The sequence below is a fragment of the Vibrio sp. 16 genome (genome assembly GCF_963681195.1).
GTDB classification, from domain to species: domain Bacteria; phylum Pseudomonadota; class Gammaproteobacteria; order Enterobacterales; family Vibrionaceae; genus Vibrio; species Vibrio sinaloensis_D.
The window spans coordinates 1,900,966-2,362,338 of record NZ_OY808997.1 but is presented as its reverse complement, the minus strand read 5'-3'; the positions used below and the strand labels follow the sequence as shown (position 1 = coordinate 2,362,338).

Below are 461,373 nucleotides of genomic sequence, written 5' to 3'. Positions count from 1 at the left end.
TTAATATTCCCGTACTTCTTACAATTGCGATGGGGGGACGGAGAAGGCTAGGTGGGCCTGGCGACGGTTGTCCAGGTTCAAGTGCGTAGGCTTGAGAGTTAGGTAAATCCGGCTCTCTTTAAGGCTGAGACACGACGTCGAGCACCTACGGGTGTGAAGTCATTGATGCCATGCTTCCAGGAAAAGCCTCTAAGCTTCAGATTGTAAGGAATCGTACCCCAAACCGACACAGGTGGTCGGGTAGAGAATACCAAGGCGCTTGAGAGAACTCGGGTGAAGGAACTAGGCAAAATGGTACCGTAACTTCGGGAGAAGGTACGCTCTTGACGGTGAAGTCCCTTGCGGATGGAGCTATTGAGAGTCGCAGATACCAGGTGGCTGCAACTGTTTATTAAAAACACAGCACTGTGCAAAATCGTAAGATGACGTATACGGTGTGACGCCTGCCCGGTGCCGGAAGGTTAATTGATGGGGTTAGTGCTTGCACGAAGCTCTTGATCGAAGCCCCGGTAAACGGCGGCCGTAACTATAACGGTCCTAAGGTAGCGAAATTCCTTGTCGGGTAAGTTCCGACCTGCACGAATGGCGTAATGATGGCCACGCTGTCTCCACCCGAGACTCAGTGAAATTGAAATCGCTGTGAAGATGCAGTGTACCCGCGGCTAGACGGAAAGACCCCGTGAACCTTTACTACAGCTTGGCACTGAACATTGACCCTACATGTGTAGGATAGGTGGGAGGCTTTGAAGACGGTACGCCAGTATCGTTGGAGCCGTCCTTGAAATACCACCCTTGTAGTGTTGATGTTCTAACTTGGTCCCCTAATCGGGGATGAGGACAGTGCCTGGTGGGTAGTTTGACTGGGGCGGTCTCCTCCCAAAGAGTAACGGAGGAGCACGAAGGTGGGCTAATCACGGTTGGACATCGTGAGGTTAGTGCAATGGCATAAGCCCGCTTGACTGCGAGAATGACAATTCGAGCAGGTGCGAAAGCAGGTCATAGTGATCCGGTGGTTCTGAATGGAAGGGCCATCGCTCAACGGATAAAAGGTACTCCGGGGATAACAGGCTGATACCGCCCAAGAGTTCATATCGACGGCGGTGTTTGGCACCTCGATGTCGGCTCATCACATCCTGGGGCTGAAGTCGGTCCCAAGGGTATGGCTGTTCGCCATTTAAAGTGGTACGCGAGCTGGGTTTAGAACGTCGTGAGACAGTTCGGTCCCTATCTGCCGTGGGCGTTGGAAGATTGAAGGGGGCTGCTCCTAGTACGAGAGGACCGGAGTGGACGAACCTCTGGTGTTCGGGTTGTGTCGCCAGACGCATTGCCCGGTAGCTAAGTTCGGAATCGATAACCGCTGAAAGCATCTAAGCGGGAAGCGAGCCCTGAGATGAGTCTTCCCTGACTCCTTGAGAGTCCTAAAGGGTTGTTCGAGACTAGAACGTTGATAGGCAGGGTGTGTAAGTGCTGTGAGGCATTGAGCTAACCTGTACTAATTGCCCGTGAGGCTTAACCATACAACACCCAAAGGGTTTTGATGGACTCAAACTAGAACATTGAATGTGTAAGAACGCAAACAGCTTTCCAGATTAAAGAATTTGCTTGGCGACCATAGCGATTTGGACCCACCTGATTCCATGCCGAACTCAGAAGTGAAACGAATTAGCGCCGATGGTAGTGTGGGGCTTCCCCATGTGAGAGTAGGACATCGCCAGGCTTTAATTTCGACTTTGCTTATTTACTAAGCAAGTCACCATAAAGTTCTAAAAAAGTTTAGAGTTTTATGTTGACTTCAACAGTCAATCGCGTAATATACGCGTCCTGCTTAAGTGCTAAGGTGCTGAAAGCAAAGCTCTTTAACAATATAAACCTATCAATCTGTGTGGGCACTCGTTGATGATAATCCAATTAGAAGCTTCGGTTTCAAATTAGGTTTCAATGAAACGAAGTGACCATTGAATCGAAAGATTCAGCACAGTCAATTCAAACATTACTTATGTAATGTTCAGTATTCATTGAGCCGAACAAAATCTTAAATTGAAGAGTTTGATCATGGCTCAGATTGAACGCTGGCGGCAGGCCTAACACATGCAAGTCGAGCGGAAACGAGTTGTCTGAACCTTCGGGGAACGATAACGGCGTCGAGCGGCGGACGGGTGAGTAATGCCTGGGAAATTGCCCTGATGTGGGGGATAACCATTGGAAACGATGGCTAATACCGCATAATAGCTTCGGCTCAAAGAGGGGGACCTTCGGGCCTCTCGCGTCAGGATATGCCCAGGTGGGATTAGCTAGTTGGTGAGGTAAGGGCTCACCAAGGCGACGATCCCTAGCTGGTCTGAGAGGATGATCAGCCACACTGGAACTGAGACACGGTCCAGACTCCTACGGGAGGCAGCAGTGGGGAATATTGCACAATGGGCGCAAGCCTGATGCAGCCATGCCGCGTGTATGAAGAAGGCCTTCGGGTTGTAAAGTACTTTCAGCAGTGAGGAAGGTGTTGTCGTTAATAGCGGCACCATTTGACGTTAGCTGCAGAAGAAGCACCGGCTAACTCCGTGCCAGCAGCCGCGGTAATACGGAGGGTGCGAGCGTTAATCGGAATTACTGGGCGTAAAGCGCATGCAGGTGGTTTGTTAAGTCAGATGTGAAAGCCCGGGGCTCAACCTCGGAATTGCATTTGAAACTGGCAGACTAGAGTACTGTAGAGGGGGGTAGAATTTCAGGTGTAGCGGTGAAATGCGTAGAGATCTGAAGGAATACCGGTGGCGAAGGCGGCCCCCTGGACAGATACTGACACTCAGATGCGAAAGCGTGGGGAGCAAACAGGATTAGATACCCTGGTAGTCCACGCCGTAAACGATGTCTACTTGGAGGTTGTGGCCTTGAGCCGTGGCTTTCGGAGCTAACGCGTTAAGTAGACCGCCTGGGGAGTACGGTCGCAAGATTAAAACTCAAATGAATTGACGGGGGCCCGCACAAGCGGTGGAGCATGTGGTTTAATTCGATGCAACGCGAAGAACCTTACCTACTCTTGACATCCTCAGAAGCTTGTAGAGATACGAGTGTGCCTTCGGGAACTGAGAGACAGGTGCTGCATGGCTGTCGTCAGCTCGTGTTGTGAAATGTTGGGTTAAGTCCCGCAACGAGCGCAACCCTTATCCTTGTTTGCCAGCACTTCGGGTGGGAACTCCAGGGAGACTGCCGGTGATAAACCGGAGGAAGGTGGGGACGACGTCAAGTCATCATGGCCCTTACGAGTAGGGCTACACACGTGCTACAATGGCGCATACAGAGGGCGGCCAACTTGCGAGAGTGAGCGAATCCCAAAAAGTGCGTCGTAGTCCGGATTGGAGTCTGCAACTCGACTCCATGAAGTCGGAATCGCTAGTAATCGTGGATCAGAATGCCACGGTGAATACGTTCCCGGGCCTTGTACACACCGCCCGTCACACCATGGGAGTGGGCTGCAAAAGAAGTGGGTAGTTTAACCTTCGGGGGGACGCTCACCACTTTGTGGTTCATGACTGGGGTGAAGTCGTAACAAGGTAGCGCTAGGGGAACCTGGCGCTGGATCACCTCCTTATACGATGATTATTGCGATGAGTGTTCACACAGATTGATGGTTTATAAAGTTTAAGAGATAGAAGATATCCCAATATCTTCAACTTAGTGTCCCGTTCGTCTAGAGGCCTAGGACACCGCCCTTTCACGGCGGTAACAGGGGTTCGACTCCCCTACGGGATACCATTGGGTCGTTAGCTCAGTTGGTAGAGCAGTTGACTTTTAATCAATTGGTCGCAGGTTCGAATCCTGCACGACCCACCATTCTTCTCCACGAAGAATCAAAACTTATGTGGGCGATTAGCTCAGTTGGGAGAGCACCTGCCTTACAAGCAGGGGGTCACTGGTTCGAGCCCGGTATCGCCCACCATTCTCTAAATGTTTTTGGATTAGGATTTCCAAACCACTTCAGTAAAACGTGTGTGGTTGGAGTTTTCGACCGTCTAAGAATATTTAGAAAATGTATTTCTTCGGAAAGCATAGCTCTTTAACAATTTGGAAAGCTGACAAATCAACAAATTATTGTTGATTGTAAAGTTCTCAATGTTTGTCTTTATGACAAACACCAAACAACACATTCAAGTGTTCTTGGAATTTGAGTCCGGCAAAATCGTGTCTGCACATGTATAAAAATGCAGACAACTTTGGTTACGTAACAAAGACCCTTTGGGGTTGTATGGTTAAGTGACTAAGCGTACACGGTGGATGCCTTGGCAGTCAGAGGCGATGAAGGACGTATTAACTTGCGATAAGCCCAGATTAGGTAGTAAAAACCATTTGAGTCTGGGATTTCCGAATGGGGAAACCCACTTACATAAGTAAGTATCGTTATGTGAATACATAGCATAACGAGGCGAACCGGGGGAACTGAAACATCTAAGTACCCCGAGGAAAAGAAATCAACCGAGATTCCGAAAGTAGCGGCGAGCGAAATTGGACTAGCCCTTAAGCTTTACACACGTTAGACGAACGGTCTGGAAAGTCCGACGATACAGGGTGATAGTCCCGTAGTTGACGATGTGTGTTCAGTGAAATCGAGTAGGGCGGGACACGTGATATCCTGTCTGAATATGGGGGGACCATCCTCCAAGGCTAAATACTACTGACTGACCGATAGTGAACCAGTACCGTGAGGGAAAGGCGAAAAGAACCCCTGTGAGGGGAGTGAAATAGAACCTGAAACCGTGTACGTACAAGCAGTAGGAGCACCTTCGTGGTGTGACTGCGTACCTTTTGTATAATGGGTCAGCGACTTATATTCAGTAGCAAGGTTAACCATCTAGGGGAGCCGTAGAGAAATCGAGTCTTAACTGGGCGTCGAGTTGCTGGATATAGACCCGAAACCAGGTGATCTAGCCATGGGCAGGTTGAAGGTTGAGTAACATCAACTGGAGGACCGAACCGACTAATGTTGAAAAATTAGCGGATGACTTGTGGCTAGGGGTGAAAGGCCAATCAAACCTGGAGATAGCTGGTTCTCCCCGAAATCTATTTAGGTAGAGCCTCGGATGAATACTACTGGGGGTAGAGCACTGTTAAGGCTAGGGGGTCATCCCGACTTACCAACCCTTTGCAAACTCCGAATACCAGTAAGTACTATCCGGGAGACACACGGCGGGTGCTAACGTCCGTCGTGGAGAGGGAAACAACCCAGACCGCCAGCTAAGGTCCCAAATTATAGCTAAGTGGGAAACGATGTGGGAAGGCTTAGACAGCTAGGATGTTGGCTTAGAAGCAGCCATCATTTAAAGAAAGCGTAATAGCTCACTAGTCGAGTCGGCCTGCGCGGAAGATGTAACGGGGCTAAGCTATAAACCGAAGCTGCGGCAATGACTTTTAGTCATTGGGTAGGGGAGCGTTCTGTAAGCCGTTGAAGGTGTGTTGTAAAGCATGCTGGAGGTATCAGAAGTGCGAATGCTGACATGAGTAACGATAAAGGGGGTGAAAAACCTCCTCGCCGGAAGACCAAGGGTTCCTGTCCAACGTTAATCGGGGCAGGGTAAGTCGACCCCTAAGGCGAGGCCGAAAGGCGTAGTCGATGGGAAACGGGTTAATATTCCCGTACTTCTTACAATTGCGATGGGGGGACGGAGAAGGCTAGGTGGGCCTGGCGACGGTTGTCCAGGTTCAAGTGCGTAGGCTTGAGAGTTAGGTAAATCCGGCTCTCTTTAAGGCTGAGACACGACGTCGAGCACCTACGGGTGTGAAGTCATTGATGCCATGCTTCCAGGAAAAGCCTCTAAGCTTCAGATTGTAAGGAATCGTACCCCAAACCGACACAGGTGGTCGGGTAGAGAATACCAAGGCGCTTGAGAGAACTCGGGTGAAGGAACTAGGCAAAATGGTACCGTAACTTCGGGAGAAGGTACGCTCTTGACGGTGAAGTCCCTTGCGGATGGAGCTATTGAGAGTCGCAGATACCAGGTGGCTGCAACTGTTTATTAAAAACACAGCACTGTGCAAAATCGTAAGATGACGTATACGGTGTGACGCCTGCCCGGTGCCGGAAGGTTAATTGATGGGGTTAGTACTTGTACGAAGCTCTTGATCGAAGCCCCGGTAAACGGCGGCCGTAACTATAACGGTCCTAAGGTAGCGAAATTCCTTGTCGGGTAAGTTCCGACCTGCACGAATGGCGTAATGATGGCCACGCTGTCTCCACCCGAGACTCAGTGAAATTGAAATCGCTGTGAAGATGCAGTGTACCCGCGGCTAGACGGAAAGACCCCGTGAACCTTTACTACAGCTTGGCACTGAACATTGACCCTACATGTGTAGGATAGGTGGGAGGCTTTGAAACCGGTACGCCAGTATCGGTGGAGCCGTCCTTGAAATACCACCCTTGTAGTGTTGATGTTCTAACGTTGACCCCTTATCGGGGTTGCGGACAGTGCCTGGTGGGTAGTTTGACTGGGGCGGTCTCCTCCCAAAGAGTAACGGAGGAGCACGAAGGTGGGCTAATCACGGTTGGACATCGTGAGGTTAGTGCAATGGCATAAGCCCGCTTGACTGCGAGAATGACAATTCGAGCAGGTGCGAAAGCAGGTCATAGTGATCCGGTGGTTCTGAATGGAAGGGCCATCGCTCAACGGATAAAAGGTACTCCGGGGATAACAGGCTGATACCGCCCAAGAGTTCATATCGACGGCGGTGTTTGGCACCTCGATGTCGGCTCATCACATCCTGGGGCTGAAGTCGGTCCCAAGGGTATGGCTGTTCGCCATTTAAAGTGGTACGCGAGCTGGGTTTAGAACGTCGTGAGACAGTTCGGTCCCTATCTGCCGTGGGCGTTGGAAGATTGAAGGGGGCTGCTCCTAGTACGAGAGGACCGGAGTGGACGAACCTCTGGTGTTCGGGTTGTGTCGCCAGACGCATTGCCCGGTAGCTAAGTTCGGAATCGATAACCGCTGAAAGCATCTAAGCGGGAAGCGAGCCCTGAGATGAGTCTTCCCTGACCCCTTGAGGGTCCTAAAGGGTTGTTCGAGACTAGAACGTTGATAGGCAGGGTGTGTAAGTGCTGTGAGGCATTGAGCTAACCTGTACTAATTGCCCGTGAGGCTTAACCATACAACACCCAAAGGGTTTTGATGGACTCGATACAAGAATTACTTGATTGTGTTTTGAGAGCACAAACAGCTTTCCAGATTAAAGAATTTGCTTGGCGACCATAGCGATTTGGACCCACCTGATTCCATGCCGAACTCAGAAGTGAAACGAATTAGCGCCGATGGTAGTGTGGGGCTTCCCCATGTGAGAGTAGGACATCGCCAGGCTTTAAATTATGGACACTTGCTTGTAGCGAGTACGCCACTGCGGAGTGGTAGTTCAGTTGGTTAGAATACCGGCCTGTCACGCCGGGGGTCGCGGGTTCGAGTCCCGTCCACTCCGCCACTTATCTAAGCCCTAGTCGAAAGACTAGGGCTTTTTTACGTTTTAGATTTCCGAAAATACTGCACACTTTTTCGGGGCTGGAGTATTGGACCATCGAGCCTACCATTTATGGATAAGTGTCACTTGAAACTACGGGGCTTATTTCTTTCTTTAGCCTCGTGGCTTGCTGTTAAGTTGGGAAGTCCTGCTGTAAGAAAGATCTTCACTGTTCGAGGGCTTTATCCATCTTCTTCCCAACATATACAGAGTCTTTGTTTGGTATTGGAAGTATGGAAAACCACTCACGATAAGCATCCGATTACAGCACAATATTTTTACTGCGCAATCTCTGGAACAACCATCCAAGCCCAACCAAGCTTGCTCCTAGCCCCAACATACTAATGGCTCGCCACAACCCTTCCAAGTTGGATGTATCAATCAAGAACACTTTGCACACCGCTACTCCTAGTACGAGCAGCCCTACTTTTTGTAGCCTTGTATCTGAACGTTGGGCGCCATTATAAGTGACTGTTGCACCGACAAAAATAAAGAGTGCGGTGTAGCTAAATAGCTCTGCCATGCTGGTTGGTGCATTAATGCTCATACTTCCCTTTTGCCAGAACTGGCGTATGGAATAAATGGCCCAAAGCCCAATTTGAATAGAGGACGCCCAGTAGAAATAAGCGGGCTTCAAAGGAGTCCTTAGTCTTTTACCTATAGTAATCGAGAGTAGTCCGGGCAGGAGCCAACCTACCGATAGCCAGTTAACAATAGGTTTTGCCTCCCCAGATATGTTCAAACCTAGAAAAGGCTGATAGACGGTGTTGAGTGCCACGCTTAAAGTGATGGCTATCGCCAGCATTATGTATGATACATAAAGATACAAGTTTGCAGTAAAGCGCGTACTTCGAGCTTTTAGGCTATAGATGGCAAACACAGCCAAACTTTGGAGAGTGAATAAACTAACGGAACGGAAGTCAAAATCGGCTATGAAATTATAACTACCTAGTAGCAAGAAGTTCGATTGGCTAAAAATCAGTAAAGCGCTCAAATTGAGACAGGTGACTTCTAGCCACTGCTTTAAGTTAGGGACAAGTGGTTCGAGTATCCTACCTGACCATTGGAGTAAGATGAGTGCCGGCAAAAAGCTTGTTATTAGTGTGATTGATTCAGGAAGACTTGTCACCTGCCATGCTGAGACAAAGGGTAACAATGTAAGGCGTATAGTGAGCAGTCCAACAAGCCCTTTTATCAGCCATAGATTAGGTTTGAGGTGATCGAAGCGGTACTGAGACGATGCAAGAAGCACCTGAATGGACACTGCTAGCGTAAACCAATCTGCAGGAAGCAAACAGTAGCATGTTGACGCTATGATGAGATGTAATACGGTAGAAGATTCTTGTTGCAACTGCTTGAAGCTATGGGAGCTAGCCACAAACCCTAGCCCCAGAATTAAGCTAAATGAACTCCATGTTCCCAACAAGTTCGAATAATGAAGGTTAATGTAAAGCTGAGAGCCAATCAGCATGCACGGAAGCGATAAGAGGGCTAAGCAATAGCTCATCGGTTTCCGATCTCCCAGAAAGTACTGCCCTATGGTTCGAGCGCCAACTAAGACAATGACCCCTCCCGTAGCTATCCAGACAAGCCTTCCGCCCGGTTCATCGATTTGATTGGTGAGTGTCACACTAATGTGTTCTGTGATAGCCATCGCAACTAAGGTGACTAGACTAAGCACTCGCGGAGCGGCCCGGCTTTTCATCATCGGAAAAATGAGCAATGCGACAGGGAAAAGGAAAAGAAGAACGGCTTGAGGCTGGTTTATATCAATCCGAGCTAGTGTTATTGAGGTTACGAGTGCCAGCAAAGTAGCAGCGATGAGTGGGTGGTTGTAGACTTCTTTGACTCGGATTGGCTTTTCTAACCTCCAGCCTAGATGGGGAATAAAAATAAGCAGATAGACGGATACAGGGATAAATAAGATAAACCAGATTAACGATTGCTCTTGCGTGATATCGATACTGATGAGAAGCAGCCATAGGACTTGGCCTGTGGTGACAGAACAGATTAACCAATGTGGTCGTATAAAGCGTCGTATCATTAAGCCTGCAGCGGTAATCGTTGTAATGTAAGCACTTAGTAATAGGTAGCTGGGATCCTCTCCTCCAATCCAAAGTGGCGCACTGTAGCCCCCAAATAACCCTAGGGCTATCATTAGTGGCCCCATACGCAGACTGAGTGCAATCGCAGCTATTGCTAGAATGCCTATTGCGGTGAGCGCGATAGGCGGGGGTATCAGTTGATAGACAATTGCACTGAAGCAGATGGTCGCGTAGAGACCGCTCATGCCCGTCGCATACAAAACTGCTGGAATGTAGGCATCTACTTTTGCATGGAATAGATGGCGCTCAGTCCTACCGATCTTATGATGCAGCCATTCTGCTGCGGCAAAAAAGATCAGAGAGATAGTTACTGCGAGTGCTGTGCGTGCAATCGGCGTAAGAATGAAGTTGCTGCCAATGGCTTGTACTAAGTAGCCAGCACCTATCACCATGGCGATCCCGCCAATCCAAATAAGCCAGTTCTTTTTTATGTGACTCAGGGTGTTATCAAACCATTCGGTTTTCGTGGTATCCACTTTTGCTACAGGCTTTGCTGCTCTTATGGCAGGCTCCACTTTTGCTCTAGGGAGAGGTACTTTTGGAGATTGATAAGATGGGGTGTCTTGTTGAGTGCTTTGCGCTTGTTTTTGAGGTTGACGAACACTGGCTAATTGTTCGAGCTCGTGAACTCGGCTTTCTAGTTTTATGATTTTTCTACAAGCCCATAGACTCATTAGTGGTGAAACCAAAATGACGATAATGAGAAGAAGACCTAGTAGCAATCCCACAAGTTCCATTGATGAGTCCTTTCAATAAGCAATGCCTATCTATAGTACTGAATCGCAGGTCTTTATTTTGCAACCCAAGACAGAAAACTTGCTTTGTTTACTGAGCATTAGCATATCGACTAGCCAAGCTAGCAGGTACAAAAAAACCGGCTCAGCGGCCGGTTTTGTTTGTCTGGTTACTCTACGCTTGGACGAGTGTCAGCGCTTTTCGAGAGACTTCGTGTGCGGCTTTTGTGAGATTTTGTTTCTCTAACGCATCTGCAAGGTAGGCATAGTCAGAGACATTGGGACGCAGTGATAATGCCTTCTCTAAGTGCTGCTGAGCTTCGCTCCACTTTTCATTTCGAAGGTGGAATTGAGCCAGTGCGCTGTGTGCTTCTGCGTTGTTACCATCTTTGTTTAGGACCGTCTCTAAGAAGACAATAGCTGGATGGCTATCTGCTAGATTCATTTCTGGCAGCAGTGCGTAAAGCGAGGAATTTGGATGTTTCTTGATGTTCTCTTTGATTAGAGTAAAGGCCTCGTTATCCGCTTTTCTTGAGATCAACTGCTTTGCAAAACATTCGACCAGATGGCTATCACTTTTCAGTTTACGCGGTAAGTTGTTCCAATGGCTGACAAGGCCCTCGCTGCCTTTTTGTTCCGCAACTTCTGCCAACAAACCACATTGAGCACGCTGTGTTAGCTGAGCCTGCTCATCTTTACTGATGATCTTCGCTTTGACTAAGTTTGGTAGTGCATCCAGTAACGGTTGCCACAGTTTAAGTTCGATGTAGACCGACTTAAGCAAGTTGAGCACGATGGTGTTGGTAGGGTAGCTTGCTTTCAGTGTGGTTAAGGTTTCGAGAGCCGCAGTGAAATCTGATTCGCGAACTTGTTGCTTGGCTCGTGTGAGTTCGACCGCTAAGAGCGAGTTTTCTTGCTGGGAGGCGAGTTCTAGGTAGCGATCGCGCTTGTCACTCTCTCCCATACCTTGCGCAGCTTCAGACGCGACGAGATAACAGAGCAAAGGCATATCGTGGTGGTTTGCCCAACGGGTGACTTTCTTCTCCGCCAACTTAAAGTCGCCTTCGAGTAGCTTGATGATACCCTCGTTAGTGTAGCGACGAGAACGACGCATCTTACGAACGCTGAACCAGTTCCAGGTCGCGGAGCTTGCAGAAAGGGCTTTTTTGATAAAGAACTCTAAGGCAAACAGAGTGGCAAGGGCGGCAATGATAAAGATAACAAGTGTGGTGACACTCATTTCAATGGTTTTGTTTGCGATTGAGATCAGCACGTAGCCCTGCTGACCCGCATATTGTGTGCCGGCAAACAAGCCCGCTCCCAATATGACAAAGAGGAAAATGATACGAAACATTATTTCTCCTCCGTGATCAGGGTAGTGACTTCACGACGCAAGCGATCGCGAATGACATCAGACAACTGTTGCTGTGTCTCTAGCTTGACTGGGTAATCGACATGGATATTTTGCTTGCTCAAGCTTTCGAGCGTCTTATTAAACTCAATGACGCTGTTTGCATCTTGATTAAAGAATGTGCTCGACCATTTGTCTGCGGTAGTCAGTGCCGTTGAGTAAATTTCTTGCTGTTCAACGTAGACTGCCTTAATTGCGGTTTCGAGCTTCGCCTTGATGTTCTCTTTCAAGTAGAAGTGCTGTTGAGGTGAAAGTAGTGGGATTACGTTACCATCTCGAGTTCGGAAAGTGATGAAGTTCTCGGAAAAATCTTTTAGCGAGGTCATCAAGTTATCCTGCCAATCGTAGATATCTTCAGATACTTTACGTTGCTCGACTTGCTGAGCTTCGGGTAGCAGGGCGTTCGCTAACGGCAGTTGATCGACTTGTTGTTGAAGGGAGGTTAAACGTAGGACCAAACCTTCGCGGTCGATCAACGGAATCGACTTGAGTTTCGTGATGTCATTGGCCATCGCTTTGCGCAGTGGCACTAAACTTGGGTCGTTCAGTGCCGCGATACGTTGATCCGCGCTTTCCATCAGTTTGGTAGCGCTAACGGCATCATGCTCGAGGAACAATTTGCGTCCTGCCAGTTTTACGAGGTAGTCGGCTTCAGCCAATAGCCAATCATTTGGACGGCGTCCTTTCACATCAGCGATGGCTAGTTGTAAGCTCTCGATACTCTTCTGCTGTTGCTCAAGCACTGTTTCTGCGCGGTGAGTAATCTCAATTGCTTGAGCAATTGCAGCTTGCTTGGTGGCGCTGAGGTCTTGCTCAATAGAGGTTTGAGTTTGGCTGAGCTGCTTTTGCAAAGCATCAATTTGCGCTTGATACTGTGCATTTTTCTGCTGCATATAAAAGGTTAAACCGCCACCGAAAATAAGTGACAAAATGATCGCAACCGTACCGAGTTTTACTCCGCGTTTGCCTTGCTTTTCTTCAAAAACAGGCGCTTCTTCTTGCTTTGGCTCGGCTGGCGCTGCGCTGCTTTCATTTGGCGTCTGTGTAGATTCCGTCGCTTCAATGTTTTCCTTTTGAGCGGCTTCGTCTTTCACAGAGTTGTTTTCTTTCTCAGGTTCAATGTGATCGTTTTTATTTTTACTTGTCATTGTTTATTGTCCTGTTGTCGTTGACCTTAGAGCAGCCAACAAATCTTTATTTGAAGCACTATGGGTATTGATAACCTTTTCGAACCCTAACTTCAGTGCCTCTTGTACAATGCGTTCACTGGGTACAAAGAGTTGCAACCCACAGAGCCATACCCGTTGTGAGGCGGATAGCTGATCAACAAAATGGCATAGCTGACCTGAACTGGTGATGACTAACTGTGTAATTTGCTTATCTTGCCAGATTGGAACCAGTAAATCTGAGCGGAAAGTAATGTTTTCTCGCTTATAGGTTTCGACATAGTCTACCGTGGCACCGCGCTCTATGAGTGTGTCATAAATGAGTTCTCGCCCACCATTGCCTCGTAGAATAACAACCTTTTTACCTTTCACTCGGGAAAGCATATCCAGCAGCAATAGATGCTCACTGTCTCCAATCTGCGGATAGTGTACTTTTTGTTGCGTAACTTTGCTTAAAACATGTGCAGTTTTTTGACCAACGGCAAGGTAAGTGACGCGATCTGGCCATACTTGGTTCTGATACTGAAGAGCTTGATGGCTAAAGGTCACCGCATGTTGACTGACCGCAATCACGATTTCACACTCTGCCAAGTGGTCAGGGAGAGTCGGAAGTTCACTTCCGGGCTGGATAGAGATAATTGGATGATGCAGGGCTGTTATCCCTGCATCATGGAGCTGTTGGCATAAGGCGTGGCCCTGCTCACCAGGTCGGGTGACCAAAACTGCCATATCGATTACTCGTGATCAGCGTAGAGCTTGGTCAGAATTTCGCGGGCACCCTTGTCAAGCAACTGATTTGCCAAGGTGACGCCTAAGTTTTCTGCGTCAGCTCGCGCGCCTTTGATTTCACCGCGGACAATCTCTGAACCATCAGGCTCGCCAACCAGAGCTCTCAACCAAATCTCATCACCGTCTAGTAGTGCGTAGCTGCCGATCGGAACTTGACATCCGCCTTCCAGTGTTAGGTTCATTGCGCGTTCGCATAACACGCGATCGGCGGTGTCTTGGTGATTTAATGGCTCTAGGAGCTTGATTAAGCGCTCGTCGTCGAGGCGACACTCGATGCCAACCGCACCTTGTCCTACCGCGGGTAGGGATTGCTCTGGTTCAATAAAGCTACGAATGCGCTCTTCAAGTTCTAGGCGTTTCAATCCCGCTGCGGCGAGAATGATTGCGTCGTACTCTCCGGCATCAAGTTTTCCTAAGCGAGTGCCTACATTGCCTCTTAGCTCTTTGATGACCAAGTCTGGTCGATACTCTTTAATCTGACATTGACGACGTAAGCTACAGGTGCCGACAACCGCTCCGTGTGGCAGTTCGTCAATGTTGTTGTAGGTGTTGGAGACAAAAGCGTCGCGTGGGTCTTCTCGTTCACAAATCGTGACTAGCCCAAGACCTTCTGGGAAGTCTACTGGAACATCTTTCATCGAATGGACTGCTAAATCAGCACGGCCTTCTAGCATGGCGACTTCAAGCTCTTTGACAAATAGGCCTTTGCCCCCCACTTTCGCTAACGGTGTATCAAGAATGATGTCACCTTTCGTTACCATCGTTACTAACTCTACTTCAAGGCCTGGATGAGCGGCTTGTAGAGCGTCTTTTACAAAGTATGCTTGCCATAGTGCGAGAGGACTTTTTCGTGTAGCGATACGAATTGGAGAAGATTGAGTCATGATGTTCTGCTAGTGGTTTTAAATAATGCTTAATCCTACCACTGTACGTTGAAAAGTATTACTGCAATCTCGCGAGGAGGGAGGATGGTAAGCGAGCTAGCATAAAATCATCAAAAGAGTGTGATTAATGTCTCGTTTGTATGATTCGCTATTATAATTAACTTAGGTTCCGTACCACACTAATGCCACAGTGGTTAATGACGGATTATAATGTCGATTCGATCGTACAATTCTTTACCAATACAAATAAAAGTGTTAGATTGATCACATTTCAGCGGTGCTTTAGAACGCTTTTTGTTCAGGGTACACGATAGGTAAATAACCAAGGACTCTCCCTTGCAGGCTTACACGAAAACGTTAATTCAAAGACTTGATAACCTAAACCAGCAACGTACTGAACGTGCGCTGGCTCTTATGGATTTGCAAAGTCAGCGTGTATTCCACCTTATTCCTACCTTACTGCATTTCAATCATCCGGTTATTCCCGGTTACTACGATGATCACGTTCCTTACGGTATTCGCCAATTTGAGTTTAATGATGTTCAGCGTCAGTTTGTTGATGACACCGAACTGACGATAGGTCAATCATTAGCTACTAGCGAAACGCCGGCCATACTTGGTCTATACACCATGGGCAGCACATCCTCGATTGGCCAAAGCACTTCAAGTGATTTGGATATTTGGGTTTGTGTGTCGCCGGACATGGATAAAGATGCACGAGAGTCTCTGACTAACAAATGCCTATTGATTACTGATTGGGCACAAACTCAGGGTGTCGAAGCGAACTTCTTTTTAATGGATGAGGAGCGTTTTCGTTCCAATCATTCGGAAGAGATGACGGGCGACAACTGTGGTTCATCTCAACACCTGTTGTTACTTGATGAGTTTTATCGTAGTGCGGTGCGCCTTGCTGGTATGCGCCTACTATGGCAAATCGTTCCTCCAGAAATGGAAGAGTGTTATGACGATTACGTTCACGATCTTTGCAACAAAGGCTACATTGACTGCTCACAGTGGATCGATTTTGGTAAATTGAATCGTATTCCAGCGGAAGAATATTTCGGCTCTAACTTGTGGCAGTTGTACAAAAGTATCGACTCGCCTTATAAGTCGGTGCTGAAAGCCATTTTGCTTGAAGCATACTCTTGGGAATACCCGAACACTCAGCTATTAAGCCTTGATACTAAACGTCGTTTTTTTGCTCATGAGCCCGATCTTTATGGCATGGACGCGTATTACTTAATGCTTGAGAAGGTGACCCGATACCTAGAACGTATTGGTGATGATACTCGTCTTGATTTGGTTCGCCGCTGTTTCTATCTGAAAACGCATGAGAAATTGTCTCGCGAACCAAGCGTTGGCTCGGTGGCTTGGCGTCGTGAAGCGCTGCGTGACATGGTCAACAACTGGGGATGGGATGACAGCGTCATTCGTGAGTTAGACGATCGCCGTAATTGGAAAGTTGAGCAAGTCAAAGTGGTGCATCACGCATTACTTGATGCGTTGATGCAAAGCTACCGTAATCTGATTCAATTTGCTCGACGCAATGACATCACGTCCGCGATTAGTCCTCAAGACATCAGTATTCTGGCGCGTAAGCTGTATGCGGCATTTGAAGTTCTACCGGGTAAAATTACCTTGTTGAATCCGCAAATCTCTCCAGATTTGCACGAGCCCGATCTGACCTTTATTGAAGTTCGTCCTGGACGCACCAATAAACAGGGCTGGTACCTGTACAAGCAGCCGCTTACCCCGCACCGCATTATTGGTCAATCTCCGCTAGAGCATAACGAATACCTCAGTAAGTTAGTCGCTTGGTCGTTCTTTAATGGCATGATTACGGAGTCGACACGTTTGCATTCTGTCGTCCGTGATGCGCATTTAGACATCGACAAGTTCTATCAGATGGTGAGTGATTTACGTAACACGTTTTCGCTGCGTAAACGTCGCCCAACGATGCAAGCCCTAGCCAGCCCTTGTGAAATTAGTCAGCTCGCGATGTTCATCAACTTTGAAGAGGATCCAACGGCTCAGCTCGGTGGCAAATCTCTAAAGCTTGATCCAAAGAGCATGGATATTTTCAGCTTCGGACCTGAGCAAAAGTGTCTGGTAGGCAGTGTCGATTTAGTGTATCGAAACTCATGGCAAGAAGTGCGCACGCTTCACTTTAAGGGTGAAACAGCGATGCTAGACGCGCTGAAAACCGTATTAGGCAAAATGCACCAAGATGCGTTACCGCCTGAATCGGTGGATGTGTTCTGCTACAGCAAGAACTTGCGCGGCGTGATGCGAAACATGGTTTACCAACTGCTTGCCGAGTGTATCGATTTACGTTTGAAACCGGTGGAGCAAGAGAAGCGTCGCCGTTTCAAAGCGTTGCGTATTGGGCAGCAAACCTACGGCTTGTTCTTTGAACGTCGTGGCGTGTCAGTACAAATGCTTGAAAATTCAGTCGACTTCTACCGCAGTATCTCAACGAATAAACTGAAGGGCTCGCCGCTGCTGATGCTCGATAAAGAGCAAGATCATCCGTTGCCAGAAATCGTTGATGGATTCGCCAGTGAAGGTCTCGTTCAGTTCTTCTTTGAAGACAACGAGCAAGGTTTCAATATCTATGTGTTAGATGAGTCGAATCGGGTCGAAGTTTATCACCAGTTTAGCGGCGAAAAAGATGAGATGATTGCGAGTGTAAACGGCTTTTACACGTCGTCTCAGGATGATAGCCAGGTTGCATCTAAGTTTATTAATTTTAACTTGCCGCAGTATTATCAAATCGTTCGCCCAGAAGAGGGTGAAGCCTATATCGTGCCATATCGCAGCGATAGTGCAGGTTGTCCCAAGCCAAATAGAATTGTAAATGCGTAAAAAAGGCCATCATCATGATGGCCTTTTTTGATGTACCGTTGGGTTTATTCCCACTCGATCTCTTCTGCGCAGTGCTTTTCACATTCTTGCTTTACCATCGCAATCAGCTCTAAGCCTGTTTTAGAACAGATCCATTGATCATTTTGCAGAGAAAAGTGGAAGCCGCCAGACTTAGACGCCAACCAAACCTCTTTCATTGGCTCTTGGCGGTTAATGATAATCTGACTGCGGTCTTCAAACTCGAGCGTCATCACGTTGCCAGACGTTTCATAGTCGATGTCCGCACCTGAATCATCAATCATTTCTTCGATGATTTGCATTTTTACATCCACCAACTGATGAAATTCAGTCTCGTTCATCCTATCTATCCTATTGCTTTTCCTGAGTGTGGTGCGATTATAGGGGGCATTGATGAAATAATCACGATAGAACCGATGAAAAAATCAATCTTAGCGCTGTTTGTCGTCTCCGTACTGGGTTTGGCTGGTTGTGGCCAAACAGGTTCGTTGTACATGCCAGATGAAGCGCCTCAAAATGAACAATCTTCATAATAATGACTAAGTAATATCAGAATATAAGGGAAAGCACTTTGGATTACTTCAACTATCAGGATGATGGCCAACTCTGGGCCGAGAACGTCGCATTGTCTGATTTGGCTCAGCAGTACGGAACCCCACTATACGTATACTCTCGAGCAACGCTGGAGCGCCATTGGAACGCTTTCGATAAATCGGTTGGTGACCATCCTCACCTTGTCTGTTACGCGGTGAAGGCGAACTCAAACCTAGGTGTTTTGAATGCGTTGGCGCGCATTGGGTCGGGCTTCGATATCGTCTCTGGTGGTGAGCTAGAGCGTGTGATTGCCGCAGGCGGTGATGCAAGCAAGGTGGTCTTCTCTGGGGTGGGTAAAACCGAGCAAGAGATGCAGCGCGCGCTTGAGCTGGGGATTAAGTGCTTTAACGTTGAATCTGAACCTGAACTTGAACGCTTGAATAAAGTCGCGGGACAGCTCGGTGTCAAAGCGCCTATCTCCTTGCGCATCAACCCTGATGTTGATGCCAATACGCACCCTTATATTTCTACTGGTTTACGTGACAACAAGTTTGGTATCGCGTTTGACCGCGCTCCCGCTGTATACCAATTTGCTGCGAGCTTAGAGAACCTCGATGTGAAAGGCATTGATTGCCATATCGGTTCTCAGTTGACGGACATCGAACCTTTTATCGATGCAACAGATCGCCTGCTTGCCCTTATCGATGACTTGAAAGAGCAAGGCATTGACATTAAACACCTTGATGTTGGTGGTGGCCTTGGTGTGGTATATCGCGATGAAATGCCGCCGGAGCCATCCGACTACGCGAAAGCATTATTAAGCCGTCTTGATAACCACAAGCACCTTGAGCTTATCTTTGAACCGGGTCGAGCGATTGCCGCGAATGCCGGTATCTTGTTGACCAAAGTTGAATTCTTAAAGCACACAGAACACAAAAACTTTGCCATCATTGATGCTGCAATGAACGACTTGATGCGCCCTGCGTTATACCAAGCGTGGCAAGATATCGTCCCTGTCGCTCCTCGTGAAGGGGAAGCAACAGAGTATGACTTGGTCGGGCCAATTTGTGAAACGGGTGACTTCTTAGGTAAAGACCGTCGCTTAGTTTTAGAGGAAAATGACTTACTGGCCGTACGCTCTGCTGGCGCTTATGGCTTCGTGATGTCTTCAAACTACAACACTCGCGTGCGTGCTGCTGAAGTGATGGTTGATGGCGATCAGTCTCATCTTGTGCGTCAACGTGAAGAGCTGTCCAGTTTATGGGCACTAGAAAACATTCTTCCGGAGTAATTGGACCTGTATGCATTTCCATTTTTCTAAAATGCATGGTTTGGGTAACGACTTTATGGTCGTGGATTGCATTACCCAAAACATTTTTTTCTCGCCCGATTTGATCCGCCGTTTGGCGGATCGTCATACAGGGGTTGGCTTTGACCAACTGCTGGTGGTTGAAGCGCCTTATGATCCTGAAACCGACTTCCACTACCGGATTTTTAATGCCGATGGCAGTGAAGTAGAACAGTGTGGTAACGGCGCCCGCTGCTTTGCCCGTTTTGTCCGAATGAAAGGATTGACGAACAAATACAGCATTAGCGTGAGCACAAAGAAAGGCAAAATGGTGCTCAATATTGAAGAGGATGACCAAGTCACCGTCAATATGGGTGTGCCTGAGTTTGAACCAAACAAGATCCCATTCAAAGCCAAACAAACGGAAAAAACCTACATTTTACGTGCCGAAGACAAAACGCTTTTCTGTGGCGCAGTGAGTATGGGTAATCCGCATGTGGTGACCGTGGTGGATGATGTTGCCACCGCCGATGTGGAAACCTTAGGACCACTGCTTGAGTCTCACGAGCGTTTTCCTGAGCGGGTCAATGCTGGCTTTATGCAGGTGATTAGCCGCAACGAAGTGAACCTGCGTGTTTACGAACGCGGTGCGGGTGAAACACAAGCGTGCGGCAGTGGTGCGTGTGGCGCCGTCGCAGTCGGTGTTGTTCAAGGTTTGCTGGATGAACATGTCACCGTGCATTTACCAGGTGGCGACTTAAAGATCAGTTGGAAAGGGCCGGGTAAACCTCTGTTTATGACAGGACCTGCGACTCATGTTTTTGATGGGCAGTTGAGCTGCTAAATCACACAATCAAGGAATCAACGTGTCTCAAATTGAAGCGGATGCTCTGACGGAAGAAGTCATTGCAGAATACTTACGTGACAACCCCGATTTTTTTCTGAGTCGTCGTGAATTAGTGGACCGCCTTGCGCTACCCCATCAAGAGCAAGGAACGGTGTCGCTTGTGCATGTACAATTGAACCGTCAGCGTCAACGTATTGAAGAGCTCGAAGAAGATATCACTTCGTTGATGTCGCTTGCTAAAAGTAACGATCAAACCTTCCACGAGTTTATGGCTCTGCAGGAGCAAATCCTAAAATGCGATTCGTTGTTGTCAGTCGTTAAAGCAATTGAAGAGATGGCAAAGTCTTTAGGTTTGGTCGCGTATGTGCGTCTACTGGAGTCTGAATCAAGCTATTACTCATTGGCGAAAGAGTCCTACCTGCGTTTTGCTACCAACCATTTGAATGGCAAAGAGGCTTACTTGGGGCGCATGCGCAAAGCGGATCGAGAGCTCCTATTTGGTGACAACCATCGCGCACCAGAGATGGGCTCTTATGTCGTGCTACCATTAAAGAGAAAGTCGTTACAGGGCGTATTGGCGTTTTCCAGTACCGATGGTGGGCACTTCCAACCGCATATGGATACTCTTTTCTTACGCCATTTAGCGTTGGTGCTTTCTCATTTAATTGAGTCTCTTCCATGGCAATGTGAACAAGATGAGCGAATCAGCAACACCTCTTCCTAATGGTCTACAAAAGCCCCTTGAACGCTTCTACGAATATCTACGAAGTGAGAAGGGGTTAAGTCTCCACACTCAACGCAACTACAAGCAGCAACTTGAAACCATGGCGCAGCACCTCGTACAACTTGGTCTGAAAGATTGGTCTCAAGTTGACTCTGCGTGGGTAAGACAGTTGGCGAGTAAAGGCATGCGTGATGGCATGAAGGCGAGCAGCTTAGCGACTCGACTCTCTTCTTTACGCAGTTTTTTCGATTTTCTTATTTTGCGTGGAGAGATGAGCGCGAATCCCGCCAAAGGCGTGTCTGCTCCGCGCAAGAAGCGCCCATTGCCAAAAAACCTCGATGTTGATGAGGTAGGGCAACTACTCGAAGTAAACGAAGATGATCCGTTGTCGATTCGCGATCGCGCCATGATGGAAATGATGTATGGAGCAGGCCTTCGTCTGGCGGAGCTCGTGAGCATCAATGTGAAAGACGTCAGTTTTTTCTCCGGTGAAATTCGTGTCGTTGGTAAGGGCGACAAAGAACGTAAAGTGCCTTTTTCTGGCATGGCGTCTGAGTGGGTCGGCAAGTGGATGAAAGTGCGTGGAACCTTGGCAAAATCCGATGAGCCCGCGCTGTTTGTGTCTAAACTCGGTGTGCGTATTTCTCATCGTAATGTTCAAAAGCGGATGGCAGAGTGGGGACAAAAGCAGGCAGTCGCCAGTCACATCAGTCCACATAAACTGCGCCACTCTTTCGCAACCCATGTTTTGGAGTCGAGCAACAACCTGAGGGCCGTCCAAGAGCTTTTAGGACATGAGAATATCTCGACGACGCAAATCTACACCCACCTAGATTTTCAACATCTAGCAGAAGTGTACGATCAAGCCCATCCACGAGCGAAAAAACGGAGCAACAAGGAATGATTTTTTATCGCCAACTTGGCCCGATTCAGGCAATGACATTTGATTTGGATGATACCTTGTACGACAACCGTCCGGTCATTCGTCAGGTGGAAGCAAAAGCGATGGCGTGGCTGCATCAGCATCATCCTGTCTCTGCGACACGTTCTTCTGATTGGTGGCGAGCGATAAAGCGTCAGGTGCTCAGCGACGATGCTTGGCTCAAAAATGATGTAACGGCTTGGCGATATCAACAGATCCTGACCGGACTGATGGAACTGGGTTACAGCCAAGCGCAAGCGGATTTAGCTGCCAGTGAACTGATTGAGCGAGTGCTGGAATTTCGCAGTGATTTTACCGTTCCAGATGAATCGCATCAGGTGCTGGCTCAGCTCGCGTCAGTGATGCCGCTGGTGGCAATCACGAATGGCAATGTGGATGTCGATAAGATTGGCTTAGCGGGGTATTTTTCGTTAATTCTTAAGGCGGGGCCAGATGGTTATGCGAAACCGCACCCGCAACTTTTTGACAAAGCGGTGCAATTTTTAGATTTGCCTCGCGTTTCGATATTGCATGTTGGCGACCATGTTGTTACGGATGTTTTGGGCGCTAAAAACAGTGGATTGTCCGCTTGTTGGTTCAATGACCAGTTTCAATCCATCTACGACCAGCCTAGAGCAACAACTTTGCCCGATGTCGAGGTGAAACGATTGCAAGACTTACTACTTTTGAGTGAGATTTAGGCACATTCTTACAAAATAATCGCTTTTCATCTGCCGAGACATAGATTAGGTTATATTCAGAAGAGATCTCATTATATCAACGTCTTAGGCTTATAGAATGCGCACTTACTCCGCGCTGGTTTTTGACAACCAGCAATTGATGACGTTTATCAATCAACTGCCCAAAGGATTAGGTAGTTCGAATTTAGTACAAATATTGTCGACTCAACCAGCGACGATCGCGTCTCGATATGCGGCTTATATCAAGCAAGTTCTCCCTGACAGCGAAGTGATTGGGCATAGCACTCGGCATGTGGTGTATGAGAGTCAAATTCATCATGGTGGGACGTTGATTTGTGTCGCTCAATTTGAACACACGCAATTCTCTTCTTTTTCTCTAGATCTGAATGATGACCCAGAGCAAGATGCCTGCACGGTCATTGAGCAGTTGGCGATTAATCAGAAGTCCAAAGCGATCATTAGCTTCTCTCACGTCACCAACAGTTGGGACTACAACCTGTACCAAGCGTTAGGTAAGCGATGCGATGTACCAATCTGTGGTGGATTGGCTGCGTCGGTGAATGGACGTAAGGAGTGGTTGCTGCATGGTGTGAAAACGTATCACAAAGGGGCGGTATTTGTAGCCTTACACAGTGAGGTGCTGCAAATTTGGCGTAATGCGTTTTCGGAGTGGAATACCATTGGTAGCCCTTTATGCGCGACCAGTGTTTCAAGCTCAATCTTACACACGATCAATCACAAACCAGCGCATGAGGTTTATCGTGATCGCTTAGCGGACGGTCGAGAGTTGAGTTTGGAGCAGATGCTGAGCTTTCCTCTGCAACTGACGAATCAACAAATCTGTATTCCTACGGCCATTTACCCAGACGGCAGCATTGAGTTCGATAAGCCGATTGAACTCGGCGATGAGCTGCAATTGTGTTACAACCACCCCTCACTGACATTGGAGCAAGTTGGGCATGATGTTCGCAACTTAGCTCAGTTTAATCCGCAAGCCATTTTTATCTATAACTGCGAATCTCGGCTCGAATTCATCGAAGGGATGAGTGAAATCAAACCCTTCGATAAGTTTGAATCTTGTAACGGCTCTTATTGTATGGGCGAGCTTTTCAGAGAGAAGCATCAAGACGTGTTGCACCATAGCATGACTTATCTTGCCCTCAGTGAAGACTCTCGCCGACCGCCTATCGACCTTTCAGAACAAACCGAATCGTACCCTATCTCTCCGCTTTTTCACTTAATTCGTTATTCCATTGAGGAGTTGGATGAGGTGCGCCTTGAGATGGAACGCAAGCTCGCTGCGCAAACCGAAAAACTCATCAACAGTTACCGATTGGACAAACGAACCGGATTGAAAAACCGTGTGGCCTTGCAAGAAGCGCTGAAAGTGGTGGCGCCTGATGAACATGTGATCACGCTTAAGCTGTCAAATTTTCACCAAGTGAACGAGAAGTATGGCTATCAAGTTGCCGATGAACTCATCAGTGATTTGAGTGACCACTTTGTTGACCGTTTGTCGAGCCGTCACGGCTCTGAGATGGTGAAGAGTCTTTACTACATTGGCACTGCGGAATGGGCGATCGTCTTTCACTCTCAGCAACCAAGCGATTTGATCAAACAGGAGTTCTCTCAGTTTGCTGATCAGATAGAGCACATCAACTTTGAGCCGTATGGGCTACCTGATGTCGACTACTTATCTGTTTCGATTATCGGTGGGATTGCGAGTGTGGCGGATTTTCCTGATGTGACGGGGGATGAGCTTCTACTCAAAGCGATTGATGCTAGGCGCCGTGGCAAAGAGCGCAACACCCACTTTATGAACGCGCGCGATTGCGGCACGACGATGGAAGAGCACCAAGACCGATTAGGCTTAATGGGCAGTGTCAGTCGAGCGATTCTCAATCAACGTATTATTACTTATAGCCAACCAATCTTTGCTGCATACAGCCGCGAGCAAATTTCCCAAGAGTGTTTGGTGCGCATTGAAGACGATGGAGAGATCATTTCCCCAGGACGTTTTTTACCGATCATCGAAGGGACGCATCTTTACACGCGCTTGAGCCGATACATGATGACTTCAACGTTAGATTTTATGGCGGATAAACAGGAGTCATTTTCCATCAACTTATCGCCACAAGATATGTTGAGCGATCGAACGCTCTCGATATTGGAGCAGGCGGTGAGAAAGCTTAATGATCCAAGCCGACTAGGGATAGAAGTGCTTGAGTCAGAGCAAATCAAAGACTTTGCGCGGATGGCCGAAGTGTGTGGTCACTTTAAGAAGATGGGCGTGCGTATCTTGGTCGATGATTTTGGCTCGGGCTACTCCAATATCGATGAAATCATTCGTCTAGAGCCCGATGTGATTAAGCTCGATGGCAGCTTGATTAAGACCATTGATGTCGACAACAAACAGCGCCAAATCACGGGGCAGTTGGTGCAGTTATGCCAAGTACTGAATGCCAAAACAGTGGCGGAATTTGTTCATAACCCGAAAGTGTGCCAAATCGCCGAAGACTTAGGTGTCGACTACCTCCAAGGCTTCCACTTGGCTGAGCCGACACGCTTATTCTAATTGGAGCGGTAGGGATGACCGCTCTTATCCGCTTTGAACACCCGCATATAATGGGCGAGGAAGTGGATGAGGCTATCAGCTTGGTTCTTCCCGCCTAACTCTCTTATCACCTCCGCCGCGACTTCCAAAGTGCATAGATTGCCTTGCGATTGATTTCGTCTTAGTTGATAGACAGAAGCGTGAGAAGGCATGATGTGGACTAAGGGGATATCCGCAAGCCACGCGCTTTTTCTCAGCATCTTCTTTGCTTCCTGCCACGTTCCATCAAGGATAATAAACAGCGGTATTTTCCCTTCTAGCGTGGCTTGATCTTGCGCGCTACTGACTGGATGGCTTACGTCATTGGGAAACAGCAGTACAGGTAAATAGCGTTCATCTTTGAGTAACGCGAGCAAGTTCGGGCACGGTGAGGTGCGTTGCCAAACATGTTGGCTACTGCTAGGCAAAGATTTGAGCAACCACTGGCCGGTATTGGTATCACGCGTGAGTTCATTTTCATGCATCAATAGCGCGATATGGGCATCGACCGACACTTGAGGCAATTGAGCGCAGACGCAGTTATGCAGCAGTCCGCACTCGGGGCAAGGGGTTGAGGCTACCATGTTATAGCGTCACTCCTCCTTGGAATGGGGTTAATCCATCAGAAAACAGCTGAACTTGGCTAATTTCGTCATAGTTTGCAGTAGGAGCCGTGCTTGGGTTGAGTGGGTAGCTAATGCCATCGTACTGCATCACATGCTGGTTAGGCACCGCGCCGCCGCCACTCACAAACAGCACTAAGTCTTGCCATTGGTGATGCGTTTTCTTGCCTAAGTTAATCGGTGTTTGCACTAGCGTAATGCGGCTATTGAAGCGCCATTTTTGTTGATGGCTCTCAAACACTAGTAGGGTGCAACCGCCAGAACCGCACCAATCGAGTTGCGCTAATAGCTCTTGGTTGCCATCTCCATTGAGATCGTAGGTGAGCCAACGGTAGCGAGTCCCCGTAGGGTCAGTTTTATGCTGTTTGAAATATTCGCGCAGCGCCTTGTCTACGGCAGGATTGTACTGGTCGCTGGAGGGGACTTTATCCGCAGAAAGCGAACGCTGGTTGGCAATCGTCTCAGTGCTGGAGGTGGCTTTGGTTTTAAATAAGGTTAAGCCGCCATTGGCAATGTCATAGACCACGTCACCGACCTTTTCTTGTTGGGTTGATAGCTGGTAGCCATCGCGCAGATACAAGCGCTCTGACAGCAAAGGTTGTCCCTGTAAGTGAGTGCCTACAACCTGTACTTGCTGGGGAGAAAGCTGCTGCCAGTAACCTTTTTCGACAGTATCGGCATCACCGCTTGGGTAACGATAGACGGTGGCGGCAGTGTGGTCGGGGTTCAAAGTTAAGGTGACGCTGAATGGGTTACTTTTTACCGCTTGGGCTTGGTAGGTGGCCACCCAGTCCTGCGTAGCATCTTGGTTCGCGAGGGTTGCGCAGCCATGATAGGTTGTGTTGTCGAGCGTGAAGGTCGATGTCCAACCGTAAAGGCTGTCACTCATGCCATCGACACAGCTCTGTTGCCGCAACTCCAAGCTACCCCGGCTAAAGGTATAGCGGCGGTTTTCTATCTCGATACGACTGGAAGTGATGGCCAACGATTGATCGGGCTTGCCGATCTGGCTGAACGTCAGTTCGCCTTGGTTAAACTTAACTGACCATGATGGCTCAGTGCCAAATGCGTGTGTGGACTTCAATGGTCGATCGCAGCGGTTTGGGTTTTCCGCACTCAGCAGGTTGACTTGGTCCACGACAAAGCGCGCGGGGTAATCGGAGGCGAAGCCATCTTTGCCTGCTGGGGCAAGGTGGCCGATCACTTCACCATAAAGGGGTTCGTAGGGAGCACGGACCAGAGTGAGTCCTTGATTAAAGCGGTCACGAGGAAGGTCGAGCCAATATTGCTGCTGACTGCCACAGGGCGTGATTGAGCTGACTTCATGCCCCAGTACCACTTGGCCGCGCATCACGAAGGTTTGCGGCTTGATTGACGTTGGGTTGCTCAGCGTTGCCGTCGGCTGCGGTGGCGTCTCTGGCGTCGTTGCATTCATCGAGCAGGCTTGGAGCGTCAGTAAAGTCGCCAGTGCGACTGGGTTTTGCAACGCCTTCATGCTATATCTTCCTCATACGAAATTCATCGGAAGCTATTATGGCATATTGGTTATTTAAAACTGAACCGGACACCTTCTCTATTGACACTCTTCGCACACAAGAGACCTCTTGTTGGGAAGGGGTACGCAACTATCAAGCAAGAAATATGATGCGTGATGATGTCAAAGAGGGAGACTTAGTGCTGATTTATCACTCCTCGTGTAAAAAGGTGGGAGTTGCGGGTATCGCGAAAGTGATTCGAGAAGCATATCCAGATCATTTTGCCTTTGACGCTGATAGTGATTACTACGATCCGAAGTCGACGCCAGAAAACCCTCGTTGGGTGATGGTTGATATTGAATTTGTCCGTAAAACCGAACGCGTCATTCCGTTGAGTGTGTTGAAAGCGATGCCAGAGCTCGAGAATATGCCTTTGGTTAAGCGAGGTAATCGCTTATCGATCATGCCGGTAACAGATCAAGAGTGGCAGGCCATTTTGGGAAAGGAGAAACTGCCAAGCCAAAGGGATGCAGGGTAAACAAAGCGGCGAAAGTGAAAAAGGCTGCCAGTGGCAACCTTTGACTTTGTTATTAGATAAGATGCGCTTTCAGGTAGTGAGCGACAGCGTCATCGGCGTTGCTACCGATAACTTCATTGTTTGGTAGCGCATCCATCACTTTGTGGTGAGAAGTCCCCATCACAAGCCCTTTCCCTGCCATTGAAAGCATTTCGACATCATTCATGCCATCACCAAAAGCAATGCAGTTATCGAGGGTAAGCCCGCGAGACTCGGCGACTGCCTTTAAAGCTTCACCTTTGGAGACATCCGCAGCCATAACTTCTAAACACCAAGGGGTAGAGAAAGCGATGTTGAGTTGATCACCGAAGGTTTCGCGAAGTTTATTTTCAAAGACGACTAAATGGTCGTGATCCTGCTCTGGATGGGTAAAGAAGATCTTAGCGATGCCATCGGTTGGGGCACGTTCCGCGTTAAAGCGTTTGTAGGAAAAACCAGATTCGCTGTGGAATTTTGCTAACATTTCGTCGTCACGATCCAACAACCAATCTTCATTTTGGTACATGTGGATAAAGATGTCTTGATCCTGTCTGATCACATCGATCACATCTTGTACTAAGCCTTCTGGTACGTTTTTGCTGTACATCAGCTGATCATTTTGGTCGTGGACGCGGGCACCGTTGGAGGTGATCATATAAGCCGGAATCCCCGCAATTTCGCGAATCCCAGCAACGTCGACGTGATGACGACCAGTAGCAAAGATGAACGTCAAGCCCTTCTGATGAAGCTCCTTCAGCGTTTGTTTCGAGAAGTCACTCAGCTGGTGGTTTGGAGCTAGAAGAGTCCCATCTAAATCTGATGCGACGATGTGAAAAGGCGTTTCTTTGCGTGTGTCGGTCATATCACCCTCATTAACAACTATTGGCGACCCGAAATGGGTTAAGCAACCAGTTTACTTGAAGCGAAAGGGGAAAAAGAGGGTAAAGATCACTTCTTGGCTTTTCCTATTTTTGCCGCTGATGCTGCTCGAAGAACATCATCACGGTGTCTAATGCATCATTGCGATAGTCATCTTGCTCAAACAGCACCTCATGTCGAGATCCATATAAAATCTTCATCGCACATTGAGTGTTGGTCTTGGCGAGCTTCTTCATAAAGCGGATTTGATCTTGATTGCAGACGATTTGGTCTTCACTCGCTTGCAGCAAGAGCAGGGGTACATTGATGTGACGGGTCATCAAGAGACATTGTTTAGAAGCCATTAAGCCTTGCCATACCCAGCGAGTACTGGCGCCACCAATTTGAATCTCTGGCTTTTGATCGTAAAGGGCACGAAACCAGTGATAACGCACATGGCTTTGGCTAAGTAGGTTACCCTCAAACGGTTTCGGGAAGTAGGCCACTTGACCCGGGGCAAAGGTCGGCTTGGGGTAAATAGCGGTGAGTATTTGACCCAATAGGGTGGCGATTGGTTTGATATGACTAGGGAGATTTACACCAAACATTGGTGCACTCAACGCCACGGCGTCAAAAGGGTGCTGAGGGTACGTTTGCACGTAGCGGGTGACGATATTGCCTCCCATGGAATGACCCAGCAGATAGCATGACTGATAATCGGCTAAGTCAAAGTGAGTGACCATGCGATTGAGGTCTTTTACGTAGTCGTCGAACTCATGCACGTAACCCATTTGCTTATCGTCAATCAGTCGGTCAGAGTAGCCTTGACCACGATGATCATACGAATAGATGTCGTACCCTTGCTGGAACAGGTCGTAAAACAGCTCTTGATACTTCCAAGTACACTCGATTCGACCATTAACGACAACAATTGCTTTGCGATGCTCAGGCTTGGTCAACTTCACCCAGAAAAGTTGGGTTTTATCAAAAGATCTCACCATGCCTTCTTCTCTAGAGTGCCATAGCTCAGCAATTCGACCATTGATTGCTTGCTCAAAATTCGACTCTTGAGTATAAGAAGCAGTAATGCTAGAGCTCGAGTTATTCATGGATTTTGTTAGCCTGAAGGGGTTTTGGTAAAACACAGCTAGATTATGTGTGGCTAGGTGCGTTTAGTCGAGAGGAAAACACAATGGATATACATGTTTGGTTAGCTTATGTGGTCACAGCGATCGTTTTTAGCTTGGCACCGGGTTCAGGAACCGTTAACTCTATCAGTAACGGCTTGAGTTACGGTACACGTAAGTCTGTAGCGGCTATCGCAGGGTTACAGATTGGCTTAGCTATCCACATTATGCTCGTTGGCGCCGGAATCGGTGCCTTGGTGGCGCAGTCCGCTTTTGCGTTCTCGGTGATCAAGTGGGTAGGCGTGGTGTATCTTGTTTGGCTCGGCATTCAAAAGTGGCGAGATTCAACGGGGCTCAATACGTCATCGGTTGCGCAAGAATTATCGGCTTTTACCTTGATGAAAAAGGCGGTATTCATTAACCTTACCAACCCTAAATCCATCGTCTTTCTGGTTGCCCTTTTTCCGCAGTTTATCGATCCGGCTCAAGACCAGGTCTCGCAACTATTGGTATTGGGTATTACTACGGTATTGATTGACTCTATCGTTATGCTAGGTTACACCACATTGGCTTCTCAGATGGGGCGCTTTATTCGCTCGGATCGTATGATGGCGAGAATCAATAAGCTCTTTGGCTCCATGTTTGTGGGCTGTGGAGCGCTTTTGGCGACTGCTAAAGCATAGACGACAGCAAGGACTTGAATGCAACGTATAACGCGCGATACCTATGTGGCTCGTCAGCCGATTTTTAACGCGAAGCGACAAACTTTAGGGTATGAGTTGCTGTTTCGTGACGGCGAAAACAATGCTTACCCCAGCCACATCGAATCGAATCGTGCGACCTACAGGTTGATTGTCGAAAATTTTTTATCGCTGGGCACCAACCCAGCGATTGACACTTCTCGTTGCTTTATTAACTTCCCTCAAGAGAGTTTGATACGTGGCTTACCTATGGTATTGCCCAAGGACAAGGTTGTTATCGAAGTACTGGAAACTTGCACGCCTAATGATGATCTCTACCTTGCGGTCAAAAAGCTCAGCCAAGCCGGTTACTTAATTGCACTTGATGATTTTGTTTACAGCGCTGAGTGGGAGCGCTTTTTACCCTTTGTGCAAATCGTCAAACTCGACATCATGGCGATGGGGCTGGAGTCAGCCTGTGACTTTGTAAAAGAGCGCATCGGCAAAGGGGTAAAACGCCGTTTTCTTGCCGAGCGTGTTGAGACCGAGGCGGAGTTTCTGACCACGCGTTCAGCAGGTTTTAGTTTTTTTCAGGGCTACTTTTTTGGTAAACCTGAAATCACTCGCAAAGGCTATTTAAGCCCAGAACAGCTGATTGCTATGGAGCTGTTTAAAGAGGTCTGCCAACCGGAAGTGGACTTCGTCAAGATAGAGAAAATTGTCGCTAAAGATGTGTCGCTGTCTTATCAATTGCTCCGTTTTGTTAATACCATGTCTGATCGTTTGGAAGTGTCCATCTCTTCCTTTCGCCAAGCGCTGATTTACCTTGGCCAAGATAAACTCAAAATTTTTGTCTCTTTAGCGGTGGCCTCGTTTGTTTCGACAAGGAAACCCAAAGAACTCTATAACCTGTCACTGCAGCGCGCTCAGTTTTGTCAGTTGATGGCGAACGACAACCCATTCAATGAATATCGTGATCAGGCGTTTCTTATTGGTCTGTTCTCGATGCTTGATGCGCTCATCGATGTCTCGTTGGATGAGCTGGTGGAACAACTCCCTTTGTGTTCATCTATCAAGCTTGCTCTCCTTGAGCGACAAGGGCCTTATGGTTTACTGCTCAAGGTTGAGGAGTGCTATGAACGCGCCGATTGGTATGGCATTAAAGAAGCGTGTCATCAGCTTAACCTCTCCGTTGACGATATTATGCCGAAAATTTCTGCCGCACAGCGCTGGAGTCAAGACATCAATCGCGTGGTGTAATCTACACCGCTTCGCCTTTCCCATTTCAGTCAGTATGAAGCTTTTATGACACTGCCTCGCGTGTGTTGATCTCTACGCGTAAATAAATAAAGATATACGCATATCCATATATGAGTATGTTTTATATGTTACCGCATCAGTTTTTCAAACTATTGTCCGATGAAACACGTGTTCGCAGCTTAATGTTGATTGTACGTGAAGAGTGCTTATGTGTCGGAGAACTCACCGAAGCGCTGCAAGAAAGCCAACCTAAAATTTCTCGCCACCTTGCGCAGCTGCGTTCAAACGGGATTTTAGTCGATGTGAGACAAGGACAGTGGGTGTTCTATCGCTTGGCCTCGGGTCTGCCGGGGTGGATGAATAAACTGATTGATGATCTTGTTGCTTCAAACTGCTTGAAGGCGGAGTACCAACAAGACCTAGAACGATTACACGCGATTCAGGCTCGTCCTGTTTGCTGCCAATAATAGACAATGGAAGAGATAGCATTATGACGATTAAAGTAGGCATTAACGGTTTCGGTCGTATTGGGCGTTTGGCATTGCGCGCCGCGTTTGACTGGCCAGAGCTAGAATTTGTTCAAATCAACGACGTTGCAGGAGACACCGCAACATTAGCACACCTGCTAGAGTTCGATTCTGTACAGGGGCGTTGGCACCACGCTGTGACCGCAGAAGGCGATGAGATGATCATCGATGGAAAGCGCATTCAAACGTCGCAGCAGCGCGATATAGATGCGATCGATTGGTCTGGTTGCGACGTAGTGATTGAAGCAACGGGAGTTCATCGCGAAGGTGTTTTCCTCAATAAGTACTTAGAGCAAGGTGTGAAGCGTGTAGTCGTTTCTGCGCCGGTTAAAGAAGAAGGTGTGGCTAACATCGTGGTGGGTGTTAATGATGAAATCTTTGACCCAGCCGTACACAAAATTGTCACCGCGGCATCTTGTACTACCAACTGTATCGCGCCAGTTGTGAAAGTGATCAATGAGAAGCTTGGTATTGAAAACGCCTCTTTTACTACCATTCACGATCTGACTAACACCCAAACCATTCTGGATGCGCCGCACAAAGATCTGCGCCGTGCTCGTGCTTGTGGTATGAGCCTGATTCCAACAACGACGGGATCTGCAAAAGCGATTGTCGAGATTTTCCCTGAGCTCGAAAACCGCATCAACGGTCATGCAGTCCGTGTACCGTTAGCGAATGCTTCCCTGACTGACATCATCTTTGAAGTCAAACGAGATACGACGGCTGAAGAAGTTAACGCGCTGCTTAAACAGGCGTCAGAAAATGAACTGGCTGGCATTCTTGGCTATGAAGAGCGTCCACTTGTCTCGATTGACTACAAAGGCGATCAGCGCTCAACCATCGTGGATGCGTTATCAACTATGCTCGTTGGCAAACGCATGGTGAAGATTTACGCATGGTATGACAACGAAATGGGTTACGCGACACGTACGGCTGAGTTGGTCCGTAACGTGGGCATGGCGTAAGGGGGATAACATGACAGATTCTGTTCAGATTCACCCGACATGGCAACTGGATGTTGATACTGGTGCGTTAGTACTGACTCCTTGTCCTGGCACGAAAGGCGTTGAGCTCGAGGCGTCGCTGCAGCAGCTTAAAGAGCAAGGCGTTGCCGCGATTGTGACGGCGCTAGATGACGCCGAGCTTGCTAGCAAAGAGGTCTCTGAGCTTGGGACTTTGACCAAGCAGTTGGGAATGCAGTGGTTTCAAATAGAAATCGAAGATGATTGTGCCCCTGATGAAGACTTCGCTGAGAAGTGGCAAGCTGCAAGCCCTGAGCTTCATAAAATCGTCGATAGTGGCGGTAAGGTTGCGATGCACTGTATGGGTGGCTCGGGTCGTACTGGGTTGTTTGTCGCTCATCTATTGCTAGAAAAGGGCTGGTCGCTAGAAAGCATCATCACTCAAGTTCAAGCCCTTCGCCCAGGCGCGTTCACTAAGCCTGTTCAGGTTGAATACATTACCGCGGTTTCTACGTTGTAAGGCATTGGATCAGAGCTTTTGGAACATGGGTGTCCAAAAGCTCTGTGAACAGCACATTTGAGGATTTCACCTTATGTTCTCTACTCTCAGCAAGAGCGTGCGTCAATATATGTTGGTGACGTTCAACTACTGGAATTTCACCATTACTGATGGCGCACTGCGTATGCTAGTGGTGCTCTATTTCTACGATTTGGGTTACAGCTCGCTAGAAATCGCCTCGTTGTTTTTGTTCTACGAATTTTTTGGTGTGGTGACAAACCTCGTTGGTGGCTGGTTGGGGGCTAGACTGGGCTTAAACAAGACCATGAACCTCGGGCTAGGGATGCAAATTGTCGCGCTGGCCATGTTAGCGGTGCCTAGTGGTTGGCTGACGATTCCTTGGGTAATGGCCGCTCAGGCACTGTCTGGGATCGCCAAAGACCTCAATAAAATGAGCGCCAAAAGTTCGATTAAAACTCTGGTGCCAGACGAACAGCAAGGCGCGCTGTATAAGTGGATTGCAATCCTCACGGGCTCGAAGAATGCACTGAAAGGCGCAGGGTTCTTTGTTGGCGGCTTGCTTCTCTCTACCATTGGTTTTACCTATGCGGTGTTGACCATGGCGGCGGTGCTGACTCTGGTGTTTATTGGTAGTGTTCTCAGCTTAGAAGCGAATCTGGGCAAAGCGAAGACCAAGCCGAAGTTTAAGCAAATTTTCTCTAAGTCTGAGTCGATCAATATTCTTTCGGCGGCACGTATGTTCCTATTTGGTGCTCGTGATGTGTGGTTTGTCGTGGCACTGCCCATTTATCTCGGCAGCGTTTTTGGTTGGGATCATTCGTGGGTTGGAGGATTTCTTGCAGCTTGGACAATTGCTTATGGTGTTGTTCAGGGAGTTGCGCCCAAGATTACCGGCAAAGCACAAGGCAAAGTGCCCGATGGTCACGCCGCAATGCTTTGGGCTGGTGGATTAGCGATAGTCACCGCATCGATTGCTTACGCTGTTCAGATTGGCTGGCAACCTGAGTTCGTGATTGTCGGGGGATTGATGATTTTCGGGGCGATCTTCGCGGTCAATTCGTCACTTCACTCTTATCTGATCGTCAGCTATGCGAAAGGTGATGGTGTCTCTTTGGATGTCGGTTTTTACTACATGGCCAATGCTATGGGGCGTCTGATCGGTACGATTTTGTCTGGTTGGGTGTTCCAAATGGCTGGACTCGCAGCGTGTTTGTGGGTCTCGTTTGCCTTTTTAGCACTGACCACGCTTATTTCACTTAAGCTACCGAAAGTGAATCAAGTCGCGACGGCGTAAACGCAACCTCCGACCTTCTCATGACTAAAAGCTGACCAAGCTTATACCTTGGTCAGCTTTTTTGTTGCTATATTCAGAGGGTTATAACACTGAGGTTGAATAATGAGAGAACGTGTCCAGTTTTTTGACTTGCTGCGCTGCGTGGCGGCTGTGGCTGTGATTGCCATCCATGTGCTAGCGCCGTATCGCCATGAACTGGGAGTCATTCCTTTTGACGAGTGGTTTACGGCTGTTGCAACAAACGGAGTGACACGTTGGGCTGTTCCTGTGTTCATTTTGATCTCCGGCGCTTTGATGTTGAGTGATAAGCGACCTTTTGATCCTCACTACTATGTTAAGCGGCGTTTAGGGAAGGTTTTGGTGCCATTTCTTATTTGGTCGCTATTTTATGGTTATCTCTCAGGTTGGACAGCCAACGGTTTTGACGTCAAAGTTTCCCAAGAGGTTCTGCTCAATAGCCCTCAGCATGCGACCTACTATCACCTTGGTTTCTTTTACTACTTTATCCCGCTCTACTTTGTGATTCCCATCTTCCAATGGGTAGTGAAGCGCGAAGATGATACGCCACTATATTTGTTCACCGTCCTTTGGTTAGTTACAACGCTGCTTTACTTGATGGGGATTGATGGGTTTTGGAGTCATGAACTCTGGCTCTATAGTGGGTACTTACCACTTGGCTATATTCTATGGCAGAGAATACCGCTAACCAAACGCAGCGTAGCGCTAGTGAGCTTGCTTGGCTGCGCGGCGTTAGCCATTACGGTTTATATGGTGGTGACCAATAGCCTGGCAGCAGATAAATACACGGTTGGTCGCTGGTTGTCCTATAAAACGCTCAATGTGGTTGCGGCAGCTAGCATGGTCTTTATGCTTTGTCGATACTTTGGTGAAGGGTTATCTGAGCGAGCTCAGCACGTGATTAGTTTTATTAGCCAGCACAGTCTTGGGATTTATATTCTTCATCCTATCTTTTTATGGCCAATGAAAGAGTATGCTTGGTATCAGGGGCACCCAGGTTGGGTGATTCCGGTGTGGATTGTGTTGAGTGGCGGAGGAGCACTGTTTACCAGTTGGTTGTTGTCTCGCTCCGCTAAAACAAGATGGTTGCTTCCTTAGTTAACGCTTTAGCGCAAAGTGCAGGAATTTGTCACCTTGGTAGGTGAGTGTGCCTTTGTCTCCGGGGTTAAGTGCGTGGTAATAATGGATGCCAATTTGGAATTCACGCTTTGGCCCCAAACGCCCTTTCTGAACGTATATCCAATATTCTTGATCATCTTGCCCTGGTGCTGGGTCCTCAATTTCAATCGCTTGCTTATCCAAAACGGTCACTTCAGCCGTTTGCTCTGGAGCTCCTTGCCCTTGAATATGCTTACTAAAAAAACGCTGGAATGCCCAAGCACTCACTAAAATGAACACAAGAATCGCAACAATCAGTGTGATTGGCATGATGAGATCTCCCTTCTAATGTTGGCTATTCTAGCGGTTATTTGTATTAGAGATGAGGCTTGGCGCAATTGAGTGATAAGTTGGTGCGTATCTTGAATGATTTATTAGACGCACATCACAAGGGATTGGGAAAATTGTCAGTATCCTGATATAGCTAGTAATTGATTCCTTTACATTAATTTACTAGGGGAACAATTTTGTCCAGCAATGAAAAGGGAGATAATAATTCGCAGTGACTGTAAGAACAAAGGCTAACCAAGAGTGGAGACTCGAAGTTGTAAAAGGCTTTGTTTTGCCCCTAAACTTTACTAGCGATGGAGGGAAGCCATGTCTGATATAGAGAAAGTTGTTATCCGCACACGTAAGTTGGAAAAGCTGCTTCGTACCCAGTATCACGCGGAAGGCAAAGGACTTCATCAACTTATCACCAGTTGTGAAGAGCGATTGCCTCACGATGTCATAAGTAAGCTGCGCTATATTGCGACCATTCGCAATAAAGTTGTGCACGAAGAAGACTACAAACTCGATAGCCAGAGAGATTTTTTGACCACGTGCGATGAGTGTGAAAAAGAGCTGACTCCGCGTAGCAGTCGTTTTGTATGGCGGGCGGCCATCACCTTGATGACACTCATCACTGTCGCGGCATTATTTTTCTATTATGCACATTGGGATGTTTTATCGAAGCATTTACAATAAACGCCAGAAAAGTGGGACATTTTAGGGTTGGAGAGTAATTAGACGTGTGTCTAGTTATTGAACTGAATCTGATCGTTTTATCTGCTTTGTAACAAAAAGGGACGCGAAAGCGTCCCTTTTTGTTTTCTGTAATCTGACTAGTACATCATCGGCAGCGTCATTAGGCCAACAACAACCGCGATCATTACAAGTCCTTGTTTTTGTGAAGAAGTAATCATAACACTGCTCCTTAATAGTGATGTTTAACTCTATGCTTTTTAGAATAGCAATGTTTTTATGGTTTGATCAAGTTTTTCTTTGCTTACTGCTTAAAAAATCAAATTTAAACTTGTACTTATGGGTTTATTTAGGCATTTTTTCAATTTTAAATCGTTACTTTTGAGCTGGTTTTTATTTGTTCTTATGTCGTTGTTTTGCATTTAACCTGTTGTTTTAATTCAAATATAATCTATATTTATTTGTGTTAATAAAAGGTTTGTTGTTCTTTTGGGGCTTAGTTGTCTCTTGATGTTGATATTTTAGAGTTTGTTGTAGGTTTTGCTGGTATTTTCTTGGTGGATGAGAATTGATGTCATTATTTGGTTTGTTCCATTAGAGTATGAGTGATAAAACTGGAAGTAAAACGAGAGGAAAGGGTGCTTCTAGTTTTTGTGTTTTTTTATTTAAGTTGTTGTTTTATAGTTGTTTATTCTTGTTTTTCTTGTTTGTTTTTTCGTTGAGCAAGGAGGGTTTTGTTACTATCCTATATTTTCATCCTTGTCGGTGTATAAAATGGTCTTTTTGGGGCTTTTAATCGGCTGGCGCTGGCCCTGACCTGATATTGCAGATAGAAATGCAAACGTGTAGAAGCATAATCGAGATCCAAGTTTTACTTTCCCACTCTGGACATATGAAGCGCCCTCCCTACACTAGCGACTCAGTTTAAAAGAGGTGGTCGCATGTGGAGTTGGCTTTCAGTCGCACTATCAGGTTTTATTAGTATTTCAGCCAGTGAAAGCAATCAGAAGATGCAAGCAGCGGTGTTTAAAACGCTGACAATGTTCATGCTGGTGGTCATGCTATGGAGCCAAGAAAGCCTGGTTGGGCTTGCTGCATGGTGGGTGACGCTCGGGCTTATCATTTCTGCGCTCGCGGACAGTCTCTATCTCTTTAATAAGCACAAGCGACTCTGCTTTTCGGCGTATATCGGCGCTCAGCTGTGTTACAGCACTTCTTTTTGGCAGCAGTTGTCAGGGGAAATTGTGTGGTGGTTACCAGCCATGCTTCTTGCCATTGGTATTGTGGTGTTTTTCCTAATGCTACCTAAAATCGATAAACTGATTTTCCCCGTTGTGATCATGGGGATGATGCTGCTGCAGTTGAATTGGGCTGCGGGAGAGGTTTGGTTGTTTTCAGGCACCGTGTCTGGCTCACTTGGTTTTCTTGGTACCATTATCCTGACACTTTCTGCAGGCTTGCTTGCGGTTCATGATTATCGACATCCGATAGCCTTTGGCCGTTATCTCATCTCTGGTAGCTACCTACTGGCGCACGCTTTGATTACCGCTTCTTTGATTATCTAAAATCAAAGTTCTTTTCTCTGGTTACGATTATGCTTTGCCGCAATGCCATTGTCGGAGAAAGCAGTCATGACGGAAATACATGCACATAACGTTCTAAACTTACTTAGAGAAAAGCCAATGAGTGAGGCGGAGCTGCGTCAAGCAGTGAATCAAGAGTTCGGTGAACACGCGATGTTTCGAACCTGTAAATTGAATGGCTTTGACCTAGACGCGTTGCTGACGTTCTTTATTCAAAAACAGAAAATTGTCCAGCATGATAGTAAATGGTCTGTCAATATGGGTCGTGTGTGTGGTCATTGATCGCTGTAAGTACGCTTATTTAATCTCTATTCACTGAATCAATCTGTTTTGCCTCCAAATTAACGTGCGACGTTGCTATACTTCGCCGTCTTTTTGTTCATCTATTCAAACCGTGCTGCTTTGGGGGCTAATCCATGGATATAATTTCTGCCGCGACTATGTTGTTTCTCATCATGGACCCGCTAGGCAACTTGCCGATTGTGCTGTCTATACTGAAGCACTTAGATCCGAAACGTCGCCGCAAAGTGTTAATCCGAGAGCTTCTATTTGCGCTGGGTATTTTGATGCTGTTCCTCTTTGCAGGAAAGAGCATCCTCAACTTCCTTCACGTTGCACCAGAAACGCTGAGTATCTCGGGCGGGATTATTCTCTTTATCATCGCAATCAAGATGATTTTCCCAACGGGCGGCAGTATTGTTGGCTTAGCGGCAGGTGAAGAGCCTTTCTTTGTTCCGATGGCGATTCCAATGATTGCAGGGCCATCGGTAATCGCTGCGCTACTGCTGCTTTCTAGTCAGCACCCCGACAAGCTTTTAGAGTTATCAGCTGCCGTACTGTTAGCTTGGGGAGTGACGTTTGTGGTATTGATGTTCTATGGTTTCTTCCATAGGATTTTGGGCGAGCGCGGACTCAAAGCTATTGAGCGTTTGATGGGACTTTTGTTGATTATGATTTCAACCCAAATGTTCCTCGATGGTGTAAAAAGCTATTTAGGTTAAGAGATAAAAAATGCCGCGACTTCGCGGCATTTTTGTTCTTAGGACATGTATTTACGTCGGATATCGAGCAAGGCAAAGATACCAAAAATAAGAATCGACCATTTTTCCCATTTGCTCATGGCGATCTTATCTCCAAACGCTCCGATGAATATCAGCATTTGCAGACCGTGCATGAACAACAGGAACGCCGCCATAATATAAAGCGCGATAGCGGCATTGCCTGGAAAGGGCATAAAAATGTTGAGAACCAAAATAAACCAAACAAAGCCAATAGCCGCTTTGGCGAGTAGTAGTAATGCTTTCATGACGACGTCCTTACGAGTCTTGTTGTCGCTCAAATAGTCGGTAGCACACTTGGCCAGCCGTCTTTTCTCGATACAGTTGCCAGTGTGCCGGAATCGACTCTAATGCCAACTCTTTTTCTGTTTCAATATAAATCATCGCGCCTTCCGCCAGCCAATTATTCTGCTCCAGCAAGGCCACGGTTTCGTCGAGTAATCCTTTACGAAACGGAGGATCAATGAAAACCACGTGATGCGGCGTTCCTGGCTGTTTTAGAAAGCTCAACGCATCGGTGTTGTGTGCGCTAATATTGGTGGCCTTTAATGCGGTGATGTTTTGTTTGAGCTGTTTAAATGCCGCGGTATTGAGCTCTACCATGGTCACATGCTCTGCTTGACGAGACGCTGATTCAAAACTCAGACCACCGGAACCTGCAAACAAATCCAAACATTTGGCTTTGGGTACATCTTGCGCGATCCAGTTAAAGAGGGTTTCTTTAACGCGATCAGTCGTTGGGCGTAATCCTTCTGCATCATGGACAGGCAGCTTTCGGCCTCTCCATAAGCCACTAATGATACGAACGAAGCCTGTGGATGGCTTTTTTTGTGATGTGTTTTGCTGGCGACGTCTTACCATAGATTTTTTGACCGCTAATAAAGTGATACTATACCCAGTCGCTCAGCAATTAAGCCCTGAGTACAGCCCAAAATTCATTGATGACAGAGTGTACCCCATCGCCAATACGCTGGAAACTTTTCACTCTGTTGTCATTTTTCTTTTCTTGTTTGGGATAATCCCAAGAGAAAAGAGTCACAGAGTAAATATAAGACAATCTAGGATAGCCCCAGATGACGGAAAAAAAGAAGCGCGGATTACTTTCTTGGCTTGGCTTTGGTGATGATGACCAGGCAAAACAACCGGTTGATGAGAAACAACAAGTAGAAAGTGATGTTGTTGCCGAAGAGACGCAACCTATTGAAGACGCGCCTCAGGAAGAGAACACTAAACTAGCAGAAGCAGAAGCAGAAGCAGAAGCAGAAGCAGAAGCAGAAGCAGAAGCAGAAGCAGAAGCAGAAGCAGAAGCAGAAGAAAAAGTTGAAGAGGCTCCAGTTGATGAGCAGCCGGAACCGCAAGAGCCTCGCGTAGTAGAGCAAGAAAAGCCGACGGAAAGCTTTTTCGCACGACTAAAGCGCAGCCTTGCACGCACGAAAGCCAATATTGGCGCCGGTTTCTTTGGCTTGTTCAAAGGAAAACAGATCGATGATGACCTGTTTGAAGAGTTAGAAGAGCAGCTCTTGATTGCTGATGTTGGTATGGATACCACGACCAAGATCATCGATAGCCTAACGGAAAAAGCGTCGCGCCAAGAATTGAAAGATGGTGAAGCCCTATATGGTCTACTGAAAGAAGAGATGGCGGAAATCTTATCGACAGTAGAAAAGCCGCTCGAAGTGGATACGTCAAAAACGCCATACGTGATCTTGATGGTCGGTGTGAACGGTGTTGGTAAGACCACGACAATTGGTAAGCTAGCAAAACAGTTCCAAGCTGAAGGTAAGAAAGTGATGCTTGCCGCAGGTGATACTTTCCGCGCCGCGGCCGTTGAACAGCTGCAAGTTTGGGGTGAACGTAATAATGTCCCAGTCGTTGCTCAGCATACGGGAGCAGACAGCGCTTCTGTCATTTATGATGCTATTGAGTCAGCCAAAGCAAAAGGCGTGGATGTGGTGATTGCGGATACCGCGGGTCGCCTACAAAACAAATCGAACTTGATGGAAGAGCTGCGTAAGATTGTTCGAGTGATGCAGAAAGTGGACGGCTCAGCGCCACATGAAATCATGTTGACCTTGGATGCGGGGACTGGGCAAAACGCGATTAGCCAAGCGAAGCTGTTTAGCGACGTTGCGCCGCTTACCGGTATCACTCTGACTAAGCTAGACGGTACGGCGAAAGGTGGCGTTATTTTCGCGTTGGCAGACCAATTCCAGATCCCAATCCGCTACATTGGAGTCGGTGAAGGCATCGACGATTTACGCCCATTTGAAACCCAAGAGTTTATCGACGCTTTGTTTAGTCGCGAAGACTAACTGTCTGCTCCATAAAAGTGACCAATGAACGGTCACTTTTATGGATTGGGAATCACGAAAGTAGAAAAGTTCGTAAGAGGAATTACGGGTGATAAAGTTTCAGCAAGTCAGTAAAGCGTATCGTGGTGGTCGTCAAGCGCTGCAAAAAGTCGACTTTCATCTGCGTCGTGGAGAAATGGCCTTTTTAGGTGGTCATTCTGGTGCGGGCAAAAGCACCTTGCTTAAATTGATCTGTGCGATTGAGCGCCCAACGGATGGGAAGATTTACTTCAACGATCACGACATTACACGTATTCCCAATAAAGATATCCCGTTTTTACGTCGTAACATCGGTATTGTTTTCCAAGACCACCGCTTGCTGATGGATCGCCCTGTATATGACAACGTCGCGCTGCCAATGCGCATTGAGTCGATCTCCGAGCACGAAATAAAGCGCAGAGTGAATGCCGCTCTGGATAAGACGGGCCTGCTGGACAAAGCTAAGTGTCTTCCTAGCCAGTTATCTGGTGGTGAGCAGCAGCGTGTGGGTATTGCTCGCGCGGTGGTCAATCGCCCTACCTTGTTATTGGCTGATGAGCCTACGGGTAATTTAGACCCAGAGCTGTCGAGTCGCGTATTGAAATTACTTGAAGAGTTTAACCGCGCCGGCGTGACGATTCTTCTAGCCACGCATGATATTGGGTTAGTGAATACTCGCCCACAATATCGTCACCTTGAACTGAACCAAGGCTTTTTGAGCGAGGTTGAAGATTATGGCCAGTAACACCCGTAACCGCAAAGCAACCAAAGCGCGAACGGTGAATCGAGTCAAGCGCGATGGTTTTCTGACCATTCATTTCAAGCAAGCAAAAGCCTCTTTATTGGAGTTCACCGAGCGACCATTGGGCAATCTTCTTACGCTTGCTGTGATCTCTATGGCTTTGGCGTTGCCATCGGCGCTCTATTTGCTTGGTAAAAACCTGTCAGTGGCTTCGTCACATGTCACCAGCCCTTCTCAAATCAGTGGCTATATTGCGGAAAGCACACCAGAAGCTCGCATCATGATTTTGAAAGATAATCTTGAGAGCATGAAAGAAGTCGCGGCCGTGCAATATATTTCGCCGCAGCAAGGTCTTAATGATTTGAGTGAGTATTCAGGCTTTGAGCAAGCAATCTCGTTGTTGGATGATTACGCCTTGCCAGGGGTGTTAGTAATCACTCCGAGCATGGAAGAGAAAGCCAAGGTGAAAGAGCTCGCTAGCCTAATCCGCGCGGAAGAAGATATTACTGATGTTCGGATGGATGAAGATTGGCTAACGCGCCTTGACGCAATCAAAAACTTAGTCAGCGGCATTGTGATTACGCTGTCGTTATTGATGTTGGGTTCGGTATTTCTCATTGTGGGCAATACGCTAAGGTTCAACGTATTAGCCAATAAAGAAGAGATTCAAACCATGAAACTGATTGGCGCAACCAATGGCTTTATTTTGCGCCCTTACTTGTATTCAGGTATGTGGTTTGGCTTGTTAGGTGCGCTGTCTGCGTGGATTTTAACGGCGATTATCACAGTTTTACTGAACAGCAGTGTCGAGCAATTGGCTTTACTTTATGATAGCCGCTTCAGACTCATTGGGCTGAGCTGGGATGAAAGCTTACTGCTTTTAATGCTGGGAACTTTCATTGGATGCCTAGCTGCGAAAGTGTCTGCGCAACGTCATCTAAAAGAAATTGAACCAGTTTAATTTCAGCGTGTCCTACTATTTGAAAAAGTAGACGCTACCGTGTACTTTTACTTGTGTAAACAATTTGTTTATGCATAATTACTTTCCCTTGCTTGAAACCTGTTCATTTTAGGTTCAAGATTATCGGGTTAAAAATGACTCCAGATCAGAGATTGATGAGGAATTGAATGACTAACCAAGCGTACCCAATGGCTGTAGTTACACAAGATAGCTTGGACAGCTACATCCGCAAAGTAAACAGCTACCCAATGCTGACTGCTGACGAGGAACGTGAACTCGCAGAGAAACTGCATTACGACGGTGAAATCGAGGCGGCTAAAGGACTTATCCTTTCGCACTTGCGTTTCGTTGTGCACGTTGCTCGTGGTTATTCTGGTTACGGTTTGCCAATGGCAGACTTAGTACAAGAGGGTAACATCGGCCTGATGAAAGCCGTAAAACGCTTTAATCCAGAGGTAGGTGTTCGTCTTGTGTCATTTGCTGTTCATTGGATCAAAGCCGAAATTCATGAGTACGTTTTGCGTAACTGGCGTATCGTGAAAATTGCCACGACCAAAGCTCAGCGTAAATTGTTCTTCAACCTGCGTAAGTCGAAAAAGCGTCTAGGTTGGTTTAACAACGGTGAAGTTGAAACTGTTGCAAAAGAGCTTGGCGTTGAGCCTTCAGAGGTTCGCGAAATGGAGTCTCGCTTAGCAGCGCAAGACTCGACATTTGAAATGCAAGCGGACGATGACGATACTGGTACGTCGTACACAGCCCCAGTACTTTATTTGGAAGATAAAGCGTCAGATGTGGCTGACAACGTTGAAGCGGCAAACTGGGAAGCGCACACTAACAATCGTTTGAGCTTAGCTTTGGCGAGTTTGGATGAGCGTAGCCAACACATTGTCCGTTCTCGTTGGTTGGACGACAACAAAGCGACGCTGCAAGAATTAGCTGAGACCTACAGCGTATCTGCAGAGCGCATTCGTCAGTTAGAAAAGAATGCGATGAAGAAGCTGAAAGTGGCGGTCGGTGATTTTTAACCCCACATAGCGCAAGATTCAGAAAAGCCGAGATCAAATGATCTCGGCTTTTTTATTGCCGATCGAAAATTGCACCGATTGAGGGAAGATTTGGATCGAAAATAGCCAGACCTTCCTGTGGGTAACTCTGTGGTAAATTTCTTTGCTAGATGTCAGAAAGCAGGGTGAATAAAGGCACAGAGAGCAATCGACTGGTGGGGATACTTTTACTTTTACACACATTTAAATAAGGATCATCACTACATGTAGTGGATCCATTTCTAGAATCATACTTTATCAACGTAATCCACAAAATTATCCACAGATGGTTAATAAACAAACGCCAGTGGATAACCTTATTAACCTCGTGTACTTGTTGAGCACTGGATAGGTTACAATGGCAGCAAATAATAATTCCCTAAAGAGAAAGTCAATGGACCAGTTTAAACATATCGATGTGGCGGGCGCGCAAGCCCTACTAGAGCAAGGAGAAGCGCGCTTGGTGGATATTCGAGATCCGCAATCCTTTGCTGTCGCGCATCCACAGTCTGCTTATCACCTTACCAACGACAGCATTGTCCAGTTTATGAATGATGTGGAGTTCGAACAGCCTGTATTGGTGATGTGCTATCACGGTATCAGTAGCCAAGGCGCAGCACAGTATTTGGTTAACCAAGGCTTTGAGCAGGTGTATAGTGTGGATGGCGGCTTTGAAGCTTGGCAGCGTGCCAACTTGCCGATTGAATCCAACATGAACTAGGAAGATGTTATGGTCAGACTGATCTCATTAACAAACCCAAGAATGGCACAAGCCTTTATCGATTATATGGCTTCTCGCCAGATCGATATTAAGATGATGCCCGAGGGAGGAGGTCAGTTTGCTTTGTGGTTGAGTAATCCTGAACACCAAGTTGAAGCCGAATCCGAGCTCAATCACTTCTTGGCTAATCCTAATGATGCCAAATATCAAGCGGCATCATGGGATATGGCCGAATCACGAACCAACCAGTTTACCTATCGCTCGCCGAGCATGCTGGCGATGATCAAAGCCAAAGCGGGGCCAATGACTTTAGCCATCATGCTGATTTGTGTGGTTATCTTTACCATGCAGCAGTTGGGGGCCGGGGATTCGGTCTTTGCTGCGCTCCATTTTCCTGCGTTTGCGGGACAAGAGTGGCAACTGTGGCGCTGGATGAGTCACGCAGTACTCCATTTTTCGGTAATACACATCGCCTTCAACTTACTATGGTGGTGGCAGTTGGGGGGCGATATTGAGCAGCGCTTAGGTTCTGGCAAGCTTCTTCAATTGTTTGTGGTGTCAGCAGCATTATCTGGCGCGGGTCAATACTGGGTAGAAGGCGCTAACTTTGGTGGCTTGTCAGGTGTGGTTTATGCCTTGGTTGGTTATCTTTGGATGATCGGCTACAAAGCCCCGCAATTGGGTTTAAGCATGCCAAAGCCTGTGATTGGGTTTATGTTGGTCTGGCTCGTACTCGGTTTTGTTCAGCCATTTATGGCCATCGCCAATACCGCACACCTGGCAGGATTACTGGCGGGGGTAGCAATCGGATTACTGGATGCAGAGCGTTACAACAAACATCAAAAAAGCGGCAGTTAGCCGCTTTTTTATCGTCTTTTGACTCGCTCGCTACTGATAGAGATACTTGGTAAAGAGAAGGTCTGCGATGACCGTTTTCCCCGTTTCAGGCAGTAGGATGGAGTTTAGCTGCTCGACTAACGATTTACGTAAATCTTCACGACCGGCGAGCGAAGTGATGGTGTCTTCTGACTGTTGACCCAATAGCTCAATGACGGCATCTCGAATCAGAGGTTGGTGCAACTCAATAATGGCCAAGTCGGTTTCCGCTGCAACCATAATATCGATGCGCACCTGAATGTAGCCGAGCTTTTTGCCCTTGGTGTAAAAGTTGGTCGTTAGATCCGGTTCAAGTGTAAAGTACGCGAGCTTTGGAACCCCTTCTTCCTCAGCGAGTGTAGGAAGACTTATCAACAGTGTCCATGCGACAAATATTTGGGCTAGGTAACGTTTAATCATATTTATAACTTTTCTTTCTTCCAATCACGATACTCGAATCGCCAGAGTCTTGTTACAATGGAGCATCTGTTTGTAATAAAAATGCGTTAAGTACTCGATGTGGTGGTTAACACTTCAGATCGAAGCTTTATTGTACGCCGATAAGGCTACTTATTGAATACTAGTATGAATCAATTGATTGCGCTCTATTTATCTGCATTGCGCCAAGTAAGCTGGCAAGAACCGGCTGAGTTTAACTTTCCCGACGCGATTTCCAAGCAGTGGCTGCTGGAACAGGGCTCATTGTCACGTTTGCTCAGCTCCTATTGCGATGGTCTAACGGTTGACCTTGTCCACAACAAAATTGTGAAAGCGGAGAAGCTGAATCATCAAGAAGTTGACTTGTTGAACCAAGAGCCCTGTTTGCTACGTAAGGTAGTATTAAATGGTGACGGAGAGGCTTGGGTGCTGGGTCGGACCTTAATTCCGCTTTCCTCAATGGAGGATCAACAACATGACCTCGCACAGCAAGGGGAGATCCCTTTGGGTTTGACGGTGTTCAGCGCAGATAACGTTAAGCGAGATGCGTTACAAGTCGGGTGGGCAAACACACCACAAGGTGACATGCTCGCGCGTCGCTCAAGATTATGGATGAATCATAAACCTATGTTGGTTGCGGAACTCTTTTTACCCACAGCGCCAATGTACACCAAGGAGAAATGGCATGACGGCGAGTAAGGCTCAGGCGTATTGGCAATTGATGCGGATGGATAAGCCAATTGGCACCTTGCTTCTGCTTTGGCCGACCTTGTGGGCATTGATCATCGCCGCGCAAGGGGTGCCCGATCCTAAAGTGCTAGTGGTGTTTATTTTAGGTGTTGTGTTTATGCGTGCTGCTGGGTGCGTCATTAATGACTTTGCTGACAGAAAAGTAGATGGTCATGTTAAGCGTACTAGCCAAAGGCCATTACCTTCAGGGCGGGTTACTTCCAAAGAAGCGATCACGCTGTTTATCATCTTGGGCGTTGCCTCTTTCTTGTTAGTGCTAACCATGAACCCGCTCACCATTGCGCTCTCTTTTGCGGGGATAGTGCTGGCATTTATCTATCCGTTTATGAAGCGCTTCACTCATCTGCCTCAGCTATTTTTGGGTTTGGCTTTCAGTTGGTCGATTCCGATGGCTTGGGCGGCGCAAGCAAATGAGCTGCCAATGGTGGTTTGGTTTGTCTTTGCCATTAATGCGCTATGGACCATCGCTTATGACACGCAGTATGCCATGGTGGATCGCGACGACGACTTGAAAATTGGGATTAAATCCACAGCGATTCTATTTGGTCGTTTCGACAAGATGGTGATCGGTGTTTTGCAATTGATCACCTTGGCCATGCTGATTTACCTCGGCGTTTGGTATCAATTGGGGGCTAGTTTCTATTGGAGCTTGTTGATTGCAGGTGCCTTGTTTGTTTTCCAACAGCACCTGATTCGTCATCGCGAAAGAGAGCTGTGTTTTCGGGCTTTCCTCAACAATAATTATGTCGGTATGGTTATCGCGATTGGATTGCTAATCGCGTTTATTTAAAAGAAAGGGCATCATCGAGATGCCCTTTTTGTTTATTTCTGTTCTGTCGTCTGACAGATACTCTCTTTGATGGTCAACTTCACTTCTGGGTAAAGCATAGAGTAAAGCAGCTTGGCCAATGTCTGGCATCGCTGTTTGTCACAGTTGCCATCGATATCGAGGTAAGCTTGCTGCTTCAAGGTGCTGAACATTGATGAGAACACCCCTTTATCAAAGAACTCAGGTGCGTTGATACCGTGTAAGCGACCCAAGCGCTGAGCGATATCTTGGCTCTTTTGCTCTAGATCCGATTTACCCAATTCTGGGTTGGCAACCAACAAGTTCAGAGCAATAGAGTAGCGCTGAAGAGTTTCAGTAATGGTACGACCGAGCAGAACCAGCACTTGAGTGTTGGCTTGGCGAATCGCGACATTTTGCTCTGCGTCTACCGTCACTACGCCTTGACGAGCCAATTCTTCGATGTAGGCTTCTGTCATCTCGCCCAGTTTTTCTTCCTCAATACTTAGGAAAAGCTCCTGTTTGAGGAATGGGTAAACCAATGCCACGTTAGTTTTGATCTGCTCAAGAGACAGTTGTTGCTGGCGCACGAGCATTTGAGCAATCAGCGATGGTAACGCTAACAAGTGGATGATGTTGTTGCGGTAGTAAGTCATCAAGATCGATTGGTTACGATCGAGAGAAATAATATCGCCCATCGAGTCTGACTCAATCAGGAATTTATCCAGTGACTCTGCGTGTTTCACCAGCGCTTCTGCATCTTCACTCGGTACCGTGTAAGTCGACGAGTAAGGCACATTTTTCAGCAGCGATAAGTAACAATCAATTTGATTGACCAAGCTGTCGCGGGACAATGCGCGTTGACGAGAGGCAAGCAAGGCTGTTGCACATAAGGTCAGCGCGTTGGCTGCCGCCGCATCGTTAATATGAGTCATCATCTTGGTCGCTAAGTCATTCACCACAGGGTTAAGCCACTGAGGCTTAGTGCTACCCATAGGATCGATGTCTTTGCTCCACTCTGGCGCTTTCTCATTGAGGTATTGGTTTAGCGGAATTGGCTCACCAAAGTTCACGTAACCTTGGCCAAAATTGCGCAGTTTGCGAATTGTGCGCAGGACTAACCCCGCGTTCTCTTTCTCTTTGCGTTTGCCGCGAAGCTCTTTGGCGTAAGTGCCCACTTCCATCACGTGCTCGTAGCCAATATAGACCGGAACCAGGGTGACAGGACGGTTTAAACCGCGCAGCATGGCTTGAATGGTCATCGCGAGCATGCCCGTTTTGGCCTGCAGTAGGCGACCTGTTCGTGAACGGCCTCCTTCACTGAAGTACTCAACCGAGTAGCCTTTGGCAAACAGCTCTGCTAAGTATTCGCGGAAAATCGTTGAGTAGAGTTTATTGCCTTTGAAGCTACGGCGAATAAAGAACGCACCGCCACGACGGAAAATCGGTCCCGCTGGGAAGAAGTTCAAGTTGATGCCCGCAGCAATATGCGGAGGAACCATCCCTTCACGGTAGAGCACGTAGGACAGTAGAAGGTAGTCCATATGGCTACGATGACACGGAACATAAACAATCTCGTGGCCATCTTGGGCGAGCTTACGCACCGTAGAGGCATTGGTGATGTTCAAGCCTTGGTAGATACGATTCCATAACCAACCTAAGATGCGCTCACCGTTTTTAATCAGCGAGTAAGAAAAGTCGGCGGCGATCTCATCCATGATGGCATGGGCTTCTTTACGCGCTTTCTCGATCGGGATGTCTTTCGAGTTAGCTTCGTCGAGAATGGCTTGTTCGATCGCTTCTGATTTCATCAGGCGTTTAAACAGAGCCTGACGACTCGGCAGGTTTGGCCCTGATGCCGCCAGCTTTTGACGGGAAAAGTGTATGCGTGCAACGCGCGCGAGTTTGTGTGCGATAGACGTATCGGTGCCGTGAGAGTCCGCCATATATCGAAGTGATACAACAGGGCTGATACGCACTAGGCAGTCGCGACCTGACAAAATAACGGCTTTGGCTTTTTGAGGGCCGTTGAGTGATTGCAAGTAAGGTTTCTGCTGCGACTCTTTACCTGGTTTACGACCCCACAAAACGGTTGTCGGAATCACTTGCACATCAAGCTCTGAATCGAGTTTGTGCTGTTCGAGTAAGTCCGAAAACTGTGCGATCGACTCGTTAGGTACGTCTAGGTCACTGTTCATCACGGTTTCACGAGATGAAGTAAACACAAAGCGCTTGAATGATTTACCGTTGATTTCCACGGATTCAAACGGGTCAGGGAGTCCTAACTCCACCACCTTTTTTTGCAGTGTGATTAAGTCAACGTTTGAACGGTACGGCAGTGCATAGATGATCGGTTTATTGATGTCGATATTGAGATCATCAATCGGGTTGGCAGGAATAGCTGTCCCCTTTACCAAAACTGACAGTGGCAGTTTCAGTAAAGAACGAGAAAATGATTGTCCGGAAGACATAAAGCTTCTGAGCCTCAAAATAGATAAATAGCATAAGCGCATTTCCAATTCTCAAGTATAGAAGTGGGGATGCGCCCAAGCGGATATTTTTAGCCAGCAAGGATATCAGAAACTGGTCGAACCTTTTACTTAAAATTGACCAGTAAAACGTCAATTTTCGCCAAATCCATTCATCCGACGAATTTGTTCACTTTGATGTCGGTAAAGTAAAAAGTGAAACAGCCTGCTTGGCTAAGCCTCCTATCCGGTATGAGTTGAGTCAATGAGTTTAAACGTGCGACAGGCTCGGTCATGTTGCGTTGGCGTGCGGGAAGGCGAGTCTCGGTCTGTGGAAAAATTGTCGTGATGGGTAAGCTATTCAAAAAACAATCAATTTGCTTTTCATTTCAAAGATTACTGGATATACTCACAGTTAACTGTATAAAAAGACAGGTGACTTATGAAGCCGTTAACGCCACGCCAGCAACAAGTATTTGATCTAATCAAAAGTAAAATTGATGACACCGGTATGCCACCGACACGCGCTGAGATTGCACGTGAGCTTGGCTTCCGCTCAGCAAATGCCGCTGAGGAACATTTAAAAGCGCTTGCTCGTAAAGAAGCGATAGAAATAATTCCTGGCGCTTCGCGCGGGATCCGTATCCTACTTGAAGATGCCGCCAATGATGAGCAAGGCTTGCCGCTAATCGGTCAAGTCGCTGCAGGTGAACCCATCTTGGCTCAAGAACATGTTGAAACGCACTATCAAGTCGATCCTAGCATGTTTAAACCTCAAGCTGACTTTCTGCTGCGTGTAAATGGCGAGAGTATGAAAGATATCGGCATTATGGACGGTGACTTATTAGCTGTGCACAAAACGCAAGATGTGCGTGATGGTCAAGTGGTTGTAGCTCGCGTTGATGAAGATGTGACGGTTAAGCGCCTTGAACGCAAAGGTTCTACAGTCTTGCTCCATGCTGAGAACGAAGAGTTTGAACCGATCAAGGTGGATTTAACTTCTCAGCACCTATCGATTGAAGGTTTAGCTGTAGGCATCATCCGAAATACCGATTGGATGTAACTCAAAAGATGAGATTCATTCTCACTTGTTGATTTTGTAATTGATATTCATTATCATCTTCTCTCTTGCTATGGAAGGAAGATGATAATGGCGGCGAATCAAAATTTAGCTCAGCATCGCTATCAAATCCCGGCAAATTTATTGCAGCCTTTGTGGCTTCGCAGCCGTGAAAGTTTGGTCGATAATGGATTGGTTTACGATCCTATTGCAGCACGCGCTTGCCAACGTTGTCATCTTGCTCCCGAATGCTTTTCTGGTGATATTGACCAAAAGCAACTCCTCCACGTTACCCTAACGCAACTGTGTGACCAACAAGTCTCAGCCTTCATTAAGCGCAACCCAGATGGCTGGATTATTAACGTCGGTGCGGGTTTAGATACGCGTTTTTACCGCGTTGATAACGGTCGCTGCCATTGGTTAGAGCTCGATGTGACAGAAAACTTGCTCTGGCGGCAAAAGCTGTTTCATAAAAGTGAGCGCTACCATCATGTCTGTGGCAGTGTCAGCGATCTCACTTGGCTTGAATTCTTACCTATCCCGGATAAAACCCCGGTTATGATCGTTTGTGAACACGCGTTACTTGATTGCACTGAGCGAGAAGTGGCTAAGTTCGTCCAAGCGCTTGGCTGTCACTTTGATAGTGCTAGAGCTTGCGTGGTGCTGGCAGGGGACTTAAGCGCGTCTAAATTAGGTCAAAAAATGGGGGCAGGTCACTATGCGCATGGCTACAGTAACCCTAACCAAGCCATGCTTAACTACTTACCTTGGTCTCGCTGGGTGAAAACCTATTCTCCTCTAGAGCGAGATTGTGGTCGTTGGAAGCTATGGCAACGATGGCTCACAAAATTGCATCCACTTAAGCAGCGACTTACACCAGTATTAGTTCAGCTTCGCTGGTGATCCCGTTACACTTGCCATTCAATCCTTATTAGAGTGGCAACGTGCAAATACTTCAGACTCTCTCAAATCGCGATGTGCACAAACAAGTGCTACTGCTCGCGATCCCCATGGTTCTCTCTAACATTACCGTTCCGTTGTTGGGCTTGGTCGATGCTGCGGTGATCGGTCACCTTGACCACGCTTGGTATCTCGGTGGTGTGGCGCTAGGAAGCACCATGATCAGTGTGACCTTTTGGTTACTCGGCTTTTTACGTATGTCGACTACGGGTTTAGCGGCGCAATCATATGGAGCGGGTAGTAAACATCAGCTTGGTTTAGTGTTTAGCCAAGGCATGCTGATGGCGCTCGGCTTTGCGACTGTTTTCCTCTTGTTTCATCAATTGATTGCTGATTGGGTGTTTTCTTTTAGCAGTGCCAGTGACCAAGTCAAGCACTATGGTCAGCAATACTTTTCTATTCGTGCTTGGAGTGCTCCTGCGGTATTGGCTAACTTTGTTCTGCTTGGTTGGCTGCTTGGAACACAAAATGCCAAAGCGCCAATGTGGATGGTGATCATCGCCAATGTCACGAATATTGCGTTGGATGTTCTCTTTGTCATTGGTTTTGGTTGGAAAGTCGAGGGCGCAGCTCTGGCGTCTGTGATCGCAGATTATACTGGGATGACATTTGGACTCTACTGCGTTTGGCGCAAGTGGCAGCGCGAGCAATTACCTAACTTGTTGCTGTTGGTGAAAGACAGTGCCAACGGCTTAACCCGTTTTGTTAAACTCAATCGCGATATCTTTTTGCGCTCTTTATGCTTACAAGCCACGTTCACCTTTATGACCTTTCAAGGTGCAAGTTTTGGTGATGAGATTGTTGCTGCCAATGCGGTGTTGATGAGCTTTCTGATGATGATTTCTTATGGCATGGATGGTTTTGCCTATGCGATGGAGGCAATGGTTGGTAAAGCCATTGGTGCTAAAGACAGGCAACAACTGAGTGACTCATTGATCGGGACCTTCTTTTGGAGTTTGGTGATTTGCACGTTACTCACTCTGGTGTTTGCCATGTTTGGATCGCGCTTGATCAGTGTGATCACGGACATTCAACAAGTGCATGCGATGGCGCTGGAGTATCTACCGTGGCTGGTGGCGATGCCGCTTGTTTCGATGTGGTGCTTTCTGTTGGATGGCATTTTTATTGGTGCCACTAAAGGGAAAGAGATGCGCAACAGTATGTTTGTATCGACCTGCAGTTTCTTCGCTATCTTTTATTTTGCGAGCGACTTAGGTAATCACGCTTTATGGATGGCGATGCTGAGTTTTATGGCGATGAGAGGCATCACTTTAGGGGCGGTATTATTTAGCCAGTGGCGAAAAGAGCAGTTCCTCGTATAGCATTATTGCGTCGCAATGGCCGAGTCTTAGGACTCGGTTTTTTTGTCCATCGCAACGATTATTACAAATAGGTAATAATGATTTGCAGGTTGCACGGATTATCATTGTTGAATAAGTGCCTAAAATAATTGCCATACAACGACGCAGAAGTAAGACGAAAGCTCGACTACGCTTATTACGTCATCCTAACTCCCTATTTGAAGGAAACTCCAATGGCACTTGAACTTAAACCGGGTCAAACTCATATCAAATCCAAAGCAATGGTTGCATGGGCTGCTGGCGAGCCGCTAAAAATGGAAGAGGTCGATGTACAACTTCCGAAAGCTGGCGAAGTGCTTGTTCGTATTGTTGCGACAGGCGTTTGTCATACTGACGCATTTACCTTATCGGGTGAGGATCCTGAAGGAATCTTCCCATCGATTCTTGGTCACGAAGGTGGCGGTATCGTCGAAATGGTGGGTGAGGGTGTGACAAGCGTTGAAGTCGGTGATCATGTTATTCCTCTTTACACCGCAGAGTGTGGCGAGTGTAAATTCTGTAAGTCGGGTAAGACGAATCTTTGTCAGGCCGTGCGCGAAACTCAAGGTAAAGGTCTGATGCCAGATGGCACAAGCCGTTTCTCTATCAACGGTGAGACCATATTCCACTACATGGGGTGTTCTACTTTCTCTGAGTACACGGTACTACCAGAAATCTCACTAGCGAAAGTAAACAAAGAAGCGCCACTGGAAGAAGTTTGTCTTCTCGGTTGTGGTGTGACGACGGGTATGGGGGCGGTGCTTAACACGGCAAAAGTTGAGCAAGGTGATACCGTAGCCATTTTCGGCTTAGGCGGTATTGGCTTGTCGGCGATCATCGGTGCACGTATGGCTGGAGCGAGTCGCATCATCGGTATCGATATCAACGAGAGCAAGTTCGATCTTGCGAAGCAACTTGGCGCAACTGATGTGATTAATCCACAGCAATTTGATAAGCCAATTCAAGAAGTCATCGTTGAGATGACTGACGGCGGCGTTGATTACTCGTTTGAGTGTATCGGTAACGTCAACGTCATGCGTCAAGCCTTGGAGTGCTGCCATAAAGGTTGGGGGGAGTCAGTCATCATTGGTGTTGCCGGGGCTGGTCAAGAGATCTCAACTCGTCCATTCCAGCTCGTGACAGGACGCGTATGGCGTGGCTCTGCTTTCGGTGGCGTTAAAGGCCGTTCAGAGCTCCCTGAAATTGTAAACCGTTACATGGCGGGTGAGTTTGGTCTGCAAGAATTCATCACGCATACCATGGGTCTACAAGACGTAAATGAAGCATTCGAATTGATGCACAAAGGTGAATCTATCCGTACTGTTCTTCACATGGATAAGTAATCACTTTTTAAAGGTAACGCCCTTAAATACGGGCGTTTCTTTTTATTGTCGAATGAACCCTTGAGGTGGACATGACCATAGAAAACATTAGCCAAGCCAAAGTATTCGGTGGTTGGCATAAACAATACACACATACATCAATTCGTCTCAATTGCGATATGCGCTTTGCGATTTTTCTACCGCCTAATGCATCTAAGGCGCAGCCTGTTCCAGTTCTATACTGGTTATCGGGATTGACCTGCACGGATGAAAACTTCATGCAGAAAGCAGGCGCATTTCGTAAGGCGGCAGAGTTGGGGATTGCGATTGTTGCTCCAGATACTAGCCCGCGTGGTGGTGATGTCGCGGATGATAACGGCTACGATTTGGGGCAAGGTGCAGGCTTTTATTTGAATGCCACACAGGAGCCTTGGTCTCGTCACTATCATATGTACGACTATGTCACCGAAGAGCTCCCAGCGTTGATTGAAGCAAATTTCCCCGTATCGACAGTCAAATCTATCTCGGGTCACAGCATGGGTGGGCATGGTGCGCTTACCATTGGTCTTAAAAATCCTAATGCTTACCGTTCTATCTCTGCGTTCAGTCCGATCAGTAATCCAATGCAATGTCCTTGGGGGCAAAAAGCATTCAATGCGTACCTAGGAAGTGATTTTGAGGCGTGGAAGGAGTACGACGCAAGTGAGCTTTTGAAACAGGCTCAAGCGAGGCTACCGATTTTAGTCGATCAAGGTGAGGCAGACGGCTTTCTGGTTGAGCAATTAAAGCCAGAAGCATTGATTGCGGCTGCGAAGGCGCACGATTCTGAGATGCAAGTGCGGATGCAGCCCGGTTACGACCACAGTTATTACTTTATCTCTAGCTTCATTGATGATCATTTGGAGTTTCATGCGGCTTACTTAAATCAGTAAGCGTCATAGGTCGCAGATATAGAAAAGCCGCACTTCAATGGAAGTGCGGCTTTGTTTAGGTTTGAGCCTTTAAAACCTTAAAACAGGCGGTTTAATCCATTTAATGCTGCAACACGGTAAGCTTCCGCCATGGTTGGGTAGTTGAATGTCGTGTTGACGAAGTATTCGATGGTATTCGCTTCGCCCTTTTGCTCCATAATAGCCTGACCGATGTGAATGATTTCCGCAGCGCGTTCGCCAAAGCAGTGAATGCCCAAAATTTCCTTGGTTTCGCGGTGGAAAAGAATCTTCAAACTGCCAATGTCTTTGCCTGCGATCTGGGCGCGCGCAAGGTGTTTGAACGATGAGCGGCCCACTTCGTAAGGCACTTTAGCGGCAGTGAGCTCTTGCTCGGTTTTACCCACTGAACTGATCTCTGGAATCGTGTAAATCCCTGTAGGGATATCATCAATTAAATTCCCATCAGCCTTACCTTTGGTAATGGCTTGTGCCACGAAGCGACCTTGATCATACGCCGCACTTGCCAAGCTAGGGTAGCCAATCACATCGCCCACGGCATAGACGTGCTCGACTTCAGTTTGGTAGTTGCCATCGACTTTTAGCTGGCCACGAGAGTCCGCTTCTAAGCCTACCGCTGATAAATTGAGTTTGTCGGTGTTACCGGTTCGGCCGTTGGCGTACAAGATGCAATCGGCACGCATTTTTTTACCCGATTCAAGATGGACAATTACGCCATCTTCGGTGCCTTCGATTTTCTCGTAAGTTTCATCATTGCGAATGACCACGCCACTGTTCCAGAAGTGGTAAGAAAGGGCATCTGAGACTTCGTTATCTAGGAAAGCCAGGAGACGATCGCGGGTGTTGATTAAATCCGTTTTCACCCCCAATCCGCGGAAAATAGACGCATACTCACAACCGATAACGCCTGCGCCATAAATGATGATATGTCGCGGGTCGTGCTTGAGGCTCAAGATGGAGTCACTGTCATAAATGCGCTCGTGCATGAAGTCCACATCGGCGGGCTGGTAAGGGCGAGAGCCTGTGGCAATTACGAATCGATCGGCACTGTAAGTCTCTTCAGTACCGTCACTTTGCATGACCGCTATGGTGTACTTATCAATAAAGCGCGCAGTACCAAAAATCAAAGAGCATTGGTTTCGGTCGTAAAATCCTTGGCGCAGTCGAGTCTGTTTATCGATGACTGATTTAGCGTGACCAAGAATGTTTGAAAAGGTCGAATGTAGGCTGGTGTTGTTATGACAAAATAACGGATTATTGTTGAACTCGATAATACGGCTCACGGCATGGCGTAATGCTTTTGATGGAATGGTGCCCCAGTGGGTACAGCCGCCCCCCACACTGCTTTCTTTCTCGACAATGGCAACATTCAATCCCGCTTTGGTTAACCCCATCGCTGCCCCTTCACCGCCGGGACCACTACCAATTACGATTACATCAAAGTGGTTGCTCTCCGCCATAGTTTTTTCCTTGTTATATAGTCTTAACATTGCTGTAGCGAGATTTTAACTGATTCCGTTAATGCGTACACTACCAGCCGACTAGAGAGTCGGTGAGATCACGTAGATTCGTTCAAATCTGAGAAAGGAATGCGGTATATCTCTAATTGAACTCGAAAAGATTGAAAATTGAGTGGAACTGGGTTTAATTGCCCTCGGTAGTCACAGAGCGAGATTTTTGGGTTATCTCCCTAAGTCAATCGTTGTATATTAAAGGCTACCAAAATAAGAAAAAGATCCGTAGTTATGAAATCCATGGGAATCCGCGCACAGCAGAAAGAGAAAACGCGTCGTTCATTGATTGATGCCGCCTTTAGTCAGCTCTGTGCAGATCGAAGTTTCTCTAACCTCAGTTTACGAGAAGTCGCACGAGAAGCGGGAATCGCTCCCACCTCATTCTATCGCCATTTCAAAGATATGGATGAGCTCGGGTTAACTATGGTGGACGAAGGCGGTTTATTGCTTCGTCAATTAATGCGTCAGGCTCGCCAGCGCATTGTTAAAGAGGGCAGTGTGATTCGCACATCGGTAGAAACCTTTATGGAATTTATCGAGAGTAGCCCCAACGTCTTTCGTTTATTGCTGCGTGAGCGCTCTGGCACCTCTGCGGAGTTTCGTGCAGCAGTCGCGAGAGAAATTCAACATTTTTCAGCTGAGTTAACGGAGTACCTTATCGGTACAGGGATGACCCGTGAAGAAGCTTTCACTCAAGCCGAAGCATCGGTTACCTTGGTCTTTAACTCTGGCGCAGAAGCTTTAGATTTAGAAGGACGTGAACGCGACGAGCTTGCCGAGCGTCTAATTATGCAGTTGCGAATGATGGCCAAAGGGGCTTATTGGTATCGCAAAGAACGTGAACGTAACCGATTAAAAGGTGGGATAGATTAATGTCGAACGAAACAAACCAAGTTAATCGTGGTTCTGAGAAGAAAACCCTAGTGCTGGCACTTGTTGCGGGTATGTGTGGGGACGCAATGCTGTCTTGGCTAACAATGAGCCAAGTTTCTTTCTCAATTTTTCCACTCATTGCTCTAGTACTAGCTGTTCAGACGCTGTACCAAGAGTATCTAAGTAAACCTGTATCAGAAGATATCCCGCTAGTGGGCCTAGCGTGTTTCTTTGTTGGAGCATTCGGTCACTCGGCCTTTATCAAGGCTCAGTACCCAGATGCGGGTTCAAACATGCTAGCGATCTTCATCACGCTGGGTTTGTTGCTGTGGGTTGCAAAGAAACTGGGTTTTCTAACTCCGACAACAGCAAAAGCTGAGTCATAGAAAGTCGATTCTAGATATTAAAAAACGAGCCTAAATGGCTCGTTTTTTGTTTCAGCAAAGCGCCTATTTACGCTCTAGCATCACACCCGCTTCCATGTGGTGGGTAAATGGGAACTGGTCGAACAGAGCAAAGCGAGTCACGTTGTGGGTTTCACTCAATACGTCTAAGTTTTCTTTTAAGGTTTCTGGGTTACATGAGATGTATAAGATACGCTCATAGCCTTGCACCATCTTACACGTGTCAATGTCCATACCTGCACGTGGTGGATCGACAAAAATCGTGTTGCAGTTGTAGCTCTTAAGATCCACGCCCGCATCTTTTAGACGACGGAATTCGCGTTTGCCTTCAATCGCTTCGGTAAATTCTTCAGCAGAAAGGCGCAGAATTTGCACGTTGTCGATCTTGTTGGCTGCAATATTGTATTGCGCCGAGATAACCGAAGGCTTAGCTAGCTCGGTGGCTAACACGCGCTCAAAGTTTTGCGCCAGCGCAAGAGAGAAGTTGCCGTTGCCACAGTATAGCTCCAGCAGATCACCTTGGCTGTCTTGAGTACAGTCGACGGCCCACTCAAGCATCTTCTCTGCGACTTTACCGTTTGGTTGAGTGAAGCTGTTTTCAACTTGCTGGTAGATGTAAGGCTTGCCATTTACATCCAGTTTTTCGATCACGTAATCACGGTCGAGAACAATCTTCATCTTACGCGCACGACCGATAATATTGAGGTTGAAGCCTTCGTCATTTAAACGTTGCTTAAGCGCCTTAGCATTCTTAGTCCACTCATCATCGAGCTGGCGGTGGTAAAGAAGAGAAACCAAGATTTCACCGCTCAGTGTAGAGAGGAAGTCAACTTGGAACAGTTTACGACGCAGTGAATCGTTGTCTTTCATTGCATCAACGAGCAAAGGCATGAGATCGTTGATTAAACGGCTCGCCGCAGGGAATTGATCGACGCGGTACTTTTCTCGAGTCTCTTGATTGAACATGATGTAGTAAAGGTCTTCACCTTCATGCCAAACACGGAACTCTGCTCGCATACGGTAGTGCTGCTCTGGAGATTCAAACACTTCCAATTCTGGCGCGTTGTAAGGAGCGAACATTTCGGTAAGGCGCTCAACTTTTTCTGCCAGTTGTTCTTGGTAGCGTTGTGGGTTTACATCAAGAGTAGCCATGATTATTACCTTTGGGTTATTGCCTGTGCTTAGTGCGTTTTATTTGAGAGCGCAGATTTTATTCAATCCCCGCTTGATGTCCAGTGTTGGTTCGTAATCACGACACTAACCTGCTGTAAAAACTATAGCTTATACCAATCTTAACTAGACAAAATATCAATAGCTGAATAACATCGGCTCCAAGCTGGTGCTATCTGGAGGTATAGATGGCTGAAACAAGGGAATCTGGTGTAACTCCAGAACTGACGCGCAGCGGTAAAAGAGAACGACCCCTCAATAGACACTGCATGGAGGAATATGCGGGAAGTCGAGGCACTAGGCTAACAGCTCTTAAGTCCGAATACCTGCCAGCAGCTGAGCTCAATCACTGGAAGCAAACGCTTCAAGCTCGGTAGGATTTACGCGATTTAGGACAGAATAATGAACCGATCTATTTTAGCGATGGCTATGGCATCGCTGCTTCCCTCTACCTATTCCATTGCCCAAGATGTTTCTGTTGATGAGACAATGGTGATCACAGCGAATCGTTTTGAGCAGCCTCTTAGTGAAGTCATCACTTCAACGACGATTGTTTCAAAGCAAGAAATTGAAGCGATTCAAGCTAAGTCTCTGGTTGACGTATTAAAGCGAGTACCAGGCGTTGAAGTTTCTCAAAGTGGCGGCCGTGGTCATTCTGCCTCTGTATTTGTTCGTGGCTTTAATAGCAATCAAGTTTTGTTCTTGGTTGACGGCGTACGCATCAATTCTGCGGCTGGTGGGATTAGTTTTAACCATATCCCTGTTGGCATTATCGAGCGTGTAGAAGTCATCAAAGGCCCTGGTGGAGCCCTTTATGGGTCTGATGCAATCGCTGGTGTGATTAACGTCATTACCTCTTCAAGTGAATCAAATGAAGGCACAGTTGTCTCTTTGGGCGCAGGAAGCGATGCTCAAAAAGAAGCGAATTTCTCGACGACGCGCGCATTTGCTAACGGCGGCATTTTAAAACTCGCTGGTGGTTTTGAGGAGACCGATGGCTTTGATATTAAAGATCCAGCAACGGGCTTAGATTATGGGTATGAAAGCCAAAACTTGTTTGCTTCCTATTCTCAGGCATTCAACGAGCAGTTCTCAGGCTCTGCATCGGTTCGTTGGTATGACAGTTTAACTGAATATGATTCAGGCGGTAAAAACTACGGTTATTCAGAAAACTTGAGTATTACTGCGGATGTTCAATATCACGGTGACAAACTCAGCTCGACGTTTCGAGCCAACCAACAAGCTATTGAAAACCTAAACTACTCTCAGACTCAAGGTAAAGATAATGCCGGTACTGAGAAGAAGATTTCTCTGACGAACCTGCAATTTCTTAATCAATATACGGTTTCTGAAAACTTTACGGTTGGCGCCGGTGCCGATTGGCGCAGAGAAAAGTTGGATGATGATGCGCTAAGTTATGGAAACCCAGATAAATTAGCGGGAGAGTCTCGTAATACAACGGGCGTGTATCTTTCTACTGATGTTCAGTTTGGAGACTTACAACTTACGGGTAGTGTTCGAAATGATAAGCACGATACTTACGATAACCATGTTACTTGGTCGCTAGGAACACGCTATCACCTGACGCAAGCTCATTCTTTAAGAGCCGCACTAGGCACTTCCTTTAAAGCGCCGAGCTACTCCGACTTAACCAACAACTCAGATCTGAAACCAGAAGAAGCGCTCAGTCGTGAAATCGGATACACGGGCGAGTTTGAGTTGTTCACTTTGGATGTTACCGCTTACGACAATGATGTCGATAACCTTATCATATGGTACGAAGGTTCTCCTTGGTGGTACCCAGAGAATGTGGACGCAGAATTACGTGGCCTTGAAATTAGCGGAACATTCAATACGGGCTTTATTCACCATACGCTTGTTGCCGAGTTCAAAGACCACCAAGATTCAGGTGGTAATAAGCTCGCTAAGCGTGCGGATGAAAACTACAAATGGTTACTGGATGCATCTTACGAAGACTTCGATTTTAATCTGACTTATACCTATACAGGAGAGCGGTTGGGCAATCCTAAAGAAGTGAGCGACCCGAAAAATGAGCTGCCATCTGTGAGTTTGTGGGATGCCTCTGTTGGGTATTGGGTATCTCAAGATCTCGTTGTTCGAGCACGTGTCGACAACTTAACCAATGAGAAGTATCAAACAACGTTAAGTTACAACGCACCAGAGCGTCGCTACTTTGCTAACCTAACTTACCAATTCTAAGTACTTAAAACCGCCTTCGGGCGGTTTTTTCTTACCGATAGATAAACAGTATGAAAAACAACGTCATCATCAGTTGGTCGAGCGGAAAAGATTCGACCTTAGTACTGGAGAGGCTTCGAGATAACCCAGAGTTTAATGTGGTCGCCCTCTATACTACCTATGTGAAAGATGAAGTGCCTTTCCAAGCAACGCCTCTTCATGTGTTGGATATGCAGGCCCAATTACTGCAATTACCTTTGATTAAAGTTGAACTACCAGAAACCTTTCCTCCCAATGAAGTATACCAAGCACGAATTGTTGAAAGCTTGAAGGCGAGTGGGATCGAAATAGATGCTGTTGCGTTTGGTGACATGTTCTGCAATGGCATTGCTGATTATCGCCGTAGCTATATCGAACCTGCTGGCTGGCAGTGTTTATTCCCCTTAATGGGGGAGGAGAGTGAAAAACTGGCGCAAGAAATTCTTCAGCGAGGAATACAGACCCTTGTTGTTACCACTGATGGTAACGCTCTGAGTCAGCAGTTTTGCGGTCAGTGGTATAGCCAAGAGTTTCTAACAGCACTTCCTGATAACGTCGATCCTTGTGGTGAAAATGGAGAATTACATACCTTAGTGACGCAGACTCGAAGTTATCAAGGTTGTATCGAGGTAACACCTACGCATATAGATAGTGATGGACGCTTCTCATATCAACGTTATACGGCCAAGAGATTGCCAAAAACGCCGAACTGAGTATGATTGCCACATCTCTTATCGTGGGTAACTCAAGTGTCGAATCATTCAAATATCCTTATCTTTGACTCTGGTGTAGGCGGACTGTCGGTTTTCCAAGAAATTGCCAATAAGCTTCCGCATCTTAACTATACCTATATCTTCGATAATGAAGCGTACCCTTATGGTGAGTTAGCCCATGATACTTTGATTGCGAGAGTCGAAAAGCTTATTGGCCGTCTCGTTGAAGAAAAAGACATTGATCTGGTGGTTATCGCTTGTAATACCGCAAGTACGATCGTCCTTCCTACGCTTCGCTCTCAATTAACTATTCCTGTCGTTGGCGTGGTACCGGCCATAAAGCCAGCTTCCAATATGGCGAATAAGGCCGTCGGCTTAATCGCAACCCCTGCGACAGTGACAAGAGAATATACTCACGATCTTATCCGTAGTTTCTCTCAAAGTAAGCCAGTAGAAATGCTTGGCTCGACACGGCTGGTTGATATGGCAGAAGAGAAACTACGTGGCAAAGCTATCTGCTTGGATGAACTCACTAATATATTAGAACCGCTTCGTCATCATATTGATGTAGCAGTATTAGGGTGTACTCATTTCCCTCTTATTAAAGAGGAGATTCAGAGTGTGCTTGGGCAGTCAGTGTTGCTGGTGGACTCAGGTGAAGCTATTGCCAGAAGAGTAGAAGCGCTTCTTGGTGTGAATAAACAAGAGAAGTGTGGAGAAAGGAGTATTTTTTCAACCGCTCCCCCTTGGGAAGAGGGAGCATTGAATCGAGCACTAAACCAATTACAGTTTAGCTCTGTTCAGCATTATCCGCTGAAGATTTAGGGTCGTTAGCAATGCGCACTTTCAGTGTGCGTTGCATGTATTCATTTTCATTTAACGCTTCAATCGCTTTCGGTGCATCGGCTGCAGCCATCACGACGAAACCAAAACCTCGTCTTTTACCTGTTCGTTTATCTTTCATTAATCGGACCGCGAACACCTCACCATGTTTAGAAAATAATTCCTTAACGTTAGACTCGTTTGCTTTATATGGCAGGTTGCCCACGTAGAGCGTGTTAGTGGATGGGTCGTTATGTGGCTCGTCGATTGGAGTGGTGTTCGAAAATTTGATAACAAAAGCGCAAGCAAAAACACCAATCACAAAACTAATAGCAGGTGATAACGCGACCTGCGAAAAGAGGATTGCACCTATGATTGCGACGGCGACAATCATTAAGGTCGATTTGTTTGAATTCATATTGGAATACAACTGTTGGTTTACTAAAAAAACGGTATCTACTGTTAACAAAATAGACACAGAGATATTACGTATATGGTTGTCGTTTTTCCAACGCATTGATGTGACATGACTCAAATGTTGAAATTTTATTCTATTTCAACCGTTTTGATTTCTTTTTGAGCAAATAAAAATTAATTTCAAAAAAACACTTGTCATCCGTTCAGACCTCCCTATAATGCCGCCTCACCGACATGGAGTGAGACGAAAGTCACAAACCGCTCGGTAAGAGAGAAAAGAAAGTTTGAAATAACGCTTGACTCTCAAATCGGGAAGCGTAAGATACGCACCCCTAGCAACACGGTGTTAAGCCAAGAGGTTGTTAGAAAAAGCTCTTTAAAAATATAAACCTATCAATCTGTGTGGGCACTCGTTGATGATAATCCAAATAGTTTCTTCGGAAACAATTTAGGTTTCAATGAAACGAAGTGACCATTGAATCTTCGGATTCAGCACAGTCAATTCAAACATTACTTTATGTAATGTTCAGTATTCATTGAGCCGAACAAAATCTTAAATTGAAGAGTTTGATCATGGCTCAGATTGAACGCTGGCGGCAGGCCTAACACATGCAAGTCGAGCGGAAACGAGTTATCTGAACCTTCGGGGAACGATAACGGCGTCGAGCGGCGGACGGGTGAGTAATGCCTGGGAAATTGCCCTGATGTGGGGGATAACCATTGGAAACGATGGCTAATACCGCATAATAGCTTCGGCTCAAAGAGGGGGACCTTCGGGCCTCTCGCGTCAGGATATGCCCAGGTGGGATTAGCTAGTTGGTGAGGTAAGGGCTCACCAAGGCGACGATCCCTAGCTGGTCTGAGAGGATGATCAGCCACACTGGAACTGAGACACGGTCCAGACTCCTACGGGAGGCAGCAGTGGGGAATATTGCACAATGGGCGCAAGCCTGATGCAGCCATGCCGCGTGTATGAAGAAGGCCTTCGGGTTGTAAAGTACTTTCAGTAGTGAGGAAGGTGTTGTCGTTAATAGCGGCATCATTTGACGTTAGCTGCAGAAGAAGCACCGGCTAACTCCGTGCCAGCAGCCGCGGTAATACGGAGGGTGCGAGCGTTAATCGGAATTACTGGGCGTAAAGCGCATGCAGGTGGTTTGTTAAGTCAGATGTGAAAGCCCGGGGCTCAACCTCGGAATTGCATTTGAAACTGGCAGACTAGAGTACTGTAGAGGGGGGTAGAATTTCAGGTGTAGCGGTGAAATGCGTAGAGATCTGAAGGAATACCGGTGGCGAAGGCGGCCCCCTGGACAGATACTGACACTCAGATGCGAAAGCGTGGGGAGCAAACAGGATTAGATACCCTGGTAGTCCACGCCGTAAACGATGTCTACTTGGAGGTTGTGGCCTTGAGCCGTGGCTTTCGGAGCTAACGCGTTAAGTAGACCGCCTGGGGAGTACGGTCGCAAGATTAAAACTCAAATGAATTGACGGGGGCCCGCACAAGCGGTGGAGCATGTGGTTTAATTCGATGCAACGCGAAGAACCTTACCTACTCTTGACATCCTCAGAAGCTTGTAGAGATACGAGTGTGCCTTCGGGAACTGAGAGACAGGTGCTGCATGGCTGTCGTCAGCTCGTGTTGTGAAATGTTGGGTTAAGTCCCGCAACGAGCGCAACCCTTATCCTTGTTTGCCAGCACTTCGGGTGGGAACTCCAGGGAGACTGCCGGTGATAAACCGGAGGAAGGTGGGGACGACGTCAAGTCATCATGGCCCTTACGAGTAGGGCTACACACGTGCTACAATGGCGCATACAGAGGGCAGCCAACTTGCGAGAGTGAGCGAATCCCAAAAAGTGCGTCGTAGTCCGGATTGGAGTCTGCAACTCGACTCCATGAAGTCGGAATCGCTAGTAATCGTGGATCAGAATGCCACGGTGAATACGTTCCCGGGCCTTGTACACACCGCCCGTCACACCATGGGAGTGGGCTGCAAAAGAAGTGGGTAGTTTAACCTTCGGGGGGACGCTCACCACTTTGTGGTTCATGACTGGGGTGAAGTCGTAACAAGGTAGCGCTAGGGGAACCTGGCGCTGGATCACCTCCTTATACGATGATTATTGCGATGAGTGTTCACACAGATTGATGGTTTTGAAGCGTAAGCTTCGAGCTATTATTGCTCTTTAACAATTTGGAAAGCTGACAAAACAATCCTTGTCTTTAAATAGATAGGAAATTGTTTGTAAAGTTCTCAATGTTTGTCTTTATAGACAAACACCAATACAACACATTCAAGTGTTCTTGGAATTTGAGTCCGGCAAAATCGTGTCTGCACATGTATAAAAATGCAGACAACTTTGGTTAGTTGACTAGAAGACCCTTTGGGGTTGTATGGTTAAGTGACTAAGCGTACACGGTGGATGCCTTGGCAGTCAGAGGCGATGAAGGACGTATTAACTTGCGATAAGCCCAGATTAGGTAGTAAAAACCATTTGAGTCTGGGATTTCCGAATGGGGAAACCCACTTACATAAGTAAGTATCGTTATGTGAATACATAGCATAACGAGGCGAACCGGGGGAACTGAAACATCTAAGTACCCCGAGGAAAAGAAATCAACCGAGATTCCGAAAGTAGCGGCGAGCGAAATTGGACTAGCCCTTAAGCTTTACACACGTTAGACGAACGGTCTGGAAAGTCCGACGATACAGGGTGATAGTCCCGTAGTTGACGATGTGTGTTCAGTGAAATCGAGTAGGGCGGGACACGTGATATCCTGTCTGAATATGGGGGGACCATCCTCCAAGGCTAAATACTACTGACTGACCGATAGTGAACCAGTACCGTGAGGGAAAGGCGAAAAGAACCCCTGTGAGGGGAGTGAAATAGAACCTGAAACCGTGTACGTACAAGCAGTAGGAGCACCTTCGTGGTGTGACTGCGTACCTTTTGTATAATGGGTCAGCGACTTATATTCAGTAGCAAGGTTAACCATCTAGGGGAGCCGTAGAGAAATCGAGTCTTAACTGGGCGTCGAGTTGCTGGATATAGACCCGAAACCAGGTGATCTAGCCATGGGCAGGTTGAAGGTTGAGTAACATCAACTGGAGGACCGAACCGACTAATGTTGAAAAATTAGCGGATGACTTGTGGCTAGGGGTGAAAGGCCAATCAAACCTGGAGATAGCTGGTTCTCCCCGAAATCTATTTAGGTAGAGCCTCGGATGAATACTACTGGGGGTAGAGCACTGTTAAGGCTAGGGGGTCATCCCGACTTACCAACCCTTTGCAAACTCCGAATACCAGTAAGTACTATCCGGGAGACACACGGCGGGTGCTAACGTCCGTCGTGGAGAGGGAAACAACCCAGACCGCCAGCTAAGGTCCCAAATTATAGCTAAGTGGGAAACGATGTGGGAAGGCTTAGACAGCTAGGATGTTGGCTTAGAAGCAGCCATCATTTAAAGAAAGCGTAATAGCTCACTAGTCGAGTCGGCCTGCGCGGAAGATGTAACGGGGCTAAGCTATAAACCGAAGCTGCGGCAATGACTTTTAGTCATTGGGTAGGGGAGCGTTCTGTAAGCCGTTGAAGGTGTGTTGTAAAGCATGCTGGAGGTATCAGAAGTGCGAATGCTGACATGAGTAACGATAAAGGGGGTGAAAAACCTCCTCGCCGGAAGACCAAGGGTTCCTGTCCAACGTTAATCGGGGCAGGGTAAGTCGACCCCTAAGGCGAGGCCGAAAGGCGTAGTCGATGGGAAACGGGTTAATATTCCCGTACTTCTTACAATTGCGATGGGGGGACGGAGAAGGCTAGGTGGGCCTGGCGACGGTTGTCCAGGTTCAAGTGCGTAGGCTTGAGAGTTAGGTAAATCCGGCTCTCTTTAAGGCTGAGACACGACGTCGAGCACCTACGGGTGTGAAGTCATTGATGCCATGCTTCCAGGAAAAGCCTCTAAGCTTCAGATTGTAAGGAATCGTACCCCAAACCGACACAGGTGGTCGGGTAGAGAATACCAAGGCGCTTGAGAGAACTCGGGTGAAGGAACTAGGCAAAATGGTACCGTAACTTCGGGAGAAGGTACGCTCTTGACGGTGAAGTCCCTTGCGGATGGAGCTATTGAGAGTCGCAGATACCAGGTGGCTGCAACTGTTTATTAAAAACACAGCACTGTGCAAAATCGTAAGATGACGTATACGGTGTGACGCCTGCCCGGTGCCGGAAGGTTAATTGATGGGGTTAGTGCTTGCACGAAGCTCTTGATCGAAGCCCCGGTAAACGGCGGCCGTAACTATAACGGTCCTAAGGTAGCGAAATTCCTTGTCGGGTAAGTTCCGACCTGCACGAATGGCGTAATGATGGCCACGCTGTCTCCACCCGAGACTCAGTGAAATTGAAATCGCTGTGAAGATGCAGTGTACCCGCGGCTAGACGGAAAGACCCCGTGAACCTTTACTACAGCTTGGCACTGAACATTGACCCTACATGTGTAGGATAGGTGGGAGGCTTTGAACCCGGTACGCCAGTATCGGTGGAGCCGTCCTTGAAATACCACCCTTGTAGTGTTGATGTTCTAACGTTGACCCCTCATCGGGGTTGCGGACAGTGCCTGGTGGGTAGTTTGACTGGGGCGGTCTCCTCCCAAAGAGTAACGGAGGAGCACGAAGGTGGGCTAATCACGGTTGGACATCGTGAGGTTAGTGCAATGGCATAAGCCCGCTTGACTGCGAGAATGACAATTCGAGCAGGTGCGAAAGCAGGTCATAGTGATCCGGTGGTTCTGAATGGAAGGGCCATCGCTCAACGGATAAAAGGTACTCCGGGGATAACAGGCTGATACCGCCCAAGAGTTCATATCGACGGCGGTGTTTGGCACCTCGATGTCGGCTCATCACATCCTGGGGCTGAAGTCGGTCCCAAGGGTATGGCTGTTCGCCATTTAAAGTGGTACGCGAGCTGGGTTTAGAACGTCGTGAGACAGTTCGGTCCCTATCTGCCGTGGGCGTTGGAAGATTGAAGGGGGCTGCTCCTAGTACGAGAGGACCGGAGTGGACGAACCTCTGGTGTTCGGGTTGTGTCGCCAGACGCATTGCCCGGTAGCTAAGTTCGGAATCGATAACCGCTGAAAGCATCTAAGCGGGAAGCGAGCCCTGAGATGAGTCTTCCCTGACTCCTTGAGAGTCCTAAAGGGTTGTTCGAGACTAGAACGTTGATAGGCAGGGTGTGTAAGCGTTGTGAGGCGTTGAGCTAACCTGTACTAATTGCCCGTGAGGCTTAACCATACAACACCCAAAGGGTTTTGATGGACTCGATACAAGAATTACTTGATTGTGTTTTGAGAGCACAAACAGCTTTCCAGATTAAAGAATTTGCTTGGCGACCATAGCGATTTGGACCCACCTGATTCCATGCCGAACTCAGAAGTGAAACGAATTAGCGCCGATGGTAGTGTGGGGCTTCCCCATGTGAGAGTAGGACATCGCCAGGCTTTAATTTCGACTTTGCTTATTTACTAAGCAAGTCACCATAAAGTTCTAAAAAAGTTTAGAGTTTTATGTTGACTTCAACAGTCAATCGCGTATTATACGCGTCCTGCTTAAGTGCTAAGGCACTGAAAGCAAAGCTCTTTAACAATATAAACCTATCAATCTGTGTGGGCACTCGTTGATGATAATCCAAATAGTTTCTTCGGAAACAATTTAGGTTTCAATGAAACGAAGTGACCAACGAGTCGCAAGACTCAGCACAGTCAATTCAAACATTACTTTATGTAATGTTCAGTATTCATTGAGCCGAACAAAATCTTAAATTGAAGAGTTTGATCATGGCTCAGATTGAACGCTGGCGGCAGGCCTAACACATGCAAGTCGAGCGGAAACGAGTTATCTGAACCTTCGGGGAACGATAACGGCGTCGAGCGGCGGACGGGTGAGTAATGCCTGGGAAATTGCCCTGATGTGGGGGATAACCATTGGAAACGATGGCTAATACCGCATAATAGCTTCGGCTCAAAGAGGGGGACCTTCGGGCCTCTCGCGTCAGGATATGCCCAGGTGGGATTAGCTAGTTGGTGAGGTAAGGGCTCACCAAGGCGACGATCCCTAGCTGGTCTGAGAGGATGATCAGCCACACTGGAACTGAGACACGGTCCAGACTCCTACGGGAGGCAGCAGTGGGGAATATTGCACAATGGGCGCAAGCCTGATGCAGCCATGCCGCGTGTATGAAGAAGGCCTTCGGGTTGTAAAGTACTTTCAGCAGTGAGGAAGGTGTTGTCGTTAATAGCGGCATCATTTGACGTTAGCTGCAGAAGAAGCACCGGCTAACTCCGTGCCAGCAGCCGCGGTAATACGGAGGGTGCGAGCGTTAATCGGAATTACTGGGCGTAAAGCGCATGCAGGTGGTTTGTTAAGTCAGATGTGAAAGCCCGGGGCTCAACCTCGGAATTGCATTTGAAACTGGCAGACTAGAGTACTGTAGAGGGGGGTAGAATTTCAGGTGTAGCGGTGAAATGCGTAGAGATCTGAAGGAATACCGGTGGCGAAGGCGGCCCCCTGGACAGATACTGACACTCAGATGCGAAAGCGTGGGGAGCAAACAGGATTAGATACCCTGGTAGTCCACGCCGTAAACGATGTCTACTTGGAGGTTGTGGCCTTGAGCCGTGGCTTTCGGAGCTAACGCGTTAAGTAGACCGCCTGGGGAGTACGGTCGCAAGATTAAAACTCAAATGAATTGACGGGGGCCCGCACAAGCGGTGGAGCATGTGGTTTAATTCGATGCAACGCGAAGAACCTTACCTACTCTTGACATCCTCAGAAGCTTGTAGAGATACGAGTGTGCCTTCGGGAACTGAGAGACAGGTGCTGCATGGCTGTCGTCAGCTCGTGTTGTGAAATGTTGGGTTAAGTCCCGCAACGAGCGCAACCCTTATCCTTGTTTGCCAGCACTTCGGGTGGGAACTCCAGGGAGACTGCCGGTGATAAACCGGAGGAAGGTGGGGACGACGTCAAGTCATCATGGCCCTTACGAGTAGGGCTACACACGTGCTACAATGGCGCATACAGAGGGCGGCCAACTTGCGAGAGTGAGCGAATCCCAAAAAGTGCGTCGTAGTCCGGATTGGAGTCTGCAACTCGACTCCATGAAGTCGGAATCGCTAGTAATCGTGGATCAGAATGCCACGGTGAATACGTTCCCGGGCCTTGTACACACCGCCCGTCACACCATGGGAGTGGGCTGCAAAAGAAGTGGGTAGTTTAACCTTCGGGGGGACGCTCACCACTTTGTGGTTCATGACTGGGGTGAAGTCGTAACAAGGTAGCGCTAGGGGAACCTGGCGCTGGATCACCTCCTTATACGATGATTATTGCGATGAGTGTTCACACAGATTGACATGGTTTAGTTCAGAGCAAAGGATTGGTTCTGCATAGAATGCTGAAGCAATTTATGTGGGGCTATAGCTCAGCTGGGAGAGCGCTTCGCTGGCAGCGAAGAGGTCATCGGTTCGATCCCGATTAGCTCCACCACTAGTTTTACATCCTACTGTGTCCCGTTCGTCTAGAGGCCTAGGACACCGCCCTTTCACGGCGGTAACAGGGGTTCGACTCCCCTACGGGATACCATCTTTAAGTGCATTTCTAATAGTGCTTTTAAAAATGGTTGCTTCTTAGGAAGTGATTAGCTCTTTAACAATTTGGAAAGCTGACAAATCAACAAATTATTGTTGATTGTAAAGTTCTCAATGTTTGTCTTTATGACAAACACCAATACAACACATTCAAGTGTTCTTGGCTTTTGTCTTACTTTTCTAAAGTAAGGTAGAAGAAAAATTGAGTCCGGCAAAATCGTGTCTGCACATGTATAAAAATGCAGACAACTTTGGTTAGTTGACTAGAAGACCCTTTGGGGTTGTATGGTTAAGTGACTAAGCGTACACGGTGGATGCCTTGGCAGTCAGAGGCGATGAAGGACGTATTAACTTGCGATAAGCCCAGATTAGGTAGTAAAAACCATTTGAGTCTGGGATTTCCGAATGGGGAAACCCACTTACATAAGTAAGTATCGTTATGTGAATACATAGCATAACGAGGCGAACCGGGGGAACTGAAACATCTAAGTACCCCGAGGAAAAGAAATCAACCGAGATTCCGAAAGTAGCGGCGAGCGAAATTGGACTAGCCCTTAAGCTTTACACACGTTAGACGAACGGTCTGGAAAGTCCGACGATACAGGGTGATAGTCCCGTAGTTGACGATGTGTGTTCAGTGAAATCGAGTAGGGCGGGACACGTGATATCCTGTCTGAATATGGGGGGACCATCCTCCAAGGCTAAATACTACTGACTGACCGATAGTGAACCAGTACCGTGAGGGAAAGGCGAAAAGAACCCCTGTGAGGGGAGTGAAATAGAACCTGAAACCGTGTACGTACAAGCAGTAGGAGCACCTTCGTGGTGTGACTGCGTACCTTTTGTATAATGGGTCAGCGACTTATATTCAGTAGCAAGGTTAACCATCTAGGGGAGCCGTAGAGAAATCGAGTCTTAACTGGGCGTCGAGTTGCTGGATATAGACCCGAAACCAGGTGATCTAGCCATGGGCAGGTTGAAGGTTGAGTAACATCAACTGGAGGACCGAACCGACTAATGTTGAAAAATTAGCGGATGACTTGTGGCTAGGGGTGAAAGGCCAATCAAACCTGGAGATAGCTGGTTCTCCCCGAAATCTATTTAGGTAGAGCCTCGGATGAATACTACTGGGGGTAGAGCACTGTTAAGGCTAGGGGGTCATCCCGACTTACCAACCCTTTGCAAACTCCGAATACCAGTAAGTACTATCCGGGAGACACACGGCGGGTGCTAACGTCCGTCGTGGAGAGGGAAACAACCCAGACCGCCAGCTAAGGTCCCAAATTATAGCTAAGTGGGAAACGATGTGGGAAGGCTTAGACAGCTAGGATGTTGGCTTAGAAGCAGCCATCATTTAAAGAAAGCGTAATAGCTCACTAGTCGAGTCGGCCTGCGCGGAAGATGTAACGGGGCTAAGCTATAAACCGAAGCTGCGGCAATGACTTTTAGTCATTGGGTAGGGGAGCGTTCTGTAAGCCGTTGAAGGTGTGTTGTAAAGCATGCTGGAGGTATCAGAAGTGCGAATGCTGACATGAGTAACGATAAAGGGGGTGAAAAACCTCCTCGCCGGAAGACCAAGGGTTCCTGTCCAACGTTAATCGGGGCAGGGTAAGTCGACCCCTAAGGCGAGGCCGAAAGGCGTAGTCGATGGGAAACGGGTTAATATTCCCGTACTTCTTACAATTGCGATGGGGGGACGGAGAAGGCTAGGTGGGCCTGGCGACGGTTGTCCAGGTTCAAGTGCGTAGGCTTGAGAGTTAGGTAAATCCGGCTCTCTTTAAGGCTGAGACACGACGTCGAGCACCTACGGGTGTGAAGTCATTGATGCCATGCTTCCAGGAAAAGCCTCTAAGCTTCAGATTGTAAGGAATCGTACCCCAAACCGACACAGGTGGTCGGGTAGAGAATACCAAGGCGCTTGAGAGAACTCGGGTGAAGGAACTAGGCAAAATGGTACCGTAACTTCGGGAGAAGGTACGCTCTTGACGGTGAAGTCCCTTGCGGATGGAGCTATTGAGAGTCGCAGATACCAGGTGGCTGCAACTGTTTATTAAAAACACAGCACTGTGCAAAATCGTAAGATGACGTATACGGTGTGACGCCTGCCCGGTGCCGGAAGGTTAATTGATGGGGTTAGTGCTTGCACGAAGCTCTTGATCGAAGCCCCGGTAAACGGCGGCCGTAACTATAACGGTCCTAAGGTAGCGAAATTCCTTGTCGGGTAAGTTCCGACCTGCACGAATGGCGTAATGATGGCCACGCTGTCTCCACCCGAGACTCAGTGAAATTGAAATCGCTGTGAAGATGCAGTGTACCCGCGGCTAGACGGAAAGACCCCGTGAACCTTTACTACAGCTTGGCACTGAACATTGACCCTACATGTGTAGGATAGGTGGGAGGCTTTGAACCCGGTACGCCAGTATCGGTGGAGCCGTCCTTGAAATACCACCCTTGTAGTGTTGATGTTCTAACGTTGACCCCTCATCGGGGTTGCGGACAGTGCCTGGTGGGTAGTTTGACTGGGGCGGTCTCCTCCCAAAGAGTAACGGAGGAGCACGAAGGTGGGCTAATCACGGTTGGACATCGTGAGGTTAGTGCAATGGCATAAGCCCGCTTGACTGCGAGAATGACAATTCGAGCAGGTGCGAAAGCAGGTCATAGTGATCCGGTGGTTCTGAATGGAAGGGCCATCGCTCAACGGATAAAAGGTACTCCGGGGATAACAGGCTGATACCGCCCAAGAGTTCATATCGACGGCGGTGTTTGGCACCTCGATGTCGGCTCATCACATCCTGGGGCTGAAGTCGGTCCCAAGGGTATGGCTGTTCGCCATTTAAAGTGGTACGCGAGCTGGGTTTAGAACGTCGTGAGACAGTTCGGTCCCTATCTGCCGTGGGCGTTGGAAGATTGAAGGGGGCTGCTCCTAGTACGAGAGGACCGGAGTGGACGAACCTCTGGTGTTCGGGTTGTGTCGCCAGACGCATTGCCCGGTAGCTAAGTTCGGAATCGATAACCGCTGAAAGCATCTAAGCGGGAAGCGAGCCCTGAGATGAGTCTTCCCTGACTCCTTGAGAGTCCTAAAGGGTTGTTCGAGACTAGAACGTTGATAGGCAGGGTGTGTAAGCGTTGTGAGGCGTTGAGCTAACCTGTACTAATTGCCCGTGAGGCTTAACCATACAACACCCAAAGGGTTTTGATGGACTCGATACAAGAATTACTTGATTGTGTTTTGAGAGCACAAACAGCTTTCCAGATTAAAGAATTTGCTTGGCGACCATAGCGATTTGGACCCACCTGATTCCATGCCGAACTCAGAAGTGAAACGAATTAGCGCCGATGGTAGTGTGGGGCTTCCCCATGTGAGAGTAGGACATCGCCAGGCTTTAATTTCGACTTTGCTTATTTACTAAGCAAGTCACCATAAAGTTCTAAAAAAGTTTAGAGTTTTATGTTGACTTCAACAGTCAATCGCGTATTATACGCGTCCTGCTTAAGTGCTAAGGCACTGAAAGCAAAGCTCTTTAACAATATAAACCTATCAATCTGTGTGGGCACTCGTTGATGATAATCCAAATAGTTTCTTCGGAAACAATTTAGGTTTCAATGAAACGAAGTGACCAACGAGTCGCAAGACTCAGCACAGTCAATTCAAACATTACTTTATGTAATGTTCAGTATTCATTGAGCCGAACAAAATCTTAAATTGAAGAGTTTGATCATGGCTCAGATTGAACGCTGGCGGCAGGCCTAACACATGCAAGTCGAGCGGAAACGAGTTATCTGAACCTTCGGGGAACGATAACGGCGTCGAGCGGCGGACGGGTGAGTAATGCCTGGGAAATTGCCCTGATGTGGGGGATAACCATTGGAAACGATGGCTAATACCGCATAATAGCTTCGGCTCAAAGAGGGGGACCTTCGGGCCTCTCGCGTCAGGATATGCCCAGGTGGGATTAGCTAGTTGGTGAGGTAAGGGCTCACCAAGGCGACGATCCCTAGCTGGTCTGAGAGGATGATCAGCCACACTGGAACTGAGACACGGTCCAGACTCCTACGGGAGGCAGCAGTGGGGAATATTGCACAATGGGCGCAAGCCTGATGCAGCCATGCCGCGTGTATGAAGAAGGCCTTCGGGTTGTAAAGTACTTTCAGCAGTGAGGAAGGTGTTGTCGTTAATAGCGGCATCATTTGACGTTAGCTGCAGAAGAAGCACCGGCTAACTCCGTGCCAGCAGCCGCGGTAATACGGAGGGTGCGAGCGTTAATCGGAATTACTGGGCGTAAAGCGCATGCAGGTGGTTTGTTAAGTCAGATGTGAAAGCCCGGGGCTCAACCTCGGAATTGCATTTGAAACTGGCAGACTAGAGTACTGTAGAGGGGGGTAGAATTTCAGGTGTAGCGGTGAAATGCGTAGAGATCTGAAGGAATACCGGTGGCGAAGGCGGCCCCCTGGACAGATACTGACACTCAGATGCGAAAGCGTGGGGAGCAAACAGGATTAGATACCCTGGTAGTCCACGCCGTAAACGATGTCTACTTGGAGGTTGTGGCCTTGAGCCGTGGCTTTCGGAGCTAACGCGTTAAGTAGACCGCCTGGGGAGTACGGTCGCAAGATTAAAACTCAAATGAATTGACGGGGGCCCGCACAAGCGGTGGAGCATGTGGTTTAATTCGATGCAACGCGAAGAACCTTACCTACTCTTGACATCCTCAGAAGCTTGTAGAGATACGAGTGTGCCTTCGGGAACTGAGAGACAGGTGCTGCATGGCTGTCGTCAGCTCGTGTTGTGAAATGTTGGGTTAAGTCCCGCAACGAGCGCAACCCTTATCCTTGTTTGCCAGCACTTCGGGTGGGAACTCCAGGGAGACTGCCGGTGATAAACCGGAGGAAGGTGGGGACGACGTCAAGTCATCATGGCCCTTACGAGTAGGGCTACACACGTGCTACAATGGCGCATACAGAGGGCGGCCAACTTGCGAGAGTGAGCGAATCCCAAAAAGTGCGTCGTAGTCCGGATTGGAGTCTGCAACTCGACTCCATGAAGTCGGAATCGCTAGTAATCGTGGATCAGAATGCCACGGTGAATACGTTCCCGGGCCTTGTACACACCGCCCGTCACACCATGGGAGTGGGCTGCAAAAGAAGTGGGTAGTTTAACCTTCGGGGGGACGCTCACCACTTTGTGGTTCATGACTGGGGTGAAGTCGTAACAAGGTAGCGCTAGGGGAACCTGGCGCTGGATCACCTCCTTATACGATGATTATTGCGATGAGTGTTCACACAGATTGATGGTTTATACGTTTTAGAGACGATACTGGGTCTGTAGCTCAGGTGGTTAGAGCGTTCGCCTGATAAGCGAGAGGTCGGTGGTTCAAGTCCACTCAGACCCACCAATTTCCTTGAAGTTGGCATACAGTATCGACACCTTGACGGGGCTATAGCTCAGCTGGGAGAGCGCCTGCCTTGCACGCAGGAGGTCTGCGGTTCGATCCCGCATAGCTCCACCATCTTTAAGTGTTCTTCTTTCTTTAAATAGAAGGCAGAGTCTTTAAAAATGGTTTCATTAGAAATCTAGCTCTTTAACAATTTGGAAAGCTGACAAATCAAACTTTTAAGTTTGATTGTAAAGTTCTCAATGTTTGTCTTTAAGACAAACACCAATACAACACATTCAAGTGTTCTTGGCTTTTGTCTTACTTTTCTAAAGTAAGGTAGAAGAAAAATTGAGTCCGGCAAAATCGTGTCTGCACATGTATAAAAATGCAGACAACTTTGGTTACGTAACAAAGACCCTTTGGGGTTGTATGGTTAAGTGACTAAGCGTACACGGTGGATGCCTTGGCAGTCAGAGGCGATGAAGGACGTATTAACTTGCGATAAGCCCAGATTAGGTAGTAAAAACCATTTGAGTCTGGGATTTCCGAATGGGGAAACCCACGTGCATAAGCACGTATCATTAACTGAATACATAGGTTAATGAGGCGAACCGGGGGAACTGAAACATCTAAGTACCCCGAGGAAAAGAAATCAACCGAGATTCCGAAAGTAGCGGCGAGCGAAATTGGACTAGCCCTTAAGCTTTACACACGTTAGACGAACGGTCTGGAAAGTCCGACGATACAGGGTGATAGTCCCGTAGTTGACGATGTGTGTTCAGTGAAATCGAGTAGGGCGGGACACGTGATATCCTGTCTGAATATGGGGGGACCATCCTCCAAGGCTAAATACTACTGACTGACCGATAGTGAACCAGTACCGTGAGGGAAAGGCGAAAAGAACCCCTGTGAGGGGAGTGAAATAGAACCTGAAACCGTGTACGTACAAGCAGTAGGAGCACCTTCGTGGTGTGACTGCGTACCTTTTGTATAATGGGTCAGCGACTTATATTCAGTAGCAAGGTTAACCATCTAGGGGAGCCGTAGAGAAATCGAGTCTTAACTGGGCGTCGAGTTGCTGGATATAGACCCGAAACCAGGTGATCTAGCCATGGGCAGGTTGAAGGTTGAGTAACATCAACTGGAGGACCGAACCGACTAATGTTGAAAAATTAGCGGATGACTTGTGGCTAGGGGTGAAAGGCCAATCAAACCTGGAGATAGCTGGTTCTCCCCGAAATCTATTTAGGTAGAGCCTCGGATGAATACTACTGGGGGTAGAGCACTGTTAAGGCTAGGGGGTCATCCCGACTTACCAACCCTTTGCAAACTCCGAATACCAGTAAGTACTATCCGGGAGACACACGGCGGGTGCTAACGTCCGTCGTGGAGAGGGAAACAACCCAGACCGCCAGCTAAGGTCCCAAATTATAGCTAAGTGGGAAACGATGTGGGAAGGCTTAGACAGCTAGGATGTTGGCTTAGAAGCAGCCATCATTTAAAGAAAGCGTAATAGCTCACTAGTCGAGTCGGCCTGCGCGGAAGATGTAACGGGGCTAAGCTATAAACCGAAGCTGCGGCAATGACTTTTAGTCATTGGGTAGGGGAGCGTTCTGTAAGCCGTTGAAGGTGTGTTGTAAAGCATGCTGGAGGTATCAGAAGTGCGAATGCTGACATGAGTAACGATAAAGGGGGTGAAAAACCTCCTCGCCGGAAGACCAAGGGTTCCTGTCCAACGTTAATCGGGGCAGGGTAAGTCGACCCCTAAGGCGAGGCCGAAAGGCGTAGTCGATGGGAAACGGGTTAATATTCCCGTACTTCTTACAATTGCGATGGGGGGACGGAGAAGGCTAGGTGGGCCTGGCGACGGTTGTCCAGGTTCAAGTGCGTAGGCTTGAGAGTTAGGTAAATCCGGCTCTCTTTAAGGCTGAGACACGACGTCGAGCACCTACGGGTGTGAAGTCATTGATGCCATGCTTCCAGGAAAAGCCTCTAAGCTTCAGATTGTAAGGAATCGTACCCCAAACCGACACAGGTGGTCGGGTAGAGAATACCAAGGCGCTTGAGAGAACTCGGGTGAAGGAACTAGGCAAAATGGTACCGTAACTTCGGGAGAAGGTACGCTCTTGACGGTGAAGTCCCTTGCGGATGGAGCTATTGAGAGTCGCAGATACCAGGTGGCTGCAACTGTTTATTAAAAACACAGCACTGTGCAAAATCGTAAGATGACGTATACGGTGTGACGCCTGCCCGGTGCCGGAAGGTTAATTGATGGGGTTAGTACTTGTACGAAGCTCTTGATCGAAGCCCCGGTAAACGGCGGCCGTAACTATAACGGTCCTAAGGTAGCGAAATTCCTTGTCGGGTAAGTTCCGACCTGCACGAATGGCGTAATGATGGCCACGCTGTCTCCACCCGAGACTCAGTGAAATTGAAATCGCTGTGAAGATGCAGTGTACCCGCGGCTAGACGGAAAGACCCCGTGAACCTTTACTACAGCTTGGCACTGAACATTGACCCTACATGTGTAGGATAGGTGGGAGGCTTTGAAACCGGTACGCCAGTATCGGTGGAGCCGTCCTTGAAATACCACCCTTGTAGTGTTGATGTTCTAACGTTGACCCCTTATCGGGGTTGCGGACAGTGCCTGGTGGGTAGTTTGACTGGGGCGGTCTCCTCCCAAAGAGTAACGGAGGAGCACGAAGGTGGGCTAATCACGGTTGGACATCGTGAGGTTAGTGCAATGGCATAAGCCCGCTTGACTGCGAGAATGACAATTCGAGCAGGTGCGAAAGCAGGTCATAGTGATCCGGTGGTTCTGAATGGAAGGGCCATCGCTCAACGGATAAAAGGTACTCCGGGGATAACAGGCTGATACCGCCCAAGAGTTCATATCGACGGCGGTGTTTGGCACCTCGATGTCGGCTCATCACATCCTGGGGCTGAAGTCGGTCCCAAGGGTATGGCTGTTCGCCATTTAAAGTGGTACGCGAGCTGGGTTTAGAACGTCGTGAGACAGTTCGGTCCCTATCTGCCGTGGGCGTTGGAAGATTGAAGGGGGCTGCTCCTAGTACGAGAGGACCGGAGTGGACGAACCTCTGGTGTTCGGGTTGTGTCGCCAGACGCATTGCCCGGTAGCTAAGTTCGGAATCGATAACCGCTGAAAGCATCTAAGCGGGAAGCGAGCCCTGAGATGAGTCTTCCCTGACTCCTTGAGAGTCCTAAAGGGTTGTTCGAGACTAGAACGTTGATAGGCAGGGTGTGTAAGCGTTGTGAGGCGTTGAGCTAACCTGTACTAATTGCCCGTGAGGCTTAACCATACAACACCCAAAGGGTTTTGATGGACTCGATACAAGAATTACTTGATTGTGTTTTGAGAGCACAAACAGCTTTCCAGATTAAAGAATTTGCTTGGCGACCATAGCGATTTGGACCCACCTGATTCCATGCCGAACTCAGAAGTGAAACGAATTAGCGCCGATGGTAGTGTGGGGCTTCCCCATGTGAGAGTAGGACATCGCCAGGCTTTAAATTATGGACACTTGCTTGTAGCGAGTACGCCACTGCGGAGTGGTAGTTCAGTTGGTTAGAATACCGGCCTGTCACGCCGGGGGTCGCGGGTTCGAGTCCCGTCCACTCCGCCACTTATACTAAGCCCTAGTCGAAAGACTAGGGCTTTTTTACGTTTCAAATTTCCGAAAATGCTGCGCACTTTTTCACGGACCGAAATATCGAACCATCAAGCCCGTGCGTTCACCCAGGCAATAGAGTACCAATTCAATCACTGTGCTACTTATTTGAAAGCCTAGTCTTGCGACTAGGCTTTCGTCGTTTCTTGGTCAAGAAAACTTCTGTGCTGACCAATGAGTCTCAGCCGTATTATCCAAATAGCCTGCGATTGTTTATGAACAAGCTCCGTAAGAACGAGGAATAGCAAACTTTGTTAAACGTTACTTGCCTTCGCGTGTAAGAGAGCTCTAATTGGATGTAAGTCTACCCACTCAGGACCGCCAGTCTAAAGACATATTTGGCCTGTAACTTTCCTACAGCTGAACTTATACCAATAAGCTTTGTTTCATGCTCATATGCTAATCATTAGAAAAGTTTAGGCGGAGGTTTTCATTACTATGTTGAGGGCTCTGGAAGGGATACAACGAGGTTAAATCTTTATACCTATTGTAGGCGCATTCTTTCAATTCTCTAATTGTTCCGGATACAAAAAAGGCCAGCAGAAGCTGACCTCAACTCATAATGTTCTATGAGAGTTAGAGAATAATATCTCTGACTTCTGGGTCTTTGCGTTCAAGGTAGTGAATTGATTTGATACGGCGAATCGTGCGGCAGCGACCGCGAATCAACAGAGTTTCTGTCGTTGCGATATTGCCTTGGCGTGTAATACCTTCTAATAGGTCCCCTTTAGTGATGCCCGTAGCTGAAAACACAACATTATCACTGCGTGCCATGTCTTCCATCTTTAAGACTACATTCGCTTCAACACCCATCTCTTCACAACGTTCTAGCTCTGCAGCACCGTAGATGCGGTTTTCTTCGCTATTCCCTTTTACTTCATGTCGTGGGAGTAGTCGTCCATTCATATCACCGTCCAGTGCACGAATGACAGCGGCGGAGACTACGCCTTCTGGAGCGCCACCTACACAGTACATCGCATCCACTTCACTGTCTGGCATACAAGTCAGGATCGATGCTGCTACGTCACCATCAGGCACGGCGAAGACTCTGACACCCATTGATTGCATTTCAGCAATGACATCATCATGACGTGGCTTCGCGAGTGTTATGACGACTAAGGTGTCGAGTGTTTTGTTCAGTGCCTGAGCGATATTCTCTAGGTTCTCTTTTAATGGCTTATGGAGATCGATACAGCCTTTTGCGCCAGGACCAACAACGAGTTTCTCCATGTACATATCTGGGGCTTTCAGGAAGCTTCCTTTTTCTCCCGCAGCAAGAACGGCTAACGCGTTAGACTGCCCCATTGCGGTCATACGCGTCCCTTCTATAGGGTCGACTGCAATATCAACCTCATCGCCCCCGATACCGACATTTTCTCCGATATACAGCATTGGCGCGTCATCGATCTCACCCTCACCGATCACAATTTCACCACTGATCTCTGTTTTGTTGAGCAGTGAGCGCATCACCTCAACAGCGGCCCCATCGGCGGCGTTTTTGTCGCCTCGGCCAAGCCATTTATAGCCTGCTAATGCAGCGCCTTCTGTTACTCGAGAAAATGCCATTGCTAAATCGCGTTTCATGATAGCTCCAAAGTAAGGGGGAATGAGAAAATCGGCAGGATTCTAACACAATGACAGGAAAACGTTTGCTATTTCGTGTAATTTGAATTGAACTCGATCAAAGCAGCGTCGAAATTCCTCGGGTTCGCACTTTGAATCTCTTTCAGTCAGGGGATTGTCAAGCTGTGCTGTTTTTTTGACCGAATGGCACAAAATATCGAATATAGGGCGTGTTTATCATTCTCGGGCTGAGTAGAATGAAGGTATTGAGTGGAGAGCCCTTCACATAAACGAATAACTAAAGGTAGGCTAAGATGTCTTTTGAAGTACTAGAACAACTAGAAGCGAAAATCCAAACAGCAGTCGATACTATTTCTTTGCTACAGATGGAAGTTGAAGAGCTGAAAGAAGAGAAAGAAAAGCTTGCTCTTGAGGCGAATGAGCTACGTTCTAGCCGCGAAGAATTGGAGCAAAAGGCTCAACAGATGCAACAAGAACATGCTGCATGGCAAGATCGCATCCGTAACCTTCTAGGTAAAATGGATGAAGTCGAGTAAGTTGAACACTTATCTGTGACTGAATTGAAAAAAGGTTGGCGAATGCCAACCTTTTTACGTTTTATCGATTATGAAGCGGAAGGTCGAACACCTAGCGTATGACACAGAGCGTATGTCATTTCCGCACGATTAAGCGTATAGAAATGGAAGTCTTTCACACCTTCGCGACTGAGCACTCGGATCATATCTATCGCTTGGCTAGCACCAACTAGCTGGCGAGTTGTCGGATCATCATCCAGACCTTCAAACTGTTTTGCCATCCAACTCGGTACTTTTACGTTATTCTGTGCAGCAAAGCGTGAGGCTTGCTTAAAGTTTGAGACTGGCAGGATGCCCGGTACTATTTCTACGTCGATTCCGGCAGCGACACAGCGGTCTCGGAAGCGGAGGTAGCTTTCGACATCAAAAAAGAATTGTGTGATGGCACGGTTTGCACCGGCGTCGACTTTGCGTTTTAGGTTCAGGAGATCAGCTTGCGCACTTTTCGCCTCAGGGTGGACTTCAGGGAAAGCGGCAACCGAGATATCAAAGTCATGACGCTCTTTTAATAATGTAACAAGATCGGATGCGTACATCTCAGGCTTACCACCACCCGGTGGGATATCGCCACGCAGTGCAACAATACTCTGAATGCCGTTATTCCAGTAGTCATCAGCGATTTGAATGAGTTCTTCACGGTTCGCATCAATACAGGTCAAGTGTGGTGCTGCGACCAAGCCAGTTTCAGCTTTGATTTCTTTGATGATTGAATGGGTACGGTCACGTTCGCCTGAGTTAGCTCCATAGGTCACAGAAACAAACTTCGGCTTTAGTGTTTTTAGGCGGTGCACAGAGTTCCAAAGCGTCTCTTCCATTTTCTCGCTACTTGGCGGAAAAAATTCAAATGACACATTGATGTTGTCAGAAAGTTCAGCGATATTCTGGTTTAAGGCGTCAATATGACCTGCGTGTGTGTATCCCATCTTACTCTCCCTGTGGCAACTCTGCCCGCTCAAATCCAAATCCTCAAATTGACGTTTAGACGTCTATATGTCCACAGAATGTCTTGAATACCATTTAATGTCAATAATCTAATTATGAATTTTATTCAAGTTGAACATGAGCGATATTGAAGTTCACTTTACTGGAGTTCTCTGTCTATGATTCTAGACAGAGTTTGCGAGTCAGGATGAAAAAGGGCTGTATGAGACAGCCCTAGATAGGTTTAAAGGAGGCTAGAAAGTAGATTGAGATCCGATTGAATCGCGCCAGAGGTTACTTCTCTTCCTGCGCCTGGTCCACGGATAACGAGTGGGTTGTCTTTGTACCATTTGCTCTCAATCGCGAAAATGTTGTCACATGGCAGTAGATTAGCCAGTGCATGTTCTTTGCTTAATGCTTCGACGCCGACGCTCGCTTGGCCATTTTTCTCGAGACGGGCAACGTAACGAAGCACTTTATCTTCACGCTGTGCTTTCTTGAGTCGTTCCGCAAGTAGTTCACTGAGCAATTGACTCTTGTCTAGAAAGTCATCGAGCGAGAGCGCTGCCAACTCTTCAGGGACTAGACTTTCGACCTTGACGGCTTCTGGCTCTATGGCTAACCCTGCTTCACGGGCAAGGATAACCAGTTTACGCATAACATCCGAACCATCAAGGTCGTTGCGTGGATCGGGCTCGGTAAGGCCTTGTTGCCAGGCTAAATCAACTAACTCGGCAAAAGGTACCGAACCATCATACTGCTGGAAAAGCCATGAGAGCGTTCCAGAGAAGATTCCTGACAGTGCTTGGATATCATCCCCACTTTCTCGCAAATCACGCACTGTGTGGTTGATAGGAAGTCCTGCACCGACAGTTGCGTTGTATAGCCAATGGCGATTTATCTTTGCGAAGGCATCTTGGACTTGATGATAATATTTGCTTGAAGCCGAACCCGCGACTTTGTTCGCTGATATTAGATGCATACCTTGCTCTGCAATTTTCAAATATTGGCTTGCCAGCTCTTTGCTTGCGGTGACATCCAAAACGACGACATCATCGTAACCTTGAATCGCGCCAAGCTTGGTAATCCACTCTCCAGGTTGGTACTCGGTGGCTTCATCGTCAAAGCGGGCACTCACTGAAGCGGCATCAATGCCTTGCGGGTCAAACCAATATGTTTGGCTGTCGATGACAGCAACTAACTCAAAGTTCATACCGCGGCGCTTTTCTAGTTCGGTTTTTTGTTCAGCAAATAGGGTTAGCCAGCTTGAACCTATGTTCCCTTTGCCACACAGGGCGATGCCAACGCGTTTTTGAGCTTGGAACAACTGGCTGTGAATAGCTTTTACCAGCGGAGTAGTGTCGGCTTTGCGTAAAACGGCGACTAAGCTCAAGCCAGATTGAGATTCAGAAACAAATTCAACAGGCGAGGATTTCAGTTTTTGATAGAAACCATAGCAGTGGTTGGCGTTTTTGGTCACTCCCGCACCTACTGCTGCGACCAATGAGAAGCCTTCCTTTAGTTTAATTTCCGCTTCGATTGCGGCATCTTGCAGGTGTTCTAGCGCACCGCCGGCAATTTCTGCGGTGTAAGCAAGACGCAGGGCATGCTGATCGTGTTGAACTTCATAGGTCAATGGCTCAAGCTGAGCGCGTTTCAGGCCTGAAAGGACTTCTTTTTCGAGTCGAGAAAAATCATGACCCGCAGAAAAATTGAGTTGGATAAGCAGTACTTCACTGAGTGAGGAAATGATTTTTGCTCCTCGACCAGAGGCCAATACACGCTCTATGCGAGTCGAGCCAGACTCTGGCTCGTAGCTACAGCGAAGATGTAGATCCATGGCGCTTTGGGCGACGGGTTGTAGCGTTCTGCTATGCAACACAGGGGCAGCGAGACGAGCGAGTTCACTGGCTTCATCCAGTCTGAGTAGTGGCAGTAAACATGCATCACTCACGATACGTGGATCCGCGCTGTATACCCCTGCAACATCACTCCAGATTGTCACTCGGCTGACTTCAGCCAGTGCCCCGATGACGGTGGCGGAGTAATCGGAGCCGTTTCTACCAAGCAGCACGGTTTGGCCGTGGTTATCTTGCGCCATAAAGCCGGTAATCACCACTCGGTGATGAGCATGCTGTGCCAACACTTCCTTTAATAGCGGGTATGACGTACCTCGGTCGACTTCTGGCTGAGTCCCGATCTCTGCTCGTAAGAAGGCGCGAGCATCTTGTGCAACGGCGTTTAGGTCGCTTTGGTTAAGGAGTGCCGCTAGGAGGCGTGATGACCATACTTCACCGTGGCCAAGCACCGCCGCTTTCTCCGCGTCAGTGAGTGGCGCGGTCAGTTCGCCTAATGTTGAAAACTCATCATGAAGTATTGCCAACAAGGCGTCTTGTTCGTCCGGTGCGATCAGCTCTTCAATCAAGGAAGTTTGGAATTGGCGGAGGCTTTGCAGCACTTCATGCGCTAGTCGGCCATCTTTGTTGAGGGATTCAATAAACTCGATCAGTCGGTTGGTGGTTTTTCCTGCTGCAGAGACGACAATCAGGTCTTCGCTGTTAGAGTACTCTTTTAAGATGGTGACTACGCGGCGGTAACATTCGGGATCGGCGAGGCTACTGCCGCCAAATTTGTGCAGCTGACGAGAAGCAGTCATTAGCATGCCTCCTTGGTTTGATTAAAGGCGCGGTCTAAGTCTGCAATTAGGTCACCGGCATCTTCCAAACCGACTGACAAGCGGAGCAACTGATGAGTGACTCCCGCTTCTGCAAGCGCCTCTTCACCCATCGCTCTGTGCGTCATCGAAGCTGGGTGGCAGATCAAACTCTCTACGCCACCCAAAGACTCGGCTAGTGAGAAGAGTTCGAGCTGGCCAACGAAGTGTTTGAGCTGCTCAAAGCTTCCTGCAAACTCAAAGCTGAGCATAGAGCCAAAGCCAGACTGCTGTCGTTTCGCTATTTCGTGTCCTGGATGATCCGGAAGACTCGGATGATAAATGGTTCCAACGAGGTCTTGGTTTTTGAGGTACTCAAGGATTTGCGCCGAGCTTTCTTCATGCACCTTCATGCGTGCCCCTAAGGTGCGTATGCCACGTAGGGTCATATAGCTGTCAAATGGAGTACCTGTCGCGCCGATACAGTTGCCCCACCAAGCAAGCTCCTCTGCATGCTGTTCGGTTTTAGTGACGACCACGCCACCAATGACATCTGAGTGGCCATTAATGTACTTGGTGGTTGAGTGAATAACGAAGTCTGCGCCTAATTCGAGAGGCTTTTGGAACACTGGTGTTAAAAAGGTATTGTCGACACCGACGAGCGCACCAACCTGTTTTGCTTTGGCGCATACTTTTGCGATATCGACCACGCGCACTAAAGGGTTGGAAGGGGTTTCAATCAAGATGAGTTTCGGATTTAACGCAATGGCGGCATTGAGCGCTTGCTCGTCCGATTGATCAACAAACTGCACTTTGAAGTCACCTTTTTGTGAGCGCGTGTTGAATAAACGGTATGTGCCACCGTAGCAGTCATGAGGCGCGATGATGAGGTCATCTGGGCCCAAAAATGCAGACACCCATAAGTTGAGCGCAGAGGTGCCGCAGTTTGTTACTACCGCGCCTTTACCTGACTCTAACTCAAACAATGCGGTTTCAAGTAAGCCGCGGTTTGGGTTGCCTGAGCGGGTATAGTCATACTGAGGAACTTCACCAAATGCTGGAAAGCCATAGTTTGTCGAGAGGTAAATAGGGGGAACAACAGCGTGGTGTTGAGTGTCTGATTCAATACCAGTACGTACGGCAATGGTGGCTGGCTTATGGGCGCTCATAAGTGTTTCCTTTCGAACAGTGGTGACAACTTGTAGGGAATACGATATACCTGATGGATGTTAGATATATGTTATTCCATCTCCATATCTCACCACTTTACTTCTCATTTTTAGAGACGTCAACACTTCTAGACGTCTATATGTCTTTGCTTGTGGCTATAAATACCGCTAAAATTGCGCTTTACTCAACTAAACATAAAAATGAATTAAGGTGCGCAATGGCAGACTGGAATGGCGAATACATAAGCCCATACGCTGAGCATGGAAAGAAAAGCGAACAAGTAAAGAAGATCACGGTTTCTATTCCATTGAAAGTATTGAAGGTATTAACGGATGAGCGTACTCGTCGTCAGATTAATAACCTACGCCATGCAACAAACAGTGAGTTATTGTGTGAAGCATTTTTGCATGCCTATACCGGTCAGCCACTACCAACGGATGAAGATTTAAGAAAAGATCGCCCAGATGATATCCCTGCAGAAGTGAAAAAACTGATGGAAGAAATGGGGATCGAATACGAAGCGTTTGACGAAGAATAAAAACACGCCTTGGTTAGTCCATAATTGGTAACAAACGCACCTCTTAATTTGCTGTCGTCGATTTGTTTCAGATACTAAAAAGCCGCTGACTTTAGGTTAGCGGCTTTTGGTTTTCAGAGGCGTGACGATTACGCTCCCATGTAGCCTTCAGGCATATCGATACGTGCAACGCCAGAGTCAACGGCCGCTTGTGCCACAGCTTTAGCAACGCGAGGTAGTAGGCGAGCATCCATTGGTTTTGGAATGATGTAGCTTGGTCCAAACTCTAAGTGGTCTACGCCCGCAGCTTTAAGGACTTCTGCCGGCACTTCTTCTTTTGCCAGTTGACGAATCGCATCAACGGCTGCAAGTTTCATTTCATCATTGATTTCACTTGCGCGAACATCCAATGCACCACGGAAGATGAATGGGAAGCAAAGAACGTTGTTCACTTGGTTTGGATAGTCAGAGCGGCCTGTACCCATGATGAGGTCATCACGCACTTCATGCGCCAGTTCCGGTTTGATCTCTGGATCAGGGTTAGAACAAGCAAACACAACAGGTTTATCGGCCATCAACTTTAGAGCCTCAGCCGGAAGTAGGTTAGGACCAGATACACCTAAGAACAGGTCCGCGCCTTCGATCACATCTTCAAGCGTGCGTTTATCGGTATTGTTGGCGAATAGCTGCTTGTACTCATTTAGGTCGTCACGACGAGTATGAATGACCCCCTTACGGTCAAGCATATAAATCTTTTCACGCATCGCGCCACATTTGATCAGTAGCTCCATACAAGCCACAGCGGCAGCACCTGCGCCCAAACAAACGATCGTTGCCTCTTCTAGCTTTTTACCTTGTAGCTCGATCGCGTTAAGCATGCCCGCCGCAGTAACAATTGCAGTACCGTGTTGGTCGTCGTGGAAAACAGGAACATCACAACGTTCAATCAGTTGCTTTTCAATTTCGAAGCAATCCGGTGCTTTGATGTCTTCTAGGTTAATACCACCAAAGGTGTCAGCAATGTTAGCGACAGTGTCAACGAACTCTTCGATAGTGCGGTGTTTGACTTCAATATCAATCGAGTCCAAACCAGCGAAGCGTTTAAATAGCAGTGATTTACCTTCCATGACTGGTTTTGAGGCCAGCGGACCTAAGTTACCTAGACCAAGAATCGCAGTACCGTTGGAAATAACCGCAACCATGTTGCCTTTAGACGTATATTTGTAAACATTGTCTGGGTTTTGTGCGATCTCACGAACGGGCTCCGCTACACCTGGGCTGTATGCTAACGCGAGGTCAGTTGCGGTCTCCGCAGGTTTGGTTAGTTCAACAGAGATCTTACCGGCTGTTGGGTAAGCATGGTAATCCAACGCCTGTTGACGGAATTGTTCTTCAGGGGATAGTTCTTGGTGATTGTCAGATGACATAGGTGTAGGTACTCGTTATTAATGTTTGGAAAGGGGGAATCCATTCTAGAGTAACTAAGTCAAGCTGCAAAGGTCAGAATGCGACCTGTAACGCCAAAAGGTGTCAATTCACTGGAGATTAGACCAGATGAATAGAGATGTCGCTAGGAATTCTCAATATTGATGAAGCAATACACTGCGTTAATAGAGACTTTTCTGAACGTGAAAAACAAAAAAGGACGCCAGAGCGTCCTTTTTAGATTCGGTTAAGAAGTGATTACTTCTTGCTTGATAGAGCACCGAAACGCTTGTTGAAGCGATCAACACGGCCGCCTGTATCAACGATACGTTGCTTACCAGTGTAGAATGGGTGACATTTGTCACATACGTCTAGGTGGATTGACTCTTTAGCTAGAGTTGAGTTGAACTCAAAAGAGTTGCCACAAGAACATGTTGCTTTAACAGCTTTGTACTCTGGGTGGATACCAGCTTTCATGGGAGAACCTCTAATATAGGCCGTGTCGCTATCCGAATCTTAGCCGGACACCACACGTAGTTAAAAAATAGCTTGGATACCGCTGCCATTGGCGAGCCATATCTCTAAGGCGCGCTATAGTAATGAATCCATCTCTCTGAATCAACCCGTTTACAGAGAAAAGTGCTACTTTTTTAGCCGAATATGGCAAAGGTGCTTGTTGGTATTCTCTCAAGCTAAGTTTTGGTCAGCAAATCCCGTCTCTTTCTACTTTTGACCTTTTCCCTTACACTGGTTTGGTCTCACTTTACACTTCTTTAATGGCTATTATGCGACCAACGATTGCGCGAGTGGCGTTACCTGTTCCACTGGACAAACAGTTTGATTATCAGATCCCTTCACATGCGTTTCCGATTATCGGCGGACGAGTGTCGGTGCCGTTTGGTCGACAAACTCTGGTTGGTGTGGTTACCGCGTTGGTGAATGAGTCGGAATTTGGGGTTGATAAGCTCAAACCGATCAAACAAGTACTTGATAGCCAACCTGTCTGGCCAGATACGCTTTACTCTTTGTTGTATTGGTGTAGCCAGTTCTATCAGTACCCGCTGGGCGATACCTTACTTAATGCTATGCCGAGTGCCTTAAGAAAGGGCAAGCCTGCCGATTTTGCCGCGCTGGTGGAGTGGCAACTGACGTCGCTGGGGCGTGACCAATTCATGCAGGGTTTTGGTCGAGCAGTACAACAGGCGAAAGTGATGCACATGCTCGAGCTTGGACCTGTTCCTCACCAGGTGTTTATTGATCAAGACATCAGTTCTAGCGTTCTAAAAACGTTAAGTGAGAAAGGGTGGATAGAATCGATTGAGCGCAAACCCGTTATTCGAGATTGGAGCCAAGACGTTGAAGCGTCTGTTGAGAAGCCGAAGCTCAACACTGAACAAGCGGTGGCGATTGCGACCGTCAATAGTATCGATGGTTTTGGGTGCTTTTTGCTGGAAGGGGTAACGGGATCAGGTAAAACCGAAGTGTATCTCAACTTGATAAAACCTGTACTTGAGAAAGGAAAGCAGGCGTTAGTCCTGGTTCCGGAAATTGGCCTTACTCCTCAAACCATCAATCGATTCAAAAAGCGTTTCACGGTTCCTGTTGAAGTGATTCACTCAGGACTGAATGATAGCGAAAGATTGAACGCGTGGCTTTCGGCTCGAGATAACGCGGCGGGGATTGTTATTGGTACTCGGTCAGCATTGCTTACGCCGTTTCACAACTTGGGCATTATCATCGTTGATGAAGAGCATGACGCTTCGTATAAACAGCAAGACAGTCTCCGTTACCATGCTCGGGATGTTGCGGTTATGAGAGCGAACAAAGAGCAGATTCCTATTGTGCTTGGATCTGCGACCCCTGCGCTGGAAACGCTCCATAATGCACTGCAAGGCAAGTATCACCACTTGATCCTCTCTAAGCGAGCGGGTAATGCGACGCCAACCACCAACAAAGTACTAGATATCAAAGGATTGTACTTAGAGAGTGGTCTCTCTGCGCCTTTGATTGCCGAAATGCGTAAGCACTTACAGGCTGGCAATCAAGTGATGCTGTTTCTTAACCGACGTGGCTTCTCTCCGGCTCTTATGTGCCACGAATGTGGTTGGATTGCAGAATGTAAACGCTGTGATGCCTACTATACCTACCACCAGTACAGTAACGAGATTCGTTGCCATCACTGTGGATCTCAGCAACCCATTATTCACCAGTGTCAAGGATGTGGCTCGACGCACTTGGTGACGGTCGGTGTCGGAACTGAGCAATTAGAAGCACAACTCGCGCAGCTATTTCCAGATTACAAAGCGATACGAATTGACAGAGACAGCACTCGCAGAAAAGGAAGCCTTGAGTCCGCGCTCTCTGCGATCCGAAATGGTGAGTATCAGATCCTGATTGGAACCCAGATGCTTGCCAAAGGGCATCACTTCCCCGATGTCACGTTAGTCGGGCTGTTGGATGTTGACGGCTCCCTTTACAGCAGTGATTTTCGCGCTTCTGAACGTTTAGCTCAGCTGTTCATTCAAGTTGCTGGTCGGGCAGGACGCGCGAGTAAACCTGGGGAAGTTGTGCTGCAAACCCACCACCCTGAACATAGTTTATTGCAGGCGCTACTAACCAAGAGCTATCGTCATTTTGCAGAGACCGCGCTTCAAGAGCGCAAACTGGCGATGCTACCGCCGTATACATTCCTTACCTTGTTTCGAGCTGAGGCCAATCAAAGCCCATTGGTTGAAGAGTTTTTGCGTCAAGTCCGTCACACCCTAGAGGCTCATCCGCTGTTTGATGATGGTTGCCAAGTGTTAGGACCGACGCCCGCCCCCTTGGCCAAACGTGCAGGTAAATACCGTTGGCACTTACTACTGCAAACCCAGCAACGCTCTACGATGCAAAAATTACTGTCGAGCGCCAAGCCTGTCATTCAAATGCTGCCTAGCGCGAAAAAAGTGCGTTGGACTATGGATATTGAACCGCAAGATCTCAGCTAGTCCTTTTGGGGGATTCATTCGCTTGCGTTATCAATGTTGGATGAATTAGTTGCTGCAAGATTAATGATTTGCATGTTTTTCATTTATTTGTGATTGAGATCTTGTTTGAGCTGCTCGTTTTGTTAAATCTCCCGTAACTTTGAATGACGAAATGAATAAACTAGACCAAGTATTACTTGACTATGCCCACGATATCGCGGCAAGTTAATCGTTTGCTTCGTGCAAATGAACCATAAGAATGAGCTTTAGCTCATCATCGTCACTCCCGACAATCAGAACGAGAGGATGTGACTCAACAAGGTTTAGGTGGCACCGCGCTACCAATGTTGGAAATTGAAGAGGGTAAAATTTTTATGGCGACAATGAAGGATGTTGCCCAGCTAGCAGGCGTTTCGACAGCGACGGTTTCTCGTGCGTTGATGAATCCCGAAAAAGTGTCTTCTGCTACCAGGAAACGAGTAGAAGATGCAGTGCTAGAAGCTGGATACTCACCGAACTCTTTAGCGCGTAATTTGCGTCGCAATGAGTCCAAAACCATCATTGCTATCATTCCAGACATCTGTGACCCCTATTACACAGAAATCATCCGTGGAATCGAAGACGCAGCAATGGAACATGGCTACATCGTTTTACTCGGCGACAGCGGCCAACAGAAAAAACGTGAAAGCTCATTTGTGAATCTCGTCTTTACCAAGCAGGCAGATGGCATGTTGCTACTTGGTACCGACCTTCCTTTTGATGTCAGTAAGCCAGAGCAAAAAAACCTGCCTCCGATGGTGATGGCATGTGAATTTGCACCTGAGCTAGAGCTTCCTACAGTTCATATCGACAACTTAACATCGGCGTTTGAGGCAGTGAACTATTTGACGCAAATGGGGCACAAACGTGTCGCACAAATTTCGGGTCCAGAATCCGCGGTTTTGTGTCAGTTCCGCCATCAAGGTTATCAACAAGCGCTGCGCCGTGCGGGCATCACCATGAACGCCAACTACTGCACTAATGGAGACTTTACCTTTGAAGCGGGTGCGAAGGCGGTTCGCCAACTACTTGCGCTCAAAGAGCCGCCTACCGCGGTATTCTGTCACAATGATGCGATGGCCATTGGCGCGATCCAAGAAGCGAAGAAGTTAGGGCTACGGGTCCCACAAGATTTGTCTGTCGTTGGCTTCGATGACATTCAGTTCGCCCAGTATTGCGATCCGCCGCTAACCACGATTTCTCAGCCAAGGTATGAGATTGGGCGCCAAGCCATGTTGATGATGCTTGAGCTGCTTCGAGGGCATGATGTACGTGCTGGTTCAAGGCTGCTCGAGACGAATCTTGTTGTGAGAGAGAGCGCGGCGCCACCAAGAGTACTGTAACGACAACCAAAAGCGGCGTATTTTGCTGCGCCGCTTCCATTTCCCCTCTGTCATCGTTTGGCAATCTGCATTACCATATCGGCAGTGGCTCACCTATGATTGATGTACAACAGTGGCAAACAAAGATTATGTAAAACGTGGCCGAGGCAGCAGTGGGCGTAAACCTACACGCAAACAAGCGGCTCCTCGTCGAAAACCCTGGCGTAGTGGACTTATCGCCATTCTATTGGTGTCTGTCTTTGGTTATGGCTTGTATACCCTAAGCACAGACCCTGAACCGCCAGCACCTGTTGTCGAAACAAAACCTAAGCCAAAGCCGAAACCAAAAGCGACGTTACCTCCTCCTCCTGAGGAGAAATGGGATTACGTTGAAAGCTTGCCAAACCGCGAAGTGGAAGTGCAAGCGAAGGAGCAAGTGGTTTCCGAAATCCCTTACATCATGCAGTGTGGTGCGTACAAAAACGCTCAGCAAGCGGAAGCACGCAAACTGGATATCGCATTTCAGGGTATCAATAGCAAAATCCGCAAAAAAGAGGGCAGCAGTTGGTATCGCGTGGTACTAGGGCCTTACAAATTTAAGCGTGATGCAGAGCGAGATAAGCACAAACTTCAACGCGCTAAGATCGAGCCTTGCGCGATTTGGAAAGAAGCACAGTAAAACACAAAAAACGAACCTCTCGGGGTTCGTTTTTCATTTCTATCTCAAGGTTGTTCCCTTGAATTCCTCTTTGGGTAGCCTCATATAATCTTTAACACTGAGATTAAAACAACTATGAGGCCCTACTCGTGACTACCATTGTATCTGTACGTCGTAATAACAAAGTCGTCATCGCTGGTGATGGACAAGTATCTCTAGGTAACACAGTAATGAAGGGCAATGCGCGCAAAGTGCGTCGCCTCTATAACAACAAAGTTCTAGCGGGCTTTGCTGGTGGTACGGCTGATGCCTTCACGCTGTTTGAAAAGTTTGAAAGTAAGCTGCAGATGCATCAAGGTCATTTGACCAAAGCAGCAGTGGAGCTGGCAAAAGATTGGCGTAGCGATCGCGCACTTCGTAAGTTAGAAGCTTTGCTAGCGGTGGCTGACGAAACAGCGTCACTTATCATTACGGGTAACGGTGATGTCGTTCAGCCTGAAAACGACCTGATTGCGATTGGTTCAGGGGGCAACTTTGCTCAAGCCGCGGCAACGGCTCTGCTTGAAAATACTGAATTAGATGCGCGTGAAATCGCAGAGAAATCACTGAAAATTGCCGGTGATATCTGTGTATTCACTAACCATCACCACACTATTGAAGAACTAGAAATTCCAGCTGAGAAAATCGCTGAATAACCAAAGATAGTGGCAAACAAATTTAAGGAAACTGATTATGTCTGAAATGACTCCTCGCGAAATTGTTCATGAACTCAACCGCCATATCATTGGTCAAGAAAACGCGAAACGCTCAGTTGCGATTGCGCTGCGTAACCGCTGGCGCCGTATGCAATTGGAAGAAAGCTTGCGTGTTGAAGTGACACCGAAGAACATCCTAATGATTGGTCCAACCGGTGTCGGTAAAACAGAAATCGCTCGTCGTCTGGCGAAACTGGCCAATGCGCCTTTCATCAAGGTTGAAGCGACGAAATTTACTGAAGTTGGCTACGTAGGTAAGGAAGTGGAAACCATCATCCGCGATCTGACAGACGTAGCAATCAAAATGACGCACCAGCAAGCGATGGAAAAAGTAAAATTCCGTGCTGAAGAACAAGCCGAAGAGCGTATTCTTGACGCGCTACTGCCGCCAGCGCGTGATGCTTGGGGTCAGAATGAGCAGCAAGATGAAAGCTCATCAAACACTCGTCAAATCTTCCGTAAGAAGCTGCGTGAAGGCAAGCTAGACGACAAAGAGATTGAAATCGATGTGGCTGCGCCGCAAATGGGCGTGGAAATCATGGCGCCTCCGGGCATGGAAGAGATGACGAATCAGCTTCAAGGCATGTTCCAAAACCTCGCGGGTGACACTAAGAAGAAGCGCAAGCTTAAAATCAAAGATGCATTCAAAGCATTGACCGAAGAAGAAGCGGCGAAGTTGGTTAATCAAGAAGAGCTAAAAGAGCAGGCAATCTTTAACGTTGAGAACAACGGCATCGTCTTCATTGATGAAATCGACAAGATCTGTAAGCGTGGTGAAAGCTCAGGTCCTGACGTATCTCGAGAAGGTGTACAGCGTGACTTACTGCCTCTAATCGAAGGTAGCACAGTGTCAACCAAGCACGGCATGGTCAAAACAGACCACATTCTGTTTGTGGCTTCAGGTGCATTCCAAGTCGCGAAACCATCAGATTTGATTCCAGAGCTGCAAGGTCGTCTGCCTATTCGTGTTGAACTTGAAGCGCTTTCAAGCAATGACTTCAAACGTATTTTGACGGAGCCAAAAGCGTCTCTAACAGAGCAATACGTTGCGCTAATGAAGACCGAAGATGTTGATATCGAGTTTACTGAAGACGGCATCACGCAAATCGCTGAAGCGGCGTGGACGGTTAACGAGACCACGGAAAACATTGGCGCTCGTCGCTTGCACACTGTGATGGAACGCTTAATGGATGAGATCTCGTTTGAAGCGACAGATAAATCAGGCTCTAAGCTAACAATCGACGCTGACTACGTGAAAGCAAAATTGGGCGATACCATTGAAGATGAAGATCTAAGCCGCTTTATTCTTTAATCACTGAAGTATTGAAAGCGCCGACCTTTGGGTCGGCGTTTTTGTATCTGCGGCTCATAAATAAGATTTGTGTATATTTCGGAAAAAACATGTAATTAATGTGAATCTTTCGATTATTCCTAAGTTAAATGTTTTGTTACATTTAACGCCGTTGAAGCGAGTCTCTATAACATTCTGTTTTTGTTTGGTTTTAAGAGAACTCATTCAACGTATAGGAGAATTAGAATGTACGATATTGGCTTAGGACAGACAACGAAAGTCGAACAGCGTCGCCAGATGCTACACCGAGGTATAAAAGCCGCGGTATTTGGTGTGCCGCTGCTCGCATTGGGTTTAACGATTAATAGCTCTGTTTTGATGACTGACGCGGGTTACAGTTACGTGCATCAAAACAACATCACCGGTGAACTGGATGTATTCACCGAGCCTGGAATTCACTTCAGAATGCCGTTTCTTTCCAAAATCACTCAGTATGATCAGGTGATTACGGTTTCATTCGGCAACAGCAAAGGGGAAGACTTTTATCAACGTCTTGATCCCGTGCAAGTGCGTTTTGCCGATACTTATATTGGTCAAATCCCGGTGACATTTCGCTTCAAACTGAGTAATGATCCAGAAGCAGTGAAGAAAATGCACCGAGAGTTTCGCAACAACAGCAACTTAATTGATGCCTTGCTGGTGAAAAATGCGCGTAACGTGACGGTGATTACCGCTACTCAATACACAGGCGAAGAGTTCTTCCAAGGAGGCCTGAACCAGTTTAAATCTAAGCTTGGCGATCAACTGCGTGATGGTATCTACACCACAGAGCGTCGTCAGGTTGAAGTCGAACAGCTAGATCTTGCACCTGTAGGGGTTGATCAATCGAATGCTAATCAGTTGCAACGCACCAACCAACTGGTCTGGAAAACCGTGCCTGTTGTGGACTCAAGTGGTCAACCGATTCGTCAAGATAACCCTCTGCAGCAGTATGGCATCCAAGTGACTCAGGTAACCATTGGTGATCCTCAGCCAGAGAAGCAGCTTGATCAGCTATTAGCGGACAAAAAGCGTTTGGTTGCCGACCGTATCCGTGCAATTCAGGAGCAAGAGACGTCGAAAGCTCAAGCGGAAACTGAGCAGTTGCGAAAAGAGATCCAGCGAACTCGTGAAGTACAAGACGCTCAGCGTCAGAAGGAACTGGCGATCATTTCTCAGCAGAAAGAAGTTGAAGTAGCGAGGCAAATTGCAGAGCGTGAGATCGTTGAAGTTGAAAAAACCAAACGTCTTGCTGAAGTCGAAAAAGAGAAAGAGCTCGCGATAGCAGAAGCCAACCTAGCCATCCAAAAAGCGAACGCGCTATCGGCAGAATTTGAAGCCAAAGCGATACTTGAAAAAGGTCGAGCGGAAGCAGAAGTTCTAAAAGCGAAGTACGCTGCACTGGGCGCTAACCGTGAAGTATACCTAGCGGAGCTAAATCGCGATGTGGCGAACTCGTTGTACAGTAATTTGCAGAACTTCCAAGTTCAGATGCCGCAAAACTACATCGGTGGTAGTGATGAAACAGGCTTAAAAACCAACTTGGACGTAATCACTGGCTTTGGCGCCTTGGGGCTTATGGACCAAACGAAGAAGGTGACCCAGCAATAGGTACATGGGTAACCTAAAGCTCGAGAAGGTATGAAAAAAGAGGCTGATAGTATCTATCAGCCTCTTTTTGATTTTATCTTGTCTCTTAAATCATAAAGATAAAGATAACCGCTAGTGCAGAAATCAAACCTGCGAATGCGTAACACGCCACTTTGCCAACGACACCCGTGTGGAACTTAAGGTCGTGCATACCGTGGTGTACACGGTGCATGGCATGCCACATTGGCAGTGCGAGTGTACCGATAATGAACAGGGCACCAATGATGCTGGTGGCAAACTCAGACACACGCTCATAACTCAGTGCATCAGCATTGATGACGCCTAAAGGTACCAAAATACCCAGCACTAAAATCGTAACAGGGGTGATCATTGCAAACCAAGTACCACCTGCGCCAAATAGCCCCCACCAGATTGGCTCATCAGAACGCTTCGGTGCTCTATCTACTGAAAAATTCGGTTTCATTGTTAAAGCTCCTTACACGATGACCAAAACGACAAGTGAGATGAAAGCAACAGCAGCCCATTGAGTCAGAACAATGATCTTCTTATCGACTGGCTTACCTTTCAAACGAATCGGCATTACCTGAGGCATCATGCTGAAGAAGGTTTGTGCGTGCAGGAGGCTACCTAACAGAGCCACGATGTTAATCGCAACTACCACAGGGTTAGCCATAAAGCCGAGCCAGGTTTGCCATGCTTCTGGGCCTTTTACGAGTGCGCCCAGACCAAATGTCAGGAACAAAGTAAATAGCACCAAAGGCAGTACGGTTGCTTCACGCAGCATGTAGAAGCGGTAAAACGGATGATCTTTCCACCATGTACGTTTTACTTCACGAACGTAAGGTTTACGGTTACTCATCTTACGCCTCCTCTGCTGTTTTTGTTGGAGTGCCATCAGGTTTGAACATGGAGATAACGAAGTCCATTGAAGACTCCACTTTACCTTGGTTTACCGCTGCTGCTGGGTCTACGTTTTTCGGACACACTTCAGAACAGTAACCGACGAAGGTACAGCCCCAGGCACCATTCTCACCATTGATTAACGCCATGCGCTCATCTTTACCGTTGTCACGGCTGTCTAGGTTGTAACGGTGTGCCAGAGTGAGGGCAGCAGGGCCGATGAACTCAGGGTTCAAACCGAACTGAGGACAGGCTGCGTAGCACAGACCACAGTTGATACAGCCAGCAAACTGCTTGTACTTTGCCATTTGTTCAGGTGTTTGTAGGTTCGTGCCGTCTTCTGGTTTACGGTCGTTACCAATGATGTAAGGTTTGATGGCTTCTAGGCGCTCGATAAACGGCGTCATATCCACGATCAAATCTTTCTCGATTGGGAAGTTTGCTAGTGGTTCAATTTTCACGCCATTTGGGTAATCGCGTAGGAAGCTCTTACACGCAAGTTTAGGCACGCCGTTGACCATAATGCCGCAGGAACCACAGATCGCCATACGACAAGACCAGCGGTAAGACAGGTCTTTGTCTAGGTTGTCTTTGATGTAGCCAAGCGCATCAAGCGTTGACATGGTTTCATCAAATGGCACTTCAAAGGTTTGAAAATGCGGTTCTGCGTCTTTCTCTGGGTCATAACGCAGAACTTCTACTTTTTGGATGCGATTTGCTGACATTATGCTTGCTCCTCTGCCTGCTTCTCTGCCGCTTGCGCTGCTTCTTCTGCAGCGGCTTTCTCTGCTGCTTCACCGTATAGACGTGCTTTTGGTTGTGACTTAGTAATCGTCACATTGCTGTAGTCGATACTTGGTGCAGAGTCTTCTTTGAAGAATGCGAGAGAGTGTTTCAGGAAGTTCACGTCGTCACGCTCTGTACAACCATCGTCTAGACGCTGGTGCGCACCACGTGACTCTTTACGCAAGATTGCAGAGTGAACCATCGCTTCTGCCACCTCTAGGCCGTAACCGACTTCGATAGCGTAAAGAAGGTCTGTGTTGAACACCTTGCCTTTGTCTTTGATGCTAATGCGCTTGTAACGCTCTTTCAGCTCAGTGATTTTTTCAATCGTTGCTTGCATTAGATCTTCTTGGCGGTAGATACCACAACCCGCTTCCATGGTGTGACCCATTTCAGTACGGATGGTTGCCCAGTTTTCATCACCTTCTTGGTTCATCAGTGCGGCAATGCGTTCTTCAACTGCTTTCACTTGAGCTGCAATTGACTCTTCGTTCCAGCCTTTAAACTCTGCTGCACGTTTCACTGCTTGCTCACCCGCAACGCGACCGAATACCACGAACTCAGCCAGTGAGTTAGAACCAAGACGGTTTGCACCGTGAAGACCCACAGAGGCACATTCACCGACTGCGAATAGACCTTTGATGCGAGTTTCACATTCGCCGTTGGTTTCAATACCACCCATGGTGTAGTGAACCGTTGGACGAATTGGAATTGGCTCTTTTGCAGGGTCAACGTTCACGTAAGCTTTCGCTAGTTCACAGATGAACGGGAGACGCTCTTGTAGGTACTCTTCACCTAGGTGGCGAAGGTCTAGATGCACCACATCACCAAGAGGGTGTTTGATGGTGTTGCCTTTCTGTTGTTCGTGCCAGAAAGCTTGCGAAACTTTGTCACGTGGACCAAGTTCCATGTATTTGTTCTTAGGTTGACCCACTGGAGTTTCTGGGCCCATGCCGTAGTCTTGTAGGTAACGATAGCCATCTTTGTTAACGATGATACCGCCTTCACCACGACAACCTTCAGTCATTAGGATACCCGTGCCAGGAAGACCTGTTGGGTGGTACTGAACGAATTCCATATCACGTAGAGGAACGCCGTGACGGTAAGCCATCGCCATGCCGTCGCCCGTTACGATACCGCCGTTGGTGTTACAGTGGTAAACTCGACCTGCGCCACCTGTTGCCAATACAACGGATTTTGCTTTGATGGTCACTAATTCACCCTCTGACATGTGAATCGCGATCAGGCCTTGAACCTCACCTTCATCAACAAGCAGATCCACAACAAAATACTCATCAAAACGTTTGATGTTGTCGTATTTCATCGACGTCTGGAATAGGGTATGAAGCATGTGGAAGCCAGTTTTGTCGGCAGCGAACCAAGTACGTTCGACTTTCATGCCACCGAAACGGCGTACGTTCACTTCACCGTTTTCTTTACGGCTCCATGGACAGCCCCACTGTTCCATTTGAATCATTTCACGAGTTGCATTCTTTACGAAGTACTCAACGACATCCTGTTCACAAAGCCAGTCACCACCGCCAACGGTATCGTTGAAATGGTTGTCTAAGCTGTCTTCATCCTTGATAACTGCGGCTGAGCCACCTTCTGCAGCGACCGTGTGAGAACGCATCGGGTACACTTTAGAAATCAGAGCAACTTCTAAGTCAGGGTTTGCTTCAGCTGCTGCAATAGCAGTGCGAAGACCAGCGCCGCCTGCGCCGATCACTGCGATATCTGTGGTGATAGTTTGCACAGTTATCCTCCAGTGTGAAATTGCGGAAATATCCGCTTGTTATAATAAAATGGGGTTACTCCCCAAAAGTGGTAGGGTTAGTGTAGAAGAGCTTTTTTTCAGAAAAATTGATGTAATTAGGTTTTTGCTCCACTAATGCATGTAAGAGCATAAATTTTGCAGGTTATGTGACTGCAATCACGGCAAAGGATTTTATGACTTTTTGGCTTGCGAGGAACTTTGTTAAACGGCTGTTGCGTGACATTACAGGCATGGATAGTTCGTGTTGCGACGGATGTTTTTTGAGCTGTAATACGCGAAATGCTTGCTTCATATTCGCCCATTTTAAAAGCTGCTTTGAGGGGGCTAAGTCGGTAAAATGGCGCTCACTAGGCAAAGAAGAACAAAATTGATACTTTGCCGCCATCAAACATCTAAAGAGAGTTCCTATGAACCAAGATTGGCAGCCCACCGCTTCGGTAGAGCAATTGCGTCAACGTGCGCATTTGTTGAACCAGATCCGTCAGTTTTTCCTAGAGCGTGATGTATTGGAAGTTGATACACCCGCAATGAGCCATGCGACGGTGACCGATGTTCACTTACACACGTTCCAAACGGAGTTTGTTGGTCCAGGTTACGCCGACGGCAGTAAGCTCTATTTTATGACGAGCCCAGAGTTCCATATGAAGCGCCTCTTGGCGGCGGGTAGTGGTTGTATTTATCAGATCAATAAAGCATTTCGTAATGAAGAGAATGGCCGTTACCACAACCCTGAATTCACTATGCTCGAGTGGTACCGAGTTGGCTTTGACCATCACCAGTTAATGGATGAGATGGACGACCTACTGCAACTAGTATTGAAGTGTGGCGCTGCTGAGCGTATGACTTACCAGCAAGCTTTCATGGACGTACTTGGTGTGTGCCCGTTAGAAGGTTCGATGCAGGAACTCAAAGTGGTGGCGGCCAAGCTGGGGCTGAGTGATATTGCAGAGCCTGAAGACGATCGCGATACCCTACTGCAATTGCTATTTAGCATCGGCGTCGAAGCTAAGATAGGCCAAAAGACTCCGGCATTTGTTTATGATTTCCCAGCCTCCCAAGCCGCTTTGGCGAAAATAAATCGACAGGATCCAAGAGTCGCCGATCGTTTTGAGCTCTACTTTAAAGGGATTGAACTGGCAAACGGCTTCCATGAGCTGGATAACCCCAAAGAGCAGTTGAAACGTTTTGAGCAAGACAACGCTAAGCGCGTTGAGATGGGGTTGGAGCCTCAACCGATTGATCATAACCTGATCGCTGCTTTGGAGTCAGGGCTTCCAGAGTGCGCGGGCGTCGCACTGGGCGTTGATCGCTTGATTATGCTGGCGATCGGCTGTGATCACATTGATCAGGTGACTGCTTTCCCATTCCCAAGAGCGTGACTAAATACGCAACAGATGGTGATTGTGCGTGCATTTGGCTCGCTTAGGCACCTTAACCTCGCTATACTCCCAATCTGAATTTTAGTCTAGAGCTGCTATCGCCTTCATATTTGAAGTGGCAGCTCTATCATCGAAGAGCACAGGACATGCAAGATTACATCGCATTTTTTCAAGAGAACATGATTCTATCTCTGGTATGGGTAGGTCTTTTGGTCGCCCTTATCATGAACATCGTTAAGTCTGCGACAGCAGCCTACAAAGAAATCACTGCCAACGAAGTGACCACCCTGATGAACCGTGAGAATGGTGTTGTGGTTGATATTCGTGCGAAAGATGAGTTCCGCAAAGGTCATATTACCGATGCAGTTCACATTTTGCCGTCTGATATTAAAGCAGGTAACTTTGGTAGCCTTGAAAACCGCAAAGGTGACCCAATCATCGTAGTATGCAAGACAGGTCAAACGGCGCAAGAGAGCGCTAACCTTCTAGCGAAAGCAGGCTTTGAAAAAGTGAACTTGCTTAAGAATGGTCTTATTGCTTGGAATGAAGCAAACCTACCTTTGGTTAAAGGTAAGAAGTAATTTACACAACGAATGCTTGGAGCGTTGATTGAAAAGTCAGCGTTTATCGCTGAGAGATGTGAAGACTCCCACGAAATAGCGTGGAAACCTAGTCAGCGTAAGCACTCTCAGTTAGTCTCGAAACAGACTCGTAATTCAAGATTAAAGGATTTTTATAATGGCTGAAGCAGCACCGCAACAAGAAGCTCAAAACTTCGCAATTCAACGTATCTTCCTAAAAGACGTTTCTTTCGAAGCGCCAAATTCACCAGACATGTTCCAAAAAGAGTGGAACCCAGATGTGAAACTGGATCTAGACACGCAAAGCCGTGAACTGGGTGAGGGTGTTTACGAAGTTGTGCTTCGTTTGACTGTTACTGTGAAAAATGCAGAAGAGACAGCGTTCCTATGTGAAGTACAGCAAGGCGGTATTTTCACAGCAGAGAAAATGGAAGCAGGTCAACTCGCTCACTGTCTAGGTGCGTTCTGTCCAAACATTCTATTCCCATACGCTCGTGAAACGATTTCTAGCCTAGTTGTTAAAGGTACGTTCCCACAACTAAACCTTGCACCAGTTAACTTTGATGCACTGTTTATGAACTACCTACAGCAACAAGCTCAGGCGGAAGGCCAAGCGGAAGCTTAATTGACTGACTCTGTTTTACAGAGCGGGAATCAAATGCACAGAGTATCTTCATGTTGATGCGCTGTGCATTTTTTCTTTAAGTAGAGTGGAGTTTTCAGCGTCTTACTCATCAAGGCGATGACAACTGGATTCTAGTCACTTACACGACAATCAGGCGGAACAATGACAGATAAAAATACCAACAATGCCTACGGTAAAGAGATTTCAATGGTGGTTCTTGGAGCGGGGTCATACGGCACCTCGCTCGCGATCTCGTTGGCTCGCAACGGTGCGAACATCGTAATCTGGGGGCACGAGCCAGAACACATGGCGCGTTTGGAAGCCGATCGCGCTAACCATGAGTTTCTACCTGGTATTGATTTTCCAGAGAGTTTAATCGTTGAGTCTGATCTAGAAAAAGCGGTTCAGTCTAGCCGTGACCTTTTGGTTGTCGTACCGAGCCATGTGTTTGGTATTGTATTGAACAGCGTGAAGCCTTTCCTGCGCGACGATACGCGCATCTGCTGGGCAACGAAAGGGTTGGAGCCAGAAACGGGTCGTTTGTTAAAAGATGTGGCTTACGACGCGCTAGGGGAAGGCTACTCACTGGCAGTGTTATCTGGCCCGACGTTTGCGAAAGAGTTAGCGATGGGTATGCCGACGGCTATCTCGGTAGCTTCACCAGATGCCGAGTTTGTTGCCGATCTCCAAGAAAAAATTCATTGCAGTAAAACATTCCGAGTGTACGCAAACAGTGACTTTACTGGCATGCAGTTGGGCGGCGCGGTGAAGAACGTGATTGCGATTGGCGCGGGTATGTCAGATGGCATTGGTTTTGGCGCGAACGCTCGTACCGCATTAATTACCCGTGGTCTCGCGGAAATGAGCCGCTTGGGAGCTGCTCTAGGTGCACAAGCGGAAACGTTTATGGGCATGGCGGGTCTTGGCGATCTGGTACTGACTTGTACAGATAACCAATCACGTAACCGCCGCTTTGGTTTGGCTTTAGGTCAAGGCAAGGATGTGGATACGGCACAGAATGAAATTGGTCAGGTGGTTGAAGGCTATCGCAATACCAAAGAAGTGTTTTTGTTGGCTGAACGCATGGGCGTTGAGATGCCAATTGTTGATCAAATCTATCAAGTATTGTATCAAGGAAAGGATGCGCGACTCGCTGCGAAGGATCTTCTTGCTCGCGATAAGAAGGCAGAGGCATAAGGCTACCCAGCTACTAGAAGAAAGATCGTATCTAGCAACAAGGATTGGATACTAGGAAAGCACATGAAACATTGCGAAAAAAAGAACGTTTGGCAAGCGATTGTTCGTGAAGCAAGAGAGCTCTCGGAGCAAGAGCCTATGCTTGCGAGCTTTTATCATGCCACGATCATTAAACACGACAGCTTAGCGTCGGCGTTGAGCTACATTCTTGCCAACAAGCTCAATACTGCTTCAATGCCGGCTATGGCGGTACGTGAAGTCGTTGAAGAGGCGTTTAATGCCGATCCAAAGATTACCGAAGCCGCAGCGTGTGACATTTGCGCGACGGTAAATCGAGATCCAGCGGTCGCAATGTACTCAATGCCATTACTCTATTTGAAAGGGTATCACGCGCTGCAAGGGTATCGCGTTGCTAACTGGCTTTGGAAGCAAGGTCGAGTCGCTCTTGCGACGTATCTTCAAAACCAAATCTCTGTGGCTTGTCAGGTGGATATTCACCCAGCTGCCCGCATTGGCCGTGGCATCATGTTAGACCATGCAACGGGTATTGTGATTGGTGAAACCGCGGTGGTGGAGAATGATGTCTCCATCCTTCAAGATGTGACACTTGGCGGTACAGGTAAAGAGTGCGGGGATCGTCACCCGAAAATTCGCGAAGGCGTGATGATTGGTGCTGGGGCAAAAATTCTCGGCAACATCGAGGTCGGCGAAGGCGCTAAGATTGGTTCTTGCTCCGTAGTGCTGCAACCCGTGCCTGCTCATACGACCGTGGCGGGGGTGCCTGCCAAGATTGTCGGTAGACCGAAAACCGATAAGCCGTCATTGGATATGGACCAACAATTCAATGGTAAATCCCAAAGCTTTATTGGTGGCGACGGGATATAGCCCTTCGAAAATGCTCATCTAAGAAGCCAGCTAGTTATCTAGCTGGCTTTTTTGTTTCATAGGTCCATTAAAGACAGCTGGTCATCGATTGGTTTAGCACTTTGGTACATTGGGTTCGAGTTATCGAAACCGAGCTTGGTTTCTCTCAGTGTGACTTCTTCTTTTGCCGCGAGAAAAGCCTGGAAAAATGAGTGTGTTCTTGTCAGATTATTTTTGAAGAAGGCTTCACCAAAGAAGGTGAATTCTGCGGTATTGGTGCATCCAAACGAGGGGTGGTTAGGATCGGAGGCGCTAATGACTAGGGTGTTTAAATCGGCAAGCTGACTCACGAAGTTGCCAGAGAAGCAGGCTGAAACTACAACCACTCGCCATTTGATCCCTGAGTTGTCTAACATCGCCTTGAGCTCTTTAGGCGAAATGGTTTCGTTGTGATTTGGCCCAAAACTCACATTCAAGCCAAAGCGAAATTCACCATGCCCAGAGAGGTAAAGAAACAGAATATCGTTGTCGACATCCATTTGCTGGCCAATAGCGGTGAGGGTTGCGGATAAGTTGTCTGATGTCGCCATTGGGTAATCATTTTGGGTCTGGCGATTGTTGATCAGTAGTAGCGAGCGCCCTTCGGTTTCAAACCGTTGATCAAATAGCTGCTGGACATAACTGACTTCTTTCATGAATACGTTCTGGGAAGAGTCCGCAGCAAAGCCCACAAAATACATCTCAACCTTATCAGGGGACTGCGGGGTGAGATTCGTGCTTTGCGCTGTGACCAATGCTGGCTGCGCATCCAGCAGCGCTTGGTTAACGCATCCACTGAGTATCAGACAAAGAAATAGGTTCGCAATGAGCTTGGAGATTGGTCTCGTCATCAGGGGAAATGTCCTTTAGTCACATAGAAGGACATATAGTGACGTGGTTTTGCACACAATTCCTTTTGCTTTTATAAAGTTACGACGGAACTCAAAATGGCAGGCACTAAAAAGCCGAATCCGTGGATTCGGCTTGTATGGAATAGCGCGGTAATTAGCCTAGCTCTGCAAGCTCGCTGAGTACTTCGTCTGCCCACTCAATCCAAGCTTGGCGAACCAGAAGATTGCGGCGCAATGTTAAGCGCTCTAGACGTTGCTGCTTGTCCAAAGTAGATGGTGTTGAGTAGTACGCACTTTCAATTTCTTGGTAATGCGCAACGAGTTTGCGAGACTCCTCAACCAGCTCTGCTAGCTGAACTCGGTATGGCGCCGATGGTTGAACGGCACACGCCATGAGTTTTGCTGAGAATTCATCACGCACTGTTGGGTGCGCAGTTGGTTGGTCGAACCATTCACCAAGCGCTGTGCGACCCGCGTCTGTGATGGAGTAAACCTTACGATCAGGTTTGCCTTCTTGAGGTTCTAATACGCAAGTTACAAGCTCGTTTTGAGCCATTTTGTTAAGCTCACGATAGACTTGCTGGTGGCTAGCTTTCCAGAAGTAGCCGATGGTTGCTGAAAATTCTTTGGTGATATCGTAGCCAGTAGCATCGCGTGTGCTCAGTACTGTCAGAATAACGTGTGGTAATGACATGTCTTCAATCCAAATGGTCAATAAACTCAAATACGACTGCTTAGCTACTGTTGTGCTTCTATGGCACTTAATAATCAGTGGAATACCGTATAAGGTAGTCTTTAAGCAGCGCCAACATATGTTGGCCATGTCACCTTAAAAAAGCCGTTTATCACCTAGATCGAATCACGAAGGAGTCGAAGAAACTGTATGTTAAGAATTGTTATATACATACAGAGGACGAGTAGTATATCTAAATAATAAGCATAAAGTAGAATAGAAGGACAAAATATACCAAAAAACTGATATTTTTCTCAATAATTGAAAAATTCGGTTTATAATTCTTTTTATTGGTTATAAAAGTCTTCTTTTGTTAGTGTTTTTGCTGTTTATCTATTAACCAATAGCGAAGAATAAAAAAGGGCTAGCCTTTCAGCTAACCCTTTGCATAGAGTGGAAATGGACACTAACCAGTGTTACGCATGCCTGCAGCAATACCCGCAATGGTGACCATTAGCGCTTCTTCAAGCTCTTCTGTCGATGCTTCTTCACTCTGACGAGTGCGGTACAGAAGCTCTGCTTGAAGCATGTTCAAAGGCTCAACGTAGATATTACGTAGGCGAATCGACTCTTGCCCCCACGGATCGCTTTGCATCAAGTTTTCGTTGTTCTCTACATTGAGCACAGCTTTGATGTCTTTCTTAAGCTGGTCACGTAGACGATCACCCAGAGGCTGAAGTTTAGGATCGACGAGACGCTCATCATAGTAGCGAGAGATCTCGATGTTACACTTGGTGTAGACCATCTCTAACATGCCTAGACGAGTTGAGAAGAACGGCCACTCGCGACACATCTCCTCAAGCAGCGCTTGGTGACCTTTGTCGACCGAGTACTGAATAGCTTCACCCGCGCCCAACCATGCAGGCAGCACCAGACGGTTTTGACTCCACGAGAAAATCCACGGAATCGCTCGCAGGCTTTCTACGCCGCCTTTAGGGTTACGTTTTGCCGGGCGAGAGCCAAGCGGTAGTTTGCCTAACTCGAGCTCTGGGGTTGCTTGACGGAAGTATGGAACGAAGTCTGGCTCGCCACGTACAACGCTGCGGTATGCTTCACAGCTGACTTCAGACAGTACATCCATCAGATCACGCCATTCTTGTTTTGGCTCTGGTGGCGGTAGCAGGTTCGCCTCCAAGATAGCGCTGGCGTACAGGTTGAAACTGTTTACCGCAACATCGGGTAGGCCTAGCTTAAAGCGGATCATTTCACCTTGCTCAGTAACGCGAAGACCGCCTTTTAGACTCTTCGGTGGCTGAGATAGCAACGCAGCATGAGCAGGCGCACCACCGCGGCCAATTGTACCGCCACGACCGTGGAAGAGGGTAAGCTCCACGCCTTCTTCTTCAGCCACTTTCACTAGTGAATCCATCGCGTGGTACTGAGCCCAGCCTGCCGACATTACACCCGCGTCTTTTGCTGAATCCGAGTAGCCAATCATTACCATCTGGTGGTTTTGGATAAATCCGCGGTAGAGGTCAATCCCCATGAGCTGTTTGATTACAGATTCCGCATTGTTCAAATCGTCTAGAGTTTCAAACAATGGACAAACGTCCATACGGTATGGGCAACCTGATTCTTGAAGCAGCAGGTGAACGGCCAGTACGTCAGAGGCTGTGCGTGCCATTGAGATGACGTAAGCACCGAAAGCTTCACGCGGCTGAGCGGCGACAATCTTACAGGTATCCAGAACTTCTTTGACCGCCTCTGATGGCTCCCAATCACGGGGAAGAAGCGGGCGTTTCGAGGCCAATTCGTTGGTCAAGAAGGCAATCTTATCTTGTTCGCTCCACTGATCGTAATCCCCAATGCCCAAGTAGCGAGTTAGCTCAGACAGCACATCTGAGTGGCGAGTGCTTTCTTGGCGAATATCTAGGCGAACGAGGTGAACTCCGAATGCTTTAATGCGACGAAGAGTATCTAGCAGCGAGCCATCAGCGATGATGCCCATGCCACATTCATGCAGCGATTGGTAACACGCGTATAGTGGCTCCCAAAGTTGTTCGATACGCTGCAGAGGAGCCTTAACCGCCAGTTTTTGGCCGTGGACTTTCGCATCGAGAATTTCTTTGGTTTCGTTGAGCAGGTTACGTAACTCTTTTAGAACCGCACGATAAGGTTCGTGCTCGTCTTCTCCGGCAAGTGCGCGAATGGTGTCGTTACATTGGGTCATCGACAGCTCGCTAACAAGCTCATTGACATCGTTGAGGTAAAGATCGGCCGCTTTCCAGCGAGAGAGAAGCATCACTTCACGAGTCACGGTATGAGTGACGAATGGGTTACCGTCGCGGTCACCGCCCATCCAAGAGGAGAAGTGTACAGGGCGAGCATCAATAGGCAGCCCTTCACCAAGATAATCTTTTAGACGACCATCCATCTCACGCAAGAAATCTGGTACTGCTTCCCACAGAGAGTTTTCGACAACGGCAAAGCCCCATTTTGCTTCATCAAGAGGCGTTGGGCGCTGCTTACGAATGGTATCGGAATGCCAGCTCTGGGCGATTAATTGCTCAAGGCGACGTTCTGTTTTTGCTCGTTCTTTGACTGACAGGTCACCGAGCTCAAGCTTGGATAGACACTCATTGATCTTAACAAGCTTGTTGATCATGGTGCGACGCGTGATCTCTGTTGGGTGAGCGGTCAGGACAAGTTCAATATTCAGTTCGCGAACCGCTTGAGCCGTGTCTAACTTGCTGATGTCGTTTTGGCTCAACTTAGAGAAAAGCGTATTGAGAGCGTCTGGTTCACAAACGTGTGCATCACAATGACGAGAGATAGTGTGGTACTGCTCTGCCATGTTGGTCAGATTGAGGAACTGGTTGAATGCATGGGCAACAGGGGTTAGCTGCTCATTTGGAAGGTTTTTGATTTCCTCGATCAAGCTGTCTCTATCAGCCTGATTACCAGCTAGGGCGGACTTGGAAAGTTTACGAATCGTTTCTACTTTCTCTAGAAGTTCCTCACCATGTGCATCCTTGATGGTGTTACCGAGCAAGTGTCCTAGCATGCTCACATTGCTTCGCAGAGCAGAGTATTTCTCGTTCATTGTCATCCTGCCTTGTAAAAAAATTACATCCAATGTTCTTTTGTTAAGCAAACAATCTAGCGAAAAATGTCGTGCGGAGTCAATTATCGCATGCAAAGTTTGCAAATATTATGAAAAGGAATGTAACCCAAGTAAGCAACAGATTGATGTGAAGTATGCTGAAATTTTATTACAAAAAGGGCTAGCTACACTCAAGCTAGCCCAGTTGTCATTTGGATTTAGTCAAAGCAATAACGGTACATGGCTTTGGATAGGACATCGATGGTCGGGTCAATAAATTCGAATGCCAAGAACTCATCTGGCTGATGCGCTTGATCAATGGACCCCGGTCCGAGTACGAGTGTCGGGCAAAGCTGCTGCAAGAAAGGCGCCTCGGTGCAGTAGTTGACGGTTTCTGAGCTCATGCCACAGATCTCTTCGACACCACCAATAAAGGGATGGTCGTGCTGACATTCGTAACCAGGGATAGGCTCATGCAGTGGGGTGATGCCAATTCGCCCTGGCCATTTGGCTTCGACCTCTTTGAGCGCGCCGCGCAGCATATTGTCTAAGCCATCCAAACTGATTCCAGGTAGGGGGCGGACATCATAATGCAGCTCGCAGCAGCCACAGATGCGGTTGGCGCTGTCCCCACCGTGAATATGGCCTAAGTTGAGTGTTGGGCTTGGAATGGCAAAGCCTGGGTGATGATATTCCTTGATCAGCTTGTCTCGCAGCTGCATTAATGCAAACAAGACTTCATGCATGATCTCAATGGCGTTCACTCCCAAAGCGGGATCAGATGAATGACCGGATTTGCCAGTGACGCGCACGGCATTAGCAACATGGCCTTTATGGCCGCGAATCGGTACTAAGCTGGTGGGCTCACCAATAATGCAGTAATCCGGTTTAAACGGAGCATTGTCAGTAAAGTGGCGTGCACCGAGCATCGTCGTCTCTTCATCGCAGGTGGCTAAGATGTACAGCGGCTTCGTCTGTTTGCTCCAATCGACTTTCTTGACCGCCTCAATAATAAAAGCGAAGTAGCCTTTCATATCGGCGGTGCCTAGCCCGTAAAAGCGATTGTTTGCTTCGGTCAACGCGTGCGGGTCAAAGTTCCATCGTCCCTCGTCAAAGGGGACGGTATCACTGTGACCGGCGAGTAGCAGCCCTCCCTCACCTGCGCCTTTTTTAGCGATGAGGTTGTACTTCCCTGATTCCACTTCCGTCAGTTCGACTTGGAATCCAACGTCTTTCAACCATCCTGCAAGTTTCTCAATGACTTGCGCATTACCTTCATCCCAACTCGGGTCGGTCGAGCTAATAGAAGAGGTAGAAATTAGGCCCTGATAGACCTCTTTGAAACTCGGCAATTGCATATTTAGTTTGCTTTCCCTGTTGACATAAATCAATTTAGAAGGTAAAACACATAATAAATCACTTTTAATGAATAAAAAACCAATAAAAGCGATGTTTTTGTAAATTTGTAGTCACTCTTTCGAGTGGTGTTTTTTTGAAAAAATGGATGTCGAAATGCTGAAAACCACAATCATTGGCGCAAGCGGTTACACCGGTGCAGAGTTGGCGCTCATGGTGCACAAACACCCTCGACTTACGCTATCAGGTTTATATGTGTCCGCCAATAGTGTGGACGCTGGTAAGAGCATTTCACAGTTGCATCCAAAATTGGCTGGCGTAATCAGTGAACCTGTGCAGCCGCTTAAAGATGTGACAGCTGCAGCGAAGGCTTGTGATGTGGTGTTTTTAGCGACCGCACATGAAGTGAGCCACGATTTGGCGTTCCAGTTTTTAGAGCAAGGTTGTCAGGTATTTGACCTCTCGGGTGCGTTTCGCGTGAAAAGAGAGGGCTTCTACAGCGAGTTTTATGGCTTTGAGCATCAGTATGAGCACTTACTTGATAAGGCATCGTACGGATTGGCAGAGTGGAACGCGCAAGAGATTAAACAAGCACAGCTCGTTGCCGTTCCTGGTTGTTACCCGACGGCATCTCAACTGGCTATCAAACCACTTATCGAAGCACAACTGCTTGATACGGTGCAATGGCCAATTATTAACGCCACGAGTGGTGTTTCAGGTGCAGGGAGAAAGGCGACATTAACCAACAGCTTCTGCGAAGTGAGTTTACAGCCCTACGGCGTGTTCAATCATCGCCATCAGCCAGAAATCGCAAGCCACTTGGGTCGCGACGTAATTTTTACGCCACATTTGGGCAATTTTAAACGCGGCATTTTGGCCACGGTAACAATGAAGTTGGCCAGTGGTGCAACGGAACAACAGGTTGCGACTGCATTTGCAAAAGCATACGAGGGTAAACCTGCAGTACGTCTTCTCGAATCGACACTGCCCTCAATCCAAAATGTAGAGAATTCACCTTTCTGCGATATCGGCTGGAAGGTTCAGGGTGAGCACGTCATCGTTGTTTCAGCGATAGACAACTTACTCAAAGGCGCATCGAGTCAAGCGATGCAATGTTTAAACATCCACTACGGATTTCCAGAGTTAACTGCCCTTATTTAGGCATAAAGCTTAAGCAAGTAGGTAAAGGGACGAGTAATGACAGATAACAAACAAACTCCATTAGTGATCAAATTAGGCGGTGCTGCACTGTCTTGTACTGAGACTCTTAGCCAGGTATTTGGTGCGATAGCCAATTATCAAAAGCAGGCTCAGCGACGAATTGTGATCGTCCACGGAGGAGGTTATCTGGTGGACGATCTAATGGCTCAACTGCAACTAAAAACCGTGAAGAAAGAGGGGCTGCGCGTTACACCGTACGAGCAGATCCCAGTTATCGCAGGCGCTTTGGCCGGTACCGCAAATAAGATGCTACAGGGTCAAGCGATCAAAGATGGGTTGAACGCAGTAGGCTTAAGCCTCGCAGATGGCGGCTTGTGCAAAGTAGAAGAGTTGGACCCTGAGTTGGGTGCGGTGGGCAAAGCGACACCGGGTGACTCATCAGTACTGCAAGCCGTTTTAGAAACAGGGGCATTGCCGATCATTAGCTCAATTGGCCTGACGGCGCAGGGGCAAATGATGAATGTGAATGCTGACCAAGCGGCTGTCGCGGTGGCTGGTGCGTTGGATGCAGAGTTGGTGCTGCTATCGGATGTGAGCGGTGTGCTCGACGGTAAAGGCCACTTGATTAAGAGTTTAAACGCGCAAGAAGCTCAAAGCTTGATTCAGGGGCACGTCATTACTGACGGGATGATCGTTAAGGTAAACGCTGCGCTAGAAGCCGCCAATGACTTAGGTCGTCCAATTGAAGTTGCCACTTGGCGCTACCCTGAAAAATTGGTCGAGTTGTTTGCAGGCCAAAGTATTGGAACTCAGTTTCTGCCAAAGCAGTAACGAGAATGAATTAGCCTTAACGCAAATGCGGTAAGGCAAACAGAATAACTAGGAAGTAACCCGTAGCACTGACCGCCAAGCGCAGCGCCGGGATTTGGAGAAAAGAAAATGAGCAAAGTTCAAGTTAATAAAGTTGTTGTCGCATACTCTGGCGGTCTGGATACATCAGTGATCATCCCTTGGCTGAAAGAGAACTACGATTGTGAAGTAGTAGCCTTTGTTGCCGATGTTGGTCAGGGCGAAGAAGAGCTTGCTGGCATTGAAGAAAAAGCGAAAGCGTCTGGCGCCTCTGAATGTTATATCGCGGACCTAAAAGAAGAGATGGTCGCGGATTACATTTACCCAACACTGAAAACGGGCGCCTACTACGAAGGGAAATACCTGCTTGGTACCTCTATGGCTCGTCCAATCATCGCTAAAGCTCAGGTTGAAGTTGCACGTAAAGTGGGCGCTGATGCCCTATGTCATGGTTGTACGGGCAAAGGTAACGACCAAGTCCGCTTCGAAGGCGCTTTTGCGGCACTTGCACCAGACCTACACGTTATCGCACCTTGGCGTGAATGGGACCTAGTGAGCCGTGAAGAGTGTCTCGACTATTTGGCTGAGCGTAATATCCCTTGTACCGCATCGTTAACGAAAATTTATTCACGTGATGCAAACGCATGGCATATCTCTACAGAAGGTGGCGTACTAGAAGATACATGGAATGCACCAAACGAAGATTGCTGGGCTTGGACTGTGGATCCAGAACAAGCTCCCAACGAAGCTGAGTACGTATCGCTAAAAGTAGAAAAAGGTGAAGTCGTTGGAGTCGATGGTGAGCAGATGACGCCATACAACGCACTGGTTTACTTAAACGAGAAAGGGGCGAAACACGGTATTGGCCGTATTGATATCGTTGAAAACCGTTTAGTGGGGATGAAGTCTCGCGGCTGTTACGAAACGCCAGGAGGCACCATCATGATGGAAGCCCTGCGTGCCGTTGAACAGCTTGTTTTGGATAAAACGTCCTTTGAGTTCCGTGAAGAGTTGGGCGTCAAAGCTTCTCATCTTGTTTATGATGGTCGTTGGTTCACGCCACTGTGTAAATCTATCCTAGCGGCGTCAGAAGAGTTGGCGCAAGATGTGAACGGTGAAGTGGTTGTGAAGCTATACAAAGGCCAAGCAACCGTGACTCAGAAGCGTTCTGACAACAGCTTGTACTGTGAAGAGTTTGCTACCTTTGGTGAAGATGAAGTGTATGACCAAAGTCACGCAGAAGGCTTCATCCGCCTCTACTCGCTCTCGAGCCGTATCAGAGCTCTGAAAAATCAGAAGTAATGCTTCCCACAGATTGATACAAGCCCACTTGGACGCCAAGTGGGCTTTTTCTTTCTTTGGGTATTAATTAAGTTGCCATGAATAAATATGTAAAAATAATGAATTAATACTTTATTTTTAGTTTGATTTGCCGTAACTTTGAACCATCATAAAATACTGAAGATAATTCAGAGTCTTTTTTAGCAATATAGCTACTAGCACAAATAGTGAGCACTGGTAATCAGGAGAAACGCGATGGCATTATGGGGCGGAAGATTTACCCAAGCGGCAGATACGAGATTTAAAGATTTTAATGACTCATTGCGCTTTGATTACCGACTAGCTGAGCAAGATATTGTCGGCTCTATTGCTTGGTCCAAGGCTTTGCTTTCCGTTAACGTCTTAACAGAAGAAGAGCAACAGAAGCTTGAGTTAGCTTTGAATGAACTCAAGCTTGAAGTGATGGAAGATCCGAATCAGATCCTTCGCTCAGATGCGGAAGACATTCACTCTTGGGTTGAACAGCAACTGATCAGCAAAGTGGGTGATTTAGGTAAAAAACTCCACACAGGGCGTTCGCGTAATGATCAAGTGGCGACCGATCTCAAGCTCTGGTGTCGTCAGCAAGGTCAGCAATTGCTTATTGCGCTTGATCGTTTGCAATCGCAAATGGTATCCGTGGCGAAAGTACACCAAGACACGGTGTTGCCTGGCTATACGCACTTGCAACGTGCTCAACCGGTCACTTTTGCGCATTGGTGTTTAGCTTACGTTGAGATGTTTGAGCGTGATTACTCTCGTCTAAATGATGCCATTCATCGTCTTGACACTTGCCCACTTGGTTCTGGCGCATTGGCTGGTACCGCATACCCAATGGATCGTGAAGAACTTGCCCATAGTTTAGGCTTCCGCCGTGCAACACGTAACTCGCTTGATTCAGTTTCGGACCGTGATCATGTGATGGAACTGATGTCGATTGCGTCGATCTCCATGCTGCACCTTTCGCGTCTTGCTGAAGATATGATTTTCTACAACTCGGGTGAGTCGAACTTCATCGAACTGGCTGATACCGTCACGTCTGGTTCGTCATTGATGCCACAGAAGAAAAACCCAGATGCCCTTGAGCTGATTCGTGGTAAGACTGGTCGCGTCTACGGCGCCCTAGCTGGAATGATGATGACAGTGAAGGCGTTGCCGCTCGCATACAACAAAGATATGCAGGAAGACAAAGAGGGCTTATTTGACGCACTCGATACATGGAATGACTGTATGGAAATGGCAGCGCTCTGTTTTGATGGTATTAAAGTCAATGGTGAGCGTACGCTAGAGGCGGCGAAACAAGGCTACGCGAACGCGACTGAACTGGCTGACTACCTTGTAGCGAAAGGAATTCCATTCCGTGAGGCGCACCATATTGTTGGGGTTGCGGTTGTCGGAGCGATTGCTAAAGGCTGCGCACTAGAAGAGCTCTCTATCGCTGAACTGAAAGAGTTTTCAGATGTGATTGAAGAAGATGTGTACGACATCTTAACCATTGAATCTTGTCTCGAGAAGCGCAGCGCATTGGGAGGGGTCTCTCCAAAACAAGTCGCACATGCGGTTGAGCAAGCGGAATCGCGTTTAACTCAACGTGACACTTCGACAGTCAAAGTACGCCCTGCACGTTTAACCGACATTGAAGCGCTTGAAGGCATGGTAACGCATTGGGCGAACATGGGAGAAAACTTACCACGCTCTCGTAATGAGTTGGTGCGCGACATTGGTTCATTTGCGGTTGCGGAGCATCACGGTGAAGTGACAGGTTGTGCCTCTTTGTATGTGTATGATTCAGGCTTAGCCGAAGTGCGTTCACTGGGTGTCGAAGCGGGTTGGCAAGGTCAGGGACAAGGCAGTGCTATTGTGCAGTATTTGGTAGAAAAAGCGCGTCAGATGGCGATCAAAAAAGTCTTTGTGCTGACTCGTACGCCAGAATTCTTTATGAAGCAAAACTTCCTACCGACCTCGAAGTCACTATTGCCGGAAAAAGTGCTCAAAGATTGCGAGCAGTGTCCACGTCAACATGCGTGTGATGAAGTCGCATTAGAAGTTAACTTAGTCGAGAAATCCATTGCTCGTGCCAATGTGGCATAAGAGTATGAATTGGAAGGTTTTTGAAGAAAGATCAAAAAAGATCGATCAATTTGGGAACCTTTTATAAAAAGCTGGGTCTATTAAAGTACCACTGCTTTTTCTTAGACGAATCTAAGAGAGCCCCAAGGACACATTGTCCTTGGGGCTTTTTTTATCCGATCTCAAATTCGTCTACCGTTTGTTTTTATTGCGCCCCTGCCAAGGAATGATCACAAAGCGCATCCAAAGGTGAAGGGCGAGAAGTGCATTGAATGCAAAGCCCGCCATAAGTAGCGCAATGGACTCAATACTTTTTGGGTTGTCTTTGAACAAAAACCACCAGGCGATCCAGCATAAAACAGACAGCACGGTGAGTTGATCCATGCAGCGTTTACAACGACCAATCTTTTGCCAGAACCAGTTATCTTTGCAGTATGGGCATGTCATGAGGATACGAATTTAGGTAACATAGCGTGTTACTAGAGTATCGTAAATGAATGAGAAAGTGAGAAAAATGATCGAGCGCCAACACACGAAACAACGTATGAGCCGAATTGTGAAGCACAATGGCACCATCTATCTATGTGGTCAGGTGTGCGCAGATGCAACACAAGGTATTACCGAGCAAACGCAGACTATGCTCGATAAAGTCGAACAACTATTGATTGAAGCGGGCAGCGATAAAGAACACATGTTGTCGGCGACCATTTACCTCAAAGACATGCAAGATTTCCAAGCGATGAATGCTGTTTGGGATGCATGGGTACCAGAGGGGTATGCACCAGCGCGAGCTTGTGTAACGGGGGATATGGCGCGTGAGGCGTTATTAGTTGAGATCTCAGTGATTGCCGCAGAAAAATAATTTCTTCTTACGCTAAAGACAAAAACGAGCCACTGGGCTCGTTTTTTATTTTTAGTCGGATTAACAACCAGGACCACAATCTAGGCAGTGTTTGATCATCTCTGGGCCAAGATGCAGTTTCGCGTTGAGATCGCGTAAGGCTGTTCGAACGCCTTCTTCGATAACAGGGTGATAGAAAGGCATATCCAACATTTCTGACACTGTCATTCGGTTTTGATGTGCCCAAGCAAGCAAGTGAGCGAGATGCTCGGCATTGGGTCCTATCATTTCTGCGCCAAGGAAACGTCCAGTACCTTGTTCGCCATAGACATGCAAGATACCTTTGTTGCGTAGCATGACTCGCGAGCGGCCTTGGTTCTCAAAAGAAACTTCACCCGTCGCAAAACAGCCACAATTGCCTAAACGTGTTGTTAACTGCTTATAGGTTTCACCGACCATCGCAATTTGTGGATCAGAGAAGACCGCTGAAATCGGAGAGCGACGCAGTCCCGCTCGAATATCGGGAAAACGGCCTGCATTGTCGCCCGCGATACGACCTTGATCTGCGGCTTCGTGAAGCAATGGAATTTGGTTACTCGCGTCACCTGCGATAAAAATGCTTTCTACTGACGTTTGAAGCGTGTAGTGATCAGCGGTCGGCACACCGCGTTCATCTAACTCAATGTTGGTGTTTTCAATCGCTAGCTTATCGACATTCGGTCTACGTCCAGTGGCCGCCAAGACGTAATCAACAATAAAACTCTCAAGTTCACCATCGTGATTGATAAACTGAATTTCAACTTTGTCTTCGCCTTCAATACGTTTCATGCTCTCGACTTTCACGTCCGCATCTAAGTAGAACTCTTGTTTGAACGCTTGATCGGCGTACGCCATAACCTCTGGGTCTGTGAGCGGGCCTACTTGACCTCCCAAGCCAAACAACTTCACGTTGACTCCCAAGCGGTGCAGCGCTTGACCAAGCTCAAGGCCAATAACACCTGGACCAAATACCGCCACTGATTCAGGTAGGTCATCCCAGTCAAACACATCATCATTGATCACAAGTCGATCGCCCAGTTCGTTCCACACGGCTGGATATGCGGGTCGAGAACCCGTCGCAATCACGATTCGCTTAGCGTTAACCTGAGTGTGGTCATCCACCATGAGTGTATTGTCATCAAGGAAAGTCGCGTAGCCTTGGAGCTTATCCTGAGCGGGTATTTCATCAACGCCTTCAAGCACAAAGCCAACGAAGCGGTCGCGTTCGCGTTTCACACGATCCATTACTTCACGTCCGTTGATGGTGATATCACCTTGCGGGTAAACGCCAAAGCCTGGAGCCTTTTCGATTTGGTGGACACTTTCCGCTGCTGCGATAAGCAGCTTTGAAGGCATGCAACCCACGCGAGCACACGTGGTGCCATATGGACCACCTTCAATCATCACAACACTGTCCGTGTGCGCTTTGGCCGCGCGGTATGCACCAAGACCAGCTGTACCACCACCAATAATGGCAACATCAACGTTTAACTGTTTCATAACGGTTCTCGCTTTTCTAGCCAAGCCAGTGTGGGGCTTGGGAAGGTAATTGGGGTCAATCCTGATACGTTGTTGGACTGGTTTAAGACAACCAAGTATCAAGACTCAAGGAAGTGAGTAGGGTGTCCCCCGAGCCAGGTTGGCATCGGGAGACTGAGGGCATTGAGTTAGCCTAGGAACGCTTCTAGTTCTTCACTACCACCGATGTGTTTACCACCGATGAAGACTTGAGGAACGGTTGAGCGACCTGTTACAGCACGCAAGCTCACTGTGGTTGCATCTTTGCCAAGAATCACTTCTTCATATTGAAGACCGTGGTCAATCAGATTTTGTTTCGCTTTCATACAGAAAGGACAACCTGGCTTAGTAAATACCGTAATGGACTCTTGCGTTTTGTAATCTGGAGCGATGTAGTTCAGCATGGTATCGGCATCTGATACTTTGAACGGGTCGCCCGGCTCGTTTGGCTCGATAAACATTTTTTCAACCACGCCATTTTTCACGAGCATGCTGTAGCGCCATGAGCGTTTACCAAAGCCCAAATCATTTTTGTCGACTAGCATACCCATACCTTCGGTAAAATCGCCGTTGCCGTCAGGAATGAAAGTGATGTTTTCGGCTTCTTGATCGGCTTTCCATGCATTCATCACGAAGGTGTCATTCACCGACAGACATAAGATCTCATCCACGCCGTGCTCCTTAAATACAGGGAACAACTCGTTGTAACGCGGCAGGTGGCTTGAAGAACACGTTGGTGTAAAAGCACCGGGTAAACTAAACACAATAACGGTTTTGTCTTTGAACAGATCGTCTGTTGTCACGTTAACCCATGCGTCACCTTGACGGGTTGGGAAAGTAACTTGTGGAACGCTTTGACCTTCTTTCGATACGAACATATGAGTTTCCTTGATGATTTATTTAAAATTTTCAGTGAGTCTTATCAGTGTGTTCACTGTGCTCTGTTTTGATGGGGTTATTATTAAAGAAATTCTTTGATAGCTCTAATCGTTTAATGCTATGGTTTTGATAGATTCTTTCTATCTACTTTGTGGGGGCAACCAACAATGAATATTCGCGACTTTGAGTACTTAGTAGCTTTAGCTGAACACAAACACTTCCGCAAGGCAGCTGAAGCGTGTTTTGTGAGTCAGCCAACGTTGAGTGGTCAAATTCGAAAACTCGAAGATGAGTTGGGGACCGCACTGTTAGAACGGAGCAGTCGCCGTGTCCTATTTACCGATGCAGGGTTGCAATTGGTCGACCAAGCTAAGCGTATTTTGTCGGAAGTGAAAACGTTTAAAGATATGGCCAGTGGGCAAGCGGGTGAAATGGTGGGTCCTATGCACATCGGATTTATTCCGACGGTTGGACCTTATTTGTTGCCAAGAATTGTCCCTATGATGAAAGAGCAGTTTCCACAGCTTGAACTTTTTCTTCATGAAGCGCAGACGCATCAGTTGGTTAGGCAGCTAGAAGATGGAAAACTGGATTGCCTTGTGCTGGCCTCTGTCGCAGAAACGGCACCCTTTAAAGAAATCGAAGTCTTCAATGAGGCAATGAGTGTTGCGGTGCCTTGCGATCATGAATGGGCGGCATTGGATGAGGTCGATATGCTTGAGCTCAATGGGCGCACGGTGTTAGCGCTGGGAGATGGTCACTGCTTGCGAGATCAGGCTTTGGGGTTCTGTTTTGCTGCTGGGGCAAAAGATGATGAGCGCTTTAAAGCGACGAGCCTAGAGACCTTACGCAATATGGTTGCAGCGGGAGCGGGGATTACGTTATTGCCCGAGCTCTCTTTGCCGAAAGAGAAACAAAAGGATGGAGTTTGCTACGTTCGTGCCATTAATCCTGTGCCGTCACGCAGTATTGTTCTGGTGTATCGACCTGGATCACCGCTTCGAACTCGTTTTGAGCAACTAGCGAACGCAATCAAAGAGCAACTGGCGAGTATTGAGTCTAATTAGTCTGTGTGTTGTGTAGATTTAAATTGCGGCTAGTCACCTTAGGCTGCACCGTATGACAGTGTTAAGGCAATAAAAAGAGGCTGATGGATTACATCAGCCTCTTTGGTTCATCACTTAGAAGAGTTCTTCACTGCCATCGTCTGACGTATAAATGCTGTCTGTGATTTGGTTTGTCACATACTCTGTTGGTTCAGTGCCTTCCAAAAAGTATTCAAACATCGCGCTGCCATCAAACTTGTTGGTCAGCAGGCCTGTGTCGCGATCAATACGCACGCGAACAATGTTTGGTGGGATAGATTTGTCGACCTGAGGCACACCCTCTAGTGCATCGTGCATGAAATCTACCCAAGCAGGTTGCGCTGTTTTTGCGCCTGCTTCTGCTCCAGATGTTTGGCTTTTGCCAAGGTTACTGTTGGGTGTCGTGCGACCCAGTTTTCGGTTGTGATCATCAAACCCGACCCAGGCCACAGCAACCATGCCCGGACCGTAACCATTGTACCAAGCATCTTTGGAATCGTTGGTGGTACCGGTTTTACCACCGATATCACGACGTTCCAGCTTCTGAGCTCGCCAGCCTGTACCATTCCAGCCAGTTCCTTCGCGCCAATTACCACCACCCCAAACATTACTGTACATCATCTCTCGCACTAGGAATGCGGTCTGCTCCGAGATGACTTGAGGCGCATACTGAGGCTCAGTGTTTTCGTCAAGCGGCGTATTTTCGAGGGCAACATCTTGCTCTTGAAACTCGTTTTGCTCAGTGAGAGTCTCTTCGGCGTCGCAATTATCGCGACAGATGGTTTTTGGTGTTGCTTCAAACTCTAAATCGCCAAATGGGCCTTCTACACGACTGATGTAGAAAGGTTCAACGTAGTAGCCGCCATTGGCAAATACTGAATAACCTTGCGCCATTTTCATCGGTGTTAAGCTACCCGCTCCGAGAGCAATCGTTTCTGAGCGTGGCACCTGATCGATATCGAAGCCAAAACGTGTCAAGTATTGGCGAGTTTCATCCAATCCTACTTCACGCAGTACACGAACCGCCATTACGTTCTTTGACTGAGCAAGGCCGATGCGCAGGCGTGTTGGACCAACGTAAGTCGGAGGCGAGTTCTTAGGGCGCCAAGCGGTACCTTGGCTTTGATCCCACTGGTTGATTGGCGCATCGTTAATCAAGGTTGCCAATGTTAATCCTTTATCAATCGCTGCTGAATAGATGAAAGGTTTGATACTTGAGCCTACTTGACGTACCGACTGAGTTGCGCGGTTGAACTTGTTATGGATAAAGTTAAAGCCCCCGACCAATGCAAGCACGGCACCATTTTCTGGGTTCATTGCTGTAAACGCGGTATTCGCATTTGGTACTTGGCTTAGTTCCCACGTTGAGGTTGGTTGCTCGCTTTCGTCCACAGCTGCGACTTGGCGCACCCAAATCTGTTCGCCAACGGCCAAAACGTCGGCTGCGGATTTTGGTGCTGCTCCTTGGCGATCATCGGTTAGAAACTTGCGTGCCCACTTAATGCCATCCCAGTTAAGCGTTTGACTACCTTCATTCTTAATCACAACGGATGCTTGCTTACCATTCACCTTAGTGACTACCGCAGGAGTGATGTCACCATAGCTTGGAACACTACGCAGAGTTTTGTTGATCTCGTCTTCATCAAAAGCAGGTTGCTCCGGTGTCCACAACACTTTTTCAGCGCCGCGGTAGCCATGACGCATGTCATAGTCAATCAGGTTATTGATTGCGGCTTTGTTCGCCGCAGCTTGGAGCTTGGAATCTACAGTCGTGTAGATGTTCATCCCAGACGTATACGCTTCTTCTTCACCGTAGCGAGCTACCATCCATGCGCGAGCGAGTTCAGCCACGTAAGGGGCACTCAGCTCGATTTCTGCGCCGTGATAACGGGAAACAATCTCTTCAGCGCGAGCTTGGTCGTACTCTTCTTGAGTAATGTACTTCTCATCGAGCATACGCAGTAAAACCACGTTACGACGGTTAGTAGCGCGATCAACAGAATAAATAGGGTTCATGGTTGACGGTGCTTTTGGCATGCCAGCCAGAGTGGCAATTTCACTCAGCGTTAAATCTTTAAGATCTTTACCAAAATACGTTTGTGCAGCGGCGCCAAAGCCGTACGAACGGTAACCCAAGAAGATCTTGTTGACGTAAAGCTCCATGATCTCTTGCTTGCTCAGCAATTGTTCAATATGGATGGCGATAAAGATTTCTTTAATTTTGCGCATGATCTTCTTCTCATTGGAGAGGAAGAAGTTTCGCGCAAGCTGCTGGGTTATGGTACTTGCCCCTTGCTTTGCCGACCCCGACATTGCAACGACAACCGCTGCTCGCGTGATGCCAATTGGGTCGATCCCTGGATGATCATAAAAGCGGCTATCTTCAGTCGCGATTAGGGCTTCGATTAGGTGTTGAGGAATCTCGTCATAGCTAACCGGTATGCGACGTTTTTCACCAAACTGAGAGATCAGTTTGCCGTCTTGACTGAACACCTGCATGGGCGTTTGCAGCTTTACGTCTTTTAAAGTCGCTACATCGGGTAGCTCTGGTTTGACATAGAAATAGAAGCCGAAAATTGTACCGACTCCAAGAATCATGCAAACCAGTGAAAAAATGAACAATCGCTTTATGAACTTCACCGGAGAATCCCTGATTAATTAGGTTCACTATATGCAAACCATTGTACTTTAAGCTAAAACCTTAGCTCGTCTGGTTAGTGTGCGGTAAGAAACCATCAATTTACGAACATAGAGCTAAGCAACAGCATGGAGCAAAGCATGGGTAAATCTCTAGTCATCGGCGTTGATATTGGCCACCACAGTATAAAAGCGGTAGCTCTCAAGCCCTCAAAAGGCACGTTTACACTCGTGAGTTACCAAGAGTTGCCAATCGAAGCCGACATTTTCACTGATAACCACATGTTAAATTATCAGAAAATTGTAAAGAAACTCAAAGAACTAAGGAAGTCCCTACCGCTATTTAGTCGCAAAGTTGCGTTGGCAATACCAGACAATGCTGTAATAAGTAAGGTTTTACAGATAGATAGCGCATTAGACGCGCAGGAAAGAGAGTACGCGATTTTCCAAGCGTTTGCTCATCAGTCGCCATTTCCTATCGAAGAGCTCAATCTTGACTTCGTTGAAGTGAGCCGAGCGAGTGCATCACAAGCTTTGGCCAGCTATCAAGTGTATGCCACCAAACGTGATGTCGCTGAAAGTCGAGTTCAGGCCGCGACAAAAGCTGGCTATCAACCCGTATTACTCGATGTGCAAACGCACAGCCTGGTCCATATTTGGCAAATGGCATCAAGAATGCAGCACAAGTTTGATTGGTTGCTGGTGGACGTTGGCTTGAGCCAAACCTCGGTGTGTATGGACTTGCAAGATAAGGCGCCTTTTTGCAAAGAGATTGCTTTAGGGACGCAACTGATTGAAAACGATCATCAATTGGAGCACCTAGTCCACGGGAGTACAGAGCGTTTTATTTTTGCTCTGGTCGATAAGTTGCAGCGCAACATTCAAATGCTCACTTCGGTTCATGGTGTTTCGGTGCAAGGAATCTGGCTTGCGGGCGGAGGCGCCGTCACGCCGATGTTGGCAGAAGAAATCGCTAGGCGGCTGAACACTGAGTGTGAGCTGTTCAACCCGTTGGCGCTATTTGAGCGGCAAAACAACAAGAAATCCGCCAGTTATTCGACAGGCCATGCGTACGCAACAGCTGCAGGTTTGGCGTTAAGAGGCCTGGATTGGTTGGAGCAAGATCATGCTGCATAGTGTCAATTTAATTCCATGGCGTGATCAACTACGCGACCGTCACAAACACCGATTCGTTGGCTTGCTTTTAATTGGCGTCCTTGTTGCCGTAGCCGCTCAGTGGGGGGCGGCAAGCTACCTTCAACGCCAAACCCAAGCACAGCAGTCTCGCTTGAATTACCTCAACGCCTACATTTCCCAACTTGATAAGCAGATTGATGCCTTAAAAGAAGTAGAGCAGGAGCATAAGGCGCTGTTAACGCGACTTGCAGTGGTCGAGAAGCTACAAAATCAGCGTAATAAAACCACTGATTTTATGAATACATTGCCGCAACTCATCCCTGAAGGTGTCTATGTCGACAAGGTGAAAATGAATGGTTTGCAGGTGCGTGTATCAGGGATCAGCGATACCACTTCTCGTTTGGCAACCATGCTCGATAACTTAGAGAGCTCCACCCACATTCGAAACGTAGAGATGCACTCCATCGTGCATGACACCCCGCGGTTCAATAAGAAATTTCAAAGCTTTAATGTCTCTTTCTCCTTTGTTGCTAGTGCACCAAATAAACAGAATGTAGAGGTAAGCAGCAATGGCTAGTTACAACGAATTAGACATAGAAGAGTTGGCAGAATGGCCCTTGCTCCCTCAACTGGTTGTCATACTCCTAATCGCGGGTTTGATTCAGGCTGCAGGCTATTGGTTTTATCTGCAACCGCAAATGGAGCAGATCGAACAACTTCGCCAACAAGAGGTGACCTTAAAATCCACGGCGACCATCAAAGCGAATAAAGTCGCTACTCTGCCCAAGCTCCAAGCTCAGTTAGATGAGCTGTCGGAGCGTTACGATTATCTATCACGTCAGTTGCCAGTCCAAAAAGAACTCGCTTCCATGTTGGCATCGGTTAACGAAGAAGGGTTAAAAAATTCGCTCACATTTACGCGAATTGATTGGGGGCAAAAACAGAATCAAGAGTTCCTTTATCGCTTGCCTCTCAACATAGAACTTACTGGCCACTACCACAGCATCGGAGACTTCAGTCAAGCGATCGCCGAGCTTCCGCGCATCATCAATTTTGACGATATTGATTGGCAGCGCGTTAGTCAGGAGAGCAGCACGCTGCATTTTCGCGTTCGAGCTTACACCTATCAATTTAAGCCGGAGGTAGAAGATGAAAAATAAGTTGGCGTTATTAGGCTTATCTCTGTTTCTGCTTGGCTGCCAAGCGAATGAGGAGTCTCTCGATGAGTTTGTCGCGCAAGTTGAACGTAAAGCAAGACAAGATGTGGTGGACTTAAAGCCCGTGTTCGATTTTCAAATCTCCGCCTATCAATCACATAACCAGCGCGAGCCTTTTGTGTTGCCTCAAGCGGCGCTTGTCCTCAATCAGCCTCTAGCGAAGGCAGACTGTTGGCAACCTGCACAGCGGAGAAAAACCGGACAGCTTGAACGTTTCCCGCTCAGCAAACTGCGTCTTAAAGGCGTCATGGGCAGTGGAGGGAGAGTCTCGGCCTTGGTTCAAACTCCTGAAGGCAATGTAGTGAAAGTGAGCTCTGGGCAATATATCGGATTGAACAATGGCAAAGTCACACACGTGGCAGACGACTATCTAAAAATAAATGAGACCCTTCCGGATGGATTAGGTTGTTGGAATAAACGTAGCGTAAAGTTGGCGCTCAAGTAGGAATTACGGTTAGAGATGAAAGGATTAAGAAACCCATTAAGTTACCTCCTTCAGGGCGCTATGGTTATTTGTGCACTGGTGCTATTGCCGACCAGTTATGCTCAGCAGGCTATGAATCAATTAAATTCTATAGACTTTCGGGTTGATTCGCAGCAAAACGGCAAAATAGTGGTCGAACTGGCCACGCCTCACATCGCTGTCGATATTCATAAAGCGCAAGAAGGTCTGAGTATTGAATTGATGGACACGAGCGTTTCCGACGACAAGCTTTACGTATTGGATGTGAAAGACTTCGCTACCAATGTGTCGTCGATAGAGGTGTTTCGTAAAGAGGATCGTGTCATTTTGCTCACCAGTGTCGATGGTGATTATGGCTACGACTACCATTTGACGGGCAACTATCTCGAATTGGTCGTCACTCAGCCCAAGGTAGAAACGAAGCTTCAAGAGAAAAGTATTCTTGAAAAAAGTGGCAAAAAAATATCGATTAATTTTCAAGATATCCCAGTTCGTAACGTGCTTCAGCTTATCGCGGACTACAACGACTTTAACTTAGTCGTATCAGATTCGGTTCAAGGCAATTTAACGCTTCGTCTTGATGGTGTGCCTTGGCAACAAGTGCTGGATATTATCCTTCAGGTGAAAGGCTTAGATAAGCGTATCGACGGCAATGTGGTTCTGGTTGCACCAAAGGCCGAGCTAGATTTGCGTGAACAGCAGATGCTGGAAAAGTCGCGCCTAGAAGAAGAGTTGGGTGATTTGAGCTCAGAGATTATCAAGATTAAGTTTGCCAAAGCTTCGGAAATTGCAGAAATGATCGGCGGGCAGGGAGCCGCCAGTATGCTCTCTGAGCGCGGCTCTTTAACTGTGGATGAACGCACTAATGCGCTTTTGATTCGTGATTTGAAAGAGAATATTGACGTTATTCGCGACATTATCGACACCCTCGACATTCCTGTAAAACAGGTTCAAATCGAAGCGCGCATTGTTAGTGTCAACGAAGGTAACTTAGATGAGCTAGGTGTCCGTTGGGGCTTTACTTCTACGAACGGAAACAACACTGTGGGCGGCTCGATTGAGAGTAACCTGTTCCAAGCAGGGTTGCTTGAAGGGGACAACTTGCCAGTGGATGACTTCTTAAATGTAAACCTAGGTGCCACGTCAGCGACTGCGTCTTCGATAGCGTTTCAAGTGGCAAAATTAGGCTCAGATCTGTTGTTAGACTTGGAGCTCTCAGCCTTGCAACGTGAGTCAAAAGCTGAAGTGATCTCAAGTCCGCGCCTGATTACCACAAACAAAAAGCCTGCCTACATTGAACAGGGTACAGAAATTCCCTATTTGGAGTCTTCGTCAAGTGGTGCGACTACGGTGACATTTAAGAAAGCGGTACTCAGTTTAAAAGTTACGCCGCAGATCACCCCTGACAACCGTCTGGTTCTGGATTTAAATGTTACTCAAGATAGGCCTGGTGACGTAGTCAAAACCGGAACGGGTGAAGCGGTGGCGATCAATACCCAGCGCATTGGTACCCAAGTGTTGGTAGAGAATGGCGAGACGGTCGTACTAGGGGGCATTTTCCAGCACAGTGTTACCGATACGGTGGACAAGGTGCCTCTGCTTGGTGATTTACCGCTTTTGGGTGCGTTGTTTAGACGTTCTTATCAACAAATGGGCAAAAGTGAGCTGCTTATTTTTGTTACGCCGAAAGTCGTGATTCAGTAAGAAATGGTGACTTTGAAAAAATAAATTTGCATTAGTGGCACCATATCTAGATAATTTCGGGTCTTATCACGAATTATCTGTGAGGAATCGGTGCCACAAGCATCTTCATCGCTAGTTATAGACTGGCATTTCTTGTGGCGATGTCATTGAATTAACGTTGTAAATTACTGCTAAACATGGCTGAGAAACGCAATATTTTCCTTGTTGGCCCAATGGGTGCCGGCAAAAGCACAATCGGTAGACACCTAGCTCAACAACTTCATATGGAGTTTGTTGATTCTGATACCGTTATTGAAGAACGTACAGGCGCAGATATCGCTTGGGTATTTGACGTAGAAGGTGAAGAAGGCTTCCGTGATCGCGAGGAAAAAGTGATTAACGACCTTACCGAAGAGCAAGGCATTGTTCTTGCGACAGGTGGTGGTTCAATCAAGAGCAAAGAAAACCGCAATCGTCTTTCTGCTCGCGGGATCGTGGTTTACCTAGAAACAACGATTGAAAAACAGCTTGCTCGCACTAACCGCGACAAGAAGCGCCCATTATTACAAACTGATAATCCACGTGAAGTGTTGGAAGCCCTAGCAGGTGAACGTAACCCACTTTACGAAGAAATTGCGGATTACACAGTACGTACAGACGATCAAAGTGCAAAAGTGGTAGCCAACCAGATCGTAAAAATGCTAGAAGAACGTTAAGACTTTTAGCAATTGGAGAATACCCATGGAACGGATTACGGTCAGCTTAGGCGAACGTAGCTATCCAATCTCAATTGGTGCCGGATTGTTTAATAATCCGGCCCACCTTTCTTTCTTAGCGCAGAAACAAAAAGTGGTAGTGATTTCTAATGTCACTGTAGCGCCACTTTATGCCGACAAAATCCTCTCTTTACTTGACCAACTTGGTTGTGAATCCTCGCTATTGGAACTGCCAGACGGTGAGCAATACAAATCACTCGAGACCTTCAATACCGTAATGAGTTACTTGCTAGAAGGGAACTTCGCTCGTGATGTGGTGGTGATTGCGTTAGGTGGCGGTGTGATTGGCGATTTAGTCGGATTTTCAGCCGCTTGTTACCAGCGTGGCGTTGATTTTATCCAGATCCCAACCACGCTTCTGTCACAAGTGGACTCCTCGGTTGGCGGAAAAACCGCAGTCAACCACCCGCTAGGTAAAAACATGATTGGTGCTTTTTACCAACCTAAAGCGGTAGTGATCGACACCGATTGTTTGAAAACACTCCCTGAACGTGAGTTTGCGGCGGGTATCGCTGAAGTAATCAAGTACGGCATTATCTACGATCAGGACTTTTTTGTTTGGTTAGAAGAAAACCTAGACAAGCTGTACGCTCTTGATGAAACCGCACTGACTTACGCAATCGCACGCTGTTGTGAGATTAAGGCAGAGGTTGTGGCTCAAGACGAAAAAGAGTCAGGCATTCGTGCATTGCTGAACTTAGGGCATACCTTTGGTCATGCCATTGAGGCAGAACTCGGGTACGGCAACTGGCTTCATGGCGAGGCGGTCTCATCTGGCACTGTCATGGCGGCAAAAACGGCCCAGCTTCATGGGCTTATCTCTGAAGCGCAAGTTGAGCGAATTGTCTCTATACTTAAAAAAGCAAAACTTCCTGTACACACTCCAGAGCAGATGACGTTTGACGATTTTATGCGTCATATGATGCGCGATAAAAAAGTGTTGGCGGGTGAGCTTCGATTGGTGTTACCAACAAGCATTGGTACCGCAGACGTTGTAAAAGGTGTACCTGAAGCCATTATCAAGCAAGCAATTGATTTTGGTCGCGATATTTAATCTTACCTTGGTGTGATACCAGCCCAGAAAACAGCTCAACAATTCGTTGTATAAGCCGCTGAGTTGGTATCTTTGAGTATTATCTTTAGGGTGGCGGATGAACATGGCGCATGACTCGCATGTGTTGGAGTTAGACTCTCAAGTAGAATTGCTTGAGAGACTGCAGTTGTTGACTAACTTTGGTTCTAACTTAGTGACGATCGCTGGTGATAACGGCGCGGGTAAAACTTGGCTCGCTCAGCGTTATCTTGAAGCGTGGGCATTAGAGAAGAATCAAGCCTTGCTGCTGTGTTTTCCGAATCAAGATGATGAACAACGTCGCATGACGGTATTGTCGCAGTTGGTGTCGGAGCCGCTTTTTAATCCCTCAGACTCTTTGGTGGAATCTTTCGTCAGAATGATGGAAGGGGAAGCGTGTGACATTGTTATCACCATTGATGATGCGCATTTGCTCAGTGAGTCGTTTATTTCAGAGCTGTGGATGTTGGTTCTGGAATCTCAGCAAAACCCACTTTGGACCGTTAATGTCTTGTTGTTTGCACAGTCAAACACACTGGATGCATTGCTCACGCGTCTAAGTTATGGGCAAGAACACAAACCCATTGATCTCGAGATCGATGCCCTTTCCGAGTCGGAAGCGGATCGATTTTTTGAGCAATTGGTGGTTAGATATGTTGAAGATGACATGGAGAAGCGAGTACGCAATGCGTATCGCACAGTGGCTCGCCGTCCTGGCGAAATAATGGCATTAGGGGATCACAAAGTGGAAAAAAGGATCATTATCCGTTCGATTATCGGCTCGCCTATCAATATCGCCTTAGTGGTGATGACTCTCCTGCTACTTGTTGGGGCTGGCTACTGGTGGATGATGTCTCAGCCTTCACCAAACGATAAGATGCAGCAGATCACGCAGTCTGTTGAACAAACCGTGATTCCGACGCTACCCGATGCCACTTCTAGCGCAGAATCAACCGAATCTAACTCAGCAATCATTACCCCAGATCCTGTGGTTGACCCTATGCTGGCAAGCGCCGAAGATGACTCGCAATCTTTGCCGCCAGCCGTAACGAGCGAAGTGACGAGTGTCGGCAGCAGTGATGATGGGCATCAACGCGTGGTGATTACCTCAGAAGTGGTTGACGCCTTGCTCGATGACAAACCAGAAACGGTGGATACTTCCGCGATTGACCAAGTGGTTGAGGCGTCGATTCCTGAAGATGAAACACCAGAGCCTGAAAGTGCATCTGAGCCTGAAGTCGCACCGCAACCCGTCGTGAACTTTTCTTTCACCAAAGAGGAGCTGAAAGCATTTTCACCACGCAGCTACACCTTGCAATTGGCAGCAGTGACTGATTTAGCTGATGTACAAGCATTCCTCGACACCTATCAACTCAAACAGAACGTTTATATCTACCCAACTGTCCGCAATGATGTGGAATGGTTCATTATCACCTACGATAACTTTCCGACCATCCAAGTCGCTCGAGACGGCGTGGCAGAACTCTCCGATGAGTTACAACAGCTTGAACCTTGGGCAAAATCACTGAGTCAGGTTCATAGAGAGATTGAACGCGGAAAATAGTCTGAGATTCGACGCAAAATATGTTACATTCCGCAGCCTCAATTTTGGTTGATAGATAGAGCAGTAGATGAAGAAGCAACGTGCCTTCCTGAAATGGGCAGGTGGAAAATACGGACTTGTCGAAGATATCCAGCGTCACTTGCCAGAGGCACGTAAGCTGGTGGAGCCGTTCGTTGGTGCTGGTTCTGTATTCCTAAACACGGACTATGAACAATATCTGCTGGCGGATATCAATCCAGATTTGATCAACTTATACAACCTGCTCAAAGACGACCCGCAGACGTATATCTCTGAAGCCAAGCGTTGGTTTTGTCCAGAGAACAACCGAAAAGAGGCGTATCTGCATATTCGTGAGCAGTTTAACGCGACAGATGACGTGATGTATCGCTCGCTCGCCTTCTTGTACATGAACCGTTTTGGTTTTAATGGCTTGTGCCGTTACAACAAAAAGGGCGGCTTTAATGTCCCATTCGGTTCTTACAAAAAGCCTTATTTCCCAGAAGCCGAACTCGAATTTTTTGCTGAGAAAGCTAAGAAAGCGACATTCGTATGCGAAGGCTATCATGACACCTTCAAACGAGCGCGCAAAGGCAGCGTGGTCTATTGCGATCCACCGTATGCGCCCCTTTCGACGACCGCTAACTTCACCTCTTACGCAGGCAATGGTTTTACCCTTGATGATCAAGCCGCATTGGCGGATGTCGCGGAGCGTGCAGCCACAGAGCGTAGTATTCCTGTGCTGATTTCCAACCACGATACAACGCTAACCCGACGCCTCTATCATGGTGCGGAGCTGAATGTGGTTAAAGTGAAACGTACCATCAGTCGCAATGGCGCGGGGCGCAACAAGGTCGACGAGCTTCTTGCTTTATTCCGCCCTGTTTCAGGCAAATAATCACATTTCATTACGCTTCCCTATCTTCTGACCTTTAGCTTAGGTAGAATTGCGCGCAAAGTTTCTTCAGTGTGCAATGATGCCAATTACTACTAGAGGTCAGGTATGAAAGATTTCCTTATCGCTCCATCGATTTTGTCTGCGGATATGGCTCGTCTTGGTGAAGACGTAGAGAAAGTGCTCGCAGCTGGTGCTGATGTGGTTCACTTTGACGTAATGGATAACCACTACGTACCTAACTTGACTTTTGGCGCTCCGATTTGTCAGGCACTGCGTGATTACGGAATTACTGCACCTATCGATGTGCATCTTATGGTGAAGCCTGTTGACCGCATTATCCCTGATTTCGCGAAAGCGGGCGCCTCAATGATCACCTTCCATATCGAAGCCTCTGAGCATGTTGACCGCACGCTTCAGTTGATCAAAGAGTACGGCTGTAAAGCAGGTGTGGTTCTAAACCCAGCAACACCACTTTCTCATCTTGAGTACATTATCGATAAAGTCGACATGATTTTGTTGATGTCGGTGAACCCAGGTTTTGGCGGCCAATCTTTCATTCCTAAAACACTCGATAAGCTGCGTGCCGTTCGTAAGATGATTGACGAATCGGGTCGTGATATTCGCCTTGAAATCGATGGTGGTGTGAAAGTAGAAAACATCAAAGAGATCGCGGAAGCGGGTGCAGATATGTTTGTTGCAGGCTCTGCAATCTTCAACCAGCCAGACTACAAAGAAGTGATTGACCAGATGCGCGCTGAGCTAGCAAAGGTTAACTAATTCAATGAGCAACATAAAATTAATCGCATTTGATTTGGACGGAACGCTGCTCGATAGCGTTCCAGATCTGGCCGTCGCGGCAGACCAAGCGGTACAAGCACTGGGTTACCCAGCAGTAACGGAAGCGCAAGTCCGTGACTACGTCGGCAATGGTGCAGACGTACTCATTGGTCGTTCGTTAAGTCGTAGCCTAACGGTATCACCAGATTTGTCTTCTGAGCTATTGGCTAGGGCTCGAGTGTTATTTGATGACTACTACGAAAAGAGCGGTCACAAACTGAGCCACCTCTACCCAGCAGTAAAAGAGACCTTAGCCGAGCTGCACAAAGCGGGCTTCACTATGGCGCTTGTAACCAACAAGCCATCGAAGTTTGTCCCTGAAGTATTAGCCAAGCATGGCATAGACAAGTACTTTGTCGATGTGATTGGTGGTGATACCTTCCCTGAGAAGAAGCCAAACCCAATGGCGTTGAACTGGTTGCTTGAGAAACACAATTGTCAGCCGCAAGAGATGCTAATGGTGGGCGACTCTAGTAACGACATCAAAGCGGCGAAAAATGCGGGCTGCCACTCATTTGGTTTGACATACGGTTATAACCACGGTGAGCCTATCGCGGCATCGAATCCAGATTTTGTCGCCGACACCATCGCAGATTTGGTCGAAGCGGTCGCTGTTTCGGCGTAACGGCGACAAAAGATCTTCCAAAATACTCATCAATGAGTACACTGAGTAAACCGTGTCACTGGGTGGTAGACCCTGAATCGACACGGTTTTTCATTTATTTAGATTAAGAAGTCAAAGGAACTATTCCCATGAGCAAACCCATTGTATTGAGTGGTGTTCAACCATCAGGTGAACTAAGTATCGGTAACTACTTGGGTGCTCTACGTCAATGGCAGCAAATGCAAGACGATTACGATTGCCAATACTGTGTGGTAGACCTTCACGCAATTACGGTTCGCCAAGACCCGAAAGCGCTGCATGAAGCGACCCTAGACGCATTAGCAATCTGTCTCGCCGTTGGTGTTGATCCGCAAAAGAGCACGCTATTTGTTCAGTCACATGTACCAGAGCATGCTCAACTTGGTTGGCTTCTTAACTGTTACACCCAGATGGGTGAGCTGAGCCGTATGACTCAGTTTAAAGATAAGTCAGCACGTTACTCGAAAGACAGCTCTAGCCAGTTTGGTGATGTCAATGTTGGTCTGTTTGATTACCCTGTGTTGATGGCGGCTGACATTCTGCTTTATGGCGCACATCAAGTGCCAGTTGGCAGTGACCAAAAGCAGCACTTAGAGCTAGCACGTGATGTTGCGAACCGTTTTAACAACATCTACTCGCCTGAGCAGCCAATCTTCCAAGTGCCAGAGCCGTACATCCCAACCGTGAATGCGCGTGTCATGAGCCTGCAAGATGCGACGAAGAAGATGTCTAAGTCGGATGATAACCGTAAGAACGTGATTACGCTTTTGGAAGAGCCGAAGTCGATTCTTAAGAAGATCAACAAGGCGCAAACCGACACAGAAACGCCACCGCGTATTGCCCACGATTGGGACAACAAAGCGGGTATTTCGAACCTAATGGGTCTGTTCTCTGCGGCGACAGGTATGAGCTTTGAAGAAATTGAAGCGAAGTACCAAGGCGTTGAAATGTACGGTCCATTTAAGAAAGACGTTGGTGAAGCTCTGGTTGCGATGCTTGAGCCGATTCAAGCTGAATACCACCGTATTCGTGCCGACCGTGCTTACATGGATCAAGTGATGAAGCAAGGTGCAGAGAAAGCATCTGCTCGCGCTGCAGAAACGTTGAAGAAAGCGTATGAAGCGGTGGGTTTTGTGGCTCGTCCATAATCCGCGAATTCATCAGATATAAAAACGGACTCCTTGGAGTCCGTTTTTTTGTCTTTGATGATTTTATTGAGCGCCTTCAAAGCCCATTTGCCGCCATGCTTCAAACGCAATAATTGCGACTGCGTTGGAGAGGTTTAAGCTCCGAGCGTCTGGCATCATCGGAATACGAATACGCTGTTCCATTGGCATGCTTTCAATGAGCTCTGCAGGTAAACCACGCGTCTCTGGGCCAAACAACAATACGTCACCTTTGTGAAAGTTTGCATCGACGTGATGACCCGTTGTTTTCGTAGTACAAGCAAAGATTCGATAGTCTCCACGCTCTTTTTCAAGGTACTCGACAAAGGCTTGATAGTCTTTATGGCGAGTGACTCTCGCGAGATCGTGGTAATCCAACCCTGCGCGGCGCACCTTCTTCTCCTCTAAATCAAAACCCAATGGCTCGATCAGGTGAAGGTTAGCACCACAATTGGCACATAAGCGGATAATGTTACCCGTATTTGGGGCGATCTCTGGCTCATAAAGGGCGATATCAAACATATTGTTATTCTTGCACTATGGAATTTAGGTCAGAAAGTATAAGGTCACAACGAATGACCGCCAAGCCTGACATTGTGAGTATTCGTGTTTTCTTGCTTATTTACCTTGAGCAAGTGCGGCAGAATAGTTTTCGCTCACCGCATCCCAGTTCACCACATTCCACCACGCATCAATGTACTCTGGGCGGCGGTTTTGATAACTGATGTAGTAGGCGTGCTCCCATACATCTAAAGCAAGGATAGGTTCACCCTGAATATCGGCAACATCCATGAGCGGGTTATCTTGATTGGTGGTTGAGGTGACATGAAGTTCACCCTCTTTGACGATCAACCAGGCAAAACCAGAGCCGAAAGTATTAATCGCCGCCTCAGTGAACAGTTGCTGAAATTGAGCAAAGCTACCAAACTGAGCGATGATCGCATCAAGCAACTGACCGTTTGGTGCGCCGCCACCATTTGGTTTCATGCAGTTCCAATAAAGAATATGGTTGTAGTAACCCCCACCATTATTGCGAATCGCAGGTGGGTGATTGGAGATTGTCGCGAAAATCTCGCTAAGGCTTGTGGACTCGAGTTCGCTGCGTTTGATTGCTGCGGTAAACTTATCAAAGTAAGTGCGGTGATGCTTGCTGTAATGCACTTCCATGGTTTTTGCATCAATATAAGGTTCTAGTGCATCGTAAGCATAAGGCAGTTCTGGAAAGGTGTGAGACATAGTAAATCCTCCATAATTGAAGGATTTACTATAAATGATAATGAGATCCATTATCAACTAGGTGTTTGTAGGGTTATTCACCGATGCTTAAAGGGAGAGTGATTTCTACGCGAAGTCCGCCCAGTGGACTGCGTGTCGCAACGATGTGACCACTATGCTGGCGAATGGCACTTTCGGTTATTGTAAGACCAAGTCCTGTGCCGCCGCTGTGTCTATCTCGAGCGGTGGAGACGCGGTAAAACGGTCTGAAAATCGCTTCCAGTTCATGGTCAGGTACTCCCTCCCCATTGTCATCCACGGTAATGGTGATCTGCTGCTCGGACTCGGTAAATTGGATGTCGATACGATCCTGACCGTAATAGATAGCATTACGGACAATGTTGTCGAGGGCACTCATCAATAGCTTAGGTGTCCCAGAGATGATTCGGTCAGGGATTGGAGTGAAGGTGAGGTTTTTCCCCATTTGCTCCGCTTCAAACTGAGCATCCGCCAAGATGGCTTCCCATAGACTGCTCAATGGCTGCTTTTCTCGTGTTAGATGGCTATCTGCTTGCATGCGCGACAGTTCCAATAGCTCACCAATCATCTGCTCAAGCCGCTGAGCTTCGGTATCAATTCGTGCCAGTTCTGGGCTCTCTCCTTGTTTTCTGGTTGCAAGCGCGCTGGCCATCCTTAGCCGAGTCAGTGGTGAGCGCAGTTCATGTGAAATGTCAGACAGCAGGCGTTGTTGGCCTGAAATCATTTGATTCACTGCTTCGACCATTTGGTTAAAGCTCGCGCCTGCTTGGCGAAACTCACTGGTGCCTTTTTCCAGTTCTGGATCGACAATGAACTCACCTTTTGCTACCCGTTGGGCGGCTCGCTCCAACTTGCGCGCTGGCTGGCTCAATGCCCACGCCAACCAAAGTAGTAACGGTGTGCTGACCAGCATAACGGCAAACAGCAGTTGGAAAGGCTTATCAAACATGCGCAGTAAAAATGGCGGTGGCTCATTCCACTTCACGCCGATGTAGAGCAGCAAGTCTTGTTTCGCCAGAGTGACGGGCAGGGGGCCAGCAACCATATAGTGGCCGTACAGTTTTTGCTGCGGCTGACCAGGCACATCGATACTAGTGATGAAGTTTTGCAGTGCGCGGTAACGAAAGTTTTTTCGGTCTTGAGTTGTCAGTATGTTGCCGTCTTGGTCGGTCACGAAAAAGCGAGGACGCGGATCTTTAGGCGAACGATTAGGTCCTTCTAGGTTAAAGAGCACCCTGGCTAAGTTGTCATCTTGTGCGTATCGTTTTTCAATACTGCGCGTTATGTCTATCAAGCGGTTGTAATGGTCGGCAGGAATATCACGGGCTTTACGCGGATCAAGGTGAGGAAGCGATAAGACCGCCACCAAGACAAGAAGCATGGTGAACCAGAAAATAGCAAAAATACGACCATACAAGCTGGTGATTTTGGGTAAACGCATCAATCTTCCTCAACCAGTAAGTAGCCACGACCTCGCAGCGTTTTTATTCTCGATTTGCCGTCACTTCGTTCAGGTAATTTTTTACGTAAGTTAGAGACGTGCATGTCGATGGCACGGTCAAAAGCAGCAAGGCGTTTACCCAACACATCCAAACTGAGTACTTCTTTGGTGAGCGTTTCTCCTGGGTGTTGGACAAAGTGGCTGAGCAGCGCAAACTCTGTGGTGGTTAGCTCTATCAGCTGCTCTTGGCAGTAAGCCTCTTGTTTACCGGGGAAAATTTGGATGTCTTGATATTCGATGCAGTCGGTGCGTTTATCTGATTTGGTATTGGCATTCGACTGAGTTCTACGCAAAATTGCTCGCATTCTTGCCAACAGTTCTCGATCACTGAATGGTTTGGGTAGGTAGTCATCAGCGCCAAGTTCCAGTCCAATGACACGATCGATCTCTTCCCCTTTGGCTGTCAGCATCAATACCGGGGTGTCCCAGTTTTCCCTGAGTCGTTTCAGCGTTTCCATGCCATTGAGCTTAGGCATCATTACATCAAGCAAAATGAGGTCAATGCGGTCATCAAGCTTTTCCAACCCTTCTTCACCATTGTTGGCTTCGGTTACGTCAAACCCTTCGAAGGTCAGCACTTCGTTTAATAAGCTCGTCAGTTCGATGTCATCGTCAATGAGTAGGATGTTTGGCATGGGGAAATCTCTTTATCTGGGGATACGCTAAGTTTACTGCGAAATGAGCAGGAGATTGAGTGCAAATTGAGCTCTTTACGCTTCTTTACGCTCGCTAAACGTTGCTTTACGTAGCATGTCGTATTCTACACTCAAGCGCTGCAGAGAAAGGCAGCTTAATCCAACAAATACAGTGAAAGGTACGATTATGAAAATGGCAAAAAAATTAGTAGTAGCGGCGGTTGTTCTTCCTCTGACTCTAGGTACTGCAAGTGCCTTCGCGTTTGGTGGCAAAGATCATAAGAAAGGTGGTCACGGTGAATGCGGCGGTGGTTTTGACCGCGGTATGATGCGCCAGCTAGATCTTACTGATGCACAAAAAGAACAACTGAAAGAGATGCGCGAAGCGGGCAAGCAAGAGATGAAAGCCAACTTTAAAGGCAATTTTTCGGAGCGTCAGGCAGAGATGCAAGCTCACCATGCAAAAGTACAACAGTTAGTTCTGGCTGATAATTTCGACCAAGCTGCTGCGGATGAACTTGCGAAGGCGATGGTAGAGAAACAGACCGAACGCAAAGTGAAAATGCTAGAGAAGCAGCATCAAATGCTTAGTATTTTAACGCCGGAACAGAAAGCGAAGTTTACTGAACTGCAGCAAGAGCGAATGGGCAAATGCGCAGAGAAAATGCAAAAGCGTTTCGCAGACAAGTAATGAGATTTGTGTGAATAAGCGGCCAGATGGTCGCTTTTTTTATGCCATTTTTATTCAACATGTGAGGCGTTATACTAAGAGTATGTTTGTTTATTGATCAATTGTTTATGAAACATGAATATGCGCGCCTAGTGACCATGGCGGCTTGGACGGCGACCATAGTGGCAACCTTATTGTTGATTGTTAAGGTTGGTGCTTGGTGGGTGACGGGGTCGGTGAGCTTGCTGGCATCGCTGATCGATTCGATGCTGGATATTGCTGCCTCGTTGGTGAATTTAGTCGTGGTTCGATACTCTCTTCAGCCCGCAGACAGAGAGCATGCCTTTGGACACGGTAAAGCGGAATCGTTGGCGGCATTGGCTCAAGCAATGTTTATTTCTGGATCGGCGGTCTTTCTGATTCTTAATGGTATCGACCGATTCTTTAGACCTCATGATCTTCAATCCCCCGAGTATGGTGTTTACGTTAGCCTGTTCGCCATTGCGGTGACATTTGCGCTAGTGCGTTTTCAAAAGCATGTGGTGAAGAAAACAGGCAGCCAAGCCATCGCGGCTGACTCGCTTCACTATGAGTCCGATCTTTATATGAACGCTGCGATCATGTTAGCGCTCGGGTTGAGTTGGTTTGGTATTAAGCAGGCGGATGCTGTGTTCGCTGTGGGAATTGGCATCTACATTCTCTTTAGCGCATTTAAAATGGTTCGTGAAGCGACGCAAACCCTTTTGGACCGCAAGCTACCAGACAGCGAGCTCAACGACATTCGCAGCGTGTGCCTCTCTGTCCCGGGGGTATTAGGAGTTCACCAGCTGCGTACCCGAATGTCTGGCCCGACACGTTTTATCCAGTTGCACTTAGAGCTAGAAGATCAGCTCGCATTAATTGAAGCGCATCGAATCTCTGACGAAGTAGAAGATAAACTTCTTGAACTGTTTCCTGAGTCGGATGTACTGATCCATCAAGACCCTTATTCTGTGGTCCTTGGAGCGGAAAGAGTGCAGAAATCTCAAGATTGGTAATTGAGGTTAGCGCGACAAAGCATCACTTATTGACTATCTTTTCAGCGGGTTCACTTTTAACTGTGATCCTGATGTGTATCAAGTAAGTGAAATTGCAAAGCTGTAATACTCTTACATAAGTAGAAAAGTTACATAATTTCGTGCAAATAAAAGTAGTATTCCTAGTTAGGAAAGGTAACATATTGCACAGTTAAGGAATTAAGTCAGACGCTTAATGTAAGCTGCTGACGTAAAAATTGAAATAAGATTCCCAAAAATCGAGGGTGAGCATGATTAAGAAGATCGGTGTCTTAACAAGTGGCGGTGACGCACCTGGTATGAACGCAGCTGTTCGTGGCGTAGTACGTACTGCACTGTCTGAAGGGTTAGAAGTATACGGCGTGTTTGATGGCTACCTAGGCCTATATGAAGACCGTATCCAGAAACTGGATCGTTCAAGCGTTTCTGACGTGATCAACAAGGGCGGTACTTTTCTAGGTTCTGCGCGTTTCCCAGAATTCAAAGAAGTGGAAGTGCGCCAGAAAGCGATCGAAAACCTACAGAAGCACGGCATTGAAGCGTTAGTGGTTGTCGGTGGTGACGGCTCTTACATGGGTGCGAAGAAACTGACTGAAATGGGTTACCCATGTATCGGTCTTCCTGGCACTATCGATAACGATATCGCTGGTACAGATTACACTATCGGTTACCTAACTGCGTTAAACACAGTTATTGATGCGATTGACCGTCTACGTGATACCTCATCTTCTCACCAACGTATTTCGATTGTTGAGATCATGGGTCGCCACTGTGGCGATTTAACTCTTATGTCTGCGATTGCAGGTGGTTGTGAATACATCATCACACCGGAAACTGGTCTAGATAAAGAGAAGCTGATCAGCAATATCCAAGACGGTATTGCGAAAGGTAAGAAGCACGCCATTATTGCGCTGACAGAGCTTATGATGGATGCAAATGAACTAGCGAAAGAGATTGAAGCGGCAACAGGTCGTGAAACTCGTGCGACAGTTCTTGGCCACATTCAACGTGGCGGTCGTCCAACTGCGTTCGACCGTGTTCTTGCTTCTCGTATGGGTAACTATGCCGTTCATCTATTGATGGATGGTCACGGCGGTCGTTGTGTTGGTATCCAAAAAGAGCAGTTGGTTCACCATGACATCATTGACGCTATCGAGAACATGAAGCGTCCAGTTCGTGAAGACCTATTCAAGGTTGCAGAAGAGCTGTTCTAAGTTTTACGCTTAAGCACAGATAAAAAAGCCAGTTGGGAAACCAACTGGCTTTTTGTTTATAGGATCAGGTTAGTTGACTAGCATGGTTGAAAGCACGTAACCAACAGTCGTTGCCGTGACCACACCAATGAAACCAGGCAGTAAGAAACTGTGGTTAAGTACATACTTGCCAATCTGTGTTGTACCAGAGCGGTCAAAGGTTATTGCCGCTAAGTCACTTGGGTAGAATGGGAAGAAGAAGTAGGCGTAACAAGCTGGGAGCACACCAATCAGAACTGGCGCAGGAATCCCCATCGCGAAGCCAAGTGGTAGCATGATGGTGAGCACCGCAGCTTGGCTCTTCAGGAAGACTGAAACCACAAACATCGCAATCGCAAAGGTCCATGGGTGGGCAGCAACAATGTCACTGACTAGGCTAATCAGGTACGGTTTGTGGAAGCCGATGATGGTGTCACTCATCCATGCGATACCAAAGATGATGATGACGGCGGTCATACCCGCGATGAAGACATTACTGTGAACGATCTTCTTCGGCTCAACTTTCGTGGTGAGTAGAATCAGAGCACCAACAGACAACATCAAGAACTGAATAGCCACCGACATTTTCACTCCAGCTGGTAGCAATCCGAGATCTTTACCAAACATGGCAACAAAGATGACGGTAGCGATACCCGCTAAGAAAATTGCCAATCCTTTTTTCGCCACGCCTTCGTGTGCTGGGCTCTCATCTTCTTCACTGGAAGCATCAATCAGTTGTGCCTTGAATTCAGGATCTTGGCAACGCTCAATAAATGCTGGATCTTGGTCGAGCTCTTTACCACGTTTCAGGCTCCATAAGCAGCCAACCAATACGCCGATTAACGTTGCCGGTATAGTAACGAGCAAAACGTTGACCAAGCTGATGTCTAAGTGGTTATCGGCGGCTGTCGCCATGACCACGGCCGCAGCTGCCGCAATAGGACTCGCCGTAATCCCCATTTGAGAGGCAACGGTTGCCATCGCCATAGGGCGCTCTGGGCGGATGCCTTTTTTGTAGGCGACATCGTAAATCACGGGTAGAAGTGGGTAAACCGAGTGACCAGTGCCAACCAATACGGTAAGGGAGTAAGTACAGAGCGGTCCAAGAAAGACGATTTGACTTGGATGTTTACGCAGTAAACGCTCGGCAAATTTCACGAGCAGTTTTAGGCCCCCTGTCGCTTCCAACGTAGCGGACGCGGCAACCACGGCCAAAATAATCAGCATGACACTAATTGGTGGTGAACCTGGAGCGACCCCAAATACAAACGCGAGAACCGAAACGCCTAGGCCCCCGAGTAAACCAAAAGCAATGCCTCCATGGCGGATACCGATAAATATCACCGTCAGAAGCAGGAGCATATGTACGTAAAACATAATCAAACCCTACAAGGTAACAGAAGTAGGGTTCATGCTATCCAAAAGTGGTAGGTGGAAATGTGAAGTTCTATGCTTATCTGGCACAGAGTTTGCGTTATCGGCGGCTTCTTTGTTTTTTGTCAAATTGCGGCGCAGTAACCATCGTCAGGTTGCTAATTCGCCGCAACGATCATGGTTTTGGACGCGAGATTTTCCGGCTATGGAATTTTTGGTGTACACCACGGCGCAGTGCTTTGACCCTGTTTTCGGCTCTGTCGACCCCAAGCAGTACGCTCAGTACCAGCAGAGTAATAACAACCGATTGCTGCAAGTACCCCAAACCAATCATCATTCCAAGCGCAGCAAGCACCCAAATGACGGCTGCCGACGTGACGCCATGAATCTTGCCATCGAGCGTCATCATGACCCCTGCACCAAGAAAGCCAACCCCAGTAATGATTTGTCCGAGCACGCGAGCTTGGTCTAGCGTATTGGGTGACAAGGAGACAGCCATTGACATAAATAAGTAGGTGCCCGATATGATCAATATCGAGGTGCGAATTCCAACGGGTTTGCCACGAGTCTGGCGCTCGACACCGACCAGAATGCCGTTGACGGCGCAGCAAAGTAGAGCAGGCCATGTGAATGGCCCAAGATCGAGAAATTGTTCGATAGATGGTTGCATTTTGACCTCCAAAGCGTCGGAGTATGCACAGGATAGCGTTGTCTATCGAACGAATTATTTTTGTCGTCTAGATTACTCTAAGTGCAAGTCCAGAGGGGTTTTACTCTTGCGGCCACCTATCTCGCGGGTGAGTTTGGGCACCAAGTATCCTGAGACGCGCTCAAGCAGACCTGCCATGATGGCTTTGGCTTGCTGATCCGAAATATAGAAGTGCGCAGCCCCTTGAACTTTATCGAGAACGTGCATGTAGTAAGGAAGAATTCCGGCGTCAAAAAGAGTTTCACTGAGCGCCACTTGTGCCTCAACGCAATCATTGACACCTTTGAGCATCACTCCTTGGTTTAGCAAGGTGACCCCCGCTTGCTTGAGGTCATACATCGCGCGTTTCAGTTCATGATTGATCTCTTGGGCGTGGTTAATATGCGTCACCATGATCACTTGTAAGCGACTGCCACTGAGTATCGCGAGTAACTCCGGCGTGATTCGTGCCGGAATGACAACGGGTAAACGCGAGTGGATCCTGATGCGTTTGATATGTGGAATATCAGCGATGTGATTGATGAGCCACTGCAGCTCTTCATCTTTCGCCATTAATGGATCGCCGCCCGATAGAATGACTTCATTGAGTTCTGACTGTTGGCGAATGTAATCAAGACTTTGCTGCCAAACTAACTTGTTGCCTTTGTTCTCTTGATAGGGGAAATGACGGCGAAAACAGTAACGGCAGTTAACGGCACATCCACCCTTCACAATCATTAGCGCTCGGTTGCGGTACTTATGCAGTAACCCAGGTGTCTCATTACCTTGCTCTTGTAGAGGGTCGTTGGAATAGCCCTCGTGCACTTCAAATTCTTGTGAAAGTGGTAAAACCTGGCGCAAAAGCGGGTCATAAGGATTGCCTTTCTCCATTCTATCGACAAAACTTTGCGGCACACGCTGCGCAAATAGCTTTCTCGCTGCAAATCCGTCTTGCCATTTAGCAGGATCGATTTCCAGCTTTTCGAGCAATTTGGCAGGATCAGAGATCCCATTCGCTAGCTGTTGAAGCCAGTTTTGCTCAACAGAAACGGCTTTTCGGGTTATGATATGCGGCATTGAATTTAGCTCTAAGAATGTAAAGAGGAAAAAATGGCTACTGTTAGCACCAATGAATTTAAAGGCGGTCTAAAACTCATGCTTGATAACGAGCCTTGCGTTATCCTGGAAAACGAATACGTTAAGCCAGGTAAAGGCCAAGCGTTCAACCGCGTGAAAATTCGTAAACTTCTTTCTGGTAAAGTGCTAGAGAAAACCTTTAAGTCTGGTGAAACTTGTGAAGTTGCAGACGTAATGGATATCGACCTAGATTATCTATATAACGACGGCGAATTCTACCACTTTATGAACAACGAAACGTTTGAGCAAATCGCTGCAGACGTAAAAGCGGTTGGCGAAAACGCGAAATGGTTGGTAGAAAACAACACGTGTATGCTTACTCTTTGGAACGGCAACCCAATCGTTGTGACACCACCAAACTTCGTTGAGCTTGAAGTGACAGATACCGACCCAGGTCTAAAAGGCGATACTCAAGGCACTGGTGGCAAACCAGCAACGCTTTCAACTGGCGCTGTGGTTCGCGTACCACTGTTCATCGCTATCGGTGAAGTAATCAAAGTGGATACTCGTACTGGCGAATACGTTGGTCGTGTAAAATAAATAGACTTTGGTTAAGTTTCAGTAAAAGGTCACTTCGGTGGCCTTTTTTGTTTTTCTGCTTGGTGCTTGATGTGCCACAATCTTTACTACGCTTTATGTGACTAAACTAAAACTCATGAATCAGTCTATACGTATCTGGCTTGACGCCGCGCGCCCAAAGACTTTGCCACTGGCACTGGTTTCTATCTTGACGGGTAGCGTATTGGCGTACTCCACGCATCAATTTTCTTTCCCGGTTGCTTTGCTGGCATTTATAACCGCCACCTTGCTACAAATATTATCCAATTTGGCCAATGATTATGGCGATGCAGTAAAGGGCACCGACAACGAAAAACGGTTAGGGCCGATGCGAGCTATTCAATCGGGCGAGGTGAGCCAAAGCGCCATGAAATCAGCGATCATTATCAATATTGTATTGACGATGGTGTCCGGTATGGCATTGGTGCTATATGCATTGGATAGCCTGCAAAGTATTCTCGCGTTCATTGGTTTGGGAGTACTCGCGATTGTCGCGGCGATCGCCTATACCGTGGGCAATAAGCCATATGGCTATGTGGGTCTTGGTGATGTGTCAGTCTTTATCTTTTTTGGCTTGTTGGGTGTTGCCGGCACGTTTTTCTTGCACACGGGAGTGATTGCACCGCTGCTGACGTTGCCAGCCATAGGGTGTGGTTTGCTCGCTGTTGCGGTTTTGAATATCAATAATATGCGTGATATTGAAAATGATGAAGAGTGTGGAAAGCGCACGGTCGCGGTTCGATTAGGTCAACACAAAGCGAAGCAATACCATTCTCTGTTGCTTGTCGGAGCCTTAGTGTCGTTTATCGCCTATTTAGTGCTTCAGCCGAGCCCGATCTGGTTTAGTTTTCCTTTCCTGATTAGCGCTCTGATTGTTTATAAGCACGGAAAAGCCGTGTGGCGAGCAGAGCAACCCGCGCAAATTGCACCAATGATGCCTGTGATCGTTAAGTGCTCGTTGGTCACTAACTTGCTTTTTGCCGGAGTTGTAATTGCACAAACACTGGTGAGTTAAGTGATGCGTGTCATTGCAATGACTTAATGTCCCTATATACTCGATGGAGATGACGAACGCGATGGGAAGGAACACGATGGAATACAATACCTCTGCCCTATGTGACATTTACCTAGAACAGGTCGATGTTGTAGAGCCTATGTTTAGTAATTTTGGTGGTTGTGCCTCTTTTGCTGGACAAATTACAACCGTCAAATGTTTTGAAGATAACGGTTTGATTCGTGAGATCCTAGAGCAAGATGGTTTAGGTCGTGTACTGTTGATCGATGGTGGCGGTTCGCTGCGTCGGGCTTTGATTGATGCAGAGCTTGCAACGCTTGCAGAAGAGAATGATTGGGAAGGCATTGTCGCCTATGGATGCGTTCGAGAAGTCGACGAATTAGAAGACTTAAGCATTGGCATTCATGCATTGGCTTCCATTCCCGTTGGGGCGACGTCGCAAGGTGTCGGTGAAGTTGATGTGCCGGTTAACTTTGGCGGTGTAACCTTCTTGCCTGAAGATTACCTCTATGCTGACAATACGGGGGTGATTCTTTCTCAAGAGCCATTGGATATCGACTTAGAACTTGATGAAGACGTCATCGAAGAATAAATAATGACACCGGCTTAGGCCGGTGTTTTTGTTTCGTAAGCCAAGTATTGTTTGCGTAGCTTCAGCGCGTATAGATACCCTAACAGTCCGCCAATGATATTGCCGAGTGCAATCCCGATAAATAACCCTTCGATGTCATACAACAGGCTCCCCAACCAAGCGCACGGCAGCGTAAAAATGAACAAACGCATAAAGCTCCATTGAAATGCCTTCAATGGTTGGTGCAATGCATTCAATCCTGAAACCAACATCATGATGACACCTTGAAAACCATAGCTGAATGGCACCACAAGTAGGTAATGCCACAGTAAATCCTTTACCGCTTGCTCTTGAGAGAATAGGGCGGCTAACGGAATGCTCAATGGCACCATCATGATGAAAATACCCAGTTGGAGTACCATCGAAAATCGCATGCTGAGAAAAATTCCCGCAAAGCTTCGATGAGGATTATTTGCGCCCATGTTTTGAGCCACAAAGGGCGTCAAAGCAGAGGTTAGTGCCATCAAAACTAAGATTAGGATCGATTCAACTCTTTGAGCTGCACCATAAGCTGCAACGGCGGCGGTCCCATGACTCGAGAGCATCATCATAAGAATGGCGCCTGAGATCGGGGTCATTGCGTTGGATAACGCAGCAGGGGTACCGATCTTAAGGATCAAACGCCAATCGTGGCTAATTCGTGTCACATTCGGCAGCCCGAGCAATTTCTCTCGTTTGATAAGAACGTAGAGCGAACCGCATAAAGCCCCCAACCAACTCAGCGCACTTGCGATTGCAGCCCCCTGAATACCCAATTCCGGAAACGGGCCAATACCGAAAATGAGCAATGGGTCGAGCACCCCGTTAATACAACCTGCCAGCATCATGATTTTTGCCGGAGTTTTGGTATCCCCTGTCGCACGAATTGCGCTATTGCCCGCCATGGGAATGACCAGCAGTGGGATCGTTAGGTACCAAATAAACATGTATTGTTCGATGAGGGGAATAAGTTCTGCTTTGGCGCCCAAGCGAAGAAACAGAGGCTCAATCGTCAGTAGTCCGAGAGTGCAGGCTAGGGCGACGAGGACAACCGCAAGCAACAATCCATGGGAAGAAAAACGGGCGGCGTCTTGGGACTGTCCTTGGCCAAGTAGGCGACCAATATTGGTGGATAAGCCCATGCCTATTCCCATCGTTATGCAATTAACCGCAAAGGTAACGGGAAAGGTATAACTGATGGCAGCCAACGCTTCAGTGCCCAATAGCGAGATAAAAAACGTATCGACAAGGTTAAACATCAAGATCGCGACAAGCCCGAACGTCATCGGTACGGTCATTTGACGTAAAACGGTAGGGATGGGGCCGGTCAACAGGCCGTGCTTATCCTGCATTGAGAGCTACTGTTTGCTTGGAGGAAAAACGTAGCATACTTGATCTATGGCGATACGACCAATTCTCAGGCACAAAAAAGGCCAGCCGAAGCTGACCTTAAAAATCGTTATTCGTTAAGAATAAATTACGCTTTTGCCGCTGCAGCTGCTTTAGCGATTGCTGCGAAGCTCTTAGCGTCTAGAGAAGCACCACCAACTAGAGCACCGTCGATGTCTGGTTGTGAGAAGTAAGCTTCAGCGTTTTCTGGCTTAACAGAGCCGCCGTATTGAATGATTACTTGTGCTGCAACTGCTTCATCTTTCGCTGCGATTAGAGCACGGATAGAAGCGTGGATGCGTTGTGCATCTTCAGCTGTTGCTGCTTTACCAGTACCGATAGCCCAGATTGGTTCGTAAGCGATGATTGCGCCGTTCAGTGCTTCAACACCGTAAGTGTCGATCACTGCGTTGATTTGACGTGCACAAACTGCTTCAGTTTCGCCCGCTTCGTTTTGCGCTTCAGATTCACCGATACAGAATACTGGCTTAAGACCGTTTTCTTTTAGGAAGTTGAACTTCTTCGCGATGAACTCATCAGATTCGTTGTGGTATTCACGACGCTCAGAGTGACCGATGATGATGTGAGAAGCACCAAAATCTTTTAGCATCTCTGGAGACATATCGCCAGTGAATGCACCGCTGTTGTTTAGGTCAGTGTTTTGTGCACCTAGGATGATCTTGTTACCGCCTTCAGCGATTACACGCTCTGCAAGGTCGATGTAAAGTGCTGGTGGCGCTACGGCTACGTCAACACCTTCAACGCCTTCAAGCTCAGCGTTAAGACCAGTTAGCAGCTCTTTAACCATTGCTTTGCTGCCATTCAGTTTCCAGTTACCCATCACTACAGGACGACGCATAGGAATATCTCCCTTATCTCTTATGTAAAAATTCAATTAATGTAAAAAATCTTCGTAGGAATATAACAGAATAAATTCGCCAGATCATGACTAGTATCATGTCTTAACCGGATCTCATTCAATGGTTGGAGCTGTCACTGCACATAATTGACCTATCTTGCGCTGTCTAGAGTGATCCGTTATGCAGAATAGTGCCCTTTGGCTGCAAAACCTGCTTAGAAATTGCTAATAGTGGAAGGAGTATAGTTCGTAATGATGAAACTCTCTTACATTTGAGGATAACAATGCCAAACCTAGTAATGGAATACTCCAACTCAGTCGATGAGCGTGTTAATGTGCAAGGCCTGCTGGAAGATTTGCACCAAGTCGCCTTACAAAGCGGGTTATTTGATGTTGGCTCGGTAAAATCACGAGCGTTGCGCTGCCACAATTGGTTGATTGGTGATGAGGGTGATAGCGTCGATTTTATCCATATCAGTTTTGAATTACTGGATGGCCGAACCGCTGAACAGAAGAGAGACTTATCTCGTCAGTTAATGACCGTTTTGCAAGAGCAAGCCAGCCATGTCCGAAGTCTAACCGTCAACATTCGAGATATGGACAAAGATTGCTTCCAGAAGATCATTAATTAGTTTTTATTTTTTAGGTAATGGGATGTCAATTAAAGAGTTATTGTTTTCTTTCCAAGGTCGCGTAGGTCGAAAAGTCTACTGGACATGGAATTTGGTTTACTACATTGCGATATTTGGCTTCGGAATAGGAATGAATGTTCTCTTTCCTGCCATTTCTCACCTAGTTTTGCCGATATTTCTCATCGCAGCTTTACTTCCCGATTTAGCCATTACAGCGAAACGCTGGCACGATCGCGGAAAATCTAACTGGTGGCTATTGATGAACGTGCCACTGATTGTCGGTCGTTTAATGGCGCCGATGGATGGAGAGCCAATGGCTTCTCCTTCAACAGAGCAAATGATCGCTTACACAATCTCGCTCGTGTGCGGAATCTGGATTTTCGTTGAGTGCGGGTTGCTAAAAGGGCAGGCGGGCGATAACTCATACGGTCCGGAGCCAAAGTAACCGGAGCTAAAAAGTAGTTATCAATGGCGTTGAGATGTTCTGACGCCATAAAAAAGGGTTGGCATCTCAAGCCAACCCTTAGCAGATTCTCTCTTCTCGCTACTTCCTTAACAGCACTTCTTCTATATGGTGATCTTGGCCTTTCTTCAAAATAAGTTGGGCGCGCCCTTTGGTGGGGAGAATGTTTTGCGTCAGGTTGATGCCATTGATCGTTTGCCAAATGTCGTGGGCTTTATCGATGGCTTCCACTTTGTTGAGTTTGGTGTAGTGGCTAAAATAGGAGCCCGGTTTGGTAAACGCACCCTGACGAAACTTAAGAAAGCGTTCAACGTACCAGTTTTCAATGACATCAGAGTCAGCGTCGACGTAAATTGAAAAGTCGAGGAAGTCAGAAACAAACACGCGGTGTGGATCATGAGGGTAGTCCATGCCACTTTGCAAAACGTTAAGACCTTCAATAATCAAGACATCAGGGCGGTCGACAACTTTCACCTCTTCAGTAATGTCGTAGGTAATATGCGAATAAACGGGCACTTCGAGATTGGGCTTTGCGGCTTTGACATCGGAGACAAACTCGACAAGGCGTTTAATATCATAAGACTCCGGAAACCCTTTACGGTGCATAATGCCGCGCTCATTCAAAACCTTCTTTGGATAAAGGAAGCCATCGGTCGTCACCAACTCCACTTTAGGGTGTTTCTCCCAACGAGAGAGCAAGGCTTTGAGTAATCGCGCTGTGGTACTTTTACCCACTGCAACGCTTCCTGCGATCCCAATAATAAACGGCGGGGTCGATTCCTGATTACTAAGAAAGTTATTAAGGACAGTATTACGGCTTTGTCTAGCAGAAATGTAAAGATTCAGAAGACGCGCGAGAGGCAGATAAATTTCAACGGCCTCTTCCATTGTGAGGCTTTCGTTAACACCTTGCAGTTCGATCAAATCCTCTTCGGATAGCGTCATTGGCACAGAATTGCGCAATTCTGCCCATTGCTGACGATTAAAAGAGAGATAAGGTGTCATAGTCTTCCTAACCCAAATATCACGATAAGAGCAGCGAAAATACAACAACAAGCGCCGAAAGCAAATGAGAAGGGGGCGATTAAGTTGCATTTTGCGCTCAATCTGTGTGTTTTTTCAGCAAAAAAGCGGAAACTGATTAAAATCGTGATTTTTTTTGATTTTGCTATTGCAAGGTTGGAATTCCTTCAATAGAATGCGCACCACTTATGCCGACTTAGCTCAGTAGGTAGAGCAACTGACTTGTAATCAGTAGGTCACCAGTTCGATTCCGGTAGTCGGCACCATTTCTCCGCTTATCTCTTTTTAGAGGACGAGAGGAATGGAGTAAAAATTTGGAGGGGTTCCCGAGTGGCCAAAGGGATCAGACTGTAAATCTGCTGGCACTGCCTTCGATGGTTCGAATCCGTCCCCCTCCACCATATTCTTTAGGGAATAGCTCACAGAGTTACGTGTTGCGGGCATCGTATAATGGCTATTACCTCAGCCTTCCAAGCTGATGATGCGGGTTCGATTCCCGCTGCCCGCTCCACTCAATTTGAGTGCTGATATAGCTCAGGTGGTAGAGCGCATCCTTGGTAAGGATGAGGTCGGCAGTTCGAGTCTGCCTATCAGCACCAGCTCTCAAGCAAGCATTTCCTTTTGATACTTTCTTTTTACTAAACTACGTTTAGTCATTGAAAGTAAGATTAACACCAATACTTTTGGTTGCGTGGTCATCAAAGCCACCTAAATCCGTACCTAGAGGGACAACCCATGTCTAAAGAAAAATTTGAACGTACGAAACCGCACGTAAACGTTGGTACTATCGGCCACGTTGACCACGGTAAAACAACTCTTACAGCTGCAATCTGTACTACTCTTGCTAAAGTATACGGCGGTGAAGCGAAAGACTTCGCATCTATCGATAACGCTCCAGAAGAGCGTGAGCGCGGTATCACAATCGCTACTTCTCACGTAGAGTACGACACTCCATCACGTCACTACGCACACGTAGACTGTCCAGGACACGCTGACTATGTTAAAAACATGATCACAGGTGCTGCACAGATGGACGGTGGTATCCTAGTTGTTGCTGCGACAGATGGCCCAATGCCACAAACTCGTGAGCACATCCTACTAGGCCGTCAGGTTGGTATCCCATACATCATCGTATTCATGAACAAATGTGACATGGTTGATGATGAAGAGCTTCTAGAGCTAGTAGAAATGGAAGTTCGTGAACTTCTATCTGAGTACGACTTCCCAGGTGATGACCTACCAGTTATCCAAGGTTCTGCACTAGGCGCACTAAACGGCGAAGAGCAGTGGGAAGCTAAGATTGTAGAACTAGCAGAAGCGCTAGATTCATACATTCCAGAGCCAGAGCGTGCAATCGATCAGCCATTCCTAATGCCAATCGAAGACGTATTCTCAATCCAAGGTCGTGGTACAGTAGTTACTGGTCGTATCGAGCGCGGTATCCTAACTGTAGGTGACGAAGTAGAAATCGTAGGTATCAAAGAAACTACAACAACTACTTGTACTGGTGTTGAGATGTTCCGTAAGCTTCTAGACGAAGGTCGTGCGGGTGAGAACGTTGGTGCACTTCTACGTGGTACTAAGCGTGACGAAGTAGAGCGTGGTCAAGTACTAGCAGCTCCTAAGTCAATCAACCCACACACTAAGTTTGAGTCAGAAGTATACGTACTGTCTAAAGATGAAGGTGGTCGTCACACTCCATTCTTCAAAGGCTACCGTCCACAGTTCTACTTCCGTACAACTGACGTAACTGGTGACATCCAGCTACCAGAAGGCGTAGAAATGGTAATGCCAGGTGACAACGTTAAGATGACTGTTGAGCTAATCGCGCCAATCGCAATGGACGAAGGTCTACGTTTCGCGATCCGTGAAGGTGGCCGTACAGTAGGTGCTGGTGTTGTTGCTAAGATCTTCGACTAATTCTTTACGAATAGCTGAAGTCTTCGGAAAAATCTTTGAATAAGATTTGACGAACCAGTAGCAAAAAGGGCATCATTTGATGCCCTTTTTCTGCACTAAATATAATGTTTGCCGATTTCTTGTCCAAGCAAGCATTAAGCAGGATTTTTTGGTCGTGATGTTATGTCTCGATCAATGAAAAGAGTACGTCAATCGATTACGATTGTCGTTTCATGGATTTGCCCTGCAACAGCGGGGTTGTTTTCGTCTATATTAAGACTTGTGACAGGTTGGTTTTATGAAAGCTAATAATGCTGAAACTCCTGATAGCTCAAATGGCGCAGATATCTTCAAGTGGATTGTCACTTTTGCTCTGCTAGCTGCCGCTGTTGTGGGTAATTACCTGTATGGTGAAATGTCTGTAGTGGTTCGCGCTGCAGGCGTTGTTGTACTTATTGCTGCGGCACTAGGTGTTGCTGCTACAACAACTAAAGGTAAAGCTGCGATCGATTTTGCTAAAGAATCTCGTATGGAAGTTCGCAAAGTGGTTTGGCCAACGCGTCAAGAAACTATGCAAACAACTTTGATCGTTTTAGCTGTAAGTATTGTAATGGCTCTAGCGCTATGGGGCATTGACGGCATTATGGTTCGTCTTGTTGCTTTAGCGACTGGGGTATAGAGGGTTTTTATACATGAGTGAAGCTCCAAAAAAACGCTGGTATGTGGTTCAAGCCTTCTCTGGATTTGAAGGTCGTGTAGCTCAATCTCTTCGCGAGCATATCAAAATGCATAGCATGGAAGAGCTATTTGGTGAAGTTTTAGTCCCTACTGAAGAAGTAGTGGAAATGCGCGCAGGTCAACGTCGTAAATCTGAGCGTAAATTCTTCCCAGGTTACGTCCTAGTTCAGATGATCATGAACGATGAATCATGGCACCTAGTACGCAGTGTGCCGCGTGTCATGGGCTTCATTGGTGGTACCTCTGACCGTCCAGCTCCTATCACTGATAAAGAAGCTGACGCTATTCTTAACCGTCTTGAGAAAGCGAGTGAAGCGCCTCGTCCACGTACTATGTACGAAGCGGGTGAAGTGGTACGTGTTACAGATGGTCCATTTGCTGACTTCAACGGTACTGTTGAAGAAGTGGATTACGAGAAGAGCCGCCTGAAAGTGTCTGTGTCGATCTTTGGTCGTGCAACACCAGTTGAGCTTGAATTTGGTCAGGTTGAAAAACTTGATTAAATAACGACCTTTTTAGGGTTGTATAAGGCGCGAATTATGACTATAATTTCGCGCCTTTTTACTTCTGATGAAGTAAAAAGAATTTTACGTAAACGGGGAGCTGATCAGTCGATTGGCGTTTGAACCCAAAACTTAGGAATTATCATGGCTAAGAAAGTTGAAGCTTACATCAAGCTACAAGTTGCAGCTGGTATGGCGAACCCAAGTCCACCAGTTGGTCCTGCACTAGGTCAACACGGTGTTAACATCATGGAATTCTGTAAAGCGTTCAACGCGAAAACAGAATCTATCGAGAAAGGTCTACCGACTCCAGTTGTTATCACAGTATACAACGACCGTTCTTTCACGTTCGTAACTAAGACTCCACCTGCTGCTGTTCTTCTTAAGAAAGCTGCTGGCGTTAAGTCTGGTTCAGGCCGTCCAAACACTGAAAAAGTGGGTACTGTAACTGACGCTCAAATCCAAGAAATCGCAGAAACTAAAGCTGCTGATATGACTGGTGCTGACATCGAAGCAATGAAGCGTTCAATCGCTGGTACTGCTCGTTCAATGGGCCTAGTGGTAGAGGGTTAATAAGATGGCTAAACTAACTAAGCGCATGCGCGTAATCCGCGAAAAAGTTGACGTAACTAAAGAATACGAAATCAACGAAGCTGTAGCTCTTCTTCAAGAACTAGCGACTGCTAAGTTCGTTGAGTCTGTAGACGTTGCTGTTAACCTAGGCATCGATGCTCGTAAATCTGACCAGAACGTACGTGGTGCAACTGTACTACCTCACGGTACTGGCCGCGAAATCCGCGTTGCAGTGTTCACTCAAGGTGCAAACGCTGAAGCAGCTAAAGAAGCTGGCGCAGACATCGTTGGTATGGAAGATCTTGCTGAGCAAGTGAAGAAAGGCGAAATGAACTTCGACGTAGTTGTTGCTTCTCCAGATGCAATGCGCGTTGTAGGTCAACTAGGTACTATCCTAGGTCCTCGCGGTCTAATGCCAAACCCTAAAGTTGGTACTGTAACTCCTAACGTTGCTGAAGCGGTTAAGAACGCTAAAGCTGGTCAGGTTCGTTACCGTAACGACAAGAACGGCATTATCCACACTACTATTGGTAAAGCAAACTTCTCTGCTGAGCAGATCAAAGAGAACCTAGAAGCTCTTCTAGTTGCTCTGAAGAAAGCTAAGCCATCTTCAGCGAAAGGTACTTTCCTGAAGAAAGTAAGCATCTCTACTACAATGGGTGCTGGTGTTGCTGTTGATCAGGGTAGCCTGAACACTCAAGCAAGCTAATAAATTTGCTTAGGCGCAAAATTAGTGTATAATTCTGCGCCTAATATTTGTGGTTGGGGCTGAACTTTGGTTCATTAAATTCTTTTTGAATTTAGTCTGAATTATGACCCAGTCTCCGTCCAAGACCGTAGGTGTTTGAATTTGTTTTACAAGTTTAAACTTAATATTTCCTACGTAGATGGTGCCCGAACTGACAGAAAGCTCTATGTAAATAGTTAACTTTCTTCTGGGAAGCACCTAAATAACTCTCACTGTCGTGATGATAGTGAGCGGTGTAACGACAACCAGGAGTAAATCCAAGATGGCTTTAAACCTTCAAGACAAAAAAGCAATTGTTGCTGAAGTCAACGAAGCTGCCAGTGGTGCACTTTCTGCAGTTGTAGCTGATTCTCGTGGCGTAGAAGTAGGCGCTATGACTTCACTACGTAAACAAGCTCGTGAAGCTGGTGTTTACGTACGTGTTGTTCGTAACACGCTTATGCGTCGTGCGGTTGCAGGTACAGACTACGAATGTCTAACTGAGACATTTACTGGTCCTACTCTAATCGCATTCTCTAACGAGCACCCAGGTGCTGCAGCGCGTCTTTTCAAAGACTTCGCTAAAGAGAACAAAGACTTCGAGATCAAAGCTGCTGCATTTGAAGGCGCGCTAACTGACGCTGAAGTACTAGCGACACTACCAACTTACGACGAAGCTATCGCACGCCTAATGATGTGCATGAAAGAAGCTTCTGCAGGCAAGCTGGTACGTACTATCGCTGCACTACGCGACCAAAAAGAAGAAGCTGCTGCTTAAGCCTTGCTTTTCACTGGTTGCTATTTAAACTTATTGTTGATTTAAAAGAGAATTGTTATGTCTATCACTAACGAGCAAATCCTAGACGCAGTTGCAGAAATGTCTGTAATGCAAGTTGTTGAACTAATCGAAGCAATGGAAGAGAAATTCGGTGTTTCTGCTGCTGCTGCTGTTGTAGCTGGCGGCGCTGCTGCAGGCGAAGCTGCTGCTGAGCAAACTGAATTCGACGTAATCCTAGAATCTGCTGGCGGTAACAAAGTTGCTGTAATCAAAGCAGTACGTGGCGCAACTGGCCTAGGTCTTAAAGAAGCTAAAGCTCTAGTAGACGGTGCTCCAGCACCTCTTAAAGAAGGCATCGAGAAAGACGAAGCTGAAGCTCTTAAAGCTCAGCTAGAAGAAGCTGGCGCAACTGTTGTTGTTAAGTAATTATTACTTAAGCTTCTTAGCCTAACGGCTATGGCTGGTGGTTTTATAACCACCGGCCTTTTTGCGCTGTAGGGGTTAGGTGATTTTTCCGCTGTTTAGGCGCCTACCTCCAAGCAAAAAACATTTCATTATCTCTTAACGAAATGTCACTACAGTTAAACAGTTGTTCAGTCACTGTCTCATAACGATTGGAGACAGTTTGGGTCACTTATCAGCGAGCTGAGGAACCCCATGGTTTACTCTTATACCGAGAAAAAGCGCATCCGTAAGGACTTTGGTACTCGTCCACAAGTTTTGGACATTCCATACCTGCTATCGATCCAGCTCGATTCGTTCGAAAAATTCATCGAACAGGATCCTGAAGGTCAATACGGTCTTGAAGCTGCTTTCCGTTCTGTATTTCCAATTCAGAGCTACAACGGCAATTCCGAGCTGCAATACGTTAGCTACCGTCTTGGTGAGCCAGTTTTTGATGTTAAAGAATGTCAAATCCGTGGCGTAACTTATTCAAAACCTCTACGCGTTAAACTACGCCTAGTTATTTTTGATAAAGACGCGCCAGCAGGTACTGTAAAAGATATTAAAGAACAAGAAGTCTACATGGGCGAAATTCCGCTTATGACAGACAATGGTACCTTCGTAATCAATGGTACCGAGAGGGTTATCGTATCCCAGCTGCACAGAAGCCCTGGCGTATTCTTCGACAGCGATAAGGGTAAGACCCACTCATCAGGTAAAGTTCTTTATAACGCACGTGTTATTCCTTACCGTGGTTCATGGCTTGATTTCGAGTTTGATCCTAAGGATAACCTATACGTACGTATCGACCGCCGTCGTAAGCTACCAGCATCTATCATTCTTCGCGCACTAGGTAAGACGACAGAAGAGATCCTGGACATCTTCTTTGAGAAGGTGAACTTCGAAGTTAAAGATCAAACTCTACTTATGGAGCTTGTTCCTGATCGTCTACGTGGTGAAACTGCGTCATTCGATATCGAAGCAAACGGCAAAGTTTACGTTGAAACTGGTCGTCGTGTAACTGCACGCCACATCCGTCAGCTTGAAAAAGATGGCGTTGATCATATCGAAGTACCTGTTGAGTACATCGTAGGCAAAGTTGCATCGAAAGATTACATCAACGAAGCGACTGGCGAGATCATTGTTGGTGCAAACCAAGAGATCAGTCTTGAAGCACTAGCGAACCTTTCGCAAGCTGGCCATAAAGCACTAGAAGTTCTATTTACGAACGATCTAGACCACGGTCCATTCATGTCAGAAACGCTACGTATCGACAGCACTGTTGATCGTATTTCTGCTCTGGTAGAAATCTACCGCATGATGCGCCCTGGCGAGCCACCAACGAAAGAAGCTGCTGAAGCACTATTCGAAAGCCTATTCTTCTCTGAAGAGCGTTACGATCTATCGACTGTTGGTCGTATGAAGTTCAACAGCTCTATCGAACGTGAAGATGCACAAGAGCAAGGCACACTTGACGAAACTGATATCGTTGAAGTGATGAAGAAGCTTATCGCTATCCGTAACGGCATCGGTGAAGTGGACGATATCGACCACCTAGGTAACCGTCGTATCCGTTCTGTTGGCGAAATGGCAGAAAACCAATTCCGCGTTGGTCTAGTACGTGTTGAACGTGCTGTTAAAGAGCGTCTAAGCCTTGGTGACCTTGATGCAATCATGCCTCAAGACCTAATCAATGCTAAGCCTATCTCTGCTGCGGTTAAAGAATTCTTTGGCTCTTCACAGCTGTCTCAGTTCATGGACCAAAACAACCCGTTATCAGAAGTTACGCATAAGCGTCGTATTTCTGCATTGGGTCCTGGCGGTCTAACTCGTGAACGTGCTGGCTTCGAAGTACGTGACGTACACGTAACTCACTACGGTCGTCTATGTCCTATCGAAACGCCTGAAGGTCCAAACATCGGTCTGATCAACTCTCTATCTGCGTTTGCGCGTTGTAACGAGTACGGTTTCCTAGAGACTCCATACCGTCGCGTTGTAGATGGCGTAGTAACAGACGAAGTAGATTACCTATCTGCTATTCAGGAAGGTCAGTACGTTATCGCTCAGGCGAACACTGTTCTTACTGAAGAAGGCACATTTGCTGAAGAGCTAATCACAGCTCGTCAGAAAGGTGAATCTGGCCTACACCCACGCGAACATGTTGACTACATGGACGTTGCAACTAACCAGGTTGTATCTATCGCTGCATCGCTTATCCCGTTCCTAGAACACGATGATGCGAACCGTGCATTGATGGGTGCCAACATGCAACGTCAGGCAGTTCCAACACTTAAGGCTGATAAGCCTCTAGTTGGTACTGGTATCGAGCGTAACATCGCAGTTGACTCTGGTGTTACAGCAGTAGCGAAACGTGGTGGTGTAATCCAGTCTGTAGATGCTTCTCGTATCGTTGTTAAAGTTAACGAAGACGAGCTGATCCCTGGTGAAGCAGGTATCGATATCTACAACCTAACTAAATACACTCGTTCGAACCAAAACACGTGTATCAACCAGCGTCCATGTGTGATGCCGGGTGAACCAGTAGCACGTGGTGACGTTCTTGCTGATGGTCCTTCAACAGACCTTGGTGAGCTAGCGCTTGGTCAGAACATGCGTATCGCATTCATGCCTTGGAACGGTTACAACTTCGAAGACTCGATCTTAGTATCTGAGCGCGTAGTTCAAGAAGACCGTTTCACTACGATCCACATTCAAGAGCTATCTTGTGTGGCGCGTGATACTAAGCTTGGTGCTGAAGAGATCACTGCTGACATTCCGAACGTAGGTGAGTCTGCTCTGTCTAAACTAGACGAGTCAGGTATCGTTTACATCGGTGCGGAAGTGAAAGGCGGTGACATCCTTGTAGGTAAAGTAACGCCTAAAGGTGAAACTCAGCTAACTCCTGAAGAGAAGCTACTACGTGCTATCTTCGGTGAGAAAGCGTCAGACGTTAAAGATACGTCTCTACGCGTACCAAACTCTGTATCAGGTACGATCATCGACGTTCAAGTATTTACTCGTGACGGTGTTGAAAAAGACAAACGTGCACTTGAAATTGAACAGATGCAGCTTAAAGAAGCGAAGAAAGACCTAACTGAAGAATTCCAGATTCTTGAGGGTGGCCTTCTAAACCGTGTTAAAGCTGTACTAATCGACGGTGGTTACACTGAAGCGAAACTAGATGCTATTGATCGTAAGAAGTGGCTAGAGCTAACGCTTGAAGACGATGCACAACAATCACAGCTTGAGCAACTTGCTGAGCAGTGGGATGAGCTAAAAGCTGACTTCGATAAGAAGTTTGAAACTAAGCGTCGTAAGATCACACAAGGTGATGATCTAGCACCTGGCGTACTGAAGATCGTTAAGGTTTACCTAGCGGTTAAGCGTCGTATCCAGCCTGGTGATAAGATGGCGGGTCGTCACGGTAACAAGGGTGTAATCTCTAAGATCAACCCTGTTGAAGACATGCCTTACGATGAGAAAGGTCAGCCGGTTGACATCGTACTAAACCCACTGGGTGTACCATCGCGTATGAACATCGGTCAGATCCTAGAAGTACACTTAGGTCTGGCAGCGAAAGGTATCGGTGACAAGATCAACCAGATGGTGAAAGAGCAGCAAGAGCTTGCTAAGTTCCGTGACTTCCTACAGAAGGTTTACGATCTTGGTGAAACTCGTCAGAAAGTAGACGTAGCGTCTCTATCTGATGATGAAGTTCGTACGCTGATCAAGAACCTACGTGGTGGTCTACCGATCGCGACTCCAGTATTTGACGGTGCTTCTGAGCAATCAATCAAAGAGCTTCTGAAACTGGGTGATCTGCCAGAATCAGGTCAACTTAAGCTGTTTGATGGTCGCACTGGTGACGAGTTTGAGCGTCCAGTAACTGTTGGTTACATGTACATGCTGAAACTGAACCACCTTGTTGATGACAAGATGCACGCTCGTTCAACTGGTTCGTACAGCCTAGTAACTCAGCAACCACTTGGTGGTAAAGCTCAGTTCGGTGGTCAGCGTTTCGGTGAGATGGAAGTATGGGCACTAGAAGCATACGGTGCTGCTTACACGCTTCAAGAAATGCTAACCGTTAAGTCGGATGACGTTAACGGCCGTACTAAGATGTATAAGAACATCGTAGATGGTAACCACAGCATGGAACCTGGTATGCCAGAATCGTTCAACGTATTGTTGAAAGAGATTCGCTCGCTAGGTATCAACATCGAGCTAGAAGACGAAGAGTAATCCCTTCTTTCTAAATAGAAAAAGAGATTATTTGGTAGAAGGTGCTCACTTTTGCGGGTGAGCTCCTTTTAACTCCTTACAGGAGCTGATTGTGAAAGACTTATTAAACTTTCTAAAAGCGCAGCATAAGACCGAAGAATTTGATGCAATCAAAATCGGTCTATCTTCACCAGACATGATCCGTTCATGGTCTTTCGGTGAAGTTAAAAAACCTGAAACGATCAACTATCGTACGTTCAAGCCTGAGCGTGATGGTCTGTTCTGTGCGCGTATCTTTGGTCCAGTAAAAGACTACGAATGTCTTTGTGGCAAATACAAGCGTCTGAAACACCGTGGCGTTATCTGTGAGAAGTGTGGCGTTGAAGTTACACAAACTAAAGTTCGTCGTGACCGCATGGGCCACATCGAGCTTGCATCACCAGTTGCTCACATCTGGTTCCTAAAATCACTACCGTCTCGTATCGGTCTACTAATGGATATCCCTCTACGTGATATCGAACGTGTTCTTTACTTCGAAATGTACGTAGTAACTGAACCAGGTATGACGGATCTAGAAAAATCTCAGATGCTTACTGAAGAAGAGTATCTGGATCGTCTAGAAGAGTGGGGTGATGAATTCACGGCTAAGATGGGTGCGGAAGCGATCAAAGACCTACTTGCGTCTATGGATCTTCCAGCTGAAATCGAAGAAATGCGTGAAGAGCTTCAGTCTACTAACTCAGAGACTAAGCGTAAGAAGATCACTAAGCGTCTGAAGCTAGTTGAAGCGTTTGTTCAATCTGGTAACAACCCAGAGTGGATGATCCTAACTGTGCTTCCGGTACTTCCGCCAGATCTACGTCCTCTAGTTCCACTAGACGGCGGTCGCTTCGCGACTTCTGATCTGAACGACCTATACCGTCGCGTAATCAACCGTAACAACCGTTTGAAGCGTCTTCTAGAGCTAGCGGCTCCGGACATCATCGTACGTAACGAAAAACGTATGCTGCAAGAGTCTGTTGATGCACTTCTAGATAACGGTCGTCGCGGTCGTGCGATCACAGGTTCGAACAAACGTCCTCTGAAATCTCTTGCTGATATGATCAAGGGTAAGCAAGGTCGTTTCCGTCAGAACCTTCTAGGTAAGCGTGTAGACTACTCTGGCCGTTCTGTAATCACAGTAGGTCCATACCTTCGTCTACACCAGTGTGGTCTTCCTAAGAAGATGGCACTTGAGCTATTCAAACCATTCATCTACAGCAAGCTAGAGACTCGTGGCCTAGCGACGACAATCAAAGCTGCTAAGAAGATGGTAGAGCGTGAAGAAGCGGTCGTTTGGGATATCCTAGACGAAGTAATCCGTGAACACCCAGTACTATTGAACCGTGCACCTACACTTCACCGTCTAGGTATTCAGGCGTTCGAACCAGTACTGATCGAAGGTAAAGCGATTCAGCTACACCCACTAGTGTGTGCGGCATACAACGCCGACTTCGATGGTGACCAAATGGCGGTTCACGTGCCTCTAACTCTAGAAGCACAGCTTGAAGCTCGTACACTGATGATGTCGACAAACAACATTCTGTCGCCAGCGTCAGGTGATCCGATCATCGTACCTTCTCAGGACGTTGTATTGGGTCTTTACTACATGACTCGTGACAAGATCAACGTGAAAGGCGAAGGTATGTACCTTGCTAGTCCAGCTGAGGCTGAGAAGGCATACCGCACTAAGACTGCTGAGCTACACGCTCGCGTTAAAGTTCGTATCACTGAGACTGTTAAAGACGAAGATGGCAACAGCACTACAGAGACTAAGCTAGTTGATACAACTATCGGTCGTGCAATGCTATGGCAAATCGTGCCAGCTGGTCTTCCGTACAGCATCGTTAACCAAAAGCTAGGTAAGAAGCAAATCTCTAACCTACTTAACGAGGCGTACCGTAAGCTAGGTCTTAAAGACACAGTAATCTTCGCTGACCAAATCATGTACACAGGTTTCGCTTACGCAGCACTTTCTGGTGTATCTGTTGGTATTGACGACATGGTTGTACCTGCAGCTAAGTACACTGAGATCGAAGAAGCAGAAGCAGAAGTTCGCGAAATTCAAGAACAGTACCAATCTGGTCTTGTAACTGCGGGTGAGCGCTACAACAAAGTGATCGATATTTGGGCATCGACCAACGATCGCGTAGCGAAAGCGATGATGGAGAACCTATCTTCTGAAACTGTTGTTAACCGCGATGGTGATGAAGAGCAGCAAGAGTCATTCAACAGCATCTACATGATGGCTGACTCGGGCGCTCGTGGTTCTGCAGCTCAGATTCGTCAGCTAGCAGGTATGCGTGGTCTGATGGCGCGTCCAGATGGTTCAATCATCGAAACGCCGATCACTGCGAACTTTAAAGAAGGTCTAAACGTACTTCAGTACTTTATCTCAACGCACGGTGCTCGTAAGGGTCTTGCGGATACGGCACTGAAAACAGCGAACTCGGGTTACCTAACTCGTCGTCTAGTAGACGTTGCTCAAGACGTTGTAGTTACAGAGCACGACTGTGGCACTCACGAAGGCGTTCACATGATGCCTCACATCGAGGGTGGTGATGTTAAGGTTGCTCTTACTGAACTTGCTCTTGGTCGTGTAGTTGCTGAAGACGTTCTTAAGCCAGGTACTGAAGATGTTCTGATCCCACGTAATACTCTAATTGATGAGAAGTGGTGTCAGATCATGGAAGAAAACTCTGTAGACAGCATGAAAGTGCGCTCAGTTGTAACATGTGACACAGACTTCGGTTGTTGTGCTCAGTGTTACGGCCGTGACCTAGCACGTGGTCACCTAGTGAACCAAGGTGAAGCAGTCGGTGTTATCGCTGCTCAGTCTATCGGTGAACCAGGTACACAGCTAACGATGCGTACGTTCCACATCGGTGGTGCAGCATCTACTGCAGCAGCAGAGAACAGCATCCAAGCTAAGAACACAGGTACTGTTAAACTTCACAACGCGAAGTTTGTAACGAACAAAGACGGTAAGCTTGTTATCACTTCTCGTGCATCTGAACTAACCATCATTGATGAGTTCGGCCGTACGAAAGAGAAACACAAACTGCCTTACGGTTCTCTACTGACTAAAGGCGACAACGACGCAGTTGAAGCTGGTGAAACAGTAGCTAACTGGGAAGCGCACACTATGCCAATCATCACTGAAGTGGCAGGTCGCATCCAGTTCGTAGATATGATCGATGGCGTAACAGTTTCTCGTCAAACAGATGACCTAACAGGTCTATCTTCAAGCGAAGTCACTGATGCAGCAGCTCGTCCATCTGCAGGTAAAGATATGCGTCCAGCTATCAAACTTGTTGATGCAGCAGGCAACGACGTAATGATTCCTGGTACTGAAATGCCAGCTCACTACTTCCTACCTGGTAAAGCGATCGTGAACATCGAAGACGGCGCAGAAGTAGGTGTGGGTGATACACTTGCACGTATTCCTCAGAAGTCTGGCGGTAACAAAGATATCACCGGTGGTCTTCCACGCGTTGCGGACCTATTCGAAGCACGTAAGCCTAAAGAGCCTGCGATCCTTGCTGAGAAGACGGGTACTGTTAGCTTCGGTAAAGAGACCAAAGGTAAGCGTCGTCTAGTTATCACTCAAGAGAGTGGTGAAGCGTACGAAGAGATGATTCCTAAGCATCGTCAGCTTAACGTTTTCGAAGGTGAAAAAGTTGAGTGTGGTGACGTAATTGCGGATGGTCCAGAGTCTCCACATGACATTCTACGTCTACGTGGTGTACACGCTGTGACTGAATACATCGCGAACGAAGTTCAAGAAGTATACCGTCTGCAAGGCGTTAAGATTAACGATAAGCACATTGAGACTATCGTTCGTCAGATGCTACGTAAGTGTACAATCACATTTGCTGGTGACTCTGAGTTCCTAGCCGGTGAGCAGGTTGAATACGCGAACGTTAAGGTTGCTAACCGTCAACTAGAAGCAGAAGGCAAAGAGCCAGCACGCTTCGAACGTGAACTACTAGGTATCACGAAGGCGTCTCTAGCGACTGAATCGTTCATCTCTGCGGCATCGTTCCAGGAGACAACTCGCGTACTAACAGAAGCCGCGGTTTCTGGTAAGCGTGATGAGCTACGTGGTCTGAAAGAAAACGTAATTGTTGGTCGTCTAATCCCTGCAGGTACAGGTTTCGCATACCACCAAGAGCGTCAAGCTAAGCGTGTAGAAGAGCAAGAAGGTCCTTCAGCTGAACAAGCGACAGACAACCTTGCAGCACTGCTTAACGCAGGTTTCTCATCTGACGAGTAATCGCAGATAAAGAAATGACAAAAGGCACCTTCGGGTGCCTTTTTTGTGTCTATATCATGGGACTTTTGTTGCTGATAGCTGTGCCTGGAGGCAAAAGCAAAGGGTCAACGTGTTTACGTTAACCCGTCGTGATGGCAAGTTATTTTCCTGGTTATGCGCCCGGTGGGATGGCTAAGCTGTCAGCGATCAACTGAATTAAGCTGTCTTCTACCTCAAAACGCATTTCTAACACTTCACCAACTGAGGACATGTCGGCTTCGAAGTCAGGCAGTTCATCTTCTGCGCTGACATTAACGTACTTGTCGTTGAATTCCAAAAGTGGGTCGGTAGTGAGTACAATCTTAGCGTAGGCGGCATCAATCTCGTTGTTTGTCTTAAAGCCGGTAGCTTGCCACTTTTCCATTACCATGTCGTAGATTTTGAAATGGCCTTCGGAGATGTAGTCGACAACGTGATCGCAAAAAGAGCTAATTTGCTTAGGAGAAGGGAGTTCAACCACGTTACTGTGCCCATTGACGGGCTGGAGAGAACCGAGTTTACAGTATTCAACAATCAGTGATTGTCGAGTTTCTAGCCAATGGTCAATGACTTCACTTGAGCCACCCCACTGTTCTTGTGTTCTTTTTAGTTTATTTAGCATGACCATGCCCTCATGATCGGATCACACTCCGGTGATCATTACGCTTTGTAGTAACAAAGCTGTTCTAGAGATACAACCTCTTGTCCTTACTAGAATTTATAGCCAGAAAATTGCCTTACTACAAACTCTGGTATGAATTTAGATTGCCAGTAAAATGGTTTGACTGCAAGTGAAGAGGATGGACAATGTTAAATAAAGGTGACATCAACCCTATGCATAACTGTTACTGGTGTGTTGTGTCTGGGAGTGACATTTGGTTGTTAGACGGAAGATTACCCAAAGGCAGCAGCCATGAGTTAGACCTACCTCTAGAGCTTGCCACTGAAGTGGGCGTCTATGAAGGGATACCAGTGATGTGGCTTAATGAAGCGGATTTGAACTGCGACTATGTGCTAACGTCACTGCGAGATTGTTTGCATTTTCCTGAGCCCTTGTTTTTGCTGATGAGCAAAGCCATTCAATATGGCCATATGAACCAATCAATGCGCTTTTGTCCCCAATGTGGAGGCCGTAATCACCTCAATCACAACCAACTAGCCATGCAATGTGGTGATTGTCGGACATTGCATTATCCAAGAATTTTTCCATGTATCATCGTTGCTGTCCGTAAAGACAGCCAACTGCTGCTTGCCCAACATCCAAGACATCGAAATGGGATGTATACCGTCATTGCGGGCTTCTTGGAGGTAGGAGAAACCCTAGAGCAATGTGTTGCCCGCGAAGTCAAAGAAGAAACCGGTATTGAGGTGACCAACATTCGTTACGTTGGCAGTCAGCCATGGGCGTTTCCATCCAGTATGATGATGGGATTTCTCGCCGATTATCAATCTGGTACGTTAAAGCCGGATTATAGTGAGCTGAGTGATGCTCGTTGGTTCCATCCAAACGATATGCCGCCAGTCGCCCCCAAAGGGACGATTGCTCGTGAACTTATTGAAACGACATGCCAGCTAATAAATGACTTAGAGTCTTGAAAAATAGGCAAAAAAAACCCTCCGAGAAGGAGGGGGTAAGTAAGATGTCGTTATGAGATGCCAAGCACTGAGTGCTCGGTTTATAATTGTAGTTTTCGCTAGCAAACAAATTTTTAACACCCTTACTGAATGGGTGCAAATTAAGCACTGATTTTATAGTTAATAACTTGATCTAGGTTGCAAAGCACACAGCTTTTGCGAGCCAAACAGTGTTAGAATAACGGCCACAAAAAGTGAGTCTAAAGAATCGGATATACGGAATGACAGAATTAAAAAATGATCGTTACCTGCGCGCTCTGCTCAAGCAGCCAGTCGATTACACACCAGTATGGATGATGCGCCAAGCAGGTCGATACCTTCCAGAATATAAAGCAACGCGTGCTGAAGCCGGTGATTTTATGTCACTGTGTAAAAACGCTGAGCTCGCGTCAGAGGTAACTCTTCAGCCACTGCGTCGTTTTCCTTTGGATGCTGCGATTCTATTCTCTGATATTCTAACTATCCCAGACGCAATGGGTCTTGAACTTCGTTTCGCTGCCGGTGAGGGTCCAGTATTCGACAAGCCAATTACCTGCAAAGCGGACGTAGAAAAGATCGGTATTCCCGATCCTGAAGGTGAGCTGAAGTACGTAATGAACGCTGTGCGTCAGATCCGTAAAGATCTGAACGGCGATGTACCATTGATCGGTTTCTCTGGTAGCCCTTGGACGCTCGCGACTTACATGGTTGAAGGTGGTAGCTCTAAGGCCTTCACTAAGATCAAAAAGATGATGTACGCTGAGCCACAAACGCTACATCTATTGCTTGATAAGTTAGCAGATAGCGTGATTGAGTACTTAAACGCGCAAATCAAAGCGGGTGCGCAATCTGTGATGGTATTTGATACTTGGGGTGGCGTGCTGACTCCTCGTGACTACAACCTATTCTCGCTGCAGTACATGCACAAGATTGTCGACGGTCTAATCCGTGAAAACGACGGTCGTCGCGTTCCTGTTACCCTATTCACTAAGAATGGTGGCATGTGGCTGGAGCAGATCGCTGCGACTGGCTGTGATGCGGTAGGTCTAGACTGGACAATTAATATCCAAGACGCGGTGAAGCGTGTTGGCGATAAAGTTGCACTGCAAGGCAATATGGATCCATCTATGTTGTACGCATCGCCAGAACGTATTCGTGAGGAAGTCGCGACAATCCTTGAAGGGTTTGGCGATGCAGGTACAGGCCATGTATTTAACCTAGGCCACGGCATCCATTTGGATGTTCCGCCAGAAAACGCAGGTGTGTTTGTCGAAGCCGTACATGAGCTATCTAAGCCGTACCACAAATAACTAAGTAACTGATTGAAAGCGCCTGATATGACCAGGCGCTTTTTTGTTATGGGTTACACTAACCGCTATACTGCACAATAGAAATGGAAGAGGGTACGGAATAATAATGAAAACACGCGACAAAATAGTGTTGGCAGCGTTAGAGCTATTTAATCAACATGGTGAACGTAACATCACCACGAATCACATTGCAGCGCATATCGACATCAGTCCGGGAAACCTTTATTACCACTTCCGCAACAAGCAAGAGATCGTCCGTGAGATTTTTGCACTTTATTCGAATGAGCTTCTAGAGCGCTTCACCCCAATCCAAGCTCAACAGGAAAGTCTAGTGATGCTCAAGCATTATCTGGATTCTATTTTTACTTTGATGTGGAAATACCGATTCTTTTACGCCAACTTGCCAGAGATTCTGCAGCGAGACGAACAGTTGCATGAGGAATACATTCAGGTACAGGAAAAGTTACAAACCAATCTAGTTAACATTATGCGAGTCTTTGTCGGGTTGGAGCTGCTGAATGTCGAAGAGAGCGAAATGAAGCCTCTCGTGACGACACTGCATCTTATCGCGTGCAGCTGGTTGGGCTATCAAGCCGCGATGTCACCAAAGACTCAAATCACGGAGCAAGTCATCCACCAAGGTATGTTGCAAATGATCGCCGTGGTGAAGCCCAAAGCGACCGAACAAGGTCTTGAGCAACTACAGCTGCTGGAAGATGGAGTAAAAGCGATCCACGCATAAGTGCTTGTCTCGCATCGAATCTTACCTAAGATATAACCAATTCAAATTGTCCTCAGTTTTCGAACCCATTAAAGTGTAGTCAGATACTTTGATGGGTTTATTCTATGCACTACGATGTTTTTAATGGCGATGCGGATGGCATCATCGCTCTGTTGCAACTGCGCTTGGCTCAGCCCATGGAATCCACGTTAGTGACGGGAGTTAAGCGAGATGTTCAACTGCTAAAGACGTTGTCAGTATCTGCTGGCGATACTCTTACTGTTCTTGATATCTCTATGGCTCAGAATCATGCAGAACTTCGTCAGGCGTTGGCTAACGGCGCTCGAGTGTTTTACGCGGATCATCACAAAGCAGGAGAGATTCCAGACCATCCGAATCTAGAGGCGCATATTGACCTAGACGCAAACAATTGTACCGCACTAATAGTCGATGAGCTGTTAAACGGCCGCTTCCATACTTGGGCGATTACCGCTGCATATGGTGACAATCTGGTAGCTAAAGCGGATCAACTGGCTGACAAGGCGGGTTTGAGCGCCTTGGAGAAAGCGCAACTCAAAGAGTTAGGAATCCTGATCAACTACAATGGGTATGGCGCGAATGTTGGCGATCTTCATTATGCTCCGGATGATCTTTTTAAAGCACTGTTAGCTTACGATACCCCTTTTGCGTTACTTGCTGACAAATCATCGCCATTCTACGTACTTCAGTCAGCGTATCAGCAGGATATGGACCTAGCGTTAACAACCGAAGCGCAATATCAAAGTGAGGTGTTAGGTGTGTTCGCACTGCCTAATTGTGCAGCCTCAAGAAGAATCAGTGGCGTGTATGGCAATCTCTTAGCCAACCAGTCTCCCGATCGTGCGCATGCCGTATTGACCCAAAACAGTGATGGAACGTATACCGTCTCATTGAGAGCGCCATTGAATAACAAGCAAGGTGCCGGAGATATTTGTTCTCAGTTCGTCACTGGCGGTGGTCGCGCAGCAGCAGCTGGTGTGAACGTTTTACCTAAAGAGCAGCTTGAGCACTTTATTGAGATTGTTGAGGCTTACTATCGTGGCCAATCCATTTAAGCAAATTAGCGGGTTAACCACGATTTAGGGTTTTGGGTTTTGCTGTTTCGGCGAATCTCAAAGTAGAGTGATGGTCTTGATTGTCCGCCAGTATCTCCCGCGAGGGCGATAGTTTCCCCCGCAGTGACCTTGTCGCCTTCTTTCTTTAGCAGGCTTTGATTAAAGCCGTATAGCGTCATATCGCCTTTGCCGTGGTCAAGCAAAACAACCAAGCCATAGCCACGTAGATAATCCGCAAAGACCACTGTGCCTGAATAGACGGCTTTCACTGACTGACCGTAGTTGGCGTTGATGACCATACCTTTCCAGTTAAGCTGGCCAGTTTGTTTTGTCCCGTAATTATGTAGCACTCTACCTTTGACCGGCCAAGGCAGTTTGCCTTTTTGGCGAGCTAAACCGTCCATAGGCACCGCATTTCGCTTCGCGGCTTTGGCGATTTCTGCTTTTAGGCGAGTTTCATTGCGCTGAAGTTCTGACAGGTACACTTTGTCGTTTGAAATGCTCTTTTTAATTTTCGAGACCGTTCCTTTGCGCTGCGATTGTGTTTTTGTTAATTGATCGCTTTTTTGGGTTTGTTGCGTTAGGAGTGCCGTTATCTCTTGTTGCTCAAGTTTGAGTTGCTGATGGCTGAGTTCAAGTTGTTCGACCGTTTGCTCTAGCTCATGAATTGTCTCAGCGCGTTGTTTGGCTAAGTGTTGAAAATACTGACTGATCCTATCTTCTTCGACACCATGATTGAGTATGTTAGAAGAGGATTTAGCGCGTTGGGTGATGTAATAGGTTTGGACTAACTCTGCAAGCTTGTCGCTTTGCGCTTTCTTTTGCGCTTCTAAGTGCGAGATGTTCTCTTGCAGGGACTCAATGTTCTGATTGGTTTGATCGAGTGATGCCTTCGTCTTTTTGATATCACTGCGTAAACGCGCAATTGTGGTTTCCTGATTGCGGAGTGACTTTTGTAGGTCGTCGAGTTTTTTTTGTTGGCTACTTAAGGATTGTTTTTGGCGCGATATTTCACCGCTCACTCCCTTCAATTCTGCGTCAGAGGCCGCATAACTGATAGAGGTTGAACTTAGGGAAAGGATAAACCCAAGCGCGCACAACGTGAAATACGCAGAAACAGTCCTTGGTGGAATCACAATCTATATCCTATCTGAGCTATGTCTTTGAGAGAAAAACAGTATACCCAAACCTTTTGTGGGGAAGAAAGGAGAATGTGAAAAGTTGCACGTCGGCTATCTCGTTATTGTTTGAATTGACTATGTTCTAATTCAAGCGCACTAAATCGGTGGGCACAAAAAACCCGAGCAAAGCTCGGGTTTGTATTCGTCATTCGAGAAGGTTTACTTCACAAGAACCGTACCAGTCATTTCAGCTGGGATCTCTAGACCTGTTAGCGCTAGCATTGTTGGCGCTAGGTCAGACAGTTTACCGCCTTCTTTGAACTCAACGTCTTTGTCACCAACGTAGATTAGCGGCACTGGTAGGTTAGTGTGCGCAGTGTGAGTGCCACCTGTTTCTGGGTCTACCATCATTTCTGCGTTACCGTGGTCAGCAGTGATCAGCATTTGACCGCCGACTTCTTCGATAGCTGCTGTTACTTTAGCTACACATTCGTCCATTGCTTCAATTGCTTGAACGGCGGCTTCGTAAACGCCAGTGTGACCAACCATATCTGGGTTCGGGTAGTTACAGATGATGGTGTCATACTTACCAGACTTGATAGCCGCAACCATCTTCTCAGTCAGTTCAGCTGAGCTCATCTCTGGCTGTAGGTCGTAAGTTGCTACTTTTGGTGAAGCAACAAGTTGACGCTCTTCGCCTTCGAACTCGTTCTCAACACCGCCGTTGAAGAAGAAAGTTACGTGCGCGTATTTCTCAGTTTCAGAGATACGTAGCTGAGTTTTACCTTGCTTAGATAGCCACTCACCGTAAGTGTTGTCTAGAGACGCTGGTGGGAATGCGATCGCTAGTGGGATGTCTGCTGCGTATTGCGTTAGCATCACGAAGTTGATTGCAGGGAATACAGCACGCTCAAAGCCATCAAACGCAGGTACGAAAGTACGAGTGATTTGGCGAGCACGGTCAGCGCGGTAGTTCATGAAGATTACTGCATCGCCGTCTGCGATTACTGCATCTTCTTGACCTTCTGCTTTGATTGCTGTCGCTTTAACAAACTCATCGTTTTCGTCACGAGCGTAAGCCGCTTCAAGGCCTGCTACAGCTGAATCGAACGTAAATTCTGCTTTCGCTTGAGTTAGAAGATCGTAAGCAACTTGTACGCGATCCCAGTTGTTGTCACGGTCCATTGCGTAGTAACGACCAACTAGAGAAGCCACACGGCCTTTGCCTAGTTTAGCGAATAGCTCGTCAAAGCGTTTTAGTGAGTTTTCTGCGCTGCGTGGTGGCGTGTCACGGCCGTCTAGGAAGCAGTGTAGGTAAATCTTCTCTGCGCCACGTGCTGCTGCCATTTCTACGGCTGCGTAGATGTGATCTTCGTGAGAGTGTACGCCACCTGGAGACATCAGACCCATGATGTGGACTGCTTTTTCCGCTTTAACCGCGGAATCAATCGCTTCTACGATAGCTGGAGTTTCAGCAAACTCACCGTCAGCAATAGATTTAGTGATGCGAGTTAGGTCTTGGTATACCACGCGGCCTGCGCCGATGTTAGTGTGGCCAACTTCTGAGTTACCCATTTGACCATCAGGTAGGCCAACATCCATGCCAGAAGCAGAGATTAGAGTGTTTGGTTTATTAGCAAACAGGCTGTCTAGGAAAGGAGTTTTCGCGTTTGCGATTGCGTTGCTTGCTGTATCTTCACGGTGACCGTAACCGTCAAGAATAACTAGAGCCATAGGCTTCTTAGCTGTCATAGTGATGACCTCGTCAAATTTCAAAGTAACTTTGGAAACTAAATTAGCGTAATTTTACTACACTTTTTAACCAAAACTGTAGGTTAAGATCAAATATTGTTTGTGAAATATTGTTGTTATCTTTCACCCTATAATTTGTATGTATACGTTTGCCCAGTGCGTTTTACTCTTTCTCAAGTGTGATTCTCTCTCAATGGTAGAGAAAGAAAAGCAGATATCACCGATTTCTGTAATAGGTTATTGCACCAAAATTCCTGTGCCGACAACGGCTACGATTGCCCCAATCCATGCAAAGCGATTGGGGCGTTTACCTGAGTAAATCCAAAGTATAGGCAATAACATGATTGGAGTAGTAGAGGACAGCAACGCCACCATGCCGACATTACCTTCTTGCAGTGCATAGAGAATAAGTGTCATGCCGACTGCCATGGCAAGAAAACCGTTGATGGCAGTAATTGAAAATATCTTGATGTTCATAGGTTGAGTGGCTCGAGCGAGTTTTGCGCCACTTAAGAAAAACAGACAATGGGCGGCAAAAGCGGTCATCATTCTCATGGCTGAGGCAGCAACAGGATCAATGTCTGTTTGCATGATGGGTTTGGCAATGATGCCACCGAGTGCTTGGCAAAGTGCTGCGACCAATCCTAGGCCAACACCAATCCAAACTTTACCTTTGATTGCTTCCAATTGGTTGTCGGTTTGCCCTTTTCGGCCAAAGAAAATCGCAGTGATTACGCCAGTGAACACAAGCAGAGAGCCCAGTAGCTCCATATTGGTCATGGTTTCACTAAACAGGAAGTAACCCAAAATCGCTGAAAAAACGGCGTGACACGAGAAGAGAAGGCCAGCTTGTCTTGGTCCCATGCGGTTCAGGCAAGCAAAGAGCGCAGTGTCGCCAATGAATATACCAATGACACCTGACAGCATCATCGCCGAAATTGCCGATGTTTCGACGGTTGACCATCCGCCGGTAACCATCGCCATCGTCCCCAAAATGAGCGATGTGCAGCCCATTCGCCATCGGCTGTAGGCAAAGGTGCCTAAATGTTGTGCGGGAGTGACCGAAAGTAAGCTGGCGACAGCCCATAAAAATGCTGCCGCCAAGGCCAGCCATTCAAAGCCCATTGACACGATATCCTTGTGACTAGGTAAAGGGAATGGCTGACAATATGCATCAAATTATCGTTAAAACAAAGCGTTTACACTTTGAAGCGTCCAACCTCCATACGCATGGTTTCAGCGGAGTCACGCATTTGATTCGCGCTATCGCTACTTTGAACCGCTTGTGAAGCCAACATATCCGACGCGTCTTTGATGCCTTGCGTGTTACGGCTAATGTCTTCACTTACTGCTCGTTGCTCTTCCGCCGCACTGGCGATTTGTAGCGCCATGTCATTGATTTCATTGATGGCGGAGGTGATGGTGTTCAAACTCTGTGAGGCTTTTTCGGCGTATTCAACACTGGTGTCGGCAAGCGAAGTACTTGCCTGCATACTATTTACGGCCAGTTTAGTGTTGTTTTGCAGCGTCTCAATCATGTTGCGGATCTCTTCCGTTGAGCCGTGCGTACGTTGACTCAGTACTCGGACTTCATCCGCGACCACGGCGAAGCCACGGCCTTGCTCACCTGCGCGAGCCGCCTCAATCGCGGCATTGAGTGCAAGTAAGTTGGTTTGCTCGGCGATTTCTTGAATGGTGGAGAGTATCTGGTTGATGCTTTGAGTATTGTTTTCCAATTCTGAAATAATGCCTGATGCAGAAGAGACTTGCTCAGCCAAATCAACAATCGCACCGCGGTTTTTCTCAATCACGAGCTGGCCATCTTCACACGCTGATGCTGACCCTTGAGAGGCCGTTGCGGTCATTTCTGCATGGCTGGCCACTTCCGCTGCGGTAGCGGACATTTCGTGGATTGCCGTTGCAATTTGGTTGACGTCATTTTGCTGAGTTTCAACTTGCTGAGAAGCTTGTTGTGACAGTTGGTTCGCTTGCGCTGCTTGGTTGGCTAACTGCTCACTGTGAGTGATGATGTTGGCGATCATGGCCTGCATTTGACTTAGGAACTGGTTGACATGGGTCGCGAGCTCACCGATTTCATCCATACGACGAATTTCGATGCGTTGCGTTAAGTCTCCCTCACCCTCTGCGAGATCAGATAGGGCTGCAGATAATGTTTGCAGCGGTTTAAGCAAGCGAGTGACCACATAAGTACTGACCGTCGCGATCACTAGGTACAGTAGAATCGATGCAATGGCCGTAAATTGAATCTGCTCCGATACCGAGGCAAAAGCCAGCTCTTTGTCGACGACAATACCAAGTGACCAATCGGTGGAAGGAATATTGGCGACGAAGATCAGTTTGTCACCTTGCTCTGGCCAAGTGATGGTAGAGATGTAGGCCGTGTCGATCAGTTGGCTAATCTTTTGAGCGCTAAGAGACGGGTTGAGCTGGGTGAGTGGCTTCTGGCTGAGTTTCTCATCTTGGTAAGCAACGATGTTGTTGTTACCGTCGACCAAAAAGGTAAAGCCGTCGTTATCCAATGAAACATTGAGTACTTCGTCAATGATGTTAGTGACCGTCAAATCCGCCGCTAGCACGCCCTCTTTTGTGCCACGGAATGCTTTGGCAAAGCTGATGACGATGCTGCCATCAAAATCTTGGTAAGGCTCTGTGATGATTAAACCACTGCTCGCCATTGCATCTTGATACCAAGGGCGCGTGCGAGGATCGTAATCGGCTGGCCAATCTTCGGTTTTATCGCCATAGGCAATGGAGCCATCTTCAAAGCCAGCATAAACAGATAGAAAGTTACCCGCACGCTTGGTCACGAGCATCTCTCGGTCTGCATCGCTTGCTTCAAGAATGTTCTTCTCATTCGCAAGCATCATGTCGCTGCGAATCTCAAGCCAGTCTGAGACATAACGTGCAGTCGCATGGCTGATATTGGCCATTTCGCTGTTCAACGCGGACGTTGTTTCCTGCTTGAGTTGGCTGACGGATATCCAAGTCTGAACCCCACTGACAACCGCAATGATGATTGCAATGGCGATTTGAATTTTAAGTTTTATTGTGTATTTCATTGCCTTTCCTTCATAAATTAGACAACAAACTGAAAGTAAAAAAACCTTTGCTTTCTAGAAGATTCACCTACGGAGTTCGCCCAGAGAGTGGCAAAAGTAAAATATTTAGTGGGCTGATTAGATTATCACTCTGATGGTATAGAAAATGGCCAGTTATATGTTTGATCTATATTGTTATTCAGAGAGTGGAATATCGACGTTTCTAAACCTTTTATTGGAAGTGTGACTTCCTACCCAAAACACAGAGTAGGAAGTCTGAAGTGGGATTAGGTGATAATCAGTGCGGCGGCGTAAACAATGAGCAAGCCAATGACACCGATGATGACTCCTGTTTTCGCCATATCTTTGCTTTCAATCAGCCCCGTAGAGTAAGCCAAAGAGTTTGGTGGAGTAGAAACGGGTAAAATCATACCGAGTGAAGCCGAGAAGGCGACCACGACAAGCAAGCCTTGTAGTCCGCCGACAGCAGAGAGGCTCTCCATTGAGGCCCCGATTGCTGCTGCAATGGGCATCAACAAGTTGGCTGTCGCCGTGTTTGACATAAAGTTTGCCATCAACCAGCAGACAATCGACATGGTAATTACAACTGCGACAGGGGAAAGTGCCTCATAATCAATCGCGTGAGCGAGGGCGGCGGCTAATCCTGTCTTGTCTAGGCCGATACCAATCGCGATCCCGCCGGCAACCAGCCAAAGTACATCCCAGTTTATCTGCTTTAACTCTGGCTTACCCATGATGCCCGTTAATGTGAATACCGCTAATGGAATGATCGAGACAACATAGGTGTTCATACCGTGTAGTTTGGTTGTCATCCAAAGCAAAATGGTGGCAGCAAAAGTGATGTATACAACGATAGCGCGCCAGTTTTTTTGGAATTGTCCATCGAGCTTCAGTTTCATCGTCGCTTGAGAAGAAGGGAATAATTTCTGTAACAAGAACCATGCGATAGTCAATTGAACAACCACAAATGGAAGCCCCATCATCATCCAGCTCAAAAAGTCGATGCTATTCTCTCCCGTCAAATATTGCAGTGCGATTGCATTGGGAGGGGTACCGATAGGGGTCGCAATACCACCAGTATTGGCAGCAATCGGTATGCAAAGTACTAAGGCTTTAATCCCAAGATCGCCTTTGGGCGCAGAGGCAACAATAGGGCCCAACAGCGCGAGCATCATGACCGTGGTCGCTGTGTTCGACATAAACATGGAAAACACAGCCGTGATCAACATTAAGCCAAGCATGATAAACCTAGGCTGGTGGCCGAAAGGCTTGAGAAGCACGCGAGCGAGGTTGTTATCGAGTTCATACTTGGATGCCGCTATCGCCAACGCAAAACCACCCATAAAAAGAATAATAATGGGTGACGAGAAGGCGCTAAAAATATCGGTATATTGCATCAACTCACCGAGATCATGCCCCGCAGGAGGAGTTCGGAACCAATGCAGCCCCTTGTCTGAAATCATGATCAGCTCTAGGGCGATGATCAATATCGAGGTCGCAAAAACGGGCACCGGCTCAAGGACCCAAAGCAGTGCAGCGAGCAGAAAGATCGCCAGCAGTCGGTGCTGAATGAGCGTCAGATCGTCGATCGGAATTGCATCGATGGGCATGAACAGGACCCCAATAGGTAAGCTAAAACAAATCAGTAGCTTCACCAAGATCCCATGATCGATTTTGGGCATAGAATGATTCACCTTGTAACAGAGTTTTGATGACAAGGATAATTAATAATCGAATTAGGGTCTTAGACTGAGGTTGAAGTTTTGCAAGCTGGTTAAAAATGTTGCATTTGAATTGTTTTCGGTCAAAAAAAGCCCCGAGTAATCGAGGCTTAGTGTATGAACATGGTGTTTTAATTACTGTTCTTGCTTTAAATGCGCGTAAGGTGTGCCCATTACCGTCGTTTGACCATTTTGCATTGTTTCATCAAACGTGATTGCGTCTTTCGCGAATAGGTTAATTACGGTAGAACCAAGTTTGAATCGGCCCATTTCCTCACCTTTCTTCAAGATAACAGCTTTATCACCTTCCGCTGGGTAATCCCATTTGTAAACGCTGTTGCCGCGAGGTGGTGTCACCGTTCCTGCCCAAACTTGTTCAATGCTACCAACGATTGTCGCCCCAACAAGCACTTGTGCCATTGGGCCAAATTCGGTATCGAAAATACACACAACACGCTCATTACGAGCAAACAAGTTAGGAACGTTTTCTGCTGTCAGTGGGTTCACAGAGAATAGGTCACCTGGAACGTAAATCATTTGGCGAAGCGTTCCATCGCATGGCATGTGTACGCGGTGGTAGTCGCGAGGAGATAGGTACAACGTCGCAAATTCACCATCAGCAAATTCTGCCGCTAGGTTTGCATCGCCACCTAACAGTTCCTGCGCGGTATAGTCATGGCCTTTCGCTTGAATAAGCTTTCCGTCAGTAATTGGACCAAACTGACTGACACAGGCATCGGCTGGGTGAGTCACTACATTTTCACCTTCAGCGATAGGGCGCATGCCATCTTTCAGTTCGCGCACGAAGAATTCGTTGAATGTCTTGAAGTGCTTAGGATCGGAATGCAGTGCTTCATCCATATTCACGTTGTACTGTTTGATAAACCAGCGAATGATAGCAGTAGTTAGACCGCCAGCTTTAGCGGAAGCAAGTTTACCGACTAAGCGGGTTAGACCGTGCTGGGGGATCCAGTATTGCAGTCCAACTTTAATCTTATCCATTGTCGTCTTTTCCAATGTTAACTAGATGTTGTTTACTTTTGGGCGCGGAATGTTACTCAAAAACGCATCAAAAGTCAGTATAAAGCGTGGTTCAATTGTGCAATAAGGCGTTACAAGTCTGCTTTTTTGTTACGCGAATACTGACGGTTTGCTTTGTTTTCAACCATGCTTTCCAAAATTCGATGGTAGTTTTCAAAGCGAATTTCACTGATGTCACCTCGTTCAACGGCCTCCACTAAGATACAGCCAGGGTCATCGAGATGCTTGCAGTCTCGGAACTTGCAGCCGCCAAGGTAGGGTTGAAATTCCACAAACGCTTTGGTGACTTCTTCAGCTTCCAAATGCCATAAACCGAACTCTCGTACTCCTGGTGAATCAATCAAATCACCGCCTGTAGGAATGTGATAGAGGCGTGACGCGGTGGTGGTGTGTTGGCCAAGACCTGAGTTCTCAGAAATCTCACCTTCCTCAACATTAAATTGAGGCATAAGCGCATTGACCAAGCTCGATTTACCGACGCCAGATTGGCCAACGAAGATATTGATACGGTCACTTAACTCGGCTTCTAGCGCTGCGATACCTTCGCCAGTTTGCTTACTGACAAACAGGACTTTATAGCCGATGCGCTCATATTCAGCGAGCCATGTTTTGTACTGCTCGAGTTGTTCGGCTTCCAATAAGTCGATTTTGTTGAGCACGATGAGCGGCGCTATCTGCAAGGTTTCCGCCGCGACTAAGTAACGATCAATGATGTTCAAAGATAGTTCGGGAAGCACAGAAGAGACGATAATCATTTGATCAACGTTGGCTGCGACAGGTTTTAAACCGTCATAGTAGTCAGGTCGAGTTAGGACTGAAGTGCGAGTTTCAACCGCCTCGACCACGCCTGAAATGCCATCCATTGACTCCAAACCCGCTCGCCAGATCACCTTATCGCCGGATACGAGAGATTCTATTCCGCGGCGCAGGTTACAACGATGAACGTCGCCACTTTCCAAGTCTTCGATGTCCGCGTGTTGGCCAAAACGAGTAATCACCAAGCCTTTTTGAGTGCCGCCGAGCATGGATTCATCCCATTGTACGGATTCTTCATTTTTCAGCTTGCGTTTTTGGTTGCTGCGTACGCGCCTTACTTGACCTTTGGTGAGCTTTTTTTTCTTTGCCACAATCGTCTACTTAACTCATTTATCGTCTTACATGGATCCTCGATGATAGCTATCTTGAGGATCGGAATTTGGGTATAGTACCTTTTTTATCAGAAAACCAATAGGCACCGATTTATGTCCTTTAGCGATCAAAACTTAATTTGGATGGATCTGGAGATGACCGGACTGGACCCGGAAACCCACAAAATTATCGAAATCGCGACCATTGTAACTGACAGTGAGCTAAATATTTTAGCTGAAGGACCAGTACTTGCCATTCACCAACCAGAGTCTGAACTCGAAAAGATGGATGAATGGTGTACCACCACTCATACGGGCAGTGGCTTAGTTGCTCGAGTTCGAGCTAGCCAAGTTACTGAGCAAGACGCGATTCGCCAAACCATTGAGTTTCTCGAGAAATGGGTGCCGAAAGGGAAATCACCGATTTGCGGCAATAGCATCGGCCAAGATCGTCGCTTTTTGTACAAGCACATGCCTGAGTTAGAAGAGTACTTCCACTACCGATATGTCGATGTGAGTACTTTGAAAGAGCTGACTCGTCGCTGGAAACCGGAAGTATTAGACGGTTTTTCAAAGTCAGGCAGTCATTTGGCGTTGGATGACATCCGAGAATCTATTGCAGAGCTAAAATACTACCGTCAAACGATTTTTAACATTTGATAGCCAAGCCGTTTCGTGAGTCTAGAGGGGCTTGGCGTCAATTTTGAGCGATTAATATTCAGTTCTGTGTGCTTTTTCATCAAACGGAAAAAAAACAACTTTTTTTTGCATGAAGGACTTGCATCACAAAAAAATGCTCTTATAATTCGCAGCCCTGAACGACGGAAACGTTGTTGATGCGACACTAGCTCAGTTGGTAGAGCGCAACCTTGCCAAGGTTGAGGTCACGAGTTCGAACCTCGTGTGTCGCTCCAAATTGATAGGCTTTCATCATGCCTCAAATGGTGAATACGGACGCGGGGTGGAGCAGCTTGGTAGCTCGTCGGGCTCATAACCCGAAGGTCGTCGGTTCAAATCCGGCCCCCGCAACCAATTTCTCTTCAAGAGAATATGCGACACTAGCTCAGTTGGTAGAGCGCAACCTTGCCAAGGTTGAGGTCACGAGTTCGAACCTCGTGTGTCGCTCCAATTTTAAAGTTGTCATCGTACTTAACGATGAATACGGACGCGGGATGGAGCAGCTTGGTAGCTCGTCGGGCTCATAACCCGAAGGTCGTCGGTTCAAATCCGGCTCCCGCAACCAAATTTCATCAATAGCACTAGCTGTTGATATGCGACACTAGCTCAGTTGGTAGAGCGCAACCTTGCCAAGGTTGAGGTCACGAGTTCGAACCTCGTGTGTCGCTCCAAATTAATAGGCTTTCATCATGCCTCAAATGGTGAATACGGACGCGGGGTGGAGCAGCTTGGTAGCTCGTCGGGCTCATAACCCGAAGGTCGTCGGTTCAAATCCGGCCCCCGCAACCAATGCGACACTAGCTCAGTTGGTAGAGCGCAACCTTGCCAAGGTTGAGGTCACGAGTTCGAACCTCGTGTGTCGCTCCAAATTTAAAGTCATCATCGTACTTAACGGTGAAATACGGACGCGGGATGGAGCAGCTTGGTAGCTCGTCGGGCTCATAACCCGAAGGTCGTCGGTTCAAATCCGGCTCCCGCAACCAAATTTCATCAATAGCACTAGCTGTTGATATGCGACACTAGCTCAGTTGGTAGAGCGCAACCTTGCCAAGGTTGAGGTCACGAGTTCGAACCTCGTGTGTCGCTCCAATTTATAGTCCTCATCGTACTCAGCGATGACAAGAAGCGACACTAGCTCAGTTGGTAGAGCGCAACCTTGCCAAGGTTGAGGTCACGAGTTCGAACCTCGTGTGTCGCTCCAATTTATAGTCTTCATCGTGCTTAACGGTGATAAAGATGCAACACCCGCTCAGTTTGATTGAGCGCAACCTTACCAAGGTTGAGGTCATGCCTTTTTGTTTATGAATAGGGAACCTCGTGTGTCGCTCCAATTTGTAGTCCTCATCGTACTTAACGATGACAAGAAGCGACACTAGCTCAGTTGGTAGAGCGCAACCTTGCCAAGGTTGAGGTCACGAGTTCGAACCTCGTGTGTCGCTCCAAATTTTAGAGTGCTTGGCTTACACGAGGAACCTCGTGACTGAATCCAGCCGAGACACTCCAAATCTCCTTCAAATGACACAATCATTTGAAACGGTCATTGAGACCACCGCTCTTTATCTAATGCTGAGAAGCATCAACCAAAAACATAATCGAGTCCTCCTGAAGCCAGGTGGGCGTTTTTATGTCTCTAATTTCTATCCAGCACGGGATGTGCTCAAGTAAAAAATCATGGTGAGCCTAGGTGAACTAGGGCTTTCGGCATCCATTAACAGACTTATCCACAATTTAAGCGATGTGGATAACTTGGTGGGTAACCTGAATTTACGCTATGTATAACCGCTTTTTTATAGGATCTTTCTTTTACTGAAACTTTCTTTCCAATGACTTATCCTGTATTAAGTTATTGTTTTTGTTGTGTTTTAGTGGGTTTTTGCCACCACTAATTGAGGTGGTAGATGATCATTAAGTGACTGTTTTTTGATCCTAGTCATTTGTTGGTATTGTGATTAACTTTTCCATCTGTAAGAAAACAAGCAATCCTCTCATCTTTTTTCCACATTTCCATTTTTAGAGCTAAATCAAATTGCGCATAGGGCACATAGGCAAGTTTTATGCATCTCTAGGCAGTCCTTTCTCTACAATACGTATCAACCGTTGCTGCTTCGTATCAGTGCCTGCGATCGATTCTTGGCCTAGTTGCTGCTCAATCGCCCAGTCAATATGGACGTCAAGAACGTCGTTGATGCCTGCTCGAGCTCTGAGAGCGTCAATAATGCGTGGGGAGAAAGGGGCATTTCCCATGGCGATAGATAAGTTTCTCATCCACTGAATATGACCAATACGCCTAATCGCTGAACCTTCCATGTTTTTTAGAAACGTGGCTTCATCCCACAAAAATAGTTGAACGAGGTCTGCGTTAGTGAGTGTACTGCGTCTGTGAAAATCGCTTTGTTCCGTGATGTCTGAGAATCGATTCCATGGGCAAACAAGTTGGCAATCATCGCAGCCATAGATACGGTTCCCCATTGGCTTACGAAACTCTTCTGGTATTACACCGTCAAATTCAATCGTCAGATAGGAAATACAGCGACGGGCATCAACAACGCCTTCCGAAATGATGGCTGAGGTCGGACAGGAAGTGATGCACGCTTTGCACTTCCCGCATGCATCTTCGCTAGGCGTATCAATTGGAAGAGGCAGGTCAATTAGCAGTTCACCCAAGAAAAACCACGAACCGCACTCTTTATCTAAGATAAGTGAGTGTTTACCAGTCCAGCCTAAGCCTGCTTTCTGGGCGAGTGGACGCTCTAGAATCGGCGCAGAGTCGACAAAAGGACGATAGCCGAATTGCCCAACTTCTTCTTCAATACGTTGACCTAACCTCTTGAGTTGATTGCGAACCAATTTATGGTAGTCGCGACCCAACGCGTATCGACTGATATATGCTTGGGTGGTATCTGACAGGTTTGAGGCAAACTGAGCTTCTGGAGGTAGGTAGTTCATGCGAGCGCTGATGACGCGAATGGTCCCAGGTAACAGCTCGTCAGGTCTTGCTCTCATCATGCCGTGGCGGGCCATCCAGTCCATTTCCCCGTGATAACCAGCATCGAGCCATTTCTGAAGCTCGGCTTCATGCTCGCTTAAATCAACGTCACAGATACCAACTTTTTGAAAACCGAGCTCTCGAGCCCAAATTTTGATCTTGTCGGCGAGCTCTTGATAGTTCATGCTGATCGCTCTGGTTAAATGGGGGCGGGATCTTAACGGATCTTAAACTCTGGATCTAGCCAATGATCCTAACTATTACAGCAAGATTTTGCTTATTTTTGGCTTTTACTTACACAACAACGCTTGTCTCTTAAAACCAACCCAGTTTACTATTCTTGTTCTTTTAAGTTTTACACAGACACGACGTAGAGAATGATCTTCATGAGCACCAAACAATTTGCCCTTAAAGATGAACAAGCAACGATTTTGCTAGGAACAGCTTTAGCGAAACTTTGTTCACAGCAAACCACTATCTACTTGCATGGGGATTTGGGCGCGGGGAAAACGACATTTAGCCGTGGCTTCGTACGTGCTCTTGGTCACGACGGGAATGTGAAGAGTCCAACTTACACGCTAGTGGAGCCGTATCAACTCGACGCTTGGCAGGTGTACCACTTTGATCTCTACCGTTTGGCGGATCCTGAAGAGCTTGAGTTTATGGGGATTCGTGATTACTTCACGCCTGATGCAATTTGTTTGGTTGAATGGCCTGAAAAAGGTCAAGGCTTGCTGCCATCGGCAGATTTGGACATTGAATTACGTTATAACGGTGAACAGCGTGTCGCCGAGCTGACCGCCAATAACACATATGGGTCTCAATTACTTGAACAGTTGGAGTTATGTTAATCAGTAAACTGTTACGAGCTGCATTCTTCCCTTTTCTCATAGCTCTTACTCTATTTTCTGCCAATGTTTTCGCCAACGCGCTCGAAGGGGTGCGCGTTTGGCCGTCGCCAGATGAAACTCGTGTTGTTATCGATCTGAAGTCTGAAGCTGAGTACAGCTATTTCACGCTCAGCAGTCCAGAGCGATTAGTGGTGGATTTGAAGCAAACGACGTTAGGTACCAAGTTGCCTATCAATGTGTCGGATAGCCCGGTTCTTAAAAAAATTCGTAAAAGTTCCCCCCCGGCAAAAGGCACCTATCGATTGGTGTTTGAGCTAAAAAAGAAAACCACTCCGCAAATATTCAAACTAGCGCCAACACCTGGTGGACAATATGGTCACCGTTTGGTGATTGATATCCCGCATGGGGCGTCGGACACGACACCTAAAGCCAGCGATACCTCTTCAAAACCAAACGCTGTCAGTCGAGATGCTTCTCAACTTGCCGGCAGTGCGGATATTGTTGTAGCGATTGATGCTGGTCATGGTGGTGAAGACCCAGGCTCAATTGGTCCAACACGAAAATATGAAAAGCACGCAACGTTAGCGATTTCGAAAAAGATTGCCGATCAGATTAACGCGGTACCGGGTATGAAAGCGGTACTGACACGTCGTAGCGACTACTACGTGAATTTGAATAAACGCTCTGAAATCGCGCGTAAAAACAAAGCGCACTTGTTGGTGTCTATTCACGCCGACGCATTTCATTCGCCGAAACCTCGTGGTGGTTCTGTCTTTGTTTTGAATACGCGCCGCGCCAACTCAGAAATCGCACGTTGGGTAGAAAACCATGAAGAGCAGTCACAGCTTCTGGGCGGTGCTGGAGAAGTGTTGGCGAAAAACAATAGCGACAGAAACGTCAGTCAAACTCTGCTTGATTTGCAGTTTAGTCATTCCCAGAAAGAGGGTTACAAGGTCGCGACGAAGATTTTACGAGAGATGTCGCGAGCTGGTGTGCATTTACACAAGAAAGAGCCAGTTAATGCGAGTCTAGCGGTACTCAAGTCACCAGATATACCTTCGGTACTGGTTGAAACTGGGTTTATCTCCAACCCGACAGAAGAGAAGCTGCTATTCCAGCGCAGTCATCAAGACAAGCTAGCACGCTCTCTATCTAAGGCGATCGTGCAATATTTTGAAGCCAATCCTCCAGAAGGCACTCTATTTGCAAATCGTGGCAAAGCGATTAAACACAAGGTTTCACGAGGTGAGTCGCTCTCTCTGATTGCGAAGAAATACGGCTCTTCAACTAAGGCGATAATGCAAGCGAATAAGCTTAAGAGCAGTAATATTGCGATAGGTCAAATTCTCACAATCCCTGGTTCGTCAGGCGCAATACCTGTGCCTGTGGTGACTAACCCTGTTGAGACAAAAACGATCACTCACGTGGTTCAACGCGGTGAATATTTAGGAAAAATCGCCGCTCGATACAAAGTGGCGGTGGCTGATATTAAGCGTGAAAACAAGCTGAAATCAGATACGTTGAAGTTGGGGCAGAAACTCAAAATTACCGTAAGCATGAAAGATCAGCCATTGCGTAAGCACAAGGTTCAGCGTGGTGAATTCTTAGGTAAAATAGCGAGTAAGTATGGGGTGAGTGTTAAAAGTCTTCGAGAGGCGAATAACCTGCGCAGTGATGAGCTTGCGATTGGCCAAGTTTTAATTATTCCCAACAACTGATGGTGATGGGCTATGACAATTAAAATTCTTCCAGCACGTTTGGCAAACCAAATTGCCGCGGGTGAAGTGGTTGAGAGACCGGCTTCCGTTGTTAAAGAGCTGGTTGAAAATAGCCTTGACTCAGGTGCCACTAGAATCGATATCGATATCGAAAAAGGTGGAGCCAAGCTGATCCGAGTCCGAGACAATGGCAAAGGTATCGTCAAAGATGAACTCGGTTTAGCGTTAAGCCGTCATGCTACTTCCAAAATACACACCTTAGATGATCTCGAAGCCATCATCAGTTTAGGTTTTCGCGGTGAAGCGCTGGCCAGTATTAGCTCTGTTGCGCGTTTGACCATGACGTCTCGCCCTGCCACCCAAGAGCAAGCTTGGTCTGCCTATACCGAGGGCAGGGAAATGGCTGTGAAGCTTCAACCGACAGCACATCCGATTGGTACGACTGTCGAGGTTCTTGATCTATTCTTTAATACCCCAGCTCGTCGTAAATTTCTTCGCACAGAGAAGACCGAGTTTTCTCATATTGATGAGCTGATCAAACGAATCGCCCTTAGCCGTTTTGATGTGACGATCAATCTTCGTCACAACGGTAAGATGATTAAGCAATATCGAGCGGCGAAAACCGAAGTACAAGCTGAGAAGCGCATTGCCACGGTTTGCGGGAGTGCGTTTGTCCGTAACATGCTTAAGATTGAACTTGAACATCAAGGGCTTAAGTTACACGGGTGGATCACAACTCCAGAGGGCGCACGTCAACAAAGTGATTTGCAGTATTGTTACGTTAATGGCCGGATGATGCGTGACAAATTAATCAATCACGCCATTAGACAGAGCTACGAAACCAGCCTCAAACCAGAGCAGTTTGCTACTTACGTGCTGTTTATTGAGCTCGACCCGCATCAGGTAGACGTCAATGTCCACCCAGCAAAACATGAAGTTCGCTTCCATCAAGCTCGTTTGGTGCATGATTTTATCTATCAAGCGCTCAGTGATGCACTCGCCCAAAGTGCGCATATTGATAAACCGGAGATCACGGCGTCTGCTTTTCATACACAAGAGCCGTTAAATGACGCTGATAAAGGGCTAACTAGTGAGCCAACTCATCAGCCGGTCAGTGAGCGTGTTTATGACGCTGTAGATAAGATTCCCTCATATCCCGGAAGGTCAGATTACAACGAGCGCCGCTCTGAAGTTCGCGAGGCTTCTGTCCGCAGTGAGTGGATTGAGTCAAAACCTCAGCCTAACAAGGCAAAGAGCTCTGAGCGATATGCCGAACCAGCCCCGAGTAAGCAAGAAGTACGAGCCTACCAAGAGTTACTCAAAACGCCAGATCTAGAGCCTATTTCTGCGCCTGTCGGACAGGATCGGAACGCTGAAGAAAATGAATCATCGCCAGCGGCGGTCGTCGACTCATTAGGCAAAGCGATTTGCATGGCATCAGGGCGTTATGTCGCGATGGGCAATAAGCAAGGGGTACACTTAGTTAACCTGGCGAAAGCGGAATGGTTACGTGTGAATGGCCAATTGTCGACGCGCAATGGGTCATTGAAAAGTCAGCCATTGCTTGTCCCACTGTCATTAAAACTCGATCCTGAGCAGATTCAGGTAGCCGAGAGGCTTGAAACTTTATTGCTGACATTTGGCATTGAGTTAAAGAAGCGCAACCATCAAGCAATGATGGTCATGGGTGTGCCACAGCCGCTGCGCCAACAAAACTTACAACAATTGCTACCAGATCTGTTATCTTACGCGGCTTCGTCTTTGGCGGAGCAAGCCAATCTCGAGCCTTCTCGATTGGCAAATTGGTTAAGTAGCCATATCACTCAAGTGAAAAGCGACTACACTTTGTCGGAAGCGATTCAAATCATTGCTGATATCGAACAGCTCTGGCAGGGGAACCTTCCGTTAAACGATCAAACGTTTGTAAAACCGGTCGATTTCTCTGCGACCATTGCAGCATTAGAATTATGAAAAATACACAACTACCTTTGGCTCTATTTTTGATGGGACCAACGGCATCTGGAAAGACAGAGTTGGCGATCCGCTTGCGCCAAAAATATCCCGTAGAAATTATTTCGGTCGACTCCGCGTTGATTTACAAAGGAATGGATATAGGCACCGCCAAGCCTGACGAGCGTGAGCAAATGCTGGCACCGCATCGTCTGATCGACATACTTGATCCAAGCGAAGCGTATTCAGCTGCAGACTTTCGTCGCGATGCCTTAAATGAAATGAATAAGATTGTAGAGCAAGGCAAGATCCCACTTCTTGTTGGTGGAACCATGCTTTACTACAAAGCGTTGTTGGAAGGTTTGTCACCACTTCCAGCTGCAAATCCTGAGATTCGTCAGCAAATTGAACAAGAAGCGTTGACTCTTGGCTGGGACGTGCTGCACGATCAACTGAAAGAGGTTGATCCTGTATCAGCTGAGCGAATCCACCCAAACGATCCACAAAGATTGTCACGGGCATTGGAAGTTTATCGAATTTCAGGTAAAACTCTTACTGAACTGACTAAAACAAAAGGCGATTCGTTGCCATTTAGGGTTAAGCAGTTTGCTATAGCTCCCAAGGAAAGGGCTGAGCTCCATCGCCGAATTGAGCTTCGATTTGAGAAAATGATGGAAGCGGGGTTCGAGAATGAGATGCGAGCATTATATGCTCGTGACGATCTTCACCCTGATCTACCGTCTATTCGATGTGTCGGCTACAGGCAGATGTGGGACTATTTGGATGGGAATTGTACGCTTGATGACGCTATTTTTAAGGGCGTTTGTGCAACCCGCCAGTTGGCCAAGCGACAAATTACCTGGTTACGCAGCTGGGATAATTTAACTTGGTTAGATAGTGAGAACATTGACGAAGCATTGGAAACTGTTTCAAATGCAATAGCATCTGACGGTTTTAGCTGTGTATAATGTGATCGCTTTTGCGTGAATGTACCCTGTAAAGGATCTGTTACTTGAAATTTCGACTCAAAGTCGTCATAACAGGTAATGACAGGGCGTTTTTTTATACGTTTAGCTCAGATTCAAAAGCCGCATCCTTTATGCAGCGCACCACTAGCTAAATAACTAAAACAAAATTACAAAATAAGGAAAATAAAATGGCTAAGGGGCAATCTCTACAAGACCCATTCTTAAATGCATTACGTCGTGAACGTATTCCAGTGTCTATCTACCTTGTAAACGGAATTAAACTACAAGGTCAGATCGAGTCTTTCGACCAATTTGTTATCTTGCTGAAAAACACAGTAAACCAAATGGTATACAAGCACGCAATTTCTACTGTGGTACCTGCTCGTCCAGTGAGCCACCACAGCGGTGACCGTCCACAAGGCGGCGAGCGTCAGCAAGAGAAGTCAGAAGATTAATATCCTGACTGCTAATTCGAGCATTATTTTAAGGAGTTGATTGCTTGTTTGACCGTTATGAAGCCGGTGAGCGAGCCGTACTTGTTCATATCAACTTTACGCAAGAAGGGGAGTGGGAAGATCTCAGCGAGTTTGAAATGCTGGTCTCTTCAGCTGGAGTTTCTTCGTTACAAGTCGTAACCGGAAGCCGCCAGTCACCACACCCTAAATACTATGTCGGAGAGGGTAAAGCTCAGGAAATTGCACAAGCTGTGCAGTTAGCTGGCGCTGATATTGTGATTTTTAATCACGCCCTCTCTCCTGCCCAAGAACGTAACCTAGAAGCGTTGTGTAAATGTCGAGTGTTGGACCGAACGGGTCTTATTCTGGATATTTTTGCTCAGCGTGCCCGAACTCACGAAGGTAAGCTACAGGTCGAATTGGCCCAGCTTCGCCATATCTCTACTCGACTGATTCGTGGTTGGACTCACCTAGAGAGACAAAAAGGTGGTATCGGTTTACGTGGCCCAGGTGAAACTCAGCTAGAAACTGACCGACGTTTATTGCGTGTACGTATCAAAACGATATTACGCCGTTTAGAAAAAGTCGCTAAGCAGCGTGAACAAGGTCGCCGTGCTAGAAGTCGAGCGGAAATCCCAACCGTCTCCCTAGTTGGTTATACCAACGCAGGGAAATCAACACTGTTCAACCGAATTACCGAAGCGGGTGTTTACGCTGCGGATCAATTGTTTGCTACTTTGGACCCAACTTTACGTAAGATCGAGTTATCAGACGTTGGTCCTGCTATTTTGGCGGACACGGTAGGGTTTATTCGTCACCTACCACACGATCTGGTAGCGGCGTTCAAAGCAACGCTACAAGAAACGCAAGAAGCTGACATTTTGTTACATGTTGTCGATGCCAGTGATGAGCGTTTTCGTGAGAATATTCAGGCTGTTCATGATGTTCTTGAAGAAATTGAAGCGAATGAAATCCCCGCTTTGATTGTCATGAACAAGATCGATAACCTCGATGGTCAAAACCCAAGAATTGAGCGTGACGACGAAGGCGTTGTGCAAACGGTTTGGGTTTCAGCAATGGAAGGTAAAGGCATTGAACTCTTATTTGAGGCATTAACCGAGCGGTTAGCCAGTCAAATGGTTCAGTACCAAATGCGAATTCCGCCACAACATCAAGGCAGACTTCGTAGTACATTCTTCCAGATGAAGTGTATTCAACATGAAGAATATGACCAAGACGGTAACTTGTTGATTGATGTTCGAATGCAGCAAGTAGATTGGTCTAGACTTGAAAAAAGAGAAGAGGCAGTTTTACGTGACTTTATAGTTACTTAAATGACTGCTACAGTATAACGTCATATCAAATGATGGAGCTTTCTAATGGCGTGGAATGAGCCTGGTAATAACAACGGCAACAACGGCCGCGATAATGACCCATGGGGTAATAACAATCGTGGTAACAAAGGTGGCCGTGATCAAGGACCGCCAGACTTGGACGAAGTATTTAATAAACTGAGTCAGAAACTGGGTGGAAAGTTTGGTGGAAAAGGCGGCAACGGCCCTTCTATTGGCGGTGGTGGTAGCGCTCTAGGTTTAGGCGTTATTGCAGCAATCGCAATAGCAATTTGGGTCTTTGCTGGTTTTTACACTATCGGTGAAGCTGAACGTGGCGTAGTGTTGCGCCTCGGTAAATACGACCGTGTGGTCGATCCAGGTCTAAACTGGCGTCCTCGCTTCATTGATGAAGTGACACCGGTTAACGTTCAGGCGATTCGCTCACTGCGTTCATCAGGTCTAATGCTGACTAAAGATGAAAACGTAGTGACGGTTGCGATGGATGTTCAGTACCGTGTTGCGGATCCATACAAGTATCTATTCCGCGTAACAAACGCAGATGACAGCTTACGTCAAGCTACCGACTCTGCGCTCCGTGCTGTAATCGGTGACTCGCTGATGGATAGCATCCTGACAATGGGTCGTCAGCAAATTCGTCAAAGCACTCAGGAAACTCTAAATGAGATCGTAGACAGCTACGATATGGGTGTAGTCATTGTCGATGTCAACTTCCAATCAGCGCGTCCGCCTGAGCAAGTTAAAGACGCTTTCGATGATGCAATTGCGGCTCGTGAGGATGAAGAGCGTTTTGAGCGTGAAGCAGAAGCATACCGAAACGATATTCTTCCAAAAGCGACAGGTCGAGCTGAGCGTTTGAAGAAAGAAGCATTGGGTTACTCTGAGCGCGTTGTAAACGAAGCGCTTGGTCAAGTAGCACAGTTTGAGAAGCTACTTCCTGAATACCAAGCTGCACCTGAAGTTACTCGTAACCGTCTATACCTAGACACGATGGAAGAAGTTTACAGCAACACCTCTAAGGTTCTGATTGATTCTGAATCTAGCGGCAATCTGCTTTACTTACCAATCGACAAGTTAGCGGGTGAAGGTAACACTCCAACCAAACGTAGCACGAAGTCGTCTTCAGCTTATGACCAGATTGAGCTAGAAACTCAGTCAACTGAAACCACTTCAGACTCGCAATCTCGTTCAACTGGTTCACGTCAAGGGAGATATTAAGAATGCGTAAGTTAATGATCCCTGTATTGGTCGTTACTATTGTTCTACTGCTAATGTCAGTATTTGTCATTCAAGAAGGCGAGCGTGGATTGGTAATTCGATTTGGTCGTGTTCTTGATGACAACGGTGTGTCTAAGATTTACGAACCAGGTCTGCATTTCAAGATGCCGCTGTTCGACAGAGTGAAAACATTGGACGCGCGTATCCAAACAATGGATGGCCGTTCTGACCGTTTCGTGACATCTGAGAAAAAAGACGTACTGATCGATACTTACGTCAAATGGCGTATCTCTGATTTCGGTCGCTACTACCTAACAACAGGTGGTGGTAATGCCTTGACAGCAGAAGCGTTACTTGAACGTAAAGTAACAGACGTGCTGCGTTCTGAAATCGGTGCACGTGAGATTAAGCAGATTGTTTCCGGTCCGCGCAACAAAGACGTTTTGCCTGATAGCGACAGTGAAGAAGTAACAACCGAAGCGGCTCTTGAAGCGTTAGAAGTTGACGGTGAACGTGACCAAATTATGGAAAACGTTCTGGTCGGTACAACGGACAGTGCGATGAAAGATTTGGGTGTCGAGATTGTTGATTTCCGTATGAAGAAAATCAACCTACCTGATGAAATCAGTGAGTCTATCTATCGCCGTATGAGAGCTGAGCGTGAGTCTGTTGCTCGTCGCCACCGTTCTCAAGGTCGTGAAAAAGCAGAAGTTATCCGTGCACAAGCTGATCTAGAAGTGGCAACTGTTCTAGCAGAAGCGGACAAGACTGCGCGCGTAACACGAGGTGAAGCGGATGCGAAATCCGCGAAAATCTACTCGGATGCTTACAACAAAGACCCAGAGTTCTTTAGCTTTATGCGTTCTCTAAAAGCATACGAGAAATCGTTCAGCAACAAGAGTGACATTCTTGTATTGGATCCGAAGAGTGACTTCTTCCAGTACATGAATAACGCAGCTGGTGCAGAAGCGAAGTAATTGAAATTAATATAGGTTAAAGGCTCCCATGTGGAGCCTTTATTTTTTGTTCTGAGGTAGTTATGTCGAATTCACTTTGGTTTGCATTAGGTTTGGTGCTTATCGTCGAAGGGTTAGGTCCTTTGATCGCTCCAAACGGTTGGCGCAATATGGTGGCAGAGCTCAGTCGCCAGCCTGATAATCAATTGCGCCGTATAGGCGGCTGCCTAGTGGTTGCTGGTGCAGTAATCGCGTATGTATTCGGCTAGAGGCGATCAATAGTGAGGAGGTGGCGTCTCTTCAGATTGGTCTGCAAGGTTGGATGAATCCATGTTTTTGACTTTGCCGACAACATACTTCATCTGATCTTGCATTTTGGTGATCAAAAGCTGCTGCTGACTCAATGCTTCGTTGAGCTCTTCGATTGTCTGCTCTTGAAACGCGAGTTGACACTCAAGGTCATTCACGCGATTTTCCAACTGTTCAACTCGCTTATCTGTCATTTCTAGTAGTCCACATTCCAAGCTTGGGCAATACCAGCCGAGGTTGCCGAAATAATACGACTTTGGCTGTCAAAGGCAGCATCATACACCACTGCGCGGGGAGGGCGAGTATCTTTTAATGGTTCTACGTCATAGCGGTCGATGCGTTTGCCAGTGAGGCTGTTCCAAACCATTAAACGCCCCGACGGAGTGCCTGTCGCGAGATATTGGCCGTCATCAGAAAAGCGGGCGGTGGAAAAGATTAACTGTCTTGAGAAGCTGCTCAGCTCCGACAGGGCTTTACCTGTTGTTAAGTCCCACACTATGGCTTGATTCCCTCCGTCTGAGGTAAAGGCATATTTACCATCTCTTTGCAGCGCGACGCGGTTTACGCGTTGTTCATGTTCAAACGTATGCAATATCTGTCCGGTATTGGTATCCCATAGGTAAGCCTTATAGTCATTTCCTCCTGATAGCGCAAAACGACCATTGGGTGAAAGGGAGACTGAATTGACTTTTTCATTGTGAGCGAGGAACTCTAATCGTCGTCCGGTGACTAAGTTGACGTAGATGGCTTTACCATTGGATAAACCAAGTAGTACTTGGTCACCATTACTTGCGATATCAACATCTCGAATTACGCCATCTGAAATTGACCAAAGCCCCTCAGCCTGAGTCCATGCAAGGTCCCAAACGGCAAAGTTGATTTGAGTGGCGGTGATCGCGAAGCGGCCATTGTCGGAAATGCGGATTCGGGAAACGGTGCTTGCTTGAGGGTCTTGTTCGCCTAATGAAGCCAATTGTTGGTTTTCAAAAAGATCCCATAGAACGAGTTGGTGCTCTTTTGAGTAAAGCAGGGCAAAGCGAGCATCACGACTCAATGCGAAGCTGGTGGTGCCTTTAAGTTCGATATCCCAACGTTGAACATCTTGGTTGGAGAAAAAGCAGCCATTTAACGTTGTGATGACAATCGTAATAAGTAGAGTGTTAAAAATTATTCGCATCAAGTCCAATTATCCACTTGGTTTACGTTTATTTCAGACGCATATTGGTTATATTGGTACAACATGCGAATGCACACCAGTCTTTCTTAAAGATTTGTGCACAAAGACAAAAGTCTCAATTGGAGAGTTCAATGAAATCAATTTTTAAAGTGTCACTGCTTGCTGCAACTGTTGCGCTAGCTGTTGGCTGCCAAAAAGAAGAAGAGCCAAAGACAAAAGCTGCTCCAGCAGTAGAGCAAGTTCAAGCAGAAGCAGGTAAAGCGGTTCACTTTAAAACCGAAGATGACAAAGCTGCTTACGCCATCGGTGTCTCTTTTGCTAACTACTTAAGCACTAGCTTAGACAAGCCAAGCGAGATTGGTATTACGCTGAACAAAGACTTGGTTCTTAAAGGCATTGAACATGTCTTTGAAGGCAAAGCAGAGCTAAACGAAGAAGAGACGCGTGCTGCGCTAGAATCTCTAGATAAGCGTGTTGCTGAAACGATGCAAAAGCAGGCCGCTGAGAAAGCAGAAGCGGCTAAAAAAGCGGGTGATGATTACCGCGCTGAATTTGAAAAACAAGACGGTGTTGTGAAGACAGACACGGGTTTGCTTTACCAAGTATTGACCGCAGCGGAAGGTGAACAACCGAAAGATACCGATACGGTACAAGTTCACTACAAAGGTACATTGATTGACGGTACTCAGTTTGACAGCTCTTACGACCGCGGCGAGCCAGCTACGTTCCCGCTAAACCGAGTGATTCCAGGCTGGACTGAAGGCGTTCAACTAATGCCAGTTGGCTCTAAGTTTAAGTTCGTCATTCCACCAGAGCTTGCTTACGGCCAGCAAGATACACCAACCATTCCAGCAAACTCAACGTTGGTATTTGAAGTTGAGTTGCTGAAAATCGATAACGGTGAAGAAGCGGTTCAATAACGGTTTCTAACATTCTCATTCTAAAGGCCTGGCATATGTCAGGCCTTTTTCTTTCTTTTGTGTGGCGAACAGCACTCATTTATTTGTCCTAAATCACTAGATAGTCTCTTAGCTAGGTGTGCTCTTCAAAATTTCTGATAAACTTACACCAATTTGTTGATTTTTCGCTCGAAGGCTTAAAAAGTGACAACTACAGAAACAGTAAATACGGATATGTTGCTCGAAATGGAATCTGTCAATGTGATGCCATTTAGTGAGCACGATAAAATTATTCTTCGATCGTATGAAGCGGTGGTCGATGGTATCGCGAGTCTGATTGGTCCATTTTGTGAAATTGTTCTTCACTCATTAGAAGACCTCAATACCTCCGCGATTAAGATTGCCAATGGTGAAAATACAGGTCGTCAGGTGGGCTCGCCGATCACTGATCTTGCGCTAAAAATGTTGCGAGACATAGAAGGCTCTGAGCGTAACTTTTCGCGTTCTTATTTCACACGTGCTAAAGGTGGCGTGTTGATGAAGTCGATCACGGTGGCGATTCGCAATGGCGAAAACCGAGTGATTGGTTTGCTTTGTATCAACGTCAACCTAGATGCGCCATTTTCTCAAGTTCTTCAATCGTTCATGCCTACCGAGGAAGCGAAACAAGCCGCCTCATCGGTTAACTTCGCAAGTGATGTTGAGGAGCTGGTGGATCAAACGGTTGAGAGAACCATTGAAGAGATCAATGCCGATAAATCAGTATCGAATAACACGAAAAATCGTCAGATCGTGATGGAGCTGTATGACAAAGGCATCTTCGATATTAAGGATGCCATCAACCGTGTTGCCGACCGCTTGAATATCTCCAAGCATACGGTGTATCTCTACATTCGTCAGCGTAAGACTGAGGATGAAGAGAGGTGAGCTCTTTGACTTACACGCTTGTTGTTAACGGTTCTGTTTATGGCAGCCAATCAGCGCGCACTGCTTATCAGTTTGCTAAAGCGTTAATTGAACAGGGACACACCTTGGTCAGTGTGTTTTTCTATCAAGATGGTGTGACAAATGGCACTGCTTTAGCCGTTCCAGCTAATGATGAATTTGATCTCACCAAAGCTTGGCTTACGTTGTCTCAGACGCATCAAGTAAGATTAGAAACCTGTGTCGCTGCGGCATTGCGTCGTGGTGTGATCAGTGAAGATGAGGCGCAGCAGCATGGTCTAGCGCAAAGCAACCTTGCAAAAGGGTTTGTTCAAGCTGGATTAGGCAGTTTGGCAGAGGCGATGTTAACTCAAGATAGAGTGGTGCAATTTTGAGTCAGTTAACTTACCTATTTCGTAGCGCTCCCCATGGCAGTTCGGCCGGAAGAGAGGGGATTGACGCTTTGCTTGCAGCTTCAGCTTATTGTGAAGACATCAGCGTGATCTTCATGGGTGACGGTGTATATCAACTTCTGCAAGGTCAGGCACCAGCTGATATCTTAAGTAAAGATTACGCACCGATGTTAAAGCTTTTTGATCTGTATGATATTGAACAAGTGTACGTCTGCGCAGATTCTCTTGCCAAGCGAGGCTTATCTCACGCAGATCTAATGATTGATGCGAAACCGCTATCTTTGACCTCTCTCAAAAGTCAGTTACAACTTGCTGGCAAGCTACTCTCATTTTAAGGGCGCGTTATGCTGCATATTATTAAATCGGTTCAAGCTTTGAATGATGCCGTCAACGCTTGTAGCAAAGACGATGAACTGTTGCTGATTGAAGATGCGGTCTACGCAGCCAATCCTCAGCATCAGGCTTATCCGTTGTTAGATGGGCATTGTTGCTCAGTTCTAAAGCCAGACCTCGATGCCCGAGCAATGATAAATCGCGTCAGTGCGCAACTCGAAATTGTTGACTACAACGGCTTTGTGTCAATGACGGTCAAACACCCGCAATCCCTCACTTGGAATTGACCGCTCGAACGTCATCTTCACTTTACGGATAAAAAGTCCAACTGAACAAAAAAAGATCCGTATATTTCTTGACACACATCCCACTGCTGCATAGAATTTTGCGTCCCTAATTGCCATTGGTGATTAGGGATAGATTTTTCACAAAGCTTACTTTCAAGTAAATCAGGAGCTAGTTAATGGCAACTATTAACCAGTTGGTACGTAAGCCTCGTGCAAAGCAAGTTGTTAAAAGCAACGTGCCTGCACTAGAAGCGTGTCCACAAAAACGTGGTGTATGTACTCGTGTTTACACTACTACACCTAAAAAACCTAACTCGGCACTACGTAAAGTATGTCGTGTACGTCTAACAAACGGTTTCGAAGTAACTTCGTACATCGGTGGTGAAGGCCACAACCTTCAAGAGCACTCAGTTGTTCTAATCCGTGGCGGTCGTGTTAGAGACCTTCCGGGTGTACGTTACCACACAGTACGCGGTGCACTAGACTGTGCTGGCGTAAATGACCGTAAGCAAGGTCGTTCTAAGTACGGTGTGAAGCGTCCTAAGTCTTAATGGTATCCGTTAAGTAAGGCCAAACACTAAATTATTTTTAATTTTTTGAAAAAACTGAAAAGTTTTGGATAAAACCTGAAGAAGACAACGGAGAAAATCCATGCCACGTCGTCGCGTCATTGGTCAGCGTAAGATCCTTCCAGATCCAAAGTTCAAATCTGAACTGCTGGCAAAATTCGTTAACATCCTAATGGTTGACGGTAAGAAATCTACTGCAGAGAAAATCGTTTACACTGCACTAGATGCTATGGCTGAGAAATCTGGTAAAGATCACTTAGCTGTATTTGAAGAAGCTCTTGAAAATGTTCGCCCAGCGGTAGAGGTTAAATCTCGCCGTGTAGGCGGTTCAACTTACCAAGTTCCTGTAGAAGTTCGTCCGGTTCGCCGTAACGCACTTGCTATGCGTTGGTTGGTTGAAGCTGCGCGCAAGCGTGGTGAAAAATCTATGGCTCAACGCCTAGCTGCTGAAATGCTAGACGCGTCTGAGAACAAAGGTACTGCGGTTAAGAAACGTGAAGACGTTCACCGCATGGCTGACGCAAACAAAGCGTTCGCACATTACCGTTGGTAATACCTTTCTGTGCCGCAGGAATCCCTGCGGCGCTACTCTAGTTCCTATGCGCAAGCCTAGGAACTATTGCTATATCTAGGGGTAGGGAAAATTGCGTTGAGCAGTCCTAAAATTATCTAGAAATAGCAATAGTCCCTAATTCAAGAGGATTCAATCGTGGCTCGTAAAACACCTATTGAGCGCTACCGCAATATTGGTATCGTCGCTCACGTAGACGCAGGTAAGACAACCACAAGTGAACGTATTCTGTTCTACACTGGTCTTTCTCATAAAATCGGTGAAGTTCACGATGGCGCTGCTACCATGGACTGGATGGAGCAGGAGCAAGAGCGTGGTATCACAATCACCTCAGCTGCAACTACAACTTTCTGGCGTGGTATGGAAGCGCAATTCCAAGACCACCGCATCAACATCATCGACACCCCTGGACACGTAGATTTCACTATCGAAGTAGAGCGCTCACTGCGCGTACTTGATGGTGCGGTTGTTGTGTTCTGTGGTTCATCGGGTGTTGAACCTCAATCTGAAACTGTATGGCGTCAAGCTGACAAATATCATGTTCCACGTATGGTATTCGTCAACAAGATGGACCGTGCAGGTGCTGACTTCCTACGTGTTGTTGATCAAATCAAAAACCGTCTTGGTGCGAATCCTGTTCCTATTCAACTTAACGTTGGTGCGGAAGAGGACTTCAAAGGTGTTATCGACCTGATCAAGATGAAGATGATCAACTGGAATGAAGAAGACCAAGGTACAACCTTTACTTATGAAGATATCCCAGCAGATATGATGGAGCTTGCTGAAGAGTGGCGCAACAACCTAGTTGAGTCAGCAGCAGAAGCAACAGAAGAGCTGATGGATAAGTACCTTGAAGAAGGCGAACTGACTGAAGCAGAGATTAAACAAGCTCTACGTACTCGTACACTAAACAACGAAATCGTACTGGCCACTTGTGGTAGTGCGTTCAAAAACAAAGGTGTTCAAGCGGTACTAGATGCAGTTGTTGAATACTTGCCTTCACCAGTAGATGTTCCAGCGATCAAAGGTGTTGACGACAACGACAACGAAGTTGAGCGTCACGCAGATGACAACGAGCCGTTTGCAGCGCTTGCATTTAAGATCGCCACTGACCCATTCGTGGGCACGCTAACCTTTATGCGTGTTTACTCGGGTGTGGTTAACTCTGGCGATGCAGTTTACAACTCTGTTAAGCAGAAAAAAGAGCGTTTTGGTCGTATCGTACAGATGCACTCGAACAAGCGTGATGAAATTAAGGAAGTTCGCGCGGGCGATATTGCCGCAGCAATCGGCCTTAAAGATGTAACAACAGGTGATACACTTTGTGATGCTAACCACAAGGTTATTCTAGAGCGTATGGAATTCCCTGATCCGGTTATTCAGATCGCCGTTGAACCTCGCTCTGTTGCTGATCAAGAGAAGATGGGTATCGCACTAGGTAAACTAGCAGCTGAAGATCCATCTTTCCGTGTCGAAACGGACGACGAAACAGGTCAGACTCTGATCTCTGGTATGGGTGAGCTTCACCTAGATATCATCGTTGACCGCATGAAGCGCGAATTCAGCGTCGACTGTAACGTAGGTAAACCTCAGGTTGCTTACCGTGAAACTATCCGCGGCAGCGCGGAAGTGGAAGGTAAATTTGTTCGTCAATCTGGTGGTCGTGGTCAGTACGGTCACGTATGGATCAAACTGGAGCCTTCTGAACCTGGCGAAGGTTTTGTCTTTGTTGACGAAATTGTGGGTGGTGTGGTTCCTAAGGAATACATCAGCTCGGTATCGAAAGGTATCGAAGAGCAAATGAACAGTGGTGTTCTAGCGGGTTACCCGGTTCTAGATATTAAAGCAACGCTGTTTGATGGTTCTTACCACGATGTTGACTCTAACGAGATGGCGTTTAAAATCGCCGGCTCGATGGCATTCAAGAAAGGTGCACTTGAAGCGCAGCCTGTGCTTCTAGAACCTATGATGAATGTTGAAGTAACTACGCCTGAAGATTGGATGGGTGATGTTGTTGGTGACCTTAACCGTCGCCGCGGCATGATCGAAGGTATGGATGAAGGTGTGGCCGGTATTAAGATCGTCCGCGCACAAGTACCTCTATCTGAGATGTTTGGTTACGCAACTGATCTACGCTCTGCTACTCAAGGCCGTGCGTCTTACTCTATGGAGTTTAATGAGTACGCTGAAGTACCGAAAAACTTCGCAGAGAAAATCATTGCGGACCGTGGTTACTAATAAAACGTCTTGATCGAGAAAAAAGTCGAGCTTTTTTTTAAGATCAATACGTCCAAATATTGCGCTGACCGACGTTGGCGCATAAAATAGCAAATTCTGGCGCGTCGTGATCAATAACGTTCGCGGCGAATCATAACTAGGAAGGAACACGATCGTGTCTAAAGAAAAATTTGAACGTACTAAACCGCACGTTAACGTTGGTACTATCGGCCACGTTGACCACGGTAAAACAACTCTAACTGCTGCAATCTGTACTACTCTAGCTAAAGTGTACGGCGGTGAAGCGAAAGACTTCGCATCTATCGATAACGCTCCAGAAGAGCGTGAGCGCGGTATCACAATCGCTACTTCTCACGTAGAGTACGACACTCCATCACGTCACTACGCACACGTAGACTGTCCAGGACACGCTGACTATGTTAAAAACATGATCACAGGTGCTGCACAGATGGACGGTGGTATCCTAGTTGTTGCTGCGACAGATGGCCCAATGCCACAAACTCGTGAGCACATCCTACTAGGCCGTCAGGTTGGTATCCCATACATCATCGTATTCATGAACAAATGTGACATGGTTGATGATGAAGAGCTTCTAGAGCTAGTAGAAATGGAAGTTCGTGAACTTCTATCTGAGTACGACTTCCCAGGTGATGACCTACCAGTTATCCAAGGTTCTGCACTAGGCGCACTAAACGGCGAAGAGCAGTGGGAAGCTAAGATTGTAGAACTAGCAGAAGCGCTAGATTCATACATTCCAGAGCCAGAGCGTGCAATCGATCAGCCATTCCTAATGCCAATCGAAGACGTATTCTCAATCCAAGGTCGTGGTACAGTAGTTACTGGTCGTATCGAGCGCGGTATCCTAACTGTAGGTGACGAAGTAGAAATCGTAGGTATCAAAGAAACTACAACAACTACTTGTACTGGTGTTGAGATGTTCCGTAAGCTTCTAGACGAAGGTCGTGCGGGTGAGAACGTTGGTGCACTTCTACGTGGTACTAAGCGTGACGAAGTAGAGCGTGGTCAAGTACTAGCAGCTCCTAAGTCAATCAACCCACACACTAAGTTTGAGTCAGAAGTATACGTACTGTCTAAAGATGAAGGTGGTCGTCACACTCCATTCTTCAAAGGCTACCGTCCACAGTTCTACTTCCGTACAACTGACGTAACTGGTGACATCCAGCTACCAGAAGGCGTAGAAATGGTAATGCCAGGTGACAACGTTAAGATGACTGTTGAGCTAATCGCGCCAATCGCAATGGACGAAGGTCTACGTTTCGCGATCCGTGAAGGTGGCCGTACAGTAGGTGCTGGTGTTGTTGCTAAGATCTTCGACTAATTATTAGTTGAGTCTTGCAGCCTTCTTCTTTAGAAGAAAGCGCATCTGAAAAGGGAAGCTTAGGCTTCCCTTTTTGCATTTTGGTTATAAGGAATTTTCGTTTAGCTGTAACCGCTCGGTACTGTTTTAACTAAAAAATACAGGGAGTTGAACTTACTGTCTGCCATCCATCTCTTTTAACTAGAAGTGTTCACTCGATTTCGCTAAAACCGCTATAACCAATCGTTCTAGAAAGAGAATAAATACCACTGGTAATAATAATGATTCTTTTTTATATTTCTGCTGTAGATTTTATATAGGGTCCAGTATGTACGTTTGTTTGTGTCATGGTGTCTCGGACAAGAAAATTCGTAAGTTAGTGTCAGAGCAGGGAGTGACGGATATTAAGGGGATCAAAAAATGCACGGCATTGGGAACTCAGTGTGGTAAGTGCATTCGAATGGCGAAAGATATCATCAATGAATCAGCCGTTGTGCTGTACAAGCAGGCAAGCTAACCTGCGCAAAAAATAAGCTTTCTTTTTGACAGCTTCTCATTTGGAACTAGAGTTATAGGAGCCAAAGAGGAGGGCTTTGTCATGAAAGGCGATCCAATAATAATCCAACATCTCAATAAAGTGCTCGGTAACGAGCTCGTCGCAATAAACCAGTATTTTCTTCACGCCCGGATGTATAAAGATTGGGGCTTAAAACATCTTGCCGATAAAGAGTATCATGAGTCCATTGATGAGATGAAACACGCCGATCACTTGATTGAGCGCATCCTATTTTTGGAAGGTCTACCAAATCTACAAGACCTCGGTAAGTTGAGTATCGGAGAAGACACCAAAGAAATGCTCGAGTGTGACTTAAAACTTGAGATGGCGGCGATCCCTGATCTTAAAGATGCCATCGCGTATGCGGAAGACACACGTGATTATGTCTCTCGAGACCTGTTCCAAGAGATATTAGAAGATGAGGAAGAGCATGTAGATTGGCTTGAGACTCAGTTAGGGTTGATTGAGATGTCTGGTATTGAAAACTACCTACAAGCTCAATATGTCGATGAAGATTAAGCTCTGTCGCTCTCAAAATTGAATTCTATAGACAGCTACTTTACCAAAGTAGCTGTTTTTGTATCTCTTCACATTTTCCTTGCTTCAACTGCTTTCTTTCTGTACTATTCGCTCTCCTTAAACTCGGTCAATTATCTTTAGTTCCTTGCTTCCTCTGGATGACCGGGCCATTTGTGGAAGCTGAATAATCCGTAAGGAGCAACCAATGCGTCATTACGAAATCGTATTCATGGTGCACCCAGATCAAAGCGAGCAAGTTGCTGGCATGATCGAGCGTTACACTGGTTCAATCACTGAAGCTGGCGGTACTATCCACCGTCTAGAAGACTGGGGCCGTCGTCAACTGGCTTACCCAATCAACAAGCTTCACAAAGCTCACTACGTTCTAATGAACGTTGAAGCTGACCAAGCTGTAATCGATGAGCTAGAAACTGCTTTCCGTTTCAACGATGCAGTTCTACGTAACATGATCATGCGTACTAAAACAGCGATCACTGAGCAATCTATCATGCTTAAGCAGAAAGAAGAGCGTGCTCCTCGTCGCGAAGAGCGTGCTGAAGCTAAGCCAGAAGCAGCTGCTGAGTAATTTCTCTTATGACCAATCGAATGGAGCTGAGCGGCACCATTGCCAAACCGCCCATTCGAAGTAAAAGCCCTAGTGGTATTGAACACTGTCGATTTTGGTTAGAGCACCGCTCTACGGTTATCGAAGCTGATTTACCGAGACAAGTTTATTGTCGCATGCCGGTAGTTGTCAGCGGGCAAAGGTCACAAGCATTAACTCAGAATTTAGTACAAGGCAGTAGCATTAAGGTAGGGGGCTTTGTCGCTTACCAAACCGGCCGAAATGGTGTGGGAAAATTAGTGCTTCATGCCGACAACATTACTCAAATTTAAGATCAGGAGATAGCCCATGGCTCGTTTCTTCCGTCGTCGTAAATTCTGCCGTTTCACTGCAGAAGGCGTACAAGAGATTGATTACAAAGACGTAGCAACTCTTAAAAACTACATCACTGAAGCTGGTAAAATCGTACCTAGCCGTATCACTGGTACAAGCGCTAAGTACCAACGTCAACTAGCTCGCGCGATCAAGCGTTCTCGCTACCTAGCTCTACTACCGTACACTGACAAGCATCAGTAATCGGTTCGTTTTTAAAAAGAGGAATTAAACAATGCAAGTTATTCTACTTGATAAAATCGGCAAACTAGGTGCTCTAGGCGAAACTGTTAACGTTAAGTCTGGTTACGCTCGTAACTTCCTTATCCCTCAAGGTAAAGCAGTTATGGCTACTAAAGCTAACGTTGAAATGTTCGAAGCACGTCGTGCTGAACTAGAAGCGAAAGCAGCTGAGCAGCTATCTGCTGCAGAAGCACGCGCTGAAAAGATCAACGCTCTAGAAGCTGTTGTTCTAGCGTCTAAAGCTGGTGACGAAGGTAAACTATTCGGTTCTATCGGTACTCGCGACATCGCTGATGCAATCACTGCAGCTGGCGTTGAAGTTGTTAAGAGCGAAGTTCGTCTTCCAGAAGGCGCACTACGTAACACTGGTGAGTTCGAGATCAGCGTTCAACTTCACTCTGAAGTTTTCGCAACTGTTACTCTTCAAGTTGTTGCTGCTGAATAATTCAGTATCAAGACGTATGTTAAAAGCACCTTTCGAGGTGCTTTTTTTATATCTGTAGAAAGGTAAGTGTTAAAAAACAAATAGTAGATTAACCGAGAAGATGCTGTCGGCTTTTTCCAAACCGTCTGGTACCTTGTCATGGAACTGTCGCGAGTGTGACAGTTTAAGAGCGATATCTTCGGTTATGTTGTTGGTGACACTGATGTCACTGTCTGTACGGGTATTGCTTTTACCTGAGACTAGAGTCATTGATGCGTCAATACTCAAGTTGTCGAGTGCTTGCCAGCGTGTTGTTACTTTACCTCGGAAGATAGCTTCTTCGACAATTTCTGGGAAGATGATGTCGTCGTCATCTATTTCATCGAGATTGGGCTCTTGATATCGAAAACCTGGACCGAGTTCCATTTCGAGCACCCAGTGTTCGGTATTGGAAAACTGGTAACCGAGACCGCCAGATAGTGTGAAATCACGAAAGTAGGCACTATACAGAGAGTCTACCCCTTTGAAGCTGCCGTAAAGGTAAGTTTTTGCGCCTAGCTTATAGTCACTTTGTACCGTGTAGGTGGATTGGCGCTTGTCCTCTTCGCCATCTTTGTAGAGCAAATAGTATTTCCATTCACCACTGCTGCGATGTCGACCTGATATATAGTCCGCACCAAGGCGCGCATTCATCGAACGAGAATCTGAGTTCCCCGTATGCGATTGGTAGCCAAACTCTACTTCCGTATTCCATGGTGAAGGTACATCAATATCTGTGCTTCCCTGATCCTTTTCTGCTGCTGCGTAGCAGTGCGTCGCACTTAACAAGCCGACGGCAAGTAACCAATGCTTAGACACTAATGACCTCTTTGTGGATGAACTGAGTAACGGATAGTAAAGGGAATTTAGCCTGTATCCGTCAATGCTCGGTTAATTATCGATGAGAAGCCGATAAACTCTCTCTTGGCTACAGACAATAATTTCGATCTCGTTATAATGAGCGATCTAGAGAAAGTTGTAGAGCAATATCATGGCTGACCCAAGAACAGATAATCGAAATAAAAAATTCAGTGATGCACAGGTTGATGCTATCAAAGTACCACCACATTCATTGGAAGCAGAGCAGTCCGTTATTGGTGGTTTGTTATTGGACAATGAGCGTTGGGACACGGTTGCCGAGCGCGTGGTGGCCAAAGATTTCTATAGTCGCCCTCATCGACTGATTTTCGAGGCGGTAAAGTCCATTCTCGAAGAGAGCAAGCCTCTCGACTTGATTACCTTGTCAGAATTTTTAGAGCTTCGAGAGCAACTCGATGATGTGGGTGGTTTTGCTTACCTTGCTGATCTGGTGAAAAACACGCCAAGTGCGGCAAACATCAATGCCTATGCCGACATTGTTGCTGAGCGTGCCTTGGTACGTGATTTGATTGGTGTAGCAAATGAAATTGCGGACGCAGGTTATGACCCACAGGGCCGTTCTTCAGAAGACTTACTTGATCTTGCTGAAAGCAAAGTATTTGCCATCGCTGAGTCGCGAACCAACGAAAACGAAGGTCCGCAAAATGTTGACAATATCCTAGAGAAGACGCTTGAGCGTATCGAACTGCTGTACAAAACGCCGCAAGATGGTGTGACAGGTGTCGATACGGGCTTTACTGATCTGAATAAGAAAACCGCGGGCTTACAAGGGTCTGATCTGGTGATCGTCGCGGCGCGTCCATCGATGGGTAAAACGACCTTTGCGATGAACTTGTGTGAAAATGCGGCAATGTCACAAGACAAGCCTGTGCTGATTTTCTCGCTAGAGATGCCATCTGAACAGATCATGATGCGTATGCTGGCATCGCTTTCACGTGTTGATCAAACCAAAATTCGAACCGGTCAGCTTGATGATGAAGATTGGGCTCGTATTTCTTCGACCATGGGGATTCTCATGCAGAAGAAGAACATGTATATCGATGATAGCTCGGGTCTGACGCCGACTGAAGTGCGCTCTCGTGCTCGTCGTATAGCCAGAGAGCACGGCGGCCTATCTATGATCATGGTCGACTACCTTCAGCTCATGCGTGTACCTGCACTTTCTGACAACCGTACCCTTGAGATTGCGGAGATTTCGCGCTCTCTAAAAGCACTGGCCAAAGAGTTGAATGTGCCAGTGGTTGCGCTATCTCAGCTTAACCGTTCCCTAGAGCAACGTGCCGATAAGCGTCCAGTGAACTCAGATTTACGTGAATCAGGCTCTATTGAGCAGGATGCCGACTTGATTATGTTCATCTACCGCGATGAAGTGTACAACCCAGACAGCTCAATGAAAGGTACGGCGGAAATCATTCTTGGTAAACAGCGTAACGGTCCTATCGGCTCTGTACGTTTGACCTTCCAAGGTCAATGGTCTCGTTTTGACAACTACGCAGGCCCTGCGTTTGACATGGATGATGAATAACAGCATGAGTTACATGAAAGCGGCGACGGCTTACATTGACCTAAGCGCTCTACAACACAATGTCGAGCAGATTAAACAGCAGGCGCCAAACAGCAAGGTAATGGCGGTGGTTAAAGCCAACAGCTATGGTCATGGATTACGTCACATTGCCAAAAATGCCACTGGTGCGGATGCATTTGGTGTCGCGCGTATCGAAGAGGCATTGCAACTGCGAGCGTGTGGCGTGGTTAAGCCGATTCTACTGCTCGAGGGTTTTTACTCTCCGGGTGACTTGCCTGTTTTAGTGACCAACAACATCCAAACGGTGGTTCACTGTGAGGAGCAGTTGGTCGCTTTAGAGCAAGCAGAGCTAGAAACGCCAGTGGTAGTGTGGTTGAAGATTGATAGTGGGATGCATCGTTTAGGCGTGCGCCCAGAGCAATATGATGACTTTGTATCGCGACTCAAGACTTGCAGCAACGTGGCTAAACCGCTGCGTTACATGAGTCATTTTGGCTGTGCCGATGAGCTGGACAAAGACACGACACATCAACAAACCGAGCTGTTTCTCAAGTTGACGCAAGGGTGTGAAGGTGAGCGCTCATTAGCAGCCTCTGCGGGTTTGCTAGCTTGGCCGGAGAGTCAACTTGAATGGGTTAGACCCGGCATTATTATGTATGGAGTGTCACCGTTTAATGATAAACATGCCCAGCAGTTGGGCTATCAACCTGTGATGACGCTTAAATCGCACCTGATTGCAGTACGTGATGTGAAAGCCGGTGAGAGTGTCGGTTATGGTGGCAAGTGGACCAGTGAGCGTGACACAAAGGTTGGTGTTATTGCCATTGGCTACGGTGACGGCTATCCACGCACCGCGCCGAATGGAACTCCGGTTCGAGTCAATGGCCGAGAGGTGCCGATAGCAGGGCGCGTCTCGATGGATATGTTGACCGTCGACCTTGGCCCAGAAGCCACAGATCACGTGGGTGATGAGGCAATCTTATGGGGGAAAGACCTCCCTGCAGAGCAAGTCGCAGCGCACATCGGGACCATCGCGTATGAACTGGTGACGAAGCTGACATCTCGTGTAGAGATGGAATACTCTCGCTAGTTGGAACTCGAGCCTTTACCCCTTATCTAAACGGAGCCTTGTGGCTCCGTTTCTATTTTAACTCGCCTTGTAATGTGGCGATCACGTTGCGGTTGCCACCGTAGTCTCGATGCTCACCCAAATAGATTCCTTGCCAAGTGCCTAGAGCGAGTCGACCGTTGCTGATAGGAATCGTCACACTACAGCCAATCGTCGAGGCTTTGATGTGCGCGGGCATGTCGTCATCCCCTTCATAGGTGTGCTGATAATAAGGCGCACGCTCAGGGACAAACTTATTAAAGTGTTTTTCCATATCGTGTCTTACCGTTGGGTCTGCGTTTTCATTGATGGTCAGACTGGCAGACGTGTGTTGGATGAAGAGCTGTAATAATCCGACAGAATAGTCAGCAATTTGAGGTAATTGTTGTTCAATTTCATCGGTAATGAGATGAAAGCCTCGTGAGCGGGCGCGGAGGCGTAAGACATTTTGCTGCCACATAACAGAGCCTGTAATCGATATTTCGTTAACCAGACGTTAAGCTTAACCTAGCTTGATGGTAATATCCTAAAGCGGGTAACAGATTTGTTTAAATTTGACTCAGGGAACGTGACCTAACTCAATGTGAGTGAGAGTCGGCTGGGTCATAATGCTGGCCTGAAAAAAAATTACAAAGTCTTGTTTTGTGGCAATTTGCCCTAACATACCTAATATTATTATTTTGCTTAATCGGGGATTCCTCAGTTTTCGCTAGACTGTATGGAATAGAACCTACTGAACATCGGGATCGTAACCATGTTGAAAAATATCAACCCAACACAAACACAAGCTTGGAAAGCGCTAACCGCGCATTTTGAATCTGCACAAGATATGGATCTGAAAGCACTTTTCGCACAAGATTCAGCTCGTTTTGACAAATTCTCTGCTCGTTTTGGCAGTGATATTCTCGTTGATTACTCTAAGAACCTAATCAATGAAGAAACCATGCAGCATCTTTTCGCTTTAGCTAACGAGACTGAGCTAAAGTCAGCTATTGAAGCGATGTTCAGTGGTGAGGCGATCAACAAGACAGAAGATCGCGCCGTACTTCACACCGCACTTCGCAACCGTAGCAACAAGCCTGTGATGGTTGATGGCGAAGACGTAATGCCAGCGGTGAATGCTGTACTAGAGAAAATGAAATCGTTCACTGAGCGCGTAATTGGCGGCGAGTGGAAAGGTTACACTGGCAAAGCAATCACTGACATCGTCAACATCGGTATCGGTGGTTCTGACCTTGGTCCTTATATGGTCACTGAAGCGCTAGCACCATACAAAAACCACCTAAACCTACACTTCGTGTCTAACGTTGATGGCACGCACATCGTTGAAACACTGAAGAAAGTAAACCCAGAAACAACGCTATTCCTAGTGGCGTCTAAGACGTTTACCACACAAGAAACCATGACTAATGCCCACAGCGCACGTGATTGGTTCCTAGCGTCAGCTGGCGATGAAGCGCACGTTGCTAAGCATTTCGCTGCACTTTCTACTAACGCTCCTGCAGTATCTGAGTTTGGTATCGATACAGACAACATGTTTGAGTTCTGGGATTGGGTTGGCGGTCGTTACTCGCTATGGTCAGCAATCGGTCTTTCAATTGCGCTTTCTGTAGGCTACGACAACTTCATCGAGCTACTAGACGGTGCACACGAAATGGACAACCACTTTGCGTCTACTGAGTTAGAAAGCAACATCCCGGTAATCCTTGCGCTTGTTGGCCTATGGTACAACAACTTCCATGGCGCGGAATCTGAAGCGATCCTGCCTTACGACCAGTACATGCACCGCTTTGCAGCTTACTTCCAGCAAGGCAACATGGAATCAAACGGTAAGTACGTTGACCGTGACGGCAACGCTGTGACTTACCAAACTGGGCCAATCATTTGGGGTGAGCCGGGCACAAATGGCCAGCACGCGTTCTACCAGCTGATTCACCAAGGTACTAAGCTGATTCCATGTGACTTTATTGCGCCAGCGCTAAGCCACAACCCAGCGGGTGATCATCATCAGAAGCTGATGTCTAACTTCTTTGCTCAAACAGAAGCATTGGCATTCGGTAAAGATGAAGCGACAGTGAAAGCGGAATTTGCTAAAGCAGGCAAGAGTGAAGAAGAAGCGGCGACACTTGCACCATTCAAAGTATTTGAAGGTAACCGCCCAACTAACTCAATCCTAGTTAAGCAAATTACGCCACGTACACTAGGTAACCTAATCGCAATGTACGAGCACAAGATCTTCGTTCAAGGTGTGATTTGGAATATCTTCAGCTTTGACCAATGGGGTGTTGAGCTAGGCAAACAGCTAGCTAACCAAATCCTACCTGAGCTTGCGGATGAGTCTGAAATCAGCTCACACGACAGTTCTACGAATGGTTTGATTAACGCATTTAAAGCGTTCAAAGCTTAAATTTCTCGGTGAGATGAAACGGTAACTGGTATAAATCCAAGGTATATCAGCGGCTTGATTCACAGATAGCCGCTGTATTCACAAGGCAGGATTTATTGGTCGCTTTGCTTCATTAATTCTCACTTAGAAAATAGATCGACAAGCGCCAACCGAAGGGTTGGCGCTTTTTATTGGGAGATGGATCTAACGTAGCGGTTGTTGTTACACAGTGGTATCGACGCTAGGCTGTGCATCGGTGCTGGCGGTAAATTTCTGTCCTAACAGGGCGACCATTTGATCGTAGTACTGCATATTGGGTTTGTTACCTAACAGCTTGCAGAGTTCATTGCCCGTTGGGCTAAAACGGTAGTAAAGCAATCTTACGCCTTTACTGTGCGCTTGGAGAGAGAGCTGTTTCCCTTGGTAGAGCAAAGGTAGAGGAGAATCCAATTCGATTTCGCCTGATTCCAGTTCGGTGCCATGCATCAGCCCCAATTCAAATAACACCAGCAGACTTGAATACGGCAACTGGTAGTTGCCAACATTAATGTTGTTGGTGGTATTGCGTTTACCAAAGCTAAAAATCCCACCTTGAGCGCGATAGCCAACCAGAAGTTTGCGGCTATTATCCCCACCAAAACTGCAGGCCAGTGATGCTGCGCGCTGTAGGATTTGCGCTTCTTTTGGTGTCATATCTTGTAGGACTTTTAACGCCTTCATCGAGGTAGAACCAGGATTCGTTACCTCTCGTTTGAGTACCTGAGCCCATAAACGTTGCATGGCACTGTTGTGAACTTCTTGTGCCATATCGAAAAAACGATACAGCCAATCCTGATCTGGGGCTCCTGCGGTTTCGTCTTTGCAAGAAACGTGGGCGAGCTTCAGGATTTGTTCGAGATTTTTTTGGCGTAATTCTTTGCGTTTGCGTTCTCGGATGAGCGCACGCTCTAAGGTGTTTTTTTCGGGTGTTTCTGGCTGAAGGAGAGCGTCTAAACCGTAAGTCTCGGCGATGTTAAAGATACGACTCGCACTGTCTTTGATGTAGTTAGACTTTTTTTCTTGTCGATTGGATTGAGTGGGCTCGTGATCTATAACGACGGGTTGGTTGCTCTCTGACATGGGATTTCCTTAGCCATCATAATGTTATCTATAAATGTACCTCGGATAACCATGGGCTGCCACAGAAAGTGTGTGAGACGGGTGTCAAAAATAGTGCTACCACACATGCTAACAAATTGTTAAAATCTGGTTGGTAATTATTGAGAGGGTTTATGAAGTATTTCAATGAGAATAAACTGAAAAAACACCTGTCAATCGCACTATTATTATTGGTTTACCTAGCGGTGCTAGGTTATCTTTCTCAATACCTTTCTTAATATAGGCGATTAACAGGTTGCGCACTTGTTAATTTGCTTAGTAGTCGTCGTACTCTTCGATGGCTATTCCTTCAATCACATAGCCTGTTTCTGCGAGTTCATGACTGACGGTTTCCGTTTTTAAGGTTCCGACTAAATAAATCACATCCCAAAGTTGCTGGATTGGTGCTCCTTTTGGGAATTTGACGTAGATGATTTGGTTTGGTGGCGGTGGTGGTACGTGAATACACGCCCCAAAGTAAGGAACCAATAAGAACTCTGTCACCATATTGGCGTCCCCTTCCAATGGAATCACAAAGCCTGGTATTTTGACTTTGCTTCCGTTGAGCTCTTGTCTGACCGAGCCCACTTTTGATTGCTCCATTGCGCCACCTGAGTGGTCGGCGGCGGGCATTCCATAGCTGTCAAATTGATTGCGTTCATTCTGAGGAATGAGATCAATCCAATCTAGTGTCAAGATGTCTTCTTGGTTGGCGAAACTTGGTAAGCTGAAGCTCAGCATTGCCAATGCCATTAATATTACTTTCTTCATTTCTCTATACTCGTATTGTCATACCGTCGCTCAGAGACTGTCGGTAAGCTCTTAACGCAGGGATAAAACCGATGACTGTGCCAGCACATTGAACCATGGCAAGCAGCACTAACTCATAGTGTGATAAGGTCATCAATGAAAGGGTGATACCGTACGTTTGTTGAATGATTGGCGCTGCAATCGCTAACAAGGCGTAAAGACCAAGCGTGCCGATAATAATCCCGATAAAGGTGAGTGCGCTTGCTTCTAAGATAAGCAGGGCAAACACATGTCTTGGCCTTGCCCCCATTGCGCGCAAGATTGCCATTTCGCGGCGTCGCTCTTGTAGGCTAGTCAGCAAGCTCGAGAGCATCCCAAGCAAACCCGCAAAAACGACAAACACTGAGACCGCCATCAGCGCTTGTTCAGCCACCGACATCATGCCCCATAACTCATGAAGTGCGACCCCTGGCAAGATGGCACTGAGAGGCTCTTTGTTGTAGGTGTTGATTTGACGCTGGAGAGCGAAGGTTTGAATCTTTGACTTGAGACCAAGCAGCATGGCGGTAATCTGCTTAGGTTTAAAGTCCATCGCTGCCAGTTGCTCTGCTGTCGGGTTATTGCCAAGGTTTGCGCCAGACTCCCAGCCGACATGAATTGCTTCAATCGCTTCCAAGGAGACGTGAACGGTTTTATCGACAGGGGTTCCTGTTGGCGCGAGAATGCCAACCACTTTAAAAGGCAAGTTGTCGTGGCGACTAAAGCCAACATCGCTTATGCCATGCGCAATGATGATCTCTGTACCAATGGTGTAACCCAGCTTTTTGGCCACATCTGCACCAATGACAGCTTCAAACAAGCGATTAAACTCGCTTCCTTCTTTGAACGCTAAATGTTGCTTCTGACCATAGCGATAGTGTTCAAAATAACTGTGGTTGGTGCCCATCACGCGGAAACCTTTATGAGAGTCACCAAGTGAGATAGGAATTGCCCAATCGACCGCTTTGTGTTGGCTAAATTCTTGATAGCTTTTCCAGTCAATATTATTGGTTGCATTACCAATTCGAAATACCGAGTAAAGTAACAGGTTCACTTGTCCTGAACGCCCGCCTACGATCAAATCGGTTCCCGAGATGGTATTGGCGAAGCTGCTTTTTGCTTCTGTGCGAATACGCTCAACCCCAAGCAGCAGGATCACAGAAATCGCGACGGTTAAAATGGTTAGGATTGCCGTTACCTTGCGGTTGCGAGCACTTTTCCAAGCGAGGGACAGGGTAGGGCTCATACGTGGCCTCCTATTTGATTCAACTCGCGGAGATCGAGACTGCGGTCAAACAATGGCTCCAATGTTGGGTCGTGGCTGACAAACAGTAAGGTTGAGTTCGCTTGGTTCACTTGATCAAGCAGCAGCTCGATGAAAGCAGTTCGATTATCGTAGTCAAGAGAGGAGGTTGGTTCATCGGCGATGATAATTTCAGGGTTACCGATTAAGGCGCGTGCTGCCGCGACACGTTGCTGTTGACCAATACTCAATTCAACGACGGATTTATTACGCAGCGATTGGTCGAGGTGCAGTTTATCGAGGAGCTGCTCAGCACTGCGTTGCAAATCACCGAATACTTGCCCTTTCCGCTGCCTTGAAAACTGGCAAGGGAGGATGACGTTTTCGATGACACTCAAATAAGGAAGTAGATTAAATTGCTGAAAAATATAACCAATGTGGTCAGCTCTAAATTTATCTCTCATGCTGCCTGACAGTTGACCAAGGTCGTTATCAAGCACTTTTACACTGCCTTCAGGTGTCGTGTTGATGCCAGTAAGTAGGCTGAGTAAGGTTGATTTGCCACATCCGCTTGGGCCTTTGATAAACAGATGTTCGCCCTGATTTATCGTTAAGTGGGGAATATCTAGAGTTGGAGAGTCATTTCCAGGCCAAGTGTAGCGCACATGTTCCAGCTTTATGATGGCTGGATCTTTTATTGTATCCATCATGCTTTCCAAGTATGGCGTCAGTGGCTTGACCGATGCCAAGCCACTGTAAACCTTATAGAGAGATCTCTGTACGTTTAGGTTGTAGGCGAAGCGCTTCTTGCTTGGTGTCAGTCAATACGTTGACTTTCAACGCTTCTGTTGCTGGGAATTGTTTAAACCAAGCCGTGTCTATGGCTTCAAGCTTGGTGATATTGTCGCAGTGGTAGTGGTACTCCACTGTGAACTCACCATGTCCCGAATGCTCGTGGTCATGATCATGATGATCGTCGTGCTTGTGCTCGTCGTGGTCATGATGGTCGTCATGCTTGTGTTCATCGTGGTCATGATCGTGATGGTCATCGTGCTTGTGCTCATCGTGGTCATGATCGTGATGGTCGTCGTGCTTGTGCTCGTCGTGGTCATGATCATGATGGTCATCATGCTTGTGTTCATCATGGTCGTGATGATCACTCTCTTTACCCAATGTATGAGTCACGGCAACATGTTCAACGTGACAGCCAGCCGCCGCGCTTAATGTAAATACGGAGTTTGCTTGATTAAGTGTTGCTACAGCATCGGCTAGGATTTTCTTCTGCTCGTCATTTTTTGGAGCATGCTCAAAACCAACTACGTCGGCACCGGGTGCAGTGATTTCCATCAGTAGCTCTTTCCCGTCTTGGGCAATGTTTAGCTCAACTTCGCCATGAACATGCGCTTCATGTTGACGAAATCCTTCTTCAGCGATCGCAACGTGGCTAACAGTAACAGCGATGAGCGCGGCAATTGGTGATAATTTGTACATTTTCAATCCTAAGTGTCGTTGCGCCTATTCCAGAATTATTATGGCTCTGGATATTGGCATAGTAATAAAGATTGCTCCCTATCTGAGAGCTGAGTAACTAAACGAGGGATTGAGTAGGTGGTGAACGCGCTCGATAGACGACAATCGAAGGTGCTTGATATTGATAACTTGGCTGTCGTTCAAAGCGATCGGGAAGTGATACGTTTTCTGTTTTTAGATCCGCACTGCTTATCGCGTGATGAACAGATGAAAACAGCTCACAATGATGCTCTTGATGATGGGAAGGGGCGAGATCGTATTGGTGCTGAATAAACGCAAAGTTCATCCACAGCAGCATGACGCCAAAGAGCGCGATAGCAGGAGATGGTAGTGAAATCTTGCGAGATGTAAGCACAACAACAGACCGAGAAAAAAGGAACTGTTATACTATAACAATTCCTTATACAACGCTAAATCCAATTTGTGATTAGATGTTATCTTTGATGAGTCCAAGTACTTGTTGGATATCGGAATCACTTAAAGCGCCTTCTTTTACAAACAGCACTTTTCCTTGTTTATCTTGAACGATGATCGCCGAGGACTCTTCCGCCAATTGCCATGTCTTGGCTACGTTACCTTCCTCATCTAATACCATAGACGACCATGGGAATTCCTTCTTGCTGTCTTCTGCTGATGATTTAACGAAAGAGCCGGTGCCCCAAATGGCATCATCTTGGTTGATGATGGACGTGGTTTGGTAGCTCTCAGAGGGAAACTTTGCTGCGGTAATTGCCGCCATAAGTGGGGCATTCATTTCTTTTGCGCTGCTGCGTCCTGCAATAGCTTGAATGACACGGACTTTGCCGACCAGATCTTGGCTTGTCCATGTTTGGTAGCTTGCGTCATCACCTTGAATGATAATTTCACCATGGCTATCGACATTGACTGCCGGAACGGTTTGGCCAAGTGTGATGTTGTGTGCCATCGCCAGCATTGGAGAGCATGCGATCGCGAGAGCGAGTAGAGTTTTGTTTTTCATTGTTATCTTCCTTTTGGTAAGCGCAAAAAGTATATACCGAAATTTGAAAAAGTGTTGTGCTCGGCGTTGATGGAGTGAAATGGTCCAAACTTTTGTAAAAACCGTATTAATTCACCGAAAGTGCTTTATAATGGCCTGAGCTCTAAGGATAAGAGCTTAACTGCATAAAAGCAGTATCACGAAGGAATATTGGAGTGGTTATGCTACGTGAATTTACCCGTTATCGCCCGCATCAGGTGGCGCGATTCGTTAAGACACTGTTTAAAGGAAAGTTTGTTATCGCTGGTATTGGGGAGTTTTCGTTTGATAACGGCAAAGTGCTTCTGCCAGATGTGAATAACCCAGTCAAACTGGAAGCCTATAAACAGATCAACCAAGCCATTTTAGCGCTACCTGCATAAAAACCGCCCATTTCGATAGGCGGTTGTGTCGAGGTCTTTACTTTTCTGGAGGGAAGCAGACTCCGGTTCCCCCAAGCCCACAATAGCCGTTCGGATTTTTAGCCAGATATTGCTGGTGGTAGTTTTCTGCGTAGTAATAAGGACCTGCTGGTAGAATCTCAGTGGTAATTGGCGAATGCTGATCACCCAGTAACTCTTGGTAGCGTTGTTTTGACTGCATGGCGGTTTGATATTGCTCGTCGCTGTAAACGTAAATAGCTGAGCGGTATTGTGTGCCACGATCATTACCTTGGCGCATACCTTGAGTAGGGTCATGACGTTCCCAAAATGTCTCGAGTAACGCAGTGAGCGAGATCACTGTGGGATCAAATACAACACGTACCACCTCGGTGTGACCAGTTTGACCGCTACACACTTCTTCGTAAGTTGGATTCTTTGTGAAGCCACCAGCATAGCCAACCGAAGTATTGACCACGCCATCAAGTTGCCAAAACAAACGTTCAGCGCCCCAGAAACAGCCCATACCGAGAACAATTTTTTCGCAACCTTGCTCTGGCTCTGATGTCATACTGCTTTGATTGACGAAGTGAATGTCGTCAAGTGGCAGTGGCGTTTCGCGGCCAGGCAGTGCGTCTTGCGCGGAAATCATAGTTTGTTTGTCGAGCATCGTTATTTCCTTGTCGATTAAATTTATTAAACAGACCGACCAATTGACTGTTTTCATACAGACTTATCCATTTTCAGGCGGTATTATTCCCTAACCTGATATAGAAAGATAATTAAGCATGTTACGTAAACCTTTACCAGTTTTGATTGCGCTTCTTCTCTCTCCTACCGCATTGGCAAATGATGTGGATCTTACGATTGAGGGGTTGAAGGGATCGGTGAAAGACAATGTAGATGCTTACTTATCTTCAATCCCTGAAAAAGATTACGACACAAGTTTGCGCTTCCAGGCACGAGTAAAGCGAAACATTATCGAAGCACTCAGTGCCGTTGGTTATTACCATCCTACCTTTACTTTTGAAGTCTCTCCTGAGGGCGATGAGCTGATCGTTATTGTCGATCGCGGGCATTCGATACGTTTGACGGAAGTCGATATTCAAATCACTGGCGAAGCAAAAGATGATCCCGATTTCATTGCTCTGATCAAAAACAGCGGCCTGAAAAAAGGGGAGCGGCTAAACCACAGTTTGTATGATGGGTTGAAGTCTAAAATCCGCAATTTGGCGTTGCAGAAAGGCTATTTTGAAGGGGACTACACCTTAAGTCGCCTTGAGGTCGCTCCCGGAGTGCGCAAGGCGTTTGTGCGTCTCCATTTTGATAGCGGAATTCGTTACCACTTCGGGGGCGAGTACGATTACTGGCAGTCAAATTGAGCTCGAGCGTGTGCAATCTCTTTCGCCTTACGAAGAAGGGGATGAATACTTAGTGTCGCAAGTCGGAGAATATAACCAGAACTTGTCTAACACCGACTGGTTTTCGTCTGTGTTTGTTGAGCCTGATCTGTCTAAGCTCGGTGAAGGAAGAGAGCTGCCAATGAAGATCTCTCTCGCGCCGCAAGCTCGCAACAAACTCGAGACGGGTTTGGGGTACTCCACCGATGTGGGCGTGCGAGGATCGCTAAAGTGGAAAAAGCCTTGGGTGAACGATCGTGGCCACAGCTTCGACAGCAGTATCTCTCTTTCTAAGCCAGAGCAAACCATTACCGCAGGCTATCGTATTCCGCTAGATGACGTCTTGAAAGACTACTACCGCATTCAATATGGAATGAAGAACCTCGATAATCGAGACACAAAAAGTCTGGAATCCAACTTGGCTGTGGAGCGCCACTGGATTCTTGATAATGGCTGGCATAGAACGGTATTTGTTCGCTACTTGATCGAAAACTACGAGCAAGGTTTGCAAGATGATACCGCTCAATTTGTGTTGCCTGGTATTTCCTTCTCACGTAGCCGAATTCGAGGTGGGTCGATGCCGATGTGGGGAGACAGACAAAGTTTTACTCTTGAATATGGCGATCCAAGTGTCTTTTCTGAAACCAGAGTGGCACGTTTTCAAGGTGGCATGACATGGATACGCAGTGCAGGAAAGAACCATCGTGGCTTGTTCAGAATTGATGGCGGGGCAAACGTGGCGGAAGAGTTCGAGAAACTGTCGCCGTCACTTCGCTTCTTCGCGGGTGGTGACAACAACTTGCGTGGTTACGGATTTGAATCTATCTCTCCCCGAGATGAAAGTAATGCTCTGACCGGTGCGAAATACATGGTCACCACGTCATTAGAGTATCAATATCGTGTCTATGGCGATTGGTGGGGCGCTCTGTTTTATGACTACGGTGATGCGTTCAATGAATCACCTGAATTCAAACGAGGGACAGGTTTTGGTGTTCGCTGGGCATCACCAGTGGGACCGATTCGATTAGATTTTGCTTGGGGTCTTGATGAAGATCCAGATAAACGATTCAAAGTGCACTTTACCTTGGGGCCTGAACTATGACCAAAGTCGTATTAAAGTGGTCGAAATGGCTATCGTTTTCTCTGCTAGGATTCGTATTGACGCTAATCTTAGCCGTGAGTTTTTTGCTCTTTACGCAACCCGGTCTAGGTGCAGCGTTATGGGCGGCAGAGAAATTTGTTCCTCAGCTTAAAGTCGCCTCTTATCAGGGAGCTCTTTTCCCACATTTTACGTTAAAGCAAGTTGCATTTAATGATCCCGATTTGGGTGTGGACACCCAGATACGTTCGGTTACGCTGGCGATTAACCCAACCTGTTTTACAGAGCCGAGCGTCTGCATTGATGAGATAGCCATTGATGGCTTGACCTTTTCCAGGCCGGACAGCGCGCCATCAACCGAGCCAGAGCCGCAATCGACCGCAACTGGGAAAATCTCAACCCCGGTGCCGATTCGTATTTCTCGAATTGCATTGAGTGATATAACGCTAGATGTCCTTGGTAACAAAATTGACTGGCAACGTTTCTCGACTGGCCTGTTTTTTCAAGGCAATAAGCTGCGTTTAAACAAAACCCTGTTAAGTGGCATTAATGTAGAACTGGCCGAGTCAGAGGATCAGCCAGTCACACCGCCGCCTACACCCGCAGAACCCGCAACCATTGAATTGCCTGCAGTCGTGCTGCCATTGCAGATGGATATTGTGCGTATTGATATCCATGACTTTGAACTCAAGCAGGAAACGCCCGTTATTGTCCATCATTTAGGGTTGGAGGCTAAGGCATCGGCATCTCAAGTGACGATCTCAACGTTAGAGCTCGACATGCCTGAAGTCGAGGCTACCCTCAACAGTAAAATTACGTTGAATCAGGGATATCCGCTTAACTTGAACTTGCAAGCGACGGTGAAAGAAGAGACGGCAAAAGGTCAACACTTATCATTGTCTGCAAAAGGAAGCATCGCTGATCTTAGCTTGGATGCGTCACTGTCTGGTTTGGCAAGCGCAGATATTCAAGCCACATTGCAGCCATTGGAGCCGGATCTACCGTTCGATGTTGCCATCGAGAAAGGTAAGGTGCAGTGGCCATTACATGGACAAGGTGACTACTTTGTCGATCTTAAAACGTTAGAAACTCAAGGCTCATTAAAAGGCTATGATGTTAAGTTGGCGACCGTTATCCAAGGTAAAGATCTACCCGATCTTGATCTAAGCGTTGAAGGCTCCGGTAACTTAGAGCAGATAACGTTGCGTTCCATTCTACTTAAAACGCTCGGGGGCTCCATCTTTGGGGATGTCATGGCCAATTGGCAGCAACCAATCAATTGGGCGGCAAACCTCTCTCTCACTCATATCCAGCCTGGTTTGCAGTGGCAAGAAGCGGAAGGTGATATTAGCGGTTTAGTGTCAACAACGGGCTCTCTTACCGAAGCGGGTGGTTGGCAAGTGGCAGTGAGCCAGCTAGATATTGATGGCGTACTGCGTGACTACCCACTGAATATTGAAGGCACATTGAACGCCTCCGATATGAAAGGCAAAGGCGAGTTTAATATCGATACGCCTGGACTCGTGCTATCTCATGGCCCCAATAATATTCATGCAAAAGGTACGCTCAATGATACTTGGCGCATGGATTTATCACTCGATCTCCCGGAGCTGGCCAAGTCGGTCCCTGACTTAAAGGGCAAAGCGATTGGCGATGTAAGATTGCGCGGACCGCTCAAAGAGCCCGACGTTTCATTGGCGTTAGATATTGATTCCGTTGATTGGCAACAGCAAGCGCAGGTGCAGCACATCACCCTGAAAGGTGAGATCACACCATTGCCAGCTCCGAGTGGCGATTTGAGTTTGGTTGTGAAGAGTGCCAGTTATCAAGACTATGTGATTGATGATGTTGAGCTGCGTTTTAATGGTTCGCAGCAATCTCACCGTTTAACGTTGGACGTCATTTCAAATATTGCATCAACCAGTCTTGCCCTTGCTGGCACGTTAACGGACAAGCCGGATATCGCGTGGAATGGTGCGCTGGAGCGTATGCAGTTATCTAGCGAGCAAGGTGAGTGGGCATTGGAAAAGTCGACGGAGATAGGCTTTGATATGGCGACTCAACGTGTCGCGGTGGCTGCGCATTGTTGGTTGCAAGCGGATTCATCACTTTGCTTAAACGACAATATTGACGTAGGTAAAGATGGTGAAGCAAGCCTAAGCCTGAAACAGTTTGATTTCACGCAGCTTGAGGGCTTTATCCCAGAGGGGACCTCATTAGAAGGTCAAGTTAACGCTCAGGTTTGGGCGAAGTGGCGTGAAGGACAATCACCAGAGGTTAACGCGTCGGTCGAGCTTCCTGAGGGGGGCGTAACCCAAGATCTTGAAGTGCCACTGACGATCGGTTGGGAAACAATCAAGCTCAATGCCACGCTCAAACAAGATCGCTTGCAGGCTGATTGGCTGATTGATATTACCGACAACGGTGATGTTTCTGGCCAAGCGATGATTCCTAATGTCGCTGTGGATGACAAGCAGCTTGATGGCAAGTTGATCTTAACGACCTTTGATTTGGATTTTCTTTCGCCGTTGCTTGGTCAATACAGCCAGTTGAAATCGAGCATCAGTACCGATCTCGCATTCACTGGGCCGCTATTGCAACCCAAGGTCGAAGGGCAATTCCTCGTTGACGATATTCTCCTCCAAGGCGAAATCTCTCCAGTTCAGATTGATTCGGGAGAGTTGAAAGTCAACTTTAACGGGTATCAAGCGACTTTAACGTCGGCGCTGAATACGCCAGATGGCACATTGCAATTAACGGGTGATGCTGATTGGCTCGATCTGCAAGACTGGCGCAGTCATTTACGTGTTTTTGCGACCGAATTGAAAGTTGATGTACCGCCTATGGTTGCGATCAAGGTGGTGCCAGATATGACGATTTCTGCGTCCCCTAAATACGCCAAGATTGAAGGTGACATTGCGCTGCCTTGGGGGCGTATCGTAGTTGAAGAGCTGCCACCAAGTGCGATAGGTGTGTCTAAGGATCAAGTTATTCTTAACAATGACTTACAACCGGAAAATATCAACTCGAGTATTCCGTTTGCGGTGGAAACGGACATCAACATTTCCATTGGCGATGACTTTAAGTTATCGGCGTTTGGCCTTGAGGGCGGCTTGATAGGCAAACTTAATGTCGCGCAGCGAGATAAGGGGCCGTTTATCACTGGCGAAGTCAACATCGTTGAGGGTTCGTACCGTTCGTTTGGTCAAGACTTGATAATCGAGCAAGGTAAGATCTTGATGAATGGACCCGTCGATCAACCTTATGTTCAAATTAAGGCGATTCGCAATCCGGACAATACCCGAGATGATGTTACCGCAGGGGTCAAAGTGACGGGGCCTGCGACTGAACCGGTCGTGACGATTTTCTCTGATCCCGCGATGCCACAAGCCAACGCGCTGTCCTATTTGCTGCGAGGGCAGGACATTGATGGCGAATCAGGTGGCAACGCCATGACAACCACTTTAATTGGTTTGAGCCTTGCTCAGAGTGGTCGTGTCGTCGGTGAGATTGGTGAAGCGTTTGGTGTGCAGGACCTTCAACTTGATACGGCAGGCTCGGGTGAGGACTCGCAGGTGACGGTTAGTGGGTATGTATTACCTGGGTTACAGGTCAAATATGGCGTTGGCATCTTTGATTCTGTTGGCGAATTTACGGTACGTTATCGACTGATGAAAGATCTCTATGTCGAGGCTGTAACAGGGGTCAGTAGCGCGGTCGACTTGCTTTATCAGTTTGAGTTCGACTAGATTTGAAAGATAGCTAAGTTAGGGACAGACAATGCAACACTTATTATTTGTTTACGGTACCTTGCGCAAAGGTCAAAGCAATCAAAGCTTCTTAGATTCGGCGGAGTTTCTTGGCCAACATGAAACTTTGCCAGAGTATGCATTGTATGACTTGGGGGCTTACCCAGCGGTCACAGCAGGGCACAGCTCAATCGTTGGTGAGGTATACCTTATTGATGACGACACCTTGGCTAAAATTGATGTGCTTGAAGATGTGCCGGTTGAGTACCGCCGTGAGCAAATAGACACGCCATTTGGTCGCGCTTGGATCTACCTCTATCAAGATACCAGCCAGTTGGATAGCTTGTTGGCTTCAGGGGACTGGTGCCAACGCATCTAGATGTGTCTGGGAGTGTTGACGCAAAAAGAAAAAGTCCGCTATGTGCGGACTTTTTTGTGTTTTGAGGGCGCTATTTTTGCGCTCTTTCGTAAGATTCTAAAATTTCTTGGCGAGCGGCAGCGACGTCTTCCCAACCATCGACTTTCACCCACTTGCCTGATTCAAGCTCTTTATAACGCTCAAAGAAGTGCATGATTTGCGCTTTAAGTAGCTCAGGAATATCGCCCACATCTTGAATGTGGTCGTACTCTTTTGACAGTTTGGAGTGTGGCACGGCGACGACTTTAGCGTCTTCTCCTGATTCATCGGTCATTTTCAAAACGCCGACTGGACGACAGCGAATCACTGAACCTGGCATCAGCGGGTGCGGTGTTGGTACGAGTACGTCTACCGGATCACCATCGAGTGATAGCGTGTGGTTTACGTAACCGTAGTTACATGGGTAGAACATCGGGGCAGACATGAATCGGTCGACAAATACCGCGCCAGAATCCTTGTCGACTTCGTATTTTATCGGATCAGCATTGGCGGGAATTTCAATCACAACATAGATGTCATCGGGTAGAGATTTGCCTGCTGGTACGTCGTTTAAGCTCATTGCTAAAGTTCCTTTTTGTCTAAGTATGGGCTGAAATTTAACCAAAATACCTTACTGCTAAACTCGGTTTTTTGTAAATATTTGCGGCGAGACTTTGCTCAAGAAAATCAGATTATTCATGTATGAATAAAGAAAAGGCGCTCGATGAGCGCCTTTGGAGAAGGTTATTGATCGTCGTCTCGATTGAGCTCGAGGAACTCCTCAACCTTTTTCACCATGTTCTTCGAGCCAACGAAAAACGGTACACGCTGGTGTAGTTCGGTAGGTTTGATGTCCATAATGCGATTCACGCCGTCTGATGCTACACCACCAGCTTGCTCGATGATGTAAGCCATTGGATTACATTCGTATAGTAAGCGCAGTTTGCCGCTTGGGTGACTTTGCGTGCTTGGGTAGAGGTAAATACCACCCTTGAGTAGATTGCGGTGGAAGTCCGCGACCAGCGAGCCGATGTAGCGCGACGTGTAAGGGCGCTTCTCGCTTGGCGCATTTTCTTGGCAGTACTTGATGTACTTTTTCACACCCATTGGGAAGCGAATGTAGTTTCCTTCGTTAATGGAGTAAATGGTGCCGTCTTCTGGGATCATCATGTTTTCATGTGACAAGCAGAATGTGCCAAGTGATGGGTCATAAGTGAAACCGTTAACTCCGTTACCAGTGGTGTATACCAACATGGTCGACGAGCCATAGATCACGTAACCAGCCGCAACCTGTTTGTGACCAGGTTGCAGGAAATCTTCTTCGGTTGGCGGAGTGCCAATCGGTGAAACACGACGGTAGATAGAGAAAATCGTACCCACTGAAACGTTCACGTCGATGTTTGACGAACCATCAAGAGGGTCCATCAGCACAACATATTTTGCGTTTTTGTTGAGTTCTTTATTAAACGCTACTGCTTCGTCTTCTTCTTCACTCGCAACACCACAAACTTGGTCGCGTGCTTCTAGCGCTGCTTTAAACTTCTCGTTGGCGTAGACATCGAGCTTTTGCTGATCTTCACCTTGGACATTTTCTGTCCCGACTGCACCTGTAATGTCACCAAGGCCTGCGGCGTTGATTTCACGGTTTACAATTTTTGCAGCAAGGCGAATTGAAGAAAGTAGGGATGATAGATCACCGCTAGCGTGGGGGAAGTCCGCTTGCTTTTCAACAATGAACTCGCCAAGGGTGCGCATTCCAGACATGGTTATTCCTTAAAAGTCGCTTCTAAATAGTGGGGGATGTGGCATGGATGATCTCTATTTGGATCGTTTCGAAATGCCTGAGCTAAGTGTAAGAGCAGGATCTTTTTATTGGTAATGAACTAACTGCTTGAGATCTCAATTTATTTGTCGACTCTTTACTGTGTTTTCATGGCTCGTTTGGCTGGAATCAAGCTGTACACGGAGTGTGCGGTTGAGTAAGGCTTGTGTCATACAGTGATCAAAGTTGTTCGCTTTTTAAGGCTTTATCGCCATAATGAGTCCACTATTATTTGCCTGAAACAGGGTCAGTTTATGCATATTCATATCTTGGGGATTTGCGGCACATTTATGGGTGGTGCTGCAGTGTTAGCTCGTCAACTTGGTCATAAAGTAACGGGGAGCGATGCCAACGTTTACCCGCCGATGAGCACTCTACTTGAATCTCAAGGTATTGAAATTATAGAAGGATTTGACCCTTCCCAGCTTGAACCTGCGCCAGACCTTGTGGTGATAGGTAATGCGATGAGTCGCGGCAACCCATGTGTCGAGCACGTACTAAATACTAATCTGCGTTACACCTCTGGACCGCAATGGCTACAAGAGTTTTTGTTGCACGATCGCTGGGTTCTAGCGGTCTCAGGCACGCACGGTAAAACCACTACATCAAGTATGCTAGCTTGGATCTTGGAAGCCTGCGGTTACCAGCCTGGATTCTTAGTTGGTGGCGTACTCGGCAATTTTGGCGTTTCTGCTCGATTGGGCGAAAGTATGTTTTTTGTTGTGGAAGCAGATGAATATGACAGTGCTTTTTTCGATAAGCGTTCTAAGTTTGTCCACTACCACCCGCGCACGTTAGTGATGAATAATCTAGAGTTCGATCACGCAGATATTTTTGATGATCTTGAAGCGATTAAGCGTCAATTTCACCATTTAGTACGAACTGTGCCGGGCAATGGCCGTATCTTTGCTCCGAAACAAGATAAGGCTTTAGCCGATGTGCTCGAGCGTGGCTGCTGGAGCGAAACGGAGTCCAGTGGCGAGCAGGGTGACTGGCAAGCAGAAAAAGTGGTGAATGATGGTTCTCACTTCAAGGTTTTCTTCCAAGGCAACCAAGTTGGGGAAGTGCGTTGGAGTTTGGTGGGCGATCATAATGTCGACAACGCTCTTATGGCTATTGCAGCAGCAAGGCACGTCGGTGTAACGCCAGATCTTGCTTGTGACGCGCTCGGAAAGTTCATCAATACGAAGCGACGTCTGGAATGTAAGGGAGAAATCGCAGGCGTGACGGTTTACGATGACTTTGCCCATCATCCAACGGCGATTGAACTCACTTTGGGTGGCTTACGTAACAAGGTAGGTCCACGTCGAATTCTTGCCGTACTTGAGCCACGCAGTGCAACCATGAAGCGCGGTGTCCATAAAGAGACACTGGCTGCATCTTTGCGCGCCGCTGATTCTGTATTCCTCTATCAGCCTGACTCCATTGATTGGTCTGTGGAGGATGTGGCACAGCAATGCACTCAACCCGCTTGGACATCTAAAGATGTCGATGCGCTTGTCGAGATGATAGTTGCTGAGGCTCAGACCGGCGATCAGATTCTGGTGATGAGTAACGGTGGCTTTGAAGGCATTCACGGTAAATTACTCGACCAATTGGCGAACAAAGCAAATTAGCAAAGAAGTATGCATTCAATGAACAATAAACAGAAAGCGATCACATTGGCCTTCACGGGGGCATCTGGTGCGCCTTATGGGCTGCGCCTGCTAGAGTGCTTGATCGCTGCCGACTACCAAGTTTTTCTTTTGATCTCCTCAGCTGCCCGCGTTGTGTTAGCCACAGAGCACGGCCTAAAGTTGTCTGCAAACCCTGAGTCGGCCAAGCAAGCGTTGGTCGAACACCTAAAGTGTGACGCTGACAAACTGATTGTCTGTGGTAAGGACGATTGGTTCTCTCCGGTGGCGTCGGGCTCTGCGGCGCCGAAGCAGATGGTGGTTTGCCCTTGCTCTGCAGGCAGTGTGGCAGCGATCGCCCACGGCATGTCTGATAATCTGATTGAACGCGCAGCCGATGTGGTGATGAAGGAGCGCGGTCAACTATTGTTGGTTGTTCGTGAAACCCCGTTCTCGACGTTACACCTTGAGAATATGCACAAATTGTCCCAAATGGGCGTTACGATCATGCCAGCGGCGCCCGGTTTTTATCATCAGCCCAAGTCGATTGAGGATTTGATCGATTTTATGGTCGCTCGTATTTTGGATCATCTGGGTGTGGAACAAGGTTTGGTTCCTCGCTGGGGATATGATCACCGAGATTGATGGTGAGAGGAACGACTCTAGCTATTGAGTCTCATAACTATTACAATCAAGCCGATACTCATCGGGGAGCTATTCATTGAGTCAATGAAGCTGAGATCGAACCCTTACCATGTAGCGGTAAGTGTGCGGGACCCGTAGACCTGAACCAGATAATGCTGGCGTAGGAATTGAGTTAGGACATGCTGATTTTCATTTCAATTGTCCCTCAAACCTGTGCCGCTCAACAAGGAGAGAGCGAGCAGTGAAAACCACTCTGAGCACCATTTCATTCAGCGCAGTTGCGTTGGCCACACTATCTTCATTTTCCGTTACCGCCGCAGAAAAAGCGCTGACGGTTTACACTTATGACTCTTTCGCAGCCGATTGGGGCCCAGGTCCTAAAGTCGAAAAAGCTTTTGAAGCTCAATGCGGTTGTGACGTGAACTTTGTCGCGCTAGACGACGGTGTCTCTATCCTTAACCGCCTACGTCTAGAAGGGGAGAACAGCAAAGCTGACATCGTTCTTGGTTTAGACAACAACTTGATGGCGGAAGCAAAAAAGACAGGCCTACTCGCTGAGCACAGTGTCGATACGACTTCAGTGACACTGCCAAATGGTTGGAACGATAGCACTTTTGTCCCTTACGATTACGGCTATTTTGCGTTTGTCTACAACAAAGAAAAACTCGCGAATCCACCAAAAAGCCTCAAAGAGTTGGTGGATTCTCGTGATGACTTAAAGGTGATTTATCAAGACCCGCGTACCTCAACACCGGGTCAAGGTCTGATGTTGTGGATGAAGTCGGTGTATGGTGATGAAGCGACTCAAGCATGGCAAAATCTTGCGAAGAAGACCGTCACTGTGACTAAGGGATGGTCAGAAGCGTACTCCATGTTCTTAGAAGGGGAGTCTGATTTGGTTCTCTCTTACACCACCTCACCTGCGTATCACTTGATCGCTGAAGGGGATGCGAAGTTTGCTGCAGCCGATTTTGCGGAAGGTCACTACACGCAAGTTGAAGTGGCAGCAAAGGTGAAAGGATCGAATAATCAGGCTCTTGCAGATCAATTTATGGCATTCATTCTCAGTGATGAGTTCCAATCTGTGATGCCAACGGGTAACTGGATGTACCCAGTAACAAGCGTAGAGTTACCACAAGGATTTGAAACCTTGACTGTGCCAAACAAGGCATTGAGCTTCAGTGCGGATAAAGTTGCGGAAAACCGTAAAACTTGGATCCGTGAATGGCAAAGTGCGCTGACGTTCTAAGGGTATTTCTTGCGTAGCATTCCCAAGATAGGCTTATGGGTCGCGATGTTTATCGCGACCTTTGTTATTTCAGCCTTAGCCGCTTTACTGATTGAAGCGCCCTCTTTAAATCTTGCTCAGGTGTGGCAAGACCCCTACTATCGCCACGTTACCAAGTTCAGTTTTTACCAATCTTTTCTCTCGACGCTGTTAAGTGTTGGGCTCGCCATACCAGTAGCTCACGCGCTTTCTCGTCGTCAATTTCTGGGTAAAAACCTGTTGTTGAAACTGTTCGCAACCACGTTGGTATTGCCTGTCTTAGTCGGCGTATTTGGCTTGCTTGCCATTTATGGCAATAGTGGTTTACTGGCCGATGGTTTTGCCTACTTTGATAGCAAACTGCCTTTTTCGATTTATGGTTTGAACGGTATTTTACTGGCGCACCTGTTTTTTAATTTGCCCTATGCGAGTCGGCTTTTACTGCAATCTTTAGAGTCCATCCCCGAAGAACAGCACAAACTCTGTGCGCATCTTGGCATGGGGGCGTGGCAAAAGTTTTTTTGGGTTGAGTGGCCACGCATGAAGCAGCAGCTTGCTCATGTTTGTGGTTTAGTGTTTATGCTTTGCTTTACCAGTTTTGCGACCGTAATGGCGCTTGGTGGCGGACCAAAATCGACGACCATTGAACTCGCCATCTATCAAGCGATCAAATTTGATTTCGATTTGCAAGCCGGTGCGCTATTGGCCATTTGGCAGATGACGCTTTGTGGCATTATGGCGCTGATCATTCAGCGTTTGGGTAAACCGATATCAGTAAGCTCCGTGAGTACTACGAACAACCCCTATTTAGCCGGTAATCATTGGCGCAACAAAGTGTGGGATTACAGTTGGATTGGGCTCGCCGCCATATTGGTTCTGCCTCCTTTGGCGATGGTCATTGTCAGCGGTATCAATAGCCATGCGATCCAAGTCTTTACAGATCCGCGTTTTTGGCATGCACTGTGGGCATCGCTGAAAGTGGCGACCCTAGCGAGTATGATCGCTTTGTTAGCGGGTATTACTATCTTGATCACCAGTCGTCGACTCCGGCTTAATGCTCGAGCGCGGCAAGCGGATCATATTGAACTGATCGGCACCATTATTTTGGTCACCCCTGGTTTGGTTGTTTCGACTGGGTTGTTTTTGTTGTTGCGCTCATTTACGGATGTATTCAGTCTGGCTTTTGTGGTGGTCGTGGCGGTGAACGCGCTGATGGGGCTTCCCTATGTGATTAAAACGCTCTCTCAGCCGATGCTACAGGTCGAGCAACAGTATCAGTATGTGTGTGCAAGCCTTGGGATGAAAGGGTGGCAACGGTTTAAAGTGGTTGAGTGGCGGGCGCTTAAAAAGCCGATGGCGCACGCATTTGCTATTAGCTTCATGTTTGCGATTGGCGATCTGAGCGCGATTGCCCTGTTTGGTAGCCAAGAATTTCGCACTCTACCCCTCTATCTGTTCCAGTTGCTGGGAAGCTATCAGATGGATGCGGCGGCGGTCGTTTCCCTGACATTGCTTCTTCTCAGCGTTGGCTGTTTCACGCTCATCGAAACGTTGTTTAAAGCGAACAAAAAGGTCAATCATGTTATCTCTGACTGAAGTGGATTATTACTACCACAACGAGTTGTTTCATTTTGATGTTTCCGTTGAGCAAGGTTCGATCACTGCCTTGATGGGACCAAGTGGGGCGGGCAAGTCGACGTTACTGGCATTAGTGGCGGGATTCATTGAGCCAGTCAGTGGTTCGATTAGCGTGGAAGGGCGTGACATTGTTGGTCTAGATCCGCACCGGCGACCTTTTGCGATGTTATTTCAGGAACACAACCTATTTGCTCACCTGACCGTCAGACAAAATATTGGGCTTGGTTTGCACCCTGGACTAAAGCTCAGTGATGAGCAGCAACGGAAGGTGGAGTTGGCGGCGGATCAAGTGGGCGTGGCTGACTATCTTGACCGATTGCCAGAGCAGTTATCTGGCGGACAGCGTCAACGAGTCGCCTTGGCGCGCTGCTTTGTTCAATCTCACCCAGTTTGGTTGCTCGATGAGCCGTTTTCCGCACTCGATCCTATCTTACGTGAAGAAATGTTATCGCTGGTGGCAAAGCTAGCCAAAGAGAGAAATATCACCGTGCTGATGGTGACGCACCACATCAGTGACGCTAAAGCCATTGGCTCCGATTTTATCTTTGTTGCCAACGGGCGAGTGGAAGTGGCAGCAGGCGTTGAACAGCTCGTGTCTCACCACAGTAACCAAGCATTGAGTGAGTTTGTCAGAGCAGGCGAATAGAGGACTTAAAGAAAAAGGATTGATGTGAGAGCATCAATCCTTTTTGTATTTGGTGCTAAACTTCTTCGTCGCTCAGCGCTTTTAGAACTTGGAAGATTTCGCGGTAAGATTTCGCAGGCTTACCGGCTTTTTTCTCTTTTGCCGCTTGGCGAGCAAGTTGACGCAGGCGCTGGCGATCTGCGTTTGGATAGAGTTCCATTGCATCGCTAATGGCCGCATCACCCTCTTCGACAATGCGGTCACGCAACTGCTCTAGCTTATGCAGGTGCGCTGTTGCTTGTGAGTGCTTATTGCGAACCTTGTCTAACGCGGCTTGCAGTGGCTCAGGATCTTCAAAGCGCATCAATTTGCCAATGTATTGCAGTTGGCGGCGACGCGCTTCGTTTTTGAATCGTTGCGCATCTTTGATCGCTTCTGCGAGATCTTCGCTAAGCGGAAACTTTTCCAGCACAGAAGGTTTTAGGCTCACGAGCTCTTCACCTAACTGCTGCAGCTCTTCCATGTCGCGTTTCATCTCGGTCTTACTTACCCAGATGATTTCTTCTTCCTCTTCCCATGGCGCTTTTTGGTTTTTACGTGCCATTTCTCTGCCTTAATTTGACCATCTATTTCTCTATTTTAACAAGAATCGTGGGGAGAAAGCGAAATTCTTGTTATCCTAGAGAGAACAAATCTTTAGAACTAAGTTGATATGGACGTAAGAGAGCAAGTTGTTCAACAGCGCGTTGAGTTAGAAGCCGCAGTCGCTAAAGCGTTAGAGATGGCGGCAGAGAAGTCTGATGGTGCAGAAGTCGCGATCACGAAAACTACTGGCCTAAGTGTCTCTACTCGCATGTGTGAAGTGGAAAATGTGGAATTCAACAGTGATGGTGCATTGGGCATTACGGTTTACCGTGGTCAACGTAAGGGCAGTGCATCAACCTCTGACTTAAGTGAAAAAGCGATTCAACAAACCGTATTGGCTGCGCTCGATATTGCTCAGTATACCTCCGAAGATCCTTATGCTGGTCCTGCGCCTAAAGAGTTGATGGTCAAAGAGATCCCAGATTTGGATCTATTCCACCCAGACACGCCTGATCCAGATTATGCCGCTCAGGTCGCCATTGCCGCTGAGAAAGCGGCGCTTGAGTACAGCGACAAAATTAAACAAAGCGATGGTGCGAGTTACGATAGCCATTATGGACTGAAGGTATATGGCAATAGCCATGGTTTACTGGCGAGTTATGCTTCGAGCCGTCACAGTACAAGTTGCTGTGTGATTGGTCAGGGCGCTAATGGTGAGATGGAGCGAGATTACGACTACACCTTGTCACGTCATAAAGATGATCTTTGGTCTCCTGAAGCGGTAGGGCTAAAAGCGGCAGAAAAAACCATCAGTCGTTTGGATGCGCAAAAGCTTAGAACGGGTCAATACCCGATCATGTTTGCTGCAGATGTGGCAACCGGTCTGATTGGTCATTTGGTGATGGCGATCAGTGGTGGCAACTTATACCGCAAATCCTCATTCTTGCTCGATCAACTGGGTGAAAAGGTTCTGCCTGATTGGTTTAACATCGCAGAAAAGCCTCATGTACTGCGTGGTCTTGCCTCTAGTCCCTTTGATAGTGAAGGCGTCTTCACCCAAGACCGAGAGATCATTACCGATGGTGTGCTAGCGACGTATCTGCTAACGAGCTACGCCGCACGTAAAATGGATATGACGCCAACAGGCCATGCTGGTGGTATTCATAACTGGTATGTGCAATCAACGGGGCAGAATTTCGAACAAATGCTGAAAGAGCTAGGCACAGGCTTATTGGTCACAGAGACCATGGGCCAAGGTGTCAATATCGTGACAGGCGATTATTCTCGTGGTGCGGCAGGCTTCTGGGTGGAGAATGGTCAAGTTCAATATCCTGTGTCAGAAATTACCATTGCTGGCAATCTTAAGCAGATGTTCCAGAACATTGTCGCTGTCGGTAATGATGTGGAAACGCGTTCACAAATTCAAACGGGTTCTATATTGCTTGAATCTATGAAGGTGGCGGGCGAGTAATCCCCTATATTTGGCTTGAATAGAAAAAGGTTGGCGTAGTGCCAACCTTTTGTTTTTCTTAGCCCTCAAACAACTCAGTGTGCAGCTTTTGGATGGCTTGCTTTGAGACGGACTCATGCACTAAGAAGCAGAGGTTGTGCGGACTTGCACCGTAACAGATCATGCGTAGATTGAAGTCTTCTAATGTGCCAAAGACTTGCTTCGCGTAGCCTTTACTCTCACTCATGTTGTTGCCGATTAGCGCAACCAGACATAAGTTGTGCTCGACGTCGACGCTACATAGCTCCTCTAACTCAATACGAGCGGCTTCCGGCAGCTGAGGCGCACCGCCTGAGGTATCAGTTTGATCCAATGTTAACGAAACGCTAATCTCGGAAGTCGTGATTAAATCCACCGATATCTTGTGCTTGGCTAGAATCTCAAAAACACGGGCTAAAAAACCGTATGCGTGGAACATTTTTGCGCTGCGTAGTGTCACCATTGTCTGGTTGCAGCGAAGGGCTAATGCACGAAATAGCGGTGAGCTCTCCACTTGATGGCGAATCCAAGTCCCGCCCTTTTCTGGCTCTTTTGATGAGCCGACAAAAACTGGAATATCATGACGCAGTGCCGGAACGAGAGTCGATGGGTGTAAGATCTTCGCGCCAAAGTTTGCCATCTCAGAGGCTTCGCTAAAGCTGATTTCTGGGATTGGAGACGCTTTCGGTGCGATACGAGGATCGGTAGTGTAGATACCGGGAACGTCAGTCCAGATTTCCAAGCCTGACGCTTCAACCGCCTCTGCAATCAGCGCGGCGCTGTAGTCACTGCCGCCACGACCTAGGGTTGTGGTATTGCCTTCTGCGTCTGATCCGATAAAGCCTTGAGTGATCACTACGGATTCTTGGCATAGTGGAATGAGCTTTTCTTCGGCAAGCTGACGGATGCTATCTAGCTCTGGTTCTGCTTTGCCAAAGTTGCTGTCGGTGCGCAGTACATCTCGAATATCGAAACGTGTGGCGGCGATTCCTCGCTCTCTCATTAATTGGGTAAGCAGGTGAGTCGACATCAGCTCACCACACGCGACTAAGTGGTCTGTGAGCTTACGGCTCGCTTGGATTGAAGCGGCTTCTGCAAGGCTCGTCACCGTATCTAGAATGGTGTAGACCTCGGCTGCAGCCTGGGTTGAATCTTCGAGTTGGTCCAAAACAGCATTATGGATCTTAGCCAGTTTGGTTAATATCTCACTTCGATGTGTTTGGTCTTGCACACCATTGGCTAACTCGACCAATAGGTTGGTGACACCTGAACACGCACTGCTAACAACTAATTTGGTATTGGGGTTTGATTCGATAATGGCTGCACAGCGACTCATCGCCTCAAAATTAGCAACACTTGTCCCACCAAACTTAGCAACATTGAAACTGCCCACGGCATTTCTCCCACGACTTCCTGAAAATAAAACTGGGGGTTAACCCAACATCCGATGTTTGCTTGAAGAGAGAATGAGCGAAAAAGAGGTATTTTTGAAATGCTATTGACCTCAGAAGCTCATCATCAGGCTGTGCTGATGACAGTTGATGGGACTCAACCCAAGTCAACCGACAAACCAAAACCACACTTTTGGTTTACCTCGGCACTGCTCCCCCTCAATGTGTTGTCTCGGAATTGTGGTTCCACGACACATCTACCTGGGCAGTGCTCCTCTTCTGCAACAATTTAAGTTGCGTGGCATAAATATTCGCCACCTATCCAGCATTGAACGTTTTTATGTGACCAATGTCAACGGTATTTTGTAACTTTATGCTCTTGGTAAATTAACAAACTTGTGACACTGGTTTGACCTCAAGACTTTGGGCTAATTGCTGAGGCGTTTGAATTGGATTAAGGTGAATCAATAACCTTCAACAGAACAATAAAATAGTTTGCAAAAGGAGCTGCCAATGACGATTCAAAGTTTTATTCCACCTCACCGCATCCTGATGGGACCGGGACCTTCGGACATTTCACCTCAAGTGCTGCAGGCGTTGAGTCGTCCAACGGTTGGTCACTTAGATCCTCTATTCATCAAGATGATGGATGAACTCAAGCAGCTACTTAAGTATGCATTCCAAACGGAAAATGAATTCACGATTGCAGTTTCTGCGCCCGGGAGTGCAGGAATGGAAACTTGCTTCGTCAATTTGATTGAGCCAGGTGACAAAGTAATTGTTTGTCGAAATGGCGTATTTGGCGAGCGCATGAGAGAAAACGTCGTCCGAGCAGGCGGTGTGGTTGAGCTTGTTGACGACGAGTGGGGCGCACCGGTCTCGGTAGAGAAAGTGGAACAGGCTCTGAAAGCCAACCCAGATGCGAAGATTCTTGCTTTTGTTCATGCTGAAACCTCGACAGGTGCTTGCAGTGATGCAGAGGCTCTAGGTAAGCTCGCTAAGCAGCACGGCGTGTTATCGATTGTGGACGCGGTAACGTCTTTAGGTGGCGTTCCACTAAAAGTTGATGAGTGGCAGTTGGATGCGGTTTATTCCGGTAGCCAGAAATGTTTGTCGTGTGTACCAGGTTTATCGCCAGTGACACTCTCTCAAGCAGCCATTGATAAAATCCAAGCGAGAAAGACACCAGTCCAGAGTTGGTTTCTTGATCAAAGCCTTGTGTTGGGGTACTGGAACGGGGAAGGCAAGCGCAGCTACCATCACACTGCGCCGGTCAATAGCCTTTATGCGCTTCATGAATCACTGCTCATTTTGCAAAATGAAGGGCTAGAAAATGCTTGGCAACGCCATCGCGAGATGCACGAAAAGCTAAAAGCTGGATTAGAGAAGCTAGGTTTTGAATTTGTTGTTGAGGAGCAATCTCGCTTGCCTCAGTTGAACGCAATTTATGTACCTCAATGGGTAGACGAGGTAAAAGTGCGTAGTCACTTGCTTGATACTTATAACCTAGAAATTGGCGCGGGCTTAGGTGCTCTCGCAGGAAAAGCTTGGCGTATCGGCCTCATGGGATACGGAGCGAGATCGGAGAATGTCGCTCTTTGTTTGAGAGCACTAGAAGAGTCACTGACTCAATAAATGACAAGGCGACCTAAGGTCGCCTTTCTTTATTCTGCTGGTTTGTTTGCCTCTGTGGTCAGCGCGTCGATGTTTGGTGGAACATACCGCACTTCACTAAAGTCGCGATTTGGGAATAGGAACTGTGCTTCACTGCGGATCTGCTGCGCTTTCTCTTCTTCGCCAATACCTTGATAAGCCAAGATCAGGTTGTTATAGAAAGCGGGTCTTGGTTTGTCTTTGATGATCTCCAGTGACCAGTCGATGTATGGCTGAATAAACTCAGGGTCATGTTTATACAGGCCAATATTGAGATAGGTGCTGTAAATGTCCCAGTCATATCGATCTTGCCATGCAATTGGGTTGGTGACTTGATTCAAAATCTCAGGATCTTTTGGGTTAGACTTTTCAAACTGAGTGAGGACGTAATTGGTATGCAGGGCACTCAACATATAAAAGCTAACTAAGGTGGGCATCACCAAACTGGACACACGCAGTCCAGTTTGAGAAACAAAACTAAAGGTCACGCTCCGATACTTATTGGCTCTTTGGTCAACCCAATAGAGTAGAGTGATGAAGGTGATCCAATGGATGGCCGAGTGATAGAAGGGGTATTCCAACTGCGAATGCAGCACAATTGGAATGAACAACGCAAAGAGCGCCAGTCGGGTGCCTTTTTTACCTTGATAGACCCTTATCAATACTAGAGTGGCCGCTAAGAAAATAGCCAGTATTGGCACTAACCCACCTTCAACGCCCCAATACAACAGCTCGTTGTGTGGATGGTCAAGAGCGGGGAGGCCTGGATGATATTCTGGATTAAGTTGATGTTGACGAGCGCTATAGACAATGTATTCAGACTCAAATTTGCCATAACCATATCCGGAAAACGGCTTCTCGATTAGCATATCTAGCGCTTGAGGAATGTGGTATTCCCTTGGGCTTTTAAGGTTTACTTTTTGAGCCGATAGGTTTTTAGGTGAATCTACATTGTGTTGAGCGACATTTGGTATCAAGCCCAGCATTACCCCTAAACTGAGTGAGACAACCCAACCCCAAAAACGTTTTTTTGTCGCAAATCTGTAGAGATAAGGTAGTACCCCAAGGATCACGAGAATCGCACTTAGCCATCCCGTTCGTGACGCAAGTACTATAAGTAGGGGGACGGTGAGTGCAGGGATTAAATACAGAAGCGCAACATCACTGATTTTGGTTTGATATTTAATTGGTTGTCGCGTTAGTAGGTAGCCTGATATGGCAAGCCCTGTTGCGAGAAAAGTCGCCATGACATTGGGCTGCTGAAAAATTCCATAAGGGCGGTTGATTAGCGTGTTGTAGCCAATAAGATTGCCGGGCTCTAACAGTAAGTATTGTACCCAACCAAAGAGAGCTTCAATGGTAACGGCGATGACGATGAACCATAGCAAGCGCTGCTTCTGTTTATTGCTGAAACGAAACTGTTGCAAGACTACGAACAAAAGATAGCCTGCCCACAAGCCAGTTAACTTGCCAATAGAGAGCTCCACAACCGAACTTGGATAGAAAACAGGTAACGTGATAAGCAGACAGCAAATGAAGAAACCAATCGTGAGCTTGTTGTAACGTAAGGCTCCCTCGGTTCCGACTTGATAAAGGCCAATAGCGAGAGCAAAACTGAGTGCGAGCCAAGTGGTCGGGTTGAATGAAAGCGCCAACCCAGCCCCTCCAGGGTTAGGCATAAAAAAGTGCATTGCGATGATGTAGATGGCGCCAAATGCGACCAAGAAGGGTTTATTCAGCGGTACCTTTGGTTTTTGCTTTGCTAGTTTTGTCCCGGAAACGTGTGTGGTAGCCATGGGGTCCATATCCTAATAAAAACAGGCCAGTGAGAATGACACTGGCCTGTTTACTTTACTATTAATTGTTATTTTAACATAGGCTTAAGGAACCTTGCCGTATGAGAACCTTCGACCAAGGACACATCTTCAGGTGTTCCTTGAGCGACAATTTCACCGCCTCCTTGACCACCTTCCGGACCTAAGTCCACAATCCAGTCTGCGGTTTTTATGACGTCTAGGTTATGCTCAATGACGACCACGGTATTACCATGGTCTCGTAGACGATGTAGTACCGTGAGTAACTGTTGAATATCATGGAAATGCAATCCCGTGGTTGGCTCATCCAGAATGTACAAGGTTTTACCCGTATCTCGTTTCGATAGCTCACGCGCCAATTTCACTCGCTGAGCCTCACCGCCAGATAGCGTCGTAGCGGCTTGACCTAAGCGAATATAGGACAGACCGACATCAATGAGAGTTTGCAACTTGCGCGCGATGACAGGCACTGGGTCAAAAAACTCGCGAGCATCTTCTACTGTCATCTCGAGTACTTCATCAATGGTTTTGCCTTTGTAGCGTACTTCCAAGGTTTCTCGGTTATAGCGCTTACCCTTACAGACATCACACGGTACATAGACGTCAGGTAGGAAATGCATTTCCACTTTGATAACACCGTCGCCTTGACACGCTTCGCATCGGCCACCACGCACGTTAAAGCTAAATCGGCCAGGTTTATAACCACGAGAGCGGGACTCTTGTGTACCCGCGAATAGTTCTCGAATCGGGGTAAAAATACCCGTATAGGTTGCTGGGTTTGAACGAGGTGTTCGGCCGATCGGGCTTTGGTCGATGTCGATCACCTTGTCAAAATGCTCAAGCCCTTTGATTTTTTTGTATGGTGCGGGCACCGCTGTTGTCGCACCGTTAAGCTGGGTATGGGCAATTTTAAAGAAGGTATCGTTGATTAGTGTTGACTTTCCTGATCCTGAAACACCCGTAATACAGCTAAAAAGGCCAACAGGAATCTCTAATGTAACGTCTTTTAGGTTGTTTCCTGATGCACCGATCAATTGTACCGTTTTCTTAGGATTTCGTGCTGTACGCTCCTTTGGTACAGCAATTTCCTTGGTGCCACTCAAGTACTGGCCAGTGAGAGAGTTTGGATTCGCTACAATTTGTTCCATTGTGCCTTCCGCTACGACAGTACCTCCGTGAACGCCAGCTCCTGGGCCGATATCAATGACATGGTCAGCCATGCGGATTGCGTCTTCATCATGTTCCACAACAAGGACGGTGTTACCCAAGTCACGAAGGTGAGTTAGTGTTTTTAGTAGGCGTTCATTATCTCGTTGGTGTAAGCCAATCGAAGGTTCATCGAGTACATACATTACACCCACTAAACCCGCACCAATTTGGCTTGCGAGTCGAATGCGCTGCGCTTCGCCACCGGATAAGGTCTCTGCACTGCGAGAAAGGTTTAAGTAATTGAGTCCTACATTAACTAAAAACTGAAGGCGGTCATTAATCTCTTTCATCACTTTTTCCGCGATTTGAGCGCGTTGACCTTCTAACTGTAGCGAAGAGAAAAAGTTCAGTGCATCAGCAATACTTAGTTCAACGATTTCTGGCAGAGTCGTATCGCCTATAAAGACATTTCGAGCTTCTAAGCGAAGTCGACTTCCGTCACAGCTTGAGCAGGTTTTTGTAGAGATATACTTAGCCAAGTCTTCACGTACGGCGTTAGATTCGGTATCTCGATAACGACGCTCCAAGGTATTTAATATCCCTTCAAATGGATGACGTTTTACCCGAATGTCGCCTCTGTCGTTGATGTATTTAAACTCAACTTCTGTACGCCCAGACCCAGTTAAAATTATGTCACGAGTTTTCTTGGGCAAAGCGTTGAATGGGGTATGCAGATCAAACCCGTAATGGTCCGCCAATGATGTGAGCATCTGAAAATAATAGTAGTTTTTCTGATCCCAACCTCGAATTGCACCCTCAGCCAGGCTAAGAGAGTCATCGACTATCACGCGGGCCGGATCAAAATACTGTTGCACACCTAAACCATCACAAGTGTGGCAAGCCCCAGCAGGGTTGTTAAATGAAAAGAGGCGAGGCTCTAACTCTTGCATACTGTACCCACAATGAGGGCAGGCAAAGTTTGCGGAGAACACGATTTCGTCGCCGGTGCCGTCCATAGGTGCGACAACCGCGATACCACCGGACAGTTCGAGTGTGGTTTCGAATGACTCAGCTAATCTTTGTTGTAAGTCGCTGCGTACTTTAAAGCGGTCAACAACGACTTCGATGGTATGCTTTTTATGTAGCTCTAAGGTTGGAGGATCAGAGAGATCACACGTTTCGCCGTCAATACGAGCGCGAATAAAACCTTGCGCGGCTAAGTTTTCCAGCGTTTTGACATGCTCGCCTTTTCTTTCTTTGACAATCGGAGCGAGCAGCATCATTTTTGCCCCTTCAGGCAGCTCAAGCACTTTATCTACCATTTGTGAAACTGTTTGGGCGGCGAGGGGAACGTGGTGCTCTGGACATCGAGGTTCACCGACTCGAGCATAAAGGAGTCGTAAATAGTCGTAAACTTCGGTAATGGTACCAACCGTTGATCTTGGGTTGTGTGAGGTTGACTTTTGTTCGATAGAAATAGCGGGGGATAACCCTTCGATGTGGTCAACGTCAGGCTTTTCCATCAAAGATAAGAATTGGCGAGCATAGGCGGATAGAGATTCTACATAGCGTCGTTGGCCTTCAGCGTACAAGGTATCAAAGGCTAGTGATGACTTACCCGAACCTGACAAGCCTGTAATCACGATCAGCTTGTCTCTGGGTATCGTAAGATTGATATTTTTCAGGTTGTGCGTGCGTGCACCACGAACTTCTATCTGATCCATTCTTATCACTCAATGCAAAAATTAGTCAGCTAAGTATTACATAGTGTGAGAAATGTTCAAAGAAATACTGGATAAAAAAACAGTAATAAAAAAGGCAGCTCGATGAGCTGCCTTTTAAACGAAGCGTCGGTTTATGCCTCTTCTTTGGTCGTTTTTTGTTTGCCAAGCTCTGACTTTTTAGAGTCTTTCAGGTATAGGTTTTCGAAGCAGTAATTGGTTGCCTCGATATAACCTTCGACACTACCGCAGTCGAAACGTTGGCCCTTAAATTTATAAGCAAGAACACAGCCTGCTTGCGCCTGTTTAAGCAAAGCGTCGGTAATTTGTATTTCACCGCCTTTGCCAGGCTCTGTATTTTCAATCAACTCAAAAATATCAGGGGTTAGAATGTAGCGGCCAATGATGGCAAGGTTGCTTGGCGCAGTTCCTGGCTCCGGTTTTTCGACCATATCGTCAACACGGAAGATATCATCTTTGATCATTTCACCAGAGATCACGCCATACTTGTGAGTTTCATCTTCAGGTACTTCTTGTACCGCGACAATAGAGCAACGGAACTGCTTGAAGAGTGCGACCATCTGCGCAAGTACACCTTCTTGCTCGTTAACGCAAAGGTCATCAGCTAGTACCACAGCAAACGGTTCATCGCCCACCAGTTCACGCCCGGTTAAAATTGCGTGGCCAAGACCTTTCATTTCACGTTGACGAATATAGGTAAAGTTTGCGCTTTCAATAATGTCGCGAATATCGACTAGTAGCTCTTCTTTGTTGGTGCCACTGATTTGGTGCTCAAGCTCATAGTTCTTATCGAAATGGTCCATGATTGAGTGCTTACCACGACCGGTAACGATACACATACCGTTCATACCTGCTTGGATTGCTTCTTCAACGCCGTACTCGATGAGTGGTTTGTTTACCACTGGCATCATCTCTTTTGGCATGGATTTAGTGGCAGGTAAAAAGCGTGTACCGTAGCCTGCTGCCGGGAAAAGGCACTTCTTGATCATGTTAAACCCTATATATTTTTATTCGAAAATTAGCTGACGCGACAATAACATGCTTTGGGCGAAGTGATCATCGATCCATTCGCCCAAAGTAATGAAATTTTACGTGCGTAGTAAAATTAAGACAACAGGTGTTGCCTTGCCCAAGCGGCAGCTTGTACTCGATTTTTTACGCACAACTTTTTGAATATCTGATAGAGATGGGATTTAACGGTGAACTCACTGATAAATTGGTCTTCTGCTATTTGGCTATTGGAAGCACCTGTCATTAAACTTCTTAAGATGTGGATTTCGCGAGTGGTGAGATCAACGGTAACTGGTGCTGACTGAGTTTCTACCATGTTGCGATAGTGAAATAACAGTTGTGCGGCGACCTTGCGAGGTAACCAGTTCTGTCCGTTGATAATTTCGCTACAGCCTTTACTGATGACTTCTACGGAGTCGGTTTCATAAAACAACCCCTTTAGATGACCAAAATTGAGGATTTCATCTGTGGTTAAGCGACATTGAACATTAATGACGATGTTTTCAAAGGTTTTGTTCGCCAGTGGAAGATCGCGTATCTGATTATTCAGGCGAGAGTAGTCATGGTGGTCGATCATCAAAATGCGATGTTTGCTCGTTTGGAGCGCGAGCATAAGATCTTGCGGTTCGATATAGGGGATATTGATCTCTAACGCTTGTTCTATCTTTTGAACTATCGGATGAGTAACCTTCTTATCTTCACACAAGAAATGAATGGTACGCATATAACTATTCTTCATAATAAAACCTTTTTGATTTTCATCGATGGAATGAGCTTGAAGGATTTTTTCGATCAGAGCGAATCAAGGTTGAATCATTGCGTTTAGTTTCAAGCGGATAAGTAATTAACTTATCGCTCACCCAAAATAATCTTTGATTTTTCTCGAAAAATTAGCGGCTCATTGGATTGCGATGAAGATTGATCAGGCATTACGTAGACAGGCTTTTGTCCCAAAAGCAAAGCGTGTTATGCTATTGGGCTATTCAAATATACCTAAATTTTTAGACGGAGCGAAACATGGCCAGCCGTGGAGTAAACAAAGTTATTTTAGTCGGTAATCTGGGTTCAGATCCGGAAGTTCGTTACATGCCAAGTGGTGGTGCTGTCGCTAATATCACCATCGCAACGTCTGAAACATGGCGAGATAAAGCGACAGGCGAGCAGCGTGAAAAAACAGAGTGGCACCGTGTGGCACTGTTTGGCAAGCTTGCGGAAGTGGCTGGTGAGTACCTACGTAAAGGCTCACAAGTGTATGTTGAAGGTCAATTGCAGACGCGCAAGTGGCAAGATCAAAGCGGTCAAGACCGTTACACTACCGAGGTCGTAGTACAAGGCTACAATGGCGTTATGCAAATGCTAGGTGGCCGTGCTCAAGGCGGTGCTCCAGGCCAAGGCATGGGTCAACCTCAACAGCAAGGTTGGGGACAGCCGCAGCAACCTGCAGCTCAGCAGAGTCAACCGCAACAGCAATACTCTCAGCCACAACAGCAGCAAGCTCAGCCTCAATACAATGAGCCGCCGATGGATTTTGACGACGACATCCCATTCTAAGAGTCCTGAACTGAAAAAAAGCCGCGAAAATCGCGGCTTTTTTATATAGTTAGAGTAATCAATTGCCCTAACGTTATAGCGTGGAATTGCCCAATGCCCGCTTGTAGCTCAGCACCATCTTTATTGAAGCTGCATTAGAAAAGGAATTCTATTTCTATGAGGTATACCCCTACCTTAAAACTGAGTACCCGCTTGGTCGCTTTTGTCACTATGATCGTGATTATTGCCATGTTCATTCTCTTTTTGGGAGGAACATTGTCGTTTAAGCGCCTTGGTCAAGAATACTTAGATCATTCTCTCAAGGGGATCGTCAACGTAGTAGATAAGGAGATGGAAGATCCGGATGCTGCGTATTCACTGCAACGCTGGATGCCGAAGATGCTGCAGGCGTCGAACATTGTCGAAATGGAGCTAGCATCGACGTACGGTACTATTTATCGCTTCAAAGATACGTCATCGAAAGTGGACCCTGCACTGCTTTACCAAGTTGAATATCAACTCGAACGCAACGATGGGTATCAAATTCGGTTTAAAGCGGTCCCTCCTTATATTGGCTACGGCTATTCGATGCAGGCACTATGGTCCATCACGTTAGCGGTGGTACTCATTATCTTCTGTTTGATGCAAGGGGTGAAATGGCTGAAAGAACAGCTGAGCGGATCTGAGATGCTGGAAGAGCGAGGCAGAATGATCCTCGCGGGAAGGGTTGAAGAGTATGCGCAAGGCGATCCTAAAGAGTGGCCTTTTACCGCCAGTGAAGCGCTTGATCGATTGATTGAAGAGCTAAGAGACGCTCGTCAAGAACGCAGTCGCTTTGATACCTTCATTCGTTCGCAAACTTTTCTAGATAAGCTGACTGGTACCGCAAACCGTGTTTTATTCGACAGCAAGCTCGAAGCAGCGCTTTCAGAAAGTGGCTCTCATGGCGGTGTGCTTCTTATTCGTATTGATGATTGGGAGCAACTCAAAGAAGAGTACGGGAAAACCGTCGCCAATGATTTTTTAATTGAGGTCGGAGATAGTCTGACCACAGTCATCCAGCGTTACCCTGATGTCATCTTATCTCGCTATTACAATTCTGATTTCGCTATTTTTGCACCGAGTTTATCGAGCAAAGAAGTCTCTGCGATTGCTGCAAGCTGTATTAAGCAGTTAGCCCGTCTTACGCCTCCCGACGTACTGGATCCAGAAAACTGGGTTCACATTGGGGTCAGTCTCTATCGGGAGGGCGAAAGTCAAGGTCGAATTATTGATGAATCAGAAACGGCACTTAAGAGTGCTCAGTTGCAGCGCTCTAACACATGGAGTCGCTTCCACAAGCATGTCAGTCCAGAGGAAGAGCGAGGTAGCGTTCGTTGGCGCACGCTTTTCGATCAAGTGTTGAAGCCTGACAAGTTGCACGTCTTTTCGCAGCCGTGTTTCCAGTTAGATGAGCAGCAAGATAACCAACTAGAGCACTGTGAACTGTTTGCCCGAATCAACGATCCAGAGAAGGGAGTAATCAAAGCATCCCGTTTTAATTCAGCAATTGAATCAGTTGGTTACGAAATAATCTTAGACAAAGCAGTATTGAGAACTATCCTGCGTTATTTGAAAGTTTCTAAGGATTCAATGTGTTACTCTATAAATTTGCATGTCGTCCCTTTTGCCGACCGAGCCTACTTTAAATGGTTTCGTGATGAGCTATTGCAGTTGTCTACTGAGCAGCGAAAACAGCTGATTTTTGAGTTTGCTGAAGCGCGTTTAGTGAAGCATCTCGATTATATGAGACCTGTCGCTAAAATGATTTCTGGTCTAGGTTGTAAAGTAGCGGTTGGTCAAGCTGGGCGCTCCATTGTTAGCACTTACTACTTAAAAGAGTTACCGATTAGCTACTTGAAGTTGCATCGAAGTTTAGTGAAACAGATCGATCAGCGTCATGAAAACCAGTTGTTCATTCGTAGTTTACTTGGGGCTTGTGCGGGTTTAAACACCAAACTGATTGCCGTCGGGGTCGACAGTAAGCAAGAGCACAAAACAGTGCTTCAGCTTGGTGTTCATGGGGTTCAGGGGCGATATTTTGAATCAGAGAAACAACTGATTCCTCAACACATTCAGCATAAGCAAACCGCTGAGTTTAAGAAAGTACAAATTGGTCGACGAAAACGCTGGTGACAAATAACGACAAATGAAAATGCAATCCTTATTCGGTAAATTCAGGCAAACCGCTCACAAACAGACGCAACTTACGGTTGTTGTTTTACCCCATGCCTTGTTTTTTTCGCCGCTACCAAGCTGTAATCTACCCAGTCAAGTCAACTACGATGGTGTGTCTTGGCATGATGCCCTAGTTAAGGCACTCAAAGACGCTGACGTTTCTGATTTGTCGGTACAAGTCGTGCTGAGCGCAAACCTATATCAAACCTATCAAATTGATAAGCCCTCGATGCCGGAAGAAGAACTCTCTGCGGCATTGCCATTTCTTCTGAAAGATCTGATTTCTGAGCGCGTTAGCGACATCATCGCTGATTTTACCCCGTCACCAATCGGCAATAAGTTGCAAGTTTTTGTCGTCAATCGTCACTTGGTCGAGGCTCTTAACAGTGCTTTGGGGCAGTTTAATATCGAACTGACACGAATATTGGTCGAGGACGAAGTGTGGGCTCACTCTGCAGGGGAGCTAGCACAGTTTTTACTGCTTCATCGGAGCCACAAAGGGCAATTTAAAGTCAGTGCGTTTGTTGATGGCCTGTGTGCGTTCCAAAGAACGATTCGCGGAGTAGCTTCTCCATTGACTGGGGTTGCGAGTAGCGCGTTGCAGCTAGACAGCTTGGCGTTGGAGCTCCAACGCTCAGTCGACTATCTCTCTTCCCAATTGCGTTCGGCGTCATTACACCAGATGAAAGTGTGCTGTGACGAAGAAGATCAAGCCACGGTCGCCACTGAGCTTTCTGAACGTTTGAGCGTCAAAGCCTCGCCACTCGTTGAGGGAGAAGAGCCGTCCGGGCTTATCTTGCTCAAGAGTGTTGCTGCGGTTGGTGACAAATCAGTTAACTTATTCCCAGACCACTTAAAACCAAAGAAAGAACACTTTACGTTAAAAAACGTTGCTTTAGGGTGGGGGATAACATCTCTGTTATTGGGCGGAGCCTATTGTGTGCTTGTCACCCAAAAGAGTGGTTTGAGTAGTGAGCTATCCGCTCTGAAATCTCAGGAATCTGAGTTTCGCCTTCAAGTGGATACATTAACCCAGCGCTTGGCTAAGCACCAACCAACGCCCGCTAAAGTGGCAGCGGTAGCAAGATTAGAACAGGAAATAGAATCCAAGCGTCAATCTTTGCAAGCCGTTAGTGAATATGACGATGCCCAGCAGATGGGCTATTCGGGCGTTATGCGTTCGTTGGCTCAACTTGGGCGAAACGACATCTCACTAAACTCAATTACGATTGATAGTACGGGTTTAGATTTGCAAGGTTACGCAAGGGAGCCACAAGTCATCCCGAATTGGATCAACCAGTTTAAAACAGAGCTCAACTTAGTAGGGCGAACGTTTGAAAAGTTACAGATTGGTCGAAATGATCAAGACATTGTGATCTTTGAGTTGAAAACACGAGGAGATAAGCAATGAAACACTATTGGTCGCAAGCTAGCGATAAATTTGCTCAGCTCTCTGCTCGAGAAAAGTGGTTGATCACATTGTGTGGGTTTGTCGCAATTATATTGGGGCTTTTTACGCTCTTGGTGGAACCGGCTTATTTAGCTAAGAAACAGCTTGAGCAACAAATCTCGACCACAAAGCTCAATAGCCAACGTTTGGAAGCGGATGTGCTTTTGATGACGGCCAAGCTCTCTAAAGATCCTGATCAAGAGATCAATATGCGCTATAAGCAGCTAGTGACAGAAAGTCAGCTACTTTCAGAACAGCTATCGAACATCATCGAGAATTTGATTTCTCCTAGTGAAATGGCAAATCTTTTAGAAAGCGTTCTCAGAGAGTCTAAGAAACTCAAGTTAGTTTCTCTGGTTTCACAGCGCGCAGAGCCGATAGTGAGCCGCGTGAATGACAATCACGGTTCGGGCTACTATCTACATCCCGTTCGCATTGAGCTGACAGGCAGCTATTTTGACATTGTTCAATACTTAGAGTCACTTGAGTCAATGCCAGTCAAATACTATTGGCGTACTTTTAGCTATAAAGTCGAAGAGTACCCAAGTGCGCGTTTGATCCTAGAGGTCTACACCCTTGGCACGAGAGAGGAGTTTATCGGTGGTTAGATTTTTTGCCTTTCTGCTGCTTGTAAATACTTCACTGGCTTGGGCGCAGCAGGACCCGACGGCACCTTTAAATTGGCAGAAGCCAAAAGTCGCTCAACCGGCAAAAAAGCCAGTCAGTTATCGACTGCCAAAACTGCAAAGTATTGTCTGCGTTGCCGACGTGCCTTGCAAAGCAATATTGAATGGAGAAGTAGTCATGGCGGGGGAGCGTGTCAGTGGCTACTACGTAAATAACATTGAATCGGAAAGAGTCGTGCTGTCTCGCAAAGGCAAGCAATGGACGTTAGAACTCTTTTCTTTGGATATAAAACAGTAAGGTATTGGGAATTATATGCGTAGACTCGCCGTAGCCGTGATGATTGCGTCGATGATGGGATGCTCCATGGGGCACAGAGATCCCATAGAGGCGAAAGAAACATTGAATGAAGCAATCAATGAAGCGAATAGTCGTAGCTTAGCGCAATTACCTGCGTCTGTTGAAGCAGACCTGATGCCTGAGCTTTCTTCTGACAGTGCCACTTCATTCGACACCGTAAAGCGCTTTCGTATTCAGGCGAATGCTGTGTCAGCGAAAGCTTTTTTCACCAGTTTAGTTAAAGGAACTGAGTTTAGTGCAGCAATCCACCCAGACGTGACTGGGACGATTACAGTTAACTTGACGGACGTTTCTTTGGATGAGGTGCTTAACGTCGTCAGAGATATGTACGGCTATGATGTTGTGAAAACAGGCAATGTTATTCAAGTCTACCCAGCCGGCCTGCGCACCGTCACAATCCCAGTTGACTATCTACAGTTCAAACGTTCAGGTCGCTCATTAACCTCTATCTCTACCGGTACCATTACCAATACCGACAGCGGCTCTTCTGACTCTTCTGATAGCTCAAGCTCTTCACGCTCAACGAGCTCTGCGAAAGGCGGCACAGAGATTGAGACCATCAGTGAAAGTGATTTTTGGCCTCAATTACAACTGGCAGTGACACAGTTGATCGGTGGTGGTGAGGGGCAGAGTGTGGTTGTAACGCCTCAAGCTAGCGTGATTACAGTAAGAGCTTACCCAGATGAAATCCGCGAAGTGCGAGAGTTTTTAGGCGTGTCACAGCAGAGAATGCAGCGCCAAGTGATCCTCGAAGCCAAGATTTTAGAAGTTACCTTGAGTGATGGCTATCAACAAGGGATCAATTGGTCTAAGGCATTCAGCTCTAATGGTACCAACTACACCATTGGTCAGGGCTCGATCGTGAAAGACACCAGCGGCAGCATTATTCCCGCAGTGCTTCCGGGGTTAGATGCAATCGGAACCTTGCTTGGTGGGCAATCAAACTTGGTGATCTCAAGCGGCAGTTTCGATGCCGTATTGAGCTTTATGGCAACCCAGGGTGACTTGAATGTCCTTTCTAGCCCGCGAGTGACGGCGTCAAATAACCAAAAAGCGGTCATCAAAGTGGGTACTGATGAATACTTCGTTACCGATCTCTCTAGTGTCGTGGGTAACGGTGACAACTCAGAGCCTTCTCCTGAGGTGGAGTTGACGCCTTTCTTCTCAGGTATTTCTCTTGATGTGACGCCACAAATCGATGACCAAGGCAACGTGCTGTTGCATGTCCACCCCGCAGTTATCGATGTTAATGAACAAGTGAAAGAGATTGGTTTTGGCGATTCGCGCATTACTTTGCCGTTAGCGCGAAGCTCTATTCGCGAGTCTGACTCGGTGATTCGAGCACAAGATGGAGACGTGGTCGTGATAGGGGGCTTAATGAAGTCCAACACTGTTGATCAAGTGTCGAAAGTGCCTGTGTTGGGTGATGTGCCAGTCTTGGGGCATTTATTCCGAAATACGTCGAAGCTGACGCAAAAAACCGAATTAGTCATCCTACTCAAGCCTACCGTCGTTGGTGTGAATACGTGGCAGAAGGAATTAGAGCGATCTCGAGATTTGCTTCAAGAGTGGTTTCCTGACGAGCAATAACGGATGTATTTGGACTATTTTGGCTTCGAACAATTACCGTTTGGGCTAACCCCTTCGACTGAGCTCTTTCTCGGCTTAGGGCCACACTATGAAGCGATTCATACTGTCCATTCCGCTTTGGAGCTTGGAGAGGGGCTGGTGAAGGTGATTGGGGAAGTGGGCACTGGTAAAACGATGGTGTGCCGCATGATGGTCAAGTATCTGCCTGATCACGTTCAGTTGGTTTACTTGCCCAACCCCGCACTCAATGGCGATGAACTGCGGGTTGCGGTCGCTGCCGAGTTAGGTATTGAAGAGCACGCCACCAATACATTGGTCGAGTTGATTCAACGCCGTTTGATTGAGCTGGCAAGAGAAGGAAAACAAGTGGTGGTGTTTGTCGACGAAGCGCAAGCTCTGCCTGATGATGCCCTTGAAGTGCTTCGTCTTTTTGGCAACTTGGAAACAGAAGATAGGAAACTGCTTCACATTGTCCTCATAGGTCAGCCAGAGCTAGAGGCAAGGCTGCAGCAGCATCATTTACGCCAGCTTCGTCAAAGAATTACCTTCAGCGCCTATATTCGCACGCTGAATCTCAATGAAGTGGTGGCGTACATTGATAATCGGCTGGAAAAGTCGGGCGGTAGTCGACAATTGTTCAGCAGTGAGCAGAAAAAAGCCATCTGGCGCGCAAGCCGTGGAATTCCTCGGCTAATCAATCAAATTGGTCACAAAGCACTGGTTGTAGCGAGCAGCCGTGATGAAAAAGGTCTGCAACGAACATCTTTATGACGCAATCCACGATACGTACGACAGCAGAAAACCAAAATTTAAACGTCCCATATTTTGGGGGTGGAGAGAATAATGAGTGCAATCAACCAAGCATTGTCTGAATTAGCTCGTAAGAAAGGGGGAAAGCTTTCTGAGATTGAGCAGATTCGCGTGTCACCCGTAAAGCAACGCTCCGTTGTGCCTTGGGTTGTTGGAACGTTTGCGATCAGTTTAGGTGTCGGTGGATGGGCGATCTCCTATCAACAACCTTCTCAGATAGAGCAAGTAGCACCTGAACTGTCCTCGGTTTTTAATGAGTCTGCAGCAACTAACAACCATGTGCCCTCTCCAACGGCGAAAGCGACCACTCAAGGTGGAACTATATATCGCTCCGAAGTGAAAAGTCTCCCTTCTGCGCTGTCAGAGGCTGACCAAACTTTATCCCTTGTTACGAGAAATCAACCTGTCATTGCACTTGCTCAAGTTGAGTCATCTTCTCAGCCAAAAGTGGCGGGTAATAAATCCGAGCAGGTAAGCTCAAAAGCCAACTCAGGTGACATAGTGATTCAGCAGGTCGAGCTAACGGCAGAGCAGCTTTCTAATAATGCTCAAAAAAGGGCGCAGAAAGCCCTAGATAGCAATAACCTAGATGAAGCATTAGCAAATTACAGTGAGGCACTGAAATACACACCGTATGACACAAAGGTTCGCCAAACCCTGTCAGCTCTCTATTACGGCAAAGGTGATGTGCGTAGAGCGGGCGAGCTTTTACAAAAGGGATAAGCCTTGACAAAGAGAGTGTCGTGCTGCGACTCGCGCTAGCAAAACTGTTAATGAAAGAGAAGCAAAACGCAGCCGCTCTAACGGCTTTGTCGGCGCTACCTGAAGAGGCAAGTGTTGAGTATCTCTCTCTTCGTGGTGTGCTCGCGCAGCAGAACAATCAAAATGAGATGGCGTTATCGAGTTATCTAAAGCTAGTAGAGATTGAACCGGAAAGTGGTCGCTGGTGGTTAGGCTTGGCGATTCAGCAAGAGCGAGCACTTGAATTTGAGCAAGCGCAGCAGTCGTACAACAAAGCGCTGGCTGGATTTGGTTTGTCGGGACAGTCGCAGCAATTTATTCATGACCGTTTGGCTTTGATCAAGCAGTTAGGGGAGTCAAAATAGTGCAAATCAAACTTCGAAAACGTCTTGGTGATTTGCTGGTTGAAGAAGGCATTATCTCCGAACAGCAGGTAGAACAAGCACTGGCTGCGCAAAAGTCGACGGGCAGAAAGTTGGGCGCGGCTTTAATTGAGCTAGGGTTCCTCACCGAACATCAAATGCTGACTTTCCTCTCTCAACAGTTGGATATTCCTCTGATTGATTTGAGTCGAGCAAACGTCGATGTCGAGGCGGTCCAGTTACTGCCAGAAGTGCATGCACGTCGACTGCGCGCTTTGGTCATTGGTCGCCAGCAAGATACGTTACGTATTGCGATGAGTGACCCGGCAGACTTGTTTGCTCAAGAAGCCTTGTTGGGGCAACTGCCTCAATATGGTATTGAGTTTGTCATCGCACCTGAAAAGCAGCTCGTCGATGGGTTTGACCGCTATTATCGTCGGACGAAAGAGATCGCGTCCTTTGCTGAGCAACTTCAAGCGGAGCATCAGGTCACAGAAGCCTTTGATTTTAGTATTGAAGGTGAAGACAGCGATGAAGTTACCGTAGTCAAACTGATCAACTCTCTATTTGAAGATGCTATCCAGATCGGTGCATCCGATATTCATATCGAGCCAGACGCTGATGTATTGCGATTAAGGCAGCGGATTGATGGTGTGTTACACGAGACTTTGCTCAATGAGGTCAACATCGCACCAGCCCTTGTGCTGCGTTTGAAGCTGATGGCTAACCTCGATATTTCTGAGAAGCGTTTACCACAAGATGGTCGTTTTAATATCAAGGCGAAGGGTCAATCGGTTGATATTCGTATGTCCACGATGCCCGTCCAGTACGGCGAATCGGTGGTAATGCGTCTCCTAAATCAGTCGTCGGGCGTACGTAAATTGGATGACTCTGGTATTCCTTCCCATCTACTTGAGCGTCTTCGTCGTCAATTGAAACGTCCTCATGGCATGATTCTCGTCACTGGCCCTACTGGTTCCGGTAAAACCACGACACTTTACGGGGCGCTCAGTGAGCTTAATGTACCAGGGAAGAAAATCATTACCGCAGAAGACCCTGTTGAGTATCGCTTGCCTCGTATCAATCAGGTTCAAGTTAACCCTAAAATCGACCTCGACTTCTCTACGGTGTTAAGAACCTTTTTACGCCAAGACCCAGACATTATTTTGATTGGTGAGATGCGCGATCAAGAAACCGTCGAAATAGGACTGCGAGCCGCATTAACTGGTCACCTTGTATTGAGCACTCTGCACACCAATGACGCGGTCGATAGCGCGCTGAGGATGATGGATATGGGCGCGCCTGGTTATTTGGTTGCGAGTGCAGTGCGAGCGGTCGTGGCTCAGCGTCTGGTTCGTAAGATTTGTCCTGACTGCAAAACCGAAGAGCACGTTGATGAAGCAAGGAAGCAGTGGCTTGCGCAGCGATTCCCCAACCAAGTAGAGACATCATTCTCTCGTGGCCGCGGGTGCCAAAACTGCAACCTTACTGGTTATCGAGGCCGAGTTGGTGTTTTTGAAATGCTTGAATTGGAGCAAGATATGATGGATATGCTTCGTGCGAGTGATGCTGTGGGGTTTGCCCGCGTTGCTCGTGAATCTGCGTCATACAAGCCGTTACTCGCTTCTGCGATGGAGCTTGCGATAAGCGGAGTCGTCAGCCTCGATGAGGTAATGAGCCTAGGTGAAGGTGATTCATCAGGCGTAGAAAAAGCGATCTATATCTAGGTTCGGGCATGGCATTATTTCAGTATCAAGGTCGAAACTTAGATGGTTCTGCTGCTTCGGGACAAATCGAAGCGGCTAATCAAGAAGCGGCTGCAGAACAGTTGATGAACAAAGGCGTCATTCCGACCAAGTTGACGCTCGGAGGCGGTAAATCTGCGTTTGAGTTTGACCTCAAGCAGCTATTTACGCCCGCGGTTCCGCTTGAAGCCTTGGTTATTTTTTGTCGTCAGCTCTACAGTTTGACCAAAGCGGGCGTCCCCTTATTGCGTTCAATGAAAGGGCTAAGTTCCAATTGTTCAAACAAACAGCTTCAACACGCGCTTGAGGAAGTGACTCAGGAGCTCACAAATGGCCGCAGCCTAGCAGGTTCGATGCAGATGCACTCGAAAGTCTTCAGCCCGCTCTTTGTCTCGATGATCAACGTTGGTGAAAATACGGGTCGATTGGATCAGGCGCTGTTGCAGTTGGCTAATTACTATGAACAAGAGGTAGAAACGCGCAAACGAATCAAAACGGCGATGCGTTACCCAACATTTGTTATCAGCTTTATTGTTATCGCGTTGTTCATTTTGAACGTGAAAGTGATTCCCCAGTTCTCAACGATGTTCAGCCGCTTTGGGGTCGACCTTCCTCTGCCTACTCGGATTCTGATTACTATGTCAGATTTTTTCGTCAACTACTGGTTGGTCATGATCGCGGTGATAGTGGGCGTGTTGTTTGGCTTTAATGCTTGGGTCAAAACGGCCAATGGACGTGAAAAATGGGACAAGTTTCGCCTAAAAATGCCAATCGTTGGTCCCCTTGTTAATCGAGCTCAATTATCGCGGTTTTCTCGGACATTTGCACTGATGTTAAAAGCGGGTGTTCCGTTAAACCAATCGCTAGCACTGGCGGCTGAAGCGCTGGGGAATAAGTTTCTTGAAAACCGCTTGATTGAAATGAAATCTTCCATTGAAGCGGGTGGAACCATCTCCTCAACGGCAATAAACAGTGGCATCTTTACACCTCTTGTCATTCAAATGATTTCCGTCGGGGAAGAGACAGGGCGTATTGATGAGCTACTGTTAGAAGTAGCGGACTTTTATGACCGAGAGGTGGATTACGATCTTAAAACCCTAACGGCGCGAATTGAACCGATACTGCTACTTGTTGTTGCAGGCATGGTGTTGATTCTCGCACTGGGTATTTTCCTACCTATGTGGGGAATGTTGGATGCAATCAAAGGGTAACGCCATCCTGATGCTGAGGCGGATACGTTTCTCGGCTTGGTTACTCGTAGTTATGGTGTTAACCGCGAGCTTTATGTCAGCTTTTCAAAAAGTGGAAATTGAGGCTAATGACAGTGCGTTTTTAGTCGCTAGCAAGCGAATCATTGAAAGAGCAAGCTTTTATAAGCAGAAGTGGTTACTGCAACAGCAACCGAGTCATCTCGAAATTGACTCTGAGCTGTTAACTCTTTCGCAAAATGGTTGGGTGCTGCCTATCAACGAGGCGGGTGACATTGATTGCGATTATTGGCTGAAGGTACTCTATCCGGATAAGCAGATTTTGGAGAGTTTACCTATCAATATTCATAATCATTCTGACGGCTCTCATTATCGTTGTGATTATGATTACGGCATGAATCGACATGTTGTTATCGATCTGAACTATAAGCATTTTTCTGCTAAAATTGTTTTGGTCGCAGAGTGATTTTTTGCCCAAGAGCAATAGCGATATTGTGGCTTGGCAGTATAATAAACAGTACTGATACGTGGATTAATTTATATGTTTAGAAAACAGTCTGGCTTTTCGTTAGTCGAACTTGTGGTTGTGATTGTTGTGGTGGGCTTACTCGCGGTTGCTGCATTACCTCGGTTTTTGGATGTTACTGATGAAGCTAAAAAAGCGAGCATTGAAGGTGTAGCGGGCGGCTTTGCTACAGGTGTCCTGTCAGCACGAGCTCAGTGGGAAGCCTTGGCTCGTCCTTCAAGGACTGTCGGCACAGAAAAGTACAATACCGTCGATTATGATGGCGTTGATTTCTGGTTAACGCGCTCAAAAGACAGCAGCGGAGCGGATACAGGATTTCGCGACGGTTACCCTTTTGCTCTGAATGAGGATGATACGTCGTTCCCGACAAGCTTAACGGATCAGGCTTGTATTGATTTGATGGACAATCTTTTGCAAAACCCACCAAGTGTCGACACGGTGGCGAATGCAAAAACTAACTCAAACGTAAAATATTCAGCACAGGCTGACAATGGCGCCTCAACTTGCACTTATATTCAGCAAGAGGGAGGCACCGAGCATCAGTTCGTGTATGAAATAGAGACTGGTCGTGTGACCGTAACGCTGCAGTAGATCTGCGCTAACAACATAGAGAGACAGAAACTATGAAAAGACAAGGCGGTTTCACCCTGATTGAACTCGTGGTGGTAATTGTTATTTTGGGTATCTTGGCTGTAACTGCGGCACCGCGATTCCTTAACTTACAGTCAGATGCACGCGAGTCCTCGCTACAAGGTTTAAAAGGAGCGATGGCTGGCGCTGCTGGGATCGTTTATGGCCGAGCAGCTATTGATGGTGTAGAAACACAAGCGGCGGTAACTGCTGCATCCAGTGCGTCGGGGGTTGCTCTTGTGTTTGGTTACCCTGCTGCAACCACAGATGGTATTGGCAACGCGGTAGATGGACTAGGTGCAAATGATGGAGACTGGATTGCAGTCTCGGGCTCTGGTTCAACAGCGACACCACCTGTGATTCACTATAGCTTTTCCGGTAGCGCCAGTGATACGACATGCTTCGTTTCCTACGAAACTAACGCATCTGCGGGGGCTCCTACTATTACTGTGACTAACACTGGTTGTTAGTGATACTTAAGGCCAGCATTGCTGGCCTTTTCTTTTCTCATCTTCTAAATCGTTCTCAAAACTGCATAAATTTGCCTCTCACGCACGCAATCTCATTTATAATCAAAGCAGTAAATTTCATTACTTAGGGTTTCTATGAAACTTAGACGGGCACAAGGCTTTACCTTGGTTGAGTTAATTGTTGTCATCCTTTTGCTTGCGATTATCTCCGCTTATGCCGCGAGTCGCTTTTCTGGTCGAGCAAGCGTCGCTGCACAGGTGCTTCAGGAGCAAGTAATTTCTGTTGTCCGGCAAGTACAACTTAACCGTATGCAATCTAACGTTGAGCTAAGCTCCGCCACTGCGACAAATGATTTTACCCTGGTGGTGGAAAGTGACTGTGTTGGCTCGCAAGCAGCTTGTACTACTCGAGACGAAGCACGCAGTGACTGGGTTAGCTCAGACGTTGTTTCTTTTTCTACTTCGGTCTCTCCAATCGAATTTGACCTGTTGGGTAATCCTATTGGTGCTTCAATTGCAGGGACTGCAATTCGCGTTCGGTCAGCCAGCCAGAACTGTGTCGTCAATCTAAACTCTCAGGGTTATGTGTTCTCTGGAGGGTGCTCATGAGCTCGACTCGAGGCTTTACACTGATTGAAAGTGTCATTGTGATTGTGGTGATGGGATTAGCTATGGTGACTATTACCCAATTTCTAGTTCCACAAATTACGCGTTCAGCGAATCCACATTATCAAGCTCGCGCAGCGGCACTTGGGCAAAGCATTATGTCTACTGTGTTGGCGCGTGGCTTTGACCAGTATGGTGATTTCAGCGGTGCAGGTCTTCGTTGTGGTGAGGGGGCTGCTATAGGTACGGCCCACGAGTTTTGTTCTGAAGAGACTGATGTAAACCCCTCAATTAATCAGCTGGGGGATGATGGTGAAGGTATCGCAGAATATAATGATGTGGATGATTATATCGGTTGCTGGGAGCCCAATGGTGCCAATGGCTGCAAAGACCTCAATATCTTGCTTGGTGATGGACTAGGTAATACAACTTATGCCAATTTTCGTGTAGACATTGCGGTTAGTTACCAAGAGCTGGATTTGCTCAAGCGTGTTGAGTTGACGATTTCTGCACTAAACCAAGCCCCAATAGAACTCCATGCCTACAGAGGTAATTATTGATGCGAAGACATGGCTTCACTCTTATTGAGATGGTGTTGACGTTGATCGTCGGGAGTATCTTGGTATTAGGTATCGCAGGGTTTGTTGACTTGGGGGCTCGTGGGTACAGTGACACAATTGACCGTCAACGCATGCAGACTCAAGCGAAGTTTGTATTAGAAAAAATGAATCGTGAAATACGCCATGCTGTTCCCAACATGTTTAGTAATGATCTGGTTTTTTTGGGGGCTACAGACTGTATTTCATTCTTCCCTATTGTAACGTCTGGATTCTATGCAGTGTCAGGTGCAGACCTTCAATTTGTTGTCGGCAGTGAAGGGGTAACAACGACGGACATTGACTCGCTAAGGCTGGTGGTTAACCCAACACAATCACAGCCAACGAACAATGTGTTCCCGCTGAACTCAGTATCTAGTGCTAATGATGTTTTTACGTTAACTGGCGTTGCTAACGATCTTGTAAGTCAGTCTGTTTCCAATCGGCATTACATTTATGACCCGAGTGGTGAAGTGAGCTATTGCCTTATTAATCAACGGGTGCAACGTTTAGTTAACCGTGTCAACGTAGTTCCAATCTCTGATGGTGGAGTGAGAGGCAGCCTTAACTACATGCCCGCGACTGTTCAGCACAATGGGGTCGTGCATATTAATCTTAACTTTACCAATCAAGAAGGCGATGAGTCGACCAATTATCGCCAAGACATACAGGTGTTGAATGTGCCATAAAAATAACCAGAGAGGGAGCCTTTACATCGTTGTTGTTTTTGTGTTGGTTGTGATGGGTTTTCTCGCAACCAGCCTGAGTCGTATTGAGTGGTCAAACAGTGATACGCATACAAAAGATATCATTGGGCTGCAAGCTTCCCTTCTCGCGTTTTCAGCAAATGAACGCGTTCTCCGGGACATTTATCCGCCAAGAGGTGCTCTAACTGACTCGTTTGACGTGTCAAGTGCCTGTAACGCTGCGGATGGCACTGTGGTTATAGTTCCATCTAGGGTGAATTGTGCGGCTGTTGAAATCAGTTGTTCGGCACGTGGTGGGGTATTGGCCGATGGCCAACAAATGTATGTACTGTCATCTAGCGCAGAATGTGGGACCGGAATTAACCTGATGCAGCGTCGTCAGGAAGTGTGGCTAAGGGCTGAACCATGATCATTAGAATTATCCATTGGCTGTTAATTGGCTGCGCTCTCATGAGTTCAGCGGCTTTTGCTCAGTTTGAGTTTGGTGTGATAACTGGGCAAAACTGCCAGAGCAGTTCGTGCGAAATTAGATTTACCAAAAGCTACTCTGAGCCGCCCGTCGTTTTCCTCATGTCTTCAATCAAGCAAAATAACTTGGCAAACGACAATCCTGCTTTGGCTGTTGTCGAAAGTGTGACAACAACGCAAGCTCAAATACGGCAGGACAATGTTTTTAGTGGCACTAATTTGACGATGGACCCTATATATTACTTTGTTGCTGAACCGGGTGTATGGGCGCCAGACCCAAGCCAGCCGACTATGCGTGTTGAAGTTGGTAAGTTGAATGCTTCGCGCTATCAAAGACAGGGAAATAGAACTGGTGAAAGTTGGCACACTCGTACTTTTAGCACCAGTTTTAATGGTCAAACCCCGATCGTTTTCTCTCAAATACAACCGAATGCTGGAAGAACGTTCTGGGTAAATTCAACCGTCGATAATGTGAGTAGCACCAGTTTTCGTTACGCGCTTGAATTTGGTCGTCAGCCATTGCCGAATAGTAGTATAAGAACTCGGACATTTGGTTATTTAGCCGCGCCTCCATTTTCTGGTGTAACGGCTGAAGGTATTGATTTTTCTTTTGTTTTACCTAGTCGTCAATATAATCAAGGCAATGGAACCAATGGGTTGCGAGCATCATGTAATAACAATAGAGCCGATTTGCCCCGAAGCTATACCAATTATGGGATCGTTGCCAAGAAGCAGACCCGTAATGGGGGAGATGGCGGCTGGCTAAGAGCGTGTGATCTTTCTGCAGATGATCATTTCACTTTCACGTTAGAAGAGGATGCGACTAATCGCAGTCACCCCGTGTCAGAGTCGATCGGTTATTTTGTCTACGGTTCCCCAACGGTTGACTTATGTGAGTACTTTCCTAGCTCGGCACAGAACAATTACTATGTAAATGGGTTTCCAGCGTCAGGTCTTTTCTCTCTTAGTGGTAATAACAGCGAAGTCTATCTACCAGATCGATCTCCACTTTCGTTTACCTCAGTCTCATTATCAGGAAGAAACAGCGGCTGCATATATGATGGTAGTACTCTAGAGCGCTGTATTTTTGATGCGTCGGTGACATATCCAGACTTTCCTCCGACTTTGCCTCCATTTCAATCGGGAACGGCAACTATTAACTGTAATTCAAATAACTGCTCAGCCTCTCCTGGCACCTACCAATCGCTCCTAATCAATAACAATCGTCGTTTGACATTGTCTGCGGGGGTGTACTGGGTTGATACCTTAAACTTCGCTAATGGCGCAGATCTTGTTACTAATGGTCAAGTTTTCATACATTATCGTCGACTCAACGTGAATGGTAACTCCGTAGATCTCAACTGGACTGGAGATTACGAAGATCTTGTTCTGATTGGGCACGGAAGTATCTCGCAAATTCAGGCGGTGAGACAAAACTTAAGAATGAAGGCGTTGCTCTATATCGAGTCGGCGGATGGTTTTACTTACTCAGGAAATGATCTGAACTTTGAGGGATCAATCTCTTCTCAAACCGTCCGTACTAACAACAACAATATCCGTATGGATCTTAAGCCTCCACGGCAATGTTCAGCACCAACTAATGATTATCAGGTGTCGGTAACACCACCTACCGATATTGGTTTGATGTGTGGAACAGACTTTCCTCAGTTTTCGGTGACGACCACAAACAACGGTTCACCCATTTCCACAGAAGTTAATATTCAGCTGTATAGAACGTCGTTCGGTGATGCGTCGTTTCTTCAGGCTTCGGTCGAGGGGGGAGTTGGCAGTGGCTCAGGTAGTCAATTTACAACCAATGCGAATGGTCAGTTGAACCTTGCGATTTCCTCGACAGATCCATCAGCAACGTTACTGAATACTTCATATCGCTTGCGCGTGGAAATGGCATTAGATAGTACAAAGACGCAAACAACGACTTACAAGTTTGTTCCGTTTAAGTTTTCGATTGATGATGTAGATGCTGTCGCTGGAAAAGCACAAAGTGTTAGCAGTCAAGTATTGGCTTGTGACGAAAACAACAACCCAGTTGTCGCGCAGAGCTATACCGGTACTCCGACGGTCACACACGCGATAGTGACACCGGCTCTAGCGCAGGGGGGCATCAACGGGAATCTGACTTTTTCTCCGCAGTTTTCTGCTTCAGACAATGGTCGAACAACAGACGATCTAACGATTAATGAGTCTGGCGTTTTTACCGTCACCTTGACTGATGACCGTTTTGACTGCACGGGGTTGTCGGGGTGTCCGATTGAAGGCAACGCTGAATTAACAGGCCGTTTCACCCTAAATGTGCGACCTTGGAAAATTGCGTTGTGTGATATTCACCAAAGTAGCAATATTGGAAATACAAACCCCGCCACAACGACAGGAAGTCCCGGATTCTTGAATTCAGGGCTGGATTTTGATGTGACGTATCGTCCTGTGGTGTTTAGCGGCACCAGCAGTGATGAATGTGCATTGGCGATCACTCAGAACTATGCCAAAGACAGTGGCCCCCTGAATGTAGCTTATACTCTTCTTTATCCAAGCGGGGGACGTTTAGGTTCTCCCGCTCCTGCGACTGTTAGCGGTTTTGAACCGACATCTTCAACTAAAGAGGTTGTTCATAGTTGGGACGAAGTCGGCACCTTGCAGTTCGCTACGAGTGCGACATATTTGGGGATGGCTCTCGACCAAGATATGCAAGCGATAGGTCGTTTTTATCCTGCGCACTTTTCAATACAGTCGATTACGCAGCAATGGCGATACGCATCGGGACACAATGGCTTTGCTTACATGAGCCAACCGATAGGGCACGCTTTCACCGTCGAAGCTCAAAATGTCAGTGATAATCCAACTTCAAATTATGGTTTGTTCAGCGATGCTCTCATTTCAGATTTTACCTATCTTGCGCGACAGAATGATGGCACGTCTTTGAATGGACGAGTTATAGCGACTACCAATTGGAACGGTGGCGTGTGGGGGGAGCGATCATATTGGCAACTGGCAAAAAACGGTAGCGTCGATACAGCGAAGCTTGAATTGGAGTTCAATGACTTTAGTTTCGAAAAACAAACCATTACGCACTCTTCCGGTAACTACACCACACAGCCCGACGGGCCCTATACACCGTCCAACTCTGAATTTGGTTTAGAGATTAGTGATGCGGTTGATGGTGTTCAGTTTAAAGAGTCGCTTGGAGGTGTGAACACTTTTGTCAATGAAGTTGCCTTCCCTTTACAGCCTGTTTTTCGATATGGCCGAATGCACCTCACCGGTGGTGGCACGATTACCGGGCAATCAGGTTTAGCTATTCCACTGAGAATGGAGTATTGGGATCAGACGCGATTTATTATCAATGCCGATGATAACGGCAGCCAATTCGATTCCGATGACTTTTGCCGTCAAGTGATTTGGCGTAGCGATGGGGCTGCGATAAGTGGAGCTTCCCTGACGGGATCTGGGAGTGTGGGTACAGGTCTTTCTCGTGATTTAGCGGTAAACCACAATAACTCGACGGTTGACTTGAGGGAACAGGTTCGAGTTTGGTTGCGTGTTAACTCAACTCCACCAAGTGCTTTACCGGCTGAGGAAGTGATTCAATGTAATAGTGATGGCATTATCGACGATCAGAGCTGGTTACGTTTTAATTGGCGCAACAATGGTGATGAAGATCCCCCAGCGGTAATCACTTTTGGTATTTTCCGTGGCAATGATCGAGTGATCTTCCGTGGCGAGCCTGGGTTATTCGGACAGTAAATTTTGTCATTTATCTGCCTATCGTTAGGAATCTGTTAGAAATTGCGGGTTTCAGCCCATGTTTACGCTTCAATGCCTTGCTGTAGTGGCAAGGCATTGGTACATTTAGTGCAATTTTCTATCTTATAATTCTTTCAGGACGAGCGAAGAATATGTTCAAAAAACTTCGTGGCATATTTTCAAATGACCTATCTATCGATTTAGGTACTGCCAATACTCTTATCTACGTTAAAGGACAGGGCATTGTTCTTGACGAGCCTTCAGTGGTTGCCATCCGCCAAGACCGCAACCGTGCGGGTAAAAGCGTTGCTGCGGTAGGTCATGCAGCAAAACAAATGCTAGGCCGAACACCAGGTAACATTTCTGCTATCCGTCCAATGAAAGATGGCGTAATCGCTGACTTCTACGTGACAGAAAAAATGCTGCAGCATTTCATTAAACAGGTACACGATAACAGCGTGCTAAAACCAAGCCCACGCGTACTGGTGTGTGTGCCTTGTGGTTCGACTCAAGTTGAACGCCGTGCAATCCGTGAATCCGCACTCGGTGCGGGCGCGCGTGAAGTGTACTTGATTGATGAGCCAATGGCGGCTGCAATTGGTGCTGGCCTGCGCGTATCTGAACCAACAGGTTCAATGGTTGTCGATATCGGCGGCGGTACGACAGAGGTTGCGGTAATCTCACTAAACGGTGTGGTTTACTCGTCATCAGTTCGTATCGGTGGTGACCGTTTTGATGAAGCGATCATCAACTACGTTCGTCGTAACTACGGCAGCTTGATTGGTGAAGCGACAGCCGAGAAGATCAAACACGAAATCGGTTCTGCGTACCCTGGTGATGAAGTTGAAGAGATCGAAGTTCGTGGTCGCAACCTAGCAGAAGGTGTGCCACGTAGCTTTAGCCTGAACTCGAATGAAATTCTTGAAGCACTACAAGAGCCTTTAACCGGTATTGTCTCTGCGGTTATGGTTGCTCTAGAGCAATGTCCACCTGAACTTGCATCTGATATTTCAGAAAATGGTATGGTGTTGACTGGTGGTGGTGCACTACTAAAAGATCTAGACCGTTTACTGACTGAAGAAACCGGCATTCCAGTTGTGATTGCTGAAGATCCACTTACCTGTGTCGCTCGTGGTGGTGGTAAAGCTTTAGAAATGATCGACATGCATGGTGGCGATCTATTTAGCGAAGAATAATCGTAGTACCTAGTGACAAGCTAGGGTCATAGAAATAAGGAACTCATATTCAATGAAGCCTATTTTTGGCCGAGGACCTTCACTTCAATTACGTCTGTTTTTTGCCGTTGTTTTATCAGCCAGCCTTATGCTGGCTGATAGTCGTTTAGGTGCGTTTGCTCAAGTACGCTACTTTCTTAATAGCATGGTTGCGCCGATTCAGTATTTAGCTGATGTCCCTCGTGTGATGTTTGACGGCGTTTACGAGCGATTCAATGTTCGCCAAAACTTTGTAGAAAGTAATCTCACGCTAAAACGAGAAGTATTGCGCCTCAAAAATGATCTCCTTCTTCTTGATCAATATCGAGAAGAAAATCAACGTCTTAGAAAGCTGCTAGGTTCCTCTTTTGTTCGTGACGAACGCAAGGTGGTGACCGAAGTGATGGCCGTTGATACTTCCCCTTATCGCCATCAAGTCGTGATCGATAAAGGTCAGATTGATGGTGTTTACGTTGGCCAACCAGTGGCCAATGAAAAAGGTATTGTTGGACAAGTGACCTTTGTCTCTGCCCACAACAGCCGCGTGTTACTACTGACCGACAGTTTGAGCGCGATCCCTGTACAGGTGATCCGCAATGATATCCGAGTGATCGCTTCCGGTAGTGGCAATATGGAGCGTATTAACTTGGATCACATTCCGATCAGTTTGGATATTCAAGAAGGCGATCTGCTCCTGACCTCTGGTTTGGGAGGGGTGTACCCTGAAGGTTATCCCGTTGCCCATGTGGCTAATGTTGAGCGCGACAACGCTCGTGAGTTTGCCCTGATTGAAGCGGAGCCCGTGGTTGATTTTGAACGTTTACGTTACTTGCTTCTGATTTGGCCAAGTGATTTGCGTCAGGAAAAAATTCAACAGGCTGCGCCGGAAAACATGCAAGAGGTAGTCTCGGATGGCGAATAGTATCTTTAAAGGACGCTTGGTTATTCTCTGTTCGTTCCTGATTGCGCTGACCTTGCAAACTATCCCGTGGCCAGGAACGTTAGATCTGATTCGTCCATCTTGGTTATTGCTCGTGACTTGCTACTGGGTACTGGCGCTACCTCATCGAGTAAATGTCGGTAGCGCCTTGATTCTCGGATTGCTTTGGGATCTTTTGCTTGGTTCCACATTAGGCATTCGAGGTATGATGATGTCGGTCGTTATCTACCTAGTCGCATTGAATTTTTTGGTTATTCGAAACATGGCTTTGTGGCAGCAAGCGATCTTAATTGGTCTCTTTTCCATGCTGCTCGACGTGTTAATTTTCTTTGGTGAATACTTAATTCAAGATGTTACCTTCAATCCAGTGTCTTTATGGAGTGGCTTGATTAACTGCATTTTGTGGCCGTGGATGTTCTTACTGATGCGTCGTGTTCGCCGTCATTGGCATGTAAGGTAGCGATGAATAAATCACTTATTTTGGCGTCAGGTTCTCCGCGTCGCAAAGAACTATTAGGGCAACTGGGTTACCCCTTTACCATTGTGGTGACTAACGTCGAAGAGTCACAGCAAGAGAGTGAAACCGCGCAGCAATACGTTGCGCGACTTTCAAAAGACAAAGCGATGGCGGCATTAACGCTTCACCCTGATGCAGTGGTGCTGGGATCGGATACGATCGTTGTCTGCGACGAAAAAGTCTTGGAAAAGCCTCTAAACTTAGCAGATGCCAAACAGATGCTGATGATGCTGTCTGGCCGAGAGCATCAAGTGATGACCGCAGTCAGCGTCGTGAGTCAAGAACAACAAGAAACGGTCGTTGTATCGACCGACGTATGGTTCAAAACCCTGTCAGAGAACGAAATAGAACAATATTGGCAAACAGGTGAGCCGTGCGACAAAGCTGGCAGTTATGGAATTCAAGGAATTGGTGGGCGTTTTGTTACCCGTATCGAAGGCAGTTACCACGCTGTGGTAGGGCTTCCATTATTTGAAACTGACCAGCTACTGCAAAAATTTTTATAATTTACATTGAGGTGCGCTCATGAGTGCAGAGTTGCTGATCAACGTGACCCCGAGTGAGACTCGCGTGGCCATGATTGAAGGGGGAACCCTACAAGAAATCCATGTTGAACGTGAAGCCAAACGTGGCATTGTTGGAAACATTTACAAAGGTAAAGTGAGTCGGGTATTGCCCGGAATGCAAGCGGCGTTTGTCGATATTGGTCTAGAGAAAGCGGCGTTTTTGCACGCGTCCGATATTGTCCCGCACACCGAGTGCGTCGCGGAAAACGAAAAGCAGCAGTTTCAAGTCCGCGATATTTCTGAGCTTGTTCGCCAAGGGCAGGACATCGTTGTCCAAGTTGTCAAAGATCCGCTCGGCACCAAAGGCGCGCGTTTAACGACCGATATTACCCTACCTTCCCGCTATTTGGTGTTTATGCCGGGAGCCAGCCACGTCGGGGTATCACAGCGAATTGAAAGTGAAGATGAGCGTCATCGCTTAAAGAAGGTGGTGGGTCATTACTGCGATGAAAATGGCGGCTTTATCATTCGTACCGCGGCAGAAGGCGCGTTAGATAAAGAGCTCTCTCAAGATGCCGCTTTCTTAAAGCGCTTGTGGTCGAAAGTGATGGAGCGGAAAGCTAAGTATAAAAACCGCTCAACCTTGTACGGAGAGCTTGGTTTATCACAACGTATCTTGCGCGATTTCGTTGGTACCGAATTAACCAAAATTTTGGTCGATTCGCGCCAAGAGTTCGAGAATCTAAAAGAGTTCACCTCCGAATACGTTCCTGAGCTGACAGAAAAGCTGGAGCTGTACGAAGGGGATAAGCCTATCTTCGATATGTACGATACCGAAAATGAGATCCAGCGTTCTCTTGATCGCAAAGTGGAGCTCAAGTCGGGAGGCTATCTGATTATCGATCAGACCGAAGCGATGACCACGGTTGATATCAACACTGGGGCTTTTGTTGGCCGTCGTAATTTAGAAGAGACCATCTTTAACACTAATGTCGAAGCCACTCAGGCAATCGCTCGCCAACTACGTTTGCGCAACCTTGGCGGCATCATCATCATCGACTTTATTGATATGGCCTCAGATGAACACCGTAAGCGTGTACTTACTTCATTAGAAGCTGCATTAGATAAAGACCGCGTCAAAACCAATATTAACGGTTTTACTCAGCTTGGTCTCGTCGAGATGACGCGCAAGCGCACACGTGAAAGTATTGAACATATCCTTTGTTCTACGTGTCCAACTTGTGAAGGGCGTGGAAGCGTGAAGACGGTAGAGACGGTTTGCTACGAAATTCTACGTGAAATCACTCGAGTGAACCGAGCCTACGACGCAGATAAATTTGTTGTATACGCTTCCCCGGCTGTTGCGGATACTCTCCATGGCGAAGAGTCACATGCTCTTGCTGAGCTGGAAGTATTTATTGGTAAGCAAGTTAAGATTCAAGCTGAGCCTTTGTATATTCAAGAGCAGTTTGACGTCGTTATGATGTAAAGGTTGTATGTGAGCTCAGCAACAACGCGTTTAGCAAGGTTTGTATTATGGGTAGTCGTCACAGTGCTAGTGTTACTCGCTATCACGGTGACGGCTTTGCGTATTACGTTACCTCAACTTAACCATTTCCAAGAACCGATAAAAAACTGGGTCAGCGACAGTACGGGGTTTGATCTCGAAATTGCTGAAATCAATGGTTTTTGGCGCAATACGCACCCTTCTATTTCGTTGCAAGGCGTAGAAGTGCACACCCCAAAAAGCAGCGGGATTGCCTTTAGTGCCAATCGGGTTGAAGTGGAATTAGACCTTTTCCAGTCTCTCGTTCGGCGCCAACCTGTTGTTGCCGATCTGATCATCCATCAACTTGTCCTCGATATCACCTCAATTGAAACGGTAAAAAATGACGACGACAAAACGGTTCTAGAACCGAAAGGGTCACAAAAGAATGTGGTTGAGCAGCTCGATTCATTGCTGCTAAGGCAAATGGATGATTTTTCTCTGCTTGATTCGAGCATTCTCTTTCAAGGAGTTGATGGCTCAGAGCGTCAGTTAGAGATCGCTAAGCTACGTTGGCAAAATAATGGCCGTCATCACCTTGCTGATGGTGAAGTGAGCTTTGCTGATAGCAGTATTAACTCAGCCAAAGTCAAAGCCAATTTCGTCGACTATGGATCGCTCAGTGATTTAAGTGGAGAGTTTTATTTATCGGCGCAAAATGTCTTGGTTACGCCTTGGTTGACCAAATACCTGAAGACAGAAACCGGGATCGAAAAAGGCCAGCTGAGTTTCAATAGCTGGCTCACGTTACGACACTCCAAACCCGTTGGAGCTTATCTAGAACTAGAAGCGTCAGAGCTGATTTGGCAAGAAGGTCAGCGCCATGATTTGATGATTGAATCGGGCGTGTTTGAGCTAGAACCGACAAATGAAGGTTGGCAAGTAAATGCTCACTCACTAGAGCTTCGCACCGACGATATTCCATGGCCAGAACTAGACATGGCGTTCGATTGGCAGCCGCAGCAGTGGCGATTAAACATTTCACAGTTGGATATCGCCGCGATCACGCCGTTCGTCAAGCTTGCGCCAGAATCTGTTCAAACGACCAAACTGTTAGAAACCTTGGCTATTGGCGGGCTGATTGAAGATGTGCGTATTTCAATGGGCGCAGATCTCGATAGCCTCAAATACTCGGCGGAACTGTCCAATGGCTCGATGTCTCAGTGGGACCTGCTACCAGGCTTGCATCATCTCTCAGCTTCCGTGAGCGGAAATCTTAATCAAGCGCGTGCGAAGTTAAATTTGATTGACGACACCTTACCATACGGTGACGTCTTTCAAGCGCCGCTGAATATTAAGCAGGGCGAAGTGGATATCGTTTGGCAACAAGACGATTCAGGCTGGCGCTTGTGGGCAGATAAAGTCACCGCAGCCACACCCGATTTGCAGGTCTTGGGCGCGTTTCGACTCGACTTTCCTAAAGAGCGCAGTCCATTTCTTTCATTTTACGCTGAAGCCGATCTTTACAATGCGGGAGAGACTTGGCGTTACCTGCCGACGTTGGCGTTAGGACAAGATCTCACTGACTACCTTTCGACTGCAATCCAAGCGGGTAAAGTGGATACCGCCAAGTTGCTTTGGTATGGCGAGCTGGCGAATTTCCCCTATAAAAACAATGACGGTATGTTCCAAGCTTGGGTTGGGTTAAAAGACGCGAAGTTCAGTTTTGACACGGCTTGGCCGCCGATCACTGACTTGCAATTGGACCTCCTTTTCCAAAATGACGCGATGTATTTGGATTCAAGCAGCGCAACGCTTCAAGATGTGAAAGCGAGTCGAATTACCGGTCGCATTCCAGAGTTAGCCGAGGGCGGGCACATTGAAATTGAAGCGAGTGCTGTTGCTCAGGGTAACGCCGTTCGTGACTATATGAACACTACTCCATTGGTTGACTCGGTGGGTGCTGCGCTAACCGCGATTCAAGTTCAAGGTCCAGTCACATCGAGCTTTCAGCTTAATATCCCGTTTGACACCGACCTAGATGCACGAGCATGGGGTTACGCCGATCTTGCTGGTAATCATGTTGAAATAGACGCCCCGCCAATGAGCCTTTCAAATGTGACTGGACGTATCGAGTTTGATAATGATGTGGTAAAAGCGGCTGGCCTCTCTGCACAACTGCTCGATCAAGACATTGCCATCGACTTTAGCGGTGAAAATGTCGCTCAAGGTTATGGTGTCGATATTGATGTGGTAGGCGATTGGGACATCAAACCGATTGGCCCCTACATTGGTAGAAAATGGACCGATCCTTTACAAGGTCACGCGCCGTGGCGAATGGGTGTTGACATCCAGCTCAATGACGTCGGCTTTACCTACCAAATTGACACAACGGCGGATTTACGTTGGATTGCTAGTGATTACCCATACCCACTTAACAAGCCGACTCAACAGTCAGGCAAAGCTAGGTTGCAGGCATCGGGTAACCAAGAAAGCATTACCGCGCGCCTACAATTGCCTAACTTAAAGTATCAAGCTGAGATTGATATTCGCCCTGACACTCCGGTCTTAAGAGCGACCAACTTGGTGCTTGGTAAGGGGAGTTTTAAAATCAGCCCTGTTGCGGGTCACCATGCTCAAGTTAGGACCAATCACTTCGATCTCGACGGTTGGATTGAGTTTATGAACACGCCTGAGCCTGTCGCTCAATCGGCAATCAGCGACATGAACACGCCTGAAATTCCAAAGCCGCAGCGTATTGAGATAAATACCAAAGAGATGACCTTGGCGGGCATTGAGTGGAACGACGTCGATTTCTCTGCAAAGAAAAAGGGACTTGGCTGGTACATGAACCTTGAATGCCAAGAGGCATCCGGTGAGGCAAGCTACTTAGCGCCTTATGATCTTTCCGTCGCACTTGATCGACTGCATCTTTACATTCCGGCCTTGGATACCGAGTACAAAGACAAATCGTTGTTTCAACCTGAAGCAAAAGATCTACCATTAATCAGTGAGTTTGACCGGAGTTTCCATGAACTCTTGCCTAATATTACATTGACCATCGATGACTTTTGGTTGCAAGGGTATAAAGTGGGCAAAACCCATATGGATGTTCAGCGCCAAGGCGATTCGATCGAATGGAAAAAGCTCTCTTTTGAGAGTGGGACGAACAAAGCGGAAATGAGCGGTCGTTGGACGCTCGATGACACTCGCAGTCATACGCAGTTAAATATTCAAATATCGGGCGAGAACAACAGCGATGTGATGGAACGCTTTGGTGTCTCTTCTGGTATTCAGCGCGCACCATTCGACATCAGTTCGAACGTCGAGTGGGATGGGGCGCCATGGTCGATGAAAGTGGAATCTCTCCAAGGCGATGTGAACACGCGACTGGGTAAAGGGATGATCTCCGATGTGAGTGGGGCGGCAAGATTACTTGGATTGTTCAGCCTCGATTCGATCATTCGAAAGATGCAACTCGATTTTACCGACGTTTTTGACAACGGTATGGCGTTTAACTCGATTACGGGTAGTGGGCAGATTAAAAATGGGGTTTTCCTAACAAATGACATCAAAATGGATGCGGTGGCGGGGGAGATGACGATTCGTGGTCTTGCCAACTTAAACAGTCAAACCGTTGATGCTGAAGTCAACTTCGTTCCAGATATCACATCAGGGATCCCCGTACTTACCGCCTTTGCAGTCACCCCGCAAACAGCACTGTATGTGCTGGCGATAACTACGGTTATTTCACCGGTGGTCGAGGTATTCACCCAAGTGAACTACGAAGTTAAAGGGCCGTTAGATTCGCCAGTGGTGAAAGAGCTTTCGCGTAGCAAAGGCGAGTTTGCGTTACCCGAAAAATTACGAGAATCCTTGGAATAGGAAGAGTACTCATGGAAAGAGTCGGTTTAATTCAGATGACCTCGGGGCCCGACGTCACTCGTAACTTGGAGTATATAGCCACTCAAGTTGCGGTGCTGGCTGAAGCAGGAGCGTCACTCATCATCACACCTGAAAACTGTGTCGTATTTGGTGGTCGATTGGATTATCACCACAATGCAGAAATCATGGGAGAGGGTGTTGCTCAGCAGCGTTTCTCTCAACTGGCCGAGCAGCATCGCATCTGGCTGGTGATTGGAAGCATGCCGATTAAGCGTGCCCAAGGTGTGACGACAACAACATTGGTGTTTGACCCGAATGGCGAGTGCGTTGCTCACTACGACAAGCTGCACATGTTTGACGTCGACGTTGCTGATGGTCACAGCCGTTACCGTGAATCAGAAACCTTTACTCCTGGGTCACACATTGTTTCATTGCCAACACCTATCGGTCATCTAGGTCTTACAATCTGTTATGATGTCCGGTTCCCGCAGCTGTACAATGAACTGGCGCAGCGAGGTGCCAATATGATGCTGGTTCCTGCCGCGTTTACAGCGGTGACTGGGGAAGCGCATTGGGAAGCATTGCTCAGAGCGCGCGCCATAGAAAGCCAAAGCTGGATCGTGGCAGTCAATCAATGCGGTGTTCACCCATGTGGCCGAGAAACGTGGGGGCACTCCATGGTCATTTCCCCTTGGGGCGACGTGATTGCAAGCCTAACGAATCAGCCTCAAAATCTTGTGGTGGATGTTGAACTTGGTCAAGTTGAAGAGCTAAGAACGACGATGCCAGTGCTAAAGCACTCACGATTTCACAATCAATTAAAAGTATAAGAGCGAAGTATGACAATTAATCATGTAGAGGATGCGTTGCTAGGTGCAGCGGGTCTGACCGAGCAAGATGTAGCGGATACCCTTGCGAGTATAGCAACGCGTCAGATCGACTACGCAGACATCTATTTCCAGTCAAGCTGGCACGAGTCTCTAGTACTGGAAGACAGCATTATTAAAGATGGTTCTTTCAACATTGATTGTGGTGTTGGGGTTCGAGCAGTAACCGGTGAGAAAACTGGCTTCGCTTACTCCGATCAGATTCAGTTAGATGGGTTGAAGCAAAGCGCTATTGCAGCTCGTGGTATTGCCCAACAAGGTCAAAATGGTCAAGTTCAGGCGTTTAAACGCACGGATAACCAAACCGTTTACGGCGCCGTTAATCCTCTGGAAAGCTGGCAAAAAGAGCAAAAAACTAAGCTACTTAAAGAACTGGACGCCTACATCCGAACCAAGGAACCATTGATCAAAGAAGTGTCGATCAGTTTAAGTGGCGTACATGAGCAAATGCTGGTGGCCGCGACAGACGGTACTTACGCGGGAGATGTTCGTCCACTGGTTCGTTTGTCTATTAGCGTGCTCGCTCAGCGAGGAGAACGTCGAGAGCGAGGCAGTTCTGGCGGTGGCGGTCGTTTTGGCTACGACTTCTTCTTATCCGAATCGCAAGGTAGCCAAGTTGCGTATCAGTTTGCGGATGAAGCGATTCGAATGGCGCTTGTGAACCTTGAAGCAGAAGCGGCGCCCGCTGGTGCAATGCCTGTCGTTCTTGGTTCTGGTTGGCCAGGAGTCCTTTTGCATGAAGCCGTTGGCCATGGTTTAGAAGGTGACTTCAATCGTAAAGAGTCGTCGGTATTCAGTGGTAAGGTGGGTAAAAAGGTCACCTCTGAGCTTTGCACGATTGTTGATGATGGCACGTTAAAAGATCTACGTGGCTCGCTCAACGTCGATGACGAAGGGGTTGCCGGTCAATACAACACGTTGATCGAAAATGGTGTACTGAAAGGGTACATACAAGACAAACTCAACGCGCGCCTGATGGGGGTTAATCCAACGGGTAACGGTCGTCGTGAGTCTTATGCTCACCTACCGATGCCACGTATGACCAACACCTACATGCTACCAGGACAGCATACTCCAGAAGAGATCATTTCAACCGTCAAGAAAGGGCTTTACGCGCCGAATTTTGGTGGCGGCCAAGTGGATATCACCTCGGGTAAGTTTGTTTTCTCAGCGTCTGAAGCCTACTTAATTGAAGATGGTAAAATTACACGCCCAGTTAAAGGCGCTACATTGATCGGTTCGGGTATTGAAGCGATGCAGCAAGTCTCGATGGTGGGTAACGATCTAAGCATCGATCGCGGTGTCGGCGTGTGTGGTAAAGCAGGTCAAAGTGTTCCGGTTGGTGTCGGTCAGCCAACCTTGAAACTAGACTCTCTAACCGTAGGCGGCACAGAGTAAGTCGGCTATACGGCTCGCTATAAAAACAAAAAGGGTTGATGTGAATGCATCAACCCTTATTTTTTGCGTTGTGATTGACTCTAGATGCCATCGCGTTCGATTGGGCAACTCATACAACGAGCTCCACCGCGGCCGCGGCCAAGTTCGTTACCAGGAATGGTGAGAACTTCGATGCCCGCTTTGTCATACTTCTCGTTGGTATAAACATTACGTTCATAACCAATGACGACTCCAGGCTTGACCGTAAGAACGTTGTTCGCATCGTTCCACTGCTCTCGCTCTGCTTCGTAGCTATCACCGCCTGTGGTAATGATTTTGAGGTAATCGACCTCGAGCGCTTCTTCAATTGCATGAATGTAACTTGGTACTTGCTCAACCTTCATGTCACCATCATCTTTGGCCGTTAAGCGCCAAGTGTCCAAGTCTTTTCGCATGATTTCTGGGTAGACAGAGAAGGTGTCAATGTCCATGTGCGTCATCACAGTATCAAGGTGCATGCACGAGCGATGCTTGGGTAGATCAATCGCGATCACCTCTTTTGCCTGACCGTGTTTGAACAGATTGGCGGCTAAGTTTTCAACCCCTTGTGCTGTTGTACGCTCTGACATACCAATCAGCACTGACTCTTTACCGATAACCAACACGTCACCGCCTTCAATATTGGCGTTGTCATAATGGAGATCTTCATCGCCAAAGTACTTAATGAAATCTTGGCCTGCGAACACAGGGTGCCAGCGATAAATCGCGCGTAAGTGATTGGTCTCACGTTGACGAGCTGGCTTCATCATCGGGTTAAGTGATACACCGCCGTACACCCAGCATGACGTATCTCGAGTAAATAGATGGTTAGGTAGTGGTTCGATGACAAAATCGAGAGGGCGATGCATTTTAGGCAGCATCGACGCAGATTTAATAGGGAGTTCAGAATAGGCTAAACCACCGAGCAGCACTGTTGCTAAGTGTTCGTTATCCATATCGGATAAGTAACTACGCAGGTCTCGGGCAAAGATAGGGCCGTAGCGTAGATCTGATATCTGCGTGTTGAGTAGCCATGTTTTGGCTTCTGAAACCGCTAAGGTCTCAACAAGTAGGTTGTGGAGAAGCAGAACTTCAACGCCTTGCTCGGTGAGGGTTTGGGCAAACCTATCGTGCTCTTCCCCCGCAGCTTCCACTGCAAGTACATCATCAAACAACAGTTCATGGCAGTTAGAGGGCGTTAAGTGAGTCAATGCTCGCTCGGGACGATTTAGCAATACACGTCGCAATTGGCCAACTTCAGAGCCTACATACAGCTTACTCATTTTGTATCCTTACACTATGTTCCAGCCAGTATTTATGACAAGGTTGTTATCAATATGCAAGCGTTCAACTTGGTCTTTAAAACTAACTTATGTGTATTTGTTGGTTTTATGTTTTGTATATTTTGTTGTTTTCTTGATTAAATTTCATTTGGATGAGTTTTGTGGCTTTGCCTTGGAGTGATTCCCTATTCGATAAAAAGAGTCTAACGATTCGTAGTTCATGGCGCATTACGGCATAGCTATTCACCTTAAGGCTAAAGCGGCGCACCAAAGTCATTTTTTATGCAATATTGCTTTGCTTGACAATATGCAGTAGAAAAAAATAAAAACGCAGAATGTTGTGGTGGGAACCTCCGAGCATCACAAAAGAAAGTTCTAAATCGTCAATTTGATAAAAAATTGTTAAATGAGTCAGGTTGTGAGCTTGATCGTTTTAGGGGCAAGGATAATCCGCGAAGAAAGATCAGGATCTCAGTGTATTCTAGGTAGTAATTTCGGTGGATCCGTGCGATAGTCCGTTGCGTTAAATTACGATCATTTTTGTCACTATCTGGAGCACTATTTATGTCTCATGAAGATGAATATCTATCAGTCGAAGAATTAATTGAGATTCAAAAGGAAGAGACTCGCGACATCATCCAAGCCTTAAGAGAAGATGGCAGTGATCCAGACGCGTTGTATGAAATTGAACACCACTTATTCGCTGAAGATTTTGATACGCTAGAAAAAGCCGTGGTTGAAGCATTCAAAATGGGTTTTGAAGTGTTAGAAGCGGAAGAGACGGAAGATGAAGATGGCAACAAGCTATTGTGTTGCGATGCGACCATGGAGTCTGCGCTTGACGCCGAAGCGATTGATGCTCAAGTAGAGAAACTGATTCATCTAGCGGAAAAATACGACATCATTTACGACGGTTGGGGTACTTACTACGAAGGCGAAGATGCCTTGTACCCTGAAGAAGATGACGAAGAGTAATTCGCGAAATGTGTTACAAATGCCAGCCTCTGAGGCTGGCATTTTTGTATCTTTCTTTTATTGCCTTGACTATAATCAGCTCTAATTTGATCTAGCGCAATTTTTGATTGGTACACTCTTTTATGCAGCTCTCTCTCGCCGGCCTTTGGCAAATCTCACCGCTGACCGATCTCTCTATCCCTCAAGATGATATTACCTTTCCGGCGCCGCTCAGCGATAAGCTTCCTGACTCTATGACAGAGCAACAAATCGCCAATCAAGAGTGGCATCTAATGCATGATATTGAAGTGGATGAGGCGATGCTGGCATTCCCTTCGGTAGATTTAGTTATTGGTGGCGTCGATTTTCACGCTGAAGTGCGTTTGAATGGCGTGGCCGTGTTCGATTGTGATGGCACTCAAAGTGAGTACAAAAAGGATATTCGTCCTTATATGCAAAAAGGTCGCAATCGCTTCGAGATCCTGTTTTTGGAAGAAGAGGAAGACCTTTTGTTGGACGATGAGCGGGCTGAGCTGTGCTCATTGGGAGGTGAAGACGTTAAACAACATGACTCGCGAATCGGGGTGTGGAAGACGCCGTATTTGCAGTTTATTCGTCATGTACGCTTAGAACATATCTCGACTGAACAGATTTGGCATCATGGTGGTGGCTGTGAGTTTCTCGTTGATCTCCATTACAAAACCTATTCTCCAGGCCTTGTATCGGCTTCAGTCAAATTCAATGGTATGACATTCCACTTACCCATTGATGTTCGTAGCACTCACACCAGTGCATTGTTTCAAGTTGAAGCGCCCATTTATGCTGACACCAAGCAACCCAAGCCTGCGGACCTTTATCTATTGGAAGTGACGTTAGATGGTCAGATTCAGCGCTTCAACATTGGTCTTAGTAAAGACTTGTGTGTTACTCATTTTCCATTGTGAGATTCAGTAACCACTAGGCGTGAGCACCATGCCAACACGCAAGGTGTTGAGCGTTCTTACGTTGCCATACCTTTTCATGAAAGTAATAGACCACCGTATTAATGGTTGGTTCAATAGCTGCCATTATACCGCCAACAAACGCATCGCCTGTCAGTAAGTAGACCACGCCAAAAGCGACGCTGAAGTGCACCACTGCAAAGCTAGTGGTTTTGACTTTGGCTGAACGAGCAAGCGCTTGCAGTGATTGACTTCGGCTCCACACTCGCTCATGAAAGTAAAAGGCTATCGTGTTGACGGAAGGTTCAATCATCGCGATCAGACTACCAAGCAAGATGTCACCTGTCAGGATATAAGCAACGCTAAACGCAATGGTAAAGTGAAGTGCAGCAAAAGTGAGTGTCTTTTTCATCGGGTAGCCCAATCGTGTTTGTTTCGATGAGACTATTATTGAGAATTATTCGTATTAAATGAATTGGATTGATTCTATCAGTTTGATAGGTGAAGACGATGAAAAAGGCGCCCATTGAGCGCCTTGTTGAAGTTGTTTTGGTTAGCCTTGAGGCTTAATCACCATCACATTGATGGGAGAGTTTTGTACCACTTTACTTGCCACAGACCCAAGAACAACCTTGTCAATCTTTGAGCGCTTATGACTTGGCATAATAATCAAATCGGCACCAAGTCTTTCTGCGTAGTCGAGAATGGTCGAGTACGCTTTACCTTCGGCAACGTGCGCTTTGTAAACCACCTCTTCAGGGATGTGCGAAGAGGCAAACGCTTTGAGCTGTTCTTCGACATCAGAACGCATTTTTTGCGCGGCATCTTTAGGAAAGTAAGTGGCAACCATCGACATGTGGATACCAGGAAGAACGTTCAACAAATGAATTTGTGCGTTCGCGTGTTTCGCATGCCAGACAGCTTGCTCGATCGCTTTGTCAGAAAAGCCTTTGTCATTAAGATCGACTGGAACAAGAATTTGCTTATACATTGATTATTCTCTTTATCATCGCTTATGAGAAGCGGAATAACTGCATCCTTAGCTTAAGTATAGCCCCGCTGGAATGGCGGGGCTGATTAACTTACGCGCTCAATTCGTCCCTACGAGCTCGTCTTCTTTGGTTCATTGCTAGACCAATCAGAATAAGAAGTGCAGGCACAAATACCCACTCTTTCATTGGTCGGTCTGCGTCAACAACAACCGAACGGATTTCCCAATCAAAATCAACACCAGCCGATTCTGCAGGGCTACCAAACTCAACCATATCGACAATCATGCGACCATTCGTATCGTTGAGCATCAGACCCATAGATGAGATACGCTCATCGGCGGTTGTTGCGTTATCGTCAAACGGCAAACGAACCGTTTTCGAAATGTAATCACCTTCAAGGTTTTCACCCGCAACTAACAACTCGATTTCTTGACCAACGGGCAGAGTTTCGGCAATTGCGGCGATTTCAGTGCCCGGGTGCAGTACTTTTGCAGGGTAGATCTGATCCCACCAGAAACCGGGGCGGAAGAAGGTAAAGGTAAGCACAAGCAGTACAACGGTTTCCCACCATTTATTCTTCGTAAACCACCAACCTTGAGTTGCTGCTGAGAATATCAGCATTGCGATAACCGAAGATATGATCGTGAGCATCAAATGCCACCAACTGTCGATCCCCATCAACAATAACTGGGTGTTGAAGATAAACATGAATGGCAAGATTGCGGTTCGAATATCATAGGTAAAACCTTGGATACCCGTACGGATAGGATCCGATTTTGCGATCGCCGCTGCGGCAAAGGCAGCAAGACCGACTGGTGGGGTGTCATCCGCGAGAATACCGAAGTAGAACACGAATAAGTGAACGGCAATCAATGGAATGATCAAGCCACTTTGTGCACCTAACGTCACAATGACAGGAGCCATCAAAGTTGATACGACAATGTAGTTTGCTGTTGTCGGTAAGCCCATGCCTAAGATCAAACTGATCACCGCGGTGAATAGCAGCATCAGAATGATGTTACCGCCAGAGATAAACTCGACAAAGTCTGTCATCACAAGGCCGATGCCCGTCAGCGTGACTACACCAACTACTGTACCCGCAGCTGCAGTTGCAACACCGATACCGATCATATTACGCGCGCCTGTCACTAGGCTTTCTAGCAGATCAATGAAGCCTTGCTTGGTCTGCTCTACAATAGAGCCTTGCTTCGACATCACTGCCATTAGTGGGCGTTGGGTGATCAAAATGAAGATCATAAACACCGTTGCCCAGAATGCCGAGAGACCAGGAGAAAAACGCTCAACGGTTAGACACCAGACCAATACCACGATAGGTAATAGGTAATGCAGACCAGATTTGATCGTCGGACCTGGCTCGGGAACTTCGGTCAGCTCTGCATCAATCTCGATCGCGCCTTCTTTGGCGTATCTTGCTGAAATACTCACAAGTCCAACATAAGCAAGCAGAAGGGCAACGGTTACGATTGGTGTTGCAGCATCGCCAAACACATCTTTCGTCCAACCCACACCGTAGTAAACCGCAGCGCTAATAACACACAGACCGAGTATTGTTCCTGTAAATGACAATAGGCTTTGAACCACCGTTGGCACTCGGCGACGAGGTAGTCCCGTCATTCCCGCTTTACATGCTTCGAGGTGAACAATGTAAATAAGCGCAATGTACGAAATCAGCGCAGGTAAGATAGCGGCTTTGATAACCTCTACGTAGGAAATGCCCACATACTCAACCATTAGGAAAGCGGCAGCCCCCATGATTGGCGGTGTTAGCTGGCCGTTTGTAGACGCTGCCACTTCAACAGCACCAGCTTTAGTGCCTGGGAAGCCAACTCGTTTCATTAACGGAATCGTAAATGTACCGGTTGTCACTACGTTAGCAATTGATGAACCAGACACTAAGCCAGACAAGCCAGAAGCGACAACCGCAGCTTTTGCTGGGCCACCTTTCATGTGACCAAGTAGTGAGAAAGCGACTTTGATGAAGTAAGCCCCTGCGCCAGCTCGCTCTAACATTGCACCAAACAGTACAAACAAGAAAACGAAAGAGGTCGAAACGCCCAGAGCAACACCAAATACCCCTTCAGTGGTCAGCCATAGGTGAGACATGGCTTTGTTTAGGCTAGCCCCTTTATGCGCGATAACGTCTGGCATGTGTGGGCCACCAAAGGTGTAAAGCAGGAATACAGCTGCGACAACCATAAGAGGTGGACCTAAAGCGCGACGTGTCGCTTCAAGGAGTAACACCATACCCATCACGGCAACCACAATATCCATAGTGGTAGGCGCACCAGAGCGGCCCGCAAGTTGGGTATAGAAAAGATAGATATAGGCGGCAGCAAAGCTTCCTGCTAAAGCCAAAACCCAATCCACAGCGGGAATGCGATCGCGTGGCGAGTTTTTTAAAGCTGGATAGGCAGTGAAAGCTAGGAAAACGGCGAACATCAGATGGATAGAACGCGCTTCAGTATCATTAAGTACGCCAAAATCAAAAATGAACGGCAGAGGAGATGCGTACCAAAGTTGGAACAGTGACCAACATAGCGGCACAAACCATAAGATGCGACCAGGAATTCCACTTGGAGAACGGGCACCAGTATCGGCTTGAGCGACCATATCTTGCACATCTTGAGACGGAGATGTTGTCTTCGACATGTACTTTATCCTTGTTATATGTGGTTCACGTACTATTTGAGTTATGAACCTCTATTTTGCATCTTTCAGTTTAGTGAATAGATGAAATATTGCTCAATCGTGTGTTTTTCTTAGGTATAAAACGGAGAAGAGTTTCAAACATTGAAACTCCAAATAGGTGGTGACGGGTTCGTCACTTAGGTATTGACTAGGGAAGCCGATGCTTCCCTAGTTCAAAGAGCGCTTACTTAAGTAGGCCGATCTCTTTGTAGTATTTCTCTGCACCTGGGTGTAGAGGGATAGAAAGACCTGCTTGAACCATGTCTTCTTTCTTCAAGTTTGCAAACGCTGGGTGTAGACGTTTGAACGTGTCGAAGTTTTCGAATACTGCTTTTGCAACGTTGTAAGCAACATCGTCAGAAACGTTAGCCGTTGTTACCATTGTTGCCGCAACGCCGAAGCTGTTCACGTCTTTGTCTGTGCCACGGTACATACCTGCAGGTACTGTGCTGTACGCGTAGTATGGGTTGTTTGCTACGATGTCGTCGATCTTAGCACCCGTTGCTGAAACCAGTTTTGCGTCACAAGAAGTCGTCGCTTCTTTGATTGATCCATTTGGATGACCAACCACGTAAACGAAGGCGTCAATTTTGTTGTCACAAAGTGCTTGCGAACGCTCAGAACCTTTAAGCTCAGACGCTAGCTTGAAGCTATCATTTGTCCAGCCCATAGCTTCCATCACAACACCCATTGTCGCGCGGTCACCAGAGCCTGGGTTACCGATGTTTACGCGCTTACCTTTAAGGTCAGAAACGTTTTCGATACCAGCGTCGCTACGAGCAATAATGTTGAAAGGTTCTGTGTGTAGAGAGAACATAGCGCGTAGGTCTTTATACGGGCCTTGTTCAGCAAACTTACTTGTGCCGTTGTAGCCGTGGTACTGCCAGTCAGACTGAACGATACCGAAATCAAGTTCGCCTGCGCGGATAGTATTCACGTTGTAGATCGAACCACCAGTCGACTCTACAGAACAGCGAATGTTGTGTTCTTTACGGCCTTTGTTAACTAGCTTACAAATCGCACCACCAGTTGGGTAGTAAACACCAGTTACAGAACCAGTACCGATAGTTACGAATTCTTGCGCGTTAACTGCGCCAGCGCCCATTACAGCAGCTGCAATAGCGCCAACTTTAATAAGTTTGTTCAATGCCATGAATTTCCCTTCCTTTATTCATTATTAACCCCATTGCAAGTTTAGTTGCTTTGGGAGTTTCCTATTAATGGAAACGGCATCTTTTTCAATCCGTATGTTGAAAAAGTGGCTGAATAATACCAAAAAAACGGCAGATAATTACACGATTGTTAACGAATGTAGTAAAAAAGACTGATTATTAAATCCATGTGTATGAGGGTTTAATGCTTTTAAGTTCTTTTAAATCAATATCTTACTGGTTAACTCTTGAGCGTCGAAGATTTGTTTAAGATGTGATCTGAATCACGCCATAATATTGGCGGCGTGATTCTTATTTTTGAGATGAATGTGACTTAGCCTGCGTACTCAAACAGGTCACAAACCGAGTCGAAAAGTTGTTCTGTTGTGACGGAAAGAGTTGGAGTGATGAAGATCGTATCGTCGCCAGCAACCACACCTAAAATACCTTCCGCTTTGCCAAGTGAATCGAGTAAGCGTGCAATCAACTGCGCAGCTCCTGGACCAGTATGAATGACAACAATCGCATTGTTGTGATCGATATCTAGAACAAGTTCACGAAGTGAGCTAGATACGGTCGGTACACCAAGTTCAGCTGGTAGGCAGTACACCATCTCCATTTTGGCATTTCGCGTACGTACCGCGCCAAACTTGGTCAGCATACGAGAGACTTTAGACTGGTTGATATTTTCAAAGCCTTCATTTTTTAGAGCTTCAACAATATCGCCTTGTGAGCCGAAACGCTCTTCTTTTAATAGGGCTTTAAAAGCGCGAACGAGATTATCTTGTTTTTCTGAATGGCGCATGGTTATTTCACCAGTAGTTTATAAAAAGCGAGTGAATATTCTCGCATAGCTATGCATTCTACGCCAAGACTAGAAGCCAATTATGTCTAAGATATCACTGTAAACTTACTTTTTATTGATAACAAAAATGGTAGTTAAACCTTTGTCATTAAAGGCAAACAAGAGGATAATGCGCACCCCATTTGTGGCACGTTTTTGTCGGATTGCGCAAGGTCGCAAAGCTGACGTTAATTGATTGTAATCAGGTTGTGATTGGTTTAGTTTTGTCACAGCAAATTACATTTCGCCCTACAAGATATATATAAGAGAATCATCTCAAGGAGAACTACGATGAAAGTAGCCGTTATTGGTGCCGCTGGTGGCATCGGTCAAGCCCTAGCTTTACTACTTAAGAACCGCCTTCCAGCAGGTTCTGATCTAGCCCTGTACGATATTGCCCCTGTTACACCGGGTGTTGCTGCAGACCTTAGCCACATCCCAACACCAGTTTCTATTAAAGGTTTTGCGGGTGAAGACCCAACCCCTGCACTAGAAGGTGCGGATGTTGTTCTTATCTCTGCGGGTGTAGCTCGTAAGCCTGGTATGGATCGCGCTGACCTGTTCAACGTTAATGCGGGTATCGTTAAGTCTTTGGCTGAGAAGATTGCTGTTGTATGTCCAAAAGCACTTGTGGGTATTATCACTAACCCAGTAAATACAACGGTGCCAATTGCTGCTGAAGTACTGAAGAAAGCTGGCGTTTACGACAAGCGTCGTCTATTCGGTGTAACAACACTTGACGTGATTCGTTCAGAAACCTTTGTTGCTGAGCTGAAAGACAAAGATCCAGGCGAAGTTCGCGTTCCTGTTATCGGTGGTCACTCAGGCGTAACAATCCTACCGCTACTTTCTCAAGTAGAAGGCGTTGAGTTCTCTGATGAAGAAGTTGCGGCTCTAACTAAGCGTATCCAAAATGCAGGTACTGAAGTTGTAGAAGCGAAAGCGGGTGGTGGCTCTGCAACTCTATCTATGGGTCAAGCTGCTTGTCGCTTTGGTCTTGCACTTGTTAAAGCTCTTCAAGGTGAAGAAGTGATTGAATACGCTTACGTTGAAGGTGACGGTGAGCATGCCCCATTCTTCGCGCAACCAGTGAAGCTAGGTAAAGAAGGCGTTGAGGAAGTACTAAGCTACGGTCCTTTAAGTGACTTCGAAAAGGCTGCGCTTGACGGTATGCTAGAAACACTTAATGGTGATATCCAAACGGGTGTCGACTTCGCTAAGTAAGCATCTATTAGCGAGATGAATTTAAGCCGGCTTTCGAGTCGGCTTTTTTGATCGTTTTTATGGCTGACTCGTAACTCAATAAAAAGAGGAGAGTCGTCATGGATATTGGTCGCATCAAAAAAGGCATGTTGGTTGAGAGCAAGTATGGGGTAGGACGTGTGTTGGTGGTAGATGAAACGACCCAAGCCGTTCTGCTTGAAGGGCGCGAGTCTCAGCAACAATTTGCCGCTCATATTGATGAATTATTGGATAATCCGCAACTACACCAAGGGTGTGATAAGTACTACTAGTAGCGAGACCGTTAAATAGAAAAAAGCGAGCCAAGGCTCGCTTTTTTCGTTTTGCTAAGACAATTACTTACGAACAGCAATCGCTTCGATTTCAATACCCACATCTTTTGGTAGGCGCGCTACTTCGACACATGAGCGTGCAGGGTAGTTAGCCACTTTGTGCTCATCGAAGAATGCACCGTACACCTCGTTTACCGTACCGAAATCGTTTAGGTCTTTAACAAATACTGTCATCTTAACGATATCAGTGACAGATAGGCCAGACGCTTCAACGACAGCTTTTACGTTTTCAAGAGACTGACGAGCTTGCTCTGCGATGTCAGCTGATACTTCACCTGTTGCTGGGTTAACAGGGATTTGGCCAGAAGTCAGAACCATGTTGCCTAGGTCTACACCTTGTACGTAAGGGCCGATTGCTGCTGGTGCTGATTCAGTGTGAAGTACTTTAGTCATTGTTATGTTCCATCTGTTTAGGGTTAGTGGACAGGAAACTCAGTTTGCCGTGATTTACGTGCTGGGTAAAGCAAAAATCCCCGCTGGAATAGGCGGGGATGGGTGAAAACGTGAGCTATTACCGCAGCTTATGCATTAACGCTCAGTCACAATTTCACGAGAGAAGACTTTTTCGCAGTATTTACATTTCAAACGAATATCGTCTTTCTTTTCGAATACTTTAAAGCTGCTCTCTACAGGCTCACCATGAGTAATACAGTTGGTATTTGGACATTCAAATACGTTGTTCACTTGTTCTGGTAATTCTAGCGCTAGTTTCTTTACCACTTGGTAGTTTTCAATCTGGTTGACCGTCGCGTGTGGCGCATACAAGGCAAGTTTGCTCGCTTGCTCTTCGGTAATAAAGATGTTTTCAATCTTGAGCAAATCTTTATGACCAAGTGCCGATGACGGCAAGTTCAGACCGACAGTGACACGCTGCTCTGATTTGTGCATCGAGAAAAGCTTAAGCACTTTAATACCAATTTGCGCTGGAATGTGGTCGATAACGGTACCGTTTTGAATTGCTTCAACCTGCAATTGAGTTTCTTTAGACATGGTAATTTTCCTCTCGATTACAGTGTTTCGTTAAGAACAAGCGCAAGCAGTGCTTGACGTGCATAGACGCCATTTTCCGCTTGTTCGAAGTAATAAGCGTAAGGTGTTTTATCAACGTCAACGGTGATTTCATCCACACGTGGTAGAGGATGAAGTACCTTTAGGTTGTCGCGCGCACCTTCCAGCAAAGCGGCGGTTAGGATGTAAGCTGACTTAATGTGTGCGTATTCTGATTCATCGAAACGCTCTTTTTGTACACGTGTCATGTAGAGCACATCGAGTTCTGGGATAACGCTTTCCATGTCGGTGTGTAGGCTAAATTCTATGCCTGCTTCGTCTAACTCTTCACAGATGTAATCTGGCATCGCTAACGCTTCCGGTGCGATAAAGAAGAAGCGGATGTTGTTGAATTTTGCGAGTGCCTGAGTCAAAGAGTGAACGGTACGACCATATTTAAGGTCGCCGACAAACGCGACGTTGAGGTTATCTAAACGACCTTGAGTTTCCGCAATCGAGAAGAGGTCGAGCAAGGTTTGGGTTGGGTGTTGGTTGGCACCGTCACCGCCATTGATGACGGGAACGCCATTGGAAAATTCAGACGCTAGGCGTGCTGCACCTTCTTGAGGGTGGCGCATAACGAAAGCATCGACGTAAGAAGAGATCACTTGCACAGAGTCAGCCAGTGTTTCGCCTTTTTTAGCAAGGGATGTGTTACCGCCGTTATCGAAACCAATTACATCACCACCGATGCGCTGGATTGCCGTTTCAAATGACAAACGAGTACGGGTTGATGGTTCAAAGAAGCAGCTCGCAACCACTTTGTTTTTGATTAGCTCAGGCCTAGGCTCAGCTTTAAGCTCACCCGCTGTTTTGACAATCAATTCTAGCTCTTCACGAGAAAGCTCAGGAATTGAGATAATGTGCTTGTTGTAAAGCGTGTTTGTCATAATCATCTTCCCAGTCATGAATTTTAGGCACAAAAAAGCCCCCCATTACGGGAGGCTTTAGAAATCGGTGGAAATAGTAAAATAGAGTGCCGATAAGCTCATTGGCTTACCCAGTGTAATACGCTTTGTAGAGCACGAATTACGTGGCATATTTTTACTACCTCCAGACAAATTGCCGAGCATTATACGCTGAAGATTTGTTAACGCAAGCGATTACATCGAGGGTTTTCCTGTCGATATTCTACCTTGTTTAGCTACCGAGTGTGGCCACCATCACAGCTTTAATTGTGTGCATTCGGTTTTCTGCTTCATCAAACACAATGGAGTGCTCGGATTCAAACACTTCGTCCGTGACTTCTAAGCCATTCATGCCGTACTTTTCTGCGACTTCTTTACCTATGGTGGTTTCATCGTTATGGAATGCCGGTAAACAGTGCATGAACTTAACTTGCGGATTGCCCGTTTTAGCAATGACGTCCATATTGACTTGATATGGTTTCATCATAGCGACGCGTTGATCCCACGCTTCTGGTGCTTCCCCCATAGAGACCCAGACGTCGGTGTAGAGGTAATCACAACCTTGTACGCCTTCATCAACATTTTCTGTTAGGGTGATTTTAGCACCAGTGCTGTTGGCGATAGCTTGGCAAGCGCTGACCAGTTCTTCTTCCGGCCAGTAGGCTTTTGGCGCGACGAGGCGGATGTCCATGCCCATTTTCGCTGCGCCCACTAACAATGAGTTGCCCATGTTGTTACGTGCATCGCCCAGGTAAGCAAACTTGATTTCGTGCAGCTGCTTACCGCGGCCATGTTCAAGCATGGTTAGAAAATCTGCCAAGATCTGTGTTGGGTGAAATTCATCGGTTAGGCCGTTCCAGACAGGCACACCCGCATAAGCGCCAAGCTCTTCAACGATCTCTTGACCAAAGCCACGATACTCAATGCCGTCGTACATACGCCCCAGCACGCGAGCTGTATCTTTCATCGACTCTTTGTGACCAATTTGAGAGCCAGATGGACCGATGTAAGAGACTTGTGCGCCTTGATCGAACGCTGCGACTTCAAACGCACAGCGTGTACGCGTTGACGCCTTTTCAAAGATCAGAGCAATGTTTTTACCCACCAGCTTTTTTTGCTCGGTCCCTGCGTATTTGGCTTTTTTAAGATCAGCAGAGAGATCAAGTAAGAATTGGATCTCTTTGGGAGTGAAATCGAGTAGCTTTAGGAAGTTTCGGTTACGTAGATTAAAGGCCATGCTCCAGTCCTTGAATGTTCATTCGTTCAATGGAGTTAGTTAAACATATTTAACCAATGCTTGTGAATAATTATTTTAAATAAATGCCGAGATATGAATTATATCTCGGCAGAAGTGACTATAAATTCTCTTCGGCATATTCTGCAAGGCGACTGCGAACCACACCATTGAGGTGAATGTTGGCGCTGCCTTCGAAGTTCTTGAAGCGTTCGACCATGTAGGTCAAACCTGACGTCACAGGGGTTAGGTAGTGGGAGTCAATTTGAGCCAAGTTACCGGAACAAACAATCTTAGTGCCTTCACCACAGCGGGTAATGATGGTTTTGATCTGAGAGGCTGTGAGGTTCTGACATTCATCAAGCAGAACGAAAGCATTTTGGATCGAACGACCGCGCATGAAGTTGATCGATTTGAATTGAATATTGGCTTTATCACAGATGTATTTGAGCGATCCTTCGGTGCAGTGATCATTCTTATGCAGCGCTTCGAGGGTATCGGTGACAGCGGCAAGCCAAGGCATCATTTTCTCTTCCTCGCTGCCGGGTAAGAATCCAATTGCCTCGCCAATATCAGGCGTATTTCGCGTAACAATGATCTTATCAAATATGCCTTTCTCAATGGTCTGCTCCAGCGCTGAAGCCAGAGCGAGTAAGGTTTTACCACTACCAGCGGCACCGGTTAAGATCACTAGATCGATATCAGGATCGAGTAGCGCATCTAACGCCATACCCTGGTAAATATTTTTCGGTGTGATGTCCCAAGCTCTTCGGTGCATCATGCGCTCTCGGCTGAGATCCTTGATGGTGATCTTGTCTTGTTCGATCTCCTCTACTCGGCCTGCAAAATCACTCTCTTCATCAATGACGTATTGATTAATGTAGGTGGGTTCAAAGGGCGCGCGGTCGAGTGTGTGGTAAGTACGGCCGGCAAGATTCTTACTTTCGACTTGTTCGACGTTACTCCAAAAATCCCCTTCAATTTGTTGGAAACCTTTTGTGAGGTATTGGACGTCATCGATCAATTGGTCAGTTCGGTAGTCTTCGACAAATCGAACTCCCGCACCTTTGGCACGCAAACGCATGTTAATGTCTTTCGTCACCAAGATGACTTCACGAGGTGCTCGTTTATTTTGCAGGTAGAGCACCCCGTTTAAGATTCGGTTATCACCAGCTTTATCGGCGAAAGCTTTGACGGTTTCTTGCAATTCGAAATCAGCCAGAATGGCGATATGGCCAGTATTCTCTGAGTCTTTGTTAATCGGGATCCCTTCAGAAATTTCATCGGGGGTGGCGTCTTTAAACATGGCTTCGAGCGCTCGAATGGCGACTCGGGCATCACGTGCGACATCGCGTTTGCTGTCTTTAATTCGATCGAGCTCTTCTAATACAGTCATCGGGATGACGACATCGTGTTCTTTGAAGGAATAGATGGCTAGAGGTTCGTGAAGAAGGATGTTGGTGTCTAGAACAAAAAGTTTCCGGTCTGTGTCACCCATAAGCGTCTCCTTGCCGACATACGGCTTGCTTACCCCTCATACTCTTGTATGAAGTGGTCTACCTGCGGATGCTTGCAGAAATGTAGCCCGGTAATCAGAGATCGCTGATGGTTTGACTACAAAAACTGCAAACCCGTGTTGATCGTCACCCTAATGAAATGCATCTCTTGTGCCAGCCAAATTGTTGACGGGGCAAGTGCATGTTCACCATTAAGTATAAGCCTGTTTTTCAACACTCCTAATTAGAAGTGCCACTGATTTCTTACACTTTGATGTCATGTACAGCTTTGATAAAAAATTGTTGGTTTTTGAGGCCTTTGTACGTGACCAATGTCACAGCTTCGAGTAAGATTAGCGACCTTTTTCTGCGCTGTAGCTGGCCACTATTTTCCTCGTCAGCTGCCTTTCAAGTTGCGCAAGAACAGCTAAGATTTATAGACCCATTTTTGAATTAAACAGATGAGGTAGTCGATTCATGACATTTGCTTTGGGCCAGCGCTGGATTAGCGATACGGAAAGCGATCTAGGTTTAGGAACCGTTGTAGCATTGGATGCTCGTACTGTGACATTAATGTTTGCAGCTTCTGAAGAAAATCGAGTGTACGCTCGTAATGATGCGCCCGTAACCCGAGTAACCTTTAACAGTGGTGACGTTATTGAATGCCAGCAGGGTTGGTCACTGAAAGTTGAGCAAGTTGTCGAAGAACAAGATCTGTTTACTTACATCGGTACGCGTGAAGATACAGGTGAAGAAGGCGTGATGCTTCGTGAAATCATGCTAAGCAACCAAATTCGATTCAATAAGCCTCAAGACAAGTTGTACGCAGGTCAAATCGACCGCATGGACAACTTTGTGCTGCGTTACCGTGCATTGATGAACCAATATGAGCAGCACAAGAGCCCAATGCGTGGCTTATGTGGCATGCGTGCTGGTTTGATTCCTCATCAGTTGTATATTGCGCACGAAGTGGGTCGTCGTCATGCGCCTCGCGTTTTGCTGGCTGATGAGGTGGGTCTAGGTAAAACCATCGAAGCGGGCATGATCATTCACCAGCAAGTGCTGGCAGGTCGTGCTGAGCGTATTCTGATCGTGGTACCTGAGACGCTGCAACACCAGTGGCTGGTGGAAATGATGCGTCGTTTCAACCTGCATTTCTCTATCTTCGATGAAGAACGCTGCATCGAAGCGTTTGCTGACTCTGATAACCCATTTGATACTCAGCAATATGTGCTGTGTTCTCTCGATTTCTTACGCAAGAGCCGCAAGCGTTTTGAGCAAGCGTTAGAAGGTGAATGGGATCTATTGGTTGTCGATGAAGCGCACCACTTAGAGTGGAGCCCTGAAAAGCCAAGCCGCGAATACCAAGTGGTTGAAGGCTTAGCGGAGCGTACGCCAGGTGTTCTACTGCTAACGGCAACGCCAGAACAGCTTGGTCGTGAGAGCCACTTTGCGCGTCTACGTCTGCTCGATTCCGACCGCTTCTTTGATTACCAAGAGTTCGTCAAAGAAGAAGAGCAATATGCGCCCGTTGCCGATTCAGTTAGCGCACTATTCTCAGGTCAAAAGCTAGAGAACGACGCGAAAAACCAGATTACAGAACTGCTTTCTGAACAAGATGTTGAGCCGTTGTTTAGAATCATCGAGAGTGATTCCGGTGAAGAAGAGAAAGCGGCGGCGCGCCAAGAGCTGATCGATAACCTAATGGACCGTCACGGTACAGGGCGCGTCTTATTCCGTAACACACGTGCGGCGATCAAGGGCTTCCCTAAACGTAATGTAAACTTATTACCCATGCCCATTCCTCAGCAGTACACCACTTCAATGCGTGTATCTGGCATGATCGGCGGCAAAATGAGTGCTGAAGCACGCGCTGTGAAAAACTTATATCCAGAAGAAATCTTCCAAGAGTTTGAAGGTGAAGACTCAAGCTGGTGGCAGTTTGATAGCCGAGTGAACTGGCTACTTGAGAAAATTACCGAAAAGCGTAGCGAGAAGATTTTAGTGATCGCTTCTCGCGCAAGTACCGCTTTGCAGCTTGAGCAAGCGCTGCGTGAGCGTGAAGGTATTCGTGCAACGGTGTTCCATGAAGGTATGTCGATTCTTGAGCGTGATAAAGCGGCGGCTTACTTTGCCCAAGAAGAGGGCGGCGCACAGGTACTGATCTGTAGTGAGATTGGCTCTGAAGGTCGTAACTTCCAGTTTGCCAATCAACTTGTGATGTTCGATCTGCCATTTAACCCAGACCTACTAGAGCAGCGTATCGGTCGTTTGGACCGTATTGGCCAAAATCGCGATATCGATATTCATGTTCCTTATCTGCAAGGCACTTCGCAGGCGATTCTCGCTCGTTGGTTCGATGAAGGTCTGAATGCGTTTGCCGAAACGTGCCCGACTGGTCGCACTGTTTACGACAAATACGCTGACCGCTTAATTGAAATGCTCGCTTCTGGCGATACAACAGAGCTTGATGATGTGATTGCTGAATCTGCAGCCATGAACAAAGAGCTAAAAGCGCAGCTGGAACAAGGCCGTGACCGCTTACTTGAGATGCACTCAAATGGCGGCGAAAAAGCGCAAGCGATTGTCGATAAGATCGCCTCAACAGATGGCGATACCAACCTAGTCACGTTTGCGTTGAGCCTGTTTGATACCATTGGCCTCGATCAAGATGACAAAGGTGAAAATGCTCTAGTGGTAACGCCATCTGAGCACATGTTGGTACCAAGCTATCCTGGCTTGCCTTACGAAGGGGCAACCATCACGTTTGACCGTGATACAGCGCTGTCTCGCGAAGACATGCACTTCATCAGTTGGGAACACCCAATGATTCAAGGCGGTATTGATCTGCTTATGAGTGAAGGCGTGGGAACGGCTGCAGTTTCGCTACTGAAGAACAAAGCGCTGCCAGTAGGTACCATGCTGCTTGAACTTATCTACAAAGTGGATGCACAAGCACCGAAGCGTAGTGGTATCAGCCGTTTCTTACCAACCACACCAATTCGCTTGATGCTGGATGGCAAAGGTAATGACCTGTCTGCTCAAGTCGAGTTTGAAAGCTTTAACCGCCAACTGAGCCCTGTGGGTCGTCATATCGCGACTAAGTTAGTCTCTTCTGTACAAGCTCAAGTGCACCAGTTAGTTGCAGCGGGTGAGACGCTTATCGTTGAGAAAGTGGAAGCGATTCGCAATCAAGCTCAGCAAGAGATGCAAGCTAGCCTTAACAGTGAACTAGAGCGCTTGCAGGCATTGAAAGCGGTCAACCCGAACATCCGTGATGAAGAGATTGATGCCATTGATGAGCAAATCAAAGAGCTAACGGGCTACATCGGCCAAGCTCAGTATCAACTCGATTCGTTACGTATGATCGTCGTATCACATAATTGATGCGGTCTTAGAACTCTTTAAACTAAACCCAGCGTAATGCTGGGTTTTTATTGGATGAACACAATGGCAATGACCGAATACAACCCGCCGCGCGAACCTTGGGTTGATATTGTATTTGAAGATGAACACATCTTGGTGGCAAACAAGCCGTCTGGATTATTGTCGGTGCCAGGCAGGTTGGAAGAGCATTATGACAGCTTGTGGTCACGCTTAGTCGCAATCTACCCAGATATCCAAGTGGTGCACCGCTTAGATATGGACACCTCAGGGCTGATGTTACTGGCTAAGCACAAAGAAGCCGAGCGTTCGCTCAAAAAGCAGTTTCAATATCGCCTTACTCACAAAGTCTATTACGCTCGCGTTTGGGGTCACCCAACCAATGATAACGGTGAAATCGATTTACCACTGATTTGCGACTGGCCAAATAGACCGAGACAGATAGTGTGTTTCGATGACGGTAAGCCGTCAAAAACCTTGTATCAGGTCGTTAAGCGAGAGGAACGAACATCGATTGTACGTCTATTGCCAATTACAGGGCGCTCGCATCAACTGCGCGTGCATATGCAGGCGTTAGGGCACCCAATCGTCGGTGATGAGTTTTACTCAGAAGGGGAAGCGTTTGAGTTCTCTGATAGGTTAGAACTGCATGCCGCAGAGCTCAGTTTTTATCACCCACACAGTGAAGCGTTGCAATGTGCGTTTGTTCCCTGTGACTTCTATCTTGAAGCAGAGGCAATGATCTTTAACTATTTTTCGCCTATGCGAGAATTACCGGATTATAAAACGCTGCCACGCCCATAACTGACTTACCAATAACTTGGCAGTGAAAGGAGATCCTATGTCGCTGCCAACTTCTGCTACCCCAACCGTCGTTTTTCTTGATCGTGCCACGATCCCCACTCAAATCGAATTACCTGAACTGGATTTAGAACATAAGCGGATCGACTACGACTTTACCTCGCCAGAGCAAGTTGTTGAGAGACTTCAAGGTGTTCAGGTCGCCATTACCAACAAAGTCATTTTGGACCGCGAGTGTTTACGTCAGTTGCCTGAACTCAAGTTGATTGCGGTATCGGCGACGGGGTTTAACAATATCGATATCGACTATTGTGCCGACAATGGCATTGCCGTGACCAATGTACAAGGCTATGCGACTCAGTCGGTACCGGAACACGTTATCGCGATGATCTTTGCCCTCAAGCGCAATCTATTTGCCTACCATAATGATATCGCTGCTGGGGAATGGCAGCGTAATAAACAGTTTTGTTTCTTCACTCACCCTATCGGTGATGTCGCGGGCTCGACGCTGGCCATCATTGGCTCTGGCGCGCTAGGTCAAGCAACCGCAACTTTGGCTAAAGCGGTCGGCATGAAAGTCTTGTTTGCTGAGCGCAAAGGTGCTCCTAGTTGCCGAGATGGCTTTGTACCGTTTGAGGAGTGCTTGCAACAAGCGGATGTCATCTCTTTGCACTGCCCTTTAAATGAACAAACGCTGAATCTGATTGGAGAGCGCGAGCTGGCAATGATGAAGTCTAGCAGCCTGCTGATCAATACGGGGCGAGGGGGGCTCGTTGATGAAGCTGCCTTGGTTAACGCGTTGAAGCAAGGAATCATTGCCGGAGCTGGGGTCGATGTCTTTACTCAAGAACCTGCAGATAGCTCTAACCCATTGCTGGCAAACATGTCGCTACCTAATTTGCTGCTTACTCCACATGTTGCTTGGGGGAGTGACTCATCGATTCAGAATCTGGCTAATATTTTGATGGATAACATTACGGCATTTATCAAAGGCGAGAAACAGAACCGCATTGTGTAATTGAATTGCAGTACGGCGATTTTAACTTATTGACTTTAAAGTAAATAATCAACTGTGAGCTATGTCTATGCTTGGTTATTATTCTGACTCAATTTATAGACGGGATAAATAAAATGTAAGAAATTACGACATCAAAATAATTTATAAATCACGTCAGGAATTTTAGGCATGGACCAAAAACAGTTAACCAATCCCGTTTCATTTCATGGTAGAGGTGGGGAATTTTTCGGCATATGGATAGTTAATATCCTCCTTTCTATTGTTACATTAGGTATTTATTCGGCATGGGCCAAAGTAAGAACAAAGCGCTACTTCTACGGTAACACTCATATTAGCGGCGATAACTTTGAGTATCACGCCAAACCAATACAGATCCTTAAAGGTCGCATTGTGGCACTCGTCGTGGTTCTTATTTGGTCTATTAGTAGCCAATTTTTCCCTGTTGCAAGTATGGCGCTACTGTTAGCATTTTATGCTGCACTGCCTTGGCTACTTTGGAGCAACGCTCGTTTCGATTCCGCAATGACGAGCTACCGAAACGTTCACTTCTCCTTCACGGCTCCGCTTAAGAGCGCATACGTTACGCTACTTGGACGTGGCGTAGGTGCATTGCTCATTCTTGCGGTCTACATAGGTATTTCAATCGCAGTTGGTTCCGTTTCTACTGCAGCAGGAATCGCGATGTGGTTCGGTTTTTTTGCTGTTATGGCAGTGGTTTACGCGTGGGTTATTGCAGGTGCTCACCGCTTTTTTGCTAATGGCTATCAATATGGTGATTGGAAGTTTAGCGCAGAAATTACAACAGGTTTCTTTTTGAAGACCTACTGCAAGGCGATGATCATCGGTGTGTTGTCTGCGCTGGCATTTGCTGTCGTTGCTATGCTCGTTGTGTTTGGTGGTGTTGAATTTAGTCAGCTGCATCTTTCTGATCTTTCTCAAGTTGGCCAGAGTGCAGGGGCGTTTGCGGGTGTTGTCATTGTGTACGCGGCGATGATTGTTTTAACTATCGCGTTGACGGCATATACAACGACTCGTGTGCGTAACTATGTTTTCTCTCAACTGGTCGCTCAACAAGAAGATCAATCAGAAACGGCCTTTAGATTCACTTCAACCATGAGTGTCAGTAGCTACATGGGCTTAGTGATTTCTAACTTCTTGCTGCAAGTGATCACGTTAGGTCTTGCGCGTCCATGGGTGATGGTGAGAACCAGCCGCTATCTAGCTGAAAGAACAGCTGTGGTGGGTAACATGACTTTATTAGTGGCGGTTGACCAAGATTCCGATGTGAAATCAGCGGTCACGGATGAAGTTGCTCAGGCGTTTGACCTCGGTATCGGCATCAACTAATGCGTTTTCAAGGCAGTGCATTTCCGCCGAATAGCTCAGTTCGACTCGCAGCTGAGCTAGATGCGTCCAGTTCAACATCACTTTGTATCGTGACCGAAGAAGAAACGGTTTACTGCGAAGTGGCATGGGTTGAAGTCAGCGCCCCTGTTGGCAACTTGCCCATCCGTTTTAAGTTTGCCGATGGCTGGATGTTTGTCGCAGATAGGACGCCACAAATCAACCAGTGGCTAAAGCGAAACAAGCGTTCTAGTTTTGTCGAGAAGATGGAAACTAAACGGTTTGCTTGGCTGTTGTCGGTAGTGTGTTGTATCGGTGTTATTGTCGGTAGTTATGTTTATCTGCTGCCTTGGCTCAGTGAAAAAGTAGCTCATGCCGTTCCAGATCCGGTTGCTGTCGCGCTAGGGGATAAGGTGTTGGCGAGCTTGGACGAGCATTGGGCTCCCAGTGAACTGAGTACTTTGGAGCAGGAGCAAATTCGCACTAGAGTGTCCCATTATTTATCGCAGATCGAACCATTACCTTACTCAGTCGATATTGTATTTCGCTCTTCAGAGATGGGAGCGAATGCGTTTGCTCTGCCTGGTGGGAAAATTGTCGTCCTTGATCAAATGGTCAAGTTAGCAGCCAATGAGCAGCAGCTTGATAGCATTATTTTGCACGAGCTTGGCCACGTTCATCATCGTCATATGTTAAAGCGTCTTGTTCACTCAAGTATTCTTTCTGTTGGTGTCTCTTTGCTGACAGGTGAGAGCTCAGGCGTGATCGACAACATGGCTGGTGTTGGCGTCTTTTTCTTGTCAAATGGCCATTCACGGGAAGCCGAGATGGAAGCGGATGAGTATGCGAAACACAATATGCGTGTGATTTATGGAAGCAGCGAAGCAATGGCAGAAATGTTTGAGCAATTTAGTCAGCAAGAAGAGTTTGCTATACCGGAGTGGCTAAGCTCACACCCTGACTTCGATGAGAGAATTGAAGCTGCGAGAAATTAGCCACTAGCAAGAATAAAAAAAGCTGGTCGAGTGACCAGCTTATTTGTTTTTACTAGAGGCGAAGATTACAGCGCTGCAATCGTCGCTTTTTGCTCTTCTAGTTTCACTAGAGTCTCTTTGTAGCCTTCTAGCTTTTCACGCTCTTTAGCAACTACCGCTTCCGGTGCTTTAGCAACAAAACCTTCGTTACCTAGCTTACCTTCGATACGCTTGATTTCACCGTGAGTCTTCTTGATTTCGCCGTCTAGACGAGCAAGTTCCGCGTCTTTGTCGATAAGACCCGCCATTGGGATCATCAGTTCAGACTTAGCAACCAGCGCCGTTGCGCAAGCTGGCGTTTCTTCACCAGCTTCCAGTACGCGTACAGACTCAAGTTTCGCTAGAGAAACCAGAACTTGCTTGTTCGCTTCTAAGCGCGCTGCATCTTCTGCGCTCGCGGCTTTTAGCATCACTTCAAGCGGCTTACCTGGGTTGATGTCGTATTCAGCACGTAGGTTACGGATGCTAGTGATGAATGACTTCACCCACTCGATGTCATCAAGAGCTGCTTGGTTGAAGTTCGCTTCGTCGAACTGAGGCAGTGCTTGAAGCATGATTGTGTCACCTTCAACACCGTCAACCAGCGGCTTAACGCTCTGCCAGATAGTTTCTGTGATGTATGGGATCACAGGGTGTGCTAGACGAAGTGTCTTCTCTAGAACGGTGATTAGCGTGCGACGAGTACCACGTTGCTGAGCTTCACTACCTTTCCAAAGAACTGGTTTAGTGAGCTCTAGGTACCAGTCACAGAATTGGTTCCAGATAAATTCGTAAATCGTGTTTGCTGCCATATCCAGACGGAAGTTATCAATGTGACCATTGAACTCTTTCGCTGCTAGCTCAAACTGAGACTCGATCCACTTATCCGCTAGTGAGTACTCGATCTCACCTGCCTGTTCGTTAGATGAATGGAAGCCACAATCCTGATCTTCTGTATTCATCAGTACGTAACGGCTTGCGTTCCATAGCTTGTTACAGAAGTTACGGTAACCTTCCAGACGCTTCATATCCCAGTTGATGTCACGGCCAGTAGAAGCCATAGCAGCAAGCGTGAAGCGTAGTGCGTCAGTACCGTATGGTTCGATACCGTTTTCAAACGTCTTACGCGTGTTCTTCTCGATCTTCGCTGCAAGTTGAGGCTGCATCATGTTACCAGTGCGTTTCTCAACAAGAGACTCAAGGTCGATGCCGTCAATCATGTCGATTGGGTCAAGAACGTTACCCTTAGACTTAGACATCTTGTCGCCGTTCTCGTCACGGATTAGACCAGTAACGTATACCGTCTTAAATGGTACTTGTGGCTTACCGTTCTCATCTTTACAGAAGTGCATCGTCATCATGATCATACGAGCAACCCAGAAGAAGATGATGTCGAAACCAGTAACGAGTACGTCTGAAGGGTGGAATGTCTTCAGGTCATCTGTGTTCTCAGGCCAACCTTGCGTACCGAAGGTCCAAAGTGCAGAAGAGAACCAAGTATCCAATACATCGTCGTCTTGGCGTAGAACCACAACTGGCGCTAGGTTGTTGTTTGCACGAACTTCTTCTTCAGTGCGACCTACGTATACATTGCCATCGTTGTCGTACCATGCAGGGATGCGGTGACCCCACCAAAGCTGACGAGAGATACACCAGTCTTGAATGTCGCGCATCCAAGAGAAGTACATGTTTTCGTATTGCTTAGGAACGAACTGGATTTCACCATCTTCAACCGCTTTAGTTGCCGTTTCAGCAAGAGGTGCGGTGCGAACGTACCATTGGTCAGTCAGCATTGGTTCAATCACCACGCCGCCACGGTCACCGTAAGGAACCGTTAGATCGTGGTCTTTGATTTCATCAAGCAGGCCTAGCTCATCAAACTCAGCTACGATCGCTTTACGTGCAGCAAAACGCTCCATACCGCGGTACTTAGCAGGTAGCTCAGTTGAGTACGCATCACTTGCTTCGCCGTTGGTGTTGAATACTTCTGCTGCTTCACGGATGTTGGCATCAAAGGTTAGGATGTTGATCATTGGTAACTGGTGGCGTTTACCCACTTCGTAGTCGTTGAAGTCGTGCGCAGGTGTGATTTTCACACAGCCAGTTCCTTTCTCCATATCGGCGTGCTCATCGCCCACGATTGGGATACGACGATCAACGATAGGAAGTAGAATTTCTTTGCCGATAAGATCTTTGTAACGTGGATCTTCTGGGTTAACCGCAACACCCGTATCGCCTAGCATGGTTTCAGGACGCGTGGTTGCAACTACGATGTAGTCTTTGCCTTCTGCTGTTTTAACGCCGTCTGCTAGCGGGTAGCGGAAGTGCCACATGTGGCCTTTTTTGTCTTTGTTTTCAACTTCAAGATCAGAAATTGCCGTGTGCAGTTTAGGATCCCAGTTTACTAGACGCTTACCGCGATAGATTAGGTCATCTTCGTATAGGCGAACAAAAACTTCTTGAACTGCGTTAGATAGACCGTCATCCATTGTGAAGCGCTCACGGTCCCAGTCTACCGATGCACCTAGACGACGAAGCTGTTTAGTGATGGTGCCACCAGACTCGCCTTTCCATTCCCAGATTTTATCGATGAAAGCATCACGGCCGTAGTCGTGCTTGGTTTTGCCTTCTTCAGCAGCGATCTTACGCTCAACAACCATTTGAGTTGCGATACCAGCGTGGTCTGTACCGACTTGCCAAAGGGTGTTTTTACCTTTCATACGCTCTGCGCGGATCAGAGTATCCATGATCGTATCTTGGAACGCGTGGCCCATGTGTAGGCTACCAGTGACGTTCGGTGGTGGGATCATGATTGAGTATGATTCTTTGGTCGTGTCACCGTGTGGCTTGAAGTAGCCTTTCTCTTCCCAAGCTTGATATAAAGCCTGTTCAATTGAAGTTGGGTTATATGTCTTTTCCATAGCTATAGATATTCTGCTGATAGGTCTGGTTTAATTCTAAGTCAATCTTTATAAGTGAGGGATCTCTGACAAGATCGCCTTAGCTATAAGGATTGACCGGTTATTGGTGCGGTGGTGCTAGCTGTGTTCGATCTCGATCGTTTGTAGCTGATAGCCCGCTTGACGGTAGATTTTATATCTTTCTCGCGCCAGTTGCTTGGCTTTTTCTTCGCAAGGGACGAAGTCTACCACCTCAGCAAACTTGTTCGCAAAGGTTGTCTCATTTTCCGCCAAATTTATTACTATTTGCCGATTCCATGAGGGCTTGACAGCTTGGTAGCCTATTTCCACCTTGGTGCCATATTTGGGACCTTCGCCAACCAAATTGTGGGCAATAAAGTGATGGGGCTCGGCTTGCCAAAAAGTCTCAGCAATCTGTTCTGCGTGCGATTTGTCGTGGCAATTCAGATACACCTTGGCACCTTGTGAGGCAAAATGTCTGGCAAGAAACAGTACATAGTCGCCAAAACCCACGGCATTCGATTGCGGGGAGTCTGGCTTGATAATGTAAAACGTTGCGTTTGCCATTTTATTTAGCTCACTATTGCTTCAGATACAAAAAAGGGCCTTGCGGCCCTTTTGACGAAGTTGAGGTTTATTCCTCTGTGTCTTGGCCACTGCGGTTAAGCAGGAATTGGACAAGCATTGAGACAGGGCGACCAGTAGAGCCTTTTGCTGCGCCTGACTTCCAAGCTGTACCTGCGATGTCGACGTGTGCCCAGTGGTATTTCTTGGCAAATTTAGACAGGAAACAACCTGCTGTGATCGTGCCTGCAGGACGACCACCGATGTTTGCCATATCGGCAAATGGGCTCTTCAACTGCTCGTGGTACTCGTCAGCCATAGGGAGACGCCATGCACGGTCACTAGATTGCTCAGATGCGTTGATCAGCTCGTGCGACAGCGGGTTATGGTTAGAGATAACCGCACTGATGTGGTGGCCTAGAGCCATGATACATGCGCCAGTTAGAGTCGCTACGTCAACCACACACTCTGGCTCGTAACGTTCAACGTAAGTTAGTGCATCACACAGTACTAGACGGCCTTCAGCGTCAGATTAAGTACTTCAACCGTTTGACCAGACATAGTCGTCAGAATGTCACCTGGACGGTAGGCATTGCTGCCTGGCATGTTCTCACAGCCTGCTAGAACGGCAACCACGTTGATTGGTAGGTTCAATTTCGCAAGTGCTTTCATTGTGCCAAATACCGATGCAGCACCACACATGTCGTACTTCATCTCGTCCATGCCTTCGCCTGGCTTAAGTGAAATACCGCCTGAATCGAAGGTTAGACCTTTACCCACAAGAACGATTGGTTTTGCTTCTGGATCTGGGTTGCCTTTGTACTCCATGATAGACATCATAGATTCGTTCTTAGAACCACGGCCAACGGCTAGGTATGAAGTCATACCCAGTTTTTCCATTTCTTGCTCGCCAATGATCTTAGTCGTTACTGTCTCATAGTCATCCGCTAGGCGACGTGCTTGAGAAGCAAGGTAAGCTGGGTTGGCGATGTTTGGTGGCATGTTGCCTAGGTCTTTCGATGCTTTCACACCAGACGCGATAGCAAGACCGTGTGCGATTGCTTTTTCGCCAAGGTTTAGCTCACGACGTGTTGGTACGTTGAATACCAGCTTACGAAGTGGGCGGCGAGTCTCTGGTTTAACGCTCTTAAATTGGTCGAACGTGTAAAGACCATCTTTTGTTGCTTCAACCGCTTGGCGTACTTTCCAGTAAGTGTCACGACCTTTAACGTGCAGTTCTGTTAGGAAACATACTGCTTCCATTGAACCTGTTTCGTTGAGCGTATTGATGGTTTTTTGAATGATTTCTTTGTATTGGCGCTCGCCAAGCTCACGCTCTTTACCACAACCGACAAGCAAAACGCGTTCAGACAGTACTCCTGGTACTTGATGAAGCAGTAGCATCTGCCCTGGTTTACCTTCCAGATCGCCACGGCGAAGTAGAGAACTGATATAGCCATCGCTGATTTTGTCGAGCTGTTCAGCGACCGGAGAAAGACGGCGTGGTTCAAACACACCTACAACGATACATGCGCTGCGCTGTTTCTCAGGGCTGCCACTCTTTACACTGAACTCCATGCGTACTCCTACATCCTGAAGACAAATAGAACTAAATGTTAGATAATGCCGTCTTACTTGTTGATTCCTTACTCGGAACTATCCTTAAATAAGCGCGTTAACAGTTAGCCAAAAAATTTAAAAATAAAAGGTTCAACGGGAAATTATAGTGATTCAATTAAAAAAACAAGTTTTGTATAGGTAATTTCAGCGTGATTATTGTTAGATATTTGATCCGCGAGACACTCAAAAGCCAATTAGCGATATTTTTTGTGCTTTTACTCGTCTTTGTAAGTCAGACTTTTATCAAAGTTTTAGGCGATGCGACGGACGGTGATATCCCTGCTCGACTGATCTTAGCTATCGTTGGATTAAATATTCCCCAAATGGGGCTTCTGATGCTGCCGATGAGCTTATACATCGGTATCTTGCTCACTTTTGGCCGTTTATACAGCGAAAGTGAAATTACCGTCATGAATGCGACAGGCATGGGCAGTAAGTTTTTGATCCGTGCGGCGATGTCACTTGCGTTTATCACTACGGTACTGGCTGCATTCAACACGCTTTATTTAGCGCCATGGAGTCAAGAAAAAGAGGCTCAGTTGATAGAGCAAGTTGCGGCTGAAAACAGTGTCGACTTGCTAAAAGCGGGTCAGTTTCAGCGTACACCGGATGGCTCTTCTGTCGTCTTCATTGATGAAATCCGAGACAACAAGCTCAACAACGTGTTTGTGGCTCAAGTGCGCCCGCGCGATGCGATTTTACCGAGTGTGATGTTCTCTAACTCGGGTGAAGTGCGTGAGCATGATGATGGTCGCCAAATGATTGTGATGCATGATGGTACGCGATACGAAGGCATACCTACTCGCTTGGATTACATGGTGACAGAGTTTGAGCATTACAGCGGTTTGATTGGTCAACGTGAGGTCCAAGCTAAGCGCCGCAGTTGGGGCGCGGTGCCAACACTAGACTTGATTGAGAGTACCGATTTGTCTGCAAAAGCCGAGCTTCAATGGCGTATATCGCTCTTTGTTTGTATCCCACTGTTGACCATGCTGGTGGTGCCTCTTTCTGCCGTTAACCCGCGCCAAGGTCGTTTTGCCAAAATGGGGCCAGCGATTCTGGCTTATTTTGTTTACTTTATCTCAATGTCGACGACGAAATCAGCAATCGAGGATGGCAATATTCCAGCAGTGATTGGTATGTGGCCAATCAACTTTGCTCTGTTAGTGGCGGCGATCGGCGTCAACTTTATCGACAGCGTTCCTGTGCGACGCATGAAAGACAAATTTAGACAACGTAAGGTGTCGTAACTCGTGTTTAAAATTCTAGACCTCTATATCGGCCGAACCATTATCGCGACGACCTCTATGGTGTTAGCGACTCTTATCGGCTTATCGAGCATCATCCGTTTTGTAGAACAATTACGCAGTGTAGGTAAGGGAAGTTACGACTTGCTCAACGCGTTCTATTTCGTCCTGTTGGGAATTCCACGCGATATTGAATTGTTCTTTGCCATGTCCGCTTTACTGGGTGCCTTAATCGGCTTAGGTATTTTGGCATCAAGTTCTGAGCTCGTGGTCATGCAGGCGTCGGGCTACTCCAAACTCGATATTGGTTTGTCGGTACTGAAAACCGCGATTCCATTGATGCTGATTATCATGCTTCTCGGAGAGTGGGGGGCGCCACAGGCACAGAAAATGGCTCGAGAGCTGCGTTCATTCTCGATTTCTGGCGGGCAAATTGTTTCCGTTCGTGCCGGGGTCTGGGCGCGAGATGTGGATGACTTTATCTTCATCGGTAAGGTGGAAGACGACACGCTCTATGGTGTGAAGGTTTGGAGATTCGATGATGAGAAGAAACTCTATCAAGTGATGTTTGCCCCTGAAGCGGACTATTTAGGTGATAACCAGTGGCTCATGAAAAATGCGGAAATTACCGACATGGCCGACAAGGTAGAGCTGGCTAAGTCTAAGGTGAAGGAATACGCGTGGAAAACGACGTTAGTTCCTGACAAGTTGGCAGTGGTAAAAGTAGAGCCTGAAGAGTTGGCGATGAGTGGTTTGTATGACTACGTCACTTACCTTAAAGCCTCAGAGCAAGACGCCTCTCGCTATGAACTGGCCCTTTGGCGTAAAGTTACTCAGCCGATATCCATTGCGGTTATGATGTTGCTCGCGCTGTCGTTTGTCTTTGGCCCGCTGCGAAGTGTAAGCATGGGGGCGAGGGTTTTATCCGGTGTGGTTGCTGGCTTTACTTTCTATATTTCGAGTGAGTTTTTTGGTCCACTGACTTTAGTCTATGGAATTCCTCCCGCAGTGGGGGCGGTAATGCCGAGTTTGGTATTTTTAACCTTGGCACTGATGCTGCTGCGAAGAAAATTGTAAAAAATGGCTGCCTTTTGGCAGCCATTTTTCATTGAAGACTAAAGCAGTTTTTTAAGTCGATATAGCTCTTCCAAAGCCTGACGTGGAGTGAGATCGTCAGGGTCAATATTGGAAAGCGCTTCTTCAACTTCACTCGGCTCTGGAATAAGGCTTAATTGATTAGCGATATCCACACCGCTACTTGGCGTGGATGATGCTTCTATTTGACCGATTTGTTCAAGTTGGGTCAGCTTAGCGCGTGCATTTTTGATGACGCTCTTTGGTACACCAGCAAGTCCCGCGACAGCAAGACCGTATGATTTGCTCGCAGCGCCTTCTTGAACGGCGTGCATAAAGGCAATGCTATCGCCATGTTCAACCGCATCAAGGTGAACATTGGCTAAGGTCGGTATTTGGCTTGGCAACTCAGTGAGCTCAAAGTAGTGGGTCGCAAACAATGTCATTGAACCGAGCTGTTTTGCCAACCATTCCGCGCTCGCCCAAGCCAAAGATAGGCCGTCATAAGTACTGGTTCCACGCCCAATCTCATCCATTAGCACTAGGCTATTTTGTGTTGCGTTGTGCAAGATGTTAGCGGTTTCCGTCATCTCAACCATAAAGGTAGAACGGCCTGAGGCCAGGTCATCCGAAGCACCAATACGAGTAAAGATACGATCCACCGAACCAATGGTTGCTGACTCTGCAGGGACGTAAGAACCAATGTGAGCCATCAGTGCAATCAACGCGGTTTGGCGCATGTAAGTCGATTTACCGCCCATGTTCGGACCAGTAATGATTAACATCTTACGTTGGGCATTGAGCTCGATTGGATTGGCAATAAACGGCTCGTCCATCACTTGCTCAACAACTGGGTGGCGGCCAGCTTGGATATGAATACCAGCTTCTTTGATTAAGTTCGGGCGACAGTAATCTAAGCTGTCTGCACGTTCTGCTAGGTTTTGCAAAACGTCAATTTGAGAGACTGCAGAGGCGACATTTTGCATTTGTTCTAAATGTGGAAGAAGCAAATCAAACAGCTCTTCCCAAAGTTGTTTCTCTAGCGCTAGCGCTTTTGATTTTGAGTTGAGGACTTTATCTTCATGCTCTTTTAACTCAGGGATGATGTAGCGCTCTGCGTTCTTAAGCGTCTGGCGACGTACGTAGTGTGGCGGCACTAAATGGCTTTGCCCTCTGCTGACCTGAATAAAGAAACCGTGGACATTATTGTAGCCCACCTTGAGTGAATCAATGCCGTGACGCTCACGCTCGTCTTGCTCCATTTGCTCAAGATATTCGGTCGCACCATCTGCCAATTTACGCCATTCATCAAGTTCAGCGTTGTACCCTTCTGCGATCACACCGCCATCACGAATAACCACAGGCGGATTCTCTTTAATAGCACGCTCTAGCAGTTCGCACACCTCACCCATTGGCGCCGCGTATTGCGCTAACTTAGAGAGGTAAGGGTGGTGAAGTGAGCTCATTAACTCAGATACCTCAGGTAACTGCTGCATCGCATAGCGTAGACGAGCCATATCACGTGGGCGAGCACTGCGCAGCGCCAAACGGGCCAGAATACGTTCGATATCGCCAATCTGCTTAAGTACTGGGTGTAAGTCACTAAATAAGGCTTCATCTTTTAGCTCAGCAATAGCATCTAGACGGTGGTTTAGCGTATCAATGTCGCGCATCGGCTGATGCAACCAGCGTTTGAGCATACGGCTACCCATGGCGGTCGCTGTATGATCCAAAACTTCAGCAAGGGTGTTGTCTGTACCACCTGCAAGGTTTTGGGTGATCTCTAAATTTCTGCGTGTTGCCGCGTCAAGAATCACCGAATGATCTTGGCGATCGAAGGTCAAAGAGCGAATGTGCGGCAGTGCTGTTCGTTGGGTATCTTTCACATATTGAATCAGACAGCCTGCTGCGCATAATCCGAGCTTGGCGTGTTCGACTCCAAACCCAACTAAATCACGTGTGCCAAATTGTTGGTTTAACTGCTGTTTTGCTGTATCTAGCTCAAACTCCCATACCGGGCGGCGGCGATTGCCATTGCGGGAAGACATCAAATGCACGGGTTCGAAGTCTTCCGGGAACAGCAGCTCGCGTGGCGCGGTACGTTGCAACTCGGCTGCCATTGCTTCTTCTGTTTCCGGTTCCATTAATTGGAATCGGCCTGAAGTCACGTCGAGAGTCGCGTAGCCAAATTTACCATCGTGGTGATAGATAGCGGCGATAAGGTTATCGATACGCTCGGAAAGCAGGGCTTCATCAGTAACGGTGCCAGGGGTGACAATACGAACCACTGCACGCTCTACTGGACCTTTACTCGTCGCAGGATCGCCAATTTGTTCACAAATCGCAACGGACTCGCCAAGCTGCACCAATTTGGCTAAATAGCCCTCTACGGCATGGAAGGGGACGCCCGCCATTGGAATCGGCTCGCCGGCAGATGCGCCGCGTTTAGTAAGAGAAATATCGAGTAGTTGTGACGCGCGTTTGGCATCATCATAGAAAAGTTCGTAAAAATCGCCCATTCGATAGAACAGCAAGATGTCAGGGTTCTCGGCTTTTAACTTGAGATACTGCTGCATCATTGGGGTATGTTTTTGCTTATCTTTTTCAGGTAACGCTTTCACGGGTAACTTCTTTCGTTTATGTCTATTGCGGCTTAGGATACGTGAATCGACATTGGGCGAAAAGATGCAAAAGGGTATTTAGATATGGAATCACAACAAAACCTGTCAGCGCGATTGGGTGAAGCACTATTACGTCACCAACAGGTGCTCGCAACCGCAGAATCTTGCACAGGTGGCGGGGTGTCCGCTGCGATTACCGATATAGCAGGCAGCTCCGCATGGTTTGATCGTGCGTTCATCACTTACAGCAATGAAGCCAAGATGGAAATGCTAGGTGTAAAGGAAGAAACGCTTGACGCTCACGGGGCGGTGAGTGAAGCAACCGTGGTTGAAATGGCGCAAGGTGCAATTCGACATTCGCGTGCCACGATCTCGGTTTCTATAAGTGGTATCGCAGGACCTGGTGGCGGCTCGGATGAGAAACCTGTTGGAACAGTGTGTTTTGCTTGGGCAGACGACAAAGGTTGGTTAAAAGTGGCCACTTATTGCTTTGAGGGGGATAGACGAGCAGTACGTCGACAAGCTGTTATCAAAGCGCAACAAGTACTGTATGAGAAGCTAAGTGTCGCAAAGCAATGAATAAGTATTGAATTAAAAGTTTCGATAAATTAGATAGATATCATCAAAATTCAAAAAAAATCCATACAGGTGTAGACACTGTATGAATCAACAGTATAATGACTTTCATTGATGGTTCAGTGCTTGGCACTGGATAAAAGAATTTGATTGATATTCATCAGCACAAGATGAGTCTTTTGGAGAAAGTGATGGACGAGAACAAACAGAAAGCGCTCGCCGCTGCGCTAGGTCAGATTGAAAAGCAATTCGGTAAAGGTTCAATCATGCGCCTGGGTGATAACCGCGCAATGGATGTAGAAACAATCTCTACGGGTTCACTTTCTCTTGATATCGCACTGGGTGCTGGTGGCCTTCCGATGGGTCGTATCGTAGAAATCTACGGTCCTGAATCATCGGGTAAAACAACGCTAACTCTTGAGTGTATCGCTGCGGCACAAAAACAAGGTAAAACTTGTGCATTTATCGATGCAGAGCACGCACTTGATCCTGTTTACGCGAAGAAGCTTGGTGTTGATATTGATGCACTTCTTGTTTCTCAGCCAGACACTGGTGAGCAAGCGCTTGAAATCTGTGATGCGTTGGCACGTTCTGGTGCTATCGACGTAATGGTTGTTGACTCGGTTGCAGCTCTAACGCCTAAAGCGGAAATCGAAGGCGAAATGGGCGACAGCCACATGGGTCTTCAAGCGCGTATGCTTTCTCAAGCAATGCGTAAGCTAACTGGTAACCTAAAGCAGTCTAACTGTATGTGTATCTTCATCAACCAAATCCGTATGAAGATTGGTGTGATGTTCGGTAACCCAGAAACCACAACGGGTGGTAATGCACTTAAGTTTTACGCATCGGTTCGCCTAGATATTCGCCGTACGGGGTCTATCAAAGAAGGCGATGAGGTTGTGGGTAACGAGACTCGCATCAAAGTAGTTAAGAACAAGATTGCAGCACCATTTAAGCAAGCTGAAACGCAAATCATGTATGGCCAAGGTTTCAACCGTGAAGGTGAACTGATTGACTTAGGCGTTAAGCATAAGCTAATCGAAAAAGCGGGCGCATGGTACAGCTACAATGGCGATAAGATTGGTCAAGGTAAAGCAAACGCAGGCAAGTTTCTACGAGAAAACGTAGAGGCGGCACAAGCTATCGACGCTAAGCTACGTGAAATGCTTCTGTCGCCAGCAGAAATTCAGCCTGATGACGCAGAATTAGGCCAAATGCCTGAGCAAGAAGAGCTATAACATAGCCTTATGAATTTAAAGCCCTGCTTATGCGGGGCTTTGTTGTATTTAGAATATGAGAATTTAATCCGACATGTTCCAACGAAAACCACCAACACTGTCGAGCAAAGAAGCCGCTATTCAACTGCTCAGTCGTCGTGATCATGGTGAGTATGAAATGTATCAGAAACTTAGCTTGAAAGGTTATGAAGAGGATGCGATTCAAGAAGCGATTAATTTTTGTTTAGATCATAACTACTTAGATGATCTTCGTTATGCAAAGAGCCAAGTGAGGCAGCATGTTTATAAAGGCCATGGAGAGCGCCGAATTCGCCAAGAACTCAATCAAAAGCGAGTGGCTGAGTCAGTCATAGAAAAAGCGATGGAAGAAGAGCCGCAAGATTGGTTCGAATTGGCAAAAAGTGCTGCCGAGAAGAAATTCAAAGGAATGAAAGCGAAAGACCAAAAAGAGTACGCCAAACAGGTGCGTTTTCTTCAATATCGAGGTTATAGCTTTGAACAAATCAGCTATGCGCTCAACTCGGAAACTGAGGATTAACAGCTAAATGAGTCGTTAATTTGATGATTTAGTTTCGTTTCCACAATCCAAATGCTCTTTTCTGCGAGAAAACTAGTCGTAGCGCTAACCATGATCTACAATAGCGCAAAATTCTAACTCGACTATTTTCAGGAAGAGCTGCATGTACATGAGCACTGATGAGGTTCGTAACGCGTTCCTTAAGTTCTTTGAAAGCAAAGGACACCAAATCGTAGACAGTTCATCGTTGGTTCCACATAACGATCCAACCCTGCTATTCACAAACGCAGGTATGAACCAATTTAAAGATTGCTTCTTAGGCGCCGAAAAGCGTGCCTACACTCGAGCAACTACGGCTCAGCGTTGTGTACGTGCGGGTGGTAAACATAACGACCTTGAGAACGTTGGTTTTACAGCTCGTCACCATACTTTCTTCGAAATGCTAGGTAACTTCAGCTTCGGTGATTACTTCAAAGAAGACGCGATCGCGTTTGCTTGGGAATTCCTAACTGAAACGCTAAAACTGCCAAAAGAGCGTCTACTGGTAACGGTATACGAGACAGATGACGAAGCCTTCGATATCTGGAACAAAAAAGTAGGCGTACCTGCTGACCGTATCGTTCGTATCGGTGACAAAGAAGGCGGCAAGCAATTCGAATCAGATAACTTCTGGACAATGGGTGACACAGGTCCTTGTGGCCCTTGTACTGAAATCTTCTACGATCACGGTGAGCACATCTGGGGAGGCCGTCCTGGTACTCCAGAAGAAGACGGTGACCGTTTCATCGAGATCTGGAACAACGTATTTATGCAGTTCAACCGTCATGCTGATGGCACGATGGAACCGCTACCTAAGCCTGCAGTTGATACGGGTATGGGTATTGAGCGTATTTCTGCAATCATGCAGGGCGTTCATTCAAACTACGAAATCGACGTATTCCAAAAGCTAATCAAAGCTGCTGCAGAGGTTGTCGGCTGCGAAGACCTTTCAAACCAATCACTACGCGTGATTGCGGACCACATCCGCTCTTGTTCATTCCTAATCGCAGATGGTGTGATGCCTTCAAACGAAGGTCGTGGCTACGTGTTGCGCCGTATTATCCGTCGTGCTGTGCGTCACGGTAACAAGCTAGGTGCAAAAGGCGTATTCTTCCACAAGCTTGTCGGTGTACTGGCTGAAGTGATGGGTAGCGCAGCTGACGAGCTTAAGAAACAACAAGCCGTTGTTGAGAAAGTACTACGCATTGAAGAAGAAAACTTTGGTCGCACACTAGAGCGTGGCATGGTTATCCTCAATGAAGCACTGGATGCACTTGAAGGCAAAGAGCTTGATGGTGAAACAGTATTTAAGCTTTACGACACTTACGGTTTCCCTGCTGACTTAACTAATGACGTGGCTCGCGAGCGTGATTTCACTATCGACGAAGCGGGTTTCGAGAAAGCGATGGAAGAACAGCGTCAGCGTGCACGTGAAGCTGGTCAATTCGGCACGGACTACAACGCAACAATTAAAACAGAAGCTGAAACCGAATTTTGTGGTTACACCGGCACTCAAGGTAAGAGCAATGTGGCTGAAATCTTCGTTGAAGGTGAAGTAGCAGAATCTCTATCGGCGGGTGATAAAGCGATCATCATCCTTGGTGAAACGCCATTCTACGCAGAATCAGGCGGTCAGTGTGGTGATGCTGGTGTACTAAAAACTGAATCTGGTCTATTCAAAGTAGAAGACACGCAGAAGTTAGGTAATGCAATTGCGCACCACGGCGTTCTAGCCGAAGGCGTTCTCGCGAAAGGTGATGAAGTAGAAGCTATTGTTGATGCAGAGCGTCGCGCTTCTATCTCACTAAATCACTCAGCAACGCACCTACTTCATGCCGCACTACGCCAAGTTCTGGGCGAGCACGTAACGCAGAAAGGCTCACTTGTTAAGCCAGAAAACCTACGTTTTGACTTCTCTCATCTCGAAGCGGTAACGCCTACTGAACTAAAAGAAGTTGAGCGCTTAGTAAATGCACAAGTTCGTCGTAACCACGTGATTGAAACTAACGTTATGGACATCGAGTCTGCTAAGCAGAAAGGTGCAATGGCCCTGTTCGGTGAGAAGTACGATGATGAAGTTCGCGTATTGTCTATGGGCGAGTTCTCAACTGAGCTTTGTGGTGGCATCCACGCTTCTAACACGGGCGATATTGGTTTGTTCAAGATCACCTCGGAAGGTGGTATCGCAGCAGGTATCCGTCGTATCGAAGCGGTAACTGGTGAAGCAGCACTAGATGCAATCGAAGAGCAGCAAGCTAAGTACGAAGAGAAACTGGTTGAGTCGGCACAAAAAGCAAAATCTCTAGAGAAAGAAATTCAGAAACTGAAAGACAAGATGGCTGCCGCAGAAAGCGCAAACATCATGGGTAAAGTTCAGGAAATCAACGGCACGAAAGTGTTGATTGCAGCTCTAGAAGGCGCCGATAACAAAAACCTACGTACGATGGTTGATGACATTAAAAACCAAGTGGGTAGTGGCGTTATCCTATTGGCGAACATTAATGGCGATAAGATTGGTCTCATCGCTGGTGTGACCAAAGACCTTATCGGCAAAGTGAAAGCAGGCGATCTTGTTAAGATGGTCGCTGAGCAAGTTGGCGGTAAAGGTGGTGGCCGTCCTGATATGGCGCAAGCGGGCGGTACTGATGTTGCAGCTCTGCCTGAAGCGATCAAGACCGTTCAGCCTTGGCTAGAAGAACGCTTGTAAAAAATACTGTATAAACTACGCTCAATCATTTGTTTGATTGAGCGTAATTTTTTTGTCCTAACCAAGTGGTTTAATTGATTGTCCTAGTGATAGTCGAATAGGCCGCTTGGTTTTTGTTATAACTACTGCAAACAATATTCAACACATTGAATGCAGTCCGAATGAGACTTTGGTCTTGGGAAGGTGAAGACTGGTGAAAAAGCCCCTTATCGTGCAAAAGTTTGGCGGAACGTCTGTTGGTTCTATTGAAAGGATCCATACGGTAGCCGAACACATCATAAAGGCGAAAAATGATGGTAATCAAGTTGTCGTAGTCGTCTCCGCAATGTCTGGTGAAACAAACAGGCTGATGGACTTGGCGAAACAGGTCGATAGTGTACCTACGGCGCGAGAACTTGATGTTTTGCTCTCTGCTGGTGAACAAGTGTCGATGGCACTACTTGCAATGACTCTCAATAAACTGGGGTTTGCAGCCCGTTCACTTACCGGAGCACAAGCGAACATTGTGACGGACAATCAACACAATGACGCAACGATTAAACATATTGATACCCAAGCTATCCGAGAGTTGTTAGCACAAGATCACATAGTCATCGTGGCTGGATTTCAAGGGGTCAATGAAAATGGGGATATCACCACGCTAGGTCGAGGTGGATCTGATACAAGTGCGGTGACCTTAGCAGGCGCGCTCAATGCGACGGAATGTCAAATATTTACTGATGTAGATGGCATATACACATGTGATCCTCGAGTGGTCGCGACCGCGCAAAAATTGGACGTGATTGACTTTCCTTCTATGGAGGAAATGGCGCGCAAAGGTGCCAAGGTTCTTCACCTACCGTCAGTGCAGTACGCATGGAAACATAATGTTCCCCTACGAGTGCTTTCTACATTTGATGGCAATCCCGGCAGTTTGGTCAAAGGGGAAGAGTGTCAAAACGCAGTTTGCGGAGTCGCCATTCAGCGAGATATGTGCTTGATCAGAATTGAAAAAGAGATGCTCTCTGCACTTAAGACTCAGTGTCAAATGCTAGGTATTGTCATCTGGAATGTGATCGAGCATACAGAATGGACAGGTGTGGTACTAAAACTGGACGCTTATGCAAAACTGGAACTGGTTTTCGGTGACAAAATCCGTAATAGTGATTCAGTAAGTTTGCTGACTGCCGTCGGCTTACACGTAGAAGGACTGGTGGAAAAGTCTTACGCTTTGCTTACAGAACAAGGGATTTCGGTCGAACATTATGCTGTTAACCCACAGTCGTTGATGCTTGTGCTGTCGCCAGAATGTGTCGACAAAGCAGCTAACATACTGCATGATGCGTACATAACTTCTGCAGAGGCGATCGACTACCTGCAAAAACATGCCTTTTTAGGCTAGATTCGAGCCACAATAGAGTTTACGAAAATATAACTTTTATTGGATAATAGCCTTGTAGCAAGATAATTCAGAGATTACTCAAGGAGCACAGAATGCTAATTTTAACTCGCCGCGTTGGCGAAACTCTAATGATCGGTGATGAAGTAACAGTAACAGTACTGGGTGTTAAAGGTAACCAAGTACGTATCGGTGTTAATGCTCCGAAAGAAGTGTCTGTTCACCGTGAAGAAATTTACATGCGCATTCAGGCAGAAAAAGGTAATGGTAACGTTGCATCTGGCAACTACTAATTACACAGAGAGGCTGGCAAATATTGTCAGCCTTTTTTGTTGCTGGAAAGAGCATATTTTTAGCAAAAAGAGTGAATTAACACCGCTTTGATTAAATAGCCAACGCTTGGAAAAGTTTTTGCCGTTTTTGCCAAGAAAATGTTTGACATATTTTTGGTAAATCGTAATATGTGCCTCCGCAAGACGGTGAGGTGGCCGAGAGGCTGAAGGCGCTCCCCTGCTAAGGGAGTATACGGCTTGATACCGTATCGAGGGTTCGAATCCCTCCCTCACCGCCATTCTTGCTTCTTCTTATAGAAGAACAGTTCTTCGGAACAGCTTTAAAACAACTTTCTGTAGCAAGAAAGCATAGCGCGTCCTTAGCTCAGCTGGATAGAGTACCTGGCTACGAACCAGGCGGTCGGAGGTTCGAATCCTCCAGGACGCGCCATAATTTCCTTACCAGGGAATAAAACGGTGAGGTGGCCGAGAGGCTGAAGGCGCTCCCCTGCTAAGGGAGTATACGGCTTGATACCGTATCGAGGGTTCGAATCCCTCCCTCACCGCCATTAATTGGCTTATGGCCAATTTTTTTGTTTTAAAGCCCTGTTGTTTCAAAGAACTAGTGTGATATACTTCACACCTCTCGTTTTAGAGAACATTGCGCGTCCTTAGCTCAGCTGGATAGAGTACCTGGCTACGAACCAGGCGGTCGGAGGTTCGAATCCTCCAGGACGCGCCACTCTTTAGGTTTCCTTTGTATAGATTGGAATCCTGATATTGACAGAAGTCAATATCAAAAACTGCGCGTCCTTAGCTCAGCTGGATAGAGTACCTGGCTACGAACCAGGCGGTCGGAGGTTCGAATCCTCCAGGACGCGCCACTCTTTAGGTTTCCTTTGTATAGATTGGAATCCTGATATTGACAGAAGTCGATATCAAAAACTGCGCGTCCTTAGCTCAGCTGGATAGAGTACCTGGCTACGAACCAGGCGGTCGGAGGTTCGAATCCTCCAGGACGCGCCACTCTTTAGGTTTCCTTTGTATAAATTGGAATCCTGGTATTAACAGACGTTGATATCGAAAACTGCGCGTCCTTAGCTCAGCTGGATAGAGTACCTGGCTACGAACCAGGCGGTCGGAGGTTCGAATCCTCCAGGACGCGCCACTCTTTGGGTTTCCTTTGTATAGATTGGAATCCTGGTATTAACAGACGTTGATATCGAAAACTGCGCGTCCTTAGCTCAGCTGGATAGAGTACCTGGCTACGAACCAGGCGGTCGGAGGTTCGAATCCTCCAGGACGCGCCACTCTTTGAGAAAGCCCTGCTAGCAATAGCAGGGCTTTTTTATTAACATTTCATTATCAAATGTTTAACTCTCAATTTACAACTTAATGTTTCTTAAGGGCTTTTTTGGGAAATATTAACCCTATCGCAGTATTCTCCTCGTATTTGAAATAACGTCTGAAAAACAGCAGTTATTTATCCTTGATTAAACTGATATTGCAGATTTATGTGACTTGTATGACGTATTAACCCTTAGATATGTGCATTATCATCAAGACTGCTTTAAACAAAATTGACAAAGTTTAACCAATCGAGATAATCCTAGACCTCTTGTCGGGATCACAAAGCTCGTCCTGATCGAAGACGTCCAACGAAAAATTGGACATGTTTAGGTAAATTGGACAAGAAGTCCGCATAGTTTACCTAGTCCCTTGTCAGGATGACAAAGAAAGGATGCAAAAATGGATAATATTGGAAGCCTGCTAGTAGATGCTGCGACCATGATGCTTACGGGCATGGTTGTGGTGTTTCTATTCCTCACTATTCTTGTTTATCTCGTTCGGCTAATGTCGAAGCTGGTGCCTGAAGAAGTACCAGAGCCGATCGCCACCCCAAATCAAAATAATAAAGTTCAACCAACCTCTTCTGCTGTTAGCCCAAAGGTCGTGGCGGCAATCTCTGCTGCAGTACACCAGTATCGTACCTCTACAGCTAAATAGCATTTGAAATGGATTAAAAGGAGTTAATGAGCATGTCAAAACCACTAGCTTTAACCGACGTGGTTCTTCGTGACGCCCATCAATCGCTGTTTGCGACACGTATGCGTCTTGAAGATATGTTACCGATTGCAGCAGAGCTGGACAAAGTAGGCTATTGGTCTCTTGAGACTTGGGGCGGAGCAACGTTTGATGCGTGTATTCGTTTCTTGGGAGAAGACCCATGGGAGCGTCTACGCGAGCTTAAAAAAGCAATGCCGAATACCCCAATGCAAATGCTGTTGCGTGGTCAAAACCTATTGGGTTACCGTCACTACGCTGACGATGTGGTAGAGAAGTTTGTTGAACGTGCTCACGCCAATGGTATGGATGTATTCCGTATCTTTGATGCGATGAATGATGTCCGTAACTTTGAAAAGGCAGTCAAAGCCGCCGTTGATGTCGGTGCACACGCTCAAGGTACGCTCTCTTACACCACAAGCCCAGTGCACAATACTGATACTTGGGTTGATCTTGCCAAACGTCTTGAAGACTTGGGCTGTCACTCTTTGTGTATCAAAGATATGTCTGGTTTGCTTAAACCTTATGAAGCGGAAGAGTTAATTACTCGAATCAAATCTTCTACTGACATCCCTTTAGCGCTTCATTGTCATGCAACAACAGGCTTATCTACTGCGACGGCTGTCAAAGCCGTAGAAGCAGGCGTGGATATTCTGGATACAGCAATCTCATCGATGAGCTGCACCTATGGTCACACGCCAACAGAAACAGTGGTTGCAATGCTACAAGGCACTGAGCGAGATACCAATCTTAAGCTTGACCAAATTGAGCCTATTGCCGCTTACTTCCGCGAAGTTCGTAAGAAGTATGCTAAGTTTGAAGGTCAGTTAAAAGGTGTCGACTCACGTATCTTAATCGCCCAAGTTCCGGGTGGCATGCTGACGAACATGGAAGGTCAGCTTAAAGAGCAAGGTGCGGCGGATAAGCTTGATGAAGTATTGGAAGAGATCCCTCGCGTACGCCAAGATCTAGGTTACATCCCACTAGTGACGCCAACTTCGCAAATTGTTGGTACTCAAGCAGTAATCAATGTTCTAACTGGCGAGCGCTATAAGAGTATTACTAAAGAAACCGCAGGTGTTCTTAAAGGCGAATATGGCGCAGCACCGGCTGAGGTAAACGCGGCGCTTCAAGCAAAAGTGCTTGACGGTGGTGAAGCGATCACATGCCGTCCTGCTGATTTGCTGGATGCAGAGCTTAACACCCTAACGGATGAACTCCTAAGCAAAGCGAAAGAAGAAGGCATTTCTCTGGCTGAAGATACGGTTGATGATGTCCTCACGTACGCGTTGTTCCCTCAAGTAGGGCTTAAATTCCTCAAAAATCGTCGTAATCCTGAAGCCTTTGAGCCGGCACCATGGCTAGAGGAAACACCTTCATCTGCTCCAGTTGCTCAACCTGCACAGGGCGGAATTGAGACTTACAGCGTTAAGGTGGACGGTCAAGTATACGATGTGGAAGTGGGTCCTCAGGGGCAGTTGACGTCAGTCGCTCCAGCTCAAGCATCGGCACCACAAGCTGCGCCAGCGCCTTCTGCACCAGCCGGCAACTCTGAAGTCGTTCCAGCTCCTCTAGCGGGTAACATATTCAAAGTAAACGTCCAAAATGGATCTCAAGTTGCTGAAGGCGATGTGCTGTTGATCCTTGAAGCGATGAAGATGGAAACAGAAGTACGTGCTGCCCGCGGTGGTATTGTGCAAGATCTTCACGTTAAAGAAGGCGATTCCGTCACTGTAGGCGCACCGCTGATCAGCCTAGCGTAAGGGAGTACCATGGAAGGATTAATGACCCTTTGGTCAGAAACAGGGATCGCTAACTTTGAGTTTGGCCAGATCTGTATGATCTTGGTTGGCTGTGCTTTGCTATTCTTGGCGATACGTAAGGGCTTCGAGCCCTTACTTCTGCTGCCGATTGGCTTTGGCGCGATTTTAGCGAACATTCCCAACGCAGGATTCACCGAAGAAGGTGGGCTACTTTACTATGTATACTACGTTGGTATTGAATCAGGTATATTCCCGCTGTTGATCTTCATGGGTGTAGGAGCAATGACGGACTTTGGTGCCTTGATTGCAAACCCGAAAACGCTATGGTTGGGCGCGGCGGCTCAGTTTGGGATCTTTGCCACTCTATTTGGGGCGATTCTACTCAACTATGTACCTGGCATGGAATTTAGTATGCCAGATGCAGCGTCAATTGCGATCATTGGTGGTGCAGATGGACCAACGGCGATCTTCTTGGCGAGCCAGTTATCTCCTGATTTATTGGGTGCCATCGCGGTTGCAGCATACAGCTACATGGCGTTGGTTCCGATCATTCAGCCACCTATTATGAAGGCGCTAACATCACCAGAAGAGCGTAAGATCCAGATGGCTCAACTTCGTCATGTGGGGAAAGTAGAGAAGATCTTATTCCCACTCGCGGTGTTGTTGATGACGATTTTGTTCTTACCTTCCGCAACACCACTGGTGGGCATGTTCTGTTTGGGTAACTTGATGCGCGAAGCGGGTGTCGTGGATCGCCTATCGAAAACCGCTCAGAATGAGTTGATCAACATCGTCACGATCTTCCTTGGTCTGGGGGTGGGTTCGAAGCTACAAGCGGAAGAGTTCTTAAACGTTGAGACGCTCGGTATTCTTGCTCTTGGTGCGGTTGCCTTTAGTATCGGTACCGCTGGCGGTGTTTTGATGGCTAAGCTGCTTAACAAGTTCTCTAAAGAGGATATAAATCCACTTATTGGCGCTGCGGGTGTATCGGCGGTACCAATGGCGGCTCGTGTGGTCAATAAGGTTGGCCTTGAAGCCAATCCACAAAACTTCTTGCTCATGCATGCGATGGGTCCCAACGTGGCTGGGGTTCTGGGTTCTGCTGTTGCTGCGGGTATCTTGTTGGCGCTTGTCGGCTAATGCTCGGTTAGTTGTTGGTTAATTTGAAATCGATCGGTTAACTTGATAGCAATAAATGGTATATATTCAAAGGGATGCTTTAGCATCCCTTTTTGCTATCGACAGGGAAATCATGAAATGGAAAACAAACAAATCGCAATATCTCAATTCGGTGGGCCAGAAGTATTGGTCATCCAGTCATCTGCGGTTCCTCAGCCTAAAGCGGGTGAAGTACTTGTCAGAGTCGCTTTTGCTGGTGTTAACCCTATCGATGTGAAAACACGCGCGGGTCTTGGTTGGGCTGCGTCCGAAAACAAAGATAATTTACCTTGGGTTCCGGGTTACGACATAGCGGGTGAAATTGTCCAATGTGGTGAGCAAACGGAACGATTTAGCCAAGGAGATAAAGTTGCCGGTTTTGTCGGTTTCCCTTTGCAAGGTGGCGGTTACAGCCAATACATTGCTGTTCCTGAAACAGAACTGAGCCTTGTGCCTGATTCCATTACACTAGAAGCAGCGGCAGCATTGCCTCTTGCCGGTCAGACCGCGATTCAAGCGCTGGATAAGGCGGGTGTTAAAGAGGGAGACAGAGTGCTTGTACTCGCGGGCGCAGGTGGTGTTGGCCATATAGCAATCCAAGTTGCGGTTGCCGCGAAAGCAGAAGTGTTTACGACGTGCAGCGAGTCCAATTTAGACTACATGGCGACGCTTGGTGCTCATGCGGTTAATTACCAATTTGCGCCTGTGTCAGAACGTGTTGAAGAAGCGGATGCTCTGATTGACTTGGTTGGAGGTGATGCGGCTTTAGATGCGCTTAAATGCTTGAAAGATGGCGCTAAAGTTGTCACAGTGCCGACCTTAAGCGCAGAGCTTATATGTGAGAAAGCGAAGCTACTGGGCTTTGAAGCGACCGGCATGTTGGTTGACCCTAATCCGGAACAACTTGATGCGTTGCTCTATATGGTCAGTGTTGGCTTATTAAAAACAGAGATCTTCAAGATTTATCCTATGGATCAAGTTTCTGAGGCTCACAAGCAAATAGAAACTGGACACACGCGGGGCAAGGTTTTGCTTGATATGCAATGCTAGAGGCATTTAATGCCTCCTTCCAATCTATCGCACTATGGTTTTCCGATTCGGCACTTTGGGTCTTGTTCATTACGGGGTTTCTCAGTGCCACCTTGCTTCCAGGGGGCTCTGAAGCGGGGCTGCTCGCTGCGCTTAGTCTGAATCAATTTTCTACGTTTTCCATCATTCTTGTCGCGACCTTGGGTAATACATTAGGTGGTTTGACCAACTATTGGATTGGTTGGTGGTTGCCTAATCGAACTCAAAACGAAAAGCATGGTCATAAAGCATTACAGTGGTTGAGTAAATATGGCTACTGGTCTCTATTTTTCAGTTGGTTGCCAATCATTGGCGACCCTCTTTGTTTGGCTGCGGGTTGGCTACGTATGCGTTTCTGGCCTTGTTTCTGGCTTGTCTTAATAGGTAAAGCTTTCCGGTACAGTCTACTTGCCGCCATTTATTTTGGTTTTTTCTAAGGGGAAGTTATGAGAAAAATCTGGCTTGGTGCGTTTTCTCTCGTCGCTCTTTACGGTTGCTCAACTAGCAACCTTCCTTCTGTCTCTCTATTCTCATCGCTACCGGAAGGGGTCACCTTGATTGAAGAGGTCGATCCTCAGCCTGGCAAAGCGATGATTCCCTATTCCAAATACAAACTCGACAACGGGTTGACGGTTATCCTATCTCCTGATGACTCTGATCCTCTCGTTCATGTGGATGTGACTTATCACGTTGGTTCTGCACGTGAAGAAATTGGTAAGTCAGGCTTTGCGCATTTCTTTGAGCATATGATGTTTCAGGGCAGCGAGCATGTCGGTGACCAAGAGCACTTTAAAATTATTACCGAAGCGGGTGGCACACTGAACGGGACCACGAATCGCGACAGAACCAACTATTTTGAAACGGTTCCCTCCAATCAACTCGAGAAGATGTTGTGGTTGGAATCCGATCGCATGGGCTTCTTGCTTGATGCTGTTTCGCAACGCAAATTCGAAATTCAGCGCGATACCGTTAAGAATGAGCGTGCGCAGAATTATGACAATAGACCCTATGGTTTAATGTGGGAAAAGATTGGCGAAGCCATGTATCCGGAAGGTCATCCATACTCATGGCAAACCATTGGCTATGTGGAAGATTTAGATCGTGTTGACGTTAACGATCTTAAAGCCTTTTTCTTGCGTTGGTATGGCCCAAATAATGCGGTACTCACCATTGGCGGTGATCTCGATGTTGATCAAACGCTGGAATGGGTGAACAAATACTTTGGCTCAATTCCTACTGGTCCTGAGGTAGACAAGGCTCCTAAGCAACCAGCTGTCTTGACAGAAGACCGTTATATTACTTTGCAAGATCGTATTCAGCAGCCGATGGTTGTGGTTGGGTGGCCTACTACTTATCGTGGTGAAGAAACTCAGGTCTCTCTAGATGCGCTGGCTAATGTGCTGGGAAGTGGGGCAAACAGCCTGCTGTATCAAAAGCTGGTCAAAACGCAAAAAGCGGTAGATGCAGGTGCGTTCCAAGATTGTGCTGAGTTGGCGTGTAATTTCTATGTTTACGCAATGGCACCATCGGGAGAGAAAGGTCAGTTAAAGCCTCTCTATGAAGAGTTAATGCAGACTTTAAATGAGTTTGAAGCGCAAGGCGTTGACCAAAGTCGTCTAGATCAAATCACAGGTATGGCGGAAGCAGATGCGGTGTTTGCTCTGCAAAGTGTTCGAGGTAAAGTTTCGCAATTGGCTTCGAATCAAACCTTCTTCGATCAACCTGATCGTCTTCAGAGCCAGCTTGAACGGATCCGATCTGTGTCACCTGAATCGGTCATGAAAGCCTATAAAGACTATGTGAATGGTCATAAAAAAGTGACCTTAAGTGTCGTACCAAAAGGTAAGTCTGACTTTGCGGTAGCGCCGGCAAATTTTGTGACACCGGCTCGAACATTGCCAGAGTACGCGAAAGTAACCGAATCGGATCTCGAGTACCGCCGCCCGGTAGATGAGTTTGATCGCTCAGTCATGCCGCAAGTGGCTGAAGGTGTCAAAGCTCAGATGCCGAAGTTGTACAGTGTCTACTTTGACAATGGTGTTGAACTGCTTGGAACAGTCAGTGATGAAACGCCGACGGTTCAACTCAATATTCGACTTCCTGCAGGTGAGAGGTATGTCGCTAAAGGTCAGGAAGGTTTAGCCAATCTAACCGCTGCCATGATGCAAGAGGGAACGTTAAAATCTAGTGTTGAAGAACTGCAAGCGCAATTGGATAAGCTTGGCAGTTCGGTCTCTATCGATGCTGCCAACTATACAACCAACATTGCGATATCGAGTTTAGAAAAGAACCTACCTCAGACATTGGCTTTGGTGGAAGAAATTCTTTTCGAGCCAGCCTTCAAGCAGCAAGATTTTGAACGCAATAAACGTCAGATGCTCGAAAGCATAGTTTATCAGCACCAAAAACCAAGTTGGCTCGCTTCACAAGCGACGCGTCAAGTGTTGTTCTCGGGTTCTATTTACCAAAGGCCAAGCGATGGCACGGCTAAGTCTGTTGAAGCGTTAACGCTTGATGATGTGAAAGCGTTTTATCGAACGCACTACACACCGCAAGGCACTCAAATTGTCGTGGTGGGTGACATCTCAAAACGCCAGATTAAAAAATCATTGGCGTTCATCGAAAACTGGCAGGGTAAAGCGGCGCCGTTGTTGCGTCCTCAGTTGGTGAGTGATCCGGGCGAGCAAAAAATTTACCTCGTAGATAAGCCCGGCGCGCCTCAAAGCATTGTTCGTTTTGTTCGACAAGGTTTACCCTTTGATGCCACAGGCGAAACGTATTTGACGCAACTGGCCAACTTTAATCTTGCGGGTAACTTTAATAGTCGCTTAAACCAAAACTTACGCGAAGACAAAGGTTATACCTATGGCGCAAGCGGTTATTTAGCGGCGAACCGAGAGGTGGGGGCGATTGTCTTTTCTGCGCAAGTCCGCGCTGATTCGACGTTAGCCTCGATTCGTGAGTTTGAAAATGAACTCAATGAGTACAGTTTGGAAGGCATGAGCGACGCCGAGATGAAATTTTTACGCTTGGCGGTCGGTCAACAAGATGCTCTGAAGTATGAAACACCTTCACAGAAAGCTCAGTTGTTAAGTAGTATCCTTGCTTACAGCTTGGATGAAGACTACCTCAAGCAGCGTAATGAGATTGTTGAAACGGTTGAAAAATCGACGCTTGATCAGTTGTCGGCGAAGTGGTTTACTCCCAAAGAGTATCAAATCATTGTGGTCGGTGATGCAAATACCTTGAGGCCACAACTAGAAAGTTTGCAAATCCCGATAGAAGAGCTTGAAATCATCCGCTAGAGTACACATAACTTAGAGCAAAGAAAAAGAGTGACGTCAGTCACTCTTTATTAATTATAGGATTGGCTCAGTACGAACTGGGCCCTCGACATAAGCGAACCTCATTTTGACTGAATTTGCTGCGCGACTTGAGCGAGTTGCACGAAACCCAGAAGTATTCAAATCTTTCGGCCGAGGTGTTGAGCGAGAGACACTTCGTTATCAACAAGATGGTTACCTTGCAACGACGCCCCACCCTAAATCACTAGGTTCTGCATACGCGAACAATTGGATTACGACCGATTTCTCAGAGTCTTTGCTTGAGTTTATCACGCCTGTGTCTAAAGACATTGACACGCTCACAGCCCAGTTAGAAGACATTCATCACTTTACCCAAACTAAACTGGGCGAAGAGAAAATGTGGCCGCTGTCGATGCCTTGCTTCGTGGGGAGTGAAGATGACATTAACCTTGCGCAATACGGCTCTTCAAACTCAGGCAAAATGAAAACGCTTTACCGTCAAGGCTTAAAACACCGTTACGGTAGTTTGATGCAGATTATTTCCGGTGTGCATTTTAATTTCTCGTTTCCTGAATCTTTTTGGGATCAGTTATACGGAGAGCAAAATGAGCAAGAGCGCCAACAGACTAAGTCGCAGGCGTATTTCGGTCTGATCCGAAACTACTATCGTTTTGGCTGGTTAATCCCTTACTTCTTTGGTGCTTCACCTGCGCTTTGTTCGTCGTTTATTCAAGGTAGAGAAACAAAGCTGCCGTTTGAAAAAATTGGTGGCACGCTTTACCTACAAAATGCGACTTCATTACGAATGAGTGATTTGGGCTACACCAACAGTGCTCAGAGCGCGTTGAAAATTGGCTTTAACAGCCTCGAAGAGTATCTCGATGGGTTAAATACCGCGATTCGCACTCCTTCGGAAGAGTTCGCAGCGATCGGCGTTAAAGTTGACGGTGAGTATCGTCAGCTAAACAGCAACGTCTTACAAATCGAAAATGAGCTGTATGCGCCAATTCGACCAAAACGTGTTGCTAAATCCGGTGAAAAACCGTCTGAAGCGCTCGCACGTGGTGGGGTTGAGTACATTGAAGTTCGTTCGCTAGACGTGAATCCATATAGCTCTGTTGGCGTGACAGCTGAACAAGTGCGCTTCTTGGATCTATTCTTAGCGTGGGCTGCGTTGTCGGATTCTGAACCGATGGATTACTGTGAACAGGCATGTTGGCGCGAGAACTGGAATAAAGTGATTGTTGAAGGTCGCAAACCAGGGCTTGAGCTTCAGATCGGCTGTAAAGGTGAAATTCTGAGTCTGCAAGATTGGGCGAAACGAGTGTTTGTTGAGTTGACTCAAATCGCTGAGCAGATGGACGCAGCAAACGGTGGCAATGAGTATCAGGCGGTTTGCTATAAGCTGCTGGAGTGGATTGATAACCCTGAGCTCACCATCTCTGGCCAGCTACTCGAAGATACCAAACGCTTTGGCGGGTTAGGCAAAGTCGGCTGTGAATTTGGTAAACAGTATCGCCAACAGCACCTAGAACACCGTTACCGCACCTACAGCGAAGCTGAGATGGAACAAGAAGTGGAGCGCTCGGTTAAAGCTCAAGCGGACGTTGAGGCTACGGATAAGCTCAGTTTCGATGACTTTTTGACCGACTACTTTGCGTATTTAAACGCGTAAGGAACGCCGGTGGTAAAAAGGTTTGCGGCGGTTTTTGCTCTGTTAGTGTTAGGTGGATGTGCAACGGCGCCACCCAAAAACCACTCTAATTTATGCGAGATTTTCCGCGAGAAGCCCGCTTGGTATGACGATGCTGTCGATATGCAAGAGGAGTGGGGGACGCCGATTCAGATTGCGATGGCATTTGTCAAACAAGAGAGCAGTTATCGTCATGATGCGCGCCCACCGAAAGACTATGTATTGGGCTTTATTCCATGGGGGCGTGTCAGTAGCGCTTATGGATATGCACAAGCGCAAGACCCAGCATGGGAAGATTTTCAAAAAGCCACGAATCATGGTGGCTCAAGAACCAATTTTGGTGACTCACTGATGTTTATTGGCTGGTATACCAGCGAAACTCAAAAGCAGTTAGGTATCTCAAAATGGGATCCCTACAACCAATATTTGGCGTACCACGAAGGCCGTGGTGGCTATAAACGTAAAACATATCAATCGAAGCCATCATTAATCAGAGTGGCTCGAAAAGTTGAACAGCAAGCAAAGGATTACGGTTGGCAACTTAAACAGTGCCGACAAGAACTGGAAAATAACCGAAGCTGGTTTTTCTAATACTAGCTTGAGAGGAGAAGGACAATGCCGTTATTAGATAGCTTTACCGTCGATCACACTCGTATGAACGCACCTGCCGTTCGAGTGGCGAAAACCATGACCACCCCCAAGGGCGATACGATTACCGTGTTCGATTTGCGATTTACTGCGCCAAACAAAGATATCCTGTCAGAGAAAGGGATTCATACGCTAGAGCACCTATATGCAGGGTTCATGCGTAACCATCTGAATAGCGATAGCGTGGAAATCATCGATATTTCACCTATGGGATGTCGTACCGGTTTCTACATGAGCTTGATTGGTACTCCTCAAGAGCAGCAGGTGGCTGAGGCGTGGTTGTCCGCAATGCAAGACGTACTGAAAGTAGAGAGCCAAAATAAAATTCCAGAGCTCAACGAGTATCAGTGCGGAACTGCTGCAATGCACTCATTAGATGAAGCGAAGCAGATTGCTCAGGCCATTATTGATGCGGGCATCTCCGTCAACAAGAACGATGACCTAGCGCTACCTGAGGCGATGCTCAAAGAGTTAAAAGTCGACTAACGGCGCTGAAAAAACAAAAGGAAGGCGAGATGCCTTCCTTTTTTGTCTTTTGACTAATTACCTAGTTTGCCTTTGGCAGTACTACAACTTCAGTCTTCGCCCAAATATCGTGGAAACCACGCTTTTTCGGATCAATTGGGACAGTTAAGTTCGCTAAACCAAATCCCGATGTACCGATACGGATCAAAGCCTGAGTGGTCGATATTGGCGAACCGTCATTGCTTCTAAGGTGAAGCTTCCAAGCTCTCATTCCCAAAGTTTGTCCTGCTCGAGTCCAAAAGAAGACAAAGAAGTATATCCAGACCGCCGCGAGGTAAGCGGTATATACTGGGCTCCAAACTGGGTGATTGGTCAGGAAGTCACTCACATCAGCATAGCCGCCGACACTGAATACTCCCATCGCCATCAGTGCGTGAAGAATGGCAATTACAATACCCGCAGCCATCATTTCAACCGCCATTATAATCAGACCATCGTAAAAAAGAGCCCCTAAGCGACGAAACAACCCCGCTGGTGGCAAAGAGTCAGTTGCTGACATAAAACCTGCTTACCAAAATAAAAATTAGGCGAAAGAATAAAGCTTCAATTTTGATCTGAAAAGAGACCTTGCGCACAGCTTGGCAACTTGTGGCGAATTTATCAGCAAACGGCAAGTAATTCAGTCTTTTGCACTTGCACGAACGCTCGGCTTACGTATAATGCCAAACATCAAAGGACGAGATGTCCTAGATGCCGGTGTGGTGAAATTGGTATACACGACGGATTCAAAATCCGTTGCCTTCGGGCGTGGCGGTTCAAGTCCGCCCACCGGTACCATATATAGAAAGGTCGCTTATATAGCGACCTTTCGTCGTTTTAGGTGTTTGAAATAGATTGATGTTTGACAGGCGTTGCCTTCGCGGTGGCGGCAGGAATGCCTGTCCAATCAGTCCGCACCGGTACCATACATAGAAAGGTCGCTTTTATAGCGGCCTTTCGTCGTTTTAGGTGTTTGAAAATAGATTCATGTTTGACAGGCGTTGCCTTCGCGGTAGCGGCAGGAATGCTTGTCCAATCAGTCCGCACTGGTACCATGGCGCTAATGTAGAAACGCAGCCTCTGCGTGGTTGCTGGAGTGGGCGCCTCATCTAGTACTATTCTCCGCCATTTCATATGTCGTTACACAGCTTGGCGCGTTAACGCTTTACTTCTCTCGCTATGCGAGGAACAATCCCTTCCCAGAGATTTATTTTAAACGCAGCCTTTAGAAATTATGAGTAACACAGAGAACAAAAAATCGAACCCCTTGTTCGAGATCCTCTTTAACGTTTTTGTCCCGTCATTCATTTTAATGAAGTTTAGTGGCGAAGAGCATCTAGGAACGGTTATGGCGTTAGTCGTCGCGCTTGCTTTCCCTGTGGCTTATGGTGGCATGGAGCTGATTCGTAACAAGAAGTTTAACTTTATTGCGGCACTGGGCTTTGTCAGTGTGTTGCTCACTGGAGGAATCGGTCTACTTGAACTAGATACTCGTTGGTTGGCGCTGAAAGAAGCGTTGATCCCTGGCCTGATTGGTTTAGCGGTTCTGGGCTCAACGTTTACACGTTACCCATTTATGCAGAAGATGATCCTCAATGACACCATTTTGAATCTGCCTCTCATCAAGGAACGACTAGAAGAAAGCGGTAAGTCTCAAGCGTTTGAACGCTGTCTCATGACGTCTAACTACCTATTTGCCAGTACCTTTGCCTTTTCATCGGTGATGAATTATTTCCTCGCGACCTGGATTGTGACAAGCCCAGCAGGAACCGCTGAGTTTAATGAAGAGCTCGGAAAACTAACATTATATAGCTACCCAATTATCGCCATACCAAGTATGTTGATGATGTTTGGTATCTTCTACTATGTTTGGCGTCAAATCCGCGCAATGACTTCCTTGGAAACGGAACAAATTTTCCATACCAAGTAATTCTCAAACGAACAAAGCCCAGTGTCTTCACTGGGCTTTGTTTTTATAGATTCTATATTATTACCTTAGCTTTTGTATTCTTTAAGATTATTAGATAAGCCTCAGTAAAAATAAACAAAGTGACAATATATAAACAGTATTTTTGCTAGATATACGCGCCTATTTTTATTCTAGTTTAGATTTAAAGTTAAAATAATTAATAAAAATATCACCAGTTAAAACAGCGATGTTTCTTTATAAAATGAGAGTTTGTTCACGTACAATGCAACCGGTTGCGCTTTTTTGTGTTGTACGTTTTTGCTACAGTGTTCGTAGGTTAAAGATTGAACACATGGAGCAAGATTATGAAAAAGATTCTTTTGTGCTGTAGCGCTGGTATGTCGACCAGTATGCTTGTTAAGAAAATGGAGCAAGCTGCTGAATTAAAAGGAATAGAGTGTAAGATTGATGCAATGTCAGTCAACGCATTTGACGAGGCAATCAAAGAGTATGATGTTTGCTTGCTTGGCCCTCAAGTTCGCTTTCAGTTGGAAGAACTGCGTAAGACGGCAGAAGAGCATGGTAAGAACATTGCGGCAATTTCGCCACAAGCCTATGGAATGATGAAAGGTGATGAAGTGCTTCAACAAGCGCTCGAACTCATCTAATTAAATAAACTCAATTTATCAGTAAAAGAATATGCGCATATTTATATGCGTAGGGATTCTTTTATCCAAAAATAAGGATGGAATCTATGAAGCTTTATGATGCGATTATAGGAATCGTCGAAAAAAATATAGCACCGCTTGCCGCAAAAGTTGGCAATCAACCTCATGTACGAGCAATGCGTGACGGATTTATTGTCGCAATGCCATTTATTATCGTCGGTAGTTTTATTTTGATCTTTGCTTTTCCCCCGTTTGGCGAAGATACCACAAATGCGTTTGGTCGCGCTTGGTTAGATTTCGCTACCACACACTTTGACACCATTATGATGCCGTTCAATATGTCGATGGGCATTATGACGATTTTTGTCTCCTTGGGTGTCGCTTATAGTTTGGCGAAAGCCTATAAGATGGATGGTATCACGAGCGCTGTTTTATCTTTGATGAGCTTCTTGTTGGTCGCGGCTCCCGCTAAGGATGGGGCATTGGCGATGTCTCACATGGGGGGAACTGGCATCTTTACTGCGGTTATGTGTGCGTTCTTTTCGGTCGAGCTGTATCGATTTATGAAAAAGCACAACATTACCATTCGTATGCCAGAGCAAGTACCACCTGCGATTGCACGCTCTTTTGAAGTGCTACTGCCCGTATTGGCAATTTTCATCACCTTGTATCCTTTGAGCTTATTTGTTCAAGCTCAGTACGGAATGCTAATTCCAGATGCAGTAATGGCGATGTTCAAGCCGTTAATCAGTGCCTCAAACACTCTGCCAGCGATTATTGGTGCGTTGCTCTTATGTCAGTTACTTTGGTTTGCTGGAATACATGGAGCCGCGATTGTCGTTGGACTTCTTTCACCGATTTTCCTTACCAATATCAGTGCCAATATTGATGCATTTGTTGCGGGTCAGCCCATTCCCAATGTCTTTACGCAACCTTTCTGGGATTTCTACATCTTCATTGGTGGTTCAGGCGCAACGCTCGCACTTGTCTTACTGATGTCGTTCAGTCGCTCTGCGCATCTAAAAAGTATTGGACGCATGAGTGCGGTACCAGGCTTCTTCCAAATCAATGAGCCTGTCATTTTTGGCAGTCCAATTGTAATGAACCCAATCTTGTTTATTCCTTTTGTCTTCGCGCCAGTTATCAATGCCACCATTGCCTATTTTGCGGTTCAAGTTGGCTTGGTTGGTATGGGCGTTGCCACAACACCATGGACGACGCCGGCCATTATTGGCGCGTCATGGGGCAGTGGTTGGACGCTGTCGCCCGTATTGTTGGTGATCGGATTGTTGATTCTGGATCTGTTTATTTACCTGCCTTTCTTCAAGATGTTTGAAAAGCAAGTGATCGCTCAAGAGCAGCCTTCAAGCGAGTCTGAACCAGAGCAAGCCGTGTCAGGTAAAGGTGCCATCGCCTAAGTAAATCATTGAGCTGTCGCGTTAGGCAGCTCTGAATAAAGGAAGTCGTTATGGAACAAGAAATTGTTGTTATGGAAATAATTTGTAATGCAGGTGAAGCACGTAGCTTGTGTTATGAAGCCCTTAGGTTATCTCGCGAAAAAGAGTTTCTCGCCGCAGAAGAAAAACTCGCTCTTGCTAAGGAGTGTTTAAACAAAGCGCACCTGATTCAGACGCAGCTTATTGAAGAAGATCAGGGGGAGGGGAAAGTTGCGATGACCTTGGTAATGGTCCACGCACAAGATCATTTGATGACTACCATTTTGGCGCAAGAAATGGCAACAGAAATGGTCGCACTACATAAGCAGATTGCGGGGTAAACACGAATGTCTAGAGATAGCTTAAAGCTTGCTATTATTGGTGGGGGTAGCAGTTATACGCCTGAGCTTGTGGAAGGTGTACTCAAAAGATTGACGTCGCTTCCGGTAAAACAGATCCATTTCGTTGATATTGAAGAAGGCAAAGAAAAGCTAGACATTATTTGCGGATTAGCGAAACGTATGATTGCAAAAGTCGGTGCGGATATTGAGGTAACCGCAGACTGTGATCGCCGGGCGGCCATCAAAGGGGCAGATTTCGTTATGACTCAGTTTCGCGTTGGCGGTCTCGCTGCCAGAGCAAACGATGAAAAAATCCCCCTCAAATATGACGTAATTGGTCAAGAAACAACGGGGCCTGGCGGGTTTGCAAAGGCGCTACGAACCATTCCTGTGATACTGGATATTTGCCGTGATATTGAGGAGCTCTCACCAAATGCGTGGATGCTCAATTTTACCAATCCGGCAGGATTAGTGAGTGAGGCTGTCAACAAATACACCAAGGTAAAAAACATTGGTTTATGTAATGTGCCGGTCTCTATGCAAATGATGATTGCCGACATGATGGACTGCCAGCCCAATGAAGTACAGCTTGAGTTCGCTGGCTTGAATCATCTAGTTTGGGTGCATAAAGCGTGGCTCAATGGTGAAGATATTACTCACACCGTACTTGAGAAAGTCGGGGATGGAGCCAACTTCAGCATGAAAAACATTTGGGAAGAGCCGTGGGACCCAACTTTTTTGAAAGCGTTGAATGCGATCCCATGCCCTTACCATCGATATTTCTATCAAACGGATGCGATGCTAGCGGAAGAGAAGCTAAGCGCTGCGGAGAAAGGAACTCGAGCGGAGCAAGTAATGCAGACCGAAGCGGAACTGTTTGAGCTATATCAGCAGCCAAGTCTCGACCATAAACCTTCGCAGTTGGAAGAGCGAGGCGGTGCTTATTACTCGGATGCGTCGCTCAATTTAGTCGATGCGATCTACAACAATCGAAATTCATTGCACGTTGTGAATGTGCCTAATAATGGCGCAATAAATGGTTTGCCTGATGATGCCGTGATTGAGTGCACGGCTGTGGTTGGGTCATGGGGAGCAAAGCCTCTCGCGGTTGGGGAGTTATCGCCAAATGTGAAAGGGTTACTTCATCAAGTGAAAGCTTACGAGCAACTGACCATTGAAGCCGCGGTACATGGCAGTTATGAGCAGGGTTTAATGGCGCTTGCGAACAATCCGTTGGTCCCAGATATTGGTCGCGCTAAATCGATCTTTGATGAGATATTACAGCAAAATCGCCATTATCTACCTCAATTTACCTTAACTCACTTATAAGGAGTGGCCAAAGCGATGAAAGTGATCTTCAATGCCGATGATTTCGGATTAACGAAAGGGGTCAACAAGGGAATTGTACGCTCCCATTTACAGGGCGTCGTTCGTTCTACAACACTGCTCGTCGGGTTACCGGAGGAGGAGCACGCTGTCGCTTTGGCTAATAAAATCCCGACCTTAAAAGTAGGCATCCATTTGCGTTTTACGCTGGGAGCGCCTTTAACACGTTCAACTAACTTGAGTGATACAAACGGAACGTTTTATAAATACGCAGAGTTCTGGTCACATCGCGGGTTTAGTGCTCAAGCCATCTATGACGAATGTATCGCACAAGTTGAAGCCTTTCTCGCGACAGGATTGACGCTCAGTCATATCGACAGTCATCATCACGCCCATACCCACCCAGAATTTTTGCCAGTTGTAACGGAAGTTGCGGCGAAATACCGCGTCCCACTCAGAGGGCAAAGCGCCCCGAATTTAAATTACTTCTTTACCGATCAATTCTATGACCAAGGCGTCGACTTAATGGGCTTAGTGAATCATCTATTAGAGCTAGAAAAACGTTACGAGCTAGTGGAAGTCATGTGCCACCCTGCCATTGTTGACCAAGCGCTTGCCCATAGCAGTGGCTACTCAGAACAACGAAAGAAAGAGCTTAACGTGTTGACCGATGACAAACTTGCCACCTTGCTTGAAAGGCATTCAATCGAAGTCACGGATTATTCGGCTTTATCTATCCAGCATTCCTAACCGAGTGTAGGATGTTTTACGGCTGCCAGGATACCCCCTAAAGTCATGTCCTTATGTTCTGGCAGCCTCTTTATAAAGTGATGAAGTACAGGATGTTATGGCTAGAATAAAAGATGTCGCTGAGTTGGCGGGTGTAAATCGTTCAACGGTTTCGCGAATTATTAATGGTGAGGGCAAGTTTAAAGCGGAGACAAAGCGGAAAGTTGAAGAAGCAATGAAAGCGCTGAACTACCGCCCGAGTGCTATCGCGCGTTCGCTGGCAACCTCTTCCACCAACATGGTTGGTTTGCTCGTGACTTATTATACTGGTGGCTTCTTCGGTGCGATGATGGATCAGGTTCAAAGCGAGCTCGATCAACACAAAAAGTTTCTGATCACTGCACAAGGGCATCACTCCGCCAACGGGGAAAAGGAAGCGATACAACGTTTTAATGATCTTCGCTGTGAGGGTTATGTGTTGCACAGCCGATACTTGTCCGATCAAGAGTTGATCACTTTATCAGAAGCGCCGACCCCATTCGTATTGTTAGATCGCTACGTCCCTGGGCTAGAGTCGCGTTGCATCACCTTTGATCACCACAAAGCCAGTTTCATTGCGGTTCAGCACCTGATTGATATCGGCCATACCAAGGTGGCATGCATAGCAGGGCCTGCCCATCGAGAAAATAGTGTGCTTCGTAAGCAAGGTTATCTGGACGCCATGATGAAAGCGGGAGTGGCAGTACCAGAGAGTTGGTGTGCGGAAGGGGACTACGGCCGCCAAAGTGGTTATCAAGCGGCAAAGACAATTCTCCAAGCAGCGCCACAAGTGACAGCGATTTATTCTTGCAGTGAAGAAATGACAGTTGGGGCGTTGCAGTACCTCCATGAAGTGGGGATCAAAGTGCCAGAGCAAATATCAATTGTCAGCTTTGACAGTATCGATCGCTGCGAGGACCTCTACCCGACGGTGACCTCGGTCCATTTTCCCATCAGCGACATGGCTCGAGCCGCTGCCTTACAGCTCAACAATCTTATTCATAAGCATGAAGCAAAGCTGCCAGAAACCTTCGAGCCTAAATTAATTTTGCGCAATTCACACCAGAGAATTGAGTAAGCGATTAAAATTTCCTCGTTGTTTCAAAAAGTTGTCTATCTTTTAAAGATACCAAGGAGGAACGCAATGTATAACTTAACCCCATACCTGTTTTTTGCTGGCCGCTGCGAAGAAGCGCTTGAGTTCTACCACAAGTGTTTTGGAGGTGTTGTGGTGAGCAAGCAATATTTTAAAGAGGCGCCGCAAGTGATCGAAGGTGCAGACCCAGATTGGATAATGCATGCCGAGTTCGAAGCATTTGGTATGAAACTGATGTTGTCTGACGGTATGGTGGCCAAAGAGCTGTCGGGGAATAATGTTGCGTTATCGTTAGTTTTGGATGATTTAGATGAGCAGGCTCGATTATTTGATAAGCTCTCTCACGGTGGTCATATCATGATGCCGTTGGCAGACACATTTTGGGGCGCTCGCTTTGGCAAGGTTGAAGATCAGTTTGGTGTGCGCTGGATGCTGCATTGTAACTTGGTGTGAACCGCCTGAGTCACCTACCACCTTCTCATTAGTGACTCAACATGATGATTTCAGAAATGGAATCATCTAAACTTATAAACGAGTCAGTAACGTAAAGAAATCTATAAGAAGTGGCAAGTATTAAGATAACCGTCGACAGAATCCAACCTGGATTGCACATTCGGTTGCCTGTTAAATGGAACGAACACCCATTCCTGTTTAATAGCTTCAAGGTAAAAGATGAAGAGCAGATTCGGTTGATACGACATCTGGGGATTAAACATGTCTTCATGAATCCTAACCAGAGTGATACGCAACCTCTTCCTCCTAAGACTCAGGATTCATCCCAGCATGAAGAGGATATGAGTGCTGCCATAGATAAAGAGGCAGAAAAGCTCTGGAAAGAGAAGCAAGACCGAATTGAGCGATTAAGTGCTTACAGGCGCCGTGTTATTAATTGTGAAAAAGAGTTCGAGCGCTCGTTATCCCGGATGCGTGCTGTGATGAACAAAATTCGCAATCGTCCTGACCAAGCAGTTGATGAAGCCACAAGCTTGGTGAATGATATTGTTGATAAACTCTTGAGTGACGACAATGTCACCTTACATCTCATGAATGGTAAAAGTGAGTTTGAAGATATCTATTTCCACTCGCTCAACGTTTCTGTTGTATCAATGATGATAGCGAAAGCGAAGAAGTGGGATTCGGACCAACTCAAGCAAGTGGCTTTTGCTGCGCTTTTTCATGATATGGGGAAGGTGAAGGTGCCGAGTGCAATAGTGCGCAAACAAACGCCCTTGTCTGAACCAGAGAAAAACTACCTTAAACTTCATACAAAATATGGCTTGGAGTTGGCCAATAATATAGAGGCGTTCCCTGAATCTGCAAAGATCGTGATCGAGCAACACCATGAGCTAAATGATGGCTCGGGGTATCCGGCAGGTCTTAAAGAAGATGAGATAGATGAAATTACGCAAGTCATCTCAGTTGCGAATGCGTACGACAACCTTTGTCACCATAACGTGCCCTCAGAGCAAAAAATTCCTTATGTTGCCCTCTCTCATCTATATAAGAACTGCAAGCACCTTTATAACAATGACAACTTAAGCTTATTGATTAAGTTTATGGGCATCTATCCTCCGGGTACTGTGGTTCAGCTTTCGAATGATATGGTCGGATTGGTTATCTCGGTAAATGCGCGAAACATACTGTTCCCGAATGTATTGATCTACGATCCATCCGTTCCTCGAACTCAAGCTCCAATCATTGACTTGGCAGAAAAAGAAATAAAGATAGTTAATGCTATTTTGCCAACCAAACTGCCGGACAAAGTTCGCGAGTATCTCAACCCACGTTCTCGTATTTCCTACTTTTTCGATAGTGACGATTAGTTATCCACAAGAAAATGTGCATAAGCTTTGCTTAAGCTGAGGGTAGCTTGAGTGTAAAAATGCCCCTGAACAATAGCTGTTCAGTTGGGCATTTTTTTATGAAAAAACGCATATTTTCTCTTGCCATCGAAAAGGAACTGCCTATAATGCGCTTCCACTGACACGGCAGACGCCACAAGGCTTCAGTAGTGTTAGAGAGGTGAAAACTTCTCGAGGAAATAAATTTGAAAAAGAGTTTGACTCTTCAAGTTATCTCGCTAGAATGCACCTCCGCTTTGAGAGAAAGCTCAAAGCAACGCTCTTTAACAATATAAACCTATCAATCTGTGTGGGCACTCGTTGATGATAATCCAATTAGAAGCTTCGGCTTCAAATTAGGTTTCAATGAAACGAAGTGACCATTCGAATTGGGATGCAGCCTTGAGCTGTTTTGTTTTACTTTTTCAAAAGTAAAAACCAATAAGAGCACAGTCAATTCAAACATTACTTTATGTAATGTTCAGTATTCATTGAGCCGACAAAATCTTAAATTGAAGAGTTTGATCATGGCTCAGATTGAACGCTGGCGGCAGGCCTAACACATGCAAGTCGAGCGGAAACGAGTTATCTGAACCTTCGGGGAACGATAACGGCGTCGAGCGGCGGACGGGTGAGTAATGCCTGGGAAATTGCCCTGATGTGGGGGATAACCATTGGAAACGATGGCTAATACCGCATAATAGCTTCGGCTCAAAGAGGGGGACCTTCGGGCCTCTCGCGTCAGGATATGCCCAGGTGGGATTAGCTAGTTGGTGAGGTAAGGGCTCACCAAGGCGACGATCCCTAGCTGGTCTGAGAGGATGATCAGCCACACTGGAACTGAGACACGGTCCAGACTCCTACGGGAGGCAGCAGTGGGGAATATTGCACAATGGGCGCAAGCCTGATGCAGCCATGCCGCGTGTATGAAGAAGGCCTTCGGGTTGTAAAGTACTTTCAGCAGTGAGGAAGGTGTTGTCGTTAATAGCGGCATCATTTGACGTTAGCTGCAGAAGAAGCACCGGCTAACTCCGTGCCAGCAGCCGCGGTAATACGGAGGGTGCGAGCGTTAATCGGAATTACTGGGCGTAAAGCGCATGCAGGTGGTTTGTTAAGTCAGATGTGAAAGCCCGGGGCTCAACCTCGGAATTGCATTTGAAACTGGCAGACTAGAGTACTGTAGAGGGGGGTAGAATTTCAGGTGTAGCGGTGAAATGCGTAGAGATCTGAAGGAATACCGGTGGCGAAGGCGGCCCCCTGGACAGATACTGACACTCAGATGCGAAAGCGTGGGGAGCAAACAGGATTAGATACCCTGGTAGTCCACGCCGTAAACGATGTCTACTTGGAGGTTGTGGCCTTGAGCCGTGGCTTTCGGAGCTAACGCGTTAAGTAGACCGCCTGGGGAGTACGGTCGCAAGATTAAAACTCAAATGAATTGACGGGGGCCCGCACAAGCGGTGGAGCATGTGGTTTAATTCGATGCAACGCGAAGAACCTTACCTACTCTTGACATCCTCAGAAGCTTGTAGAGATACGAGTGTGCCTTCGGGAACTGAGAGACAGGTGCTGCATGGCTGTCGTCAGCTCGTGTTGTGAAATGTTGGGTTAAGTCCCGCAACGAGCGCAACCCTTATCCTTGTTTGCCAGCACTTCGGGTGGGAACTCCAGGGAGACTGCCGGTGATAAACCGGAGGAAGGTGGGGACGACGTCAAGTCATCATGGCCCTTACGAGTAGGGCTACACACGTGCTACAATGGCGCATACAGAGGGCGGCCAACTTGCGAGAGTGAGCGAATCCCAAAAAGTGCGTCGTAGTCCGGATTGGAGTCTGCAACTCGACTCCATGAAGTCGGAATCGCTAGTAATCGTGGATCAGAATGCCACGGTGAATACGTTCCCGGGCCTTGTACACACCGCCCGTCACACCATGGGAGTGGGCTGCAAAAGAAGTGGGTAGTTTAACCTTTGGGGGGACGCTCACCACTTTGTGGTTCATGACTGGGGTGAAGTCGTAACAAGGTAGCGCTAGGGGAACCTGGCGCTGGATCACCTCCTTATACGATGATTATTGCGATGAGTGTTCACACAGATTGATGGTTTATGTAGTTTAAGAGATAGAACATCCCCCAAGATGTTCAACTTAGTGTCCCGTTCGTCTAGAGGCCTAGGACACCGCCCTTTCACGGCGGTAACAGGGGTTCGACTCCCCTACGGGATACCATCTTTAAGTGCATTCCTAATAGTGCTTTTAAAAATGGTTACTTCTTAGGAAGTGATTAGCTCTTTAACAATTTGGAAAGCTGACAAATCAACAAGTTATTGTTGATTGTAAAGTTCTCAATGTTTGTCTTTATAGACAAACACCAATACAACACATTCAAGTGTTCTTGGAATTTGAGTCCGGCAAAATCGAGTCTGCATCATGTATAAAAATTGCAGACAACTTTGGTTGCATAACAAAGACCCTTTGGGGTTGTATGGTTAAGTGACTAAGCGTACACGGTGGATGCCTTGGCAGTCAGAGGCGATGAAGGACGTATTAACTTGCGATAAGCCCAGATTAGGTAGTAAAAACCATTTGAGTCTGGGATTTCCGAATGGGGAAACCCAACTGCATAAGCAGTTACTGTTAACTGAATACATAGGTTAACAGGGCGAACCGGGGGAACTGAAACATCTAAGTACCCCGAGGAAAAGAAATCAACCGAGATTCCGAAAGTAGCGGCGAGCGAAATTGGACTAGCCCTTAAGCTTTACACACGTTAGACGAACGGTCTGGAAAGTCCGACGATACAGGGTGATAGTCCCGTAGTTGACGATGTGTGTTCAGTGAAATCGAGTAGGGCGGGACACGTGATATCCTGTCTGAATATGGGGGGACCATCCTCCAAGGCTAAATACTACTGACTGACCGATAGTGAACCAGTACCGTGAGGGAAAGGCGAAAAGAACCCCTGTGAGGGGAGTGAAATAGAACCTGAAACCGTGTACGTACAAGCAGTAGGAGCAGGCTTCGTCCTGTGACTGCGTACCTTTTGTATAATGGGTCAGCGACTTATATTCAGTAGCAAGGTTAACCATCTAGGGGAGCCGTAGAGAAATCGAGTCTTAACTGGGCGTCGAGTTGCTGGATATAGACCCGAAACCAGGTGATCTAGCCATGGGCAGGTTGAAGGTTGAGTAACATCAACTGGAGGACCGAACCGACTAATGTTGAAAAATTAGCGGATGACTTGTGGCTAGGGGTGAAAGGCCAATCAAACCTGGAGATAGCTGGTTCTCCCCGAAATCTATTTAGGTAGAGCCTCGGACGAATACTACTGGGGGTAGAGCACTGTTAAGGCTAGGGGGTCATCCCGACTTACCAACCCTTTGCAAACTCCGAATACCAGTAAGTACTATCCGGGAGACACACGGCGGGTGCTAACGTCCGTCGTGGAGAGGGAAACAACCCAGACCGCCAGCTAAGGTCCCAAATTATAGCTAAGTGGGAAACGATGTGGGAAGGCTTAGACAGCTAGGATGTTGGCTTAGAAGCAGCCATCATTTAAAGAAAGCGTAATAGCTCACTAGTCGAGTCGGCCTGCGCGGAAGATGTAACGGGGCTAAGCTATAAACCGAAGCTGCGGCAATGACTTTTAGTCATTGGGTAGGGGAGCGTTCTGTAAGCCGTTGAAGGTGTGTTGTAAAGCATGCTGGAGGTATCAGAAGTGCGAATGCTGACATGAGTAACGATAAAGGGGGTGAAAAACCTCCTCGCCGGAAGACCAAGGGTTCCTGTCCAACGTTAATCGGGGCAGGGTAAGTCGACCCCTAAGGCGAGGCCGAAAGGCGTAGTCGATGGGAAACGGGTTAATATTCCCGTACTTCTTACAATTGCGATGGGGGGACGGAGAAGGCTAGGTGGGCCTGGCGACGGTTGTCCAGGTTCAAGTGCGTAGGCTTGAGAGTTAGGTAAATCCGGCTCTCTTTAAGGCTGAGACACGACGTCGAGCACCTACGGGTGTGAAGTCATTGATGCCATGCTTCCAGGAAAAGCCTCTAAGCTTCAGATTGTAAGGAATCGTACCCCAAACCGACACAGGTGGTCGGGTAGAGAATACCAAGGCGCTTGAGAGAACTCGGGTGAAGGAACTAGGCAAAATGGTACCGTAACTTCGGGAGAAGGTACGCTCTTGACGGTGAAGTCCCTTGCGGATGGAGCTATTGAGAGTCGCAGATACCAGGTGGCTGCAACTGTTTATTAAAAACACAGCACTGTGCAAAATCGTAAGATGACGTATACGGTGTGACGCCTGCCCGGTGCCGGAAGGTTAATTGATGGGGTTAGTGCTTGCACGAAGCTCTTGATCGAAGCCCCGGTAAACGGCGGCCGTAACTATAACGGTCCTAAGGTAGCGAAATTCCTTGTCGGGTAAGTTCCGACCTGCACGAATGGCGTAATGATGGCCACGCTGTCTCCACCCGAGACTCAGTGAAATTGAAATCGCTGTGAAGATGCAGTGTACCCGCGGCTAGACGGAAAGACCCCGTGAACCTTTACTACAGCTTGGCACTGAACATTGACCCTACATGTGTAGGATAGGTGGGAGGCTTTGAACCCGGTACGCCAGTATCGGTGGAGCCGTCCTTGAAATACCACCCTTGTAGTGTTGATGTTCTAACGTTGACCCCTCATCGGGGTTGCGGACAGTGCCTGGTGGGTAGTTTGACTGGGGCGGTCTCCTCCCAAAGAGTAACGGAGGAGCACGAAGGTGGGCTAATCACGGTTGGACATCGTGAGGTTAGTGCAATGGCATAAGCCCGCTTGACTGCGAGAATGACAATTCGAGCAGGTGCGAAAGCAGGTCATAGTGATCCGGTGGTTCTGAATGGAAGGGCCATCGCTCAACGGATAAAAGGTACTCCGGGGATAACAGGCTGATACCGCCCAAGAGTTCATATCGACGGCGGTGTTTGGCACCTCGATGTCGGCTCATCACATCCTGGGGCTGAAGTCGGTCCCAAGGGTATGGCTGTTCGCCATTTAAAGTGGTACGCGAGCTGGGTTTAGAACGTCGTGAGACAGTTCGGTCCCTATCTGCCGTGGGCGTTGGAAGATTGAAGGGGGCTGCTCCTAGTACGAGAGGACCGGAGTGGACGAACCTCTGGTGTTCGGGTTGTGTCGCCAGACGCATTGCCCGGTAGCTAAGTTCGGAATCGATAACCGCTGAAAGCATCTAAGCGGGAAGCGAGCCCTGAGATGAGTCTTCCCTGACCCCTTGAGGGTCCTAAAGGGTTGTTCGAGACTAGAACGTTGATAGGCAGGGTGTGTAAGTGCTGTGAGGCATTGAGCTAACCTGTACTAATTGCCCGTGAGGCTTAACCATACAACACCCAAAGGGTTTTGATGGACTCAATAGAAGAATTACTTGATTGTGTTTTGAGAGCGCAAACAGCTTTCCAGATTAAAGAATTTGCTTGGCGACCATAGCGATTTGGACCCACCTGATTCCATGCCGAACTCAGAAGTGAAACGAATTAGCGCCGATGGTAGTGTGGGGCTTCCCCATGTGAGAGTAGGACATCGCCAGGCTTTAAATTTAGAAGAGCCCGTTTGCAAGAACGGGCTTTTTTAGTCCTACAGGGACATCTTGATGCTGATATAGCTCAGGTGGTAGAGCGCATCCTTGGTAAGGATGAGGTCCCCAGTTCGAGTCTGGGTATCAGCACCATTTACAGTTTGTTTTACGCTTTTACGAAGAGCCTAAAGCAAAACGTAAAGAATTTTACTTGGTAACCATAGCGATTTGGACCCACCTGATTCCATGCCGAACTCAGAAGTGAAACGAATTAGCGCCGATGGTAGTGTGGGGCTTCCCCATGTGAGAGTAGGACATTGCCAGGTTCTTATTTAGACTCAAGAGTCTAACCAATGCGGAGCGGTAGTTCAGTTGGTTAGAATACCGGCCTGTCACGCCGGGGGTCGCGGGTTCGAGTCCCGTCCGCTCCGCCACTTATTCCAGACCTCAGTAGAAATGCTAAGGTCTTTTTGTATGTGCGGTATTATTTTGGTCTGCGACCAACGAGTCCCGCTTGAGCGCAAGTCCGACCGCTCCGCCATTTATTCTAGACCTCAGCAGTAATGCTGGGGTCTTTTGGTATCTACGGTATTGTTTTGGTCTGTGACCAACGAGTCCCGGTTGCCTGCAACCCCAGCCGTCAGCCACTTATTCAGAAAGCCTGGTCTTATGACTAGGCTGTTTTCATTTTAAAGCAAGGATATTTTCCCTTTTCAGGGAACGAGTCCCGGTTGCCCGCAACTCCGACCGTCCGCCACTTATTCCAGACCTCAGCAGCAATGCTGGGGTCTTTTTGTATCTACGGGATGATTTTAGTCTAAGAACAATGAGCCCTGCTTGTGTGTAAACCCAGCCGCTTCGTCATTTATTCTTGATAAAGGCTTAACTGCAATGACAAAAAAGGCTGGTACTGAATACCAACCTTCTTAATGTTTTCTATATTGCTACTTTTTGTCGTTCAGATTCCAGTCATACTCGTAGCTAAACTTTCCACTCAGCTTAGTCAGTTCAGTGCGATATTTGGCTAAGTGTTGAATCAATTCTTGTTCGTTACCAAAATCATCAGCAAACCAATCATAAATAGATGAAAGCTGGACGTGACTACTCGTATACAAAACACCTTTATCGCTATTAATGAACTCCATTGCTGCTTTCTCTAGCAGCTGCTCCGTGTTACCAGCAGTAAATGCTTGGAGCTGTAAGTTTGGACAACCTAGGCTGGCACAGTTCACTGCATAGTGAGTGCGAGGGTCATTCCAGATTGGGCGGAGGATGCGATGCTCAATATCGTTGAGAGTGAGCTTTTTACCAGCGACGGTAACCACTTCATCACCCCATGGGCCAAAGCTAAAAAGCCCCCCCAGCTTCGTTATCGATTTCACTGGGTAGTCATTAAGAATCAGTTCGACAGTAATCGCATTGTATAGATTAACCCAGTAGGCGTACTGCTCATTCAACGAATATTCTCTAGGATCAATAGCCGCGAGTGTCGTTATGTACTGATTCAATTTTTGCTTGTCTGGCGTAGAGACAGAGCCGTACTTAACTAAGGTGTACTGCCCCTCCTGTATTAAATACTTGTCTAAAAAAGTCTGCCATTTGGCATGAGAGATAGTTGCAGGATTACTTTGATCTGACTGCTGCCAAAAAGGCCACAATTCGGATTTAGGCGCGGAAAACACATGGAATGAAACCAATGTAAGAAATAATGTGACAATACGTACCATTAGATGCGATCTCTTTATCGATGAGCTTTAGTTACTAGACCAAGGTTAGGGAGAATTTGTTTCGTAAAAAACAAAAAAGGTTAGCCGGAGCCAACCTTTTTGTATCTGTTTCCCAGTCTAGCTTATTTTAGGAAGCTCGGGATCTTTGCCTCAAACTCTGCGATCTTATCTTCGTGTTGCAGCGTGAGGCCGATGTTATCTAAGCCGTTTAGTAGACAGTGGCGACGGAACTCATCAATTTCAAATGAGTACTCTTTGCCATTTGCTCGAACCACATTTGCTTCTAGATCAACTTCAACTTGTGCGCCTTCATTTGCTTCAACAAATTGGAAGATTTCATCGACTTCTTGCTCAGTCAGACGAACAGGAACCATCTGGTTGTTGATTGAGTTACCGTAGAAGATATCCGCAAAGCTCGGTGCGATCATCGCTTTTATACCGTAATCTGCTAATGCCCAAGGCGCGTGTTCACGTGATGAACCACAGCCAAAGTTTTCGCGAGCCAGTAGAATTGAAGCGCCTTGGTAGCGAGGAGCATTCATTACAAATTCTGGGTTTGGTTGCTCGCCAGCGTCATCTAGGAAGCGCCAGTCGTGAAATAGATGCTTACCAAAACCTAGACGAGATACCTTTTGTAGGAACTGCTTAGGAATAATTGCATCGGTGTCAACGTTCGCTGCATCTAGAGGAACAACCAAGCCTGTGTGTTGTTTAAAACCTGACATTTGTTTGCTCCTTAATCCAATTCACGAATATCAACAAAGTGACCAGCAATCGCTGCTGCTGCTGCCATAGCAGGGCTCACTAAGTGGGTACGACCGTCACGGCCTTGGCGACCTTCAAAGTTACGGTTTGAGGTAGACGCGCAACGTTCGTGCGGACCTAGGCGGTCATTGTTCATCGCTAGACACATAGAGCAACCTGGTAGGCGCCACTCAAAACCTGCATCTTTAAAGATCACATCTAAGCCTTCTGCTTCCGCTTGAGCCTTAACTTGCTCAGAGCCCGGAACGATAAGCGCTTGAACGTTATCAGCTACTTTACGACCTTTGGCTACTTCCGCGGCAGCGCGCATATCTTCGATACGAGAGTTTGTACACGAACCGACAAATACTTTATCGACTTTGTAGTCGGATAGCGCTTTGCCTGCTTCTAGGCCCATGTAAGCCAATGCTTTTTCTGCTGATGCTTTTTCGACAGGATCTGCGAAGCTTTCCGGAGTAGGAATTGGTTCATCGACCGCGATGACCTGGCCTGGGTTAGTGCCCCAAGTAACCTGAGGTTTGATATCCGCTGCGTTAAGTGTTACGACAGCATCAAACTCAGCGTCATCGTCAGTTTTTAGTGATGACCAGTATTCAATCGCGGCTTCTAGATCTTTGCCTTGAGGCGCGAACTTACGACCTTTGATGTATTCGAATGTCGTTTCGTCTGGCGCGATAAGACCTGCTTTGGCACCTAACTCGATAGCCATGTTACATACTGTCATACGACCTTCCATCGTAAGATCAGTAATCGCTTCACCACAGAACTCAACGACGTAGCCAGTTCCGCCCGCAGCGGTTGTTTCACCGATGATGGCAAGTACGATATCTTTTGCTGTGATGCCAGGAGTTACCTTGCCTTTTACTTCAATCTTCATCGTTTTAGCACGTGCTTGCTTTAGCGTTTGGGTCGCTAGAACGTGCTCAACTTCTGAAGTACCGATACCAAATGCTAGTGAGCCGAATGCGCCGTGCGTTGCCGTGTGTGAGTCACCACAAACAATCGTCATGCCTGGTAGAGTGATACCAAGTTCTGGACCCATTACGTGCACAATACCTTGGTATTTGTGGTTAATATCGTAAAGCGTCACACCAAACTCTTCACAGTTCTTTGATAGCGTTTCCATTTGGATGCGAGCCATTTCGCCTGATGCGTTGATGTCTTTAGTTTGCGTCGAAACGTTGTGGTCCATGGTTGCAAATGTTTTACTTACTTGGCGAACCTTACGGCCTTTTTCACGCAGACCGTCGAATGCCTGAGGTGACGTTACTTCGTGTACTAAGTGGCGGTCAATGTAAAGAATTGGGTTCTCACCCTCAGCGGCTACGGCGACGTGTGCGTCGTAGACTTTTTCGTATAATGTTTTACCCATTATCACAATCCTGTGTATGGCTCCTGACAACGGCATATCAGGAGCGAATAATTATTATCTGTCTGCGTAAATTAAGAGTTCAAGATGTACTCAGCGATCTTATCGCCCATCTCTGAAGTCGATAGCGCTGGCTTATCGCCCGATAGGTCGCCCGTTAGTTCACCTGCTGATAGCGCTTTCGATACCGCAGTTTCAATATCTTGCGCTGCTGCTTCTTCACCTAGGCTATAACGCAGCATGAGTGCTGCCGATAGAATTTGCGCCACAGGATTGGCAATGTTTTTACCAGCGATGTCTGGTGCACTGCCGCCAGCTGGCTCATATAGACCAAACTTACTCTCGTTCAGTGATGCCGAAGGAAGCATGCCCATTGAGCCTGTGATCATGGCACACTCATCAGAGATGATATCGCCAAAGATATTTGAACAAAGCATTACATCGAACTGTGCAGGATCTTTGATTAGCTGCATTGTCGCGTTATCGATGTACATGTGTGATAGCTCAACGTCTGGGTAGTCTTTCGCGATCTCTTCGACCACTTCACGCCATAGAATAGAGCTTTGCAGTACATTGGCTTTATCAATTGAGCATACTTTTTTGCGACGTAGGCGAGCAGACTCAAAGGCAATCTTAGCGATACGTTCAATCTCGAAACGGTGGTAAACCTCAGTGTCGAATGCTTTCTCGTTTGGACCTTCGCCTTCACGGCCTTTTGGTTGACCGAAATAGATACCGCCAGTGAGTTCACGCACAACCACGATATCGAAGCCGTTGCCTGAAATGTCTGCACGAAGCGGTGAGAATGCTTCTAGACCTTTATGGATTTGCGCTGGGCGAAGGTTACAGAAAAGTTGGAAGTGCTTGCGAAGAGGCAATAGGGCACCACGCTCTGGTTGGTCGTTTGGCGGAAGATGTTCCCATTTAGGGCCGCCAACCGATCCAAATAGCACCGCATCTGACTCTTCACACGCTTTTACTGTGCTGTCTGGAAGTGGGCAACCGTGGTTGTCGATAGCAATACCACCTACGTCGTGCTCTTCGCGAGAAAATTGGATGCTGTGTTTTTTCTCAATCGCATCTAACACTTTATGCGCTTGAGCCATTACTTCTGGGCCAATACCATCGCCAGGTAAAACGGCGATTTTGTATGATTTGTCTGTCATGTTATTCCTTTAATTTTTGTTTTCCCCCTAGGGACGACTCTCGTCCCTAGAGTCTCTTTTATACTGTTGCGATTTTGCTTTGTTTGATTTCTGCGATTTTGTCGGCACGGTGAATGCTGTTAATAACATGCAGCAATGCTTGTCCAGAAGCTTCGACAATATCGGTAGATACGCCAGTGCCGTGGTATTTACGGCCTTTATAGTTAGCGATGATGTCTGCCTGACCTAGGCCATCTTCACCTTCCCCTTTCGCTGTTAAATCAAACTTGTCTAAGACAATATCATAACCCGTTACTCGATAGATACACTGGTAAAGCGCATCTACCGGACCATTACCCACAGCGGCTTCGGATTGCTCTTCATCACCACATTGCAACTTGATACTGGTTGTTGCCATTACGCTGCCTGATTGAACGCTTAGGTAGTTCAACTTGTAGAAATCATCTTCTTCACGCAAGTTCGAGAAGTGCATTAGCGCTTCTAAGTCGTAGTCAAACACTTGGCCTTTGCGATCAGCTAGCTTTAAAAAGTCAGCGTACAATGCGTCTAGGTTGTACTCGTCTTCTTTGTAGCCCATGGCATCCATATGACTTTTAACTGCGGCACGACCACTTCGACTGGTTAGGTTTAGGGCTTGATTCTTAAGACCTATCGACTCTGGCGTCATGATCTCGTAGGTATTCTTGTTCTTAAGCATGCCATCTTGGTGAATGCCGGAAGAGTGGCTAAATGCATTCGCGCCGACAATCGCTTTGTTGCTTTGAATCGGCATATTACAAAGCTGGCTCACTAACTTACTGGTGCGGTGAATTTCATCATGTTTTAGACCGGTATGAACACCTAGCAGCTCTTGACGAGTTTTGATGATCATCGCTATTTCTTCTAGTGAACAGTTACCCGCACGTTCACCGATACCATTGATGGTTCCTTCAATTTGACGAGCGCCTGCTTGTACTGCGGCAATAGAGTTGGCTACCGACATGCCTAGATCGTCATGACAGTGAACAGAGATGATCGCCTTATCGATGTTTGGTACACGGTTGAATAAGGTTTGGATAATACCGCCAAACTCGTTGGGAACTGTGTAGCCCACGGTATCAGGGATGTTGATGGTGCGAGCGCCAGCATCGATCGCAGCTTCAACCATTCGACATAGGTTGTCGATCGGTGTGCGGCCTGCATCTTCACACGAAAACTCAACGTCATCAGTGTATTGGCGAGCGTGCTTGACGGCTTTTACGCCCATTTCAACGACATCATCGTAGCTGCGGCGTAACTTGTCTTGAACGTGGACTGTTGATGTAGAAATAAAAGTGTGGATGCGGAATTGGTCGGCGACTTTTAGCGCTTCTGCGGCTGCATCAATGTCTTTCGCAACGGCACGCGAAAGAGCACAAATACGGCTGTTTTTGACATTGCGAGCAATGGTTTGCACCGATTCGAAATCACCAGGTGAAGAGACAGGAAAACCCGCTTCAATAACATCAACGCCGAGCCTTTCTAGCGCATAGGCAATTTGCAGTTTTTCTTTAACCGTCAAGCTTGCTGACAACGCTTGTTCGCCATCACGTAATGTGGTGTCGAAAATAATGACTTGATCGTTCATGTTTGCTTCCTTAGTGATTCGGTGTGCATTGCACCAGTTAATCGTTTACTTCCGTTACTTAGCTGCAAAAGCTAGGTATAAAAAAACCCGCATTTGAATGCGGGTTTTGTGTAATTCTGTGTGGTTGTTTTTCTTCCACAGCCTACCCGCGCGATTATGTCACGATAAGGAGGAGGCTCAGCAGGATAGAAAAACGGTTCATCATTGTTAACGATTCCTTTAAACGGGCGTTAAATAATCCACAAATTTAAGTTAACAAATTAGTACCGCACTCAAACCGTAACGTCAACCGTTAAAAGTGAAAATGGTCAATTTTTTTCCAAGCATAGAATTTGCCCATTGTTTTGCCAGATTCAATAACACCCTTAAATAGGTAGCGAACTGTCATCGTATTTCCGCGAAAGCTTCACGCATTTGTCACTGTGGCTCCTTACTGTGAGAGCAGTGATAAGAGAGGAGCTAGGTTATGCGTTCTATTGAGCCCATTGCCAAATTGGATTTGGCATTTTCACTTTTCTGCTTGCAACATCGATTTCGACTACCACTTTCTCGCCTGAGCAAAGCGGTTTCGCACACTGGCGATGGACATCTTTATATTGTACTTGGTCTGCTCGCATGGTGGTTAGGTGGTGATAAAGGGCAGCTGTTTTTGCTCGCGGGTCTATTGGCGTTTGCCATGGAGCTGCCGATTTATTGGGTGGCCAAGAATCTTTTTAAACGTCGCAGACCGCAAGAGTTATCGGAGCTTGTGACCTCATTTATTACCCCTTCTGATCGTTACAGTTTGCCCTCTGGTCATACAGCTGCCGCGTTTCTCATGGCCAGTTTAATTAGTTACTGTTTCCCGCCGCTGGGGCTGTTTGCGCTCGTTTGGGCAGGCTGTATTGGCGCATCAAGAATCTTATTGGGCGTTCATTTTCTGACTGATGTGGTCTTGGGTTCGATACTCGGGCTTGTCTGTGCGCAATTCGCGATTGCTTTGTTGGTGTAGGTGAATAATGAAGATACTTTATGGTGTACAAGGAACGGGGAACGGACATATCGCGCGGGCAAGGGCCATGTGTCATGCTCTCAAGCAACGTGGCATCGATGTCGACTTCCTATTCTCTGGGCGTAAAAAAGATAAGTTTTTTTCGATGGAGGAGTTCGGGGATTATCGAGTTGCACGCGGGCTAACCTTTGTGACTCACAACGGCAAGGTGAGTTATGTTAGAACGGCACTAAAGAACAGTGCGTTGGCTTTTTGCCGAGAAGTCGAACAGCTTGATCTGTCTAACTACGATTTAGTTTTGAATGACTTCGAACCCGTGTCGGCTTGGGCTGCAAAAAGACAAAATAAAACAGTGATTAGCATCAGTCACCAGAATGCGTTTCGTCACTCAGTACCATTAAAGGGAGCCAGTTGGCTCGATAAAACGATCATTGAACACTTTGCCCCAGCCACCCATCACATTGGTTTGCATTGGTATCATTTTGAACAACCCATTCTACCACCCATTGTTCATACTCAATCGGTGCCTGTTAGCTGCGAGGAGTATGTCCTCGTATACCTGCCTTTTGAGAGTTTGAGTGATATTTCTGATCTACTGCTGCGCTTTTCTAGCCAGACCTTCATTTGTTATCACCCAGAAGTACTCGAGGCAGAGCAGCTGGAGAACATCCAACTTCTGCCCCTTAGCTTAACGGGGTTCCAGCACCACTTGCATCGCTGCTCTGGCGTTATGGCGAATGGCGGTTTTGAGTTGCCTTCAGAGGCGCTTACCTTAGGTAAGAAACTGTTGTTGAAGCCGCTGATTGGTCAGTTTGAGCAGCTAAGCAATGTGGCGACACTGGAAGATTTAGGCATGGCGACCTGCATGGAAAATCTCGATGCTTCAACGGTTCGCCAGTGGTTGGATGAAGATCCGGCAGAGAGTGTTAACTACCCAGATGTAGCGGCGGCGATTGTCGACTGGATATTGAAGGGAGAGTGGGACAACCAGACGGAGTTGACGTCAAATCTATGGGACCAAGTTGATTTTCCCAGTTATGTCACCAATGTGTAACTCTCGTCAAAATTGGCAAAAACAGCATCTATCTATTGATGCTGTTTTTGTATTTAACCCTCAAACTATTACCGCTGTTTATAGGAGCTTTTCCTTGTTTAGCATGTCGTGAAAAAACATTAACGGAAGATAAAACACTCTAAACGCGGCTTGATTTTTTTTTATTCTTTTCTCAAGTTGTTGTTTTGTATTGATAATATTAAAGCTTAAGTAAAAAATACTGATTAATTATCAATCTTGTTGCTAGTCCTTAATTGATTCGTTGATAGTAGTAATTCGTTAGAACTCATCTAACAAGTAAATATAACAAAGTGCAGGTTATCTATTCCTAACTGCTACTGACTTCTAGAACCATTTACACTGACGAATTTAAGAGGCTTGACCCATGTTTGATAAAAAAGAGTCTATGAGTGCTATTGCTAGCTACCGCATGGAAAGTACGCTGCGTGGAGTAGATTTAAACCTTCTCACTGTTTTTGACGCGGTAATGCAAGAGCAAAACATTACTCGCGCTGCCCACAATCTTGGCATGTCACAACCGGCTGTAAGTAATGCCGTTGCGAGATTAAAAGTGATGTTCAATGACGAGCTGTTTATGCGCCAAGGTCGTGGTATTCAACCAACGCAACGCGCTCGCCAATTGTTCGGTCCAGTGCGTCAAGCATTACAGTTGATTCGTAACGAACTGCCAAGCTCAATTTTTTCACCAGAAACTTCAACTCGTCTATTTAAGCTGGCGATTTGCAGCCCTTGTGACATGCGTTTTGCACCGAAGATTATGTCGACGATTCACGATCAAGCGCCAAACGTACAGCTTCATCTTGATGCCGAGTTTGACCGTCACCTCGCTGAGCGCATGCGCTACCAAGAAATAGATTTCGTGATCGATTATGCACGTTTTGATGATCAAGGTTTCTCTAGCACTGAGATTTTCCAAGATGAACTAGTGGTTGTTGCTGCTAAATCTCACCCACGCATTCAAGCGGAGGTAACGGCTGAGGAGTTGCGTGTCGAGCGTCATGCCAAACTGTCTCGTGTTCACGGTCAACGTAGCTTCTCTGAGCAAGCCTACCGCGAAATGGATGTGCAAGCGTATTACGAGGGCACCAGCTTGAGCAATGTACTGTATGTGGTTGGTCAATCCGAGCTAGTGACTATCGCACCACGTTGGATGGTAGAAAACGCGGCAAACAAAGAGCAGCTGCAAATCCTCGATTTCCCATTTGAAAATGCGAAGATCAGTGGTTTCTTGAGTTGGCATGAGTCTAGCGAAAAAGACAAAGGTCATATCTGGTTACGTGACCAGTTGATGATAATTTGTGGTGAAGTCGTCGCACTCGACTAGTAAATCGCCACAACGCCTTATAAAACCTTGGGTGACCAAAAGTCATTCAAGGTTTTTTACTATTTAATTGATAACTTTGATACGTGTCAGTTGCCTTTTATAACGCGAAATGTACACTTGTGCGCTCAAAAAGCTTACAGGTGTAAGCTAAAGGTAAGAAAGATGGCCAACTTAGATTTTCATATCGTAAAACGAATTCGTGAACAGATTGCCAAAGGCGGTGATCGTATTGCTCTTAAACATAAAGTGGGCAATATGTGGAACGGCATCAGCTGGAAGCAGTTTGGTCAGCAAGTGGATGAACTTTCACTGGCATTATTGGCTCAAGGCTTTCAAGTCCAGGATAAGATAGGGATCTTCTCTAACAATATGCCTCAATGGACGATTGCTGACTTTGCTGCGTTGCAACTGCGCGGAGTCACGGTGCCAATCTACCCCACCAACACAGCTGCGCAGTCCGCTTATATTCTACAAAATGCCGATGTGAAAGTGCTGTTTGTCGGTGAGCAGCCACAATTTGATGCCGCAGTCTCGATATTCGAAGAGTGCGAACAGCTAGAACTGATCGTTGCAATGTCAGAGAGCATCGATATCGGCGAGAATGAGTTTGCTTTGCATTGGAAACAGTTCGTTGCCAAAGGCGATAAACAAGAGAGTCATGAACTCGAGCAGCGTTTGTCCGATGCTAACTTTGATGATCTCCTGACTCTTATCTACACCTCTGGTACCACGGGGCAGCCGAAAGGGGTGATGTTAGATTACGCGAATATTGGTGCTCAGTTGGAAGGCCACGATCAACGCTTGAGTCTAACCGAAGACGATGTGTCACTCTGTTTCTTGCCGCTTTCCCATGTATTTGAGCGTGCTTGGACCTTCTACGTACTTTATAAAGGCGCGACCAACTGCTACCTGCAGGACACGATGCAAGTGCGTGATGCGCTGAGTGAAGTACGTCCTACTGTCATGAGTGCGGTACCACGTTTCTACGAGAAAATCTTCTCAGCTATCCATGAGAAAGTGGCTAAAGCGCCGTTCATCCGTAAAGTGATGTTTACCTGGGCTGTGAACATGGGGGCGAAGATGGCTGTTTGTCACCAAGAAGGACGCAAACCGTCACTCGCACTTAAAAAAGCCTATAAGCTTGCGGACAAGTTGGTGTTGTCTAAGCTGCGAGCTCTGCTTGGTGGTCGTATCAACTTTATGCCATGTGGTGGCGCAAAATTGGATGAGACCATTGGTCGCTTCTTCCATGCGATCGGGATTAACGTCAAGCTCGGCTACGGCATGACGGAAACTACAGCCACAATTTCTTGTTGGGACGATCAGTGTTTTAACCCTGACTCGATTGGTATGGCGATGCCAGGTGCGCAAGTTAAGATCGGAGAGAACAACGAAATCTTAGTTCGTGGTCCGATGGTGATGCGCGGATACTATAAAATGCCAGAAGAGACCGCGAAAACGTTCGATGAGCATGGTTTTCTCAAAACGGGCGATGCGGGGCATATCGATGAGAATGGTAACTTGTTTATTACCGATCGCATCAAAGAGCTGATGAAAACTTCGAACGGCAAATACATTGCACCACAAATGGTTGAAGGAACGATTGGTAAAGACCACTTTATCGAGCAAATTGCCGTCATTGCGGATACGCGCAAATTTGTGTCGGCTCTGATCGTGCCATGTTTTGATTCTTTGGAAGAGTACGCGAAAGAGCTCAACATTAAGTACCATGACCGTGTTGAGTTGATTAAGCATCACCAAATCGTTGAAATGTTAGAGCAGCGCGTTAACGACTTACAGAAAGAGTTAGCTAAGTTTGAGCAGGTGAAAAAGTTTAAACTGCTGCCTAAAGCGTTCTCGATGGATGACGGTGAACTGACTCCGACCCAAAAACTGCGTCGTAAAGTGATTAACGACAAGTATCAAGACGAAATCGAAGAAATGTACACCGATAAAACGGATAACAAGTAAATTTCTGAAAGTTAACTTTTTGATTGTTTAAAAATCCCCCAAAAGCATTAGACCGCTATTGGGGGATTTTTGTTTGTGTTGAACTCAACAACAAATCGTCATTCTTGAACTGGGAATTTTGTTGTCTTGCAATATTTTGCTCTGAAATTTTGTTGTAATTATTTATTTAGTGCCAGTTAATGAGTCGTATATGGCGTTAGTGCCTTATCAATCTCCAAAAAATAGCATCTTGTTTAAATTGAGAGCAATATCGCATTAGACCCGTTGCTAATAAAACGTTACATTTGTTGCGTTACCTTGTTCATTGTTATTGATGAGCAGGACATAGCCGAAAAAGTGGAAGTATTTCGAATTAGGCTACGAATAAGCCCTAGACTATGTAAAACCAGACCAATCCGTTGACCTTATTGATTGGAAAACTGGTTAAGGAGAAAAATATGGCAGCAATGTTGTCCGGTGCAGAGATGGTAGTGCAATCTCTGATCGAAGAAGGTGTAGAGCAAATCTTCGGTTACCCTGGCGGTTCCGTTCTTGATATCTACGATGCGCTTCATGCGAAAGACGACCAAATCAAACATGTTCTGGTTCGTCATGAACAAGCCGCTACGCACATGGCCGATGGTTATGCGCGCGCAACAGGCAATCCGGGTGTTGTCCTTGTCTGTTCCGGTCCTGGTGCTACCAATACCATTACAGGTATTGCGACAGCGTATATGGACTCCATCCCAATGATCGTTATTTCAGGTAACGTACCGAATAATCTTATCGGTAACGATGCGTTCCAAGAGTGCGACATCGTCGGTGTTTCTCGTCCTGTCGTTAAGCACAGCTTTTTAGTCAAAAAAGCCGAAGACATCCCTGAAACAGTTAAAAAAGCCTTCTACATTGCAACGACGGGTCGCCCTGGCCCAGTGGTCATTGATTTGCCGAAAGACGTCATGAATCCACAAATCAAATTGCCATACGAATACCCAGAAAGCATCTCTATGCGTTCGTACAAGCCAACGACCACTGGTCACAAAGGCCAAATCAAGAAAGGTTTAAAAGCGCTACTCGAAGCGAAAAAACCAGTACTTTATGTCGGTGGTGGTGCGGTGATCTCAGAAGCAGATGCCCACTTACTGAAGTTAGCCGAAGCACTCAACTTACCCGTTGTGAGTACCTTGATGGGATTAGGGGCGTTTCCGGGGACGCATAAGAACTCGTTAGGAATGCTGGGTATGCATGGTGCCTACGAGGCAAACATGGCGATGCATAACGCCGATCTTATTTTTGGTGTTGGGGTACGTTTTGATGATCGTACGACCAACAACTTAGAAAAATACTGCCCGAACGCAAAGGTTATGCATATTGATATCGATCCTTCCTCGATTTCAAAGAACGTCAAAGCGGATCTCCCTATTGTTGGTTCAGCAGAAAAAGTGCTTGAGAGCATGGTCAAGCTGATGGAAGAGCAAGGCGCGGTCAATGACGCAGATGCACTGCAAAGCTGGTGGAGTGATATCGAACTTTGGCGAGAGCGTAAGAGTTTGGCGTATGAAACATCACCAGAGCGCATCAAACCACAACAAGTGATTGAGACGCTACACAAACTGACCAATGGTGACGCGTATGTTGCTTCGGATGTTGGTCAGCACCAAATGTTCGCAGCCCTTTACTACCCGTTTAACAAACCACGCCGTTGGATCAACTCTGGCGGCTTAGGCACGATGGGCTTTGGTCTTCCTGCCGGCATGGGCGTGAAGTTTGCCAAGCCAGATGAAGAAGTGGTGGTGGTTACCGGCGATGGCAGTATCCAAATGAACATTCAGGAACTATCGACCGCAATGCAGTACGATATTCCAGTTAAAATCATCAACTTGAACAACCGTTTCCTTGGTATGGTGAAACAATGGCAAGATATTATCTACCAAGGTCGTCACTCTAACTCTTACATGAGTTCAGTTCCGGATTTCGCCGCGATCGCAGAAGCGTACGGTCATGTGGGTATTCGTATTGAAACCCCAGATCAGCTTGAAGAAGGCTTGCAAAAAGCGCTCGATATGAAAGATCGTTTGGTGTTTGTTGATATCAATGTCGATGAAACGGAGCATGTGTACCCGATGCAAATTAAAGGTGAGGGTATGGATAAGATGTGGCTAAGCAAAACGGAGAGAACATAATATGAGACACATTATTTCGCTTTTAATGGAAAACCAACCTGGTGCACTGTCTCGCGTTGTTGGCTTGTTCTCTCAACGTGGATACAACATCGAATCTCTGACCGTATCGCCAACAGATGATGAAACACTGTCGCGCCTAAACATCACGACCATTTCTGATGAAATGAAGCTTGAGCAGATTCAAAAACAGCTAAACAAGCTGATCGATGTGCTTAAAGTTCAAGAAGTGTCTGAGTTAGAGCACATTGAGCGTGAACTGATGATGGTGAAGGTGAAAGCGAGTGGTTTTGCCCGTGCTGAAGTAAAACGTACTGCTGATATCTTCCGTGGCCAGATCGTTGATGTGACTTCATCTCAGTATACGGTTCAGCTTGCCGGAACAAGTGAAAAACTTGATGCGTTTATCCAAGCGATTTCTGAAGTGACGGAAGTCATCGAAGTGGCACGAAGTGGTGTGGTTGGGATTGCTCGTGGTGAACGAGCTTTAAAAGCCTAACATTCTGAATAAAATAAAAAACCACCGAATATCGGTGGTTTTTTGTGTCTATACGCTGAGTTATTAGTGAAGGATTCGAGCGCGAATTGTCCCTTCGATGTTTTTCAGTTTCGCCAGCGCTTCTTCTGAACGCCCGGCCTCTACATCGATCACAACGTAACCAATATCCGCTGCGGTTTGTAGATACTGACCCGCAATGTTAATCCCTTCTTCCGCGAAGATGGTGTTAATTTGAGTCAAGATACCTGGGCGGTTCTTGTGAATGTGCAATAGACGAGAACAGTCGCGGTGTTCAGGCAGTGATACTTCAGGGAAGTTAACGCTAGATAGCGTAGAGCCATTATCTGAGTACTTCGCTAGCTTGCCAGCAACTTCCACACCGATATTCTCTTGCGCTTCTTGCGTTGAACCACCAACGTGAGGCGTTAGGATGACATTGTCAAACTTCTGCAGTGGTGATTCAAATGGGTCTGCGTTGGTTTTAGGTTCTACAGGGAATACATCGATAGCCGCGCCTGATAGATGACCTGCTTCCAATGAATGACACAGGGCTTCGATATCTACTACAGTGCCGCGTGCCGCATTGATGAAGATAGAACCAGGCTTCATGCGTGCGAACTCTTCCGAACCCATCATGTTTTTCGTTTCAGGCGTTTCTGGAACATGCAGTGAGATAACATCACACTTATTCAGCAATTCACTCATGGTATGGACTTGCGTGGCATTACCTAGTGAGAGCTTGTTCTCTATGTCGTAGAAATAAACGCGCATGCCCAAGTTTTCAGCAATAATACCGAGCTGAGTACCGATATGACCGTAGCCAATAATACCCAAGCGTTTACCGCGTGCTTCGTTCGAGTTGTCTGCGCTCTTCTTCCAAATACCGCGGTGGGCAAGGGCGTTTTTCTCGGGGATACCGCGCAGTAGTAACAGAATTTGGCCAAGCACGAGCTCAGCAACACTACGAGTATTAGAAAACGGTGCGTTGAACACTGGAATACCGCGCTCTGCTGCCGCCGCTAAATCTACTTGGTTGGTACCGATACAGAAACAGCCAATCGCGACCAGTTTTTCCGCCGCATTGATCACTTCTTGAGAAAGATTTGTACGGGAGCGAATACCAATGAAATGCGCGTCTTTAACCGCTTCAAGCAGTTCTTCTTCTGGAAGTGAACCTTTGTGATATTCAATGTTTGAGTATCCCGCAGCTTGCAAAACTTCTACCGAAGATGGGTGTAGACCTTCTAGAAGTAGGATCTTTATTTTTTCTTTTTCCAGTGAAACTTTGGCCATTATCTTCATCCTTAAAATGGGAAATCGGGGCTTAACTGGCGCACATTGTCATTGATAACGTTTTCTAGACACTTTAATGTGACGCAAACGTTTTCCTTGTGCGTCTTCTGCTCACTAAGTTAACAAAAAAAATACAGCTTGGGTAAGAAAATTACGGAATAAGGCATAATTTTTATAGAGAGAAATGAAAAAACGGCACCGAACGGTACCGTTTGTAAGGAAATAACGAACAGGAAGAGAGTTACTCTTCGATTTTTGCACCTTGTTGGGTGCCTGTAATGACAACATCAGCACCACGGTGAGCAAAAAGACCAACCGTTACCACACCTGGAAGTGCATTGATCTTGTCTTCAAGTTCTTTAGGGTTAGTGATTTGCATACCGTACACATCCAAAATCACGTTGCCGTTGTCAGTGATACAGCCTTCACGATAAGCAGGATCGCCACCCAATTTTACGAGCTCACGAGCAACGTACGAGCGAGCCATCGGGATGACTTCAACTGGCAGTGGAAATTCACCCAGCACATCCACGGCTTTAGTGTCATCAACAATACAGATGAACTTGTCTGAGATTGCCGCCACGATTTTTTCGCGTGTTAGGGCTGCACCGCCGCCTTTAATCATTTCGCGGTTTGCGTTGATTTCGTCAGCACCGTCTACGTAAATATCCAGACCTGCCACTTCGTTACAATCGAAAACTTCGATTTCCAGCTCTTTAAGACGCTGGGTAGAGGCTTCTGAGCTAGACACTGCACCTTTGATCTCTTCTTTGATCGTACCTAGAGCGTCGATGAAGTGATTGACCGTTGAGCCAGTACCCACACCTACAATGCTGCCTTTTTCGACATATTTTAGTGCGGCCCAACCTGCTTCTTTTTTCATTTCATCTTGAGTCATGCTCATCTCCTAAGTGAGGTTTATTAACGGTGAATTGCGGCGCGATTATATCTTCAATTGCGCGTCATTCCCAATCCCAGATCTGGCTTGGTGTCACTATTTTGGGTAGAGGCACATCCCAACTTTCAACTGGTAGCTGTTCCACTTGTTGACAATCGTGAGCAAGGCCGATGGGCTTAGGGCCTGTTTTTGACTTAAACCAAGGCTCCAAGGTGCGATCGTAGTAACCACCGCCCATACCTAATCTGTGACCAGTATTGTCGAACGCCACCAAGGGGGTACAGATAAGATCCAATTGAGCGGCGGGAAGAATGCGCGTTTGATCGAGTTTGGGCTCGGCGATGGCGTAGCGGTTCAACACCATGGGGGTCGAGGCATCATAATGAAGAAACAGCAGGTGGCCTTTCGAAAAAGGATGAATAACCGGCAAATAGGTTCTCTTGCCTTGGCTCCATAGCCACTCAATTAATGGCGAGGTCTCGATTTCTCCGTCTGCACTGAGATACAGAGCAATATGTTGAGCGCGTTTTACTTCTGGGATTGTTGAGAACTGGGTGACGAGGTCAAGCCCTGCGATATATTGAACGTCGCTGCTCAGTTGGTTACGTTTGGTGCGAATGTGTTGGCGAAAATCTTGGCGAGAAAGTGTCATCAAATATACCCCTATTTGAGGTATCGAGGAGGATACCCCAGAGTGCCGTTGGAGATGTTTGACCCATGAACCAGCTGGTTCAGGGCGGATCAGCAATGGCTACCGTAGGCTTCTCGGTACATGCCGAGCTTGCTCAATAGCAACCAAGTACTAACCCTTTGGCATTGCTTATCGGCTCAGGGACGTAATCCCCTAACGCACACTCCAGGGTAAATTTTTATTTTGGCGGTAAAGGCTATTGCTGTCCTGGCTTTACTTTACTTAATGCATCACCGAGTGATGCGCTGAGCAGTTCCATACGCTCAGTGAGAGCATTTTGTTGCTCTGCTTTAACACTATCACGGCTTTCCAGCTCATGACAGATGTTCAACGCGACAAAGGTCAGCAATTGCACTTCATTAGTAATTTTAGTCTTTGCCGCCATATCTTTCAGGTTTTCATCAAGACGTTTCGCCGCTTTAATTAACGACTCTTCTTGACCTGAAGGACAATTTACACGGGTTAATCGACCTAAAATTTCTACTTCAACTGCTTGATTACTCATATCAACTCTGCACGCTACTTGGGGTGACTCTGCAGTTTGTCACCGAGGGGGAAACTATAGGAAAAGCCTTGTTAAGATTCAAGCTTTTCGCAAGCAACTCGAAGTAATAACACAGTAATTGGACAAATTGTGTAAAAGCTATCCACAATTGCAGAATCGTTCGTTTTCGCTCGCATTGGTAAGTGGTACGATTACGCTTATTTGCAAAATTTTAGGTCTCTTCATGAGTGATAGCAATCTTCCAGATTATTTGACATTGGCTAGTGAGCTGCAATCTTCAGGTATCGCGGTCAATCCTGCCGAACTGCATGGTTTGTTAACCGGAATGCTAAGTGGAGGTTTGAGCTTGACCGATAAAAGTTGGCAACCGCTGGTATTTGATTACACCAACGATGGTATGGGCTGGCCAATGCACGTACTGAAATTGGCGGAATCGACTTTAGATGCGACGACACAAGAGTTGACGGGCTCAGGCATGGATTTAGACCTGTTGCTACCAGACGAAGATGCGAGTGCCAGTTTGTTTGATATCGCTGATGGCCTTGCTGAGTGGGTGAACCATTTTATCTCGGGGCTAGGTCTTGTCGGGGCTGAGATCAAAAAAGCGCCCGCGGACATTAAAGAAGCATTAGCTGATCTCGAAGAAATTTCGAAACTAGGTATCGATGAAGATGATGACATGGAAGAGCAAGCTCAATTGCTTGAACAAGTTATCGAGCATGTCAAAGCGTGTGTGCTTACCATTCATGCAGAGTTTGGCCAAAAGCCAAGTGAGAACAAGGCACCAACGATTCACTAAGTAGGTATGGGCATGAAGCAGTTTGATGTAGTCATTGCTGGTGGGGCGATGGCGGGTATGACGCTCGCTCTTGCAATGAATAAGCTATCTCCACAGCCACTCTCTATTGCCGTTGTCGAGCCATTTCAAGTTGATCATTCATCGCACCCAGGGTTTGACTCACGCTCGATTGCTTTGTCGCGCGGAACGGTTAGCATCCTCCAGCAACTTGGCTTATGGGATGACATTAAACCCGTCGCAACGGCGATCGAACATATCCACGTCTCTGACCGCACGCATGCAGGCATGACTGAGATTAACGCGCGAGATTACGGCATCGAGAGCCTTGGCTATGTAGTAGAGCTCGCCGATGTTGGGCGACTCTATCACCAGAAAGCCCTACAAAATGATCATATTGAACTGTTTTGTCCCGCGGCAGTGGCGAATGTACACAGAGAAATCGACAGTGTTCATCTCTCTCTTGATAGCGGAGAGCAGCTCAGCGCCAAACTATTGGTCGCGGCAGATGGTGCTTTGTCGACATGCTGCGAACAGATTGGCTTGGCATTGACGGAGCATGATTTTGAACAAGTTGCCGTTATTGCCAATGTGTCGACGGAGCAAGCTCACCAAGGTCGAGCATATGAGCGATTCACAGAAAGTGGCCCCGTAGCGTTGTTGCCAATGAGAGAAGGGCGAATGTCTTTGGTTTGGTGCCTACGTCCAGATAGCGCAGAGCGTGTAATGACGTTGGACGATTCCGCTTTCTTGGACGAGCTGCAAAGTGCGTTCGGTTGGCGTTTAGGTCGATTGGAACGGGTGGGGCAGCGAGCGAGTTATCCATTGTTGCTGCGATATCGCCAGCAGAACGTCTCTCATCGGTTTGCGGTCGTCGGCAACGCGGCTCAAACTCTTCACCCTATTGCTGGTCAAGGGTTTAACTTAGGTATTCGCGATGTTGCCAGCTTGGCAGAAGAGATTGCCAACGCTCATCAAGACCCGGGTTGCTACCAAGTGCTCAGTCGTTTCAAACAGCGTCGGGCTGATGATAGAGAGGCGACCATCTCTCTTACCTCATCGCTTGTACACCTGTTCTCCAATGATTATTTGACGTTGCGTATAGGCCGTAACTTAGGCTTGGCTGCTATGGACAACTTACCTCCGTTGAAAGCCCCGCTGTTGTCGAGAACATTAGGTTTAGTCGCGAGATAACTATTTCGTATAAGGATTTGAAGTACATGATGCAGAGTGTAGATATTGCCATCGTTGGTGGTGGCATGGTTGGGCTTGCACTGGCCGCCGCATTTAAAGAGACCGAGTTGCGCATCGCGGTTATCGAAAGTCGTGAGCCTGATGAGCAGCTCGCAGATTTGCCGGATGTGAGAGTCTCCGCGCTAAGCCGCTCTAGTGAGAACATATTGCGTAATCTTGGTGCTTGGCCTGGTATTCTTTCGCGTCGTTACTCGCCCTATTCGGCAATGGAAGTCTGGGAACAAGACAGTTTTGCTCGTATCGAGTTTGATGCGCAAAAACTTGCTCAACCAGACCTTGGCCACATTGTGGAGAACCGCGTTATTCAGTTAGCGTTACTTGAACAGGTTAAGCAGTTGCCCAACGTGAGCCTATTTATGCCTAGCAAGTGCAGCACCATGGCAATTGGAGAGAGTGAAGCTTGGCTTACCCTTGATAATGGTCAAGCACTGACCGCGAAGCTGGTTGTCGGAGCTGATGGGGCGAACTCGTGGGTGCGCAAGCAACAAGATATTCCCTTAACTCACTGGGATTACGGGCACAGTGCGATTGTGGCAAATGTCTGGACCGCAGAGGCGCACGAGCGAGTTGCTCGTCAAACATTCACACCACAAGGTCCACTGGCTTTCTTACCGATGGGTGAAAGCAACATGAGTTCCATTGTGTGGTCGACGGAACCAAATCGCGCGGACAAACTGATTGCACTTTCTGATTCAGAATTTAATAAAGCACTGACGGCCGAGTTTGATGCTCGCTTAGGGCTGTGTGAAGTGGTCGGTGAGCGTTTTGCCTTCCCTCTCAAGATGCGTTATGCGCGAGATTTTGTGGTAGAACGAGTGGCGCTTGTTGGTGATGCTGCACATACGATTCACCCTTTAGCTGGACAGGGTGTCAACCTTGGAATGCTTGATGCAGCTAGCCTTGCTCAAGAAGTGATTTCATTGTGGCAAAAGGGTGAAGATATAGGTTCAAAGCGCAATTTGCGAGGGTACGAGCGCTGGAGAAAGGCTGAAGCGGCGAAAATGATCGCTGCGATGCAAGGTTTTAAAGACCTGTTTTCTGGTGGCAATCCTGCGAAAAAACTGGTGCGCGGCATTGGTATGACATTGGTGAGCCAGTTACCGGGAGCAAAAGATGAAATCATGAAACGAGCACTGGGTCTTAAAGGAGAGTTACCGATACTTGCAAGGCGAAGCACAAGTTCAGTGAGCTAAAACAGCAAAGGGTTGGCAATCGCCAACCCTTCTTAATTCTATCGTGTGAAATTTTAAGCGTAGGCACAGCGAAGTTTCATGATCTCTTCGTTCACTTCTTTAACCGCTTTAAAGTGCCTTTTTTCGGCCTTTTCTGGAGGTAAGAGTTTGCCGTTATCAAACTCAAATTTTCCTACGCCGTATATGTAAATTCTTCCCTTAAACAGCCGACTTACGTGTTTAGCAATCATACCTGGTGTATAGCGCTTAAACAGTCTCATAAATAAATCCTTATGTTTAGCAAGCACTGCAAATTATACGAATTTCCCCCTTATAAATATGTGATAGTGGTGGAGGAATATGCAGTTTTAATGGGTAAATTGGATATTTGTGCTGGTGTAAGCAAAAATTCGGATAGATATCCAATTTAGTGTGATTGTTACCTCAATTATCTTCTGTTATCTGAACTCTTATCTGACTTCAGTTAGCGCACATTAAGCCAGATCAATATGACAGAAATAAGAATAGTTGAAGTTTTTAAGGATGTGCTAATTTATTGTAAAAATTTTATAAAAAAAGCCCGCTCATTGCGGGCGAATAGTCACAGATGCATTACACAAAAAGTGGATGTCCTGAAACAATCAGTGGATTCACTTTTTTCGTTGGTGAAGGATGACGAAAAGGGTCGATAGGACCTCTACGCCTTATCGTCTCTAGGTTAGATGACACTCTTACCTAAACTATAACCAACAGGATAAGCATAATCTAAAATACATCTTGTGACTATATATGCTTATTAAATGAATAATAATTTAACTATCACGGTCATTTAATTGCGGATTGAGTCACTTTTTTATTGCAATTAGATGTATAGGATGGGAGAAAGTTGCAATCTTTATCGACAAATGTCAGCGAAAATCGGCTGGCACAAGCGTATGAGATCGTCACGCTTTAGAGCAATACCTGCCATATTTGAACCGCTACTGATCGTCACTTCATCTTCAAGGCTTATTCGATGATCAAAAATGATCGACATGGGTGTTGTCAGAAGAAGCGGGGTTACAGTGCCGATTTCATAGCCGGTCAGTTCAGGGACGCTTTTCAGGTCGACACATGTCATCCTGCGACAGTTTAAGATTGCGCGCACTTTTTTTGGATCCACAGATTGATCTCCAGGAGCGCAAGCGAGTGCGTAGAGATCGCCCATATCCCGTAGTACGATTGACTTAACCATCTGACTCGGGCGTATACCGCGTTGCCGCGCTGCATCTTCGATAGTGGTCGCTAGAGTCCGGTGAGGCAGCAAGCGAAAAGGCACTTGCTGCTCAGTTAAATAGCGTGTGATCTTGGTATCGAGATAATTATTCATCATCTAGCGAGTAAGGTAACGGGGCGATGGTCCAAATCTGATCCGGTTGGGATTTTAGACGTAATTTGGTATCGGCTTCTAGGTTGTTTGGTAACACAATCAATCCTGTCGCTTTGCCATCATTGAACTGATAAGTTGTCATGAGGGTGCCTGCACTGCGCCAGTTCTCTCCAACAGCTCGTTCGAGTTCTGCACCTTCTTCAATTGCGGATGCCGTTGTCCCTTTGACGATGAACATGGCGCGTTTATTCATACCGCGGTATTTCGCGCGAGCAACCGTCTCTTGACCGGTATAACAGCCTTTGGTGAAGCTGATTCCGCCAATGGCTTGTAGGTTAAGAGCTTGAGGAATGTGTTCATTTTGCTGCTCGTTTGATACGAAAGGCAAAGCGGCTTCAATTTCATAATAGGTCCACAGTGACTCTTCAACTCGTTGAGCAGAGCAGTTAGCGAGCAGTGACTCCACGCTTGCTTCGCTAACGATAAGCAACCAACGCTGCGGCCCTACTTTAACTGCGGTTCCTCCATCAATAGGACGCACATCGCCTGTCTCATTTGAAAGCGAATCTACCCAAAATGTTGCCTGTTCTCCCATCACGCCAAAGAGAACATCATCGCTTTGTGCGATATCAACTTTGGAAAAAATGGCGTATTTTTTCAGTTCGGTCAGTTCGACATCGATGGCAGACTTTGGCTGAACCATCGCATAGCCGCCATTGTGGTGAAACAGTCGGAATACGCTCCACACTTTACCTTTTGCGTCGCAGTGTGCGCCAAAGGTTGATTGAGTTTGTTCGAGAGTAACCACATCACAGGTGACTTGCCCTTGAAGGTAGGACTTTTTGTCATCGCCGATCATGCTGATCGCTCCCCATGAGGTTAAGTGGGTAAGAGCAAATTCTGGCAATTCATCCGTAGAGGATAGTGATAAAGGTGCAAACGTATTTTGCCAATCCATGTTAGTTACCTGCTGTAAATTCAGTGCCACTATGTTAAAGCCTAATGCCCTGATGAAACAACCTTTACCCGAGTGTGCCCATTTCGTTTCGGATTCATTTTAGAGCAGAGAAAGACAGCTTTAGGCTGGATATTTCTCTGGCGTATTCGGGAGTGTGACTGAGTTGGTAGTTGTCTATGGGTTTGCTTGATAAACTCGGGCTACAACAACCGAAAAGGTGAGGAAATAGAATGTACACCGCGGAAGAAAAAGCGCGCATTAAGTGGGGCTGTCGTCGAGGTATGCTAGAGCTCGATGTGGTAATCATGCCTTTTTTTGAAGAATGTTTTGAGTCGTTGAGTGAAAATGAGCAGCGTGACTTTGTTTCTCTGCTAGAGTGCGACGACCCAGATTTGTTTACTTGGATTATGGGACACGGGCGCAGCGAGAATTTAGGTCATGCTTCGATGGTAGATAAGATTGTCGCGCATAACCTCAGCAAAGTCCGCTAGAGTTTATATAGCAGAATCCCAGCGTTCATCTCAGGCCAATATTGCTCTTGCGGTATTGGCCTCTCTCATTGTTATCCTCTCCGAAATACCTCTTTTTCTTGCAGCAATCTTCATAGTTTTGTTTATAAGTATTTGCCGAAAGCGCACCTTGCTTATTCCCCCGATGAAAGGAGAGCTGTACGTAGACTCTTCAGGTCATATTCAATATCAAGGCGAATCAGTGACGATTCGTAAAGTCATTTTTACCCTAGACGAGTGGTGCGTTTGGTTTTGGTTCCAGGATGGGCGACGAGTGCTGTTATGGCGAGATAGCTTGGATGAGGGGGCGTATCGACACTTGCTGGTGGTATTAAAAAAGGAGCACTAAGCTCCTTTTTCGTTGGCGTTTATTGAAGTTTTTCTGGCACTAAAATTGTAGGTCCACTGTTTTCTGCTTGTTCTGGATAATCCAGCGTATAGTGGAGCCCGCGACTCTCTTTTCTTTCCATCGCACAACGCACCATAAGCTCAGCAACTTGCAGCAAGTTTCTCAGTTCTAATAGGTTATTCGACACTTTAAAGTTGCTGTAATATTCGTGAGTCTCTTGCTGAAGCAATTGAATACGACGCAGTGCTCGTTCTAAGCGTTTGTCCGTTCGTACTATTCCCATGTAGTCCCACATAAATAGGCGCAGCTCATGCCAGTTGTGTTGGATAACAACTTCTTCATCGGAGCAGCTCACTTGGCTTTCATCCCACGCAGGTAGGCTTGGCGGTAAATCGGCTTGGTCTAACTTCTTGAGGATATCTTTGGCAGCAGACCAGGCGTAGACCACACACTCAAGCAGAGAGTTTGAGGCCATGCGGTTCGCACCATGCAAGCCGGTGTAGCTGACCTCTCCGATCGCATAGAGTTGCGCCAAATCGGTCTCGCCTTGGAAGTTCACCATGACACCGCCACAGGTATAGTGCGCAGCAGGAACCACGGGAATTGGTTCTTTTGTAATATCGATGCCCAAATCTAACAATCTCATATTGATGGTTGGGAAGTGTTTCTCGATAAACTCCGCCGGCTTGTGACTGATATCTAAGTACATACAGTCCGCGCCCAATCGCTTCATTTCGAAGTCGATAGCACGAGCGACGACATCACGAGGGGCGAGCTCTTCGCGTTCATCGAAGTCGGGCATAAAGCGAGAACCGTCTGGCCTCCGAAGGTATGCGCCCTCACCACGTAAGGCTTCTGTTAGTAAGAAATTGCGCGCTTCTGGGTGGTACAGACAGGTGGGATGGAATTGGTTGAACTCCAAGTTTGCAACGCGGCATCCTGCTCGCCAGGCCATCGCAATACCGTCTCCTGAAGAGACATCTGGGTTGGATGTGTATTGATACACTTTGGATGCACCACCTGTTGCAAGCACAACAAATTTCGCGCGAACAGTTTCAACTTGCTCTTGGTTTCGGTTCCAAATGTAGGCGCCAACCACTTTCTTGTCATCGCCACCAACTTTGTCTTCGGTGATTAAGTCCAAGGCATTGTGGCGTTCTAGCACCGTGATATTCGGGTGATTATGGACGTTGTCTTGCAGTGACGTTTGCATTGCCATGCCAGTCGCATCTGCGGCATGAAGGATACGACGATGGCTGTGTCCCCCTTCGCGGGTTAGGTGATAACGCGGTTCTTCATCACTGTCATCGTCTTCACGGTCGAAAGGTACACCACCATCAATGAGCCACTGGACACATTTCTTTGCGTTTTTAGCAATGAACTCTACAGATTCTTGCTCGCAGATACCTCCACCCGCGATGAGTGTGTCCTGCACATGTGACTCGATACTGTCGGATTCATCAAAGACTGCGGCAATCCCCCCTTGCGCATAGTAGGTTGCCCCTTCACTGCGTGGCCCCTTACTTAGCACGATGACTTTGCCATGTTTTGCTACACGTAACGCCAACGATAGACCGGCTGCGCCACTACCCACCACTAACACATCACATTGATGTTCACGGTTTGCGTTCATAAAACTTTTATTTTCCCGAGTTAAATTTTACCACTGCCAACTCTGTTAAACGGCGTAACAGGACAGAAGCGAAAGAGCGATCCCGCTCTTAAATTAGTCATTGAATTGCCAATGCGGCCCCCAAATCGAGGGAGCCAATCCGTTATAGTACCACCGTGCGGATGGCTTTGCATAAAGGCAATTGTTGTTAAAGGGCATTGCTTTTCTTCACTCTCATCCTCACAATCCACTCATGAGGATTATTGATACGCCATTGTGTAAAAATAGTTTGAAGATTAATTGAACTTATATTTATTCGCTAGGTCACAATAGTGCTCAAGTAAGCAGTGGTGTCAATACTACATTTTGCATAATTAATGCTCATATCTAAAAAGGTGGGAGCGAAGAACAATAGGAGTACCCGCTCGAATGAACGAGCAGCTGACCGATCAAGTGTTAATTGAGCGAGTTCAGAATGGGGATAAGCAAGCATTTAACTTGTTGGTGACTAAGTACCAAAACAAGGTTTGTAACCTTATTTCTCGTTACGTCAATAATCCTGGTGATGTACCAGACGTAGCGCAAGAAGCATTCATTAAGGCGTACCGAGCAATCCCTAGTTTTCGAGGTGAGAGTGCCTTTTACACCTGGTTGTATCGAATCGCGGTTAATACTGCTAAAAACTACATCGTGGCTCAGGGGCGTAGACCACCTGCTCAAGATGTAGATACTGAAGAAGCTGAATATTACGAAACTGGAAGTGCTTTAAAAGAAATTTCGAACCCTGAGAACTTAACGTTGTCCAAAGAATTGAAACGAGTGGTTTTCAGTGCAATCGAAGCACTTCCTGATGATTTAAAAACTGCAATGACACTTCGCGAGCTTGATGGCTTGAGTTATGAAGAAATTGCAGCGGTGATGGATTGCCCTGTCGGAACGGTGCGCTCGCGTATCTTCCGTGCTCGTGAAGCGGTTGAAAAGAAAATTCAACCTCTTCTGCAACGCTAATACCAGTAATAGTAATGGTGAAAATAATGGCTGACAAAGAGAAGCTTTCAGCACTCATGGATGGAGAGTTGGTCGACAAGGCTCTGATTACCGATTTAGAGCATGACCAAGATTGCCTGCAGACCTGGAAAAATTATCATCTCATCGGAGATGTAATGCGTGGTGACGCACCGGAAAAGCCGGAGTGGAATATCGCTGAAAGTGTCGCTTTAGCGCTAGAAAACGAACCTGCTCATACGTTATTCTCTACGTCCGATTCGGTCGTGGATCTTGACGAGCATCGAGTGGAAGAATCGCAACCAACGCCTCAACAAGCGAGACGCCAGTTGCCAGCATGGCTAAACCAGTTTGGTCAAGTCGCTATGGCTGCATGTGTATCATTGGCCGTTATTTTAGGCGTCCAGCAATACGGTGGGGGAGATGCCTCAACGCCAGAGGCGGATCAACTGCCAGTGTTGCAGACTATCCCATTTGCTGGGAGTGCTGAGCCTGTGAGCTTGACTCGTGAATCGGTGGCGCATTCTAACCAAAGTAGCCAGGCGACAGTTCAGGAGCAACGACGTCGAATTAATGCGATGTTACAAGATTACGAACTACAATTGCGTTTAAACAGCGAGAGTGAATCGGTAGATAGTAATCACCCAGAAATGGTAGTTGAATGAGAAAATTTCTGTTCAGTGTGCTGACACTGTTCAGTTTGAATACAACCCCAGCCTTTGCAGAGCAAACGCCTGCAGGGGCTTTGTTGCATCAAATGAACGAAGCAAGTCAGCATCTCAATTACGAGCTGTCCTATATTCTAATCAAGAAAAACAGCATCGAACCTTTGCTTTATCGTCATGCGCGTCTAGACGATGAACAGCTTGCACACCTTGTTTATCTCAGTGGTCCTGTTCGAGAAGTGATTCGTCGCGGTGGCGAAGTGAGCTATATCGAACCAGGCGTTGAGCCTTTTACCATTGACTCTTCCAGCATGGTCGCACCGACCATACCTTTGTTAAATGCAAATATTGAAGAGTTGAGTGAGTTTTACGACTTTATCCAAGTTGGTCGAGCTCGTGAAGCGGGCACTGCATGTCAGGTGTTACGAGTGGTGCCTAAAGATGGTCTTCGTTACTCCTACGTCTTGTGGGTGGATGAAAAAAGCAAGCTACCGTTGCGAGCCGATCTTTTAGATCGTGACGGGGAAGTATTGGAACAGTACCGGACCATTGCCTATAGCGTAAATGATCAGGTGCGTACGATTCTAAGTGGTTTGAATGACGTTAAGTTGCCGGAAGTGCTTTCGTTGCCAAAAGGGCAGCTAGAAGAGTCGTTTTGGCGTGTTAACTGGATTCCAAGTGGTTTTGAGCCTAAAGAACTCAATCGTTATCGCATGGTGAACACTGAGCGTATGGTTGAAAGCCAGATGTACAGTGATGGACTATTCAATTTCTCGGTTTACATTGCTGACAGTGACAACTTGTCTCTTAAAGGACAGCTTGTTCGTCAAGGCCGAAGAACCTTACACAGCTTTGTGAATGGTAACCTTGAAATTTCTGTGGTGGGGGATATTCCTCCTGCAACCGCGAAGCGCATTGCACAATCTGTGGTTGTTTCAGCTCCGGAAGGTAAGCCCCAATGATGACCGCGTTAGCAACAGTTTCTCATGTTACGTCTTCAGCAAAAGGGTTTGAAGTTGAGCTTACATGTGAGCAGCAAACTAGCTGCAGCAGTTGTTCATCACAAAAAAGTTGCGGCACCGGCATTGTTTCCAAGGCGATCGGCAGCAAATCTTTATCGTGGCATATGCTGACTGACAAGCCCGTCAAAGAAGGGCAGGTTGTCGAGATCGGTCTGCCGGAAAAGCAGTTATTGCAATCGGCTGCTGTTGTTTACCTAGTGCCACTATTCGCCCTCATTTTAGGTGCTTTTCTCGCAAACGGGTGGTTAGCGCCGATGCTAGGGGCGGGAGAAGGTCTCGTTATCTTGAGCTCTGCTATCTTTACAGGTGTTGGTATTTACCTTGCCAAGCTCTGTACTCGGAAATTGGAGTCCCAGTCTTCGCAGAGAGTGACTTTGCTTAGAATACTTGGTGAGCCAATTAGCTAGTGCGAAGCGCCCAGAAATTGGGTAGAATCTGCCAACTTGATCGAAATGCCGTCAAATGACGGCATTTCTGTACCCCTCGCGCGAACTGCGGTCGGGTATCTATTGTCCCTAATTTTTAAGAGTTTAGTCACCCCAAATCATGAAGCACATTCGTAACTTTTCGATTATCGCCCACATCGACCATGGTAAGTCGACCCTATCTGACCGTTTAATCCAAGTTTGTGGTGGCCTTAGCGACCGCGAAATGGCGGCTCAGGTTCTCGATTCTATGGATCTAGAGCGTGAACGTGGTATCACCATCAAGTCGCAAAGTGTGACGCTTAACTACACTGCCAAAGATGGCGAAACGTATCAGTTGAACTTCATTGATACCCCAGGACACGTTGACTTCGCGTACGAAGTGTCTCGCTCTTTAGCGGCATGTGAAGGTGCATTATTGGTTGTCGATGCTGGTCAGGGTGTTGAGGCTCAAACTCTTGCTAACTGTTACACTGCGATCGAAATGGATCTAGAGGTGGTGCCAATCCTAAACAAGATTGACCTACCAGCCGCTGACCCTGAGCGCGTAGCAGAAGAGATCGAAGAAATCGTTGGTATTGATGCGATGGAAGCGACGCGTTGTTCAGCTAAGACGGGTATTGGTGTTGACGATGTACTAGAAAATATCGTTTCAGCTATCCCTGCTCCAGAAGGTGATCCAGAAGCGCCACTACAAGCGTTGATCATTGACTCTTGGTTTGATAACTATTTAGGTGTTGTTTCCTTAGTTCGTATTAAAAACGGCGAGCTCAAGAAAAACGACAAAATTAAAGTGATGAGCACGGGTCAAGTTTGGGGCGTTGACCGTTTGGGTATCTTCACTCCGAAACAAGTTGATACTGATATCTTGCGTACTGGCGAAGTAGGCTGGGTGGTTTGTGGTATCAAAGACATCTTGGGTGCGCCTGTGGGCGATACGCTGACTCTAGCGAAAAACGGCAGCGACGAGCCACTCCCTGGCTTTAAGAAAGTAAAACCGCAAGTATATGCTGGTCTGTTCCCTGTTTCTTCTGACGACTATGAAAACTTCCGTGATGCCCTAGGCAAGCTAAGCTTGAATGATGCGTCACTGTTCTACGAGCCAGAAAACTCAGCGGCATTGGGTTTTGGTTTCCGTTGTGGTTTCCTTGGCATGCTGCACATGGAGATCATTCAAGAGCGTCTTGAGCGTGAGTACGACTTAGACCTGATCACCACTGCGCCAACGGTTGTGTACGAAGTGGAAGAGACTAACGGCAACATTCTGTATGTCGATAGCCCAGCTAAGCTTCCTGCTGTGAACGATATTGAAGAAATCCGTGAGCCAATCGCTCGCTGTAACATTCTTGTACCATCTGAGTACTTGGGCAATGTTATTACTCTTTGTGTCGAGAAGCGTGGCGTTCAGGTTGATATGGTGTACCACGGTAACCAAGTTGCTGTGACGTACGACATCCCAATGGCAGAAGTGGTACTGGACTTCTTCGACCGCTTGAAGTCGACGTCTCGCGGTTACGCCTCACTGGATTACAACTTCCAACGTTTTGAAGCGTCTAACATGGTTCGTGTTGATGTTTTGCTTAACGGCGATACGGTTGATGCACTGGCAATGATCACGCATAAAGATCAGGCGCAGACTCGTGGCCGTCAGCTTGTTGAGAAAATGAAAGAGTTCATTCCTCGTCAGATGTTCGACATTGCCATTCAGGCCGCCATCGGCAACCACATCATCGCTCGTTCGACCGTGAAACAGCTGCGCAAGAACGTAATCGCCAAGTGTTACGGTGGTGACGTGAGCCGTAAGAAGAAACTTCTGAAGAAGCAGAAAGAAGGTAAGAAGCGTATGAAGCAGATCGGTAACGTCGAACTGCCTCAAGAAGCCTTCCTTGCGATTCTGCATGTGGGCAAGGACTAGAGTTGAACTACTCTCGTTCCGGTCTGTCATAACAGGTTATGACAATAAAATAAGTGAAAGGGTCTCGGCTCTTTCACTTTCGTATTTTTGAGATAAGGGAAGTCAATGGCGAATACATTTTCACTCATTCTTGTAATTGTGACTTTGGTGACGGGCATTGTTTGGGTGTTAGAGAAGCTGGTTTTTGCAAAGAAACGCCAAGAGAAAGTGGCGGAAATCGAAGCTCAAACCAACGGTTTAGATGCTGCTGTTGTTGAAAAAGTAAAAACTCAACCGTGGTGGATTGAAAATAGCGTCTCGATTTTTCCGGTGATCGCTGCCGTTCTTGTTCTGCGCTCATTCATCTATGAACCGTTTCAGATTCCATCTGGTTCAATGATGCCAACTCTACTCGTCGGCGATTTCATCTTAGTCGAAAAATATGCGTATGGCCTGAAAGACCCTGTATGGCGTACTCAACTTGTCGAGACGGGTAAACCTGAACGTGGTGATACCGTTGTATTTAAATACCCACCGCAACCAAGTATCGACTATATCAAACGTGTCGTTGGTCTGCCGGGCGATACAGTTCGCTACAACAGCAAGAAAGAAATCTGTATTCAGTCGCCAGGTGAGTCGAGCTGTAAACCTGTCAAACTTTCTAATGTCGAAGAGAGCCAATTTATCCAAAATGGCATCCCTTTGATTCAACTGGATGAAAAGCTAGGGGAAGTCGGGCATCAAATCTTGGTCAATCCGCTGCGCCGCGATCGTGTTGAAGCTTATCAACCGCGCAATGGCGTCAATGAGTGGGTTGTTCCTGAAGGTCAGTATTTTGTTATGGGTGACAACCGCGACAACAGTGCTGACAGTCGCTACTGGGGCTTTGTTCCAGAAGCAAACCTAGTCGGTAAAGCTGTCGCCATCTGGATCAGCTTCGAGTTTGAGCGTGGCGAAGACAGCATTTTACCTTCTTGGATTCCAACTGGTGTTAGGTTTAATCGCATCGGTGGTATTAACTAATTTCTTATGAGCGCGGGAGTGTGTGATTCACACTCCCGCCCTTTGAGAATGCAACACAAATTAATGAGAGAGCATGAATTCTCCTATTGCAAAACTAGAGAAAAAGGTTGGTTATCAGTTCAATGATGCTGAGCTAATCAACTTGGCGCTAACACATCGAAGCGCCAACGGAAAACACAACGAGCGTCTTGAGTTTCTGGGCGATTCAATTTTAAGTTTTGTCATTGCTGATGATCTTTATCACCGTTTCCCGAAAGTGAATGAAGGGGATATGAGCCGTATGCGTGCGACACTGGTTCGTGGCAATACGTTGGCTGAACTAGGTCGTGAATTCGAACTAGGAGATCACTTAAAATTAGGTCCAGGTGAGCTAAAAAGTGGCGGTTTCCGTCGTGATTCAATTCTTGCGGATGCCGTGGAGGCGATCATTGGTGCCATCTATTTGGACAGTGATATTGAGGTAGTGCGTAGCATTATCTTAAGTTGGTATCAATCGCGTCTTGATGCGATAAAGCCTGGTGTTTCGCAAAAAGATCCGAAAACTCGTCTTCAAGAGTTCCTTCAAGGTCGAAGAAAACCACTGCCAGCGTATACAGTGACTAATATTAAAGGTGAAGCACATAACCAAGAGTTTACGGTTTCGTGTGAAGTAGCAGGTATTGGACAGCCTGTAATTGGTAAAGGCACCAGCCGCCGCAAGGCAGAACAAGCGGCTGCTGAATTGGCACTAGAGCAATTGACCAATGACTGATTCAACAGATAACAACGAATTTGATATCGATGCGTTTTTCTCATCGAACAACAAGCCTGCAAGCACACCAGAGAACCAACACTGTGGTTTTGTGGCCATCGTAGGTCGCCCTAATGTGGGTAAATCGACGCTTTTAAACCGTATTTTAGGTCAGAAGATTTCGATTACCTCGCGTAAACCTCAAACCACACGCCACCGAATCATGGGTGTAGACACGGAAGGGGATTACCAAGCGATCTACGTGGATACTCCTGGGCTTCACATTGAAGAAAAACGTGCTATCAACCGTTTAATGAACCGTGCGGCTAACTCATCGTTAAGTGATGTGAACCTTGTGTTCTTCCTTGTGGATGGGACGCATTGGACTGCTGATGATGAAATGGTTCTGACTAAGCTGCAGAAATCGAACTTCCCAGTCGTATTGTGTGTCAACAAAGTTGATAACGTACAAGATCGCAATGACGTCATGTTGCACATGATGGAAATGTCGAAGAAGATGGAATTTGTCGATGTGGTGCCGATCTCGGCAAAACATGGCAAAAACATTGATGTGTTGCGCAAGCATGTACGCGAGCATCTGCCAAAAGCGACTCACCACTTCCCTGAAGAGTATGTGACAGATCGTTCTCAGCGTTTCATGGCTTCTGAAATTGTTCGTGAAAAACTGATGCGTTTCACTGGTGAGGAACTGCCTTACTCAGTGACCGTTGAAATCGAACGCTTTGACTACAACCCGGAAACGGATGGCTTCCACATCAATGCTCTTATCTTGGTTGAACGCAGCGGCCAGAAAAAGATGGTGATTGGTAAAGGCGGTGAGAAGATCAAAACCATTGGTCGTGAAGCTCGCCTAGATATGGAAGAGCTGTTTGGTCGTAAGGTTTACCTTGAGACTTGGGTTAAAGTGAAGTCTGGCTGGGCGGATGACGAGCGAGCGCTCCGCTCTCTTGGCTACATTGACGATTTATAACGAGTAAGAGGCTTTGCGCTTCGCTCCGCGAAAATAGAGTAAAAGGGGCCATTGGGCTCCTTTTTTGTATTTAGAAGGTGATATGTCTGCAGAAGGCTTACAGCGTTGCTTTGTATTACATCGACGACCATACAGTGAATCGAGCCTCATTTTGGATGTGTTCAGCGAAGAGTATGGCCGCGTCACCCTGATGTCCAAGGGGGCAAGGAGTAAGCGTTCCAATTTAAAAGGCGCGCTGCAGCCTTTTACGCCCTTGTTGTTGAAATGGTCGGGAAATGGCTCAATGAAAACATTGCGTCAAGCCGAGCCAATTAGCCTAGGCCTCCCGCTCACAGGTATTAATCTCTATTCAGGTATGTACGTCAATGAACTGATTGGTCGAGTGCTTATGGCTGAAGTGCCGATGCCTGCACTGTTTCACGACTATCTGCATGTTTTAACCGAGCTTGCGCAATGTGATAACCCTGAACCTGCATTACGCCGATTTGAACTGGCGCTGTTATCTGCAATGGGGTACGGGGTTGATTTCCTTCATTGTGCGGGGAGTGGGGAGCCGATTGAGCCCACGATGACTTACCGATACCGAGAGCAGAAAGGTTTTATTGCTTCCGTTCGGTATGACAATTTAACGTTTAAAGGCGATGAACTGATCGCGATCAGCGAACGTAGATTTACCACAAAAGAACAACTTAAAGCGGCAAAACGCTTTACACGTATAGCCTTAAAGCCGTATCTTGGCGGCAAACCTTTAAAAAGCAGGGAGTTGTTTGTAGCAATGATTCCCCGAGCACGGAGTATTGGAAAATGAGCTCAATCTACCTAGGTGTTAACATCGACCATATCGCGACATTACGTAATGCACGTGGGACGAAATACCCAGATCCAGTGCATGCCGCTGAAGTTGCGGAGCGCGCTGGTGCAGACGGTATCACCATCCACCTACGTGAAGACCGCCGTCATATTAATGATAGAGATGTGCGCATTTTACGTGAAACAATCCAGACGCGTATGAACTTGGAGATGGCGGTCACGGATGAAATGGTTGAGATTGCGCTGAACACACAACCAGAGTACGTATGCTTAGTACCGGAAAAGCGTGAAGAGTTAACGACGGAAGGTGGCCTAGATGTCGTTGGTCAGCTAGAAAAAGTCAAAGCAGCAACCCAAAAGTTATCTGAAGCAGGTATTAAGGTGTCGTTGTTCATTGATGCAGACCGTGAACAGATTGATGCGGCGAAAGCATGTGGCGCGCCATTTATTGAGTTGCATACTGGCCACTACGCAGACGCAGAAACGGAAGAAGATCAGCAAGACGAGTTGAAGAAGATTGCAGCAGGTGCTAGCTATGCTGCAGACCTTGGTATCACGGTAAATGCTGGCCACGGTTTGACTTACCATAATGTTGCAGCCATTGCGGCAATCCCTGAAATCTATGAACTTAACATCGGTCACTCTATTATTGGGCGTGCGGCGTTTGACGGTTTGCACAAAGCGGTCGCCGATATGAAAGCGCAAATGGTTTTAGCACGTAAATAAGCCATGGCCATTGTAGGTTTAGGGACTGATATTGCGGAGATCGAGCGAGTTGAGAAAGCACTCGCTCGCTCAGGTGAGCCATTTGCCAGACGGATCTTGACCGACACTGAATTTGAGCGATTCAAAAGTCTCAAGCAGCAAGGTCGTTTTTTGGCCAAGCGCTTTGCAGCCAAAGAGGCGGCGTCAAAAGCCTTGGGGACGGGTATTGCCATGGGTGTGACGTTCCATGACTTCAATGTCACCAATGACCAGCATGGTGCTCCTATTCTCACCTTGAGTGACAAAGCTGCGGAGCTGGCGAAGACGAAAGGCGTGCGGCACATTCATTTATCGATATCGGATGAACGACATTACGCAGTCGCCACTGTAATTTTTGAGCAATAAGCGACCTTAGGTCGCTTTTTTTATCGGTGATGTTTTATTTTAGTAATTGCTTTATCACACTTTCGTTGGTTATTGTTATACTTGTAAGCATAAATATAAACTATAAATTTGTAGCCTAGCGTCTAGACACAAGGACAGCAGTCTATGCCTAATAAGTTTTACAAGTTTGCAGCTCATGGTTCTTTAGTATTAAGTTTTTTGAGTTTGCCATCATTAGCACATGCAGTGGATTTGTCTTTTTCAGGCTTTGGTACTTTAGGCTATGCCTATGAAAACCAAGATGAATTGGCGTTTCGCCGCGATATAACGCGTACTACTGATATCGATACAGACGGTTCATTCCGAGTCGATTCCAACATTGGAATGCAATTTGACGCGGCGTTTAACCGAGACTGGTCATTCACAACTCAGTTCCTCTTTGATCAAGGTGTCACCTATGACCTTGATGAGTTAACAGAGCTTGCTTTCATTCGTTACTCGCCTAATGCTAGTTGGGATTTTCGTGCGGGTCGAATTGGTGTCAGCGCCTACGCGGCGGCAGATAGTCGTCATATCGACTATGCGCACTTATGGGTTCGACCTCCCCAAGAGTTATATGGCGGTATTGTTTTTAACTCACTTGATGGGATCGGTGCCACGTACTACTCCAACAACGCCTACTTCAATTGGAAAGCATCGCTAGAGTATGGTCGCAACCAAGAAGTTGGTGAGGTGCCTTTGTCCAACGAAGAGTATTCGACCGACTTAGACAATGTCGTCAGTCTCTCTTTTGAAGTGGATAAAAATGAATGGAAGTGGCAGCTCTCTTATGCTCGTGTGGGGTCTTTGACTGTCAACCAAACGGGTCAAACCGAGTTACTACAAAATAGTGTCGACCAATTTGCCAACAACCCAGGCGTTGCCGCGTTTTTTCCAGCAATCAGTGCGGAAGCACTACGCACCCGTGATGCTTTGGTTGTTGAAAATGAGCAGATTCACTACTTTCAAGCCGCTGCCCTTTACTTTGACGGGTTGTGGACCTTTCAAACCGAGCTTTTTAATATCGACGCTCAACAAGACTCCATCCCGCAAGGTTATGGAGGCTACGCGTTAGTCGGGCGAACATTTGACTCTTTAACGCCTTACGCCATTTACGGTCGCTTTAAACCAAGTTCATCACCATTTCAGCAAGATGAAGATTGGAGCCAAGCTGGAGCGCAAGCAACACAATTACAGGGAGCGACGGAAGCCGCCATCAACTCGGTTCGTATCGATCAAGAATCTTACTCAGTCGGATTACGTTGGGATGTTTCTCCTTATATTGCGCTCAAAGCACAGTATGACCACGTTAAGATCAACCCCTATGGGTATGGGCTGTGGGCTTCGACGCTGGAGACCATGGGCAGTTCGAGTCGGGTCCATTTGTTCAGCCTCAATATGAACTTTATCTTTTAGGGAGGCTGAGATGAAATATTTAAGCTTCCTCCTTCTGTTCTTATCCTCTCACACTTTCGCCGGCTTTTATGTGGTGGTGAGCGAAGAGAGTAGCATCGCCGCGTTTGATGTTGATGATATTGCTGATGTCTATCTGGGCAGAAAAAAAGTATTGGGGTCGTCATATGTTGACCAAGTGCTTGACCGAACTGGTGAAGAGCGGAGACGTTTTTTTGCCACCGTGGCGAACATGCGTGAGAGTCAGGTGAATGCTTACTGGGCAAAACTAAAATTTTCAGGAAGCATGAGGGCGCCTGAAGAAGTCGATTCAACTCAAGCCTTGCTCGAAAAAGTAATAGAGAATCCACAAGCCATTGGCTACATGACAGAAAAACCGCCTGAAAATTCAGGGGTTAAGGTGGCACTTTACATTGATGAATAGACCTAAGCTTAACTCTCTTTCCAATAAACTGCTGAAAATCATTTCGATATTGGCACTTTCCTACTTGGTCGTTATTCTGTTGATAATGATTCCAGTAGGGTTCTTGCAGGCAGATAAGGAACATAAAGAGCTAGAGCAGAAGTTGGTGTTGTCATTGTCCGGCTCTGCGGCGATTGCATTGTATGTGAACAACGCCGAAATTGCCGATGAAGTGATTTCTGCATTATTGCTGCATGAAGAAATCGATGCGGTTCGTCTAGAGAGTGACGATGGTGTTTCATTTGCGTCCAACCATCTTACTATTGATAAGAAAGATCTGTGGGCACATGCGAATACTTACCGTCTTTACTCGCCAACAGACGGTGAGCCGTTGGGGACGCTCTATGTGCACAACAACCATTCCGCATTGCAAAAAACGACGTTATCTCAAGTGTTTAATCAGGTGATGTTCGTCTTTGTTCAGTTTTTGGTCACCGTTATTGCTCTGATACTGGTTTTTAAAAAGATTGTCGGTAAACCCCTTGCTGATCTCTCGGAGGCAATGTACACCGCAACACCAGAGAATCCAAAGAAGATTCCCATCGATGTTGAAAACCAGAACAACGAGCTCGGCGTGGTGATTCATAGTGTGAACACTTTTATTGAGAACTCGCGCCAAGCGATTGAACGAGAACGAGAGTTACGTTCTCAAATTGAACACTGGGAGCATTACTATCGCAACATGGCGGAGCAAGATATTCTTACAGGATTGAAGAACCGCTTGGGATGCGAAAAGTATGTAGAGCAAGCGTCTCGCACCAGCCAATACATCGCGCTGCTGTTGATCGATTTGGATGGCTTTAAAGCGGTCAATGACACTCATGGTCACGCCGCTGGAGACCTAATATTGACTGAAATTGCCGGTCGATTCTCTGACCTACAGGCCAAGAGTAATGTACCGGGCATCGTGGGGCGTATCGGTGGTGATGAGTTTGTTATGTATCTAGTGCTCCAAAACAATGATCACAACCTACTCGCGACAGTTGCTCAGCAGGCTATTGATCTCGCCAATTTGCCTTCGGTCTATAATGGCAACTCAATTAATGTTGGCTGTAGTGTCGGGATTGCGGTACAAGCAAGTAAAGGCATAGTAATCGAGAAACTGCTACACCGAGCAGACCAAGCGATGTATCAGGTGAAGCAAGAGGGTAAGAACAGCTATCACTTCTACCGCGGAGAGCAAACTGCGCACTGAGGCATGGATAGATGCCATGCCTCAGGTTTAGGCTACGTTAGCTTTTCTTCAAATAGGGCTGCGCACTGGCGACCACTTTTTCCATTTCATCTTGTAGTTCAAGCAACTCCGGCTCGAGGTCTTCGATTTGAGTCCCTGAACGTAATGCTTTTTCAATGGTTGCACAGACTGTTTTCAGTCTTGGTACGCCGCAGTAAGAGCTGCTTCCATGCAGTTTGTGCACATGATGAATCAGCAGTTCACTGTCGATGGACTCCTCTTCAAGTGCGTTGTCGACGACATCGACAACCTCTGGAATAGAGTCCACGAGCATCTGCAACATATCTTTGGCAAGATCTTCTTTGTTGGCGGATTGTTTCAATGCCGCCTGCCAATCAATGATCATATTCGAATGTGTCGCGGTTGTGGACGCGGTTGGCTCAAACGGGTCGGGTTGAGCAGATAGATCCAACTTCTCAATCTGTGCATCCGTCGTTTGCGGGCTCCAATGCATCAACACTTGTTGTAATACGTGTTCTTCAATTGGCTTGGTTAAATAGTCATCCATGCCGGCTTTGAGTAAACGATCTCGCTCTCCACTCATGGCATGGGCGGTTACCGCAATCACAGGCGTATTGGCGTTGAGTTGAGTCTTCTTAATCTCCTCGCAAGCGGTGACTCCGTCCATATGTGGCATCTGAATATCCATCAGAATAATATCAAAGTGACGTTCCTGAGCTTGCTGCACAGCATCAAGACCATTGGTGCAGGTAATCACACGTTCAACGCGTTCTTGGAGCAAGGCGCTAATGAGTTTCAAGTTAGCAGGGTTGTCATCGACAGCCATCACCGTCAGTGGCAAGGTCTCGTCTTGAACAACGACTTCGGGCTCGATGACTGGCAAATTATCTTGATTCGCCGAGAGTGTTTGTAGCAAACGCTTACGAGACAGAGGCTTAGTAATGCAGTGAATCGGGTAAGACTGAATCAAGTCATCGGAGAGAGCCAGCGCGGTACTCGGTACGCCGACAACGACATGCGGTGCACAACGCAGAGCATGCTCAACTTGCTGCTCGACTGCGGAGGTTTCGTGTTCACGATTAGGCGCTAAGTTGAGCAGAACATAGTCGAATTGCTCAGCATCTTCCGGTAGTGCTGAGCGATAGGTCACAACCAGACCAGCTTGTACTAACTGTTGCTGGGTCACAGACGCCGCCTGCATATTTGGTTCGACCAAAAGAAGCGAGCGCTGCTTCAAGCTGTCTGTATCGACCATCTCGGTAACGGGCATATCTGTCGAGTGCAAACGCAAAGTGAACCAGAATGTAGAGCCTTGGTGAAGGCGACTGGTTAAGCTGATCTCCCCGCCCATCTGGCTGACCAGTTTTTGTGTGATGACCAAACCTAACCCTGTACCGCCATAGCGACGAGAGATACTCGCATCAGCTTGACTAAAGGCTTGGAAAAGCTGTGCTTGCTGTCGCTCAGAGATACCGATACCAGTGTCTCGAACCATAAACTGCAACTCAACCACATCTTCTTTTTGAGAGCGCATTTCAACGCTAATGTCGATATTACCGTGTTCGGTGAATTTGATGGAGTTGCCAACCAAGTTAGTCAGTACTTGCTGAATACGTAAGGAATCTCCGACTAGACCCGCTGGAATCTTCGGATCGATCTTCAATGTGAGTTCTAGCCCTTTTTCATGGGCGCTGGTGGCTTGCAAGCTGACCACTTCTTCAAGTGATTCTTGGAAATCAAACGGGATGCTTTCTAGCGCGAGCTTGCCAGCTTCTAGCTTAGAGAAATCCAAAATGTCGTTGATGATGTTGAGTAGATTGGTCGCTGATTTTTCAATGGTATTCAAATAATCGGTTTGGCTATTGGTCAGCTTGGTTTTTAGCATCTGACGCGTAAAGCCAATGACGCCATTTAACGGCGTGCGCAGCTCATGAGACATATTGGCTAAGAATTCAGATTTTACTCGAGCCGCTTCTTGAGCACGTTTTTTGGCTATGTCCAACTCTACGTTCTGAATCTCAAGCTGCTCTAAGGTTTCTCGTAAATCGGAAGTCGCTTGATCGATACTGTGTTGCATCTCGACGTGGTATTCCGACAGGGATACCGCCATGGCGTTGATACCGTTTTTTAACGAGTCGAGCTCACCGTGCATTTTGCCTTCGATTCGCACATCAAGGTGGCCGCGGCGAATTCGGTCGACCATATTTTTCATATGAGAAATCGGTCGCGTCACGTCATACATGAGCCGATAGGCAAAGACCGCAGAAAGTCCAAGACCAATCAGAAGAACAAGAACCGCCGAAAAAACCTCTTGGTATTGCTGAAGGCGAAGCGATGATAAGTCCAATTCGACGGCGACGTAGCCAAGTGCTGGCGTGTTTTCTTTGCCTCGATTGGTGGCAATTAGCCCAGACTCAGCAATGACGGGGGCGCGCATAATTAAGGTGTTGTCACTGAGCGTGGAATTGCCCAGCAGAGGGATGGCTTCTTGTTTCGGGTAAGTCAAAGACTCAAAATTCGGGTGAAAGTTAGAGGTGACAAACAATTCGTGGTTGTAGTCAAAAACCGCGATGCTACGAACAAATTTAGAGTTCTTCCTGTGTGCGTAACTGATTATGCGTCTGACAGACTCTCGACTATTATTTTTTAGACCCTCTTCGCTAGCAATCGCGAGTGGTTCAATAATATTTAAGCCCGAGTTGTACACCTGAAGTTCAAGGTCGTGGTATCGGTTGAATGAGAAAAACGCACTGAGGAGCAATCCGATGATCAGCGTTGGCGCTAAAGTTAAGGTAATAACGCGGGCGCGTAAGCCATATCTTGTCATTATTGTCTAAACATCGTGGTGTGGATATGGGAAAATAGTCGCAATATAAAGATGAGACTGCCGAGTCCTTAAGCATAATCAACTCGGTCAGCTCACACAATGATTCAGGCACAAAAGGTGGAACCTGAACAGCAATTCGAGCAATTAAGGCACAGAGCATGGCGCGTTTTTTCCAACCAAAGAAGAAAACTCAAGTAAACACGAAGCACCAATCCGTCTTGGTCGAAAAACTCGATCACCATGGCGCTGGTATCGCCTATCAAAATAAAAAGCCCATCTTTATCGAAGGGGCGTTACCGCAAGAACAAGTCTTGGTGCAAATTACTGAAAGTAAAAGAAAATTTGCCCGCGCGAACTTGATTAAGATTCAGACCGAAAGTGCAGAGCGCATTGCGCCTTTTTGCCCCCATTACCAAGTGTGCGGCGGTTGTAATATGCAGCACCTTGGTTTGGAGAAACAACAGCAACACAAGCAGCAAACCTTGTCCCAGTTAATGCGAAAATTTTCTGGCCAAACGACAGCTCTGGAAGCGCCTTTGGTCGGTGAAGCTCTCGGTTATCGCCGACGTGCACGCGTGAGTTTGAAGGTGGATAAAAAATCTCGTCAGTTGCAGTTCGGTTTTCGTAAGAAGCAAAGCAAAGAGATCGTCAATGTGGTGGATTGTCCCGTGCTTGATGCTGGCTTAAATACGCTAATGTCACCTTTGTTCGAGCTGCTAAAAACATTCCGTCATCAAGAGAACTTGGGGCATATTGAATTGGTAAAAGGGGACAATACTCGGGTCCTTGTACTGCGCCATATGAAGGCACTGGATGAGCAAGACCAAGCAGCACTTGAGGCGTTTGCAAAAGAGCAGCAAGTCAGTTTGTATTTGATGCCGCAAAGTGATGTCTTGAATCGTGTTATGGGTGACCAAGCACACTATTTGGAAACGGGTGTCACCATTCCATTTGAGCCAAATAACTTTATTCAAGTCAACCAAGATGTGAACCAAAAGATGGTCGAACAGGCGTTGAACTGGCTCGACTTAACGGCAGAAGATAGAGTGTTGGATCTGTTTTGCGGGCTAGGAAACTTCAGTTTACCAATGGCGAAAAAAGTGCGCTCTGTGATTGGTGTTGAAGGGGTTGATGCTATGGTGGAAAAAGCGACCCATAATGCGGAAATTAACCAGCTAGAGAATGCACGTTTCTTTCAAGCCAATTTGGAACAAGATATGTCTGGTCAGCCCTGGGCGACGGAAAAATTTGATAAAATACTGCTCGACCCAGCAAGAGCAGGGGCGAGCGGTATCGTAGATCAACTTTCTGACCTTGGAGCATCAAGAGTCGTTTATGTTTCCTGTAATCCTGCTACCCTTGCCAGAGACTCACAAAGCCTACTTAACCAAGGCTTCCAATTGAGAAAGTTAGGTATGCTGGATATGTTTCCTCACACTAGCCATCTAGAATCGATGGCGCTCTTTGTTAAAGACTGAACAAAGCCGTCGGTCGTGAGTCTGACATTGGGATAAGTCGAAGAAAAACGAAAAACTAGGACGAAAGAGATGGTTGCGGTAAGAAGCGCACATTTAAACCAAGACGAACAGTTTGAGCTAGATAAATGGATCGCGAGCCTGAATCAGGACGCCAACATCGCAAAGCGCCTCAAAGAGGTGTACCGCCAATGCGAGACCATTTTACAAGATCATGAGCAAGGTCCACTGCTGTTATGGCGTGGCCGTGAAATGATCGAAATTTTAATTACCCTTTCTATGGATAAGGCAACCCTCGTGGCTGCCTTGTTATTCCCGCTTGTATCCAGTGGTGCCTATGACCGCGAAAAGCTGGAAGAAGATTTTGGTAAAGAAACCATCAAATTAATTGATGGGGTTGAAGAAATGGCGGCATTGGGGCAGCTCAATGTCACGATGGAGGGCAGCGCGGCTTCGACTCAGGTAGATAATGTTCGCCGCATGCTACTTGCGATGGTTGATGACTTCCGTTGTGTGATCATCAAACTCGCAGAACGTATAGCCAACCTTGTCGAAGTAAAAAAAGCGCCAGAAGAAGTGCGCCAAGCTGCCGCAAAAGAGTGTGCCAATATTTATGCACCGCTTGCCAACCGTTTAGGTATCGGTCAGTTAAAGTGGGAAATGGAAGATTATGCTTTCCGTTACCAACACCCTGAAACCTACAAGCAAATAGCGAAACAACTCTCAGAGCGACGAATTGTCCGCGAACAGTACATCAAAGACTTTGTCGATGATCTGACCGCAGAAATGAAGGCATCATCGATCAATGCAGAGGTCAGTGGTCGACCGAAACACATCTACAGCATTTGGCGTAAAATGCAGAAAAAAGGGCTCGCCTTTGATGAGCTATTCGATGTCCGAGCAGTACGTATTATTGCTGACAAACTGCAAGATTGTTACGCCGCATTAGGGGCTGTGCACACCAAATACAAGCACCTTCCGAGCGAGTTTGATGACTATGTCGCAAACCCGAAACCAAACGGCTACCAGTCGATTCACACGGTTATTCTCGGACCTGAAGGGAAAACCATCGAGATCCAGATTCGTACCAAAGAGATGCACGAAGATTCAGAACTCGGCGTGGCTGCACACTGGAAGTACAAAGAAGGGGGCGGTGGTCGCAGTGGTTACGATGAGAAGATCACATGGCTGCGTAAACTACTCGATTGGCAAGAGGAGATGTCAGACTCTGGTGAAATGCTTGACGAAGTGCGGAGCCAAGTCTTCGACGACCGAGTCTATGCCTTTACGCCACGCGGTGATGTTGTTGACCTGCCAATGGGCGCAACGCCGCTTGATTTTGCTTACCATATTCACTCTATGGTTGGTCACCGTTGTATTGGTGCCAAGGTGGCAGGACGCATTGTTCCGTTTACTCATAAACTGCAAATGGGCGATCAAGTTGAAATCATTACGTCTAAAGAGCCAAACCCATCGCGCGATTGGTTAAACCCATCGACTGGCTTTGTCACCTCAGGGCGTGCACGTGCCAAGATCAACGCTTGGTTCCGTAAACAAAGTCGCGAGAAAAACCTTGAGGCAGGTCGTGAGATCTTAGAACAAGAGCTCACCAAGATTGGCGCAACACTCAAAGATGCTGAACAATATGGTCTCAAGCGTTTCAACATGAATACGCCTGATGAGCTCTATGTCGGTGTCGGTAGCGGTGATCTGCGTATCAACCAGATCATTAACCACATTAATGCCCTAGTGAACAAACCAACCGCCGAAGAGGAAGATCAGCAAGCGCTAGAGAAACTGCAAGAAGCAGAGAACAAAGCGCCTGTTCAAAGCCGTCCTAAGAAAGACGCGGTAGTGGTTGAAGGGGTCGATAACCTTATGACCCATCTCGCGCGTTGTTGTCAGCCGATTCCCGGTGATGAGATCGCGGGTTACATTACGCAAGGTCGCGGCATTTCAGTTCACCGTGCGGACTGTGAACAACTGGAAGAGCTGCGTCATCATGCACCAGAGCGGATTATTGATACGGTTTGGGGCAGCGGTTTTGTTGGTTCATACATCCTCACCGTTCGTGTGGAAGCAATGGAGCGCGGCGGTTTACTCAAAGACATCACCACACTGTTTGCCAACGAAAAGATCAAAGTCACCAGTATGAAGAGCCGCGTCGATTATCGTAAACAGCTCTCCATCATGGACTTCGATTTGGAAGTAACTAACATTGAGATTCTCCAGCGCGTATCGAAGCGTGTTGAACAGATTAAAGATGTCATGTCGGTCAAGAGATTGGGATAGTTTCCAACTCAGGTAATAGATAGATAACCTAAAGGTGAGTGGTTTTGGCTGCTCACCTTTTTATTTGATGACAGTTCTTAGATAGAAGGTTTAAAGGAAGAAGAAATATGAGCCATCCAATTGAGCAGTTAGAGCAAATCATGGCGCAGCTTCGTGACCCAGAAAGTGGTTGTCCATGGGATTTAAAGCAGAGTTTTGACACTATTGTCCCGCACACCATTGAAGAGACCTATGAAGTGGTCGATGCGATTTACAATCGCGATTGGCCAAATCTCAAAGAAGAGCTTGGCGATTTGCTGTTTCAGGTGATTTTTTATAGCCAGCTAGCCAAAGAGCAGGGGTTGTTTGATTTTTCAGAGGTTGTTGAGGCTGTAAATGAGAAACTGACACGTCGTCATCCGCACGTATTTTCCGATGTGGAGTTTGCGTCAGATGAAGAAATTAATGCCAATTGGGAAGCCGAAAAAGCAAAAGAAAAAGCAGAAGTAGGCAAAACAGAGCAAAGTATCCTAGACTCAATACCAAATTCTCTACCAGCTCTTTCTCGTGCTACAAAGATTCAGAAAAAATGCGCGAAATTCGGCTTTGATTGGGATTCGTTAGGACCTGTTGCAGAGAAAGTTCACGAAGAGATAGATGAAGTTATGGACGAAGCGCTTCAAGTCGATGTAAATCAAGACAATCTAGAGCTGGAAATTGGTGATTTACTCTTTGCAACGGTGAATTTAGCTCGTCATGTGCAGGTTAATCCAGAAGCCGCTTTGAGCAAAGCCAACTTAAAATTTGTGCGCCGCTTTAAAGCCGTTGAGGGAAAAGTCGCGGAGCAAAATAAAGCGTTACAAGACTGTTCGTTGCAAGAGTTGGACGAGCATTGGAACCAGATAAAGCGAGAAGAGAAAAGGTCTGGGCAGTAGATTTAGCGAAATGGGACAAGAATGACTCAACTATGTTTTGTGTGAGTTTGTTCTGTTCATGCAGTTTGATTTGAAGCAAAAAATAAAAAATTGCAGTGTGATAGATTTCACGTTGTGGCGGTTAAGGGCTTCTGGTATATTTATATCCCGTCCAGAAGAAATCCATTTTCCCTCATTCAACCAATTTCAGGTTAAACATGACGACAAATTACATTTTTGTTACTGGCGGGGTTGTATCCTCTCTAGGTAAAGGTATTGCAGCAGCATCTCTTGCGGCTATTCTAGAAGCTCGTGGTCTTAAAGTGACCATGATGAAGCTTGACCCTTACATTAACGTTGACCCAGGCACTATGAGCCCAACTCAACACGGTGAGGTGTTCGTCACGGAAGATGGCGCTGAAACTGACCTTGACCTTGGTCACTACGAGCGATTCATTCGCACCAAGATGACTAAGCGCAACAACTTCACTGCAGGTCGTGTTTACGCTGACGTTCTACGTAAAGAGCGTCGTGGTGATTACCTAGGTGCAACCATTCAGGTTATCCCACACATCACTAACGCTATCAAAGATCGCGTGATCGCTGGCTCTGAAGGCCACGACGTAGCTATCGTTGAAGTCGGTGGTACGGTTGGTGATATCGAATCTCTACCATTTATGGAAGCTATCCGTCAGCTAGCTGTAGAACTTGGCCGTGAGCGCGCTATGTTCATGCACCTGACACTGGTTCCTTACCTTGCCGCAGCAGGTGAAGTGAAAACTAAGCCGACGCAACACTCTGTAAAAGAGCTGCTGTCTATCGGTATCCAACCAGATATTCTTGTTTGTCGCTCTGACCGCATGATCCCAGCGAACGAGCGTAAGAAGATCGCGCTTTTCTGTAACGTACAAGAAAAAGCGGTTATCTCGATGAAGGACGTAGATTCAATCTACAAGATCCCTCAACTCATCAAATCTCAAGGTTTAGACGATCTAGTATGTTCTCGCTTTGGCATTACTGCTCCTGAAGCAGATCTGTCAGAATGGGAACAAGTTATCTACGAAGAAGCGAACCCAACCGCTGAAGTGACTATCGGTATGGTTGGTAAGTACATCGAACTTCCAGATGCTTACAAATCAGTAAACGAAGCGCTTAAGCACGCAGGTCTTAAGAACCGTCTAAGCGTTAAGATTAAGTACGTTGATTCTCAAGATGTAGAGAGCAAAGGCGACGAAGCACTTGCAGGTCTTGACGCAATCCTAGTTCCAGGTGGCTTCGGCGATCGTGGTGTGGAAGGCAAGATCATGGCGGCGAAATACGCTCGTGAGAACAAAGTCCCTTACCTTGGCATCTGTCTAGGCATGCAAGTAGCACTGATCGAATACGCGCGCAACGTTGCGGGTATGGAAGGTGCTCACTCAACAGAATTTAACAAAGAGACGAAGTACCCAGTGGTTGGTCTAATCACTGAGTGGGTTGATGGCGAAGGTAACGTTGAAGAACGTACCGAGAAGTCAGATCTTGGTGGTACTATGCGTCTTGGTTCACAGCTATGTCACCTAGAGAAAGGAACGAAAGCTCGTGAACTATACGGTAGCGCGACAATTCATGAGCGCCACCGCCACCGTTACGAAGTGAACAACAACCTTCGTCCGCAGATTGAAAAAGCAGGCCTGAAAGTATCGGGTCTATCTGCAGACAAGAAACTGGTAGAAGTGATTGAGAACCCAGCTCACCCTTGGTTTGTAGCGGCTCAGTTCCACCCAGAGTTCACTTCAACACCTCGCGATGGTCACCCACTGTTTGCAGGTTTCGTGAAAGCGGCTGGTGAATACCAACGCGGCGAATTAGAGAAGTAAAGGATACGGGCAGTAGCGTTAGTTGTGCTGCTGCCCTTAATTTTGACATTATATATTCAACGAGAAGGAAACATTCAATGTCTAAGATCGTTAAAGTTCTAGGTCGTGAAATCATCGATTCACGTGGTAACCCAACTGTAGAAGCTGAAGTACACCTAGAAGGCGGTTTCGTAGGTATGGCTGCTGCTCCATCTGGCGCATCAACTGGTTCACGTGAAGCTCTTGAGCTACGTGACGGCGACAAAGCTCGTTTCCTAGGTAAAGGTGTTCTTAAAGCTGTTGAAGCTGTAAACGGCGAAATCGCTGAAGCTCTAGTTGGTAAAGACGCTAAAGACCAAGCTGCAATCGACGCTATCATGATCGAGCTAGACGGTACTGAAAACAAATCTAAGTTCGGTGCTAATGCAATCCTAGCGGTTTCTCTAGCTAACGCTAAAGCAGCAGCAGCAGCTAAAGGCATGCCTCTATACGAGCACATCGCTGAACTAAACGGTACTGCTGGTCAGTTCTCTATGCCTCTACCAATGATGAACATCATCAACGGTGGTGAGCACGCAGACAACAACGTTGACATCCAAGAGTTCATGATCCAACCAGTTGGCGCTAAGACTCTTAAAGAAGGTCTACGTATCGGTGCAGAAGTATTCCACAACCTAGCTAAAGTTCTTAAGTCTAAAGGCTACAGCACAGCAGTTGGTGACGAAGGTGGTTTCGCTCCTAACCTTAAATCTAACGCTGAAGCTCTAGAAGTTATCGCAGAAGCTGTTGCTGCTGCTGGTTACGAACTAGGTAAAGACGTAACTCTAGCTATGGACTGTGCTGCATCTGAGTTCTTCGACAAAGAAGCTGGCATCTACAACATGAAGGGCGAAGGTAAAACTTTCACTTCTGAAGAGTTCAACCACTACCTAGCTGAGCTAGCTAACCAATTCCCAATCGTTTCTATCGAAGATGGTCTAGACGAGTCTGATTGGGCTGGCTTCAAGCACCAAACTGAACTACTAGGTGACAAGCTTCAACTAGTAGGTGACAATCTATTCGTTACTAACACTAAGATTCTTGCTGAAGGTATCGAGAAAGGCGTAGCTAACTCTATCCTTATCAAGTTCAACCAAATCGGTTCTCTAACTGAGACTCTAGCTGCAATCAAGATGGCTAAAGACGCAGGTTACACAGCAGTAATCTCTCACCGTTCTGGCGAAACTGAAGATGCAACTATCGCTGACCTAGCGGTAGGTACAGCTGCAGGTCAAATCAAGACAGGTTCTATGAGCCGTTCTGACCGTGTTGCTAAGTACAACCAACTTATCCGTATCGAAGAAGCTCTAGGCGCTAAAGCTCCTTTCAACGGTCTAAAAGAAGTTAAAGGTCAATAATTCATATCGAATTATTAGCTTAAAGCTTTAATGAATGCCTCACTTTTAAGTGGGGCATTTTGCGTTTAAGGCTCTAAGAGCTTTTAGAGCTCAGAGAACGATGAGCCGTTCTGACCGTGTTGCTGCTATACCTAAAAGAAAGCAACCAATTAATCCGTATCGAAGAAGCTCTAGGTGCTAAAGCTCCTTCTTTTTACAACGAAAGCGGTCTTAAAGAAGTTAAAGGTCAAGCTTAATTCTTAGTTGAATTTAGCTGATTGAAGCTTTAAAAAAAACGCCTCCGATTTCGGAGGCGTTTTTGTTTGTGTTATTCCTTAGAGCGACGGTGGGGAGGGGAGGGAATCTCCTTAAGCCTCTCGAATGGCCTCTATTCTACGCTTTTCCATCTCAATGCGGATATCCGCACCTTTAAAGCCATCTTTGATAATGTCTTGCACATTCACAGTCAAAGCCGCTTTGTAAGCTTGCTCAAAAATCGCCTTCTGAGGATAGTCGATGCTTTCGAAGCCGGTTCGACCACGGCTGTCTGCCATACAGCAAATCAGGATGTCTTGTAAGCGATCCGGTTTACGCCACACATCGAACTTATTGAGCACCTTGAGCTTAGTCTCAGGGCGAAGCTCGGCTGCGCGATGAATATTGGAGTGTTGCTCACAGACCATTAAAGCTAAATCACGATACTCATTGGGTACACGCACACGGTCACAGAGTTTCTTGATCAGCTTTAGACCAGTGTGGCAGTGCATTTTATGGCTTGGCCATTCGGATTCTGGTGTGACTCCTTTTCCTAAGTCGTGGACTTGAGCTGCAAAACGCACTGGTAGGGAATCACTCAAAAAGGCTGCTTGCTCGGCAACCATCAAGGTATGAATACCTGTGTCGATCTCAGGGTGCCATTTCTCAGGTTGAGGGACTCCAAATAGGGCGTCTAGTTCAGGAAGTACGACTGTTAAGGCGTCACAGGTTTTGAGTACTTGAAGGAAAATATGGGGACTTTGGGTTGAAAGGGATTTATGCCATTCCTGCCAAACACGCTCCGGAGTGAGGTGTTCAAGCTCGCCTGATTGGGCAATTTTTCTCATTAATTCAATCGTTTCTTCGGCGACAGTAAAGCCTAAATGCGCCAACTTTGCAGCAAAGCGAGCAACACGCAGAACGCGTAAAGGATCTTCGGTAAAGGCCTCTGAAACGTGGCGTAAAAGGCGATCTTGGAGATCTTGTTGGCCATTGTAAGGATCAATGATCTTACCGCTTGGATCTTGTGCCATCGCGTTAATCGTTAGGTCTCGGCGAAGCAAATCTTCCTCGAGAGTGACATCCTGTGCAAAGTAGCATTCAAATCCCGTATAGCCAGCACCTATTTTTCGCTCAGTACGTGCTAGCGCGTGTTCTTCTTTGGTTTTGGGGTGAAGAAATACGGGGAACTCTTTCCCAACCGTAGTAAAGCCTTGTTCGAGCATCTGTTCTGGTGTCGAGCCGACGACGACCCAATCTCTATCATAAACGTCGATATTCAGCAGTTGATCGCGAACTGCCCCACCTACAAGGTATCTTTGCACTAAAGCCTCTCTCATTTCTTAACATTGCCATTGGCTATTGTTGCCTGCAATGGTACTTTTCTTATCACTAAATTCCCAGAGACGAGAAGCATGTATAAGCAACATTTTGGATTTACGGAACTGCCTTTTTCAATCGTTCCGAATTCTCGTTTTCTTTTCCAAAGCCAACGGCATAAAGAAGCGATCACTCGCTTGAATGCAGGGCTAGGAGAGGGCGGAGGTTTTGCCATGCTGACTGGTGAGGTCGGTACGGGTAAAACGACCGTCGCAAGAGCGATGCTTCGTGCTCTAGACGATAATATTCAAGCGGGGTTAATCCTTAACCCGACGTTTTCGAACAGTGAGCTACTTGAAGCGATTTGTGATGAATTTGCTCTGGATTACCCTCAAGACGCCTCCCTAAAACAGCTTAGCCAAACGATTCATCAATTCCTACTTGGTAGCTACGCAAATGGAATGCAAACGCTACTGGTGATTGATGAAGCCCAGCATTTATCGGCGGAAGTGCTCGAGCAACTTAGGCTGCTCACTAACCTTGAGACAGAAAGTCAAAAACTGCTTAAGGTGTTATTGATTGGTCAGCCTGAACTGCAACAGAAGCTGCAAATGCCCCAGCTTAGGCAGTTAGCACAACGAATCACAGGTCGTTACCACCTACTGCCATTGAATGAAAAAGAAACGGCTGAGTATATACGTTTTCGATTAGAGTTTGCTGGTGGTCAGCGTGAACTCTTCACCAGTAAATCGCTTAAGCTGATTGCGAATCAAACGCTTGGTATTCCTCGTTTGATCAATCTCGTTTGTGATGCGGCTTTAAAACAGGCATACAGTGTCGGCGAATCTGCACCCTCTCATTCGACGGCGCAGCTCGCGTGCCAAGAGGTGATGAGTTTTCAAACGTCGTTTCATCGCCCAGAGCAGCAGGTTCAGAGTAAACCCCGCTACTTTCACTATGCTGTAGCAGCCAGCCTTGGGGTGCTGATAGCTGGTGCGAGTTACTTCTATGTCCCTAAGTTAGCTGACGATGCGATTGTTCAACAGGTTGAACTGCGCTACCCCGCTGTTGAGCCGACAATTGTCACAAGAACGGTATTTCCTGCTGAGCTGGCATCACAGTTGTTCGAATCAGATAGCTTAGAGCAAGGGATGGCGACGCTGTATCAGGTTTGGGGATACCAAGCGTCGATGTTGGATAAGCTGTGCTTAGCGGACAGCGAAAATGCGTTTCAGTGTCTCAGGTTGAACGGAGATGTGCTGGCTCTGCGTCGCCACAATGCTCCGGTATTGCTCACTCTCAATAAAGATGGGCGCCAGAGTTACGCTGTGCTTCACTCCCTTGATCAAGCGAATGCTCGTTTGTTAGTGGGGGAGCGCAACATCGAGTTACCGCTCACTCAGCTTAAGGCAATCTGGTCGGGAGAGTATCGACAAATCTGGCGTAAATATTGGGGGGGATCCTTGAAGCCAGGTATGCAAGGAGAGCCTGTGGCGCTGTTGGATCGCCATTTGTCGATGTTGCTTGGAAAACCACGTACAGGAAGTGACCGCTATGACTCTGCCTTGCAAGAAAAAGTGAAGTTGTTTCAACGTTGGCAGGGGTTATCCGTTGATGGTATTGCAGGGAAAAACACCCTGCAGCGTCTAGAAGAAATGGTGCGAGAAGGCGTCCCCTCTCTGACCGATAATGAGGAGTCGGCATAATGTCTAGTGTACTTAAAGCGCTCGACTTATCGGAGCAAAGTCATCAAGCGACGCAGCAGGGAGGTGTCTATCCAAACTTGTTGAATCGCCCCCAAGAGGTGAAAGCTAGCAAATCGGCTATCGTGGCGTTGGTGTGTTTGCCCGCTCTATTGACGGCTGCTTACGGCATTTATGAAAGCTATCAAGACAAAGTGTCGTCAAGGGCCAACGACAATCAACATCAGGTGATTCAAGTCGATACGCCTTTCGAATACGCTGAGTTGCCCTACCCAGAGTTCACCAATCTTACCCCAACGTATGATGTTCAGATTGCAGAAGTGATCAACGTCCCCGAGCCAGTGCGTGAGACACCTTCTCCGAGCTTTGATAAAACAGAAGTTACGCCGGACATCTCTGAGCCACTTAAACAAGAAAAATCTTTATTGGGGAATCTCGATTTATCTGAGTTATCCCCAGAGCTAGCAATGCGAATTGAAAACGCATTGGGAGAGGAGACTGATTTAGAAGCGCCGTCGTCCAGCCAAGTTTCAAATTTGGCGCAACAAGGGGAAAAGTGGCAAGGTCGTTTACCTGCTCTGAACTTCCAAACACACGTCTATTCAAGTAATAAAACCAAGCGCTGGGTCAAAGTAAATGGAACCGAATATAACCAAGGAGATTGGATTACGGATCGGATTCAAGTGGAGCGAATCGATCAGAATAGCTGTTTGATTCGATTTGATGGCGAAAGTATCGAAGTACCAGCGCTGTACGATTGGCAAGGCTAAAAGAAGAGAGAAACTAAAAAGGTCGCGTTAGCGACCTTTTCTTTTTGATTATGCCCAGCCGGATGGGGAGCGTTTCTTACGCGGGATAATATGAGGCAAGATTAAGCCAAACAGCAAGCCCAAACCAGCTACACCACCGCCATACATAAAGTACTTAAGTAATAAGTCATCTTTCTGAGTATCCAGTTTAGCGCGTAGGCTACGAACTTCTTCTTGTGCCGAAGAGAGTTGTTGGCTCATGTCGGTGTAGCTTTGTTCCAACTCAGCGATACGACGATTACTGGTTTCTAAAGAATCAACAAGTCCTGCTTTCTCTTGATCAGACGTAGAGCGAGCATTCGCAAGTCTTTCTTTGGTTTCTGCTAGCTCTTTTTCAAGTTTAGGTAGACGCAGTGCCATACTTTCTTGGCTGGTGACAAACTTGCTTTCAACCCAACCTTTTCTGCCTCGGTCATCTTGGATTTGGCTGTAGCCTGTTGCTCGGTCGGTAGACAAAAGTTTTACTTTATCACCGGCATCGATACTACCAATAATACGGTATTGGTTGCTTGGGCCAGAGTGCATGTAAGTAAAAAGCTTATCCGCAATGTATCGGTCTTGAGCGAGCGCTGCGGGCGCGGCGACGAGAGTGGCTAAAACTAACAGAACCAGTTTTTTCACGATAAATCCTTTAACAGTCTTATTGTCTATATCTTGCTAACTCGAAATAGTAAGTAGTTTCTTTAGTGACTGCAACAAAGAAGGGAGGCTAAGCCTCCCTTTCTGTGTATTTGAGTCAATAATGACAGTGCGTTAACACATCATTGACGCGTTGGTTAAACGAACATCGCTTGGATAGCGTAGAAGAACACAACCGCCAATAGTGCGCCAGCAGGTAGAGTCACGATCCAAGATGCAACGATGTTACGTACTACACCTAGGTTCAGTGCTGCAATACCACGAGCAAAACCAACACCTAGAACCGCACCAACCAGAGTTTGAGTGGTTGAGATCGGTAGACCTGTACCTGACGCAAGAACAACAGTACATGCTGTTGCAAGCTGAGCGGCGAAACCGCGGCTTGGTGTCAATTCTGTAATACCCGTACCAACGGTTGCCATCACTTTGTGGCCAAGCGTCGCTAGACCAACCACGATACCGAAACCGCCTAGAGGAAGAATCCACCATGCAATGGTGCTTTTACCTGTGATTTCACCCATGTGCTCTACCGTTGAAACTACAGCAGACAGTGGACCAATCGCATTAGCAACGTCGTTTGAACCATGAGCAAATGCCATCGCACACGCAGTGATTACCATGAGAACACTGAAGATACCTTCAACACCGGCAAAACCGTGGTCATCTTCGCGGCTTGCGAATTTCTTCTGAATGTAGAAGTAACCGCCAGCCATCACTAGCGCAGAAACGCCCGCAGCCCACATCCAAGCTTCACCGTTCGTTAAGTGAAGACCAACGTGCTTGAGACCTTTCTTAATCGTAACCAGTGCAATTACCATGGTCGTAATGAACATGTACACAGGAACAAAGCGCTTTGCGTTAAACAGTGGCTTTTCAGTATCAAAGATCAGGCGCTGTGCGCTGACGAAGATAACGTACGCGAAGAAGCCAGAGATAACTGGGGTAATGATCCAGCTACCAACAATGCCTTGAACTGAGCCCCAGTCAACGGCTTCCGTACCCACAGATACACATGCAAAACCGATGATTGCACCGATGATTGAGTGAGTGGTAGACACTGGCCAGCCCATGTATGACGCTAGCAAGAGCCATGTACCTGCTGCTAGTAGCGCAGACATCATGCCGTAGACAAGAACATCTGGTTGAGATGCGAAGAGTGACGTTTCGATTACGCCTTTACGGATAGTGTCGGTTACTTCACCGCCTGCAAGGTATGCACCCGCAAATTCAAAGATCATTGCGATAATGATCGCTTGTTTCACGGTGAGCGCTTTTGAACCTACTGATGTACCCATCGCATTGGCAACATCGTTTGCGCCAATACCAATCGCCATCAGAAAACCGAAAGCTGCTGCAATAATAATCAGGACAGTGCCGTAGTTCGCAAGGATATCCATCGTAATACCTAGTTGTTGATAACAAGCGGAGCAAATTAGGCACGAAAAAGCCCCTTCGGCGCGTCAGTATTTATCGCCTAATTAAGGGGAGTGCTATTAAGATGCTCTTCGTTATTTAGTTAACGTATGATTTATGAGCGAGACAACATTAGCTCAAGACGCGCACCAACACGTTGCGCCTGATCAGCTATGCCACCTACCCATTCTAAAATTTTATAAAGGAACATCACATCGATAGGATTCATATCCTGCTCAATCTCCATCAATTGTTGACGAAGTTGGATCTGCATCGCATCGGTGTCATCTTCGATTACATCTAGTTGGTGGATCATTTCAGCCACAAGTGTTACTTCGCGACCTTTGAATCCAGTTTCTAATAACTCATCGAGCTCATTGATGACTTTTTGCGCTTGATTTGCTGCATCGAGACAACGTTTCACATACGCAAGGAAGTTTTCTTGAAGTGGCCCAGGAATAGTCAATTGACGACCGTAAACTCGGCCTGCAATGTCTTTCGCTAGGTTTGCCAGTTTGTCTTGCTGTGTAAGTAGCTCCAGCATATCGCTACGGTCAACAGGCATAAACAAACCGCGAGGAAGTTTAAGGCGAATTTCGCGCTTGAGCACGTCGGCTTCTTTCTCTAGATGAGAGATCTGAGCGCGAATTTCTGATGCTTTCTCCCAGTCACCCTTTGAACTGACTTCAAAGAAGTTAACTAGGTGAGAACAACATTCGTTCACACAGACGACGTGGCGTTGCAAAGGTTTAATCGGGGACTTTGCAAATAACCCCATAATTGTATTTACTGGCATGGTCATTCAACCTAATTAATATAACCTAAAAATAACATACACCCTTTACGGCGAAATGTTGAGCGATGGCTATAAAGGCGCGCATGGTAACGCATTAAATCACTCATTAAAACTGTTTTAGATCATCATTCCTGCGATATTTCTTTCTTGCCGAGTAAGAAAATTGGCAATATCCTGTCTCTATCTGCTTTGAAAGGTATAACTATGGAAACCGAGATAGAACTGAAGTTTTTTGTTTCTCCTGATTTTTCAGAGACTTTGCGTCAAAAAATATCTGAAACTAAAGTGCTTCAGCACAGCTGTCGAGAACTTGGCAATACTTACTTTGATACGCCAGATAACTGGTTACGTCGCCATGATATCGGTATGCGAATTCGTCGTTTTGATGATGTATTCGTGCAAACGGTCAAGACGGCAGGGAGAGTCGTCGCAGGTCTTCATCAAAGACCTGAATACAATGCTGAGCACACCAGTAACGAGCCCGATTTAACGTTACATCCTGACGACATCTGGCCTGCAGGCAAAGATGTCTCCGTGCTTCAATCTGAATTGATGCCTCTTTTTTCTACTAACTTCACGCGTGAGCAGTGGCTAATTGGCATGCCTGATGGTAGCCAAGTGGAAGTTGCTTTTGACCAAGGAAAAGTAGAAGCCAATGGTGAAGAAGACCCAATTTGTGAAGTAGAGCTTGAGCTGAAATCGGGTCAAACCGATGCGCTGTTTACTCTGGCGCGCAACTTCTGCGAACACGGTGGTATGCGCTTAGGCAACTTAAGCAAAGCGGCCAAAGGCTATCGACTCGCAACAGGCTATACCGGTGACGATGTTAAGCCGCTTACGCTAGTGAGCACCGACAAACGAGATAGTGTGGAAGCGTGCTTCATTAATTCGTTAGAACATGCGCTATCCCATTGGCATTACCACGAGCAAATTTACTCAGAGCGTGAGTCCATAGAAGCGCTGCATGAGATAAAAAACGCCATCAGTTTTATTCGCCAAGTATTAACGGTTTACGGCGGTGTGGTTCCGCGCCGTGCTAGCGCAATATTAAGGCAAGAGCTGAAATGGCTAGAGCAGAGCCTAGAGTGGCTCAACGACTATGATTACTTAGACGATCTGCTGGACGACAAAGGCCATGCGCTGCGAAAACTTGATGCACGCAAGTTCCTTGTCGCGGAACTAAAACTCATTCAAGAACAGTTACCAACCAGAGAAGAGCTACTGGAGTTACTCAACAGCGCCCGTTATACCGGTTTGCTGCTTGACTTGAGTCGTTGGATCTTAACGCGTGGTTGGCAACCTTTCTTGGATGATAAAGCACGCGACAAAATGGCACGTAACATTGAGCACTTTTCCGTTCAGCAGCTGGATCGCACTTGGGCGGAACTGATGGAAGCTTTCCCTCCTGAACGAAGCCTATCGAGTCAAGATTACATTGATCAGCAATACCGATTAATGCGCAACTTGTATACAGGCGTGAGTTTTGCGAGCTTGTTTGATACCGAAGAGCGCAACAGCTTCCGTATGCCTTGGAGTGATTTGCTGCACGGCATCGACGATTTACTCAAGTTGCGTACATTGCAAAAGCTTGTTGAGTCTTTAGAGGGTGATGAGCAGGAGCAACTAGCGCGCTGGGTTGCCCGTCAAGAAAGTTCCATCTTGCATGCAATGGAGCAAACTCGAGTCATCTGTATAGAGACCGAGCCCTATTGGCAAGAGTAACCACCAACATCAACGGGAGCATTACGGCTCCCGTTTGTTTTGCTGCTCAAGGTTGTCTAAGCGGCGAAGAATCTCATTTTGTTTTTCGACAAGCTCTATTAATAGCTTCTCTTTATTTTCTGAACGCGTGGTCTGAACCTTGGAAGGTGAGGTTATCATTGAGGTGACCAGTCCAGAAATCATACCAAATAAGCCTACGCCACAAATGATCAATCCAGCTGCAAGAATTCTTCCCCCATCCGTAACCGGGTAGTGATCGCCGTAACCCACTGTGGAGATAGTCACGAGTGCCCACCACATGGCATCGCCACCATCTTTGATATTGGCGCTGGGCGAATGCCCTTCAATAAACAGCATCATGCTCGAGCCAGCTGTTAGCAAAATGACCATTAAGAGTAGAATCGAGGCTAAGGTCGTTTCATGTTTATTGCGCAGTAGTTGGCGGATGACGTTTCGGCTTGAACGAATCACAAGGACGACACGCAAGATAGAAAACAACCTCGCGTAACGCAGTGGTTCAATCATAGGTAGGCTGGCTAGAAAATCGATCCAGTGGCGTTTCATAAATTGCAGCTTATTTGTAGAGCGGATCAAATCAACACTCAATTGAAGCATAAAAATGCTACAGATAAGAAAGTCTATGCCGATAAGAACTTGTCGAGTTTCTGGCCGCAAAGGAAAAAAGAGTAAGCCAGAGATCACAAATAGCGCCATAAATGACAAGATTAGTGACAGCAAGCTCATCGGTTTTGTATCACTTTTGATAATATCTTTATTCATACGAGGCTCGAAATAAATATTTTGGCGTAACCAGAGAAGAGGTGTTGCTCTGTAAGCCACTCTATTACAACGCGCTAAAAATACAAAATTTGACTTAATGGAGAAGCGACGATGACCAAAATGGCATTTAAACCATGGGAGCGGGTGATTACTGATGTCCGCCTAGTTCCTAAAATGGTCATGCTGATGGTGTTTAGTACCTTACTGATCATTGGTAAACAGCTGTGGGATGCAAGCACCTTTTACGATTCACTTCTTGCTGCAACTCAAAGCACAGCGATTGCCCAAGAGCATTATGACGCTTATCTCGTTCAGGTGGCGTGGCAAACCTGTTTACTCATAGTGGTTTTTGTCGCATTGCTGCTTTTTGCTGCACGCGTTATGTTGCGTCAGACGCAGTACTTAAGTGACTCAATCAAAATCATGGCAAATAAAGACTTATCGGTTCCTATTGAAATGGAATGTAAAGATGAGTACGGCGATGTCGCGCGTGAGCTAGAAAAAACACGTCGTCAGCTGCAAGAGATGATTGCGCTGCAAGTGAGTGCTTCGCAAGAATTGTCTGGTTTGACGGAAGTGATGACCATCAGTATGTCTGAGACCAAAGAATCGGCTCAAGAAGAGTTCAACGAAATTGATCAACTGGCAACGGCGATGAGTGAGATGACTTCGACGGTTCAAACTGTCGCGGGTCACGCGCAAAGTGCGTCTTCATTAACAGAAAACGCTTCGAGCCAAGCACAAACGGGTCAACGATTTGTGCAAGATACCGTACTTAAGATCAGTGAACTTTCAAAAGACATCTCTGCTTCGGCGCAAGCGGTGAATGATGTGGAAGACAGCGTAGGCTCAATTGGTAGTGTTGTTGGAACCATTCAAGGTATTTCTGAGCAGACAAATCTACTGGCGCTAAACGCAGCGATTGAAGCGGCTCGTGCTGGTGAAGCGGGGCGCGGTTTTGCCGTGGTGGCAGATGAAGTTCGCAACCTTGCTCAGCGCACTCAACAAGCCACCGTCGAGATTCAAGAGATGATCTCTCAACTTCAATCGAGCGCAAATTCCGCAGTAGAGCTGATGGAAAAGAGCGTCGTTGAAGCGGCTGAAGGGGTTGAGCTTGTGACCAACGCAGGAAGTGAATTAGATGGAATTGTTGGTCAGGTGAATCAAATCAACGATATGAACTTCCAGATTGCTACCGCTGCTGGTCAACAAAGCAGTGTTGCGGAAGAGATGAATCAGAACCTGACCAATGTTCGTGAGCTTGTTGAAGCCTCGGTTACCGTGGTTTCGGAGCTACTCGAAACCTCTGAGATAATGCAGCAAAATGCCGATGAGCTAGACAAGAAAATCACCTCATTTAAGGTTTAGCTTCTCAAGTTAAATGCAATAAACGCCCACTGGCTACTAGTGGGCGTTTTTTATTGGTATAAAGAGAGAGTTACCACACCCCACGGCTATTTCTAGACAAGGAAGAATCATGCAGCTGCCAGAAAGCCTCACTCAATTTTCCCAACCTGTTATCCAAGCAATGAACGAATCGCAAGCCTTGAACCATTGGTCAGAGTCACAGCTCTCTCAATTGCAATATGTGGCGGGCTTGAGTCAGTTTGTTGGCGAAGCGCTGTCAACGGATGAGGCACTACAACAACAGCTGCCCGAGATGTTAAGCCATGATTCGCGCCATGAGCAGTATCGAGAAAGGCTATCTGCTTTGCTGAGTGAGTGCCATGATGAGATGCAGGGGCATCGAGTGCTAAGGCAGTTTCGCAACCGTGAAATGGTCTACATTGCTTGGCGTGACTTTACGGCATCTTGGGCGTTAGAAGAGAGCTTAGAGCACCTCTCCCAATTGGCTGAAGCGATGATTTTTGAAACCTACCAATGGCAGTATAAACAGTGCTGCGATCTGTGGGGGACGCCGACCAATGAACTCGGTGAAGCGCAGCCAATGTTGATTATTGGCATGGGCAAACTGGGTGGTGGTGAGCTGAACTTCTCATCCGATATTGATTTGATTTTTACCTACCCTGAAAACGGCGAAACCCAAGGTGCTCGACGCAGTATTGCCAACGCACAGTTTTTTACTCGTCTCGGTCAACGCATTATCAAAGCCCTCGATCAGCAAACCTTTGATGGTTTTTGCTATCGCGTCGATATGCGTTTACGCCCATTTGGAGACAGTGGCCCGCTCGTGATGAGTTATGCGGCTCTTGAAGACTACTATCAAGAACAAGGCCGAGACTGGGAGCGCTACGCGATGATCAAAGCGCGCGTCATGGGGCGTGAAATGTACCCAGAGTATCAAGAGCTCCGTCAGATGCTGCGCCCGTTTGTCTTTCGTCGTTACATTGACTTCAGTGCGATTCAATCACTGCGTCGCATGAAATCGATGATCAGCAGCGAAGTGCGCCGTCGTGGGTTAAGCAACAACATAAAATTGGGCGCTGGTGGCATTCGTGAAATCGAATTTATAGCTCAAGTCTTTCAATTGATTCGCGGTGGGCGAGAGCCAAGTTTGCGTCAGCGAGGGTTACTCAATACCCTTGATGCAATAGAAGAGCTCGAGCAGCTAACCGCAGCGGAAACTCAGCAACTACGCAATGCCTATAAATTTTTGCGTCGCCTAGAAAACTTGCTACAAGCAATGGCCGACAAACAAACCCAAACCTTACCTGAAACCGATACAGAGCAACTGCATTTAGCGATTGCGATGGGCTACAGCGATTGGTTAAGCCTTCGTCAAGATATCACTCAACACATGCAAAACGTGCACTCGGTCTTTGCAGATTTAATTGGGGATGATGAAGAAGAGCAACAAGACATCGCCAAACATTTTGTCGAGCTGTGGGATATGGCTGCGAAGAAAGATGTCATTGAGCATATCTTAGAGCATGACATTCAAGCGCAAGAGCCTGCTCAAATGGCCACAACCATTATTCAGTTCAAGCAAGACTTGGCCAAGAAAACGTTGGGGCCACGCGGTCGAGAAGTACTGAATCATCTGATGCCAAAAATCTTCTCAGCTATCTACTCGCACAAAGATGCTCAGTTTGGTTTGCCACGTGTTCTCCACCTTTTGCATCGCATTGTCACTCGCACAACGTATTTAGAACTACTTGATGAGCACAGCGCTGCACTGACTCAGTTAGTGAGGCTGTGTACTGCAAGTCCTATGATTTCGGAGCAGCTTGGGCGTTATCCGATCCTGCTTGATGAGCTGATCGACCCTCAGCAGTTGTATAATCCAGTTCCATTGGAGAGCTACAGAACTGAACTGCGGGATTTTCTAGCTCGTATCCCAGAAGACGATATGGAGCAGCAAATGGAAGCGCTCCGTCAATTTAAGCAGATATGCATTTTGCGAATTGCGGCAGCGGATATCGCTGGTGTGATTCCAGTCATGAAAGTGAGTGACCACTTAACGTATTTGGCAGAAGCGATTGTTGAGTCAGTGGTCGGTCAAGCTTGGCTGCAAATTGCAGAAAAGTATGGCGAGCCAACCCACTTAAAAGACCGAGATGGCAAAGGCTTTGCGGTGATTGGTTATGGCAAAGTCGGAGGCTGGGAGCTCGGTTATAACTCAGACCTTGATATCGTCTTTATGCATGACTGTCCGGTGCATGCGTACACCGACGGCAAGAAAGAAATCGACGGCCGTCAGTTCTACTTACGTTTGGCTCAACGCATCATTCACATATTCTCGACACGAACAGCGTCGGGCATATTGTACGAAGTGGACACTCGCTTACGTCCTTCGGGAGCGGCGGGTTTGTTAGTGAGCCCTACAGAAGCATTCGATGAATATCAGCATAATGAGGCGTGGACATGGGAACATCAGGCTTTGGTTCGTGCTCGCATGATTTACGGCGATGAACCATTACAACAAGCCTTTGCCAAGACGCGCCACGCGGTGCTGACGTTGCCTCGTGAGGAAGCTAAACTCAAGCAAGAGGTGGCAGACATGCGAGTGAAAATGCGTGACCATTTAGGCGGTAAAAAAGCAGGGCGCTTTATGTTGAAGCAAGATCCTGGTGGTATTACTGATGTCGAGTTTCTCGCGCAATATTTGGTTCTGCGCTTTAGCCATGACAAACCCAAGTTAACGCGCTGGAGTGACAATGTGCGAATCTTCGAAACCATGATGTCGCAAGGCGTTCTAGAAGAAGAGCAGGCGATGGCACTCACTCACGCTTACACAACAATGAGAGACCAGATCCATCACAGAAACTTGCTCAACCTCGATGCGGATGTGGCAGAAGACAAACTCGTGCCTGAGCGAGAATGCGTCCAAAAAATTTGGCACGCTTGGTTTGGTACTAACGATTAAACCTAGCCTCCTCACTTTAGGTGCTTACTGCTGAGGGTTTAGAGCGTTCAACGGCTGTGCTAAACTCTCGCCAGAATTATATTTTGGAGATCGACGATGAAACCAATCCTACCTAACTACAAGGATGCGGGTGTCTTAATCATTGGTGATGTGATGTTGGATCGCTACTGGTACGGCCCAACTGGGCGTATTTCACCAGAAGCGCCAGTTCCGGTAGTAAAAGTAGAAAACAATGAAGAGCGTCCTGGTGGTGCGGCTAACGTTGCGATGAACATCGCTTCGCTGGGTGGACACGCTCATATTGTTGGTTTAACAGGGATTGATGAACCTGCGAAAGTGCTCAATGAGACCTTATCTGCACTTAATGTAACCTGTGACTTTGTTGGTCTACCCGATTACCCAACGATTACGAAACTGCGTGTGATGAGCCGCGGACAGCAGTTGATTCGCTTAGACTTCGAAGACAAGTTTGAAAACGTCGATTCTGAGCTAATTCTAAGCCGCATGGAGCAGGCGTTACCTAAAGTGAAGTCGGTGGTGTTATCCGACTACGCTAAGGGCGCTTTAGAGCACGTTCAGAAATTTATTCAAAAAGCACGTGCAGTGAACGTCCCTGTTTTTATCGATCCGAAAGGGGCGGACTTTGAACGTTACCGTGGAGCTACGCTACTGACGCCAAATATGGCGGAGTTTGAGCTTGTGGTTGGTAAAGTGAAGTCTACCCAAGAGTTGGTTGAAAAAGGGCTTCAGCTGATTGAAGAGTTCGACTTTGATGCACTTCTTGTGACGCGAAGCGAACATGGTATGACGCTGCTTCGTCGTGGCCAAGAGCCATTCCATTTACCAACTCAAGCCAAAGAGGTATACGACGTGACGGGTGCCGGCGACACGGTTATTTCAGTGTTGGCTGCGTCAGTGGCATCGGGTAAACCTCTTGATGAAGCGTGTGCCTTAGCAAATGCAGCTGCAGGTGTTGTGGTCGGTAAACTGGGTACGTCAACAGTATCAACCATCGAGTTGGCGGAAGCGGTTCATGGTAGTCAAGACACCGACTATGGTGTGATTGGTGAGCAAGCGTTGATTGAAGCGGTGAAAAATGCCCAAGCCAAAGGTGAAAAGGTAGTCATGACTAACGGCTGTTTCGATATCCTTCACGCTGGACACGTTTCGTATTTAAACCACGCCGCTGAACTGGGTGATCGCTTAATTGTGGCGGTTAACACCGATGAGTCAGTGAAGCGCTTAAAAGGCCCTGGTCGCCCTGTTAACCCTACCGATCGTCGAATGGCGGTTCTTGCTGGTTTGGGGGCGGTTGATTGGGTGGTTCCATTTGGTGAAGACACACCGCAGCGACTTATTTCTGAGGTTCTGCCTGATATGTTGGTAAAAGGTGGAGATTACAAACCAGAAGAGATCGCGGGTGGCAAAGAAGTGATTGCTAATGGCGGAGAAGTCAAAGTGCTCAACTTTGAAGATGGCTGCTCGACCACGGAAATTATCGATGCCATCAAAGGCGGTCGAGGCTAATCGACAAAGCCATAAAAAAACGCTCACCTTGGTGAGCGTTTTTTGTTTTTGCTAAGAAAAATGGAGCCATGAGGCTCCATTTTGTATTTTCGAGAGTTGATTACTCTTCAAGATCACCACAGAAGCGGTAGCCTTCACCATGAATCGTAGCAATGATTTCTGGTGTCCCAGAGACTGATTCAAAGTGTTTACGAATACGACGAATCGTTACGTCGACAGTACGATCATGTGGCTTAAGCTCGCGGCCTGTCATTTTCTTCAGCAGGTCAGCACGTGTCTGAATCTTGCCTGGGTTTTCACAGAAGTGAAGTAGAGCTCGGAACTCAGAGCGAGGCAGCTTGTAGCCATCACCGCTTGGGCTAACCAAAGAGCGGCTGTTGATATCCAACACCCAACCGTTGAACACGTACTTCTCTACGCTGCGTTTTTCTTCCGTTACAGCGCTCGCGTTCATTGAGCGATTCAATAGGTTACGAGCACGAATAGTCAGCTCACGTGGGTTGAACGGCTTAGTGATGTAATCATCTGCACCGATCTCTAGACCAAGGATCTTGTCCACTTCATTGTCACGGCCAGTTAGGAACATCAGTGCTACATTGGCTTGCTCGCGCAACTCGCGTGCTAGCAGTAGACCGTTCTTACCTGGAAGGTTGATGTCCATAATAACTAGGTTAACTTGGTTATCAGACAGCACCTGGTGCATCTCTTCACCGTCACTGGCCTCAAAAACAGCGTATCCCTCTGCTTCAAAAATACTCTTAAGAGTGTTACGAGTTACTTGCTCATCTTCGACAATAAGAATGTGCGGGGTTTGCATTGGCGGTACCTAAACTTGTGAAAAAAATGTGCTAATGGAATAAATTTTAGGCAAAAACATAACATACAGGAAATGTGATGTTGATAATAAACCAAAGATTGTAAAAATACACTTTCTTTGATTGCCCGCCATCCTTGGGTTTCGCTCAATTACCTTGTGAGGCTCCAGTTCCTCACTGATTCCATTAGTCGTTGAGGCGGATTTTATAATGTTAACAGCATGCTAACAACGTAGAAGTGTTAATTCCAATCACTTTGTTGATTTATATCAAGAGTTAGAATGTAACAAATATTAATAGTATCAGGTAAATGTAAAACAGCTGATTATATGATGATAGATGCGCAACTTTGGGCGGCATATTGTGAGCCTTACTTTCAGTTCAGTGATGAAATGACGAGCGATTTTTTTGCTGTCATCACGGCATGGAACCCAGCTAGTCAGCGGGTGTCAAATGAGGAAAACCTAAGAAATAATCAACGGTTAGCTCTTGAAATAAGCCATACTAACTATGTCGACGTACTGGTTGGAGATGAAGCATTTACATGGAAAGAAGCAAGCTTTGCCGTTGCTATTGAGCGAGAGTTAGCAATCGAGTTAGGGCGTAAGTTTGGCCAGAACGCAATTTATTATGTTGAAAATAATCAACTTTATCTGCTCTCTTGTTTGCCTGATGCGACAAGTCTCAGAATCAAAGGGTGGCAATCTCGCATAAGGTAAAAGGGCTTAAGAATAGGATTCACTCAGTCTGCTTTGGCCGTTAGCACGGTTTGGTTTAAGAGCAGGCGGAAAAATCTCATGGAGGAAAAATGAAAGATATAACACCGGATATTTGTGATAAGCATGAAGACAAAGTCACGCTAGTGGAACTTCCACTGCACAACTTTGGCGCCAAAAGCGCTTTCTGGGGCGAAATTGTGACAGTGAGGTGCTATCACGACAACTCAATAGTGAGAGATACATTAAGCCAAGATGGCAGAGGCAAGGTTTTATTTGTTGATGGTCATGGCTCATGTCAAAAAGCGCTGCTGGGCGATCAGTTGGCAATTCTTGCTATTGATAATCATTGGGAAGGCGTAATTATTAACGGTGCCATTCGCGATGCGGGTGCAATTGCTGAAATGCAAATTGGTGTGAAAGCCCTAGGTACTTGCCCATTTAAGACGGAAAAGCGCGGAGTGGGTGATGTCAATGTCACTCTGACGATCCACAATCAGATGATCCAGCCTGGGGACTTCGTTTACGCGGATTGGAATGGGGTGTTGATGTCGAGTGAAAAGTTGGAATGGTAAACGCGAACGTTTAAAACCGAAATCCTAACCCGAATTCGACTTCTTGTTGCCACTCTTGATAATCAAGGGTGGCGTGCAAGTCTAAATTCTCGGTGAGTCTTACTCGGCTCGATACCTCTGCAGAAATGGCAGATTCGCGCTTATCGTTACCGAGGCTTTCATTTGTGTATGAATGTAAGGTACTGGCTACCGATACGCGAGGGGTCACCTGATAGCTGACTCCACTGAGAAAGCCCGTTTCGTTGATTCTGTCGCCATTGTTCAGGCGTGCACCCACATACAAGTCAATTTTGTCGAACACGTTATAGGAATAACCACCATCGACCTTCCATGTATCAAAGTCTTGCTGGTCGTTAACGCTGGAAATAAAAAGCTTATGAGGTGATGTGCTTTGTTGGGATGGTAGCGGAGGTAACTCTGTCGCACCAAGAGAACCAGCAACTAACATCGCTGCCAAGCATAGCGTTTTCATCATGCGCTGCCTCTCCTTGGTTACTTTCTCCACTGCAAACCTAATTAAAGCATAAAACTATTGGACTAGGTGCATTTTTTATATAGCCATTAGTTATTAGCTTATATGCCTGCGGTCTCATTAAAACTGTCAATGAATGCCTGCGAGATGTTGCAAAATATGGTGTGAATTGCTTATTGAGAAAACAAAAAATAAAAACTTTTCGTTGACTCGTGTAGAGCAAATAGGTTAAACGTATGGGTAAGCAAACACACAAACGCAACAAAAATTAATTATGCAAAATCACAGCCTAGTAGTAATGACAACAACCATTATTATTACCGACATCACACATGTTGGGGCAGGCTGCTAAGCGAAAGAAATTCAAAAAAAGGCCTGTATCCAACAAGATACAGGCCTTTTTTTATGCCAATTTGAAATCATTTGGAGGAAGGGATGCGAGTTTTAAAGTTTGGAGGTTCATCATTAGCTGATGCAGACCGCTTTTTAAGAGCGGCGGATATCATCGCTAATAATGCACAGCAAGAAGAAGTGGCCGTCGTACTATCAGCACCGGGTAAAACAACCAACAAGCTGGTGGCTGTGATAGAAGGCGCTTTGAAAAATGGTGAAGCGGAGCTGCAAATCGCAGAGTTGGAAGATTCGTTCCGAGACCTTTTTCAAGATATCAAACAGGTGCTACCAAACATTGATGGTAGTGGCTATGACAGCCAAGTGAAAACCTCATTAACTCAGTTACGTCAGTTTGTTCACGGCATCAACTTGTTAGGCATGTGTCCTGATAACGTCAATGCTCGCATTATCAGCAAAGGTGAGCGAGTTTCGATTCAATTGATGAAAGCGGTGCTGGAAGCAAAAGGACAACCTGCTAACTTAATCGATCCGGTTGAGTATCTCTTTGCTAGAGGTGAGCATCTAGAGGCGATGGTTGATGTCGATATTTCAACGCAAAACTTCCGTCAGAAGCCACTACCTCAAGGTCATGTCAACATTATGCCTGGCTTCACCGCTGGCAATGAAAAAGGTGAGCTGGTGACGCTAGGTCGCAATGGTTCCGATTACTCAGCAGCGGTGCTTGCCGCCTGTCTGCGTGCGGATTGTTGTGAAATCTGGACTGACGTGGATGGTGTCTACAACTGTGACCCGCGTTTGGTAGATGATGCTCGCCTACTTAAATCATTGAGCTACCAAGAAGCGATGGAGCTTTCTTACTTTGGTGCTTCAGTGCTTCACCCAAAAACAATAGCTCCTATTGCTCAATTCCATATTCCATGCCTGATCAAAAACAGCTTTAATCCACAAGGTGCAGGGACTTTAATCGGTCAAGATACTGGTGAAGACAACCTCGCGATCAAAGGGATCACAACACTTAGCGATCTAACCATGGTTAACGTATCGGGCCCTGGTATGAAGGGGATGGTAGGCATGGCAAGCCGCGTGTTTGGGGCGATGTCAGCAGCGGGTGCTTCGATTGTTTTGATCACTCAGTCTTCTTCAGAATACAGCATCAGCTTCTGTATTGAAGCGCAAGATAAAGCTCTTGCAGAGAAAGCATTGAGTGAGACGTTTGAGTTAGAGCTAAAAGATGGTCTGCTTGAGCCTGTTGAATTTATTGATGATGTGGCGATTGTGACACTGGTTGGCGATGGTATGCGTACTTCTCGCGGTGTCGCTTCTCAATTCTTCTCATCTCTTGCAGAAGTGAACGTTAATATTGTAGCAATCGCGCAAGGCTCTTCTGAACGCGCCATTTCAGCCGTGATTCCAGAAGACAAGATCTCTGAAGCAATCAAAGCGTGTCACGAAAACCTGTTTAACTCGAAACACTTCTTGGATGTCTTCGTTGTTGGTGTCGGTGGCGTTGGTGGTGAACTGGTTGACCAAATTCAGCGTCAACAAGCGAAACTGGCAGAAAAAGGCATTGTGCTACGCGTATGTGGTTTAGCCAACAGTAAGGGCTTATTGCTAGATAGTGAAGGCTTGCCATTGGATCACTGGCGTGATCGTATGAAGGATGCGTCGGAAGAATTTACTCTCGCGCGCTTGATCTCTTTGGTTCAGCGTAACCATATCATTAACCCTGTTCTTGTTGACTGTACCTCGAGTGAAGCGATCGCAAATCAGTATGCTGACTTCTTAGCGGCAGGTTTCCACGTGGTTACACCAAACAAAAAAGCCAACACGGCAAGCATGGCTTACTACCACCAATTGCGTGATGTTGCGCGTAGCTCTCGCCGTAAACTGATGTATGAAACAACGGTAGGTGCGGGTCTTCCGGTTATCGAAAACTTGCAAAACCTTATCTCGGCGGGGGATGAACTGGAGCGCTTTACAGGGATTCTATCTGGTTCACTTTCCTACATCTTTGGTAAACTTGATGAGGGAATGACGCTCAGCCAAGCAACGAATATTGCCAAAGACAACGGCTTTACCGAGCCAGACCCTCGTGATGATCTTTCTGGTATGGATGTGGCTCGTAAGCTGCTGATCCTTGCTCGTGAAGCCGGTATGAACTTAGAGCTTGAAGACGTGATCGTTGACCAAGCTCTACCACCAGGTTTTGATGATTCGGGCAGTGTGGAAGAATTTATGGCTCGACTCCCTGAAGCAGATGCATACTTCAAAGAGCAATCAGCGAAAGCGGCCGAAGAAGGCAAGGTGCTTCGCTATGTCGGTGAGATCGAAGAGGGCAAATGCCGCGTGAGCATTGCTGCGGTGGATGAAAACGACCCAATGTTCAAAATCAAAGATGGTGAAAACGCATTAGCCTTCTACAGCCGTTACTACCAGCCAATTCCGCTAGTATTGCGTGGTTACGGTGCCGGTACAGAAGTTACCGCAGCAGGTGTCTTCTCAGATGTGATGCGTACGTTAGGATGGAAGCTAGGGGTTTAATCAATGAGTAGTGGTATGGATGTGGTGGTTTACGCACCAGCGTCAATAGGTAATGTAAGTGTTGGTTTTGACGTACTGGGGGCCGCTGTGTCTCCGGTGGACGGTACGCTACTTGGTGATCGAGTCTTGGTCAAATCAGGTGAGCAGCCTTTTAGTCTTAACACTGCGGGCAACTTTGTTTCTAAACTGCCTGAAAACCCGAAAGAGAACATCGTTTACGATTGTTGGACTGTGTTCGCCCGTGAGCTTGAGAAAAAAGGTGTCTCTTTACTCCCTCTAGAGATGACTCTAGAAAAGAATATGCCAATTGGTTCTGGTCTAGGCTCGAGTGCATGTTCGATTGTGGCTGCGCTAGATGCGCTAAACCGTTTTCATGGTCAACCTCTAGATGAGACTGAATTACTCGCTTTGATGGGGGAAATGGAAGGTAAGATTTCTGGCGGTATTCATTATGATAACGTTGCGCCCTGTTATCTGGGGGGCGTGCAACTGATGCTTGAAGAGCTGGGTATCATTAGCCAAGAGGTTCCTTGCTTTGATGATTGGTATTGGGTGATGGCGTACCCGGGCATCAAAGTGTCCACCGCTGAAGCGCGTGAAATTTTGCCTTCGCAATATCGTCGTCAAGATATCATCGCTCACGGCCGTCATTTAGCAGGCTTTATTCATGCGTGCCATTCAGGACAGCCTGAGCTTGCGGCAAAAATGATCAAAGACGTGATCGCAGAACCATATCGTGAGAAACTGCTACCGGGCTTTGCTGACGCTCGTAAATATGCAGCAACAGCAGGCGCGTTGGCGACGGGTATTTCAGGAAGTGGCCCGACGCTGTTTAGCATTTGTAAAGAGAAAGATGTCGCTGAGCGTGTTGCACGCTGGCTTGAACAAAATTACGTACAAAATAAAGAAGGATTCGTCCATGTTTGTCGCTTAGATAAGCAAGGTTCGATCGTTACAGGAAGTGAGCTATGAAGCTTTACAATATAAAAGAAAATGATGAACAAGTTTCCTTTGGCCAAGCCGTTCGCCAAGGGTTAGGTCGTAACCAAGGCCTTTTTTTCCCATCTGAACTGCCAACGTTTGATGATGTGGATGCTCTTTTAGCTGAGGACTTTGTTTCTCGTAGCACCAAGATTTTGTCAGCATTGATTGGTGATGAGCTAGCGCAAGAGCAGGTTCACTCAATGGTTGATGCTGCATTTCAATTTCCGGCGCCAATCAATAAAGTCAAAGATGGCGTTTACGCGCTTGAACTTTTCCATGGCCCGACCTTAGCGTTTAAAGACTTTGGCGGTCGTTTTATGGCGCAATCTTTAGCTGCGGTTTCTGATGGCGGAAAAATCACTATTTTGACAGCAACGTCCGGTGATACGGGCGCAGCCGTCGCGCATGCTTTCTATGGCATGGAAGATATCAACGTTGTGATTTTGTACCCGAAAGGCAAGATTAGCCCGCTACAAGAGAAGTTGTTCTGTACTCTGGGCAAGAACATTCACACTGTCGCGATTGATGGCGATTTTGATGCTTGTCAGGCTTTGGTTAAGCAAGCATTTGATGATGCCGCGCTACGTGAAGAGATTGGTCTAAACTCGGCTAACTCAATTAACATTAGCCGTTTGATGGCTCAGATCTGTTATTACTTTGAAGCTGCATCTCAGTTGACTAAAGAACAGCGTGAAAACCTTGTTGTGTCGGTACCTAGTGGCAACTTTGGTAACTTAACGGCGGGTCTATTAGCTAAAGCGCTTGGGCTACCAATTAAGCGCTTTATTGCTGCGACCAACGAAAATGACACCGTTCCTCGCTACCTAGAAACAGGTAAGTGGGATCCTAAACCAACGGTTGCAACGACATCGAACGCAATGGATGTTAGCCAACCAAACAACTGGCCACGTATCGAAGAGCTGTGCCAGATTAAAGGTTGGGGCTTAGATACGTTGGGCAAAGGTAAAGTGTCTGATGAGCAAAGTGCAGAATCTGTACGTAAGTTGAACACGCTAGGTTACCTGTGTGAACCACATGGTGCGATTGCGTACCGTCTACTCGACGAACAATTGCAAGACGGTGAAACTGGCCTATTCCTATGTACAGCGCACCCAGCTAAGTTCAAAGAAGTGGTTGACGAGATTTTAGGCTCTGATATCGACCTGCCAGGACCGCTTGCTAAGCACGCGGAAATGGAGCTACTTTCTGAAGACCTAGCGAATGACTTTGATTTACTGAAAGATGTACTTCGCCGAGTACAGAAGTAATTGCTAAAGATAGAAAATTAAAAAAGGTCACCTCGGTGACCTTTTTTATTGCTTAACGATTTAGTGCGAAAGTTGGTAAAGATAAGTGCCATCGAATCGCGCCTAAACGGATAAGCAGCGTAGATAAGACACCCGCTAGGAATGCGGTATCGCTGTCTTGTCCCATGGCAAGTGCCGTCGTATGGAAGACGCCACCGATAATACAGGCTGTCGCATAAACTTCGCTTCGCAGTACCATTGGCACTTCACGCGCGAGCACGTCACGAATAATGCCGCCGCCACAACCAGTAATGACACCCATAATGACAGCGACTAAAGCTGAGTCTTGGTAGGCCATGGTTTTCTCGACACCAATCCCTACAAACACCGCTAAGCCAATAGCGTCACAGACTGGCAGAATCCACCAAGCGAGTCGCTTGGGTCGTCTAACCACAATCATGGTGATAAGACAGGTAATTAAAATGGTCCAAAGGTAGTTGGTATCGGTTATCCAAAACACAGGTGTCGCACCCAACGCCATATCGCGAATTGTGCCACCACCAATCGCCGTAACACTACCTAATACAGCAACGCCGAATGGGTCCATTTTTAATCGACCTGCGAGTAATACGCCTGATATCGCAAATATGGCAGTACCGAATAGGTCAATACTATAAAGCAGCATGGAATCCATGTTACTCACTTCTCTTACTTAAATAGGGGACAGAAAACGATGCTGAATTGTACGGGATCTCAAGAGGCAATCGTTAGCGTTTTTGCCGAACAGCCTCGAAATAGTCACAGACTTGCTCAATGGCGCGAAGCGTACGTGGCGTTGGTCGATTTAGCCAATCAGACTCAAGGCTCCAGACGTGGTCATTTCTGACTGCGCTCAGCTCTTTTTCCCACTTAGCCCACATGTTGCCATTCTTAATTGCATGCTCTGACGTGAAAATAACATCGGGTTGTTGCACCAGTACTTGCTCGACGCCAACTTGAGGGTAGGGCGCAGCACTATGTTCAAAAATGTTTTCACCGCCACAGAAGCTAAACACCTCACTAGGCCATTTGCCTTGTGCGACGGAGATGATCGGCTGCTCACTCAATTGATAGAAGTAGCGTATTGGCTGAGTGGTTTGATACTTGGCTTTGAAGTTGCTTAACTGCTGACGAAAATCTGCCGCCGCTTTCACACCATCGCTAGGTGAGGCGCTGTATTGGCTGAGGCGCTCAATATTGTCTGCAATATCACTTAATGAGTGGGTTTGAGAGTAGTAGATGTTAAAGCCAAACTGCTTAAGTTTCTCTAACTCCTTTTGTGGGTTACCAGATGGCCAGGCAATAATTAAATCTGGCTGCAGGGCGATAATGCGCTCTATCTTGATGCCTTGGTAGTTGGCGACTTTCTCCAGCTTTAAGGCTTGCTCTGGGTAATCACTGTGTTCACTTACCGCGATGAGTTTATCACCTAACCCTGCCGCGTATGCGAGCTCCGTTGCATGAGGAGCGAGACTAATCACTTTTTCTACAGGTGCGGCAAAAAGCGTTGAAGAGAGTAAGCAAGTGGCAAATGCAATGAACTTACGCATCTATATCCCTTGATAAACGGCAGCCATCGCTGCACTTTGAATCAATACCCAAGCGAACATCCTCCACGCTAGCAGTTTTTGGACTTGAGCAATATGTAAGGCAGAAGGGGCAATTCGACCGCCGAGTTTTGCTCGCTCAGATTTTTTTCCGTCGTAAATCGCAGGCCCGCCAAGAGATAACTCAAGCTTTGCTCCGACAGCGACCACTAACCAAGCAGGACCGGGGAGTGGCCACGACTTAGCTTGCTGCTTGATGAGCGTAAAAACTTGCTGAGTACGATTTCCAACAGCAATCATCAGTGCGAATAGCCTTAATGGCACAAAATCCATGATAGCAACGGCTCTAACTGCAGGGATTCCGAAGGGAGAGAACGCTTGACGAGATGGAGACCAAGCGCGTGCGAGCTCAACCATCATTCGGTAGATGAACGCGCCAATACCGCCGGTAATTGCGAACCAGAAAAGAACTCCCACCACATTGCGTCCATACGACATAATCAAGGTTTCAGTGCCCGCTTTTCCTAGCCCAAGCAGTGAAAGTGGTTGGGTCGAACGATTGACGATGGGATTAAGCAGCATCTTCGCTTGCTTTTTGTCTTCTCTTGCTAATGCCGCGACAAATTGGGCGGTGAACTTATCGGTGTTGCGCCAATCAATCGCAAGAAGCAGGAAGGCAAGTTCGAACAGTTGGGGTTGCCAAACTAATGGCTTGAGAGCAACTAACACGGCCAGCATAGGAATAATCATGAGTAGCCAAGCGAGGCTGCCAGAAATGATGCTTTGTTGATAGTTGTTGTTGGTATTGACCTTATCGGCCAATTGCTCGGCGAATTTATGCCAAAGAATGGCAGGGTGCGCTTCTCGAGGAAAGGGAAGCACCAAGTGACAAAGTAGGGCGCCCCACAGAACAAGGAGCGCACCGTTGGAATAGAGTTGGTTAAACAAATCTTCCATGATGTTGTTGTCTTCCCTTTGGCTAAGCTATTTCAGCAGTTCAACCATTTTGAATACCATTTCCGACGAGCTCTTCGCTGCCAAAGGTAGGAACTCATCAAAGCTCATGCTTGCTTCTTTATCTGCAACATCAGAAATCGCACGAACAACAACAAATGGCACTTTGAACTGGTGACAAGTTTGCGCAATTGCAGAGGCTTCCATTTCTACAGCAATGACAGATGGGAAGTGTTGGCGGATAAATGCTTGACGTTCAGCTGTGCAAACAAACGCATCGCCCGTACAGATCAATCCACGTACCGCATGTTTGTCTTCCATTTGTGAGAGTGCTTTCTCAGCGACATCCATTAGCTTTTCGTCTGCAATGAACGCAGCAGGCTGCCCTGCCATTTGACCGATTTCGTAACCAAACGCTGTCACATCAGCATCGTGATGGCGAACTTCGGTCGAAATCACCACATCACCTAGATTTAAGCTTGAGTCGAATCCACCCGCAGAGCCGGTATTGATCACAACATCGGGTTGGTACTCATCGAGCAGGATCGTTGTGCCGACTGCCGCTGCGACTTTACCAATACCTGATTGGAGCAACACGACATCGACACCGTTGATTTGCCCAGAGAAATAGGTACAGCCCGCTTTTGATACGGTTTCACAGTTTTCGATAGCGTCTTTAAGAATTGAAACTTCTTGTTCCATTGCACCGATGATGCCGATTTTCATAGGGAATCCTGTTAATTCAATTAGGTAGGTTTTGTGCAGCTAAGTGTAACAGAAATGCTTTAGATGGGAATGCTGTACTTATAGGGTTACTATCAAATAGCGGTTGCTTAACCTCTATACATCCCCTATAATTCGCGCTCCTCGTGTCGGCTGAATCAGAGATTGGCTGGCACAAATGTTAAACCTACTCTTATTAGGAGAGAATTATGTCTCTGAATGCAGAAACTAAAGCAGCAATCGTTGCAGAATACGCTCAAACTGAAGGCGATACTGGTTCACCAGAAGTTCAAGTAGCTCTACTTACAGCTTCTATCAACCACCTACAAGGTCACTTCAAAGCGCACAAAGGCGATCACCACAGCCGTCGTGGTCTTCTACGTATGGTTTCTCGCCGTCGTAAGCTTCTTGACTACTTGAAAGGCAAAAACCTTTCTCGTTACCAAGATCTAATCAAGCGTCTAGGCCTACGTCGCTAATCAGCGGCTGCATAGAACAGTTTGTCGAAAAAGGGGCTTTTAGCCCCTTTTTTGTTGTCCGTTACTTATTTTGTTTGGTATGGCTTAGCCAAACCGAATTAATCCCGCTATACTACGCCCGCACACTTTTGATGCCTCGTTGGGTATCAATGTTTGTTCACAAAGCTCATAGCATTACAGTCAACCACGTCGACCAAAAGGTCGCGACTATTCAAAATGAATTTAGCTGCAATGAGTCGCTACACAGTTCATTTTCACTAGTCGCGATTTGTAATGCCTTGAGTATCAATCAATACTCTCCGAGCCACTCTTTCGATGCGCTTGGAAACAAGGAATAACAATGTTCGAAAAACCAGTTGTTAAAACGTTCCAGTACGGTAACCACACAGTTACTCTAGAAACTGGCGTTATCGCACGTCAAGCTACCGCTGCAGTTATGGTTACTATGGACGATACAGCAGTATTCGTTTCTGTAGTTGGTAAAAAAGAAGCGGTAGAAGGTCAAGACTTCTTCCCTCTAACAGTTAACTACCAAGAGCGTACTTACGCAGCAGGTAAAATCCCTGGTGGTTTCTTCAAGCGTGAAGGCCGTCCTTCTGAAGGCGAAACGCTAACGGCTCGCCTAATCGACCGTCCAATCCGTCCTCTATTCCCAGATGCATTCAAAAACGAAGTACAAGTTATTGCAACAGTCGTATCTGTGAACCCAGATGTTCAACCTGATATCGTAACTATGATCGGTACTTCTGCGGCGCTAGCTATCTCTGGTATCCCGTTCAACGGTCCTATCGGTGCTGCGCGTGTTGGTCACATCGACGGTCAACTAGTGCTTAACCCAAGCAATACTGAGTTAGAAGCGTCTAAACTAGACCTAGTGGTTGCGGGTACTGAATCTGCAGTACTAATGGTTGAATCAGAAGCTGACAACCTAACTGAAGAAGAAATGCTATCTGCTGTTGTATTCGGTCACGATCAACAACAAGCTGTGATCAAAGCAATCAACGAGTTCAAAGCTGAAGTTGCGACTCCTGCTTGGGATTGGGTTGCTCCAGAAGAGAACACAGCGCTTGTAAACAAGATTGCTGAACTTGCTGAAGCTAAGCTTGTTGAAGCTTACCAAATCACTGAGAAGATGGCTCGTTACGACCGCATCCACGAGATCGCAGGTGAAGTAAACGAAGTGCTACTTGCTGAAGATCCAGAAGCGAACACAAAAGAAATCCACACTATCTTCCACGATCTAGAGAAGACAGTGGTACGTCGCAGCATCATCGCGGGTAACCCACGTATCGACGGCCGTGAAAAAGACATGGTTCGTGCGCTAGACGTACGTACTGGTGTTCTTCCTCGTACGCACGGTTCATCACTATTTACACGTGGTGAAACTCAGGCTCTAGTAACTGCGACTCTAGGTACGCAGCGTGATGCTCAAATCATCGACGAGCTAACGGGTGAGCGTAAAGATCACTTCCTACTACACTACAACTTCCCTCCATACTGTGTAGGCGAAACTGGTTTTGTAGGTTCTCCTAAGCGTCGTGAAATCGGTCACGGTAAACTGGCTAAACGCGGTATCGCAGCAGTAATGCCTTCTGTTGATGAGTTCCCATACACAGTACGTGTTGTATCGGAAATCACTGAATCTAACGGTTCTTCTTCAATGGCTTCTGTATGTGGTACTTCTCTAGCGCTTATGGACGCTGGTGTGCCAATCAAGTCTTCTGTTGCGGGTATCGCAATGGGTCTTGTTAAAGAAGGCGATGACTTCGTTGTTCTTTCTGACATCCTTGGTGACGAAGACCACCTAGGTGACATGGACTTTAAAGTAGCGGGTACTAACACTGGTATCACAGCACTTCAAATGGACATCAAGATCGAAGGTATCACTAAAGAGATCATGCAAATTGCTCTTAACCAAGCGCAAGGTGCACGTAAGCACATCCTATCTGTAATGGATGAAGCTATCTCTGGTGCTCGTGAAGAGATCTCTGAGTTCGCTCCGCGTATCCACACAATGAAGATCAGCGCAGAGAAGATCAAAGACGTTATCGGTAAAGGTGGTGCAGTTATCCGTGCTCTAACTGAAGAGACTGGTACAACTATCGAAATCGAAGACGACGGTACAATCAAGATTGCTGCAACTGAAGGTACAGCTGCGAAAGAAGCAATCCGCCGTATCGAAGAGATCACTGCAGAAGTTGAAGTAGGCCGCATCTACACAGGTAAAGTTGCTCGTCTAGCTGACTTCGGTGCATTCGTGACAATCCTTCCAGGTAAAGATGGTCTAGTACACATCTCTCAAATCGCTGACAAGCGCGTAGAGAAAGTGTCTGACTACCTAGCTGAAGGTCAAGAAGTTCAAGTTAAAGTACTTGAAATCGACCGCCAAGGCCGCGTTCGTCTAAGCATGAAAGAAGCAGTAGAAAAGACTGAAGAAGCAGCTGAAGAAAAACCAGCAACTGACGCTTAATTTAGTCAACCATAGGCGTATTAGCCTATTGTGCTAAAAGCATGTTATAAAGGGAGCATTACGCTCCCTTTTTTATTGCGGACTAAACTAAGCGGATGCTTAGCGACAGGAGTACATATTTGTGAAATGGTTTCAAACCGCGGCATTGGGTCTAACATTATTGGTGACTGCTGGCTGTGCCTCTAAATCTAGTCAACAAGCCGAGTGGCTTTATCCCCCGATGGCGGTACCTTTGCAGGCCAGTGTTCAGCAAGAGGTTCAGATTGCGCGCTTAAGCCAGTTGCTTCAACGTCCAGACTTGACGAGTGAAGTTCGCGCTAAGATGTTCTTCGAGCGAGGCAATTATTACGATAGCGTTGGTTTAAGGGACTTAGCTCGCCTCGATTACAACCAATCTTTAGCACTAAACCCTGCACAGCCTGATTTATTCAACTTGCTCGGCGTCTATTTTACCCAAGCGGGGGAGTTTGACGCTGCGTATGATGCCTTTGACTCTACGTTAGAACTTGACCCTGATAACTCTTACGCAGAGAGAAATCGAGCGATTGCCCTTTACTATGGTGATCGTATTGAGTTGGCATTAGAGGATATTGAGAAACACTACAACCAAGACCCTAGTGATCCATTTCGAGCGCTTTGGTTATACCTGATTCAAGCGGAAGTCGATCCTGCGTTAGCTCGCCAAGATTTGGTTTTACGCTATCAACGTCGCGACGAACAATGGGGCTGGGTGCTGGTGGCGATAACACTTGGTGATGTTACTGAACAACAAGCCTTTAAAGCTATTTTATCCGGAACCCGAGATAACACTCTACTTGCCCAGCGCTTGACGGAGGCCTATTTCTACTTAGGCAAGCGTTATCAAAGTGAAGGGGATTTCGCGAGTGCTATCTCACTGTATAAATTAGCCATCTCATTCAATGTGTATGAGTATGTCGAGCATCGTTATGCTTTCCTCGAATTGAACCGCATTTACAACGAGGTAAAAGAGCAACAGTTGGCCAAAGCCAAACTGGAACAGCAAACCTCTAATTAAACGAATTACGACCCGAAAGCCACTGTTGAACAGTGGCTTTTTTGTTGCGAGAAAATTAGATTGCAACGGCCAAGTAATTGGCTAAAATAGTTAGCCTTGCTAACTAAGTGCAATAACTATGAGCTTAGAAAAGAATTTAATGGAATTGGAGCGATACTGCTCCAAAGCGTGGCGAGTTCATGCCAAAGAGGATCTCCTCTATGGCTTGAGCTTCAATGAATACGACTATTTAAGATCCATAGAAGAACATCAACAAGGTATTCGTATCACTGATCTTGCGGAAGAGATGAAAGTGACTAAACCTTCAGCCTCCAATATGGTCGCAAGGTTAGAAAGAAAAGGATTGGTTAAGCGTATTTCTTGTGCTGAGGATGGCCGAGCAAAGCGAGTTGTGTTGACAGAACAAGTGCTCGAGGATTTGTCCTATGAGCAAGTGGTTTACCAACACATTGCAGAGCAAATGGGACGCAAACTAAGTGCTGATGAAGTGAATACTCTGATCAGCTTGCTAGAAAAATCATTGAGTTAAAAATTTATCTATTTAGTTAGCCTAGCTAACTTGTGGTGAAAATATGCAAACATCCATCTATAAACAGTTTTGGCGCTATACGATTCCAACCGTAGCGGCTATGTTGGTCAACGGTCTCTATCAAGTGGTCGATGGTATTTTTATTGGTCGCTATGTTGGGGCTGATGGGTTAGCGGGGATCAACGTTGCTTGGCCTGTCATCGGCTCCATTCTTGGTATTGGTATGCTTATTGGCGTCGGTACAGGTGCGCTGGTCTCGATTCGTCAAGGAGAGCAAGATACGCTAGGGGCGAAACAGATCTTAGCAACGGGGATTGCCTTGTTGTTTGCGCTTGTACCGCTTGTGTCTGGTGTGCTGTTTTTCTTTGCTGAAGACTTTCTCCTTTGGCAAGGGGCAGAAGGGCGTGTGTTCGAACTGGGCCTCCAGTATCTGCATATATTGATTGGTGCCTGCGCGTTTACCCTAGGCTCGATTGCTATGCCATTTTTGTTGCGCAATGACGATAGCCCGAATCTTGCGACGATACTGATGGTGGTAGGAGCCGTTATCAATATTGCGCTCGATTATCTGTTTATCGCTTGGCTTGACTGGGAGTTAACAGGAGCCGCGATAGCAACCGCAGTGGCACAGTTGACTGTGACCGGGCTTGGCTTAGCGTATTTCTTCTCTTCAAAAGCCAATCTGCGTTTGCGCTGGAGTCAATTGAGGCTCAAGCTTGACGTTATTCCTAAAATTTTTGCGATTGGAACGTCCAGTTTCTTTATGTACGCCTATGGGTCAATGATGGTGGCGTTACATAACGCGTTGTTTGCTCAACACGGCGATCAATTAATGATCGGTGCTTATGCCATCTTAGGCTACATCGTCACAGTGTACTATTTGACCGCAGAAGGGATCGCGAATGGTATGCAACCGCTTGTCAGCTATAACCACGGCGCACGCAATCAGGAGAACATTCGCAAGCTACTCAAAGTGGCGATGTCGAGTGCGGTATTGATTGGATTGGCTTTTGTTATTCTGCTTAATGTATTTCCAACTCAGTTCGTTTCTGTGTTCAACGAAGAGAGCACGCAACTGGTCGAGCACACGGTGCTGGGTATTCGTCTACATATGTTTGCCTTGGCATTGGATGGTTTCTTGGTGGTGGCAGGGGCTTACTATCAAGCCATCAATAAGGGAAGCAAAGCGATGTTTGTGATGGTGGGCAATATGCTGATTCAGCTTCCTTTTCTTTACCTCATGCCGAAATTGTTCGGTGTTCCAGGGATTTGGATTGCGTATCCGCTCTCCAACATTGCTCTGAGTGCGGTGGTTATCTTGTTGTTGGTCAAAGATGTGCGCCGCTATCAAAACCAACACTCTCAGATTACACATGCGTAAAAAAGGGCTCATTGAGCCCTTTTTCATATCTTGCCTTTAGGAGAAACGTCTTAGAGCGTTTTTACCTCTAATCCAGCAAGTTGGTGCCAATAGCCATTGCATTGTCTGCTTTGAATCGGCATTGGGTTTTGCCCAGTTTCATTGGCTCGGAAATTATTCAGATCCGAGAAAGTACTCAGCCCGAGTGGGCTTAAGCGAACCACATCAACCAAACCTTTCATATTCGGCAGATCATTGATTAGGTTATAGCAATAGCCTGATTGGGTTTGGATGCCATTGAGATTAAACACCTCTTGGCCTTCTTGGCTACTGACCTGAATACCCGTTGGATATTTGATGCAGCAAGTCTCGCAATCATCTTTGGCTTTGTTTTCTGCTCGAGCGGTGAAACAGCGGGCGGAATAAGCGAGTGGTAAGTAGCCATGACTAAAGACTTCCACTTCAAATTGATTACGAATACCAAGCTCATCACATTGATTCAACACATTGTTTAACCATTCACGTGATAACTCAACGGGCATACACCAACGCATCATACCTTGCTTGAGAAATAGATTGAGAGTGTGTGCGTTGTAAGTATTCACAGCAGGGCCAACCACAAAAGGGACTTTGCTCTGTGAGGCAAGTTGAATCGCCGAGACATCGTTAGCTTCGATAGCAAAATCACCATTGTCGATGTACTTTTTCATGATGTTGACTTCGCTAGGGGCTTCAAGCAATGCCATGGTGGAGAGAACCACTTGTTTACCCGCAGAACTTAGCTCTTTAGCGATATCAAACCAATGCGCAGGTTTCATTTCTCTGCGTTTCGAGCAGACGCTTTCGCCTAGATAGATAATATCAGCCGAGCTTGACGTTGCTTGTTGATAAAAATCTTCTACATCTTGTTTAGGCCAGAAATACAGCAATGGGCCTAGTGCATACTTCATATTGTTTTCCATGCTTACCTCTATTGCCATTTGCGATAATACGCACCCAAGGTGGTTTGGGTACCTTCGGATACGTTTGCCAATGTCGCATTCCAAGCGGCTTCAACTTGATAGCTTTCTGGGTGGGCTAAATAGCGATCAATGGCAGCACGCCATGTGCGAGTCACCTGTTCGACATAGGCAGGGCTTCGCTGACGACCTTCAATTTTGACTGAGGCGACGTTGGCAGCAAACAAATCAGGCAGCATTGACAAAGTATTTAAGCTGGTAGGCTCTTCCAACGCATGGTAAGCCTTTGTCTGCTCCTCTAGGTCGGCTGTGAAGCGCCCCTTACACAATGTGGGATACCCTGCATTTTCACCTTCGCTGTAGCGGTCGATAAGAATGTCGTTTAGGCGCGATTCTAGGCCTTGAGCGGTTTCTTGCCAGCGAACATATTTAGCTGGAGAACACGCGCCTACCGTGTTTGGTGATTCGCCTGTCATGTAAGAAGAGAGGTAACAGCGCCCCTCAGACATAATGCACAAACTACCAAAAGCGAAAACTTCTAACTCGACATCACTCGTCATATTGCGTGATAGCTGTTTTACCTGATGGATAGAAAGAACGCGTGGCAAGACGACGCGCTTAACATTGAAGTTGCTCTTGTAGAAGTCGATAGCGGCGATATTGGTTGCTGATGCTTGAACGGATAGGTGCAGTTCTAAATCAGGATGCTTGCGAGCTGCGTAATCCAGTACCGCAATGTCTGCCACGATAAGCGCATCTACTCCGTTGTCGGCGGCGCGATCGACCGCATCAGTCCAACGCTCAAAGCCATCTGGATGCGCAAACGTGTTGAGAGCAACATGGATCTTCTTGTTGTGGTCGTGAACGTACTGAACGGCTTTTTCCAGTTTCTTTCCGGTGAAGTTCAACCCTGCAAAGTGGCGGGCGTTGGTATCATCTTTAAAGCCGATGTACACCGCGTCAGCGCCACAATCAATGGCCGTTTTTAGTGCAGGAAGATTACCTGCTGGGCATAGGAGTTCCATTGCTCTTACCAAGACTGATTGTTCGAAATTTGGTGAGCATTTTATGAAGAATTATGAATAGCAAATTTGATGTAAGGCAGGTTTGAGTGAGTTTCTCACTCAATTACTTACTTGGAGTTAGTTTTTGTGGCGACGATTTTGAGCAAATAGCTCTTCTACTTCTTGTTTCGGTTGCGGTCGATGGAAATGGAAGCCTTGAATTGAGTTACAGTTCAAATTGGATAACAACGTCGCTTGCTGTTGAGTCTCTACCCCTTCAGCAACCACGGTTAAATTGAGTGACTTACCGAGGTTAATGATGTTTTCGATAACGGTGACTTGCTTCGGTAAGGTATCAATATCGGTGATAAAGGCGCGGTCTATTTTGAGCTCATCAAGTGGGAAACGTGCCAAATAAGAGAGAGACGAGTAACCCGTTCCAAAGTCATCAATCGACAGAGAAAAACCGAGTTTTTTGATGGCATTGAGCATTTGTAGTGTATGGTCACTGTCACTCATCACGGCACTTTCGGTGAGCTCGAAGGTAATGCAATTTGGATCTAGCTCTGTCGTTCGCAGCAGCTTTTCCATGTAGTCGATCAATTTCGGGTTACCAAATTGCTCCGGAGAAAGGTTAATTGCCACACGGCCTGGTAGAATACCTTGGAGTTTCCAACGTTTCACGGTACTGAACACGTCACGCATGACGACACGCCCTAAGTGTTCGATCAGGCCAGCGCGCTCTGCCACAGGAATAAACGCCGCTGGGCTAATGTAGCCTTCCACTGGGTGCTTCCAGCGAATTAGAGCTTCTGCGCCGTTAATGCTGAAGTCCCGTGCATTGACTTTAGGTTGATACCAAACTTCCAAACCGTTCTGCTGCAACGCTTTTTGTAGCTCTATTTCCAGCCAAAGGCGCATGCGTGCTTCTTTGTTCATTTGGTCATTGAATTTGATCAGTCGGTTGCGACCACGATCTTTGGCTTCGTACATCGCCGTATCTGCATTTTGCAACAGAATTCGAGCATCGTTGCCATCACCAGGGTACGCCACACTACCGATAGAGCAAGCGAGGCGTTTACTAAAGTGGTGGAGATCAAACGGTTGATTTATCAATGAAATGATGCGCTCTGACAGCATTTCTGCCATACGATTGTTTTCTGGCTCAGGAAGAATCAAGCCGAACTCGTCGCCTCCTAAATGCCCTAAAACCGCTTGCTGGGGCAAAAGGCGCTTAAGACGAGAAGAGACTTCTTTGATCACTTTGTCGCCAATATGATGACCCAAAGAGTCGTTAATATTCTTAAAGTTATCAATGTCCAAGTAGAGCATGATTAACGGGGTATCGTTTTGAATCAATTGCTCCAGTCGCTTGGTAAAGCCAAAACGGTTATATAGCCCTGTTAAAGAGTCAATGTGTGCGTCTTCTTGCCCCGCGTTTGATAACAGCTTGGGCGCGGCCTCGGCATCTTGAATTAATACCAGTTGCGAATTGCTACCTAGAAGTGTGGTGGAGTCTGCATTGAGCTGGACTCGACGCTCGAAACCACATCGTGGCCCCGTCAAGCACATTAATGGAGCTTCACCGAGAGTCGAACTAAGGTTGTCAGAAAAAACGGTTTTGGTTTTTTCGTCAACAAATAGCCTTGAAAACGTCTCTCCAAGCAAATTACTTGTAGATTCAAAGCCTAACAGGCGAATGGCTGCTGGGTTGGCGGAAATAATGCAGTCGTCTTCAACAAGCAACAAACCATCAGGAAGTAGGGAGGTCAGCGTCGAAAACTTGCCTTCAGACTCCTCAAGTGAACGAATCAGAATGTGTTTTTCTGATGTATCGATGGCGTGAAAAATAACATGTTCAACACCGTTTTCAGCTTTAATTGGGGAGAGACTAAAGTGCAGGCTGGTTTCTAAATCATTTCCGCCGAGGGTAATTTCAGCTTCCAGCGCTTCGCCACTGAATGTTCTTTCGTAGTACGGTCTGAGGAGTTCGTAAAACTGCTCGCCTAAGATTTGCGAGTCGTTCATTCCTACCAGTTCTTGAGGGCTGAGGCCTGCGATATCACAATAGCGTCCGTTAACCAAAGCATAGTTATGCTGGTTATCTAAAATGGCGAAAAAAAACGGACTGTTATCCGTAATTTTCGTGAACCAATGCTGAAGTTGTTGCGATAGCATCAAGCTGTTACCGATATTCCCTAAGAGCGGTGGATCCATTAGGTTAGTGGATGGGTCGACTCTATTAATATAACTGGCATTGAAGTGATATTAAAGAGTTAGCTGTTAACGCTGATTCTTTGACAAATAACAGGAATCTAGATTTGCACATCCACTATGATGGGCTATTCAAGTAAACAAGTTAACGGATAACTCGCGTGATTAACAAGATTCGCACCCAACTAGTTCAAAACGCCGCATCAATTTTGCGATCTCCAGTCCACTTATTGCCGCAATCTGTACAAAAAAAAGCCTTATTAGAAGGGCTTAAAACTGTTTTCAAAGAAGCATTGGAAGATGGCGACTTCGAGTTTCTAGAAGATAAGTGGTTGAAAGTCGAAGTGAAGGATATGCAGTTAAGCTGGTATATCAGCTATGAGAATGAACGCCTTGTTGTGGCTGATAAGCCAGTCCAAGAGGACGTTGCGTTTTGCGGTAATCTGAACGACTTGGTGTTAATCGCAGGTCGCAAAGAAGATCCGGATACCCTGTTTTTCCAGCGTCGTTTGTCAATTGAAGGCGATACTGAGTTGGGTTTAGAAGTAAAGAACCTGATGGACAGTGTCGATTTAGAATCTTTACCAAAACCGTTACAAAGTTTACTAAATCAACTAGCCGACTTTGTGCAGAAAGGCTTACAATCGCCGTCGACACAAAGTGAGGTAGTAAATGCTTATTCGAACTGAAGCACCGGCTGACATCTTAGCCGTAGACCGATTATTAAAATCTGCATTCGATACCGAAGCAGAAGCAAACCTAGTGATGAAGCTCCGTGAGAACGGTCGCCGTTCGTTATCTCTTGTAGCGTCAACAGATGAAGGAGAAGTGGTCGGTTACCTATTGTTTAGCCCTGTCACTTTAAATGGTGAGGATTTTAACTGGCAAGGTTTGGCACCTTTAGCGGTAAAAGAAGAGTTCCGAGGCCAAGGCATTGCGGCACAGCTTGTTAAAGAAGGTTTCGCCTCTCTATTTGAACTCGGCTACCCTGCTTGCGTCGTACTTGGTGATCCAGCTTATTACTCCCGTTTTGGCTTTGTCTCGGCAGAGCAGCATAATATGCACTGTAAGTGGGAAGTGCCTGCTGGTGCATTTCAGGTAAAAACGCTTGCCGAGGATGAGTTTTCTGGACGAAGCGGTCTAGTTGAGTACAGCTCAGAGTTCGATACTCTCTAGTTTTCTAGCATGCCTCTGTAAATTAAGAGTGTGTTACCCAAGTAATAGAGAGGCTAAAGTACCGCCTAGATTGACAAAAAAGTCGCAGTTTGCCCTTTTTTTGACCGCTTGAAGCGTCTAGTGTGTTTTTTTGCAAATTATCTCTTGTCAGCGCCATAGCGTTTCGCTAGTATTGCTCGGCCTTCGGAAAGGAGGTCGCTAGCCTTGTTCTAAAACCGTATTGTAAAGTAAAGTTTTCGAGCGGCGCTGGCTCAACAATTTGGAACATAGGTGGAAATAATGTTTACAGTTCTACTTGTGATTTACCTGTTGGCAGCGGTTGGTGTAATCGGCCTAGTGTTGATTCAACAAGGTAAAGGCGCAGATATGGGAGCCTCATTCGGTGCAGGCGCATCAAACACAGTGTTTGGCGCAAGCGGCTCAGGTAATTTCCTAACCCGAATGACTGCAATTTTTGCAACAGTATTTTTCATCCTTAGCTTGGTACTTGGTAATATGTCTACACATAAGACTGAGTCACAATGGGTTGACCCGACACAAGGTCAAATCATTCAACAAGCTGACGATGCGAGTGAAATTCCCGCTCCACAGGGCGATGAAATTCCTCAATAAGCTACTTTCTAGCTTTTAGATAGATTTAGCTGCCGAGATGGTGAAATTGGTAGACACGCTAGCATGAGGTGCTAGTGCCTTAGGTGTGAGGGTTCGAGTCCCTCTCTCGGCACCATTGATTTACAAACTTGTAAAACACCTTGGAGAGCGTATAATGCTCGACAAGTCGGACGCGGGGTGGAGCAGCTTGGTAGCTCGTCGGGCTCATAACCCGAAGGTCGTCGGTTCAAATCCGGCCCCCGCAACCAAATTCTTAAGTGGAATTTAGGCAAGTTTGCGCAGTAGTAATACTGCGAGTTAGACGGCATAGATATCGTTTAACTATCAGGGTCCAGCAACAAAAAACCCCGACTTTTCGGGGTTTTTTGTTATCTAAATTTTCCCAATGGGAAAATTTGGTGTTTTGCTTGGAATTTAAATTGGGCTCTGAGCCCTTTTTTTGTTTCTGGAGTGGTTTAAATGACTGGTTTAGAAAGACAACTTACTGAAATGCTTGAAGCTCCAGTAGCGGCATCAGGTTATGAGTTAGTTGGATTAGAATTTATTCGCGCAGGCGAGCATTCAACGTTGCGAATCTTCATCGATCACGAGAACGGCATTAACGTCGAAGATTGTGCTGAAGTGAGTCGTCAAGTTAGTGCAGTTATGGACGTTGAAGATCCAATCACGGTGGCTTACAACCTTGAAGTGTCTTCTCCCGGTTTAGAAAGACCACTTTTCAAAGCAGCTCACTATGAACAATTTATTGGTCACGAGGTCAGCATCGTTTTGAAAATGGCTGTTGGCAACCGTCGTAAGTGGAAGGGTGTAATCCATTCTGTCGATGGTGAGACAATCTCCGTTACTGTTGATGGTAACGAAGAAGAGTTTGCGCTTAGCAACATCTCAAAAGCTAACCTCATCCCTAAATTTTAATTAAAGTCTTAGAGGCTATTTAAAATGAGTAAAGAAATTTTAGCGGTAGTAGAAGCGGTATCGAACGAAAAAGCCGTACCTCGTGAACGTATCTTTGAAGCCCTAGAAATTGCTCTTGCGACATCTACAAAAAAGAAGCACGAAATCGAGATCGATGTACGTGTTGAAATCGACCGTAAAACGGGTGAGTTCGAAACGTTCCGCCGTTGGTTGGTAGTAGAAGAAGTTGAGAACCCAACAAAGGAAATCTCACTGGAAGCTGCTCAATACGAAGATGCAGAAATCCAATTGGGTGACTTTGTTGAAGATGATATCGAGTCAGTGACATTTGACCGCATCACAACTCAAACGGCTAAGCAAGTAATCGTACAAAAAGTACGTGAAGCAGAGCGCGCACAAATCGTAGAGCAGTTCATCGACAATGAAGGTGAGCTAGTGACAGGCGTGGTTAAGAAAGTAAACCGTGAGACGGTTGTTCTTGATCTAGGCAACAACGCTGAAGCGGTTATCCTACGTGACGACCAACTTCCTCGCGAAAACTTCCGTCCAGGCGACCGTGTTCGCGGTCTTCTTTACAAAGTAGCGCCAGAAGCACGTGGTTTCCAGCTGTTCATCACTCGCTCTAAGCCAGAGATGCTTGCAGAACTATTCCGTGTTGAAGTTCCAGAAATTGCTGAAGAAATCATCGAACTTAAGGGCGCGGCACGTGATCCTGGTTCTCGTGCGAAAATCGCAGTTAAAACGAATGACAAGCGTATCGACCCTGTTGGTGCGTGTGTTGGTATGCGTGGTGCACGTGTACAAGCGGTTTCTGGCGAACTCGGCGGTGAGCGTATTGATATCGTGCTTTGGGATGATAACCCAGCGCAATTTGTTATCAATGCAATGGCGCCTGCGGATGTGGCTTCTATCATCGTTGATGAAGACGCGCACTCAATGGACATCGCAGTTGAAGCGGACAACCTAGCGCAAGCTATCGGTCGTAACGGCCAAAACGTACGTTTGGCCTCTCAACTAACTGGTTGGGAACTAAACGTAATGACAGTTGCGGATCTTCAGAAGAAACACGCTGAAGAATCTCAAGCTGCAATTGATGCTTTCATGAAGCACCTAGACATCGAAGAAGACTTTGCTCAACTGCTCGTTGAAGAAGGCTTCTCTACTCTAGAAGAAGTAGCTTATGTTCCTGTCAATGAGCTACTAGAAGTTGACGGTCTTGATGAAGACCTAGTCGAAGAACTACGTAATCGTGCGAAGAATGCTCTAACGACTCTAGCTCTTGCTCAAGAAGAATCTTTCGAAGGTGTTGAGCCTGCAGAAGATCTACTTGGTCTAGAAGGCCTAGAGCGTGAAATGGCATTTAAACTGGCTGCTAAAGGTGTTGCAACACTAGAAGATCTAGCAGACCAAGGTATCGATGACCTAGAAGGTATCGAAGGCCTAACTGAAGAACGTGCGGGTGAGCTAATCATGGCTGCTCGTAACATCTGTTGGTTCGGCGAAGACGCATAATATTCAGCAAGGAGGAAGCGGCATGACACAAATTACTGTTAAGGCACTGAGTGAAGAAATTGGAACTCCAGTGGACCGCTTAATTGAACAACTTGCTGACGCTGGTATGAAGAAAGCGAGTAGTGATCAAGTTTCTGACGAAGAAAAGCAGAAACTTTTGACTCACCTTAAGAAAGAGCACGGTGACACCTCTGGTGAAACTGAGCCTACTCGCTTAACACTACAGCGTAAGACTCGCAGCACATTGAGCGTTAATGCCGGTGGCGGTAAGAGTAAGGATGTTCAAGTAGAAGTGCGTAAAAAGCGCACTTACGTGAAGCGCAGCACTATCGAAGACGAAGCAAAACGTGAGGCTGAGGAAGCAGCCAAACGTGAAGCCGAAGAGCTTGCGAAACGTGAAGCTGAAGAGCAAGCGAAACGTGAAGCTGCAGAGAAAGCACAACGCGAGGCCGAAGAGAAAGCGAAGCGAGAAGCGGACGCAAAACGTGAAGCTGAAGAGAAGGCCAAACGCGCACAAGCTGATAAGGCTAAAAAAGACATGAATGCAAAGAACGCGGAAGCGAACACGCAAGCGAAGCAAGAAGCTGATGAACTAAAACGTCGTCAGGAAGAAGAAGCGAAGCGTAAAGCTGAACAAGAAGCTGCGAAGCTTGTTGAAGAAGCTCGTAAACTAGCTGAAGAGAACGAAGCTCGCTGGACTGAAGAAGAGAAGAAGAAGAAAGAGTTGGAAAACTCTGACTACCATGTAACAACTTCTTCTTACGCTCGTGAAGCTGAAGACGCGGCTGACCGCCGTGAAGAAGGTGGCCGTCGTAAGAAGAAGAAAAAAGCTTCTAACAACGACGAACAAGCTCGCGGTGGCCGTAACCAGCGCGGTGGCAAAGGCCGCAATAAAGGCAAACTGGCTAAGCCTGCTTCAATGCAGCAAGGTTTCGATAAGACAGCGACAGTAGCGAAAGCGGATGTTGTTATCGGTGAAACCATTGTTGTTTCTGAGCTTGCGAGCAAAATGTCTGTTAAAGCTACAGAAGTTATCAAAGTGATGATGAAGATGGGCGCAATGGCGACTATCAACCAAGTGATTGACCAAGAAACAGCACAGCTAGTGGCTGAAGAAATGGGTCACAAGGTTATCATTCGTAAAGAGAACGAACTAGAAGAAGCGGTACTGTCAGATCGTGACAACAACGCTGAAGCAGTTCCTCGTGCTCCTGTTGTAACTATCATGGGTCACGTTGACCATGGTAAAACGTCTACCCTTGACTACATCCGTAAAGCACACGTTGCTTCAGGTGAAGCGGGCGGTATCACGCAGCACATCGGTGCATACCACGTTGAAACAGACAACGGCATGATTACCTTCCTTGATACTCCTGGACACGCGGCGTTTACAGCAATGCGTGCACGTGGTGCTCAAGCGACAGATATCGTTGTTCTAGTGGTAGCAGCGGACGATGGCGTAATGCCACAAACAATCGAAGCGATCCAGCACGCGAAAGCGGCAGGCGTTCCTCTGATTGTTGCTGTGAACAAGATCGATAAAGAAGACGCGAACCCAGATAACGTTAAGAACGAGCTAGCTCAGTACGACGTTATTCCTGAGGAGTGGGGCGGTGAGAACATGTTCGTTCACATCTCTGCGAAACAGGGTACAAACATCGACGGTCTTCTAGAGACTATCCTTCTACAATCTGAAGTTCTAGAACTGACAGCGGTTGAAGAAGGCATGGCGTCTGGTGTTGTTGTTGAATCTCGTCTAGATAAAGGTCGTGGTCCAGTTGCAACAGTACTTGTTCAGTCAGGTACTCTAAACAAAGGCGATATCGTTCTTTGTGGTCAAGAGTACGGCCGTGTTCGTGCGATGCGCGATGAGAACGGTAAAGAAGTGACATCTGCTGGCCCATCAATTCCTGTAGAGATCCTAGGTCTTTCTGGTGTACCAGCATCTGGTGATGAAGCGACAGTGGTACGTGATGAGCGTAAAGCTCGTGAAGTAGCGAACTACCGTCAAGGTAAATTCCGTGAAGTGAAACTGGCTCGTCAGCAGAAAGCGAAACTAGAGAACATGTTCTCTAACATGGCTGCTGGTGAAGTTGCTGAACTAAACGTTGTTCTTAAGGCTGACGTACAGGGCTCTGTGGAAGCAATCTCTGACTCACTAATCAAGCTTTCAACTGATGAAGTGAAAGTGAACATCGTAGGTTCTGGTGTTGGTGGTATTACTGAAACTGATGCCGTACTAGCAGCAGCTTCTAACGCTATCATCCTAGGCTTCAACGTACGTGCTGATGCAACTGCTCGTCGTACTGTTGAAAACGAAAACCTAGACCTTCGTTACTACTCAATCATTTACCAATTGATTGATGAAGTGAAACAAGCAATGGGCGGTATGCTTGCTCCAGAATTCAAGCAAGAGATCATTGGTCTTGCTGAAGTTCGTGACGTATTTAAGTCACCGAAACTGGGTGCAATCGCAGGTTGTATGGTTACTGAAGGTACCATCAAGCGTAACAACCCTATCCGCGTACTACGTGATAACGTTGTTATCTACGAAGGTGAACTAGAGTCACTACGTCGCTTTAAAGATGACGTACAAGAAGTTAAGAACGGCTACGAATGTGGTATCGGCGTTAAGAACTACAACGATGTTCGCGTTGGTGACCAAATCGAAGTCTTCGAAATCGTTGAAGTTAAACGTACTCTAGACTAATTGACTAACATTGCTGGCTTACTTATTGATAGATAAGCAGTAATTGGTTGTTGAATACGCCATGGGGGGCTGGAATTTATCCATCCCCCCATTCTTTCTAATAAGAGAAAAGATATGTCAAAAGAATTTAGCCGCACGCAGCGTGTTGCACAGCAGCTGCAAAAAGAACTCGCAATGATCCTTCAACGCGAAGTTCGTGATTCTCGCCTAGGCATGGTGACGATTTCTGATGTGGAAGTGTCACGTGATTTAGCATACGCGAAAGTTTTCGTTACTTTCCTATGTGTTGGTGAGCAAACGCCAGAATCTTGCCTAGAAGCACTACGCGAGCATGAAGTCCATATCCGTATGATGCTAGGCAAACGCATTCGCCTACGTCTAACACCTGAAGTACGTTTCCACTACGACAATACACTTGTCGAGGGTATGCGTATGTCAAACCTAGTGTCAGAGGTAGTTAACGAAGATAAGCGTAAACAGCATGACGCTGGTCGTGAAGAAGATCAGGCAGGTGAAGAGTAATGGCTCGTCGTCGTAAAGGTCGTCCAATTAATGGTGTTGTCCTTTTAGACAAGCCAACAGGCATTTCATCTAATGATGCACTGCAGAAAGTAAAACGCATTTACTTTGCAGAGAAAGCAGGTCATACCGGTGCTCTGGATCCCCTAGCGACGGGTATGCTGCCAATCTGTCTTGGTGAAGCAACTAAGTTCTCTCAGTTCCTATTGGACTCTGATAAGCGTTACCGAGTGATCGCTAAGCTGGGTGAGCGGACCGACACCTCTGATTCTGATGGTGAAGTGGTTGAAACGCGCCCGGTGGATGTGAACCTTGAAAAGCTGGAAGCGTGTATTGATAAGTTCCGAGGTGAGTCTGATCAAGTACCTTCAATGTTTTCAGCGTTGAAGTATCAGGGTAAGCCGCTGTATGAGTATGCGCGAAAAGGCATCGAAGTACCGCGTGAATCACGCAAAATCACGGTGTACGAAATCGTACTGCATCGCTTTGAAGGCGATGAAGTCGAGATGGAGGTGCACTGTTCAAAAGGCACTTACATCCGCACTATCGTTGATGACCTTGGCGAGATGCTTGGCTGTGGTGCTCACGTGACAATGCTTCGTCGTACTGGAGTTGCAAAATACCCTTACGAGAAAATGGTGACGCTTGAGCAACTCAATGAATTACTTGAGCAAGCACACCGTGATGAAGTGGCACCGAAAGAGCTACTAGATCCGCTGCTATTGCCAATGGATACTGCGGTTGAAGATTTACCTGAGGTAAACCTAAACGCTGAGCTAACCAACCTTGTTCAGCATGGTATGCCGGTGCAAGTGTTTGGTGCACCAGAAGGCACACCCCTGCGTATGACTTCCGGTGAAGAGAAACTGTTCATTGGCGTTGCTGAAGTGAATGACGATGGCAAGGTAGCTCCTAAGCGTCTTGTTGTTTTTCGCGAAGAAGCTGAGCAGTAATCTGCTTTCCAACTAAGAAAAACCGAAGCCCAGTGCTTCGGTTTTTTGTTTTTTGAACCCTATGTCTATTGGATCAGTTTTTCCGCTTTTAGGAGTTCTCTTAGCTGCTCAGCGCGCTTACGATTCACGCCAAAGTCTGAATATCCAACGCGAGATTCAGATCGAACAAGCAGTTGATCGCCTTCGATTCTTAACTCTAAATCATCGACAAAGCGCATGATCTTAGAAGTGCATTCGATTCGTAGATAGTTATCTTCCTTGACGGCAGTTTTTGCGCCCGAGAGTCGTAGTGCAGCAGCTTCAATTGAGTCTATGCTAGTGTTGCTTGTAATAACAAATGGCGACAGCTGATACTTTTCGCGATTGTCTTGCGTTGACACGCAGTTAGGTTTATCACCACAAGGTGAGGCAGTGCGATCCGTCATGGTTTGAACTCCTTGGCTACAGGCGGTTAAACCCAACATAGCAATGGAAAGAAGAGCGGCTTTCTTCATGTTGAATTCCTACTTTTTTATTTTGAGCTAATTATATGTAGAGAAAGAAAAAAGGATCCAGCAATTGGACCCTTTTGTGATATTGATAGAGCTTTGTGAGTTTCTTAAACCTCTAAGAAATCCAAGATTCCCTCTGCGGCTTTACGGCCCTCATCGATAGCTGTCACGACGAGATCAGAGCCGCGAACGGCATCGCCACCGGCAAAGATCTTTTTGTTGCTCGTTTGGAACATAAACTCTTGATCGGATGGTGCTTTGATTCGCCCCCATTGATCAAGATCTACGCCGTAAGGTTCTAACCAACTCATTTGATGAGGTTGGAAGCCAAATGCCATGATGACAGCATCTGCTTCAAGAACGTGTTCGCTCCCTTCTACTGGCTGCGGACGACGACGTCCCGCTTCATCAGGCTCACCTAATGCCGTTTTCACCACTTTCACGCCTGACACCTTACCTGAACTATCCAGTTCAAGACCAAGAGGCTGAAGGTTGAACATGAAGTTAACCCCTTCCTCTTTGGCATTTTTTACTTCACGGCGTGAGCCCGGCATATTGGCTTCGTCACGGCGATAAGCACAGATGACATGGTCAGCATTTTGACGAATAGAAGTGCGAACACAGTCCATAGCGGTATCACCACCACCAAGCACTACGACTTTCTTACCTTTCATATCAATGAATGGCTTGTCGTCCTCTAAATCCATCACTTTATAGGTATTGGAAATGAGGAAAGGAAGCGCGTCGTAGACACCCGGTGCATCTTCGTTTTCGAGGCCGGCGCGCATATTCTTATAGGTTCCCACGCCAAGGAAGACCGCATCGTAGTCATCGATGAGTTGCTGCATTTGGATATCTCGACCGACTTCAGTATTAAGGCGGAACTCGACACCCATTTCGGAAAAGACTTTACGGCGGTTTTCCATCACCCCTTTTTCGAGCTTGAATGATGGAATACCAAACGTGAGTAGGCCACCGATCTCTGGATAGCGATCAAACACCACCGGCTTAACGCCATTGCGGACAAGGATGTCAGCAGCCGCTAACCCCGCAGGACCTGCTCCAATGATCGCGACCTTTTTATCCGTCCATTCAACCTTCGACATGTCTGGTTTCCAGCCCATCTCGAACGCTTTGTCGGTGATGTATTTTTCAATATTCCCAATCGTGACAGCGCCAAAGTCGTCGTTAAGCGTACAAGAGCCCTCACACAATCGGTCTTGTGGACATACTCGTCCACAGACTTCAGGTAGGCTGTTGGTTTGGTGAGAAAGCTCTGCCGCTTCGATGATTCGACCTTCATTGGCTAGCTTTAACCACTGAGGGATATAGTTGTGAACTGGGCACTTCCATTCACAGTAAGGGTTACCACAATCTAAACAGCGATCCGCTTGGGCCGTTGCTTGCTGTTTGGTAAAAGGCTCGTAGATTTCAACAAACTCTATTTTACGAATCTTAATTGGCTTTTTCGCAGGGTCGACGCGTTGAACATCAATAAATTGGTATACGTTCTGGCTCATGATCTATACATCCTCCATGATTATTGGGCTTGAACGCGCAATTCTGCAGCGCTGCGACTTTGGTGGCCAAGTAGCGTGTTTAAATCCGCTGACTTTGGTTTCACCAAGTAGAACTTTGGAATCCATTCATCAAAGTTCGCCAGAATGTCTTCAGCATGCGCTGAGCCGGTTTCTTCTAGGTGTTCTGCGATTAAACCACGTAGATGCTCTTGGTGAATATTGAGATCTGATAATGCGACTGCTTCGACAGACTCTTCGTTGACACGGCCTTGGAAGTCATCATTCTTATCGAGGACATAGGCGAAACCACCAGTCATGCCTGCACCAAAGTTAACCCCTGTTGCACCAAGTATCGCAACAATACCACCGGTCATGTACTCACACGCGTTATCGCCAGCGCCTTCAATTACGGCAATCGTGCCTGAGTTACGTACACCGAAACGCTCACCAGCGGTACCTGCGGCAAATAACTTACCTCCGGTTGCACCGTATAGACAAGTGTTACCAATGATGGTCGCTTCATTACACTTAAATGCCGTGCCTTGGTGTGGCTTGATGACGATCTTGCCACCAGCCATACCTTTACCGACGTAGTCGTTTGCATCGCCAGTTAGATAAAGCTCAACACCTCCGGCATTCCATACACCGAAAGATTGGCCTGCTGTGCCATCAAGGTTGAGCTTAATTGGTTTGGCAGCCATGCCTTGGTTGCCATAACGCTTGGCTATTTCACCAGATAAGCGAGCGCCAATGGAACGGTCGGTATTGATGACGTTATAGAAGAAGTCTGCGGATTGCTTCGCTTCTACAGCGGCTAGCGCGTCTTCAATAATCTGTTGGTTGAGCTCTGCTTTATCAAACGGTGCATTTGGCTCTGTCCAGTAAACGGGGTGTCCTTGCGGTGACACTGGTGCTTCCAAGATATTTGAAAGGTCCAGTTTGCTCTGTTTGGCGGTCATCCCTTCTACCGCTTCTAGTAGATCGGTACGGCCAATCAGATCAGTGAGCTTTTCTACGCCCAGTTCAGCAAGGAGTTCGCGCACCTCATCAGCAAGGCCGATAAAGTAGTTCATCACCATTTCAGGTAGGCCTTTGAAGTATTCTCTACGTAGAGTGTCATCTTGGGTTGCAACACCGGTCGCACAGTTATTTAGGTGACAGATACGTAAGAACTTACAGCCCATTGCCACCATCGGCGCCGTACCAAAGCCAAAGCTTTCCGCTCCTAAAATAGCGGCTTTCACCACATCTAGACCGGTCTTTAAGCCGCCATCGACTTGCAAACGAATCTTATGACGAAGCCCATTCGCGACTAGTGCTTGTTGAGTTTCCGCTAGGCCGAGCTCCCAAGGACTACCCGCATACTTGACTGAAGTGAGGGGGCTTGCCGCAGTACCTCCGTCGTAGCCAGAGATGGTGATAAGGTCGGCATAAGCTTTGGCTACACCAGTGGCGATAGTGCCAACGCCCGGCTCAGAGACCAGTTTTACCGAAACCAGAGCTTTCGGGTTTACTTGCTTAAGATCGAAGATCAGCTGGGCCAAGTCTTCAATTGAGTAAATATCGTGGTGAGGTGGCGGTGAAATTAGTGTCACGCCCTGTACTGAGTAACGAAGTTTGGCGATCTCTGCCGTTACTTTATGCCCCGGTAGCTGACCACCTTCACCGGGTTTAGCCCCTTGCGCCACTTTAATTTGCAGCACATCGGCATTGGTTAGGTAGTGCGGCGTAACACCAAAGCGACCCGAAGCAATCTGCTTAATACGCGAGTTACGTTCAGTGCCAAAGCGACGAGGGTCTTCGCCACCTTCACCTGAGTTTGAGTAACCACCTAAACGGTTCATCGCTGTAGCTAGTGCTTCATGCGCCTCTGGGCTGAGTGCTCCAATCGACATGGCCGCCGAGTCGAAACGCTTAAACAATTCTGTGCTCGGCTCAATCTTCTCAAGTGGAAGAGGAGAGTCAGCTTTTTTCAGTTGCATTAAGTCCCGCAACATCGCGGTAGGACGTTCATTGACCTGCTTAGCAAAGCTCTTATAGTCTGATGACTCGCCCGACTTGACAGCTTGTTGCAGTGTACCGACGACGTCTGGGTTGTAGGCATGGTACTCGCCACCGTGCACATACTTAAGTAAGCCGCCATGTTCGATAGGCTTGCGTTTTGCCCATGCTTTACGTGACAGGTTGTAGATATCTTGCTCAAAGTCTTCGAAGTTGGCGCCTTGAATACGTGTTGTGACACCTTTGAAGCAGAGGTCAACAACGTCTTGGCTTAGACCGACCGCTTCGAATAGTTGCGAGCATCGGTAAGAGGCTACCGTCGAAATGCCCATTTTCGACATGATTTTGAACAGGCCTTTATTGATACCGTATTGGTAGTTCTGCATCACCTCACGGTAGCTTTTATCAATTGCGCCATCGTCGATTACTTTGCCAAGTGCCTCATAAGCGAGGTATGGGTAGACTGCCGTAGCACCAAACCCAAGCAGAACCGCAAATTGGTGAGGATCTCGGACAGTGCCTGTTTCGGCGATGATGTTTGCATCACAGCGTAAGTTCGCACCAATTAGACGACTTTGTACCGCGCCCACTGCCATCGCTGCCGGAATGGGGAGCAAGCCTTTGGTCAAGTTTCTGTCCGAAAGTATGACCAGTACGGTTCCATCTTTGACGGCGTCAACGGCTTGCTCACACAGATCTTGGATCGCTTTTTCTAACCCTTTTTCTTCCGGATCGTAATTGATATCAATTGTGGTACTGCGGTAGTACTCGTCATTGAGCTCAAGCAGTTGCTGCATATCAGAGTAGAGTAGAACGGGTGACCCAAAGGTAACTCGGTGGGCGTGACCATCGGTCTCACAGAAGACATTCATCTCTTGGCCGATACTGGTTGCAAGCGACATTACATGCTTTTCACGCAGTGGGTCGATTGGCGGGTTAGTGACCTGAGCAAACTTTTGGCGGAAATAATCAGTGATCAAACGCTCTTTTGAAGAGAGTACGGCCATTGGTGTATCGTCACCCATTGACCCTACCGCTTCTTGGCCCATATCACCTAGAACACGTAGCACTTGATCAACTTCTTCGTTGCTCATTGCAAACTGTTTTTGATACGTTTTCAGTTGGTCGTCATCGAAGCTACGTTCGCCAACTTGATCATCCGGCAAATCGGAAAATGGGGTGAGTTTATGGACATTGTTTTCCATCCATTCTCGATATGGGTGGCGACCTTTTAGATCGTTATCAATTTCGCTCGATTGCCACAGTTTACCGCGGCGAGTATCGACGACGAGTAGTTCCCCTGGGCCTACGCGGCCCTTTTCGGCCACTTCATCTGGCGCGTAATCCCAAATGCCCACCTCAGAAGCGAGAGTAATTAACTTGTCTTTGGTAATCACATAGCGAGCCGGGCGTAAACCGTTTCGGTCTAGGTTACACGCTGCGTAGCGACCATCAGATAGAACAATCCCAGCAGGGCCGTCCCACGGTTCCATATGTTTGGAGTTAAAGTCGTAGAAGGCGCGCAGATCTGGGTCCATATCTGGGTGATTCTGCCATGCTGGCGGAACCAACATACGCATTGCGCGGAAGATATCCATGCCGCCAGCCAAGAACAGATCCAGCATATTATCTAAGCTGGAAGAGTCCGAACCTGTTTCATTCACAAATGGCGCAGCTGTCTGTAAGTCTGGTAGTAGCGGTGAAGAAAACTTGTATGCGCGCGCACGAGCCCATTGGCGGTTGCCCTCGATGGTGTTGATCTCTCCGTTGTGAGCCAGATAACGGAATGGCTGAGCGAGAGGCCAACGTGGCTGAGTGTTTGTTGAAAAACGCTGGTGGAACAAACAGATCGCTGACTCCATACGAAGATCGGCTAGATCTGAGTAGAAGCGCGGAAGGTCGGCGGGCATACATAAGCCTTTGTAGACCATGACTTGGGTCGACAAACTACAAATATAGAAGTCACTATCATCTGTGATCTGTTTTTCAATGCGGCGACGGGCAATATAAAGGCGGCGCTCGATATCTCGCTCGCGCCAGCCCGCTGGAGCCGAGATAAAGACTTGCTGAATGTTTGGCAGTGAATCTGCGGCAATTGGGCCTAATACTGCTGAGTTGGTTGGGACTTCTCGCCAACCTGCAACAGTAAGGGTTTCACGGGCAAGTTCTTGGTTTATAACATCTTTGGCTAATTGAGCTTTAGCCGGATCTTGGTTGAAGAAAATCATACCTACGGCATATTGTTTGCCAAGGTTAAAGCCACTTTCTTTCGCGATTAAACGTAGGTAAGAGTCCGGCTTTTGTAGCAATAGGCCACAGCCATCACCGGTTTTACCATCTGCGGCAATACCGCCGCGGTGAGTCATTCGGTCTAGTGCTGAAATCGCGGTACGCACCAATTTATGGCTTGGTTCACCTTCCATGTGTGCAATCAAGCCAAATCCGCAGTTGTCTTTCTCAAGACTTGGATCATATAGAGCCATTGCAATTCTCCCTTTGCTTCACCTGTCTTCCCGACAGAACTACCAACATTTAAAGGGTTGGTATATATGACTAACTATGCGTTCTAATTGTTATATATCGAATAGATATGCGTTAAATGCCTATAGAGTATTTAACAAAAGTTGAGGAATTCATTTTCATCGACTTCACAACGTATAGGTTATTATGAAAAAGGTCAAGTTCCTGGTGGAAAATCATGTCAATGTGCGATTTACCACGTAATACGCTGTGATTATCTATATAATTCAGGGGGTTAAGGTTTTAATTGTTACAATTTTGCAACAAGATCTGTTTGGGGAAAATAAAAAAGACCAGCACAATGTACTGGTCAAATCATAAAGTTTGGAAGGAATGATTGTTTAATTAAGACCACCTAGCATCTACTAAAACGCGTCACTAGGTGGTTTTACTTATGCTGATAGCATCAGCGAGTTGGCTTTTGCCTCTAAATTAGAGTTGCCCATGAGGTAGTTGTCGATCGCAATGGCACACTCACGGCCTTCGTTGATACAGCGTACGACCAAGGATTGACCTGTTCGCATATCACCTGCTGCAAAGACACCTTTTTGGTTAGTTGCGAAACCATCAGTCGCCACATTACCACGCTCATCAAGTTTGATATCTAGCTGAGCAAGGACACCGGTTGGCTCAGGGTGTAGGAAGCCCATTGCTAGAAATGCCATATCACAAGGAATGACACGTTCGCTGCCTTCAACTTCTTTGAAGCTCGGGCGCTCACCTGGTTTCGCATCTTCCCATACGATGTCAGCAAGACGCAGACCTGTCACTTCACCTTTGTCGTTACCGATGAACTCTTTGGTCAGAATGTTCCAATGACGATCGACACCTTCTTCGTGCGAAGTTGATGTGCGCAGAATCATTGGGTATTGAGGCCAAGGCATATTTGCAGGGCGCTTCTCTGGTGGAATCGGCATGATTTCTACTTGAGTTACGCTTGCTGCCTTGTGGCGGTTTGATGTACCCACACAGTCAGAACCCGTATCGCCACCACCGATAACCACAACATGTTTACCTTTAGCATGAATCTCTTCAGTTTTAAGGTCCATGTTGTTTGCGCGGCGGTTATTTTGACCTAGGAATTCCATTGCGAAGTGAACGCCTTTTAGCTCACGTCCTGGTACAGGAAGGTCACGTGGAACCGTTGAGCCGCCAGTCAGAAGTACCACATCAAACTCTTGGCGTAGTTGCTGAGCATTTACATCCACACCGATGTGTTGATTCACTTTGAACTCAACACCCGCTTCAGCCATCAGGTTGATCTTACGATCAATTACGTCCATACCCAGTTTGAAGTCAGGAATACCGAAACGCAGTAGACCACCGACCTTTTCGTCACGTTCAAACACAGTCACAGAGTGACCAGCGCTGTTTAGCTGCTCAGCAGCTGCCAGACCTGCCGGGCCGCTGCCGATGATTGCAACCGTTTTACCTGTGCGAGAGCGAGGTGTTTTAGGTTTTGCGTACCCTTCACGGTACGCAGTTTCGACAATCGTTTTCTCGATGTTACAGATAGTGATTGGGTCTTGGTTGATACCTAGCACACACGCACTTTCACATGGAGCAGGACAAACGCGACCTGTGAACTCTGGGAAGTTGTTGGTTGAACTTAAGATGTTCCACGCTTCTTCCCAACTGTCGCGGTAAACCGCGTCGTTGAACTCAGGAATGATGTTACCAATCGGACAACCGTTGTGACAGAAAGGTACGCCACAGTCCATACAACGAGAAGCCTGAGTATTGATCTTGTCACCAAACTCTTCGTTCAGAACGAATTCTTTGTTGTTTTCAATACGAACGGATGGATCGATCTTCTGAGGAAGCTCGCGACCATGTTCTAAAAATCCAGTAGGCTTACCCATTATACTGCCTCCACTTGTTCCGTTTGTGCTTGCTCTGCTTCTGCCTTACGCTTTTGAAGTACCGCTTTGTAGTCACGCGGCATAACCTTAACCATAGAGGCTAAGCTTGCTTCAAAATTGTCTAGGAAAGACTTAGCGACTTCACTTCCTGTGAATTCAACTTGCTTGGTTAGCATCTCTTTCAGTAGTTCACGATCTACTGCTTCGATTGGATCGAGGTCGACCAGTTCAGGGTTGAGCTTGGTTTCAAAGTCACCAGACTTGTCCCAAACATACGCCACACCGCCACTCATACCCGCCGCAAAGTTACGACCTGTTGAGCCAAGGATTACGGCAACACCACCTGTCATGTATTCACAACCGTGGTCACCCACACCCTCTACAACGACTTTCGCACCCGAGTTACGTACACAGAAACGTTCACCCGCCATGCCACGAATGTAAGATTCACCTGACGTTGCACCGTAGAAACACACGTTACCAACGACGATGTTATCTTCAGCAACAATGGTTGATTTCGCATCTGGGTAAAGCACTAGCGTACCGCCAGACAGACCTTTACCCCAGTAGTCGTTAGCGTCACCTTCGACTTCGAACTTCACGCCCTTAGCAAGGAAAGCACCGAATGATTGGCCAGCAGAACCTGTGAACTTGACGTTCATTGGCTGAGGCAGACCTTGGTCTTTGTAAACCTTAGAAATTTCGTTCGATAGCATGGTACCCGCAGAGCGGTCGGTGTTGATGATTGGGAACTCAGCGTTGACTGCTTCACCTTTCTCAAGTGCTGGGATAGCCGCTTGAATCAACTTACGGTCGAGAACGTCTTCTAGGTTATGGTTTTGCTCTGTCTGGTTGTAAACGCCATCGTCTTCACGAGCCTGTTCAATATGGAGGACAGGAGACAGATCGAGGTTCTTGTATTTCCAGTGTTTGATGTCTTCACGAACTTTCAGTTTGTGAGACTGACCTACCATCTCATCGATAGTGCGGTAACCTAGCTCAGCCATCACTTCACGTAGACCTTCAGCCATGTACTGGAAGAAAGTAACAACGTCTTCTACGCGGCCATCGAAGCGCTCGCGTAGCGTCTTATTCTGCGTTGCGATACCAACAGGACAGGTGTTCTTATGACACTTACGCATCATGATACAGCCTTCAACAACCAATGCAGCTGTTGCCACGCCCCACTCTTCAGCGCCAAGTAGTGTTGCCACAGCGAGGTCGCGAGGGGTTTTCATCTGACCATCAGACTGAACCACGATACGGTTACGTAGACCATTCTTTAGAAGCGTTTGGTGCGTTTCTGCGAGACCTAGCTCCCAAGGTAGACCTGTGTGACGGATAGACGACATTGGTGATGCACCTGTACCGCCGTCGAAACCAGCGATTAGCACAACGTCAGCTTTTGCTTTTGCAACACCAGAGGCAATCGTACCAACACCTGCTTCCGACACTAGCTTGACGTTGACACGGCCAGCGCGGTTAGCGTTCTTAAGGTCGTAGATTAGCTGTGCCAAATCTTCGATCGAGTAGATATCGTGGTGCGGCGGTGGCGAGATTAGACCTACGCCTGGAGTCGAGTGACGTGTTGCACCGATCCAGTCATCAACCTTATCACCTGGTAGCTGACCACCTTCACCTGGTTTCGCACCTTGAGCCATCTTGATCTGTAGCTCATCTGCGTTAGTTAGGTAGTAAGACGTCACACCAAAGCGGCCTGAAGCAACCTGTTTGATTGCAGAGCGTTCCCAATCACCGTTTTCTTTACGTTCGAAACGCGTTGGGTCTTCACCACCTTCACCAGAGTTCGATTTCGCGCCGATGCGGTTCATTGCAACGGCTAGTGTTGAGTGCGCTTCGTAAGAGATAGAACCGAATGACATCGCACCTGTCGCGAAACGCTTGAGGATGTTTTCGATTGGTTCTACTTCTTCTAGCGGGATGGAACCTGCTGGGTTCTTAACAAAGTCTAGCTGGCTACGTAGCGTTGCTGCGTTATCACCTTGGTCATCAACCGCTTTCGCGTACTGTTTGAACTGAGCATAGTCTTTGTTGCGCGTCGACTGTTGTAGTAGTGAGATAGTTTCAGGGTTAAACAGGTGTTTTTCACCACGCTGTTTCCACTGGTAAACACCACCCACATCCAGTACTTGAACTGGAATTTCACGAGTTGGGAAACCAATGCGGTGACGTACGAGAACTTCCTTCGCGATGTCATCAATGGTTAGACCTTGAATTCGTGAAACGGTACCCGTGAAGTATTTGTCGACTACAGACTTGCTGATACCTAGTGCTTCAAAGATCTGTGCACCGTGGTAAGACTGCAGCGTAGAGATACCCATCTTCGAGAAGATCTTCAGAAGACCGCCATTGATAGCCTTGCGGTAATTCTCGAACAGGTCACGAATATTGGTTTCAGGATCAAGCTTCTTAGTGCGTTGCAACTCAACCATAGTTTCAATCACTAGGTATGGGTTGACTGCGTTTGCGCCGTAACCAATCAGCGTTGCAAAGTGGTGCGTCTCACGCGCATCACCGGTCTCTACCACTATGTCACACTTCGCACGTAAACCTTTACGGATTAGGTGGTGGTGAACTGCGCCAACCGCCAACATTGCTGGGATAGCGGCGTGGTTAGAGTTAACAGCACGGTCAGTTAGAAGGATGATTGAGTAACCATCGATCACTGCGTCTTCGGCATACTGACAGATACGCTTAAGGGCACGCTCTAGTTTGCCTTCGTCTTCACTCGCTTGGAATACTATGTCTAGCGTCTTCGCTTGAAGGTGCTCGTTATCGATAGCACGCAGTTTCTCAAGCTCAGAGTTAGAAAGAACTGGCGACTCAAGCTCTACTTTTTGACAGTGTTCTGGAGACTCAGCAAGAAGGTTCTGGTCCTTACCTAGGTAAGTGTTCAGTGACATAACCATACGCTCACGAATCGGGTCGATTGGCGGGTTAGTTACCTGAGCAAACAGCTGCTTAAAGTAGTTTGATAGATGTTGTGACTGGTGCGAAAGAATCGCTAGTGGCCAGTCGGCACCCATTGCAGAAAGCGGCTCTTTACCATCTTTCGCCATAGGTACAATGATTTCGTTCACTTCTTCAGAGCTGACACCAAACGCTTGCTGCTTGTGCAGTAGTTTCTCTGGGGAAGGCTGGCTGAATTCGTTGCTCGCATCTGGCAGTTTATTCAGGCTTAGTAGGTTTTCTTCAACCCACTTCTCGTATGGCTGCGCTGATGCAATGCCATCTTTCACTTCCTCATCAGAAATGATGCGGCCTTGCTCTAGGTCAGCAACGAAGATACGACCTGGTTGCAGGCGACCACGGAACTCAACATTCTCAGGTTCAATCTCAACAACACCAGACTCTGAAGCCATGACTAGGAAGTCATCTTTGGTCACTGTGTAGCGAGAAGGGCGCAGACCGTTACGGTCGAGAGTGGCGCCTACTTGAACACCATCAGTGAAACACACCGATGCAGGACCATCCCAAGGTTCCATTACGTTCGCGTGGTATTGGTAGAACGCACGACGAGTTGGGTCCATGTTTTTGTTTTCTTGCCATGCTTCAGGGATCATCATCATCAACGCATGTGGCAGGCTACGACCAGATAGAACTAGGAGCTCAAGTGCCATATCGAAGTTAGATGAATCAGATGCGCCTTCTTGACAGATAGGCAGTAGCATGTCGATTTCTGCCTGCGTAAACAAGTCAGATTCGATGATTGCTTCACGGGCTTTCATCCAGTTCAGGTTACCGCGAACTGTGTTGATTTCACCGTTGTGCGCAATGTAACGGAAAGGCTGAGCCAAACGCCAGCGAGGGAATGTATTGGTAGAGAAACGAGAGTGAACCAGCGCAAGCGCACTTACCATCGTTGGATTCTGTAGATCTAAGAAGTATTGAGGTACTTGCTCTGTTGTTAGCTGACCTTTGTACACCACAGTCTTGTAAGACATTGAGTTGATGTAGAAGTCATCGCCAATGTTAGAGACGCTTTCTAGACATACGCGAACGGTGTAGTTACGTAAAACATACAGTTTACGCTCTAATTCTTCCGGTGTAATACCAGGACCACCAGAAACAAACACGTGCTCAAACTGAGGCTCAGTGCTCAGTGGATCGGCACCAATCATTGAGTTGTCGGTTGGTAGAACACGGTAGCCAATAACGTCTAGTTCAAGACGCTTGGCATTGCGTTCTAAAATATCGCGACACTGTGCACGCTTGTGTTCATCTTTAGGGAAAAGTACAACACCAACACCGTACTTCTCAAAAGAAGGCAGCTTAATACCAAGCTTGACCGCTTCTTCTAAGAGAAATTCGTGAGGTTTTTGTAGCAAAATACCAGCACCGTCACCCGAGCATGGGTCACAACCTTGGCCGCCACGGTGTTCCATTCGTGCAAGCATATCAAGTGCTTGAGTAACTACTGCGTGTGATTTGCGGTTTTTTAGGTGAGCAACAAAACCGATACCACAAGCGTCATGCTCCAGCTCTGGAGTATAAAGACCTTGTGATCTTTGCTCTCTATCTACCATGGATACATCCTTCCAGTTCAAATAGGCGCAATTTGGCTAGTCGAAACTAGTTCTACGTCCTGTCCTTTATTTTTATGATTCGAAGTCAACTTAGGTTGGTGACTTTGATTCCATTCCGTATCTCGCAGGAAAAATATTGCGAGAAAAACAATCCTTGGTGATTTCCCTGTTTTTTGTATCACTATTTAGTGATTTATATAGGTGGGAGTGGGGAAATACCGACGTTTTAGTAATTAATTGTGTAATTAAATACACAAAAAAAACTAAAATCTGAAAGTATCCTACAATTTTGTCAGCTCGAAATGCAATCAAAAATCGTCTTTGTTGCTCAATTTTTTCGTAGTTTAAATGAATAATATGTTTAACTTTTACGTAACATTCGGCTTGAGGCACGTGTTTTGTGCATGTTTATTGACTTTGCTTAACTTGCAGCCTGTTTGAAAGCGATACATTTCACACTTCAATATTTTCAAAACTGTAATTTAATTACATTAAATCGCAATGATATTTATTATCATTAGTTTCAGGGGCAAACATGCAGTTACATGAGTTAGTTAATACCATTGGTCAGGATCTCCAACGTCGGTACGGAGAAAAGGTCCATAAGCTGACTCTGCATGGTGGATTTAGCTGCCCCAATCGCGATGGTACGATTGGTCGAGGAGGCTGTACCTTCTGTAATGTTGCGTCGTTTGCAGACGAAGACGCTCAAATAAAAAGTATCCATGAGCAGTTAACCGATCGCGCTGGAGAAATCAGCCGTGCCAAGAAGTATCTGGCGTACTTTCAGGCGTACACAAGCACTTATGCAGAAGTGCAAGTTCTTAAGAACATGTATGAGGAAGCCCTTAAAGCCGCCGATATCGTCGGTTTGTGTGTCGGCACCCGTCCAGATTGCGTACCCGAAGCAGTATTGGAACTGCTATCAGATTATGTTCAGCAGGGGTATGAGATTTGGTTGGAGCTTGGACTACAGACAGCAAACAACGACACGTTAAAGCGAATCAACCGAGGCCATGATTTCGAGTGTTACGCCGAGATCACTCAGCGAGCTCGAGCGCTTGGCATTAAGGTATGTACTCACTTGATTGTTGGTCTACCTAAGGAATCGCGCGAGGATAATATCAGCACCTTAGATAAGGTGCTTCAGGTCGGCACCGATGGGATTAAGCTCCACGGATTGCATATTGTTGAAGGAAGCACCATGGCCAAGGCATGGAAAGCGGGCCGTTTGCAAGCGCCAGAATTGGATGAGTATGTAGCCATTGCGAGTGAAATGATTCGCTTAACCCCTCCAAACGTGATTTACCATCGCGTATCCTCTGCGGCACGACGACCAACATTGCTCGCTCCTTTGTGGTGTGAGAATCGATGGTTAGCAATGACGGAAATTGGTCGTCAATTGAATCGTGAAGGTGCGCAAGGTTCATTATTAAATCAACCATTTATATATACAAAACCATTATTAAAGGCAGATTAACTGCCACGAAGCTGATATCTTAGTATCCTTATATAACAAGTGTTAAATGGAAATGAGAGATCAGATGGATCAGTTGTTGGTATGGTTGTGGGAAACCTCTCAAGGTCATGGCGTTGATTTCATAGTTATTATCGTCTCGATCTCTATTCTTTGGTCCGTTTACACTCGTTTTCAGCGTCAGCTTGAACAATTGATTTTGCAAACGCCCACCGCCGCGATTTTGATCGACGCAGAAAACGCACAACTTGTCATGGCCAACTCGCTAGCCAAGCAACTGCTTGGGATTCGCAAAATCGGCAAGTCTTACTTTCTCCCGCAGAATGAAACCCAGCAGGAACTACGATCGTTAATTGATGGGCTTGGCAGCGACAGTAACAACCAAGCGTATATGATCGAGTGGAGCATTTCACAACACACGAAAGTTAAACTGGATGTCTGCGGAAAACAAACCACTTTCCGAGGTCGCTCGGTTTGGTTTGTCAGCTTAATTACCCACCAGTCGACTTCTCATGAAAAGTTAGAAGAACTGCAGTCTCTTCGCATGTACAAAAGCGCTTTTGATCACCTATCTGAACTGGTTTTTATCAAGAATATAGACGGAGAGTTAGTGGCAGCTAACCGAGCGTTCGAGCGATTTTGGCAAGGTCGAGTGGAAGAGGGAGCGGCGGATATCCACGGTATTATTGAAGGGCGTGCGAGCAAACGAAGATGGACCACTACACCGGATGGTCGTAGTTGTTTGTTAGAGACGAACCAAACGGTGTTGCTCTCGCCTGAAGGCGACAAAGTTGGGTCGTTGGGTATCAGCCATGATGTTACCGACTGGCACAATATGCAGCGTAATCTACGTGATGAAATGGAAAAGCGTAAAGATACGGAAATTGCCTTGGCCCAAAGAGACACCATTTTACAAAATATCCTTGAATCTTCCCCAGACTCTATTGGCATATTTAACGAGAACATGGTTTATCAGGCGTGCAACAAACCATTTGTGAAAGCGTTGGGAATTTCGGACGTTGACGACTTGCTCGGCAAGCGTCTGCAAGATGTGATTCCGGATGAAAGTTACAGCCGCTTGTCTGAGACTGACAATAAAGTTCTCTATGAAGGCAAATCGCTGCGCTATATCGACCGCGTTGTGAGCAGTAACGGTGAATGCACGTGGTACGACGTAGTGAAGTCGCCGTTTAGAGATCCAGCTTCCGGAACCAACGGCGTTCTAATCATGGCGCGTGATGTGTCAGAACGTTACCTTGCTGAGCAGAGGTTGGAAGAGGCGAACCTAGAACTTGAGCGTTTGAGCTTCATTGATGGCTTAACACAAATATCCAACCGTCGCCGCTTTGATGAACAGTTAAAAACGTTGTGGAGTCTTCATATCCGCGAAAAGCAGCCTTTGACTGTCATGCTATGTGATATCGACTACTTCAAAGGGTTTAACGACTATTATGGCCACTTACGTGGTGATGAAGTGTTGATCAAGGTTGCGGAGGTCTTTGAGCGAGCCTTACCTCGTTCGAGTGATTGTGTTGCAAGGTATGGTGGTGAAGAGTTTGGTTTTATTCTTCCTAATACGACGGTGGAAGGAGCCATTAAAGTGGCAGAACGGATCCACCAAGGCGTCATTGAGTTAGCCATTGAGCACAAGGCATCGCAAGTCTCCTCGGTTGTTACCGCGAGCATTGGTTTGGTTTCCATTGTCCCTCAACCACATGATCGCAGTGACACCATTGTCGCCTTGGCAGACAGTGCGTTGTATCAAGCGAAAGCAAATGGTCGCAATCAAACTTGTGTGCATCACACATCCAATAATTAACCACGATCCGTTTTGGAATCTTTTCGCGGAACGCTAGGAAAACGGGTACTATTATTGTTCATCTATTCAATCTATTGATTAGATTATAGTTTGCCTTGTGTCCGTTCGGAGCGTTTGATGAAGCCGATAAAAAACCTCGCCCAGTATTACGTTGATCTACTTGTAAAGCTGGGCATCCTTCGTTTCTCCATTCTACTCGCTTTAGCTTTAGTGGCTTTAGCGGTCGTTGTTCAAGTGGGTATTACGCTCGTGTTGAGCGGCCATGTTGATGATATAGATATCGTTCGCTCAGTATTTTTTGGTCTGCTGATTACCCCGTGGGCGGTTTACTTTCTTTCTGTGGTGGTTGATCAGCTAGAAGAGTCACGTCAACGGTTGTCCAAACTTGTCTCGAAGCTCAAAGACATGCGCTCACGAGACCAAGAGCTCAACATCAAATTGCAGCAAAACATTGCTAAGTTGAATCAAGAGATCGAGGAACGGATTAAAGCGGAAGAAGCGCGTGAAGAGGCAATGAAAGACCTTGAGAATGAGGTGTATCAGCGTGAACGCACTCAGCTTGAACTCGCAGAACGCACGGCATTGTTGCGCTCGTTTATCGATGCGTCGCCGGACTTAATTTATTACCGAAATGCAGACGGGGTGTTCTCTGGATGTAACCGCGCAATGGAAGAGCTGACAGGCAAAAAAGAGAGCCAACTTGTTGGATTGACACCTTGGGATGTGTACAGCAAAGAAGTCGCTCAGCAAATTGTGGATACAGACCAAAAAGTCTTTTCTGATAATCAGGCGTTGACCTATGAGCAGTGGCTTGAATATCCCGATGGTCACAAAAACTACTTTGAGCTGCGTAAAGTGCCTTTCTACAGTAAAGATGGGCGACACCTTGGTCTTGTTGGGTTTGGACGAGACATCACCGAGCGCAAACGTCACGAAGAATCCCTCGAAAAAGCCAGTCGAGATAAAACAACCTTCATCTCAACCATCAGCCATGAATTGCGAACGCCGCTCAACGGCATTGTCGGCTTGAGTCGTATGCTTCTTGATACCCAACTGACTGAAGAGCAGCGCCATCACATGCAAACCATTAATGTGAGTGCGATTACGCTCGGCAATATTTTTAATGACATCATTGACATGGACAAGTTTGATAGACGCAAACTTGAGCTATACCCATCCGCACTCAATTTTGAAAACTTCGTCGCTGAAATCGAAAGTATTTCAGCGTTGATGGCGACACAAAAAGGGCTGCGTTTCGATCTCGAGCGATTGAGCAGTTTGCCCTCTGAGATTGAAGTCGATGCGACTCGCTTACGCCAAGTGCTTTGGAATCTGATTAGCAACGCCATGAAATTTACCAAAGAGGGTGGGGTTGTGATGACAGTAAGCGCTGAGATGGAGGACGCGTTTGCCACCATAACTATGGAAGTGGAAGACAGTGGTATCGGCATTCCAGAAGCAGAGCTGGAAAAAATCTTTGCCATGTACTATCAGGTTAAATCGGGTAAAGATAACCTTCATGCCGTGGGGACGGGGATAGGTCTCGCGGTGTCTAAGCAGCTCATTAATATGATGGATGGCGATATTACCGTCACCAGTGAAGAAGGATTTGGCAGTACTTTCACGGTAACGATTCGTGTCCCACTGGCGGCAGAGCAAGAGTCAGTCCTTGAAGCGCCTGCAACGCAACCTGAGCTGAATATTTTTATGGTTGAAGACATCGAGCTTAACATCACGGTTGCTCGCTCCTTACTGGAGAGTATGGGACATGAAGTGTCGGTCGCCATGACAGGTCAAGATGCAATTGAAATGTTCGATCCGGAGATCTACGACCTTGCGTTTTTAGATATTCAACTGCCTGATATGACAGGGTTCGATGTCGCCGATTTCTTCCGCAAAACATACAAAGACCTTCCACCTCTCGTGGCTCTGACGGCAAACGTGTTGAAGAATAAAACGGAATATCTCGAAAAAGGTATGGATGATGCGATCAGCAAACCATTGTCGGTGACTGACGTGCACAATGTGATCGCCAAATTTACCCAACAGCCAGAGCAAGTCGTCGAAGCCACCTCTAAGAGCGTAGAGGAAGAGTCTTCAGAAACCAGTGAAATTTACTCTCGCCTGCTAGATCTCGATATGTTGGAGTCTTATGTTGGCATTGTTGGAGCCGCGCCGGTGCTAGATAGCATTGCCATGTTTGAAGAGATGATGCCAGGTTACTTGGAACTGTTGGACTCCAATATGACGGCGAAACACCAAGAGGGGATTGTCTCTGAAGCGCACAAAATAAAAGGTGCAGCGGGTTCAATAGGCTTGAAGCATATCCAGCAAATCGCGCAAAAAGCGCAATCGCCCGATTTACCTGCTTGGTGGGAAAACATCGACGATTGGGTTGAAGAGATGAAAAATGAATACCTCAGCGACATAGAGGTACTCAAAGAGTGGTTAGGTAATCAAACTCAGCAACAAGGAAAATAAGATGAAAAAATTCGCTTTGCTGTCGCTAAGTGCAGCGCTATTGGCAGGATGTGCAAATGAACCTGTTGTTTGGGAACAAACGAACACGATCGAAGTGGCTCAAACGAACATCGCGCTTAAAAGTAATCTTTGGGTAAACAAAATGCCGACGATAGGTTCGGTTCAAGACAGTACACTGCATGGTGCGCTCTATTTAGAGTCAGATAAAGTGCTGCCTGCCCAGCTGGTGGTTGAATCACTATCAATCAAACAGGGTGAAGAAAGTTGGCAAATTGATGGCGACTTACTGGATTTACGTACTCACAACCAGAATCAATGGGAGTTGGCGTTTGTATGGCAGTTTGAGCTAGATGCTGAGAAACCTGTTGATATTGCGCTGCAAGTTCGTGTTGATGATAAAACAGAGTGGCTTGTAGAAACGGGCGTAGTGATTGATACCGTTTACTAGAAGCAGAAGGCTTCGTTCAAACAAAAAAGAGCAGGCACATCAGGTGCCTGCTCTTTTACTATGGTTTGAGATTATTTCTTCGCGGTACGTAGACCTGCGTTGATATCCATAATGTCTTGTTCGCTGAGTGTGCCAATCGCTTGACGAAGCTGCAATTCGCTGAGGATGTAATCGTAGCGAGCGTTCGACAGGTTTTTATTGGCATCATACAAACGACGAGTTGAATCTAATACGTCTACGATAGTACGTGTGCCTACATCGAAACCGGCTTCAGTTGCTTCAAGCGCCGATTCTGCTGATACAACAGTTTGCTCGTATGCACGCAGAGCACCGATTGACGCACTGATGTTATTGTTAAACGCGCGAACATCTTTGACGACACTGCGGTATTGCGCTTCTAGATCTTGGCTCGCCGCAACATAGCTGTACTCAGCTTGCTTAGTTTGAGAGCTAATATTACCACCCGTGTAGAGCGGGACTTCTAGGTTGATGCCTACGTTGAAGTTGTCGGCGTCGTAATCGTTACTGCTATTTGACACATCGGATAGTGAATAGCCACCATCAAGCGTCAGAGATGGTAAGTGGCCAGAACTAGCAAGAGAAATCTTGTCTTTGGCAACATCTTGAGCGATACGAGAAGAGAGCAAACTTAGGTTTTTCTCTTGTGCTTCTTCAATCAACTGAGTAATTGGCGTTGAGTTGCGGCTTGCAGAAAAACGCTTCGTGTCCAACACGTCGAGTTGCGCATGTTCTTGACCTGTAATTTCTCGTAGTCCTTCATAGCTGTTAATCAAGCTGTTTTCTGCCAGTACTTCATCAGCAAGTACTGCATCGTACTGAGCTTGCGCATCATGTACGTCGGTAATTGCAGAAAGCCCAACTTCAAAACGCTGTTTGGTCTGTTCAAGTTGGCGACCTACGGCAGCTTTTTCTGCTTGAACAAACTCTAGATTGTCTTGTGCACGTAAAACGTCAAAATAGGCTTGCGCGACACGAAGAATTAACGCTTGTTGAACTGCAGCATAAGAGGCATCCGCTTGACGTGCTGTTTTCTCTGCGATGTCGAGCGTTACCCAGCTTGAACGCTTGTAAAGCTCTTGACTAAAGCCAATAGACGCGCCGAATTGATTGCTATCGGTGTCTACCTTACCGCCCGAATTCAAGTCTTGTTCACCACGATTAATGTCGTAGCTCGCTTTTAATGAAATTTGAGGGAGTAGCGTCGAGCGACTAGAAGTTACTGCTTCGAAAGCTGCATCGCGTTGAGCAGCCGCACTGAGGAGTGTTGGATCGTTTTCTTTCGCTTGGTTGTAGATTTCAGCGAGCGTATCAGCAAAAGCACTGGTGCTCATACTTCCTAGAGCTGCACTGATAAATAGTGGAAGCAGTTTCTTCATAGGTCCTATTCCTGCCAAAAGATGAAAAGGGTTACTCGTCAAGAGTTTAACCCATACTGATGTTAATTCATGCAAAACTTTGCAAATTTTTACACTTAACTATCCACTTGTGCAATATATTTTATTATTCAATTTAACTCAGAATATAAAAATTATATAAAAAGTTGAGCCATGTCCTTGGAAGTTAAGCTTTTGTCTGAGTAAACTATAAGATTCACTCAGCGAGGTGCCAAATGCAACCATCTGAAAAGCGACACGGGGAGTTTACACCCCAAGATGTGGAAATAATCTCAAAAGAGACACTGTTCAAGGGTTTCTTTAGCATGGTCAAATACCGCTTTCGACATAAGCTGTTCGAAGGGGGGTGGAGTCAGCCACTTGAGCGCGAGATGTTTGAGCGTGGCCATGCAGCGGCCATGCTGCCTTACGACCCGATTACAGACCAGGTCGTTATCATTGAGCAAATCCGCGTTGGAGCATTAGAGCATCCATCACCATGGCAGATGGAGATAGTCGCAGGGATCATTGACCATGGAGAAACGGCGGAAGATGTCGTTCGTCGAGAGGCGGTTGAAGAGGCGGGGATTGACGTCACCTTGTTAGAGAAAGTGACGTCTTACTACCCATCTTCAGGTGGTTGCTCTGAAATGCTCGATGTTTACGTCGGAAAGGTTGACGCAACAACCGCACATGGCGTTCATGGTTTAGACTATGAGGGTGAAGATATACGCGTCCATGTCATTAGCCGTGAAGAGGCTTATGAGTGGGTAACAAATGGTAAGTTTGAAAATGGTGCTTCGATCATTGCTCTGCAATGGTTACAACTGAACCACCAACGTTTAAGAAGCGAATGGCACAAGTAGCAGTAAAAAAGCCGTATCATGTTGATTTATCAGAGCTGATGCGCACCTATGAAACCAATTATGCCAAACTCAACGCACTCATTCCGAGTAACGCGAGTGTTGGCGACGTTCGCTGTTATCAAGCTGCTAATATGACGTATCAAATTCAAGTGGGCGAAGTCACAAAGTACACAACTTTGGTCGATATTTGTCAAAGCGATGACGTTCCAGTATTTCCATTGCCGAGAATGTCTGTCAGGCTCTACCACGATGCTCGCGTAGCAGAAGTCTCGGAATGTGAGCACTTACGACGTGTCAATGCACGTTACGAATACCCAAATGACAAGATGGTTCAACAAGATGAAAAAGCACAATTGAACCGTTTTTTAGGCGATTGGTTAACATTTTGTCTGCGGCATGGTATCAGCCGGACACCGATCAATATTTAGGTTTGAAATTTTGAAAGTTACGTCAAACTCATCAGATAGCAGCATTAAGCTGCTCCAAATTACAGACACCCATCTGTTCGAAGCAACAGATGGCAGCTTATTAAGTGTCAACACTGGTGAGAGTTTTAAAGCCGTCGTCAATGCAATTGTCGAGCAAGAATGTCGTTTTGATGCTCTTTTAGCGACGGGCGATATCTCTCAGGATCATAGTGAAGCGTCTTATCAATGCTTTGAGCGTGGCATTGAGCCATTGCTGAAACCCTGTTTTTGGTTGCCTGGCAATCATGACTATAAACCGAATATGACGTCGGTGCTCCCATCGCCACAAATTCAGCAGGTCGACCATGTTTTGCTGGGCGAACATTGGCAGATGATCCTGCTAGATTCTCAAGTTATTGGTGTTCCGCATGGCCGCTTGAGCGATAAGCAGTTGGCTTTACTGGATGAAAAACTCGCGCAGTATGCTGATCGCCACACCCTCGTTTTGCTTCACCATCACCCAATTTTGGTGGGTAGTGCTTGGCTAGATCAGCACACACTTAAAGATGCGGATGATTTTTGGCAAGTGGTACAAAAGCACGATAACGTCAATGCTGTGTTATGTGGTCATGTACACCAAGATATGAATGTGATGCATCACGGTGTTCGCGTCATGGCAACGCCCTCGACTTGCGTTCAGTTTAAACCTAACTCGGATGATTTTGCGTTGGACACCACCTCACCAGGTTGGCGAGAGCTTGTGCTTAAAGCCGATGGGCAATTAGAGACTTACGTAAAGCGTCTTCCTGCAGGATGTTTCCAACCTGATTTCAGCTCTGCCGGCTATTAAGAGGATCGCATGAAGCCTTCACTACTTCTATATGTTCATGGTTTTAACAGCTCACCACTTTCACACAAAGCGAATGTGATGAAAGCCTACTGTGAGCAGTATCGGCCTGATATTAAAGTGTTGGTTCCTCAATTGCCTTGTTTTCCAGAGCTTGCTGCGAATTTGTTGCTCGACATTGTTGAACAGCATAAAGAGGATTACCGTATTGGTTTGGTCGGCAGCTCGCTAGGTGGGTACATGTCTATGTGGCTGAACAACCAGTTTGGCTTTCGAGCCGTGGTGGTCAACCCTGCGGTGAAACCTTATGAGTTGTTGGCTGATTACTTGGGTGAACAAGTTAACCCCTACACCAATGAAACGTATATGCTGGAAGAGCAGCATATCGCTGAGCTGATCGCTCTTGATACGCCGACGATTCGTGACCCGTCTGATTTTTGGTTACTTCAGCAAGAAGAAGATGAAGTACTCGACTACCGGCAAGCGGTGAGCAAGTTTGTTGGAGCAAAACAGACCGTAGAATCCGGTGGTGATCATAGTTTTGTCGACTTCGAACGCTATCCAGAAAAAATCATCAAATTCTTACAACTCTAAAACCTTGTTGCTCAGCTCCTTATCATCTTGAACACAATTTGTTAGGTTGATGAGGGAAGAGTCATAAATTTACCTGTTACTTACTTATCTCGCTTGACATCAATACGTCTCTTCCAGACTATGTTTCACTTATGCTTGGCAGGATGCAAAGCGATTAGAGTTTGCTCGCTTTTTCGATTCTCAATCAATTGCTAGAGCTTAATGTCCCGCCTGCTTGGCTACCCTTTTATTCTTTATATAGATATTCCGTATTATGACTGAACAATATAATGCGAAAGACCTTTCGGTTCTTGAAGGTCTCGACCCAGTACGACACCGTCCTGGTATGTATACCGAAACGGAGCGACCAAACCATCTCGCCCAAGAAGTTATCGACAACTCGGTGGATGAAGCGCTTGCGGGTCATGCGAAAAAAATCAAAGTCATTCTTCATGCTGACCAATCGCTCGAAGTAATCGATGATGGTCGTGGCATGCCCGTTGATATTCACCCGGAGAAAGGCATTTCGGGTGTTGAACTTATCATGACCAAGCTGCACGCTGGCGGTAAGTTCTCCAATGACAACTACAAGTTCTCTGGTGGTTTGCACGGGGTTGGTATTTCGGTAGTTAACGCGTTATCCAAACGTGTTGAAGTCACGGTAAAACGCCAAGGTCAAGTGCATGAAATCGCTTTTGAACACGGTAACGCCGTGACAGAACTGACCGTGACCGGAACTTGTGGTCATCGCAATACCGGAACGTCAGTCCACTTCTGGCCAGATGCTAAATACTTCGACAGCTACAAGTTCTCAGCGCTACGTTTGGTGAACAACCTGCGTGCCAAAGCCGTGCTCTGCCCAGGGTTAGAAATCACGTTTAGCGATAAAGTTAACGATGAAGAGCACAAGTGGTACTACGAAGATGGCTTAAAAGACTATCTTGCTGAGGGCGTGAAAGGCTATGAAGTACTACCAGCCGAGCCTTACATCGGAGAGTTCACTGCAGAAACGGAAATGGCAACGTGGGCGGTGATCTGGCAGCCTGAAGGTGGCGAGATGATCACCGAAAGCTACGTTAACTTAGTTCCAACTAAGCAAGGTGGTACGCACGTTAACGGTCTTCGCCAAGGTCTACTTGATGCGATGCGCGAGTTCTGTGAGTTCCGTAACTTGCTTCCTCGTGGGGTTAAGTTAACGGGTGACGACATCTTCGATCGTTGTTCTTACGTGTTGTCGGTCAAGATGCAAGACCCTCAGTTTGCCGGTCAAACTAAAGAGCGTCTTTCATCTCGTCAAACTGCGGCGTTTGTTTCTGGCGTAGTAAAAGATGCCTTCAGCTTGTGGTTAAACGAAAAACCGCAACTTGCAGAGCAGCTGGCAGAAGTATGTATTGCCAATGCGCACCGCCGTATGCGCGCTAGTAAGAAAGTTGTGCGCAAGAAGGTGGCATCAGGTCCGGCACTACCGGGTAAGTTAACCGACTGTTCTGTACAAGATTTAAATCGCACTGAAATCTTCTTTGTCGAGGGTGACTCGGCAGGCGGCTCGGCGAAACAAGCCCGCGATCGTGAGTTCCAAGCGGTGATGCCGCTGCGCGGTAAGATCTTGAACACGTGGGAAGTCTCTGCTGACCAAGTCCTTGCTTCACAGGAAGTGCACGATATCTCTGTTGCTCTGGGTATTGACCCTGACAACGACAACCTCGACGGCCTACGTTACGGCAAAATCTGTATTCTTGCCGATGCGGACTCGGATGGTCTTCACATCGCAACGCTACTATGTGCGCTGTTTACTCGTCACTTCCGAGCTCTAGTTGAAGCCGGCCATATCTATGTCGCGATGCCTCCTCTCTATCGAATCGACTGCGGTAAAGAAGTGTTCTATGCCCTTGATGATGATGAGAAAGAGGGCGTATTAGAGCGCCTATCGAAGAAAAAAGCCAAAATCAACGTACAGCGATTCAAAGGTCTGGGTGAGATGAACCCACTCCAACTTCGCGAAACAACCATGGATCCGAATACCCGTCGCTTGGTTCAGTTAACCATCGATGACAATGAGCAGACCATGGAAATGATGGATATGTTGCTAGGTAAGAAACGTGCGGATGACCGCCGTAGCTGGCTACAAACCAACGGTGATATGGCAGAGGTTTAATGAATGTCTAGTGAGATTACATACGATGGCGTTGAACAGTTGCCGATGCGCAAGTTCACTGAAGACGCTTATCTCAATTACTCAATGTACGTAATTATGGACCGCGCGTTGCCATACATTGGCGATGGTTTAAAGCCGGTTCAACGACGTATTATTTACGCAATGTCGGAGCTTGGTCTTTCGGCGGCA

380 protein-coding genes, 38 tRNA genes, 18 rRNA genes, 1 other RNA gene, 3 pseudogenes, 3 riboswitches and 1 other annotated feature (2 of these 444 cut by a window edge) are annotated in these 461,373 nt (G+C 46.9%); of the genes and pseudogenes, 312 read left to right on the top strand and 128 right to left on the bottom strand.

From position 1 onward, the window contains the following. The 9 genes from U9J37_RS10785 to U9J37_RS10745 form a co-directional block, all read left to right on the top strand. A 23S ribosomal RNA gene (locus U9J37_RS10785) occupies positions 1-1,517 on the top strand; it begins 1,372 nt to the left of the window's first position. Positions 1,518-1,601: 84 nt separating this feature from the next. Beyond that, positions 1,602-1,717: ribosomal RNA gene (gene rrf / locus U9J37_RS10780) — 5S ribosomal RNA — on the top strand. A 317-nt stretch (positions 1,718-2,034) separates the two neighbouring features. After that, positions 2,035-3,586, top strand: a 16S ribosomal RNA gene (locus U9J37_RS10775). Between the two features lie 88 nt (positions 3,587-3,674). Continuing rightward, positions 3,675-3,750, top strand: a tRNA-Glu gene (locus tag U9J37_RS10770). Between the two features lie 2 nt (positions 3,751-3,752). Next, positions 3,753-3,828 (top strand) — tRNA-Lys (locus U9J37_RS10765). Between the two features lie 30 nt (positions 3,829-3,858). Continuing rightward, positions 3,859-3,934 (top strand) — tRNA-Val (locus U9J37_RS10760). A 308-nt stretch (positions 3,935-4,242) separates the two neighbouring features. Continuing rightward, positions 4,243-7,131, top strand: a 23S ribosomal RNA gene (locus U9J37_RS10755). Positions 7,132-7,221: 90 nt separating this feature from the next. Then, positions 7,222-7,337: ribosomal RNA gene (gene rrf / locus U9J37_RS10750) — 5S ribosomal RNA — on the top strand. The 16S, 23S and 5S rRNA genes sit together here with 4 tRNA genes alongside, the layout of an rRNA operon. A gap of 41 nt (positions 7,338-7,378) precedes the next feature. Then, positions 7,379-7,455 (top strand) — tRNA-Asp (locus tag U9J37_RS10745). A 298-nt stretch (positions 7,456-7,753) separates the two neighbouring features. Here the strand turns inward: U9J37_RS10745 and U9J37_RS10740 are convergent. The 5 genes from U9J37_RS10740 to hemC form a co-directional block, all read right to left on the bottom strand. Beyond that, positions 7,754-10,333, bottom strand: coding sequence for a DUF2339 domain-containing protein (locus U9J37_RS10740; protein ID WP_005475586.1), 2,580 nt, complete (start codon positions 10,331-10,333; stop codon positions 7,754-7,756). A gap of 172 nt (positions 10,334-10,505) precedes the next feature. Next, on the bottom strand, positions 10,506-11,684 hold the full coding sequence (locus U9J37_RS10735; protein ID WP_005475626.1) for a heme biosynthesis protein HemY: 1,179 nt from the start codon (positions 11,682-11,684) through the stop codon (positions 10,506-10,508). Continuing rightward, entirely contained in the window at positions 11,684-12,889 is a 1,206-nt protein-coding gene (locus U9J37_RS10730) for a uroporphyrinogen-III C-methyltransferase (RefSeq protein WP_005475589.1), read from the bottom strand. The genes U9J37_RS10735 and U9J37_RS10730 overlap by 1 nt, the downstream gene beginning before the upstream one ends. A gap of 3 nt (positions 12,890-12,892) precedes the next feature. Next, a complete protein-coding gene (locus tag U9J37_RS10725; protein WP_005475635.1) occupies positions 12,893-13,636 on the bottom strand; it encodes a uroporphyrinogen-III synthase in 744 nt (247 codons plus the stop codon). 5 nt (positions 13,637-13,641) lie between these two features. Beyond that, on the bottom strand, positions 13,642-14,580 hold the full coding sequence (gene hemC / locus U9J37_RS10720) for a hydroxymethylbilane synthase (RefSeq protein ID WP_322413813.1): 939 nt from the start codon (positions 14,578-14,580) through the stop codon (positions 13,642-13,644). 336 nt (positions 14,581-14,916) lie between these two features. Here hemC and U9J37_RS10715 point away from each other — a divergent pair, with 336 nt between their 5' ends. Then, positions 14,917-17,445, top strand: a complete 2,529-nt coding sequence (locus tag U9J37_RS10715) for a class I adenylate cyclase (protein WP_005475629.1) — start codon at positions 14,917-14,919, stop codon at positions 17,443-17,445. A 44-nt stretch (positions 17,446-17,489) separates the two neighbouring features. On the opposite strand, the gene cyaY is transcribed toward U9J37_RS10715, so the two are convergent. Further along, the gene (cyaY, locus tag U9J37_RS10710; RefSeq protein ID WP_005475593.1) at positions 17,490-17,804 is read right to left on the bottom strand and encodes an iron donor protein CyaY; all 315 of its coding nucleotides are present in this window, start codon (positions 17,802-17,804) and stop codon (positions 17,490-17,492) included. Between the two features lie 75 nt (positions 17,805-17,879). Between cyaY and lptM the strand changes: the two genes are divergently transcribed. From lptM to U9J37_RS10675, 7 genes are all read left to right on the top strand, one after another. Further along, the gene (gene lptM / locus U9J37_RS21365; RefSeq protein ID WP_005475620.1) at positions 17,880-17,996 is read left to right on the top strand and encodes an LPS translocon maturation chaperone LptM; all 117 of its coding nucleotides are present in this window, start codon (positions 17,880-17,882) and stop codon (positions 17,994-17,996) included. A 38-nt stretch (positions 17,997-18,034) separates the two neighbouring features. Beyond that, the gene (lysA, locus tag U9J37_RS10700) at positions 18,035-19,288 is read left to right on the top strand and encodes a diaminopimelate decarboxylase (RefSeq protein WP_005475633.1); all 1,254 of its coding nucleotides are present in this window, start codon (positions 18,035-18,037) and stop codon (positions 19,286-19,288) included. Positions 19,289-19,298: 10 nt separating this feature from the next. Beyond that, entirely contained in the window at positions 19,299-20,129 is an 831-nt protein-coding gene (gene dapF, locus U9J37_RS10695; protein ID WP_038140637.1) for a diaminopimelate epimerase, read from the top strand. Between the two features lie 22 nt (positions 20,130-20,151). Next, positions 20,152-20,856, top strand: a complete 705-nt coding sequence (locus tag U9J37_RS10690; protein WP_005475618.1) for a DUF484 family protein — start codon at positions 20,152-20,154, stop codon at positions 20,854-20,856. Further along, positions 20,828-21,760 carry a tyrosine recombinase XerC gene (gene xerC / locus U9J37_RS10685; protein WP_005475611.1) on the top strand — a complete coding sequence of 311 codons (933 nt, stop codon included), beginning with the start codon at positions 20,828-20,830 and terminating at the stop codon, positions 21,758-21,760. Before U9J37_RS10690 ends, xerC begins: the two co-directional genes overlap by 29 nt. Continuing rightward, complete coding sequence (yigB, locus tag U9J37_RS10680) at positions 21,757-22,479, top strand: 5-amino-6-(5-phospho-D-ribitylamino)uracil phosphatase YigB (RefSeq protein ID WP_005475646.1); 723 nt, start codon at positions 21,757-21,759, stop codon at positions 22,477-22,479. The genes xerC and yigB overlap by 4 nt, the downstream gene beginning before the upstream one ends. A 97-nt stretch (positions 22,480-22,576) precedes the next feature. Continuing rightward, positions 22,577-25,054, top strand: a complete 2,478-nt coding sequence (locus U9J37_RS10675; RefSeq protein ID WP_005475612.1) for a bifunctional diguanylate cyclase/phosphodiesterase — start codon at positions 22,577-22,579, stop codon at positions 25,052-25,054. On the opposite strand, the gene U9J37_RS10670 is transcribed toward U9J37_RS10675, so the two are convergent. Together U9J37_RS10670 and U9J37_RS10665 are read right to left on the bottom strand one after the other, a co-directional pair. Next, entirely contained in the window at positions 25,051-25,656 is a 606-nt protein-coding gene (locus U9J37_RS10670) for a tRNA-uridine aminocarboxypropyltransferase (RefSeq protein WP_043887348.1), read from the bottom strand. The two genes, U9J37_RS10675 and U9J37_RS10670, sit on opposite strands and share 4 nt — an antisense overlap. A 1-nt stretch (position 25,657) precedes the next feature. Then, positions 25,658-27,190: a COG3650 family protein gene (locus U9J37_RS10665; protein ID WP_005475624.1), complete on the bottom strand. Its 1,533-nt coding sequence runs from the start codon at positions 27,188-27,190 to the stop codon at positions 25,658-25,660. A gap of 38 nt (positions 27,191-27,228) precedes the next feature. Here U9J37_RS10665 and U9J37_RS10660 point away from each other — a divergent pair, with 38 nt between their 5' ends. Beyond that, the gene (locus U9J37_RS10660; protein WP_043887347.1) at positions 27,229-27,708 is read left to right on the top strand and encodes an EVE domain-containing protein; all 480 of its coding nucleotides are present in this window, start codon (positions 27,229-27,231) and stop codon (positions 27,706-27,708) included. Positions 27,709-27,760: 52 nt separating this feature from the next. Here the strand turns inward: U9J37_RS10660 and U9J37_RS10655 are convergent, their stop codons facing one another. After that, the gene (locus U9J37_RS10655; protein WP_005475637.1) at positions 27,761-28,588 is read right to left on the bottom strand and encodes a Cof-type HAD-IIB family hydrolase; all 828 of its coding nucleotides are present in this window, start codon (positions 28,586-28,588) and stop codon (positions 27,761-27,763) included. Between the two features lie 103 nt (positions 28,589-28,691). Further along, positions 28,692-29,693, bottom strand: a complete 1,002-nt coding sequence (locus U9J37_RS10650) for an alpha/beta fold hydrolase (RefSeq protein WP_005475588.1) — start codon at positions 29,691-29,693, stop codon at positions 28,692-28,694. Between the two features lie 83 nt (positions 29,694-29,776). Between U9J37_RS10650 and rhtB the strand changes: the two genes are divergently transcribed. The 7 genes from rhtB (at position 29,777) to U9J37_RS10615 (ending at position 36,070) form a co-directional block, all read left to right on the top strand. Beyond that, positions 29,777-30,394 carry a homoserine/homoserine lactone efflux protein gene (rhtB, locus tag U9J37_RS10645; protein ID WP_038140619.1) on the top strand — a complete coding sequence of 206 codons (618 nt, stop codon included), beginning with the start codon at positions 29,777-29,779 and terminating at the stop codon, positions 30,392-30,394. Positions 30,395-30,412: 18 nt separating this feature from the next. Continuing rightward, complete coding sequence (locus tag U9J37_RS10640; RefSeq protein ID WP_005475601.1) at positions 30,413-31,651, top strand: EAL and HDOD domain-containing protein; 1,239 nt, start codon at positions 30,413-30,415, stop codon at positions 31,649-31,651. A gap of 125 nt (positions 31,652-31,776) precedes the next feature. Then, positions 31,777-32,118: a metalloregulator ArsR/SmtB family transcription factor gene (locus U9J37_RS10635; protein WP_005475616.1), complete on the top strand. Its 342-nt coding sequence runs from the start codon at positions 31,777-31,779 to the stop codon at positions 32,116-32,118. Positions 32,119-32,141: 23 nt separating this feature from the next. After that, the gene (locus U9J37_RS10630; RefSeq protein ID WP_005475641.1) at positions 32,142-33,143 is read left to right on the top strand and encodes an ArsJ-associated glyceraldehyde-3-phosphate dehydrogenase; all 1,002 of its coding nucleotides are present in this window, start codon (positions 32,142-32,144) and stop codon (positions 33,141-33,143) included. Between the two features lie 10 nt (positions 33,144-33,153). Next, a complete protein-coding gene (locus U9J37_RS10625; RefSeq protein WP_005475613.1) occupies positions 33,154-33,660 on the top strand; it encodes a cyclin-dependent kinase inhibitor 3 family protein in 507 nt (168 codons plus the stop codon). A 73-nt stretch (positions 33,661-33,733) separates the two neighbouring features. After that, a complete protein-coding gene (gene arsJ / locus U9J37_RS10620) occupies positions 33,734-34,954 on the top strand; it encodes an organoarsenical effux MFS transporter ArsJ (protein WP_005475591.1) in 1,221 nt (406 codons plus the stop codon). A gap of 102 nt (positions 34,955-35,056) precedes the next feature. Beyond that, positions 35,057-36,070 carry an acyltransferase gene (locus tag U9J37_RS10615; protein WP_005475638.1) on the top strand — a complete coding sequence of 338 codons (1,014 nt, stop codon included), beginning with the start codon at positions 35,057-35,059 and terminating at the stop codon, positions 36,068-36,070. Here the strand turns inward: U9J37_RS10615 and U9J37_RS10610 are convergent, their stop codons facing one another. Further along, positions 36,071-36,400: a DUF2500 domain-containing protein gene (locus U9J37_RS10610; RefSeq protein WP_038140609.1), complete on the bottom strand. Its 330-nt coding sequence runs from the start codon at positions 36,398-36,400 to the stop codon at positions 36,071-36,073. It lies immediately after the preceding gene. A 327-nt stretch (positions 36,401-36,727) separates the two neighbouring features. On the opposite strand from U9J37_RS10610, the gene U9J37_RS10605 reads away from it, so the two are divergent. The 4 genes from U9J37_RS10605 to U9J37_RS10590 all read left to right on the top strand — a co-directional run bounded on the left by U9J37_RS10605 (position 36,728) and on the right by U9J37_RS10590 (position 39,677). Beyond that, complete coding sequence (locus U9J37_RS10605; protein WP_005475608.1) at positions 36,728-37,096, top strand: hypothetical protein; 369 nt, start codon at positions 36,728-36,730, stop codon at positions 37,094-37,096. Between the two features lie 938 nt (positions 37,097-38,034). Then, on the top strand, positions 38,035-38,658 hold the full coding sequence (locus U9J37_RS10600) for a lysoplasmalogenase (RefSeq protein WP_005475639.1): 624 nt from the start codon (positions 38,035-38,037) through the stop codon (positions 38,656-38,658). 66 nt (positions 38,659-38,724) lie between these two features. Next, complete coding sequence (locus tag U9J37_RS10595; RefSeq protein ID WP_157607885.1) at positions 38,725-38,958, top strand: YecH family metal-binding protein; 234 nt, start codon at positions 38,725-38,727, stop codon at positions 38,956-38,958. A 134-nt stretch (positions 38,959-39,092) separates the two neighbouring features. Then, the gene (locus tag U9J37_RS10590; RefSeq protein WP_005475609.1) at positions 39,093-39,677 is read left to right on the top strand and encodes a YhgN family NAAT transporter; all 585 of its coding nucleotides are present in this window, start codon (positions 39,093-39,095) and stop codon (positions 39,675-39,677) included. A 38-nt stretch (positions 39,678-39,715) separates the two neighbouring features. Here U9J37_RS10590 and U9J37_RS10585 read toward each other — a convergent pair whose 3' ends face one another. Together U9J37_RS10585 and rsmD are read right to left on the bottom strand one after the other, a co-directional pair. Next, positions 39,716-39,982: a DUF1145 domain-containing protein gene (locus U9J37_RS10585; RefSeq protein WP_005475595.1), complete on the bottom strand. Its 267-nt coding sequence runs from the start codon at positions 39,980-39,982 to the stop codon at positions 39,716-39,718. A gap of 10 nt (positions 39,983-39,992) precedes the next feature. Next, complete coding sequence (gene rsmD / locus U9J37_RS10580; protein ID WP_005475597.1) at positions 39,993-40,595, bottom strand: 16S rRNA (guanine(966)-N(2))-methyltransferase RsmD; 603 nt, start codon at positions 40,593-40,595, stop codon at positions 39,993-39,995. Positions 40,596-40,807: 212 nt separating this feature from the next. On the opposite strand from rsmD, the gene ftsY reads away from it, so the two are divergent. The 6 genes from ftsY to glpG all read left to right on the top strand — a co-directional run bounded on the left by ftsY (position 40,808) and on the right by glpG (position 46,389). Beyond that, positions 40,808-42,046, top strand: a complete 1,239-nt coding sequence (gene ftsY, locus U9J37_RS10575) for a signal recognition particle-docking protein FtsY (RefSeq protein WP_005475614.1) — start codon at positions 40,808-40,810, stop codon at positions 42,044-42,046. Positions 42,047-42,134: 88 nt separating this feature from the next. Continuing rightward, the gene (ftsE, locus tag U9J37_RS10570; RefSeq protein WP_005475644.1) at positions 42,135-42,809 is read left to right on the top strand and encodes a cell division ATP-binding protein FtsE; all 675 of its coding nucleotides are present in this window, start codon (positions 42,135-42,137) and stop codon (positions 42,807-42,809) included. After that, complete coding sequence (gene ftsX, locus U9J37_RS10565; protein WP_005475599.1) at positions 42,799-43,767, top strand: permease-like cell division protein FtsX; 969 nt, start codon at positions 42,799-42,801, stop codon at positions 43,765-43,767. Before ftsE ends, ftsX begins: the two co-directional genes overlap by 11 nt. A 167-nt stretch (positions 43,768-43,934) precedes the next feature. Further along, the gene (gene rpoH / locus U9J37_RS10560; RefSeq protein WP_038140594.1) at positions 43,935-44,792 is read left to right on the top strand and encodes an RNA polymerase sigma factor RpoH; all 858 of its coding nucleotides are present in this window, start codon (positions 43,935-43,937) and stop codon (positions 44,790-44,792) included. A gap of 412 nt (positions 44,793-45,204) precedes the next feature. Further along, complete coding sequence (gene glpE, locus U9J37_RS10555) at positions 45,205-45,531, top strand: thiosulfate sulfurtransferase GlpE (RefSeq protein ID WP_005476615.1); 327 nt, start codon at positions 45,205-45,207, stop codon at positions 45,529-45,531. Between the two features lie 9 nt (positions 45,532-45,540). After that, positions 45,541-46,389 carry a rhomboid family intramembrane serine protease GlpG gene (gene glpG / locus U9J37_RS10550; protein WP_043887510.1) on the top strand — a complete coding sequence of 283 codons (849 nt, stop codon included), beginning with the start codon at positions 45,541-45,543 and terminating at the stop codon, positions 46,387-46,389. A gap of 30 nt (positions 46,390-46,419) precedes the next feature. Here the strand turns inward: glpG and U9J37_RS10545 are convergent, their stop codons facing one another. Beyond that, positions 46,420-46,827, bottom strand: a complete 408-nt coding sequence (locus U9J37_RS10545) for a flagellar basal body-associated protein FliL (RefSeq protein WP_005476593.1) — start codon at positions 46,825-46,827, stop codon at positions 46,420-46,422. Between the two features lie 165 nt (positions 46,828-46,992). On the opposite strand from U9J37_RS10545, the gene U9J37_RS10540 reads away from it, so the two are divergent. Continuing rightward, positions 46,993-47,544: a chorismate lyase gene (locus tag U9J37_RS10540; protein WP_005476626.1), complete on the top strand. Its 552-nt coding sequence runs from the start codon at positions 46,993-46,995 to the stop codon at positions 47,542-47,544. Beyond that, the gene (gene ubiA, locus U9J37_RS10535) at positions 47,531-48,385 is read left to right on the top strand and encodes a 4-hydroxybenzoate octaprenyltransferase (protein WP_038216093.1); all 855 of its coding nucleotides are present in this window, start codon (positions 47,531-47,533) and stop codon (positions 48,383-48,385) included. Before U9J37_RS10540 ends, ubiA begins: the two co-directional genes overlap by 14 nt. A gap of 32 nt (positions 48,386-48,417) precedes the next feature. On the opposite strand, the gene plsB is transcribed toward ubiA, so the two are convergent. Continuing rightward, a complete protein-coding gene (plsB, locus tag U9J37_RS10530; protein WP_005476632.1) occupies positions 48,418-50,853 on the bottom strand; it encodes a glycerol-3-phosphate 1-O-acyltransferase PlsB in 2,436 nt (811 codons plus the stop codon). Between the two features lie 439 nt (positions 50,854-51,292). Here plsB and lexA point away from each other — a divergent pair, with 439 nt between their 5' ends. The 5 genes from lexA (at position 51,293) to fghA (ending at position 56,464) form a co-directional block, all read left to right on the top strand. Continuing rightward, a complete protein-coding gene (gene lexA / locus U9J37_RS10525) occupies positions 51,293-51,913 on the top strand; it encodes a transcriptional repressor LexA (RefSeq protein WP_005476617.1) in 621 nt (206 codons plus the stop codon). A gap of 87 nt (positions 51,914-52,000) precedes the next feature. Next, entirely contained in the window at positions 52,001-52,813 is an 813-nt protein-coding gene (locus tag U9J37_RS10520; protein WP_005476624.1) for a class I SAM-dependent methyltransferase, read from the top strand. 107 nt (positions 52,814-52,920) lie between these two features. Further along, a complete protein-coding gene (dinF, locus tag U9J37_RS10515) occupies positions 52,921-54,192 on the top strand; it encodes an MATE family efflux transporter DinF (RefSeq protein WP_005476611.1) in 1,272 nt (423 codons plus the stop codon). A gap of 212 nt (positions 54,193-54,404) precedes the next feature. Further along, the gene (locus U9J37_RS10510; protein WP_038140576.1) at positions 54,405-55,553 is read left to right on the top strand and encodes an S-(hydroxymethyl)glutathione dehydrogenase/class III alcohol dehydrogenase; all 1,149 of its coding nucleotides are present in this window, start codon (positions 54,405-54,407) and stop codon (positions 55,551-55,553) included. Positions 55,554-55,624: 71 nt separating this feature from the next. Next, the gene (fghA, locus tag U9J37_RS10505; RefSeq protein WP_005476620.1) at positions 55,625-56,464 is read left to right on the top strand and encodes an S-formylglutathione hydrolase; all 840 of its coding nucleotides are present in this window, start codon (positions 55,625-55,627) and stop codon (positions 56,462-56,464) included. Between the two features lie 77 nt (positions 56,465-56,541). On the opposite strand, the gene sthA is transcribed toward fghA, so the two are convergent. Further along, positions 56,542-57,972 carry a Si-specific NAD(P)(+) transhydrogenase gene (sthA, locus tag U9J37_RS10500; protein ID WP_072016686.1) on the bottom strand — a complete coding sequence of 477 codons (1,431 nt, stop codon included), beginning with the start codon at positions 57,970-57,972 and terminating at the stop codon, positions 56,542-56,544. 255 nt (positions 57,973-58,227) lie between these two features. Here sthA and fabR point away from each other — a divergent pair, with 255 nt between their 5' ends. Further along, positions 58,228-58,869, top strand: coding sequence for an HTH-type transcriptional repressor FabR (fabR, locus tag U9J37_RS10495; RefSeq protein WP_005476630.1), 642 nt, complete (start codon positions 58,228-58,230; stop codon positions 58,867-58,869). After that, positions 58,869-59,255: a YijD family membrane protein gene (locus tag U9J37_RS10490; RefSeq protein ID WP_005476634.1), complete on the top strand. Its 387-nt coding sequence runs from the start codon at positions 58,869-58,871 to the stop codon at positions 59,253-59,255. Before fabR ends, U9J37_RS10490 begins: the two co-directional genes overlap by 1 nt. 63 nt (positions 59,256-59,318) lie before the next feature. Here the strand turns inward: U9J37_RS10490 and trmA are convergent, their stop codons facing one another. Next, positions 59,319-60,425: a tRNA (uridine(54)-C5)-methyltransferase TrmA gene (trmA, locus tag U9J37_RS10485; RefSeq protein ID WP_005476631.1), complete on the bottom strand. Its 1,107-nt coding sequence runs from the start codon at positions 60,423-60,425 to the stop codon at positions 59,319-59,321. 168 nt (positions 60,426-60,593) lie between these two features. Continuing rightward, positions 60,594-60,792: riboswitch (cobalamin riboswitch) on the top strand. 53 nt (positions 60,793-60,845) lie between these two features. Here trmA and U9J37_RS10480 point away from each other — a divergent pair. The 3 genes from U9J37_RS10480 to murI are packed head-to-tail and all read left to right on the top strand — an operon-like array spanning position 60,846 to position 64,219. Then, positions 60,846-62,663: a TonB-dependent receptor domain-containing protein gene (locus U9J37_RS10480; RefSeq protein ID WP_322413812.1), complete on the top strand. Its 1,818-nt coding sequence runs from the start codon at positions 60,846-60,848 to the stop codon at positions 62,661-62,663. A 50-nt stretch (positions 62,664-62,713) separates the two neighbouring features. Continuing rightward, on the top strand, positions 62,714-63,394 hold the full coding sequence (locus U9J37_RS10475) for a Dph6-related ATP pyrophosphatase (protein WP_322413811.1): 681 nt from the start codon (positions 62,714-62,716) through the stop codon (positions 63,392-63,394). Between the two features lie 36 nt (positions 63,395-63,430). Next, on the top strand, positions 63,431-64,219 hold the full coding sequence (gene murI / locus U9J37_RS10470) for a glutamate racemase (RefSeq protein ID WP_039474614.1): 789 nt from the start codon (positions 63,431-63,433) through the stop codon (positions 64,217-64,219). On the opposite strand, the gene U9J37_RS10465 is transcribed toward murI, so the two are convergent. Beyond that, complete coding sequence (locus tag U9J37_RS10465) at positions 64,185-64,634, bottom strand: RNA recognition motif domain-containing protein (protein ID WP_038193553.1); 450 nt, start codon at positions 64,632-64,634, stop codon at positions 64,185-64,187. The two genes, murI and U9J37_RS10465, sit on opposite strands and share 35 nt — an antisense overlap. Before the next feature lie 554 nt (positions 64,635-65,188). Here U9J37_RS10465 and U9J37_RS10460 point away from each other — a divergent pair. From U9J37_RS10460 to U9J37_RS10395, 14 genes are all read left to right on the top strand, one after another. Continuing rightward, positions 65,189-66,740: ribosomal RNA gene (locus U9J37_RS10460) — 16S ribosomal RNA — on the top strand. A gap of 284 nt (positions 66,741-67,024) precedes the next feature. Continuing rightward, a 23S ribosomal RNA gene (locus U9J37_RS10455) occupies positions 67,025-69,913 on the top strand. 90 nt (positions 69,914-70,003) lie between these two features. After that, positions 70,004-70,119, top strand: a 5S ribosomal RNA gene (gene rrf, locus U9J37_RS10450). A 318-nt stretch (positions 70,120-70,437) separates the two neighbouring features. Beyond that, positions 70,438-71,989: ribosomal RNA gene (locus U9J37_RS10445) — 16S ribosomal RNA — on the top strand. Positions 71,990-72,084: 95 nt separating this feature from the next. Further along, positions 72,085-72,160, top strand: a tRNA-Ala gene (locus U9J37_RS10440). A gap of 20 nt (positions 72,161-72,180) precedes the next feature. After that, a tRNA-Glu gene (locus tag U9J37_RS10435) sits at positions 72,181-72,256 on the top strand. A 292-nt stretch (positions 72,257-72,548) separates the two neighbouring features. Next, positions 72,549-75,437 (top strand): 23S ribosomal RNA (locus U9J37_RS10430). 90 nt (positions 75,438-75,527) lie between these two features. Beyond that, positions 75,528-75,643, top strand: a 5S ribosomal RNA gene (gene rrf / locus U9J37_RS10425). A gap of 318 nt (positions 75,644-75,961) precedes the next feature. Further along, positions 75,962-77,513: ribosomal RNA gene (locus U9J37_RS10420) — 16S ribosomal RNA — on the top strand. A 64-nt stretch (positions 77,514-77,577) separates the two neighbouring features. Next, positions 77,578-77,654: transfer RNA gene (locus U9J37_RS10415), tRNA-Ile, on the top strand. A 38-nt stretch (positions 77,655-77,692) separates the two neighbouring features. Further along, positions 77,693-77,768, top strand: a tRNA-Ala gene (locus tag U9J37_RS10410). 299 nt (positions 77,769-78,067) lie between these two features. Further along, positions 78,068-80,956: ribosomal RNA gene (locus tag U9J37_RS10405) — 23S ribosomal RNA — on the top strand. 90 nt (positions 80,957-81,046) lie between these two features. Further along, positions 81,047-81,162, top strand: a 5S ribosomal RNA gene (rrf, locus tag U9J37_RS10400). 41 nt (positions 81,163-81,203) lie between these two features. Beyond that, positions 81,204-81,280 (top strand) — tRNA-Asp (locus U9J37_RS10395). A gap of 621 nt (positions 81,281-81,901) precedes the next feature. Here the strand turns inward: U9J37_RS10395 and glpX are convergent. After that, complete coding sequence (gene glpX / locus U9J37_RS10390) at positions 81,902-82,909, bottom strand: class II fructose-bisphosphatase (protein WP_005474139.1); 1,008 nt, start codon at positions 82,907-82,909, stop codon at positions 81,902-81,904. A 293-nt stretch (positions 82,910-83,202) separates the two neighbouring features. Between glpX and zapB the strand changes: the two genes are divergently transcribed. Beyond that, the gene (gene zapB / locus U9J37_RS10385) at positions 83,203-83,445 is read left to right on the top strand and encodes a cell division protein ZapB (RefSeq protein ID WP_005474192.1); all 243 of its coding nucleotides are present in this window, start codon (positions 83,203-83,205) and stop codon (positions 83,443-83,445) included. A 68-nt stretch (positions 83,446-83,513) separates the two neighbouring features. On the opposite strand, the gene metF is transcribed toward zapB, so the two are convergent. The 3 genes from metF to U9J37_RS10370 form a co-directional block, all read right to left on the bottom strand. Then, positions 83,514-84,407 (bottom strand): methylenetetrahydrofolate reductase, encoded by an 894-nt coding sequence (gene metF / locus U9J37_RS10380; protein WP_005474202.1) that lies wholly within the window; start codon positions 84,405-84,407, stop codon positions 83,514-83,516. 242 nt (positions 84,408-84,649) lie between these two features. Continuing rightward, positions 84,650-87,061 carry a bifunctional aspartate kinase/homoserine dehydrogenase II gene (locus U9J37_RS10375; protein ID WP_005474204.1) on the bottom strand — a complete coding sequence of 804 codons (2,412 nt, stop codon included), beginning with the start codon at positions 87,059-87,061 and terminating at the stop codon, positions 84,650-84,652. Then, entirely contained in the window at positions 87,061-88,227 is a 1,167-nt protein-coding gene (locus tag U9J37_RS10370) for an O-succinylhomoserine (thiol)-lyase (protein ID WP_005474223.1), read from the bottom strand. The genes U9J37_RS10375 and U9J37_RS10370 overlap by 1 nt, the downstream gene beginning before the upstream one ends. A 218-nt stretch (positions 88,228-88,445) precedes the next feature. On the opposite strand from U9J37_RS10370, the gene metJ reads away from it, so the two are divergent. Then, positions 88,446-88,766: a met regulon transcriptional regulator MetJ gene (gene metJ / locus U9J37_RS10365; protein WP_038141179.1), complete on the top strand. Its 321-nt coding sequence runs from the start codon at positions 88,446-88,448 to the stop codon at positions 88,764-88,766. 128 nt (positions 88,767-88,894) lie between these two features. Here metJ and U9J37_RS10360 read toward each other — a convergent pair whose 3' ends face one another. Further along, on the bottom strand, positions 88,895-90,172 hold the full coding sequence (locus U9J37_RS10360) for a malic enzyme-like NAD(P)-binding protein (RefSeq protein WP_005474185.1): 1,278 nt from the start codon (positions 90,170-90,172) through the stop codon (positions 88,895-88,897). Between the two features lie 256 nt (positions 90,173-90,428). Then, a complete protein-coding gene (rpmE, locus tag U9J37_RS10355; RefSeq protein ID WP_004743259.1) occupies positions 90,429-90,647 on the bottom strand; it encodes a 50S ribosomal protein L31 in 219 nt (72 codons plus the stop codon). A 308-nt stretch (positions 90,648-90,955) separates the two neighbouring features. Here rpmE and priA point away from each other — a divergent pair, with 308 nt between their 5' ends. The 6 genes from priA (at position 90,956) to U9J37_RS10325 (ending at position 98,851) form a co-directional block, all read left to right on the top strand. Continuing rightward, positions 90,956-93,157 (top strand): primosomal protein N', encoded by a 2,202-nt coding sequence (gene priA / locus U9J37_RS10350; RefSeq protein ID WP_005474165.1) that lies wholly within the window; start codon positions 90,956-90,958, stop codon positions 93,155-93,157. A 353-nt stretch (positions 93,158-93,510) separates the two neighbouring features. After that, positions 93,511-94,518 (top strand): DNA-binding transcriptional regulator CytR, encoded by a 1,008-nt coding sequence (cytR, locus tag U9J37_RS10345; RefSeq protein ID WP_038141259.1) that lies wholly within the window; start codon positions 93,511-93,513, stop codon positions 94,516-94,518. A gap of 112 nt (positions 94,519-94,630) precedes the next feature. Then, positions 94,631-95,176 carry a cell division protein FtsN gene (gene ftsN, locus U9J37_RS10340; protein WP_038186689.1) on the top strand — a complete coding sequence of 182 codons (546 nt, stop codon included), beginning with the start codon at positions 94,631-94,633 and terminating at the stop codon, positions 95,174-95,176. 128 nt (positions 95,177-95,304) lie between these two features. After that, on the top strand, positions 95,305-95,850 hold the full coding sequence (gene hslV / locus U9J37_RS10335) for an ATP-dependent protease subunit HslV (protein WP_005474218.1): 546 nt from the start codon (positions 95,305-95,307) through the stop codon (positions 95,848-95,850). Between the two features lie 37 nt (positions 95,851-95,887). Continuing rightward, complete coding sequence (gene hslU / locus U9J37_RS10330) at positions 95,888-97,222, top strand: ATP-dependent protease ATPase subunit HslU (protein ID WP_005474183.1); 1,335 nt, start codon at positions 95,888-95,890, stop codon at positions 97,220-97,222. 225 nt (positions 97,223-97,447) lie between these two features. After that, entirely contained in the window at positions 97,448-98,851 is a 1,404-nt protein-coding gene (locus U9J37_RS10325; protein WP_005474160.1) for an SPFH domain-containing protein, read from the top strand. Between the two features lie 85 nt (positions 98,852-98,936). Here the strand turns inward: U9J37_RS10325 and frdD are convergent, their stop codons facing one another. The 5 genes from frdD to U9J37_RS10300 all read right to left on the bottom strand — a co-directional run bounded on the left by frdD (position 98,937) and on the right by U9J37_RS10300 (position 102,699). Further along, positions 98,937-99,314 carry a fumarate reductase subunit FrdD gene (gene frdD / locus U9J37_RS10320; RefSeq protein ID WP_005474194.1) on the bottom strand — a complete coding sequence of 126 codons (378 nt, stop codon included), beginning with the start codon at positions 99,312-99,314 and terminating at the stop codon, positions 98,937-98,939. A 12-nt stretch (positions 99,315-99,326) separates the two neighbouring features. After that, on the bottom strand, positions 99,327-99,710 hold the full coding sequence (frdC, locus tag U9J37_RS10315) for a fumarate reductase subunit FrdC (RefSeq protein WP_005474186.1): 384 nt from the start codon (positions 99,708-99,710) through the stop codon (positions 99,327-99,329). Between the two features lies 1 nt (position 99,711). Continuing rightward, complete coding sequence (locus U9J37_RS10310) at positions 99,712-100,476, bottom strand: succinate dehydrogenase/fumarate reductase iron-sulfur subunit (protein WP_005474233.1); 765 nt, start codon at positions 100,474-100,476, stop codon at positions 99,712-99,714. After that, positions 100,476-102,293, bottom strand: a complete 1,818-nt coding sequence (gene frdA / locus U9J37_RS10305) for a fumarate reductase (quinol) flavoprotein subunit (RefSeq protein ID WP_005474210.1) — start codon at positions 102,291-102,293, stop codon at positions 100,476-100,478. Before frdA ends, U9J37_RS10310 begins: the two co-directional genes overlap by 1 nt. A gap of 163 nt (positions 102,294-102,456) precedes the next feature. Then, on the bottom strand, positions 102,457-102,699 hold the full coding sequence (locus tag U9J37_RS10300; RefSeq protein ID WP_005474180.1) for a hypothetical protein: 243 nt from the start codon (positions 102,697-102,699) through the stop codon (positions 102,457-102,459). Positions 102,700-102,721: 22 nt separating this feature from the next. Between U9J37_RS10300 and epmA the strand changes: the two genes are divergently transcribed. The 5 genes from epmA to cysE all read left to right on the top strand — a co-directional run bounded on the left by epmA (position 102,722) and on the right by cysE (position 106,981). Continuing rightward, the gene (epmA, locus tag U9J37_RS10295; RefSeq protein WP_005474196.1) at positions 102,722-103,693 is read left to right on the top strand and encodes an elongation factor P--(R)-beta-lysine ligase; all 972 of its coding nucleotides are present in this window, start codon (positions 102,722-102,724) and stop codon (positions 103,691-103,693) included. 146 nt (positions 103,694-103,839) lie between these two features. Then, positions 103,840-104,274, top strand: a complete 435-nt coding sequence (locus U9J37_RS10290) for a rhodanese-like domain-containing protein (protein ID WP_005474235.1) — start codon at positions 103,840-103,842, stop codon at positions 104,272-104,274. A gap of 157 nt (positions 104,275-104,431) precedes the next feature. Then, positions 104,432-104,899 (top strand): protein-export chaperone SecB, encoded by a 468-nt coding sequence (gene secB / locus U9J37_RS10285; RefSeq protein WP_005474178.1) that lies wholly within the window; start codon positions 104,432-104,434, stop codon positions 104,897-104,899. A gap of 162 nt (positions 104,900-105,061) precedes the next feature. Continuing rightward, complete coding sequence (gene gpsA, locus U9J37_RS10280) at positions 105,062-106,096, top strand: NAD(P)H-dependent glycerol-3-phosphate dehydrogenase (protein ID WP_005474156.1); 1,035 nt, start codon at positions 105,062-105,064, stop codon at positions 106,094-106,096. 63 nt (positions 106,097-106,159) lie between these two features. Beyond that, entirely contained in the window at positions 106,160-106,981 is an 822-nt protein-coding gene (cysE, locus tag U9J37_RS10275) for a serine O-acetyltransferase (protein WP_005474152.1), read from the top strand. A gap of 56 nt (positions 106,982-107,037) precedes the next feature. Here cysE and U9J37_RS10270 read toward each other — a convergent pair whose 3' ends face one another. The 4 genes from U9J37_RS10270 to argE all read right to left on the bottom strand — a co-directional run bounded on the left by U9J37_RS10270 (position 107,038) and on the right by argE (position 112,984). After that, positions 107,038-107,850 (bottom strand): C13 family peptidase, encoded by an 813-nt coding sequence (locus U9J37_RS10270; RefSeq protein ID WP_005474161.1) that lies wholly within the window; start codon positions 107,848-107,850, stop codon positions 107,038-107,040. 154 nt (positions 107,851-108,004) lie between these two features. Continuing rightward, positions 108,005-108,544, bottom strand: a complete 540-nt coding sequence (locus tag U9J37_RS10265) for a PadR family transcriptional regulator (protein WP_038186710.1) — start codon at positions 108,542-108,544, stop codon at positions 108,005-108,007. A gap of 445 nt (positions 108,545-108,989) precedes the next feature. Next, positions 108,990-111,626, bottom strand: coding sequence for a phosphoenolpyruvate carboxylase (gene ppc, locus U9J37_RS10260; RefSeq protein WP_043887189.1), 2,637 nt, complete (start codon positions 111,624-111,626; stop codon positions 108,990-108,992). Positions 111,627-111,844: 218 nt separating this feature from the next. Next, positions 111,845-112,984 carry an acetylornithine deacetylase gene (gene argE / locus U9J37_RS10255; protein WP_005474163.1) on the bottom strand — a complete coding sequence of 380 codons (1,140 nt, stop codon included), beginning with the start codon at positions 112,982-112,984 and terminating at the stop codon, positions 111,845-111,847. Positions 112,985-113,138: 154 nt separating this feature from the next. On the opposite strand from argE, the gene argC reads away from it, so the two are divergent. From argC to argH, 4 genes are all read left to right on the top strand, one after another. Beyond that, positions 113,139-114,143: an N-acetyl-gamma-glutamyl-phosphate reductase gene (gene argC, locus U9J37_RS10250; protein WP_039483851.1), complete on the top strand. Its 1,005-nt coding sequence runs from the start codon at positions 113,139-113,141 to the stop codon at positions 114,141-114,143. Positions 114,144-114,179: 36 nt separating this feature from the next. Continuing rightward, complete coding sequence (gene argB / locus U9J37_RS10245; RefSeq protein ID WP_005474182.1) at positions 114,180-114,974, top strand: acetylglutamate kinase; 795 nt, start codon at positions 114,180-114,182, stop codon at positions 114,972-114,974. 108 nt (positions 114,975-115,082) lie between these two features. Beyond that, positions 115,083-116,294, top strand: coding sequence for an argininosuccinate synthase (locus tag U9J37_RS10240; protein ID WP_005474198.1), 1,212 nt, complete (start codon positions 115,083-115,085; stop codon positions 116,292-116,294). A gap of 234 nt (positions 116,295-116,528) precedes the next feature. Continuing rightward, positions 116,529-118,403, top strand: coding sequence for an argininosuccinate lyase (gene argH, locus U9J37_RS10235; RefSeq protein ID WP_005474206.1), 1,875 nt, complete (start codon positions 116,529-116,531; stop codon positions 118,401-118,403). 171 nt (positions 118,404-118,574) lie between these two features. Here argH and U9J37_RS10230 read toward each other — a convergent pair whose 3' ends face one another. Further along, positions 118,575-118,829, bottom strand: a complete 255-nt coding sequence (locus U9J37_RS10230) for a DUF3624 domain-containing protein (RefSeq protein WP_005474208.1) — start codon at positions 118,827-118,829, stop codon at positions 118,575-118,577. 67 nt (positions 118,830-118,896) lie between these two features. On the opposite strand from U9J37_RS10230, the gene U9J37_RS10225 reads away from it, so the two are divergent. Continuing rightward, the gene (locus U9J37_RS10225; RefSeq protein WP_043887188.1) at positions 118,897-119,244 is read left to right on the top strand and encodes a RidA family protein; all 348 of its coding nucleotides are present in this window, start codon (positions 118,897-118,899) and stop codon (positions 119,242-119,244) included. A 60-nt stretch (positions 119,245-119,304) separates the two neighbouring features. Here the strand turns inward: U9J37_RS10225 and U9J37_RS10220 are convergent, their stop codons facing one another. Beyond that, positions 119,305-120,762, bottom strand: coding sequence for a dihydrolipoyl dehydrogenase (locus tag U9J37_RS10220; protein ID WP_005474215.1), 1,458 nt, complete (start codon positions 120,760-120,762; stop codon positions 119,305-119,307). A gap of 167 nt (positions 120,763-120,929) precedes the next feature. Next, positions 120,930-121,658, bottom strand: coding sequence for a redoxin family protein (locus tag U9J37_RS10215; protein ID WP_005474181.1), 729 nt, complete (start codon positions 121,656-121,658; stop codon positions 120,930-120,932). Positions 121,659-121,826: 168 nt separating this feature from the next. On the opposite strand from U9J37_RS10215, the gene oxyR reads away from it, so the two are divergent. Then, on the top strand, positions 121,827-122,726 hold the full coding sequence (gene oxyR / locus U9J37_RS10210; RefSeq protein WP_005474154.1) for a DNA-binding transcriptional regulator OxyR: 900 nt from the start codon (positions 121,827-121,829) through the stop codon (positions 122,724-122,726). Between the two features lie 114 nt (positions 122,727-122,840). On the opposite strand, the gene U9J37_RS10205 is transcribed toward oxyR, so the two are convergent. After that, positions 122,841-125,384 carry a penicillin-binding protein 1A gene (locus U9J37_RS10205; protein WP_043887187.1) on the bottom strand — a complete coding sequence of 848 codons (2,544 nt, stop codon included), beginning with the start codon at positions 125,382-125,384 and terminating at the stop codon, positions 122,841-122,843. 138 nt (positions 125,385-125,522) lie between these two features. Between U9J37_RS10205 and pilM the strand changes: the two genes are divergently transcribed. The 12 genes from pilM to trpS all read left to right on the top strand — a co-directional run bounded on the left by pilM (position 125,523) and on the right by trpS (position 136,816). Next, the gene (gene pilM, locus U9J37_RS10200; protein WP_005474188.1) at positions 125,523-126,518 is read left to right on the top strand and encodes a type IV pilus assembly protein PilM; all 996 of its coding nucleotides are present in this window, start codon (positions 125,523-125,525) and stop codon (positions 126,516-126,518) included. Beyond that, positions 126,508-127,095: a PilN domain-containing protein gene (locus tag U9J37_RS10195; RefSeq protein WP_005474158.1), complete on the top strand. Its 588-nt coding sequence runs from the start codon at positions 126,508-126,510 to the stop codon at positions 127,093-127,095. Before pilM ends, U9J37_RS10195 begins: the two co-directional genes overlap by 11 nt. After that, positions 127,088-127,678, top strand: a complete 591-nt coding sequence (locus U9J37_RS10190) for a type IV pilus inner membrane component PilO (protein ID WP_005474200.1) — start codon at positions 127,088-127,090, stop codon at positions 127,676-127,678. Before U9J37_RS10195 ends, U9J37_RS10190 begins: the two co-directional genes overlap by 8 nt. Then, on the top strand, positions 127,668-128,180 hold the full coding sequence (locus tag U9J37_RS10185) for a pilus assembly protein PilP (RefSeq protein WP_005474229.1): 513 nt from the start codon (positions 127,668-127,670) through the stop codon (positions 128,178-128,180). Before U9J37_RS10190 ends, U9J37_RS10185 begins: the two co-directional genes overlap by 11 nt. A gap of 60 nt (positions 128,181-128,240) precedes the next feature. Beyond that, positions 128,241-129,902, top strand: a complete 1,662-nt coding sequence (locus tag U9J37_RS10180) for a type IV pilus secretin PilQ (RefSeq protein ID WP_005474140.1) — start codon at positions 128,241-128,243, stop codon at positions 129,900-129,902. A 176-nt stretch (positions 129,903-130,078) separates the two neighbouring features. Further along, positions 130,079-130,597 (top strand): shikimate kinase AroK, encoded by a 519-nt coding sequence (gene aroK / locus U9J37_RS10175; protein ID WP_005474150.1) that lies wholly within the window; start codon positions 130,079-130,081, stop codon positions 130,595-130,597. A gap of 25 nt (positions 130,598-130,622) precedes the next feature. Beyond that, complete coding sequence (gene aroB / locus U9J37_RS10170) at positions 130,623-131,711, top strand: 3-dehydroquinate synthase (protein WP_005474138.1); 1,089 nt, start codon at positions 130,623-130,625, stop codon at positions 131,709-131,711. Positions 131,712-131,808: 97 nt separating this feature from the next. Beyond that, a complete protein-coding gene (locus tag U9J37_RS10165; protein ID WP_322413810.1) occupies positions 131,809-133,293 on the top strand; it encodes an SPOR domain-containing protein in 1,485 nt (494 codons plus the stop codon). Between the two features lie 67 nt (positions 133,294-133,360). Further along, a complete protein-coding gene (locus U9J37_RS10160) occupies positions 133,361-134,188 on the top strand; it encodes a Dam family site-specific DNA-(adenine-N6)-methyltransferase (RefSeq protein ID WP_005474179.1) in 828 nt (275 codons plus the stop codon). A 105-nt stretch (positions 134,189-134,293) separates the two neighbouring features. After that, a complete protein-coding gene (gene rpe, locus U9J37_RS10155) occupies positions 134,294-134,965 on the top strand; it encodes a ribulose-phosphate 3-epimerase (protein WP_005474184.1) in 672 nt (223 codons plus the stop codon). Between the two features lie 4 nt (positions 134,966-134,969). Next, the gene (locus tag U9J37_RS10150) at positions 134,970-135,650 is read left to right on the top strand and encodes a phosphoglycolate phosphatase (protein WP_005474231.1); all 681 of its coding nucleotides are present in this window, start codon (positions 134,970-134,972) and stop codon (positions 135,648-135,650) included. Positions 135,651-135,778: 128 nt separating this feature from the next. Next, the gene (gene trpS, locus U9J37_RS10145; RefSeq protein ID WP_005474216.1) at positions 135,779-136,816 is read left to right on the top strand and encodes a tryptophan--tRNA ligase; all 1,038 of its coding nucleotides are present in this window, start codon (positions 135,779-135,781) and stop codon (positions 136,814-136,816) included. A 63-nt stretch (positions 136,817-136,879) separates the two neighbouring features. On the opposite strand, the gene trmL is transcribed toward trpS, so the two are convergent. From trmL to U9J37_RS10125, 4 genes are all read right to left on the bottom strand, one after another. After that, positions 136,880-137,356, bottom strand: a complete 477-nt coding sequence (trmL, locus tag U9J37_RS10140) for a tRNA (uridine(34)/cytosine(34)/5-carboxymethylaminomethyluridine(34)-2'-O)-methyltransferase TrmL (RefSeq protein WP_005474217.1) — start codon at positions 137,354-137,356, stop codon at positions 136,880-136,882. Positions 137,357-137,452: 96 nt separating this feature from the next. Beyond that, positions 137,453-138,070: a superoxide dismutase gene (locus U9J37_RS10135; protein WP_005474212.1), complete on the bottom strand. Its 618-nt coding sequence runs from the start codon at positions 138,068-138,070 to the stop codon at positions 137,453-137,455. A gap of 73 nt (positions 138,071-138,143) precedes the next feature. Further along, a complete protein-coding gene (gene cpxA / locus U9J37_RS10130; protein WP_005474227.1) occupies positions 138,144-139,529 on the bottom strand; it encodes an envelope stress sensor histidine kinase CpxA in 1,386 nt (461 codons plus the stop codon). Then, complete coding sequence (locus U9J37_RS10125; RefSeq protein WP_269978526.1) at positions 139,529-140,224, bottom strand: response regulator; 696 nt, start codon at positions 140,222-140,224, stop codon at positions 139,529-139,531. Before U9J37_RS10125 ends, cpxA begins: the two co-directional genes overlap by 1 nt. Positions 140,225-140,411: 187 nt before the next feature. On the opposite strand from U9J37_RS10125, the gene U9J37_RS10120 reads away from it, so the two are divergent. From U9J37_RS10120 to pfkA, 3 genes are all read left to right on the top strand, one after another. Further along, positions 140,412-140,915, top strand: coding sequence for a CpxP family protein (locus U9J37_RS10120; protein ID WP_038141240.1), 504 nt, complete (start codon positions 140,412-140,414; stop codon positions 140,913-140,915). 107 nt (positions 140,916-141,022) lie between these two features. Continuing rightward, entirely contained in the window at positions 141,023-141,931 is a 909-nt protein-coding gene (gene fieF, locus U9J37_RS10115) for a CDF family cation-efflux transporter FieF (RefSeq protein ID WP_005476822.1), read from the top strand. A 269-nt stretch (positions 141,932-142,200) separates the two neighbouring features. Then, positions 142,201-143,163 (top strand): 6-phosphofructokinase, encoded by a 963-nt coding sequence (pfkA, locus tag U9J37_RS10110; RefSeq protein WP_005476816.1) that lies wholly within the window; start codon positions 142,201-142,203, stop codon positions 143,161-143,163. Between the two features lie 69 nt (positions 143,164-143,232). On the opposite strand, the gene U9J37_RS10105 is transcribed toward pfkA, so the two are convergent. The 3 genes from U9J37_RS10105 to epmB form a co-directional block, all read right to left on the bottom strand. After that, positions 143,233-144,558 (bottom strand): anaerobic C4-dicarboxylate transporter, encoded by a 1,326-nt coding sequence (locus U9J37_RS10105; protein WP_038186767.1) that lies wholly within the window; start codon positions 144,556-144,558, stop codon positions 143,233-143,235. 172 nt (positions 144,559-144,730) lie between these two features. After that, complete coding sequence (locus U9J37_RS10100) at positions 144,731-145,225, bottom strand: MgtC/SapB family protein (RefSeq protein WP_005476820.1); 495 nt, start codon at positions 145,223-145,225, stop codon at positions 144,731-144,733. A 72-nt stretch (positions 145,226-145,297) separates the two neighbouring features. Then, complete coding sequence (gene epmB, locus U9J37_RS10095) at positions 145,298-146,320, bottom strand: EF-P beta-lysylation protein EpmB (protein ID WP_005476818.1); 1,023 nt, start codon at positions 146,318-146,320, stop codon at positions 145,298-145,300. Positions 146,321-146,353: 33 nt separating this feature from the next. Between epmB and efp the strand changes: the two genes are divergently transcribed. The 3 genes from efp (at position 146,354) to rraA (ending at position 148,545) form a co-directional block, all read left to right on the top strand. Beyond that, positions 146,354-146,920, top strand: a complete 567-nt coding sequence (gene efp / locus U9J37_RS10090) for an elongation factor P (protein WP_005476836.1) — start codon at positions 146,354-146,356, stop codon at positions 146,918-146,920. 115 nt (positions 146,921-147,035) lie between these two features. After that, complete coding sequence (locus U9J37_RS10085; protein WP_038217569.1) at positions 147,036-147,953, top strand: 1,4-dihydroxy-2-naphthoate polyprenyltransferase; 918 nt, start codon at positions 147,036-147,038, stop codon at positions 147,951-147,953. A 76-nt stretch (positions 147,954-148,029) separates the two neighbouring features. Continuing rightward, positions 148,030-148,545 (top strand): ribonuclease E activity regulator RraA, encoded by a 516-nt coding sequence (gene rraA / locus U9J37_RS10080; protein WP_005476814.1) that lies wholly within the window; start codon positions 148,030-148,032, stop codon positions 148,543-148,545. Between the two features lie 14 nt (positions 148,546-148,559). Here rraA and U9J37_RS10075 read toward each other — a convergent pair whose 3' ends face one another. Then, positions 148,560-149,915, bottom strand: a complete 1,356-nt coding sequence (locus U9J37_RS10075) for an MATE family efflux transporter (protein WP_043887529.1) — start codon at positions 149,913-149,915, stop codon at positions 148,560-148,562. Between the two features lie 125 nt (positions 149,916-150,040). Then, positions 150,041-150,811, bottom strand: coding sequence for a triose-phosphate isomerase (gene tpiA, locus U9J37_RS10070; RefSeq protein WP_005476835.1), 771 nt, complete (start codon positions 150,809-150,811; stop codon positions 150,041-150,043). Positions 150,812-151,095: 284 nt separating this feature from the next. Between tpiA and U9J37_RS10065 the strand changes: the two genes are divergently transcribed. Next, positions 151,096-151,443 (top strand): 5-carboxymethyl-2-hydroxymuconate Delta-isomerase, encoded by a 348-nt coding sequence (locus U9J37_RS10065; RefSeq protein WP_005476833.1) that lies wholly within the window; start codon positions 151,096-151,098, stop codon positions 151,441-151,443. A gap of 22 nt (positions 151,444-151,465) precedes the next feature. Beyond that, positions 151,466-151,888, top strand: a complete 423-nt coding sequence (locus U9J37_RS10060) for a DUF805 domain-containing protein (protein ID WP_005476829.1) — start codon at positions 151,466-151,468, stop codon at positions 151,886-151,888. Positions 151,889-151,987: 99 nt separating this feature from the next. Here the strand turns inward: U9J37_RS10060 and coaA are convergent, their stop codons facing one another. Continuing rightward, positions 151,988-152,911 (bottom strand): type I pantothenate kinase, encoded by a 924-nt coding sequence (gene coaA, locus U9J37_RS10055; RefSeq protein WP_005476831.1) that lies wholly within the window; start codon positions 152,909-152,911, stop codon positions 151,988-151,990. 208 nt (positions 152,912-153,119) lie between these two features. Here coaA and U9J37_RS10050 point away from each other — a divergent pair. The 13 genes from U9J37_RS10050 to rpoC all read left to right on the top strand — a co-directional run bounded on the left by U9J37_RS10050 (position 153,120) and on the right by rpoC (position 167,127). Next, positions 153,120-153,195: transfer RNA gene (locus tag U9J37_RS10050), tRNA-Thr, on the top strand. A 50-nt stretch (positions 153,196-153,245) separates the two neighbouring features. Next, positions 153,246-153,330: transfer RNA gene (locus tag U9J37_RS10045), tRNA-Tyr, on the top strand. 35 nt (positions 153,331-153,365) lie between these two features. Beyond that, positions 153,366-153,440: transfer RNA gene (locus U9J37_RS10040), tRNA-Gly, on the top strand. Between the two features lie 12 nt (positions 153,441-153,452). Next, positions 153,453-153,528, top strand: a tRNA-Thr gene (locus tag U9J37_RS10035). Between the two features lie 136 nt (positions 153,529-153,664). Beyond that, positions 153,665-154,849 carry an elongation factor Tu gene (gene tuf, locus U9J37_RS10030; protein WP_322413806.1) on the top strand — a complete coding sequence of 395 codons (1,185 nt, stop codon included), beginning with the start codon at positions 153,665-153,667 and terminating at the stop codon, positions 154,847-154,849. A gap of 277 nt (positions 154,850-155,126) precedes the next feature. Then, positions 155,127-155,507, top strand: a complete 381-nt coding sequence (gene secE / locus U9J37_RS10025) for a preprotein translocase subunit SecE (RefSeq protein WP_038140692.1) — start codon at positions 155,127-155,129, stop codon at positions 155,505-155,507. Positions 155,508-155,520: 13 nt separating this feature from the next. Beyond that, positions 155,521-156,069, top strand: a complete 549-nt coding sequence (nusG, locus tag U9J37_RS10020) for a transcription termination/antitermination protein NusG (RefSeq protein WP_008078233.1) — start codon at positions 155,521-155,523, stop codon at positions 156,067-156,069. A gap of 144 nt (positions 156,070-156,213) precedes the next feature. Continuing rightward, complete coding sequence (rplK, locus tag U9J37_RS10015; RefSeq protein ID WP_008078231.1) at positions 156,214-156,642, top strand: 50S ribosomal protein L11; 429 nt, start codon at positions 156,214-156,216, stop codon at positions 156,640-156,642. A 4-nt stretch (positions 156,643-156,646) separates the two neighbouring features. Then, complete coding sequence (rplA, locus tag U9J37_RS10010) at positions 156,647-157,351, top strand: 50S ribosomal protein L1 (protein WP_038140688.1); 705 nt, start codon at positions 156,647-156,649, stop codon at positions 157,349-157,351. Between the two features lie 301 nt (positions 157,352-157,652). After that, positions 157,653-158,147 (top strand): 50S ribosomal protein L10, encoded by a 495-nt coding sequence (rplJ, locus tag U9J37_RS10005; RefSeq protein ID WP_005476296.1) that lies wholly within the window; start codon positions 157,653-157,655, stop codon positions 158,145-158,147. Positions 158,148-158,204: 57 nt separating this feature from the next. After that, positions 158,205-158,573, top strand: a complete 369-nt coding sequence (gene rplL, locus U9J37_RS10000) for a 50S ribosomal protein L7/L12 (protein ID WP_005476299.1) — start codon at positions 158,205-158,207, stop codon at positions 158,571-158,573. Between the two features lie 231 nt (positions 158,574-158,804). Next, on the top strand, positions 158,805-162,833 hold the full coding sequence (rpoB, locus tag U9J37_RS09995; protein ID WP_005476270.1) for a DNA-directed RNA polymerase subunit beta: 4,029 nt from the start codon (positions 158,805-158,807) through the stop codon (positions 162,831-162,833). 91 nt (positions 162,834-162,924) lie between these two features. Further along, a complete protein-coding gene (gene rpoC / locus U9J37_RS09990; protein WP_005476288.1) occupies positions 162,925-167,127 on the top strand; it encodes a DNA-directed RNA polymerase subunit beta' in 4,203 nt (1,400 codons plus the stop codon). Between the two features lie 151 nt (positions 167,128-167,278). On the opposite strand, the gene U9J37_RS09985 is transcribed toward rpoC, so the two are convergent. Further along, positions 167,279-167,773, bottom strand: coding sequence for an Rsd/AlgQ family anti-sigma factor (locus tag U9J37_RS09985; RefSeq protein ID WP_005476304.1), 495 nt, complete (start codon positions 167,771-167,773; stop codon positions 167,279-167,281). A gap of 179 nt (positions 167,774-167,952) precedes the next feature. On the opposite strand from U9J37_RS09985, the gene nudC reads away from it, so the two are divergent. The 4 genes from nudC (at position 167,953) to U9J37_RS09965 (ending at position 171,884) form a co-directional block, all read left to right on the top strand. Further along, positions 167,953-168,741: an NAD(+) diphosphatase gene (gene nudC / locus U9J37_RS09980; RefSeq protein WP_005476300.1), complete on the top strand. Its 789-nt coding sequence runs from the start codon at positions 167,953-167,955 to the stop codon at positions 168,739-168,741. A 260-nt stretch (positions 168,742-169,001) separates the two neighbouring features. Beyond that, entirely contained in the window at positions 169,002-170,069 is a 1,068-nt protein-coding gene (gene hemE / locus U9J37_RS09975; protein WP_005476295.1) for a uroporphyrinogen decarboxylase, read from the top strand. Between the two features lie 106 nt (positions 170,070-170,175). Continuing rightward, entirely contained in the window at positions 170,176-170,811 is a 636-nt protein-coding gene (locus tag U9J37_RS09970; protein WP_005476269.1) for a TetR/AcrR family transcriptional regulator, read from the top strand. 104 nt (positions 170,812-170,915) lie between these two features. Continuing rightward, positions 170,916-171,884 (top strand): DHHA1 domain-containing protein, encoded by a 969-nt coding sequence (locus tag U9J37_RS09965; RefSeq protein WP_005476298.1) that lies wholly within the window; start codon positions 170,916-170,918, stop codon positions 171,882-171,884. A gap of 5 nt (positions 171,885-171,889) precedes the next feature. Here the strand turns inward: U9J37_RS09965 and U9J37_RS09960 are convergent, their stop codons facing one another. The 7 genes from U9J37_RS09960 to rsgA form a co-directional block, all read right to left on the bottom strand. After that, positions 171,890-172,966, bottom strand: a complete 1,077-nt coding sequence (locus tag U9J37_RS09960) for a murein hydrolase activator EnvC family protein (protein WP_411572121.1) — start codon at positions 172,964-172,966, stop codon at positions 171,890-171,892. A gap of 258 nt (positions 172,967-173,224) precedes the next feature. Then, positions 173,225-174,757 carry a 2,3-bisphosphoglycerate-independent phosphoglycerate mutase gene (gene gpmM, locus U9J37_RS09955; RefSeq protein WP_043887456.1) on the bottom strand — a complete coding sequence of 511 codons (1,533 nt, stop codon included), beginning with the start codon at positions 174,755-174,757 and terminating at the stop codon, positions 173,225-173,227. A gap of 237 nt (positions 174,758-174,994) precedes the next feature. Then, complete coding sequence (locus U9J37_RS09950) at positions 174,995-175,882, bottom strand: DMT family transporter (RefSeq protein WP_005476268.1); 888 nt, start codon at positions 175,880-175,882, stop codon at positions 174,995-174,997. A 74-nt stretch (positions 175,883-175,956) separates the two neighbouring features. Beyond that, positions 175,957-177,837, bottom strand: coding sequence for a methyl-accepting chemotaxis protein (locus U9J37_RS09945; RefSeq protein ID WP_322413809.1), 1,881 nt, complete (start codon positions 177,835-177,837; stop codon positions 175,957-175,959). A 266-nt stretch (positions 177,838-178,103) separates the two neighbouring features. Then, positions 178,104-179,519: an SLC13 family permease gene (locus U9J37_RS09940; protein WP_005476297.1), complete on the bottom strand. Its 1,416-nt coding sequence runs from the start codon at positions 179,517-179,519 to the stop codon at positions 178,104-178,106. 174 nt (positions 179,520-179,693) lie between these two features. Continuing rightward, on the bottom strand, positions 179,694-180,560 hold the full coding sequence (gene asd / locus U9J37_RS09935) for an archaetidylserine decarboxylase (RefSeq protein ID WP_269978544.1): 867 nt from the start codon (positions 180,558-180,560) through the stop codon (positions 179,694-179,696). 110 nt (positions 180,561-180,670) lie between these two features. Then, positions 180,671-181,726 (bottom strand): small ribosomal subunit biogenesis GTPase RsgA, encoded by a 1,056-nt coding sequence (gene rsgA / locus U9J37_RS09930; protein WP_038140663.1) that lies wholly within the window; start codon positions 181,724-181,726, stop codon positions 180,671-180,673. 114 nt (positions 181,727-181,840) lie between these two features. On the opposite strand from rsgA, the gene orn reads away from it, so the two are divergent. The 12 genes from orn (at position 181,841) to U9J37_RS09870 (ending at position 183,846) form a co-directional block, all read left to right on the top strand. Beyond that, positions 181,841-182,386, top strand: coding sequence for an oligoribonuclease (orn, locus tag U9J37_RS09925; protein WP_005476290.1), 546 nt, complete (start codon positions 181,841-181,843; stop codon positions 182,384-182,386). A gap of 178 nt (positions 182,387-182,564) precedes the next feature. Continuing rightward, a tRNA-Gly gene (locus U9J37_RS09920) sits at positions 182,565-182,640 on the top strand. 41 nt (positions 182,641-182,681) lie between these two features. Further along, positions 182,682-182,758: transfer RNA gene (locus U9J37_RS09915), tRNA-Met, on the top strand. 20 nt (positions 182,759-182,778) lie between these two features. Beyond that, a tRNA-Gly gene (locus U9J37_RS09910) sits at positions 182,779-182,854 on the top strand. A gap of 38 nt (positions 182,855-182,892) precedes the next feature. Beyond that, positions 182,893-182,969: transfer RNA gene (locus U9J37_RS09905), tRNA-Met, on the top strand. 30 nt (positions 182,970-182,999) lie between these two features. Then, positions 183,000-183,075, top strand: a tRNA-Gly gene (locus U9J37_RS09900). A 41-nt stretch (positions 183,076-183,116) separates the two neighbouring features. Then, positions 183,117-183,193: transfer RNA gene (locus U9J37_RS09895), tRNA-Met, on the top strand. A gap of 2 nt (positions 183,194-183,195) precedes the next feature. Continuing rightward, positions 183,196-183,271, top strand: a tRNA-Gly gene (locus tag U9J37_RS09890). Between the two features lie 39 nt (positions 183,272-183,310). Then, positions 183,311-183,387, top strand: a tRNA-Met gene (locus U9J37_RS09885). Between the two features lie 30 nt (positions 183,388-183,417). Continuing rightward, positions 183,418-183,493, top strand: a tRNA-Gly gene (locus U9J37_RS09880). Positions 183,494-183,529: 36 nt separating this feature from the next. Beyond that, positions 183,530-183,605: transfer RNA gene (locus U9J37_RS09875), tRNA-Gly, on the top strand. Positions 183,606-183,770: 165 nt separating this feature from the next. Beyond that, positions 183,771-183,846: transfer RNA gene (locus tag U9J37_RS09870), tRNA-Gly, on the top strand. A gap of 610 nt (positions 183,847-184,456) precedes the next feature. Here the strand turns inward: U9J37_RS09870 and queG are convergent. After that, positions 184,457-185,575 carry a tRNA epoxyqueuosine(34) reductase QueG gene (gene queG / locus U9J37_RS09865; protein WP_005476748.1) on the bottom strand — a complete coding sequence of 373 codons (1,119 nt, stop codon included), beginning with the start codon at positions 185,573-185,575 and terminating at the stop codon, positions 184,457-184,459. Positions 185,576-185,776: 201 nt separating this feature from the next. Between queG and tsaE the strand changes: the two genes are divergently transcribed. From tsaE to U9J37_RS09820, 9 genes are all read left to right on the top strand, one after another. Continuing rightward, on the top strand, positions 185,777-186,241 hold the full coding sequence (gene tsaE, locus U9J37_RS09860) for a tRNA (adenosine(37)-N6)-threonylcarbamoyltransferase complex ATPase subunit type 1 TsaE (RefSeq protein ID WP_038141552.1): 465 nt from the start codon (positions 185,777-185,779) through the stop codon (positions 186,239-186,241). Beyond that, complete coding sequence (locus U9J37_RS09855) at positions 186,235-187,959, top strand: LysM peptidoglycan-binding domain-containing protein (protein ID WP_005476760.1); 1,725 nt, start codon at positions 186,235-186,237, stop codon at positions 187,957-187,959. The genes tsaE and U9J37_RS09855 overlap by 7 nt, the downstream gene beginning before the upstream one ends. Before the next feature lie 12 nt (positions 187,960-187,971). Then, positions 187,972-189,930, top strand: a complete 1,959-nt coding sequence (mutL, locus tag U9J37_RS09850; protein ID WP_005476759.1) for a DNA mismatch repair endonuclease MutL — start codon at positions 187,972-187,974, stop codon at positions 189,928-189,930. Further along, positions 189,927-190,877 carry a tRNA (adenosine(37)-N6)-dimethylallyltransferase MiaA gene (miaA, locus tag U9J37_RS09845; protein WP_043887526.1) on the top strand — a complete coding sequence of 317 codons (951 nt, stop codon included), beginning with the start codon at positions 189,927-189,929 and terminating at the stop codon, positions 190,875-190,877. The genes mutL and miaA overlap by 4 nt, the downstream gene beginning before the upstream one ends. Before the next feature lie 188 nt (positions 190,878-191,065). Continuing rightward, entirely contained in the window at positions 191,066-191,332 is a 267-nt protein-coding gene (gene hfq / locus U9J37_RS09840; protein ID WP_005476744.1) for an RNA chaperone Hfq, read from the top strand. Between the two features lie 44 nt (positions 191,333-191,376). After that, positions 191,377-192,666 (top strand): ribosome rescue GTPase HflX, encoded by a 1,290-nt coding sequence (hflX, locus tag U9J37_RS09835; protein WP_005476746.1) that lies wholly within the window; start codon positions 191,377-191,379, stop codon positions 192,664-192,666. A gap of 45 nt (positions 192,667-192,711) precedes the next feature. Further along, positions 192,712-193,902, top strand: a complete 1,191-nt coding sequence (hflK, locus tag U9J37_RS09830; protein WP_322413808.1) for an FtsH protease activity modulator HflK — start codon at positions 192,712-192,714, stop codon at positions 193,900-193,902. Between the two features lie 2 nt (positions 193,903-193,904). Next, positions 193,905-194,879, top strand: coding sequence for a protease modulator HflC (hflC, locus tag U9J37_RS09825; RefSeq protein ID WP_038141563.1), 975 nt, complete (start codon positions 193,905-193,907; stop codon positions 194,877-194,879). A 62-nt stretch (positions 194,880-194,941) separates the two neighbouring features. Next, a complete protein-coding gene (locus U9J37_RS09820; protein WP_005476758.1) occupies positions 194,942-195,127 on the top strand; it encodes a DUF2065 domain-containing protein in 186 nt (61 codons plus the stop codon). Positions 195,128-195,133: 6 nt separating this feature from the next. On the opposite strand, the gene U9J37_RS09815 is transcribed toward U9J37_RS09820, so the two are convergent. Together U9J37_RS09815 and U9J37_RS09810 are read right to left on the bottom strand one after the other, a co-directional pair. Then, complete coding sequence (locus U9J37_RS09815; RefSeq protein ID WP_005476762.1) at positions 195,134-195,361, bottom strand: SlyX family protein; 228 nt, start codon at positions 195,359-195,361, stop codon at positions 195,134-195,136. Between the two features lie 2 nt (positions 195,362-195,363). After that, a complete protein-coding gene (locus U9J37_RS09810) occupies positions 195,364-196,344 on the bottom strand; it encodes a WD40 repeat domain-containing protein (RefSeq protein WP_005476752.1) in 981 nt (326 codons plus the stop codon). Positions 196,345-196,475: 131 nt separating this feature from the next. Here U9J37_RS09810 and fkpA point away from each other — a divergent pair, with 131 nt between their 5' ends. The 15 genes from fkpA (at position 196,476) to rplI (ending at position 206,596) form a co-directional block, all read left to right on the top strand. Next, positions 196,476-197,264: an FKBP-type peptidyl-prolyl cis-trans isomerase gene (fkpA, locus tag U9J37_RS09805; RefSeq protein ID WP_005476763.1), complete on the top strand. Its 789-nt coding sequence runs from the start codon at positions 196,476-196,478 to the stop codon at positions 197,262-197,264. Positions 197,265-197,447: 183 nt separating this feature from the next. Beyond that, complete coding sequence (locus tag U9J37_RS09800) at positions 197,448-198,170, top strand: helix-turn-helix transcriptional regulator (protein ID WP_038141572.1); 723 nt, start codon at positions 197,448-197,450, stop codon at positions 198,168-198,170. Beyond that, the gene (gene tusD, locus U9J37_RS09795; protein ID WP_005476755.1) at positions 198,167-198,562 is read left to right on the top strand and encodes a sulfurtransferase complex subunit TusD; all 396 of its coding nucleotides are present in this window, start codon (positions 198,167-198,169) and stop codon (positions 198,560-198,562) included. Before U9J37_RS09800 ends, tusD begins: the two co-directional genes overlap by 4 nt. Next, positions 198,559-198,915: a sulfurtransferase complex subunit TusC gene (gene tusC / locus U9J37_RS09790; protein WP_038192846.1), complete on the top strand. Its 357-nt coding sequence runs from the start codon at positions 198,559-198,561 to the stop codon at positions 198,913-198,915. Before tusD ends, tusC begins: the two co-directional genes overlap by 4 nt. A 9-nt stretch (positions 198,916-198,924) precedes the next feature. After that, positions 198,925-199,200, top strand: coding sequence for a sulfurtransferase complex subunit TusB (tusB, locus tag U9J37_RS09785; protein WP_038141583.1), 276 nt, complete (start codon positions 198,925-198,927; stop codon positions 199,198-199,200). Between the two features lie 176 nt (positions 199,201-199,376). Then, entirely contained in the window at positions 199,377-199,751 is a 375-nt protein-coding gene (gene rpsL / locus U9J37_RS09780) for a 30S ribosomal protein S12 (protein WP_322413807.1), read from the top strand. A 100-nt stretch (positions 199,752-199,851) separates the two neighbouring features. Further along, on the top strand, positions 199,852-200,322 hold the full coding sequence (gene rpsG / locus U9J37_RS09775; protein ID WP_004415829.1) for a 30S ribosomal protein S7: 471 nt from the start codon (positions 199,852-199,854) through the stop codon (positions 200,320-200,322). Positions 200,323-200,478: 156 nt separating this feature from the next. Further along, positions 200,479-202,578: an elongation factor G gene (gene fusA, locus U9J37_RS09770; RefSeq protein WP_038141586.1), complete on the top strand. Its 2,100-nt coding sequence runs from the start codon at positions 200,479-200,481 to the stop codon at positions 202,576-202,578. Positions 202,579-202,732: 154 nt separating this feature from the next. Then, a complete protein-coding gene (gene tuf, locus U9J37_RS09765; RefSeq protein ID WP_322413806.1) occupies positions 202,733-203,917 on the top strand; it encodes an elongation factor Tu in 1,185 nt (394 codons plus the stop codon). A 307-nt stretch (positions 203,918-204,224) separates the two neighbouring features. Further along, the gene (locus tag U9J37_RS09760; protein WP_005472761.1) at positions 204,225-204,413 is read left to right on the top strand and encodes a (2Fe-2S)-binding protein; all 189 of its coding nucleotides are present in this window, start codon (positions 204,225-204,227) and stop codon (positions 204,411-204,413) included. A gap of 81 nt (positions 204,414-204,494) precedes the next feature. Further along, positions 204,495-204,971 carry a bacterioferritin gene (bfr, locus tag U9J37_RS09755; protein ID WP_038140490.1) on the top strand — a complete coding sequence of 159 codons (477 nt, stop codon included), beginning with the start codon at positions 204,495-204,497 and terminating at the stop codon, positions 204,969-204,971. Between the two features lie 205 nt (positions 204,972-205,176). Beyond that, positions 205,177-205,557: a 30S ribosomal protein S6 gene (gene rpsF, locus U9J37_RS09750; RefSeq protein ID WP_005472655.1), complete on the top strand. Its 381-nt coding sequence runs from the start codon at positions 205,177-205,179 to the stop codon at positions 205,555-205,557. 8 nt (positions 205,558-205,565) lie between these two features. After that, positions 205,566-205,868, top strand: coding sequence for a primosomal replication protein N (priB, locus tag U9J37_RS09745; RefSeq protein WP_008073614.1), 303 nt, complete (start codon positions 205,566-205,568; stop codon positions 205,866-205,868). A gap of 16 nt (positions 205,869-205,884) precedes the next feature. Next, positions 205,885-206,112, top strand: a complete 228-nt coding sequence (gene rpsR / locus U9J37_RS09740) for a 30S ribosomal protein S18 (RefSeq protein ID WP_000090472.1) — start codon at positions 205,885-205,887, stop codon at positions 206,110-206,112. Positions 206,113-206,143: 31 nt separating this feature from the next. Further along, positions 206,144-206,596 carry a 50S ribosomal protein L9 gene (rplI, locus tag U9J37_RS09735; protein WP_005472678.1) on the top strand — a complete coding sequence of 151 codons (453 nt, stop codon included), beginning with the start codon at positions 206,144-206,146 and terminating at the stop codon, positions 206,594-206,596. A gap of 69 nt (positions 206,597-206,665) precedes the next feature. Here rplI and U9J37_RS09730 read toward each other — a convergent pair whose 3' ends face one another. Continuing rightward, positions 206,666-207,433, bottom strand: a complete 768-nt coding sequence (locus tag U9J37_RS09730) for a DUF481 domain-containing protein (protein ID WP_038216350.1) — start codon at positions 207,431-207,433, stop codon at positions 206,666-206,668. Between the two features lie 172 nt (positions 207,434-207,605). Between U9J37_RS09730 and U9J37_RS09725 the strand changes: the two genes are divergently transcribed. After that, complete coding sequence (locus U9J37_RS09725) at positions 207,606-209,018, top strand: replicative DNA helicase (RefSeq protein WP_005472719.1); 1,413 nt, start codon at positions 207,606-207,608, stop codon at positions 209,016-209,018. Positions 209,019-209,031: 13 nt separating this feature from the next. Continuing rightward, positions 209,032-210,108: an alanine racemase gene (alr, locus tag U9J37_RS09720; RefSeq protein ID WP_322414051.1), complete on the top strand. Its 1,077-nt coding sequence runs from the start codon at positions 209,032-209,034 to the stop codon at positions 210,106-210,108. Between the two features lie 52 nt (positions 210,109-210,160). On the opposite strand, the gene U9J37_RS09715 is transcribed toward alr, so the two are convergent. Next, positions 210,161-210,586, bottom strand: a complete 426-nt coding sequence (locus tag U9J37_RS09715) for a secondary thiamine-phosphate synthase enzyme YjbQ (protein ID WP_005472716.1) — start codon at positions 210,584-210,586, stop codon at positions 210,161-210,163. Between the two features lie 294 nt (positions 210,587-210,880). On the opposite strand from U9J37_RS09715, the gene pgi reads away from it, so the two are divergent. Beyond that, on the top strand, positions 210,881-212,533 hold the full coding sequence (pgi, locus tag U9J37_RS09710) for a glucose-6-phosphate isomerase (protein WP_005472734.1): 1,653 nt from the start codon (positions 210,881-210,883) through the stop codon (positions 212,531-212,533). 201 nt (positions 212,534-212,734) lie between these two features. Here pgi and U9J37_RS09705 read toward each other — a convergent pair whose 3' ends face one another. The 7 genes from U9J37_RS09705 to U9J37_RS09675 form a co-directional block, all read right to left on the bottom strand. After that, positions 212,735-213,631: a TIGR03899 family protein gene (locus U9J37_RS09705; protein WP_005472681.1), complete on the bottom strand. Its 897-nt coding sequence runs from the start codon at positions 213,629-213,631 to the stop codon at positions 212,735-212,737. 294 nt (positions 213,632-213,925) lie between these two features. Next, on the bottom strand, positions 213,926-214,420 hold the full coding sequence (locus U9J37_RS09700; protein WP_005472748.1) for a DUF3299 domain-containing protein: 495 nt from the start codon (positions 214,418-214,420) through the stop codon (positions 213,926-213,928). Positions 214,421-214,424: 4 nt separating this feature from the next. Continuing rightward, on the bottom strand, positions 214,425-215,684 hold the full coding sequence (locus tag U9J37_RS09695; protein ID WP_005472767.1) for an ABC transporter permease: 1,260 nt from the start codon (positions 215,682-215,684) through the stop codon (positions 214,425-214,427). After that, complete coding sequence (locus tag U9J37_RS09690) at positions 215,681-216,388, bottom strand: ABC transporter ATP-binding protein (RefSeq protein WP_043887026.1); 708 nt, start codon at positions 216,386-216,388, stop codon at positions 215,681-215,683. Before U9J37_RS09690 ends, U9J37_RS09695 begins: the two co-directional genes overlap by 4 nt. 55 nt (positions 216,389-216,443) lie before the next feature. Then, positions 216,444-217,172 carry a zinc uptake protein ZrgA gene (gene zrgA, locus U9J37_RS09685; RefSeq protein WP_005472724.1) on the bottom strand — a complete coding sequence of 243 codons (729 nt, stop codon included), beginning with the start codon at positions 217,170-217,172 and terminating at the stop codon, positions 216,444-216,446. A 97-nt stretch (positions 217,173-217,269) separates the two neighbouring features. Beyond that, positions 217,270-217,566 (bottom strand): DUF2607 family protein, encoded by a 297-nt coding sequence (locus U9J37_RS09680; RefSeq protein WP_232280826.1) that lies wholly within the window; start codon positions 217,564-217,566, stop codon positions 217,270-217,272. A gap of 72 nt (positions 217,567-217,638) precedes the next feature. Then, positions 217,639-218,190 carry a YtfJ family protein gene (locus tag U9J37_RS09675; protein WP_005472683.1) on the bottom strand — a complete coding sequence of 184 codons (552 nt, stop codon included), beginning with the start codon at positions 218,188-218,190 and terminating at the stop codon, positions 217,639-217,641. A 200-nt stretch (positions 218,191-218,390) separates the two neighbouring features. Here U9J37_RS09675 and U9J37_RS09670 point away from each other — a divergent pair, with 200 nt between their 5' ends. Next, the gene (locus U9J37_RS09670; protein WP_005472658.1) at positions 218,391-218,591 is read left to right on the top strand and encodes a DUF1107 family protein; all 201 of its coding nucleotides are present in this window, start codon (positions 218,391-218,393) and stop codon (positions 218,589-218,591) included. 37 nt (positions 218,592-218,628) lie between these two features. Here U9J37_RS09670 and msrA read toward each other — a convergent pair whose 3' ends face one another. Beyond that, positions 218,629-219,258: a peptide-methionine (S)-S-oxide reductase MsrA gene (msrA, locus tag U9J37_RS09665; RefSeq protein ID WP_005472781.1), complete on the bottom strand. Its 630-nt coding sequence runs from the start codon at positions 219,256-219,258 to the stop codon at positions 218,629-218,631. Between the two features lie 118 nt (positions 219,259-219,376). On the opposite strand from msrA, the pseudogene U9J37_RS09660 reads away from it, so the two are divergent. The 3 genes and pseudogenes from U9J37_RS09660 (at position 219,377) to U9J37_RS09650 (ending at position 225,215) form a co-directional block, all read left to right on the top strand. Next, positions 219,377-221,090 (top strand): annotated as a pseudogene (locus tag U9J37_RS09660) (autotransporter assembly complex protein TamA). Beyond that, positions 221,087-224,836 carry an autotransporter assembly complex protein TamB gene (locus U9J37_RS09655; protein ID WP_005472706.1) on the top strand — a complete coding sequence of 1,250 codons (3,750 nt, stop codon included), beginning with the start codon at positions 221,087-221,089 and terminating at the stop codon, positions 224,834-224,836. Before U9J37_RS09660 ends, U9J37_RS09655 begins: the two are co-directional and overlap by 4 nt. Before the next feature lie 31 nt (positions 224,837-224,867). Further along, positions 224,868-225,215, top strand: a complete 348-nt coding sequence (locus U9J37_RS09650; RefSeq protein ID WP_005472696.1) for a gamma-glutamylcyclotransferase family protein — start codon at positions 224,868-224,870, stop codon at positions 225,213-225,215. Between the two features lie 70 nt (positions 225,216-225,285). On the opposite strand, the gene ppa is transcribed toward U9J37_RS09650, so the two are convergent. Both ppa and fbp read right to left on the bottom strand, forming a co-directional pair. Continuing rightward, the gene (ppa, locus tag U9J37_RS09645) at positions 225,286-225,813 is read right to left on the bottom strand and encodes an inorganic diphosphatase (RefSeq protein ID WP_005472667.1); all 528 of its coding nucleotides are present in this window, start codon (positions 225,811-225,813) and stop codon (positions 225,286-225,288) included. 164 nt (positions 225,814-225,977) lie between these two features. Beyond that, on the bottom strand, positions 225,978-226,997 hold the full coding sequence (gene fbp, locus U9J37_RS09640) for a class 1 fructose-bisphosphatase (RefSeq protein WP_005472641.1): 1,020 nt from the start codon (positions 226,995-226,997) through the stop codon (positions 225,978-225,980). Between the two features lie 312 nt (positions 226,998-227,309). On the opposite strand from fbp, the gene mpl reads away from it, so the two are divergent. The 5 genes from mpl to thiQ all read left to right on the top strand — a co-directional run bounded on the left by mpl (position 227,310) and on the right by thiQ (position 232,864). Then, positions 227,310-228,671 carry a UDP-N-acetylmuramate:L-alanyl-gamma-D-glutamyl-meso-diaminopimelate ligase gene (mpl, locus tag U9J37_RS09635; protein ID WP_005472643.1) on the top strand — a complete coding sequence of 454 codons (1,362 nt, stop codon included), beginning with the start codon at positions 227,310-227,312 and terminating at the stop codon, positions 228,669-228,671. A gap of 18 nt (positions 228,672-228,689) precedes the next feature. Continuing rightward, positions 228,690-229,313: a flavin prenyltransferase UbiX gene (locus tag U9J37_RS09630; protein WP_005472692.1), complete on the top strand. Its 624-nt coding sequence runs from the start codon at positions 228,690-228,692 to the stop codon at positions 229,311-229,313. 52 nt (positions 229,314-229,365) lie between these two features. Beyond that, a riboswitch (TPP riboswitch) is annotated at positions 229,366-229,497 on the top strand. Positions 229,498-229,554: 57 nt separating this feature from the next. After that, complete coding sequence (gene thiB / locus U9J37_RS09625; RefSeq protein WP_005472657.1) at positions 229,555-230,562, top strand: thiamine ABC transporter substrate binding subunit; 1,008 nt, start codon at positions 229,555-229,557, stop codon at positions 230,560-230,562. A gap of 9 nt (positions 230,563-230,571) precedes the next feature. Further along, a complete protein-coding gene (gene thiP, locus U9J37_RS09620; RefSeq protein WP_043887022.1) occupies positions 230,572-232,176 on the top strand; it encodes a thiamine/thiamine pyrophosphate ABC transporter permease ThiP in 1,605 nt (534 codons plus the stop codon). Continuing rightward, positions 232,160-232,864: a thiamine ABC transporter ATP-binding protein gene (thiQ, locus tag U9J37_RS09615; protein ID WP_005472679.1), complete on the top strand. Its 705-nt coding sequence runs from the start codon at positions 232,160-232,162 to the stop codon at positions 232,862-232,864. Before thiP ends, thiQ begins: the two co-directional genes overlap by 17 nt. A 55-nt stretch (positions 232,865-232,919) precedes the next feature. Here the strand turns inward: thiQ and yjgA are convergent, their stop codons facing one another. Continuing rightward, positions 232,920-233,447, bottom strand: coding sequence for a ribosome biogenesis factor YjgA (gene yjgA, locus U9J37_RS09610; RefSeq protein ID WP_005472738.1), 528 nt, complete (start codon positions 233,445-233,447; stop codon positions 232,920-232,922). A 108-nt stretch (positions 233,448-233,555) separates the two neighbouring features. Between yjgA and pmbA the strand changes: the two genes are divergently transcribed. Beyond that, complete coding sequence (gene pmbA, locus U9J37_RS09605) at positions 233,556-234,899, top strand: metalloprotease PmbA (protein WP_005472772.1); 1,344 nt, start codon at positions 233,556-233,558, stop codon at positions 234,897-234,899. Positions 234,900-234,957: 58 nt separating this feature from the next. On the opposite strand, the gene lysC is transcribed toward pmbA, so the two are convergent. Further along, on the bottom strand, positions 234,958-236,310 hold the full coding sequence (gene lysC, locus U9J37_RS09600) for a lysine-sensitive aspartokinase 3 (RefSeq protein ID WP_005472651.1): 1,353 nt from the start codon (positions 236,308-236,310) through the stop codon (positions 234,958-234,960). A 107-nt stretch (positions 236,311-236,417) separates the two neighbouring features. Then, a riboswitch (Lysine riboswitch) is annotated at positions 236,418-236,595 on the bottom strand. Positions 236,596-236,821: 226 nt separating this feature from the next. On the opposite strand from lysC, the gene U9J37_RS09595 reads away from it, so the two are divergent. Then, a complete protein-coding gene (locus U9J37_RS09595; RefSeq protein ID WP_005472694.1) occupies positions 236,822-237,943 on the top strand; it encodes a pyridoxal-phosphate-dependent aminotransferase family protein in 1,122 nt (373 codons plus the stop codon). A 29-nt stretch (positions 237,944-237,972) separates the two neighbouring features. Here the strand turns inward: U9J37_RS09595 and U9J37_RS09590 are convergent, their stop codons facing one another. The 4 genes from U9J37_RS09590 to U9J37_RS09575 form a co-directional block, all read right to left on the bottom strand. Next, positions 237,973-239,757 carry a PglL family O-oligosaccharyltransferase gene (locus tag U9J37_RS09590; RefSeq protein ID WP_005472637.1) on the bottom strand — a complete coding sequence of 595 codons (1,785 nt, stop codon included), beginning with the start codon at positions 239,755-239,757 and terminating at the stop codon, positions 237,973-237,975. A gap of 68 nt (positions 239,758-239,825) precedes the next feature. After that, complete coding sequence (gene uvrA, locus U9J37_RS09585; RefSeq protein ID WP_005472685.1) at positions 239,826-242,648, bottom strand: excinuclease ABC subunit UvrA; 2,823 nt, start codon at positions 242,646-242,648, stop codon at positions 239,826-239,828. A gap of 131 nt (positions 242,649-242,779) precedes the next feature. Further along, positions 242,780-243,655, bottom strand: a complete 876-nt coding sequence (galU, locus tag U9J37_RS09580) for a UTP--glucose-1-phosphate uridylyltransferase GalU (RefSeq protein ID WP_005472668.1) — start codon at positions 243,653-243,655, stop codon at positions 242,780-242,782. Positions 243,656-243,771: 116 nt separating this feature from the next. Further along, positions 243,772-244,419, bottom strand: a complete 648-nt coding sequence (locus U9J37_RS09575; protein WP_043887020.1) for a LuxR C-terminal-related transcriptional regulator — start codon at positions 244,417-244,419, stop codon at positions 243,772-243,774. 275 nt (positions 244,420-244,694) lie between these two features. On the opposite strand from U9J37_RS09575, the gene U9J37_RS09570 reads away from it, so the two are divergent. The 27 genes and pseudogenes from U9J37_RS09570 to tldD all read left to right on the top strand — a co-directional run bounded on the left by U9J37_RS09570 (position 244,695) and on the right by tldD (position 274,909). Further along, complete coding sequence (locus tag U9J37_RS09570) at positions 244,695-245,228, top strand: single-stranded DNA-binding protein (RefSeq protein ID WP_038140437.1); 534 nt, start codon at positions 244,695-244,697, stop codon at positions 245,226-245,228. A 156-nt stretch (positions 245,229-245,384) separates the two neighbouring features. Further along, a complete protein-coding gene (csrD, locus tag U9J37_RS09565; protein ID WP_038140435.1) occupies positions 245,385-247,382 on the top strand; it encodes an RNase E specificity factor CsrD in 1,998 nt (665 codons plus the stop codon). Positions 247,383-247,395: 13 nt separating this feature from the next. Further along, positions 247,396-248,835, top strand: coding sequence for an MSHA biogenesis protein MshI (locus tag U9J37_RS09560; RefSeq protein WP_043887018.1), 1,440 nt, complete (start codon positions 247,396-247,398; stop codon positions 248,833-248,835). Continuing rightward, positions 248,832-249,482, top strand: a complete 651-nt coding sequence (gene gspM / locus U9J37_RS09555; RefSeq protein ID WP_005472780.1) for a type II secretion system protein M — start codon at positions 248,832-248,834, stop codon at positions 249,480-249,482. The genes U9J37_RS09560 and gspM overlap by 4 nt, the downstream gene beginning before the upstream one ends. Next, on the top strand, positions 249,475-249,798 hold the full coding sequence (locus U9J37_RS09550) for a hypothetical protein (protein ID WP_043887017.1): 324 nt from the start codon (positions 249,475-249,477) through the stop codon (positions 249,796-249,798). Before gspM ends, U9J37_RS09550 begins: the two co-directional genes overlap by 8 nt. A gap of 15 nt (positions 249,799-249,813) precedes the next feature. Continuing rightward, positions 249,814-251,448, top strand: coding sequence for a pilus (MSHA type) biogenesis protein MshL (gene mshL / locus U9J37_RS09545; protein ID WP_043887016.1), 1,635 nt, complete (start codon positions 249,814-249,816; stop codon positions 251,446-251,448). A 3-nt stretch (positions 251,449-251,451) separates the two neighbouring features. Further along, positions 251,452-252,292, top strand: a pseudogene (locus U9J37_RS09540) (ExeA family protein). Continuing rightward, on the top strand, positions 252,292-252,981 hold the full coding sequence (locus U9J37_RS09535; RefSeq protein WP_005472697.1) for a tetratricopeptide repeat protein: 690 nt from the start codon (positions 252,292-252,294) through the stop codon (positions 252,979-252,981). Before U9J37_RS09540 ends, U9J37_RS09535 begins: the two are co-directional and overlap by 1 nt. Before the next feature lie 20 nt (positions 252,982-253,001). Next, the gene (locus U9J37_RS09530; RefSeq protein WP_322413805.1) at positions 253,002-253,364 is read left to right on the top strand and encodes a hypothetical protein; all 363 of its coding nucleotides are present in this window, start codon (positions 253,002-253,004) and stop codon (positions 253,362-253,364) included. Then, a complete protein-coding gene (locus U9J37_RS09525) occupies positions 253,364-255,088 on the top strand; it encodes an MSHA fimbrial ATPase MshE (protein WP_005472771.1) in 1,725 nt (574 codons plus the stop codon). The genes U9J37_RS09530 and U9J37_RS09525 overlap by 1 nt, the downstream gene beginning before the upstream one ends. An 8-nt stretch (positions 255,089-255,096) precedes the next feature. Then, positions 255,097-256,317, top strand: coding sequence for a type II secretion system F family protein (locus U9J37_RS09520; RefSeq protein ID WP_005472745.1), 1,221 nt, complete (start codon positions 255,097-255,099; stop codon positions 256,315-256,317). Between the two features lie 73 nt (positions 256,318-256,390). Then, complete coding sequence (locus U9J37_RS09515) at positions 256,391-256,780, top strand: MSHA biogenesis protein MshF (protein WP_223300415.1); 390 nt, start codon at positions 256,391-256,393, stop codon at positions 256,778-256,780. A 75-nt stretch (positions 256,781-256,855) separates the two neighbouring features. Then, positions 256,856-257,431: a prepilin-type N-terminal cleavage/methylation domain-containing protein gene (locus U9J37_RS09510; protein WP_005472721.1), complete on the top strand. Its 576-nt coding sequence runs from the start codon at positions 256,856-256,858 to the stop codon at positions 257,429-257,431. Positions 257,432-257,463: 32 nt separating this feature from the next. Next, positions 257,464-257,940, top strand: a complete 477-nt coding sequence (locus U9J37_RS09505) for a type II secretion system protein (protein ID WP_005472688.1) — start codon at positions 257,464-257,466, stop codon at positions 257,938-257,940. A gap of 135 nt (positions 257,941-258,075) precedes the next feature. Then, complete coding sequence (locus tag U9J37_RS09500) at positions 258,076-258,549, top strand: prepilin-type N-terminal cleavage/methylation domain-containing protein (protein ID WP_005472735.1); 474 nt, start codon at positions 258,076-258,078, stop codon at positions 258,547-258,549. Then, a complete protein-coding gene (locus tag U9J37_RS09495; RefSeq protein WP_005472765.1) occupies positions 258,546-259,106 on the top strand; it encodes a type IV pilus modification PilV family protein in 561 nt (186 codons plus the stop codon). The genes U9J37_RS09500 and U9J37_RS09495 overlap by 4 nt, the downstream gene beginning before the upstream one ends. Then, on the top strand, positions 259,106-259,831 hold the full coding sequence (locus U9J37_RS09490) for a PulJ/GspJ family protein (RefSeq protein ID WP_043887013.1): 726 nt from the start codon (positions 259,106-259,108) through the stop codon (positions 259,829-259,831). The genes U9J37_RS09495 and U9J37_RS09490 overlap by 1 nt, the downstream gene beginning before the upstream one ends. Further along, positions 259,821-260,258, top strand: coding sequence for a hypothetical protein (locus U9J37_RS09485; RefSeq protein WP_043887012.1), 438 nt, complete (start codon positions 259,821-259,823; stop codon positions 260,256-260,258). The genes U9J37_RS09490 and U9J37_RS09485 overlap by 11 nt, the downstream gene beginning before the upstream one ends. Beyond that, entirely contained in the window at positions 260,255-264,076 is a 3,822-nt protein-coding gene (locus U9J37_RS09480; protein WP_005472670.1) for a DUF6701 domain-containing protein, read from the top strand. Before U9J37_RS09485 ends, U9J37_RS09480 begins: the two co-directional genes overlap by 4 nt. Positions 264,077-264,228: 152 nt before the next feature. Next, on the top strand, positions 264,229-265,272 hold the full coding sequence (locus tag U9J37_RS09475; protein ID WP_004747218.1) for a rod shape-determining protein: 1,044 nt from the start codon (positions 264,229-264,231) through the stop codon (positions 265,270-265,272). A 52-nt stretch (positions 265,273-265,324) separates the two neighbouring features. After that, positions 265,325-266,212, top strand: a complete 888-nt coding sequence (mreC, locus tag U9J37_RS09470; RefSeq protein WP_005472635.1) for a rod shape-determining protein MreC — start codon at positions 265,325-265,327, stop codon at positions 266,210-266,212. Beyond that, positions 266,202-266,690: a rod shape-determining protein MreD gene (mreD, locus tag U9J37_RS09465; protein ID WP_005472647.1), complete on the top strand. Its 489-nt coding sequence runs from the start codon at positions 266,202-266,204 to the stop codon at positions 266,688-266,690. The genes mreC and mreD overlap by 11 nt, the downstream gene beginning before the upstream one ends. A gap of 2 nt (positions 266,691-266,692) precedes the next feature. Beyond that, the gene (locus U9J37_RS09460; RefSeq protein WP_005472703.1) at positions 266,693-267,253 is read left to right on the top strand and encodes a Maf family protein; all 561 of its coding nucleotides are present in this window, start codon (positions 266,693-266,695) and stop codon (positions 267,251-267,253) included. A 19-nt stretch (positions 267,254-267,272) separates the two neighbouring features. Then, positions 267,273-268,742, top strand: coding sequence for a ribonuclease G (rng, locus tag U9J37_RS09455; protein WP_005472701.1), 1,470 nt, complete (start codon positions 267,273-267,275; stop codon positions 268,740-268,742). A gap of 9 nt (positions 268,743-268,751) precedes the next feature. Then, a complete protein-coding gene (locus U9J37_RS09450; RefSeq protein ID WP_043887006.1) occupies positions 268,752-272,624 on the top strand; it encodes a YhdP family protein in 3,873 nt (1,290 codons plus the stop codon). A gap of 11 nt (positions 272,625-272,635) precedes the next feature. Continuing rightward, the gene (locus U9J37_RS09445; RefSeq protein ID WP_005472622.1) at positions 272,636-273,454 is read left to right on the top strand and encodes a carbon-nitrogen hydrolase family protein; all 819 of its coding nucleotides are present in this window, start codon (positions 272,636-272,638) and stop codon (positions 273,452-273,454) included. Positions 273,455-273,463: 9 nt separating this feature from the next. Beyond that, on the top strand, positions 273,464-274,909 hold the full coding sequence (tldD, locus tag U9J37_RS09440) for a metalloprotease TldD (protein ID WP_005472645.1): 1,446 nt from the start codon (positions 273,464-273,466) through the stop codon (positions 274,907-274,909). 80 nt (positions 274,910-274,989) lie between these two features. Here the strand turns inward: tldD and arcA (U9J37_RS09435) are convergent, their stop codons facing one another. Beyond that, positions 274,990-276,210, bottom strand: coding sequence for an arginine deiminase (arcA, locus tag U9J37_RS09435; RefSeq protein ID WP_005472749.1), 1,221 nt, complete (start codon positions 276,208-276,210; stop codon positions 274,990-274,992). A gap of 564 nt (positions 276,211-276,774) precedes the next feature. Between arcA (U9J37_RS09435) and rraB the strand changes: the two genes are divergently transcribed. Next, a complete protein-coding gene (gene rraB, locus U9J37_RS09430; protein ID WP_005472754.1) occupies positions 276,775-277,185 on the top strand; it encodes a ribonuclease E inhibitor RraB in 411 nt (136 codons plus the stop codon). A 122-nt stretch (positions 277,186-277,307) separates the two neighbouring features. Then, a complete protein-coding gene (locus U9J37_RS09425) occupies positions 277,308-278,108 on the top strand; it encodes a glycosyl hydrolase 2 galactose-binding domain-containing protein (RefSeq protein WP_005472731.1) in 801 nt (266 codons plus the stop codon). A gap of 13 nt (positions 278,109-278,121) precedes the next feature. Here the strand turns inward: U9J37_RS09425 and U9J37_RS09420 are convergent, their stop codons facing one another. The 5 genes from U9J37_RS09420 to argR form a co-directional block, all read right to left on the bottom strand. Continuing rightward, the gene (locus tag U9J37_RS09420; RefSeq protein ID WP_005472676.1) at positions 278,122-278,517 is read right to left on the bottom strand and encodes a DUF2061 domain-containing protein; all 396 of its coding nucleotides are present in this window, start codon (positions 278,515-278,517) and stop codon (positions 278,122-278,124) included. A gap of 141 nt (positions 278,518-278,658) precedes the next feature. Continuing rightward, positions 278,659-279,096 carry a universal stress protein gene (locus tag U9J37_RS09415; protein WP_005472660.1) on the bottom strand — a complete coding sequence of 146 codons (438 nt, stop codon included), beginning with the start codon at positions 279,094-279,096 and terminating at the stop codon, positions 278,659-278,661. 91 nt (positions 279,097-279,187) lie between these two features. Continuing rightward, entirely contained in the window at positions 279,188-281,767 is a 2,580-nt protein-coding gene (locus tag U9J37_RS09410) for a TRAP transporter permease (RefSeq protein WP_005472625.1), read from the bottom strand. Positions 281,768-281,990: 223 nt separating this feature from the next. Next, positions 281,991-282,959, bottom strand: a complete 969-nt coding sequence (locus tag U9J37_RS09405) for a TAXI family TRAP transporter solute-binding subunit (RefSeq protein WP_005472741.1) — start codon at positions 282,957-282,959, stop codon at positions 281,991-281,993. 332 nt (positions 282,960-283,291) lie between these two features. Further along, positions 283,292-283,762, bottom strand: coding sequence for a transcriptional regulator ArgR (argR, locus tag U9J37_RS09400; protein WP_005472752.1), 471 nt, complete (start codon positions 283,760-283,762; stop codon positions 283,292-283,294). A gap of 330 nt (positions 283,763-284,092) precedes the next feature. Between argR and mdh the strand changes: the two genes are divergently transcribed. Together mdh and U9J37_RS09390 are read left to right on the top strand one after the other, a co-directional pair. Beyond that, positions 284,093-285,025 carry a malate dehydrogenase gene (gene mdh, locus U9J37_RS09395; protein WP_005472715.1) on the top strand — a complete coding sequence of 311 codons (933 nt, stop codon included), beginning with the start codon at positions 284,093-284,095 and terminating at the stop codon, positions 285,023-285,025. A 98-nt stretch (positions 285,026-285,123) separates the two neighbouring features. Then, positions 285,124-285,315, top strand: a complete 192-nt coding sequence (locus tag U9J37_RS09390) for a hypothetical protein (RefSeq protein WP_005472763.1) — start codon at positions 285,124-285,126, stop codon at positions 285,313-285,315. 63 nt (positions 285,316-285,378) lie between these two features. Here the strand turns inward: U9J37_RS09390 and U9J37_RS09385 are convergent, their stop codons facing one another. From U9J37_RS09385 to U9J37_RS09365, 5 genes are all read right to left on the bottom strand, one after another. Then, a complete protein-coding gene (locus U9J37_RS09385; protein ID WP_005472743.1) occupies positions 285,379-285,768 on the bottom strand; it encodes a RidA family protein in 390 nt (129 codons plus the stop codon). 135 nt (positions 285,769-285,903) lie between these two features. Then, positions 285,904-286,365 carry an aspartate carbamoyltransferase regulatory subunit gene (pyrI, locus tag U9J37_RS09380; protein WP_005472774.1) on the bottom strand — a complete coding sequence of 154 codons (462 nt, stop codon included), beginning with the start codon at positions 286,363-286,365 and terminating at the stop codon, positions 285,904-285,906. A gap of 17 nt (positions 286,366-286,382) precedes the next feature. Next, positions 286,383-287,312, bottom strand: a complete 930-nt coding sequence (gene pyrB, locus U9J37_RS09375) for an aspartate carbamoyltransferase (protein ID WP_038140357.1) — start codon at positions 287,310-287,312, stop codon at positions 286,383-286,385. A 250-nt stretch (positions 287,313-287,562) separates the two neighbouring features. After that, entirely contained in the window at positions 287,563-288,567 is a 1,005-nt protein-coding gene (locus tag U9J37_RS09370; protein WP_005472707.1) for an ornithine carbamoyltransferase, read from the bottom strand. A 118-nt stretch (positions 288,568-288,685) separates the two neighbouring features. Next, on the bottom strand, positions 288,686-290,062 hold the full coding sequence (locus tag U9J37_RS09365) for a PhoH family protein (RefSeq protein ID WP_005472638.1): 1,377 nt from the start codon (positions 290,060-290,062) through the stop codon (positions 288,686-288,688). 475 nt (positions 290,063-290,537) lie between these two features. On the opposite strand from U9J37_RS09365, the gene rapA reads away from it, so the two are divergent. The 5 genes from rapA to U9J37_RS09340 all read left to right on the top strand — a co-directional run bounded on the left by rapA (position 290,538) and on the right by U9J37_RS09340 (position 297,602). Continuing rightward, on the top strand, positions 290,538-293,447 hold the full coding sequence (gene rapA, locus U9J37_RS09360) for an RNA polymerase-associated protein RapA (protein ID WP_005472723.1): 2,910 nt from the start codon (positions 290,538-290,540) through the stop codon (positions 293,445-293,447). Between the two features lie 63 nt (positions 293,448-293,510). Next, positions 293,511-294,248, top strand: coding sequence for a bifunctional tRNA pseudouridine(32) synthase/23S rRNA pseudouridine(746) synthase RluA (gene rluA, locus U9J37_RS09355; protein ID WP_038216256.1), 738 nt, complete (start codon positions 293,511-293,513; stop codon positions 294,246-294,248). Between the two features lie 37 nt (positions 294,249-294,285). Further along, a complete protein-coding gene (locus U9J37_RS09350; protein ID WP_005472653.1) occupies positions 294,286-295,263 on the top strand; it encodes a D-2-hydroxyacid dehydrogenase in 978 nt (325 codons plus the stop codon). Between the two features lie 168 nt (positions 295,264-295,431). Continuing rightward, positions 295,432-296,610, top strand: coding sequence for a YjgN family protein (locus U9J37_RS09345; RefSeq protein ID WP_005472627.1), 1,179 nt, complete (start codon positions 295,432-295,434; stop codon positions 296,608-296,610). Next, a complete protein-coding gene (locus U9J37_RS09340; RefSeq protein WP_005472682.1) occupies positions 296,610-297,602 on the top strand; it encodes a M48 family metallopeptidase in 993 nt (330 codons plus the stop codon). Before U9J37_RS09345 ends, U9J37_RS09340 begins: the two co-directional genes overlap by 1 nt. Positions 297,603-297,667: 65 nt before the next feature. Here the strand turns inward: U9J37_RS09340 and U9J37_RS09335 are convergent, their stop codons facing one another. The 3 genes and pseudogenes from U9J37_RS09335 to pepA form a co-directional block, all read right to left on the bottom strand. Continuing rightward, positions 297,668-300,541, bottom strand: a complete 2,874-nt coding sequence (locus tag U9J37_RS09335) for a valine--tRNA ligase (protein ID WP_005472782.1) — start codon at positions 300,539-300,541, stop codon at positions 297,668-297,670. 117 nt (positions 300,542-300,658) lie between these two features. Further along, the gene (locus U9J37_RS09330; protein WP_005472629.1) at positions 300,659-301,108 is read right to left on the bottom strand and encodes a DNA polymerase III subunit chi; all 450 of its coding nucleotides are present in this window, start codon (positions 301,106-301,108) and stop codon (positions 300,659-300,661) included. Positions 301,109-301,175: 67 nt separating this feature from the next. Further along, positions 301,176-302,683: pseudogene (gene pepA / locus U9J37_RS09325) on the bottom strand (leucyl aminopeptidase). A 191-nt stretch (positions 302,684-302,874) separates the two neighbouring features. On the opposite strand from pepA, the gene lptF reads away from it, so the two are divergent. Beyond that, positions 302,875-303,975 (top strand): LPS export ABC transporter permease LptF, encoded by a 1,101-nt coding sequence (gene lptF / locus U9J37_RS09320; RefSeq protein WP_005472756.1) that lies wholly within the window; start codon positions 302,875-302,877, stop codon positions 303,973-303,975. A 3-nt stretch (positions 303,976-303,978) separates the two neighbouring features. After that, positions 303,979-305,049, top strand: a complete 1,071-nt coding sequence (gene lptG / locus U9J37_RS09315; RefSeq protein WP_005472677.1) for an LPS export ABC transporter permease LptG — start codon at positions 303,979-303,981, stop codon at positions 305,047-305,049. 38 nt (positions 305,050-305,087) lie between these two features. On the opposite strand, the gene mutS is transcribed toward lptG, so the two are convergent. After that, positions 305,088-307,625, bottom strand: a complete 2,538-nt coding sequence (mutS, locus tag U9J37_RS09310) for a DNA mismatch repair protein MutS (protein ID WP_043887036.1) — start codon at positions 307,623-307,625, stop codon at positions 305,088-305,090. A gap of 126 nt (positions 307,626-307,751) precedes the next feature. Here mutS and pncC point away from each other — a divergent pair, with 126 nt between their 5' ends. The 23 genes from pncC to luxS all read left to right on the top strand — a co-directional run bounded on the left by pncC (position 307,752) and on the right by luxS (position 326,579). After that, positions 307,752-308,246, top strand: a complete 495-nt coding sequence (gene pncC / locus U9J37_RS09305; RefSeq protein WP_005472739.1) for a nicotinamide-nucleotide amidase — start codon at positions 307,752-307,754, stop codon at positions 308,244-308,246. A gap of 188 nt (positions 308,247-308,434) precedes the next feature. Further along, complete coding sequence (gene recA / locus U9J37_RS09300) at positions 308,435-309,481, top strand: recombinase RecA (protein WP_038140340.1); 1,047 nt, start codon at positions 308,435-308,437, stop codon at positions 309,479-309,481. Positions 309,482-309,554: 73 nt separating this feature from the next. Next, positions 309,555-310,019 carry a recombination regulator RecX gene (gene recX, locus U9J37_RS09295; protein ID WP_005472727.1) on the top strand — a complete coding sequence of 155 codons (465 nt, stop codon included), beginning with the start codon at positions 309,555-309,557 and terminating at the stop codon, positions 310,017-310,019. Positions 310,020-310,161: 142 nt separating this feature from the next. Next, positions 310,162-312,744 (top strand): alanine--tRNA ligase, encoded by a 2,583-nt coding sequence (alaS, locus tag U9J37_RS09290; RefSeq protein ID WP_005472649.1) that lies wholly within the window; start codon positions 310,162-310,164, stop codon positions 312,742-312,744. Between the two features lie 193 nt (positions 312,745-312,937). Continuing rightward, entirely contained in the window at positions 312,938-314,125 is a 1,188-nt protein-coding gene (locus U9J37_RS09285; RefSeq protein WP_322413804.1) for an aspartate kinase, read from the top strand. Positions 314,126-314,217: 92 nt separating this feature from the next. Further along, positions 314,218-314,415, top strand: a complete 198-nt coding sequence (csrA, locus tag U9J37_RS09280; RefSeq protein ID WP_004415691.1) for a carbon storage regulator CsrA — start codon at positions 314,218-314,220, stop codon at positions 314,413-314,415. Positions 314,416-314,600: 185 nt separating this feature from the next. Beyond that, positions 314,601-314,693, top strand: a tRNA-Ser gene (locus U9J37_RS09275). A gap of 75 nt (positions 314,694-314,768) precedes the next feature. Next, positions 314,769-314,845 (top strand) — tRNA-Arg (locus tag U9J37_RS09270). A gap of 25 nt (positions 314,846-314,870) precedes the next feature. After that, positions 314,871-314,963, top strand: a tRNA-Ser gene (locus tag U9J37_RS09265). Positions 314,964-315,059: 96 nt separating this feature from the next. Beyond that, positions 315,060-315,136 (top strand) — tRNA-Arg (locus U9J37_RS09260). Positions 315,137-315,201: 65 nt separating this feature from the next. Then, positions 315,202-315,278, top strand: a tRNA-Arg gene (locus U9J37_RS09255). A 65-nt stretch (positions 315,279-315,343) separates the two neighbouring features. Continuing rightward, positions 315,344-315,420 (top strand) — tRNA-Arg (locus U9J37_RS09250). Positions 315,421-315,485: 65 nt separating this feature from the next. Next, positions 315,486-315,562: transfer RNA gene (locus U9J37_RS09245), tRNA-Arg, on the top strand. A gap of 65 nt (positions 315,563-315,627) precedes the next feature. Further along, a tRNA-Arg gene (locus tag U9J37_RS09240) sits at positions 315,628-315,704 on the top strand. A gap of 439 nt (positions 315,705-316,143) precedes the next feature. Next, positions 316,144-316,401 (top strand): oxaloacetate decarboxylase subunit gamma, encoded by a 258-nt coding sequence (locus U9J37_RS09235; RefSeq protein ID WP_005475486.1) that lies wholly within the window; start codon positions 316,144-316,146, stop codon positions 316,399-316,401. Positions 316,402-316,433: 32 nt separating this feature from the next. Continuing rightward, positions 316,434-318,221 (top strand): sodium-extruding oxaloacetate decarboxylase subunit alpha, encoded by a 1,788-nt coding sequence (gene oadA / locus U9J37_RS09230; RefSeq protein ID WP_322413803.1) that lies wholly within the window; start codon positions 316,434-316,436, stop codon positions 318,219-318,221. 9 nt (positions 318,222-318,230) lie between these two features. Continuing rightward, entirely contained in the window at positions 318,231-319,361 is a 1,131-nt protein-coding gene (locus tag U9J37_RS09225; protein ID WP_005475535.1) for a sodium ion-translocating decarboxylase subunit beta, read from the top strand. A gap of 117 nt (positions 319,362-319,478) precedes the next feature. Then, positions 319,479-320,429 (top strand): NADP-dependent oxidoreductase, encoded by a 951-nt coding sequence (locus tag U9J37_RS09220; RefSeq protein ID WP_005475532.1) that lies wholly within the window; start codon positions 319,479-319,481, stop codon positions 320,427-320,429. After that, positions 320,423-320,884 (top strand): YqaA family protein, encoded by a 462-nt coding sequence (locus tag U9J37_RS09215; RefSeq protein WP_005475477.1) that lies wholly within the window; start codon positions 320,423-320,425, stop codon positions 320,882-320,884. The genes U9J37_RS09220 and U9J37_RS09215 overlap by 7 nt, the downstream gene beginning before the upstream one ends. A gap of 9 nt (positions 320,885-320,893) precedes the next feature. Then, positions 320,894-323,752: a M16 family metallopeptidase gene (locus U9J37_RS09210; protein ID WP_005475491.1), complete on the top strand. Its 2,859-nt coding sequence runs from the start codon at positions 320,894-320,896 to the stop codon at positions 323,750-323,752. Positions 323,753-323,858: 106 nt separating this feature from the next. After that, complete coding sequence (gene gshA, locus U9J37_RS09205; protein ID WP_005475519.1) at positions 323,859-325,427, top strand: glutamate--cysteine ligase; 1,569 nt, start codon at positions 323,859-323,861, stop codon at positions 325,425-325,427. Between the two features lie 9 nt (positions 325,428-325,436). Beyond that, entirely contained in the window at positions 325,437-326,036 is a 600-nt protein-coding gene (locus U9J37_RS09200; protein WP_005475479.1) for a transglycosylase SLT domain-containing protein, read from the top strand. Between the two features lie 24 nt (positions 326,037-326,060). Continuing rightward, entirely contained in the window at positions 326,061-326,579 is a 519-nt protein-coding gene (gene luxS, locus U9J37_RS09195) for an S-ribosylhomocysteine lyase (RefSeq protein ID WP_005475528.1), read from the top strand. A gap of 61 nt (positions 326,580-326,640) precedes the next feature. On the opposite strand, the gene U9J37_RS09190 is transcribed toward luxS, so the two are convergent. Then, the gene (locus U9J37_RS09190) at positions 326,641-327,117 is read right to left on the bottom strand and encodes an RDD family protein (RefSeq protein ID WP_005475517.1); all 477 of its coding nucleotides are present in this window, start codon (positions 327,115-327,117) and stop codon (positions 326,641-326,643) included. A 193-nt stretch (positions 327,118-327,310) separates the two neighbouring features. On the opposite strand from U9J37_RS09190, the gene U9J37_RS09185 reads away from it, so the two are divergent. Continuing rightward, positions 327,311-327,395: transfer RNA gene (locus tag U9J37_RS09185), tRNA-Leu, on the top strand. A 39-nt stretch (positions 327,396-327,434) separates the two neighbouring features. Here U9J37_RS09185 and U9J37_RS09180 read toward each other — a convergent pair. Continuing rightward, a complete protein-coding gene (locus tag U9J37_RS09180; RefSeq protein ID WP_043887325.1) occupies positions 327,435-327,731 on the bottom strand; it encodes a hypothetical protein in 297 nt (98 codons plus the stop codon). A gap of 100 nt (positions 327,732-327,831) precedes the next feature. Here U9J37_RS09180 and U9J37_RS09175 point away from each other — a divergent pair, with 100 nt between their 5' ends. The 16 genes from U9J37_RS09175 to U9J37_RS09100 all read left to right on the top strand — a co-directional run bounded on the left by U9J37_RS09175 (position 327,832) and on the right by U9J37_RS09100 (position 341,981). Next, positions 327,832-328,527 carry a VC0807 family protein gene (locus U9J37_RS09175; protein WP_038140320.1) on the top strand — a complete coding sequence of 232 codons (696 nt, stop codon included), beginning with the start codon at positions 327,832-327,834 and terminating at the stop codon, positions 328,525-328,527. Positions 328,528-328,871: 344 nt separating this feature from the next. Next, entirely contained in the window at positions 328,872-329,174 is a 303-nt protein-coding gene (locus U9J37_RS09170) for a PTS sugar transporter subunit IIB (protein ID WP_038140319.1), read from the top strand. Between the two features lie 86 nt (positions 329,175-329,260). Beyond that, positions 329,261-330,592 carry a PTS sugar transporter subunit IIC gene (locus U9J37_RS09165; RefSeq protein ID WP_043887327.1) on the top strand — a complete coding sequence of 444 codons (1,332 nt, stop codon included), beginning with the start codon at positions 329,261-329,263 and terminating at the stop codon, positions 330,590-330,592. Positions 330,593-330,642: 50 nt separating this feature from the next. Continuing rightward, on the top strand, positions 330,643-330,951 hold the full coding sequence (locus tag U9J37_RS09160) for a PTS lactose/cellobiose transporter subunit IIA (RefSeq protein WP_005475534.1): 309 nt from the start codon (positions 330,643-330,645) through the stop codon (positions 330,949-330,951). 6 nt (positions 330,952-330,957) lie between these two features. Then, a complete protein-coding gene (locus U9J37_RS09155) occupies positions 330,958-332,280 on the top strand; it encodes a 6-phospho-beta-glucosidase (RefSeq protein WP_005475474.1) in 1,323 nt (440 codons plus the stop codon). 15 nt (positions 332,281-332,295) lie between these two features. Continuing rightward, the gene (gene chbG, locus U9J37_RS09150) at positions 332,296-333,027 is read left to right on the top strand and encodes a chitin disaccharide deacetylase (RefSeq protein WP_043887328.1); all 732 of its coding nucleotides are present in this window, start codon (positions 332,296-332,298) and stop codon (positions 333,025-333,027) included. Positions 333,028-333,124: 97 nt separating this feature from the next. Further along, entirely contained in the window at positions 333,125-334,123 is a 999-nt protein-coding gene (locus tag U9J37_RS09145) for a LacI family DNA-binding transcriptional regulator (RefSeq protein WP_005475515.1), read from the top strand. 66 nt (positions 334,124-334,189) lie between these two features. Continuing rightward, positions 334,190-334,594, top strand: a complete 405-nt coding sequence (locus tag U9J37_RS09140; protein WP_005475521.1) for a VOC family protein — start codon at positions 334,190-334,192, stop codon at positions 334,592-334,594. A gap of 110 nt (positions 334,595-334,704) precedes the next feature. After that, a complete protein-coding gene (locus U9J37_RS09135; RefSeq protein ID WP_043887330.1) occupies positions 334,705-335,964 on the top strand; it encodes an HD-GYP domain-containing protein in 1,260 nt (419 codons plus the stop codon). A gap of 527 nt (positions 335,965-336,491) precedes the next feature. Continuing rightward, a 16S ribosomal RNA gene (locus tag U9J37_RS09130) occupies positions 336,492-338,043 on the top strand. An 88-nt stretch (positions 338,044-338,131) separates the two neighbouring features. Then, positions 338,132-338,207: transfer RNA gene (locus tag U9J37_RS09125), tRNA-Glu, on the top strand. A 258-nt stretch (positions 338,208-338,465) separates the two neighbouring features. Continuing rightward, positions 338,466-341,355 (top strand): 23S ribosomal RNA (locus tag U9J37_RS09120). Between the two features lie 90 nt (positions 341,356-341,445). Beyond that, positions 341,446-341,561: ribosomal RNA gene (rrf, locus tag U9J37_RS09115) — 5S ribosomal RNA — on the top strand. Between the two features lie 63 nt (positions 341,562-341,624). Continuing rightward, positions 341,625-341,700, top strand: a tRNA-Thr gene (locus U9J37_RS09110). Between the two features lie 57 nt (positions 341,701-341,757). After that, positions 341,758-341,873, top strand: a 5S ribosomal RNA gene (gene rrf, locus U9J37_RS09105). Between the two features lie 31 nt (positions 341,874-341,904). After that, positions 341,905-341,981 (top strand) — tRNA-Asp (locus U9J37_RS09100). 510 nt (positions 341,982-342,491) lie between these two features. Here U9J37_RS09100 and U9J37_RS09095 read toward each other — a convergent pair. The 5 genes from U9J37_RS09095 to leuA all read right to left on the bottom strand — a co-directional run bounded on the left by U9J37_RS09095 (position 342,492) and on the right by leuA (position 348,180). Continuing rightward, positions 342,492-343,274 (bottom strand): DUF547 domain-containing protein, encoded by a 783-nt coding sequence (locus tag U9J37_RS09095; RefSeq protein WP_005475493.1) that lies wholly within the window; start codon positions 343,272-343,274, stop codon positions 342,492-342,494. 122 nt (positions 343,275-343,396) lie between these two features. After that, positions 343,397-343,999, bottom strand: coding sequence for a 3-isopropylmalate dehydratase small subunit (gene leuD / locus U9J37_RS09090; RefSeq protein WP_005475497.1), 603 nt, complete (start codon positions 343,997-343,999; stop codon positions 343,397-343,399). 11 nt (positions 344,000-344,010) lie between these two features. Then, on the bottom strand, positions 344,011-345,411 hold the full coding sequence (gene leuC, locus U9J37_RS09085) for a 3-isopropylmalate dehydratase large subunit (RefSeq protein ID WP_005475507.1): 1,401 nt from the start codon (positions 345,409-345,411) through the stop codon (positions 344,011-344,013). Positions 345,412-345,482: 71 nt separating this feature from the next. Then, entirely contained in the window at positions 345,483-346,574 is a 1,092-nt protein-coding gene (leuB, locus tag U9J37_RS09080) for a 3-isopropylmalate dehydrogenase (protein WP_005475536.1), read from the bottom strand. A gap of 58 nt (positions 346,575-346,632) precedes the next feature. Beyond that, positions 346,633-348,180 (bottom strand): 2-isopropylmalate synthase, encoded by a 1,548-nt coding sequence (gene leuA, locus U9J37_RS09075; protein WP_005475499.1) that lies wholly within the window; start codon positions 348,178-348,180, stop codon positions 346,633-346,635. Positions 348,181-348,646: 466 nt separating this feature from the next. On the opposite strand from leuA, the gene U9J37_RS09070 reads away from it, so the two are divergent. The 6 genes from U9J37_RS09070 to ilvN all read left to right on the top strand — a co-directional run bounded on the left by U9J37_RS09070 (position 348,647) and on the right by ilvN (position 356,199). Beyond that, the gene (locus U9J37_RS09070) at positions 348,647-349,171 is read left to right on the top strand and encodes a phosphatase PAP2 family protein (RefSeq protein ID WP_005475523.1); all 525 of its coding nucleotides are present in this window, start codon (positions 348,647-348,649) and stop codon (positions 349,169-349,171) included. Between the two features lie 7 nt (positions 349,172-349,178). After that, a complete protein-coding gene (locus U9J37_RS09065; protein ID WP_043887331.1) occupies positions 349,179-350,225 on the top strand; it encodes an MJ1255/VC2487 family glycosyltransferase in 1,047 nt (348 codons plus the stop codon). A 385-nt stretch (positions 350,226-350,610) separates the two neighbouring features. After that, on the top strand, positions 350,611-351,570 hold the full coding sequence (gene leuO / locus U9J37_RS09060; protein WP_005475489.1) for a transcriptional regulator LeuO: 960 nt from the start codon (positions 350,611-350,613) through the stop codon (positions 351,568-351,570). A 162-nt stretch (positions 351,571-351,732) separates the two neighbouring features. After that, positions 351,733-353,541 carry an AMP-dependent synthetase/ligase gene (locus U9J37_RS09055; protein ID WP_005475511.1) on the top strand — a complete coding sequence of 603 codons (1,809 nt, stop codon included), beginning with the start codon at positions 351,733-351,735 and terminating at the stop codon, positions 353,539-353,541. 437 nt (positions 353,542-353,978) lie between these two features. After that, positions 353,979-355,703: an acetolactate synthase 3 large subunit gene (locus U9J37_RS09050; protein WP_038217840.1), complete on the top strand. Its 1,725-nt coding sequence runs from the start codon at positions 353,979-353,981 to the stop codon at positions 355,701-355,703. A gap of 1 nt (position 355,704) precedes the next feature. Next, complete coding sequence (gene ilvN, locus U9J37_RS09045) at positions 355,705-356,199, top strand: acetolactate synthase small subunit (protein ID WP_038140789.1); 495 nt, start codon at positions 355,705-355,707, stop codon at positions 356,197-356,199. A gap of 63 nt (positions 356,200-356,262) precedes the next feature. Here the strand turns inward: ilvN and serA are convergent, their stop codons facing one another. The 5 genes from serA to U9J37_RS09020 form a co-directional block, all read right to left on the bottom strand. Continuing rightward, on the bottom strand, positions 356,263-357,492 hold the full coding sequence (gene serA / locus U9J37_RS09040) for a phosphoglycerate dehydrogenase (RefSeq protein WP_005475538.1): 1,230 nt from the start codon (positions 357,490-357,492) through the stop codon (positions 356,263-356,265). 241 nt (positions 357,493-357,733) lie between these two features. Beyond that, a complete protein-coding gene (gene rpiA, locus U9J37_RS09035) occupies positions 357,734-358,390 on the bottom strand; it encodes a ribose-5-phosphate isomerase RpiA (protein WP_038140785.1) in 657 nt (218 codons plus the stop codon). 64 nt (positions 358,391-358,454) lie between these two features. Then, positions 358,455-359,042: a 5-formyltetrahydrofolate cyclo-ligase gene (locus U9J37_RS09030; RefSeq protein ID WP_005475485.1), complete on the bottom strand. Its 588-nt coding sequence runs from the start codon at positions 359,040-359,042 to the stop codon at positions 358,455-358,457. A gap of 30 nt (positions 359,043-359,072) precedes the next feature. Beyond that, positions 359,073-359,256: non-coding RNA, 6S RNA (gene ssrS, locus U9J37_RS09025), on the bottom strand. Positions 359,257-359,277: 21 nt separating this feature from the next. Further along, positions 359,278-359,586: a cell division protein ZapA gene (locus U9J37_RS09020; RefSeq protein WP_038140782.1), complete on the bottom strand. Its 309-nt coding sequence runs from the start codon at positions 359,584-359,586 to the stop codon at positions 359,278-359,280. 223 nt (positions 359,587-359,809) lie between these two features. Between U9J37_RS09020 and U9J37_RS09015 the strand changes: the two genes are divergently transcribed. The 3 genes from U9J37_RS09015 to U9J37_RS09005 are packed head-to-tail and all read left to right on the top strand — an operon-like array spanning position 359,810 to position 362,829. Then, a complete protein-coding gene (locus U9J37_RS09015) occupies positions 359,810-360,385 on the top strand; it encodes a YecA/YgfB family protein (RefSeq protein WP_005472861.1) in 576 nt (191 codons plus the stop codon). Between the two features lie 12 nt (positions 360,386-360,397). Further along, on the top strand, positions 360,398-361,576 hold the full coding sequence (ubiH, locus tag U9J37_RS09010; protein ID WP_043887061.1) for a 2-octaprenyl-6-methoxyphenyl hydroxylase: 1,179 nt from the start codon (positions 360,398-360,400) through the stop codon (positions 361,574-361,576). A 26-nt stretch (positions 361,577-361,602) separates the two neighbouring features. Next, positions 361,603-362,829: an FAD-dependent 2-octaprenylphenol hydroxylase gene (locus tag U9J37_RS09005; protein WP_005472816.1), complete on the top strand. Its 1,227-nt coding sequence runs from the start codon at positions 361,603-361,605 to the stop codon at positions 362,827-362,829. 53 nt (positions 362,830-362,882) lie between these two features. Here U9J37_RS09005 and U9J37_RS09000 read toward each other — a convergent pair whose 3' ends face one another. From U9J37_RS09000 to ygfZ, 3 genes are all read right to left on the bottom strand, one after another. Next, on the bottom strand, positions 362,883-363,089 hold the full coding sequence (locus U9J37_RS09000; RefSeq protein WP_005472913.1) for a DUF1107 domain-containing protein: 207 nt from the start codon (positions 363,087-363,089) through the stop codon (positions 362,883-362,885). A gap of 614 nt (positions 363,090-363,703) precedes the next feature. Beyond that, entirely contained in the window at positions 363,704-364,177 is a 474-nt protein-coding gene (locus tag U9J37_RS08995) for an aminoacyl-tRNA deacylase (RefSeq protein ID WP_005472802.1), read from the bottom strand. Then, the gene (ygfZ, locus tag U9J37_RS08990; protein WP_005472926.1) at positions 364,170-365,135 is read right to left on the bottom strand and encodes a tRNA-modifying protein YgfZ; all 966 of its coding nucleotides are present in this window, start codon (positions 365,133-365,135) and stop codon (positions 364,170-364,172) included. Before ygfZ ends, U9J37_RS08995 begins: the two co-directional genes overlap by 8 nt. 230 nt (positions 365,136-365,365) lie before the next feature. Between ygfZ and U9J37_RS08985 the strand changes: the two genes are divergently transcribed. Beyond that, positions 365,366-365,626, top strand: a complete 261-nt coding sequence (locus tag U9J37_RS08985) for an FAD assembly factor SdhE (protein WP_005472867.1) — start codon at positions 365,366-365,368, stop codon at positions 365,624-365,626. Further along, positions 365,595-365,993, top strand: coding sequence for a protein YgfX (locus U9J37_RS08980; RefSeq protein WP_322413802.1), 399 nt, complete (start codon positions 365,595-365,597; stop codon positions 365,991-365,993). Before U9J37_RS08985 ends, U9J37_RS08980 begins: the two co-directional genes overlap by 32 nt. Before the next feature lie 19 nt (positions 365,994-366,012). Here the strand turns inward: U9J37_RS08980 and nadB are convergent, their stop codons facing one another. Further along, positions 366,013-367,626, bottom strand: coding sequence for an L-aspartate oxidase (gene nadB, locus U9J37_RS08975; RefSeq protein WP_005472788.1), 1,614 nt, complete (start codon positions 367,624-367,626; stop codon positions 366,013-366,015). A gap of 408 nt (positions 367,627-368,034) precedes the next feature. Between nadB and rpoE the strand changes: the two genes are divergently transcribed. The 14 genes from rpoE (at position 368,035) to U9J37_RS08905 (ending at position 380,369) form a co-directional block, all read left to right on the top strand. Next, positions 368,035-368,613 carry an RNA polymerase sigma factor RpoE gene (gene rpoE / locus U9J37_RS08970; RefSeq protein WP_005472797.1) on the top strand — a complete coding sequence of 193 codons (579 nt, stop codon included), beginning with the start codon at positions 368,035-368,037 and terminating at the stop codon, positions 368,611-368,613. Positions 368,614-368,639: 26 nt separating this feature from the next. After that, the gene (locus U9J37_RS08965; RefSeq protein WP_005472785.1) at positions 368,640-369,275 is read left to right on the top strand and encodes an RseA family anti-sigma factor; all 636 of its coding nucleotides are present in this window, start codon (positions 368,640-368,642) and stop codon (positions 369,273-369,275) included. Then, positions 369,272-370,237, top strand: a complete 966-nt coding sequence (gene rseB / locus U9J37_RS08960; RefSeq protein WP_005472833.1) for a sigma-E factor regulatory protein RseB — start codon at positions 369,272-369,274, stop codon at positions 370,235-370,237. Before U9J37_RS08965 ends, rseB begins: the two co-directional genes overlap by 4 nt. After that, positions 370,234-370,704 (top strand): SoxR reducing system RseC family protein, encoded by a 471-nt coding sequence (locus U9J37_RS08955; protein WP_005472898.1) that lies wholly within the window; start codon positions 370,234-370,236, stop codon positions 370,702-370,704. The genes rseB and U9J37_RS08955 overlap by 4 nt, the downstream gene beginning before the upstream one ends. A gap of 139 nt (positions 370,705-370,843) precedes the next feature. After that, positions 370,844-372,637, top strand: a complete 1,794-nt coding sequence (gene lepA, locus U9J37_RS08950; RefSeq protein WP_005472871.1) for a translation elongation factor 4 — start codon at positions 370,844-370,846, stop codon at positions 372,635-372,637. 105 nt (positions 372,638-372,742) lie between these two features. Beyond that, positions 372,743-373,639 (top strand): signal peptidase I, encoded by an 897-nt coding sequence (gene lepB / locus U9J37_RS08945; RefSeq protein ID WP_005472889.1) that lies wholly within the window; start codon positions 372,743-372,745, stop codon positions 373,637-373,639. 73 nt (positions 373,640-373,712) lie between these two features. Beyond that, on the top strand, positions 373,713-374,390 hold the full coding sequence (gene rnc, locus U9J37_RS08940) for a ribonuclease III (protein ID WP_005472919.1): 678 nt from the start codon (positions 373,713-373,715) through the stop codon (positions 374,388-374,390). Next, positions 374,383-375,360: a GTPase Era gene (gene era, locus U9J37_RS08935; RefSeq protein WP_005472818.1), complete on the top strand. Its 978-nt coding sequence runs from the start codon at positions 374,383-374,385 to the stop codon at positions 375,358-375,360. Before rnc ends, era begins: the two co-directional genes overlap by 8 nt. An 82-nt stretch (positions 375,361-375,442) precedes the next feature. Continuing rightward, the gene (recO, locus tag U9J37_RS08930; RefSeq protein WP_038140758.1) at positions 375,443-376,168 is read left to right on the top strand and encodes a DNA repair protein RecO; all 726 of its coding nucleotides are present in this window, start codon (positions 375,443-375,445) and stop codon (positions 376,166-376,168) included. After that, positions 376,165-376,896 carry a pyridoxine 5'-phosphate synthase gene (gene pdxJ / locus U9J37_RS08925; RefSeq protein ID WP_005472790.1) on the top strand — a complete coding sequence of 244 codons (732 nt, stop codon included), beginning with the start codon at positions 376,165-376,167 and terminating at the stop codon, positions 376,894-376,896. The genes recO and pdxJ overlap by 4 nt, the downstream gene beginning before the upstream one ends. 3 nt (positions 376,897-376,899) lie before the next feature. Beyond that, the gene (gene acpS / locus U9J37_RS08920) at positions 376,900-377,280 is read left to right on the top strand and encodes a holo-ACP synthase (RefSeq protein WP_005472872.1); all 381 of its coding nucleotides are present in this window, start codon (positions 376,900-376,902) and stop codon (positions 377,278-377,280) included. 144 nt (positions 377,281-377,424) lie between these two features. Next, positions 377,425-378,714: a hypothetical protein gene (locus U9J37_RS08915; RefSeq protein WP_322413801.1), complete on the top strand. Its 1,290-nt coding sequence runs from the start codon at positions 377,425-377,427 to the stop codon at positions 378,712-378,714. A gap of 10 nt (positions 378,715-378,724) precedes the next feature. After that, a complete protein-coding gene (locus U9J37_RS08910) occupies positions 378,725-379,135 on the top strand; it encodes a hypothetical protein (RefSeq protein WP_043887059.1) in 411 nt (136 codons plus the stop codon). Further along, positions 379,128-380,369 (top strand): GGDEF domain-containing protein, encoded by a 1,242-nt coding sequence (locus U9J37_RS08905; RefSeq protein WP_005472925.1) that lies wholly within the window; start codon positions 379,128-379,130, stop codon positions 380,367-380,369. Before U9J37_RS08910 ends, U9J37_RS08905 begins: the two co-directional genes overlap by 8 nt. A gap of 37 nt (positions 380,370-380,406) precedes the next feature. Here the strand turns inward: U9J37_RS08905 and barA are convergent, their stop codons facing one another. Continuing rightward, complete coding sequence (barA, locus tag U9J37_RS08900) at positions 380,407-383,196, bottom strand: two-component sensor histidine kinase BarA (protein WP_005472923.1); 2,790 nt, start codon at positions 383,194-383,196, stop codon at positions 380,407-380,409. Between the two features lie 158 nt (positions 383,197-383,354). Here barA and rlmD point away from each other — a divergent pair, with 158 nt between their 5' ends. The 5 genes from rlmD to eno all read left to right on the top strand — a co-directional run bounded on the left by rlmD (position 383,355) and on the right by eno (position 391,091). Continuing rightward, on the top strand, positions 383,355-384,674 hold the full coding sequence (gene rlmD, locus U9J37_RS08895; protein WP_005472796.1) for a 23S rRNA (uracil(1939)-C(5))-methyltransferase RlmD: 1,320 nt from the start codon (positions 383,355-383,357) through the stop codon (positions 384,672-384,674). 69 nt (positions 384,675-384,743) lie between these two features. Further along, a complete protein-coding gene (relA, locus tag U9J37_RS08890; protein WP_005472859.1) occupies positions 384,744-386,963 on the top strand; it encodes a GTP diphosphokinase in 2,220 nt (739 codons plus the stop codon). 107 nt (positions 386,964-387,070) lie between these two features. Next, the gene (mazG, locus tag U9J37_RS08885) at positions 387,071-387,877 is read left to right on the top strand and encodes a nucleoside triphosphate pyrophosphohydrolase (RefSeq protein WP_005472885.1); all 807 of its coding nucleotides are present in this window, start codon (positions 387,071-387,073) and stop codon (positions 387,875-387,877) included. Between the two features lie 197 nt (positions 387,878-388,074). Beyond that, a complete protein-coding gene (locus U9J37_RS08880) occupies positions 388,075-389,715 on the top strand; it encodes a CTP synthase (RefSeq protein WP_005472915.1) in 1,641 nt (546 codons plus the stop codon). Between the two features lie 77 nt (positions 389,716-389,792). Then, the gene (gene eno / locus U9J37_RS08875; RefSeq protein WP_322413800.1) at positions 389,793-391,091 is read left to right on the top strand and encodes a phosphopyruvate hydratase; all 1,299 of its coding nucleotides are present in this window, start codon (positions 389,793-389,795) and stop codon (positions 391,089-391,091) included. Between the two features lie 347 nt (positions 391,092-391,438). Here the strand turns inward: eno and U9J37_RS08870 are convergent, their stop codons facing one another. After that, positions 391,439-392,650, bottom strand: a complete 1,212-nt coding sequence (locus U9J37_RS08870) for a multifunctional CCA addition/repair protein (RefSeq protein ID WP_043887058.1) — start codon at positions 392,648-392,650, stop codon at positions 391,439-391,441. Positions 392,651-392,740: 90 nt separating this feature from the next. Between U9J37_RS08870 and U9J37_RS08865 the strand changes: the two genes are divergently transcribed. Together U9J37_RS08865 and U9J37_RS08860 are read left to right on the top strand one after the other, a co-directional pair. After that, positions 392,741-394,351 (top strand): ExeA family protein, encoded by a 1,611-nt coding sequence (locus tag U9J37_RS08865; protein WP_322413799.1) that lies wholly within the window; start codon positions 392,741-392,743, stop codon positions 394,349-394,351. Beyond that, positions 394,351-395,118 carry a general secretion pathway protein GspB gene (locus U9J37_RS08860; RefSeq protein WP_322413798.1) on the top strand — a complete coding sequence of 256 codons (768 nt, stop codon included), beginning with the start codon at positions 394,351-394,353 and terminating at the stop codon, positions 395,116-395,118. Before U9J37_RS08865 ends, U9J37_RS08860 begins: the two co-directional genes overlap by 1 nt. Before the next feature lie 48 nt (positions 395,119-395,166). On the opposite strand, the gene U9J37_RS08855 is transcribed toward U9J37_RS08860, so the two are convergent. The 3 genes from U9J37_RS08855 to U9J37_RS08845 form a co-directional block, all read right to left on the bottom strand. After that, complete coding sequence (locus U9J37_RS08855) at positions 395,167-395,778, bottom strand: TIGR04211 family SH3 domain-containing protein (RefSeq protein WP_005472810.1); 612 nt, start codon at positions 395,776-395,778, stop codon at positions 395,167-395,169. Positions 395,779-395,933: 155 nt separating this feature from the next. Next, the gene (locus U9J37_RS08850) at positions 395,934-397,193 is read right to left on the bottom strand and encodes an inorganic phosphate transporter (RefSeq protein WP_005472876.1); all 1,260 of its coding nucleotides are present in this window, start codon (positions 397,191-397,193) and stop codon (positions 395,934-395,936) included. 131 nt (positions 397,194-397,324) lie between these two features. Continuing rightward, entirely contained in the window at positions 397,325-398,005 is a 681-nt protein-coding gene (locus U9J37_RS08845; protein WP_038140729.1) for a TIGR00153 family protein, read from the bottom strand. A 204-nt stretch (positions 398,006-398,209) separates the two neighbouring features. On the opposite strand from U9J37_RS08845, the gene U9J37_RS08840 reads away from it, so the two are divergent. After that, the gene (locus U9J37_RS08840; protein WP_005472924.1) at positions 398,210-399,727 is read left to right on the top strand and encodes a CYTH and CHAD domain-containing protein; all 1,518 of its coding nucleotides are present in this window, start codon (positions 398,210-398,212) and stop codon (positions 399,725-399,727) included. A gap of 21 nt (positions 399,728-399,748) precedes the next feature. Here U9J37_RS08840 and U9J37_RS08835 read toward each other — a convergent pair whose 3' ends face one another. Next, complete coding sequence (locus U9J37_RS08835; RefSeq protein WP_005472897.1) at positions 399,749-400,507, bottom strand: potassium channel family protein; 759 nt, start codon at positions 400,505-400,507, stop codon at positions 399,749-399,751. A 111-nt stretch (positions 400,508-400,618) separates the two neighbouring features. Between U9J37_RS08835 and U9J37_RS08830 the strand changes: the two genes are divergently transcribed. The 3 genes from U9J37_RS08830 (at position 400,619) to hldE (ending at position 406,361) form a co-directional block, all read left to right on the top strand. Then, positions 400,619-401,875, top strand: coding sequence for a methyl-accepting chemotaxis protein (locus U9J37_RS08830; protein ID WP_005472918.1), 1,257 nt, complete (start codon positions 400,619-400,621; stop codon positions 401,873-401,875). A gap of 160 nt (positions 401,876-402,035) precedes the next feature. Beyond that, entirely contained in the window at positions 402,036-404,834 is a 2,799-nt protein-coding gene (gene glnE / locus U9J37_RS08825; protein ID WP_232280828.1) for a bifunctional [glutamate--ammonia ligase]-adenylyl-L-tyrosine phosphorylase/[glutamate--ammonia-ligase] adenylyltransferase, read from the top strand. A gap of 96 nt (positions 404,835-404,930) precedes the next feature. Next, positions 404,931-406,361 carry a bifunctional D-glycero-beta-D-manno-heptose-7-phosphate kinase/D-glycero-beta-D-manno-heptose 1-phosphate adenylyltransferase HldE gene (gene hldE / locus U9J37_RS08820; protein ID WP_005472891.1) on the top strand — a complete coding sequence of 477 codons (1,431 nt, stop codon included), beginning with the start codon at positions 404,931-404,933 and terminating at the stop codon, positions 406,359-406,361. Positions 406,362-406,461: 100 nt separating this feature from the next. Here the strand turns inward: hldE and arcA (U9J37_RS08815) are convergent, their stop codons facing one another. Continuing rightward, positions 406,462-407,178 carry a two-component system response regulator ArcA gene (arcA, locus tag U9J37_RS08815; protein ID WP_005472905.1) on the bottom strand — a complete coding sequence of 239 codons (717 nt, stop codon included), beginning with the start codon at positions 407,176-407,178 and terminating at the stop codon, positions 406,462-406,464. A 327-nt stretch (positions 407,179-407,505) separates the two neighbouring features. Between arcA (U9J37_RS08815) and U9J37_RS08810 the strand changes: the two genes are divergently transcribed. Both U9J37_RS08810 and U9J37_RS08805 read left to right on the top strand, forming a co-directional pair. After that, positions 407,506-407,895 carry a DUF3293 domain-containing protein gene (locus U9J37_RS08810; RefSeq protein WP_005472927.1) on the top strand — a complete coding sequence of 130 codons (390 nt, stop codon included), beginning with the start codon at positions 407,506-407,508 and terminating at the stop codon, positions 407,893-407,895. Positions 407,896-407,984: 89 nt separating this feature from the next. After that, the gene (locus U9J37_RS08805; RefSeq protein WP_005472882.1) at positions 407,985-408,467 is read left to right on the top strand and encodes a putative 4-hydroxy-4-methyl-2-oxoglutarate aldolase; all 483 of its coding nucleotides are present in this window, start codon (positions 407,985-407,987) and stop codon (positions 408,465-408,467) included. A gap of 10 nt (positions 408,468-408,477) precedes the next feature. Here U9J37_RS08805 and U9J37_RS08800 read toward each other — a convergent pair whose 3' ends face one another. Beyond that, the gene (locus tag U9J37_RS08800; RefSeq protein WP_043887056.1) at positions 408,478-408,942 is read right to left on the bottom strand and encodes a hypothetical protein; all 465 of its coding nucleotides are present in this window, start codon (positions 408,940-408,942) and stop codon (positions 408,478-408,480) included. Positions 408,943-409,213: 271 nt separating this feature from the next. On the opposite strand from U9J37_RS08800, the gene thrL reads away from it, so the two are divergent. From thrL to thrC, 4 genes are all read left to right on the top strand, one after another. Continuing rightward, positions 409,214-409,291 (top strand): thr operon leader peptide, encoded by a 78-nt coding sequence (gene thrL, locus U9J37_RS08795; protein WP_072039122.1) that lies wholly within the window; start codon positions 409,214-409,216, stop codon positions 409,289-409,291. Continuing rightward, positions 409,219-409,345: a sequence feature (Thr leader region), on the top strand. It overlaps the preceding gene by 73 nt. A 29-nt stretch (positions 409,346-409,374) precedes the next feature. Further along, positions 409,375-411,834 carry a bifunctional aspartate kinase/homoserine dehydrogenase I gene (gene thrA, locus U9J37_RS08790; protein ID WP_005472878.1) on the top strand — a complete coding sequence of 820 codons (2,460 nt, stop codon included), beginning with the start codon at positions 409,375-409,377 and terminating at the stop codon, positions 411,832-411,834. Positions 411,835-411,849: 15 nt separating this feature from the next. Further along, positions 411,850-412,806: a homoserine kinase gene (gene thrB, locus U9J37_RS08785; protein WP_005472828.1), complete on the top strand. Its 957-nt coding sequence runs from the start codon at positions 411,850-411,852 to the stop codon at positions 412,804-412,806. After that, positions 412,803-414,086, top strand: a complete 1,284-nt coding sequence (thrC, locus tag U9J37_RS08780) for a threonine synthase (protein WP_005472812.1) — start codon at positions 412,803-412,805, stop codon at positions 414,084-414,086. The genes thrB and thrC overlap by 4 nt, the downstream gene beginning before the upstream one ends. A 52-nt stretch (positions 414,087-414,138) precedes the next feature. Here thrC and U9J37_RS08775 read toward each other — a convergent pair whose 3' ends face one another. From U9J37_RS08775 to mtnN, 4 genes are all read right to left on the bottom strand, one after another. Beyond that, on the bottom strand, positions 414,139-414,759 hold the full coding sequence (locus U9J37_RS08775; protein WP_005472851.1) for a TRIC cation channel family protein: 621 nt from the start codon (positions 414,757-414,759) through the stop codon (positions 414,139-414,141). Between the two features lie 73 nt (positions 414,760-414,832). Continuing rightward, complete coding sequence (gene btuF, locus U9J37_RS08770) at positions 414,833-415,654, bottom strand: vitamin B12 ABC transporter substrate-binding protein BtuF (RefSeq protein WP_043887055.1); 822 nt, start codon at positions 415,652-415,654, stop codon at positions 414,833-414,835. Next, positions 415,655-416,608 carry a cobalamin biosynthesis family protein gene (locus U9J37_RS08765; protein WP_005472908.1) on the bottom strand — a complete coding sequence of 318 codons (954 nt, stop codon included), beginning with the start codon at positions 416,606-416,608 and terminating at the stop codon, positions 415,655-415,657. It lies immediately after the preceding gene. Positions 416,609-416,635: 27 nt separating this feature from the next. Beyond that, entirely contained in the window at positions 416,636-417,331 is a 696-nt protein-coding gene (gene mtnN, locus U9J37_RS08760) for a 5'-methylthioadenosine/S-adenosylhomocysteine nucleosidase (RefSeq protein WP_005472895.1), read from the bottom strand. A 206-nt stretch (positions 417,332-417,537) separates the two neighbouring features. On the opposite strand from mtnN, the gene rpsO reads away from it, so the two are divergent. The 5 genes from rpsO (at position 417,538) to U9J37_RS08735 (ending at position 423,223) form a co-directional block, all read left to right on the top strand. Then, a complete protein-coding gene (rpsO, locus tag U9J37_RS08755; protein ID WP_005472830.1) occupies positions 417,538-417,807 on the top strand; it encodes a 30S ribosomal protein S15 in 270 nt (89 codons plus the stop codon). Between the two features lie 340 nt (positions 417,808-418,147). Continuing rightward, positions 418,148-420,277: a polyribonucleotide nucleotidyltransferase gene (gene pnp / locus U9J37_RS08750; RefSeq protein WP_005472900.1), complete on the top strand. Its 2,130-nt coding sequence runs from the start codon at positions 418,148-418,150 to the stop codon at positions 420,275-420,277. Positions 420,278-420,398: 121 nt separating this feature from the next. After that, positions 420,399-421,313, top strand: a complete 915-nt coding sequence (gene nlpI / locus U9J37_RS08745; protein ID WP_322413797.1) for a lipoprotein NlpI — start codon at positions 420,399-420,401, stop codon at positions 421,311-421,313. A gap of 118 nt (positions 421,314-421,431) precedes the next feature. Beyond that, positions 421,432-421,842, top strand: a complete 411-nt coding sequence (locus U9J37_RS08740) for a MarR family winged helix-turn-helix transcriptional regulator (RefSeq protein WP_005472917.1) — start codon at positions 421,432-421,434, stop codon at positions 421,840-421,842. 43 nt (positions 421,843-421,885) lie between these two features. Further along, positions 421,886-423,223 carry an MATE family efflux transporter gene (locus U9J37_RS08735; RefSeq protein WP_322413796.1) on the top strand — a complete coding sequence of 446 codons (1,338 nt, stop codon included), beginning with the start codon at positions 421,886-421,888 and terminating at the stop codon, positions 423,221-423,223. Between the two features lie 50 nt (positions 423,224-423,273). Here the strand turns inward: U9J37_RS08735 and U9J37_RS08730 are convergent, their stop codons facing one another. The 3 genes from U9J37_RS08730 to U9J37_RS08720 form a co-directional block, all read right to left on the bottom strand. Continuing rightward, positions 423,274-424,152 (bottom strand): U32 family peptidase, encoded by an 879-nt coding sequence (locus tag U9J37_RS08730; protein WP_043887063.1) that lies wholly within the window; start codon positions 424,150-424,152, stop codon positions 423,274-423,276. 20 nt (positions 424,153-424,172) lie between these two features. Beyond that, complete coding sequence (gene ubiU / locus U9J37_RS08725) at positions 424,173-425,186, bottom strand: ubiquinone anaerobic biosynthesis protein UbiU (RefSeq protein ID WP_005472832.1); 1,014 nt, start codon at positions 425,184-425,186, stop codon at positions 424,173-424,175. 117 nt (positions 425,187-425,303) lie between these two features. Continuing rightward, a complete protein-coding gene (locus U9J37_RS08720) occupies positions 425,304-427,343 on the bottom strand; it encodes an EAL domain-containing protein (RefSeq protein ID WP_043887062.1) in 2,040 nt (679 codons plus the stop codon). A 197-nt stretch (positions 427,344-427,540) separates the two neighbouring features. Here U9J37_RS08720 and ubiT point away from each other — a divergent pair, with 197 nt between their 5' ends. From ubiT to truB, 10 genes are all read left to right on the top strand, one after another. After that, positions 427,541-428,068 (top strand): ubiquinone anaerobic biosynthesis accessory factor UbiT, encoded by a 528-nt coding sequence (ubiT, locus tag U9J37_RS08715; protein WP_005472920.1) that lies wholly within the window; start codon positions 427,541-427,543, stop codon positions 428,066-428,068. Further along, complete coding sequence (locus U9J37_RS08710; protein WP_005472909.1) at positions 428,052-428,555, top strand: GNAT family N-acetyltransferase; 504 nt, start codon at positions 428,052-428,054, stop codon at positions 428,553-428,555. The genes ubiT and U9J37_RS08710 overlap by 17 nt, the downstream gene beginning before the upstream one ends. Positions 428,556-428,834: 279 nt before the next feature. Then, on the top strand, positions 428,835-429,167 hold the full coding sequence (secG, locus tag U9J37_RS08705) for a preprotein translocase subunit SecG (protein ID WP_005472784.1): 333 nt from the start codon (positions 428,835-428,837) through the stop codon (positions 429,165-429,167). Between the two features lie 31 nt (positions 429,168-429,198). After that, a tRNA-Leu gene (locus tag U9J37_RS08700) sits at positions 429,199-429,282 on the top strand. Positions 429,283-429,338: 56 nt separating this feature from the next. Continuing rightward, positions 429,339-429,415: transfer RNA gene (locus U9J37_RS08695), tRNA-Met, on the top strand. A 211-nt stretch (positions 429,416-429,626) separates the two neighbouring features. Further along, a complete protein-coding gene (rimP, locus tag U9J37_RS08690) occupies positions 429,627-430,082 on the top strand; it encodes a ribosome maturation factor RimP (RefSeq protein WP_005472901.1) in 456 nt (151 codons plus the stop codon). A gap of 24 nt (positions 430,083-430,106) precedes the next feature. After that, positions 430,107-431,594 (top strand): transcription termination factor NusA, encoded by a 1,488-nt coding sequence (gene nusA, locus U9J37_RS08685; RefSeq protein ID WP_005472880.1) that lies wholly within the window; start codon positions 430,107-430,109, stop codon positions 431,592-431,594. Positions 431,595-431,616: 22 nt separating this feature from the next. Then, positions 431,617-434,304 (top strand): translation initiation factor IF-2, encoded by a 2,688-nt coding sequence (gene infB, locus U9J37_RS08680; protein WP_005472800.1) that lies wholly within the window; start codon positions 431,617-431,619, stop codon positions 434,302-434,304. A gap of 114 nt (positions 434,305-434,418) precedes the next feature. Continuing rightward, entirely contained in the window at positions 434,419-434,826 is a 408-nt protein-coding gene (rbfA, locus tag U9J37_RS08675) for a 30S ribosome-binding factor RbfA (RefSeq protein ID WP_005472794.1), read from the top strand. Next, positions 434,826-435,776, top strand: coding sequence for a tRNA pseudouridine(55) synthase TruB (gene truB, locus U9J37_RS08670; RefSeq protein WP_005472787.1), 951 nt, complete (start codon positions 434,826-434,828; stop codon positions 435,774-435,776). The genes rbfA and truB overlap by 1 nt, the downstream gene beginning before the upstream one ends. 65 nt (positions 435,777-435,841) lie before the next feature. Here the strand turns inward: truB and U9J37_RS08665 are convergent, their stop codons facing one another. The 5 genes from U9J37_RS08665 to gltB (U9J37_RS08645) form a co-directional block, all read right to left on the bottom strand. Continuing rightward, on the bottom strand, positions 435,842-436,270 hold the full coding sequence (locus U9J37_RS08665) for a DUF1499 domain-containing protein (RefSeq protein ID WP_005472865.1): 429 nt from the start codon (positions 436,268-436,270) through the stop codon (positions 435,842-435,844). Positions 436,271-436,374: 104 nt separating this feature from the next. After that, positions 436,375-437,787, bottom strand: coding sequence for a glutamate synthase small subunit GltD family protein (locus tag U9J37_RS08660; protein ID WP_005472857.1), 1,413 nt, complete (start codon positions 437,785-437,787; stop codon positions 436,375-436,377). A gap of 20 nt (positions 437,788-437,807) precedes the next feature. Beyond that, positions 437,808-442,271: a glutamate synthase large subunit gene (gene gltB / locus U9J37_RS08655; RefSeq protein WP_005472911.1), complete on the bottom strand. Its 4,464-nt coding sequence runs from the start codon at positions 442,269-442,271 to the stop codon at positions 437,808-437,810. A gap of 429 nt (positions 442,272-442,700) precedes the next feature. Beyond that, the gene (locus tag U9J37_RS08650; RefSeq protein WP_005472921.1) at positions 442,701-444,170 is read right to left on the bottom strand and encodes a glutamate synthase subunit beta; all 1,470 of its coding nucleotides are present in this window, start codon (positions 444,168-444,170) and stop codon (positions 442,701-442,703) included. Further along, a complete protein-coding gene (gene gltB / locus U9J37_RS08645; RefSeq protein ID WP_005472922.1) occupies positions 444,170-448,717 on the bottom strand; it encodes a glutamate synthase large subunit in 4,548 nt (1,515 codons plus the stop codon). The genes U9J37_RS08650 and gltB (U9J37_RS08645) overlap by 1 nt, the downstream gene beginning before the upstream one ends. A gap of 535 nt (positions 448,718-449,252) precedes the next feature. Between gltB (U9J37_RS08645) and U9J37_RS08640 the strand changes: the two genes are divergently transcribed. From U9J37_RS08640 to U9J37_RS08625, 4 genes are all read left to right on the top strand, one after another. Continuing rightward, a complete protein-coding gene (locus U9J37_RS08640; RefSeq protein ID WP_005472804.1) occupies positions 449,253-450,197 on the top strand; it encodes a tRNA modification radical SAM protein MnmL/YtqA in 945 nt (314 codons plus the stop codon). Positions 450,198-450,261: 64 nt separating this feature from the next. After that, positions 450,262-452,013: a GGDEF domain-containing protein gene (locus U9J37_RS08635; RefSeq protein ID WP_043887052.1), complete on the top strand. Its 1,752-nt coding sequence runs from the start codon at positions 450,262-450,264 to the stop codon at positions 452,011-452,013. Positions 452,014-452,130: 117 nt separating this feature from the next. Beyond that, positions 452,131-454,494 carry an aerobic respiration two-component sensor histidine kinase ArcB gene (gene arcB, locus U9J37_RS08630; RefSeq protein ID WP_005472854.1) on the top strand — a complete coding sequence of 788 codons (2,364 nt, stop codon included), beginning with the start codon at positions 452,131-452,133 and terminating at the stop codon, positions 454,492-454,494. 1 nt (position 454,495) lies between these two features. After that, positions 454,496-454,942: a hypothetical protein gene (locus U9J37_RS08625; RefSeq protein WP_005472837.1), complete on the top strand. Its 447-nt coding sequence runs from the start codon at positions 454,496-454,498 to the stop codon at positions 454,940-454,942. Positions 454,943-455,013: 71 nt separating this feature from the next. Here the strand turns inward: U9J37_RS08625 and tolC are convergent, their stop codons facing one another. Then, positions 455,014-456,339 carry an outer membrane channel protein TolC gene (gene tolC, locus U9J37_RS08620; RefSeq protein ID WP_005472844.1) on the bottom strand — a complete coding sequence of 442 codons (1,326 nt, stop codon included), beginning with the start codon at positions 456,337-456,339 and terminating at the stop codon, positions 455,014-455,016. A 233-nt stretch (positions 456,340-456,572) separates the two neighbouring features. Here tolC and nudF point away from each other — a divergent pair, with 233 nt between their 5' ends. From nudF to parC, 6 genes are all read left to right on the top strand, one after another. Continuing rightward, positions 456,573-457,202: an ADP-ribose diphosphatase gene (gene nudF / locus U9J37_RS08615; protein WP_038139724.1), complete on the top strand. Its 630-nt coding sequence runs from the start codon at positions 456,573-456,575 to the stop codon at positions 457,200-457,202. Then, positions 457,190-457,630: a DUF1249 family protein gene (locus U9J37_RS08610; RefSeq protein ID WP_038139721.1), complete on the top strand. Its 441-nt coding sequence runs from the start codon at positions 457,190-457,192 to the stop codon at positions 457,628-457,630. The genes nudF and U9J37_RS08610 overlap by 13 nt, the downstream gene beginning before the upstream one ends. 10 nt (positions 457,631-457,640) lie before the next feature. Further along, positions 457,641-458,459 (top strand): 3',5'-cyclic-AMP phosphodiesterase, encoded by an 819-nt coding sequence (cpdA, locus tag U9J37_RS08605; RefSeq protein ID WP_005472817.1) that lies wholly within the window; start codon positions 457,641-457,643, stop codon positions 458,457-458,459. A gap of 9 nt (positions 458,460-458,468) precedes the next feature. Then, positions 458,469-459,050: an esterase YqiA gene (gene yqiA, locus U9J37_RS08600; protein ID WP_005472928.1), complete on the top strand. Its 582-nt coding sequence runs from the start codon at positions 458,469-458,471 to the stop codon at positions 459,048-459,050. Between the two features lie 253 nt (positions 459,051-459,303). Further along, a complete protein-coding gene (gene parE / locus U9J37_RS08595; protein ID WP_038139715.1) occupies positions 459,304-461,184 on the top strand; it encodes a DNA topoisomerase IV subunit B in 1,881 nt (626 codons plus the stop codon). 3 nt (positions 461,185-461,187) lie between these two features. Continuing rightward, positions 461,188-461,373, top strand: the 5' portion of a protein-coding gene (gene parC, locus U9J37_RS08590; protein ID WP_322413795.1) for a DNA topoisomerase IV subunit A. Its footprint extends 2,091 nt past the window's final position; 186 of the gene's 2,277 nt are visible here — the first part of the coding sequence; its start codon is at positions 461,188-461,190; its stop codon lies beyond the right edge, outside the window.

What these genes read in the sequence shown, in the direction of transcription:
- rplL (WP_005476299.1), top strand. Translation starts at nt 158,205, where the DNA reads ATGTCTATCACTAACGAGCAAATCCTAGACGCAGTTGCAGAAATGTCT.
- U9J37_RS09695 (WP_005472767.1), bottom strand. Translation starts at nt 215,684, where the DNA reads ATGAGCCCTACCCTGTCCCTCGCTTGGAAAAGTGCTCGCAACCGCAAG.
- argH (WP_005474206.1), top strand. Translation starts at nt 116,529, where the DNA reads ATGGCATTATGGGGCGGAAGATTTACCCAAGCGGCAGATACGAGATTT.
- U9J37_RS08710 (WP_005472909.1), top strand. Translation starts at nt 428,052, where the DNA reads ATGCTTATTCGAACTGAAGCACCGGCTGACATCTTAGCCGTAGACCGA.
- ygfZ (WP_005472926.1), bottom strand. Translation starts at nt 365,135, where the DNA reads ATGGATTGGCAAAATACGTTTGCACCTTTATCACTATCCTCTACGGAT.
- hslU (WP_005474183.1), top strand. Translation starts at nt 95,888, where the DNA reads ATGTCTGAAATGACTCCTCGCGAAATTGTTCATGAACTCAACCGCCAT.
- miaA (WP_043887526.1), top strand. Translation starts at nt 189,927, where the DNA reads ATGAAAAATACACAACTACCTTTGGCTCTATTTTTGATGGGACCAACG.
- U9J37_RS09495 (WP_005472765.1), top strand. Translation starts at nt 258,546, where the DNA reads ATGAGCTCGACTCGAGGCTTTACACTGATTGAAAGTGTCATTGTGATT.
- glpG (WP_043887510.1), top strand. Translation starts at nt 45,541, where the DNA reads ATGGTCAGACTGATCTCATTAACAAACCCAAGAATGGCACAAGCCTTT.
- mreD (WP_005472647.1), top strand. Translation starts at nt 266,202, where the DNA reads ATGGCGAATAGTATCTTTAAAGGACGCTTGGTTATTCTCTGTTCGTTC.
- hflC (WP_038141563.1), top strand. Translation starts at nt 193,905, where the DNA reads ATGCGTAAGTTAATGATCCCTGTATTGGTCGTTACTATTGTTCTACTG.
- U9J37_RS08640 (WP_005472804.1), top strand. Translation starts at nt 449,253, where the DNA reads ATGCAGTTACATGAGTTAGTTAATACCATTGGTCAGGATCTCCAACGT.
- U9J37_RS09940 (WP_005476297.1), bottom strand. Translation starts at nt 179,519, where the DNA reads ATGCCCAAAATCGATCATGGGATCTTGGTGAAGCTACTGATTTGTTTT.
- U9J37_RS10675 (WP_005475612.1), top strand. Translation starts at nt 22,577, where the DNA reads ATGCGCACTTACTCCGCGCTGGTTTTTGACAACCAGCAATTGATGACG.
- U9J37_RS10180 (WP_005474140.1), top strand. Translation starts at nt 128,241, where the DNA reads ATGGTTATTTGTGCACTGGTGCTATTGCCGACCAGTTATGCTCAGCAG.
- U9J37_RS08735 (WP_322413796.1), top strand. Translation starts at nt 421,886, where the DNA reads ATGCAAACATCCATCTATAAACAGTTTTGGCGCTATACGATTCCAACC.
- zrgA (WP_005472724.1), bottom strand. Translation starts at nt 217,172, where the DNA reads ATGTACAAATTATCACCAATTGCCGCGCTCATCGCTGTTACTGTTAGC.
- argE (WP_005474163.1), bottom strand. Translation starts at nt 112,984, where the DNA reads ATGCAATTGCCGAGTTTCAAAGAGGTCTATCAGGGCCTAATTTCTACC.
- rpoB (WP_005476270.1), top strand. Translation starts at nt 158,805, where the DNA reads ATGGTTTACTCTTATACCGAGAAAAAGCGCATCCGTAAGGACTTTGGT.
- rapA (WP_005472723.1), top strand. Translation starts at nt 290,538, where the DNA reads ATGACATTTGCTTTGGGCCAGCGCTGGATTAGCGATACGGAAAGCGAT.
- U9J37_RS10220 (WP_005474215.1), bottom strand. Translation starts at nt 120,762, where the DNA reads ATGAAACAGTTAAACGTTGATGTTGCCATTATTGGTGGTGGTACAGCT.
- arcA (WP_005472905.1), bottom strand. Translation starts at nt 407,178, where the DNA reads ATGCAAACCCCGCACATTCTTATTGTCGAAGATGAGCAAGTAACTCGT.
- U9J37_RS10595 (WP_157607885.1), top strand. Translation starts at nt 38,725, where the DNA reads ATGACGGAAATACATGCACATAACGTTCTAAACTTACTTAGAGAAAAG.
- U9J37_RS10585 (WP_005475595.1), bottom strand. Translation starts at nt 39,982, where the DNA reads ATGAAAGCATTACTACTACTCGCCAAAGCGGCTATTGGCTTTGTTTGG.
- U9J37_RS09420 (WP_005472676.1), bottom strand. Translation starts at nt 278,517, where the DNA reads ATGAAAAAGACACTCACTTTTGCTGCACTTCACTTTACCATTGCGTTT.
- pyrI (WP_005472774.1), bottom strand. Translation starts at nt 286,365, where the DNA reads ATGTCTAAAGAAACTCAATTGCAGGTTGAAGCAATTCAAAACGGTACC.
- frdD (WP_005474194.1), bottom strand. Translation starts at nt 99,314, where the DNA reads ATGAAACCGAATTTTTCAGTAGATAGAGCACCGAAGCGTTCTGATGAG.
- zapB (WP_005474192.1), top strand. Translation starts at nt 83,203, where the DNA reads ATGTCTTTTGAAGTACTAGAACAACTAGAAGCGAAAATCCAAACAGCA.
- leuC (WP_005475507.1), bottom strand. Translation starts at nt 345,411, where the DNA reads ATGGGTAAAACATTATACGAAAAAGTCTACGACGCACACGTCGCCGTA.
- U9J37_RS08830 (WP_005472918.1), top strand. Translation starts at nt 400,619, where the DNA reads ATGACCAAAATGGCATTTAAACCATGGGAGCGGGTGATTACTGATGTC.
- ilvN (WP_038140789.1), top strand. Translation starts at nt 355,705, where the DNA reads ATGAGACACATTATTTCGCTTTTAATGGAAAACCAACCTGGTGCACTG.
- U9J37_RS10190 (WP_005474200.1), top strand. Translation starts at nt 127,088, where the DNA reads ATGGCTAGTTACAACGAATTAGACATAGAAGAGTTGGCAGAATGGCCC.
- thrC (WP_005472812.1), top strand. Translation starts at nt 412,803, where the DNA reads ATGAAGCTTTACAATATAAAAGAAAATGATGAACAAGTTTCCTTTGGC.
- U9J37_RS10230 (WP_005474208.1), bottom strand. Translation starts at nt 118,829, where the DNA reads ATGACATGCCCATACTGCAAAGATAACTGGTTCTGGCAAAAGATTGGT.
- rpiA (WP_038140785.1), bottom strand. Translation starts at nt 358,390, where the DNA reads ATGACTCAAGATGAAATGAAAAAAGAAGCAGGTTGGGCCGCACTAAAA.
- U9J37_RS10510 (WP_038140576.1), top strand. Translation starts at nt 54,405, where the DNA reads ATGGCACTTGAACTTAAACCGGGTCAAACTCATATCAAATCCAAAGCA.
- U9J37_RS09065 (WP_043887331.1), top strand. Translation starts at nt 349,179, where the DNA reads ATGAAGATACTTTATGGTGTACAAGGAACGGGGAACGGACATATCGCG.
- U9J37_RS08905 (WP_005472925.1), top strand. Translation starts at nt 379,128, where the DNA reads ATGAATAGACCTAAGCTTAACTCTCTTTCCAATAAACTGCTGAAAATC.
- U9J37_RS09015 (WP_005472861.1), top strand. Translation starts at nt 359,810, where the DNA reads ATGAGTGATAGCAATCTTCCAGATTATTTGACATTGGCTAGTGAGCTG.
- U9J37_RS09700 (WP_005472748.1), bottom strand. Translation starts at nt 214,420, where the DNA reads ATGAAGAAAGTAATATTAATGGCATTGGCAATGCTGAGCTTCAGCTTA.
- rimP (WP_005472901.1), top strand. Translation starts at nt 429,627, where the DNA reads ATGACTGGTTTAGAAAGACAACTTACTGAAATGCTTGAAGCTCCAGTA.
- ftsY (WP_005475614.1), top strand. Translation starts at nt 40,808, where the DNA reads ATGACGGAAAAAAAGAAGCGCGGATTACTTTCTTGGCTTGGCTTTGGT.
- glnE (WP_232280828.1), top strand. Translation starts at nt 402,036, where the DNA reads ATGAACGAATCGCAAGCCTTGAACCATTGGTCAGAGTCACAGCTCTCT.
- hfq (WP_005476744.1), top strand. Translation starts at nt 191,066, where the DNA reads ATGGCTAAGGGGCAATCTCTACAAGACCCATTCTTAAATGCATTACGT.
- mdh (WP_005472715.1), top strand. Translation starts at nt 284,093, where the DNA reads ATGAAAGTAGCCGTTATTGGTGCCGCTGGTGGCATCGGTCAAGCCCTA.
- trmL (WP_005474217.1), bottom strand. Translation starts at nt 137,356, where the DNA reads ATGTTTGATATCGCCCTTTATGAGCCAGAGATCGCCCCAAATACGGGT.
- U9J37_RS09340 (WP_005472682.1), top strand. Translation starts at nt 296,610, where the DNA reads ATGCGTTTTCAAGGCAGTGCATTTCCGCCGAATAGCTCAGTTCGACTC.
- nudC (WP_005476300.1), top strand. Translation starts at nt 167,953, where the DNA reads ATGTTAAATAAAGGTGACATCAACCCTATGCATAACTGTTACTGGTGT.
- rpe (WP_005474184.1), top strand. Translation starts at nt 134,294, where the DNA reads ATGAAAGATTTCCTTATCGCTCCATCGATTTTGTCTGCGGATATGGCT.
- U9J37_RS10600 (WP_005475639.1), top strand. Translation starts at nt 38,035, where the DNA reads ATGTGGAGTTGGCTTTCAGTCGCACTATCAGGTTTTATTAGTATTTCA.
- U9J37_RS10160 (WP_005474179.1), top strand. Translation starts at nt 133,361, where the DNA reads ATGAAGAAGCAACGTGCCTTCCTGAAATGGGCAGGTGGAAAATACGGA.
- rpsR (WP_000090472.1), top strand. Translation starts at nt 205,885, where the DNA reads ATGGCTCGTTTCTTCCGTCGTCGTAAATTCTGCCGTTTCACTGCAGAA.
- U9J37_RS10540 (WP_005476626.1), top strand. Translation starts at nt 46,993, where the DNA reads ATGAATCAATTGATTGCGCTCTATTTATCTGCATTGCGCCAAGTAAGC.
- U9J37_RS09945 (WP_322413809.1), bottom strand. Translation starts at nt 177,837, where the DNA reads ATGAAATACACAATAAAACTTAAAATTCAAATCGCCATTGCAATCATC.
- U9J37_RS10730 (WP_005475589.1), bottom strand. Translation starts at nt 12,889, where the DNA reads ATGACAAGTAAAAATAAAAACGATCACATTGAACCTGAGAAAGAAAAC.
- U9J37_RS09500 (WP_005472735.1), top strand. Translation starts at nt 258,076, where the DNA reads ATGAAACTTAGACGGGCACAAGGCTTTACCTTGGTTGAGTTAATTGTT.
- gltB (WP_005472911.1), bottom strand. Translation starts at nt 442,271, where the DNA reads ATGGCTCTATATGATCCAAGTCTTGAGAAAGACAACTGCGGATTTGGC.
- rhtB (WP_038140619.1), top strand. Translation starts at nt 29,777, where the DNA reads ATGGATATACATGTTTGGTTAGCTTATGTGGTCACAGCGATCGTTTTT.
- yigB (WP_005475646.1), top strand. Translation starts at nt 21,757, where the DNA reads ATGATTTTTTATCGCCAACTTGGCCCGATTCAGGCAATGACATTTGAT.
- U9J37_RS08915 (WP_322413801.1), top strand. Translation starts at nt 377,425, where the DNA reads ATGCCTAATAAGTTTTACAAGTTTGCAGCTCATGGTTCTTTAGTATTA.
- U9J37_RS09480 (WP_005472670.1), top strand. Translation starts at nt 260,255, where the DNA reads ATGATCATTAGAATTATCCATTGGCTGTTAATTGGCTGCGCTCTCATG.
- U9J37_RS10075 (WP_043887529.1), bottom strand. Translation starts at nt 149,915, where the DNA reads ATGCAGGATAAGCACGGCCTGTTGACCGGCCCCATCCCTACCGTTTTA.
- U9J37_RS09330 (WP_005472629.1), bottom strand. Translation starts at nt 301,108, where the DNA reads ATGGCAAACGCAACGTTTTACATTATCAAGCCAGACTCCCCGCAATCG.
- argB (WP_005474182.1), top strand. Translation starts at nt 114,180, where the DNA reads ATGACAGATAACAAACAAACTCCATTAGTGATCAAATTAGGCGGTGCT.
- U9J37_RS09350 (WP_005472653.1), top strand. Translation starts at nt 294,286, where the DNA reads ATGTCGCTGCCAACTTCTGCTACCCCAACCGTCGTTTTTCTTGATCGT.
- U9J37_RS09095 (WP_005475493.1), bottom strand. Translation starts at nt 343,274, where the DNA reads ATGGTACGTATTGTCACATTATTTCTTACATTGGTTTCATTCCATGTG.
- U9J37_RS10215 (WP_005474181.1), bottom strand. Translation starts at nt 121,658, where the DNA reads ATGTTCGTATCGAAAGAAGGTCAAAGCGTTCCACAAGTTACTTTCCCA.
- U9J37_RS10225 (WP_043887188.1), top strand. Translation starts at nt 118,897, where the DNA reads ATGATCGAGCGCCAACACACGAAACAACGTATGAGCCGAATTGTGAAG.
- bfr (WP_038140490.1), top strand. Translation starts at nt 204,495, where the DNA reads ATGAAAGGCGATCCAATAATAATCCAACATCTCAATAAAGTGCTCGGT.
- cysE (WP_005474152.1), top strand. Translation starts at nt 106,160, where the DNA reads ATGAAACATTGCGAAAAAAAGAACGTTTGGCAAGCGATTGTTCGTGAA.
- U9J37_RS09155 (WP_005475474.1), top strand. Translation starts at nt 330,958, where the DNA reads ATGTCTAGAGATAGCTTAAAGCTTGCTATTATTGGTGGGGGTAGCAGT.
- arcA (WP_005472749.1), bottom strand. Translation starts at nt 276,210, where the DNA reads ATGAGTAAGCTGTATGTAGGCTCTGAAGTTGGCCAATTGCGACGTGTA.
- trmA (WP_005476631.1), bottom strand. Translation starts at nt 60,425, where the DNA reads ATGGCTACTCTTGATGTAAACCCACAACGCTACCAAGAACAACTGGCA.
- priA (WP_005474165.1), top strand. Translation starts at nt 90,956, where the DNA reads ATGCGACCAACGATTGCGCGAGTGGCGTTACCTGTTCCACTGGACAAA.
- acpS (WP_005472872.1), top strand. Translation starts at nt 376,900, where the DNA reads ATGGCCATTGTAGGTTTAGGGACTGATATTGCGGAGATCGAGCGAGTT.
- U9J37_RS08880 (WP_005472915.1), top strand. Translation starts at nt 388,075, where the DNA reads ATGACGACAAATTACATTTTTGTTACTGGCGGGGTTGTATCCTCTCTA.
- tolC (WP_005472844.1), bottom strand. Translation starts at nt 456,339, where the DNA reads ATGAAGAAACTGCTTCCACTATTTATCAGTGCAGCTCTAGGAAGTATG.
- aroK (WP_005474150.1), top strand. Translation starts at nt 130,079, where the DNA reads ATGGCTGAGAAACGCAATATTTTCCTTGTTGGCCCAATGGGTGCCGGC.
- U9J37_RS09385 (WP_005472743.1), bottom strand. Translation starts at nt 285,768, where the DNA reads ATGACTAAAGTACTTCACACTGAATCAGCACCAGCAGCAATCGGCCCT.
- U9J37_RS10615 (WP_005475638.1), top strand. Translation starts at nt 35,057, where the DNA reads ATGAGAGAACGTGTCCAGTTTTTTGACTTGCTGCGCTGCGTGGCGGCT.
- U9J37_RS08810 (WP_005472927.1), top strand. Translation starts at nt 407,506, where the DNA reads ATGATGATAGATGCGCAACTTTGGGCGGCATATTGTGAGCCTTACTTT.
- U9J37_RS10150 (WP_005474231.1), top strand. Translation starts at nt 134,970, where the DNA reads ATGAGCAACATAAAATTAATCGCATTTGATTTGGACGGAACGCTGCTC.
- U9J37_RS10265 (WP_038186710.1), bottom strand. Translation starts at nt 108,544, where the DNA reads ATGTCATTACCACACGTTATTCTGACAGTACTGAGCACACGCGATGCT.
- U9J37_RS10610 (WP_038140609.1), bottom strand. Translation starts at nt 36,400, where the DNA reads ATGCCAATCACACTGATTGTTGCGATTCTTGTGTTCATTTTAGTGAGT.
- U9J37_RS10195 (WP_005474158.1), top strand. Translation starts at nt 126,508, where the DNA reads ATGCTGCATAGTGTCAATTTAATTCCATGGCGTGATCAACTACGCGAC.
- sthA (WP_072016686.1), bottom strand. Translation starts at nt 57,972, where the DNA reads ATGTTAAGACTATATAACAAGGAAAAAACTATGGCGGAGAGCAACCAC.
- fabR (WP_005476630.1), top strand. Translation starts at nt 58,228, where the DNA reads ATGAAATCCATGGGAATCCGCGCACAGCAGAAAGAGAAAACGCGTCGT.
- U9J37_RS10655 (WP_005475637.1), bottom strand. Translation starts at nt 28,588, where the DNA reads ATGACCGACACACGCAAAGAAACGCCTTTTCACATCGTCGCATCAGAT.
- btuF (WP_043887055.1), bottom strand. Translation starts at nt 415,654, where the DNA reads ATGCGTAAGTTCATTGCATTTGCCACTTGCTTACTCTCTTCAACGCTT.
- U9J37_RS08955 (WP_005472898.1), top strand. Translation starts at nt 370,234, where the DNA reads ATGATGACCGCGTTAGCAACAGTTTCTCATGTTACGTCTTCAGCAAAA.
- U9J37_RS10665 (WP_005475624.1), bottom strand. Translation starts at nt 27,190, where the DNA reads ATGAAGGCGTTGCAAAACCCAGTCGCACTGGCGACTTTACTGACGCTC.
- mutS (WP_043887036.1), bottom strand. Translation starts at nt 307,625, where the DNA reads ATGATGCAGCAGTATCTCAAGTTAAAAGCCGAGAACCCTGACATCTTG.
- U9J37_RS09225 (WP_005475535.1), top strand. Translation starts at nt 318,231, where the DNA reads ATGGAAGGATTAATGACCCTTTGGTCAGAAACAGGGATCGCTAACTTT.
- U9J37_RS09030 (WP_005475485.1), bottom strand. Translation starts at nt 359,042, where the DNA reads ATGACACTTTCTCGCCAAGATTTTCGCCAACACATTCGCACCAAACGT.
- rseB (WP_005472833.1), top strand. Translation starts at nt 369,272, where the DNA reads ATGAGAAAATTTCTGTTCAGTGTGCTGACACTGTTCAGTTTGAATACA.
- hldE (WP_005472891.1), top strand. Translation starts at nt 404,931, where the DNA reads ATGAAACCAATCCTACCTAACTACAAGGATGCGGGTGTCTTAATCATT.
- U9J37_RS10120 (WP_038141240.1), top strand. Translation starts at nt 140,412, where the DNA reads ATGAAAATGGCAAAAAAATTAGTAGTAGCGGCGGTTGTTCTTCCTCTG.
- era (WP_005472818.1), top strand. Translation starts at nt 374,383, where the DNA reads ATGACTGATTCAACAGATAACAACGAATTTGATATCGATGCGTTTTTC.
- msrA (WP_005472781.1), bottom strand. Translation starts at nt 219,258, where the DNA reads ATGCTCGACAAACAAACTATGATTTCCGCGCAAGACGCACTGCCTGGC.
- U9J37_RS08860 (WP_322413798.1), top strand. Translation starts at nt 394,351, where the DNA reads ATGTCTAGTGTACTTAAAGCGCTCGACTTATCGGAGCAAAGTCATCAA.
- U9J37_RS10375 (WP_005474204.1), bottom strand. Translation starts at nt 87,061, where the DNA reads ATGACTGCTTCTCGTCAGCTGCACAAATTTGGCGGCAGTAGCCTCGCC.
- plsB (WP_005476632.1), bottom strand. Translation starts at nt 50,853, where the DNA reads ATGTCTTCCGGACAATCATTTTCTCGTTCTTTACTGAAACTGCCACTG.
- U9J37_RS10100 (WP_005476820.1), bottom strand. Translation starts at nt 145,225, where the DNA reads ATGCAACCATCTATCGAACAATTTCTCGATCTTGGGCCATTCACATGG.
- U9J37_RS08740 (WP_005472917.1), top strand. Translation starts at nt 421,432, where the DNA reads ATGAGCTTAGAAAAGAATTTAATGGAATTGGAGCGATACTGCTCCAAA.
- hflK (WP_322413808.1), top strand. Translation starts at nt 192,712, where the DNA reads ATGGCGTGGAATGAGCCTGGTAATAACAACGGCAACAACGGCCGCGAT.
- U9J37_RS09490 (WP_043887013.1), top strand. Translation starts at nt 259,106, where the DNA reads ATGCGAAGACATGGCTTCACTCTTATTGAGATGGTGTTGACGTTGATC.
- rpsL (WP_322413807.1), top strand. Translation starts at nt 199,377, where the DNA reads ATGGCAACTATTAACCAGTTGGTACGTAAGCCTCGTGCAAAGCAAGTT.
- U9J37_RS09965 (WP_005476298.1), top strand. Translation starts at nt 170,916, where the DNA reads ATGCACTACGATGTTTTTAATGGCGATGCGGATGGCATCATCGCTCTG.
- tldD (WP_005472645.1), top strand. Translation starts at nt 273,464, where the DNA reads ATGACAATTAATCATGTAGAGGATGCGTTGCTAGGTGCAGCGGGTCTG.
- U9J37_RS08720 (WP_043887062.1), bottom strand. Translation starts at nt 427,343, where the DNA reads ATGCTATCGCAACAACTTCAGCATTGGTTCACGAAAATTACGGATAAC.
- priB (WP_008073614.1), top strand. Translation starts at nt 205,566, where the DNA reads ATGACCAATCGAATGGAGCTGAGCGGCACCATTGCCAAACCGCCCATT.
- nadB (WP_005472788.1), bottom strand. Translation starts at nt 367,626, where the DNA reads ATGAACGCAAACCGTGAACATCAATGTGATGTGTTAGTGGTGGGTAGT.
- U9J37_RS08805 (WP_005472882.1), top strand. Translation starts at nt 407,985, where the DNA reads ATGAAAGATATAACACCGGATATTTGTGATAAGCATGAAGACAAAGTC.
- U9J37_RS08665 (WP_005472865.1), bottom strand. Translation starts at nt 436,270, where the DNA reads ATGAAGAAAGCCGCTCTTCTTTCCATTGCTATGTTGGGTTTAACCGCC.
- U9J37_RS09760 (WP_005472761.1), top strand. Translation starts at nt 204,225, where the DNA reads ATGTACGTTTGTTTGTGTCATGGTGTCTCGGACAAGAAAATTCGTAAG.
- yjgA (WP_005472738.1), bottom strand. Translation starts at nt 233,447, where the DNA reads ATGGCACGTAAAAACCAAAAAGCGCCATGGGAAGAGGAAGAAGAAATC.
- U9J37_RS09560 (WP_043887018.1), top strand. Translation starts at nt 247,396, where the DNA reads ATGAAAATGCAATCCTTATTCGGTAAATTCAGGCAAACCGCTCACAAA.
- U9J37_RS10630 (WP_005475641.1), top strand. Translation starts at nt 32,142, where the DNA reads ATGACGATTAAAGTAGGCATTAACGGTTTCGGTCGTATTGGGCGTTTG.
- secG (WP_005472784.1), top strand. Translation starts at nt 428,835, where the DNA reads ATGTTTACAGTTCTACTTGTGATTTACCTGTTGGCAGCGGTTGGTGTA.
- U9J37_RS09055 (WP_005475511.1), top strand. Translation starts at nt 351,733, where the DNA reads ATGGCCAACTTAGATTTTCATATCGTAAAACGAATTCGTGAACAGATT.
- thrA (WP_005472878.1), top strand. Translation starts at nt 409,375, where the DNA reads ATGCGAGTTTTAAAGTTTGGAGGTTCATCATTAGCTGATGCAGACCGC.
- ppa (WP_005472667.1), bottom strand. Translation starts at nt 225,813, where the DNA reads ATGAGCTTAAACGACGTACCAGCAGGCAAATCTCTACCCGATGACATC.
- nudF (WP_038139724.1), top strand. Translation starts at nt 456,573, where the DNA reads ATGCAACCATCTGAAAAGCGACACGGGGAGTTTACACCCCAAGATGTG.
- U9J37_RS09570 (WP_038140437.1), top strand. Translation starts at nt 244,695, where the DNA reads ATGGCCAGCCGTGGAGTAAACAAAGTTATTTTAGTCGGTAATCTGGGT.
- glpX (WP_005474139.1), bottom strand. Translation starts at nt 82,909, where the DNA reads ATGAAACGCGATTTAGCAATGGCATTTTCTCGAGTAACAGAAGGCGCT.
- U9J37_RS08625 (WP_005472837.1), top strand. Translation starts at nt 454,496, where the DNA reads ATGAAAAAATTCGCTTTGCTGTCGCTAAGTGCAGCGCTATTGGCAGGA.
- leuD (WP_005475497.1), bottom strand. Translation starts at nt 343,999, where the DNA reads ATGTCAGGTTTTAAACAACACACAGGCTTGGTTGTTCCTCTAGATGCA.
- argR (WP_005472752.1), bottom strand. Translation starts at nt 283,762, where the DNA reads ATGCGCCATTCAGAAAAACAAGATAATCTCGTTCGCGCTTTTAAAGCC.
- U9J37_RS09690 (WP_043887026.1), bottom strand. Translation starts at nt 216,388, where the DNA reads ATGGATACAATAAAAGATCCAGCCATCATAAAGCTGGAACATGTGCGC.
- pyrB (WP_038140357.1), bottom strand. Translation starts at nt 287,312, where the DNA reads ATGACAAACACGCTTTACAACAAGCACATTATCTCAATTCCTGAGCTT.
- mreC (WP_005472635.1), top strand. Translation starts at nt 265,325, where the DNA reads ATGAAGCCTATTTTTGGCCGAGGACCTTCACTTCAATTACGTCTGTTT.
- cyaY (WP_005475593.1), bottom strand. Translation starts at nt 17,804, where the DNA reads ATGAACGAGACTGAATTTCATCAGTTGGTGGATGTAAAAATGCAAATC.
- rbfA (WP_005472794.1), top strand. Translation starts at nt 434,419, where the DNA reads ATGTCAAAAGAATTTAGCCGCACGCAGCGTGTTGCACAGCAGCTGCAA.
- lptM (WP_005475620.1), top strand. Translation starts at nt 17,880, where the DNA reads ATGAAAAAATCAATCTTAGCGCTGTTTGTCGTCTCCGTACTGGGTTTG.
- U9J37_RS10625 (WP_005475613.1), top strand. Translation starts at nt 33,154, where the DNA reads ATGACAGATTCTGTTCAGATTCACCCGACATGGCAACTGGATGTTGAT.
- U9J37_RS09515 (WP_223300415.1), top strand. Translation starts at nt 256,391, where the DNA reads ATGTCAGCTTTTCAAAAAGTGGAAATTGAGGCTAATGACAGTGCGTTT.
- truB (WP_005472787.1), top strand. Translation starts at nt 434,826, where the DNA reads ATGGCTCGTCGTCGTAAAGGTCGTCCAATTAATGGTGTTGTCCTTTTA.
- arcB (WP_005472854.1), top strand. Translation starts at nt 452,131, where the DNA reads ATGAAGCCGATAAAAAACCTCGCCCAGTATTACGTTGATCTACTTGTA.
- U9J37_RS09415 (WP_005472660.1), bottom strand. Translation starts at nt 279,096, where the DNA reads ATGTATAAGCAAATTCTTGTTCCAGTCGATCTTAATGACAAAGGCTTT.
- secE (WP_038140692.1), top strand. Translation starts at nt 155,127, where the DNA reads ATGAAAGCTAATAATGCTGAAACTCCTGATAGCTCAAATGGCGCAGAT.
- pfkA (WP_005476816.1), top strand. Translation starts at nt 142,201, where the DNA reads ATGATTAAGAAGATCGGTGTCTTAACAAGTGGCGGTGACGCACCTGGT.
- U9J37_RS08850 (WP_005472876.1), bottom strand. Translation starts at nt 397,193, where the DNA reads ATGGATATCCTTGCGAACTACGGCACTGTCCTGATTATTATTGCAGCA.
- rplJ (WP_005476296.1), top strand. Translation starts at nt 157,653, where the DNA reads ATGGCTTTAAACCTTCAAGACAAAAAAGCAATTGTTGCTGAAGTCAAC.
- recO (WP_038140758.1), top strand. Translation starts at nt 375,443, where the DNA reads ATGTCTGCAGAAGGCTTACAGCGTTGCTTTGTATTACATCGACGACCA.
- rpoH (WP_038140594.1), top strand. Translation starts at nt 43,935, where the DNA reads ATGACTAACCAAGCGTACCCAATGGCTGTAGTTACACAAGATAGCTTG.
- U9J37_RS09020 (WP_038140782.1), bottom strand. Translation starts at nt 359,586, where the DNA reads ATGAGTAATCAAGCAGTTGAAGTAGAAATTTTAGGTCGATTAACCCGT.
- U9J37_RS09630 (WP_005472692.1), top strand. Translation starts at nt 228,690, where the DNA reads ATGAACAATAAACAGAAAGCGATCACATTGGCCTTCACGGGGGCATCT.
- U9J37_RS10310 (WP_005474233.1), bottom strand. Translation starts at nt 100,476, where the DNA reads ATGTCAGCAAATCGCATCCAAAAAGTAGAAGTTCTGCGTTATGACCCA.
- fbp (WP_005472641.1), bottom strand. Translation starts at nt 226,997, where the DNA reads ATGTCTGGAATGCGCACCCTTGGCGAGTTCATTGTTGAAAAGCAAGCG.
- U9J37_RS09220 (WP_005475532.1), top strand. Translation starts at nt 319,479, where the DNA reads ATGGAAAACAAACAAATCGCAATATCTCAATTCGGTGGGCCAGAAGTA.
- leuB (WP_005475536.1), bottom strand. Translation starts at nt 346,574, where the DNA reads ATGACAGACAAATCATACAAAATCGCCGTTTTACCTGGCGATGGTATT.
- U9J37_RS09000 (WP_005472913.1), bottom strand. Translation starts at nt 363,089, where the DNA reads ATGAGACTGTTTAAGCGCTATACACCAGGTATGATTGCTAAACACGTA.
- alaS (WP_005472649.1), top strand. Translation starts at nt 310,162, where the DNA reads ATGTACATGAGCACTGATGAGGTTCGTAACGCGTTCCTTAAGTTCTTT.
- U9J37_RS09215 (WP_005475477.1), top strand. Translation starts at nt 320,423, where the DNA reads ATGCTAGAGGCATTTAATGCCTCCTTCCAATCTATCGCACTATGGTTT.
- leuA (WP_005475499.1), bottom strand. Translation starts at nt 348,180, where the DNA reads ATGAACGATCAAGTCATTATTTTCGACACCACATTACGTGATGGCGAA.
- gltB (WP_005472922.1), bottom strand. Translation starts at nt 448,717, where the DNA reads ATGGTAGATAGAGAGCAAAGATCACAAGGTCTTTATACTCCAGAGCTG.
- glpE (WP_005476615.1), top strand. Translation starts at nt 45,205, where the DNA reads ATGGACCAGTTTAAACATATCGATGTGGCGGGCGCGCAAGCCCTACTA.
- pgi (WP_005472734.1), top strand. Translation starts at nt 210,881, where the DNA reads ATGTTGAAAAATATCAACCCAACACAAACACAAGCTTGGAAAGCGCTA.
- U9J37_RS10240 (WP_005474198.1), top strand. Translation starts at nt 115,083, where the DNA reads ATGAGCAAAGTTCAAGTTAATAAAGTTGTTGTCGCATACTCTGGCGGT.
- U9J37_RS09425 (WP_005472731.1), top strand. Translation starts at nt 277,308, where the DNA reads ATGCAGCTCTCTCTCGCCGGCCTTTGGCAAATCTCACCGCTGACCGAT.
- U9J37_RS10105 (WP_038186767.1), bottom strand. Translation starts at nt 144,558, where the DNA reads ATGTTTTACGTACATATGCTCCTGCTTCTGACGGTGATATTTATCGGT.
- rpmE (WP_004743259.1), bottom strand. Translation starts at nt 90,647, where the DNA reads ATGAAAGCTGGTATCCACCCAGAGTACAAAGCTGTTAAAGCAACATGT.
- aroB (WP_005474138.1), top strand. Translation starts at nt 130,623, where the DNA reads ATGGAACGGATTACGGTCAGCTTAGGCGAACGTAGCTATCCAATCTCA.
- U9J37_RS10270 (WP_005474161.1), bottom strand. Translation starts at nt 107,850, where the DNA reads ATGACGAGACCAATCTCCAAGCTCATTGCGAACCTATTTCTTTGTCTG.
- U9J37_RS10290 (WP_005474235.1), top strand. Translation starts at nt 103,840, where the DNA reads ATGCAAGATTACATCGCATTTTTTCAAGAGAACATGATTCTATCTCTG.
- U9J37_RS09170 (WP_038140319.1), top strand. Translation starts at nt 328,872, where the DNA reads ATGAAAAAGATTCTTTTGTGCTGTAGCGCTGGTATGTCGACCAGTATG.
- U9J37_RS09005 (WP_005472816.1), top strand. Translation starts at nt 361,603, where the DNA reads ATGATGCAGAGTGTAGATATTGCCATCGTTGGTGGTGGCATGGTTGGG.
- oxyR (WP_005474154.1), top strand. Translation starts at nt 121,827, where the DNA reads ATGAATATTCGCGACTTTGAGTACTTAGTAGCTTTAGCTGAACACAAA.
- U9J37_RS08995 (WP_005472802.1), bottom strand. Translation starts at nt 364,177, where the DNA reads ATGAATAATTATCTCGATACCAAGATCACACGCTATTTAACTGAGCAG.
- rraA (WP_005476814.1), top strand. Translation starts at nt 148,030, where the DNA reads ATGGAATACAATACCTCTGCCCTATGTGACATTTACCTAGAACAGGTC.
- parE (WP_038139715.1), top strand. Translation starts at nt 459,304, where the DNA reads ATGACTGAACAATATAATGCGAAAGACCTTTCGGTTCTTGAAGGTCTC.
- U9J37_RS09405 (WP_005472741.1), bottom strand. Translation starts at nt 282,959, where the DNA reads ATGGCATTGAACAAACTTATTAAAGTTGGCGCTATTGCAGCTGCTGTA.
- ftsX (WP_005475599.1), top strand. Translation starts at nt 42,799, where the DNA reads ATGGCCAGTAACACCCGTAACCGCAAAGCAACCAAAGCGCGAACGGTG.
- rpsF (WP_005472655.1), top strand. Translation starts at nt 205,177, where the DNA reads ATGCGTCATTACGAAATCGTATTCATGGTGCACCCAGATCAAAGCGAG.
- thiQ (WP_005472679.1), top strand. Translation starts at nt 232,160, where the DNA reads ATGTTATCTCTGACTGAAGTGGATTATTACTACCACAACGAGTTGTTT.
- U9J37_RS10135 (WP_005474212.1), bottom strand. Translation starts at nt 138,070, where the DNA reads ATGTCTCACACCTTTCCAGAACTGCCTTATGCTTACGATGCACTAGAA.
- ppc (WP_043887189.1), bottom strand. Translation starts at nt 111,626, where the DNA reads ATGAACGAGAAATACTCTGCTCTGCGAAGCAATGTGAGCATGCTAGGA.
- U9J37_RS10740 (WP_005475586.1), bottom strand. Translation starts at nt 10,333, where the DNA reads ATGGAACTTGTGGGATTGCTACTAGGTCTTCTTCTCATTATCGTCATT.
- orn (WP_005476290.1), top strand. Translation starts at nt 181,841, where the DNA reads ATGTCCTTTAGCGATCAAAACTTAATTTGGATGGATCTGGAGATGACC.
- rpsG (WP_004415829.1), top strand. Translation starts at nt 199,852, where the DNA reads ATGCCACGTCGTCGCGTCATTGGTCAGCGTAAGATCCTTCCAGATCCA.
- coaA (WP_005476831.1), bottom strand. Translation starts at nt 152,911, where the DNA reads ATGACACCTTATCTCTCTTTTAATCGTCAGCAATGGGCAGAATTGCGC.
- hemC (WP_322413813.1), bottom strand. Translation starts at nt 14,580, where the DNA reads ATGACTCAATCTTCTCCAATTCGTATCGCTACACGAAAAAGTCCTCTC.
- gspM (WP_005472780.1), top strand. Translation starts at nt 248,832, where the DNA reads ATGAAACACTATTGGTCGCAAGCTAGCGATAAATTTGCTCAGCTCTCT.
- U9J37_RS09145 (WP_005475515.1), top strand. Translation starts at nt 333,125, where the DNA reads ATGGCTAGAATAAAAGATGTCGCTGAGTTGGCGGGTGTAAATCGTTCA.
- U9J37_RS09370 (WP_005472707.1), bottom strand. Translation starts at nt 288,567, where the DNA reads ATGGCCTTTAATCTACGTAACCGAAACTTCCTAAAGCTACTCGATTTC.
- rng (WP_005472701.1), top strand. Translation starts at nt 267,273, where the DNA reads ATGAGTGCAGAGTTGCTGATCAACGTGACCCCGAGTGAGACTCGCGTG.
- U9J37_RS09535 (WP_005472697.1), top strand. Translation starts at nt 252,292, where the DNA reads ATGAGTGCAATCAACCAAGCATTGTCTGAATTAGCTCGTAAGAAAGGG.
- rplI (WP_005472678.1), top strand. Translation starts at nt 206,144, where the DNA reads ATGCAAGTTATTCTACTTGATAAAATCGGCAAACTAGGTGCTCTAGGC.
- U9J37_RS09820 (WP_005476758.1), top strand. Translation starts at nt 194,942, where the DNA reads ATGTCGAATTCACTTTGGTTTGCATTAGGTTTGGTGCTTATCGTCGAA.
- U9J37_RS08650 (WP_005472921.1), bottom strand. Translation starts at nt 444,170, where the DNA reads ATGGGTAAGCCTACTGGATTTTTAGAACATGGTCGCGAGCTTCCTCAG.
- thrL (WP_072039122.1), top strand. Translation starts at nt 409,214, where the DNA reads ATGCAAAATCACAGCCTAGTAGTAATGACAACAACCATTATTATTACC.
- pnp (WP_005472900.1), top strand. Translation starts at nt 418,148, where the DNA reads ATGTTCGAAAAACCAGTTGTTAAAACGTTCCAGTACGGTAACCACACA.
- U9J37_RS09505 (WP_005472688.1), top strand. Translation starts at nt 257,464, where the DNA reads ATGAAAAGACAAGGCGGTTTCACCCTGATTGAACTCGTGGTGGTAATT.
- asd (WP_269978544.1), bottom strand. Translation starts at nt 180,560, where the DNA reads ATGGATAAGATTAAAGTTGGACTGCAATACTGGATCCCCCAGCACGGT.
- chbG (WP_043887328.1), top strand. Translation starts at nt 332,296, where the DNA reads ATGAAAGTGATCTTCAATGCCGATGATTTCGGATTAACGAAAGGGGTC.
- argC (WP_039483851.1), top strand. Translation starts at nt 113,139, where the DNA reads ATGCTGAAAACCACAATCATTGGCGCAAGCGGTTACACCGGTGCAGAG.
- U9J37_RS10635 (WP_005475616.1), top strand. Translation starts at nt 31,777, where the DNA reads ATGTTACCGCATCAGTTTTTCAAACTATTGTCCGATGAAACACGTGTT.
- U9J37_RS09985 (WP_005476304.1), bottom strand. Translation starts at nt 167,773, where the DNA reads ATGGTCATGCTAAATAAACTAAAAAGAACACAAGAACAGTGGGGTGGC.
- U9J37_RS09180 (WP_043887325.1), bottom strand. Translation starts at nt 327,731, where the DNA reads ATGAAATGGCGGAGAATAGTACTAGATGAGGCGCCCACTCCAGCAACC.
- queG (WP_005476748.1), bottom strand. Translation starts at nt 185,575, where the DNA reads ATGAACTATCAAGAGCTCGCCGACAAGATCAAAATTTGGGCTCGAGAG.
- oadA (WP_322413803.1), top strand. Translation starts at nt 316,434, where the DNA reads ATGTCAAAACCACTAGCTTTAACCGACGTGGTTCTTCGTGACGCCCAT.
- eno (WP_322413800.1), top strand. Translation starts at nt 389,793, where the DNA reads ATGTCTAAGATCGTTAAAGTTCTAGGTCGTGAAATCATCGATTCACGT.
- recA (WP_038140340.1), top strand. Translation starts at nt 308,435, where the DNA reads ATGGACGAGAACAAACAGAAAGCGCTCGCCGCTGCGCTAGGTCAGATT.
- mutL (WP_005476759.1), top strand. Translation starts at nt 187,972, where the DNA reads ATGACAATTAAAATTCTTCCAGCACGTTTGGCAAACCAAATTGCCGCG.
- epmB (WP_005476818.1), bottom strand. Translation starts at nt 146,320, where the DNA reads ATGCCGCATATCATAACCCGAAAAGCCGTTTCTGTTGAGCAAAACTGG.
- nusG (WP_008078233.1), top strand. Translation starts at nt 155,521, where the DNA reads ATGAGTGAAGCTCCAAAAAAACGCTGGTATGTGGTTCAAGCCTTCTCT.
- U9J37_RS09210 (WP_005475491.1), top strand. Translation starts at nt 320,894, where the DNA reads ATGAGAAAAATCTGGCTTGGTGCGTTTTCTCTCGTCGCTCTTTACGGT.
- U9J37_RS09655 (WP_005472706.1), top strand. Translation starts at nt 221,087, where the DNA reads ATGACCAAAGTCGTATTAAAGTGGTCGAAATGGCTATCGTTTTCTCTG.
- pdxJ (WP_005472790.1), top strand. Translation starts at nt 376,165, where the DNA reads ATGAGCTCAATCTACCTAGGTGTTAACATCGACCATATCGCGACATTA.
- U9J37_RS08865 (WP_322413799.1), top strand. Translation starts at nt 392,741, where the DNA reads ATGTATAAGCAACATTTTGGATTTACGGAACTGCCTTTTTCAATCGTT.
- U9J37_RS10325 (WP_005474160.1), top strand. Translation starts at nt 97,448, where the DNA reads ATGTACGATATTGGCTTAGGACAGACAACGAAAGTCGAACAGCGTCGC.
- rraB (WP_005472754.1), top strand. Translation starts at nt 276,775, where the DNA reads ATGTCTCATGAAGATGAATATCTATCAGTCGAAGAATTAATTGAGATT.
- U9J37_RS09235 (WP_005475486.1), top strand. Translation starts at nt 316,144, where the DNA reads ATGGATAATATTGGAAGCCTGCTAGTAGATGCTGCGACCATGATGCTT.
- U9J37_RS10085 (WP_038217569.1), top strand. Translation starts at nt 147,036, where the DNA reads ATGAATCAGTCTATACGTATCTGGCTTGACGCCGCGCGCCCAAAGACT.
- rpsO (WP_005472830.1), top strand. Translation starts at nt 417,538, where the DNA reads ATGTCTCTGAATGCAGAAACTAAAGCAGCAATCGTTGCAGAATACGCT.
- U9J37_RS10650 (WP_005475588.1), bottom strand. Translation starts at nt 29,693, where the DNA reads ATGAATAACTCGAGCTCTAGCATTACTGCTTCTTATACTCAAGAGTCG.
- U9J37_RS09460 (WP_005472703.1), top strand. Translation starts at nt 266,693, where the DNA reads ATGAATAAATCACTTATTTTGGCGTCAGGTTCTCCGCGTCGCAAAGAA.
- U9J37_RS10725 (WP_005475635.1), bottom strand. Translation starts at nt 13,636, where the DNA reads ATGGCAGTTTTGGTCACCCGACCTGGTGAGCAGGGCCACGCCTTATGC.
- U9J37_RS09475 (WP_004747218.1), top strand. Translation starts at nt 264,229, where the DNA reads ATGTTCAAAAAACTTCGTGGCATATTTTCAAATGACCTATCTATCGAT.
- lepB (WP_005472889.1), top strand. Translation starts at nt 372,743, where the DNA reads ATGGCGAATACATTTTCACTCATTCTTGTAATTGTGACTTTGGTGACG.
- U9J37_RS08775 (WP_005472851.1), bottom strand. Translation starts at nt 414,759, where the DNA reads ATGGATTCCATGCTGCTTTATAGTATTGACCTATTCGGTACTGCCATA.
- U9J37_RS09650 (WP_005472696.1), top strand. Translation starts at nt 224,868, where the DNA reads ATGCAACACTTATTATTTGTTTACGGTACCTTGCGCAAAGGTCAAAGC.
- U9J37_RS10360 (WP_005474185.1), bottom strand. Translation starts at nt 90,172, where the DNA reads ATGTCATCTGACAATCACCAAGAACTATCCCCTGAAGAACAATTCCGT.
- cytR (WP_038141259.1), top strand. Translation starts at nt 93,511, where the DNA reads ATGGCGACAATGAAGGATGTTGCCCAGCTAGCAGGCGTTTCGACAGCG.
- tusB (WP_038141583.1), top strand. Translation starts at nt 198,925, where the DNA reads ATGCTGCATATTATTAAATCGGTTCAAGCTTTGAATGATGCCGTCAAC.
- U9J37_RS08660 (WP_005472857.1), bottom strand. Translation starts at nt 437,787, where the DNA reads ATGAGCCAGAACGTATACCAATTTATTGATGTTCAACGCGTCGACCCT.
- U9J37_RS10370 (WP_005474223.1), bottom strand. Translation starts at nt 88,227, where the DNA reads ATGAGCGCCCATAAGCCAGCCACCATTGCCGTACGTACTGGTATTGAA.
- U9J37_RS10640 (WP_005475601.1), top strand. Translation starts at nt 30,413, where the DNA reads ATGCAACGTATAACGCGCGATACCTATGTGGCTCGTCAGCCGATTTTT.
- metF (WP_005474202.1), bottom strand. Translation starts at nt 84,407, where the DNA reads ATGGGATACACACACGCAGGTCATATTGACGCCTTAAACCAGAATATC.
- fieF (WP_005476822.1), top strand. Translation starts at nt 141,023, where the DNA reads ATGAAACATGAATATGCGCGCCTAGTGACCATGGCGGCTTGGACGGCG.
- uvrA (WP_005472685.1), bottom strand. Translation starts at nt 242,648, where the DNA reads ATGGATCAGATAGAAGTTCGTGGTGCACGCACGCACAACCTGAAAAAT.
- mshL (WP_043887016.1), top strand. Translation starts at nt 249,814, where the DNA reads ATGCGTAGACTCGCCGTAGCCGTGATGATTGCGTCGATGATGGGATGC.
- U9J37_RS09520 (WP_005472745.1), top strand. Translation starts at nt 255,097, where the DNA reads ATGGCATTATTTCAGTATCAAGGTCGAAACTTAGATGGTTCTGCTGCT.
- rluA (WP_038216256.1), top strand. Translation starts at nt 293,511, where the DNA reads ATGGCAATGACCGAATACAACCCGCCGCGCGAACCTTGGGTTGATATT.
- thrB (WP_005472828.1), top strand. Translation starts at nt 411,850, where the DNA reads ATGGATGTGGTGGTTTACGCACCAGCGTCAATAGGTAATGTAAGTGTT.
- U9J37_RS08840 (WP_005472924.1), top strand. Translation starts at nt 398,210, where the DNA reads ATGGAAACCGAGATAGAACTGAAGTTTTTTGTTTCTCCTGATTTTTCA.
- U9J37_RS09815 (WP_005476762.1), bottom strand. Translation starts at nt 195,361, where the DNA reads ATGACAGATAAGCGAGTTGAACAGTTGGAAAATCGCGTGAATGACCTT.
- U9J37_RS08635 (WP_043887052.1), top strand. Translation starts at nt 450,262, where the DNA reads ATGGATCAGTTGTTGGTATGGTTGTGGGAAACCTCTCAAGGTCATGGC.
- U9J37_RS09675 (WP_005472683.1), bottom strand. Translation starts at nt 218,190, where the DNA reads ATGAAAAACAAAACTCTACTCGCTCTCGCGATCGCATGCTCTCCAATG.
- mpl (WP_005472643.1), top strand. Translation starts at nt 227,310, where the DNA reads ATGCATATTCATATCTTGGGGATTTGCGGCACATTTATGGGTGGTGCT.
- U9J37_RS09070 (WP_005475523.1), top strand. Translation starts at nt 348,647, where the DNA reads ATGCGTTCTATTGAGCCCATTGCCAAATTGGATTTGGCATTTTCACTT.
- U9J37_RS09855 (WP_005476760.1), top strand. Translation starts at nt 186,235, where the DNA reads ATGTTAATCAGTAAACTGTTACGAGCTGCATTCTTCCCTTTTCTCATA.
- lepA (WP_005472871.1), top strand. Translation starts at nt 370,844, where the DNA reads ATGAAGCACATTCGTAACTTTTCGATTATCGCCCACATCGACCATGGT.
- fghA (WP_005476620.1), top strand. Translation starts at nt 55,625, where the DNA reads ATGACCATAGAAAACATTAGCCAAGCCAAAGTATTCGGTGGTTGGCAT.
- U9J37_RS09705 (WP_005472681.1), bottom strand. Translation starts at nt 213,631, where the DNA reads ATGTCAGAGAGCAACCAACCCGTCGTTATAGATCACGAGCCCACTCAA.
- U9J37_RS10185 (WP_005474229.1), top strand. Translation starts at nt 127,668, where the DNA reads ATGAAAAATAAGTTGGCGTTATTAGGCTTATCTCTGTTTCTGCTTGGC.
- tuf (WP_322413806.1), top strand. Translation starts at nt 153,665, where the DNA reads ATGTCTAAAGAAAAATTTGAACGTACGAAACCGCACGTAAACGTTGGT.
- mtnN (WP_005472895.1), bottom strand. Translation starts at nt 417,331, where the DNA reads ATGAAAATCGGCATCATCGGTGCAATGGAACAAGAAGTTTCAATTCTT.
- U9J37_RS10060 (WP_005476829.1), top strand. Translation starts at nt 151,466, where the DNA reads ATGTCAATTAAAGAGTTATTGTTTTCTTTCCAAGGTCGCGTAGGTCGA.
- trpS (WP_005474216.1), top strand. Translation starts at nt 135,779, where the DNA reads ATGAGCAAACCCATTGTATTGAGTGGTGTTCAACCATCAGGTGAACTA.
- lexA (WP_005476617.1), top strand. Translation starts at nt 51,293, where the DNA reads ATGAAGCCGTTAACGCCACGCCAGCAACAAGTATTTGATCTAATCAAA.
- U9J37_RS09510 (WP_005472721.1), top strand. Translation starts at nt 256,856, where the DNA reads ATGTTTAGAAAACAGTCTGGCTTTTCGTTAGTCGAACTTGTGGTTGTG.
- U9J37_RS09670 (WP_005472658.1), top strand. Translation starts at nt 218,391, where the DNA reads ATGCTACGTGAATTTACCCGTTATCGCCCGCATCAGGTGGCGCGATTC.
- gpsA (WP_005474156.1), top strand. Translation starts at nt 105,062, where the DNA reads ATGACAGATAAAAATACCAACAATGCCTACGGTAAAGAGATTTCAATG.
- dapF (WP_038140637.1), top strand. Translation starts at nt 19,299, where the DNA reads ATGCATTTCCATTTTTCTAAAATGCATGGTTTGGGTAACGACTTTATG.
- U9J37_RS10735 (WP_005475626.1), bottom strand. Translation starts at nt 11,684, where the DNA reads ATGTTTCGTATCATTTTCCTCTTTGTCATATTGGGAGCGGGCTTGTTT.
- U9J37_RS10465 (WP_038193553.1), bottom strand. Translation starts at nt 64,634, where the DNA reads ATGAATTCAAACAAATCGACCTTAATGATTGTCGCCGTCGCAATCATA.
- csrD (WP_038140435.1), top strand. Translation starts at nt 245,385, where the DNA reads ATGAGGTATACCCCTACCTTAAAACTGAGTACCCGCTTGGTCGCTTTT.
- U9J37_RS09725 (WP_005472719.1), top strand. Translation starts at nt 207,606, where the DNA reads ATGGCTGACCCAAGAACAGATAATCGAAATAAAAAATTCAGTGATGCA.
- metJ (WP_038141179.1), top strand. Translation starts at nt 88,446, where the DNA reads ATGGCAGACTGGAATGGCGAATACATAAGCCCATACGCTGAGCATGGA.
- U9J37_RS08965 (WP_005472785.1), top strand. Translation starts at nt 368,640, where the DNA reads ATGGCTGACAAAGAGAAGCTTTCAGCACTCATGGATGGAGAGTTGGTC.
- rplK (WP_008078231.1), top strand. Translation starts at nt 156,214, where the DNA reads ATGGCTAAGAAAGTTGAAGCTTACATCAAGCTACAAGTTGCAGCTGGT.
- U9J37_RS09335 (WP_005472782.1), bottom strand. Translation starts at nt 300,541, where the DNA reads ATGGAAAAGACATATAACCCAACTTCAATTGAACAGGCTTTATATCAA.
- dinF (WP_005476611.1), top strand. Translation starts at nt 52,921, where the DNA reads ATGGTTCTCTCTAACATTACCGTTCCGTTGTTGGGCTTGGTCGATGCT.
- hemE (WP_005476295.1), top strand. Translation starts at nt 169,002, where the DNA reads ATGACAGAATTAAAAAATGATCGTTACCTGCGCGCTCTGCTCAAGCAG.
- U9J37_RS10670 (WP_043887348.1), bottom strand. Translation starts at nt 25,656, where the DNA reads ATGGTAGCCTCAACCCCTTGCCCCGAGTGCGGACTGCTGCATAACTGC.
- yqiA (WP_005472928.1), top strand. Translation starts at nt 458,469, where the DNA reads ATGAAGCCTTCACTACTTCTATATGTTCATGGTTTTAACAGCTCACCA.
- relA (WP_005472859.1), top strand. Translation starts at nt 384,744, where the DNA reads ATGGTTGCGGTAAGAAGCGCACATTTAAACCAAGACGAACAGTTTGAG.
- U9J37_RS09365 (WP_005472638.1), bottom strand. Translation starts at nt 290,062, where the DNA reads ATGGGTGACACAGACCGGAAACTTTTTGTTCTAGACACCAACATCCTT.
- U9J37_RS09950 (WP_005476268.1), bottom strand. Translation starts at nt 175,882, where the DNA reads ATGGGCTTTGAATGGCTGGCCTTGGCGGCAGCATTTTTATGGGCTGTC.
- alr (WP_322414051.1), top strand. Translation starts at nt 209,032, where the DNA reads ATGAAAGCGGCGACGGCTTACATTGACCTAAGCGCTCTACAACACAAT.
- U9J37_RS08910 (WP_043887059.1), top strand. Translation starts at nt 378,725, where the DNA reads ATGAAATATTTAAGCTTCCTCCTTCTGTTCTTATCCTCTCACACTTTC.
- csrA (WP_004415691.1), top strand. Translation starts at nt 314,218, where the DNA reads ATGCTAATTTTAACTCGCCGCGTTGGCGAAACTCTAATGATCGGTGAT.
- U9J37_RS09175 (WP_038140320.1), top strand. Translation starts at nt 327,832, where the DNA reads ATGAGTAACACAGAGAACAAAAAATCGAACCCCTTGTTCGAGATCCTC.
- U9J37_RS08845 (WP_038140729.1), bottom strand. Translation starts at nt 398,005, where the DNA reads ATGCCAGTAAATACAATTATGGGGTTATTTGCAAAGTCCCCGATTAAA.
- secB (WP_005474178.1), top strand. Translation starts at nt 104,432, where the DNA reads ATGGCTGAAGCAGCACCGCAACAAGAAGCTCAAAACTTCGCAATTCAA.
- U9J37_RS09410 (WP_005472625.1), bottom strand. Translation starts at nt 281,767, where the DNA reads ATGTCGAAGACAACATCTCCGTCTCAAGATGTGCAAGATATGGTCGCT.
- U9J37_RS09165 (WP_043887327.1), top strand. Translation starts at nt 329,261, where the DNA reads ATGAAGCTTTATGATGCGATTATAGGAATCGTCGAAAAAAATATAGCA.
- U9J37_RS08985 (WP_005472867.1), top strand. Translation starts at nt 365,366, where the DNA reads ATGTACACCGCGGAAGAAAAAGCGCGCATTAAGTGGGGCTGTCGTCGA.
- U9J37_RS08800 (WP_043887056.1), bottom strand. Translation starts at nt 408,942, where the DNA reads ATGATGAAAACGCTATGCTTGGCAGCGATGTTAGTTGCTGGTTCTCTT.
- U9J37_RS09160 (WP_005475534.1), top strand. Translation starts at nt 330,643, where the DNA reads ATGGAACAAGAAATTGTTGTTATGGAAATAATTTGTAATGCAGGTGAA.
- U9J37_RS09715 (WP_005472716.1), bottom strand. Translation starts at nt 210,586, where the DNA reads ATGTGGCAGCAAAATGTCTTACGCCTCCGCGCCCGCTCACGAGGCTTT.
- U9J37_RS10605 (WP_005475608.1), top strand. Translation starts at nt 36,728, where the DNA reads ATGTCTGATATAGAGAAAGTTGTTATCCGCACACGTAAGTTGGAAAAG.
- U9J37_RS08730 (WP_043887063.1), bottom strand. Translation starts at nt 424,152, where the DNA reads ATGAAGTATGCACTAGGCCCATTGCTGTATTTCTGGCCTAAACAAGAT.
- U9J37_RS09390 (WP_005472763.1), top strand. Translation starts at nt 285,124, where the DNA reads ATGGATATTGGTCGCATCAAAAAAGGCATGTTGGTTGAGAGCAAGTAT.
- U9J37_RS10490 (WP_005476634.1), top strand. Translation starts at nt 58,869, where the DNA reads ATGTCGAACGAAACAAACCAAGTTAATCGTGGTTCTGAGAAGAAAACC.
- arsJ (WP_005475591.1), top strand. Translation starts at nt 33,734, where the DNA reads ATGTTCTCTACTCTCAGCAAGAGCGTGCGTCAATATATGTTGGTGACG.
- pilM (WP_005474188.1), top strand. Translation starts at nt 125,523, where the DNA reads ATGGGTAAATCTCTAGTCATCGGCGTTGATATTGGCCACCACAGTATA.
- tpiA (WP_005476835.1), bottom strand. Translation starts at nt 150,811, where the DNA reads ATGCGTCGTCCTGTAGTGATGGGTAACTGGAAACTGAATGGCAGCAAA.
- efp (WP_005476836.1), top strand. Translation starts at nt 146,354, where the DNA reads ATGGCTACTGTTAGCACCAATGAATTTAAAGGCGGTCTAAAACTCATG.
- U9J37_RS10065 (WP_005476833.1), top strand. Translation starts at nt 151,096, where the DNA reads ATGCCAAACCTAGTAATGGAATACTCCAACTCAGTCGATGAGCGTGTT.
- ubiU (WP_005472832.1), bottom strand. Translation starts at nt 425,186, where the DNA reads ATGGAACTCCTATGCCCAGCAGGTAATCTTCCTGCACTAAAAACGGCC.
- U9J37_RS08610 (WP_038139721.1), top strand. Translation starts at nt 457,190, where the DNA reads ATGGCACAAGTAGCAGTAAAAAAGCCGTATCATGTTGATTTATCAGAG.
- tsaE (WP_038141552.1), top strand. Translation starts at nt 185,777, where the DNA reads ATGAGCACCAAACAATTTGCCCTTAAAGATGAACAAGCAACGATTTTG.
- U9J37_RS09595 (WP_005472694.1), top strand. Translation starts at nt 236,822, where the DNA reads ATGACGATTCAAAGTTTTATTCCACCTCACCGCATCCTGATGGGACCG.
- U9J37_RS10480 (WP_322413812.1), top strand. Translation starts at nt 60,846, where the DNA reads ATGAACCGATCTATTTTAGCGATGGCTATGGCATCGCTGCTTCCCTCT.
- U9J37_RS09485 (WP_043887012.1), top strand. Translation starts at nt 259,821, where the DNA reads ATGTGCCATAAAAATAACCAGAGAGGGAGCCTTTACATCGTTGTTGTT.
- infB (WP_005472800.1), top strand. Translation starts at nt 431,617, where the DNA reads ATGACACAAATTACTGTTAAGGCACTGAGTGAAGAAATTGGAACTCCA.
- U9J37_RS08765 (WP_005472908.1), bottom strand. Translation starts at nt 416,608, where the DNA reads ATGGAAGATTTGTTTAACCAACTCTATTCCAACGGTGCGCTCCTTGTT.
- gpmM (WP_043887456.1), bottom strand. Translation starts at nt 174,757, where the DNA reads ATGACAGCTAAGAAGCCTATGGCTCTAGTTATTCTTGACGGTTACGGT.
- U9J37_RS09590 (WP_005472637.1), bottom strand. Translation starts at nt 239,757, where the DNA reads ATGGCTACCACACACGTTTCCGGGACAAAACTAGCAAAGCAAAAACCA.
- U9J37_RS10300 (WP_005474180.1), bottom strand. Translation starts at nt 102,699, where the DNA reads ATGGCGGCAAAGTATCAATTTTGTTCTTCTTTGCCTAGTGAGCGCCAT.
- U9J37_RS09345 (WP_005472627.1), top strand. Translation starts at nt 295,432, where the DNA reads ATGGACCAAAAACAGTTAACCAATCCCGTTTCATTTCATGGTAGAGGT.
- ubiA (WP_038216093.1), top strand. Translation starts at nt 47,531, where the DNA reads ATGACGGCGAGTAAGGCTCAGGCGTATTGGCAATTGATGCGGATGGAT.
- U9J37_RS10475 (WP_322413811.1), top strand. Translation starts at nt 62,714, where the DNA reads ATGAAAAACAACGTCATCATCAGTTGGTCGAGCGGAAAAGATTCGACC.
- pmbA (WP_005472772.1), top strand. Translation starts at nt 233,556, where the DNA reads ATGGACGTAAGAGAGCAAGTTGTTCAACAGCGCGTTGAGTTAGAAGCC.
- U9J37_RS08835 (WP_005472897.1), bottom strand. Translation starts at nt 400,507, where the DNA reads ATGAATAAAGATATTATCAAAAGTGATACAAAACCGATGAGCTTGCTG.
- rsmD (WP_005475597.1), bottom strand. Translation starts at nt 40,595, where the DNA reads ATGGTAAGACGTCGCCAGCAAAACACATCACAAAAAAAGCCATCCACA.
- frdC (WP_005474186.1), bottom strand. Translation starts at nt 99,710, where the DNA reads ATGAGTAACCGTAAACCTTACGTTCGTGAAGTAAAACGTACATGGTGG.
- galU (WP_005472668.1), bottom strand. Translation starts at nt 243,655, where the DNA reads ATGATCAAGAAGTGCCTTTTCCCGGCAGCAGGCTACGGTACACGCTTT.
- xerC (WP_005475611.1), top strand. Translation starts at nt 20,828, where the DNA reads ATGAGCGAATCAGCAACACCTCTTCCTAATGGTCTACAAAAGCCCCTT.
- U9J37_RS10520 (WP_005476624.1), top strand. Translation starts at nt 52,001, where the DNA reads ATGGCGGCGAATCAAAATTTAGCTCAGCATCGCTATCAAATCCCGGCA.
- leuO (WP_005475489.1), top strand. Translation starts at nt 350,611, where the DNA reads ATGTTTGATAAAAAAGAGTCTATGAGTGCTATTGCTAGCTACCGCATG.
- U9J37_RS10545 (WP_005476593.1), bottom strand. Translation starts at nt 46,827, where the DNA reads ATGATTAAACGTTACCTAGCCCAAATATTTGTCGCATGGACACTGTTG.
- rplA (WP_038140688.1), top strand. Translation starts at nt 156,647, where the DNA reads ATGGCTAAACTAACTAAGCGCATGCGCGTAATCCGCGAAAAAGTTGAC.
- epmA (WP_005474196.1), top strand. Translation starts at nt 102,722, where the DNA reads ATGAACCAAGATTGGCAGCCCACCGCTTCGGTAGAGCAATTGCGTCAA.
- recX (WP_005472727.1), top strand. Translation starts at nt 309,555, where the DNA reads ATGTTCCAACGAAAACCACCAACACTGTCGAGCAAAGAAGCCGCTATT.
- fkpA (WP_005476763.1), top strand. Translation starts at nt 196,476, where the DNA reads ATGAAATCAATTTTTAAAGTGTCACTGCTTGCTGCAACTGTTGCGCTA.
- nusA (WP_005472880.1), top strand. Translation starts at nt 430,107, where the DNA reads ATGAGTAAAGAAATTTTAGCGGTAGTAGAAGCGGTATCGAACGAAAAA.
- U9J37_RS09810 (WP_005476752.1), bottom strand. Translation starts at nt 196,344, where the DNA reads ATGCGAATAATTTTTAACACTCTACTTATTACGATTGTCATCACAACG.
- U9J37_RS09050 (WP_038217840.1), top strand. Translation starts at nt 353,979, where the DNA reads ATGGCAGCAATGTTGTCCGGTGCAGAGATGGTAGTGCAATCTCTGATC.
- U9J37_RS09190 (WP_005475517.1), bottom strand. Translation starts at nt 327,117, where the DNA reads ATGTCAGCAACTGACTCTTTGCCACCAGCGGGGTTGTTTCGTCGCTTA.
- cpxA (WP_005474227.1), bottom strand. Translation starts at nt 139,529, where the DNA reads ATGCGTTTACCCAAAATCACCAGCTTGTATGGTCGTATTTTTGCTATT.
- mazG (WP_005472885.1), top strand. Translation starts at nt 387,071, where the DNA reads ATGAGCCATCCAATTGAGCAGTTAGAGCAAATCATGGCGCAGCTTCGT.
- rlmD (WP_005472796.1), top strand. Translation starts at nt 383,355, where the DNA reads ATGGCGCGTTTTTTCCAACCAAAGAAGAAAACTCAAGTAAACACGAAG.
- U9J37_RS09140 (WP_005475521.1), top strand. Translation starts at nt 334,190, where the DNA reads ATGTATAACTTAACCCCATACCTGTTTTTTGCTGGCCGCTGCGAAGAA.
- pncC (WP_005472739.1), top strand. Translation starts at nt 307,752, where the DNA reads ATGGAATCACAACAAAACCTGTCAGCGCGATTGGGTGAAGCACTATTA.
- U9J37_RS10660 (WP_043887347.1), top strand. Translation starts at nt 27,229, where the DNA reads ATGGCATATTGGTTATTTAAAACTGAACCGGACACCTTCTCTATTGAC.
- U9J37_RS10125 (WP_269978526.1), bottom strand. Translation starts at nt 140,224, where the DNA reads ATGCCAAACATCCTACTCATTGACGATGACATCGAACTGACGAGCTTA.
- barA (WP_005472923.1), bottom strand. Translation starts at nt 383,196, where the DNA reads ATGACAAGATATGGCTTACGCGCCCGCGTTATTACCTTAACTTTAGCG.
- U9J37_RS09445 (WP_005472622.1), top strand. Translation starts at nt 272,636, where the DNA reads ATGGAAAGAGTCGGTTTAATTCAGATGACCTCGGGGCCCGACGTCACT.
- U9J37_RS09970 (WP_005476269.1), top strand. Translation starts at nt 170,176, where the DNA reads ATGAAAACACGCGACAAAATAGTGTTGGCAGCGTTAGAGCTATTTAAT.
- ubiH (WP_043887061.1), top strand. Translation starts at nt 360,398, where the DNA reads ATGAAGCAGTTTGATGTAGTCATTGCTGGTGGGGCGATGGCGGGTATG.
- U9J37_RS10165 (WP_322413810.1), top strand. Translation starts at nt 131,809, where the DNA reads ATGAACATGGCGCATGACTCGCATGTGTTGGAGTTAGACTCTCAAGTA.
- rpoE (WP_005472797.1), top strand. Translation starts at nt 368,035, where the DNA reads ATGAACGAGCAGCTGACCGATCAAGTGTTAATTGAGCGAGTTCAGAAT.
- rnc (WP_005472919.1), top strand. Translation starts at nt 373,713, where the DNA reads ATGAATTCTCCTATTGCAAAACTAGAGAAAAAGGTTGGTTATCAGTTC.
- serA (WP_005475538.1), bottom strand. Translation starts at nt 357,492, where the DNA reads ATGGCCAAAGTTTCACTGGAAAAAGAAAAAATAAAGATCCTACTTCTA.
- luxS (WP_005475528.1), top strand. Translation starts at nt 326,061, where the DNA reads ATGCCGTTATTAGATAGCTTTACCGTCGATCACACTCGTATGAACGCA.
- U9J37_RS10590 (WP_005475609.1), top strand. Translation starts at nt 39,093, where the DNA reads ATGGATATAATTTCTGCCGCGACTATGTTGTTTCTCATCATGGACCCG.